This window comes from Paenibacillus sp. P36, from assembly GCF_045866505.1.
Taxonomy (GTDB): Bacteria; Bacillota; Bacilli; order Paenibacillales; family NBRC-103111; genus Paenibacillus_E; species Paenibacillus_E chondroitinus.
The window spans coordinates 2,335,687-2,797,059 of the sequence record NZ_AP038372.1; the positions used below are offsets into that span (position 1 = coordinate 2,335,687).

General features: G+C 45.0%; 368 protein-coding genes, 1 tRNA gene, 7 pseudogenes and 3 riboswitches (2 of these 379 cut by a window edge). Of the genes and pseudogenes, 298 read left to right on the forward strand and 78 right to left on the reverse strand.

What is annotated here, in order from left to right; genetic code table 11:
- From ACKTT9_RS10700 to ACKTT9_RS10710, 3 genes are all read right to left on the reverse strand, one after another.
- Window positions 1-4,243 carry the 5' portion of a S8 family serine peptidase gene (locus ACKTT9_RS10700; protein ID WP_407871521.1) on the reverse strand. It extends 83 nt beyond the left edge of the window, so only the first 4,243 of its 4,326 coding nucleotides appear in the window; its start codon is at window positions 4,241-4,243; the stop codon falls past the left edge of the window.
- A gap of 39 nt (window positions 4,244-4,282) precedes the next feature.
- The gene (locus tag ACKTT9_RS10705) at window positions 4,283-7,591 is read right to left on the reverse strand and encodes a S8 family serine peptidase (RefSeq protein ID WP_407871522.1); all 3,309 of its coding nucleotides are present in this window, start codon (window positions 7,589-7,591) and stop codon (window positions 4,283-4,285) included.
- A gap of 526 nt (window positions 7,592-8,117) precedes the next feature.
- Window positions 8,118-8,993, reverse strand: coding sequence for an AraC family transcriptional regulator (locus tag ACKTT9_RS10710; RefSeq protein ID WP_407871523.1), 876 nt, complete (start codon window positions 8,991-8,993; stop codon window positions 8,118-8,120).
- A 116-nt stretch (window positions 8,994-9,109) separates the two neighbouring features.
- Here ACKTT9_RS10710 and ACKTT9_RS10715 point away from each other — a divergent pair, with 116 nt between their 5' ends.
- The 7 genes from ACKTT9_RS10715 to ACKTT9_RS10745 all read left to right on the forward strand — a co-directional run bounded on the left by ACKTT9_RS10715 (window position 9,110) and on the right by ACKTT9_RS10745 (window position 18,080).
- The gene (locus tag ACKTT9_RS10715) at window positions 9,110-10,492 is read left to right on the forward strand and encodes an MATE family efflux transporter (RefSeq protein WP_407871524.1); all 1,383 of its coding nucleotides are present in this window, start codon (window positions 9,110-9,112) and stop codon (window positions 10,490-10,492) included.
- 32 nt (window positions 10,493-10,524) lie between these two features.
- Window positions 10,525-11,139 carry a sugar O-acetyltransferase gene (locus ACKTT9_RS10720; protein ID WP_407871525.1) on the forward strand — a complete coding sequence of 205 codons (615 nt, stop codon included), beginning with the start codon at window positions 10,525-10,527 and terminating at the stop codon, window positions 11,137-11,139.
- A 301-nt stretch (window positions 11,140-11,440) separates the two neighbouring features.
- Window positions 11,441-13,711 carry a helix-turn-helix domain-containing protein gene (locus tag ACKTT9_RS10725; protein ID WP_407871526.1) on the forward strand — a complete coding sequence of 757 codons (2,271 nt, stop codon included), beginning with the start codon at window positions 11,441-11,443 and terminating at the stop codon, window positions 13,709-13,711.
- A 308-nt stretch (window positions 13,712-14,019) separates the two neighbouring features.
- Window positions 14,020-14,907, forward strand: coding sequence for an ABC transporter permease (locus ACKTT9_RS10730; RefSeq protein WP_407873007.1), 888 nt, complete (start codon window positions 14,020-14,022; stop codon window positions 14,905-14,907).
- 29 nt (window positions 14,908-14,936) lie between these two features.
- Complete coding sequence (locus ACKTT9_RS10735; RefSeq protein WP_407871527.1) at window positions 14,937-15,812, forward strand: carbohydrate ABC transporter permease; 876 nt, start codon at window positions 14,937-14,939, stop codon at window positions 15,810-15,812.
- Window positions 15,813-15,897: 85 nt separating this feature from the next.
- Window positions 15,898-17,433: an extracellular solute-binding protein gene (locus ACKTT9_RS10740; RefSeq protein WP_407871528.1), complete on the forward strand. Its 1,536-nt coding sequence runs from the start codon at window positions 15,898-15,900 to the stop codon at window positions 17,431-17,433.
- Window positions 17,434-17,624: 191 nt separating this feature from the next.
- On the forward strand, window positions 17,625-18,080 hold the full coding sequence (locus ACKTT9_RS10745) for an NUDIX hydrolase (protein WP_407871529.1): 456 nt from the start codon (window positions 17,625-17,627) through the stop codon (window positions 18,078-18,080).
- A 122-nt stretch (window positions 18,081-18,202) separates the two neighbouring features.
- Here the strand turns inward: ACKTT9_RS10745 and ACKTT9_RS10750 are convergent, their stop codons facing one another.
- Window positions 18,203-19,357, reverse strand: coding sequence for an S-layer homology domain-containing protein (locus ACKTT9_RS10750; protein WP_407871530.1), 1,155 nt, complete (start codon window positions 19,355-19,357; stop codon window positions 18,203-18,205).
- 163 nt (window positions 19,358-19,520) lie between these two features.
- Between ACKTT9_RS10750 and ACKTT9_RS10755 the strand changes: the two genes are divergently transcribed.
- Together ACKTT9_RS10755 and ACKTT9_RS10760 are read left to right on the forward strand one after the other, a co-directional pair.
- Window positions 19,521-21,485, forward strand: coding sequence for a PAS domain S-box protein (locus tag ACKTT9_RS10755; RefSeq protein ID WP_407871531.1), 1,965 nt, complete (start codon window positions 19,521-19,523; stop codon window positions 21,483-21,485).
- A 21-nt stretch (window positions 21,486-21,506) separates the two neighbouring features.
- Window positions 21,507-22,202, forward strand: a complete 696-nt coding sequence (locus tag ACKTT9_RS10760; RefSeq protein WP_407871532.1) for a DUF421 domain-containing protein — start codon at window positions 21,507-21,509, stop codon at window positions 22,200-22,202.
- Window positions 22,203-22,241: 39 nt separating this feature from the next.
- Here the strand turns inward: ACKTT9_RS10760 and ACKTT9_RS10765 are convergent, their stop codons facing one another.
- A complete protein-coding gene (locus tag ACKTT9_RS10765; protein WP_407871533.1) occupies window positions 22,242-23,123 on the reverse strand; it encodes a LysR family transcriptional regulator in 882 nt (293 codons plus the stop codon).
- A 168-nt stretch (window positions 23,124-23,291) separates the two neighbouring features.
- Here ACKTT9_RS10765 and ACKTT9_RS10770 point away from each other — a divergent pair, with 168 nt between their 5' ends.
- From ACKTT9_RS10770 to ACKTT9_RS10780, 3 genes are all read left to right on the forward strand, one after another.
- Complete coding sequence (locus ACKTT9_RS10770; protein ID WP_407871534.1) at window positions 23,292-24,485, forward strand: MFS transporter; 1,194 nt, start codon at window positions 23,292-23,294, stop codon at window positions 24,483-24,485.
- 93 nt (window positions 24,486-24,578) lie between these two features.
- On the forward strand, window positions 24,579-24,683 hold the full coding sequence (gene yjcZ, locus ACKTT9_RS10775; protein WP_407871535.1) for a sporulation protein YjcZ: 105 nt from the start codon (window positions 24,579-24,581) through the stop codon (window positions 24,681-24,683).
- A gap of 48 nt (window positions 24,684-24,731) precedes the next feature.
- A complete protein-coding gene (locus ACKTT9_RS10780) occupies window positions 24,732-24,830 on the forward strand; it encodes a sporulation protein YjcZ (RefSeq protein WP_157325763.1) in 99 nt (32 codons plus the stop codon).
- A 116-nt stretch (window positions 24,831-24,946) separates the two neighbouring features.
- Here the strand turns inward: ACKTT9_RS10780 and ACKTT9_RS10785 are convergent, their stop codons facing one another.
- Window positions 24,947-25,993, reverse strand: a complete 1,047-nt coding sequence (locus ACKTT9_RS10785; RefSeq protein WP_407871536.1) for a Rieske 2Fe-2S domain-containing protein — start codon at window positions 25,991-25,993, stop codon at window positions 24,947-24,949.
- Between the two features lie 116 nt (window positions 25,994-26,109).
- Window positions 26,110-26,211, reverse strand: a riboswitch (purine riboswitch).
- Window positions 26,212-26,322: 111 nt separating this feature from the next.
- Window positions 26,323-26,598: pseudogene (locus ACKTT9_RS10790) on the reverse strand (peptide-methionine (S)-S-oxide reductase); the annotation flags it as partial.
- A gap of 142 nt (window positions 26,599-26,740) precedes the next feature.
- Between ACKTT9_RS10790 and msrA the strand changes: the two are divergent.
- From msrA to ACKTT9_RS10805, 3 genes are all read left to right on the forward strand, one after another.
- The gene (msrA, locus tag ACKTT9_RS10795) at window positions 26,741-27,256 is read left to right on the forward strand and encodes a peptide-methionine (S)-S-oxide reductase MsrA (RefSeq protein WP_407873008.1); all 516 of its coding nucleotides are present in this window, start codon (window positions 26,741-26,743) and stop codon (window positions 27,254-27,256) included.
- Between the two features lie 108 nt (window positions 27,257-27,364).
- On the forward strand, window positions 27,365-28,165 hold the full coding sequence (locus tag ACKTT9_RS10800; protein WP_407871537.1) for a polysaccharide deacetylase family protein: 801 nt from the start codon (window positions 27,365-27,367) through the stop codon (window positions 28,163-28,165).
- 66 nt (window positions 28,166-28,231) lie between these two features.
- On the forward strand, window positions 28,232-28,531 hold the full coding sequence (locus tag ACKTT9_RS10805; protein ID WP_127454422.1) for a DUF6509 family protein: 300 nt from the start codon (window positions 28,232-28,234) through the stop codon (window positions 28,529-28,531).
- Window positions 28,532-28,588: 57 nt separating this feature from the next.
- Here the strand turns inward: ACKTT9_RS10805 and ACKTT9_RS10810 are convergent, their stop codons facing one another.
- Together ACKTT9_RS10810 and ACKTT9_RS10815 are read right to left on the reverse strand one after the other, a co-directional pair.
- The gene (locus ACKTT9_RS10810; protein WP_407871538.1) at window positions 28,589-30,025 is read right to left on the reverse strand and encodes an ABC transporter substrate-binding protein; all 1,437 of its coding nucleotides are present in this window, start codon (window positions 30,023-30,025) and stop codon (window positions 28,589-28,591) included.
- Between the two features lie 213 nt (window positions 30,026-30,238).
- Window positions 30,239-31,375, reverse strand: coding sequence for a GGDEF domain-containing protein (locus ACKTT9_RS10815; protein WP_407871539.1), 1,137 nt, complete (start codon window positions 31,373-31,375; stop codon window positions 30,239-30,241).
- 172 nt (window positions 31,376-31,547) lie between these two features.
- Here ACKTT9_RS10815 and ACKTT9_RS10820 point away from each other — a divergent pair, with 172 nt between their 5' ends.
- The 5 genes from ACKTT9_RS10820 (at window position 31,548) to ACKTT9_RS10840 (ending at window position 38,068) form a co-directional block, all read left to right on the forward strand.
- Entirely contained in the window at window positions 31,548-32,723 is a 1,176-nt protein-coding gene (locus ACKTT9_RS10820; RefSeq protein WP_407871541.1) for a glycosyltransferase family 4 protein, read from the forward strand.
- A 20-nt stretch (window positions 32,724-32,743) separates the two neighbouring features.
- Complete coding sequence (locus ACKTT9_RS10825; protein ID WP_407871542.1) at window positions 32,744-34,021, forward strand: exonuclease SbcCD subunit D; 1,278 nt, start codon at window positions 32,744-32,746, stop codon at window positions 34,019-34,021.
- The gene (locus tag ACKTT9_RS10830; protein WP_407871543.1) at window positions 34,018-37,251 is read left to right on the forward strand and encodes an AAA family ATPase; all 3,234 of its coding nucleotides are present in this window, start codon (window positions 34,018-34,020) and stop codon (window positions 37,249-37,251) included. Before ACKTT9_RS10825 ends, ACKTT9_RS10830 begins: the two co-directional genes overlap by 4 nt.
- A gap of 73 nt (window positions 37,252-37,324) precedes the next feature.
- A complete protein-coding gene (locus tag ACKTT9_RS10835; protein ID WP_407871544.1) occupies window positions 37,325-37,609 on the forward strand; it encodes a hypothetical protein in 285 nt (94 codons plus the stop codon).
- Window positions 37,610-37,636: 27 nt separating this feature from the next.
- Window positions 37,637-38,068: a hypothetical protein gene (locus ACKTT9_RS10840; protein WP_157325746.1), complete on the forward strand. Its 432-nt coding sequence runs from the start codon at window positions 37,637-37,639 to the stop codon at window positions 38,066-38,068.
- On the opposite strand, the gene ACKTT9_RS10845 is transcribed toward ACKTT9_RS10840, so the two are convergent.
- Window positions 38,009-39,049, reverse strand: a complete 1,041-nt coding sequence (locus ACKTT9_RS10845) for a hypothetical protein (RefSeq protein ID WP_157325745.1) — start codon at window positions 39,047-39,049, stop codon at window positions 38,009-38,011. The genes ACKTT9_RS10840 and ACKTT9_RS10845 overlap by 60 nt on opposite strands.
- Before the next feature lie 142 nt (window positions 39,050-39,191).
- Here ACKTT9_RS10845 and ACKTT9_RS10850 point away from each other — a divergent pair, with 142 nt between their 5' ends.
- A complete protein-coding gene (locus tag ACKTT9_RS10850) occupies window positions 39,192-39,797 on the forward strand; it encodes a DedA family protein (protein WP_407871545.1) in 606 nt (201 codons plus the stop codon).
- Between the two features lie 66 nt (window positions 39,798-39,863).
- Here the strand turns inward: ACKTT9_RS10850 and ACKTT9_RS10855 are convergent, their stop codons facing one another.
- Window positions 39,864-40,592, reverse strand: a complete 729-nt coding sequence (locus ACKTT9_RS10855) for a hypothetical protein (protein WP_407871546.1) — start codon at window positions 40,590-40,592, stop codon at window positions 39,864-39,866.
- 263 nt (window positions 40,593-40,855) lie between these two features.
- Between ACKTT9_RS10855 and ACKTT9_RS10860 the strand changes: the two genes are divergently transcribed.
- Both ACKTT9_RS10860 and ACKTT9_RS10865 read left to right on the forward strand, forming a co-directional pair.
- Window positions 40,856-41,425: a xanthine phosphoribosyltransferase gene (locus ACKTT9_RS10860; protein WP_407871547.1), complete on the forward strand. Its 570-nt coding sequence runs from the start codon at window positions 40,856-40,858 to the stop codon at window positions 41,423-41,425.
- Between the two features lie 80 nt (window positions 41,426-41,505).
- Complete coding sequence (locus ACKTT9_RS10865; protein ID WP_079413697.1) at window positions 41,506-41,832, forward strand: hypothetical protein; 327 nt, start codon at window positions 41,506-41,508, stop codon at window positions 41,830-41,832.
- A gap of 82 nt (window positions 41,833-41,914) precedes the next feature.
- Here the strand turns inward: ACKTT9_RS10865 and ACKTT9_RS10870 are convergent, their stop codons facing one another.
- A complete protein-coding gene (locus ACKTT9_RS10870; protein WP_407871548.1) occupies window positions 41,915-42,232 on the reverse strand; it encodes a hypothetical protein in 318 nt (105 codons plus the stop codon).
- 146 nt (window positions 42,233-42,378) lie between these two features.
- On the opposite strand from ACKTT9_RS10870, the gene ACKTT9_RS10875 reads away from it, so the two are divergent.
- Together ACKTT9_RS10875 and ACKTT9_RS10880 are read left to right on the forward strand one after the other, a co-directional pair.
- Window positions 42,379-42,642, forward strand: coding sequence for a hypothetical protein (locus ACKTT9_RS10875; RefSeq protein WP_407871549.1), 264 nt, complete (start codon window positions 42,379-42,381; stop codon window positions 42,640-42,642).
- Window positions 42,629-43,351, forward strand: a complete 723-nt coding sequence (locus ACKTT9_RS10880; RefSeq protein ID WP_407871550.1) for an adenosylcobinamide amidohydrolase — start codon at window positions 42,629-42,631, stop codon at window positions 43,349-43,351. The genes ACKTT9_RS10875 and ACKTT9_RS10880 overlap by 14 nt, the downstream gene beginning before the upstream one ends.
- A gap of 96 nt (window positions 43,352-43,447) precedes the next feature.
- Here ACKTT9_RS10880 and ACKTT9_RS10885 read toward each other — a convergent pair whose 3' ends face one another.
- The gene (locus tag ACKTT9_RS10885; protein WP_315954075.1) at window positions 43,448-43,627 is read right to left on the reverse strand and encodes a hypothetical protein; all 180 of its coding nucleotides are present in this window, start codon (window positions 43,625-43,627) and stop codon (window positions 43,448-43,450) included.
- Window positions 43,628-43,749: 122 nt separating this feature from the next.
- On the opposite strand from ACKTT9_RS10885, the gene ACKTT9_RS10890 reads away from it, so the two are divergent.
- The 3 genes from ACKTT9_RS10890 (at window position 43,750) to ACKTT9_RS10900 (ending at window position 45,540) form a co-directional block, all read left to right on the forward strand.
- A tRNA-Leu gene (locus ACKTT9_RS10890) sits at window positions 43,750-43,833 on the forward strand.
- A 137-nt stretch (window positions 43,834-43,970) separates the two neighbouring features.
- The gene (locus tag ACKTT9_RS10895; RefSeq protein WP_407871551.1) at window positions 43,971-44,789 is read left to right on the forward strand and encodes a DUF695 domain-containing protein; all 819 of its coding nucleotides are present in this window, start codon (window positions 43,971-43,973) and stop codon (window positions 44,787-44,789) included.
- A 97-nt stretch (window positions 44,790-44,886) separates the two neighbouring features.
- Window positions 44,887-45,540: a Bax inhibitor-1/YccA family protein gene (locus ACKTT9_RS10900; RefSeq protein WP_157325737.1), complete on the forward strand. Its 654-nt coding sequence runs from the start codon at window positions 44,887-44,889 to the stop codon at window positions 45,538-45,540.
- A 63-nt stretch (window positions 45,541-45,603) separates the two neighbouring features.
- Here the strand turns inward: ACKTT9_RS10900 and ACKTT9_RS10905 are convergent, their stop codons facing one another.
- Entirely contained in the window at window positions 45,604-45,810 is a 207-nt protein-coding gene (locus tag ACKTT9_RS10905; protein ID WP_407871552.1) for a hypothetical protein, read from the reverse strand.
- A 168-nt stretch (window positions 45,811-45,978) separates the two neighbouring features.
- On the opposite strand from ACKTT9_RS10905, the gene ACKTT9_RS10910 reads away from it, so the two are divergent.
- Both ACKTT9_RS10910 and ACKTT9_RS10915 read left to right on the forward strand, forming a co-directional pair.
- On the forward strand, window positions 45,979-46,260 hold the full coding sequence (locus ACKTT9_RS10910; protein ID WP_127458551.1) for a hypothetical protein: 282 nt from the start codon (window positions 45,979-45,981) through the stop codon (window positions 46,258-46,260).
- A 78-nt stretch (window positions 46,261-46,338) separates the two neighbouring features.
- Entirely contained in the window at window positions 46,339-46,530 is a 192-nt protein-coding gene (locus ACKTT9_RS10915) for a YqzE family protein (RefSeq protein WP_157325731.1), read from the forward strand.
- Between the two features lie 67 nt (window positions 46,531-46,597).
- Here the strand turns inward: ACKTT9_RS10915 and ACKTT9_RS10920 are convergent, their stop codons facing one another.
- The 3 genes from ACKTT9_RS10920 to ACKTT9_RS10930 form a co-directional block, all read right to left on the reverse strand.
- Entirely contained in the window at window positions 46,598-47,560 is a 963-nt protein-coding gene (locus ACKTT9_RS10920; protein WP_407871553.1) for a hypothetical protein, read from the reverse strand.
- A 116-nt stretch (window positions 47,561-47,676) separates the two neighbouring features.
- A complete protein-coding gene (locus tag ACKTT9_RS10925) occupies window positions 47,677-48,666 on the reverse strand; it encodes a YqhG family protein (protein ID WP_407871554.1) in 990 nt (329 codons plus the stop codon).
- On the reverse strand, window positions 48,663-50,453 hold the full coding sequence (locus tag ACKTT9_RS10930; RefSeq protein WP_157325725.1) for a DEAD/DEAH box helicase: 1,791 nt from the start codon (window positions 50,451-50,453) through the stop codon (window positions 48,663-48,665). The genes ACKTT9_RS10925 and ACKTT9_RS10930 overlap by 4 nt, the downstream gene beginning before the upstream one ends.
- Window positions 50,454-50,711: 258 nt before the next feature.
- Here ACKTT9_RS10930 and ACKTT9_RS10935 point away from each other — a divergent pair, with 258 nt between their 5' ends.
- A complete protein-coding gene (locus ACKTT9_RS10935) occupies window positions 50,712-51,551 on the forward strand; it encodes a biotin/lipoate A/B protein ligase family protein (protein WP_127458546.1) in 840 nt (279 codons plus the stop codon).
- A 163-nt stretch (window positions 51,552-51,714) separates the two neighbouring features.
- Here ACKTT9_RS10935 and dat read toward each other — a convergent pair whose 3' ends face one another.
- Window positions 51,715-52,542 carry a D-amino-acid transaminase gene (dat, locus tag ACKTT9_RS10940; RefSeq protein ID WP_407871555.1) on the reverse strand — a complete coding sequence of 276 codons (828 nt, stop codon included), beginning with the start codon at window positions 52,540-52,542 and terminating at the stop codon, window positions 51,715-51,717.
- A gap of 322 nt (window positions 52,543-52,864) precedes the next feature.
- On the opposite strand from dat, the gene ACKTT9_RS10945 reads away from it, so the two are divergent.
- Window positions 52,865-55,516: an adenosylcobalamin-dependent ribonucleoside-diphosphate reductase gene (locus ACKTT9_RS10945; RefSeq protein WP_407871556.1), complete on the forward strand. Its 2,652-nt coding sequence runs from the start codon at window positions 52,865-52,867 to the stop codon at window positions 55,514-55,516.
- A 570-nt stretch (window positions 55,517-56,086) separates the two neighbouring features.
- Here the strand turns inward: ACKTT9_RS10945 and ACKTT9_RS10950 are convergent.
- The 3 genes from ACKTT9_RS10950 to ACKTT9_RS10960 all read right to left on the reverse strand — a co-directional run bounded on the left by ACKTT9_RS10950 (window position 56,087) and on the right by ACKTT9_RS10960 (window position 56,841).
- The gene (locus tag ACKTT9_RS10950) at window positions 56,087-56,242 is read right to left on the reverse strand and encodes a hypothetical protein (protein WP_407871557.1); all 156 of its coding nucleotides are present in this window, start codon (window positions 56,240-56,242) and stop codon (window positions 56,087-56,089) included.
- Window positions 56,243-56,397: 155 nt separating this feature from the next.
- Entirely contained in the window at window positions 56,398-56,535 is a 138-nt protein-coding gene (locus ACKTT9_RS10955; RefSeq protein ID WP_407871558.1) for a hypothetical protein, read from the reverse strand.
- A 39-nt stretch (window positions 56,536-56,574) separates the two neighbouring features.
- Entirely contained in the window at window positions 56,575-56,841 is a 267-nt protein-coding gene (locus tag ACKTT9_RS10960; protein ID WP_407873009.1) for a hypothetical protein, read from the reverse strand.
- 628 nt (window positions 56,842-57,469) lie between these two features.
- Between ACKTT9_RS10960 and ACKTT9_RS10965 the strand changes: the two genes are divergently transcribed.
- Genes ACKTT9_RS10965 through ACKTT9_RS10975 form a run of 3 tightly spaced genes read left to right on the forward strand, consistent with a single transcriptional unit; the run spans window position 57,470 to window position 60,455 of the window.
- The gene (locus tag ACKTT9_RS10965; RefSeq protein ID WP_407871559.1) at window positions 57,470-58,534 is read left to right on the forward strand and encodes an endospore germination permease; all 1,065 of its coding nucleotides are present in this window, start codon (window positions 57,470-57,472) and stop codon (window positions 58,532-58,534) included.
- Window positions 58,498-59,322 (forward strand): spore germination protein, encoded by an 825-nt coding sequence (locus tag ACKTT9_RS10970; RefSeq protein ID WP_407873010.1) that lies wholly within the window; start codon window positions 58,498-58,500, stop codon window positions 59,320-59,322. The genes ACKTT9_RS10965 and ACKTT9_RS10970 overlap by 37 nt, the downstream gene beginning before the upstream one ends.
- Entirely contained in the window at window positions 59,319-60,455 is a 1,137-nt protein-coding gene (locus ACKTT9_RS10975) for a Ger(x)C family spore germination protein (protein ID WP_407871560.1), read from the forward strand. The genes ACKTT9_RS10970 and ACKTT9_RS10975 overlap by 4 nt, the downstream gene beginning before the upstream one ends.
- 173 nt (window positions 60,456-60,628) lie before the next feature.
- Here ACKTT9_RS10975 and ACKTT9_RS10980 read toward each other — a convergent pair whose 3' ends face one another.
- Together ACKTT9_RS10980 and ACKTT9_RS10985 are read right to left on the reverse strand one after the other, a co-directional pair.
- Entirely contained in the window at window positions 60,629-61,480 is an 852-nt protein-coding gene (locus ACKTT9_RS10980; RefSeq protein ID WP_407871561.1) for an aldo/keto reductase, read from the reverse strand.
- Between the two features lie 210 nt (window positions 61,481-61,690).
- Window positions 61,691-62,608 (reverse strand): AraC family transcriptional regulator N-terminal domain-containing protein, encoded by a 918-nt coding sequence (locus ACKTT9_RS10985; protein ID WP_407871562.1) that lies wholly within the window; start codon window positions 62,606-62,608, stop codon window positions 61,691-61,693.
- A 209-nt stretch (window positions 62,609-62,817) separates the two neighbouring features.
- Here ACKTT9_RS10985 and ACKTT9_RS10990 point away from each other — a divergent pair, with 209 nt between their 5' ends.
- The 4 genes from ACKTT9_RS10990 to ACKTT9_RS11005 all read left to right on the forward strand — a co-directional run bounded on the left by ACKTT9_RS10990 (window position 62,818) and on the right by ACKTT9_RS11005 (window position 66,260).
- Window positions 62,818-63,147, forward strand: coding sequence for a carboxymuconolactone decarboxylase family protein (locus ACKTT9_RS10990; protein WP_407871563.1), 330 nt, complete (start codon window positions 62,818-62,820; stop codon window positions 63,145-63,147).
- A gap of 38 nt (window positions 63,148-63,185) precedes the next feature.
- Complete coding sequence (locus ACKTT9_RS10995; protein WP_407871564.1) at window positions 63,186-64,187, forward strand: aldo/keto reductase; 1,002 nt, start codon at window positions 63,186-63,188, stop codon at window positions 64,185-64,187.
- A 497-nt stretch (window positions 64,188-64,684) separates the two neighbouring features.
- Window positions 64,685-65,878, forward strand: a complete 1,194-nt coding sequence (locus ACKTT9_RS11000; protein ID WP_407871565.1) for a sugar efflux transporter — start codon at window positions 64,685-64,687, stop codon at window positions 65,876-65,878.
- Between the two features lie 49 nt (window positions 65,879-65,927).
- Window positions 65,928-66,260, forward strand: a complete 333-nt coding sequence (locus tag ACKTT9_RS11005) for a hypothetical protein (RefSeq protein WP_407871566.1) — start codon at window positions 65,928-65,930, stop codon at window positions 66,258-66,260.
- A 483-nt stretch (window positions 66,261-66,743) separates the two neighbouring features.
- Here ACKTT9_RS11005 and ACKTT9_RS11010 read toward each other — a convergent pair whose 3' ends face one another.
- Complete coding sequence (locus ACKTT9_RS11010) at window positions 66,744-68,303, reverse strand: response regulator (protein ID WP_407871567.1); 1,560 nt, start codon at window positions 68,301-68,303, stop codon at window positions 66,744-66,746.
- On the reverse strand, window positions 68,296-69,978 hold the full coding sequence (locus ACKTT9_RS11015) for a sensor histidine kinase (protein ID WP_407871568.1): 1,683 nt from the start codon (window positions 69,976-69,978) through the stop codon (window positions 68,296-68,298). The genes ACKTT9_RS11010 and ACKTT9_RS11015 overlap by 8 nt, the downstream gene beginning before the upstream one ends.
- 369 nt (window positions 69,979-70,347) lie before the next feature.
- Between ACKTT9_RS11015 and ACKTT9_RS11020 the strand changes: the two genes are divergently transcribed.
- The 5 genes from ACKTT9_RS11020 to ACKTT9_RS11040 all read left to right on the forward strand — a co-directional run bounded on the left by ACKTT9_RS11020 (window position 70,348) and on the right by ACKTT9_RS11040 (window position 80,159).
- Window positions 70,348-71,703, forward strand: a complete 1,356-nt coding sequence (locus ACKTT9_RS11020) for an ABC transporter substrate-binding protein (protein WP_407871569.1) — start codon at window positions 70,348-70,350, stop codon at window positions 71,701-71,703.
- An 84-nt stretch (window positions 71,704-71,787) separates the two neighbouring features.
- Window positions 71,788-72,657, forward strand: coding sequence for a carbohydrate ABC transporter permease (locus ACKTT9_RS11025; protein WP_407871570.1), 870 nt, complete (start codon window positions 71,788-71,790; stop codon window positions 72,655-72,657).
- 14 nt (window positions 72,658-72,671) lie between these two features.
- Entirely contained in the window at window positions 72,672-73,502 is an 831-nt protein-coding gene (locus ACKTT9_RS11030) for a carbohydrate ABC transporter permease (RefSeq protein ID WP_407871571.1), read from the forward strand.
- Between the two features lie 77 nt (window positions 73,503-73,579).
- Complete coding sequence (locus tag ACKTT9_RS11035) at window positions 73,580-78,859, forward strand: S-layer homology domain-containing protein (protein ID WP_407871572.1); 5,280 nt, start codon at window positions 73,580-73,582, stop codon at window positions 78,857-78,859.
- Between the two features lie 493 nt (window positions 78,860-79,352).
- A complete protein-coding gene (locus tag ACKTT9_RS11040) occupies window positions 79,353-80,159 on the forward strand; it encodes a hypothetical protein (protein WP_407871573.1) in 807 nt (268 codons plus the stop codon).
- A 481-nt stretch (window positions 80,160-80,640) separates the two neighbouring features.
- On the opposite strand, the gene ACKTT9_RS11045 is transcribed toward ACKTT9_RS11040, so the two are convergent.
- Both ACKTT9_RS11045 and ACKTT9_RS11050 read right to left on the reverse strand, forming a co-directional pair.
- Entirely contained in the window at window positions 80,641-81,441 is an 801-nt protein-coding gene (locus ACKTT9_RS11045; protein ID WP_407873011.1) for a LysR family transcriptional regulator, read from the reverse strand.
- Window positions 81,425-81,523, reverse strand: a complete 99-nt coding sequence (locus ACKTT9_RS11050) for a LysR family transcriptional regulator (protein WP_407871574.1) — start codon at window positions 81,521-81,523, stop codon at window positions 81,425-81,427. Before ACKTT9_RS11050 ends, ACKTT9_RS11045 begins: the two co-directional genes overlap by 17 nt.
- A gap of 153 nt (window positions 81,524-81,676) precedes the next feature.
- On the opposite strand from ACKTT9_RS11050, the gene ACKTT9_RS11055 reads away from it, so the two are divergent.
- The 28 genes and pseudogenes from ACKTT9_RS11055 (at window position 81,677) to ACKTT9_RS11190 (ending at window position 122,586) form a co-directional block, all read left to right on the forward strand.
- The gene (locus tag ACKTT9_RS11055; RefSeq protein ID WP_407871575.1) at window positions 81,677-81,850 is read left to right on the forward strand and encodes a hypothetical protein; all 174 of its coding nucleotides are present in this window, start codon (window positions 81,677-81,679) and stop codon (window positions 81,848-81,850) included.
- Between the two features lie 51 nt (window positions 81,851-81,901).
- Window positions 81,902-83,434: a methyl-accepting chemotaxis protein gene (locus ACKTT9_RS11060; protein WP_407871576.1), complete on the forward strand. Its 1,533-nt coding sequence runs from the start codon at window positions 81,902-81,904 to the stop codon at window positions 83,432-83,434.
- A 60-nt stretch (window positions 83,435-83,494) separates the two neighbouring features.
- A complete protein-coding gene (locus ACKTT9_RS11065; protein WP_407871577.1) occupies window positions 83,495-83,833 on the forward strand; it encodes a response regulator transcription factor in 339 nt (112 codons plus the stop codon).
- Window positions 83,834-83,857: 24 nt separating this feature from the next.
- Window positions 83,858-83,948, forward strand: a riboswitch (cyclic di-GMP riboswitch).
- A 94-nt stretch (window positions 83,949-84,042) separates the two neighbouring features.
- Window positions 84,043-85,011 carry a GGDEF domain-containing protein gene (locus ACKTT9_RS11070; RefSeq protein ID WP_407871578.1) on the forward strand — a complete coding sequence of 323 codons (969 nt, stop codon included), beginning with the start codon at window positions 84,043-84,045 and terminating at the stop codon, window positions 85,009-85,011.
- A 252-nt stretch (window positions 85,012-85,263) separates the two neighbouring features.
- Complete coding sequence (locus ACKTT9_RS11075) at window positions 85,264-92,061, forward strand: polysaccharide lyase family 8 super-sandwich domain-containing protein (RefSeq protein ID WP_407871579.1); 6,798 nt, start codon at window positions 85,264-85,266, stop codon at window positions 92,059-92,061.
- A 329-nt stretch (window positions 92,062-92,390) separates the two neighbouring features.
- Window positions 92,391-94,751, forward strand: coding sequence for a helix-turn-helix domain-containing protein (locus ACKTT9_RS11080; protein ID WP_407871580.1), 2,361 nt, complete (start codon window positions 92,391-92,393; stop codon window positions 94,749-94,751).
- Between the two features lie 256 nt (window positions 94,752-95,007).
- The gene (locus tag ACKTT9_RS11085) at window positions 95,008-96,648 is read left to right on the forward strand and encodes an ABC transporter substrate-binding protein (RefSeq protein ID WP_407871581.1); all 1,641 of its coding nucleotides are present in this window, start codon (window positions 95,008-95,010) and stop codon (window positions 96,646-96,648) included.
- A 60-nt stretch (window positions 96,649-96,708) separates the two neighbouring features.
- Window positions 96,709-97,674 carry an ABC transporter permease gene (locus tag ACKTT9_RS11090; RefSeq protein WP_407871582.1) on the forward strand — a complete coding sequence of 322 codons (966 nt, stop codon included), beginning with the start codon at window positions 96,709-96,711 and terminating at the stop codon, window positions 97,672-97,674.
- A 30-nt stretch (window positions 97,675-97,704) separates the two neighbouring features.
- Complete coding sequence (locus tag ACKTT9_RS11095; protein ID WP_407871583.1) at window positions 97,705-98,583, forward strand: carbohydrate ABC transporter permease; 879 nt, start codon at window positions 97,705-97,707, stop codon at window positions 98,581-98,583.
- A gap of 42 nt (window positions 98,584-98,625) precedes the next feature.
- Complete coding sequence (locus tag ACKTT9_RS11100) at window positions 98,626-99,762, forward strand: glycoside hydrolase family 88 protein (RefSeq protein WP_407871584.1); 1,137 nt, start codon at window positions 98,626-98,628, stop codon at window positions 99,760-99,762.
- Between the two features lie 216 nt (window positions 99,763-99,978).
- On the forward strand, window positions 99,979-101,763 hold the full coding sequence (locus tag ACKTT9_RS11105; protein ID WP_407871585.1) for a sensor histidine kinase: 1,785 nt from the start codon (window positions 99,979-99,981) through the stop codon (window positions 101,761-101,763).
- Window positions 101,735-103,336 carry a response regulator gene (locus tag ACKTT9_RS11110; protein ID WP_407871586.1) on the forward strand — a complete coding sequence of 534 codons (1,602 nt, stop codon included), beginning with the start codon at window positions 101,735-101,737 and terminating at the stop codon, window positions 103,334-103,336. Before ACKTT9_RS11105 ends, ACKTT9_RS11110 begins: the two co-directional genes overlap by 29 nt.
- Window positions 103,337-103,547: 211 nt before the next feature.
- The gene (locus tag ACKTT9_RS11115) at window positions 103,548-104,444 is read left to right on the forward strand and encodes a carbohydrate ABC transporter permease (protein ID WP_127455863.1); all 897 of its coding nucleotides are present in this window, start codon (window positions 103,548-103,550) and stop codon (window positions 104,442-104,444) included.
- 13 nt (window positions 104,445-104,457) lie between these two features.
- Window positions 104,458-105,288, forward strand: coding sequence for a carbohydrate ABC transporter permease (locus ACKTT9_RS11120; RefSeq protein WP_407871587.1), 831 nt, complete (start codon window positions 104,458-104,460; stop codon window positions 105,286-105,288).
- Between the two features lie 111 nt (window positions 105,289-105,399).
- Window positions 105,400-106,728 carry an ABC transporter substrate-binding protein gene (locus tag ACKTT9_RS11125; protein WP_407871588.1) on the forward strand — a complete coding sequence of 443 codons (1,329 nt, stop codon included), beginning with the start codon at window positions 105,400-105,402 and terminating at the stop codon, window positions 106,726-106,728.
- A gap of 88 nt (window positions 106,729-106,816) precedes the next feature.
- Complete coding sequence (locus tag ACKTT9_RS11130) at window positions 106,817-107,734, forward strand: dihydrodipicolinate synthase family protein (protein WP_407871589.1); 918 nt, start codon at window positions 106,817-106,819, stop codon at window positions 107,732-107,734.
- Between the two features lie 37 nt (window positions 107,735-107,771).
- The gene (locus tag ACKTT9_RS11135; protein ID WP_407873012.1) at window positions 107,772-108,467 is read left to right on the forward strand and encodes an N-acetylmannosamine-6-phosphate 2-epimerase; all 696 of its coding nucleotides are present in this window, start codon (window positions 107,772-107,774) and stop codon (window positions 108,465-108,467) included.
- Window positions 108,464-109,444, forward strand: a complete 981-nt coding sequence (locus ACKTT9_RS11140; protein ID WP_407871590.1) for an ROK family protein — start codon at window positions 108,464-108,466, stop codon at window positions 109,442-109,444. The genes ACKTT9_RS11135 and ACKTT9_RS11140 overlap by 4 nt, the downstream gene beginning before the upstream one ends.
- On the forward strand, window positions 109,441-109,926 hold the full coding sequence (locus ACKTT9_RS11145) for a YhcH/YjgK/YiaL family protein (protein WP_407871591.1): 486 nt from the start codon (window positions 109,441-109,443) through the stop codon (window positions 109,924-109,926). Before ACKTT9_RS11140 ends, ACKTT9_RS11145 begins: the two co-directional genes overlap by 4 nt.
- A gap of 6 nt (window positions 109,927-109,932) precedes the next feature.
- Window positions 109,933-110,902, forward strand: a pseudogene (locus ACKTT9_RS11150) (acetylxylan esterase).
- A 24-nt stretch (window positions 110,903-110,926) separates the two neighbouring features.
- Window positions 110,927-112,015: a Gfo/Idh/MocA family protein gene (locus ACKTT9_RS11155; protein WP_407871592.1), complete on the forward strand. Its 1,089-nt coding sequence runs from the start codon at window positions 110,927-110,929 to the stop codon at window positions 112,013-112,015.
- Between the two features lie 19 nt (window positions 112,016-112,034).
- The gene (locus ACKTT9_RS11160) at window positions 112,035-113,129 is read left to right on the forward strand and encodes a Gfo/Idh/MocA family protein (protein WP_407871593.1); all 1,095 of its coding nucleotides are present in this window, start codon (window positions 112,035-112,037) and stop codon (window positions 113,127-113,129) included.
- A gap of 96 nt (window positions 113,130-113,225) precedes the next feature.
- Window positions 113,226-114,812 (forward strand): response regulator, encoded by a 1,587-nt coding sequence (locus ACKTT9_RS11165; protein ID WP_407871594.1) that lies wholly within the window; start codon window positions 113,226-113,228, stop codon window positions 114,810-114,812.
- Complete coding sequence (locus ACKTT9_RS11170) at window positions 114,809-117,493, forward strand: sensor histidine kinase (protein WP_407871595.1); 2,685 nt, start codon at window positions 114,809-114,811, stop codon at window positions 117,491-117,493. The genes ACKTT9_RS11165 and ACKTT9_RS11170 overlap by 4 nt, the downstream gene beginning before the upstream one ends.
- A 129-nt stretch (window positions 117,494-117,622) precedes the next feature.
- Window positions 117,623-118,573, forward strand: a complete 951-nt coding sequence (locus tag ACKTT9_RS11175; RefSeq protein ID WP_407871596.1) for an ABC transporter permease — start codon at window positions 117,623-117,625, stop codon at window positions 118,571-118,573.
- Window positions 118,574-118,589: 16 nt separating this feature from the next.
- Window positions 118,590-119,462, forward strand: a complete 873-nt coding sequence (locus tag ACKTT9_RS11180; protein WP_407871597.1) for a carbohydrate ABC transporter permease — start codon at window positions 118,590-118,592, stop codon at window positions 119,460-119,462.
- A 45-nt stretch (window positions 119,463-119,507) separates the two neighbouring features.
- Window positions 119,508-121,229: an ABC transporter substrate-binding protein gene (locus tag ACKTT9_RS11185; protein ID WP_407871598.1), complete on the forward strand. Its 1,722-nt coding sequence runs from the start codon at window positions 119,508-119,510 to the stop codon at window positions 121,227-121,229.
- A 19-nt stretch (window positions 121,230-121,248) separates the two neighbouring features.
- Window positions 121,249-122,586: an exo-alpha-sialidase gene (locus ACKTT9_RS11190; RefSeq protein ID WP_407871599.1), complete on the forward strand. Its 1,338-nt coding sequence runs from the start codon at window positions 121,249-121,251 to the stop codon at window positions 122,584-122,586.
- A gap of 55 nt (window positions 122,587-122,641) precedes the next feature.
- On the opposite strand, the gene ACKTT9_RS11195 is transcribed toward ACKTT9_RS11190, so the two are convergent.
- Complete coding sequence (locus ACKTT9_RS11195) at window positions 122,642-123,121, reverse strand: TspO/MBR family protein (RefSeq protein ID WP_407871600.1); 480 nt, start codon at window positions 123,119-123,121, stop codon at window positions 122,642-122,644.
- Between the two features lie 97 nt (window positions 123,122-123,218).
- Between ACKTT9_RS11195 and ACKTT9_RS11200 the strand changes: the two genes are divergently transcribed.
- Entirely contained in the window at window positions 123,219-124,784 is a 1,566-nt protein-coding gene (locus ACKTT9_RS11200) for a glycoside hydrolase 43 family protein (RefSeq protein ID WP_407871601.1), read from the forward strand.
- 97 nt (window positions 124,785-124,881) lie between these two features.
- A complete protein-coding gene (locus ACKTT9_RS11205; protein ID WP_407873013.1) occupies window positions 124,882-125,445 on the forward strand; it encodes a beta-class carbonic anhydrase in 564 nt (187 codons plus the stop codon).
- Between the two features lie 77 nt (window positions 125,446-125,522).
- On the opposite strand, the gene ACKTT9_RS11210 is transcribed toward ACKTT9_RS11205, so the two are convergent.
- Window positions 125,523-126,071: a TetR/AcrR family transcriptional regulator gene (locus ACKTT9_RS11210; RefSeq protein ID WP_157325205.1), complete on the reverse strand. Its 549-nt coding sequence runs from the start codon at window positions 126,069-126,071 to the stop codon at window positions 125,523-125,525.
- 201 nt (window positions 126,072-126,272) lie between these two features.
- On the opposite strand from ACKTT9_RS11210, the gene ACKTT9_RS11215 reads away from it, so the two are divergent.
- From ACKTT9_RS11215 to ACKTT9_RS11230, 4 genes are all read left to right on the forward strand, one after another.
- On the forward strand, window positions 126,273-127,313 hold the full coding sequence (locus ACKTT9_RS11215) for an NAD(P)-dependent alcohol dehydrogenase (protein WP_407871602.1): 1,041 nt from the start codon (window positions 126,273-126,275) through the stop codon (window positions 127,311-127,313).
- A gap of 4 nt (window positions 127,314-127,317) precedes the next feature.
- On the forward strand, window positions 127,318-128,562 hold the full coding sequence (locus ACKTT9_RS11220; RefSeq protein WP_407871603.1) for a multidrug effflux MFS transporter: 1,245 nt from the start codon (window positions 127,318-127,320) through the stop codon (window positions 128,560-128,562).
- Between the two features lie 3 nt (window positions 128,563-128,565).
- Window positions 128,566-128,961: a cupin domain-containing protein gene (locus ACKTT9_RS11225; RefSeq protein ID WP_407871604.1), complete on the forward strand. Its 396-nt coding sequence runs from the start codon at window positions 128,566-128,568 to the stop codon at window positions 128,959-128,961.
- A gap of 185 nt (window positions 128,962-129,146) precedes the next feature.
- Window positions 129,147-130,916, forward strand: a complete 1,770-nt coding sequence (locus ACKTT9_RS11230) for a Rieske (2Fe-2S) protein (RefSeq protein ID WP_407871605.1) — start codon at window positions 129,147-129,149, stop codon at window positions 130,914-130,916.
- A 72-nt stretch (window positions 130,917-130,988) separates the two neighbouring features.
- On the opposite strand, the gene ACKTT9_RS11235 is transcribed toward ACKTT9_RS11230, so the two are convergent.
- Together ACKTT9_RS11235 and ACKTT9_RS11240 are read right to left on the reverse strand one after the other, a co-directional pair.
- The gene (locus ACKTT9_RS11235; protein WP_407871606.1) at window positions 130,989-131,717 is read right to left on the reverse strand and encodes a response regulator; all 729 of its coding nucleotides are present in this window, start codon (window positions 131,715-131,717) and stop codon (window positions 130,989-130,991) included.
- Window positions 131,686-133,323, reverse strand: coding sequence for an ATP-binding protein (locus tag ACKTT9_RS11240; RefSeq protein ID WP_407871607.1), 1,638 nt, complete (start codon window positions 133,321-133,323; stop codon window positions 131,686-131,688). Before ACKTT9_RS11240 ends, ACKTT9_RS11235 begins: the two co-directional genes overlap by 32 nt.
- A 228-nt stretch (window positions 133,324-133,551) precedes the next feature.
- Between ACKTT9_RS11240 and ACKTT9_RS11245 the strand changes: the two genes are divergently transcribed.
- The 5 genes from ACKTT9_RS11245 to ACKTT9_RS11265 all read left to right on the forward strand — a co-directional run bounded on the left by ACKTT9_RS11245 (window position 133,552) and on the right by ACKTT9_RS11265 (window position 138,400).
- Complete coding sequence (locus ACKTT9_RS11245) at window positions 133,552-134,628, forward strand: Bug family tripartite tricarboxylate transporter substrate binding protein (protein ID WP_407871608.1); 1,077 nt, start codon at window positions 133,552-133,554, stop codon at window positions 134,626-134,628.
- A gap of 65 nt (window positions 134,629-134,693) precedes the next feature.
- Complete coding sequence (locus ACKTT9_RS11250; RefSeq protein WP_407871609.1) at window positions 134,694-135,155, forward strand: tripartite tricarboxylate transporter TctB family protein; 462 nt, start codon at window positions 134,694-134,696, stop codon at window positions 135,153-135,155.
- 1 nt (window position 135,156) lies between these two features.
- Window positions 135,157-136,683, forward strand: a complete 1,527-nt coding sequence (locus ACKTT9_RS11255; RefSeq protein ID WP_407871610.1) for a tripartite tricarboxylate transporter permease — start codon at window positions 135,157-135,159, stop codon at window positions 136,681-136,683.
- Between the two features lie 6 nt (window positions 136,684-136,689).
- Window positions 136,690-138,117: an NAD-dependent malic enzyme gene (locus tag ACKTT9_RS11260; protein ID WP_407871611.1), complete on the forward strand. Its 1,428-nt coding sequence runs from the start codon at window positions 136,690-136,692 to the stop codon at window positions 138,115-138,117.
- Between the two features lie 40 nt (window positions 138,118-138,157).
- On the forward strand, window positions 138,158-138,400 hold the full coding sequence (locus ACKTT9_RS11265; RefSeq protein WP_407871612.1) for an HPr family phosphocarrier protein: 243 nt from the start codon (window positions 138,158-138,160) through the stop codon (window positions 138,398-138,400).
- 59 nt (window positions 138,401-138,459) lie between these two features.
- Here the strand turns inward: ACKTT9_RS11265 and ACKTT9_RS11270 are convergent, their stop codons facing one another.
- Both ACKTT9_RS11270 and ACKTT9_RS11275 read right to left on the reverse strand, forming a co-directional pair.
- Complete coding sequence (locus tag ACKTT9_RS11270) at window positions 138,460-139,896, reverse strand: PLP-dependent aminotransferase family protein (protein ID WP_407871613.1); 1,437 nt, start codon at window positions 139,894-139,896, stop codon at window positions 138,460-138,462.
- Window positions 139,897-140,904: 1,008 nt separating this feature from the next.
- Window positions 140,905-141,510: a manganese efflux pump gene (locus tag ACKTT9_RS11275; protein ID WP_407871614.1), complete on the reverse strand. Its 606-nt coding sequence runs from the start codon at window positions 141,508-141,510 to the stop codon at window positions 140,905-140,907.
- A 168-nt stretch (window positions 141,511-141,678) separates the two neighbouring features.
- Between ACKTT9_RS11275 and ACKTT9_RS11280 the strand changes: the two genes are divergently transcribed.
- The gene (locus ACKTT9_RS11280) at window positions 141,679-142,185 is read left to right on the forward strand and encodes a DUF3189 family protein (protein WP_407871615.1); all 507 of its coding nucleotides are present in this window, start codon (window positions 141,679-141,681) and stop codon (window positions 142,183-142,185) included.
- A gap of 66 nt (window positions 142,186-142,251) precedes the next feature.
- Here the strand turns inward: ACKTT9_RS11280 and ACKTT9_RS11285 are convergent, their stop codons facing one another.
- Window positions 142,252-142,431, reverse strand: a complete 180-nt coding sequence (locus ACKTT9_RS11285) for an H-type small acid-soluble spore protein (RefSeq protein WP_407871616.1) — start codon at window positions 142,429-142,431, stop codon at window positions 142,252-142,254.
- 149 nt (window positions 142,432-142,580) lie between these two features.
- Here ACKTT9_RS11285 and ACKTT9_RS11290 point away from each other — a divergent pair, with 149 nt between their 5' ends.
- The gene (locus ACKTT9_RS11290) at window positions 142,581-143,069 is read left to right on the forward strand and encodes a PCYCGC motif-containing (lipo)protein (RefSeq protein ID WP_407871617.1); all 489 of its coding nucleotides are present in this window, start codon (window positions 142,581-142,583) and stop codon (window positions 143,067-143,069) included.
- A 6-nt stretch (window positions 143,070-143,075) separates the two neighbouring features.
- On the opposite strand, the gene arsC is transcribed toward ACKTT9_RS11290, so the two are convergent.
- The 3 genes from arsC to ACKTT9_RS11305 are packed head-to-tail and all read right to left on the reverse strand — an operon-like array spanning window position 143,076 to window position 145,221.
- Window positions 143,076-143,504, reverse strand: a complete 429-nt coding sequence (gene arsC, locus ACKTT9_RS11295) for an arsenate reductase (thioredoxin) (RefSeq protein ID WP_407871618.1) — start codon at window positions 143,502-143,504, stop codon at window positions 143,076-143,078.
- Window positions 143,483-144,889: an arsenic transporter gene (locus tag ACKTT9_RS11300; RefSeq protein ID WP_407871619.1), complete on the reverse strand. Its 1,407-nt coding sequence runs from the start codon at window positions 144,887-144,889 to the stop codon at window positions 143,483-143,485. Before ACKTT9_RS11300 ends, arsC begins: the two co-directional genes overlap by 22 nt.
- 8 nt (window positions 144,890-144,897) lie before the next feature.
- Window positions 144,898-145,221 carry an ArsR/SmtB family transcription factor gene (locus ACKTT9_RS11305; protein WP_407871620.1) on the reverse strand — a complete coding sequence of 108 codons (324 nt, stop codon included), beginning with the start codon at window positions 145,219-145,221 and terminating at the stop codon, window positions 144,898-144,900.
- Between the two features lie 280 nt (window positions 145,222-145,501).
- On the opposite strand from ACKTT9_RS11305, the gene ACKTT9_RS11310 reads away from it, so the two are divergent.
- From ACKTT9_RS11310 to ACKTT9_RS11320, 3 genes are all read left to right on the forward strand, one after another.
- Entirely contained in the window at window positions 145,502-145,858 is a 357-nt protein-coding gene (locus ACKTT9_RS11310) for an ArsR/SmtB family transcription factor (protein ID WP_407873014.1), read from the forward strand.
- Between the two features lie 60 nt (window positions 145,859-145,918).
- Entirely contained in the window at window positions 145,919-146,716 is a 798-nt protein-coding gene (locus ACKTT9_RS11315) for an arsenite methyltransferase (protein WP_407871621.1), read from the forward strand.
- Window positions 146,717-147,031: 315 nt separating this feature from the next.
- Window positions 147,032-148,426 (forward strand): sulfatase-like hydrolase/transferase, encoded by a 1,395-nt coding sequence (locus ACKTT9_RS11320; RefSeq protein WP_407871622.1) that lies wholly within the window; start codon window positions 147,032-147,034, stop codon window positions 148,424-148,426.
- Between the two features lie 96 nt (window positions 148,427-148,522).
- Here ACKTT9_RS11320 and ACKTT9_RS11325 read toward each other — a convergent pair whose 3' ends face one another.
- Entirely contained in the window at window positions 148,523-149,242 is a 720-nt protein-coding gene (locus ACKTT9_RS11325) for a DUF421 domain-containing protein (protein ID WP_407871623.1), read from the reverse strand.
- A gap of 292 nt (window positions 149,243-149,534) precedes the next feature.
- Here ACKTT9_RS11325 and ACKTT9_RS11330 point away from each other — a divergent pair, with 292 nt between their 5' ends.
- On the forward strand, window positions 149,535-150,503 hold the full coding sequence (locus ACKTT9_RS11330) for an aldo/keto reductase (RefSeq protein WP_407871624.1): 969 nt from the start codon (window positions 149,535-149,537) through the stop codon (window positions 150,501-150,503).
- Between the two features lie 338 nt (window positions 150,504-150,841).
- On the opposite strand, the gene ACKTT9_RS11335 is transcribed toward ACKTT9_RS11330, so the two are convergent.
- Window positions 150,842-152,074 carry a M16 family metallopeptidase gene (locus ACKTT9_RS11335; RefSeq protein ID WP_407871625.1) on the reverse strand — a complete coding sequence of 411 codons (1,233 nt, stop codon included), beginning with the start codon at window positions 152,072-152,074 and terminating at the stop codon, window positions 150,842-150,844.
- Window positions 152,075-152,553: 479 nt separating this feature from the next.
- On the opposite strand from ACKTT9_RS11335, the gene ACKTT9_RS11340 reads away from it, so the two are divergent.
- The 4 genes from ACKTT9_RS11340 to ACKTT9_RS11355 all read left to right on the forward strand — a co-directional run bounded on the left by ACKTT9_RS11340 (window position 152,554) and on the right by ACKTT9_RS11355 (window position 154,632).
- Complete coding sequence (locus ACKTT9_RS11340) at window positions 152,554-152,715, forward strand: SUKH-3 domain-containing protein (protein ID WP_407871626.1); 162 nt, start codon at window positions 152,554-152,556, stop codon at window positions 152,713-152,715.
- Window positions 152,712-152,999: an SUKH-3 domain-containing protein gene (locus tag ACKTT9_RS11345; protein ID WP_407871627.1), complete on the forward strand. Its 288-nt coding sequence runs from the start codon at window positions 152,712-152,714 to the stop codon at window positions 152,997-152,999. Before ACKTT9_RS11340 ends, ACKTT9_RS11345 begins: the two co-directional genes overlap by 4 nt.
- 535 nt (window positions 153,000-153,534) lie before the next feature.
- The gene (locus ACKTT9_RS11350; RefSeq protein ID WP_407871628.1) at window positions 153,535-153,906 is read left to right on the forward strand and encodes a hypothetical protein; all 372 of its coding nucleotides are present in this window, start codon (window positions 153,535-153,537) and stop codon (window positions 153,904-153,906) included.
- A 354-nt stretch (window positions 153,907-154,260) separates the two neighbouring features.
- Window positions 154,261-154,632 carry a winged helix-turn-helix transcriptional regulator gene (locus tag ACKTT9_RS11355; protein ID WP_407871629.1) on the forward strand — a complete coding sequence of 124 codons (372 nt, stop codon included), beginning with the start codon at window positions 154,261-154,263 and terminating at the stop codon, window positions 154,630-154,632.
- 48 nt (window positions 154,633-154,680) lie between these two features.
- Here the strand turns inward: ACKTT9_RS11355 and ACKTT9_RS11360 are convergent, their stop codons facing one another.
- Both ACKTT9_RS11360 and ACKTT9_RS11365 read right to left on the reverse strand, forming a co-directional pair.
- Window positions 154,681-155,751, reverse strand: coding sequence for an SDR family oxidoreductase (locus tag ACKTT9_RS11360; RefSeq protein ID WP_407871630.1), 1,071 nt, complete (start codon window positions 155,749-155,751; stop codon window positions 154,681-154,683).
- A gap of 247 nt (window positions 155,752-155,998) precedes the next feature.
- Complete coding sequence (locus ACKTT9_RS11365; RefSeq protein ID WP_407871631.1) at window positions 155,999-156,655, reverse strand: TetR/AcrR family transcriptional regulator; 657 nt, start codon at window positions 156,653-156,655, stop codon at window positions 155,999-156,001.
- Between the two features lie 155 nt (window positions 156,656-156,810).
- Between ACKTT9_RS11365 and ACKTT9_RS11370 the strand changes: the two genes are divergently transcribed.
- Together ACKTT9_RS11370 and ACKTT9_RS11375 are read left to right on the forward strand one after the other, a co-directional pair.
- Entirely contained in the window at window positions 156,811-157,755 is a 945-nt protein-coding gene (locus ACKTT9_RS11370; RefSeq protein ID WP_407871632.1) for an aldo/keto reductase, read from the forward strand.
- A gap of 279 nt (window positions 157,756-158,034) precedes the next feature.
- Window positions 158,035-159,234, forward strand: coding sequence for an FtsW/RodA/SpoVE family cell cycle protein (locus ACKTT9_RS11375; protein WP_407871633.1), 1,200 nt, complete (start codon window positions 158,035-158,037; stop codon window positions 159,232-159,234).
- On the opposite strand, the gene ACKTT9_RS11380 is transcribed toward ACKTT9_RS11375, so the two are convergent.
- Window positions 159,192-159,911, reverse strand: coding sequence for a hypothetical protein (locus ACKTT9_RS11380; RefSeq protein WP_407871634.1), 720 nt, complete (start codon window positions 159,909-159,911; stop codon window positions 159,192-159,194). The two genes, ACKTT9_RS11375 and ACKTT9_RS11380, sit on opposite strands and share 43 nt — an antisense overlap.
- A gap of 129 nt (window positions 159,912-160,040) precedes the next feature.
- Here ACKTT9_RS11380 and ACKTT9_RS11385 point away from each other — a divergent pair, with 129 nt between their 5' ends.
- The 18 genes from ACKTT9_RS11385 (at window position 160,041) to ACKTT9_RS11470 (ending at window position 188,130) form a co-directional block, all read left to right on the forward strand.
- Window positions 160,041-161,123, forward strand: a complete 1,083-nt coding sequence (locus ACKTT9_RS11385; protein ID WP_407871635.1) for an endospore germination permease — start codon at window positions 160,041-160,043, stop codon at window positions 161,121-161,123.
- Window positions 161,120-162,526 (forward strand): spore germination protein, encoded by a 1,407-nt coding sequence (locus ACKTT9_RS11390; RefSeq protein ID WP_407871636.1) that lies wholly within the window; start codon window positions 161,120-161,122, stop codon window positions 162,524-162,526. The genes ACKTT9_RS11385 and ACKTT9_RS11390 overlap by 4 nt, the downstream gene beginning before the upstream one ends.
- A complete protein-coding gene (locus tag ACKTT9_RS11395; protein ID WP_407871637.1) occupies window positions 162,523-163,629 on the forward strand; it encodes a Ger(x)C family spore germination protein in 1,107 nt (368 codons plus the stop codon). The genes ACKTT9_RS11390 and ACKTT9_RS11395 overlap by 4 nt, the downstream gene beginning before the upstream one ends.
- 208 nt (window positions 163,630-163,837) lie before the next feature.
- Entirely contained in the window at window positions 163,838-164,785 is a 948-nt protein-coding gene (locus ACKTT9_RS11400; RefSeq protein WP_407871638.1) for an ABC transporter permease, read from the forward strand.
- A gap of 13 nt (window positions 164,786-164,798) precedes the next feature.
- A complete protein-coding gene (locus ACKTT9_RS11405; RefSeq protein ID WP_407871639.1) occupies window positions 164,799-165,668 on the forward strand; it encodes a carbohydrate ABC transporter permease in 870 nt (289 codons plus the stop codon).
- Window positions 165,669-165,739: 71 nt separating this feature from the next.
- Window positions 165,740-167,326 carry an extracellular solute-binding protein gene (locus tag ACKTT9_RS11410; protein WP_407871640.1) on the forward strand — a complete coding sequence of 529 codons (1,587 nt, stop codon included), beginning with the start codon at window positions 165,740-165,742 and terminating at the stop codon, window positions 167,324-167,326.
- 88 nt (window positions 167,327-167,414) lie between these two features.
- Window positions 167,415-169,160, forward strand: a complete 1,746-nt coding sequence (locus tag ACKTT9_RS11415) for a histidine kinase (RefSeq protein WP_407871641.1) — start codon at window positions 167,415-167,417, stop codon at window positions 169,158-169,160.
- Window positions 169,151-170,776, forward strand: a complete 1,626-nt coding sequence (locus tag ACKTT9_RS11420) for a response regulator (protein WP_407871643.1) — start codon at window positions 169,151-169,153, stop codon at window positions 170,774-170,776. The genes ACKTT9_RS11415 and ACKTT9_RS11420 overlap by 10 nt, the downstream gene beginning before the upstream one ends.
- Before the next feature lie 100 nt (window positions 170,777-170,876).
- The gene (locus ACKTT9_RS11425) at window positions 170,877-173,093 is read left to right on the forward strand and encodes an FAD-dependent oxidoreductase (RefSeq protein WP_407871644.1); all 2,217 of its coding nucleotides are present in this window, start codon (window positions 170,877-170,879) and stop codon (window positions 173,091-173,093) included.
- Between the two features lie 17 nt (window positions 173,094-173,110).
- The gene (locus ACKTT9_RS11430; RefSeq protein ID WP_407871645.1) at window positions 173,111-174,328 is read left to right on the forward strand and encodes a GDSL-type esterase/lipase family protein; all 1,218 of its coding nucleotides are present in this window, start codon (window positions 173,111-173,113) and stop codon (window positions 174,326-174,328) included.
- Window positions 174,329-174,520: 192 nt separating this feature from the next.
- Window positions 174,521-179,518: a hypothetical protein gene (locus ACKTT9_RS11435; RefSeq protein WP_407871646.1), complete on the forward strand. Its 4,998-nt coding sequence runs from the start codon at window positions 174,521-174,523 to the stop codon at window positions 179,516-179,518.
- Between the two features lie 175 nt (window positions 179,519-179,693).
- A complete protein-coding gene (locus tag ACKTT9_RS11440) occupies window positions 179,694-181,430 on the forward strand; it encodes a sensor histidine kinase (protein ID WP_407871647.1) in 1,737 nt (578 codons plus the stop codon).
- Between the two features lie 2 nt (window positions 181,431-181,432).
- Window positions 181,433-182,743, forward strand: a complete 1,311-nt coding sequence (locus tag ACKTT9_RS11445) for a helix-turn-helix domain-containing protein (RefSeq protein ID WP_407871648.1) — start codon at window positions 181,433-181,435, stop codon at window positions 182,741-182,743.
- A 138-nt stretch (window positions 182,744-182,881) separates the two neighbouring features.
- Window positions 182,882-184,600 (forward strand): extracellular solute-binding protein, encoded by a 1,719-nt coding sequence (locus tag ACKTT9_RS11450; RefSeq protein WP_407871649.1) that lies wholly within the window; start codon window positions 182,882-182,884, stop codon window positions 184,598-184,600.
- An 87-nt stretch (window positions 184,601-184,687) separates the two neighbouring features.
- The gene (locus tag ACKTT9_RS11455; RefSeq protein ID WP_157325116.1) at window positions 184,688-185,578 is read left to right on the forward strand and encodes a sugar ABC transporter permease; all 891 of its coding nucleotides are present in this window, start codon (window positions 184,688-184,690) and stop codon (window positions 185,576-185,578) included.
- A gap of 18 nt (window positions 185,579-185,596) precedes the next feature.
- Window positions 185,597-186,487 (forward strand): carbohydrate ABC transporter permease, encoded by an 891-nt coding sequence (locus tag ACKTT9_RS11460; protein WP_127455805.1) that lies wholly within the window; start codon window positions 185,597-185,599, stop codon window positions 186,485-186,487.
- A 31-nt stretch (window positions 186,488-186,518) separates the two neighbouring features.
- Entirely contained in the window at window positions 186,519-187,784 is a 1,266-nt protein-coding gene (locus ACKTT9_RS11465) for a Gfo/Idh/MocA family protein (RefSeq protein ID WP_407871650.1), read from the forward strand.
- 103 nt (window positions 187,785-187,887) lie between these two features.
- Complete coding sequence (locus ACKTT9_RS11470) at window positions 187,888-188,130, forward strand: spore germination protein (RefSeq protein WP_407871651.1); 243 nt, start codon at window positions 187,888-187,890, stop codon at window positions 188,128-188,130.
- Between the two features lie 92 nt (window positions 188,131-188,222).
- Here the strand turns inward: ACKTT9_RS11470 and ACKTT9_RS11475 are convergent, their stop codons facing one another.
- On the reverse strand, window positions 188,223-190,121 hold the full coding sequence (locus ACKTT9_RS11475; protein WP_407871652.1) for a TOMM precursor leader peptide-binding protein: 1,899 nt from the start codon (window positions 190,119-190,121) through the stop codon (window positions 188,223-188,225).
- A 171-nt stretch (window positions 190,122-190,292) separates the two neighbouring features.
- On the opposite strand from ACKTT9_RS11475, the gene ACKTT9_RS11480 reads away from it, so the two are divergent.
- Entirely contained in the window at window positions 190,293-191,849 is a 1,557-nt protein-coding gene (locus tag ACKTT9_RS11480) for a bacteriocin maturation protein (protein WP_407871653.1), read from the forward strand.
- A gap of 46 nt (window positions 191,850-191,895) precedes the next feature.
- Here the strand turns inward: ACKTT9_RS11480 and ACKTT9_RS11485 are convergent, their stop codons facing one another.
- The 6 genes from ACKTT9_RS11485 to ACKTT9_RS11510 form a co-directional block, all read right to left on the reverse strand.
- The gene (locus ACKTT9_RS11485; protein ID WP_079412559.1) at window positions 191,896-192,006 is read right to left on the reverse strand and encodes a YjcZ family sporulation protein; all 111 of its coding nucleotides are present in this window, start codon (window positions 192,004-192,006) and stop codon (window positions 191,896-191,898) included.
- 193 nt (window positions 192,007-192,199) lie between these two features.
- A complete protein-coding gene (locus ACKTT9_RS11490; RefSeq protein ID WP_079412559.1) occupies window positions 192,200-192,310 on the reverse strand; it encodes a YjcZ family sporulation protein in 111 nt (36 codons plus the stop codon).
- Window positions 192,311-192,400: 90 nt separating this feature from the next.
- Window positions 192,401-193,330 carry a dihydrodipicolinate synthase family protein gene (locus ACKTT9_RS11495; protein ID WP_407871654.1) on the reverse strand — a complete coding sequence of 310 codons (930 nt, stop codon included), beginning with the start codon at window positions 193,328-193,330 and terminating at the stop codon, window positions 192,401-192,403.
- A gap of 26 nt (window positions 193,331-193,356) precedes the next feature.
- Window positions 193,357-194,199: a carbohydrate ABC transporter permease gene (locus tag ACKTT9_RS11500; protein WP_157325106.1), complete on the reverse strand. Its 843-nt coding sequence runs from the start codon at window positions 194,197-194,199 to the stop codon at window positions 193,357-193,359.
- 14 nt (window positions 194,200-194,213) lie between these two features.
- Complete coding sequence (locus tag ACKTT9_RS11505; protein WP_407871655.1) at window positions 194,214-195,155, reverse strand: carbohydrate ABC transporter permease; 942 nt, start codon at window positions 195,153-195,155, stop codon at window positions 194,214-194,216.
- 70 nt (window positions 195,156-195,225) lie between these two features.
- Entirely contained in the window at window positions 195,226-196,653 is a 1,428-nt protein-coding gene (locus ACKTT9_RS11510) for an ABC transporter substrate-binding protein (RefSeq protein ID WP_407871656.1), read from the reverse strand.
- A 205-nt stretch (window positions 196,654-196,858) separates the two neighbouring features.
- On the opposite strand from ACKTT9_RS11510, the gene ACKTT9_RS11515 reads away from it, so the two are divergent.
- Both ACKTT9_RS11515 and ACKTT9_RS11520 read left to right on the forward strand, forming a co-directional pair.
- On the forward strand, window positions 196,859-198,646 hold the full coding sequence (locus ACKTT9_RS11515) for a sensor histidine kinase (RefSeq protein ID WP_407871657.1): 1,788 nt from the start codon (window positions 196,859-196,861) through the stop codon (window positions 198,644-198,646).
- Complete coding sequence (locus ACKTT9_RS11520) at window positions 198,618-200,255, forward strand: AraC family transcriptional regulator (RefSeq protein ID WP_407871658.1); 1,638 nt, start codon at window positions 198,618-198,620, stop codon at window positions 200,253-200,255. Before ACKTT9_RS11515 ends, ACKTT9_RS11520 begins: the two co-directional genes overlap by 29 nt.
- A gap of 23 nt (window positions 200,256-200,278) precedes the next feature.
- On the opposite strand, the gene ACKTT9_RS11525 is transcribed toward ACKTT9_RS11520, so the two are convergent.
- Window positions 200,279-200,656, reverse strand: a complete 378-nt coding sequence (locus tag ACKTT9_RS11525) for a hypothetical protein (protein ID WP_407871659.1) — start codon at window positions 200,654-200,656, stop codon at window positions 200,279-200,281.
- Window positions 200,657-200,933: 277 nt separating this feature from the next.
- On the opposite strand from ACKTT9_RS11525, the gene ACKTT9_RS11530 reads away from it, so the two are divergent.
- Genes ACKTT9_RS11530 through ACKTT9_RS11545 form a run of 4 tightly spaced genes read left to right on the forward strand, consistent with a single transcriptional unit; the run spans window position 200,934 to window position 207,558 of the window.
- A complete protein-coding gene (locus ACKTT9_RS11530; RefSeq protein ID WP_407871660.1) occupies window positions 200,934-201,890 on the forward strand; it encodes an ABC transporter permease in 957 nt (318 codons plus the stop codon).
- A 23-nt stretch (window positions 201,891-201,913) separates the two neighbouring features.
- Window positions 201,914-202,801, forward strand: coding sequence for a carbohydrate ABC transporter permease (locus ACKTT9_RS11535; RefSeq protein WP_407871661.1), 888 nt, complete (start codon window positions 201,914-201,916; stop codon window positions 202,799-202,801).
- Window positions 202,802-202,856: 55 nt separating this feature from the next.
- Window positions 202,857-204,446 carry a hypothetical protein gene (locus tag ACKTT9_RS11540; protein WP_407871662.1) on the forward strand — a complete coding sequence of 530 codons (1,590 nt, stop codon included), beginning with the start codon at window positions 202,857-202,859 and terminating at the stop codon, window positions 204,444-204,446.
- 16 nt (window positions 204,447-204,462) lie between these two features.
- A complete protein-coding gene (locus ACKTT9_RS11545; protein WP_407871663.1) occupies window positions 204,463-207,558 on the forward strand; it encodes an alpha-mannosidase in 3,096 nt (1,031 codons plus the stop codon).
- Window positions 207,559-207,610: 52 nt separating this feature from the next.
- Here the strand turns inward: ACKTT9_RS11545 and ACKTT9_RS11550 are convergent, their stop codons facing one another.
- Both ACKTT9_RS11550 and ACKTT9_RS11555 read right to left on the reverse strand, forming a co-directional pair.
- Window positions 207,611-209,164 (reverse strand): helix-turn-helix domain-containing protein, encoded by a 1,554-nt coding sequence (locus ACKTT9_RS11550; RefSeq protein WP_407871664.1) that lies wholly within the window; start codon window positions 209,162-209,164, stop codon window positions 207,611-207,613.
- The gene (locus tag ACKTT9_RS11555) at window positions 209,161-210,987 is read right to left on the reverse strand and encodes a sensor histidine kinase (RefSeq protein ID WP_407871665.1); all 1,827 of its coding nucleotides are present in this window, start codon (window positions 210,985-210,987) and stop codon (window positions 209,161-209,163) included. Before ACKTT9_RS11555 ends, ACKTT9_RS11550 begins: the two co-directional genes overlap by 4 nt.
- Before the next feature lie 104 nt (window positions 210,988-211,091).
- Between ACKTT9_RS11555 and ACKTT9_RS11560 the strand changes: the two genes are divergently transcribed.
- The 5 genes from ACKTT9_RS11560 (at window position 211,092) to ACKTT9_RS11580 (ending at window position 223,457) form a co-directional block, all read left to right on the forward strand.
- On the forward strand, window positions 211,092-213,365 hold the full coding sequence (locus ACKTT9_RS11560) for a heparinase II/III family protein (protein ID WP_407871666.1): 2,274 nt from the start codon (window positions 211,092-211,094) through the stop codon (window positions 213,363-213,365).
- Between the two features lie 229 nt (window positions 213,366-213,594).
- A complete protein-coding gene (locus ACKTT9_RS11565; protein WP_407871667.1) occupies window positions 213,595-220,602 on the forward strand; it encodes a sialate O-acetylesterase in 7,008 nt (2,335 codons plus the stop codon).
- A gap of 151 nt (window positions 220,603-220,753) precedes the next feature.
- Complete coding sequence (locus ACKTT9_RS11570; protein ID WP_407871668.1) at window positions 220,754-221,665, forward strand: aldo/keto reductase; 912 nt, start codon at window positions 220,754-220,756, stop codon at window positions 221,663-221,665.
- Between the two features lie 159 nt (window positions 221,666-221,824).
- Window positions 221,825-223,237 (forward strand): hypothetical protein, encoded by a 1,413-nt coding sequence (locus tag ACKTT9_RS11575; RefSeq protein ID WP_407871669.1) that lies wholly within the window; start codon window positions 221,825-221,827, stop codon window positions 223,235-223,237.
- A 13-nt stretch (window positions 223,238-223,250) separates the two neighbouring features.
- Window positions 223,251-223,457 carry a hypothetical protein gene (locus ACKTT9_RS11580; protein ID WP_407871670.1) on the forward strand — a complete coding sequence of 69 codons (207 nt, stop codon included), beginning with the start codon at window positions 223,251-223,253 and terminating at the stop codon, window positions 223,455-223,457.
- 381 nt (window positions 223,458-223,838) lie between these two features.
- Here the strand turns inward: ACKTT9_RS11580 and ACKTT9_RS11585 are convergent, their stop codons facing one another.
- Window positions 223,839-224,111 carry a hypothetical protein gene (locus ACKTT9_RS11585; RefSeq protein WP_407871671.1) on the reverse strand — a complete coding sequence of 91 codons (273 nt, stop codon included), beginning with the start codon at window positions 224,109-224,111 and terminating at the stop codon, window positions 223,839-223,841.
- A gap of 425 nt (window positions 224,112-224,536) precedes the next feature.
- On the opposite strand from ACKTT9_RS11585, the gene ACKTT9_RS11590 reads away from it, so the two are divergent.
- The 4 genes and pseudogenes from ACKTT9_RS11590 (at window position 224,537) to ACKTT9_RS11605 (ending at window position 227,546) form a co-directional block, all read left to right on the forward strand.
- The gene (locus ACKTT9_RS11590) at window positions 224,537-226,108 is read left to right on the forward strand and encodes an FAD-dependent oxidoreductase (RefSeq protein ID WP_407873015.1); all 1,572 of its coding nucleotides are present in this window, start codon (window positions 224,537-224,539) and stop codon (window positions 226,106-226,108) included.
- 44 nt (window positions 226,109-226,152) lie between these two features.
- The gene (locus tag ACKTT9_RS11595) at window positions 226,153-226,383 is read left to right on the forward strand and encodes a hypothetical protein (RefSeq protein WP_407871672.1); all 231 of its coding nucleotides are present in this window, start codon (window positions 226,153-226,155) and stop codon (window positions 226,381-226,383) included.
- Between the two features lie 192 nt (window positions 226,384-226,575).
- A pseudogene (locus ACKTT9_RS11600) lies at window positions 226,576-226,976 on the forward strand (NUDIX hydrolase).
- 165 nt (window positions 226,977-227,141) lie between these two features.
- Window positions 227,142-227,546, forward strand: a complete 405-nt coding sequence (locus ACKTT9_RS11605) for a hypothetical protein (RefSeq protein ID WP_407871673.1) — start codon at window positions 227,142-227,144, stop codon at window positions 227,544-227,546.
- 369 nt (window positions 227,547-227,915) lie between these two features.
- On the opposite strand, the gene ACKTT9_RS11610 is transcribed toward ACKTT9_RS11605, so the two are convergent.
- Complete coding sequence (locus ACKTT9_RS11610) at window positions 227,916-228,275, reverse strand: helix-turn-helix domain-containing protein (RefSeq protein WP_157325075.1); 360 nt, start codon at window positions 228,273-228,275, stop codon at window positions 227,916-227,918.
- Window positions 228,276-228,427: 152 nt separating this feature from the next.
- Between ACKTT9_RS11610 and ACKTT9_RS11615 the strand changes: the two genes are divergently transcribed.
- From ACKTT9_RS11615 to ACKTT9_RS11640, 6 genes and pseudogenes are all read left to right on the forward strand, one after another.
- Window positions 228,428-229,042, forward strand: coding sequence for an NAD(P)H-dependent oxidoreductase (locus ACKTT9_RS11615; protein ID WP_407873016.1), 615 nt, complete (start codon window positions 228,428-228,430; stop codon window positions 229,040-229,042).
- Window positions 229,043-229,089: 47 nt separating this feature from the next.
- Window positions 229,090-229,212, forward strand: a pseudogene (locus tag ACKTT9_RS11620) (SDR family NAD(P)-dependent oxidoreductase); the annotation flags it as partial.
- Between the two features lie 369 nt (window positions 229,213-229,581).
- Window positions 229,582-230,574, forward strand: coding sequence for a DUF3231 family protein (locus ACKTT9_RS11625; RefSeq protein WP_407871674.1), 993 nt, complete (start codon window positions 229,582-229,584; stop codon window positions 230,572-230,574).
- Between the two features lie 218 nt (window positions 230,575-230,792).
- Window positions 230,793-231,029: a DUF3953 domain-containing protein gene (locus ACKTT9_RS11630; RefSeq protein ID WP_407871675.1), complete on the forward strand. Its 237-nt coding sequence runs from the start codon at window positions 230,793-230,795 to the stop codon at window positions 231,027-231,029.
- Between the two features lie 99 nt (window positions 231,030-231,128).
- Window positions 231,129-231,539, forward strand: coding sequence for a DUF5412 domain-containing protein (locus ACKTT9_RS11635; protein WP_407871676.1), 411 nt, complete (start codon window positions 231,129-231,131; stop codon window positions 231,537-231,539).
- Window positions 231,540-231,662: 123 nt separating this feature from the next.
- Window positions 231,663-231,763, forward strand: a riboswitch (purine riboswitch).
- An 80-nt stretch (window positions 231,764-231,843) separates the two neighbouring features.
- Complete coding sequence (locus ACKTT9_RS11640; protein WP_407871677.1) at window positions 231,844-232,791, forward strand: EamA family transporter; 948 nt, start codon at window positions 231,844-231,846, stop codon at window positions 232,789-232,791.
- Window positions 232,792-232,855: 64 nt separating this feature from the next.
- On the opposite strand, the gene ACKTT9_RS11645 is transcribed toward ACKTT9_RS11640, so the two are convergent.
- From ACKTT9_RS11645 to ACKTT9_RS11655, 3 genes are all read right to left on the reverse strand, one after another.
- Window positions 232,856-233,095: a LysR family transcriptional regulator gene (locus tag ACKTT9_RS11645; RefSeq protein ID WP_407871678.1), complete on the reverse strand. Its 240-nt coding sequence runs from the start codon at window positions 233,093-233,095 to the stop codon at window positions 232,856-232,858.
- A 210-nt stretch (window positions 233,096-233,305) separates the two neighbouring features.
- On the reverse strand, window positions 233,306-234,967 hold the full coding sequence (locus tag ACKTT9_RS11650) for a SulP family inorganic anion transporter (RefSeq protein WP_407871679.1): 1,662 nt from the start codon (window positions 234,965-234,967) through the stop codon (window positions 233,306-233,308).
- A 155-nt stretch (window positions 234,968-235,122) separates the two neighbouring features.
- Entirely contained in the window at window positions 235,123-235,449 is a 327-nt protein-coding gene (locus ACKTT9_RS11655; protein ID WP_407871680.1) for an ArsR/SmtB family transcription factor, read from the reverse strand.
- A gap of 176 nt (window positions 235,450-235,625) precedes the next feature.
- Between ACKTT9_RS11655 and ACKTT9_RS11660 the strand changes: the two genes are divergently transcribed.
- The 10 genes and pseudogenes from ACKTT9_RS11660 (at window position 235,626) to ACKTT9_RS11705 (ending at window position 243,630) form a co-directional block, all read left to right on the forward strand.
- Entirely contained in the window at window positions 235,626-236,189 is a 564-nt protein-coding gene (locus tag ACKTT9_RS11660) for a hypothetical protein (protein WP_407871681.1), read from the forward strand.
- A gap of 250 nt (window positions 236,190-236,439) precedes the next feature.
- Window positions 236,440-236,787 carry an Asp23/Gls24 family envelope stress response protein gene (locus tag ACKTT9_RS11665; RefSeq protein ID WP_407871682.1) on the forward strand — a complete coding sequence of 116 codons (348 nt, stop codon included), beginning with the start codon at window positions 236,440-236,442 and terminating at the stop codon, window positions 236,785-236,787.
- A gap of 577 nt (window positions 236,788-237,364) precedes the next feature.
- Entirely contained in the window at window positions 237,365-238,237 is an 873-nt protein-coding gene (locus ACKTT9_RS11670; RefSeq protein ID WP_407871683.1) for an alpha/beta hydrolase family protein, read from the forward strand.
- A 708-nt stretch (window positions 238,238-238,945) separates the two neighbouring features.
- The gene (locus ACKTT9_RS11675; protein ID WP_407871684.1) at window positions 238,946-239,485 is read left to right on the forward strand and encodes a DUF2199 domain-containing protein; all 540 of its coding nucleotides are present in this window, start codon (window positions 238,946-238,948) and stop codon (window positions 239,483-239,485) included.
- A 172-nt stretch (window positions 239,486-239,657) separates the two neighbouring features.
- Window positions 239,658-240,224: an HXXEE domain-containing protein gene (locus ACKTT9_RS11680; RefSeq protein ID WP_407871685.1), complete on the forward strand. Its 567-nt coding sequence runs from the start codon at window positions 239,658-239,660 to the stop codon at window positions 240,222-240,224.
- 195 nt (window positions 240,225-240,419) lie between these two features.
- Window positions 240,420-240,935 (forward strand): GNAT family N-acetyltransferase, encoded by a 516-nt coding sequence (locus ACKTT9_RS11685; protein WP_407871686.1) that lies wholly within the window; start codon window positions 240,420-240,422, stop codon window positions 240,933-240,935.
- A gap of 119 nt (window positions 240,936-241,054) precedes the next feature.
- Window positions 241,055-241,225: pseudogene (locus tag ACKTT9_RS11690) on the forward strand (GrpB family protein); the annotation flags it as partial.
- A 212-nt stretch (window positions 241,226-241,437) separates the two neighbouring features.
- Window positions 241,438-242,103 carry a DUF1214 domain-containing protein gene (locus ACKTT9_RS11695; RefSeq protein WP_407871687.1) on the forward strand — a complete coding sequence of 222 codons (666 nt, stop codon included), beginning with the start codon at window positions 241,438-241,440 and terminating at the stop codon, window positions 242,101-242,103.
- Complete coding sequence (locus tag ACKTT9_RS11700) at window positions 242,100-242,678, forward strand: DUF1254 domain-containing protein (protein ID WP_407871688.1); 579 nt, start codon at window positions 242,100-242,102, stop codon at window positions 242,676-242,678. Before ACKTT9_RS11695 ends, ACKTT9_RS11700 begins: the two co-directional genes overlap by 4 nt.
- Before the next feature lie 670 nt (window positions 242,679-243,348).
- Window positions 243,349-243,630, forward strand: coding sequence for a hypothetical protein (locus ACKTT9_RS11705; protein ID WP_407871689.1), 282 nt, complete (start codon window positions 243,349-243,351; stop codon window positions 243,628-243,630).
- Between the two features lie 279 nt (window positions 243,631-243,909).
- Here ACKTT9_RS11705 and ACKTT9_RS11710 read toward each other — a convergent pair whose 3' ends face one another.
- On the reverse strand, window positions 243,910-244,671 hold the full coding sequence (locus ACKTT9_RS11710) for an SDR family oxidoreductase (RefSeq protein WP_407871690.1): 762 nt from the start codon (window positions 244,669-244,671) through the stop codon (window positions 243,910-243,912).
- 1 nt (window position 244,672) lies between these two features.
- Complete coding sequence (locus ACKTT9_RS11715) at window positions 244,673-245,083, reverse strand: MerR family transcriptional regulator (RefSeq protein ID WP_407871691.1); 411 nt, start codon at window positions 245,081-245,083, stop codon at window positions 244,673-244,675.
- Window positions 245,084-245,283: 200 nt separating this feature from the next.
- Here ACKTT9_RS11715 and ACKTT9_RS11720 point away from each other — a divergent pair, with 200 nt between their 5' ends.
- The 25 genes and pseudogenes from ACKTT9_RS11720 to ACKTT9_RS11840 all read left to right on the forward strand — a co-directional run bounded on the left by ACKTT9_RS11720 (window position 245,284) and on the right by ACKTT9_RS11840 (window position 269,844).
- Entirely contained in the window at window positions 245,284-245,751 is a 468-nt protein-coding gene (locus ACKTT9_RS11720; RefSeq protein ID WP_127448935.1) for a hypothetical protein, read from the forward strand.
- Window positions 245,752-245,891: 140 nt separating this feature from the next.
- The gene (locus ACKTT9_RS11725) at window positions 245,892-246,632 is read left to right on the forward strand and encodes a WecB/TagA/CpsF family glycosyltransferase (protein WP_407871692.1); all 741 of its coding nucleotides are present in this window, start codon (window positions 245,892-245,894) and stop codon (window positions 246,630-246,632) included.
- Window positions 246,633-246,685: 53 nt separating this feature from the next.
- The gene (locus tag ACKTT9_RS11730; RefSeq protein ID WP_407871693.1) at window positions 246,686-247,162 is read left to right on the forward strand and encodes a DinB family protein; all 477 of its coding nucleotides are present in this window, start codon (window positions 246,686-246,688) and stop codon (window positions 247,160-247,162) included.
- Between the two features lie 54 nt (window positions 247,163-247,216).
- Window positions 247,217-247,663 carry an NUDIX hydrolase gene (locus tag ACKTT9_RS11735; protein ID WP_407871694.1) on the forward strand — a complete coding sequence of 149 codons (447 nt, stop codon included), beginning with the start codon at window positions 247,217-247,219 and terminating at the stop codon, window positions 247,661-247,663.
- 547 nt (window positions 247,664-248,210) lie between these two features.
- Window positions 248,211-249,074: a transporter substrate-binding domain-containing protein gene (locus ACKTT9_RS11740; RefSeq protein WP_407871695.1), complete on the forward strand. Its 864-nt coding sequence runs from the start codon at window positions 248,211-248,213 to the stop codon at window positions 249,072-249,074.
- 26 nt (window positions 249,075-249,100) lie between these two features.
- Window positions 249,101-249,745, forward strand: coding sequence for an amino acid ABC transporter permease (locus tag ACKTT9_RS11745; RefSeq protein WP_407871696.1), 645 nt, complete (start codon window positions 249,101-249,103; stop codon window positions 249,743-249,745).
- Between the two features lie 13 nt (window positions 249,746-249,758).
- A complete protein-coding gene (locus tag ACKTT9_RS11750; protein WP_407871697.1) occupies window positions 249,759-250,505 on the forward strand; it encodes an amino acid ABC transporter ATP-binding protein in 747 nt (248 codons plus the stop codon).
- A 43-nt stretch (window positions 250,506-250,548) separates the two neighbouring features.
- The gene (locus ACKTT9_RS11755; protein WP_407871698.1) at window positions 250,549-251,763 is read left to right on the forward strand and encodes a M24 family metallopeptidase; all 1,215 of its coding nucleotides are present in this window, start codon (window positions 250,549-250,551) and stop codon (window positions 251,761-251,763) included.
- Between the two features lie 185 nt (window positions 251,764-251,948).
- Complete coding sequence (locus ACKTT9_RS11760) at window positions 251,949-252,569, forward strand: thioredoxin family protein (RefSeq protein WP_407871699.1); 621 nt, start codon at window positions 251,949-251,951, stop codon at window positions 252,567-252,569.
- A gap of 29 nt (window positions 252,570-252,598) precedes the next feature.
- Window positions 252,599-254,103: pseudogene (argH, locus tag ACKTT9_RS11765) on the forward strand (argininosuccinate lyase).
- 114 nt (window positions 254,104-254,217) lie between these two features.
- Window positions 254,218-255,159: an amidohydrolase family protein gene (locus ACKTT9_RS11770; RefSeq protein ID WP_407871700.1), complete on the forward strand. Its 942-nt coding sequence runs from the start codon at window positions 254,218-254,220 to the stop codon at window positions 255,157-255,159.
- Complete coding sequence (locus ACKTT9_RS11775) at window positions 255,156-256,523, forward strand: extracellular solute-binding protein (protein WP_407871701.1); 1,368 nt, start codon at window positions 255,156-255,158, stop codon at window positions 256,521-256,523. The genes ACKTT9_RS11770 and ACKTT9_RS11775 overlap by 4 nt, the downstream gene beginning before the upstream one ends.
- Window positions 256,523-257,389 carry a carbohydrate ABC transporter permease gene (locus ACKTT9_RS11780; protein WP_407871702.1) on the forward strand — a complete coding sequence of 289 codons (867 nt, stop codon included), beginning with the start codon at window positions 256,523-256,525 and terminating at the stop codon, window positions 257,387-257,389. The genes ACKTT9_RS11775 and ACKTT9_RS11780 overlap by 1 nt, the downstream gene beginning before the upstream one ends.
- A gap of 30 nt (window positions 257,390-257,419) precedes the next feature.
- On the forward strand, window positions 257,420-258,226 hold the full coding sequence (locus ACKTT9_RS11785; RefSeq protein WP_407871703.1) for a carbohydrate ABC transporter permease: 807 nt from the start codon (window positions 257,420-257,422) through the stop codon (window positions 258,224-258,226).
- A gap of 49 nt (window positions 258,227-258,275) precedes the next feature.
- On the forward strand, window positions 258,276-259,472 hold the full coding sequence (locus tag ACKTT9_RS11790; protein ID WP_407871704.1) for an MFS transporter: 1,197 nt from the start codon (window positions 258,276-258,278) through the stop codon (window positions 259,470-259,472).
- A gap of 231 nt (window positions 259,473-259,703) precedes the next feature.
- A complete protein-coding gene (locus ACKTT9_RS11795; RefSeq protein WP_407871705.1) occupies window positions 259,704-260,381 on the forward strand; it encodes a response regulator transcription factor in 678 nt (225 codons plus the stop codon).
- Window positions 260,378-261,754, forward strand: a complete 1,377-nt coding sequence (locus ACKTT9_RS11800) for a sensor histidine kinase (protein ID WP_407871706.1) — start codon at window positions 260,378-260,380, stop codon at window positions 261,752-261,754. Before ACKTT9_RS11795 ends, ACKTT9_RS11800 begins: the two co-directional genes overlap by 4 nt.
- A gap of 63 nt (window positions 261,755-261,817) precedes the next feature.
- Window positions 261,818-262,936 carry an ABC transporter permease gene (locus ACKTT9_RS11805; protein WP_407871707.1) on the forward strand — a complete coding sequence of 373 codons (1,119 nt, stop codon included), beginning with the start codon at window positions 261,818-261,820 and terminating at the stop codon, window positions 262,934-262,936.
- Window positions 262,933-263,610 carry an ABC transporter ATP-binding protein gene (locus ACKTT9_RS11810; RefSeq protein ID WP_407871708.1) on the forward strand — a complete coding sequence of 226 codons (678 nt, stop codon included), beginning with the start codon at window positions 262,933-262,935 and terminating at the stop codon, window positions 263,608-263,610. The genes ACKTT9_RS11805 and ACKTT9_RS11810 overlap by 4 nt, the downstream gene beginning before the upstream one ends.
- Window positions 263,611-263,712: 102 nt before the next feature.
- Window positions 263,713-264,933, forward strand: coding sequence for an MFS transporter (locus ACKTT9_RS11815; protein ID WP_157324998.1), 1,221 nt, complete (start codon window positions 263,713-263,715; stop codon window positions 264,931-264,933).
- A gap of 113 nt (window positions 264,934-265,046) precedes the next feature.
- Window positions 265,047-265,622 carry a LysE family translocator gene (locus ACKTT9_RS11820; RefSeq protein WP_407871709.1) on the forward strand — a complete coding sequence of 192 codons (576 nt, stop codon included), beginning with the start codon at window positions 265,047-265,049 and terminating at the stop codon, window positions 265,620-265,622.
- A gap of 25 nt (window positions 265,623-265,647) precedes the next feature.
- On the forward strand, window positions 265,648-266,424 hold the full coding sequence (locus ACKTT9_RS11825) for an AraC family ligand binding domain-containing protein (RefSeq protein ID WP_407871710.1): 777 nt from the start codon (window positions 265,648-265,650) through the stop codon (window positions 266,422-266,424).
- Window positions 266,425-266,665: 241 nt separating this feature from the next.
- On the forward strand, window positions 266,666-268,018 hold the full coding sequence (locus ACKTT9_RS11830; protein WP_407871711.1) for an ABC transporter substrate-binding protein: 1,353 nt from the start codon (window positions 266,666-266,668) through the stop codon (window positions 268,016-268,018).
- Window positions 268,019-268,119: 101 nt separating this feature from the next.
- The gene (locus ACKTT9_RS11835; protein ID WP_407871712.1) at window positions 268,120-269,001 is read left to right on the forward strand and encodes a carbohydrate ABC transporter permease; all 882 of its coding nucleotides are present in this window, start codon (window positions 268,120-268,122) and stop codon (window positions 268,999-269,001) included.
- 15 nt (window positions 269,002-269,016) lie between these two features.
- Window positions 269,017-269,844 carry a carbohydrate ABC transporter permease gene (locus tag ACKTT9_RS11840; RefSeq protein WP_407871713.1) on the forward strand — a complete coding sequence of 276 codons (828 nt, stop codon included), beginning with the start codon at window positions 269,017-269,019 and terminating at the stop codon, window positions 269,842-269,844.
- Window positions 269,845-269,896: 52 nt separating this feature from the next.
- Here the strand turns inward: ACKTT9_RS11840 and ACKTT9_RS11845 are convergent, their stop codons facing one another.
- Together ACKTT9_RS11845 and ACKTT9_RS11850 are read right to left on the reverse strand one after the other, a co-directional pair.
- Window positions 269,897-270,736, reverse strand: a complete 840-nt coding sequence (locus tag ACKTT9_RS11845) for a helix-turn-helix transcriptional regulator (protein ID WP_407871714.1) — start codon at window positions 270,734-270,736, stop codon at window positions 269,897-269,899.
- Window positions 270,737-270,772: 36 nt separating this feature from the next.
- Window positions 270,773-271,531 (reverse strand): phytanoyl-CoA dioxygenase family protein, encoded by a 759-nt coding sequence (locus ACKTT9_RS11850; protein WP_157324984.1) that lies wholly within the window; start codon window positions 271,529-271,531, stop codon window positions 270,773-270,775.
- 291 nt (window positions 271,532-271,822) lie between these two features.
- On the opposite strand from ACKTT9_RS11850, the gene ACKTT9_RS11855 reads away from it, so the two are divergent.
- The 4 genes from ACKTT9_RS11855 (at window position 271,823) to ACKTT9_RS11870 (ending at window position 275,921) form a co-directional block, all read left to right on the forward strand.
- Window positions 271,823-272,986, forward strand: coding sequence for a DUF4317 domain-containing protein (locus tag ACKTT9_RS11855; RefSeq protein WP_407871715.1), 1,164 nt, complete (start codon window positions 271,823-271,825; stop codon window positions 272,984-272,986).
- A 133-nt stretch (window positions 272,987-273,119) separates the two neighbouring features.
- The gene (locus ACKTT9_RS11860) at window positions 273,120-273,632 is read left to right on the forward strand and encodes a GNAT family N-acetyltransferase (protein ID WP_407873017.1); all 513 of its coding nucleotides are present in this window, start codon (window positions 273,120-273,122) and stop codon (window positions 273,630-273,632) included.
- A 112-nt stretch (window positions 273,633-273,744) separates the two neighbouring features.
- Window positions 273,745-275,496, forward strand: a complete 1,752-nt coding sequence (locus ACKTT9_RS11865; RefSeq protein WP_407871716.1) for a CotH kinase family protein — start codon at window positions 273,745-273,747, stop codon at window positions 275,494-275,496.
- A 125-nt stretch (window positions 275,497-275,621) separates the two neighbouring features.
- Entirely contained in the window at window positions 275,622-275,921 is a 300-nt protein-coding gene (locus ACKTT9_RS11870; RefSeq protein ID WP_407871717.1) for an ArsR/SmtB family transcription factor, read from the forward strand.
- Between the two features lie 69 nt (window positions 275,922-275,990).
- Here the strand turns inward: ACKTT9_RS11870 and ACKTT9_RS11875 are convergent, their stop codons facing one another.
- Window positions 275,991-277,181: an MFS transporter gene (locus ACKTT9_RS11875; protein ID WP_407871718.1), complete on the reverse strand. Its 1,191-nt coding sequence runs from the start codon at window positions 277,179-277,181 to the stop codon at window positions 275,991-275,993.
- Window positions 277,182-278,209: 1,028 nt separating this feature from the next.
- On the opposite strand from ACKTT9_RS11875, the gene ACKTT9_RS11880 reads away from it, so the two are divergent.
- The 7 genes from ACKTT9_RS11880 (at window position 278,210) to ACKTT9_RS11910 (ending at window position 292,567) form a co-directional block, all read left to right on the forward strand.
- Window positions 278,210-286,894, forward strand: coding sequence for a cadherin-like beta sandwich domain-containing protein (locus ACKTT9_RS11880; protein ID WP_407871719.1), 8,685 nt, complete (start codon window positions 278,210-278,212; stop codon window positions 286,892-286,894).
- 168 nt (window positions 286,895-287,062) lie between these two features.
- Window positions 287,063-288,676: an ATP-binding protein gene (locus ACKTT9_RS11885; protein WP_407871720.1), complete on the forward strand. Its 1,614-nt coding sequence runs from the start codon at window positions 287,063-287,065 to the stop codon at window positions 288,674-288,676.
- Between the two features lie 46 nt (window positions 288,677-288,722).
- Window positions 288,723-289,388: a YoaK family protein gene (locus ACKTT9_RS11890; RefSeq protein ID WP_407871721.1), complete on the forward strand. Its 666-nt coding sequence runs from the start codon at window positions 288,723-288,725 to the stop codon at window positions 289,386-289,388.
- Window positions 289,389-289,421: 33 nt separating this feature from the next.
- Window positions 289,422-290,372 (forward strand): hypothetical protein, encoded by a 951-nt coding sequence (locus ACKTT9_RS11895; protein ID WP_407871722.1) that lies wholly within the window; start codon window positions 289,422-289,424, stop codon window positions 290,370-290,372.
- On the forward strand, window positions 290,369-290,716 hold the full coding sequence (locus ACKTT9_RS11900; RefSeq protein WP_407871723.1) for a helix-turn-helix domain-containing protein: 348 nt from the start codon (window positions 290,369-290,371) through the stop codon (window positions 290,714-290,716). The genes ACKTT9_RS11895 and ACKTT9_RS11900 overlap by 4 nt, the downstream gene beginning before the upstream one ends.
- A gap of 140 nt (window positions 290,717-290,856) precedes the next feature.
- Complete coding sequence (locus ACKTT9_RS11905) at window positions 290,857-291,840, forward strand: family 43 glycosylhydrolase (protein ID WP_407871724.1); 984 nt, start codon at window positions 290,857-290,859, stop codon at window positions 291,838-291,840.
- Window positions 291,841-292,021: 181 nt separating this feature from the next.
- A complete protein-coding gene (locus tag ACKTT9_RS11910; RefSeq protein WP_407871725.1) occupies window positions 292,022-292,567 on the forward strand; it encodes a glutathione peroxidase in 546 nt (181 codons plus the stop codon).
- An 84-nt stretch (window positions 292,568-292,651) separates the two neighbouring features.
- On the opposite strand, the gene ACKTT9_RS11915 is transcribed toward ACKTT9_RS11910, so the two are convergent.
- The 4 genes from ACKTT9_RS11915 to ACKTT9_RS11930 are packed head-to-tail and all read right to left on the reverse strand — an operon-like array spanning window position 292,652 to window position 296,140.
- Complete coding sequence (locus tag ACKTT9_RS11915) at window positions 292,652-293,314, reverse strand: NAD(P)H-dependent oxidoreductase (RefSeq protein WP_407871726.1); 663 nt, start codon at window positions 293,312-293,314, stop codon at window positions 292,652-292,654.
- Between the two features lie 31 nt (window positions 293,315-293,345).
- Window positions 293,346-294,755, reverse strand: coding sequence for an MFS transporter (locus ACKTT9_RS11920; RefSeq protein WP_407871727.1), 1,410 nt, complete (start codon window positions 294,753-294,755; stop codon window positions 293,346-293,348).
- 4 nt (window positions 294,756-294,759) lie between these two features.
- The gene (locus ACKTT9_RS11925) at window positions 294,760-294,969 is read right to left on the reverse strand and encodes a hypothetical protein (protein WP_407871728.1); all 210 of its coding nucleotides are present in this window, start codon (window positions 294,967-294,969) and stop codon (window positions 294,760-294,762) included.
- Window positions 294,970-294,982: 13 nt separating this feature from the next.
- The gene (locus ACKTT9_RS11930; protein ID WP_407871729.1) at window positions 294,983-296,140 is read right to left on the reverse strand and encodes a Gfo/Idh/MocA family protein; all 1,158 of its coding nucleotides are present in this window, start codon (window positions 296,138-296,140) and stop codon (window positions 294,983-294,985) included.
- A gap of 207 nt (window positions 296,141-296,347) precedes the next feature.
- Here ACKTT9_RS11930 and ACKTT9_RS11935 point away from each other — a divergent pair, with 207 nt between their 5' ends.
- Window positions 296,348-296,953, forward strand: a complete 606-nt coding sequence (locus ACKTT9_RS11935; RefSeq protein ID WP_407871730.1) for a TetR/AcrR family transcriptional regulator — start codon at window positions 296,348-296,350, stop codon at window positions 296,951-296,953.
- A gap of 219 nt (window positions 296,954-297,172) precedes the next feature.
- Here the strand turns inward: ACKTT9_RS11935 and ACKTT9_RS11940 are convergent, their stop codons facing one another.
- Entirely contained in the window at window positions 297,173-298,363 is a 1,191-nt protein-coding gene (locus ACKTT9_RS11940; RefSeq protein WP_407871731.1) for an MFS transporter, read from the reverse strand.
- A 117-nt stretch (window positions 298,364-298,480) separates the two neighbouring features.
- Between ACKTT9_RS11940 and ACKTT9_RS11945 the strand changes: the two genes are divergently transcribed.
- From ACKTT9_RS11945 to ACKTT9_RS11995, 11 genes are all read left to right on the forward strand, one after another.
- Window positions 298,481-299,371 (forward strand): LysR family transcriptional regulator, encoded by an 891-nt coding sequence (locus tag ACKTT9_RS11945; RefSeq protein ID WP_407871732.1) that lies wholly within the window; start codon window positions 298,481-298,483, stop codon window positions 299,369-299,371.
- Between the two features lie 15 nt (window positions 299,372-299,386).
- Window positions 299,387-300,091: an aspartate/glutamate racemase family protein gene (locus tag ACKTT9_RS11950; RefSeq protein WP_407871733.1), complete on the forward strand. Its 705-nt coding sequence runs from the start codon at window positions 299,387-299,389 to the stop codon at window positions 300,089-300,091.
- Between the two features lie 195 nt (window positions 300,092-300,286).
- Entirely contained in the window at window positions 300,287-302,029 is a 1,743-nt protein-coding gene (locus ACKTT9_RS11955; RefSeq protein WP_407871734.1) for an ABC transporter ATP-binding protein, read from the forward strand.
- Window positions 302,030-302,216: 187 nt separating this feature from the next.
- Window positions 302,217-303,416, forward strand: coding sequence for an MFS transporter (locus ACKTT9_RS11960; protein ID WP_407871735.1), 1,200 nt, complete (start codon window positions 302,217-302,219; stop codon window positions 303,414-303,416).
- A 61-nt stretch (window positions 303,417-303,477) separates the two neighbouring features.
- Window positions 303,478-304,431: an aldo/keto reductase gene (locus tag ACKTT9_RS11965; RefSeq protein WP_407871736.1), complete on the forward strand. Its 954-nt coding sequence runs from the start codon at window positions 303,478-303,480 to the stop codon at window positions 304,429-304,431.
- A 39-nt stretch (window positions 304,432-304,470) separates the two neighbouring features.
- Window positions 304,471-304,788 carry an NIPSNAP family protein gene (locus ACKTT9_RS11970; RefSeq protein ID WP_407871737.1) on the forward strand — a complete coding sequence of 106 codons (318 nt, stop codon included), beginning with the start codon at window positions 304,471-304,473 and terminating at the stop codon, window positions 304,786-304,788.
- A 157-nt stretch (window positions 304,789-304,945) separates the two neighbouring features.
- The gene (locus ACKTT9_RS11975) at window positions 304,946-305,902 is read left to right on the forward strand and encodes a sugar-binding transcriptional regulator (protein WP_407871738.1); all 957 of its coding nucleotides are present in this window, start codon (window positions 304,946-304,948) and stop codon (window positions 305,900-305,902) included.
- Between the two features lie 30 nt (window positions 305,903-305,932).
- A complete protein-coding gene (deoC, locus tag ACKTT9_RS11980) occupies window positions 305,933-306,604 on the forward strand; it encodes a deoxyribose-phosphate aldolase (RefSeq protein WP_407871739.1) in 672 nt (223 codons plus the stop codon).
- A gap of 171 nt (window positions 306,605-306,775) precedes the next feature.
- Complete coding sequence (locus ACKTT9_RS11985) at window positions 306,776-307,966, forward strand: oxalate decarboxylase family bicupin (protein WP_407871740.1); 1,191 nt, start codon at window positions 306,776-306,778, stop codon at window positions 307,964-307,966.
- A 106-nt stretch (window positions 307,967-308,072) separates the two neighbouring features.
- Window positions 308,073-308,672, forward strand: coding sequence for a TetR/AcrR family transcriptional regulator (locus ACKTT9_RS11990; protein WP_407871741.1), 600 nt, complete (start codon window positions 308,073-308,075; stop codon window positions 308,670-308,672).
- A gap of 61 nt (window positions 308,673-308,733) precedes the next feature.
- Window positions 308,734-309,933 carry an MFS transporter gene (locus ACKTT9_RS11995; protein WP_407871742.1) on the forward strand — a complete coding sequence of 400 codons (1,200 nt, stop codon included), beginning with the start codon at window positions 308,734-308,736 and terminating at the stop codon, window positions 309,931-309,933.
- 82 nt (window positions 309,934-310,015) lie between these two features.
- Here the strand turns inward: ACKTT9_RS11995 and ACKTT9_RS12000 are convergent, their stop codons facing one another.
- Complete coding sequence (locus ACKTT9_RS12000) at window positions 310,016-310,849, reverse strand: sugar phosphate isomerase/epimerase family protein (RefSeq protein ID WP_407871743.1); 834 nt, start codon at window positions 310,847-310,849, stop codon at window positions 310,016-310,018.
- Between the two features lie 104 nt (window positions 310,850-310,953).
- On the opposite strand from ACKTT9_RS12000, the gene ACKTT9_RS12005 reads away from it, so the two are divergent.
- Complete coding sequence (locus tag ACKTT9_RS12005) at window positions 310,954-311,997, forward strand: LacI family DNA-binding transcriptional regulator (RefSeq protein ID WP_407871744.1); 1,044 nt, start codon at window positions 310,954-310,956, stop codon at window positions 311,995-311,997.
- On the opposite strand, the gene ACKTT9_RS12010 is transcribed toward ACKTT9_RS12005, so the two are convergent.
- Complete coding sequence (locus ACKTT9_RS12010) at window positions 311,994-312,854, reverse strand: DUF1080 domain-containing protein (protein WP_407871745.1); 861 nt, start codon at window positions 312,852-312,854, stop codon at window positions 311,994-311,996. The genes ACKTT9_RS12005 and ACKTT9_RS12010 overlap by 4 nt on opposite strands.
- A 435-nt stretch (window positions 312,855-313,289) precedes the next feature.
- On the opposite strand from ACKTT9_RS12010, the gene ACKTT9_RS12015 reads away from it, so the two are divergent.
- From ACKTT9_RS12015 to ACKTT9_RS12095, 17 genes are all read left to right on the forward strand, one after another.
- Complete coding sequence (locus ACKTT9_RS12015; protein ID WP_407871746.1) at window positions 313,290-314,969, forward strand: extracellular solute-binding protein; 1,680 nt, start codon at window positions 313,290-313,292, stop codon at window positions 314,967-314,969.
- Window positions 314,970-315,059: 90 nt separating this feature from the next.
- Window positions 315,060-315,947, forward strand: a complete 888-nt coding sequence (locus ACKTT9_RS12020; RefSeq protein ID WP_407873018.1) for an ABC transporter permease — start codon at window positions 315,060-315,062, stop codon at window positions 315,945-315,947.
- A gap of 18 nt (window positions 315,948-315,965) precedes the next feature.
- On the forward strand, window positions 315,966-316,865 hold the full coding sequence (locus ACKTT9_RS12025; protein WP_407871747.1) for a carbohydrate ABC transporter permease: 900 nt from the start codon (window positions 315,966-315,968) through the stop codon (window positions 316,863-316,865).
- 37 nt (window positions 316,866-316,902) lie between these two features.
- Window positions 316,903-317,355 (forward strand): VOC family protein, encoded by a 453-nt coding sequence (locus ACKTT9_RS12030; RefSeq protein ID WP_127449009.1) that lies wholly within the window; start codon window positions 316,903-316,905, stop codon window positions 317,353-317,355.
- A 23-nt stretch (window positions 317,356-317,378) separates the two neighbouring features.
- Window positions 317,379-318,077 (forward strand): SDR family oxidoreductase, encoded by a 699-nt coding sequence (locus ACKTT9_RS12035; protein ID WP_407871748.1) that lies wholly within the window; start codon window positions 317,379-317,381, stop codon window positions 318,075-318,077.
- Between the two features lie 35 nt (window positions 318,078-318,112).
- Complete coding sequence (locus tag ACKTT9_RS12040) at window positions 318,113-318,997, forward strand: transporter (RefSeq protein ID WP_407871749.1); 885 nt, start codon at window positions 318,113-318,115, stop codon at window positions 318,995-318,997.
- A 17-nt stretch (window positions 318,998-319,014) separates the two neighbouring features.
- Complete coding sequence (locus tag ACKTT9_RS12045) at window positions 319,015-319,458, forward strand: VOC family protein (RefSeq protein WP_407871750.1); 444 nt, start codon at window positions 319,015-319,017, stop codon at window positions 319,456-319,458.
- Between the two features lie 186 nt (window positions 319,459-319,644).
- Complete coding sequence (locus tag ACKTT9_RS12050) at window positions 319,645-321,996, forward strand: helix-turn-helix domain-containing protein (protein WP_407871751.1); 2,352 nt, start codon at window positions 319,645-319,647, stop codon at window positions 321,994-321,996.
- 177 nt (window positions 321,997-322,173) lie between these two features.
- Complete coding sequence (locus ACKTT9_RS12055) at window positions 322,174-323,139, forward strand: ABC transporter permease (RefSeq protein WP_407871752.1); 966 nt, start codon at window positions 322,174-322,176, stop codon at window positions 323,137-323,139.
- Window positions 323,140-323,151: 12 nt separating this feature from the next.
- The gene (locus tag ACKTT9_RS12060) at window positions 323,152-324,030 is read left to right on the forward strand and encodes a carbohydrate ABC transporter permease (RefSeq protein ID WP_407871753.1); all 879 of its coding nucleotides are present in this window, start codon (window positions 323,152-323,154) and stop codon (window positions 324,028-324,030) included.
- Window positions 324,031-324,057: 27 nt separating this feature from the next.
- Complete coding sequence (locus tag ACKTT9_RS12065; RefSeq protein WP_407871754.1) at window positions 324,058-325,584, forward strand: extracellular solute-binding protein; 1,527 nt, start codon at window positions 324,058-324,060, stop codon at window positions 325,582-325,584.
- A gap of 27 nt (window positions 325,585-325,611) precedes the next feature.
- Window positions 325,612-326,436, forward strand: coding sequence for a sugar phosphate isomerase/epimerase family protein (locus ACKTT9_RS12070; protein WP_407871755.1), 825 nt, complete (start codon window positions 325,612-325,614; stop codon window positions 326,434-326,436).
- Window positions 326,433-327,491 carry a Gfo/Idh/MocA family protein gene (locus ACKTT9_RS12075; protein WP_407871756.1) on the forward strand — a complete coding sequence of 353 codons (1,059 nt, stop codon included), beginning with the start codon at window positions 326,433-326,435 and terminating at the stop codon, window positions 327,489-327,491. Before ACKTT9_RS12070 ends, ACKTT9_RS12075 begins: the two co-directional genes overlap by 4 nt.
- Before the next feature lie 18 nt (window positions 327,492-327,509).
- Window positions 327,510-329,606, forward strand: coding sequence for a beta-galactosidase (locus ACKTT9_RS12080; RefSeq protein ID WP_407871757.1), 2,097 nt, complete (start codon window positions 327,510-327,512; stop codon window positions 329,604-329,606).
- A 2-nt stretch (window positions 329,607-329,608) separates the two neighbouring features.
- Window positions 329,609-330,724, forward strand: coding sequence for a type I phosphomannose isomerase catalytic subunit (locus ACKTT9_RS12085; protein ID WP_407871758.1), 1,116 nt, complete (start codon window positions 329,609-329,611; stop codon window positions 330,722-330,724).
- A gap of 309 nt (window positions 330,725-331,033) precedes the next feature.
- Window positions 331,034-332,149: an IS110 family transposase gene (locus ACKTT9_RS12090; protein WP_407869224.1), complete on the forward strand. Its 1,116-nt coding sequence runs from the start codon at window positions 331,034-331,036 to the stop codon at window positions 332,147-332,149.
- Window positions 332,150-333,450: 1,301 nt separating this feature from the next.
- A complete protein-coding gene (locus ACKTT9_RS12095; protein WP_407871759.1) occupies window positions 333,451-337,248 on the forward strand; it encodes a cohesin domain-containing protein in 3,798 nt (1,265 codons plus the stop codon).
- 91 nt (window positions 337,249-337,339) lie between these two features.
- On the opposite strand, the gene ACKTT9_RS12100 is transcribed toward ACKTT9_RS12095, so the two are convergent.
- On the reverse strand, window positions 337,340-338,128 hold the full coding sequence (locus tag ACKTT9_RS12100) for a GNAT family N-acetyltransferase (protein WP_407871760.1): 789 nt from the start codon (window positions 338,126-338,128) through the stop codon (window positions 337,340-337,342).
- A 360-nt stretch (window positions 338,129-338,488) separates the two neighbouring features.
- Between ACKTT9_RS12100 and ACKTT9_RS12105 the strand changes: the two genes are divergently transcribed.
- From ACKTT9_RS12105 to ACKTT9_RS12120, 4 genes are all read left to right on the forward strand, one after another.
- Window positions 338,489-339,151 (forward strand): type 1 glutamine amidotransferase domain-containing protein, encoded by a 663-nt coding sequence (locus ACKTT9_RS12105; RefSeq protein ID WP_407871761.1) that lies wholly within the window; start codon window positions 338,489-338,491, stop codon window positions 339,149-339,151.
- A 17-nt stretch (window positions 339,152-339,168) separates the two neighbouring features.
- Window positions 339,169-339,630: a DinB family protein gene (locus ACKTT9_RS12110; protein ID WP_407871762.1), complete on the forward strand. Its 462-nt coding sequence runs from the start codon at window positions 339,169-339,171 to the stop codon at window positions 339,628-339,630.
- Window positions 339,631-339,673: 43 nt separating this feature from the next.
- Window positions 339,674-340,840, forward strand: a complete 1,167-nt coding sequence (locus ACKTT9_RS12115; protein WP_407871763.1) for an iron-containing alcohol dehydrogenase — start codon at window positions 339,674-339,676, stop codon at window positions 340,838-340,840.
- A gap of 721 nt (window positions 340,841-341,561) precedes the next feature.
- Window positions 341,562-342,479 carry a LysR family transcriptional regulator gene (locus ACKTT9_RS12120; RefSeq protein ID WP_407871764.1) on the forward strand — a complete coding sequence of 306 codons (918 nt, stop codon included), beginning with the start codon at window positions 341,562-341,564 and terminating at the stop codon, window positions 342,477-342,479.
- Here ACKTT9_RS12120 and ACKTT9_RS12125 read toward each other — a convergent pair.
- Window positions 342,433-343,332 (reverse strand): LysR family transcriptional regulator, encoded by a 900-nt coding sequence (locus tag ACKTT9_RS12125; RefSeq protein ID WP_407871765.1) that lies wholly within the window; start codon window positions 343,330-343,332, stop codon window positions 342,433-342,435. The two genes, ACKTT9_RS12120 and ACKTT9_RS12125, sit on opposite strands and share 47 nt — an antisense overlap.
- Window positions 343,333-343,623: 291 nt before the next feature.
- On the opposite strand from ACKTT9_RS12125, the gene ACKTT9_RS12130 reads away from it, so the two are divergent.
- The 21 genes and pseudogenes from ACKTT9_RS12130 (at window position 343,624) to ACKTT9_RS12230 (ending at window position 374,002) form a co-directional block, all read left to right on the forward strand.
- Entirely contained in the window at window positions 343,624-344,661 is a 1,038-nt protein-coding gene (locus ACKTT9_RS12130) for an NADH:flavin oxidoreductase/NADH oxidase (protein WP_407871766.1), read from the forward strand.
- 189 nt (window positions 344,662-344,850) lie between these two features.
- Window positions 344,851-346,281: a PTS mannitol transporter subunit IICB gene (locus ACKTT9_RS12135; RefSeq protein WP_407871767.1), complete on the forward strand. Its 1,431-nt coding sequence runs from the start codon at window positions 344,851-344,853 to the stop codon at window positions 346,279-346,281.
- Between the two features lie 65 nt (window positions 346,282-346,346).
- Complete coding sequence (locus ACKTT9_RS12140; protein ID WP_407871768.1) at window positions 346,347-348,386, forward strand: BglG family transcription antiterminator; 2,040 nt, start codon at window positions 346,347-346,349, stop codon at window positions 348,384-348,386.
- 24 nt (window positions 348,387-348,410) lie between these two features.
- A complete protein-coding gene (locus ACKTT9_RS12145) occupies window positions 348,411-348,845 on the forward strand; it encodes a PTS sugar transporter subunit IIA (protein WP_407871769.1) in 435 nt (144 codons plus the stop codon).
- Entirely contained in the window at window positions 348,845-350,002 is a 1,158-nt protein-coding gene (locus tag ACKTT9_RS12150) for a mannitol-1-phosphate 5-dehydrogenase (RefSeq protein ID WP_407873019.1), read from the forward strand. Before ACKTT9_RS12145 ends, ACKTT9_RS12150 begins: the two co-directional genes overlap by 1 nt.
- A gap of 29 nt (window positions 350,003-350,031) precedes the next feature.
- On the forward strand, window positions 350,032-351,759 hold the full coding sequence (gene ptsP, locus ACKTT9_RS12155; protein WP_407873020.1) for a phosphoenolpyruvate--protein phosphotransferase: 1,728 nt from the start codon (window positions 350,032-350,034) through the stop codon (window positions 351,757-351,759).
- The gene (locus ACKTT9_RS12160) at window positions 351,756-352,019 is read left to right on the forward strand and encodes an HPr family phosphocarrier protein (protein WP_127449032.1); all 264 of its coding nucleotides are present in this window, start codon (window positions 351,756-351,758) and stop codon (window positions 352,017-352,019) included. Before ptsP ends, ACKTT9_RS12160 begins: the two co-directional genes overlap by 4 nt.
- A gap of 775 nt (window positions 352,020-352,794) precedes the next feature.
- Complete coding sequence (locus ACKTT9_RS12165; protein WP_407871770.1) at window positions 352,795-353,283, forward strand: RNA polymerase sigma factor; 489 nt, start codon at window positions 352,795-352,797, stop codon at window positions 353,281-353,283.
- A gap of 153 nt (window positions 353,284-353,436) precedes the next feature.
- The gene (locus ACKTT9_RS12170) at window positions 353,437-355,242 is read left to right on the forward strand and encodes a sensor histidine kinase (protein ID WP_407871771.1); all 1,806 of its coding nucleotides are present in this window, start codon (window positions 353,437-353,439) and stop codon (window positions 355,240-355,242) included.
- Window positions 355,242-356,846 (forward strand): response regulator, encoded by a 1,605-nt coding sequence (locus ACKTT9_RS12175; RefSeq protein ID WP_407871772.1) that lies wholly within the window; start codon window positions 355,242-355,244, stop codon window positions 356,844-356,846. Before ACKTT9_RS12170 ends, ACKTT9_RS12175 begins: the two co-directional genes overlap by 1 nt.
- 233 nt (window positions 356,847-357,079) lie before the next feature.
- Window positions 357,080-358,384: an ABC transporter substrate-binding protein gene (locus tag ACKTT9_RS12180; protein WP_407871773.1), complete on the forward strand. Its 1,305-nt coding sequence runs from the start codon at window positions 357,080-357,082 to the stop codon at window positions 358,382-358,384.
- A gap of 83 nt (window positions 358,385-358,467) precedes the next feature.
- On the forward strand, window positions 358,468-359,400 hold the full coding sequence (locus tag ACKTT9_RS12185; RefSeq protein WP_407871774.1) for a carbohydrate ABC transporter permease: 933 nt from the start codon (window positions 358,468-358,470) through the stop codon (window positions 359,398-359,400).
- Window positions 359,401-359,423: 23 nt separating this feature from the next.
- Window positions 359,424-360,290 (forward strand): carbohydrate ABC transporter permease, encoded by an 867-nt coding sequence (locus ACKTT9_RS12190; RefSeq protein ID WP_246239573.1) that lies wholly within the window; start codon window positions 359,424-359,426, stop codon window positions 360,288-360,290.
- Window positions 360,291-360,338: 48 nt separating this feature from the next.
- On the forward strand, window positions 360,339-361,802 hold the full coding sequence (locus ACKTT9_RS12195; protein WP_407871775.1) for a sulfatase: 1,464 nt from the start codon (window positions 360,339-360,341) through the stop codon (window positions 361,800-361,802).
- 1,432 nt (window positions 361,803-363,234) lie between these two features.
- Window positions 363,235-364,362, forward strand: a complete 1,128-nt coding sequence (locus ACKTT9_RS12200; RefSeq protein WP_407871776.1) for a glycoside hydrolase family 88 protein — start codon at window positions 363,235-363,237, stop codon at window positions 364,360-364,362.
- A gap of 160 nt (window positions 364,363-364,522) precedes the next feature.
- Window positions 364,523-365,509, forward strand: coding sequence for an ABC transporter permease (locus tag ACKTT9_RS12205; RefSeq protein WP_407871777.1), 987 nt, complete (start codon window positions 364,523-364,525; stop codon window positions 365,507-365,509).
- 12 nt (window positions 365,510-365,521) lie between these two features.
- A complete protein-coding gene (locus ACKTT9_RS12210; RefSeq protein WP_407871778.1) occupies window positions 365,522-366,397 on the forward strand; it encodes a carbohydrate ABC transporter permease in 876 nt (291 codons plus the stop codon).
- Window positions 366,398-366,514: 117 nt separating this feature from the next.
- The gene (locus tag ACKTT9_RS12215; protein ID WP_407871779.1) at window positions 366,515-368,197 is read left to right on the forward strand and encodes an extracellular solute-binding protein; all 1,683 of its coding nucleotides are present in this window, start codon (window positions 366,515-366,517) and stop codon (window positions 368,195-368,197) included.
- 197 nt (window positions 368,198-368,394) lie between these two features.
- Complete coding sequence (locus ACKTT9_RS12220; RefSeq protein ID WP_407871780.1) at window positions 368,395-370,605, forward strand: helix-turn-helix transcriptional regulator; 2,211 nt, start codon at window positions 368,395-368,397, stop codon at window positions 370,603-370,605.
- A 171-nt stretch (window positions 370,606-370,776) separates the two neighbouring features.
- Window positions 370,777-373,116: an ABC transporter substrate-binding protein gene (locus tag ACKTT9_RS12225; RefSeq protein ID WP_407871781.1), complete on the forward strand. Its 2,340-nt coding sequence runs from the start codon at window positions 370,777-370,779 to the stop codon at window positions 373,114-373,116.
- A 28-nt stretch (window positions 373,117-373,144) separates the two neighbouring features.
- Window positions 373,145-374,002 (forward strand): annotated as a pseudogene (locus tag ACKTT9_RS12230) (serine/threonine protein kinase).
- A 35-nt stretch (window positions 374,003-374,037) separates the two neighbouring features.
- Here the strand turns inward: ACKTT9_RS12230 and ACKTT9_RS12235 are convergent.
- Window positions 374,038-374,655: a hypothetical protein gene (locus ACKTT9_RS12235; RefSeq protein WP_407871782.1), complete on the reverse strand. Its 618-nt coding sequence runs from the start codon at window positions 374,653-374,655 to the stop codon at window positions 374,038-374,040.
- Window positions 374,656-374,700: 45 nt separating this feature from the next.
- Entirely contained in the window at window positions 374,701-375,381 is a 681-nt protein-coding gene (locus ACKTT9_RS12240; RefSeq protein ID WP_407871783.1) for a hypothetical protein, read from the reverse strand.
- 230 nt (window positions 375,382-375,611) lie between these two features.
- Here ACKTT9_RS12240 and ACKTT9_RS12245 point away from each other — a divergent pair, with 230 nt between their 5' ends.
- From ACKTT9_RS12245 to ACKTT9_RS12380, 28 genes are all read left to right on the forward strand, one after another.
- On the forward strand, window positions 375,612-376,430 hold the full coding sequence (locus ACKTT9_RS12245) for an ADP-ribosylglycohydrolase family protein (protein WP_407871784.1): 819 nt from the start codon (window positions 375,612-375,614) through the stop codon (window positions 376,428-376,430).
- 38 nt (window positions 376,431-376,468) lie between these two features.
- Window positions 376,469-377,455 carry a BadF/BadG/BcrA/BcrD ATPase family protein gene (locus ACKTT9_RS12250; RefSeq protein WP_407871785.1) on the forward strand — a complete coding sequence of 329 codons (987 nt, stop codon included), beginning with the start codon at window positions 376,469-376,471 and terminating at the stop codon, window positions 377,453-377,455.
- A 226-nt stretch (window positions 377,456-377,681) separates the two neighbouring features.
- The gene (locus tag ACKTT9_RS12255) at window positions 377,682-379,445 is read left to right on the forward strand and encodes a sensor histidine kinase (RefSeq protein WP_407871786.1); all 1,764 of its coding nucleotides are present in this window, start codon (window positions 377,682-377,684) and stop codon (window positions 379,443-379,445) included.
- Window positions 379,420-381,027 (forward strand): helix-turn-helix domain-containing protein, encoded by a 1,608-nt coding sequence (locus tag ACKTT9_RS12260; protein ID WP_407871787.1) that lies wholly within the window; start codon window positions 379,420-379,422, stop codon window positions 381,025-381,027. Before ACKTT9_RS12255 ends, ACKTT9_RS12260 begins: the two co-directional genes overlap by 26 nt.
- Window positions 381,028-381,141: 114 nt before the next feature.
- A complete protein-coding gene (locus tag ACKTT9_RS12265) occupies window positions 381,142-382,734 on the forward strand; it encodes an extracellular solute-binding protein (protein ID WP_407871788.1) in 1,593 nt (530 codons plus the stop codon).
- 87 nt (window positions 382,735-382,821) lie between these two features.
- Window positions 382,822-383,769 (forward strand): ABC transporter permease, encoded by a 948-nt coding sequence (locus tag ACKTT9_RS12270; RefSeq protein ID WP_407871789.1) that lies wholly within the window; start codon window positions 382,822-382,824, stop codon window positions 383,767-383,769.
- A 12-nt stretch (window positions 383,770-383,781) separates the two neighbouring features.
- Window positions 383,782-384,681, forward strand: a complete 900-nt coding sequence (locus tag ACKTT9_RS12275) for a carbohydrate ABC transporter permease (RefSeq protein WP_407871790.1) — start codon at window positions 383,782-383,784, stop codon at window positions 384,679-384,681.
- Window positions 384,682-384,708: 27 nt separating this feature from the next.
- Window positions 384,709-386,232 carry a sulfatase-like hydrolase/transferase gene (locus ACKTT9_RS12280; protein WP_407871791.1) on the forward strand — a complete coding sequence of 508 codons (1,524 nt, stop codon included), beginning with the start codon at window positions 384,709-384,711 and terminating at the stop codon, window positions 386,230-386,232.
- A 174-nt stretch (window positions 386,233-386,406) separates the two neighbouring features.
- A complete protein-coding gene (locus ACKTT9_RS12285; protein WP_407873021.1) occupies window positions 386,407-387,357 on the forward strand; it encodes an ABC transporter permease in 951 nt (316 codons plus the stop codon).
- A 56-nt stretch (window positions 387,358-387,413) separates the two neighbouring features.
- On the forward strand, window positions 387,414-388,244 hold the full coding sequence (locus ACKTT9_RS12290) for a carbohydrate ABC transporter permease (protein ID WP_407873022.1): 831 nt from the start codon (window positions 387,414-387,416) through the stop codon (window positions 388,242-388,244).
- Window positions 388,245-388,295: 51 nt separating this feature from the next.
- Window positions 388,296-389,870 (forward strand): extracellular solute-binding protein, encoded by a 1,575-nt coding sequence (locus ACKTT9_RS12295; protein ID WP_407871792.1) that lies wholly within the window; start codon window positions 388,296-388,298, stop codon window positions 389,868-389,870.
- A gap of 158 nt (window positions 389,871-390,028) precedes the next feature.
- Window positions 390,029-391,465, forward strand: coding sequence for a response regulator (locus ACKTT9_RS12300; protein WP_407871793.1), 1,437 nt, complete (start codon window positions 390,029-390,031; stop codon window positions 391,463-391,465).
- Window positions 391,466-391,489: 24 nt separating this feature from the next.
- Complete coding sequence (locus ACKTT9_RS12305) at window positions 391,490-393,292, forward strand: sensor histidine kinase (protein WP_407871794.1); 1,803 nt, start codon at window positions 391,490-391,492, stop codon at window positions 393,290-393,292.
- A 57-nt stretch (window positions 393,293-393,349) separates the two neighbouring features.
- Window positions 393,350-393,511 carry a hypothetical protein gene (locus ACKTT9_RS12310; RefSeq protein ID WP_407871795.1) on the forward strand — a complete coding sequence of 54 codons (162 nt, stop codon included), beginning with the start codon at window positions 393,350-393,352 and terminating at the stop codon, window positions 393,509-393,511.
- A 36-nt stretch (window positions 393,512-393,547) separates the two neighbouring features.
- Window positions 393,548-394,519: an aldo/keto reductase gene (locus tag ACKTT9_RS12315; RefSeq protein WP_407871796.1), complete on the forward strand. Its 972-nt coding sequence runs from the start codon at window positions 393,548-393,550 to the stop codon at window positions 394,517-394,519.
- A 26-nt stretch (window positions 394,520-394,545) separates the two neighbouring features.
- Entirely contained in the window at window positions 394,546-394,884 is a 339-nt protein-coding gene (locus ACKTT9_RS12320; RefSeq protein ID WP_407871797.1) for a VOC family protein, read from the forward strand.
- A gap of 157 nt (window positions 394,885-395,041) precedes the next feature.
- The gene (locus tag ACKTT9_RS12325) at window positions 395,042-395,662 is read left to right on the forward strand and encodes a PadR family transcriptional regulator (protein WP_407871798.1); all 621 of its coding nucleotides are present in this window, start codon (window positions 395,042-395,044) and stop codon (window positions 395,660-395,662) included.
- Between the two features lie 68 nt (window positions 395,663-395,730).
- A complete protein-coding gene (locus ACKTT9_RS12330; RefSeq protein ID WP_407871799.1) occupies window positions 395,731-396,642 on the forward strand; it encodes an alpha/beta fold hydrolase in 912 nt (303 codons plus the stop codon).
- A gap of 135 nt (window positions 396,643-396,777) precedes the next feature.
- The gene (locus ACKTT9_RS12335; RefSeq protein WP_407871800.1) at window positions 396,778-397,728 is read left to right on the forward strand and encodes a hypothetical protein; all 951 of its coding nucleotides are present in this window, start codon (window positions 396,778-396,780) and stop codon (window positions 397,726-397,728) included.
- A gap of 143 nt (window positions 397,729-397,871) precedes the next feature.
- Window positions 397,872-398,846, forward strand: coding sequence for an SDR family NAD(P)-dependent oxidoreductase (locus ACKTT9_RS12340; protein WP_407871801.1), 975 nt, complete (start codon window positions 397,872-397,874; stop codon window positions 398,844-398,846).
- A gap of 171 nt (window positions 398,847-399,017) precedes the next feature.
- Entirely contained in the window at window positions 399,018-399,596 is a 579-nt protein-coding gene (locus ACKTT9_RS12345) for a dienelactone hydrolase family protein (protein WP_407871802.1), read from the forward strand.
- A gap of 334 nt (window positions 399,597-399,930) precedes the next feature.
- Window positions 399,931-400,260 (forward strand): antibiotic biosynthesis monooxygenase family protein, encoded by a 330-nt coding sequence (locus tag ACKTT9_RS12350; RefSeq protein WP_407871803.1) that lies wholly within the window; start codon window positions 399,931-399,933, stop codon window positions 400,258-400,260.
- A gap of 63 nt (window positions 400,261-400,323) precedes the next feature.
- Window positions 400,324-400,887, forward strand: a complete 564-nt coding sequence (locus tag ACKTT9_RS12355; RefSeq protein WP_407871804.1) for a TetR/AcrR family transcriptional regulator — start codon at window positions 400,324-400,326, stop codon at window positions 400,885-400,887.
- Window positions 400,888-401,207: 320 nt separating this feature from the next.
- Window positions 401,208-402,089, forward strand: a complete 882-nt coding sequence (locus tag ACKTT9_RS12360; protein ID WP_407871805.1) for an oxidoreductase — start codon at window positions 401,208-401,210, stop codon at window positions 402,087-402,089.
- 51 nt (window positions 402,090-402,140) lie between these two features.
- Window positions 402,141-403,307, forward strand: coding sequence for an MFS transporter (locus ACKTT9_RS12365; protein ID WP_407871806.1), 1,167 nt, complete (start codon window positions 402,141-402,143; stop codon window positions 403,305-403,307).
- Between the two features lie 40 nt (window positions 403,308-403,347).
- A complete protein-coding gene (locus ACKTT9_RS12370; RefSeq protein WP_407871807.1) occupies window positions 403,348-404,778 on the forward strand; it encodes an aldehyde dehydrogenase family protein in 1,431 nt (476 codons plus the stop codon).
- Between the two features lie 170 nt (window positions 404,779-404,948).
- Window positions 404,949-406,727, forward strand: coding sequence for a collagen-like protein (locus ACKTT9_RS12375; RefSeq protein WP_407871808.1), 1,779 nt, complete (start codon window positions 404,949-404,951; stop codon window positions 406,725-406,727).
- Window positions 406,728-406,827: 100 nt separating this feature from the next.
- Window positions 406,828-407,433 carry an S-Ena type endospore appendage gene (locus tag ACKTT9_RS12380; protein WP_407871809.1) on the forward strand — a complete coding sequence of 202 codons (606 nt, stop codon included), beginning with the start codon at window positions 406,828-406,830 and terminating at the stop codon, window positions 407,431-407,433.
- A gap of 45 nt (window positions 407,434-407,478) precedes the next feature.
- On the opposite strand, the gene ACKTT9_RS12385 is transcribed toward ACKTT9_RS12380, so the two are convergent.
- Window positions 407,479-407,814 carry a DUF3992 domain-containing protein gene (locus ACKTT9_RS12385; RefSeq protein WP_407871810.1) on the reverse strand — a complete coding sequence of 112 codons (336 nt, stop codon included), beginning with the start codon at window positions 407,812-407,814 and terminating at the stop codon, window positions 407,479-407,481.
- Window positions 407,815-407,841: 27 nt separating this feature from the next.
- Window positions 407,842-408,219 (reverse strand): DUF3992 domain-containing protein, encoded by a 378-nt coding sequence (locus ACKTT9_RS12390; protein ID WP_407871811.1) that lies wholly within the window; start codon window positions 408,217-408,219, stop codon window positions 407,842-407,844.
- Between the two features lie 1,398 nt (window positions 408,220-409,617).
- Here ACKTT9_RS12390 and ACKTT9_RS12395 point away from each other — a divergent pair.
- The 21 genes from ACKTT9_RS12395 (at window position 409,618) to ACKTT9_RS12495 (ending at window position 435,634) form a co-directional block, all read left to right on the forward strand.
- Window positions 409,618-411,279, forward strand: coding sequence for an ATP-binding protein (locus tag ACKTT9_RS12395; RefSeq protein WP_407871812.1), 1,662 nt, complete (start codon window positions 409,618-409,620; stop codon window positions 411,277-411,279).
- Window positions 411,280-411,326: 47 nt separating this feature from the next.
- Entirely contained in the window at window positions 411,327-411,947 is a 621-nt protein-coding gene (locus tag ACKTT9_RS12400) for a response regulator (RefSeq protein ID WP_407871813.1), read from the forward strand.
- Window positions 411,948-412,333: 386 nt separating this feature from the next.
- Window positions 412,334-413,077 (forward strand): YveK family protein, encoded by a 744-nt coding sequence (locus tag ACKTT9_RS12405; protein ID WP_407871814.1) that lies wholly within the window; start codon window positions 412,334-412,336, stop codon window positions 413,075-413,077.
- Window positions 413,061-413,702, forward strand: coding sequence for a CpsD/CapB family tyrosine-protein kinase (locus ACKTT9_RS12410; protein ID WP_407871815.1), 642 nt, complete (start codon window positions 413,061-413,063; stop codon window positions 413,700-413,702). Before ACKTT9_RS12405 ends, ACKTT9_RS12410 begins: the two co-directional genes overlap by 17 nt.
- 31 nt (window positions 413,703-413,733) lie before the next feature.
- Window positions 413,734-414,672 carry a UTP--glucose-1-phosphate uridylyltransferase GalU gene (gene galU / locus ACKTT9_RS12415; RefSeq protein ID WP_157324347.1) on the forward strand — a complete coding sequence of 313 codons (939 nt, stop codon included), beginning with the start codon at window positions 413,734-413,736 and terminating at the stop codon, window positions 414,670-414,672.
- Window positions 414,641-415,324 (forward strand): sugar transferase, encoded by a 684-nt coding sequence (locus tag ACKTT9_RS12420; protein WP_407871816.1) that lies wholly within the window; start codon window positions 414,641-414,643, stop codon window positions 415,322-415,324. Before galU ends, ACKTT9_RS12420 begins: the two co-directional genes overlap by 32 nt.
- Before the next feature lie 24 nt (window positions 415,325-415,348).
- Window positions 415,349-416,284, forward strand: coding sequence for a glycosyltransferase (locus tag ACKTT9_RS12425; protein ID WP_407871817.1), 936 nt, complete (start codon window positions 415,349-415,351; stop codon window positions 416,282-416,284).
- A gap of 8 nt (window positions 416,285-416,292) precedes the next feature.
- A complete protein-coding gene (locus ACKTT9_RS12430) occupies window positions 416,293-417,633 on the forward strand; it encodes an O-antigen ligase family protein (protein WP_407871818.1) in 1,341 nt (446 codons plus the stop codon).
- Window positions 417,633-418,418, forward strand: a complete 786-nt coding sequence (locus ACKTT9_RS12435) for a WecB/TagA/CpsF family glycosyltransferase (RefSeq protein WP_127449106.1) — start codon at window positions 417,633-417,635, stop codon at window positions 418,416-418,418. Before ACKTT9_RS12430 ends, ACKTT9_RS12435 begins: the two co-directional genes overlap by 1 nt.
- A 10-nt stretch (window positions 418,419-418,428) precedes the next feature.
- Window positions 418,429-419,922, forward strand: a complete 1,494-nt coding sequence (locus tag ACKTT9_RS12440; protein ID WP_407871819.1) for an O-antigen ligase family protein — start codon at window positions 418,429-418,431, stop codon at window positions 419,920-419,922.
- Window positions 419,864-421,231 (forward strand): lipopolysaccharide biosynthesis protein, encoded by a 1,368-nt coding sequence (locus tag ACKTT9_RS12445; RefSeq protein ID WP_407871820.1) that lies wholly within the window; start codon window positions 419,864-419,866, stop codon window positions 421,229-421,231. Before ACKTT9_RS12440 ends, ACKTT9_RS12445 begins: the two co-directional genes overlap by 59 nt.
- Before the next feature lie 27 nt (window positions 421,232-421,258).
- A complete protein-coding gene (locus ACKTT9_RS12450; protein WP_127449110.1) occupies window positions 421,259-422,095 on the forward strand; it encodes a glycosyltransferase family 2 protein in 837 nt (278 codons plus the stop codon).
- The gene (locus tag ACKTT9_RS12455; protein ID WP_407871821.1) at window positions 422,079-423,341 is read left to right on the forward strand and encodes a glycosyltransferase family 4 protein; all 1,263 of its coding nucleotides are present in this window, start codon (window positions 422,079-422,081) and stop codon (window positions 423,339-423,341) included. The genes ACKTT9_RS12450 and ACKTT9_RS12455 overlap by 17 nt, the downstream gene beginning before the upstream one ends.
- On the forward strand, window positions 423,310-424,455 hold the full coding sequence (locus ACKTT9_RS12460) for a glycosyltransferase family 4 protein (RefSeq protein WP_157324337.1): 1,146 nt from the start codon (window positions 423,310-423,312) through the stop codon (window positions 424,453-424,455). Before ACKTT9_RS12455 ends, ACKTT9_RS12460 begins: the two co-directional genes overlap by 32 nt.
- 30 nt (window positions 424,456-424,485) lie before the next feature.
- Window positions 424,486-425,586, forward strand: a complete 1,101-nt coding sequence (locus ACKTT9_RS12465) for a glycosyltransferase (protein WP_407871822.1) — start codon at window positions 424,486-424,488, stop codon at window positions 425,584-425,586.
- 4 nt (window positions 425,587-425,590) lie between these two features.
- Window positions 425,591-426,922, forward strand: coding sequence for a UDP-glucose dehydrogenase family protein (locus ACKTT9_RS12470; protein WP_407871823.1), 1,332 nt, complete (start codon window positions 425,591-425,593; stop codon window positions 426,920-426,922).
- Between the two features lie 41 nt (window positions 426,923-426,963).
- The gene (locus ACKTT9_RS12475) at window positions 426,964-428,334 is read left to right on the forward strand and encodes a sugar phosphate nucleotidyltransferase (RefSeq protein ID WP_407871824.1); all 1,371 of its coding nucleotides are present in this window, start codon (window positions 426,964-426,966) and stop codon (window positions 428,332-428,334) included.
- A gap of 116 nt (window positions 428,335-428,450) precedes the next feature.
- Window positions 428,451-429,962, forward strand: a complete 1,512-nt coding sequence (locus ACKTT9_RS12480) for a glycosyl hydrolase (RefSeq protein ID WP_407871825.1) — start codon at window positions 428,451-428,453, stop codon at window positions 429,960-429,962.
- Between the two features lie 20 nt (window positions 429,963-429,982).
- Window positions 429,983-432,592: a discoidin domain-containing protein gene (locus ACKTT9_RS12485; RefSeq protein WP_407871826.1), complete on the forward strand. Its 2,610-nt coding sequence runs from the start codon at window positions 429,983-429,985 to the stop codon at window positions 432,590-432,592.
- A gap of 348 nt (window positions 432,593-432,940) precedes the next feature.
- On the forward strand, window positions 432,941-434,674 hold the full coding sequence (locus ACKTT9_RS12490; RefSeq protein ID WP_407873023.1) for a methyl-accepting chemotaxis protein: 1,734 nt from the start codon (window positions 432,941-432,943) through the stop codon (window positions 434,672-434,674).
- 384 nt (window positions 434,675-435,058) lie between these two features.
- On the forward strand, window positions 435,059-435,634 hold the full coding sequence (locus ACKTT9_RS12495) for a TetR/AcrR family transcriptional regulator (protein ID WP_157324325.1): 576 nt from the start codon (window positions 435,059-435,061) through the stop codon (window positions 435,632-435,634).
- Window positions 435,635-435,681: 47 nt separating this feature from the next.
- Here ACKTT9_RS12495 and ACKTT9_RS12500 read toward each other — a convergent pair whose 3' ends face one another.
- From ACKTT9_RS12500 to ACKTT9_RS12510, 3 genes are read right to left on the reverse strand one after another with little or no spacing between them, the layout of a single operon-like run.
- Window positions 435,682-437,751 (reverse strand): glycoside hydrolase family 65, encoded by a 2,070-nt coding sequence (locus ACKTT9_RS12500; RefSeq protein WP_407871827.1) that lies wholly within the window; start codon window positions 437,749-437,751, stop codon window positions 435,682-435,684.
- Between the two features lie 36 nt (window positions 437,752-437,787).
- Complete coding sequence (locus ACKTT9_RS12505; RefSeq protein WP_407871828.1) at window positions 437,788-440,481, reverse strand: family 78 glycoside hydrolase catalytic domain; 2,694 nt, start codon at window positions 440,479-440,481, stop codon at window positions 437,788-437,790.
- Between the two features lie 18 nt (window positions 440,482-440,499).
- Window positions 440,500-441,513 carry a hypothetical protein gene (locus ACKTT9_RS12510; RefSeq protein ID WP_407871829.1) on the reverse strand — a complete coding sequence of 338 codons (1,014 nt, stop codon included), beginning with the start codon at window positions 441,511-441,513 and terminating at the stop codon, window positions 440,500-440,502.
- A gap of 247 nt (window positions 441,514-441,760) precedes the next feature.
- Between ACKTT9_RS12510 and ACKTT9_RS12515 the strand changes: the two genes are divergently transcribed.
- From ACKTT9_RS12515 to ACKTT9_RS12575, 13 genes are all read left to right on the forward strand, one after another.
- Entirely contained in the window at window positions 441,761-442,909 is a 1,149-nt protein-coding gene (locus ACKTT9_RS12515) for an iron-containing alcohol dehydrogenase (protein ID WP_407873024.1), read from the forward strand.
- Between the two features lie 27 nt (window positions 442,910-442,936).
- Window positions 442,937-443,833 (forward strand): 4-hydroxy-tetrahydrodipicolinate synthase, encoded by an 897-nt coding sequence (gene dapA / locus ACKTT9_RS12520; protein ID WP_407871830.1) that lies wholly within the window; start codon window positions 442,937-442,939, stop codon window positions 443,831-443,833.
- Between the two features lie 4 nt (window positions 443,834-443,837).
- The gene (locus ACKTT9_RS12525) at window positions 443,838-444,755 is read left to right on the forward strand and encodes a dihydrodipicolinate synthase family protein (RefSeq protein WP_407871831.1); all 918 of its coding nucleotides are present in this window, start codon (window positions 443,838-443,840) and stop codon (window positions 444,753-444,755) included.
- Between the two features lie 25 nt (window positions 444,756-444,780).
- A complete protein-coding gene (locus ACKTT9_RS12530; RefSeq protein ID WP_407871832.1) occupies window positions 444,781-445,407 on the forward strand; it encodes an SGNH/GDSL hydrolase family protein in 627 nt (208 codons plus the stop codon).
- Between the two features lie 433 nt (window positions 445,408-445,840).
- Window positions 445,841-447,154: an alpha-L-fucosidase gene (locus ACKTT9_RS12535; RefSeq protein WP_407871833.1), complete on the forward strand. Its 1,314-nt coding sequence runs from the start codon at window positions 445,841-445,843 to the stop codon at window positions 447,152-447,154.
- Between the two features lie 6 nt (window positions 447,155-447,160).
- On the forward strand, window positions 447,161-449,884 hold the full coding sequence (locus ACKTT9_RS12540; protein WP_407871834.1) for a hypothetical protein: 2,724 nt from the start codon (window positions 447,161-447,163) through the stop codon (window positions 449,882-449,884).
- A gap of 22 nt (window positions 449,885-449,906) precedes the next feature.
- Window positions 449,907-452,285 carry a glycosyl hydrolase family 95 catalytic domain-containing protein gene (locus tag ACKTT9_RS12545; RefSeq protein WP_407871835.1) on the forward strand — a complete coding sequence of 793 codons (2,379 nt, stop codon included), beginning with the start codon at window positions 449,907-449,909 and terminating at the stop codon, window positions 452,283-452,285.
- Window positions 452,282-453,307 (forward strand): exo-alpha-sialidase, encoded by a 1,026-nt coding sequence (locus tag ACKTT9_RS12550; RefSeq protein WP_407871836.1) that lies wholly within the window; start codon window positions 452,282-452,284, stop codon window positions 453,305-453,307. Before ACKTT9_RS12545 ends, ACKTT9_RS12550 begins: the two co-directional genes overlap by 4 nt.
- An 80-nt stretch (window positions 453,308-453,387) precedes the next feature.
- A complete protein-coding gene (locus ACKTT9_RS12555) occupies window positions 453,388-455,544 on the forward strand; it encodes an MGH1-like glycoside hydrolase domain-containing protein (RefSeq protein ID WP_407871837.1) in 2,157 nt (718 codons plus the stop codon).
- Window positions 455,541-456,608, forward strand: coding sequence for an exo-alpha-sialidase (locus ACKTT9_RS12560; RefSeq protein ID WP_407871838.1), 1,068 nt, complete (start codon window positions 455,541-455,543; stop codon window positions 456,606-456,608). The genes ACKTT9_RS12555 and ACKTT9_RS12560 overlap by 4 nt, the downstream gene beginning before the upstream one ends.
- A gap of 114 nt (window positions 456,609-456,722) precedes the next feature.
- A complete protein-coding gene (locus ACKTT9_RS12565; RefSeq protein ID WP_127449144.1) occupies window positions 456,723-457,613 on the forward strand; it encodes an AraC family transcriptional regulator in 891 nt (296 codons plus the stop codon).
- Window positions 457,614-457,811: 198 nt separating this feature from the next.
- The gene (locus tag ACKTT9_RS12570) at window positions 457,812-458,933 is read left to right on the forward strand and encodes an ABC transporter ATP-binding protein (protein ID WP_407871839.1); all 1,122 of its coding nucleotides are present in this window, start codon (window positions 457,812-457,814) and stop codon (window positions 458,931-458,933) included.
- 18 nt (window positions 458,934-458,951) lie between these two features.
- Window positions 458,952-461,373 carry the 5' portion of an extracellular solute-binding protein gene (locus ACKTT9_RS12575; RefSeq protein ID WP_407871840.1) on the forward strand. 572 nt of this gene lie beyond the right edge of the window, so only the first 2,422 of its 2,994 coding nucleotides appear in the window; its start codon is at window positions 458,952-458,954; its stop codon lies off the right edge, out of view.

Genomic DNA, 461,373 nt, shown 5'->3' on the forward strand with positions numbered 1-461,373 from the left:
AGAACAAGCTTCCTGCTTCTTCGATGCCATCCATTAAACCGATGTCTGTTACTGTTTGAATACTTTCTTGGGCGTAATCGCCGAACTGAGCAAAGTCGGTGTATGGCTTGACTGTGCCAACCGATTGTTTGGTGATACTCAAAAGTTTAATCGCTCTGGAGAGCATAACCGTCAAATCTTGTCTGCTAATTTCCGCATTAGGATTGAAGATGCCGTCATAACCGGAAATCAGTCCTGCTTGATAAGCGACCGCAACGTCCTGTGCGAACCAATCCTTGCTTGTGACGTCACTGAATGGCGCAGCTGCTGCGCTCATCTGCAAGCCAAGTGCTCTTACCAGCATCGAGGCAAACTGAGCACGTGTCACGTTAATCTCGGGTGAAAATGTCGTTGATGATGTCCCATTTAAAATAAATTTATGTGTAAGTGTTTCGATCTGATTTTTCGCCCATGACGATTGAATATCGGTAAATGCAACCGAGTGACTCGCAACCACATAGGTAGATAATCCTGGACGGCCGATGGTTACAATCGTTTTGCCATCAGTTGTTTTCTTAAACTGAGCTGGAACAGGATAAACCGCGGTTCCTTCCGCGTAGAGAGCGCCTGTACGACTAGCATCTACAGCTTGCTCCACGATAAACGACCTGTAAACTACTTGATCTGGTTTCAACGTAACCGGTGTTTTCACACCATCAACGACAGACGATACTTCAAAGGTGTATGGCGTGCCAATGACCGCTGCACCATCGTAACTTTCCGCGAAGTACGATGTTTTTTCAGCAGCCGGCGTAATGTCGATCACCAAACTAGCTGACCCCTTCAAGCCTTCTAAAGCGGATAGCGGGAGCGATACGGAAGCATCCTTCCAAGTAAAGACAATAACACTTTGCTTGGAGGTTGCCTTCAGCATGTTCACTTGCGAAGCTGTAAGGCTTAAACTTGCAGACTTATCAGCTCCATTGGAAGAAGACATGGATACACTGAAGGCTGTTAAAGACTGCTTAGCTGTATCCAGGGCTTTCTGCAGTTCAGAATCTGTTACCGTCACAGTGCTATGATCTCCTTGCTGGGCAACACTTCCTGTCAAAGGAACGATCGTTTGATTGCTTTGTACGACGGAAGATGCGACTTCCTGATTACCGGCAGCTGGCGGTGCTATGTAACCACCACCACCGCCTCCTCCACCTGAAGTTGGTGGTGTTGGAGTTGTCGGAGGCTGGGGTTGATCTGTACCTGCCGAGCTTTTTTGCACATAAACGGTCTGGGAGATAGAGGTCACTTTCTCAGGCTTCAGACTTTTATCGTAGCGAACGGCAACCACGACAAATTTGTACGGCCCCTCAGGAAGCTGTTTGACAACGAGTCTGCCATATTCATCTACTTCCTGCCCTACATAACTACCGTCTACATTTTCAAATGTAAACTTACCTGCAGGAATCGGTTTTAAACTTGCATCTAGTAGATTGATATCGAACCATGAAGACAACATGCCTGAAGTTTCATCATCCACGCCCGTATAGTAGAGCTCCATATAGTTCATTTCGTCGCTTACCAAGTTAGCAGAGACTTCGATTGGGGCATCATACGATACTTTTACATTGGATACTTTCATGTCTTGCAATTCAAAATCGTTATCTGAAACATCTTTGCCTACATGAATGACAAACGGAAGATGCAGGTTCGGGAGTCCAGTGCTTTGCAATAAGACTTCACCTTCGTAAACACCATGAACAGCTCCATTTTTGGCCTTGGCAGAAAGGGTAAAGGAGTGACTCGTATTTCCAGCCACGGTAATGGTGCTAGACTGTGGATTCATAAGCCCTCCCAGCTTCACCTCAACGTTATCGCTGCTCGGTGTTTCGATCGGATCACTTGGATCCGAAGTTACATGGTTATGCATGACGACAGAAGCAGAATAGGTCAATTCGGTTTCCGATGTGTTTTTCAATCGGAGCGGTTTGACGAGAGCATCTGCACCAGGTTCAATGGCCCCGAAGCTGACACTGCTGGCTTCGCTTTGCAGAACTTTTGGATTCATTTTCTCATCATAAATGGTAATCGAATCCATGGCTTCCACAAGCGCTGGCGTTGCAAGCGCACTAAACACATCGGCGCGTCCTGCACCTTGGGAGTATACATCATACTGAGTACCTTTCTCATCCACAAGAGTGTCTGCCGTATTGGCGAGCGCAGCACGCACATCGCGAGGAGTCCAGTCTGGATGTTTTTGTAGTACCAGCAGCGCAAGGCCCGCAATATGTGGCGATGCCATGCTCGTACCACTGATTCGGTTGTACGCTCTTTCATAATTGGCATCCGGATTTATTTTGCCGAAAGCAGGCCATGTGGAGCGAATGTTCACGCCTGGGCCGCCGATGTCGGGTTTAATACTGTAGTTGCCGTCGGAATTCGGTCCGCGTGAGCTGAAATCAGCAATGCGATCTCCAGGTACAATCTCCGATTTGAACGAATCACCAAATGTGAAATTCAGCACCTTACTGCTGTACTCAGCTGAAATGATCTTTCTTGCGAGTGCTCGACCCTCAAAACCACCCATATCGAATGTAGGGAGGAAATCATAATTTTCGCCAAGGAAACCGGCAACGCCGATCTTTCCATCACGACCGCCGATATGTTCGGAGAGATCCACTTCCGTTCCTTGTCCATTCTTGGCATTACCATTAAAAATAATGAGTGCTTTTGCATGATGGTTTTTGGCGTTTTTGACCTTTACATCAAAAGAGAGCACACCACGTGAAGCAAAAACCACTTTTCCATCGTAATTGACATCGCTCGAATAATCCGAATCCGCTCCGAGACCAACATAGACGGCTTCCAGCGGATCAGTGCCAAGCACTTGTGTCAGATCTTCTTGACCGACGCCCCAAGCCATAACATCCAGAGCGTATACCGCTTCATTGACCGTAACAGCACCATAAACTGCATTGTTTACTGATACGCGTGCTTCGGGGGCTTGCGCATTAGAAAAGGTGGGCGCAACGGTGCCGCTGATGTGCTTACTCGTACTTGTCGCAGCTGCAACCGTGATACCCAGTTGTGAGCTGGCAGGCGATCCCATACTGTAATAATAGTAACCATCGCTTCCAGAGTTACCACTGGCAACGACAGCTGTAACGCCTGAAAGAACAGCGTTATTAATGGCAATGGAATCCGGTGAGTCAGGACTTTTCTCCATATTCGAGCCCAAAGAAAGGTTGATAACATCCATTCCATCCTTGATCGCATGCTCAATCCCGTCAATGACTTGAGCGGAGGATCCTGTGACTTGCACTACCGGCCAACCATTATCATCTGGCACAATATTTTTCCCTAGTACTTTATAGGAGTAAAGATCAGCTTCATAAGCAACCCCCTTTTGAACCCATTCTGAAGTTTGATTCACCGCCCGTCCAACAATGGTTCCCGAAACGTGGGTGCCGTGATCGCTGCCTTCAAAACCATAATTATCATCGGGTAAGTCCTCATATGGATCATCATCCTTATAGAAGGAATCGTATCCTCCCTTGTAGGCACTTGCCAAATCCGGGTGCAGGTAATCGACGCCGGTATCGATGACGCCAACCTTCAGTCCTTTGCCCGTATAGCCCAAATTCCAAGCTTCTGTAGCCCCAATTTGTTGCAGCGGATCAATATCGTAGTTAATCGGTACATTTGCTTCAGAGCTCAAAATCGGTGTTGCCGGAAGCGGGGCGGCATAATAGGTGATGTTCGGGCTGATGGCTTTCACACCTGGAACTTTGGCCAGTTGAGGAATTTGATTCGCATCCATCGTGACTTCCAACCCGTTAAGGACGGTATTATACTCAAAATTAACTTTCATCCCAATGCCTTTTGTACTGGCAGCGCTCAAGAACGATGTCTGTTCAGCTTTAAGCGTTTGCTCAGCGGACTGAGTAGAGAATGACTTCTTGGCAAGTCCTGCCGCATATTTGGCAACAGTGACTGGCTGTCCGCTTAGCTGAACGATTACATTCACTTTTTTAGATGAGGTGGTGTCGATGTCAGGATCTATAATTGGAGCATCTGTATTAGTAGATTTCTGCAAGCTGTTGCTCTTCAGCGAATCCATCAACGAGGCGTGCAATTTGGACTGGAGTTGTTGTAGATCGGTAGAATGCGATGATGTCTCAGCTGCCGCGACTTGGTAACTGTAGGGAGCAACAAGCATAAGAGAAGCCATTAAGAGAGCAACCGATTGTTTAATCAGCAATTTAGCCAAGTTCTATTTCCCCATTTCTTAAAATATGATTCTTGCTTTTTACTGAATGATGGAAATTGCATCAAACGAGATGAACGTACCGCTGGATGCCGCATTCTTTTGTCCCGTATTGACGATCTTGATCGTATGAACGCCAGGCGATAAAAGGGCTGACTCGAAAACAACTGCACGGTATTTCGTTGATGCACTGTACATATCGACGGGTACAGGTGTCACAAGATCATCGTCGATGTAGATATTGGCTTTACCTCGATTCGGACCGGTATAAGCGATGAGTTGAACCTTTTTGCCCTCAAATTGATATTGAGCGGTGCTGTTTGCAAGCTCTGAGTATCTGGCCATTCCACCCAAATGCTTCGAGCTGATATTCGTAAACCATGGGACGTTGAAGCTGCCTGAATAATCGTCATCCTCCACTAAGTTAGCAACCGTAAAGGCATCCACGTTGAGGAAGGCAGTTCCTGATTTTTTGGCCTCAGGGTCGAGTTTGCCTGTCCATTCTATGCTGATGGTATGCTGTCCATAAGGGAACAGTTTCTCGAAGATCACTTGCTTGCTTAATGTAGTAGGGCTGTACAAGGATGGGGATGCTACTTTCACACCATCAAAGAACACATCGGCAATCCCTTGATTTTCATTTTTCATGCCTATCCAAGAGAAATAATTACCTTGAAAAGAGAATTCAACCTTGCCTTTTTCATTGATTTGTTTGGCGCTTCTTCCTGAAAATGCACTGTTGTTGATAGTTGACCATTGGCCAATAAATACCAATGAAGGGCTGGATTCTTCATAGCCACCGATCTGGTTATCAGTTTTAACTGTAAGCGTATAGCTACCGCTGCCTTTATAGGCATATACATTCACATAATAAGTACCGCTCGTTGTAACCTTGTATGTAATGGCTTCTGTGGAGGTGTCTACATTTTCTGAATAAGCAAGCAAGTTGCCGCTTGTATAGATCGTTTTTGCATCAGGCGGATACAAGAGAAGATCAAAATCAGTGCCATTGTCGCCTGTCAGTGAAATGTTGACATTGTCCCCAGCATTCAACTCCAATGAGTAAACGTCATTCGCGTCGCTCTTGTCATTCAGTTGGTTAGTAACACTTTCGCCGAAGAACGGCGTACCCGGGATATCATCGTCTGTTAGTGCCTTATAGGCGTTAATCATTCTGCCGCTAGCCACGAATCCTGTTAAGGAGCTGAGTCGCGTACCACTATTAATAATTCGCTGCTTAATTGCCAAAGCACTTAGAGAAGGCTCCTGGCTAAGAACGAGTGCTGCAACGCCTGAAGCATGGGCAGCCGCAATCGAAGTGCCACTCAGAATCTCGTAATTACTATCAAAAAAGTCAGAATTCGTGTGGTTCAAATTAATTTTCGTGATCGAAGGATCTGTGGACAAAATGACATTGTAACTGTCCCTATCCTCTTCGAGCGGATACTTCATATTCGCATAAATCGTATCCGGCATGCCTTCGGCATAACTGTAGTCGTGTTGTTCCACCCATTGAATATGAAGAACGTTTTTCACAAAATCACTGTCGAGAATACTAGATTCTCCGTTAGAGCCACCTTTCTCGTCAAAACCATTGAGCACATTGTTACCCGAAAACAAGATATGACCGCTATCCTTTGTAAGGTATTCAGTTAATTGCTTCTGGTCTTCTGCCGTCAAGTTCGAAACGGACCTTCTGTCAGCCATACCCGTAAACCAGATAACTGCATCGTAATTCTTCATTACTTCAGCTGTCGGACCGTCTCCTCCGTTAACAGCTGCTTGAACATGTGTGATCGTACCTGCATAATCCTTGAGAAGCTCTTCATAGATTGGAAGCCTATTTACGCTTGCTATCGGAGACATATTGGAAAGATCATCCTGAACCAGAAGGATTTTTGAATCAGCATTGAACTTAGAAACACCCAGGTACTCCATGGCTTTGTCGAATGCATCTTGACGGTAGTTGAAGGAATCCTTGGAGGCAGCGAAGCCCTCATCATCATCTTCCTGACCATTCGGGATATACTCAAAGCCAATCCCGTTAAAAACGACTTTGTCATTCAAAGCAGGATCATGGATCTCAGCGCCAAGCCCGGGATTATTCGTAGGGATTGTCGTTACAATCGCGTCACCAGGAGCTGCAACGTCAACAGACTTGAATCCATAATTCCCGATTGCGGAAAGCTGTCCTTCGTTGGTGACGGATGTCACGGAAACAATATTGGGGCTGTCGTAGGAAGATGGATAAGCAGGATAACCATCATTATTGTATCCACCGTTGCCTGCAGCGGTAATAAACAACATAGAAGACGCATCAATCGCATCCTTCAGCGCTTGGCTATATTCTTCCATTTCGACGCTTAAATTGGCGATCTTCACGCCTTTGTTCTCCGCATAGGCAATTGCTTTAATGATATCGGATACTGCCCCCGTTTCGGGTCCAATGAATTTGAGCGGCATCAGCTTGACATTGGGTGCGATGCCGGAAATGCCTGTCTCGTTATTGTTTGATGCAGCAATAATTCCGCCTATCACGGTACCGTGCAAATCACCGTCAAGTTCACTGTAAATCTGATTGTTATTTCCGAAGAAATTCCATCCAGAGACATCATCGATATAACCATTACCATCATCATCTTTCTGATTGCCTGGAATCTCCTTCGTATTGGTCCATAGACTGTCCTTCAAATCCAGATGATTGCTTGCAATCCCTGTATCGATTACTGCAATCACAACATCGCTGCTGCCTTTCGTAATTTCCCAAGCTTCAGGTGCCTTGATGTCAAGCCCCACCAAACCCTCGCGCCCTTCTTGATAAGGGTTGTTGAAGTTATAAGGCACGACCTGGCCGGTGTTGTGAAGTCCCCATTGTTTAGGGAAGTACTGATCGTTTGGCAGGCTGGCCGGATAAACCTTGCGGTCAGGCTCTGCATACTGAACATTCGAATCTTTGTTTAATTCTGCGAGAAGCTGTTCAATATCTGTAGATGGGGTAAGCTGCATGACTTCTGCGTCGATGCTGCTGAGCGTCACTCTATTTTGAATGCGGTTAGCTGCAATTGCTGCTGAGGATAGAGAGTTAAAGCCTTTTTTATATTTTACAATGATACGATTATTGATATAATCGTTTTTTGCATTGGTGACTGAAGGTTTTTGTGTTTTTTCGGATGATTGATTTTGTGTAGGGATTTGAAGAACCTCTTCTTTTGGAGCGGTTTCCTCAGTCCATGCGCTTTTTCGGGGATTCACATCGTTATTAGCATAAGTAAGCGCTGGACTCAAGGTGCCGATTAGGGTCGATGAGAACGCCATAACAATGATCGACTTCATTAACAATTTTCTCTTCAAGTGGATAGCCTCCTACGAACATATGATAGATTCGTTGCTCTTGAACCGCTGCACTTGTTGTTAGTTATGTAGTTGATCACCCTCTTAATAAGGACAAAAGTGTCCGATGTCGAGAATATTGTGTTAAATAACTTGACACAAAAATGATTTATTAGGTTTTTAAAGCAATGTTTATAATCTTTTTATAGAATCACCACGCTAACTCTCGATTTTCATGTCATGAAATCTGACTTGACATAATGATAGTATCATATTCTTTGGAAAAATAAAGATATTTCTATGAAACAGAATCGAATAGAAATGAATGTTCATTCATTCCAAGTTTCCGGTGCTCAGATGTTGAAGGAGGTTTACTGATGGAGATGCGTATATTCCGAAATCCAATTCAGCGGAGCGAACTCTTTCTGCGATAGATTTGCTACTGCTAGATCAAAGAAAAAAATGGAGTATCTGCTCCCAGCAGATACTCCATTCTTTATGAAGATACCTTAAATGTTCCTTCCATTTAACACTGTTCCGGTATCATCTATTCATTCTGCCTTTTACGGTAATCATTAGGAGTCTTCCCAAATTCCTTTCGGAAGACAAATGAAAAATAACTAGCACTCTGAAACCCGCAAGATAAAGCTATGTCGCTAATTGATCTGGCTGTTCCCATCAGTAATTCACAACTTTTCTTCAGACGGTAATTAGTCAGATACTCATTTGGCGTTTGTCCTAGATATTCCGCAAACAGTTTGCAGCACTGAGTTCTGCTTGTGGAGCCCGAGGTTGCTATATGTTCAAGCGTGATTTTGTTTTCATAATTCCCATGAATAAATGCCGTCATTTTCCAAATATAAAACGAAGTGTGATCAATCGCTGTTTGTTGGCTTCTATCTTCAATATGACGCCCTATTGTTGCACATAACGAAACGGCCAGCGACAGCAAGGAAAGAGGGTTTCGGTGGTTGCTGTGCATCTCTTCGTAAAGTTGATCTAAGGAAAGGAGAGTCTCTCTGTGCCAGGGGATATCTCCCTTTAGAACAATAAAATCTTCTGTATTTGACCCGAATTTCTCTTCCCAATATTCATTCCCAAGCCAGCGTTCTGTTCCGATTATCGAAGGATGAATACATGCCACAATGTAAATGCAATCTGACATATCGGAAGAATATCCATAATGCAATCGCTTGCTATTTACAAATATCCCTTGACCTTTTTCTAAAAGCACCGTTTCTCCGTGCACATAAAAATTCATGGATCCGTCCAAAACGGATATGAACTCTAAATCTGTGTGCCAATGACACGCTGCCGCGAATTTATCGAACTGAATTAACGTTCCTTTGGCAACTCTAAGTTTGAGGTGCGTTAAGTTGTAACCGATTTGTTCGGATAAATCAGAGAATACGTCTAGTTGCAATTTTACGCCGCTCCCTATAAAAATACGATTTTGATATTATTATACCCAATTTTTATGGAATCAAAATAACAAATGTTCTATTTTTATAGTGTAACCGACTAGAAAGAGGGTAAAATATGTGGCGTAATTTACTATCGTCAAATTATTTAGACAAGAGCTTTAATCAGCAGTTGATTCGTCTAGTGATACCAATTGCTTTACAGAATCTAATTTCTGCATTAGCCGTGACGGTTGATGTCGTCATGTTAGGTTTTATTAATCAGTCTGCAATGTCAGCCGTTTCGCTGGCGGGTCAAGTAACGTTTGTACTGACGTTATTTTATATGGGGTTGGCTTCTGGAGTTGGAATTTTAACTGCACAGTACTGGGGTAAGCAGGATTTAAAAACCATTGAACGTGTCCTAAGCATCGGATGTATGTACACATCAGTGGTATCCCTCTTCTTTTTTGGGATTTCAATGTTAATGCCTGATGTACTTATGGGTCTATTCACAAATGACGAGGATCTGATTTCATACGGTTCCCAATTCCTGCAAGTTCTCTCCTTTTCCTACTTAGTAGGCGGCATTTCACAGATGTATTTTAGTGTCATCAGGAGTATGGAGAATGCACGTTTAAGTGCATGGATAAGTTCCGTGTGCCTTATTCTCAACATTCTATTTAATGCCTTCAGTATTTTCATCCTATATCCAGATGATCCCGATAAGGCGATTGTAGCGGTTGCATTGTCCACTGTTCTTGCACGTTTCATCGAATTTGGCAGTTGCATTGTGCACTCAGTTAAGGGGAAAATTAAGTTGAAATTCCCAAAGCGCGATAAGGTTCAACGTAACCTGCAAAGAGATTATTTGAAATATACCTTCCCAATTCAAGGGAATTATATTGTTTGGGGCTGTGCTATTGCAGCAACAGCAGCAATAATCGGCCATATCCATGCAGATATGGTGGCTGCGAATTCTGTAGCTTCCGTTGTTAAGAATTTAGTAATCGTATTGTGTGGTGGCATTGCAAGCGGCGGCTCAGTTCTAATCGGGAAGTATTTGGGCAATGGCCAAATAGAAACAGCTAAAAAATATGGAAATATCATAACTTCCTATTCCATTATTTTTGGCATCTTAGCAGGCATTATGACGTTATTAATCAAACCTTTGGTTTTTCAAGTAATAAGCTTAGATGAGCAGGCGCAGCATTATCTGAATGGAATGTTATTTATATGTGCCTATTACTGTATCCCTAAATCCATTAACTCTGTAACCATTGGAGGAATTTTTGTTGCAGGAGGTGATTCCAAGTTTGGCTTCTGGTGTGACACGATTGTCATGTGGATCATCATTTTACCATTAGGATATTTAAGTGCTTTTGTGTGGCAACTTCCGCCAATAGCTGTGTTTGCAATTATTTGTTTGGACGAAGTTATAAAGGCGCCAATTGCGTTCATTCGTTATCGTCGATTTAAGTGGTTAAACAATATTACCCGAGATCTTTCTACTCAAAATTGATCAAAATAAATCATATTTCATGAGGTGCAAAAATGAACATTAAAGAAAATCTTCACAACGGTAGCTTGTATTTGCCTGGGAATGAAGTACTGGCAAAGGAGCAAACTCTTTGTCTTGAGCGACTATATGATTTTAATCAGACACGTCCTCTGGAGTACGAAAAAAGAGTTGCTCTAATGAAAGAAATGTTTGCGGAGATTGGTGAAGGATGTTACATCGAACCACCGTTTCATTCCAATTGGGGTGGCAAGCATGTTCATTTTGGCAAAAACATTTATGCGAACTTTAATTTGACATTGGTTGACGATACGCACATCTATGTTGGAGATTACACCATGTTTGGGCCGAACGTTACGGTGGCAACTGCAGGGCATCCGATTTTACCTGAACTACGACAAAAAGCATATCAATTTAATGCACCTGTAACGATCGGGAAAAATTGCTGGATAGGTGCTGGTGCTATTTTGCTCCCAGGTGTCAAGATTGGCGATAATACCGTGATCGGAGCAGGAAGCATCGTGACGAAAGACCTCCCGTCTAACGTAATCGCTGTTGGGAATCCTTGCAAAGTACTGCGAGAAGTTTCCGAGCATGATAAAAAATATTATTTCAAGGATCGGGAAATTGATTATTCAGCCTTGGATTGAGCAAAAATGACAATGAGAGAAAGAATTGCGACGAGTGAAGAGTAATAGCGGAGTGGCCCGTTCCAGCGGGTGTTTGGCGTACAGAGTGCTTGGTGCTGTACGCCTTTTTTTGATGCTTTCGAGCAGTTCTGAACATAGGATTTCTTATTGTACACTTCGCTTAAATATTGGTTTTGGAAGCTAATGTAGCTTCTTATCTGGATTGTGTCCGAAATGATTGTAGACGGTTACTGGCTTATTATATAAAATGATGGGTACATTTCATATATCGACATAACCATAGGTGCAACGGGAGGTTACGGTGAGATTTTCTTCTGCTTATTTATTTAAGATCTTGCTATACAGTATTTTGCTCAGCACGCTCCCCGTTATTTTTCTCGGCATATTTTCATATTCTAAAGCGTCAGGGATGATTCAACATAGGGTAAACGAAGACCAAATGTCTTTATTAGAACAAACGCAGTCAAGGATTGAGCAGGAATTGAAGGCCGTAGAAAATATGGCTATTCAGTATGTCGGCAGTCTGACTGTTAAGCATGCATTGACACAGGGGCTGGAACCTCGCAATTTTATACTGGTTGATGAGCTGCTTCATGGTATGTATCAGATGAAAACCTTTGAGTTCGGGATTCAAAATGTTCATATGGTCTCTCAGGAACATAACTGGATTTTGAATAACGATGGCTTGCGGCCCTTTGACGAATCAGACTATTTTAATTTATTTACTGGCTATGCGTCCATGGTGAAAAGATCTTTTTGGATCAGCGAAAGCTTTGATCAGAGTCATTCAATTAGTCTGGTAGAGAAGCTTCCTCAAAATTCGATGAATCCCAGCGGACTATTCGTGGTTCAAATTCCGAATTATTATATAAACAAGTTGAATTCGTCCAGAAATGGCCTCGGCACAATGATGATTTTGGACGAAAATTACAATGTCCTGACCCATGACGATCCGAAAATGATTGGTCAAGATCTCTCGTCGCTTCCTTATATTGCCGACATCCGAGGAAGCAGTCAGGAAAGCGGTTTTTTTAGAACGAATTACGAAGGCAACGAGATTGGTGTTATTTACCGGAAATCTTCCTATAACAATTGGGTTTACTTGGATGTCACGTCCATTAAAAGCATTACGAAAGATTCCAGAGCGATCGGTTGGACAACCTTTATTACATGTGTGACTATCATCGCCTTGCTGCTGGTTGTTGCTGTTTTTGCCAGCAATCGGATTTATTCGCCTGTGCGGCGTTTATTTGAAACCGCGCTCGGCGATGGCAATTCAGGCAAGGGGAAGGATGAATTTCAGCTGATAACTGAGAGAATTCACAAGCTCGTAAGCACTCATACGCAGTTGACCGGGCAACTATCCGTACAAATGGCGCAGCTAAAGGACTTTACGGTGATCCGGCTGTTTCAGGGAGGGTTGAGCGGAAAGGAAGTTCGTGAGAAGCTCTCGCTGTATCACGAGCCAGGTGACTGGAAGCTATTGTGTGTGCTCGTTTTGCAGATCGATACGCTTGAAGGAACACGATACAATGGTGAGGATTCGGATCTGCTAATGTTTGCGATCAATAACATTATCAGCGAGCTCATTCCGGAGGCCAACCGATTCTTTTCAACACCTGTTGATAAGTCGCAGGTCACCCTGTTGCATCATTCCTCCGACAACTTGGCGGAATTCCGCAGTCAGGCTTATCTCCAAGCAGAAGCGATACAAGAAACCATCAAAAGGCTGCTGCATCTTCAAGTTAGTATCGGGATCAGTCGTGTCTATCAACAGCTAAATCATTCCTCCAAAGCGTACCGAGAGGGATTGGAGGCGTTAAAATATAGGATCCGTCTCGGCAGCGAACTGATCATTCATATCGATGACGTTCAACAGGGACATATCCGCAAGCCCATCTTTCCTTTATCCGCTGCAGAGGAATTGTACGACGCGATTCGAATGGGCGACTATGAGCGTGCCTATGAGGGACTATCCTCCATAATTGACGAGATCGGAAGAATCGATCTTACTCCAAGAGATTATCAGCTTATCTTTACCCGCCTAATAGTGGATATTGTTCGAATTGTCGAGGACCAGGGTGAATCTCTTCAAGCAAATGACGGGGAGGAGTACTCTTTATTCGGGCAGCTGGACAGGCTGTACGCGCTGAAGGATGTCGAGCTATGGTTGAAAAATACGGTGATCACACCGACCATTCAATTACTGGAGCAGCGCCGCGAAACACAGTATACACGAATTGCCGAGCAGATTATGGACATCATTCATGAGCAGTATGACACTGATTTAACACTTGATCATTGTGCTTCGCAGCTACATTATCATCCGAGTTATGTGAAGCGGGTGTTCCGTAAAGGAACGGGAACCAATTTTAGCGACTATCTGATCACTTACCGAATGAAAATGGCCAAGCAATGGCTAACCGCTACCGAAATGAAAATTTCGGAAATCTCCGATAAGCTGAGGTATAACAACTCGCAAAATTTTATTAGGCAGTTTCGTAAGTTGGAGGGCGTTACACCGGGGCAGTACCGTAAGCTGTATGAATCAGACATTGAAAAGCTGGTGTGATGAAAAAAAGGGGCAGCCGCAGAAGGCTGCTTCTTTTTTTCACTCCATGTGCCTTGTGTTAAACTTTGACTCCGTTATGTACTCTTAGGATTATTGTGACTTTAATGATTATTTGCCCGATAATCCTAGAACTGGCGCGGTTTCTTCGTTAGGTCCCTGATGATTGTAGACGGTTAGGGGAAAGAGCTCTACTATGAGGGGCAGACTAGCAAATCGTCCACAAGGACAGAAGGAGGACTTACTTGGAACAAGTCGCCAAATCCAATTATGTAAAGACAAGTTCACTTAGCGCGGGCTCGATCAAGAGAATGTTTGTTAGAGACCGATGGCTGTACATGATGCTTCTTCCAGGCATCGCTTATTTTATATTGTTCAAATATTTGCCGATGTGGGGAATTTTGATTGCCTTTAAAAATTACCAGCCGTTTCTAGGATTTTCTGGAAGTGAATGGGTGGGTTTCAAGCACTTTCAACGATTTTTTACAGATCCTGTATTTCTCACTTTGTTTAAAAACACATTGATTCTATCTATTTATAATCTTGTGTTCTTTTTTCCCATGCCTATACTGGTCGCCTTACTTTTAAACGAGGTCCGGGCGGAGCTATATAAAAAATTTGTGCAGACCGTCATTTATATCCCGCATTTTGTTTCCTGGGTCGTCGTTGTAGGTTTGGCGTATGTATTTTTCACGACAGAGGGGGGAGTCGTCAATGAACTGTTGAAGGCTTCAGGAGGAAGAGAACTGAATTTGCTCACAAGCGAAGGATGGTTTCGAACCGTTATTACCTCGGAAGTCATCTGGAAGGAAACGGGCTGGGGGACGATTATTTTTCTTGCTGCGCTTGCCGGGGTTGATCAGCAAATGTATGAAGCTGCCCATATCGATGGTGCGAATCGCTTACAGCAGCTCTGGCATATTACATTGCCAGCAATTCGCGGAGTTATCGTGACTTTGTTCATTCTGCGCTTGGGCAGTTTTCTGGATACGGGCTTTGAGCAAATCTTTCTGATGCTGAACGCCACGAACCGAGAAGTCGGAGAGGTTTTTGATACTTATGTATATACGATAGGGATCACCAAAGGGCAGTTCAGCTATAGCACGGCGATTGGACTATTCAAATCGCTTGTAGGATTGGTATTGGTGCTCGGAGCCAACTATCTGGCCAAGAAATCCGGTGAGGAAGGCGTATATTAGTACTCTAAACTAGAAAAGGAGGTACAAAGATGAATGTGCGCAGCAAAGGTCAACTTATCTTCGACTGGCTCATTTATATCGCGTTATTTCTTATCTCGATGTCGATGTTGTTTCCGTTTATATTTGTTCTAAGCGGTTCCTTCACTGCATCGGAGGAGCTTCTGCAAAAGGGTGTGGTACTGATTCCCACCCAATTTTCACTTGATGCATATAAATATATATTTTCTACGGATACGTTGTTTAGAAGTCTTTTGGTTACGATATTCGTAACTGTTTCTGGGACACTGATCAATCTAATCTTTACGATTCTGATGGCATATCCTCTAGCACGCAAGCAGTTGTTGTTCCGCCGTCCGATCATGTTGATGATTGTATTCTCTATGTTGTTCAGCGGAGGAATGATTCCGACTTTTCTCATTGTAAAAATGCTCGGATTGCTGGGGAGCTATTGGGCATTAATTATTCCCGGCGCGATTAGCGCGTTTAATTTGATCATTCTGAAAGGATTTTTCCAGCAGCTTCCTGATGGCCTGGAAGAAGCAGCGAAAATTGATGGCTGCAATGATCTCGGTATTTTGCTCAAAATTGTTCTTCCGCTTTCATTACCAGCAGTTGCGACCTTTTCACTTTTTTATGCTGTCGGTCATTGGAATACGTTTTTTAACGCAATTTTGTACATTAATGATGCAAGCAAGTGGCCTATTCAAGTGTTGCTAAGGCAGATTGTTATTTTATCGGAAGGCGGTATAGGGGACTCCAGCTCATTTCAGGAAGGTTTCGTCCCTCCAGCTCAAACAGTAAAGATGGCGACCATTATCGTATCTACGTTGCCAATTTTGATTGTATATCCGTTTCTTCAAAAGCACTTTTCCAAAGGGGCTTTGATGGGATCAGTTAAAGGATAAAAGTAAATTACATGCATTAATTATCATTTTTGAGGTGTTTGCACGGGTAGAATAATTATATTGAGAAAAAAGGGAGGCAATATCGATGTACAGGGAGAGTAGATTTAGAAAACAAACAGCTGTTATGGTTAGCTTGGTCACGGTAACAGCAGTGTTGGCAGCAGGCTGTGCTGGTCAAGGAGTAAAGGGCACACAGGAAGGTTCCAACTCGGATTCGGCAGTCAAAGCGCCAGTAGTGCCCCAAAAGGTGAAAATGATGATTCCATATTGGAACCCCGAGCCTCCTAAACAGGATACGGAGCCTATGAATAAAATCCAGGAATATACGAAGTCCAAATTGGAAATTTTGTGGACGCCTGCCGTTGCATACAAGGATAAATTTAATGCGGGAATCGCTGGTCAGGATTTGCCGCAAGTTGTTTACGTGCTCGCCGATGCGAATAAGGATGCCGGCTTTGTGAATGCGGTTCGATCCAGTATGTTTTGGGAAATTGGGCCTTATCTGAAAGATTATCCGAATTTAAGCAAGTTGAGCCCGCAAATGTTGAAGGAAAGCTCGGTGGATGGCAAGGTGTACGGCATCTATAAGGACTTTCCTCAAGCTAGGGACGGCATCATTATCCGTAAGGATTGGCTAGACAACCTTGGCCTGAAGGAGCCGAAGACACTGGACGAGTTGCTTGCGGTAATGAAGGCTTTTGTACAAAAGGATCCGGACAAGAACGGGAAAAACGATACTTTCGGCTTCGGCGTAAATTCCGATGTTACCGGTTTTGGCAGCTTTGTCACCTTTTTGGGAGGACCGAACAGCTGGGAGTATAAGGACAATCAGATTGTGCCTTCGTTTATGACCAAGCCTTACATGGACACACTTAAGCTGTATAAGCAGTTGTACGACGAAAATATTATTAATCGTGACTTTGCGGTGATGAAAAGCCCTTCCGAACTGTTGAATAAGGGGAAAGCTGGCATATATATGGGACCGCTTGATGACGTAGAATCCAGATTCAGCGATTTGTACAAAGGTTTTCCGAATGCGCAGTTGGATGTCATTAGCTCGGTAGAGGGACCAAGCGGCATGCGTGTTAATACAAGGGGGATTTTTCCTCCGCAGTTCACCTTCCCGAAAATTAATATTAAAACCGAAGCGGAATTAAAAGACGTTCTGGCTTTCATGGATAAAATGGCAGATAAGGACATGCAGAATCTGTTTACATGGGGGTTGGAAAATACTCATTACAAAATGGAAAACAATAAGCCGGTCCGCACGGATTCAGTAAAATATACTACGGACATTGCGGCGCTGGACTTCCTTCGTTACGATGACGGGAGTCAAGCAATGAAGGGCAGCCTGCCTCCTGTGGTCGAAAAATATAAACGGTTGCAGGCAGAGGCCATGAAGATCGCTATTCCGAATCCAGTGCAGGCATTGATTTCGCCAACCTTTACCGATAAAGGCTCGGAGTTAACCAAGGTGATTAACGATGCCAGAACCAAGTTTATTATGGGAGAAATTAATGAAGCTGGCTGGGATGCAGCGGTGGCATTGTGGAAGAAAAACGGCGGTGAGAAAGTCATCAAGGAGTATACCGAGCAATATGAGAAGCTAAATAAAAAATAACAGAAAGCTCCTCCTGGCTGTATGATGCTCAATTTTTTATCTAATTTTAAGGTCGGTTAAAGTTAGCATTAACTTCTTGATGATATTACTTAGGTAGGAATATCCAGGTAAGCAGTGACCTGTTCCTTATGAATAGAGTGCTTGGCTATTTCTTTTTAGCAACGAGCTCTAATCGCTGGGAGGTACTCAAGATGCGGAGAATGCTAGCCCAAATTGTAGAGGTAAGCGGTATTGTAGTAGACAAAAAAGGCGATATCCTGTTAGTGAAGACTCAGCATGGCGGTTTGGTATTACCTGGAGGGCAAGTAAAAGAAGGTGAAGACTTAATGGATGCTTTAACTAGAGCAATAAAAGAAGAAAGTGGAATAGACGTGATTGTTTCATACTTGATTGGAGTTTATTCGAATTCAGGAAAATATCATTCCAATTACCATGGCACCACTTTTGCATCCAGGTTAGTTTTCGACTTTATGTGTACGCCCTTGGACGAAGAAATGTTGGCTTCGGAGGAAACATCATTTAGTCTCTGGCTTGAAAAGGATAAAGTTCTTGGAATGGTCGAAGCTTCAGATATACAAACTCGTTATCAAGCGTATATGAACTTTGACGGAAGCTCATTCTTTCTGGATGCTGCCTCTACCCTCTAGTTTCTAAAAAAGTTCCTACTTTCAATATAAATATTTGGATAAAATGAAACTACATCCAAGAATTTATTACATATGAAAGACCAAGAAGATAACTAATTCTTGGTCTTTTTCTTCGTTTTATATTAAGAAATCGGTTGAATCGGATTGCTTTTTAAGATGTCCTCTACCTCTTGGTAGCCTTCAGGGTAGGCAAAATTATAACGCGCCGGAAGCGCAAAGACGTACTTGTCATTACGGGTTAGCTCGCTAGGTCCAATTGGAGCGGCGCCGATATGGAATTTGTCCTGTTGAAGCTCATTCCATTGATCAACGGTGAAGACGAGAATGGGGATATCCTGTCTCGGCTGTTCGGATGTCCATTCGGGATGGCGGATGCTAATCTTCGCGCCGCTTTCCAACACTTTCTCAGCTTGCGAATCCGCTATGGAAAGACCCTCCCACTTGTCCGTTACAATGGTGTAGCCCTTCCAGCTGTCAGGCAGTGTGAAACGAAAACCGTATTGGGTATTTTCATAGACGTTGGAGTCGGCTTTCACTTGACCCGTTTGACCATCCGCAGGAATCATTGGTTGGCTTTGTCCGTTCCTTGGAACATCGCCGGTTGAATCCGGTGTTGTAGTCTGACCCGTAGCAGGGTGGATGTATTTAAGCGAGTTATAGATCATCTCTGCAGCTTGCGCGCGTGTAATATCCGCTTGCGGATGGAAATTGCCATCGGCGTCAAGCGATGTAATCCCTTTATAAATAGCAGCTTGGATCGCTCCGAGAGCGTCAAGGGTAATGTCGTCCTTGTCTTTAATGGCGATCGGCGGGAGCTTCATCATGTGCATAATATTATGGCCGTCCAAGGCAATGAGTAATTCTTTTGTAAACATTTCCTTCGTCCATTTCTGGTTCGGATCCAGTTCAGCATCAAGCTTCAGGTCGTTATTTGCTGCAATAATTAAGCTTTGCGCATACCAGGCATCATTGTTGGCTTTCGCAAAATAGTCGGTTGCCTGAGGGGCTTTGAAAAAATTAATCGCGTTGAGGTTCAACCCAACCGCTTTGACGATCATTTGAATGCCTTGGGAGGCCGTTAGCGCTGCATCGGGCTGAAACAGATCGCTGCTGACTCCCGATACGAGACCCTGCGATTGCAGAGAAATAATTTTATCTTTGGCCGCAACCTGCTCCAAATCGGTGAACGTTGAGGTTGCTGCAAAGCTTTGACCTGCTAAGGATAAGGACAAAACGGCAGCTGCGGATAAGCTTAGAAGTTTTTTACGGGATTTCAAGATCTATCACCTCGTTGAGTTTTTGCATTCAGTATCTCAAACGACGGGCCGACTGGAAATGTTGCAGGGTACAGAGGAGAGAATGATCAATATTTATCATCTGACGGACAGGTCCCTCTTTTATGGTAAAATAGGGGTAGCTGTCAAAAGGAGGAATGCGTGGATGCAGGATTTGAAGTTTTTTGACCCCGAAGCTATATTTGGACACATATATACCAATGCGCCCATTGGGATCGCTTTAATCTCTCTGGAACGAAAATGGCTGAATGTTAACAAGGCGGTTTGCCGGATTTTCGGCTATTCGGAAGAGGAATTCAGGAACTTTACATTAGATGATATCCGGCATCCCGATGATCGTAATAATAGCAGAAGTTTGCTAGCAGAACTATTAGATGGCGGCATTCCTTCATTTGAATTGGAGAATCGGTATTTTAATAAGAATGGCCACATCGTTTGGACCTCTGTCCATGTTTCGTTAGTTCGCGATGATCAAAGTGGCAATCCCTTATATTTTATAGCTCAGTTTATTGATGTGACCAAGAATAAGCTAGCTGAACTAAAGCTGCAGGAAAGTATTGAACGGTATACGTCGTTAAAGAAATACAACCACGATGCTATCATTTCTTTTGGTTTGGACGGCATTATTATGAACGGCAATAATATGGTACAGCAAATGACCGGATATCTGATAGAAGAGTTAATCGGCAGTGGAATGTCTAAATTAATTGGCGAAAAGAATTCAATCAATTTGCTCTCGGCTTTAAACAATCATATAAACAATCATAAAGCAATCGAAAACGTTGAAAAAGATATTGCATTCATTCAACATAAAAATGGTCATTCCGTTGAAGTGTTGGTAACGCTGGCTCCAATCATTATTCAGACGCAAATTATGGGCTTTTATATCATAGCGAAAGACATGACGGAACAAAAAAAGTTGATCATTGAAAAAGAAGCCGCTGAAAAGACGAATAAAGCGAAAAGTGAGTTTTTAGCGATGATGAGTCATGAAATCCGTACACCGATGAACGGGGTTATTGGGATGACGGAAGTACTTTTAGAGACGAATTTGGATGAAGAGCAGATTGAATATGTAGAAATTATTAAAAAAAGTGGCGCTACTTTGCTCGCGATCATCAATGATATTCTGGATTTCTCCAAAATTGAATCCGGCAGGACGGAATTAGTGGAAGAACCGTTGAGTGTGAGTACTGTTTTATCAGAAACGCTTTATATGGTCATGTCTAAAGCTCTTGAGAAAAAACTGGAGATAACAACATCAGTCTGTCCTGAAGTTCCTAACTTGGTTTATGGAGATACAACGAAGTTAAGACAAGTTCTGATGAATTTACTCAGCAATGCCATAAAGTTCACGCCTAAAGGGTCGATTTCCATCAGCGTTGAAACGGTGTCGCAAGCATCGAATCAGGTGCGCCTTCAATTTGCCGTCAAGGATACAGGGATCGGTGTACCGAAAGATCAGGCAGGCCATTTATTTGAACCTTTTTATCAAGTTGATCATTTTATGACTCGGAAAACAGAGGGGACGGGTTTAGGATTAGCGATCTGTAAAAAGCTTGTTGGGCTCATGGATGGTGAAATCTGGCATGAGGCTGCCATAGATCAAACCGGATCAACGTTCCTGTTCACAGCGAATTTCCGGGTCCAATTGAATCATTCCGACTCATCGCAATATGATATTTGGCGCGAGCAGGAAGACATCAGCGAAAATTCAGAAGAACAGTCTTTGAAAATCTTAATTGCCGAAGACAACGAAGTAAATCAACTGGTGTTAAAGAAAATGATAGAGAAACTCGGGCACAAAACGACCCTGGTCCAAAACGGAAAAGAAGCTGTAGAAGCAGTCAAGCGATATCCGTATGATATCATTTTTATGGATATTCAAATGCCCTGGATGGATGGCTTGGCGGCCACGAAGTTTATTAATGAACAGTTAAGCGGTAAGAAAAAACCGTACATTGTGGCGGTGACAGCTCACGCAATTAAAGGCGATAGCGAGAAGTATGTATCCGAAGGTATGGATGCTTACATCAGCAAGCCCATCAGCATGGATGCGATATCAGAAATCATTGAAAGAGTTGAAAGGATGAACGCTCAGGTCACTTGATTTACGAAGGGGAAGATGAACGTGAATGCCAATCTATATGTAAGCATCGGTGTCAAACTTACAGTCGCTTTGATCGGTCTTTTAATCATGACCAGATTGCTGGGAAAAAAAGAGATCTCTCAATTGACCGCTTTTGATTTCGTTTCCTCTTTAATGCTCAGCGAATTGGTCGGCAATACGATTTATGATGCTGAAGTTCATCTTAGCCATCTGGTTTTCGCTCTGATTATCTGGACGCTTCTTGCGCTCGGGTTGGAAAAGTTTATCGCCCGGTTCCCGAGACTGTCTCGTTATGCCGCGGGAACGCCCGATCTGATTATCCGGAACGGCGTGGTCGATTTCAAGGCGATGAAGCGCAACAATCTTGATTTCGCCCAGTTGGGCATGCTGCTACGGGAAAATAATATTTTCTCGCTGCGCGAAGTCGCTTATGCCTTGTTCGAGACGAATGGCAGCATCAGTGTGCTGCGCCAGAAGGATCCGGAAGGGATCAGCGGCAATGCAAAAGACCAGCAGGGCAGCGTCAGCCTTCCCGCTTACATCATTGAAAACGGCAGCATCAATGAAGATACATTGCAGCGCTTAGGGCGAGACCGGGCCTGGGTGGATCAGCTTCTGCAGCTTAGCGGAATTCCGCGTCATGAGCATGTGCTTTTTGCGGAATGGTCGGATTCGAGCGGTCTGTATTTTCAGCTTAAGGAAGCAAAGAAAGCTTAATGACAAGCCGCAGGGCTTGTTTTTTTGCGTCGGCGTTGTTCAAAGTGGGTACGGACGTCCTAACATTAGATCGATAAACTCCCTCGCTGCTTTCTCCATATAGCGGTCTTTCAGGTAAATCACACCTATTTTCCTGCGTAGTGATGGATTCGTTATGGGAATCATCTTCAAATCTTGATGAGGGTACATCTCTAGCAGGGTTTTGGATAAAATGGACACTCCTGCACCTGCGCGGATCAGCATTAACAAGGATCTGATGGTTGTAGTCTCAATTTTGGGGTCTAAGTCAAAACCAAGACTTGAACATGCCAGATCTATCATTTTACGGCAACGATGGTTACTCGGGAACATAATGGCAGGTTCTTTTTTGATCACTTCTAAAGAAATGGATTTGTAATCAGCAATGGGATGATCCGACTTCACCACAAAATAAAAATCTTCGACATAAAGAGGCACGGTTTTGAATCGTTCATCTTCCACTGGCAAAATGGTAACCGCGAAGTCGAGTTCGTTTTGAATCAGAGGTTCTAGAACATCTACCAAGCCATTCAGCTTGATTTGAATTTTCGGGTGCATGTAATGGAAGTCGACCAGTAAACTAGACACATACTCATTGATTTCGCCAAGTAGTGCACCAATAGACAATGTACCACGCTCAATGTGCTGCAGCTCAAAGATCTCTTCACGCGCCCCAGTCAAGCAACTGAAAATGGTACTGCAATGGTTGTATAAAATGCTGCCAGCTTCAGTGATCGCGATTTTTTTACCGATTCGACTAAACAGGGGGACGCCTATTTCATCTTCCAGAAGCTTGATCTGATAACTTAACGTGGGTTGTGTAATGCCTAACCTTTCAGCCGCACGGGTAAAATGAAGTTCCTCGCATATCATTTTGAAACACTCCAGTTGTCTTAACTCCATGGGCAGCAAGTCCCTCCCTATCATTGAAATTTTCGATGATTATTATTGAAATATATGTATTGATCTATTAATGATTATTTTACTACAATGCTTACATGTAGTGGAGGAGCATAGTTGCATTAATCATCTGGAAATGAAAGATACTATAGAGAGAAAGAAGGGATCGAAGTGGAGAAAGAGAGATTATGGAGCCGGGATTTTTTAATGATCAGTTTTAGTCACTTTTTTATCTTTATGACCTTTTATATTTTAGCCGTGACTTTACCGCAATTTGTACTCGATGAGTTGCGAGGGAGTGAACAAGGCATTGGTCTTGTTATCACGGTTTTTGTCATTACGGCGGTCATTTCAAGGCCTTTAACTGGAAAGTGGTTAGAAGAGATAAACAGAAGAAAACTTTTAAATATTGCATTAATTATCTCTACGATATGTAGTTTGTCGTATCTATGGATTGACAACTATTCTGTCCTACTCATCTTGCGGTTTATTCATGGTTTTGCTTTTGGGATCGTGACGACTTCCACTTCAGCCATTGCGCTGGACATTATTCCTGAACATCGGAAAGGAGAGGGAGTTGGCTATTTTAGTTTGTTTATGAGTCTTGCAATGGTTATAGGGCCTTTTGTAGGCTTATGGATAACAACGCATATTAGCTATGTAGCCATGTTCGTTATGGTTGCTGTTTTTTCGCTGTTGTCTTTATTGTGCGGGATGCTTACGAGATTCACGAAACAAGTGAACCGCCCCTCCTCGGAGGTAGTGATGAAGGGAGTTCGACGCTACATTGAGGTGTCTGCCATACCGATTTCCATAGCCGGTTTCGTCCTTGCGTTTTCTTATGGTGCCTTATCAACATTTATCTCCGTATACGCCAAAACGTTGGGGCTAGAGCGTATAGCAAGCTACTTTTTTATCATTCTTGCTTTGATGATCCTCCTAACTCGGCCATTTACCGGAAGATTGTTCGATCGAAAAGGAGAGCATGTCCTTGCTTATCCGGGCATTATTTTATTCATTATCGGGATGATCTGGTTGAGCCAAGCTTATACCGCACCGGTGTTTCTTATTACGGCCGGAATAATTGGAATCGGATATGGGGCTATTTTCCCCAGTTTCATGACCATTGCGGTTAAAGCTTCGCCTGGACATCGCAGAGGAGTTGCTATCAGCACGTTTCTCGTGTTTTTTGACTCTGGGTACGGAGTAGGCTCCTATCTGCTCGGGGTGATTGCTGCAAAGACAAACTACCATACAATGTTCCTGATCGGTGGATGTATTATGATTTTAACGCTTGTTATTTATTATTTGTTCCATCATCGGAGGCAAACCGTTCGAGCAGTAACGGGGACTCAAAATAGGTAAAATGTTACTGGGTGATTCGTCCACGCAACTTTTCAAATAGATTCGTACTTTATAAAGTCGGTACACTTTTCTTTATAAGAGGAGGATCTGTTAATGAGTTATACAGCTGGATGCAATGGTGGAGGGAATACTTCGGCAGCGATTATCCTTGTTCTATTCATCTTACTTGTTATCATTCTAACTGCAGTGAGTGTGTAAGGTTGTAAACCTCCTCATCAACGAATGATTGTTTTTTAAGAAAGGAGGATGGGATCTATGGGTTATACAGCAGGTAGTACAAGTGCAGCCGCAATTTTGGTTCTGTTCATTCTATTGGTTATTGTTACAATGACGTTTGTATGGTAATTAGATATGGAACGAAGTGAAGGAAACAGGGAGTGGACTGTTGCAGACAGTTGCTCCCTGTTTTTATTGATTTTACATACAGGATTGCTCATCTGTTGAAAATTACACGAGATCTGTTATGAAGTATAATCTCTTCCCAATCCAAGCTCTGTGAGCAGCTGCCGGTAGGCAATGGAAGTTCGATCGGCAGGAATATGAGCTTCAGCCATTAAATCGAGTGGAAGATCTTCCGGTGTCTGCGATTCGACCATCTCTCGATCTTCTTGAAAGACCTGCAGATTGAAACGAATCGTATCTTCCGCAGGGATTGTCTTATCAAAATTGCGAGAGATAGGGCAAAACAAACGGGTGTAACGTGCCGATACAGGGGAAGCGCAATTCAAAATCATCAACTTTCCATCGTTCGGAAAATGAACGGTTAGGGATGCTGCAAAGGGGGCAAACACGCGGAAGGCGCGCAACCACATAAAACCCTCGGGTGCCGGATTCTCTTGGCCTTTGCCATAATTGCTGACAGTGCTCCAATAATCAGCGAATAGTTGATTACCATTCCGCGTCACTTTATATTGCGGTACTTCCGTATTGGAGCGGTCGCCGAACGTTGCTGTATGAACATAGGCGAAATGAGAAACGTCCAAAAATCCCTCTAACTGCCGGCCAGCTGACCCCGCAATATCAAAACTGGGAGGCAAAACATTCACATAGTCCGGATCGTCCCAACCCGAAAAATCCGGAATATTCTCTTCGCCGCCAGCTAGCGACGTCCATATCAGTCCATACCGTTCAATGACCGGGTATGTGATTAATTTGAGTTTAGGCGATATTTTGGCGTCAGGATGGGCAGGGACAGCTGTGCAGATGCCTTCGCAACTATAACGAAACCCATGATAGGGGCATACGATCTCATCATTTTCGACCCATCCTTTACTAAGCGGGGCACCGCGATGGAAGCAAAGGTCGCGGGCAACGACGATTTTGCCTCCAGCTCGGTAGATGACCAGTTTCACATCTAACAACTTAACGGATAGCGGTTTGTCAGATAACTCATCCGCGATCAGGATTGGATACCAAAAAGCGGATAAAACGTGCCAATCATTAGGTGAGAATGTACACTCTCGGGGAAGTTGCGTTCCAACATCATGAATTGAATTGATGTTTACCATACCAATCACTCCTTAAAATAAATGAATAAATTCCTAATGCAACCCAAACGCAATAAAGCCCTAGGCTTAAGAGGAGCAGACATAAGAAATCTACATTTCGTTATAGAAACGTAAATTTATATGATGCATCCTCTTGTAGCCTAGGGCAATTACGGTTGCCTGGTCGAGACGCTCACTCCAATTAATGAGCTTATACAAGATAACTTCATGTCATGTTATATGACGCGTGTTATTAATGGAATCATAACAAGAAGATATACCCACTGTCAATGTTGAATTTCATGACATCAAATACGAAGAACAGCGGCCAACTAGGGCCGCTGTTTGCTTTAACTCCAATATTTTTCAATAATGGCATCGCGTCCGGAGTAGATCCGGGATTCTTTGTAAAACTTCGGATTTTTACGATGATAATTTTGATGATATTCTTCCGCCGGGTAGAACACAGTCGCTTCTTCAATTCCGGTAACGATCGGCTTATCGAAACGTCCGCTTTGTTCAAGATCATCTCTGGACTTTATGGCCAGTAAACGCTGTTCTTCCGTATGGAAAAGAATTGCCGCCCGATATTGGCTTTTTCGATCATTTCCTTGCCCCATTTCGTCATGATTTCGATAGGTGGGATTTTATGAAAAGTCTATTATAAGATAAGGCTCCTGCAGAAAATGGACTTGTTAACCGTAAATAATTATAATAAGAAGCTATACAAACAATCCTATCATACCTGATGAAAGAGGGATTTTAATGATACAAAAAGCGACTTTTGCCGGTGGCTGCTTCTGGTGCATGGTCAGTCCATTTGAAGAACAACCAGGGATTCACGGTATTGTATCCGGTTATATGGGCGGTACAGTAGAGGATCCTACTTATGAACAAGTGAAAACTGGGCAAACCGGCCATTTGGAAGTTGTCGAAATCACATTTGACCCGGCTATTTTTCCATATGAAAAACTACTGGAGTTGTACTGGCCTCAGATAGATCCAACCGATGCTGAAGGACAGTACATTGACCGTGGCAGCCAGTATCGTACGGCTATTTTTTATCATAACGAAGAGCAGCGGAAGCTTGCCGCCAAATCCAAAGAGGAACTTGCGCAAAGCGGACGTTTTGATAAGCCGATTGTAACGGAGATCAGGCCAGCTGTTGCCTTTTTCCCTGCTGAAGAATACCACCAGAATTATCACACCAAGAACCCTAAGGAATATAAAGAAGAACGAATTTCCTCGGGGCGCGACGCCTTTATTGACAAGCATTGGAAATAAGCGATTTGATAGCGATATTCAAATGTGGCGGAAAACGCTTGCGAAAATCGGACAACTAAAAGTAAAATATGGGAATAACTCTATGAAGTACTTATTGGGGGAAACCAAATGCGTATTCGCAATGACCGATTTCCTGGCGGGGTTCACAAAGCCCTGACCCTTAGTTATGATGATGGAAGAGTGCATGACCGTAGACTGGTGGGGAAGTTAAATGAATACGGGATCAAAGGAACCTTCCACTTGAACAGTGGTTTTTTGGGCAAAGAAGACTATATAACAGCGGAAGAAGTTGCCTCTCTTTTCACAGGACATGAGGTATCGGCGCATACAGTTGATCATCCATTCCTGGAGCAATCTCCGAATGAACAAATCGTCATGGAAATGATGGACGACCGCAGAGTTTTGGAGTCTCTGGTCGGCTATCCGGTTAAGGGAATGAGCTATCCGTTTGGAACACACAGTGATCGTGTTGTTTCGATTCTGCCGAATCTCGGTGTTGAGTATGCGAGAACCGTAGCAAGTCATGGGAAATTTCATATTCCCGATGATTTTCTAAGGTGGCATCCTACTTGTCATCATAAGCAAATGTTGGAGTATGGCGAGCAGTTCGCCAAGCTTGAGCAAAGGCACACACGGATGGCGCTTCTCTATGTATGGGGCCATAGCTATGAATTTGAAAACGATAACAATTGGGACCTTATCGACCGTTTTGGCGAGATCGTAGGCGGGCACAACAACATTTGGTACGCGACGAACTCGGAGATTTATAGCTACCTACATGCCGTGGAACAATTACGTTATTCGGTTGATCGCCATCTTGTACATAATCCCACAGCTACTTCCGTCTGGATCAGTGTGGAGGGGGACTCCGTCGAAATTCCAGCGGGACAAATCGTGAAGCTGATCTGAAGCCTATGTGCGATTCTTCCCATAATCAGGTATACTAAAGCCTGCAGATGAAAAAGGGGGGATACGATGTTCACGATTACGAGTTATACGGTTGAAGTAATCAAAGATCCGTTTGGTATTTTGAGCGGACAACGATACGAATTTCTTATAGATATCGAAGTTGAGGAAGATGATGAGTTGTACTCTGAAAGCGGATTATACATTCGTGCGATCTACAACGTTGACGAAGACAAATCAGGTCTATTGAAGTACGAGCTTTATGAGAAGACGACGCAAATCTATCTGGATTTTGATCTTGAGGATGATGAAGTCGCGGCAGTAGAAGCATTTTGCAAAGCGCATGTGCTTGAAGCGGACGACGAGTAAAAAGAATGAAGGGCTGTCTTGGGGGTCATGTGATGACCTTGGAGACAGCCTTTTGTTTTATTTCGGCTTAGACTGAGACTCTTTCAGAGCATCGTCCGTTTGTTTAGCTTGCACTAATTGTTCTTGTCCTTTATCTTGGATCGTCTTAAGTGCCTCGTCCGCTGATTTCTTCCCATCGATGACAGCCTGGATTTCTTGATTGGCAAGCAAAGTAAACGGCTGGTAGAAGCTGCTTGGGATTTTTTCGTAACCTGTAAAGTTCTTGTCAGGGTTTGGTTTGAGAAGATAAAATGCCTCAAGATTATGGCCATCCTTATCTTTCGAGTAAGTAGTGCGCGTCATCAGGCTGCTAGACGATTTGGACATGACTCTAGCGAACTCATCGCTGTTGATATACTTAATGAATTCCCAGGCTGCCCGCGTATTGGGGGATTGGGCATTGATTCCGAAGACATTGGAAACGGAAACGGTGTTAGAAAAGTCTGGATTTTGCGGATCAACGGGAACGGTGACGATATCCCAATTGACAGGCTTTACGTCTTTCAGGACGTCTTTGGCCTGTTGCAGAGTTTGTATCATATAATTGCCGTCAATCGTCATTGCAACCTTGCCCGTGGCGAACAAATTTTGTTTGAGATAATCCTCATACATACGTGTTTCATTGGAATTTGTCTGACTCTTGGGCATGTACAATGCTCCGGATTTCAAAGAGTCGACGGTAAGTTGGAGAGCCTTCTTCCAAGCCTCTGTCTGGATCGTCAGCTTCATCTGCTCAGGATCGATGAAAGACAGACCCAACGTTGTGCCGATGCTGTTCATATATTGATAGGCGACACCTTCTCCCATGTAAGAATATGCGGAAAACCCGTAAATTCGCTGATCCCCCTGACCGTCGGTCGGGAATCGTTTGGCCAGATTTATCACATCTTCCCAGCTCATCTTATTCTTTGGAAACTCTATGCCATATTGCTCAAATAGATCCTTGTTATAGTAAAGAGCTTGACTGTAAAAGTCCGGTGAAAGCCCGTATAACTTGCCCTCGCCTTTGAGCCTAATCGCATCCAGAGTAGCTGGAAGGATATGCTCCACATCAAATTTATCCTGCTTGATGACATCGTCCAGAGCATACAGACGTCCTTGTTGTGCAAATTTTTCAAGTTGGTCGCTGCCATTCAGAAGGAGAACATCCGGTTTTTCTTCATCGATGAGGTGAATAAGCGCTTCCTGCGGATCTTTGCCTGCTCCATAAATGCCTTGATTCGAGATGACCTCTACGTCAATATTCGGATATTTGGCCATGAAAAGATTACCGTATTGTTGGTAAAAAGAAGTCTTATCATAGTACAGTACTTTAATCGTCGCTTTCTCGTCTTTCCCCAACTTCTTGAGCGAGCCGGCTTCTCTTGAAGAGCCGCTAGCCTTCTCTGAAAAATTACACCCTGTCAGCGAGGCGGTTACTGCAATGGCAGCTAGTGTACACATCCAACGTTTCATAAATTCCCTCCATAATGTTTTTAATTCCATATAATGTAATAATCTATTAGATATCATACACATAAAGGAATAAAATTACAAATTATGATAGAACTAGTAGAGTTGAAGAATACAGAAGCCCCACTACGAACGTAAAAATTTTAATCTGCAAAATAAAAAAGCTACCCTTTATCTACATAAAGAATAGCTTTTTGCTTGTTCCGAGCCCGTGTTCTAGGCGTATTTGACGACCTTGTTTTTACCTGTTGTTTTGGCCTTATACATGGCCTCATCCGCTTGCTTGATAAGCTCTTCGGCGCTTACGCCGTTTTTGTATTTGCTATACCCGATGCTGGCGGTAACGATGGTCTCTTTCTCAATCCGGCTGCGCACGCGTTCGGCGAAAGCATCCATTTTCACACTTGGATCCGTTACCATCACAACCATCTCTTCCCCACCGTAACGGCCTGCAATGCCGCATTCCTCGGCTTCTTCCTTCATAATTTGAGCTACTTGCTTCAACACATCGTCGCCCATTTGGTGCCCTTTGGTATCATTCAGTTTCTTGAAATTGTCAATATCGCTGAACAAAATAGAGATAGGAAGATGCCTCCCGACATACTGTGAAACACGATTGTAGAAAAATTTGCGGTTATATAGTCGAGTAAGTCCGTCTGTGATGGATGAATTATAGATGGCCTGCATCAGCTCAACGACACGATCAAACAGCATAATAAATAATAAGAAGTAAAAGACGATGGGCAAAAGATTGCCTGCCAGGGTGAGCCAAATCTGTTCATTGCCATACATATACACATTGATTAAATGACAGGTTTGGATCAGGAAAAAGACGGTAAGCGCCCATTGATACTTCGCTTGTTGGCCAATATAAGGAGGTATCATGTAAAAGCACAGGAAGATTAGCACAAAAACATAAAGCTCCAGGGCAATGTCTTGCAGCAGCCGGACCTGCTGAGGCGTGCCGCTGTACATTTGAGGCACACTAAAATGAAGAATAGAGACAACGAATCCCATAATAATCAAACCATAAAAAAATATGTACTGTTTACGGTGCGTTCGGTTGTATAATTGATAAACTCCAAAATTCAAAAGTACGAAGGATACGATTTTCAGCATTAACAATACGTACGCGGTCAAGCTTGTATCCAGTGCCGTGAGCAAGACGTATATCTTAAGCAGGTAATGAATGCCGACGAAGATAACGGAGAAGGTCATCGACATGTAGCCTTTTTTACGGCGATCGAGAAACAAGCGTAGTGAAATGACAAACATTAGTGTCACAATAACCAATACAATAACATGCGATAATAATGAAGCTAAATCACCGAACAAGAGATCAACAGCTTTCATGCGTTCCCCCAAAATCCCTATTTTTCGACAAGATGTGATTCTATTATAAAGGAAAATGGGAGAGAGGGATAGAATCGTTTCAAGCGGCTTAATGTTGTTCTCTTTTATATTCGGCGCGCACAAGTTACAATAAGAAGGTAAAGCTCAAGGCTTTGGGAGAGGGGCTCATGCAATGAACATCTTGCAAGCATTATTTTTCCCCCCGGAACAACCGGGTGGGGTGTCATCCATGGTTCCCTATATTTTGGACCGATTTAATAAAAAGGGATGGGAAATGGAACTATTTTCGCTGCCTAAACGCATTCGCAATAAAGGCACAGAGGAAGTGGAATTCGTCACTTTCGATTGGCGGAAGTATGCCGGTAACCCGATCGTTGATAAATACATTCAGACTTACAAGGATTATGTTTGGTGGACGAAGCTGCGAGTGACCAAGAAATATGACATTATTCATGCGCATCACCCGATTGCGGCAATGGCGATGAAGCAAATTTATCCGGAAACACCGGTGATTCTGACCATTCACTCCAGCTTCGAGAGAGAGCTTGTATTGAATGGGCGCATTAAAGAAAATGGCGTGGAACATCAGTTTCTTACTCAGATTTATGAGGAGCTTGAAACAAAGGTCGATCAGATCATTACGGTGTCGAATTCGTTCAAACAATATATTTCAGAGTATGTGCAGGATAGCGAACGGATTGGCGTGATCCCGAACGGTTTTGATGAGAAACGTTTCCGCCCAATTTCCCATGAAAATGCAGTGACACAATTCATTACGGTGTGCCGTCTTGTACCTGCCAAGGGGCTGGACACCCTGCTGATCGCATGCGGAGAACTGAAAAAGCGCGGGCATCCTTTTGTTTTGCATATTATCGGGGATGGACCTAGCCGGGAAGAGCTGGAGAAGCTGGCCATTCAGCATAATATTTATGAAGATACGATTTTTTATGGCTATATGCTGCATCCGGAAGAATTCATGCCGTTTTTTGATGTCTTCGTCTTGCCGTCTCGCGCGGAAGCATTCGGTTCTGTATTTGCGGAAGCAGCGTTATGCTGGCTCGCTCTGATTGGGACCGATGTCGGGGGGATTGCAGAGCAAATTGAACATGGACACAACGGACTTCTGGTGCCGGTCGGAGATGCAATGGCATTAAGCCACGCTTTGGAGAAGGTGGTCATTGATCCAACGTTCCGATACAATCTGGCGCGTACCGCATGGGAAAAAGCGAAGAAAACTTATTCATTGAACCGTGTTCTTCGCCAACTGAAAAGTGTTTATGAGAGCTATCACATAGTGGAACAGCAACCTACTGCAGAAAAGAAAGAAGATCAGAACGAAAATAGCTAAAGCAGGAAGGCGTTAGAGACATGAAACAACTGCGGTTTATGCATGCCGCCGACTTGCATCTGGATTCCCCGTTCAAAGGCATGTCGGCGCTGCCTGAACGCGTTCGTGAGCGCATGCGAGAATCGACGTTCGGTGCGCTCAAGGAACTCGTAGCGGCAGCTGTTCAAGAGCAGGTTGATTTTGTACTTATCAGCGGGGATGTCTACGATTTATCGGATCGTTCCCTTCGCGCACAAATTCGCTTTCAGAAAGCGTTGGAGCAGTTGGCTGCGCAAGGAATCCCTACTTATATCATTCATGGAAATCATGACCCGGAGGATGGACGCGCCGCAAAGCTGGTTTGGCCGGCAGACGTCCATTTTTTTGCGTGCGATCAAGTCGAGACGCTGACGGTAACGAAACCAGATCGCGGCGTCATCGCCCAGATTCATGGGATTTCTTATCGCAGTGCGGCGGTTATGGAAAACTTGGCGGTGCAGTTTAAGCCAGGACGCGAAGATGCAGCTCAAATTGCGCTTTTACATACGAATGTCGACGGTGACCCGGCTCATGATAACTACGCGCCATGCAGCAAGCAAGATTTGCTGAAAGCGGGTATGCACTATTGGGCTTTGGGCCACGTTCACACTAGAAATGTGCTTCATGAGCAGCCGGCAATTGTGTATCCGGGTAACCTGCAGGGGCGAAATATCCGGGAAACAGGGCCGCGCGGCTGTTATATCGTTGACATGTCGGACAATGGACGAGCTGATCTCGTCTTTCGCGCACTGGATCAGGTGCGCTGGTTCCAGATGCGGCTGTCTGTTGCTGGCTTGCAGACGGAGCAAGAATTGAAGGACAAGGTTGGGGACCAACTTGAACGGGCCAGGTTTGAAGCAGACGGACGCGATGCTGTCGTCCGTATCGTTTTGGAAGGGCGAAGCGCAGTCTCTGGCATACTCCGCAAAGGGCGGATGCTCCAGGAACTGATCGCTGAGCTGCGCTCGGATGAAGCAGAGCGGAGCCGCTTCGTCTGGATCGAATCGATCGAGGACCGAACGGCCAGTGAGCTCGATCTGGAGGCCTTGCAGCAGGAGAAGAGCTTTCTTGGCGATCTTCTGCGGATTTCGGCAGCGCTGCGCGGAGACGACGCTGCGCTGCAAGCGTTCGCGGGCGAAGCCCTCGCCGCGCTGCAAAACTTGCCGCAGGCTGCCGGCGACCCGGCTGCGGCGGATCCCGAGCGGCTGCGCGAATGGCTGCGCGCCGCAGAAGAAATGGCCGCGGATCTCCTGTCCGCGGAAGGGGGGTGGCCTGGATGAAGATCGTATCCATCCAGGTAGATGGCTTCGGCAGCCTGCGGCAGCGGCAGCTCGACACAGACAGCCCGCTGGCGCTGTTCTACGGCGCCAACGAAGCGGGCAAGAGCACGCTCATGGGCTTCGTCCGCGCGGTGCTGTTCGGGTTCCCGACCCGGCAGAACCGGTCGGAACGCTACGAGCCGCTGGGCGGCGGCGCCCATGGCGGCGCTTTGACCCTGCAGGATGAGCAGGGTCAGCTCATTCGCGTCGAGCGCTACGACGCGCCAGCCGCAGGCGGCAAACGTGCCTCTGCGGGGCACGTAAAGGTTACCCTCGGTGATGGCACCACCGGGGGCGAAGAGCTCCTGAACACGCTGCTAGGCGGCCTATCGGCCGACCTCTTCCGCAGCTTGTTCGCTTTTGGTTTAACCGAGCTGCAGGAGCTTCGCACCTTGCAGACGGACGAGCTCAGCGGCTATCTATATAGCGCTGGGCTTGGTGTAAGCGGCTCGGCGATTATGGAAGCCGAGCGCAAGCTGACGGCGCAGGCCGACGGCCTGTACAGACCCCGCGGGCGCAATCAGGAGATGAATCGTCTCCTGAAGGAGCTGGAGGGTCTGGAGCAGTCGCTGCGCCGCAGCCATGATTTGGCAGCCGATTATGATCGGCTGCAGGGAGAGCGCCGCTCCGCGGAGGAGCGCATTGCTGCTCTGGAGGAGCAGCAGGAGGCGCTGCGCGCGGAGCAGCTCCGGCTCAGCCTGGCCGGCAAGGCGCGCAGCGGATGGATCCGGCTGCGGCAGATCGGCCAGGAGCTCGCGGCGCTGCCGGAGCTGGCTGGCTTCCCCGAGCACGCCTCGGCGAGGCTGGACGCGCTTGAGGCGGAGCTGGAGCGCCTCCATTCGGAGCGCGCAAGGCTCAGCCTGCGGCAGCAGACGCTTGCGGAACAGCTGGGCGCGATCCGCATCCAGCCTGATGTGCTCGCGCATCAGACGGAGCTGAATCATTGGCTGGAGCAAGCAGCCACGTATGAAGAACAGAAGCGCAGTTTGGACGGGCTGCGCGTGGAACAAGAACACGGGCGCGCGCAGATCGACAGACTGCTGAAACAAATAGACGGCGCAGACGGGGAAGGTCAGATGGATCTTGGCGCCTTTGCCGTGTCCATTTCCCTTCGCGAGCAGATTCGATCCTACAAGGAACAGTTCCACAAGTGCCGGGCGGATGAGCTGCGTGTTCGAACCGAGCTGGAAAGCCTGGAACAGCAGCTTCTGCGGATGGAGGATAGTATTCGCCTCTTGGAAGCCGATGTCCGGTTAGCCCCTTCATTTCCGGGAGGGATGGATCCTGGAACGGAGCTGCAAAGAATCACAAGAGATTACGCGCAGTGGCAGCTGCTGGTCAGGGAAGTTCAGCATCACAAAGAACAGGAAGCTGTGCAGAATCAATACAAGCTCAGCCTGGAGGAAGCGGCCAAGGCAGGGAAAGCGGCCTCGCGGAAGCTTCGAAAACGAATGGTGCTTTTCTTCGGCGCATTGGCGATTATTGTTCCAATTCTGCTGGCATGGCAAAGCAGCTGGGCAATAGCTGTTTGTGCGTTCCTGCTATTTGCAGGGGCGGCACTCTTCATCCAATTCGGCGACCGATCAGGTTCGGATCGTAGGGCTTCCCGCACGATGACGGCGTCCTCTAGCCAGGAGCCCTCTCCGAACGAAGCGACCACTCGCGAACTTCTTGAGTTGGAAAGCCGTTTGCAGGAACAAATCACTGCATTCATGAGATCCAGTCAGACACAGATAGGATTTAACGAAGCTGCGGCAGCATCCGCTTTGCACGTTTCACAGCCAAGAAGCCGTACCGAAGCGTACGCTCTTCATAGTTTTCAGCCTCAATTGGATGCATGGTTGAGAGAAGCCGAGCACAACAAGCAACAGCTGGATCAGCAGAAACGCAAGGTGGACAAGCTGCAAGATGCGAAGGAAATGCGCGACTCCCTTCAACTCCAAGAAGAGCAGCGAGGGATTGTGTATGAACAGCACGTAGCGGAGTCTGAGCAGCTTCAGAGGAATTGGAGCAGTTGGCTCGTATCCCTCGGCTTAAGCGGGCGCTTGTCCCCTGATGCCGCAATGGAAACGATTCAGGCGATTGAGCAGGGGCAGGAGAGTCTACGCCAGCTCCATAAACTGGAAGCAAGGCTTGCGGCATTGCTTCAAAGTGTAAAGCAATATGAAGAAGCTATTGTAATGCGGCTTCAACTATCCCCAGCGCAAGAGCCTTTATTTGCGCTCAAACGCTGGAAAGAGCAGGAGCAAGAGCAGCTGAAGCTGCTTGCAGCGAAAAAGCATAGCGAAGCGCTTTATGCAGAGGTTGCTGAAGAGCTGCAGCTTCTGGATGCTGCCGAGCAGCGCACGCGTGAGCGGCTTGCGATCTTGCTGCAGGAAGCTTCTGCAGAAGATGGCGAAGCGCTGCGCTTACAGGAAAGAGAGCAGGAAGAGCGCAAGAAGTTGACCGATGAACAGAAGCTGTTGGAATCTTCGCTTGAGGCTTTGCTAAGCCGTGCGTCACTTGCCAGCTATACGGAGCTTTTGGAGACGCAAGGGGAAGCCGATATCGCTTACCGTTTGGAGACGATTGAACAGCAGATGGCGGAAACGGCAGCCTTAACGAACGAACTCCGCGAAGCAGCCGGTAAACTGACGGCACACATCGAACAGCTGGAGCAAGGTTCTGAGCAAGCCGACGGCCAACTTCAAGCTGAAGCTTATCGGGCTTCGATTCGGGAACAGGTCGATCAGTATGCTGTGGCATCTTTTGCTTCCCTGCTCATGAAGAAAGCGCGTGAAGTTTACGAGCAGGAACGGCAGCCAGGTGTGCTTTTACGAGCATCCGATTATTTGACCAGGATGACGAATGGAGCCTTCACCCATGTCAAAGCGCCGTTTGGAGAACAGCGTCTTGTTGCGGTTAGATCCAATGGACAGTCCGTAGATACGAGTCAACTGAGTCGTGGAACGGCGGAGCAGCTATATCTATCCATGCGCTTTGCGCTTGTGGAAGAATACGCCGGCAAAGCGGTGTTACCGCTTGTTATGGATGATATTCTGGTCAATTTCGATGAAGAACGAATGGAGAGCTGTCTGCGTGTGCTCGCTGATTTAAGCAGCAGGCATCAAGTGCTGTTGTTTACGTGTCACGGGCATGTGCGGGATGCGGCTGCACGCGTTATTCCCAACTATCAATTAATAAACTTGTAAACGGGTTGTCCTGAATGGCATGAGAACCGGTTCACACTCATATAAGTTGAAGAAAAAAGCTGGAGGAATCAAAGTGGAGCCAGGAAGCGAGAAGAAGAAAGAACACCGTGAAATTACGTACCAAGTTGGTTGGAAAAAAGGGAGGATTGAGTGGAACGAAGGGGCAGCGGAGGCGCTATCCGTTAAATCACTTAAGCCTGCAGAAAGTCCGGAAGAAGCTGAAGTAAGGCGACTTCAGCTTCTATGGAAACCAGCGATGAATCTCCCAAGCTGGATGCTGTTTCCTCTTCTTTATGCGCTGCCGGTTCTTTGCTTTGGTTTGACGCTTATCCTCATTTACGGTCTGCGGCATGGATAGTCGACAATTCAGAAGGAGGACTTAGGCATGAATATGCTATTAGCGATAATTGGCGGGTTGTTGGGTCTTTTTGTAACGGGCGTCGCCATTTACACGGCTTGGATGATTCATCAGCTTTGGCGTCAGCAGGCGGCAGCGCCAAAGGCTTTGAGCCAAGTGGAGATTGCGGTGAGCTATTTTTCACGTTGGACGGTGATGGATTATACGGTGATCGGACTGTTTATCAGTGGTCTGCTGCTATTGTTAGCTCAACTATTCGCGATCTTGCGCGATCAAACGGCGACGACGGCTGCTTTTCATTTTTCCTATTTGCTTACTGGTCTTATTTTATGCGCGATGGGGATGCTCTTGTTGATGGTTCGTTTGATCGTCGTTCTCGGCTTCGCACAAACCGGCGTTCTACACCGTACGTTTACGGTTGCGCCAGATCATGAGCACGAGCCAGACAACACTAATTAAGCCGAATACAGGGTACAGAGCGGCAAGAAGCGTTTTGAAACCAATTTGGCTGACGAGATAACTAAGTCCTAAGATGCTAAACAGAAGTAACTTAGGGTTTAATTTGGTACGTTGCTGCAGCTGCAAGGACAAGCCATATGCATCAGCGATAAATGTCGTGAAAATCTCTCCGTAGATCACGAGCAAATAGGCGATCTGAGGGGCTGAGCCCAGCCTGTTAATGATATTCCCCATTGGAATCTCATACTGCGCGATGCCAGGCATTTGCGCTGAAAGCGCATAGTGTGCTGAGAGGAGCAGCAGTCCGATGCCGGCCCCGCCAATAAGCCCGCCCCAGTAAAGCTCTGAGCGCTTCGTGATGGAAGCTCCCATCGGCACCAGAACGGCTTGTGCCATGGCCAAATTGAAGGCTGTGTAGAGAAACGGGGCAAACCATATTTTACCAAGCGAATCATCCGTTGTGATCCTCAGCCAGTTTCCCGAAGACGGTGAATGCCACGTATAAACGACGATAACCACGCTAAAAAGCAGCATGATAGGAACGACAATGGAGTTGACGGTCATAATGGCGCCGATTCCTCGTGATAATACGAGATAGGAGAGAACCAAGGTGACCAAAAGTCCAGTTTGATAGGACAGATGCAGCTGCTCCTCAAATACTGTTCCTCCGCCGGCAAGCATGACCGTTGTGATTCCGAACAACACGATCATCGTAAACAAGCTGATCCCATTTCCTATTTTCGGCCCAAAAATGACCCGATTTAAATCCTCATAAGATGTGGCTTTTAATGTATGAGCCATTAGCATGAGTTTGATGCCAATCCATATAAATAGGAGGGTGGACAAAGCGATCGTTAAAGAAGCTATCCATCCGTAGCGCGTAAAAAATTGCAAAATCTCTTGTCCGGAAGCAAAACCTGCTCCAACGACAGTCCCGATATAGGTAAAGGCAATACGGACGATCTGTGACCCTTTTCGCATGGATTGCCCCGCTTTCTTTCGTTTGATATAGTACAAGGTATGTTCGCGGAGACAGTAGCATGACTGCAACTTGGGGCAAGCCCTTATTTTTGATAAAATGGTTAGGAACAGAAAGACGTAAGAAATTGGGAGTGTGTCTTTTGTGAAAGAAGCTCTTTATGATTTTATTGGACATTATGGCTATATTGCTCTGTACATTTTGTTGTCTGCCGGCATCGTTGGCGTACCTATACCGGATGAAACCTTGATGGCTTTCGTGGGCTCGTTGACCGCGCCTGGAGGTCCTTTTGAGTACGGGACAACGTTGATTGTGATTTATGCAGGTACGATGACGGGGATGATTGTGAGTTATCTCATTGGTCACCGGGTGGGCAAGCCCTTCTTGTACCGCTATGGAAAATGGTTCAAATTGACGCCGGACCGGATCGAAAGAGCGGAAGGCTGGTTTCATAAATATGGGCTGTGGACCGTATTCTTCGGGTATTTCGTGCCGGGAGTCCGCCATTTCACCTGCTATTTGTCCGGGGTAAGCGGAGTGAAGTTCTACAAATACATGCTCTATGCGGGGACAGGGGCGCTGCTGTGGTGTACAACCTTCTTGACCTTGGGCCATTTTATCGGCAGCAATTTGGATGGCTTGTTCAATTTGATTCATAAATATATGGGTGTCAGTTTCATTATTCTCGTGGTTGTGGCTGCGATAGGAGCGGTGATTTATTTCCGCTTTCGGAAAAGAAGAGCGATCTGAACGCAAAGAAAGACCATACTTGCCATCCTATGGATGACGGTATGGTCTTCGGTTTGTTGAGCGGTATTAACGATCTGCGAAAAGCTTAATCGATTGGATCGTGTTAGCATTGGGGTCTACATCGAGCTTCAGAAGCGTCCCTTGTGATTTGTAAGAAAGCACATAGGTTGTGTTGGAATCCGGTTTTCCGAGAATGCTAATGGCATCCTCCACTTTCTGGCCGAGGTGCAGGCCGCGAAGTCCCGGATCAATATCCGTGGAGTGTACATCCACGAATTCAAGGGCATCCTTGACATTAAAGCCAACGGAGAAATCACCAAAATCGTAAACTTGAATCGCGTCATCGTCTTCATCCATAACGAATTGTTTCTTGGCTTTGCCGAATCGATCCAGCACCAGGTTTTTGCTCGTTCCAAGCTTTAAGCCCATTAGAGTCGGTTTCTCCTGCTGGTAAGCATCTTCAGCTTTCACCCGCGGTTTTGTCGTTGGCTTGGCGCTCGCAGCGCTCTGAGGCAGATCCGATAAGTCCGTTTTGTTCGTGTTTGCAACTTGCGCTTCATGCTTGGCTATCGTATCCTCCGGCACCAAGGAAGCAGCTGGAGTTTCTACAGCCAGTACGGCAGGCGTGCTGACCGGTGTTGTGCTTGGATTCTGCTTCTGAACATGAACCGATGGATCTATAGTAGGCTGAGCGGAAGGTGCAGATGACTCTTGGCAGCCAGCTACGATAAGCAAGGAAAATGCAACAGGCACAAAGCCGAGCATGACGGGTCTCATCGCATTGTTCATCATCATCTTTCCTTTCTGCCGAATAGTTGTCTTAAAAAGAATATTACTAATCATACTGCGTTCGGGTTGTCAATCTCAATGGATCTTGCTGCCTAAATGTGAGCATTTCTAAAACAAATTCGAAAAAGTTAAATCCTGTATAAGTATAGACACCTATTCGGCAAGAAAAGTTTCACTTCCAAGAGCGATATTCGCAAATTGGGACTTGAAACCTACTTCATCATTATGGTAACTTACTCATAATAGACAGGATTAAGGGGGCCAGTATCATGGAATTGTTAAAGCAGCGGATCCAGGAAGTCGGTGTCGTTGTATCGGATAAAGTACTTAAGCTGGATGCCATTCTTAATCATCAGGTGGATCCGGTTTTGACCATGGAGATGGGACGAGAGTTTGCAAGACTTTTCAGAGAGACCAAGCCGGACAAGGTGTTAACTGTAGAGTCCTCAGGCATTCCAATTGCCTTCACAACCGCATTGCATCTTGAGATTCCCATGATTTTTGCGCGCCGCAAGAAAACGTTAACGATGGATCAAGATACGTATAGCGAGCGTGTGCCTTCTTTTACCAAAGGCATTGTGACCGACATTATGGTCTCCTCGCATTTGCTGCATAAGGGTGAACGTGTGCTGCTTATTGATGATTTTATTGCCAATGGGGACGCGGCTCGCGGCTTAATTCGCATTATTGAGAAGGCGGAGGCTGAACTCGTCGGTGTCGGTATTGCGGTGGAGAAATCGTTCCAATCCGGCGGCAGTTCGATTAGAGAACGCGGCATTCGGGTGGAATCGTTAGCAAGAATTGCTTCGCTAGAGAACGGGCAAATCACTTTTGACTGATTTTACATCTAGTCTTTGACTTCCCTGATTGCCAATTATCCATTATAATGGTTACAAGGTAAGAGAGGAGGCTGACATCTATGGGTATCGAAAATGGTTCCATTGAATATTTCATGACTAAGCTTGGGGAAGCCAAAACACATTTTGAACGTGCTCTTGATTGTAAGCATACAGAATTTGATGATCTATATCCGTATATGATCGAACATCCTCAATTTTTCTGGTACAAACGCTATGTCGCTTGGTCTGAGTTGTTAACGATCGTGAAGCTCTGCACAGAGCTGACCATTGAATGGGAACAGCAATTTTCCGCAGCGCAAGTGGAATATATTCAGAAGCGTGTCATGTCAAGCAAGGTCCTTGATTTCTGGTTTGAAACGAATGATTCCAAGGAACATGTAAGCTAATGTAAATTCAAGAGGCCAATGGATCCGTTATGGATTCGTTGGCCTTTTTTCATTCCGTAGGCAGTCTGCCGGTGAGATCTCGTTAGACACCATTTTTTAATATATTCATACTTTCAATATGCCTTTTGGTTTGTTCATTCCCTAATCGATGCAAGGTGCGATACACTTCCGTCAAATAATAATCATATTCTTGATTGGTCTCATTGGAGTAATAAACCGACAAAGGCAGCCAAGAGGTCGCATAGCTGGCTTGGGACGTGTTATCTGTCTCCTCAAAGAGCTCCATCAATTGATCAAATTCCTCATCGTTAGCGGAAATCTCAAATTCATAATTGAGTGAGGTCCTGTCTTCCAATACTTCACCCGTCCCGACATTCACGTAATACGTTTTTTTGTCCAATAGGAAAACCCCCAAGGTTATAATGGCGTTCTATTGCTTCGTCATGATTAAGGTAACCCTGATCTAGCGGATTTATGTAAAGTTTCAACTAGACAGGAATTGGTGTATGCTTAAGGTGTAAAACTGGATGGTTGGAGGTAAGAGAAATGATAACAGATGATCAATTGGATCTTTATCGTGTTGAAAGCACATTGCTTCGCGTGATTCGCGATGTTAGCCCAAGGAATGATGTCCGCGGCATTGTTGTCGCTTGGGATGATGATAGTGTTTTAATCCGCAAAAAAAATCGCAGAGTGGTCAAGCTTGCACGCAGCTATGTGTATCAGCCTTATGAAGCTGAACGGCCACCGGAATATATGCTTCCGCAAGAATTGATTGAACCGGATGATGCTGCGGATGAATCAGAATAGGGTTCCCATCACCGGAGTCCAGATGGATTTGGTGAATTCCGAACACGGCAGTTACATGTTAATCCGTAGTGATAGTCCGATGCGTACCTTGAATTCTTCGCCATGGGGCGGAGGATTCGGGATGTTTCGATCGTTAATGAATAGGCAGGTACATAGGCTTTATAACGAGGCTGATCCCCTTCGCGAGATGGATGATTTCATCCAACGTGAAGGGCTGAATCCTCGGGAAACGGCTGGCATGCTGACGGCAGCTTGGGTGAAGGATGTTGGCTACAGCACGCTCACTTGGACGCGAAATGGTGCCGAGGATGCCGAGAACGAGACGTATCCACTGCACGTTTGTGCATGGGTCACGGTAGGTCTCGGGAACAAAGCTAGGGCAGGGGCCGAAGTGGCTGCCGCCTCGCTTTTTCCCGGTACGATAAATACCATTGTCGTTATCGAGGGGCAATTAACCGATGCCGCGATGGTCAACGCGGTCATCACCGCGACGGAAGCCAAAGCGGCTGCACTTCAGGCATTAGGCGTTGAAGTCGACGGTCATCCGGCTACAGGAACGACCACGGACGCGGTGCTCATCGCCACGACATGCCGCGGCCGCTTGTACAGCTATGCGGGCACGGCAACTGCGCTGGGCAACATGATTGGAAGAACTGTGTACGAGGCCATCTTGGCATCGGGACAGTTGTATGAGAAAACGCCCGACTGATCCGTGAGGATGCAGTGGGGCGTTTTCTATGTCTGTCCTTATCGGTGCTTGCCGGAGGCGCACCCAGAGACGAATAACATTGTTATGCTACGCTAGCTACGGTTTGCGGAAAACGCCGAAGGCAAGCCCGGCAGGATACACATCAACGCCATCGGGATCTTCATCTTCATTTTTGAAATTGGGATCATGTACGATGCCTTCAGCTTCACCTTCTGTGAGATGTCGCTGATTGCCTGTGTATTTGGGTTCGAGAGCTTTGATTTCTTCCTCATCCATTCGTCATCCCTCCTTTGGGAATAGGTTTAGGAGCGGGGTTTGTATTTATACATGAATTGTAAAAGTTTCGTTGACGAGCTTTCGAGTCCCATGTTATATTTATTTTTGTCACCACATCATTTGCGATCATGGCGGAATTGGCAGACGCGCACGGTTCAGGTCCGTGTGGGCTTACCCCCGTGGAGGTTCGAGTCCTCTTGATCGCATCAACCGTAACAACCCTTTCAGGTTCTGAGGGGGTTGTTTTTTTTTATTCCTAGGAAATCATGCACAGATGGGTAGGCAGCTAGGCCTAAGGCTTATATAATAAATATTATCTGGAAAGGAAATAGGGGGTCATCCTATGGAAGAAGATTGGAATTTGTTCGAACGCATCCGGGATCGGGAGCAGGTTCTAGTCTTTATGAACACTGCTTTGAAGCAGAAAGCTCCTTTCATAGGATATGGTCAAAGAATTACAATCGTATTTAATATGTATAGCTTGTGGGACCTCTCGGACAGCTCAACACAAAAGGCGCAGCAAGCCTTTTATGAGCTCGAAGACAAACTTATTTCACGGATGAAAGATCAGGGATATGCCCTTTATGCCGGGCGCATTTCTTCAAATAATAAAATGGAAATGTACTTTTACGCCAAGGATGACTGGGATTGGGAGCTGGAAATGAAGCGGGTACTGGCGGATTTTCCTAAGTTCCGTTATTATTTCTCGATGAATTTGGACGCAGACTGGAGCTTCTATCTGGAAGAAATGGCGCCTTCACCCTTGGAAGAACAGTGGATGCGAAATGCAAAGATCGCCTATGCGCTGAAGCGTCGGGGGGATAATTTGGAGAAGGCCAGGGAAGTTCAGCATTGGCTGCATTTTCCGGATTCAACCCGGATGGATGCGATGAAAAGCAAAGTGGGCGCGCTTGGCTACAGAATCATTGTCTCCGAATTTGATACGACACGTCAGGTGGAGCCCTACGTGCTTCACTTGAGCAAATTACACACGCTGGATGTTCCGACCGTCAATGCGGTAACCAAAGAATTGTTCGTTCTAGCGGCAGAAGTCGGCGGAACTTATGACGGTTGGGGCACGCGTCTGATCCTGCGATTTCCTGCGAAACTTCGAGCGCATCTGAAACGTATATTCCTAAAGATGATCTCCGCCTTCAAATAAAGCCTAAAGTCCAGGCGTATAGCGGTTTTCATGAAGTTTAGGTATAATGCATAGTATAGATTGTACATGTTTTCTAATAGAAGGAGTTGACAGTTTCATGGATAGAACGGTTACGGTTTCTCATTCAGGCAGTTTTGCTCATGTGCTTCAAACATTTGCCATCTCCCTCTTGGTTTCCTTCCTGGGGACACTAGTCGGCGCTATGGTCGTTCCGCCTTCAATGATTATGCTTTTCGTCATTGCCGAAGTGGCCATGCTGGTGGCAGCCATCGTGATTCGGATTCGCGGCAAAAATATCGGATATGGTTTCCTTTATGCCTTTACGGCAATTTCCGGTGTAACCTTATATCCAGTGATTATGGCATACGGGGGTATGCTCGGAGCTAACGTGGTGTCGGGAGCATTCTTCGCGACAGCGGCGATTTTTGGCGGACTAGCTTTCTACGCGCACCGTTCGCAACGTGATTTCAGCTTCCTCGGCGGCTTTTTGTTCGCTGGAACGATTGGCCTTGTCTTGATGAGTGTCATTGGCATGTTCGTTAATTTTGGTTCGATGACGAACTTGATTTGGTCAATGCTCGGCATTCTGATTTTCAGCGGTTGGGTGCTGTATGATGTGGCTCAATACCGCAATGGCGTATCAGCCGAAGAGGTTCCGCTTGCTGCACTTAATATTTATTTGGATTTCATCAATCTCTTCTTGTACATCTTGCGCTTCTTGGCTTCCATTGTTGGAGTTAGCCGAGACTAAAAGATAGAAATTGCTATGAAAAAAGCACTTTCGACACCCGCTAGCGGGAATCGAAGGTGCTTTTTAATTGTGAAAATATGGGATATCCCCGCGAAAACACCGATTCACTTCCAGCAGGGTATGGAGAAGTAAAATGAGCTCAGCATGGCTTAGCTGAACTGTGGAGAACGTATCTTCCTGTTTGTGGTCTCGAAGCTTCAATTCCAGCATGTGGTTGGCTTTATCCATGTGGATGTTGATCTGTTCAGTCAGGAGCATCTCTTCCCACATTCGATGCACCCCTTTCTCTCTAGTTACTTTAATATATGCAGCAAGGACGAGGTTAGAAGCGGGTTTGGAAGCATGCAGCGCCGGACTGATTTTTTTGAAACAAGCACGATTTAAGCCCTCTCTTCATACAATTTAGTGATCCTATATGGGGAGAGAGGAGATTGACCTATGGCGGCTTGCAATGCTTGGACGTATAGAGGGATTTCGTCTTCGGTGTTTCGTTCGTTACAACAAGTAGGTAAAAAACAAGGCTTCACCATTCCAAATGCTGCATCGGGAAAATTCATGATTACCGTGGTGGGAATGAATGTTGGTTTCCAATACGCCTGGGATATGAACGCACAGACCTTGCTGTTGCAGTGCGATAACAAACCGATGCTGCTCGGCTGTAGTACGATTAAGTCATTTGCGGATAAAATTATTTCGGAGAGCGGCGGAAGAGTCAGTTGAATCCATGTCTTCCACCTGTCTTACCGTTTAAGTCCGGGACTCTCTGGTTACAATAGGGAGAAAAAGGCAGGTGGGCGTATGGCCAAAAGTGATGACTTGGTCAAGTACATAACACAGCAGGTCGTGACGTTTATAGACACGCCAAGGGATGTTCGCCAACAAGCAAAAGCGATGCATAAAGAGCAGCGGGAGCATTGGCAGACTCGTTGGTTTGGCATGCTGCCCTTGGCAGCCCGGATGTTGTTTGACCAGTTTAAAACTAAAAAATAAAATGCCACAAAAAAAAGGGCTGCCCGAGAAGTAGAATCGTCTACTTGACGGGGAGTCCTTTTTCCATTTAATAAATATGCCCCATTGCCAGAGCGGTAGGCAGTTGAATGTATCTTGGTCCTTCGTGATCCAGAACCAGATAAGGTAACTCATCCTGCCATGATTGATAGCCTAATACGGCCAGTGGCAGAGTAACCTGACCATCGTATAGCTCGGTGACAAAGGTCAGATGTTGATTGGTGGCAAGAGCGCTTTGGAGTTCGTTCAGTCCAGTCATAGGCAGCGGCGAGCCGACAATCCAAGGCATCCGTTCATAAGGATCAAAGGCTGGATGCATCATGGTGCTTGCTTCTTTTAATTCCGTTGTCATAAGTGTGCTATCATCGGCCCCAAGCTTTGGCGTCGGGTCATCTTTTAAAGGGAGTACCTCACCTGATTTGGCATCCACATAGCACAGTTGATTATCAAGTTTGATTCTCCAAACAGCGGTTAAGCCGTCCATATATAAGCGGTCTTTGGCGATCGTTTCATTGGCGATAAAATCAGAATAAGTAAGTGTTGCCGGAATGAGTTCTTGCTGTACCATGGAACGATACAGCGTGGTCAAACTGAAAAGAGGGTGCTTGCCTGTCCCGTATTCCGTTAATCGGAAGGAGCCATTTTCAACAGACTGTACGATCATATAGCCGACATCCTCGCCATGATCCGTGAGAATCACGACCCAGCCATGTGTCCCTGGACCAAGCGGGTAACTGTTCCAAGCTGCTGATTGCCAGTTATGGAACCCTTCTTCGCGAGCGAGCGCTACCCGCCACTTCTCAACCGTGGCCGATAAAGTGGATTCGCTTCGCAAATCCGGTACGGGCTTTGCAGTTTCAGCTACTTGACTGCTGATAACTGCGGGTTGTCCTACAGGCTGTGCGAGGCTTGTCCGATCTGGATTATCGCCCGCTGAGCTTTGGGAGGGTATGAATAAGAGACTGCCAATACATATGAAGCAAGTTGCTGTCCATGCAGTCCACAGCTTCATCCATGTTCACCTGCCTATCGCTAACTTCTCATTTGTATGAATCTATTGTAATTCTTATGCTATAAAAAGATTGTTAGAACCTGCAGCGTTAATTTGCGAGGTTTTAGCGACTATCGTCAGTTCCTAGGCGATCGCCCGGCGGTTAAATGAAACAATCCGCAATTGATGACAGAAACGGCAATGCGCGGTTTGTGCTGCCAGTCGATTTCTCTGAGGCGGTTGCGGCATTGTGTTTCGATTTCATCTCTTTTATCGGGCTCTGCGTTTAGCAAAAGGCCGTTGTAATAGGATTCGACACGGTCAATCTCACTGCGGTGCTGCTCATTCGCCTCGTCCGCCCATCTATGGTCATAGGTGCTTATTTTGCGTTCAAGCGTCGTTTCCAGCAGGTTCACGGCTTTGGTCAGCGATATCGTATCCGGCAAAATATGACTATTCGCCGGCAGCTTCGGAGAAAGACCTTTGGTCAGCAGATGCTTGTGAAAATTCTCGCGAATCTCGCCGTTGTTCAATTGGACGGCAAGGGAGTGGATTTCACTTCGTTTGCGGTCGCAGGCGAGTTCAACCTTGTAATTGATGCAAAACCATGTATCATACACGAGCGCAGCATGATAGGTGGCTCCCGTAGGAAATGGTTCCTCAAACAGATGAACGAATTTCCCGCGCTCTCGGACAATACCGAACATTTGTTCCAATCTTCTGCTGCCAAAAGTGACATCATCCTGCGGAACACGCGCTGTAATTGTAGTCGGAACGAAGCCGAAATAACGTCCAAGAATGCTGTCGGAGGAACCGTCAGGCGCTTGCTCCTGGTTCGGTGCGGCTGGCGCGCCTGGGTTAGGCGGATTCTTCACAGCTGTCGGTGCAGCCTTGGACTTGGCATCGAGCCTCATTTGTTCCGGGTCGAATACGAATTTATAGGTCATGGTTTCGGCAGGCGTCCCGGTTCGCTCCACGAAACTCCAATAATAAGGCCGGCCCGTCATTTCCCGATCTGCTTCCGGAGAGAGCTTGGCTGTGACGTAAGACGGGCTTTTCTCCAGAATGGTGCAATCATAAGCTTCAAGAAACCGCATGACAAAGGTATGAACGTTTCGTTTGTTCATGATCTGACCTCACCGCTTTGCGCGCCGCCTACGGCATCAAGGATATGTTGAAACTCAGTTCCATACACGGGATTGTGTTCGATTTCTTCTTTGATTTCAGTAAAGGAATGACCCAGCTCGTCAATTTTCCTGCGAATATCCTCGCGCGACCCTGCTTCCATGACCATGCGGAATAACGAAGTTTCAAGAGATCCTTTTTTTTCGATCTTCTCCAAAATCGTATCCAGCTGCCCGATAACCATCTCAAACATATTGATTTTCTCATGCAGCAAAGAGAGGATGTGCTCTTCAATCGTATTGTTTGTCGATAGATTATAGATGTTCACATCATGTGTCTGGCCAAGTCGATGCACACGGCCAATCCGTTGTTCCACGCGCATCGGGTTCCACGGCAGGTCAAAATTAATCATGTTATGGCAAAATTGCAGATTAATTCCTTCGCCGCCAGCTTCCGTCGCAACAAGTACTTGTACGCGATTGCGGAATAAATCCATCATCCAATCCTTTTTGCCACGGTTCATGCCGCCGCGATAGGGGACTGCTGTAATTTTATGCTCTTTCAAATAGTTGAGCAGATACTCCTGGGAAGCGCGATACTCCGTGAAAATGATGACTTTATCATTAATTTCCTGCACGAGCTTCATGGTGGTTTCCGCTTTGCTATTCGATTTGATGCTGCGGATCAGCTCGACAAGCTCCCATATTTTGGCGCGTACAGGCGAATCTTCCGCTGTTTTTTTGAACAAATTCACGAGCGTGATGAAGACGGCATCCCTGGAGGAGCAGACCTCGCGCTGGAGTGTGATGAGCGAAAGCATGCTGTTTAAATCGCCGGAGCTCTCCGCATACCTCGTGCGGACGAAATTGGTGACGCCGTCATAGAGCGCCTGCTCGTCCGGTGAAAGCGTCAGCGGGATATTTTTCACCACCCGCTTGGTGTAATGAACACCGCCGTCGCCGCGACGATTTCGGATCATCACTTTGGATAGCTCCTGCTGCAGCTGAATCTCATTTTTCGGAATCCTTTTGCCGACAACGAAGTTGGACTTAAAGGAGCTGTGAACACCGAGTTGACCGGGCTTGAGCAGGGTGATGAGATTATAGAGCTCTTTCAAATCATTTTGAACCGGCGTGGCGGTGAGCAGCAGGCAATATTTTTTGCGCAGCTCATTAACGAAAGTGTAGTTGGTCGTTTTTTTATTTTTTAATTTATGAGCTTCATCAACAATCAGCATGTCGTATTCCAGACCCATCACGATTTCCCGGTGAGGATCGCGTTTTGCGGTATCCATGGAGGCCACGATAATGTCGCTTTGCTGCCACATGTACGCTTTTTTATGGGCGATGGCAGGTATGCCGAATTTGGTGTTTAATTCACGAACCCATTGCAGGACAAGGGATGCCGGCACCAGGATAAGGGTTTTGCGGACCAATCCACGGATCATGTATTCTTTTAAAATCAGCCCAGCCTCAATCGTTTTCCCGAGTCCCACCTCATCGGCCAAGATGGCTCGACCGCGCATTTCATTAAGCACTCGCTTCGCAGTATCGATCTGATGAGCCATAGGCTCAAGCTGCCCCAAATGAGGGAGGCACTGCATTTCATCAAATGTAGAAATAAGCCCCGACTCTTCCGATTCGTAGGCGAGCTGGTACAAAGTCCAATCGTCCCACGGCCCTCCTCCGCGCACACGATGATCCAGCTCAGTAAACCAGTCCCTCTCAAAGTGCATGTCCAACCGATGATGAATGGGGCGAATGTTCTCTTGCTGTTCATGTTGACGCATAGTTGTGCCCTCCTAAGAGTTTTCGTAAGAAAACTGACTTCGTGAACCTAAGCTTGTATGAAGCACGGGCGCTAAACGCCGAATACGTGTTAGTATGTCCATAAGAGGCGCTTTCATAACTTTTTCCATGGTAAAACAGATGAGGAAATCAGGGCGGGAGCTTGGAGAGGGAGCGGAATCGTAACTTAAGGCGGTTATGTGGTATGATAGAGGTTGTCTTTTGATAAGCATGGTTGGAAAGAAAGGGTGAAGATTTCGATGACGGCATGGCGATTTATACATACGGGGGATCGTTCTCCTGCTGAAAATATGGCTTTAGATGAAGCGATTTTGACCGCTCATAGCGAGGGAATCGTCCCTCCTACGGTGCGTTTTTATGGATGGAATCCAGCAACGCTGTCGATCGGTTATTTCCAAAAAGCAGCTGAGGTCGATCAGGAGGCCGTGGCGAATGAAGGCATTGGCTTCGTACGCCGTCCGACAGGAGGCAGAGCGGTTCTGCATGATAAGGAACTGACCTACAGCATCATTGTGGCCGAGGATTATCCGGGTATTCCCCGAAATGTGACGGATGCTTACCGCGTCCTGAGCGAAGGGCTGCTGCAAGGTTTCCGGGCGTTAGGACTTAACGCCGAGATGGTGCAGCTTGCAAGCGATGAGGAGAAAGAGAAATATGCCTCTGCCGGCTCGGCTGCATGTTTCGATTCTCCGTCCTGGTATGAGCTCGTGGTTGAGGGGCGTAAAGTCGCCGGCAGCGCGCAGGTACGGCAAAAGAACGTCGTGCTGCAGCACGGCTCGATCCTGCTCGATATGGATACGGACCAACTGTTCCGTATGCTACGTTTCTCAAACGAGAAGGTGGCGGAGCGGATGAAGACGAGCTTTTTGAAAAAAGCGGTGGCCATTAACGAGCTGCTGCGGGCACAGGGGAAAGAGGCCGTTACCTTGGGGCAAGTTGAAGAAGCGTTCCGCCGTGAAATTGGACTCGGTTTAGGCGTGGAGCTGGTTGAGGACTCGTTGACACCGTTTGAGATCGAGTTGACCAATCGTCTTGTGCAAGAGAAATATGGGACGGATGAGTGGAACTTGCGGCGATAATGATGAGGCGTGCGTACGGGCATATTCGTATGAAAACTCCGAAATAACGGCCTGAAGTTCCCTTTCGTCACTGTACACGTTCGATTTCGCTGAAATAGCGCCCTGGCGTTCCTCGTTTGGGGATTTAAAAAACCTAAGGCAGATGCCTTAGGTTTTTTGCTGATTACGAGAATGTACGAACAAACTCCTCTTGCAGCTTGCGGGTATGTTCACCTGGCGTGCCGGCTCCAATCGTGCGGCCATCCACTTCCAGAATTGGCGTTATTTCTACCGTTGTTCCTGAGATAAAGGCTTCGTCAGCCGTCATAAGCTGTTCCGTCGTAAAAGCTTCTTCTTTAACCGGCATATTCAAACCTCTGGCTAAACGCAAGACGACTGCTCGGGTAATTCCATGCAAAATCAAATGATTCGCAGGATGCGTATAAAGCACGCCATCTTTGATTATCATCAGGTTAGACGCGCTGCACTCCGTCACCGTACCTTCGCGATGCAGCACAACCTCCTGCACGTTGTTATCGAGCGCTGCTTGCTTGGCCATGACATTGGGCAGCAGATTGAGTGTTTTGAGATCGCATCTTAACCAGCGAATATCGGCGAAAGTAATCGCTTTGATCCCGTTATGTATGGTTGCCGTTGGTCTTGGCACTTCCGTGCAGTAGGCCAGCATGATCGGTTCTGCCTGAGTCGGAAACGGATGCGCGCGTGGAGCTTCGCCTCGGGTGATTTGCAGATATACGGTGCCATCGATCAGCTTATTTTTGTCCACCAGCTCGGTGAGAATTTGCCCGATTTTCTCGATGGTAAAAGGGAGTGTAAGCCGCACCTCGCTTGCGGTTCTTTGAAGCCTCTGCATATGGGCATCCTGCTCATACAGCTTACCTTGATAGACACGGAAAACTTCATATATACCGTCTCCAAAATAATAACCGCGATCATCGGGCGAGAGTTGAATGTCCGCTTTATTCATAAATTCATTTTTATAAAAATACATGTCTTTAACATCTCCTTAGGAAAAATAAATAACGAACAAATGTTCTAAAAATGAACGAATTGTGGTATCCTAAATATAGGTTAGCAGAGGAACACGCCATCGTCAAAAGCAACGAACCGCCAGCTCGCTTTCTATAAAATAAAGAGAGATTTCGAGTAAATTCTAGCTAAAGCGATCATTACTTGTCTTATTAAACAAAATTGGTCCTTTGGCCATTCGAAGGTCCATATCTAGTGTTGTATAATGGATTTCTCACACCAGATATTGTAATTTTCAATTTAGTTGGAGCTGAATCTGTAGCTTATTGGGAGGGCATTTATCAATGGGGATTTCGCAATCAGGTAAGAGGCTGGAAGGGTTAAGCGAGAAAATATTTTTGGATCGCTACGCACTTAAGAATGCGGATACGAGCTTTGCTAAAGTGGGGGACACCGTACTCGTATTGACGAAGGATGATCCCAAATTCCCAGCCAAAGAAGTAGGCGAAATTATTAGCCGTGAAGGCGACATCGTGCAAGTAAGAACACGCAGTGGCGAGACAGTCAAATCTGCAGTTGAGAAGCTTACATTAAACATAGAAAAGACACCGGAAGAAATGTGGGACCGTCTGGCCGGAGCCATGGCATCCGTGGAAACGACACCTGAGAAACGCAGGGAATGGACGGAGAAATTCAGATATATTTTGGACGATTGGAAACTTGTTCCAGGTGGACGGATTGCGGCAGGAGCGGACGCAAGTGATGAATTAACGCTGTTCAACTGTTATGTGATCCCATCTCCTCACGATAGCCGTGGCGGCATTATGAGCACACTTTCGGAAATGACGGAAATCATGTCACGCGGCGGCGGTGTGGGGATCAATCTGTCTTCCCTTCGACCACGCCGTTCCGTTGTCAAAGGAGTTAACGGCTCTTCGAGCGGTGCTGTATCATGGGGCGGTTTGTTCAGCTATACAACAGGTCTGATTGAGCAGGGCGGAAGCCGTCGTGGGGCACTTATGCTGATGATCAATGATTGGCATCCAGATCTGGAAGATTTCATCACGGTGAAGTCAACCATGGGACAAATCACCAATGCCAATTTATCCGTTTGCGTAAGCAATGGATTTATGAAGGCCGTGAAGGAAGATTTGGAGTGGGAACTTGTATTCCCAGATACAACGGATCCTGAATATAATGAGAAATGGGACGGCAATTTGGAAGCTTGGAAACAGCTTGGCAAAGCCGTCAAGCCTTATCGCACAGTCAGAGCTCGTGAAGTGTGGCACACGATTATTGAGTCCGCTTGGAAATCGGCTGAGCCTGGTGTTGTGTTCATGGAATACTACAACCAAATGTCGAATAGTTGGTATTTCAACCCGATTATTTGTACGAATCCGTGTGGGGAGCAGGGGCTTCCAGCTTGGGGAGTTTGCAACTTGTCGGCGATTAACTTATCCAAATTTTATGATGCAGAGAAACATGATGTCGATTGGGCGGATCTGGCGACGGTTGTTCGCTACTCGACGCGTTTCCTTGATAATGTCATTGACAAAACGCCATATCATTTTGAAGAAAACCGTGAGAATCAACAGAAGGAACGCCGCGTAGGCCTAGGATCAATGGGCTTGGCGGAACTCATGATTAAGTTGAAAATTCGTTACGGCAGTCCGGAATCCTTAGCATTTTTGGACAGAATCTACGGCTTCATGGCAAGAGAAGCTTATCTGGCATCAGCGGAAATCGCTGCTGAGAAAGGTTCTTTCCAAGCGTTTATTGCAGATAAGTTCCTGGAGAGCGGCTTTATGAAAAATATGACCAAGGTATTCCCGGAAGTTGGCGAAGCCATTAAGCTGAACGGTATGCGCAACGTAACGGTCATCACGCAGGCTCCAACGGGAAGCACAGGGACGATGGTTGGCACTTCGACGGGGATTGAGCCGTATTTTGCCTTTGAATATTTCCGCCAAAGCCGCCTAGGATTTGATAAACAATATGTACCGATTGCTCAAGAATGGAAAGATGCCAATCCGAATCAGGAATTGCCGGATTACTTTGTAACTTCCATGACGTTGACGGCTGAAGATCATATTCGCGCACAAGCAGCGATCCAGAAATGGGTTGACAGTTCGATCTCCAAAACAGCGAATTGCCCATCCGATTTCACAGTTGAAGAGACCAAACGGTTATATGAATTGGCTTTTGATCTGGGTTGTAAAGGCGTTACTATCTACCGTGATGGAAGCCGTGATGTTCAAGTTCTTAGCACAAGTTCTGATAAGAAAGAGGAGAAGAAAGTTGAGAAGGCAGAAGCAGCACCTGTTGCAGTAGCTGCGGAGGCTGTGAAAGAAGAAGCCAGCTTAACGAATCTCTCAGGCAAGCTTGCGGTTAATGTTGACGCCAAAACAGAGCAAGTTTTCGATAAGCAATATAAGCGCCGTCCGCAAATTCTGCGAGGCGCAACCTATAAAGTGAATACACCATTCGGCATGGCGTATATTACGATTAATGATATGAACGGAACGCCGAGTGAAATTTTCCTCAATGTGGGGAAAGCTGGATCAGACGTTTTTGCGATGTCTGAAGCACTAGGCCGCGTGTGCTCGTTGTTCTTGCGTTACGGCGACCACGGCGACAAAGTGAAGCTGCTCGTGAAGCACTTGAAAGGCATTGGCGGCTCCGGCGCCATTGGATTTGGCACGAACCGCGTCGAGTCGATCGCTGACGCGGTTGCCAAAGCGCTCGAGCAGCACGACGAAGTGATGAACGAGCAAGACGACGCGCGGAACTACGTGACCGCGACGAGCGAAGTGCTGGATGCGCCAGCTCCGGCACCGGTGGCTGCTCCTAGCGGGCACGCCGCGCATGGCGCTCATGGCAGCAACGCTGCTAGCGCCGCGACGAAGGACTTGTGCCCGTCTTGCGGTTCCGCTTCGCTGATTAACAGCGAAGGGTGCAAGAATTGCGCGAACTGTGGCTACAGTCGCTGCTCATAAGAGGACCGGGGGCGGGAGCCCCTGGTTTTTTTTTGTTGTTGTGTGAAATTCCATAATTCATTAGAATTGTTCCATAATTCGTTAGACGATTTGTTGTAGAATTCTTTAGAAATTTATATCTATACAAAAAAATGAATGAAAATACAAAAAGGCAAACGACAACATTGATCGTTTGCCTTTTTTATCGTAAAAGTAATGGAGCTGAGGAACTATGAATAGATAGAATGAAATTACTATTTGTTCCAAAAGTATATGGCGATGAAAGTTTAGTTAGCTATATTTATAGATTGGCTAATGTTAATAATTATGAAGTAGCTTGGATATATGAGTTGCTTGTACTGGTACCCCAAGCTTAATTGTTATTCTAAAACATTGGTGCAATATCTAAATACCTTCGATATAACTTCTCTTTCGTAATCATTTTTTACATAAAAGCAGTGACGTTTCCAGTCTAGAAGCCGCAGGGCTCCATCAATATCTCCAGCCATTGCATCATTAAAAGCCCTCTCAACCTGTTCCAATGAAGGGACCCGTTGATGTTTTCGGTGAAATCCAATGATTCTCGACAATTCAGTACTCTTGAATTTCATCAATCAAAAAGTATGCCTCCATGTTTGTATCGAAGACAATAATGCGGCCACTTACATCATAATCCATATCATTTACTTCTAAATGAGTCAGTGTTTTCCCTTCGCCTGTCTCTTTATGCATAACTCGGTATTTCATAGGTGTCATCTCCTAAACTATAAATTCCTCGAAGACTGGAAGCCGCATGGATCCGGAACTGTACCAATCTGTATATTTAACTTTGCAGCGCACCACAGGTTTGATATATACGTAATCTTTGCTCTCACCACTTTTAAATGACTGAAAGACTGGCATCATTGATTCACGAGCAGAGTTTCATATTTCGATTCTTTTTTCTTAATAACAATACCTTCAAGACCATTTTGACAAACGATATTAAAAAAGTCCTTTACATTGCCTTTAATCGGCCGAATAATTCTAAAGTTTTCCATTGCTTGAAGTGTCTCTTCAAGCAACTGCTTCCGTCGCACCTAGGGCAATCCAGTCACGTCTAAACCTCGGTGGTACAAGATGTCAAAAGCCGTGAAGACGACAGGTTTTCGCTTCTTATTGGAGCGGAAGCCTGCATTTGTGGCTTCGAAATCAGCTCGCCCTTGTTCGTCAAGAACAACGATTTCCCCATCAAGAATAGTTCCTTTCGGAATCGGTGGATTATGGAGTTCCGGATATTTTGCTGTTGCATTCGTGTTCTTTGTATATAGGTTAAGCTCATCCATATTTGATACAATCAGCCGAATACCATCTCACTTCAATTCGGCGAATGTAGGAATACAATCAAACGGTTTATTGTTTTTGGCATATTGGAGAAGCATTGGGGGAATAAACATTTTCTTCATCACCCATAATAATGGTACACCTTAGAGATATCTATGACTAATGGGATTTGAAGGAAGTAAGGAGCCTATAAAATGAAGAAATTAATTACCCCAAGCTCATTCGTTTATTTAAGTATTGCAACTGCAATTACATTTCCAGTGTACTACGCCCTTAAAGGAAGATGAATTTCTCGAGCTCGGAAAGAATTACTTTGCCTTGGCTTTTTTAAGTCAACTAGAACTAATTTAATAAATAAGTATTTCCCCACTTGTTAAATCACTGGTGGGGATTTTTGTATTACCTAAATATAACTTGCATAGCGAATGCGTGTTCGATAAAGCCATTATTAGGGCTTCAAGTTTAATGAAAGCTGGTCTTGCAGCCGATAGAGCAGGCAAAATTGGAGGTCACTATAAGTGAGTAAAAAATTAGAACACACCATCGATTGCATTCCTTGTTATTAATTACATAGTGATATGGGATATTTTTCCCGGAATAGGTAAACCATATAAAAAACAAGCTCATTTCATCTCAGAGAGGGATTCATGCATGATTCAAAAGAATTTACCCTTTGCGCTCATAATGATGACTTTAATGATGTCTGTCGGTCTAATGAATCACGTTCAACTCGTCCCTTTATTATTGGAGACGGTACAAAGGGATGCTTGGATCAGCATCGTAATATTGACTGTCCCCATCTGCGTATTCATGATTCCGGTTTACTACATCTGTAAAAAAACGAGTGGAAGTAACATTCAAGACTGGATCAAGATCAACTATGGCTTCATACCTTCCCTTCTTTTTCGGAGTTCATGGATCGTATATTTTATTTTTTTCGTCTTCGTCGCGGTTAAAGATACGGTCATGTGGACGCATGTCTCCTATTTACCACATACCCCCGTGCTTGTTATCGCCCTATTCTTATGTGGTTTATCCGCGATTGTCAGCGTTTTTGGTGTACGCATGATTATGATTGCATGCGGCATTTTTTTGCCGACTGTATCTTTGCTCGGTTTCTACATTTCCTTTGCGAACATTCCGGATAAGGATTACTCCAGTATCTTTCCCGTCCTTGAAAACGGTTGGAGTCCTATTCTGAAAGGGCTGATTTATTTAGGCGGCGGATTGTCGGAGTTGGTCATCATCATATTTCTAAACCAGCAAGCTTCAAAAAAATCTTTATTTTATTATGTTTTACTTGCTCTGCTGTTAGCCTGCCTGGCTTTTGGTCCGACTCTAGGCGCGATCAGTGAGTTTGGTCCATTGGAGGCTGCCAAACAACGATATCCTACTTTTGAAGAATGGCGGCTTCTACGTATTGGACATTTTGTCGAACATATGGATTATTTGTCCATTTATCAGTGGATTACCGGCGCATCCGTTCGTATTTCGCTTGGCATGTGTCTAATCCTTGATCTTGCGAATTTGTATAAGCGGCGTACCCGAGCATTAGCCGCTTCATTGATTGGTGCAGGATTCATATTGGCTAACCTATTACATATCAGTGATTATGATTTTTTGTTTTTTTTACGGCATTGGTTGTGGATGTGCTGCATAACAGCAGCCAATTGGAGGTCATGCTTGCTGATAGTTCGCTTTCTTTATTTCCGTTAATCGATTATATCGGGCGTCCGGATTATGTGACTGAAAGCTTAATGGTCGGTCGGTTTGTTTTTTTGGCTGATGGCTCCCCTAACGCCATTATTGCTCCAGTCACGTTTACCGAGATTCTCAAAACACCGGAGGATCTCTATTTACCTTTTCAATTTGTTACCCTTGAAAGACTCCTTAGAATACTTGGATTTATTATAGGTACACTATTGCCGGGCTTCTGGATCGCATTATCCGCCTTCAATGTCGACCAGATCCCTTTCTCCCTGTTGGCTTCAGCAAAAATAAACAGATCTGGTCTTCCTATGCCGTCCACACTCGAAGCGTTTTTAGTGGTTAGCATTTTTGAAGTGTTCAGGGAAGCAGGCATTCGTTTGCCCAAATCGGTCGGTCAGACGGTTGCCGTTGTCGGCGGGCTGATCATTGGTGACATGTCTGTAAAAGCGGGTCTTACCTCGCCAATCATGATCGTGGTCGTATCGATATCTACCGTTGCATCGTTTATGCTGATCAACCAAAATTTAAATGGGACTGCGACCATTTTTAGATTTTATGTTCTTCTCATGTCCTGCTTTTTTGGCATATTTGGGTTTATCCTTTCCGTTATCTGCATTGTCTTTTATATGTCCGGCTTGGAATCCTTCGGCATCCCTTACTTGACTCCAATGTCTCCACCGCTTTGGAAGGAATTGATACCTGCTATAGCGAGAAAACCACTATCTCAAATGAAAAAGAGACCAGGTTTTCTTCAACCAAAAGATGCCACCCGTCAAGGAGATGACGCTTCTTGAACTTCGGACGTATCGTTGTATTGATTCTAAGCTGTAGCCTTTTCCTCACCGGTTGTTGGGATCGAAGAGAGCTTCAAGATACCGTATTCGTAGCTGCAATTGGCGTTGATTATAAAGACGGACAATACCTCGTATCTTCCCAACTTATTAATTTCGGTAACGTTGCCAAGCGTGGGACGGGAAAAAATGGTGGAGAGAGCACATGGATAGGTGCAGCATCCGGTAGTAATCCTTTTGTCGCTTTTCAAAATTTAAATCAAATGACATCCCAGCAGCAGTTATATTTAGGACAGGTGACAGCTCTTGTCTTAACCAGCCGCGCGATTGAACAAGATGTAGAGGACATCCTAGAAGCGTTATACCGTTATCGGGAGCTTCGTTATACTGTCTGGTTATTTGGGACCGAAGAGCCCATCACGCCACTGTTTGGTTCAGATGCTCTACTTGGGCTCTCGCCTGAGCTGACCGTCATCCACAATCCTAAACCCGCTGCCGCCAAAGTAGCACGAACTCGGCCAGTTTCTGTGAGACAATTCCTTAAGGCCTATAGAGAGTCCGGGGAAACGGCGTTTATTCCCTCTCTATCGTTAAATAACAATTGGGAGACAAAAAAGAAACCGATGCCCGTAGCCTATATCGATGGACTCTATGCTTTTTATCAAAAAAAGTATAAAAAGAAATTTCTGCTTTCCGATGTCGAAGGAATTCGTTGGATGTACAAACCTTCAGATGAGGTCCTACTGCAGGTAAAAGGACAGCAATTTCAAGCGACGTGTATGGTGAGAAGTAGTCATCGGAGCGTAAAGTGGACTTATGGGAAAGATCAGCTTCAATATACTCTGGACTTAAAAATAAAAGCTAGTATGGAAATGGGGAATGGTCAGTTCTCCAAGGAAGAGCTCAGGACGGCTGTGGAGAAAACGATACGCAATGAAATTATGGAAACCTTTCAACTGGGTAAAAAAACAAATGTCGACTTGCTGAATTTGGAGAAGGAATTGTATAAATATGATCTGCGCCAATGGCGTGAAATTTACCATTCACCAGACGTCAATCCTGCATTGAAAGTGAATATTCATTTGTTTCTAGAGCATTCAGGAACTTATAAGGCTGACCAATATGGTGAATCATAGAGTTCCAAAATCTATAAAGGAATTATTGCTCAAGTTTAGATACGATAAATTAGCAGAACCCGCAACCATAAATAGTTGCGGGTTCACTAGTGAAAAGAATTGTAAATATATGTGTGTCATAAGAAGTATAGCGAGATGAAAGTAACTACATATATGCTAACGAATAGTGATTGTTAGATATCGAGTTTGCGGGTACCAAGCCATTTCACTTTTTCAGGATCCCGATGTGAGAAGAACAGGCTCTGTTTCGTATCGAGTGTAGTAATGGATTCCATATCTTCTTGGCTTAATTTAAAATCAAAGATGTTGAAGTTTTCAATAATTCTTTCTTTACGGACAGACTTTGGAATCACAACGACTTCTCTTTGTGTCAACCAACGTAAAACGACCTGAGCAACGGATTTATTATATTTCCCAGCTATATTTACCAAAACCTCATTCTGGAACAAGTTATTTTTTCCTTCAGCAAAAGGCGCCCAAGATTCGATCTGAACGTGATTCTCTTTCATGAATTTTGCATTTTCGATTTGTTGGTTGAAAGGATGTGTTTCAACTTGGTTTACTGCAGGAATGACTTCATTATGAATGATTAGATCGATTAGACGATCTTCATGGAAGTTACTAACGCCAATTGCACGAACCTTTCCTTCACGATGCATTTCTTCCATAGCCCGCCAAGAACCATGCACATCGCCGAATGGCTGATGAATTAAATACAAATCTAAATAATCCAATTGTAATCTTTCCAGCGATTTTTCAAATGCCTTTTTTGTACGCTCATAACCAGTATCCTGAACCCAAAGTTTCGTAGTAATAAATAATTCCTCTCTTGCTACGCCACTCCGTTTAATCCCTCTGCCAACGGCTTCCTCATTTAGATAAGAGGCAGCTGTATCAATCAGCCGATAACCTGCCATAATAGCGTCATAAACGCTTTGTTCACATTCATTTTGATCCGCAATCTGGAAAACACCAAAACCGAGTATAGGCATCTCAACACCATTGTTCAAAGTTACTTTTTGCATATAAAGTCCTCCAGTTTATTTATGATTATGTGCAAGTCAACCCGATCGTATCCATAACAGCTACTGTTTTCACATTCTTATTATGCATTAAATGATACAGAGATCGTTATCCTAATCGTCTCTAATGTTTGCCTAAACCTCTCGCTACCACTTGAGCAAGACATTAAAGAGGAGCAGTCGCCTAAGCTACTGCTCCCTGTTTTTCTTGCTTTACGCGTTGATGAGTTGGTCGTAGCCAGCCTTCAAGCGCTTTATATCTTCTCTAGGTGGATAACCAAACATACGAGAATATTCACGGCTAAACTGCGATGCACTCTCATAGCCTACTCGGAAAGCTACATCGGCGGCATCCGTTGATTCGGACAGTAACAGGCGCCGGGCTTCCTGTAATCTCAGCTGTTTTTGAAATTGAAGCGGACTCATGGCAGTTACTTCTTTGAAGTGCCTGTGGAATGTAGAAGTTCCCATATTGGCTAATTCCGCAAGCTCCTCGATTCGTAAAGGCTTATCCATATGATTGATAATTTGATCGATAGCCTCCCGGATTCGGTAGGTGCTACTACCTTCCATTGCGATTTGGGCCAGCGTAGTACCATACTGCCCTTGAAGAAGTCTGTATAAAATTTCTTTCGTGTAGTAGGGAGCCAAAAACGGAATGTCTTTCGGTTTGTCTAGTAAACGAGACAATCTCATGATCGCATCCAATATGGAAAACTCGATTTCGCCGACAAACATCGCACGTTCTGTACTTTCTTGCTGGTCGATTTGAATGTTTCCTTCATTTAGTATCTCTAATATTTGGTTCTGCGTAAATTCCAGCTTTAAGCTAAGATAGGGTTCATCGGGAGAAGCTTTTATGACGTGACCGATTACTGGCAAGTTCATAGAGGAAACCAGATAGTCAGCAGGACCATACTCAAATCGCTCCTGGGAAAGTAGTACGTCTTTAAAACCTTGAGCGATGAAACAAAAGCAAGGTTTGTATACTCTGTAAACAGGCTGAGACACTTGCGAGGCACGAACAATAAATAAAGATGGTATCCCCGTCTCGTAAACACCATCTTGACCCGCATGTCGTTCAATCAGTTCAGCAAGTTCATTCTGTAGGTTATCAATTTGTCCTGACACATTGTCCTCCTTACGAGTTGACCTTTGATGATTTCATTATAGTATAACAATCTTTAATTGCGAAGTAGTGACGAGAGGATTAGGCAATTATGTGAGACGAATGGGATAACGATCACATTTAAAAGTGTAGCATAATAAGTATGTGCTTAAATTTACAGGACAAGGTTAAACAACCATTATCATAAAAAGTATGAAAGGGAGCGAGTAAAATGTCAGATTCCAAAGAACTTACTATTGCCCAGAAGGCGATCGGAGATTTCGCGCCTAAGTTGGTTGAACTAACGGACGAAGTATTATTTGGAGATGTATGGAAGCGTGAGGGACTTTCTCCGCGTGACCGCAGTTTGATTACCGTAGCGAGCCTAATTACTGGCGGAAATACGCAACAGCTGAAAAACCATTTAAATTTAGCCAAACAAAACGGTCTGTCGGAAGAAGAGCTAATCGAAGCCATGACCCATCTTGCCTTCTATGCAGGTTGGCCGAAAGCAATGTCAGCGATTATGTTTGCAAAAGATGTATTTACATCCGAAAAATAATTAACTATCCGCCATACCCATTATAACGAGGTGATCAAATGGAGATTCGTTCATTAGGAAATACGGGATTAAAGGTAACCAGTTTGTGCGTGGGAACAATGACCTTTGGCAACCAAGCGGACAAAAAGGCTTCGTTCGAAATTTTGGACAAAGCCTTTGAAGCTGGTGTGAACTTCATTGACACGGCAGATGTGTACCCAATTGGAAGGCAATCTCATGCCGTCGCCGGTGCAACCGAGTCGATCATCGGGGAGTGGCTGCAAGGTAAACGAGACAAACTGGTGCTTGCGACAAAGTGTTTTGGCGCGATGGGACCTGGTCCCAACGAAAAGGGCTTGAGCAGGAAGCATATCTTCACAGCAGTTGAGGACAGTTTGCGCCGTTTAAAGACAGACTATCTCGACCTTTACCAAGCGCACCAATTCGACAAAGATACGCCCATGGAAGAAACACTGCGCGCGTTAGACGACCTTGTCCAACAAGGAAAGGTCCGTTACATCGGAATCTCGAACTGGCGGGCCTGGCAGGTCGCAAAAGCAAACGGTATTGCGGAGCGGAAAAATTATGCCAGGATTGTAAGCGTTCAGCCGCGGTACAATCTATTGTTTCGAATGATTGAGGACGATTTGGTTCCTATGGCACTGGATGATGGGATCGGCATTATTACTTACAACCCACTCGCTGGCGGCATGTTGTCGGGCCGGTATGGAAAAAACGCTCGTATCGAAGAAGGGACCCGGTTTGGACTCGGGAACAACTCGGGGGTCTTTTACCAAGAACGATACTGGAAAGAAGCTACGCTAGAGGCAGTTGATCAGTATCGGGTCTGGTGTGAAGAGCAGGATTTGAATCCTGTGACGACAGCCGTAAAATGGGTTACGCAGCAGCCGGGTATTACCTCCGCCATTATTGGCGCCAGTCGTCCGGAACAATTGGATGCGAGCTTGCAAGCCCGTGACATGAATGCCTTGAACGAACAGCAAATAGCATGGCTCGACGGGCTGTGGTTCTCACTGCCCCGCCGTCGCGAATTTAGTTAGAAGTGGGGAGGCAATAAATATGGAGTATGTGAAATTCGGAAATACCGGCATGGACGTATCAAGGTTATGTATCGGTTGTATGAGTTTTGGCGTTGCGGAGCGATGGAGTAGCAGCTCTTTCAGTCACCTTAACGCCTGATGAGATTGCTTTTCTAGAAGAGCCGTAAATTCCTCATCCATATATCGGCTTTCAATAAAGTTATTGATTACGCGGTGGTTCTCCATACTTCAGCTTTGAAAAAGGGCTCGATAAAATTAAATAAGAAGACTCCACAATGTATAAAAGGACCTGGCGGTGATCCGCCAGGTTTTTCTTAAATAATCTTGGAGGGTTGAAGAGAATGAGTTCCTAATAAGTACAGTGAGAGGAATAGACAATGATTCGAGACGAATGGGATATCTGTCTCTTTCTCATTTGCTGCATAATAAGAATAAGGTTAATGAGGCGTAGCAATCAGAGAACCAGCGTTAATCATGTTATTTTAAGGAGGTAAAAGTTGTTTACTCGATTAATTAAATTGTTTGCAATCAAGGGATATAGTTTGTTTGTCATTTGTGTTCTATTGGTAGGGACAGGTATTTCAATTTCACTACCGTACTTAGCTCTCTATTGTACAGAGAAATTGGGTATGAGTGCGGCAACTTTCGGAATTTTCACAGCAGTGAGTTCGTTAAGTGGCGTGGTGGCCAACTCATTCATTGGTAAACATTCGGATAGCAGGTTGGACCGGAGATTTATTATTATTATAGCAACGGTTTCTTCAGCATTAGGTTATACCTCCTATTTAGTGTTTGATAACTTCTTTATTTTGCTTATCATTGTTAGTTTTTTTAGTGGTTTAGGGGCTGCTGCTATGCCGCAAATTTATGCATACGCTCAGGAAGCGGCAAATGAAAGCAACACCGATGACAAGACATTTGCGATGTCCACTTTACGTTCACTTGTATCTCTCGGTTTCTTGGTTGGCCCCCTTATCGGAACAATAATCTTAGGAACTGTCGGATATAAGGGTCTCTTTTTGGGTACTTCTGCTATTTTCCTTACAATAGCATCTCTTGTTTTTATATTTCTGCCTAAAAAAGGAGCCATTCAAAAAAAGAGAATGGGTGCTGGCACAACTACACTCAAACGGAGTCAGATATATTTTCCGCTAATTGCCTTCATCTTTCTATTTGCTGTCAATGCCATTAACGGGATTGTTACGCCTTTATTTATTGTCAACGAGCTTAATGGTACATATTCCGATGTTGGAATGGTTGTTAGTATATGTGCTGGTTTAGAGATTCCCATTATGTTCGTGTTAGGTGCTGTAAGCAGAAAGATATCCAACCATTCTTTGATGATCAGCGCATGTTTTATTGCGATACTTTACAATATTATTTTAAGTGTTTCAACCGATTCCTGGCATCTGATTGCAGCACAGCTTTTGCAGGCAGCATTCGTTGCTATTGTTATGGGGAATGGATTAAGTTATTTTACGGAACTGCTTCCTAATTCACCAGGGGTATCTACTTCGATCTATTACAACGGGTCCATTATTGGAAGGTTAGTGGGAAATTTAGGCGGAGGCATCATTGCTCAGTATGTGGGGTATCGAGACGTTTATTGGGCATGTCTGGCAATTGTGATTGTTTCGTTCTTTATATTAAGGAGCATAAGACCCCATAAGGATGTTAAAGTAGCCACTTGAAGATATGTGAGTTGTATTAGCAAAGATGCAAGCTAAAGGGAGCATTAGGATGAATTTAGCCATTCAAAAAGAAAAAGAAGACCTACAACTATTGGAAGGAATAAAAGATTTATTGCAAGAAAGCTATCAACTTTCTGAAAATGAAATAAATCTGATCATGAATAGAGCAAGTGAAAACTCAGAAGGATACTTAGTTGATTATTTTGCATTTGTTGAACCCATCCAGGGAATTTGTGACGGAATCAGGAACACGTTAGAAAAACATCTAAAACAAGTAGATAAGGAGGAAAATATGGTTTTGAAAATGGTTAACGAAGCTGCTGTATGGCACGCGTTTGAAAGCATAAGAAGGTATTATAAGAATCAGGCAAACCTTTTTTAAACAATGCAATGAATGAGATGCATCCAATAAGCGCTTTTGTAAGGGAAAGTGTTAGTCCGAATAATTACACTGTTACCCCTAGTCTCGACACTTTGAAAAAGTGTTCAGACACAGAGGGTATCTTTTGTTTGTATGTATATTTCTTTATCCGTAATAGAGATGTGGTTCCCCGCTGTTTTGTATATGGTGTTGGAGCAGAACAGGGGGATTGAATCTCGGACCTCCTCGCTGTCAACGATGCGCTCTCCAAACCAAACCTAAATTTCTGACACTTTTCAAGCTTTCTCACAGTTTCGCCGAATTGGATCCATCCAACGGCATACTTCATGAAATTGATTCTCTAATGCGTAAAATTCACTAAATATTCTGATGAATGCTATGACTCTGGAACTTTATACCCTGCTATGGATGGTTTAAGTCAAGAAGTTTCCATTCAAAAGACGGCAGTCAAACAGACTAAATCTGTCTTTAACTAATATAGGGTTAGTGTTTTTCCTTAAAAGCCCTCGGACTTACCCCCGCATATTTTGTAAAGACGTGAGTAAAATAGGCGGGGTCCTCGATGCCGACCTCTTGGGCAACTTCGAATATTTTCAATGCTGAATTTTTGAGGATTCTTTTTGCCATATCAATACGGTATTTATTCAGTGTATCCATTAAGGCTTCCCCAGTTTCTCTTTTATATAGTCGGCTTAAGTAACTGCTATTGACATGTACGTATTCAGCAATGAACTGCAGATTAATTTGTTTGTTGAAATGTTCTCGGATACATTTGTTTACTTCCCTCACTATGTAATTACTGTGATTGCCTTGTAAACTGAGGATGTGTATAGACGTTTGTATAAAGTTGTTTAAAATATGGAACAGATCACGCATTGACTTGCTATGTTGGATTTGAGCGTAAGTATGGGATTCATTGTTTACGAAAGAGACATCTGCCCATTGGGGTTCGGTAAATAATTTAAAAGACATGGAACATAGGAGCAACCCGCTTGCTTTCATATGCTCAATAGGCACATTGTTTTCTTTATAGGAGTCAAAGAGATTTGATAATTTCAGAGAAGCTTCTGCAACATTTTCCTGTTGGATGTAGGTCATGATTTCATCTATATAGGTATGCGTGGGTACAGATCTCAAACCGTAAGGTGTTGTGTCGCTCGGACTATAGGATGTAATCGGGATATCATGAAACAAACTATTGGTAAGCGCTTTCTTTGCTTCAGTAAAAGCTTCGGGCAATTCAAGCGAAGAAGCATGTGGTTGACTAATGCCAACATGCACCGCGAAGTTCATGAAATTGTCGACCATTTTCATAATTTCCCTGCATTTATTTGGTATGAACTGCGTGTATTCGGCTTCGTTTGCATACGCAAAGGATACAATCGAAACAAGTTGATTTTTACTTATGATAGACGTGTAATGTTGGGAATCTTTGAAGGCAAGGTTTGAAAAGTGTCTAAGTTGAGAGACAAAATTGCTGTATTCGCTAGAGGTTGTTTCACTATGATTTTCAGCAAGGTCGCTCATTTCAAAAACCGCAATGATATAATGATCAATTATGATGCCATGTTCTTTCATTTTGCTTACAATGACCTCAGGATGACTAATCATATTGTCGAAAACTTCTTTGATGAATTTATCCCGAATCTCGGACAAATGTTTCTGCTGCAAAGCGATTAATTCCTTTGCTTTATGCACAGCCTCCGGAATCTTCTCGGTTGGGTTGATTTTCACAAGGAAGTCAACGACGTTATACTTGATCGCAGATTGTGCATACGCAAAATCGGCATAAGCCGTTAATAAAATGACTTTGGTATGAGGGTAATACTCGTAAATATATTTGGCTAGTTCAATACCGTCCATTCCGGGCATTTTAATATCCGTTATCACGATATCGATTTGGATGGATTGCAAATATTCCTTTGCTTCCGTGCCGTTTGAAGCCGTGGCAGCCAGTTCACAGTCAAGAGACTTCCAGTCTACAAAGCTTTGCAGACCTTGCCTAATGACAGATTCGTCATCAACTATCATTACTTTATACATGAACGTTTTCTCCCTTATCTGCAGGAATAAGAACTGAAACCTTCGTACCTATGTTTAATTGGCTCTGGATGGCAATCCCGTATTGTTCTCCATAGATTAGTTTAATTCTATGATTGGTATTATGTAATCCAATATTGTTGTGGCCTTTTCTTCGGCGCTCGTTATGAACCACGGAATCGAGATTGATTTGGTCTGCTTTAAAGCCAAGACCATCATCTTCAATCTCGAAATAGATAGAATTAGCAACCTCAGTGATTGTAATGGTGATGGTACCTTTATCTACTTTATTTTCAATACCATGAACGACGGCATTTTCGACAATGGGCTCCAGACAAAACTTAGGTACATATAAGTCCAAAAGAGCCTCATCTTTTACATCTATACGAAAATCCAGTTTATCTTCAAATCGCATTTTCTGTAGATACAAGTAAAAATTGACAATCTCCAATTCCTCGCGAATGGTTATTTTTGTTTTACTGTCTGTATACATACTCGCTTGTAGTAATTCGGTTAAAGACATAACCATTTTATACACCGTTTCATCTTTGGAAAATCGTGCTTTATAACCTATGGTAATAAGGGTATTGAACAAAAAATGTGGGTTCATTTGCGATTGCAAAAATTTCAATTCCGTTTCTTTCAGTAAGAGCTGCTTCTCGTATACTTGATTAAAGAGATATTTGATTTCACTTGTCATTTTATTGAAGGTGTGGCTAAGCAGATTCAACTCCAAATCCGAATACTCGGGCATTTTGGCATCGTAGTTTCCAACCTTCACTTGATTGATATTCCGTAGCAAATCCTTAATAAAGCGAGTAAACCGCAGGGATAGGAAGATACTTGATACAAGGAATAAGAGCATGATTAATAATAAAAAGAGAGTGTAATTTTTCATATTGTCCGACAGCTTGGCCAGAATTTGTTTCTTCGGAATACAGATGACAAAGCTTAGTCCACTATCATTTATTTTTTTGGCTGCTACCATGTAGGACCGATTATCCATAGTTATATGATTGATATCTGTTTTATCACTTAACTGCAAAATCGACGAATCCACTTTGTTTCCAATCAAATTTTTATTCGAACTAGAATAGATGAATCCTTGTTTATCGATGAGATACACCATTGCACCAGGAATCTCAAGCAGTGCAGCATACTTATTGAAAATTTGACTCTCATCAATGCCGATAATTAAGTATAACCGTTGTTCAGGATTATAAATGTTGGAGACATTTCTAACGTAATAAATTACATTGTCGTTATAAAATGCGGGCACAGGAACAATACCCTCAATATTCATGCCTTTTTGCTGATTATAAATGTTTATATTATTGGCAGTAACGATGTTGACATCTTTCGTTGATCTGGAAATGGAGGAGAAGTTCGATTCATTTTGAAAAATATAAACGGTTGAGATCAGTTTGCTAACCCAGGCCGTATTAAACATTAAACTATATTTAAGTTCTTCCTCCATATCACTTTTATTAACAAATTGGCTGTAATTGTCACTTTCTACGGAAGTATCTCCGGCTAGCCATGTTCTAACCGATTTGGTAGAAAGCATGTGCAGGGAAGTGTCCGTTATCAGTTTGAAAGAGCTTTCAATATTGTCGTTCGTTTGCCCCATAATTTGTGACCAATTGTTCTCTGCATTTTTGGTTAATTCAGAAGACATACTCCAATAAAAATACAGCCCCGAAACCGACATTGGGAATAGGATCATAAACACAGTAGCAACTATTATTTTATGTCGAATGGGTATTGCTTTGAAAAATGAGACCATAATCAACCTCCCAAATTTATTGTAATCGGGATCGGATGAAAGCGCTATTCGTTCATGCGAGGGAGTCGAAATTTCTATAGAAAAGTCAAAATATCACAATGAAATTCATAGAACTACATCATGGAAGCGCTTGAATGACGAGATAAGTAAAAATAATGCAAGCTTATAGCTGAATTTCACATTAACATTCCTAATTATAGGTAATAAGATGATGAAGTAAAGTTTTTCTGCTAAATAACATCTTGAAAGGGGATTCACAACGTGAGAAAGAGATCTGTTCGTAAAGGAATTACAATGATTGCAAGTAGTATGTTAGCTCTATCTATGGTTGCTTGCAGCTCGGTAAAGCCAGCAGAAACAAAAGAGAGTGCGAGTTCGAGCCCGGCAACAGTCCAGAATACGGCGGCACCCAGTAAGGCGCCTGTGAAAATCAAATATGCCACTTATCGGGTTGGCACACATGTATCCGCAGCTGCAGAAAAGAAAATTTTGGACGAGTTCAAAAAGAAGTACAACGGAGAAATTGAACTGCAAGTTGAAGAGATTCCTGGTGATCAGGCTTATGTGGATAAGATTAAGGTGCTTGCGGCTTCAAAAGACCTACCCGATGTTGTTGAAGGTAAAAACGGTCTTAATGATTTACTTATAAAAGGAAATTTAGCCACACCGTTAAACGAATATTTGGAAGCGGATACTGCGTGGAAAGCGGAGGTTGGCAACGATGCAATCAATTCGAACTCACGAGACGGAAAAGTTTGGTCTATAGCCAACGGTGCGCAGCTTATCGGATATTTCTACAATAAAGAGTTATTCGAGAAAGCAGGAGTGAAACCAGCAGCTACGTGGGATGAATTTCTAACGAATCTTGAAAAAATTAAAACAACGACTGGAACTGCTCCAATAGCTATGATGACGGGGGAAAATGCCTGGACAACCAATCTACTCCTGGGGGCTATTGTAGGGACAAGCGGAGACGCAGGAAATAAGTTCATGAACACACCATTTTCCAAAAACTTTGAGACGCCTGAGTTCATTGAAGGATTGAAGAAGATTCAAACCATCCTTCAAAAATATACGACAAAAGATGCACTCGGCGCCGGTTATGCGAATGCGGCCAACAATTTCTTGCAAGGCAAGGCGGCAATTATAGCAAATGGTCCTTGGATGATCAGCGACTTCAGTGATAAAACGAAAGCGCTCGAAGGCTTTGATAAAAAGGTTGGCGTAGCGATGTACCCCAATTCCGGCATGTTTTCATCTTTTGAGGTCGGTTATATGTTAACGGCTAAAGATAAGGAAACGAAAGAGGCAGCGATTAAATTGTTGAAATTTTTAACGGATGCACATGCGCAGCAGATTAATCTTGAGCTCAGCAGCACAATGCCTTTGACGGTAAATGTAAAGCCTAGCGATGAGTTTAAGCAAAAGAACCCGCTCTTTATGGCAAATGTGGAACTCGGAGGTCAGGCTAAAAACAAATTTGCCAACCTTGACGCTCTAAACTTTGCCAATGTAACGGAAGCTTGGAAAACGTTATACCCTGAACTTAACTTTAATAAAGCTACCGCTGAGGAAATTGCCAAGAGGTTAAGTAATACAGCAGAGAAAAACAAATAGAGTACATATCGGATAAAACAAGGGGGTGACTCCCCAGAGCTAACTTGTTTAGGGGAGTCGGATCCATATTTAAGGAGTCACAAGATGGCAAAAAATAAGTTGTATATTACGTTGTTCCTTTTACCAACTCTGCTTTTGTTCGCATTGGTTTTTGCCACTTCATGTGTTATTTTGTTTGGAACCTCATTGACGGAATGGCGGATAGGTTCCAAAGTGTCTTTCATTGGCATACAAAACTATGCGGAAATGTTCCTGGACCCGGATTTCTGGAAAAGCGTATGGAATACGATCCTATGGATGCTGCTCCAATCGACCGTCCATATTATGATTGGTGTCAGTTTCGCTCTCATTCTTTTGAAGAAGGAATTTTATTGGAAATTCGCGAGAACAGTGTATATGCTGCCCAATATTATTTCCGGTGCTGCGATAGGCATGCTTTTTCTGAGTATACTTAATCCTGAAATCGGGGCTGTGAACCATATCATTAGGTTGTTCGGCTTTGAGGGCTTTTCACAAAACTGGTTTATGGATTATAACTCCGCCTTTTTCTCAGTCACGATGACTTGGCTTCCTTATGCAGCCGTTATTACCATTCTAGTACTGGCTGAAATTGCGGCAATTTCTGAGAGTGTATTCGAATCAGCAAAGATTGACGGAGCCAGCGAACTCAAAATCAATTTATATATTGTACTTCCTATGCTAAGGAATATTATTGGAACCTGCGTCCTTTTGGCAGGAACCAGTATCTTGCAGAAATTTGACATTATTATGATGACGACAGGTGGAGGACCGGGAAACGAAACAATGAACTTGCCTATGTATATATATAAAACAGCGCTTATTGACAATAACTTTGGCTATGCGAATGCAATCGGGGTTTTTGCGATTCTGCTTGGCATTGTGTTTGTTATGACAACGAAAGCGGTGTTTAAAATCGGAGACGCTTTGGAATAAGCAGGATGGTGGAGATGAACATAATGAAATACTTCCTATTATCGGCTAAATATATGTTTGTAAGCTTAATTATTGTCTTATCTGTAGCACCATTCTTGTGGGTGTTTCTATCCTCATTTAAGAGCAATATGGAAATCATGGTTTCCTCCTTAAGCTTAGCGAGCCATTTCGATTTAAGCAATTACGAAAAGGCGTTTAAAATTGCTCCATTAGCTAGATTTTATCTAAATAGTGTCATTGTTGCGGTATGCGGTACTTTATTAAATCTGTTTATTCTGGGATTGTCCTCTTATGTCATTGCACGATTCAATTTTCGAGGAAAAAATATCATCATTGGCATATTGTCTTTATCTTTGTTAATACCTGGCGCTGCGCTGCTGCAGCCTTTGTATCTTACTGTGAAAACATTAGGCTTGTACGATCATTTATTTGGATTAATTCTTGTATATGCTGGTTTCGGACTGCCCACATCCTTATTCATTCTTTCCAGCTTTTTTCTCACCATTCCCAAGTCATTGGAAGAGTCTGCATACTTGGATGGTGCCGGCTTCATCAAGACCTTCTATCGCGTCATTTTACCTCTATCGAAACCGGGATTCTCGACGGCGGCTGTTTTACAGTTTTTATTATGTTGGAATGAATTTCAATTTGCACTTACATTAACTACTGGTAGCAAAAGCAGAACACTACCATTGGCGTTATATTATTTTAAAAGCCAGTTCGGAAGTGATTACGGCGTTATGTTCGCAGCTACAATTATTGTTATCATTCCAAGTATTATTGTGTACATGATCATGCAGGAACAAGTGGTCTCCGGTTTGACAGCGGGGGCAGTGAAAGGGTAGTCATTGCAAACGCATACATTAGTGGTGACTATGTTCATGATGAACTACAAGAATAGTAATGGAGGTCGACGAGTATCATGTTGAAAATGAGATTTAAGAAATTTACATCGGTATTATTGTTCATTTGTATGCTAGTAGCACCAATGAGCCAAGCTATAGTCGCATCCGCAGAAGAGGCCAATGTAAATTCTTCCGCACTTGATGTACAAGAAAGCCAAGTAAACGGGGAATATTCGCTTAATTTATCACAACTGGGGAACGTTGATTGGTTGCATTTCAAAGGAAACGGCGCCAATAATTTGACCCAAATTAGAAAAGCAAGCTCAAACGCTGTTACCTTTAGCGTATATGGAGATAACACGACTGGCTTCGAAGGCAAGATGGATAGAGGATCGGATGCCAATTATTTATCGTATACCTGGGATAACGGAATTTCTGGATATGAGACAGGCAATAAAGATACTGGGTTTGGGGTGTTTTTTCCTAATAACAGGACTCCTGGAACCTATGACAATGTTGGTTGGACCTTTACGGTAGCGCCGCAACCTCAGGAGTCGACCGTTGTGTTTGGCATCGGCATGTGGCAAGCGAAAGTCGATGTGAAAATCTATGCGGATAATACGCTTGTTGAGACGAAGAAAATTAGTGCGGGCGGAACTTCACAAGTGTACAAGTATCAGATCAAGGTACCCGCGAATGTACAGTTAAAAGTAGAAGGTCTCCAAACAGAGACGATCAGTCAATGGGGGAACATGTCTTTTTCCGGATTGGCTGTCAGCAGCGTGGAGATTGCGGATAAACTTAATTTGCACAATGAGTATAACAACGTGAAAGATTGGACTCAAAAATTATATACGGATGCATCATGGCAAGTATTTGTCGCCGCTAGAGATAACGCCAATCTTGTTCTAGAGAAAGCAGACGCTTCGCAAAAAGAAATTAACGATGCATTGAATACGCTTTTAGCAGCAAAAACCGCCCTTACCAAAAAAGAAACGAATATGATGATCGATTTTACAGGAACTGAAAAAAATGAATATGCATTTGGCGACGCAGTCGATCAACAAGCCAGGTATCAAACGTTTACGGTTAATGAAGGCTATGAAATGGAATATATCCAATTTGTCATTAAACAAATGGCGAGCGATGCGAATGATCTGGTTGTAAAACTTTATAACACCAATAGTAATGGATTGCCGGTAGGTTCGCCGCTGAAAGAAGTTACTGTCAGCAAAGATAGTGTGATAGATGGTGGTTTAACAACCGTACATTTCAATTACACTCTCGGTAATAACACGCGTTATGCGATTGTTTTATCACAAAGTAATCTTGTTTCAGGCAAATACCGCTGGGTTGTCATGGATAAAAATGAAGAATCAAGCTCAGAATTTTTTGGCAAAACCGTTTCAGGGAATTTCATCTCAGAAGCTCAGCTAGGAACGGGAATTTTGCGGATTATTAAACAGACGGCCGTAAATCGCAACTCCTTGCAAACGTTTATACAGGAAATTAGTAAGTACAATAGTAAGCTTTACACGGTGCAGTCTTGGTCTGTATTGAAAACCGCGTTGTCTAACGCCAATGGATGGTTGAACAATTTTGATGCAACTCAAATTGAACTTGACGGCGCGCAAAACCAATTGCAGACGGCATTTGATAGTCTGGTTTTAAACAGGGACATAACCAGCTTTGTTAGCCAAATTGATGCAATTAGTCGTGCAGTTGTCAAAGGTTACACAGAAAGTTCAGTGACTGCTTTAAACAGTGCCATTACAGCAGCCAAGGCATTAAGCAATGATGCATTAGTAAGTGAAAAAATTAAAGCTTTTTCAGCGGTGCTAAATGCGATTGATGCTTTAAAAGTATCGGGAAAATATCAATATGAAACTCATGCAAACATGACGGCGGCTTTTGGTTTTGAGTCAGATAAAAATGCTTCTCTTGCGTTCTTGGACGGTTCGTATCAAATAGGCGGGAATCGTCCGATGCAGCATGGACCCATTGCACCAAAACAAATGGTTACTTTCGGTGTGACGGATACTAGCAATATTAAATGGTATTTAAACGAAGGATATTTGCCGGTGTTTGTAAGTGAATTTACAAAGGATGATGTGCAGTATAAAATTGAGAATTTCGGCAATAAGCATACGGTTGATAGCAAGGATTATGTCATTAACTATTCTCGGATAACGGCAACGAATGTTTCGAACGAAGTTAGACTTTTACCAGTTGTATCTTCAAATTTGATTCCATTGAATGATAATACGAAGTATGCGTATGTAGTAAACCCTGGAGAGTCCGTTGTCAGAGAGTATGCCATTGAGGCGGATAAATACGAATATTTTAATGAGGGTGTAACGAATTACACTTCATTAACCATGGAACAAGTGATTGCTCAAGGTTCCTATGATACTAACTACCATGAAATGAGCACGTACTGGAAAACAAGACTTTCTGATTTGGTGGATCTTGATTTACCGAATAAGGAACTGGTTCAAGCATTTAAAGCCGGATATATCGATACTATGATAATCAAAGATGGCAATTTTCTACACGTTGGAGAGAATGGATACGCAAGATTATTTTCTCATGATACGATTGGCATTTTAGTCCAATTGATACAAAGCGGAGATTTTCAACATGCCAAAGATTATTTGAAAAGCGTGCCTTTAACAGGCGGAATCAATATTGAAACAGGTGTAACCGACGTAGACCTGTATTGGGACGCCAATTGGAAACTTCCGTGGGCGTATGCTGTTTATTTGAGTAAAACGGGTGATACATCCATCTTTAAAGAATCTATGACTGCCGAAGATGGGACGGTAGGTACTGTGTTTGAAAAGAGAATCAAATATGGTGCGAAGAGAATTGAAGCCGATCGTGTCAATGGTATCATGAAAAACACGCTTGCGATTGACTCTGATGGTAATTGGACGATTGATAATTATTCTGCATTAACAGGATTGACAGCCTATGAATATATCACGCGCGAGTTATATAGATTAGATCACGACGACTATTATTTGAATGAAGCAGAATGGGCTAAGGCGCAATATGAAGATCTGTTAGCAAAATTCACAGCAAGACTACAACAAACGATAACAGAAAAAAGACTGAACTATATTCCTGCATCTGTCGTACAAAGTAATGATGAAAACCGTATGCATGATTCCAGGGATGCGAACTGGGCCTCGATGTTCTTATTCGGTTTATGGCAGTGGGATGGATACTTATATGGAGCTAATCAACCCGAAGATAATATCAATTTAACCATGCTGGATGATACCTATTCATATGGAATAAACAGACGTGTTAATGAAAAAACAACGGATTCCCCATACAACTTTGGTGGTTACCCACATGGATTTTATTCAAGTGCCTACAATGCTGGTTACGGAAGTGCAGCGCTGCGTGGTGAAAAGTATAGAGATATGGGAATTAAAGCCTACGAATTCATGATTGAAAATTCAATGAGCGGGCCATTCAGTTGGTGGGAAGGAATTGCTTACCCGGAAGCTAACAGTCCATGGGCGAAGACAAATGATAACCTGAATGTTCATAATACCCCAGGTGGCGGAGGATCAGCCCCTCATATGTGGGGACAATCCGTCAACTCCAAAGTACTGGTTGATTCCCTGATCGCGGAAAGAATTTATGAGCAAAACAAAAAATATGATATCATCGTAGGTCGCGGCATTCCTAATGAGTGGGTTGTTGATGCTGCGAAAAATTCAAATGTTGTTGCAAATGTTCAGAACTACCCTGCGCTACAAGGAGGCAGAGTGGGGTATACCGTCGTCAGAGACGAAAACAAACTTATTTTTACATTTAATACGAAGCTGGATCAAGCAAAAATTGATGCAAGCGGAGCTAATTTTAGCGTTCAATTACCGATTATGGTAAACAATATTCTAGATGCAACGGCAGGAGTCATCAATCATGAGAAAGGGATTGTCACCGTTCCTGTAAGTACGAAAAATTTAACGATTTATTTAACAGAGTTCAGTAATCATGCACTGCTCGCTGATTTGGCAGTCGATCAAGGTACGCTGTCACCTGCATTTTCACCATCGACAATGAATTATGCAGTAAGTATTCCCAACACAGCTTCAAGTATTAATTTCAATTTGAGCAAAGCGGATCCTAATGAAACACTATCCGTTACGGGGGCTGCACAAACTTCTGAGTCGGGTAATGTATATTCTTATCGTTCTTCCGATTTACTTGTAGGATCTAATGCTGTTCAGATTAGGGTAACTGCGGGAGATGGTAAGACAACTAGCACCTACAATATCACAATTAATAGGGCTCAACCGGAGACACCGACACATACGTCGGACAGGGATTCAACTTCACAATCAATTCCTGATAACAATAAAGTGACTTCTACGGATGGGAAACTGACGGTTCCCGTAGGTAAAATAGGTGAGGTTAGTTTTGGAGGAAATGCGGTTAAGGTATCAATTCCGAAAGACGCCTCGGACCAAGAAATAAAATTAACGATAGAAAAAGTAGTAGACACTGATACCCTTCTACAGAATCAAGAGATTCTGGCTAGTCCAGTGTATGAGATTTTGAAAAATTTCTCAGACAACTTCAGTAAAGCTGTAACACTAACCTTTGCTTTTGATCCAAAAAGCGTGAAGAGTAATCAAAAAGCAGCTGTATTTTATTATGATGAAGGGAAGAAGATGTGGGTGGAAGTTCCAGGCAGCCAAGTTCATGGGAATTTCATTTCTGTGGAAGTCAATCACTTTACTAAGTATGCTGTTCTAGCTGTAGACAATAAAGATGTAACAACAGTGGATCCGTCGACAGGCACTGTTCAATTCAGTGATATTGCTGGACACTGGGCTGAGTCAACGATTAAGCAAGCGGTGAGCAATGGAATCGTTAATGGTTATTCCGACGGGACGTTTAAGCCGAATCTTGCTGTAACTCGTGCAGAGTTCGCTGTCATGCTGATCCATACGCTTAAACAGCAAGGAGAAGGTGCTCCGCTGACGTTCATAGATACGGCCAAGATTGGAAGCTGGGCACAAAAAGAGGTAGCGCAAGCGGTACAAGCTGGCATGATTAGCGGCTATGAGGATGGCTCTTTCCGTCCTGATGCGGAAATTACACGCTCTGAAATGGCATCCATGATTGCGAAAGCTCTAAGTTTAACGATCGATTTGAATACGACAACGAACTTCGCAGATGAGCAAGATATTCCACAGTGGGCCAAAGGTGCAGTGGAAGCAATCAAGAAACTTGGTCTTATCGAAGGTAAGGGAGGAAACGTATTCGCTCCTGCTGCCCATACAACAAGAGCAGAGGCTGTTACGGTTCTTTTGAAAATGATGTCCAAAAAGTAGTGGAAATAAAAAGGAAAACCGCTCTGATAAAGAGTGGGTTTCCTTTTTTTACAGATACCATTCTTTTTTGTTGTGAAAAGAACCCAAATTAGTATTCACTTTATATCGTTTATGTCGCAATCACAACGCAGATTCATGCCCAACTAAACGATGAGCGTAAGAGAATTATATCGTCGTTAGCATTCGCGAGTAGGATTCTATCCAGGGTTACGTTGTCTCGATTAAATGAAGATGAGTATGCCTTATTTCTTCAAGCAATTGATTCTTACTTGCCGTTCTCAGAAAAATTATGGCATTCAGAACAAGCGATTAAAAAATGCTATCTTACTTCAGGTGGACTCACAGGATATATTTTCCATAATAGTAATTTATAAAATTTCCATCATTTTACTAACACAATTTTCTTCTAAAACCAATTATCGACATTCGTGTAAGATATATTATACAATAGACCAATGTCATTTTATTTAAATATACTTTGGAGGTAGTTTGTGTGAAGAAAAATATTTTAAAGTTTCTTGGCTGGCTGGTAGTTCCTTATATTATGATATTCGTATTTTGGAATAGACTTGGAAAAACAGGTAGAAGATTAGGGGTGGCTTGGGCAGTTATTGCGTTGATAGGTGCAATAATTAACCAAGGAAGCTCAGATAAACAACGAGCTAAGCCTGTGGTTGCGCAAGTTCAAACAGAGCAAGCAAAGTTAGTAAAAGAAGAAGTTAAAGAAGATAAAGCGAAGATTGAAGCAGATCTACAAGCAAAAAAAGAGGTTGACGAAAAAGTAAAGTTAGAAGCAGATGCAAAAGCCAAAGCTGATGCTGAAGCAAAAAAAGCACAAGACGAAATAACAAAAAAAGCTAATCAAGATGACGTAATAGCTTTTGAGCAGTCAGCGTATGCACTTGAAGCTACTGCGAAACCTATATTTGATAATTATCAAAAGATAATGACAGCGGTTGGAACAGGTAAAGCAAGTATTTTTGACGCTTACGAGGCTACAACAAACGCAAAAAAAGCAGCAGAAAGTTTACAAGTGAAGTTTAATAGTCTTGAAGTGCCAAAGAATTTGCCTAAAGAAGTGAATACATTACTTGTTGAGTCAAAACAAGATTTATCCACTGCTTATTATGGTAAAAAGAAAGCATTCGACGCTGTATTGAAATTTTTAGATGATCAAAAGCCAAGCAATATGCAAGTTTTCAAAGATGAAACTAAAATGGCTGATCAATTTGTTCTGAGCGGTGTTGCAAAAATTCTTGATGCAAAAACAAAATTAGATTTAGATATTGCAGCAAAATAAATAGCCGTATAGAACAGATTAAAACAGATTTCGTCCAATCTCTTAAAGCATAAAAAAACACCTTTTTGTACAATTACAGTGAGGCGTTTTTTATGTTCTTTATTTCGCCAGTCGATGTTCATAACAATATGGGATATAGGTCGAGTTGGATTACGAGTAGTGGTGGACTAGGTAGTCTTTATTTTGGCGGTAATTTCAGTTCCTATGTCAGCGGATAAATCATAATTAACAAGAATTAAATGAACCGTTTTTAACATATTTTTTCTCAGTAAATATGATACACACCTTTTTTTATATTTAAAGATAAGAATTGATCAATAATAACTTGTTATCCATCAAGTAATATCAGGTGACAATTAAGTATTTGAAGTAGACAATACAGTTCTAAACTTAAAAAAAGGGCGTGCACTCATTGAGAGTGAACGCCTTTTTAATCTCTTCCTAATAGGGGGAAACAATTTATTTGACGCGGTTTTCTTTTTTAATCAAATTGAGCTCGTAGATGCTTTGAGAATTCCTTGGTATAGCTGGATAGATTCGTATTGCAATGAACAGCCCATATATCTCTATAAAAATAATCTGGATCTTTAAATGGAATTTGAACTAGAGTTCCATTAGTAATGTGATCATGGCCCTTTAATGAAAAATTGTCCATAATTGTAAAGGCATTCGAACTCATTATAAACTCACCAATTGGTTCAGTAACGGTCACCGTTACATAAATCGAATTCCCCTCTAGATTTGCTCTTTTGACCATTTCTTTGTGAGAGGTAGAGTCGAGAACAATTATAGATTCGTTTCTTAAATCTTTCGATGTTAAAAATTCTTTATTTCGAAAACGAGAATTTTTTCCAACGCAAATGCAAAAATGACTTGTATATAGCGTTTCAATATCAAAATTCCGATTCATCAATTCTTTTTCTTCAGGAATAAAAGCAAGATCAATGCAATTGGTTGTAATTTCTTCGCAAATCTGCTGAGGCAATTTTTCTAGGAGCTCTATTTGGATATCTTTAAATTCCTTTTTGAAAGAAACTAACGCTTGTTTAATGATATGACCAAATGTATTGGCATACGATATTCTTAATTTTAAATAATCCCCATTTTTTGCGCGATTAATATCTTCGTATAATTCTATATATTTCGTTTTCATTTCTAAAAGTTTGGATATTACGATTTCTCCGTCAGGCGTTGGCATTGTTCCTTTGCTAGTTCGTTGAAATATGGTTATTCCTAGTTCATTTTCTAATGAATGAATGGATTGGCTAATGGGCTGAGGCAGTTATATGTAATTTATCTGCTGCTTTTCGTATTGATTTTTCTGTGGCTACTTGTAGAATATAGCGGATCTGTTCTGAATTCATGGAGGCACCTTATCTCACGTGGTTAAATAAAACTATACACAGTGTTAACAATCTCTAGATTGATCATACTCATTTTAATAATATAATGTTCATAATACTGGAGAAAACGTTAAGGGAACGTTCCCACAAAACTTAGAAGAACAGGAGATAACTATGTCTGATCAAAATGGCTCGACTGAGTCCTTGCTTGACATTATTCTTGAATGTAAACAGCTTATTCAGCAGCTTGAAGAATTATCCATATTATATATGGAAAAGTCGAATGTGTATATGGATGAACCCTATATTCGGGAGCAGCGCCCAACACAAGGAGCAAAACGAGATTGAAAACAACTAAATCAGGTTGGATAATATCGTTAAAATAGGAGGATTTTAGAAATGATAGGACAGAAAAACAGGTTCATGTTACAGATATCTTTGGGCACCATAGCACTCAGCTTTATCATCCATTTATTGTATAGAAAATTTAATTTCATGGAAAACATGGGACACATGATGTTGATGGAGAATATGGCAACCGGTCATGATAGCGGCCAACACTATTCACTTGCGCTGAACATTTTGTTCATTATTCCCGCGGCTTTCTTGGGGGCAGCTTATTTTCTTTATCGAAAGCAAACTGATCAACCCATGATACCAATGCTTAATACATTAGTTCTTACCTTTTCTAGTATCTCTATTATTTCTGGTGGAGGAGGGGGGATAGAGATGCATTTTTCTATATTTATGGTGGTTGCTATAGTAGCTTATTACGAAGATATTAAGCTAATTGCTCTTATGACAGGCATTTTCGCCGTGCAGCATATTTTTGGATTTTTCTTAGTGCCTAAATTGATCTTTGGGAATAGCGAATACTCCTTTTTAATGCTTCTTATTCACGCTATATTTCTGATTTTAACGTCCAGTGCAACAAGTCTCCAGGTTTTATCCAAGAAAAGAATAATGAACGCAATAGAATTGGAAAAAGCAATTAAACAAAAAGAAGCTGAAGCGCTACTCGAAACGGTACAAAAACATTCGCAAGTATTAGAGCAAACGTCTGTGATCATTTCAGAGAAATCTGAAAATAACATTGTTGCAAATAATGATATGCTGGTTACTTTTAAAGAAGTGTCTACAGGTCTTGAAATTCAAAGTGAATCACTGAGCAATATGAAGACTAATCTGCACAGTATTAATCAGATGATTGAGCAGAATTCCCAATCCTTTTCTGACTTGCAGGCAACGGCTGCGACTACAGCCACAACGATGCATAACAATCAAAACAATATTGAACCTTTGTTCGAGCAAGTTAGAATTGTATCCCATGCGATACAACAAACGACGGACACCATGCAAAATTTATACGAGTCTTCTCACCAAGTAGGGGATATTATTACCACGATTCAAGAAATAGCTAGCCGAACGGGCATTTTAGCTTTAAATGCTTCTATAGAAGCGGCACGAGCTGGGGAGCATGGCAGGGGGTTTGCTGTCGTTGCCAGTGAGATCCGGAAATTAGCTGAGCAGAGTAATAGGGCCACATATGAAATAAAGGGAATTCTAACGAATATTCAAGAGGAAAGTGAAGAATCTTTAACCCAGATTGAAGTTGGAAGACAAGCCACAACTTACACGGTTGAACTTGCAGAAGCGTCGATATCCAGTTTGAAGCAAATGAACGAGGCTATTACCGAGATGATTGATATTGTTGAAGCCCTTAATGAATCTGTGAAACATATTGAACTACGGTCACAAGTGATTTCTAATGAAATGACTAACATATCAGCGGTTACCGAAGAAAGCGTGGCTTCCGTACAAGAGCTTTACAGCACTACAGAAACTCAATCGAATGCATCTCACCACATTAATAGAGAGTTACTCCGTTTGAAGGATCTTTCCAAAACGTTACAAGAACAATTTTCTTCTTAAGTTTAAAAAGGATCTACAAGACCAGAAGTCTCTCTTCCAACGCTTACTAGTATAAGGAGAATGAATCTAGCGATGATATTAAACCGATTGATTGTGGAGTCCCCCGTGTTTAATGCGTACTTCAATACGTTTAAGGAGCGTTTTTGTCTCACTCGGAGGGAGAATGAGGTATTACGCCTGCTGACAGTTTGTGGAGGCAACAATAGAGAGCTAAGTGAACAACTCCATATTGCCGAAAAAACTCTGAAAAATCATATTGCTAATATTAAGTTTAAAACCAGAACACATTCCATTCGTGAGCTTCAAGCACTTGTTTATAGAGACTCTTTAGTCCTGCTTCTCGTCAATATTTTTAAAAACGAAGAGAATAAATCTGAGCCATTTTATTTACAACGATGATCTCAGGTTCAACTAACAAGCAATAATGAACAAAGGCAAATCCATCGAAAGGTGGAGACACAAAGCCATGGGTCTAAGCATGAATAAGGAGATGTATATGAGTGCAAATAACGTTTCAACTCTACACAAATACAATTTGTAGTGTCTTGCTAATAGTAATGCTCGTTATGGTTTTAAGACTATATCTACTAAGGAGAAAACAAGTATATTTGATCCTAACATTCGGCCTGATATTATCAATGGGATATGAAGTGCTTAAAATTACCTCGTTAGGATCCAGATCGCTACTGCACATTGCTAGTGCCATCATGTTCATGAATTTAAATATTGGAATATACGCGTCATACTTTAAAAAGATAAAACGAAGCATAATTTACTACCTCGCTGCTGCGATTTTCATCCCACTTTTACTCTTCCTAACAAGTTCTCTTAAAGCTGAGTTATCACTCTCCATAATTGAATTTGCCGCTGTTTGTATCTCCTGGTTACTTATTAGCCCTTATATAGGTGAAACAATTAAACATCGGGTATCATTAATAATCTATTTATGTATTGTTGTGGGAAACGCTGAAACAGACCTATGGCAAACAGAAAAATGGATCCTGATTATATTCGATATTCTACCGGTTATTTACTATTTTATCCTGCTCTTAATATTAATTGAACGTTTCATAACTATGTTTCAGAGTGTTGTGAACTCCTCATTATTAGATGGGCTAACTGGACTGTACAATCGTAAAGCTATCAGCACTAGAATTAAGCAATGTGTAGAAAAAGGGGAATGTGCAATCGTATTCACAGATATTGATAATTTCAAGGAGCTCAATGATACCCTTGGCCATCATGCTGGGGATGCTGCTTTAAAGACCGTCGCTGAAATTTTGCAAGAAGAGACGGATGATATTGGTTTTCCAGGACGCTATGGAGGTGAAGAACTGATTGCTGTTATTGATGATAAAGATACTATCTCGCGTATTGAAGAGTGGGCAGAGAACTTCCGTTCTAGAGTAGAAAGAGAGAGTAATGTCACCTTAAGCATAGGATTCAGCATATATCGATATGGTTTAACCCCAGAGAAGCTGCTCGAGCAAGCTGATCTAAGCATGTACTCTGCTAAACGGACCGGTAAGAACAAAATTGTAGAATATAAAGACGGGCTGGATACGGGGAGTATATAAAATCGAACGTAATCGAAGCCACCGGGAGCTCGAATGTTTAAGCATTGATAAAGTGCGGAGAAGATGATAGGGAAGACTGGCTTTTTCATCAGGCAGTTTTCTATGCGCGGTAAGTATTTGTAAATCCAAATGGACATTTTGTACATGGTAGAAATAATTTGTTAAGCCGGTTGGATGAAATGGAAATATTGCAAGGCGGAACCTCCTCTTATAATGAACGTGTAAGCATCAAATCATGAAGGGGAGATGTCCATGAGTAAAAGGATGCAAGTATGCGTCCTCATCGCTGCGATGGCAGGCAATCTGCTGCTGCCCTACGGCATGGCGGGACCGAGTGCGGCACAGGCTGCAGTGACCACCTATGTGGCGGCGAGTTTTAATAGTTACCCTACAACGCCATCGACGACGGGGCCAGCAGCAGAAGTAGGTGGCAACTGGGGGTTGTATAATGCGAAAGCAGGTACGGACTACACGGTTGGGGAAGCCGTCTACGGCAGAAGTGATCTTAGCTTGAAACTGGTGTCTGGCACTTCGGGCACTCAACTGTACACGGGGAAATTTGGACTTAATATTGCCGGCAAAGTGGTTCTGGAAGCATCGGTTCGAGCTGAGGATACTGCTCATATTCGGTTGCTCGATGTGAAGAGCACCAGTGGCGTGTGGAAAAACTTTTTGACGTTAACGGAAACAGGTCAGATGTCCATTTTGAGTAAGGCTTTGGGAACGTACACGCCAAATACGTGGAATCGGGTGAAAGCGATCATCGATCAAACTGGGCAAAAAGCGGACGTGTTCCTCAATGATGTGCAGGTCGTAACCGGTATCACTTTAGGAGCGGCTTGGGATACGATTAACACCATTAAATTTACACAAACAGGAACGGCACAGCTTGGCACCTCCTTTTTAGATGATGTGCGCGTCTATGGTTACGCGCCAGTTGAAAGCGTTTCCATATTGCCAACTGCTTCGACGATTGGCGTTGGCAAGCAGCTTTCACTTGCTGCGCAAGTCGTGCCCTCGGATGCCGCTGATCAACGCGTCGTTTGGAGCTCGGACGCGCCGGCAACCGTGACGGTCGACACGTACGGTGTGGCTACTGGTATTGCCGTCGGCACCGCGCATGTAACGGCTACGACGTTAGATGGCGCGAAAACAGCGTCATCCACGATTACGGTCGCCACCAATGTGCCAGTGGATAGCCTGGCACTGCCTGCGGAGCAGAACGTAGCGGTTGGAGGCACGGTGAAGTTAACGCCTATTTTTACACCGGCAAACGCCACGAATCAAAACGTCACATGGACAAGCGGGAATCCCTCTGTCGCAACGGTCGATGCGCAAGGGCTTGTTACCGCCGTAACGGCCGGTCAGACCGTGATTACGGCGCTTAGTGCAGATGGCAGCCATTCAGCTTCAACGACGGTGAAGGTGCAACCGCCGAGTGTTCAATCGATCACCTTGCCGAGTACGGCGACGGTGATCAAAGGGGACACGATTACGCTGGTGCCGACTTTTCAGCCGGCGCAAGCAGGGAATCAAGCCGTGACCTGGGCAATTGGCGATGCCTCGATTGCGTCTGTGGATGCGGCCGGTGTCGTGACCGGTCTGAAGCTTGGGGAAACATCACTCACGACGACGAGTGTGGATGGAGGAAAAACAGCGAGTACTATGATTAAAGTTATTGATCAAGCAGCAGTGTCCGGCGAGTTCGAGCGTTTACGCTTAAAGCGCAAAGCAGGACTTGACGGCGGTGACAACTTAGATACATCTGATGCGGATGTACAGGCAAAGGTGGCCACCTTAACGACGAACGGACAAACCCGTTGGTCGACGCTTCAGAAGTCGGCAGACCGCCAAGTGCTGTGGACGGACAGCGTTGTTAGCAGCGGCAATTCTGACGCGATTCATAACAATATCTCGCGTATTCGTGAAATGGCGTACGCTTACTCGACGAAGGGAGGTACGCTCTACCACAATTTGCAACTGCGTGACGATATCGCCTCTGCGCTGAATTGGGTCTACACGAAGCAATACAACGAAACGGGTACCGCTTTCGGCAATTGGTGGAATTTCGAGATTGGCATTCCGGTGAAAATGACGGATATCATCGTCATGATGTACGATGCGCTGACGCCGGAGCAGATCGCGCGCTATATTGGAGCGATTGATCACTATACGCCGGATATTCAATCCAATTTATTTGATACCAGCTCCTACTATACCGGAGCTAATCGTTCGGATATTTTGCTGTATAAGCTCGTGGACGGCGCACTGCTGCAATCGGAAGCGCGCATACGTGCTGCAGCGACGGAGATGTCTCCGTTGTTTGCCTATGTAACGGCAGGCGACGGTTTTTACAATGACGGTTCTTTCGTCATGCATACGTCTGTGCCTTACACAGGCAGCTATGGCTCGGTAATGCTGGAAGGGATCAGCCAGCTCCTTTACTTGCTGAACGGCAGCCCTTGGCCGATTACCGATCCGAACGTGAATAACATCTATCAGTGGATCTACGATGGGGTCGCCCCAGTGATTTATAAGGGGATGACGATGGATTTCGTTAACGGCAGATCAATAGTGCGCGGTTCGGATAATTCACAGAAAACGGCGGCAGGCATCATGTCGGCGCTCGCAAGAATGGCATTGAATGCGCCGGCGGCCGATGCGCAGAAGCTGAAGAGCCTGCTGAAAGCGTGGATTACGCAGGATGAGACGCACTTTAATTATTACAATTTTATATCTTCGATCAACTTGATTGGTTCTGTGAAGGAGTGGGTCCGTGATGCTGCGATTGTGCCGGATCGGGAAGCGGGCGGTTACTACGAGTTTGCGGGGATGGCCAGAAGCTTGTTAGTTCGGGATGACTACACGTTTGGCGTCAGTAAAAGCTCCAAGCGCATCCAGACCTATGAGCTGACCAATGGTGAAAATGGGGAAGGCTGGTATACGGGTGACGGGATGACGTACCTGTATAACGGCGATCAAGCACAGTATATGGAAGACTATTGGGCGACGGCGAATCGGTACCGCTTGCCGGGTACGACGGTGGATACAAGACCGCGCGCTTTCAGTGATTATCAAAATGGGGACGGCGAAGGCAAGCCGGGCAATAGCTGGGCAGGCGGCGTCGAGATGGGGGCCTACGGCAGCTCCGGCATGCAGCTGAAGCAGATCGGCACGACGCTGCAAGCGAATAAGTCGTGGTTCATGTTCGGCGACGAGATCGTCGCGCTAGGCTCGGGGATCTCAAGCAGTGATAACCGGACAATCGAAACGATCGTCGAGCAGCGTAAGCTGAATGCAGCCGGCGACAATCCGCTCATTGTGAACGGGCAGGCGAAGTCCACGAGCCTCGGCTGGAGTGAGCGAATGACCGGCGTGAAGTGGATGCATTTTGGCGGCAATGGTGCGCAGTCGGATATCGGCTACTACTTCCCGGATCAACCGGCGATTAATGGACTTCGGGAACAGCGCACGGGTCGCTGGAGCGATGTCAACCAAAGCATCGGCCAGTCCGATGCTGTGACCCGCAACTACCTGAGCTTGTGGTTCGATCACGGGAAGAGCCCGCAGGGCCAAACATACAGCTATGCGATTCTGCCGAACAAAACGGCGGAGCAGGTGAAGCAGTATGCAGAGCATCCAGCTTATGAGGTGCTGGTTAATAATGATCAGGTGCAAGCGGTACGCCATAACGGATTAGGCCTTACAGCCGTGAACTTCTGGAAAGATCAGAAGGTAAAAGCCGATCTGGTAACGAGCTCCAGACAGGCTGCTGTCATGATCAAGGAAGCGAACAACCAGTTGGAGCTCGCGGTTTCCGATCCGACGCTGGAGAATTCAGGCGCCATTGAGCTGGAGCTGGATCGTTCAGCTGCAGGACTTCTGCAGGCGGACCCGCAGGTCATGGTCACACAGTTGTATCCGACGATCCGTTTGGTGGTGAGCGTGAACGGCTCGGTGGGACGGACGTTCCACGCGGTGTTCGATACCGATCCAGCGAAGCCGAGACCGTCCGATCATCCGCCGATTCCGGCTATCGTGAATCCAAGAAGCGGAAGCAGCGAGTTGGATCGCTCAGCTGTGTTATACGCAGCCTTCGATAATGAAGGCAATGGGCTGGAAGCGATCGGCGGCGGTCCGAGCGGCTGGACGGTGAGCAATGCACAGCAGACCATTGTGACGCTGGAGCGGCTGCCTGAGGAGTCCAGCAATATGCTGCGGCTGCTCGATCTGAGCGACCAGGCTTCGGCCTCGGCAGGACGCAAATTCCCGGCTGTCTCGGGATTGGCTGAGATCGAGTTGACGTTTGCGGAGCCTTATGGTCCGAAGGGCGAGGAATTCACGCTGCTAAATGGCGATTCTGAGGCTATAAGCTTAGTGACACGTGCAGGAGCGCTATACTGGCTCGACACTCAGGGCTCCGAGCATTATGTGCAAGGGCTGCCTGCGGCAGCATGGACGAAGCTCCGCTTGACCGTTGACATTCCGCACAACAAGTACGATGTCTATGTGGACGGTACGTTGGCGGCAGCAGGTGCAGCTTTTGCCAGCCCGGTTGCAGCACTTGATGGCATACGGATGAAGACGGATGCGCAAGCGAAGGACGCGATTCTGTACGTGGACGACATTGCGGTGTACCGTTTTGGCGAGCAAACGTTAGTGTACAGCACGTTCAATTCAGGCGGGACAGGGACATGGCAAATCGCTGGAAGCGCGACGGCTCCAGTTCAGATTGTGGAGGATCCAAATCCGACGAATCGAAGCATGCTGCTCAGCGATAATGACAACAAGTTCAGCGCCTCAGCCATTCAGTCGTTTGCGGCGCAAAACGGAGTTTTGGTTGCGGAGTGGGATTTAAAGGAAAAGAACAGCGGCAAAACGCCGTTCTATGAGCTACGCCAAGGCGACAAGACCGTCGTTCGATTGTTAACGAGCGGGACGCTGCGCTATCTGTACAAGGATGGCACGGTAGATACGCTCGGCTCAGTGCCAACCGGTGTCTGGCATCATATTCGCCTGGAGGTTGATATTGCGAACCAGAAGGTCAATGTGTACTTAAACGGTGTGCTCCAAAAGGCAAACCTGAACTTTTACGAATCGTCGTCCACGATCGATAACATTCGCATCTATACCTCCTACGGCGCTGTAGATGCGCCATTATGGATCGACAATGTGAAGGTGTATACGTATCGTGAGCCTAAACAGCCTCAAGGGCTGATGTTGAATACGACGGAGGAAGCGTTGTATCTGGATGAACCGGGTGATGGTGCGGAGCAAACGACTGCTTCGTTGAGCGCACAAGTGACACCTGCAGATGCCTATGAAACGAGTGTCGGATGGATCTCCACTAATGCGCAGACGGCGTCTGTTGATGGAACCGGCTTGGTGCAAGCGAAGCAGCCGGGTAAGGCGGTCATTACGGCGACGACTGCTCATGCTGAGCAGCAGGCTGCTGTGACGGTGTATGTCGTGCCGAGGGCACCGGAGGTAACGGCGGACGATACGGCTAACACCGTGTCGGGAATCACAGACGGGCTGGAATACAGCCTGGATGGCGGCGACTATGTGCGGTATGAAGCGGAGACGTTTGGACGTCTCAACCTAAATGGCCCGCACGAGCTTATCGTCCGCCGTGCTGCGGACGAGACGAGCGGGGCACCGGCGGGGAAGGTGACGACGCTGCGTTTTGTCACGGTGAATGTGTCGCCAGGAAATGGTTCGGGGTCTGGCTCCGGTTCTGGTACAGGTACTGGCAGCGGCTCGGGGACCGGTTCGGTAACATCGGTAACGCCGCCGACGACAGAACCGAAAGAGGGTGTCGTTCAGCTGAAGCTGGCGGCCGGCGCGGTCACAACAAGCAAAGACAGCCAAGGCAGAACAGTGACGACAGTGATTGTAGCTGCCGAGGCGCTGAAACAAGCCTGGTCATCTGCAGCAACGACCGTCGTGATTTCACCGACGGATAGCGAGGGCAGCACGCTTGTCGTGAAGCTCCAAGTTGCTGCCCTGCAGGAAGCGGCAAAAGCAGCGCCGACAGGTGTCGTAGTCTTTCAAGCGCCGCAAGGTGCAATGACGCTCCCACTGTCGTTGTTTGTTCCAGGCGGAGCTGTCTCACAAGCTGCTCCATCGGAGACAAGCATCGTGTCCGTCACGATTGAAAAAGCGGACACCTCGCTGGAAGAGCGTGTAAAAGCAGCTTCCAGTCACTATGGGGTTTCGGTTGCAGGACCGATTGTGGACTATCACGTGTCATTGGAGCAAGGAGATACTTCGGTTGCGATTACGCAATTCGGCAATCTCTATGTTGAGCGTACGCTGATTTTACCCATGGGATTGAACGCAAGCAATGTTACATCTGTGCTGTACGATCCAGTGACAAGTGCGCTGGCCTATGTGCCAGCGGTGTTTGTGACGCTGCCTGATGGGCGCACGGAAGTGCGCATGAAACGAAATGGAACAAGTATTTACACGGTGATTCAAGGCAGCAAAACGTTTGACGACCTCGTCGGACATTGGAGCAAGGCAGATGTCGAAAAGCTGGCCTCGATGCTGATCGTTCAAGGTCAGACGGATACAAGCTTCGTGCCAGAGGCTCAAGTCACGCGGGCTGAGTTCGCAGCGATGCTGGTGCGCGCACTCGGCTATCAATCGAAGCCAGTGCAGCAGCCTAGCTTTGCGGATGTCGCAGCGACCGACTGGTACTACGAGGCAGTCGAAGCGGCGGTGCAAGCGAAGCTGATCGAAGGTACCGGACCGGATGCGTTCAGCCCGAACCTTCCGATCACGCGCGAGCAGATGGCGGTGATGCTCACAGCTGCGATGAAGCTTGTTGGCAAGCAGGTGAGCGGAGCAAATCCAGACTTGCTCGCCCCGTTCCAAGATCAATCGGAAACGAGCGCTTGGGCGAAGGTTCCACTTGCTTCGGCATTGCAAACGGGCATCCTGACCGGAAGGTCGGCGAGCCTCATTGCGCCAGCCGCTCCTTCGACTAGAGCGGAAGCGGCAGTTGTGTTGAAACGCCTTTTGAGTTATATAGCATTTATGAACTAAAGATTTAGGAGGGGGCTACGGCTCCCTCTTTTTTGTTGTCATGAACTGGAAATCATCCGGTTCAGATGACGGGAAACGGCGCAGTGGTGCACAGGAGAGGCGGCGTAAAGGATGGCTGAGCGGCTTACTTCTGCAGCGGCGGCAATCTTTTTAACAACACGATTGGACAATTTATGCATTCCCTTTTATAGCGGGGAGCCATTATAGTAAAAGGAGTCGTACTGGCAGAATCCACGCTTTACGGCTTATTCTCAATGTGTGAGAATACGAGGTATGGGGCAGCTGAACTGCATGCTTACGAACACGATGAACCCCAAAGGAGAGAGCGCATGCCAATCAAAATCAATCTGTGGAAAAAGCGCAAAAGCGTCATTTTTACATGGCTAATTTCCTATAGCGCTGTCTTTATCATTCCGATTCTCATGAGCCTCATTTTGTACAGGGAGTCCAGCAATACACTTCGCAGCGAGATTCATCGAGCGAACAATACGATGCTTCAACAGGTGAGAGAAACAATCGATACGCAGGTTGAGATGATGCAGCGTTTGAGTATGGAGCTGACTTGGAATACGAGAGTTCAAAGCTTGATTTATACCCGCATGTCCAGCAGTGATGAGCAGTATACCGCCTATCAGGTGGCAAAAGAGTTTCAAATGTACCAGACCTCCTATGCCAATGTCGATCAATTTTATGTGACCTGGGAAGCGGAGAATACCGTTTTGTTGCCTAGCTCTACACGTGACTATCAAGCGGGCTTTGAAACCATACACGATACAGGCGTGATTAGTTATGCCGATTGGCTGAAGCTGGTGAAGATGAACAGGAGCACGATTTTTACCGTCCTGCCACGCAAGGACTCCGCTTATTCGAAGCAATCCCTCGCGCTGATCACCCGGCTTCCGGCAGGGTCGGGAAGCAGGCCGACAGGCTCCGTGGTTGTTATGGCGGATGTGGAGCGTTTTAATAAAGCGATTGCAAAGGTGCAGTCTTTTAGCGGCGGGTATGTGTACGTATTGGATGAAGCGCATAAAGTATTGCTGTCGAATACGAGCACGGGGCTCCCGCCTTCCGTTCTGGATCAGTTGGGCAGGTCGGAGAGCGGCGTCATTTATACCAAAACCAGCGACGAGCAGTCGGAGATTTACTATCTGAACTCTGAGGTCTCGAAGCTGACCTATATATCTGTTATTCCGAGCAAGGTCTATTGGCAAAAAGCCGTCTATGTCCGCAATGTGATGTACATTAGCGTAGCCATTTCCCTCATCGGGGCGGCTATTTTGACGCTTTTCTTCATGCGGCGCAACTATTCACCGATTCAGCGTCTGGTGAAGGTATTAGCCGGGGCCGAAGCGGTCCAGGGCAGCCAGCAGGAGGGGAATGAGCTCAGCTTCATTCACCGTGCCGTTTCCGATACGCTCAGCGAGAAGGAAGCGATCCGGGTTCAGCTGCAGCAGCAGCATAACATGCTGCGCTCAAATATGCTGGCGCGCCTGCTGAAGGGCCGGCTGGACGGGCCGATTCCGCTGCAGGAGTCGCTGAATTCGCATCAGATCGAGCTGCTGTCCGAAGATTTTGCTGTTCTGTTGTTTTTTATGGAAGCTCCCGAGGAGGTCAACATCAGCATTTCGTCCATCGGGCCATATGAAAAGAGCCGATTGGCACAATTTATTTTGACCAATGTGGTGGAAGAGCTGGTCGGCATGCGCGGGCATCGCGGTTATGTCGCCGAAGTGGACGATATGCTCGCTTGCATTGTGAATTTCTCTTCAGAGGAGGAAGAGGGGCGCTTGCAGCAGCTCGTCTCGATTTCGGTGGAGGCGCAGCAGTTTCTGCTGGAACGCTACCGGATGAAGTTGACATTGTCCATTTCACGGGCGCATTCCACGATTCCAGGCATTGCAGCCGCATACCAAGAAGCCATGGATGCGATGGAGTACAAGCTGGTGCTTGGCAAGCAGAAAATTATCGCTTATGAACAGCTGCGCAAGGAACCGATGACCGGCTACTACTATCCGCTGCAAATTGAGCAGAGGCTGATGAACTTTATTAAAATCGGCGATTTGGCGCATGCGCGAGAAGTGTTGGACGAGGTTGTCGATCGCAATTACGGGAACTCTTCGATGACGTCTGTGACGCTAGTTCGTTGTTTGATGTTTGATTTAATTTCAACGATGATGAAAACGATCCATGAGCTCGGTGAAGTCGATGAAAGCTTTCTCGCGAAGCATCCGAACTGGATGGAAACGATGGCGAGCAGCGATACCGTCAAGGAAATGGTGGAGCAGCTGAATCGGCTGCTGGAAGATGTGTGCGCATATACGGGAGCGAAGCTGGACGTTAGCATTTCCAAAGGGCGCGCAGAATCGCTGCGAGAGTTGATTAATAAGGTGAATGTCTATGTGGAAACCCATTATCAGGATATGGATTTGAATGTGGGAATGCTCGGTGACCAATTTCAGTTAAAAGCGAGCTATTTGTCTAAGCTATATAAGGAGCAGACGGGTGAAGGGCTGCTTGATTATATTAATCGTGTGCGGGTGGAGCAGGCTAAAGCGCTGCTGGGCTTTACGGTTCAGCCGATTGTCGATATCGGCAAGCTGGTCGGCTTCAATGAAGCGGCGACGTTTATCCGGGTATTTAAAAAGTTTGAGGGCATTACGCCTGGCAAGTTTCGAGAGCTGCGGGGCTAGACGGGCGGCCACTTCGGTGGGTGCCTGTTTTTCATACATGAGGGGGGTGCGATGTATTCGGCCTTCGTCAGCGAAAGAGCGGCATGTCATTCGTTTTGCCATACAATTGGCGTTTTTATGCATGTCGGCGCCTGTTTTAACAACGAAATTGGAGCTTTTCGATATATCTTTTTGGGTTGGATGGCGTCAATATGAAGCCTGTAAAGACCGAAGCGTTCTACCGACGCTGCTATACGACAAAGGGAGGTAAGCAGTTATGCAAGCAACGAAAAAAATTGTAACATTAGCCACACTGCTGGCGCTGTCGGGCTCCGTGCTCGCGGCTTGTTCTAAGGAAGCGCCTGCCGATCAGCCGAAGGATGGAGCAAGCTCTTCCCCACCGGCAACGGCTGCAGGGACATTCAGCTATCCGATGAAATCGGATAAAACCCTCACGTATTGGGCGGAGCTCAATGGGAATATCGGCAGCGTGAAACCGACGTTCCAGGAGGTGCCATTCTTCCAAGAGTGGCAGAAGCGGACAGGCATCAATCTGAAATTTATTCAACCGCCTGCGAATCAAGCAAAAGAAGCGCTGAACGTGCTGCTGGCCTCCGGCGAGCTGCCTGACATGATCGAATATTCGTGGAGCTCCGCATTCCCAGGCGGTCCGGAAAAGGCAATCAATGACGGCTACATTTTAAAGTTGAATGATGCGATCGATAAGTACGCACCGAACTTGAAGAAGTATTTGAAAGAGCACCCGGAAGTGGATAAGCAAATAAAAACCGACAGCGGCAGCTACTATGCCTTCCCGTTCATTCGCGGCGATGATCTGCTCAAAACATACCAAGGCCCGATCATTCGGAAGGACTGGTTGGACGAGCTGGGCTTGCCAATGCCGCAAACGATCGACGATTGGTATAACGTGCTGAAAGCGTTTAAGGAGAAGAAAGGCGTAGCGGCACCGCTGACGTTCCTGGGTATGCCGACGGCATTGTTTGGCCTGGATGGCGGTGCGTTCATTGGGGCGTTCGGGGTCATTAAAAACTTCTACCAAGAAGACGGCAAAATCAAGTACGGCCCGATGGAGCCCGGCTATAAGCAATTCCTGGCTACGATGCAGAAATGGTATGCCGAGGGCTTGATCGATAAAAACATTGCCACCGTGGATACCAAAACGATGGATTCCAACATGACGTCCGGCAAAAGCGCGGCGACGGTATGGAATTCGGGCGCGGGCATTGGCAAATGGCAGCCGATCGTGAAGGAGAAAGAGCCGAAGGCGCAATTTGCTCCAGCTCCCTATCCTGTGATGAAGAACGGCGATAAGCCGAAGTTCGGACAAAAAGACTTTGCTTTTGTACCGACGGGCGGCGTTGCGATTACAGCTAATTCCAAAAATGTGGAAACAGCCGCACGTTTGCTTGACTACGCTTACGGTGAAGAAGGCCACAATTTCTTCAACTTCGGGGTTGAAGGTGTGAGCTACAAGATGGACAACGGGTATCCGAAGTATACGGATTACGTCATGAAGAACCCGGATAAGCTCGCGCCTGCGCAAGCACTTGCGATGTATGCGCGCTCCGGCTATAACGGTCCGTTCGTACAGGACAAAAGGTATATCGAGCAGTACTTGACGATGCCGGAGCAAAAAGACGGGATCACGGTGTGGTCCAACACGGATGCAGAGAAATATCTGCTGCCGCCGATCACGCCTACGCCGGATGAAAGCACGGAGTTTGCGACAATCATGAACGACGTGAATACGCTTGTAGGCGAGATGTCGTTGAAAATTATTTTGGGCTCCGAGCCGATTGATTCGTTCGACAAGTATGTGGATAAAATCAAATCGCTCAAAATTGATCGCGCCATTGCGATTGAAAAAGCTGCTTTAGATCGTTACAACAAGCGTTAATCCGTTTGGCAAGGAGAGGCTTTATGCCTCTCCCCACTTATAAATAGAGGAGTGTTGAGCATGAACCGGAACCTGCAGACAACCGCTGCACCTGCTGCTCCGACCCGTACCGGTTCTTTACGGAGAACTGTTGCGAAAGATTTTATCACGAATAAATATTTATATCTCATGATTTTACCTGTGTTGGCGTACTACGTCTTGTTTCACTATGCTCCGATGTACGGCGCGTTGATCGCCTTTAAAAACTACTCGCCCATGAAGGGCATTATGGACAGCCCATGGGTCGGCTTAGCTCATTTTGAGAGCTTCTTCAGCAGCTATTATTTTTGGCGTATTTTTAAAAACACGATTCTGATCAGCTTATATTCGCTTTTGTTTGAATTTCCGATGCCGATTCTGCTTGCCCTGCTTCTGAACGAAGTGAAGAATAAAACCTTCAAAAAGACAGCGCAGTCCATTACTTACATGCCTTATTTCATCTCTATGATCGTGATCTGCGGGATGATTAAGGATTTCACGAACAGCGGCGGCTTTATTAATACATTTTTTGTCTCGGTGATGGGGACGGATGGTCAGGCGATGCTGCAAAAGCCGGAACTGTTCCGCTCGCTTTATGTGATCTCGGACATTTGGCAGCGCATAGGCTGGGAGTCCATTATTTACATGGCGGCGCTCACGGGCATTGATCAGGAGCAGTATGAAGCAGCGCGGATTGACGGCGCCTCCAGACTGCAGCAGATTTGGAACATTACGTTGCCGGGCATTTTGCCGGTTATCGTCATTATGTTTATTTTGCGGTCGGGTAACCTGCTGAATGTCGGATTTGAAAAAATTATTCTGCTCTACAATCCGGTTGTATATGAGACGGCCGACGTTATATCTTCTTTCGTGTATCGAAAGGGTTTGCTCGAATTTAACTGGAGCTACAGCTCGGCTGTCGGGTTGTTTAACTCAGTTTTGAATCTCATTCTGCTGATTGCGGCGAACCGGTTCAGTAAGAGGATGACGGATAACAGCTTATGGTAGGTTGAATTTAAGGAGAAAGGGAGTATTCGAATGTCGATCCATTCCAAATGGGAAGAGCGAATTTTTAACACGGTAATTTATACGGTGTTAACGTTTTTGATGGCGGCTACGATTTATCCGCTGCTGCATGTGTTGTTCGCTTCGTTCAGCGATGCCAACCGAATTGTGTCTCACGAAGGTGTCTTGTGGCGGCCGCTCGGCTTTAATATTGAAGCGTATAAGCTTGTTTTTTCAAATTCTGCGATTATCGTCGGTTACGGGAACACGCTGTTTATTGTAATTGTCGGCGTTGTGTTTAATCTGCTTTTGACAGCGCTTGGCGCTTTCGTGCTTTCCCGCAAGAACGTATTCTGGAGCAAATGGATTATGTTTTTCATTCTGTTCACGATGTTCTTCAGCGGCGGGTTGATTCCGATGTATTTGATTGTCAAAGGCGTTGGTTTGCTCGATTCGCTATGGTCTATCATCATTCCTTTTGCTGTGAGCACATTCAATCTCATCATCATGCGGACGGCTTTCGCGTCCATTCCCGATGCGCTTGAGGAGTCGGCGAAGATCGATGGGGCAAATCATTTTGTATTGCTGTTTCGGATTATTATCCCGCTGTCGCTGCCAACGCTGGCCGTTATCGCTTTGTATTATGCGGTCGATAAGTGGAACGGTTGGTTTTACGCTTCGATTTTCTTGAAGGATCGGGAGCTGTTTCCTCTGCAAATTATTTTGCGGGAAATTCTCATTTCGAACTCCACCGATAGCATGTCTTCGGGGACAGGCGGGGATATGTTCCAGATTGGGGAGACAATCAAATATGCCACCATCGTTGTGGCGACGCTGCCGATTCTCTGCGTGTATCCGTTCTTGCAGCGCTTTTTCATTAAAGGCGTTATGGTCGGGGCCGTGAAGGGGTAGTTGGGTGAGGCCGATTGGAACAAAAGAAAGGGGCGTTTACCGATGTGGGTAGAAGCGTTAGAGCATGCTGTGGAGAAGACACGGCGCAATATTGATAAATTCGGGGACTTGTTCCCGTGGACCGGCCTTGATGGCGGAGATTATAAAAGAAGCGATCATCAGGATTGGACGGAGGGCTTCTGGTCCGGGATGCTCTGGCTGAGCTATGAGGCTTCGGGCGACCGTGAGTTTCGGGAAGCGGCCGTCCGTACGGTGCACAGCTTCCGTCGCCGGTTAGACACATTCAAGGTGCTGGATCACCATGATATTGGCTTTCTGTATTTGCCTTCAGCGGTAGCTTGGTGGATGCTGGAGGGAGAGCAGGAGGCACAGGAGCTGGGTCTGGCAGCGGCGAATACATTGCTGAAAAGATGGCGCCCGGCTGGCGGATATATCCAGGCGTGGGGCCCTGCGGGTGATTCGAAAAATGGAGGTCGGATCATTATCGACTGCCTGCTGAACCTTCCTTTGTTGTACTGGGCGTATGAACAGACAGGGGATCAGCAGTATCTGGATGTTGCTGTGGCTCATGCGGAGAAGAGCCGCCGGTATTTGGTGCGAGGGGATGATTCGTCGTACCATACGTTCTATTTTAACCAGGAGAATGGGGAGCCTGTCGGTGGTGGTACTCACCAGGGCTACCATGACGGGTCCACGTGGACGCGCGGGCAGGCGTGGGGCATCTATGGCTTCATTCTTTCGTACAAGTATACGAAGAATCCGGTGTATTTGGAGGTCTCGCGACGGATGGCCGCCTACTTTATCTCGCGTCTGCCGGAGGATCAGGTGACGTATTGGGATTTTGACGTGCCAGTCGGCGAGGGCACATCGCGGGACAGCTCCGCGACGGCGATTGCCTGCTGCGGCATGCTGGAGCTAGTGGGTTGCCTGTCGGAGGGGGACCCCGACCGGGAGCGGTTCGAGCAGGCGGTGTTCCGCTGCATGAAGTCGCTCACGGAGAACTACTTGACGAGCGACGAACCGGAGGCAGAGGGCTTGCTCCGCCATGGCTCGTACCATGTGCGGGGCGGTATGTCGCCGGATGACTTTGTCATCTGGGGGGACTACTTCTACATGGAAGCGCTGATGCGGCTTGTTCATGATGGGCCAGGGTACTGGTACGAAAGAGATTTAGGGTAATGAAGAGGCTGTCCCAAAAGTCATAGAAATGACTTCTGGGACAGCCTCTTATTTCTTTATATATGTCAATGCTCTAAATTGTGCCTTTGTGCATAGTGTGGTAGACTTCACCTAAAAGTTGCTCTTCGTTTTCGTTCTCAAATTGGAGAATGGGGGAGGAGGGCAAATAAATTTTAAGCAGAGTGGGGTCGCGCCATGCAATGGGTGAAAAAATCAATGCAACGCTGGAATTCTATTCACAACCAGATTCTTTTTTTCATTCTATTGTTTCTCATCATTCCCCTATTTATTAGCGCCTTTTGGATCGATAAGCCTCTGGAGCGCGTGATTGAGAATAAAATCGGCAATGCGACATCAGAAGCTTTGTACCAAATCGATTTCAATATTGAGTTATTACTGCAGGATATGCTGAAATCCGCGGTAGACATCTCAACGAACCCCAATATCACCTCCCTGCTGAAACAGCCGAATTCCGTCACGTATTATGAAAAGCTGCGGCTTGCAGATAACGCAATGAATAAGCTTTATTCTTCTTATTTTTCGGAAAGCTATGTAACTTTGCTTGATATGCACGGCAATTGGTTAAGCAACAAAATTGTCCAACAAGATTTATATGACGAGTATATTCAATCGGACTGGTATAAAGAGATGTTAAAAGAACCATTTGGCATTAGCTGGATGGCGAATGACAGCCGCAATTATATTTATTATGACAAGAGCCAGCTCGTTACGCTGATTAAAACCATTACAGATGTGCAAACCAATCAAAACATCGGGATCGAGCTTTTTAGCGTAAGCGAAAGCGATTTTCGCAAGTACATGTCGAAATTGGACGGCAATGTCATGATCATGGACCAACAGGGGAAAATCATTTCCAGCTCCATGAAAGCGGGCATGGATCCCATAGAGGTTTTACCAGAAGATGTCTCCAAAATATGGGACTCCTCTAAAGGGCAGCTGATTGTGGAAAAAAATCATCAGAAATGGATTGCCAGCTATGACACGATTGGTTTAACCGGCTGGAAATTAATACAGTTTATTCCTTATGATACGGTGTTTAAAGAAATATTTGATTTGCGCAGAACGAATATGATCACGGTCGGGATCATTGTCATCGTATTTATGCTGCTCGCGTTCAGCATATCTTACCGAGTATCCAAGCCGGTCAAGCTTTTAAATAAACGAATGAAAGAAATAGAGAAAAACGACTTTAACAGCTCCTTGGCGCTTTCGGGTCCCAATGAAATTGCTACGCTGATCGATACCTATAACCACATGGCCAGACAAATCCGGGACCTGCTTCAAAGGCTGAAGGAGGAATATGTGCAGAAAGAAGAAATGCGTTTTCGAGCGCTTCAGGCGCAGATTAACCCGCATTTTATTTTGAATACGTTGAACAATATCAAATGGATGGCATACATCCGCAATGACCGGGAAGTCGGGGAGATGCTGTCCAGCCTGGGAAGTATGATGGAAGCGAGTATTGGAAGAGGAGAAACGTTGATTTCGCTTAAAGAGGAAATGGACTATGTTCAGCATTATATTACTCTAATGAAATTGAGGTACAACGATAAATTGAGTGTCGAGTTTCATATTCCCGAACCCTTAATGAAGCAGGAAGCCATCAAATTTATGCTCCAACCCATTATAGAGAATAGCATTCACCATGGGATTGAGCCGATGGAAGGGAGAGGGGTTATTACCATTAAAGCTGTGGCTGACCAAGAGCATAATCAAATGATTTTAACCGTTACAGACAATGGTGTAGGGATTCATCCGGACAAAATTGATGATATCAATCTGATCTTGTTGCAAGGACATGGTGCATCGCAAAGTATCGGTATCAGGAATGTGCATGAGCGCATCCGGCTTCAATACGGGGAAGGGTACGGTTTGCATATTCAAAGTAAGGCGAACGAGACGACGGTCGAGTTCAACTTGCCGCTCAAAACAATTGAAGAAGGGAATGCTTATGCCTCTGAAAGTACTGCTCGTAGATGACGAATTTTTGGTTCGATTAGGTATAAAATCATTGATTGACTGGGAGCAGCACCAGTTGACCTATGTCGGGGATGCACAGGATGGTTTGGAAGCCTTGGAGATTATCGAGAAGACGAGGCCCGATATCATACTGACCGACATTGTCATGCCTAGAATGAACGGTATTGAGCTGATTGAGAAAGTGAAGAGCGAATATCCGGATACGCATATCATTGTGCTCAGTTCTCATAATGATTATGAATATGTGCGGAAAGCAATGAAATTGGGAGTAGAAGACTATATTTTGAAAGCGTCATTAAAGCCTGAAGAGCTTTTGCAAATGCTGCTTGAGGTTTCCAAGAAAATTTCGTCAAGCCGGGAGGTCCGGCAGCGTCAAATCGATACAAAGCCCGCGGTGGAAGGGAGTGAAAATGGAGGTTCGCGGCAGCTGAAGCAGTGGATTTTTCAGGGGAATGTCATAGCGGAAGAAACGCAGGTTGCAGAAAAAGATAAAGCATTCTTTCTGAATGGCTATGTTTTTGTACTAATAACCATTCATCGTAATCAGCGTCGAACCGATAGCTCGGACAAGATGAAGTTCATGAATCTTATTTCCTTACAGCTGGACAAGAGCACAGAGGGCATATTTCAAGATGTGAATGAGGAAGAAATCGTCCTGCTTTTGCCCAAAAAGAAGGAGGGAGTCCTTCCCGTTGACGAGGCGATCAGGTTCGGCAAGGAGATCATGGAGGCCGCAAGAAGATTTATTAATCTGTCTCTTAGCATAGGGATCAGTGAAGGGTCTCAAGGTATAGAGAGTCTGCCAGACGTATACTCGAAGGCGAAACGCGCGCTCCAAAATTATTTTTATGAAGGAAAAGAAAAGGTTTATTTATATGGCGAGCACTTAGAGAATATTCCGGCGGGGAATGTGATACTGCAAGAGGATGAGACGGTATTGAAAGTCGAATTGGACCGTATGAACGCGGCGGGGATCAAGCAAGTATTGGACAGAATTTTCGAACGGATGGAATTGTGGAAGGGTCCTGTCGAGAAGTGCATCCAATTGTGTCTACATCTGCTGCATACGATTCAGAACGGCCTAAAACCTTATCAGGAAGACTTGTTCAAAGAGCTTGAGCAGGAGGAACCCCTATATAAACAAGTCCTTAAGTTTGATGAATTAAGTAAGGCGAAGCAATGGTTTGAACAACTCATTGATGATTGCTGCGGTCAGGGGAAAGCATTGGGGGGAGGAAACTTCCGGGAAGATATTCAACAACTCATTCTTTACATGAAATCCAATTATACAGAGGACATCTCTTTGAGGCATGCCGCCGAACGAGTCAGAATGAGTGAAAATTATTTGAGTTATTTGTTTAAAAAAGAAACGCAGGTCGGTTTTTCGGAATATCTCAATCAAATTCGTGTAGGAAAAGCAGCGGAATTATTGCTTGAATCCAAGCTGCCTGTGTATGCGATTGCAGAAAAGGTAGGTTATGAGAACTTCAATTATTTTGGCCGAATCTTTAAGAAAACGATGGGTGTAAGCCCTCAACAATACCGTGTAAAGTTCAAATCCTCCTTATCCTAAGGGGGATTTGTTGTTTTTGTTTGCACATTCGTAAAAAAGTGAACAATGATCGTGGAAAAGTGAACAGCCGTAAAAACTCCTTATTTTTATGAACAAAACCGATAGATACGTTCCTGTTTTATAAAGTTTCCGTAAACTATAATAATTTCTGTAAGCGCTATACAAAAAGAAAAACAACTAGAATAACAGATTATGATTTGGAGGGGTGAAGATGACGACCAGAGTTGCTAAGGCGTCGCAGCGGTCTATTCGAGGTGAATTTTGGGGGCTCTTTTTTATTGCTCCATTCGCCATTTTATTTCTTATTTTTGAGATTTACCCGATTGTAAACGCCTTCTATCTTAGTTTTTTTGATTACGGACTAGGGCAGAAGGAATGGATTGGGCTTGGTAACTATGCGGAATTGATGTCAGATCGCGTCTTTTTACGCTCCATCGCCAACACATTCGGATTTGTTGTCGGCACAGTGCCATTAACATTTATTTTCGCCATATTTGCTGCCGTGCTCATTTATGGCAAACATAAGCATATTGCTTCTTTCTTCAGAGGTGCGTTTTACTTGCCGATCATCACTTCTCAAGTCATTCTTTCCTTGATTTGGGCTTGGATCTATAGCCCTGTGAACGGGATTGCCAACTATGCCTTATCCTTGTTCGGAGCAAAACCCGTCATGTGGCTCTCTGATGAGCGCGTAGCCTTATTAGCGCTGATTCTAGTCGTTGTGACCTTTAACGTTGGACAACCTATTATTTTACTATTAGCTGCATTGGGTAACATATCTCCTGAGTACTATGAGGCCGCAGATATCGATGGGGCTTCAGCGCCAAGAAAGTTCTGGCACATTACGCTGCCGCTCTTGAAACCGACATCGTTGTATATTCTGGTCATGTCAACGATATGGGCCTTCCAAACCTTTGTTGTTGTACAAATGCTAACGGGAGGCGGACCCAACTACGCCACTTCCACGATTATGTTTTTGTTATATGAAACCGCATTCGTGTATGGAAAGCTTGGCGCAGCCTCTGCAATGGGCATCATTATTACTGTCCTGATTTCGATTGTGGCCGTTGTTCAGTTTAAGCTCATGAAGTCAGATATTCAATACTAAGGGAGGAGTACTCATGGCTAAATCATCTTACTTGATCATGAAGGTATTGGGGAATATCCTTCTGTATGTGTCTGCCGCATTGTTTATCTTTCCGTTGTATTGGATGTTTACCGGCGCTTTTAAGAACCAGTCTTCCAGTGTGAAAATTCCTCCTGACTGGATTCCTACAAAAATAACGATGGCGAACTTCTCTAATCTGATCAATGACGGCTCCATCTTTTATTGGTTGTACAACAGCGGCTTCGTTTCTGTTATTGCCACAGTTGGCGTTGTCCTCATTGCATCCATGGCGGGTTACGCTTTAACCAAGCGGAAATTCAAAGGCTCCGAATTTTTCTTTAGCGCCGTCTTAATTGCCATGTTCATTCCCAGACAAATTACCCTTGTCCCTTTATTTACGATGATGCGGGACCTTGGTCTGGTGAACAATTTGGCAAGCGCCATTTTGCCGGTGTTGACCATCCCGTTTGCGGTATTCATGATGAAGCAATTCAGTGAATCCGTGCCGACCGAGCTGCTGGAAGCCGGAAGAATTGATGGCTGCTCTGAAATCGGATTATTTTTCAAATTATTCTTTCCGATCATTAAACCGGCCATTGGCGCGCTTGCCATCTTTACATTTACGTATGCCTGGAACGATTACCTCTGGCAGCTGATTATGCTCAGCGATAAGACCAAAATGACGATAAATGTGGGTATTTCAACACTCGTATCGGAGTATGTGGCCAATTATGGGCTGCAAATGGCTGCCGCATCGCTTGGTTTTATACCGGTATTCATCATTTTCATCAGTTTTCAGAAATATTTCGTGAAAGGCATCACACTTGGCGGTGTAAAGGGTTAAATGTCATTTTGCCCCTAGGATACTACTGTAGGAGGTGAGCCTTCGCCCAACTGAGTAAGAGAATTGTTTTACGGTTTCCGATTTGATGAATGAAAAATTGGAGGGGTTTACATGAAAAAGCTTGCCATTACTTTGTTGTCATCTGCGTTAGTTCTAACAGCTGCCGCGGGATGCGCCAAAACAGACGAGAAAAAAAATGCGGGCAATGCGCCGGCAGCGACAACGGGATCGAAAGAGAAAGTCGAGCTCACTTGGTGGGTGGATGCACGTGGAGATGTGAAGCAAGTCTATGATGACATCAAAGCAGGATTTGAAAAAGCGAATCCAAATGTGAAAATTAACATGGTTGTAACGCCGGACGACAAAATCAATGAACGAATCAGCGTCGCCGCCAATACGAACGAAGTTCCTGACATTCAACAAGGTTCATTCTTCTGGCCATTGTCTTATGCCAAAAAAGGCCTGCTGGTTCCGCTTGACGATATTATCGACAAACAAGATTTCGAAGAAAAAACATTGAAATCCGTTTCGGTGGACAACAAGGTCTATATTTATCCAAACAGCACGGTCGCTATCGGGTTATTAGTGAATAAAGATTTATTCAAGGAAAAAGGTGCACTAGATCTTCTCCCTCAAAATATGCAGCCGTGGTCTTCCGAACAGTTTCTAAAAGCGGCTAAGGCAGTGACGGACCCGTCGAAGCAAACGTACGGTTATGGACTTTATGCTGGGGATTCCGGCGGTGACCAAGGAACTCATTCTATTTTATGGGGTTTTGGCGCAAAAACATGGAATGATGACGATACGAAGGCAACTCTGAACTCGCCGGAAGGCGTGAAAGGGCTTGAATTCTTGACCAAGCTGACGGATGAGGGCGTGGTTCCGCCAGGCGCGGCCGGGCTAAAAGCGACTGCGGTATTCAACGATATGTTCGTTCAAGGCAAGCTTGGCATGGCGTTCGGAAATATCGGGAATTTACCGACGTTGAATAAAGCGTTTGCTGAAGGAAATGCCAAGAAATTCGATGTCGATATTGTTCCTTTCCCTTCCGTAGATGGAAAATCATCAAACACAGTATTGTTTGGTTATGGAACTTGGATGTGGAATACGAAAAATGAAGTGAAAATGAAATGGGCCAAAGGGTTTGTGAAATTTGCGAACAACCCGGAAAACATGGGCAAGATGACCCAAGCGGAATCCGTCATTGTAGCGCGCAAATCGCTTGCGAAAAGTTATGAGGCCGGCACAATGAAAAGCAAAACCATTGAATTGTTCAAATACGCAGGAGACATCGGCGTGTCCGTTCCAGGATATCCGCAAACTCGCGCCGCTTTCTACCCTGAGGTTCAGGCCGCATTGACGAAGGCCAAAACGGCTCAGCAAGCATTGGACGACTGGGTGAAGAAATCAAACGATATTATTGCAGCTTCATCGAAATAGATCTTTTAATACGTGAAAATACGTTTCCGGGGTTCGTATCACCGGAAACGTATTTTATTCAAGACAAAATCAAAGGAGAATGAATAACATGAAAACTTATGATTTAGATCGCTTCAAAGGTATAACAGTAGCTATGTACTCTTGCTATGACGAGAAAGGCGAAGTGAGCAAAGAGGCAGCTAAAAAATTAGCTCGTCACTATGCCAATATTGGCGTGAATGGTTTATACGTGGGAGGCAGTTCCGGGGAAGGGATGCTTCAAAACGTCGAAGAACGGAAGCAAACACTTGAGGCAGTTATGGAGGAAGTTGGCCAAGAAATGACGATCATCGCGCATGTTGGCGCACCTTCTACCCGAGACAGCGTCGAGCTATCCAAACATGCTGAGCAAGTAGGCGCTCATGCGATATCAGCTGTACCGTCGATTTATTACCGTTTGTCCCCGCAAAGCGTTGAACATCACTGGCAACAGATGATAGACAGCACATCGCTGCCGTTCATTATTTATCATATTCCCCAAACAACAGGGTTTCAATTGTCCAAAGCTTTACTTACGAAAATGGCAGCCCAAGACAAAGTCATCGGTGTGAAAATATCCGCCGAAAGCACCTTTGAATTGCAGCAGTTTAAAGCGGCTGGAGGAGATGATTTCCTGGTCTTTAACGGTCCGGACGAGCAGTATTTGGCAGGCCGCAGCATTGGTGCGGACGGCGGTATCGGCGGCACATACGGTGTTATGCCAGAGTTATTTATGAAAATTGAACAGTGTTATGTCGAGGGTAAAGCGGAAGAAGCCCGCAAATGGCAGTTTATTGTGAATGATCTGATTGCGGAATTGCTGTCTTTCCCGTCCTTGTATGGTGCTTGCAAAGAGATTCTAAAGCTGCGCGGTTTGAACACCGGCGAAGCGAGATTGCCGTTCTTGCCAGTTCCAGAGGCGGAAATGGGCCGTTTAGAAGCAATCAACGAGAAAATCTCGTCGTATATCAACCAAGCTCAAGTCTAATTCATTTTTGGGAGAGGAAGGATGACACATGAGTAGAATGAGCAGTATTTTTCCTGAAAAAGGGTTAATTGTTTCCTGTCAGGCACTTGCAGACGAACCTTTGCACGGCGGCGACACGATGACGAAAATGGCAAGAGCCGCGGTGCAATCCGGAGCGATTGGTATTCGCACGAACGGTGTATTTGATATTCTTTGCATCAAACAAGAAGTTAATGTGCCTGTTATCGGACTTATTAAACGAGATATTCCGGGTTCGGCTATTTTTATTACCCCGACCCTTACAGAAGTAAAAGCCATCATATCGGCTGGAGCGGATATTGTTGCTTTGGACGTTACGGACCGCGAGGGACGGCTGGAGGCTGTGAAGCCCTTGATTGCATATGCTCATGAGCAAGGAGTTGCTGTTATGGCCGATGTTTCCACACTGGAGGAAGGGTTGGCCGCGGAGAAGCTGGGCGTAGATTTCATCGGAACGACACTTTCGGGTTATACGCCTTACAGCCGGCAGCAAGACGAGCCTGATTTCGAGCTGTTGGCTCAATTGTGCATGTCTGTCCAGGTTCCCGTCGTTGCAGAAGGCCGTATTTGGTCACCGGAGGATGCTGCTAAGGCGATGCAAACCGGAGTCCCCTACGTTGTCGTCGGAAGCGCGATTACGCGTCCGCAGTTGATAACTTCACGATATGTGAATGCCGTGCGTAATAGCATTGATTCGGGGGAAGTGAAGCGATGAATGCCGGATGGTATGACGCTCAATCCGCTTATGCGATTGGTGTGGACATAGGCGGTACCAAAATCAATGCGGGCATCGTTAGTAGGTCGGGAGAAGTCCTTCATTCGCTTAGCCTCAGCACCTTAGCGGGGCAAATGAATACGGGCAATCGGGCAATAGAAGCCGTTGAACATTTGCTCCAGAAAGTAGTGCTGGAGCAGCCCGACTTTCGGGTACGGGGCATCGGGATCGGAAGCGCCGGGCAGATTGAATGGGCGAGCGGTCAAATTCGCTTTTCCTCCGATCTTATACCGGGTTACCAAGGGACGGAGCTTAAGAAGATCATGCAGGAAAGATTTCATCTGCCCGTACACGTCGATAACGATGTGAATGTACTCGCACTCACGGAAAAGCGGTTTGGAGCGGGAAAGGGAATCGATAACTTTATATGCCTTGCTCTCGGAACCGGGGTAGGGGGAGCTATCGTAGTTGAAGGCCGCTTAGTGCATGGCGCATGGGGCGGAGCTGGTGAAATTGGCCATATGTCCGTTAATTTTCAAGGTCCCTTTTGCATATGCGGAGGGAGGGGCTGCTTGGAGCAATACGCATCCGGGACCAGTATCGCCAGAAGGATGAGAGAGAAGCTGATATCCGAAGGGCTTCCTGTGGAGGATGTGGATACACGCGAAGTTTTTGCCCGTTGGCAGGTCGGCGAACCGCTGGCTAGTACGATCATGGAAGAAACATTAGCCGCTCTTGGGACAGCTATCGCCTCGTTAATTCACACGTTTAATCCGGGGCTGATCGTCATCGGCGGCGGCGTTGCAGAAGCGGGTGAGCTTCTGTTTGACCGGCTGCGTCAAGAAGTGCGCAGTCGAACAATGGCTTCTATGTTGGATGTCGTTCGTATCGAGCCGGCTTATCAAGGCAATTGGAGCGGCATGATCGGCGCGGCTTTGCAAATCTGGGAATACGCAGACGAAGGGGTGCAGCTATGATTATAGGAAATAAGGAAAATTGGAGTAAGGAACGCCAGTTTGTCCATCCAGTACTTAGGAAAATCATAGATGAGGTACAAGGCGTGGATTTCTCCAAGATTGGGAATGGCAGATATGCGTTACAAGGTGACGATATTTACTATACGGTTATGGAACTGAATGCAAGGGACGTGACAGAAACCCGGGCAGAAAAGCACAACACGTATATCGACATTCACATATTGTTAGACGGCAAAGAAACAATCGGTTGGGCGGGAGAATCTGCTGAACTTACTGTGGTTGAAAGCAGCAAAGAAAATGATTATAGCTTGTACGATTCCGCTGCTGGGGAACAGTATCTGGAGCTTACTCCAGGCATGTATGCTGTCTTTTATCCTCATGATGTTCATAGGCCAGGTCTAATGGGAAAAGACGACCCTGCTCCTTCCCGCATACGGAAAGCGGTCGTGAAAGTCAACAAAGACCTTTTCATAGGAGGATAGTACAGGATGCCTGTCGTTGATTTGTCGTTAGAGCAGTTGAAAACCTATGAAGGGCGCAATCCGAGGCCGATCGATTTTGAGACCTATTGGGATCAGGCGCTTCATGAGATGCAGGCCGTTGATCCTTGCGTGGAACTCATTCCGGCTGAATTTCAAGTGCCTTCCGCTGAATGTTTTCACTTGTATTTTACAGGTGTAAACGGAGCGCGTATTCACGCTAAGTATGTGCGTCCCAAAACGGCGGATGGACAGCATCCGGCTGTCCTGCAGTTTCATGGGTATTCCGGCTGCAGCGGGGATTGGTCGGAGATGTTGGCCTACACAGCGCTTGGCTGCTCAACCGCATGGCTTGACGTTCGCGGCCAAGGCGGGCTGTCCGAGGATACAGGCGGTGTCGTCGGCAATACGTTGCGAGGCCATATCATTCGCGGATTGCAAGATCATGATCCGCACAAGCTGTTCTTCCTTCTTCCGTCATGTGTTTCTGGATACGGCGCAACTAGCCGCCATCGTGATGAACTTTCCGGAGGTGGATGCGGGCCGGGTTGGCGTTACCGGTTGGTCGCAAGGAGGCGCACTGGCGATTGCTTGTGCGGCGCTTGAGCCGAGAGTTCGCAAAGTGGCCTCGGTCTACCCCTTTTTGAGCGATTACAAGAGAGTTTGGGAAATGGACCTAGCGAGGGATGCATATTGGGAGCTTCAGAATTTCTTCCGTTATTTCGATCCCCAGCATCTTCGAGAGGAAGAGTGGTTTACCAAACTGGGTTATATCGATATTCAACATTTAGCACCACGAATTCAAGCGGATGCATTAATTGGTGTTGGTCTGATGGACACCGTTTGTCCGCCATCTTCGCAATTTGCTGCCATCAATAAACTGAAAACATCAGTCAAGCTTGAAATTTATCCGGATTTCGGTCATGAACCGATTCCAGGCTTGAAGGATCAGATTCTGCAATTTATGGCCGATTTGTAGAACAGGGCAGAGGAGCTTAATGAGATGAAAAGCGTGCGTTTTGGGATAGTGGGCAGTGGTTATTTCGGCGGGGAGCTGGCCAGGACGTTACATCGGCTTGAAGGCTCAAGCGTCGTTGCCGTTCATGGGGGCAGTCGAGCCGAACTGTTGGCGGAGGAGCTGCATTGTGAAGCGATCGAAAGCCTGGAGGATTTGGTGCAGCGTGATGATATCGATGCCATTATCGTGGCCTCCCCGAGCCATGCTCACAAAGAACCGGTTATGCTGGCAGCCAAACATGGCAAGCATGTGTTTTGTGAAAAACCGATTGCTCTTACATTGACGGATTGTGAAGAGATGGTCCAGGCGTGCAAGTCGGCGGGCGTTGTATTTATGGCCGGACATATCATGCATTTTATGAACGGCGTCAACCAAGTCAAAGCTTGGATTGCCAGTGGCGAGATTGGCCGACCGCTTGTCTGCCATGCCGAACGGACCGGCTGGGAGGATAAGCAAGCCAATGTCAGCTGGAAGAAAAACAATGCCACCTCAGGCGGGCATCTATTTCACCACATTCATGAGCTTGATTTCTTGCAAGCCATCATGGGACCGGCGGTATCGGTTTGCATGGCTGGGGGCAACCTGGGGCATCAGGGAGAAGGCTTCGGCGATGAAGAAGACGTCCTGCTCCTGACATTGGTGTTCGCAGACGGTACGCTCGGAACGATGCAATACGGTTCGGGATTTCGCTGGGGCGAGCATTTCGTCAAGATCAACGGAACCGAAGGAGCGATCCTGCTGGATTTGAAGCACTCGAAAGTTGAATTGAATCAGAACGGACATATCACCAGCCGTCATCTGAACGATTCCGCCGAAGAAGATTTGGAACGCGCGCGGTCCTATCAAAACGTCGACGGCGCTGTCGCTTACGGGACAGCCGCTTCCAAGATGCCAAGCTGGTTAGCTGCTCTGATCGAGAAGGAAATGTCCGCATTCCGGGATACCGTAAATGGAATACCTGTAGGTGAAAGTGTGAAAATGCTGTTTGATGGGACAGCTGCCACAACGTCTATTGCTACCGCTGAAGCCGCTATGACTTCTCTGCGTGAGAAGAAGTGGATCTCCCTATCATGAAACGAAGGAGCGGGAGGCAATGACTTCTTTGGGATTCGGTGTCATCGGATGTGGTAATTTCGGAGGCGAGTTCGCCAGAATTTTGAATGGGCTCGAAGGTACGAGAACAGCTGCTGTAGTTGGAGGAGCAGACGATAGCGCCAGGCTGCTGTCGGAAGAGCTGCAGTGTGACACGGCTGCAAGTGTTGAAGCGCTGGTCGCACGCGATGATGTGGACGCCGTCATTGTGGCCAGTCCGAATCATCTTCACAAACAGCATGTCATTCTCGCGGCACAGCATGGCAAACACGTATTTTGTGAGAAGCCGATTGCTTTATCTTTGGCCGACTGCGAGGACATGATTGAGGCTTGCCGGAGTGCCTCTGTGCACATGATGGCCGGACATATCCTTCATTTTATGAGCGGCGTGCAGCAAGTGAAGCGCTTGATCGAACAGGGTGCCATTGGGAAGCCGATTGTTTCTCACGCGGAGCGAACGGGATGGCAGGATAAACAAGCCGGCGCTGGTTGGAAGCAGGATCCTGCCCAGACCGGAGGGTATTTATTTCATTTTATCCACGAGCTCGATCTTGTTCAAACGCTTATTGGAAGAGCGGCATCCGTAGTCCTGGCAGGCTCATGGATAGATCCCGCCCTTCATGCTTCCAGCAATCCGGATCATCTGCTGCTGACCATGGAATTTGCAAGCGGAGCTTTAGGTACGATGCAGTACGGCTCCGGATTCAGACAGGGAGGCCACTTTGTCAAAATCAACGGAACGGAAGGCGCTGTGTTCGTCAACTTTAAACGGTCCGAAATTGTCGTGAAAAGCGGCGATCAAATCACATCGTTTGGCATCAACGGGAATCCGGATGAGGATGAGGACCGTGTTCATGATTATAGGCGGGCAGAGGGGAAAGTCGTATTTACAAGCCCTCAAACCCGTCCGCCGCTTTTCTTAAGGAAGCCCATGGAAGCGGAAATGGCGTGCTTTCGCGATGTGATCACAGGCAAGCCTGTGGCTCCGGCGTATCTCTCGCTCTTCGACGGGACGTCAGCCCGTTTTTCGATCGCAACCGCAGAAGCTGCAATGGTCTCGCTTAGGGAGCAAACGTGGAAACAAGTAAAAACATAAAAGTAATTGATTTCTTGGAGAACCGCATCCGCCTAAGCAGAAATGGCTTGTGCGGTTTTTCTATTAGAGGTACACAGTTGGAATGGAGGTGGGTCCATGTATAAGGTTCTTATCGTGGATGACGAAAAAAACATCAGGGAACGATTAGTCACCTTGTTTCCATGGAAGGAAGCGGGATTCCAAGTTGTCGGTTCAGCCTGTGATGGCCTCGAAGCCCTTGAACAAATGGAGCAGCACAATCCCCATGTGGTGTTAACGGATATCCGGATGCCGGAAATGAACGGTCTGGAGCTTGCCCAAAAGGTCCAAGAAACGTATCCAAACACGAAAGTACTTGTCCTTTCCGCCTACGATGATTTCAAATATGCCCAAGATGCCATCCGGTTCGGTGTAAAGGGTTATTTATTGAAGCCTGTGATGAAAGAAGAAATTATGGGGGTTATGCATAATCTGGCCATTGAGTTGAAGAAGGATGAAGACATAGCCGATAGCCAAAAGACGGGACTTCCCGGCCTACAGGAAGAAGCGATGCTCATCGACCTGATCAAAGGGGAACATGTACGACAGTACGACGATCCATGGCTTCAGGATTATATGCGGGTCATCGTTTGTTCGTTCGGCAGATGGTTTGAAAAAGATTCAAGTTTATCGATTAGGCATTATATTGCTGCATGGACGATGGATTATTGGAAGGATAGCCAGACTCCCGTCTTATATTATGGCAACCAATTGGTACTTTTTGCACATCATCCCCGGCCAATCAGCAAATATGATTTGAAAGACCAGCTAGAACATTATTCGGATTTGCTCAAAGCATCGCTCAGATCCGTCTTTGGGAAAGAGTGCGTGCTGTCAATCAGTGTCGGCAATTTGATTAAGGATCCCAGCGAGATCCACTCTTCCTTTAATCAAGCCGTTTACGCTTTGAGTTATCAATTTTACAATCATCCTCATGCGATCTTTTTTTACCAGGAATTGTTGGCTGGAGAGCGTGACGAATATGCCAAAGAGAACGAACAAGAACAACTAAGCCTTGTCATGGACAAATTGATTCAATCCGTTCTTGCCCGTGAAAAAGAGGAAACCGCATCCCGGCTTCGGGGCTTCTTTGATGTCGTGGAACAAGGGAAACGGATGAACATAGAAGAAATCAGAATAACCTTTTCAGAGATCATTCTGTCGCTTTCTTTGAAAGCCAAAGACAAAGGACTTGCGTTGCCGACTTTGGATAAGAAGCAGGCACTTGTCTATATTTATACCGCTCCATCCCTCGGGGATTTGAAAATATGGCTGAAACAAACGATCGAAAAGCTGTCAATCGCGCCTATCGAGCAAAATGATGAAAATCGTTACGTCCATACAGCCAAGCAATACGTGCATAAGCATTACGCCGCTAAGATTACGCTGGAGGATATGGCGGGGCAATTATTTATTCATCCGTCGTATTTCAGTTCCATTTTCAAAAAAGAAACCGGCCATAATTTTATTGATTATGTGAATGAAGTCAGGGTTCGCAAATCCGTAGAATTGCTAAAGCACAAAGAGTATAAGATCAAGGAAATTTCTGCGATGGTAGGCATTCATAATCATTCTTACTTCAATAAGGTTTTTAAGAAAGTGATGGGCGTCAAACCTCTTATATTTCGGTCTAACCCTACTTACAACCAAAGCGGAGGCTCATGATGTTTCGGAAAATGTGGGGATTCCAGAGGATTTCGTTTCGAAATTTTCTGATGCTGTTTTCTTTAAGCGCCATGCTTATTCTATTATTGCTGCTGAGCAGCGTTTTTTTTGTTAAAATCAAAAACTTTATTGAAGAAAAAAAGCAGTTTGTCATCAGTACCCGAATGAACCAGATTTCCTATGAGTTAAATACGAGCCTTAGCAATATGTACGCGATGGTCAATCAGTTAACGACGAATGAGCGGATTGCCGACTATATGCAGCAAATGGGTGAGACGAGTACAAACGCCATTACAAAATATCAACTTTCCATGGATTTCGAGAAATATTTGTACAACATCCGGCAAGAAAATGAAATCATCGACTCCATCGTCGTCATTACATCCCAAAATCAATTCAGTTCCGATCACACTTATTTGGACTTCGATCTGAACGGGATTCAGGTGAAAAGCGAGTTAGCCAAAGAACATCATCTGGTGCTTCAGGGGAAAGCTGCTGCAAGCCTCACCCCGCCTTCTGATCCTGATCATCCCAAAGGAGTGTCGCGTGCGCTGGACGAGTTGAATAAACGGGTGTTTTTTGCCGCCAATCTGATAGGGAAAGACGGAGCCAATAACGGGGTTATTTTAATCCTGTTGAACCCTCACTATGTGAAGGACGCTGTACCTTACAACGAGAACATCCTGCTGTTCGACGCTAATCGCGATTTGATTTTTCGCGGGTCTGAAGTGGATTTATCTGTTCGTGTGGAAACTCATGATACGACCATTCCTTTTAATCATATGCAGCTGGTCTATGTTGAACGGATGGACGTTTACCAGCAGCAGCTCCTTTTCATGGCCAAATTAACGGTAGCTACCTGTTTGCTGGCTTTACTTGTTGCGTTCGTTTCTTCCAGGGTCATTTCAAGCAAAATCCTGAAACCGGTTTATGAGGTCATCCAATTATTCAAGATGTACGAGTTTGCGAAAGATCGAGGGTCGAATGAATGGAAATTCGTGACGAACATCGGCCGATTCAATCTGCGAGACCGGTTTTTGCTTTATTTTATCATTACGATATTGCTGCCTCTTCTTGTCTATATGGTTATCTTTTACTGGAAATCCTCCAACATCGTGGTAGACGATTTAAAAAAGAGCCATGATTCCTTGTTTGCGAAAACAGCCAGTTATTTGGAACATGATATCAATCAAAAAGAGGTGCTGATGGCTCGAATTTCATTGGATACGGCCGTACAGCATGAGATTCTGGCAAAGGATATGAAAACGCTTGAAAAAGAGCTGCTGTATGAAAATCATGATTTAGGGCTGAATCGGGATGTCATTCGTATTTACGACCGATCCAACACGCTGATATTTTCAAATCGATATAAACAAACCGGAGAGTTGGACCTTGGCTTTTACAATCAAATGAAAGGGTCCGGCAGAAAAATAAGTTATCATCTGACCAAGGATGACTTCGGCAATGCCTCCATCGTCTTGGGAATGCCGATCATCTCGCTGGAGAAATATCCGGAAATTGTAGGTTATATGACAGTGGATGTAGATAGTGGGTACCTTTCCAATCTGTATGGGGAATTCAAGCAAAACGGCAGTGAAATGTTTATCGTTGACAAAGACAACCGGATTGTATCCCATCCTATTGCGGCACAAATCGGGAAAGTGCTGGATTCGCCAATTGGGTCCTTCAGCGGGAATTATTACGACTTCACCAAGGAGATAGGCGGTGTTTCATGGACGTTGATTTCCAGGTATAACGAATCGGACGTGGAAAAACAGGTTATTGACTTATTTGTAAGCAACTCGTATCTGTTTTTTCTTATCTTCCTTCTCATGCTGTTGTTTTCTTTCTATATGTCGCAGCGCATGCTCAAACCGCTCGGCAGGCTGAATCAAATGTTGAATGAATATGAATTGGGGGAAAGCCACCGAATTGTTTTGGATCGTGTATCCGGCATTGACGAAGTGAATCTGCTCAGTCGTAATTTCAATCTGATGATCAAACGAATCGATGATTTGGTCGTTGAAACGCTCGTCGCAGACAAAGAAAGAATCAAACTGGAATATGAGAAAAAAGAAATTCAACTGATTGCCTTGCAATCACAAATCAATCCGCATTTTTTGTACAACACATTGGATAATCTCATCTATCTTGTTGAGACGAAAGAAGTGGACAGAGCCGTCGAAATGATCAATTCGATCTCCAGACTATTTCGATATATCACGAACCGGGAACAAATGATCCGAATGAAAGATGAAATCATGTATGCCAAAACCTATATACACATCATGTCCTGCAGGTACGATAATTTTCAATGCGTGTGGCATGTGGATGATGCGATCCTGGAGTGCGGCGCTTTAAAGCTGATTCTGCAGCCAATTATCGAGAATGCTATCCATCACGGAGCAAGGCAAACCAGAAAACAGGTAACGATTGAAATTGCCTGTATGCTGCAAGAGGGTACTATTCGTATGACCGTTACGGACAATGCGTTAGGCATGCGGCAGGACCAATTATCGGAAGTTCGTGAGCGGCTTGCGGATCCCGGTGTGAAGAAGGCTGGCATTTATAATGTCCATGCACGGATCAAATTGCATTTCGGAGAAGCCTATGGACTAGACATCGACAGCCGATATGGAGAGGGTACGAGGGTGACCATTCTACTTCCGGCAAAATGGTAAAAGCAGCTCAAACATATTGAGATTGTGGTACAAGATCTAAAGATCGTGTCACTAATCGAAGCTGCTTTTTTCTATAATCGAAATTGTAAGCGTTACCAAGATATCGTAGAAAGGAGAGGCAACTTAACCATGGAAATCACCCTTCAGCAGGCTGACGCTCCATCCGTACGCAAAAAAAATGAAATCTGGCTTAGAGCCAAGAAGATGAAGATGCTCTACCTCATGATGCTGCTTCCGATGATTTTGTTATTCGTTTTTCATTACATTCCGATTTATGGCATTGTGATTGCTTTCAAAAAGTTTTCGCCCGGCTTAGGCATCTGGAAAAGTCCATGGAACGATTTTGCACATTTCAAAAGTTTGTTACACGACTCTCTTTTTATTCGCGCTTTAAAAAACACGCTGATTATCAGCGGGTTAAAGTTGGTCGTAGCTTTTCCGGCTCCCATTGTGCTGGCCGTGCTGTTAAACGAAGTGAAACAGGTGTGGTTTAAAAAAGTAGCGCAGTCCGTTTCGTATTTGCCGCACTTTATGTCTTGGGTCATCTTAGCATCCATGGTGGGCGAGGTGCTTTCTCCTCAACGGGGGATCATCAACTATGTCATCCATTCGCTCGGGGGAACGCCGATCAATTTTTTAGCGGACTCCCATTATTTTATTCCCATGCTGATCTTGACGGATGTGTGGAAAGAGATCGGCTGGGGGGCCATCATTTATTTGGCAGCTATTTCTTCGATTAATCCGGATCTTTATGAAGCAGCAGATGTCGATGGGGCGGGACGATTCAAGAAGATGCTGCATATTACAATCCCGTCGCTCATTCCGATGATCGTGATCTTGTTTATCCTGGGCCTGGGCAACATTTTGAACGGTGGCTTCGATCAAATTCTAAACCTGTATAACCCGGTTGTTTATGAGGTCGCTGACATCATTGATACCTACGTATACCGGAAAGGTCTGGAACAGTTTCAATTGGATTATGCGACAGCCGTCGGTTTATTCAAAAATGTCGTGGGCGTGATTCTCATTGTGGGAGCGAATGCCATCATCCGCAAACGAAGCGAACATGGCATTTGGTAGGAAGGAGGAGCTGGGAATGCTCAAAACGCGAATGTCCATTTTTGACACGTTCAACATGTTAGGGATTAGCATATTTTCACTTGCAGTTTTATATCCGTTCTGGCAAACGTTCGTTCTGTCCTTCTCGGATGCGAATGGCGCCTCAACACTTGGCATTCATCTATGGCCGGAGCAATGGGTAACGGTAGCCTATCAGTTCGTTTTTAGCTATCAAAACATTACGTCCGCCTATCTGAATACGATTCTTCGAACCGTTATCGGTACGGCGCTCATTGTTTTTTTTACCTTACTGGTGGCTTATCCGTTATCCAAGAAAGATTTGCCTTTTCGTAATTACTTCACAGCCTTTTTCCTTATCGCCATGTTTTTCTCGGGGGGAATGATCCCCACTTACTTATTGATTAAAAGTTTAGGACTCCTTGATAACCGTCTTGCGCTCATTTTACCCGGAGCGGTTAATGTGTTCTCGATTATCATTATGCGCAATTATTTGATGACGCTCGATAAAGGGCTTGAGGAGTCGGCGTTAATCGATGGAGCCGGTTATTTCAAGATTTTGACCAAGATTATCATCCCCTTGTCCAAACCGGTCATTGCGACAGTTGCGCTGTGGGCGGCGGTGGGGCACTGGAATGCATGGTTTGATGCGATGATCTATATTCGCGACCCTTCCAAAACGGTTCTGCAGATGATTGTCAGGCAGATGATCGTTGCCTTGGATTTGTCGCAGACACAATTCGGCGGCGGCGGGGCGACAAATACCAATTTACTGCTGAGCAATGTTCGTGCAGCGACGGTTATGATGTCGATTGGTCCGATCATTCTCATTTACCCGTTCGCGCAGAAATATTTCATCAAGGGCATTATGATCGGCTCTTTGAAAGGTTAATCACCGTCGTCAATCCATAAGACAAATAAAGGGGAGGCAATTTGTATGCAAATTCGATTCAAGGTTTTATTTTCGGCGGTGCTTGCCGGATCACTAGTGATTGGATCGGTAGGGTGCAGTCAGCAAGAGGCATCCGGCGTCAGCTTGGCAGGCCAGGCACAAGGGAATACAGCTTCGGGGATGCCTGCGCCTGGGGACTTCTCCAAGCCGCTTGATTTAAGGCTGACAGGATCTTTTACAAGAGGAAAGATTGAGGATGGAAACTGGGTGCAAAAGAAATTGGAAGAAAAGTACAACATTAAGATCAGCAACGTGAAGGTGGATACGTTTAACAAAGACCAGGTGCAATTGCTGGTCGCATCTGGAGATTTGCCGGATACGTTTTCCTTTACGGTGCAGTCCCTGTCGGCGTTGGAATTTTACGAAAACGGCCTGACGAGAACAATTCCGAAAGAGATGCTGAAGAAATACGCGCCCCTTTATTCCAAAATGCTGGATGAAAATGTTCCGGGCTGGGATATGAATTTGGCGCCGGGAAAAAAAGACGAATATTTGGCTCTCGTCGGGTATCAGGGACATACCAAAAACTTAATTTGGGCGCCTACCTTCCGGCTCGATTGGCTTGAGAAACTGGGGATTCAACCTCCGGGCGACATCAAACCTATTGGCACAAGTGGAGGCTTGGAACGAATCTACTTCACGGATAAGGCCTATACGCTGGAGCAGACGGAAGAAATCCTAAAGGCTTTCACCCAGAAGGATCCGGACAGCAACGGGAAAAACGATACTTATGGCATGCTGCCGTTCAACAACTCGTTTACGGCCTGGGGCAGTACGCTACTCGGGGCATATGGGGTAGCTAGCGGCTACAACCTGGAGGAGAACGGCAAACTGACGGCTGCTGAAATTTCCGATAAATACAAAGCGTTCTTGAAGATGATGGCAAGATGGAACAAAGAAGGCTTGATTGATCCCGAGTGGACGACAATCGATGTGAACAAGAGCTGGGAGAAATTCAAGCTGGGCAAAACCGGCTATTATCCGGCGCAGCCTGCTTATGTCGGGATGGACGCTTGGACGAAGGGGCGTGCTCCGGCAAACATTATAGAGAAGGACCCCGCCGTTAAATTACTTGTAACCGCGCCTGAGATTGGCCCGAACGGGCAGCAAGGAGAAGGCGCCTTCACCCCAGTGAACAGGCTGGGCGATGCTTTCTACGTTTCCAAGAAAGTGACGGATGAGCAGCTGGTACGTATTCTGCAAATTTTTGATTATATCAACTTTGATGACGATTCCCGCTGGACACTTTACGGAGATGTCGGAACCCATTCCACCTGGCAGGGAACTCCGGAGAAATCGGAGATTAAAGTCAAACCAGAGTACCCGGAGAACGAAGGGAGTATGGGCTTCTGGGCATATAACTTCAGGTCGTACGATGACAAACGAGCGTCCTATCAGACCTCTGAAGCAACGACGAAGTTGAAAAATGATTTCTTCGGCAAACCGGACGTATTGAAGAAGATGGAAATCAGGCCTTTCAAATGGGATTTGATGAACCAAACAAAATATGCCGATCTCAACAAACAATACAGCGGTCAACTGAATACGATCGTGAATGAGTTCCGTTTGAAAGCCATTGCCGGACAAATCGATATCGATAAAGAATGGGATAAATACGTTCAGAATTATTTGAACAGCGGTGGTAAAGAAATTTTGGCTGAACTTGACAAGTCGCCGAAAGTCGCCGATTTACTGAATCAAAAATAAAAAACAGGACGTGAATCTCATGAATAAAAGCGAAGCAATTTCTTTATTTTATCCCGGTTTAGCTGGATCGGCGACCTATCGAATTCCATCCTTGATCACGACTTCCAAAGGAACGATTATTGCCGGCATTGATGCGCGTATTAGCAATAGCCTGGATAATCCTAACAAAATCAACACAGCAATAAGACGTAGTGTAGATCATGGAGTGACATGGGATGATGTGCAGCAGCTTGTGTCCTATCCGGGAGAGGGACGGGACGGGGCGGCAGCGATCGACACCGCTCTGCTTGAGGACGAAGTGACGGGAACGATTTGGATGCTGTTTTCACATACGCCTGGGGGTATTGGTCTTAGGTCTTCCGAAATAGGAACGGGGTTTAGTGAGAACGCCGAAAGACTGCTATTTGACAGCAGCGGGCATACCTATCGACTGCTACCGAACGGTCATGTATTCAATAGCCAAGGAGAGAGTACCCCTTTCACGGTTGATGAAGAAGGCAATGTCCTTGTTGACGGAGGGAAGAAGGGCAATATTTTTCTGAAAAAAGGGATAGATCCCGATGAAACGTTATTAGAAGCGAGAACTTCTTTTTTGCAAATCATTAAAAGTGAGGATGACGGTCTGACATGGTCGAGGCCGATCGAGTTAAATCCCGCGGTGAAAGAAGCCTGGATGGCGTTTATTGGAGCGGGGCCGGGAAGAGGCATTCAGATCAAGCATGGTAATTACAAAGGAAGGCTTGTCTTTCCGATTTACTTTTCGAATCACCATGGAAAAATGTCATGCGCCGTTATTTTCAGCGATGATCATGGAAAAAGCTGGCGCAGAGGCGCCTCGCCGAATGATGGAAGAACGTTCATCGGGCAATCGTTGAAGGCAGAGACATTAAGCGCGGAGGGGGCGGACCTGACCGAATCGCAGGTGATTGAACTTCCGGATGGCGGGCTGCGTGTATATATGAGAAACCACGCCGGTCTGCATCGTACCGCTGTGGCCATGAGCCTGGATGGCGGCGAGACCTGGAGTGAAACGAAGTATGATCAGGCCTTATTGGACCCGGTTTGCCAATCCAGTGTAATTACCTATCCGGACATGGGAGATGGGAAAACAAGAGTTTTGTTTGCCAATCCTGCAGATCCCCAAAAGAGGAGAAACGGTACAATCCGTTTGAGCGAAGACGGAGGAAGCACCTGGAGGTATGCCAAAGAGGTCGATGGATATACGTTTTCGTATAGCTGTTTAACGGTTTTGGCTAATGGGGACATTGCGCTGCTGTATGAAAGCGATTTTTCTGAAACGAAAGAGATGACCATCAAATTTACAACGTTTTCACTGGATTGGCTCGCGTCATCCTAACAATCAGAATATAATCAAAAGCCCTTGAAAATTTCAAGGGCTTTTTCAGTTGATTTTAATATACACGGTTTGCATCCTTATTTAACTGGTAGATGGACCAGGCCAATAAAGCAGCAAAACAGGACCACAATAAGTAAGGTACCAGCAACCACGCAGCAAGTTTGGAATAAGGAAGGGTGAAATATATCAGCAGAAACGAAGTGAAGGCTACAACAACCGTATCAAGGAAAGCCAAACGCAAGTTCTTTAGGTTAAACTCGATAAAGGTAAAGGCTTGATTAGCGATATAGTTGATCAACAAAGTCACAAAATTGGCCAGGGAGGCTTCCTGAAAACCATTTGTTTTCGTATAAACAATGGCTATCGATAGTGAAATTAAAGCATATATAATGCTCCACACAATGCCAAATAGTTTAGGGGGAGGGCTCCAAGCTGGTTTATTAAGACTAGTATAATAATTAATATCGGTAGGAAATAAAACAGCGGAGAGCGAAAATAATGCATATGCAAGGATAAACACGGTAATAAACATCATAAGAAGCACCTCCATAAAGTCGTCCAAGCTTAATACTATAGTATTTACAAATCTTGAAAAGGATAACCTGTTGAGCAAAAGAAATGGAGTGAAGTCTGTGAAATCAGCATTGGAGCTATCTTCAAAGAACGGTCTCTGGGGTGATCAAGGTGATGGTACGTACATCAATCCTATCCTGCCGGGAGATTTTAGTGACCCTGATGTTATCCGAGTTGGCAGTGATTTCTATTGTATTTCCTCAACCTTGCATTTTTCTCCTGGGATGGTTATTTTGCACTCTAAAGACCTGGTGAATTGGGTGATTATTGGACACGTCGTCGATGATCTCACGCAAATAAGCCCAGAATTGAATTTTGACAAAATGAATAGGTACGGCAGAGGCGTTTGGGCGGGCGCAATACGATACTACAAAGATAAGTTCTGGGTCTACTTTTGTACGCCGGACGAAGGATTTTTCATGAGTTCATCGACTCGACCTGAAGGCCCTTGGGAGCCTCTGCAGCATATTTGGCAGATCGAAGGTTGGGATGATTGCTGCCCATTTTGGGATGAAGATGGACAAGGCTATCTAGCAGCCACAAATTTCAGCAATGAATACAAGATGCATTTATTTCAGATGAATGAAGAAGGAAACCAGATAAGGAAGGATACTGATTTCGTTTTCCATCAATATAAGGGCAGTGAAGCAACGAAGATTTACAAAATAGACGGTTTATATTACTTTTTCCACAGTGAGGTTCGGCATCAGGCAGGAAAAGATCTTAGAGTCGTTATGATGCTCAGATCTGCACATATCCGTGGTCCATACGAGGAGAAAGAACTCATTCATTCTCATGGTGAGGCACTGGATCGAGAGCCTAATCAGGGAGGTTTGCTGCAAACGGAGGACGGGACATGGTATTTCATCTCACATCAGGGGACTGGCGGGTATTATGAAGGGAGAACCTTGCATTTGCTTCCAGTCACTTGGGTGGACGGCTGGCCAATCATCGGGGAGGATATCGATGGGGATGGCATTGGAGAAATGGTATGGGGAGGCAAAAAGCCAATACAAGGTTACCCCTTGATCACTCCAAGTACGAGCGTGAACTTTACTAACGCAAGGTTAGAACCTCAATGGGAATGGAATCATCAACCTAGAGCTGGCAAATGGTCTTTGACGGAAAGACAGGGTTATCTCCGATTGCATGCTTGCGTGCCCCTAGAGGTTGGGAACTTTTTTACAGTCTGCAACATACTTACGCAACGAAGCTTGGGAACGGTAAATAATGTAGTCGTCACTAAGATAGATCTATCTGGAATGGAAGATGGGCAGGAGGCAGGCTTATGCCATTTTGGAACGAGGTATTGTACAATTAGTATTAAACAAGAGGGAACAGTTAGAACAATCCAATACAACGATACAGGTATTCAAACGATAGGATCCCGAATCAGTCAGTGTGACCTATGGTTAAGATCTTGTTGGGGGTTAGACGGAATCAACACCTTCTCTTATAGTCTTGATGGTAAAAATTTCATCGATTTCGACGAACGCTATCAACTCAACTGGGGCCATTATCGGGGAGATCGAATCGGCTTATTTAGCTTTAACAATAAAGCGGAAAATGGATATTTGGACATTGAGTGGTTCCACTATCGATATGCAGGCCCTCAGGGGCGATGAATTGCAGCTGGAATATTTCATTTAGTTGCATGTTGAGGATGCTTTGCAGGTTATGATAAGATTGTTAGATATAAAAAGAGAAATTGAGGTGAGAAGCTTGGAGAGACTTTATAGTATGTTAGACTTTAACTCCGAGTTCGTAGAGAAGAAGGAATTTGAAAAATATAAAACATCTAGGTTCAAAGACAAAAAGATGGTTGTTATCACTTGTATGGACTCAAGACTTACGGAGCTCCTACCCCGAGCGTTAAATATAAAGGATGGGAATTCCAAAATCATTAAAGATGCTGGAGCGATTGTTTTGCACCCATTCGGCAGCGTTATGCGTAGCGTAATTGTCGCTATATATGAATTAAATGCAGACGAAGTGTTTGTGGTCGGGCATCATGATTGTGGGATGAGCTGTATTGACCCTGGGGAAACGATTAATAAAATGAAGGAGAACGGGATATCTTCCGAAATTATCGACACCCTCGAAAGTTCCGGCATTAATTTGCAAAAGTGGCTGCACGGTTTTGATAGTGTTGAAGATTCCGTCAAAGGAAGCGTGCATACGGTCAAAAACCATCCCCTCCTGCCAAGAAACATTCCCGTTCATGGCCTTGTAATCGATCCGGAAACAGGAAAGTTAGATTTAATAATTGACGGTTATAAACAGTGAGAAAATATAAATGATAAAGACTAAACGGCAGCCGATCATCAGTGATCGGCTGCCGTTTCTTTTGGAAGCAGCTTAACCTACAAACTTCTCTCTAACAAGGTACCCACTTGTTTAGCCATGACTTGAGGCGGATAAGGCATGCCGTTTTTGATCCACCATTCAATCACGCCTGCATAAGCGGTACCTGCATATTGCAACATGACATCATCTATTAAATCTGTATTTTTTCCGCTATCTCTGTCAATTTCACCTTTGAATCCTTGTATAAAAGAAGCAAGAAGCCGAGCTCGAAATGCAGATGGTGTCCCAGTACTTGCGAGCATGGTTGAAAAAAACAAATAATTTTTCTCGAAATATTCAAAGTAAGGTACAAGAGCCTCGTTCCAATCCAGCTTACAAGCCCATTCATCCATTTCACCCAATTCATCGAGGTGTGTTTGAATGAGTTTATCCAATAAATCAAATTTATCCTGATAATGCAGATAAATGGTTCCTCGATTTAGGTTAGCCCGATCTGAAATATCCTGAATGGTTATATCATCGAAATTTTTTTCAGCCATCAGTTCAATAACAGCTTTTTTCAAAGATTCCTGCGTTTTTAGGATGCGGCGATCTGTTTTAGCCATGGATATTCACCAAACTTTCTAAGATACTTAACAAATTCCGCCGATCTGTTGATATATCAACAGATTGCGTTTCTTTAACCATTGAACTTACGTGCTTGATTATATAATAATAGACACTAGTTGGTTAATCAAATTTATTTCGATAATCATATTTCATTGATTAACCATCCCAATTTGATTCATTGAAAGGAGACAACACACATGTGCAAAACTCACGTTCTAAGCATTCCGGCGGCCAAAGCGCCTTTTGAAAAGACTACGATTGAAAGACGACAATTACGACCGGATGACCTGTCGATCGATATCAAGTTTAGCGGCATTTGTCATTCCGATATTCATAGTGCACACGGGGACTGGGCAGGAGGGATTTTCCCGATGGTGCCTGGTCATGAAATTACCGGAGTTGTAAAGGCAGTTGGGGAGAAAGTGACGAAATTTGCTGTAGGTGACCGTGTTGGTGTTGGCTGCTATGTGGACTCTTGCGGAGAGTGCGAATACTGCCTTCGAGGAGAGGAGCAGCACTGTTCGAAAGGCTTTGTGGCTACCTATAACTCCTTGGACTATGAGGGCAATCCAACCTATGGCGGTTACAGCCAAAACATCGTTGTTACTGAAAGGTTCGTTGTGCATATCCCGGATGGGATGGAGTTAGATGCAGCCAGTCCGCTTTTGTGTGCGGGTATTACCACTTACTCCCCTTTGAAACGTTGGAATACCGGTCCAGGAAAAAAGGTAGCTATTCTGGGGATGGGTGGTTTGGGCCACGTCGCCATACAATTCGCGCATGCCATGGGAGCAGAAGTTACAGTCTTAAGCCGTGCAAAAGATAAGGAAAAAGAAGCGTTAAGTTTTGGGGCGGATTATTATTTTTCAACGCTTGATCCTGAAACTTTTAACATGTTAGCAGGCCGATTCGACTTGATTCTCAACACCGTATCCGCGAACATTGACGTCGATTCGTACTTATCGCTGCTTCGTGTGGACGGAACGCTTGTTAATGTCGGAGCGCCTGCGGAGCCGAGTCAATACAACGTGTTTTCCCTAATTATGAGTCGCCGCCGTATAGCAGGATCCTTGGTTGGCGGACTTGCGGAAACACAAGAGATGCTTGATTTTGCTGCCGCACATGGCATTCTGCCTCAAATTGAGATTATCCGTGCCGAGCAAGTAGACGAAGCGTATGAGCGAATTCTGCGTAGTGATGTGCGATACCGATTCGTTATCGACATATCGACTTTATAGACGAATGGACGATAAATTTAAAAATCATTCGCTTCGATTGGCTTTCATACTGGCGGCATTTTCCGCATTGGGACCATTTACAGTCGATATGTATCTCTCGTCACTTCCGCAAATCATGGATTTTTTCGGAAGTAACGCGTCCATGATTCAAGCTAGTTTAACAGCCAGCCTACTAGGTTTAGGTTTAGGCCAGATGGTCATGGGACCTTTGAGTGATAGGTATGGAAGACGTACCCCATTGCTGATCTCCATGGTTCTTTATATTGTTTCATCGTTGGGTTGTGCTTTAGTACCCAATATTGAATCTTTTATCCTTTTACGCTTCGTCCAAGGAGTGGCAGCATCTGCCGGACTTGTGATTTCTCGTGCGATTGCTCGGGACAGATATAATGGGGTCGAATTGACGAAATTTATTTCTCTGCTTACGATGATCAGCAGTGTCGCTCCATTAATATCCCCAAATGCCGGAAGTGCTGTTACATCTTTCAGTTCATGGGTTGGTGTGTTTGTTTTTTTGGGGTTTCTAGGAATACTACTAATAGGGATCACAAACTGGGGATTAGAGGAAAGCTTACCCGTACAGTATCGTGTCCAGGGAAACTTTAAGGAATTAATAGGGAACTACAGCCGTCTGTTTCACGATCGAACATTTATGGGATATGCGCTTGTTAATGGTATTTTGTTCGCGGGTGTATTTGCCTTTGTCGCCGGCACTCCGTTTATTTATCAGAACATGTATGGTGTGTCGCCTGGGATATTCTCGATCCTGTTTGCGATGAACGGTTTTGCCATTATGATTGGAGCGCAAATAGTCAAACGTGTGGCTGGCCGGCTAACAGAGCGCAGTATATTTCGTATCGGCTTATCGCTGTCCCTTATTTCTACTTCCGCTATCCTGATTTCAGTTCTCTCTCAGGGATCTTTACTGGCAGTATTTGTTTCAACCTTCTTATTTGCCGTATCCATTGGGATCATTGGGCCGGTTTCTATTACCTTAGCGATGGAATCGCAGGGACAAATGGCGGGGAGTGCGTCTGCCGTTATAGGGACTTTTCAATACGCACTAGGAGCAGTTACTTCGCCATTTGTGGGAATCGCAGGCGAGTATTCAGCAGTCCCTTTTGGAATCGTTATATTTACAACCAGTTTATTGGCCATCGTTTCCTACATCGTCCTCATTAGGAAAGTGGAGACTGTAGGCGTTTTAAATCACACGAAAGAAAAACTTGACTCTAATGGAGGAAGATAGAAAATGGAAATTAGAAAAGTCGGGTCCCAGCCTTCGGGCAAAGGATCATCTGAATATTTCACTGGTACTGTTCGCATTGATCCACTGTTTGAAGCTGCAGATCCAGCTCGTGTAGCAGGAGCAAGTGTTACGTTCGAGCCGGGTGCGCGGACAGCATGGCATACGCATCCACTGGGTCAGACGTTAATCGTAACGGCTGGAAAAGGACAGGCTCAACGCTGGGGAGGACCGATCGAGGAAATTAGTCCCGGTGACGTGATTTGGTTCCCGCCTGGTGAGAAACACTGGCATGGAGCTTCGCCAACTACAGCTATGACGCATATTGCGATTCAAGAGCGGCTGAACGGAAAGGCTGTGGATTGGATGGAAAAAGTCAGTGACGAGCAATATCAGTCTTAGGCACATGAGGGCTGCATAAATACCCACCATTTGTTGAACGAAGCTGTTGTATAGATCGTATTGCCTCAATATTCATTGGGGCAATTTGTTGTGTATAATTAAAATGAATAAAACACCTAGAGTTCTGACCGAAAGCGACTGTTGTAGTTTGTAGTGCAGCTTGAAAACTAAAGGAGGCTGTATCGATGAATGTCCGTTTAAACTGGATTTCAGCAGGTGAATTGGAAGCGCTTAAGTCATTGGGCAAAAAGGTTATCCGAGGAGGTATCGTTGTCTTTTATCATGAAGACCAAGTTTATGCCGTGGACAACCGGTGCCCGCATCTAGGTTTTCCTCTCCATATGGGGAGCTTATGCGATGGGATTTTGACGTGCCATTGGCATCATGCCCGGTTCGATGTCTGCAGCGGCGGTACGCTTGATCCGTGGGCAGATGATGTTCCATCTTATGAAGTGCGTGTCGATGGCGGCGAAGTATGGGTAAATCCGGTTTCTAGAAGAGTAGAAGGCGCAGAAAAATATAAGCTCAGACTGAAAGAAGGGCTCGAGCAAAATATCGGCATCGTTATTGCGAAAGCGGTTGTCGGACTGATTGAAGCTGGCGTGCCGGAGCAGGACATCGCCCGAATCGGCATCGAATTCGGGACGACATATGGAACCGGTTGGAACGCTGGACTTACGATTCTCACAGCGATGGCGCAAATCGTAGATAAGCTTGATAAGAATGGAAAAATACTTGCCTTATACCAAGGCCTTGTTCATGTTGCTCGTGGCAGCTCGGGCAGAGGAGCCCGCCACTTGCTGTCGGCGCTGCCCTCATCTGACGTGCCGTTCGAACGGCTGACCGAGTGGTATCGCAACTGCATCGAGGTGCGGGATACGCAGGGTGCTGAGAAAGTGCTAATGACCGCCATTATGAAAGGCATTGATACGAAGCGACTTTCGGACATGATGCTTGCTGCCGCAACAGATCACTTTTACCTGGATGGCGGGCATGTGTTTGATTTTCATAACAAAGCTTTTGAGGCGCTGGAGTGGGTGGATGTGTCACAAAGGGAGCGGATATTAACTTCTCTCGTCCCAATGATGGCTAGCCCGACTCGGAGCGAGGAGCTGCACCAATGGCAGGCGCCGGTTAATCTCGTAGAACCGATCAAGCAAGCGATTAGTGAGCTGGAGCATAATGCGGCGCAACAAGCGAAGTTGACGGATGGGGCAAGGCAGCAGACAGCTCTTTCAGTGGAAATGGAACAGCAATTGCTGCAGCAGTTGCTAAGCGATACGCCGGAGCAGACGATCACTTTGTTGCGAGACCTGCTTATCTCGGGAACGGCTCCGGCTCAGTTGGCTAAGATCGTGGCTTTAGCCGCCGCGGAACGGATCGTTCGTTTCCATACGCAGAATGATTTTCGCGATTGGATTGCCGTACTTCACACGTTCACCTATGCTCACGCCGTTCACGAAAGGCTGCTTCAATCGGATGAACCTCATCTGCAGAGGGCGATTTTTCATGGAGCCGTCAGCGTATATCTGGACCGTTTCCTAAACGTGCCAACGGCCGCGCGGCCAAAGCCGTCCGGCTCCGCCACACCAACCGATCATCGGGAGATGCTCGATCTGCTCGATCTGCGCCAACAGGTTGGGCCAGCCGCGCAATGGGTTGTGGACTACATGCATGGCAGTGGCGATCCTGGCGAGCTTCTTAATACGCTTGGCCATGCGCTGCTGCGAGAGGATGCTGAATTTCATTCTTTCCAAATGTATGAAGCCTCAGTGGCCGAATACAATCACTGGCAAGCGGTGAAGGGCTCTTTTGCGGATAAAGCCAAAGAAACGATGCTGCTCGCCTGTACGCGATATCTGGTAGCACATGCGCCAACCGCGCGCGAGCTCCCGCATACGGCCAAAATTGCCTGGAGATTGCATAAAGGTGAACGGTTGTTTGAAGAGGAGTGACAGTTAGAAACGATAAATGATCAGAACCCGCAACTTCACTTGGTTGCGGGTTCGTTAGTTAAAGCTTTGCTATTACGAGTCTAAGGGAGATTTCTTACGATAGACCCTCTCGGGGCGCCCTACGACACCATAAGTTAGATCCGCGAATACTTCGCCCGAGGAAACCAAATGCTCTAAATAACGGCGTCCTGTTGAACGGCTTACACCAATTTCTTTGGCAATTTGCTCCGCGGACATGCCATGCTCCGCGGCAGAAATCGCTTGCACAATTTTCACCAGTGTTAATTTATCAATGCCCTTGGGAAGATAGGAATGATCCGTACGAGAGTCTTTTTTACCAGCCCCCGAAATGAGACGATCAACATCACTTTGATTAATAGAGCCACTCTGATTAAGACGATTCAGCTCATTATGGAAGTCCATATAACGCAGGAGCGTTTCCTGTAATCTGTTAAATATTAGAGGTTTCATAATATAATCGAACGCGCCGCTCCGAACGGCTTCTCTTATGGCTTCGACCTCTTTGGCCGCTGTGATCATAATGACGTCGGTATCCCGATAATGTTGACGAATATAAGACAGCATGTCCAATCCATTGGAGCCAGGAAAGTAAACATCTAGTAGAACTAAATTTGGCTTTAAGATGTCCAGCTGTTCTTTGGCCTGAACCTCATCTGTAGCGATTCCGACAACGTGAAAGCCGTCTACTTTCTCTATAAACCTTCGGTTGATTTCGGCTATTTTCACATCATCTTCGATAATTAAAACTTCAACTGTCAGGTGTTGGGATTCCAGGATCACGATAAGGACTCCTTTCTGTGGATGTCGGATGTTTCGGTATGGCGACAGTGAAAACCGTGCCGCATTCCGGATTTTTATGGAAAGTGATATATCCATTAAGCTTGCGTACAGCGTGCTGAACTAATGCCAGACCAATGCCTCGATTCTCACCTGCTTTCGTTGAAAATCCTTTCTCAAACACTGCGTTGCCCAATTCGTCTGGAATACCAATCCCGCAGTCCTCACATTCGATGATCAAATCCTCCCCGAGATCGGTTAAAAATAATTTCACATACGGCATAGTCTGCACTTCCACTGCTAATACAGCTTCCATCGCATTGTCGATCAAGTTGCCGATAATCGTGATCAATAGATTACGATCGATTTCCTCAGGGATATCTCGAAACGAGCTCTCGCGATCAATGTCAAATGTGAGTTTCAATTCCTGCGCATGATTGAATTTGCCAATTAACAGCCCCCCGATCATGGGATCAGGTATTTCAGTCATGATGAACTGTACCCAATTCTGGTGCACATCGGATTCTTTGGAGATGAGATCGACAGCCTCTTGATACGATTCCAGCTGAATGAGTCCGGATATGACATATAACTTGTTAGAGAATTCATGTGTCTGAGCCCGCAGGGCTTCTGCGAAACGTTTTACTTGAGATAGTTCCTCAGCCAATCGGTAAAGCTCGGATTTACTTCGAAAGCTTGAAACGGCACCAGTGACACCATGTTTTCGGCTTATAATCGGCACGCGATTGACGATGACATCATGATCACCAATGAGCATTTCATGGTCAAAATCGGCCTCTCCTGTACGTACCACCTCAGTCAAGCGGGTGTTCGGTATCACATCCTCAATATGTCTGCCAGTGATTTTTGCACTTAGCGGCAGCTGCATAAGCTGCAAGGCATAGCGGTTCACCATCGTGATGAAGCCATCTCGATTAATGGCGATAATTCCTTCGCGAATCGTTTGCAGAATCGCCTGTTTTTCCGTATATAACTCGCCGATTTCCTTGGGCTCAAGTCCATGTATAGAGCTCCGGACGTTACGCGCGATAAGGATTGAACCGATTAGACCAAAGACCAGGACGATAAGGGAGATTATCTCAATACGCGATTGATAGGCGTAAGTAATAGAATCAATATCTTGCGTAAGAAATCCGACGGATACAATCCCGATAACTTGGTTTTGCTCATCAAAGATAGGCGCCTTACCGCGGAGTGAAGGTCCAAGGGAGCCGACGGCTTTGGAAATAATGGATTGCCCTTCCAAGACAGGACCGTTGTCGCCGCCAACCATTTCTTTCCCGATTCGTTCAGGAAGTGGATGCGAGAAGCGAATCCCTTCGCGATTCCCGACAACGATATATTCGGCATCGATTTTTTCTCGAATCGTTTCGGCAATAGGTTGGATGGTCCTGGACGGGTCAGAAGTCTGAAATGCATGGCGAATATCAGGCATATTAGCAACAGTTTCAGCAACCTTCAAGGCACGTGTTCCAATCTGATCTTCAAGTGCCGTGGTCATGATGTAATAAAATATACTGCCTAAAGAGATAATGACGATAGAAAGGAACGAACAAATGATTAAAATAAGCTTGGTTTGAAGCCTCATCTTCCACGCAGGCCTCCTATTTTTGTTTAAATTGTATCATAAAGCGTTATCATTTTGACCGTTATAGGGTAACCAGATCCGTGAACAATATGAACAAAATGGTCAAAACGCTGTTATTACAACTAATCGCCATAAACTTCCCTACCGCTGCCTGTAGATGTTATTCTGAAAGCGCTTCAAAGAAAGCGCATACATGAAAACTTATTACTTATAACGGAGGGGTTTTATTTGATAAAACAGCTATTATCAGTTTCTTGGAAAGTTACAGCGATTAGCGTGCTTGCAGTAAGTTTGGCTGCTTGTGGCAACAACACGGTTAAACCGGCAGCAACAACTTCAGGTTCAACTGATAAATCAAAGGAGACGACAGCTCCTGCAGCTGCGAAATCCAACTATCCTGAAAAAGCGTTGAGCATTATCGCTCCATCAGGCGCAGGCGGCGGCTGGGACATGACAGCCCGTACGATCGCTAAAGTATTAACGGAAACGAAGGCTTTGGATAAACCTGTTACAGTTGAGAATAAACCGGGTGGCGGCGGTACCGTTTTTATGGCAGAATACGCCACCAAAGATGTGAAAGATAACTACAAGCTGTTCGTCAGTTCGCCTCCAATCCTGATTAATCATCTGAAAAAAGAAGGAAACACACCTTACGGTTACAAGGATACGACGCCGTTAGCCCAATTGACGAAAGACTATGGTGCTGTCGCGGTAGCAGCAAATTCAAAATATAAAGATCTGAAATCTTTACTCGATGATATGAAAGCGGATCCAACCAAGATTACGGTTGCAGGAGGCTCCGCACCTGGCTCGATGGACCATCTGGTTTCGATTCTACCGGCATTCAAATACGGCATTGACCCTAAAAAAGTGAAATATGTGTCCTATGACGGTGGCGGCGAAGCCGTAACCGCATTGTTAGGCGGGAATGCTGACGTGCTGGGTACAGATGCTTCTTCGTTAGATCAATATGTGAAAGCCGGGAAAATCCGTATTCTTGCTATTGCCGCACCTTCCCGCCTTGGTGGCAGCTTGAAAGATATCCCGACGATGAAAGAACAGGGTGTTGATGCCGAGTTCCTCATTTGGCGCGGTTTCTTTGGACCAAAGGACATGACCGCTGACGCCAAAAGATTTTGGGAAGATAGCATTAAGAAAATGGTAGAGTCCGATGTTTGGAAAAAAGAAATGCAAGCAAATAGCTGGGAAACGGATTATAAGAAAGCAGACGATTTCAAAACTTTCTTAGGGCAACAAGAAAATCAACTGAAAGACATGTTAACAGCGCTTGGTATGCAGAAATAAATCCTGTAGTGACAAGGGAGAAGACAACCTCTTCTTCCTTGCCACTTAGGGTAGGAGGCAGAGAAATGAATACTACTTTTGATCGTTATGCAGGTATCGTATTTTGCGCCATTGGCCTTGCATTTATGATTGGTTCCTTGGGCATTTCAACAAGTGCTTATGGCAGTAATGTAGGCGCGAATATATTTCCAATGATTTTGGGGGCGTTGTTGTCTTTGATGAGTTTCCGTCTTATTTATGAGACTTTCCGTAAGCAACGTACGGAGAAGAGCAAGGAAAATTTGGACTATAAACGATTTATCATTATTTTTATCGCAGCGGTTTTGTATGCGTATTTCCTTGAAGATATCGGATTCGTAATCTCTACGTTCTTGTTCCTGATGATTGGTTTTCAAACGATGCATAAGGGAAGAGTATGGGTTTCCTTCGTTATTGCCGGTAGTTTCTCATATGGAGTTTATTATTTGTATGTAAATCTGCTGGATGGTTCGCTTCCCGGATTTCCTACATGGTTAGGGGGAGCATAAGATGAGCACGTTGGATTATGTGTTTCATGGTTTAGGTACTGCGATGCAGTGGCACAATGTCGTATTTGTATTTCTCGGCGTCTTGATCGGTACGGTAGTTGGTGTACTTCCTGGAATCGGCCCGATGAGCGGTGTTGCCCTCTTGATACCGATCACGGCAACGATGACAGGCGGCTTAGCTCCGGAAGAAGCGGCTACAAGCTCAATCATTCTGCTGGCAGGAGTGTATTATGGGGCAATGTACGGAGGTTCGACGACGTCGATCCTGTTGAACACGCCAGGAGAATCGTCATCTGTCGTCACAACACTGGATGGTTATCAAATGGCTAAACAGGGCAGAGCAGGGGCTGCGCTTGCGATTTCGGCAATTGGTTCCTTTGCGGCTGGAATTATTTCGCTGATTGGTCTGATTTTCCTGGCTCGTCCTTTATCTGCGGTAGCCATTAAGTTCGGGCCAGCCGAATATTTCTCACTCATGGTGCTCGGATTACTCGCAATCAGCGGGCTTGCAGGGAAATCGATGGTGAAAGCGCTCATGATGACTGCCTTCGGACTCTTGCTGGCAACGATTGGTATCGATAATGTGTCTGGCGTGGAACGATTCACGTTCGGCATTCCTGAGCTATATCAAGGCTTGGAATTCTTGACCGTTGCAGTGGGTACATTTGCTGTCGGAGAAGTATTTAAAACCATTCTTCAGCGCGAAGGAAACGAAGGCGAGATTGCAAAAATTAATCGGATCATGCCGACGAAGCAAGATATGAAAGACAGTGCGGCGCCTATTGCACGTGGTTCTGTGCTCGGCTTTTTCATCGGTTTGCTTCCTGGAGCGGGAGCTATTCTTGCCTCTTTCTTCGCTTATATTGTAGAGAAAAAGATTAGCAAAAATCCAGAGAAGTTCGGAAAGGGAGCGATCGAGGGAGTGGCGTCGCCGGAAGCTGCGAATAACGCTGCATCAGGCGGTGCAATGATTCCGCTTTTGACGCTGGGTATCCCGTCTTCGGGTACGACTGCCATTCTGATGGGTGCTTTTATCATGTACAATGTCCAACCAGGTCCTTTATTATTCCAGGATCATCCACAACTGGCATGGGGCGTTATTGCAAGTATGTTTGTCGGAAATCTTATGCTCCTAATTCTTAATATGCCGCTAGTTAAAGTGTTTGCCAAAGTGATTGAAACACCTGCGAAGTATTTAATTCCGTTAATTATCGTTTTTTCCGTGTTTGGGGTGTATGCCGTACAATATTCAACGTTTGATTTGCTGCTCATTATGGGCTGCGGGCTTGTGGGTTATTTCTTGTCCAAGAACGATTACCCTTTAGCACCACTTGTACTCGGTCTTATTCTGGGTCCAATGATGGAAAACAATATGCGCAGAGCGCTTACCATTTCAAACGGCGATTTCATGATCTTTTTGCAAAAACCGGTTTCCCTGGTATTTCTCATTATCGGTTTGATTTGGATCACGATTCCGCTGATTCTAAAGCTTAAAGGTAAAAATGTACTTGTGAACGAGGAAGGGTAAAGGCATATGAAAAATACAATGGGTGGTAAAAGCATTATTTTACGTCTGGAACTACTGACAGAGCAGATTCACTTCGGTCAATTGATCACGATGATTACGGAAAACGGTGGGGATGTCATCGCGATTGATGTCATCCAAACAGGTGCGAATCGGACGGTTCGAGACATTACGGTAACAGCATTAGAGCAAACCCAGCTGGACAAAATTGTTGCTAGGATGAAAGATCTCTCTGGCGTGAGACTCATACATGTCTCAGATCGGACATTTTTACTTCATCTCGGCGGCAAAATCGAAATGAAGCCCAAATCGCCCATCCAGAACAGGGATGATTTATCCCGAGTGTATACACCGGATGTCGCCAGAGTTTGTATGGCAATCCATGAGAATGAGGATAATGCCTACAAGTTGACGATCAAGCGGAATACAGTCGCTGTTATCTCTGATGGCAGCGCCGTTCTAGGGCTCGGCAACATCGGGCCCTATGCGGCAATGCCTGTTATGGAAGGCAAGGCGATGCTATTCAAGCAGTTTGCTGATGTTGATGCGTTTCCCATTTGTTTGAACACGCAAAGTACCGATGAAATCGTGACAAGCATCAAGCACATGGCCCCAGGTTTTGGCGGCATTAATTTGGAGGACATTTCTTCACCTCGATGCTTTGAGATTGAAGAGCGGCTTCGGAATGAACTGGATATCCCTGTTTTTCATGATGACCAACATGGCACGGCCGTTGTATTATATGCAGGGCTCATTAACGCTTTGAGAGTAGTTGGCAAGCAGATTAATGAGGCTAAAGTTGTCGTATGCGGAGTTGGCGCAGCGGGAATCGCTTGCTCTAACATTTTGCTTGCAGCAGGTGTGAAAGAGTTAATCGGAGTTGACCGGGAAGGCGCGTTGCTACGCACGAATGAGTATGCGAACCCGATATGGAAGGAGTATGCGGAACGAACGAACCCTAACCTACGTTCTGGTTCCCTGCATGAAGTCATCGAAGGAGCCGATGTGTTCATTGGCTTGTCTGCTGGGGGCTTACTGAAAAGGGGAGATGTGGAGCGGATGGCGGCAAACCCTGTCGTGTTCGTCATGGCGAATCCAACGCCTGAAATTCATCCGGATGAAATCGAAGACATTGCTGGGGTCATTGCAACCGGGCGATCGGATTTTCCAAATCAAATTAACAATGTACTTTGTTTTCCAGGTATTTTCCGTGCAACCTTGGACTGTCAAGCCTCCACAATCAATGAAGAGATGAAGCTAGCTGCCTCAGCAGCGATTGCCTCCGTAGTAACGCAGCAGGAACTGAATAAGCTGTATATCATTCCAAGTGTGTTTAATCAAGAAGTCGTTAGACGTATTCGGGAAGCCGTCATTCATGCAGCTATTCAAACTGGTGTAGCAAGGCGGATCCCCCGTGAGTTTCGCCAGGTAGATTGATCTGTCCGAGCAACGACGAAGCTAGAATGGAGTGGTTGGTATGGGTGGTTTGGAAACAAAAGCCATAATAGAAATCAATCAAGCAGCGAATCAATTCCAATCCAGTATTGTCATTCAAGTTGGCATGAGGTTTATTGATGTGAAAAGCATTCTGGGTCTGAGTGTCACTCTATTCAATAATCAAACGTACAAGCTTGATATTCAAGGTCCGGATGAAGAAGAAGCGAAAGAGGTCCTACAGGGGATCTTTGACAAGCACGGACTTAAGATAGCTAAAAGATAAGCACATGAAAAAGAAACGAGAGACGATGTCTGTCGTTTCTTTTTGCTTCCTTAAAGCCCTCATTCACTCAACTCACGTATTGCGCTTGCAAATCTGGCTATCCCCAGTTTAATTTCCTCCGGCTTCGTTCTGGCGAATGTAAACCGCACGTAACCCGAATCTGAACCATAAACACTCCCGGGTACAAAGATAATTCCTTTCTTAATGCATTCTTCCAACAATTTAGCGTCCGGAATATTCGGGATCAATTTGCACCAAAAATGCAAACCCCCTTCTGGCGCCGCGTATTCGACTAGGCCTGAAAGCTCCTTCTCCAGTGCTTCGATAAGTAAATCCCGTTTAAATTGAAGTTGGATACGCAATCGCTCCAAATGGGGATCTAAATAAGAGGACTGTAAAAATTGCCCCGCTACTAGTTGCGGAATGATGCTTAATCCAAAATCCATCTGTTGTCTGGCATCGGCTAGTCGTTCCACAATGGAACGAGGCGCTACCATCCAGCCTATCCGTAAGCCGGAGGCTGCAATCTTGGAGAATGAGCCTATGTATAAAATTGAACCCATAGTATCCATAGATTTGAGTGGCAAAGGAGGGGGCCCCTCATAAGATGTTAAGCTGTATGGATCATCTTCCACGACAGGAAGTCCTAATTCACTAATGATTTCAAGAAGACGGTTGCGCCTTTCTTCACTCAGTACCGTTCCAGTTGGGTTCTGGTAGCTCGGATTCAAGAACACCATCTTTATTCGATGTTTTTTGTATAAAGCACGAATATCTTCTGGCTCTATGCCATGATTGTCGACCGGAAGGCGAAACAAACGAAGCCCAGCCGATTGAAACATAGGCAGCGAATAGCAGTAGGAAGGATCTTCAATAGCAACTGCATCACCAGGTGAGAGCAGACACTGAGTAATTAAATATAACGATTGCTGGGATCCCGATGTGATAAGAATGGAGGATTCCGTTGTCCGAATGCTTCGATAATTGTTCAGAAATTCAACTAAAGCCTCTCTTAATAGAGTCGAACCCTGAGGGTTATCGTAACCCATATAGGAGGTATATGCGTTTCTACTCATTAATGTAGCTATTTCATCTGTGGGTGCTAAATCTGCCGATAGTTCAGGACTCGCAAAATCAATCAAGGATGGATTTTGAGCTAACGCTTCACGGATCCTTCGCAGAAAAGGCAGGTTCGGAAGAAAGCTTCCTCCTTCGGCAAACCGACTCCAGTTCGGAGTGTGTTTCGGAGTAGCTCCCCATTTGGACGTACTTACCTGAGTCCCGCTTCCAGTGCGGCTTTCGATAATCCCAAGGGATCGAAGTTCGGCGAAGGCAGAAATGACGGTGCTGCGGTTCACTTCAAATTGCTCAGCAAGCTTCCGCTCAGATGGCAGAAAACTGCCTGGAGGAAATTCCCCATATGAAATTCTTTGCTCTAGATGGTCGGCAATTTGTTCGTAAAGAGCTTTTTTACTATTGCGATCAGGTTTCCACATCTTAATATCCCCTTGAATATTCAATCAAACCGCACAAATTTTACATTTATAATACCATTTATCTACAAAAAATAATCGAAGTTTTTGTCTTTATCAGTTAGCATTCTGTGAACAAGGGCGGTTAGTGGATGGCGTAAAAAATGAGTGATTGGTTGGTTACATTCTCCCACTTCAATTTTATGATAGTAATCAGAATTATGGATCATGTCATAAAAGTTGAAAGGAGATGGAGCATATGGCAGCTCTGATATCTTTTATTTTGCTCTGTAGTGCGATTGTGGCAAGTCCTTTGCTTGTCGCCATAGGAGGAGCTTTTCTCATCCGTAAAGATGAGCTTGATAATGCAAATCGGTAAGTATTACTAATCATTATAAAAAAGATTAACTACCAAGGAGTGAATTAAAATGAATAGTTCACAAAGAAACAATTACGAACAAAAGATGGATGGACTTCTCCCGCTGGCTATTATTTTCTTTCTTTTAGTTTTTTCTGGGGCTGTTTATTTTTTATTAACGAACCTTTAATGAAGTAAGACGATGGTGTGCAATGGGAAAAAACATATCCGAGAATAAGTAACTTTAAAATTCCACCCACGTCTGACTCAAAAGGAATTGCTTGCAGCATGGAGTCATCACGATTCCGAAATCATCTAATGAAGTTCGTATCGCAGAAAATACGAACCATACAAAGTTCTGTAGTCATTGCAGTGCTTGGTGATCTTGAAGCAGACAACATGATACTTGTCCAATGGGTGGATTCGATAAAAAACAATTCGTTGAAGCCTTCAACGTGCCAGCACGTTATGCACCCGTCATGTTGATAACTGTTGGTTTGGCTACAAAACCTGGACATGCTTTCCAACGTCTTCCTCATGATCAAATCACTGTATCTAATTCTTTCTAATAGCTCTGAACATACAAGGCCCTCATTTATGGGGGCCTTGTATCTTTTGTTTTATTAGTGTGGGGCGCAGTTTTTCAGGGAAGAACTTACCACGAGGCAAATTCATCAGACAACAATTTCGTAAATACCAATGCCAATTAGAATAAGACCTCCTATTGCATTTGAATACCGGCCAAACCATGTTTGAGCGATTTGTTTACCAACACGGACACCTAAGGCAACGGTAAGTAGTGAAAACACTCCGATCGATAAAGTGGTTCCCAAAGCGGATACTCCAGTAACACCAGCGCCAAATCCACTAGCTATACAGTTAAGAGCGAGAGCTAACCCAAGCGTCCAAGATTCTGTCCACGAAATAATATTATCACCATTACGGTCCACCCTAGCAGGATTCTTAAGTAAGTTGGCCAATTCGCTTGATGTTTCAGTTGGTCCATTGCTGTTCATTTCTTTTATGTTTGTTTTTATGCTCCATAAACCAATAATGATAATCATGCTTCCACCAATCCAGTTTGCAAAAGCAGGCGGGATATAATTAGCAACGAGATGCCCAAATGCAATTGAAGCGTAGGCAGATACTATCGACAAAATTGCAATAAGCAGATTGGAACTAAAGGGGATTTTGGTCGAGCGAGCACCAAATGAAAAGCCTATTCCAAGATTATCTAAATTTGCTGCGAGACCGATACCCAAAATGCTGAGCCAATGCATCTATCTCTCCTCCAAACCGGACTTGAATGATAATTAAAGATATGCGGTGGTCTCTTTATAGGTTCCTGCCTATATTACTGATCGAGTTGTGTAAGACGGCGAACTTGGCTCGATTGTTTTTTTCATTAATGGAGATAATGTTACTAATGAAAAAGAGGTGGGTTCATCATGATATATATTTATAATGATTTCGGTGGCACACATACGACATCTTTGGCTGCAGCATATCATCTGAAGAAACTGGACGAAACTCGCAAGCCCACGGAAAATGAAATATTGAATACGCATAATTTCAATAAATTGGTGTACCAGGACAGAGGAAAGCTATACTTCCACGGCAAGGATGAGGATGGTAATAAGGTCTATACAATGGGGAGAGGCAGATCTAAAATCCTGGTTCCCGGCATTTTTAATGTGATTGATATGTTGATGGAAAATGAGCTTCTCAATGAAAAAATTATTTTATCCAATACGTCTCCAACTGTGCCTTTTTCGATGACATGTGGCGGGATGCTGTCACGATGGCTAAAGATTGATTTTTTAGGCGTACCGTTATTGGTTATAGGGGCTAAACAAGCGTATCAAGACATTATTAATCTCGTTCATTATACAAAACAAACGGCACATTCCTCTAAATCACAAATAGTTATGTTAGATAATAAAAATTTCAAATAAAAAGCCTAGCATATATTCGCTAGGCTTATCTGACCGTATGGTATGGATTTTTGACAAGCTTCAACTTTAATGCTCAATTAAATTGATTAGAGGAACTTCTTGCTCCAGTTCTGGTTGATCGAGCGTGTAGACCATGGCCGTCTCATTTTTTTCATCAACCGTTTGGATGTAAATTGGAATTTCGTTAAAGGTCACATTCACCATTTCTGGGGATGAGGCGATTTCTAATGCTCTGGATTTGTTCACTTTAATATTCTCCTTAAGGTAAATGTACAGACCATTTTAGCATGCCCTCAAATCGACTGAATTATAAGGTAACCTCTCCCTTAGTGAACTGTGACTTTTATTTTGCCTGTGATATATTAGTTATGACTAATACTATCGAGGTGTCTATATTGAAATATAAATTTATGATTCTATTAACTGCGGTTTCACTAACACTTTCGGCTTGTGGATCTAAACAAAAAGTTTCTAACGAGGAACATTCCGAAAGCCAAGCTCATGTACATAATGATACGCAAGAGAAAACGGCATCAACTGACGTTTTGCCGACTTTTCTTAGTTCCCAGAGGGAAGAAATTCAAATGGTCTATCAAATAGCTGGTAAATCGGCAGACATTATTAAATGGATACCCTGCTATTGTGGCTGTGGAGAAAGTTCGGGCCATACAAGTAATATGAACTGCTTTATTAAAGAAGTTAATTCAGATGGTTCAGTTGTTTGGGATGATCATGGAACCCGATGCGGTGTGTGTTTACAAATTGCAGTTGAGGCTGTCAAAATGAAACAGGAAGGCAAATCCCTTAAAGAAATTAGAACCATTATTGATAACACCTACAAGAAGGGTTATGCTAAACCAACCGATACACCTTTGCCTGTTTAACGGATTTTACTTGCCTTCTTTTACAAATTGTTCGATCCGGCTCTTAATGGATTCACGCACTTCACGGAATATTGCTGTGATTTCTACTTCCGTCCCAGTTGCTATGGCGGGATCGTCAAAGCCCCAGTGCCATCTTTGAGCCTTATCATTACGGACAACAGGGCAGTGCTCGTCAGCATGACCGCACAATGTAATAATGTAATCAGCGCGACCTAGAAGCTCGTTATCAATGACATCGGAAGTATGGTTCGAGATATCGATACCATCTTCTTTCATGGTTGCTACTGCACGTGGATTTAATCCGTGGGCTTCCAAGCCCGCACTCTTCACTTCGTATTTGTCCCCGCCTAAGACTTTCAAATATCCATCAGCGATTTGGCTGCGGCAAGAGTTTCCTGTGCAAAGAAAATATACTAACGGTTTTTTGTTCTCCATGGTTTCATTTCTCCTTTTGTTTTTATGATCAGCGCGGCGATCACCACAATGACTGCAATCGCAGCAATTAACAACCAAATATTCACACTAGTTGTATGAATAACGTGAAGCCATAAATATAGCCCTATCAGAGTAATCAAAAGTGTTGGGACGGTAAGCATAATTCCTGTCTTAAAATAATTGCCCCACGTGATTTTTACACCTTTCGTAGATAAAACATGCAACCATAAAAGGGTTGCGAGTGACCCAATCGGTGTTATTTTAGGTCCAAGATCGCTTCCGACAACGTTGGCGTAAACCAATGCTTCTCGAATAATTCCATCTGTATTCGTACCTTTAATGGCTAGAGCATCGATCATAACAGTGGGCATGTTATTCATGATGGAGGACAAAATAGCAGACAAGAAGCCCATTCCCACTGTTGCTACAAATAATCCTTGTTCTGCTAAGTCCTCAATCACATTTCCCAGGGCGTCGGTGAGACCGACATTTTTCAGACCATAAACGACGACATACATACCGATAGAGAATATGACGACAGCCCAAGGAGCATCTTTAATCACTCGTTTTGTTTCGATCACTTTACTGGATCTAGCCATCAAAATGAAGACCAGTGCTACGACTCCTGCGATGATGGAAACAGGGATTTTAATAAATCCGCTGCATACATATGCGACGAGAAGGACACCAAGGATAACCCATGACATTATGAACAGCTTAAGATCTTTGATGGCATTTGAAGGTGGCTTTAATTGTTTCATATCGTAATTCGTAGGAATGTCCTTTTTAAAGAAAACGTAAAGGACCACCAGACTTGCGCCTAATGAAAATAGGCTCGTGACAATCATGCGGCTTGCATAAGTGACAAAATCGATGCCGAAGAAATCGGCAGACACGATGTTCACTAAGTTGCTGACAATCAATGGCAAAGAAGTTGTATCTGCAATGAAACCACTTGCCATGATGAAGGGCAAAATCATTTTATCCGGCAGCTTCAACGCTCGGACCATCGCTAATACAATTGGCGTGAGAATTAACGCTGCACCATCATTGGCGAAAAATGCAGCAACTGCCGCTCCTAACAAAATGACATAAACAAACATGAGTCTTCCATTGCCTTTCGCAATTCGCGCCATATGCAAGGCAGCCCATTCAAAAAATCCAATAGTGTCTAAGATTAAGGAAATGAGAATAATCGCGACAAAAGCGAGTGTGGCATTCCAAACGATGGATGTTACCGTCAGTACGTCGTGGAAAGAAACGACCTGGAAAATAAGAGCAAGGACTGCGCCGGCAGAAGCGGACCATCCAATGTTGAGACCCTTAGGCTGCCAAATAACAAAAGTTAACGTAATAAGAAAAATAAGTACCGCAATGGAAGTCATACTTCCTCCTAATCACAACAATTTAGATCTGCACAAGAGATGGTATCTACTTTTTCTTTTTGGGATGGCAGGTGCTGAAAAAATTCGTTCAAAAAGGGTTTATCCCCAATGTTTAGCGAATAAAAAACCCATTGACCCTTTTTGGCCTCTTTTACTAAACCACCGGCTTTCAGTTTTCGCATGTGCTGGCTCACATTGGGCTGACTGGTTTGCAAGAGTTCAACAAGCTCATATACACATAGTTCACGTTCTTTGAGCAGAGAAAGAATCGTTAATCTCATTTTGTCCCCCAGCAGCTTACACACCTCAGATAATTGTTCAATATCGGGCAAAATTACACGCTCCTTTAAATGGGCACATTCAAGCCTTTTAAGAGTTTAATTCCTTTCTTCTGTATGACGTCACGTTGAATTGTAAATGATTATATAATTATTTAGTTATATATAAAAGTTAAGGTTTTGTAAACTCTAATCGATTAAATCAAAATAATTTGATTTAATCCTTGAATATTCCAATTATAATATGTTAAGATCATTTCATCAAATAAAATTGATTTAAGGTGACAGGTGCGATTTTGAGTTCTTATAGTTGCTAAAGGGGAAGTTAAAAATGATGAAAGAGGTTCCTATTTTCTCGAGTGTGGAGAGTCAAGTTGATTTTTCGAAATATGAACTCCAGTTTAAAGCTTTAGCAGATCAGAAACGGTTGCAAATCATGTATGAGCTTACTCAAAAAGGCAGTGTCTGCGTTTGTGATTTGGTTGACATCGTTAACATGCCACAGTCAAAATTATCATACCATCTGAAGATACTGCTTGATGCTAATCTGATCACGAAAGAGACCAAAGGAACTTGGAGTTATTATGAATTAAACCATGCAGAGGTTAACCGATTGCTTTCACCAGAATTATGCTGTATTTTCCGAAAAAACGAAAATCAATCAAGCGGATGTTGCTCGCAGCCCACGTAAGTGGGTTTTTAACTCAAGTATTAATCAATATTTCTTGATATAGCAAAGGAGAGATGACTCATGAGTCAGGTTCAAAATGATGAGGTACGTCAACATGTTCGCAATCGCTATAAACAGATTGCCGTTGAGAGCAATCCTAGTGCAAGTTGTTGCTCCTCCACTTCACTAACAACAAGCTGTTGCAACACTCCTGATGAGGTTTCCTCCAAATTAGGTTACTCAAATGAAGAACTTACTGTTGTTCCAAATGGTGCAAATCTCGGTTTGGGATGTGGAAATCCTCAAGCAATAGCGTCACTAAAATCGGGAGAAGTTGTACTTGATTTGGGCAGTGGTGCAGGATTTGATGTTTTTTTAGCTTCTAGACAAGTAGGAGAAACGGGTAAAGTTTATGGAGTCGATATGACGCCAGAAATGGTTAGTCGTGCACGTCAAAATGCTCAAAGTCATGGATATGAAAATGTAGAGTTTCGTCTTGGTGAAATTGAGCATTTGCCGATCCTGAATGATTCCATTGATGTTATTATTTCAAACTGTGTTATTAATTTGTCACCGGATAAAGAGCAAGTATTCAGTGAAGCTTTTCGTGTTTTAAAACCAGGCGGTCGCTTGGCTATTTCCGATGTGGTAATGACTTCCGAACTTCCAGAAGAGTTAAAAAGTGACCTTCATTCACTCGCTAGCTGCGTATCAGGTGCCTCTACAATTGATGAAGTCATGCTATACCTGCAAAGAAGCGGATTTCAAAGCATTGTTGTTGAACCTAAAGATGATTCTCGAGAATTTATTAAGGATTGGGTGCCGGGGGCTGACGTAGAAAACTATATTCAGTCGGCAATAATCAAAGCCATTAAATAGAAGAAAATTAAAAGCCGTGATCATTATGATTGCGGCGATAATCCATAACTAAGATTCGTGTAAGCTCCACATGAATGCCTCTGCTGCCGTCACTTTAAATATTCCGTTGCACGTTCATTTTCGATTTGGTAATATACAGGAGAATTCAATACTATTATAAAACTGTGGCAACCCATTGTCGGGCTGACCATCCGTATAACGAACGATATGAGACTGCTTACAACGAAACCTTGTTTAATCAAGTTTTTATGTGTTAGTAGGTTATTCATGTCGTTTTTTCTCGTCATAAGCTTGTCAAATTAGGGGGATATAAGCATGCAACGACAACCTAATATTATTTTTATTTTAAGCGATCAGCAACGTTGGGATAGTATGGGGTGTTATGGTCAAGAATTGAATGTCACACCGAATTTGGACAAAATTTCCGAGAAAGGCGTTAGATTTGAAAACGCATTCACGAATCAACCGCTTTGTACACCTGCCCGAGCATGTCTTCAGACTGGAAAATATGCTACAGAGACTGGATGTTATACGCTAGATATCGCCTTACCGTTTGATGAGAGAACTTTGGCCCACAACATGTCTGATGCAGGATATGAAGTCGGTTATATCGGCAAATGGCACTTATCCTCCACGAATGAATCTTATGCTGCACCTACTAATCGTCCAGGTCAGCAGGAACCGTTTGAATGTGGAACTTCGCCAATCCCACCTGAAAGGCGCGGAGGTTACAAAGACTACTGGCTTGGGGCTGACCATCTAGAAGAAACCTCGAATGGTTATGGCGGTTATATGTATGATGCAAATATGAAAAAAGTCTTTTTTCCTGAAGGTATGTATCGAGTCGATGCACAAACTGATTTTGCGCTGGATTATTTGAGGACGCGGACGATGGAGAAGCCATTTTTTCTCTTTCTGTCTTACATCGAACCGCATTGGCAGAATGATCAATCTACCCACGATGCTCCGATCGGAATGGAGGAGAACTTTCAGGACTACGTTGAGCCAGGAGATCTCGTAGGAACTAAGGATGAAGCAAGTTGGTTGAAGGACGGTTGGAGGAAGGAATACCCACGCTATTTGGCCTGTGTACACAGTTTGGATCAGAACATTGGGAGAATTGAGGAGGAGCTCAATCGGCTAGGAATGGCAGAACATACGATTTTAATTTTCACAAGTGATCATGGTTGTCATTTCGGAACGCGAAATAAAGGGGCGAAGGATACATGTCATGACGCTTCGATTCGGATACCTCTTATTGCACATGGTCCAGGCTTTACCGGCGGTCGAGTGATCAAAGAACTTGTTAGTCTGATCGATCTTCCTCCTACGATTATGCAAGCAGGTGGAGCTACTCTGCCTTTAGATATAAAGGGACTTCCACTGCAGCTCCTCATTGAGGGGAACGCCGATCAATGGCCGGATGACGTTTTTTTTCAAATTAGCCCTGGCATTATTGGACGCGGAATACGAACGGATCATTGGAAATATGCGGTTAAGGCTCCTAATCGGGATGGCTGGAATGCTGCGGCTAGTGAGATTTACGAAGAAGACTTTCTTTATGATCTTGCGTCAGATCCGCATGAGCGGCATAATCTTGTGGATGACCCTGCCTATTTGGAATTGCGTGCTGAAATGGCCTTTCGGTTAAAAAAGCGTATGGTACATGCAGGAGAACATGAACCAATCATTACAACACGTTCGAGATAAGGTGTCAATTGGCACCCATAACCTCTTGCTTGACGAGATTTGTTAAACAAGAGGTTTTTTGTAGTTGTCTTATTGACTAAATTATATTATTACGTATTACTCCCTATTTATTGGATTTTTAATTTTATCCATGTATAAATCAAAATATAATTTGCCATTCGTCCCCTTTACGGCGTAGCATACTTCTCTTAGAGTCAATTTTCTTTTTTCTAATTCATTATTTATCCAAGATTCGGAGATCTGATTTTGTTCTAAATTTTCATGAACCATTATACCATCCATGATCAGTTCAACTGGAAATGTCGTTTTCGTCTCTTTTTGTCCATTAAATCTGGGTATATCCTTCATTAGAACCTGGCGAAATTCAGGTTTTTTTAATACGGATAATCTTCCATTTAACTCAAGAACCGCGAATTCAACTTCCTGAATATCAAAAATATCCTTCTCCCGTAATTCTTGATTCAAAGTATCCAATGTAAGATGCAGCTTTCTTAGATTATCTTCAAGAATTTTTCCATTTTCAATAACAATTGTGGGCCGGCCAGACAGCCATTTCCTTGACTTCCTGCTTTTTAATGAGATGAATGTGACGATAAATGCAATACCACTGAATAACAATAGGGAGGCTAAAAGATTCCAATGATTTATTTTTGTGTTAAATGCTAAGTTTCCAGTAATTGCTCCTAATGTTATTGCGGCTACAAAATCATGAAAAGTCATTTGTGAGACTGTTTGTTTTCCCAATATCCTAGCAACGATCATAATAATAATAAATGCCGCAATCGTTCTTATGATAACTTGAATGAATTCCTCCATATTCTTCCCCCTATAAGAATAAATTCCCCAATTTTCCCATGAATTATTTCATTTATTTATATTGTTTTTTTGTCGTAATTCACTCAGATTCTTTCTGCACCAGCACTTTAAAGGTGAATGCTACGGGGGAACAATAGTTGAAACACCGAATGGTGTGACGCGCTGTAACCCTTCACTGCACGACGGGCAAATTAGTTAAGTTAAAGTAACTAAGTAACAATAATATCACTACTTTTTGGAACACTGGATATGGTGTATTCTAAAATCGATGATAAATGAAGGAGGCCATCCTATGCAGTATAATAACTTGTCAAAAACAAGTCTTAAAGTTTCCAAGATAAGTCTTGGAACCATGATGTTCGGAGGGCAAACAAGCGAAGCTGATAGTCTTAAAATCATGGATTACTCATTTGAGCATGGCATTAATTTTTTTGATACTGCAAATTCGTATAATCAGGGTGAAAGCGAAAAGATCGTCGGCAAAGGTCTCAAAGGGAGGCGTGATGAGATTATTCTTGCGACAAAGGTACGCGGATCTATGGGTAAAAACCCTAATAACGCTGGATTAAGTCGCCGAAACATTCTATCTGCTGTTGATGCTAGCTTAATGAGATTGGATACTGATTATATCGACATCTACTATATGCATGCGCCAGACAACGATACAAGTATCGAAGAATCACTTGAAACGATGTCATCTTTGGTAAAAGCGGGGAAAATTCGATATATTGGTGTCAGCAACTATGCCGCTTGGCAAGTCGCTGATATGTTGTCTATCTGCGACAAACGCAATTATATCGCACCCATAATCACTCAGAATGTCTATAACCCTATTACCCGCGGCATAGAAACAGAACTCGTTCCTTTTTTAAAAGCGCATGACGTGGGCATGGTCATCTATAACCCTATTGCCGGGGGGTTACTGGCCGGTAAACATAAGCCGGGTCAGCCTGCGGAAAATACTCGATTTGCCAATAATCAAACATACTTTAACAGGTATTGGTCAGATGAGAATTTTGCCGCAGTAGACAAGCTTACTCAAATTGCTGCGGAATGTGGATTGAGTATCCTGCAACTTGCGATGAAGTGGTGCTCCGCGCAAGAATCCGTAACGAGTATCATCTCTGGAGTAAGCCGATTAGCCCAAATCGAGCAGAATATTGCGTCGATTGAGGGGCAACCGCTGGATGCCGAGACTCTGTTGAAATGCGAAGACGTATGGCGTTCATTAGCAGGAACACGTTTTGGATACAACCGATAAGTAACCCGAATTTTAATATTACTGAAAAAATAAGGCGGATCGGATGATCACGCCTTATTTCTATTCTCGTTGTGCCGATCGCCTCTGACTATCGCTTTTTGATATGATATCCGAGGATTCAGCTGCCATTTGCTCACCTAACGGGCAGATTAATTCAAACAAAAAGGGTCTTGTTACAGGGAGTTTAATAGTTAAATGATAAAGAAGAAATGGAAATTCAATGATTCGGAGAACACGGCTGTATTATCAATAAGAGAAGTTGTATTTAATAAAAATCCAATATTAGTTGTTCAGTTGTGATTCCATATTGTAAAATCACACCGAATTTTAACAGGGTTTTAAGAAAGTTGTTCGATGGCGCTCCATGTCTTCGGCACCACGGATGCCATATAGACGTTCCTAGCCAAGGCATATTTCTGCGCCACCCGCAGTACCTCATCTGCGCTCACCGCCTCTACTTTGGCTACGAAAGCATCAACATCAAACTCCAGTCCATACAGTGTGCTATAACTCAGAGAATCATTTTGAGTGAGCACATCATCCATACCGATTGCCAGCTGTCCGGTCAAACAGGCAATGGAGCGGCGGAGCTCCGCAGCACTGACGAGACTTGTCTCCAGATCCGCCAGGTGCTTAAACAGAATTTCTCTTCCCTCTTTTACGTACGTTGCCGGCAGTCCTATATATCCCAAAAGGTAGCCGCGGTCATGAAAAGACTCGTAATCCACATCGACCGCATACGCGAGTCCCTTTTCTTCACGAATCTCATCATACAAACGAGAAGACGTATTTCCATGAGCTCCTAAAATCGTGGCAATAACTTCAAGCGCCGGCTCATCACCGCTCGCATAACCTGCTACCGGAATTGCCCATGAAATATGCGCCTGTTTGACGCTTCGTTTGACAACCGCCTCTTTTTGTTGCAGATCATATTCACGCCTCTCCTGCTCGGCACGATCCTTCGGCTGATGAACTTTTAGGCGTTCCAAATAGGAGAGCACCGCAAATTCATCAAAATTGCCCGTCGCTACAAAGATCACAGCGCCTGTGTGATAGTATGCATTATAAAACTGAAGGAGATGTGAGCGCTTGATCTTCCGCAGGCTTTTCTTAGTACCCAGAAGCGAGCTTCGCTTCAACAGACCTTCGAGCACCTCGCCGGAAACCGAAGACGGTTGATCGGCATACATATGAATTTCTTCGATGATGACCTGTTTTTCTTTTTCGATTTCTTCTTCCGGGATCGCCGGCTGCCAAAAAAAGTCCGATAGAAGATCAAGCGCCTCCATGCCGTACTTGCTTTGCACCTGGATGTAGTACTTGGTTTCATCCTCCGAGGTATAGGCATTGGGAAGCGTGCCGAGGTCCGCTGCGTCCTGGTTAATCTTTTTTGCCGTTTTCGTGGCGCTGCCTTTAAAGAGCATATGTTCGAGAAAATGAGCAGTCCCGGAAGGGAAGCCTACTTCCATGTTGCATCCTGCTTTAATCGCGTAGGCAAAGACCGCACTGCGCGAGGTCGAATCTGGCTTCAGCACGACTTGTAAATGATTTTTTAATGTCATGATCTCCATGCGCAGATCCCCCTTTACTTTTTGTATTATGAATTTTCTGGAGGAAACCTTCGTATCTGGCTTTCATGCTAATATATATCTATATTACACTATTTTGGTTCATACCTGTAGGAGCGTTGGTATGTTCGAGTCGAATGAGGAAATCAGGATCATGCACTCTTCAATATAGATGTTACAAACGTGTAATAAAGGTAGGATTCATGAATTCCAAACTGATTATGAGCGTTTTTGGGTTATTTAAAGATATGATGAAGTTATCAGGAGAGTGCTTGTCCGTTATAGGGCATTTGTAAATGATGAGTTAGAGCAATCAACGGATTGCTTTATTATCCTTAAGGATACGAGAACTCCATGAAACCAGACTGCAGCACAGTCTAATAAGCTAAAGGGCAGTGTAGCGCGGTATCAAGATTCGTGTTTGGGTAGGAAATACAGTAAGTCTGTAGAAAAAATTTTATCTACTAAGAGGGGGGGATATCTTGCTAAATCAGACAGCATTTGAAGTGATGATGAAATCTGGGTGGAGCCTTAGTCGAAAAATAAGTATTAATCACTATGAACAGGCATTGAAGAATGAGCTGTACATTTTCTATGAACATGCTGCTGTATTTTTATCACAGTTTGGGGGCTTGAAGTATTGATTCCCCCTTACAGAGTCTCCGAGCAAACTGATCGAATGCATTTTGACCCACTACGTGCTATCAACAATATCTATAGAGAGCGTGTAGAAGTGTACGAAGAGCAAATATTTGAATCTCTTGTGGTCATTGGTGAAGCATATTCAGAACATTTAACCTTGATGATATCGGAATCAGGAAAGATTTACGGGGCATTTGATGATTATTTAACTTTGCTTGGTTGTAACTATTATGAGGCAATAAATGTATTATGTTCTGGTAGTGAGACAGTACAATTAAGCCCATGATCGCTCAACTAACTGGGAACGTTAGTTGAGTAAATGTAACAAGAATGAAATCTTATTTTCATATGGCTTTAATGAATCAAGCCTATAATAAAACTGACCCCCTTTAAAATATAAATAGTTATAACCCACAGCCCGTTGCTGTGGGTTACTTTTTTGTTCATTAAAGTAAAGGGCACGATAATTTAACCAGATGTTGAATTTTTAAAGCTCAAAGGTCAGAACATTAAAAGGAGCATTATGAATTTATACCTAAAAATTGCCCTTGGATTTCTAATTTTATTGGTTATATTAGCTCTGATCTACGGTAAGAAAGAAATTGATGACTCAAATGCAACAGATATTTCTTTAAGTGATGATGATACATCAACCGATGATTAACACCTTAGTTACTCAACTAGCGGGAAACTATAGTTGAATAAAGGCACCGCGGTAGCCGTCCATGACGATCGGCTGCCTTTTCCATGCTAACGGGAGGATAGTTAAATTACTTGACGAATACCTCAAATATGGAAAAGTATCAAAGAGGGGAAATACTATGACATCATATAAGATTAGACCATATTTGAGTTTAATAGGATTTTGTATACTTATTTTCACGATATTGGTTAATATCGCTTTTAGGTTAGCAAAAGACCCAGGTTCAAAAATGCTTTTATCAACTTTTAGCGCAGTCTTTTTAGTCTTTACTTTACTGTGGGGGATTATGGGTGGTATTGAATTAATGACACTAATCAAAAAAACAAATAGGATGAAAGCCGATTATAAAAATGAACAAATTAGCAGAGAAGAGTATCGTAGAGGAATAAATAGTCTTATAGTTTGTTTCCTTGTAAATGTAAGTTATCTTATTATTTTTTCATTTCAACTTTGGTATGTTATCTGTAATTGGGATATGTTAAATGTATAAATTCACAAAAAGCTCTCGTCGAATCATTGTAAAGCATTAAGCTCCCTCGGTAACCTTAGTTGTCAGTACTTATAAATGAATTATTATTACAAGACTATTTTAGCTAATTAGAATATCCATCCTTCAGATAACGGCGTATCCACGCTGCGCGCTTAAGGCTTCTCGGACTGCCCGAGGCATTTCGTGGATATTATCCCAACCTCGTTACGCTATCGGAAACAATAATTCAAAACAATACTACGGCAGCTGATCAGTTGGCAGGAAAGGGAGACTAATGCCTCGAATTCATTTTAAAAAAGGTGTGGACATTAAGATCGATGATGATTCCGCAGGTTACAGGGGGGATTTTCGATTATGCAAGAGCCCGATAAAATTTATAACACTGCGGTAGAAGCCACTCTTGAAGTGATCGGAGGCAAGTGGAAGCCGGTTATTCTATTCCATCTAACATTCGGAAAAAGGCGTAATGGAGAACTGAAGCGCCTGATGCCTGCCATGACGCAGAAGGTGCTGACTCAGCAGCTAGGAGAATTAGTAGATGATGGAATCGTGATACGTATTTCTTATAACCAAGTGCCGCCAAAGGTCGAGTATGAGTTAACGGACTACGGCTGGAGCCTGAAAGAAATCCTTCATCTTATGTGCAGATGGGGAGATACGCATATCGAAAAGGTATACGGCGATAGAGGAACGGTCTTATTTGAACCGCCGCAAACGGACGAATAGGATAAATAAAAAAACGGTCCCTATTAATAAGGAACCGGTATCCTCAATTTATGGAATGATCTTGCGTTGACGGAATTGTTCAAAGATGTCCATAAACATCTTTTCCGTATCGACGAATTCATGGAAGCCGTAACGGCGAGATTTCGAGCTGTCCGAGAAAAAGTCATAATCCCAAGAGAACACGAAGTCCCCGAACCGCCAGGAAGAAACGTCCTCATAGGTATTCCTCATTAAATCATATTTCTCCACCATGGAGTTCCATAGAACTTCCTTGTCAGCCATGACTACCTCTAAAGCCATCGGTAACGGAGGGGCGGTCTCGATTTCGAAAAAGTCCGCGATTTTCGGCCAAAGCTCATTCCATCTAAACAAGTCGCCGTTCGTAATGTTAAATGCCTGGTTCGCGCAACGTTCATCAGTTGCCGCCCAGACTGTTGCGCGAGCCAGTAAGTTTGCATCGGTCATTTCTAGCAGGCTGTTATACGCACCAGGCTTCCCTGGAAAACGAAGCGGCAGACCCAGTTCCTTTGACATGGAAGCATAGATCGCAATAACCATCGCTAGGTTCATTGGATTTCCCAATGCAAACCCACTAACGACTGACGGGCGAAGGGCCGACCAGGTCCACTCAGTTCCCGGCTGACGTTGTTCAAGGAATTGCTGTTGGTCGATATTGAATTCGGGAGGCATATGGTTGGCATCCGTCTCCCGTGCCGGTGTTTTAAATGGACCGAGATGTGCGCCGTACACTTTGTAGCCTTGCATTAGACTGATGTGCGCAAGGTTTGGGGCGATCGGTTCGATCACATTGACCACATTTACAAGCATGGCTAAATTAGGCGGAACCAGTTCGGCCCATGTAGGGCGATCTTGATAAGCAGCATAGAAGATATGTGTGACCGAGGTTAGATTGCCCAGCTTCGCCAAGGTATCCTCTTCATTTAGAAGGTCTGCCGCCACATATCGTAACCGATCGCTGTTCACACCGCCACGTCTCGAAACACCAATGATATTCCATTCAGGGAGTGTTATCAGGTAATCGATCAGATTCCGTCCGATCACTCCGTTTGCTCCAACGACAAGAGCGGTTTTACTTGCTTTCATTTCATCTGGTTTCATAAGGCATTCCTCCTTCTCTTATAGCGTTTATTATGAATGGGAGGAGAACTGAAGAAAAGTACGCACTTTCAACTCACATAGTTACTTGAAAGTAACAATTAGGAAATAAATCAGGGATTTATTATCGGAGCAGGTATCGGCGCGGCAACCGGCCATGATGATTGGCTGCTTTTTCCACGCTAACGAGGTTATTTAACATGGAAACAAAAGAGGCTCCTAGGAGCCTCTTTTGTTTGTTTTATTGTCGTTAATAAAGATTTTTGGTGATCTTTTGAGTTAAATATGCAATTTTCTGTCCCATGGCAGCATCATCAATTGCCGCAAGCTTTTCAGGCTTAAACAACTGAAATTTCTTTAATTGATAATAATCAGTCAAAATCTGCTGAACCGTCAAGTGATTCGTCATGAGGTATTTTACGTTGAACATGCCACGAAGAATCTCATCTTGAGCAATAAGCAACCTGCCGCTAATTTCATTGAAAATCCCTTTTTGAATGCCTTCCGCATAGAAAGCCAATAGATACTGTTCTCGGCGCTTCATCGCTTCATTAAATCGATCGTACCATTCGGGATAGCTGGTTTCGAGTTCTTTTATAAAAATGTCCGTGAAATATTCGACAAGTGATACGGACTGCTCAAATATTTGCTGAAATCGGGCGCCGAAACTTTGATCCGAATCAACGTGGGAGCTGGTCAGCTCATTCATATATTCAATAAAACCGGCTACGATGAAACCGATTATTTCTTCTTTTGTCGAAAAGTACTTGTATAAGGTTGCCCTGCTAACCTCCATTACTTTGGCGATTTCCTCCATCCGTATGGATTGAAGCCCATTCTTTCGCAAATAAGGAATCAGCTTCATAACGAGCTTAGCCCGGATCTCATGCTTTTTATCTGTGTTCAAATCATTACCCCCTCGCATTCATTATACCTGTTATTCATAAAATATCATACACAGATTACAAAGTAGACATAAAACTCATTTATTGTTTATTTTGTAGAAAGTGTATGATATGATGATCAGCGTAGGTTATTTAACAAAAAGAGAGGTGATCTATCATGAATACAAGAAAGCTGGGTAATACTGGACTTGATGTTTCTTCGATTGGATTAGGCTTGATGGGGATGTCACCAGGCATTTACGGCACGATTGATGATGAAGAATCCATCAAGACCATTCACCGCGCGCTGGATCTTGGTGTGACACTGCTGGATACCGCCGATACGTACGGAAACGGGCATAATGAGGAACTTCTCGGCAAAGCGCTTGAGGGTCGTAGAGAACAAGCGATTGTTGCTACGAAATTCACATTTGGACCGAATTGGGAGTTCATCGGTGGGCACCCGGATTACGTAAAGAAAGCAATTGATGAGAGCCTCCGTCGTCTTAATCTTGACTATATCGATCTTTACTACCAGCACCGCGTCGATCCCAATGTACCTATTGAAGAGACGGTGGGGGCAATGGCTGACCTCGTTAAGGCTGGTAAGGTGCGATATCTTGGTCTTTCGGAAGCAGATGCTGCGAATATTCGCAGGGCGCACGCCGTACATCCAATTACTGCACTTCAAACGGAATACTCACTTTGGAGTCGTGATGTTGAAGAAGAAATCATTCCTACCGTCAACGAACTGGGAATCACGTTTGTTGCGTACAGCCCTCTAAGCAGAGGTTTTATTACCGGTGAACTTCGTAAATTTGAGGATTTGAAAGAGGATGACATTCGCAGAAATCTACCGCGTTTCCAAGGGGAGAACTTCCAGAAAAACGTTGATGTCGTCGACAAACTAAACGAAATCGCCAAAGAAAAGAATTGTTCCATTGTGCAGCTGGCAATAGCTTGGACAATAGCAAAAGGTGCGTTGCCGATTCCCGGAACAAAACGCCGCAAGTATCTAGAAGAAAATACTGCAGCAGTCGATATTGTACTTACTTCTGAGGATCTAGCACGCATTGATGCCGTTAGCCCAAAAGCATTCGGTGGACGTTATCCAGGAATGTAATACAATCGGCATGTTGTAATACATTATTTGTTAGTCATGATTGAGCTAACTGAGAACATTTAAAAGAGGAGCCTGCATCGCGGCTGCTCTTTTTTCATATTAAGTAATTTACTGCAACAAAAGTTCTAAAACTTCCAACTGGGAAATTTAAGGAAAATTTAATAAATACCCCACTTTTTTATTAAACAGTTTATCTTATATTTAATGAGCTTACTTAACATATCCAGAAATAGGTGGTTCATTATTGAGAATTTCCTCGGAAGAACGCAATTAGGTTTCATGTTGAAAAGAATAATTAAAGGGCTGGATGTCATTATTTTGTTGCTGTTGTTCATCTTAATGATCACCAGTATATTCTGCATCTATAGCGCAACACAGACTCAACCAGACTATTCCCAATCCTATATTAAAATGATGTATTATTACGGGTTTGGGTTTATTGTCTTATTTATAATGCTATTTTTTAACTACAAGCTCTTATTGCGCTTTTCACCGATGTACTATTTCATTGGGGTGGGACTGCTGGTTTTATTGTTTTTTAAAGGGGATACGATCAACAATGCTCAGGGGTGGTTCATTCTTCCTGGTGGGATTGGCTTTCAACCAGCAGAGCTTTGTAAGCTCATTTTAATTTTGTGTTTATCGTACTTTCTATCTAAAAGAAAAGTCGAGACGCTTAGCGTTTTTAAGGAAATACTTCCAATGGGTTTTATAACATTAGTTCCTTTTCTCTTGGTTCTCATGCAACCAGACCTCGGTAACTCCATCGCGTATTTGGTTATTTTTATTGTGGTTTGTTGGTTCGGGCACATGAACTACAAACATGCTTGGATAGGTCTAGTCATTATGATAATCGTAAGCTTAAGCTCCATCTGGAGCTATATCCATTACCATGTGGAAATAAAAGAATTCATGGCATCCAAACATAAAGAGTACTGGTTGGATAGGGTGGATGCCGTCCTTTTACCAGAACTGGCTTCTGAAAAAGCAACCTATCACATGAAAAAATCGGTTACAGCAATCGGATCAGGCTCGCTAAAGGGAGATGGCTATCTTCAAGGAACTTCAGTCCAGAGTGGTCAGGTTCCATACACCTATGCAGATTCCATATTCGTTGTAATCGGAGAAGAATTTGGATTTATAGGAGCATCGGTGCTGCTCATCCTTTATTTTGTTCTCATTTATCGTATGATCATTATCGCACTAAGCATTCGCAGCCAAACAGGCATCTACATCATTGGTGGGATTTCCGCTATGTTTTTGTTTCAAGTTTTCGAAAACATCGGGATGCTGATAGGTATCATGCCAATTACGGGCATCACCCTTCCTTTTATCAGCTATGGAGGCACCTCGCTGTTGATTAACATGGTATCGATAGGCTTTGTTCTAAGTATAAAAATCTATGATGACATAGATATTGATGATATTGACGTTTCCTATGATCGCAAGCCATATTCCATGGTCCAAACTGGCATCTGATCGCCTGGGTTCATCACATTGTACACATTACCGGACCAGGGTGTGCCGCAGATGTGCAGATAGGCGTAAGGTGTGCCATCGAACATCACCCAGGCGCCTGCGTCTCTGACGGTGTTGGGCAGTCCGGCATTCTTGGCGTCAAAAGGCCAAATGATCATCCAGTGCGGACCAATCGGGATTGGCAGGCTTGTTGTATCAAACGGATCAGTGTTGCTATGCTGCGTGGCACCGCACAGCATATAGATGAGGCCAGGAGCCATGTTCGTGGGTTGCGGCTTCTTGGCCTTGAGATCCATGATCCATTGCAGTCCCATTGGATCGGCGCACATCGGGGGATTGCCGATCTGGTTCTCATCCCCGGGAAAGCATATCCAATGGTTAGTGCCTTGGCGTAGGATGATTAGTCTTCCATCCGCATTCATTTCCGCAACGGTTGCATCTTTAGTGATGTGCCGTGGGCCAGAAAGCATCGCCCTCGCTATTTTAATGGCGAGGGCTTGTTCCTGTTTCGATGCAGGGACCGATTGTCCAGGCGGCATCATGGCAATTGCGCTGTTGCTGTAAGATCCAGAGGCTCCTTCTTTAAGTGGAGCATGAGGTGTGGAACTAATTTTTACTTCCTTCGCTGCTTTCGTTTGGGACCCCACTACAGATGACTTTTTCCTTCGCTTGGCCATTTCTTTCTCCTCCTATTTAAATGATACATTCTATGCTGTCATTTCTTAAGAAATGTAAATCTGAATCGACATCTATTTTGGAATGGAAAATTATGTTGTGGGAAATTATATGGGCAGGAGGTGAATTCGATGTCATCGTTTGCCAATCCCAAGATCAGTCCCTTACATGGTTATATTTTATGTATGAGCGGAATTTTTTCTTTGGCCCAAATTTCAGGAGCAATTATTTTAATAGAGGATGCAAAACGCGATGCGTTTCTCAGCAGCTTTGTAGGATGCACAGCATGTTTTTTATTTATTATTGGGATTTATCGAATTGTAAATAAGCTGGCGCCTAACCAATCCTTCCTCCAGCTGCTAGAACTTAAAATGGGGAGTTTCATTGCTTGGGGAGTGAGAAGTTGGATTGCCATTTACTTGTTCAGTGAGCTTTTTATTGTTCACAAAAATATTGTGACATGGGTCAAATCCATGATTTTACCCTTTACGCCTATTTGGGCGATATCCTTGCCCTTACTGCTCGTTTGTGCCTATTTAGCAGTGAAAGGTATCAAGCCGATCGCGATCTCATTTTCCGTGCTATTCCCGATTCTCGCAACACTGATCTTATTTATGACCTTATTTACTTTTAAAAATAGACATTTGGAACTTCTGTTGCCTTTAGCAAGCGAGGGGGCACGGCCTATTTTTGAAGGGGCTGTAACGACCTTCAGGTACGGTATGGAATTGTTTCTGTTGTTATTATTATCACCTCATATACAAGGCAGCTTGAAATGGAAGCACTTTGTAGCACTGTTCTTTATTGTTTCTTTTTTTATCATGAATGCTGTCGTGAGTATGTTAACGATATTCGGCCCCTACGAAGCAGAAAAACAGCGGTTTCCTCTCTTTACTCAGTGGCGGCTGGTCAGAATAAGCAGTTTCGTGGAGCATCTTGATTTTTTATCCATATACCAGTGGCTTAGTACTAGCGCTATTCACATCAGTTTAGGGATGTTTTTATTTAGTGATTTGCTAACTACCAAGCAGCAGCATAAAAAAATAGCGATTATCTTATTTACAACTGTCTTATTTATCCTTACACAGTTTCAAATCAACGATAGCGATTTTCTAGCTTTCACGAAATTCTATTTCTATCCTCTATCTACATTGTCTATTTTTTGCTGGATGATACTTGCGTACCTTTCAACAAGAAAGAAAGGTGTAATATGAACATTAGAAATGCAAAAGAAGCGGATATCAGAGCTATTTTTTCTTCCTGCTATGACGTGAAATTTCAAAAGCGCGGGGCTGCGCAGGTCATTTATTGCGAAGGTATGGTGGATAGTAAACAGCTAAATGAAAATATACTTCCACGGATATCAGAACTGATTCAAAACGATGTGTTAAAGCTTCTAGACGAACGTGCCGAACTCAGTCAGATTGAACAGAGTGTATTTTCAGGTAATGTGATCATCTATTTTATCCATGAGAATGAAAGTTGCACCATGTATGAAATAAATATTGCCAACCCTCCTAAGCGCCAAACGGAAGAATCCATCAGCGAAATATCGATTCGTGGACCGCGTGATGGATTTACGGAAGAAGTGATCACCAACGTCGCTCTTATTCGTAAACGAATGAAAAGCACTTCGCTTCAATATGAGCACTTCATTGTGGGCAAAAGAGGGAACGCAGGCCTAGCGATTCTATATATCAAGGATATTATCAACCCTGAGTTTGTTACGGAAGTGAAGCGTCGCATTGCCCAAATCGATGTGGACACGATTATTGGGTGTGCGCAGCTGGAGGAATATTTAAGTGATTCGAGTGACTCCATCTTTCCCTTAGTGGATTCAATAGGAAGGCCTGACTTTGCAGCAGAAGCGCTGTTGCGTGGCAGATTTGTTATCCTCGTCGACGGATCTCCAATGGCAATCATCGGTCCAACTAATCTTACAGAGCTATTAAAATCTCCTGAAGATGTTCATTCCGCTTACTATTACACGATTTTACAACGCATCTTACGTCTGGTCGGTTTAGTGACGGCTATGTTTCTTCCTGGATTCTATATTTCATTGACTTGCTATAATATCGACCAAATTCCTTTCCCATTACTGGCAACGATTTCTGTTGCACGAATTGGCATTCCCTATTCAGCGACGATTGAGAACCTGTTAATTTTGGGATTATTTGAATTGTTTCGTGAAGCCGGCATTCGTCTGCCGAAACCGGTTGGACAGACGGTAACGGTCGTCGGAGGACTTATTATTGGAGATGCTGCGATTCGTTCTGGACTTGCTTCATCCGCCCTGCTAATGGTGACTGCAGCGACTGCTGTTGCATCGTTTACGCTGGTCAATCAATCCTTAACAGGTACCGTCACCCTTATTCGAATCTATATGTTGCTCATCTCTTCATTTTTGGGGATATACGGATTTTTTATCGGTTTGATTTCAATGGTGGCATACACCTCTACGCTAACATCTTTCGGTATATCTTACTGGTCTCCAATTGCTGAGCTCAATATAAGAGCGTCTATATTAGCGCTATTCAACCGCCCTTTCAAATCCAAAAGCAAAAGACCGAGCGCATTACAAACGACTGATTCTACATCACAAGGGGAAAGACAATGAAACCTGTGGTACTCCTCGTTACGATTTGTTGTATGTTGTGTGTCTCCGGTTGTTGGGACAATAAGAATATTCAAGATTTGCTTTACGTTTCTGCTATAGGGGTTGATCACAAAGATAATCTTTATGAAGTGTACATTCAAACGGTATCTTTCAGTAATGTAGCTAAGGCGGAAAATGCAGGAGGAGGGAGCGGGCCGCGCGTGTATGTTGGAAAAGGAAAAGGGAAAACCCTCTCTTTGGCATTAGGCAATCTTTACGATACGGTTCAAAGAAGGTTGTATTGGAGTCATGTTCGTGCCTATCTGTTTACCGAAAGCGCGATTCAAGCTGGGGGTGACGAATACTTTGATAATTTAAAGAGATATCGGGAATTCAGGTACACCCCATGGATATTCGGCACAAAGGAGTCTATTGAGGAAATCTTTAAAACCCCCTCATTTTTTCAAATGTCTCCCATTACGAACATTCTTAGCGAGCCGGAAGATAATTATCGTCAGAAATCGTTCATTAAACCTCTGCTTGCGCAAGAATATCAAATTCATCTGAATGAGCCAGGAGATACGGCTATCGTTCCTACCTTAACTATTGATAAAAACGCATGGCAGACCGAGGAGAAATCCGAGAATAAATTGAAAATAAATGGCGTGTTTGTCGTTCGGAAAAACGACTTTCAAGGATGGATAGCCGATACGCAACTTAAGGGACTAAGATGGATGGAGAAAGCGACGTCAAGAACATCAGTCGATGTACAATCTGCAACAGTCTCTCTCGAAAAACCTAAGGCAAAGATATCCATCATGAGCCAAGGAGTTAATACAATTTTCAATATAGAAGTTACAGTAAAAGGCAACATTGTTGAATTACTTGACAGTCATCAATCCGAACAGGAAATCGAAAAAGAAGTAGAAGAGAAAATTAAAGAAGAACTCCGATCGACATTTGAGGAAGGATTACAGCTCGAGGCGGATATATACAATTTTAGAAATACGATGTTTAAAAAAAGGTTCAAAAACTGGCAAGATGTTAAGCTTACTTCTTCATCGCTAAATCGAATTGATGTTCGAGTTAAGATCCAACATACCGGTGAGCTGAAGAAGGCATAACTTTAAAGTATGATGCAAAGACAGAATGAGAGTTCAAAGATCAGGGAGCATTACGCCGCGTGGCTGATGCTCCCTGTTTTTTCTACTCTGACAGAGCAAAGGATTATTCTGAGGTACTTAATATCTTGTAAGAAATTCTTGAAATTGCAGAAATTTATCCGTAGGGGGGGTGCTATTATACAAATATAAACGAAGACGAGGTGATGATATGCAAGCGAAAATGACAGCGGGTGCCATTCCCCTCCCCAGAAAGCGGAATTCATGGATAAGAACGATACAGAAGTACAAAGTGTTGTATGCTCTCTTATTCCCGGCATTAGTTTACTTTGCCGTATTCAAATATATTCCCATGGCGGGAATCATGATTGCCTTCAAAAACTATAACCTAGCTTTGGGACTATGGGACAGCCCATGGGTGGGATTAAAGAATTTCAAGGATTTTATCAATGGCGTTTATTTCTGGGACATCATGAGAAATACGATTATCATATCGCTGTATAAGTTATTGTTCGGTTTCTCCGCTCCCATCGTACTTGCCCTGCTTCTCAATGAAGTGTATACCCAATGGTTTAAAAAAATCGTGCAAACGATTACGTATTTGCCCCATTTTCTCTCATGGGTCATTGTTTACGGACTGATGGTGGCCTTATTAGCCCCAGGAGATGGCCTTTTTAATATGATTTTGAAGGAAAATGGTGTTGGGCCGATTTCTTTTCTAACGGAACCTGCCTGGGGTAGACTGCTAATCATCTTATCTGAAATATGGAAGGATATTGGCTGGGGAGCGATATTGTATCTCGCCGCATTGGCAGGAATTGATCCAAGCTTATATGAAGCAGCTCGAATGGATGGCGCTTCCAAGTGGAGACAGCTATGGCACGTCACATTACCCGGCATTCGAGGCGTTATTATTCTGATGCTGATCCTTAAATTAAGCCATATTTTGGATGCTGGTTTTGACCAAATATTCATGTTTGCGAATAGCTTTAACCAAGAGAAGATCGACATTATCGACACATGGGTATACCGTGAAGGGTTGGAGCGTCTGAAGATTGGCTTGGCTACTGCTGTGGGATTGTTTAAAGCTATCATCGGATTTGGATTAGTTTTGGCTGCAAATAAGCTCGCCAAGAAATTCGATGGGCAAATTTGGTGAGGTGGTTTTTACAATGATCAACATGACAGTCGGGGAAAAAATATGGCAAGCAGCCGTTTATATGATTCTAATTGCACTATCCCTACTTTGCTTACTCCCCTTTTTATATGTGGTTGCTGTTTCAGTGACGCCAGAATCGGAAGTAGTAAGAAGAGGAATTGTGATTATACCTGAATCCTTTACTTTTCTAGCTTACAAAGAAGTATTCATTTCTCACGGTATAGGGCAGGCGTATAAAATCACGTTGTTTAGAACGATTGTAGGTACGGCTCTAAATGTGTTTTTTACCATCATAGCGGCCTATCCGTTATCCAAAAAATATTTGCCGGGGCGCAGCACATTTTTAATATTCATTGTGTTTACCATGATGTTTGGTGGAGGGTTAATTCCGACGTATTTGTTAATCCGCTCTCTGGGATTGCTAAACAGTCCATGGGTATTAATTATTCCACATCTCATTAGTGCATTTAATCTGGTGATCATTAAAGGCTTTTTCGAGCAATTGCCTGCTGAAATCGAGGAATCGGCGAGAGTCGATGGCGCAAGCGAGCTTCAGTCACTATGGAGAATCATTTTACCCTTGTCCTTGCCCGTCCTTGCCACGATTTCCTTATTTTATGCCGTAGGGCATTGGAACAGTTATTTCGATGCAATTGTTTACTTGAATGATTCGAACTTAATGCCGCTGCAAGTTGTCTTGCGTAACATTTTGCTTAACATCGCAACACAAAGTTCTGAATCGATGGCTAATGCCGGAACGGTTAGCAAGTTCGCCGTGCAAATGGCTGCTGTTGTTGTGACGACGGTTCCGATCTTGATCGTGTATCCATTTATGCAAAAGCATTTTACGAAGGGTGTACTCTTAGGATCGATTAAAGGTTAAAAAGTAATTCCTATCTAGGTTGTTACGGATACAGCGTGATATTATATATTCAAGCAAAAGGAGAGGTCACTATGCAACTTAAAAAGGTTTCATTTACGATTCTGGCTGCTATCGTTGGGCTAGGAGCGCTATTGTCAGCATGTACGGACAAAGAGGGAATTAAGCCAGGAGCTTCGAGCAACCCTCAATCCGAGTCTAACAAGTTCGCGACCAAAATGAAGATTTCGATGTTTAACCAAGGTACTTTCAATGCTGCCGCACCAATACCTCCTCGTGAGGAAGATATTCAACGTCAAATGTTGGAGAAGGCGGTGAACATCGACTTGGATATGATGGTTCCTCAAGCTGGGCAAGCGACAACCAAACTGAATACGCTCATTGCGGGCGGGGATATTCCCGATTTGCTTTTCTTGAAGAGTCGAGCTGATCTCGCGCAATATTATGATCAAGGTGTTCTTGCGGATTTGACGCCATACTTGGATCAATTTCCTGAATTGCAGAAGCGTTTCGGTAAAGACTCCTGGGATGCGACGTCATATCTGGGAAAAACCATTGGCGTTCCGGGTTATGATAATGTAAACGGTATCAGTCGAAGCTTCTTTATCCGCAACGACTGGCTGAAAAAGCTGAATATGAAAGTGCCGACAACCCCAGACGAGCTGTTCGAAGTGATGAAAGCCTTTACAGAGAAAGACCCGGATGGAAACGGCAAAAACGATACGTACGGATTCATAGGCGGTATGAATAAAGAAGGCAACCTGCAAACCTACGGCTTCGATAGCTTGATGTGGATGTTTGGCGTTAATCCGCCTTCCGCCATTGAAGTGAAAGACAATAAACCCGTATTCCTTTTTATCGATCCCAAAATGAAAGAAGCTCTCACTTATATCAATAAAATGATGACAGCGAAAGTTGTCGACCCCGACTGGGTGACGATGACTACACCAGATTTGTTAGACCAAAAGTTATTTAAAGGTAAAGTTGGCTTCATGATTAGAGATGCTCGCAGATTGGAACCGGATTATCAGCAGAAGATGAAAGAAATTGGCGGAGAGATTCCGGAATGGATCGTTATTCCTCCAATGAAAGGGCCTTACGGTGATCAAATTGTGGAGAGAAAATCGTTCCAAGGCAATTCATGGGCGATTTCCAAGAAAGCAGACAAGGACAAAATCATTCGGATCTTGTCTATGCTGGAGTATCTCTTTACGGACAAAGAAGCGTATCCCAATTTTGCATACGGAATTAAAGGGATTCATTGGGATGTCGTAGACGGCAAGATCAAAAATAAAACCTCTCAATTATCCAAAGAAATGAAAGAAAAGTACCTATGGGTCGATCATTATAGAATGCCGCGCCGAGGCGATGATGCCGAGTACTTCAGCTTCCAGAATCCGAAGACGGCAGAAGCGTTCACGAACAATCAGCAATATGTAGGTCCTACTTTACCCGGAAATTTATTGACTGCAGACCCTAGCGATACATTGGCAACGGACCGCACACGTTTCATTAATGAAAGCTTGGTCAAATTTATGTCGGGCAAAGACCCTCTGACGAACTGGGATCAATTCCTCAAAACATTAGATACAAAGTTTGATATGCAAACATATAAGGATACAGCAGTTAAGCAATTTAAAGAAGCAGGCTTAATCAAGTAAATAAACAAAGAGAGTGGCGATAAATAGCCCCTCTCTTTGTTGTCCTATGCTATGCTTAGTTTAATCCGGATTTAAAAGGAAGATGGCCATGCGAAGAAGAATCAGCTTGCCTTTAAAACTATTTTTGATTGTGTTTGCCTTTGTATTAAGCTGCATCATCTTGATAAGTCAATTGTCTTACCGCTATGTTCAAAAGGAAATAAGAACCAACGATATTTTTTACACGAACCAAATATTGGATAAAGTTGACCAGTATTTGACGGTTAATTTTTCTTCGTTCCAGACAATCTTGTTCTCGGTTGAAACATCGGTGAAAGCAAACATTGACAATACGGAAGTGATTAAAAAGCAATTAAGAGAGTTATATGAACTAAACAGTAATTATGTGAGTAACATTTACTTGATCAAAAGTGATTTATCCATTCTAGGTGGAAGTACGGCTACGCGGATTTTTGATGAGCCTTTATCGGACAGAGAACCTTTGTTTGATGCGGCCGACAAGAACAGAAGAACTACATTTGTCAGTGATCCTTATAAATCTAAGTATTCCGGCTGGACCGTTACGATGGTTCGATATATGAACGGTTCTCCTCTTCCTATGGCCATTGCGGTAGATTTGGATCTAAATGCCATTGAAGAAACCTTGTTTAAGATTAATAAAAAAGAACAAATGAATCTCGCTCTGATCACCTCATCGGGCAAAATCATTGCTGGATTCTCGGAGAATAGAGGCCCCCTGAGTATTCAAGATCATACGTTTTCAATCGGCGAAACGTCGGCGGAACAAATTCTTGATACGTCGGGAGCAAGCCTTCAACTGCATACAAAAGAGGGCTTACCGGTCTCTATTCTGAAGAAACCGACGGAGAAATTCAATTGGTCCATCATTTCGATTAACGATGAATCTCGTCTGGAAGCTGCGCTATCCAGATTGGAGGCCTATTACATCGTGCTTCTGGTTGCAGGTCTTCTCTTAAGTTTGTTCATTTCTTTTTTTATTGCCAAATATATCAGGAATCCACTCTATACGCTCAAAACAAAAATGAAGCGGGTAGAGCAAGGCGATCTGACAACGAGAGTTACCATCAAACGAAACGATGAATTCGGCGACCTTTCCCGTGCCTTCGACCGAATGCTGCAGCAAATTGTGGAACTGATTCGGCGAGGAGAGCTTCATAATGAACTTGAGCGAAAGCTGGAAATCCAAGTGCTGCAATCTCAAATAAATCCTCATTTTCTTTATAATACGCTTGGAGCTATCAGCAATGTCATACACCTCGGACAAATAGAAAAAGTAGATGTGGTGATCTGGTCTCTCATTTCAATATTGGAATACGGGATCGCCGATGCTTCGGAGAAGGTGTCACTACGTCAGGAGTTGCAAAATGTATCAGACTATATCGCGATTCAGAACATTCGTTATAACAGGCATTTTCAGTTGATTGAACATATTGAAGATGGTTTAATGGATTTTCCGGTTTTTCGAATGCTGCTGCAGCCTATTGTAGAGAATAGTATCTTCCATGGCTATAACGGAGGAGGAATCGAAGGCTCGATTACGATTCATGCTTACAGGAAAGGCGACATCGTCATGATAGAGGTCATTGATCAAGGCGAGGGAATTCCAGTAGATAAAATAAAGCATATTTTAACGGCAGAACCGAGTGATCTGGAAGTAAAAAGGAAAAGAATCGGGTTAAACAATATCCATGGTCGAATAAGACTTCATTATGGGGAGCAGTTCGGGCTTCAAATCATAAGCATCCCAAAGGAAACAACCTGTGTTCGCGCCGTATTCCCGGTAGATTTATTTAAAGGAGATGTATGTGGGTGAGAGACTACACTTGCTTCATCGTTGACGATGAAGATCTAATCATTCAACGATTGGAACTTTTTTTTAGAGAGCTCTCTCCTAAGGAATGCCGATTCCAATTAGTGGGAAAAGCGATGAATGGGCAGCAGGGGATAGAGGAAATCTTAAAGCTAAAACCGGATATTGTAATAACCGATATCGTTATGCCGCGAATGGATGGGATATCCATGATTGAGCAATTAAAGCCGGAGCTGCCTCATACCCAATACATTCTTTTGACCGCCTATTCATCCTTCGAGTACGCACAGCGAGCTATTCATGCCAATGTATTGGATTACATTGTTAAGGTTCCGTTAAATGAAGCAAATTTGCATCGGGCTTTGAATAAGGCAGCTGGAATTTTGGATGAGGTTAAGAGAAAAGAAGAAGAATTTCAATCTTTAAACATATCCGTTCTTGAAAATAAATATAGAGTCCGCAAACAGTTTTTTAGCGAGCTGGTCAGAGGCGAAATACCTTCTTATCGGGCATCGGATTTCGCCAATCGTATGCAGTTTCATTTCTTTCAAGCCAACTATTGCTGCTTTATTGTTGAAATGAATCAATATGAAAGTTTCCGAAATGAATATTCAGCGGTTGACCAAAACATCTTGAAATATGCCATTACGAATGTCATTGAAGAAACGGTGATGAATTGTGGCAGCGGTGTAGCTACGGATTTATCCGATAATCGTTTTATTGGTTTTCTTTCGTGGGAAAATAATCGTAGTGAGATGGATACGGAATATGCTTGCCAGCTATTGGGGGGGCAGATCGTTTCCCATTTGCATCAGTATTTGAATCAAAAGGTATCTGTAGCTTTTGGCAGCCCGCATCGAGGTTGGGAATCCATCAAACAAGCTTACATAGAAGCTCAAAATGTAAGTGAGGATTTCTATTATCATGCAGATAAAGTAGTCAAAACGCCGACGCATCGGTTCCATTACCGTGATGATAGTAGAGATGACTTTCAGCAAAAACTGGCTGATTTTCTTGCATGGGTGCACAGACAGGTTGCGAAGGAAGAGCTGGAGAAAGAATTCGCTGATTTTAACCAATTTGTAACGGATCATAAAATCCATAAGTCCATCATGGCTCCTATGCTTCGAGACTTCTACAGAGACATTATTGCGAAATTTAGATCGGGGAGCACGCAGAATAAGGATGTAGCGGAGTTTCCCATCGAATTTATGGCATTTCGGGAGCAACTAGCCTATATTAGCGACTTTACATACGAATATGTACACGCTGGTCAACTCTTACATCGAGCAGAAATTATGGGAGCCATGCGATTTATTGATAAAAACCTGAAACAGCGTTTGACATTGGAGGCTATTGCCGAGGAAGTGAATTTAGCTCCGTCGTATTTTAGCAGTCTTTTCAAAAAAACAATGAACGAAGGCGTTATTAGCTACATCAACCGCAAAAAAATACAGTTGGCTCTCGAGTTATTACATGTTCAGGATTATTCTTTGTTGGAATTGTGCGAAGAAGTAGGCATTGTCAATGAAGGGTACTTTTGCAAATTGTTTAAAGAATATACAGGTGATACACCTAAGCAATATCGGATCAAAATAACACGGTATGAATCCAAATGAGTTTGCAAAAAAATGTATGAATTTTTCGCGAAATCATGTAAAAAAACAGGGTTTAAAAGGACTACCATGATAGATGTATCTTATCATGGAGGTTATCAAAATGGAGCTAATTAAAGCGGATGTAACCGTCGTTGGCGGAGGAATTGCTGGGCTGTGCGCCGCCATTGCTGCCACTCGTCAAGGGCTGCAAGTTTCACTTATCAATGATCGACCGGTTCTTGGGGGAAATGCCAGCAGCGAGGTTAGGGTTCATATCAACGGGTCGGCCTATCTCGGCAAAAGTCCATCCTATTATGCGCGTGAGGGCGGGTTAGTGGAAGAGCTCAAGTTGAAAATTTTCCACTATAATCCGTTATATAACAAAAAGCTTATGCTTTCGCTTTCGGATACGGTCTTATTGGATATGGTCTATGATGAACCTAACATTTCTCTATTTCTGAATACATGCGTGCATGAAACGGGAATGGAGAACGGCAGAATTAAGTGGGTTGAAGGTTTGCAACTGGCCTCTGAAAGGAAATTCCGTTTTGAAAGCCCGACCTACATCGATTGCTCTGGAGACGGGGTTGTCGGCTATCAGGCAGGCGCTCTCTTTCGTTGGGGAAGGGAAGCGAAGCATGAATATAAGGAGGACCTGGCTCCTGAAGTGGCGGATCACTACACTATGGGAGACACGATCCTTTTCCAAGCACGCGATGTAGAGTATCACGTTCCGTACAAGAGGCCTGGCTTTGCGTATGATATTACGAAGTTGCCCTTTTTCGATAGTATCAGAAAAGGCTTGAACCATCGGGCTTTTCCTAGAAAAATCAACGGGCTCGGCGGATTATGGTGGCTGGAATACGGCGGGCATATGGATATTATTACAAACAATGAAGACATTGCATTAGAGCTGCGGAAATTAGTTTACGGGATTTGGGATTATATCAAAAATAGCGGTGAATTTGATGATGTAGACAATCTCATCTTGGATTATGTATGCCCGATTCCGGGAAAACGGGAATCGAGGCGGTTTATTGGGAATCACATGTTATCTCAGAACGATCTTACAGCGAAGCCGCATTTCGAAGATGCTGTATCCGTCGGGGGATGGTATATGGATTTACACGCTGCCAAGGGTATCTACGATGAGGGACCGGCTACAGCGTGGAACTTCGTGCCTGGCTTATACAATATTCCGTTCCGTAGTTTATTTTCGCAAAACATACCTAACCTCATGTTCGCTGGTCGCAATATAAGTGCTACTCATGTGGCTTTCGGATCGACAAGGGTAATGGCAACCTGCGGCTGCATGGGGCAGGCAGTTGGAACCGCGGCTGCGTTATGCTTGAAATATGAGGTAGACCCCGCAGACATAACCCGGGCTCATATGAGAGAGCTGCAGGGGCTGCTGCTTCGAGACGGACAAACGATAGTAGGGCTTAAAGAGGAGTTGGATCCTTATTTCGCTGATGGATTACATATTCGTTCCTCATCTCAGCGCAGCTATGACAATGTTCATCCAACCGAAGTGATTCCCTTGGACCAAGGGTTATGTTTGGTTTTGCCGATTCAGACATCAGAGGCGGATAGCGTACAGGTCAAAATTAAAAATAGTTCCGAACATTCGGAAACGCTGGTTGTAAAGTTGTTTGGTGGAGATCGGAAGGAAAACTATATTCCCACCAGCGCGTTGAAAGACTACAGCTTAGCGATTGCAGCTGGTTACGACGATTGGATTACGTTAAACCTGGGCTGTGCGAAACCGGCGGACGACAAAATCTACATTGTACTTGAAGGTACAGAGAGGCTTGCCGTATACAGTAATGAAGAGAAACTTACTGGAGCGGTCAGCTTTCATTATAGGCCGGAAGAGCCGTCTAGGCTGAAGAAATTCAACAAGAACATTTGCTTTAAGGACCTGCTGCCATACCAGAATATGTATAATCCTGAGAATGTCGTCAATGGCTACTCCAGACCTTATGGTCTGCCGAACGGCTGGATTTCCAAATGTACGGAAGAGCAGGAGTGGTTGGAATTCAGTTTTGCAAGTCCTAAAAATCTGGACGAAATCCATCTTGTTTTTAATTCACAGCTGGACTTAGAACATTTTGACGATCCGATTGAGTCCCTTATCCAAGATTATGATGTGACCTTGACCTTAGAAGACGGCACCGAGATGAAAATCAGGATCCGTGGAAATTATCTCACGTTGAATAAACATAAAGTGGATGCGAATTGTGTCACCCGAATCCGATTCGATTTTCGCGCTACATACGGTACGCCTTATCATGAAGTGTTTGCTGTTAAATTGTATGCTCCCAAAAATGATCAGTGAGGCCAGGTGAAGTCGCGATGCAGGAATTATTCCCTCGAAGAGGGTTGCCTAATGTCATTCAGAAGTTGGAAAATGAAGAAGCGGTATCAATCGTTTATTTTGGCGGCAGTAATACGCGTTCTGAAGGATATAGGGTCATGACGGCGGATTGGCTTCGGGGACAATATCCCAAGGCAGATATCCGCACTGTGAATGCAGGCATCGACGGAACTGGATCGGATTTGGGCTGCGCCCGTTTGGAGACGGATGTGCTTCGTCATGAGCCTGATCTCGTGTTCGTGGAGTTTGTCGGTAACGATGGCGGAGTCCCCGAGTCCAAGGCGCGGATTGAAGGCATTGTCCGTCAAATTCGCAAACGGAGCCGGTTTATAGATATCTTGTTCGTTTATACGCTAAAGGAGCGAGATGTAGCAGGATTTCAGTCTGGGGAGTACCAAAAGGGAGCTCTTATGCAAGAAGAAGTGGCCGATTATTACGGTATTCCTTCGATTCATCTGGGTGTAGCGGTCAGTCGCTTGGTGACGGAAGGAAAGTTAGTGTTCACTTCAAGGTCAGGAGAGTCAGGAGATTCCATTCCCGGGGTCATTGTTTTTACGCATGATGCGATCCATCCGATCATTCCCGAGGGGCACCGGATTTACACGGATACGATCACTCGGTCATTTGAGCGGATTCGTGAACTCGGGGTTCATTCGGGCAGTGTTGAACATAACCTGCCTCAGAACCCTCTGGTCCCAGCCAATCCATGGGAGTACGCCGCAATGCTGTCGCTGGATGACCATGCCCATTTATCGGCAGGATGGTCCTTCGTGACTCCCGATGATTTTGCGCTCGCTCGCAAGTACGATTGGTTGTTTCCCGGACTTTGGCGAGCAGTCGATCCCGGAGAGGCTATCACGGTGCAGTTCCAAGGCACACACATTGGACTGTTCGATATCGGAGGACCTGATTCCGGTAGGCTGAAGGTGACTGTGGATGGCGGGGAATCGTTCCTTGTCGACAGATTCACACCGTATAACGACCATAATCGGAATCAGTATGTTTTCTTGCCGGAGCTTCCGAATGGGAAGCATACGGTTCGCTTTGAAATCGATAATGAGAAGACAGACAAAGCGGCCGTGTTTAAAGCATCTGGTAATGAACGAAGTAGAGAGCATGTTCAGCAGCATCTAGATTGGTACAACCAAACGGTGATTCAGCTCGGGAAATTGTTGGTGGTGCAGCCGCCCCTATAACCTCGAAGGACCTACATGGCATCTGACGGCTGTTGAGCAGTCTAATGCTATGTAGTTTTTTTACTTAAAATCTTATAAGAAATTCTTGAAATCAAAGAAATTTCAGGATGATGTGACCTGCTATGATAAAAAGACGGAGGTGATTACTTTTTTGAAAGCGCAATCAATTTAGGAGAGGATGTGAGTGATCTGGTGAAAAGGAAACTGTTTTTCTTTATTCTCATAATGGCGTTGATGGTTCCTTTAAGCTTATTTGGAATAAGGAGCGCTAATGCGGAGACCTTACCGTACAAGACAATTATCATCGATGACGGGAGTATCACAATTGATGGTGTTGTGACTCCTGATGCAGATAATGAGAGCAATGGATACTCGGCTCCGAATTGGACTACAAGTACAGGGGTAAAGGGGTACGATAATTCCAGTTCCAAATATACAAGTACAGCAGGCAGAACCATATCGTGGAATCCACGATTGGAAGCAGGAACAGCGAGAATATCATTTTACAAGCTTGATTGGGCGGATAAAGCGGATAGCAATGTGAAAATCGAAATTGTGCATAATGGTATAACAGATGTTCAATTTATAGATCTTAGGCCTTCATTCGGAGCTCCAGCAGGATGGGTTGACCTGGGAGAGTATTATTTTTCCGGGACAGGTGAAGAATTCGTTAAATTGACCCGGTCTACCAGCAGCTCTAGCACGATACTTACGCGCGCGGATGCGGTCAAGTTTGAAGGGAATATTCAGCAGAGAGAGCCTCATAAGACGATCATTATTGATGATGGAAGTCTCACGATTGATGGAGTCGTCACCACTGATGTAGATAACAAGACTAACGGATACTCAGCTCCCTATTGGAGCACGAGTACAGGAGTGAAGGGGTATAATAATTCCAGTTCCAGCTATACAGATGCTGTGGGAAGAAGCATTACATGGAATCCGCGATTGGAAGCAGGAACGGCGAGAATATCGTTTAACAAGCTTAATTGGGCAGATAAAGCAGATAGTAATGTAAAAATCGAAATTGTGCACAATGGGATTACGGATGTCATGTTTATGGATCTCAGGCCTTCATCAGGCCCAGCTGTTGGATGGGTTGATTTGGGGGAGTATGTTTTTAGCGGTAATGATACCGAATTTGTCAGACTGACTCGAACGCAACCAACGACGGGCACCATCATTACGCGGGCAGATAGCGTCAAGTTCGAAGGGAATATTCGGCAGCAAGCTCCACCGTTGCCTCCGCTGCGCAGTCGCACATTGGCGAATCTCAGTTATACGGAAAAAGGCAGCATCGAGAACGCAAACTATAAGGCGACTTTCTATGAAGCTGCTTGGGATGGAGGCAAATCCATCGTTCGTGATCTGTTCTATAAGGACACAGAAACAGGGAACTGGGTACCAATCAATCATGTGGCGGAAAGACTTGAAGAACAATGGGTCCTGTTGGACGGGAATGCAGGGAGTCGGACCAATTACTACGATACGATGAACAAACGGTGGATTACCTTTGATGGGATCAATTTTCCTGATAGCCATACTGCCGTATTAACCGATTCTTTGCATGAAAGCGATTACGATTTACAAGTGAACTGGTCCCTGTCTGGGGACAAACCTGATGTCTCCTTCGCTTTTACCCCACGACGGAATGGGAATTATGTCATTGGCTATCAATCTTTCACAACAGAGTTAGCCTCTGGTGTTAATGAAGTGTTAAATGGCTTCAGATCGCATGCTAAAATGGTAGGATCGGTTGAATCAACAAGCTTGAGGGAGCTAAGCGCTCCGATGAGTTTGGTTGAGAAGAACGACGGAGCGGGGAAAGCTTTGTCCTATGGGATATTTGTACCGTCAGAGGAGCTCCACGTCGAGTTTGAACCGACAGGAGGCGTTACCCAACAACGGCTTGGCATGAGTCTTGTCAACAACGAAGGCACTGTGCAGCCGATTCTTTATGCGCCGCAACTAGGGACCTACTCGCAGATGACCGCTGAAAGCACGTATCAGTTCCATATGGGGCTAATCGCTCAAAACAGCAGTCTGTATAAGGCCTACGAAGATATACTCCGCAGTGAATACGGTTATTCAGCATACAGGGAAAATGTCGCGAATCAGTCACTTACAGATGCGATGTTCAATATGATCGATTTGCTCAAGATCGAACCGCAAGGGGATGACTCTGTTAATTATGTTCCATCGCCCAGCGGCTGGTGGAACCGAGCTAAGGGCTTCATTGATATCGAGAACGAGGATAGCGTTCGAACAACATCAAACGCGGCTCTTCTAGGGGCCTATTATCTGACGGGGGACAATCAGCTTTACGATAAGAGGGCATTGCCGTCCATCGAGTACGGTGTCTCGAGAAATGGCATTGGTTGGTCGCCAACGCAGAAGTCGATATACGGCGTGCCGTCATTATGGAAAATGGCAACCTTGCCGTTCGATGTTTCAAGCGCAGCCGCTGTGAATCAAATGCTGGGCACTACGGCAGGTATCGGAGCGTTGGCGCAGGAAGAGTACCTTGTGCGAGATCCGGATCAGAAAGATCGGGGGCCTGTCATTCAGCCTCTTATGATGTATCGGATGACGGGGGATGCGCAGTACTTACAGGCTGCCAAGGATGCAGCCGACAGCTATATCGCTCTAAATATCGATACACCTGCATCTGTAAACGTGAGTAAAAATGAGTTTATTTATTATTATAGCAAGCTGTGGATGGAGATTCTGGAGCTTTACGAAGAAACGAAGGATCCCAAATACTTGAATGCCGCCTACAAGGAAGCGAAGCAGTACGCTACCATGTTCGTTGCTCGTCCGGTTCCTGAAGGCACCGTTACGATACCGCAGCCGGAGACGTATAATTACGCGGAATCGTTCCATTGGCCGGAAAGTGGTAAATACGCATATCCTAGGAGCAAGCTCCCTGAAGATGTAGCTGGGGGCGTACAAGCGGACAGTTGGCTTGTTTCACCCAACGGGTTGACATTTGAAGCGGGAAGTACAACCGGCTATTACCGGATGAATGCTCAAGAGGCTCCATTTATGATGAGATTATCGCTCTATACAGGCGATAAACTGCTGCAGGATATCGCTCATAATGCGGTCATCGGACGATATGCCAGCTATCCGGGTTATTACTATAAGGGCTTCGCTGTTAGCCAACTTGAGCCTGATTTTCCTCTCGAAGGTCCAAGCGGGGCTACATCCATCTATTATCACCATATGCCGGCGCAGCTAGGGCAAACGATGGATTATCTAATCAGTGAACAATCGCTGAAATCAAATGGGAGTATCACCTTCCCGTCCGTATTTGAAACTAATTTTTTATGGTTCAAATATCATCTTTATGGGAATAAACCAGGTCAATTTTACGGCAATTCCAACGTGTGGCTCTGGATGCCCAAAGGCATTATCCAGACTAATCATCCGCAATTGAACTGGATAACGGGAGAAAGCGGAAATAAATTCTACATCAGTTTAAGCAACGAATCCCAGGTTGAGGTACAGACTCCAATCGAATTGAATGCACAAATGATCGGGTTCAACCCAGCACAAGATTATAACGTAACCATCATTCGCGATAACGGGACACCCGTGCAAGCGGTTATGAGTGGTGGAATTATACAGGCCACAGTTTCAAGCAAGGGAATAACAGCTATCATTGTGGAGGGGCTAGACATTGATGTACCATTGCATCAGGTTAGAACGGCCGATACATCGAATGCCAGTTATTTCTTCGATGTCCACAGTCCTATAGATGCTGTTAAGGGCATGCTAATCGTCAAGCCTGACGAAACGTCCTACGATGCTTATGTGGAAGCAAAGACAACAAAGCCAGCGACGATCCATTACTCTTTGGATGGCGGTGTCACGTACACGACCGTTCCAGATACGATCTATCCGATGGAATGGTCGATACGGGTAAATGATTTATCCCAAACGTTCACTTATTATGTGGAATCCGATGGGAAACAGACCCGCAAACGGACGCTATATCTGGCTGATCAGGTAGCGACAACGCCAGTCCAACCGGATTGGCAGCAAGGGCCATCGATCATTGTGGATAATACGGAGGCTGATTTAGAAGGTGTCTGGATACGAGATACAACGGCCAATGACTACTATTACGATAACTATGTATATGCCAAATCGACAGCGGGTACAGAAACAAGCAAAATTGCCTGGCGACCAGATCTTCCTGAAAGTGTCACCTATAGCGTGTACTACAAGCTACCGCAAATAACAGCCTCAAGCGAAAATTGGGCAACCAATGCCTCATTTACCATTTATTATAGCGGGGGCTCCGAGACGGTTACCGTTGATCAGTCAAAGGCCGATGGAAAGTGGGTGTTCCTTGGCGCCTATCCTTTTGCATCAGGGGATAGCGGGTATGTCGAACTAACCAATAAGGCCAATAAGTCACGGGTAATTGCAGATGCCATGATGTGGGTGGACCCTAATAAGACGCTCCAATTAGAGTCGGTGGCCATCAAGTCGAATAGGGACGAATTGCAAATGACTCAAGCTGCTCAACTGCGTGTAACCGGTTATTTGGACAACGGGCTGATCGGTGATCTGAGCCATGCCAATGTGCAGTATTTCGTTGATAGAACCGATCTTGCTGAAGTGGACAGCAGCGGTTTGTTGACTCTTCGAAGCCTAGATGGAGTCACAGATCACATCACGGTGTGGGCCACTGTTACGATGGATGGAGTGACCTTAACAACACCATCTTTGGCTATAACGATTAAGGATCTGACGGTTATCGTCGACAGCACGGATACGACGGGATTATACACGACGGAAGGGTCTTGGAGTCAAAGTAATTTAGCTGGCTACAAAATTGGTGTTAAGTCACGTTATTCTACCGTTCAAGGCTCATCGGCGACTTGGAAAGCCCAGCTTCCAGAAGGGAGATATACGGTCTCCATCTACAAGATCGTCCATACAACGGCAAACGATAATCATGTCAAAGTGGAAGTGAAGCATCAGTCTGTTACCGAGGTCACGTATATCGATGCGACAGTCGGCTCGTCGGGTTGGGTTAATCTTGGAACGTTCGACTTTACAGGAGACGGCAGCGAGTATGTTCGTTTAACTAGGGAGACTCCAACTACGGTAGATCCGCCAACCCTTCCTGCTGATATGATTTATACGAGGGTTGATGCAGTCAAGTTTGAACGGTAATCCTTCAGCTCACCAATTAAACAAAAAACCGAAAGTATGAGTATGTACTCAGACTTTCGGTTTTTTTTGTTAACAATACAATCTCGACTGCCTGTTGATAGATACATAAAAACGTATGATAATGAAAGACATACATTTCTTATACATTTCTTAACAATAAGGCTGGGGGTATGAAATGAAGCTGCAGGCTGCTGGCAGATCCAGATGGCTCGTCTATCAGAAGATTGTGATCGTGTTTATCGTGTTGCTTATTCCTTTGGTCGTCATGAATATAGGGGTGAATTACAAAGGGTTAGCTTTTGTTAAGGATGAAATATCCGAATCGGCGGTTGCCGGAGCGTCCTTTTATTCGAAGCAGATCGACAATGAGTTATATTTTATTCGGAACCAACAACTGCTGTTCATGAACAACCGAGATCTGCAGAAACTAAGTTTTGTAGGCGGCACGATTGAGAATTTTGAAGAGGTCCAACTAATCGATCAAATAAAAGACAGTTTGCTTACGCTGCAAAGCTCAAGCGATTATGTGGTCGATGCAGGGGTGTATATCAAGTCGGTGGGCAAAATGATATCCATGATGAACGGCGTTGAGAGTACGCCGAATGAGACATTCAGGATGATCTCCACGTTAATGGAAACCACGCCAAAGCCGTCTTTCTATAGACTGGGAGATCGCATGTTATTTATTGAAAGCGAAAACAATTCAGGCATAATGTCTTATATCGAAATTTCTAAAAGCAAGTTATTGGCGGCCTTGAACCAAATTGCGGCGCTATACCAGAAGTCAGCAGTACTGCTGGGAGAAGAGAAGCTGGGAAGTATACTCTCTACTACAAAAGACACGGAGGTTATCCCTACGGTGCTGTCACTGGTTGAGGAACAGAGTGAACGTAATGCGAACAAACCCATCATTCAGAAAATAAATGGCACAAGCTATTTCATCACGCACAGTCAAGTCAGTTCATTAAATTTGTCTCTGATTATGTATGTCAATCAGAATGAACTGACAAGCAAGCTGAGTCAGTTTACTACCTGGTTTTATGCGATCTTTGCTATCACCATTACAGTGCTTCTTCTTTATTCTTTCTCGATCCACTTCATGATTCATAAACCGCTTTCCAAGCTGACCAAGGCGTTTCAAATGATTGAAACGGATAATTTGAATTTGAGTATTGAGTCAAAACGAAAAGACGAGTTCCATTATTTATTTAACAGCTTTAACCGGATGGCGTATCGATTGAAGCGCTCAATAGAAGAAAATTATGAACAGAAAATTGCTCTTCAGCATTCGGAACTGAAGCAGCTGCAATCGCAGATTAACCCGCATTTTCTATATAACAGTTTCTTTAATATTTACATGATGTGTAAAACGGGGGACTCGGATACCGCTGCTGAGCTTTCACAGAAGCTTGGGAGCTACTATCAGTACATCACGAGGAGTGGGTCCGATGAGGTGCCTTTATTTAAGGAGTATCGACATGCGCTCGATTATTGCGAAATTCAGTGTATTCGGTTTTCGAATCGCATCCGCTATGAATATGTAGAAATGCGGGATCCCATACAGTCGGTACTGGTACCTCGACTGATTATTCAACCCATTGTAGAGAATGTATTTGAACATGCCTTTGAAGACGGAACGATGCAGGGTATCGTCTACCTCTGTGTTGATTATCGGGAGCAAGGCATACGTGTTACGGTAGAAGATAACGGGAAGTCGCTAACGGACGAAAAGCTTGAACAACTGCGTATAAAACTTGCGAGCAGTGCGGAGCAAAAAGAGAAGACGGGAATGACGAATGTAAACGTCAGACTTCAACTGAAGTATGGGGCGGGCAGCGGAGTATTCGTCTCCCGCAGCCAACACGGAGGCTTACGAGTAGATCTAATAATAAACTTTATCAAGGAGAGTTAATCATGTACCGACTGCTTATTGTGGATGACGAGCCGGCTATTGTGAATGGTCTGGCACTGCTTTTTCAGGAAAAAGCGGATTTCGAACTTGAGGTTTGCAAAGCGTACTCAGCGAGAGAAGCACTTGAAATCGCTAAAAAAACGAAGCTAGATGTCGTGGTTAGTGATATTCGAATGCCCCAAAAGAGCGGATTGCAGCTAATGGACGATATTGTGTATTATTGGCCTTCTTGCCGGATTATTTTGCTGACTGGTTACAGTGAATTTGACTATGTCTACGAAGCCATACGTAAGAATGTGGAGAATTATATTCTGAAGACAGAAGGGATCGACCCTATCTTTGAGGCTGTTAAGAGGGCAATCGATAAATTAGAGCAGGAGAATCGCCATCATATGCTGGAGGAAAAAGCGCTGATGCACGCTCAATTCGCTGAGCCACTGCTCAAAAAAGAAATGCTGGAAATTTTGTTGCTAGGTGAGCCGGTGACTTCGCTTCTTGCGAATGCTCGATACGCAGAGGTGGAATTTCGTATACAAATAGAGCAGCCAGCCTTTTTTATAGCAGGACAAATTAACCGTCTGGAGGAGCAATCTCCCGCACATAAATCGAAGCTGCTGCAAGCGGTGCAACAGACTTTCGACACGCATCTTCCGGTTTCGATTCATGGAGAACAAGCGATTTATGATGCGAACACGCTGGTTTGGCTTCTTCAACCGGATGATGAATTAATAGCCCGGTTCACGGTAGAGGATCATGAAGTGGACTGGCAGGGCATTGTTGGATATATGAAAAGTATCCTGGAAGCGGTGCAGAATGAGTGTGAAGAGAATTTGGATGTTTCCGTCTCGTTTGCGGTATCAGGCAATTTAGTAGATGAGTGGGATGATCTTCATGAGCAAGTAGAGGCTGCCCGTACGAATATCCTCAAGAGATTTCAGTTGGGACAAGAGATGGTCGTTCTTGACCTGGGCATGAAGGCGGAGATGATGTCATCTCAAATGCTGTTGATTGAACAAATTCATCACTATATCCAGAATCAGCTTTCGGGAGATTTGTCGCTTACGGCCATTGCCGCAGAGGTGCACTTTAATCCCTCCTATTTATCCCGCTATTATAAACAACTTACAGGCCGCAATCTGATGGAGTATATTCAATCGACCAAGCTGGAATCAGCGATTGCCATGATGGCCAATCCGCAGATGAAATTGAACGAGATCGCATCCAAGTTAGGTTTCGATTCGCCCTCTTATTTCACGACGTTTTTCAAGAAAATGACGGGAACTTCACCTCAAGAATTTCGCAATTTACAATAAGTAAAACAAGAAGTAAATAAAGTTAAAGCAATGTAAAAGAATTGAAATTGTTTGCTTTCTCCGTTTACCTTTACAATAAAAACGTAGGGAAACAAATGAAAAACCTATTGCGAATCATAAAGGGGGAAAGCGTTTACTATGAAAAGTAATCCAAAAGTGAAGCTGCTTCTGACAGGAGGGATGGCCCTCTCGCTGTTGACCGCTTGCAGCAATCAAGTTGGCGACAAACCGAGCTCTCCTGCTCCATCGGCAGATGGCACAAGTACTAGTACTGCGCAAGATCCATTAGGCAAGTACGCTGAACCCGTAACGGTTACACAAGTACTCGGATTCAACCCGCCGGAAGATCCGAGAACACAACAGGGGATTACACCGGATAAGAACGCTTATTTTAAAGATTTGAAAGAGATGACGAATATCGAGGTTAAATATAAATGGACGGTACCTTCTAGTCAATTTGAGCAAAAGTTTGCTCTATCCATGGCTTCAGGAGACCTGCCCGACATTTTGGAACTCGATCAGAAAAATTATGAGAAGTTAAAGAAGCAGGGCATGCTTGCTGATTTGACGGAAGCTTATAAACAGTATGCATCCCCTGCGCTCAAAAAGTATATGGAGTCCGACGGCGGATTCGCCATGAAAACGTTCAGCTCAGAAGGCAAGCAGCTGGGTATTCCTGCTTTCGAAGATCCCTTCCTGTCAACGCAGCTGCTTTGGATTCGGAAGGACTGGTTGGACAATTTGAAGCTTCAGCCACCCAAATCGATTGATGAACTTGAGAAAGTCGCTGAAGCTTTTGTAAAAGGCGACCCGGACAAGAATGGGAAAAACGATACCTATGGCATCGCGATGCAAAAGAACTTTTTCTTCTGGGGATTTGATGTTAGAGGCTTATTTAATGGCTTCGGTGCTTACCCTTCTGTCGGCGATAATCAGTCTGCTTGGATCAAAGGCGCAGATGGCAAGTTAGTTCCAGGACTTATTCAACCTGAAGTAAAGAATGCACTGGCTAGAATGCAGTCATGGTATCAAAAGGGCATCTTCGATAAAGAGTTTGCGCTGAAGGACGAAAATAAAGCGGTTGAAGATATCACGGCTGGCAAAGTAGGGATATCCTACGGCGAATGGTGGTACCCGAACTGGCCGCTTAACTTGAACGTGGATAAGGATCCAAATGCAAACTGGATCGCGCTTCAAATCCCTTCACTGGATGGAAAACCTGGGAAGTCACTTGTTCCGACACTGCGCAGCAATAAAGTATTTGCTGTCAATAAGAATGCGAAAAATCCGGAAGCTGCTATTAAAATGATCAATTTCTACATTGAAATGGGCAAAAAGAAATACATCGAGAAGAATAAAGCGGAGAATGGTTATGTTTATAACTGGTTTAATCCGCGAATCTACAATCCGGCTCAGATTGATACGATCTACACGGAAGTCAATAAGGCGCTCGATGCCAAACAAAATGAGATTACGCTCGATGACGAAAATTACAAAAACGTAGCCGACGTCTTCAAAGCAACGCAGGACTTCCTCGCTAACAATACGACGAATGCAAGCAAAGGCGTAAATTGGGGGCAGTACTACAGTCGTGCAGCCAAAGAAGGCGGCTGGGGGCTGACGCGTCAGATTCGCGAAAATAAAGCGTTCGTTAACAACGAGTTTTACAGTGTTCCTACCCCGACACAAGTCGAAAAGGGCGGCCAGTTGGATAAGTTAATGTCGGAATCATTTACGAAGATTGTGTTAGGCGGTTCGCTGGACGAGTTCGATAAGTTTGTAGCCAGTTGGAAGACGCTGGGCGGAGACCAAATTACGAAAGAAGTCAATGAGTGGTATAGCACTGTTAAAAAATAAACAAGTTGATCTTGCGGGGGAAGTTACGGGTTAATAACTTCTCCCGCTCTATTTCTACACACTTAGGAAAGGGAGGAGCATTCTACGATGCGAACATTACGCAGAGATTTCCCGCTGCATCTCATGCTAGTGCCGGGAGTTATCTTGACGCTTATATATGCTTATGGTCCAATGGCGGGCATCATCATGGCTTTTCAAAATTTTGAACCGTTATCTGGATTTTTTAAATCGAAATGGGTCGGATTTGACAACTTTACCTATGTGTTTCATTTACCGGATTTCAATCAAGTTCTATGGAACACCCTTCTGATCTCTATATTCAAAATGATTTTATTTCTGCTTGTGCCTCTTATCCTTGCGCTGCTGTTGAATGAGATTACGAAGAAGTGGTTTTCGGGCTTGATTCAATCGAGCATATTTTTGCCCTTCTTTCTTTCATGGACAGTACTGGGGGGCGTTATTATTGAACTGTTCTCCTTAAATGGACCCGTTAACGGTTTGATATCGCTGTTAGGCTTAAAGCCAATCTTGTTTATGCTCAACAACGATTGGTTCAGAGGGATCATCATAGGCTCAGATGTCTGGAAAGGGATGGGCTACAACATGATCATCATGTTGGCCGCTATCACGGGTATTAACATGAGTCTATACGAAGCAGCTGAAGTGGACGGGGGAGGAAAATGGAAGCAAATGCTTCACATTACGCTGCCGGGTTTAGCGCCGATGCTCATTTTACTCGGTGTATTGAGTTTAGGAAATATTTTAAATGCTGGTTTCGAGCAAATTTTACTCATGTATAACCCGACTGTGTACCAGGGATCGGATATTATCGATACGTTTGTCTATCGGCTTGGGATGTTCAGTCAGCAATTTGGGCCTGCAGCAGCAGTCGGATTATTTAAATCTATCATTTCTTTAGGATTGGTTTCTATTTCCTACTATGCTGCCTACAAATACAACAATTACAGAATATTTTAGACGGTTGGAGGAAGTATTGTGGTCTATAAGCAATCGTTAAGCAGGAAGCTTTTTGTCGTGTTCAATGTGCTGTTGCTAACTCTCATCACCGTATTAGGTATTATACCTTTTATACATTTGCTTTCTGTTTCGCTTAGTTCGAATACCGCAGCAATGGCCGGGGAAGTGAAGCTTTGGCCTGTCGGCTTTTCTTGGGATGCGTATGTCTATTTGGGTGAAAAGGTGGAATTTTTCCGGTCTCTGTGGGTATCCGTAAAGCGGGTTGCGCTCGGCAGCGTAGTGAATATGCTGCTTGTGTTCATCACGGCGTATCCACTTTCCAAATCGCAAGATCAGTTTGCATGGCGAACGCCTTATGTTTGGTTTTTCGCAGTGACCATGTTTTTTGGCGGAGGACTTATCCCGACGTATATCATTGTGAAAAATACAGGGATTATGGATTCGATCTGGGCGCTTATTTTACCAGGCGCATTAAATGTATGGAATATGATTCTCATGCTGAACTTTTTCAGAACGATTCCCAAAGAAATGGAAGAAGCGGCAACGATTGACGGAGCCGGCCATTGGAAGATGCTGTGGCAGATTTACTTGCCCGTTTCGCTCCCTTCCATCGCTACGATCGGGTTGTTTACCATTGTTGGACATTGGAATGCTTGGTTCGACGGCATCCTATATATGAATTCGCCTGAAAATTACCCGCTGCAAACGTATCTTTCTACCTTGATTACAGCGATGAGTTCGCAGATGACAGCCGTTTCTGCCGAGCAATTGAAAGCCATGGAAAATCTCAGCGAGAAGACGCTTCGGACAGCACAAATTTTTATGGGAGCTTTGCCGATTATGGTTGTTTATCCTTTTGCCCAAAAATATTTCGTTAAAGGCATGACGGTCGGCAGCGTTAAAGAGTAAACGAATAATCGTTCAAGGGAGACAGTAGCAGATGAAAAAAGTGAAAGTTGCGCTAATTGGAGCAGGTTTAAGAGGAGTTAATTATCTGGAATACGCCTTGCAGCATCCTCATGAGCTTGAGGTTACCGCTGTAGCTGAACCTAATCAGGAGCGCAGAGAGAATTTTAAAACAAGGCATGGTTTACAGGAAGACCTGTGTTTTGCGAGCTGGGATGATCTATTTGCTGCGCCAAAGCTTGCGGATGCTGTATTGATCTGTACGCAGGATAAACAGCACTATGAACCAACGATTAAAGCTCTGAGGGCAGGTTATCATGTTCTTTTGGAAAAGCCGATGTCACCCGATGCGCAGGAATGCGTGTTGATGGGAGAGATCGCCGCTCAATCAAATCGCGTTTTTTCCATATGTCATGTTCTAAGGTATACGAATTTCTTTGCGACTATCAAAGGGTTGTTAGAAAGCGGTTCCATCGGGGAGCTTATGTCGATTGCCCATAATGAAAATGTGGGCTACTGGCATCAGGCACATAGCTTCGTAAGAGGCAATTGGCGCAGAAAAGAGGACTCCAGCCCGATGATTCTCGCAAAATCGTGCCATGACTTGGACATCCTGTTATGGTTAGCAGGCTCGGATTGCGTACGTGTATCTTCCTTCGGTTCTCTATCCCATTTTACTTCCGATCAAGCGCCGAAGGGTGCACCGCTTCGCTGTCTGGATGGCTGCCCGGTTGCGGACGACTGTCTCTACTATGCGCCTAAACAGTATTTGACGGATAATACGCATTGGCCTACTTCTGCGATTAGCGATGATCTCAGCTATGAGGCTCGCTTGAAAGCGCTGCAGGAAGGGCCTTATGGCCGCTGCGTGTATCACTGCGATAATGATGTCGTTGACCATCAGGTGGTGAATTTAGAATTCGCAAACGGCGCCACAGCGGCATTCACGATGAGTGCGTTCACCAGGGATGTTAGCCGAACCATCAAGCTTATGGGCACAAAGGGCGAAATTCGCGGTTCGCTGGAGAAGCAAGAAATCGAAATCATTCATTTCGGCAGCGGGAAAGTGGAGCGAATTACCTTCGAGGATGCCGGAGGCCATGTTGGACACGGCGGCGGTGACACGGGTCTAATCAAAGATTTCCTCAAGCTGGTTCGAGAGGACGGCAACAGCCAAGGACTTACGTCAGCCTATCATTCCGTACAAAGCCATATGATGGCATTTGCCGCTGAGCAGGCTCGAGTGGAACACAGTGTTATTGATTTGAAAACTTTTGTCGAGTCAATAAAGGCTCAATGACTGATTAAGCAAAATAGGTATTGAATAGGTTCACACAACCAAGCAAAATGGTCAAGTTTACATATAATAAGGACAAGAGGAAGATTAAGGGGCTGAGATGTTGATGCGGAAACAATCTATAATCGGTGCCTTAAATATCGACACGAATTCAGGAACCATTATCAACGGCGATATGATTAACATTTCGCCGACTGAAATATCTAGAAGTTTCAGAGGTTCAGGCATTGACGTTACTGGTGACAATGCCACGACGGTTTCATTTATTAACATAACCTTGATTTTTGGTTCAACTCCAATTGACAATAATTCAACCAAGCTCAAAAGAAAAGTATCAAAATTAAAGTGAGAAAAACCTTAAGAAGGGCTGCCTTGTGGCAGTCCTTTGTTTGTTTGATTTCGTTCGGCTGTCGGGACGGGGAAACTTTCCGTCCTAACGTCCTATAGAAATGGATGCGGATGCGGATTGAGCTGCCCAATCTTCAATGGCTTTTTCGCATATCCAAGCTCAACAGGCACTTGAAGGACTCTCTTCAGCCCCGTCAAGCGTTGCAAATGATGTCCGAATGTCATTGGCAGCATTCCTGGAATCAGGACTTTAACGCAATGCAAACCGTTCCGCAGTGTTTCGGGCGACGACTGATCCACTACGATCACATCGAGGTTCAAGCGGCGAAACACCTCGATCATGTCCTTCAAATCATCGGTCAGATCCGCATGGCTAACCTTACGCTTGAACGCCTCGCCAAACGTTCTGAGCGGATGCTGTCCGTCCAGCAAAAATCGCAGCCGATCCTCGGCTTGCGGCAAACCGTACAGCAGGGCATGATCCTCCATTTGCAAAACGAGATAAGGATCGTCCAGCATTTGCTTGACATGTTCTAGGTTGGCCTCGAATTTCTCTTGCAGGAAGAGCAATCTGCCGGCCAATTCGTGAATGGCGCTTTTCGCAGCCCGTACGGGATCCAAATGGGCTCCTGCTGCACAGATAAGATTCATCTTCCCGGGGTTGATGCTTTTCGCGAGTGCCCAAATGCTCGGAATCCCGTTCTCCATCGTCATGTTAAACAAATGTACATCGTATCCAGCGACTGCGCGCAGCCTTTCGAGCATGAGCAGCAGTTCCTGATCGTGAGCGGAATAGGGGTCCAGGCGAGGGATTGGCAACTGTGCGTACCAGGTCATGAGGAACGAGTCGCGCTCCGTCACTTCCAAAATCCCATGTAAGATCGCTTCCTCCAAGCTTCCGCCTAACGCACACCCGTTGGAGCCTTCCTGGACAAATCCGCCGCCGAATCCCGAGCTGTAATAAGCGAGACTTTCCGGAACAAGGATCGGGCAGTCTCGCACAAGCGAATAGCCCCAGACCCAATCGATCGGGAGGTCGGGATCAAACGGTTCGAATGTGAAATCAGGCAGCGCGTACTGTTTCTTCGAATACAACCCAACCGTGGATGGATCAAGCGCTTGATCCGCAATACGGTTGAAGCATTCGTAGATTACGGTACGTTTACCGCGGGGGGTTATCCCGCAGAGTCGTTCCAAACCTTCCAAGATCGCGGTCAATTCGCTTTCTGCATAAGAAAAGCTGCGCCCTCCCGTTATTTCATCTCCCATTAGAAATGATGGCAGATTAACCCCCACCCCAGCAAACGGTGACGCAAGGTCAAGCATCTTGGCATTAAAAACGCCGGTCCGTGAGTCTAGATAATCCTTAGCCAAATGTAGCTTCAGGTCATCAATTGGACGGCTGCGGTAACTGTCGGTGCTTGTCTTAGGTCTTGGCTTGAGCGAAATGTTGGACGCCGCCGATGAATCGTCGGGCAAGCTGCCGCACACCTCACAGAGCGGGTCAGGCAGAATGAAATGAAGCGAGCTATTCAGAGTTAACAGGTTAACGATATACATATGCTGTTCCGTGTGGGCTCGATTGCCCGCCAGTACTCGCTCAATCTCTGCAATCAGCAAGTGAGCTGTCTGCCAGATTCCAGAAGGCGAAGAGCTGACGTGCTGCATATCTCCAGGCGACGCCGTGAAACGTCGGTTATCCGCACACTGGGAGCATCCTGGCATGCTCGGACGAACGAGCGGACCGACGATGCCCTCATCCCTTGAAAGAAAGCCTCGCAACCACGGGATGCCGGCCTGCTGCAGAACTTCTTCAGCCACGAAGTATCCGGAGGAAGGCCAGTCATCGTGCAGTACGACCACTAATTTCGCCGCATTCGGTATGTCGGAAGTGAAATCTGGCTGCCGAACGACCTCATAACGGTCCAATAGTTCTCCGTATACGCAGTCGGCCAATAAACCTTCCCCGACAACGGATAGGATAGCATGCATGCCGTTCACCTCCTCTCAAGTTGAGTTGCTTACCGCTTTCTTTAAGATGATTTCAGTATATCTGTGTGAAGATGAATATATGTGCGATTTGGATCATGAGGGACAAGTAGCTATACATAAAATTACTTGTGAAGGGTTGGAACAGATCGGGAGATAGAAAGGAGGAATGAAATGACAAATTTCAGGCCCAAGGTTTTGGCGATTGGCTCTGGTTCCTTTTTAATTTCGCTCATTTCTGAGCTGCTTGCATCCGGAATGCCCAAGATTCATGTGTTAGTCTCTGGCTCAGTGCCGACGGATCGGCAACGGATGTTAAATCTGGCTGCTCATACGCGTAAAATAGACCCCGAGGTAACCATAGAAGAAGTTGCCCTTGAGAAGGAAGGAGATCATGGTTGGCGAGAGGCACTGAGGCCATTTGATGCCATTTTGTATGTATCACAGGAGGGGAATATCGAGGAACTGCGATTTCTTCAGTCTATTTGCAGGGAGGAGAGGAAGCTGTTTCTTCCCGGAGTAGGTCTGCAGCAGGTGGGACTTGCGGGTCCGCTTGTGCATCCCGACGATGAGGGAGGCTGGGAGTCAGCGTTTCGCAGTATTCACGAGTCAGCGATTTATAAAGACCCTGAGCGGCACATCTTTTCTTCTACTGCAGGAGCGATGATAGCGAATGTGATCGTGTTTCACTTATTACAAAAGATGACGGGAGCGATCGATGCGGAACAAAGCAATCAATTCTTCCTGCTTAATCTGGAGACATTGGAAGGAAAATGGCATTCGTTCATGCCTCATCCACTTGTCAGGGGACGTGCTGCAGCCCAGTGGATTCACGATTTCGAGCTGCAGCTTGAACGGAGATCAAGCCAAAGTGAGAGCGGATTGCTTCCTTATTTTGGCCGGCTGACATCGGCGGAATCAGGGATTTTCCATCTTTGGGAGGAGGGAGACTTGAAGCAGCTGCCGCTTGCTCAGTGTCATGTTCAGGCCGTCGATCCGCTATCGGAAGGACCGGCCAGGCTTCTGACAGACATCATTTGTGCAGATATGACGCATGAGGGAGCCAGGCGGGAAGCAGGATTGACCGGGATTGAAGCGTATGTGTCTCGCATGGCCGGTCTGCTCGTTGAGGAAGAATGTATTGGTGTTGGAGCGGGGGAAACATTTGCAGAAGGAATTGGCCGTGGGCTGCAAAAGAGCTTGGCCGAGCTACTGGACAAGCGACAGGCCCATCAATTGCCATCTGTCTTCCGGGTACAGATGTCAACAATCGAAGATAAACACTGCCGATTTTATTTGCAGGCTTTGACAACGATGACGGGAGTGCCAATGATTGGTTTGGGAGAGGAAGTATGTGGATTCCCTGTGATGTGGGTCGGCACCAGTGATCGTTGGTATGGCTGTGCAGGCTTGAATGTAACCCTGGCATTGCGGGGGGCATTACAACAGGCTTTGATGGAGGTTCAAAATAAACTTGCTTGCCCCACATCAAACGTAGTGGTGGTACCGGCTGTACAGCTAGCCGAACAGTTGCCTCTCATTGTTGAAATCCCTGCCTGTGACGTGACGTTAAACACGGATGTTCTTCAGTCCGCTGTACAGGTTTTGGAACGGAACCATAAACAACTCTTGGTTTTGGATCTGGCCGTAAAACCGTTTTTGAAAGAAGGGTTAGCCGGTGTGTTCGGTGTGTTGCTTAGGAGCAACGGGAAAAAACGGCCCCGAATTTGAATTCGCGGCCGTTTTTTCTCGTTGTTTATTGTGTTGGACTAAGAAATTACCATACGAAAGCGGATGTGATGATTACCAAAAGAATAAAGAGAACCAAAATTGCTGCTGCGCTGGAACCGTAACCTGCACAACTACCACCATAACCGACTGCACCCATGTTTACTCATTCCCTTCTGGTGATTTATCACTACCGTATAAGATATGTTAGATAAGTGCCGTGTGATTGGACGTATGTACCTATTTGCATGACATGGAAAAAATACTCGAGAGCTTGCATTAGGTACCTACACAGAAAAAAAACGGCTCGCATTTTATAAGCGGCCGTTTTTTCTTTTGTTTTGGTTAAGAAATTACCATACAAAAGCGGATGTGATGATTACCAAAAGAATAAAGAGAACCAAAATTGCTGCTGCGCTTGAACCGTAACCTGCACAACTACCACCATAACCGACTGCACCCATGTTGACTCATTCCTTCCTGGTGATTAGTAACTACGGTATACATTATGTCTGCTGAGCAGCAATTGATTGGACGTATGTACCTAGTTGCAGTTATCCGTTAACCAAGATATTTTTCCTGTAAGTTTCGATAAGTTCAGTCGCTGTATCTTTTGTATGATAGACCCCGTGAAAGGGACCGGTCGGTGAGCAGTAACCAACAGGAATCTGGAAAATTTCTTCGATTAACAATTTGATTCCGGGTAAATTTCCGATTGCAGCCTTCGAATACGCCTCAGTAACTTCATTCGCGCGATATTGAAGGTCACGGGCTTCCTCGTACAAGCCTGCGCTCATTTTTTCCATCATCACCTTATGGTGATAACAAGTAACGGCTTGTAGAGCTCCAATATTACCATCGGCTCCCATCAGCTGTGAGCAAATAGCCAGTTCGTCAGCACCCGTTAAAATGTTAAGATCGGGTTGATGCTTCTTAAATCTTTCTAAGAAATAAAAGTTGTTGTCAGTAAATTTAATACCACGGAAAGTAGGAACCTCTTTCATAGCCTCGAGGAGCAGGGAAGGCTCGATGCTTTGCCCTCCTGTCAGCGTTTTCCCCATAGCGACCCAGTAAATATAAAACGGTGTGTTTGGAGCGGCCGCAGAAATACGTTTGAAGTAATCGACGTTATCTTGCAATGTGGCTTGTTCAGAAATACCAACCGATGCGACGGCATACGCGCCATGCTCTTCGGCATGCGCAGCGAGTTCAATCGAATCTTCTAAATTCTCGTTGTACCCGACATGAACGAAAATAGGCAATTTATGCTCGGCAGCTTGTAATACCGCTTCGGCCCATTGTTTTCTTTTTTCCACACTTAAATATTGGCCCTCGCCTGTCCAACCCAGCATGTATAAGCCATCTGCCTGCTGCTTGACGTACATGTCGATTAAAGCCGGAGCCAGCTCCGTCTTGACATTCCCTTCTTGATCCAAAGGTGTGACCAGTGCAGGGAGAACCCCTGTCATTAATTTGTTTTGCATTTGTAATCTCTCCATTCTAATAGAATTTAGCCTTTGATAGCTCCGCTGGTCAGTCCAGCGACAAAATATTTATTTAAAGCAATAAAGACCACTAACATGGGCAAAACCGACATGACGGTGCCTGCCATCATCAGATCCCAGGAGGTTACAGATTCTCCGGAGGTTTTCATAGACACAATTCCAACGACGAGCGGTTGCTTGTCTGGATTTCCTAAGGTAAACACCATAGGCAGCAGGTAATCGTTCCACGAATTCATGAAAGCCAACAAGCCGACGGTTGCAATAAGTGGTTTGGTCAGCGGAAAAATGATGTTGTAGAAAATTCTGAAAAAGCTGCAACCATCTACTTTGGCTGCTTCGTCAATCTCTTTCGGAATTCCGTCGATAAATCCTTTGGCTAGATAGAGATTCGTAACATTGATCCCGAAAATGTAGATAATGATGACACCCCAAAGCGAATTGTTCAAATGCAGCATTTTTGCAATATTCAGTTGCGGATAGAGGTATAAGCTGCCTGCAGAGATGAACATAGAGAAGGTGATCAGGGCAAGCAATAAGCGTTTTCCTAGAAAATGACCACGCGAGAACACATAGCCCGCAGAGATGGAAGTAAAGATGGTCCCGATGACGATGAACGTACACATATAGATGCTGTTCCATACGTAAACTTTGAAATTGGATAAATTCCAAGCTTTCACATAGTTTTTAAGAGTAATCGTTTCAGGGAAAAAGGAGGTCGACGTTAATATGCTTGCCGTGTTTTTCAACGAACTAATGACAACGTAAAAGATTGGAAAAATCACTATTATGGCGAGCAGCGCCAGAAAGAAATAGAGTGGAATGGCTTCTATTGCTCTTTTCGTTTTCATTCTTTCCATTCTCCTTAATAATGATCTCCGACATTTTTGGTGAGGGTCATATAGAGACCAACGACGATTGACAGAATGACGGCTGTAATAACGGCGAGCGCTGAAGAATAACCATATTGGCTAACCATGTCCGCTGCACCATAGGAGAAGAAAAACTTAAAGGTGTAGGACATCACGACCTCCGTTGAACCGCCGGGCTGTCCATTGGTTAGAACCAAGACCAGATCGGACATTTTGATACTGTTTACGATGAAGAGCATCATTACGACTTTTCCAGTAGAAGCAAGCATAGGCAGGGTAATGCGGCTAAACTTTTTCCATTTGGTTACGCCGTCGATGTCCGCACATTCGTAAATATCTTGTGGAATGTTCTGAAGACCCATGATAAAGAAGATCATGTTAACCCCAAACCCTTTCCAGACGCTAGCGATAATAATGACAATATCAGCGAGCCATTTGTCCCCAAACCAATTGATAGGGGAATCGATGAGGTTAAAGGATCTCAGCAGTTGATTCACTGCGCCTTGAAATGGCTCGAACATTAAGAAGAAAACGATACCGACAATGGCTGTACTGACGATGGTCGGAGAGAAAAAGATGGTACGAAACAACGAATTGATTTTTTTATTACTGTTCAACACAACGGCAAGAAATAAGGCAAGAGGAATTTCAAGTATGAACTTGATAACAACGATAAACGATGTATTTAACAGGGAATGCCAATAGTTACTATCCCGCATAAACGCCCGAATGTAGTTGTCAAACCCGATGAACTTGGCTGTTGAAATTCCGTTGTAGTCGAACCATGACCATTGAATTAGCCATAACATGGGGTAAATGGTAAACAAGGCAAATCCAATGAGCATCGGAGCCAACATCAAGTAAGCTTGCATGTTATCTCTTTGATGAGGGGTGAAAACCTTTCTGGTCGTATTCCTGCGTTGCATACTGTTCATGCGTGCGATGCCTTCTTTCTTGGAAATTGAAAGCATGGCAGGGCCATACTCTCAATTTTTTAGTCATGTGTCATTTAGACTTGGTGTTCCAGTCTTTGTTCACATATAAGCTAAGATCCAATCCACCTGCAACCGCCTTATCAAGAGCTGTGTTATAACGATTGGTTAAATCGGTAAGCACTTTTGCGACGTCTGCATTTGCCGGTCCAGCGATCAGATTGATAATCGTATTTTGGTACGGCTGGCCTTCAATGGTAATGACGCCATCAGGTGGAGTGGGCGCAAAATAAGAATTGGAAGTATTCCCGAATTCGGCTGTCCCCGCCTTTTTAAAGCTTGAAGGGGCTTGAGCTTGAATATCTTGTCTGGCAACAAAGTCGATTTCGTTATTCTGAATCGCTTTTAGCACTTCATCGCTATGGAATAAGGCGTAGACCTTCATCGCTTTTTCAGGCATTTTTTTCGCGCTAGGTCCAATACAGAGCACATCTGCGATTTGAGCGTAGTTTTTATGTTTATCTGCTGGATTCAGAACAGGTGTATCGACGACGCCAAGCTCAAATTTGGTTCCGGTTTCTTTCCAAAACTTATCGAGAGAGGAGACATCCCAGTTGACGCCTGGCAGCATCCCGATTCTTCCGGCAGCGAATTGAGCCATTAACGAATCGTTGTCCATACCTTCCCCGCCAGGGAAGATGCTTCCGTCGGCTTTCATTTGCAGTATTTTTTGGATATTATCTTTAAAATCCGTGAAAATGAATTTGCCGGAAGCAAAGTCAAATCCCATATTGCCTACCGAGCTTGCAAATTGGGTAGCGAAGTACCATTTTCCGGAGGAAGCGGAATCTTTCAAGTGCACGCCGTATCCGTAAGCGCTGCCTTTATTGTCTTGCGTAATTTTTTTTGCATAGGCAACAACATCATCCCAAGTCGCAGGAGGCTCTGTAAATCCTGATTTTTTCAGCAAGTCTTTGTTGTACATGAACTTCGTAGTCAACACTTTATAAGGAACGCTGTAGGATTTATCGTTAAACGTTGTGTAGCCTTTAATCAAAATATCTTTATAAGTACTCAGGAATTCTTTGCCTCCGGGCAGATCGTCAATCGGGAGCATCCAGCCTGATTTAATGAAAGGCTCTTTGACCGTACCGACAAATTTATACAGCTCCGGAGCTTGGTCGGCTGCCAGGGCAACCTTTAACACGTCGTCGTAATTGCTTCCGTATACTTTGTACTCGATATTGATCCCGTCTTTTAAGCCTTGGCCTTTGTTGTAGCTATCAACAATAGGATCCATAATAGGTTTGTAAGAAGCATCATTCGTCCATACCCTTACAGTTTCCATTTTTGTGCTGGATGCAGCTTCCGAGCTGCTGTTTGGTGAATTGCTCGTAGTAGGCGAACTGCTGCTGCAGCCGACTAAAACAGTGGTAACGAATGTAGCGCAAAGGCATGCAAGACTAAACCGGTATCGCGATTTGGAAAAGTTTGTTCTCAAATTGTAGCCCCCTTTGAGTTGTGTGAAGCGCTTTCGTATTTATGTTAGCAAGTTTATAAACGCAATAAAATATAAAAACTTGAGGGAAAAAGTTAAAAATGTTATGCAGTTGTATGCGCTCTCTTGTGGCTGTTTTCGTATTGTTGGTATACTGAAAGTGCACGGCGATTACTCGGAAAGGGGCCAGCACGAGTGGAAAATACGTATGAATATTCGTAATCGTTTGGTGTTGTATTTCCTTGCATCTATCTTAGTGCCTTCCGTCATTATTACGGTCATTGTGTACTTGGGTTCAACCGGCATTATTAATAAGAAGATGAGTGAATTGATTGAGAAAAACTTAGATTCAGCGCGACTAATTGTTCAAGAGAGACTGGCATTTATCAATGAGATGACCACCTTAATTTCACTAAACCCGATGATTCAAGAGGTGGTAGGCGAGAGCCCGACACAGGATTTATCCGACAATGTGAAACAGATTATTAAGCTGGATCGCGCATTGGACAGTTACTATTTGTCAAACTATTATGCCTCCCCGATTTCAGCGATCGTACCTACGATTTACTTAGTCAACCGGCCGGAATATCAAAAGTATGATATTTCTTCCAAGGTTCAAGATATTACGAAAATTGAAAATGAGCCTTGGTATGTGAGCAGCCAAAGTAAAAATTTTGTCATCGAAGCTCGTCCTGATCAAGATCATATCATCGTAGCAAGGCGAATATTCAGTTTAAAGAACGCGGATAAATATGAATATGCAGCCTTGGTAAAAATTGAGCTGGAAAATAAATCAATCAACAGTGTGCTTTCAAACTACAAGCCTTCTCCAGAAAGTAAAATATGTATTCTGGACCCCAACAATCAAATTATTTTGAGCAGCGACTCGCTATCTGAGGTCGAAAAAAGCTTTATTCAGAAACTGAATGTAAATGCGGGCCATTCACAGATTATGGATTCGGACGGGGGCAAAGTGCTCGTAACCTCCAAAATGATGGATAATATCGACTGGAGAATTGTGAATGTTACGAACTTAAGCGAAATTAATTCAGATCAGATTCGGCTGACGCGAATTGTTGTCGTTATCCTCGTAATTTGCATGACAACAGCGCTTCTAGCCGCATTCATTCTATCCCGTTATATCTCCAGCCCCATTACAAAGTTGGTTGCCTCTATGCGCACGGTGAAGGGGAATAATTTTGATATCAACCTTAAATATAACAAAAAAGATGAGTTCGGGTATCTGATACGGCAATATAAACAAATGATTGGCCAGATCAAAGATTTAATCGAGAAATTAACGATTAGCGACTTGAAGAAGCAGAACGCCGAGCTGCTTGCCAAGGATGCTCAGCTTCGATTTCTGCAAGCTCAAATCAATCCGCATTTTTTATACAACACGTTAGATTCGATTAATATGTATGCCATCAAATATAATGCGCCGATCATTAGCAATATGATCCAATCACTCGCTAATTTCTATCGCTTTTCGCTGAGTAAAGGACGTTCAATGATCACGTTCGAAGAGGAAATCAACCATACGCATAGTTATTTAGAGATCCAATCCATGTCGTTCGGTTCGAAGCTGCGTTATGGCATCGATATACCACGCGAGCTGCGGAGAAGCAGAATCGTGAAATTAGTCATTCAACCTTTAGTAGAAAATTCAATCATCCACGGCTTTCATCCTGATAAGGGGGAATTGGAGATTACGATATCCGCCAAGCATGTTGGTGACAAAATTGTCATTGCCATCACGGATAACGGCGTCGGCGCCGAAGTCGAAGAACTTAATCAATTGCTGGAGTCCACAGAACCCCAAGAACACTCATTTGCTATTCGCAATGTCCATCGGCGGCTCCAAAGCACGTTCGGAGAATGCTATGGGATTAGATATATACGAAATCAGACCGAAGGAATCACGGTTGAAGTTCTGATTCCCAAGAATTACACTTCGGAGGACAACGATGTTAACAGTAGTTCTAGCAGACGATGATTGCTTGGTCACTGAAATTCTAAACGATACCATTCCATGGCATGATCTGGGGATCCAGGTAGTTGGCATTGCCGATCATGGCCGGAAGGCGCTGGACTTATGTCTGGAACTTCGACCTGATATTTTGGTAACGGACATACAGATGCCCTTTTGCAACGGGTTGGAAGTGGCGATGGAGCTTATGGAGCATGACATTCCAACGAAGATCATTCTAATAAGCGGAGTACAAGATTTTAACTATGCCAGGCTGGCGCTGAATGTGAAAGCAACTGGTTACATTCTGAAGCCTATTCAGCTTAAAGAAGTAACATCCGTATTGAAAAAAGCGCGGGATACCATTGAAATGGAGTTCCAACGCGAACAGGTCATTCAGCGCCTCACGTCGCAGCTTTCAGAAAACATGTCTTTGATGCGAGATAAGTTTCTAACCAATCTTATATTTGATGGAATGGAAAGCAACGACGAACTGCAAGAACGTTTAGTGTATTTCGATTTACCGTTTCAAATCTCAGAAGATATTACCGTCGCGGTAGCTAAAATGGACGAATACGAACAACGCGTGCGAAAAGAAGGCGTTGAGCGCGTACAGTTTTTTAACTTTTCGATTAAAAACATCATTGAGCAAACCTTAAATAACTTTCAAGCAGGCATCTGCTTTTCAACCAAAGATAATGAATTTGTCATCATTTTTGGCGAGGAGTACGGCTATGAAGATAAAATGACTCCAATTTTTGAAGGAATTGAACAGCTGCTAATTGGTTTTGAAGGCATTTCGCTTTCTATTGGCATAGGGAATTGTGTGAGCGTCAAAACGGCTAATCTATCTTATCGTTGTGCTTGTAATGCTGTAAGCTATAAGTTTTATACCGGCAATAATTCTATTATTCATATTAATGATATTATCGACTCTAACACGATTGATAAAATGAGCGATTTGAATCATAATGCCCGATTAAATGAGCTGCAGAAGTTTTTGCTTGTAGAAATTAAACTGGGCGAATCTATGAAAACGATGGCATTATTTGAAGAATACTACGCGCTGCTCTCCAAAGTAAATCAATTTTCCCAGGAATATATACGGGGCCGCTTTCTGGAATTAGTCATTGATGCTCACCGGGAAATCTGTGAAACCGAAGATGAAGTAGAGGAAGTTAACGCCACCTACATGATTTCTTTGCAAGCGATTATGAGGGGGGAGTCGATTTCAGCAATCAAACCGCATGCAAGCAAAATGCTGATCTGCATCGCCGACTACTACAGCGCAAAATACAACAAAAAGCATAACAACTTAGTTGAGCGCATCAAACGTTATGTGAACCGGAACTTTAAAGAAAACATCTCACTGGCAGAGATTGCAAGCGAAGTATTCATGTCCCCTACCTATATTTGTGCGGTGTTCAAACGAGAGACGGGACAAACGATAAATGAATATATCATAGAAATGAAGATGAATGACGCCAAAAAAATGTTAGCTAGCACCAAAATGAAGATTATGGATATTTCCGAAGATTTGGGATATGAAAACTCGCAATATTTTAGCTATTCCTTCAAAAAGTATTTAGGCGAAACGCCTCAGCAGTATAGAAACAGGTTTACCCAGAAAGCATAATTTACCCAAAATTTCCAAATACATTATTCACATTGAACTGAAGCAACAAGGTTGAATAGTCCGAAAAGGTGATTCGATTGGAAACTGCCCCCGACCACTTGATCATCAAAATGAGTCAAATAAAATGAGAGGGAAATTCCATTGGGAAGCACAAGCTGAACCCACTGATTTAAGCAAGCCTCTGCTTGCTGTGCGTTTTGAATGGCAGTTCCGTTGCAGACTAAGGTGTGATAAGATTGGTGGGTTAAAAATCCTGATGCCATATTGAAATTGGCATTCGTTACATATACATGTAAATTAGTCCCATCTGTTAATTGGATGGCCACCCATTTATTCATACACTGTAATAGGTTTGAAATTCCTGGTCTGTTATCTTGATAGGACGGGAAGTTATTCCACATATGGTTATCTCCTTTGAAATGAGATCCTGCATTGCTTCCACCATATGCAACGGAATGGGCGTTTGTGCACATTGAGTAGGCTGAAACGAATTTGTTTCAGCCTTTTTCGCCGCGGGATAAGGTTTTTCGCGCCGTCACCATGACGACAGTAAAAATACATCATTTTTTGTAAAGATAAATCATTACTATTCGTTCATAATCGGGCTACAATAAATCCAAGAAAGAAAGCGCATTCGCGATGCGTGTGGCAAACTACAAGAGAAAGCAGGAGATGTGTATGAGCGTTGTTAATGAGCAGGTAGGATTAGGCATCCATACTTTGCGAAAGAAAAATCGCCTATTTCGAAAGCTAATGAAGCAGAAGTTTCTATTCTTGTTGTTAATCCCTGGGATGATCTACTTTCTGGTTTTTAAATATATTCCAATGTATGGGATTCTGATTGCCTTTAAAGACTATAGTCCGCAAGACGGCGTATTTGGTAGCCCGTGGGTAGGTCTCAAGTATTTCCGTGAGATGGTTGAAATGAAATATTTTTGGACAGTTACGTTAAACACGCTAAAAATCAGCATCTTAAAGATTGCCATAGGATTTCCAGCACCCATTATTTTTGCTTTGCTGCTAAATGAGTTGGTTTCCAATAAATTCAAAAGAATTGTGCAAACGATTTCATATCTACCGCATTTCCTTTCATGGATTATTGTAGCAGGACTCATCTTTCAACTCGTTTCTCCAAGATACGGCTTATATGGCCTAATTAGCGATGCGTTTGGTTGGCAGCCCCGGATTTTATTGGGTAACGCAGATTCGTTCCTGCAGATCCTCCTGGTTTCTAACGTGTGGAAAGAAATTGGATATGGCAGTATCATTTATCTGGCTGCGATTGCCGGGATTAATTCGGATATGTACGAATCGGCTGTCATTGATGGGGCGGGCAAATTCAAGCAATGTATGTATATTACGATTCCTAGTATTTTGCCTACGATCTGTATGCTCTTCGTATTAGGACTGGGCGGTATTCTTGATGGCGGTTTCGACCAGATATTTACCCTTTACAATTCCATCGTCATGCCAACTGCGGATATTATCGATACCTTTGTGTACCGGGTAGGCTTGGTCGATATGCGATATAGTTTCTCAACAGCGGTTGGCATCGCCAAAAGTGTCATCGCACTCATCCTTGTCTTAACTTCGAATTGGATTGTTGGCAAGTTATCAAACTATACAGTCTTTTAATAAGGAAAGGAAAGAGTACGCATATGAAATTGAGTTTAGGTGAAAGGATATTTAATGGTTTTAACATAGGTTTCATGTTATTTATCTGTTTAACGATTGTTTTTCCATTCGTACAGCAGGCTGTAATTTCCATTAGCCCTCCCAATGAATCCAGTACAATCGGGCTTCACTTGTTTACCAGCAATCCAACTTTTGATGCTTATAAACAGATTTTTGCAACTGGCGCTTTGCTTGAATCCTATTACTGGACGATTCTGAGGACGGTTTTGGGAACCCTGCTGACGGTTGTTGTTTCGGCTATGCTCGCCTATCCGTTATCCAAACGATATTTGTTAGGTAGAAAATGGTGGATGGGCCTCATTATATTTACAATGTTTTTTGGAGGTGGATTAATTCCGACCTACTTGCTGGTCAAAGAGCTGCATATGCTCAATACCATTTGGTCCTTGGTCATCCCAGGCTTATGCAGTGCGTATACCATTGTGATTATTAGGAATTTTTTCACATCCTTGCCTGTTGAGGTAGAAGAGAGCGCATACATTGATGGAGCGAACGATTTTTCTATCTTCTTCACGATTGTTTTGCCTTTATCTACGCCGATCATTGCCACTGTGACGTTATGGTCTATGGTTGGCCAATGGAATTCGTGGTTTGACGCCATGATTTATATCTCCAATGGTGAGATCAAAGTCTTGCAAATTATTTTAAGGGATGTCCTTAATAATGCGCAGGATGCAGCGCTGGCCAATGTCATGGGGATTGAGAATGTCGATATGTCCGGTCAGCGATATACGGCCGAATCCGTGAAGGCAGCTATCTTGCTGGTCACCACCATCCCGATCATCTTGGTGTATCCCTTCTTGCAGAAGTATTTTGTTAAGGGAATTATGATCGGTGCTGTGAAAGGGTAATACAGGTTTCAAAGGCTAGTCCAAATACATGATGAAAGTAAAGGGGAAATTGTCGATGAAAGTTGTCAAAAGCGTTTCTGCTTCACTTGTTTTGACCACGGCTGCGGTTGCTGTTCTTGCGGGGTGTACCTCCTCTACCAATGAAACGAAAGCAGGTACCACGGAAAAGCCGTCCATCAACATCTTTACGACAAGAATTCAGCCTAATCCCAATTCAGAAGTTATTAAGCAGCTGAATGAAAAGCTTGGCGTTGATCTGAAAATCACAGCTGTGCCCGATGCAGATTATGACACGAAGCTGAATTTGTTCGTTGCGTCCGGTGAGATGCCGGATGTGTACGGGGGCTATATTACAAGCAGCAAAGCGCTGTTTGATTCGGCTGCAACTTTGACGGAGGACGAAGTCAAGCAATACGCGCCCAACATCTATGCGTCATTTGTTAGCAGAGTCGGCAGTCAAAAAAGCCACATCCTCGATCTATGGTCGAGAGATGGCAAGCTGAAGGGCTTTAACAACGGGGCACTCGGCAACTCCTTGCCTTATGGCGTCGCCATTCGTTCCGACATTTTGCAAGCACTTGGGGTGAGTATGCCCAAAACGATTGCCGATTGGGATACGGTGCTCAAAAAGTATAAGGAAAAATATCCGAACAATTATCCGATAACGGTTCAAAACGGCGGAGAAGCGCAGGCGATGTATTACTTCTTGTCCGCTTATGGTGTACGGCGTGATGCTTGGATCTATAAAGATAACCAAATTCAATATGCGCCCTTCATGCCCGGTATGAGAGAAGCGCTGATTCAGCTTAACAAATGGTATAAGGCTGGGTACATCAATCCGGAGTACTACACGATGTATCAGAATACATCGGCGCCTATCGACGAATTTGTCAATAACAACGCGCTCTTTTACCAATATTACAATACGACGCTCCAGATCAACCCGCCATTTGATGAAGGAAGTATCGGTGCCAAGCTAACAGCGAAATATCCGAATGCGAAGCTGGAATGGGCGCCATTCCCGACGTCTGGAGACGGGGGCAAGGCGATTGTCGCCAACGCGCCGATGTTTACCAATATTGTCTTCTTTAATAAGAAGCTGGAGAAAGATCGCGACAAGCTGCATAAAATTATGACGGCCTGGGATACCATTTTTGGCGATGCGGAGACGTTTACACTGGCCAAGTATGGATTGAAAGATACGCACTATACGCTTGTTAATAATTCGCCTGTAACCAAACAGGAATTCTCAACGAATGAGGCCAAGGCCAAAGAAGGATTCGGCTGGCCGTTTATGGGCGCTTTTGACGCCACGGATGATGTGAATGCGAAAGTGCTTCCTGCTTTTATCAAAGAGAACAGACAGAAGCTGCTGTTTGACGACAATGGGCTGTACAGCAAGAAAAAGGTGGATTACCTCGTGACGACGGATAAACCGACGGTAGAAGGCCCGATTACCACGGAATCTGGCGAGAATCTGGATGGCAAAAATCAAACGTATGCGACACAATGGAACACCATGTTCACATCAGTCATCGTTGGCGAGAAGACGATTAATGATTTTGATGCTTTTATTGCGGACTGGAAAAAACAGCTCGGCGATGAGTTAGTCAAGAACGCGAACAGACTGTATAACAAAAAGTAAGGAGAATTAACAGGCTATGCTGAATGAAAAACAGACAGAGCGCATGCTCGGGAAGCTCAAGCGATTCGAGAAAACGATTGAGCCTTACATTTTCACCACAGTAGACACTTTGGATGTAGAGATTTACCGGACTCCAGAAAGATTGCACCGCATACCGGAGAGCCACTTGTTCGTCCAGACCAGTTCAGGGGAAGTATGGGGCGGTGAAGGGAATTATTGTTGGCTGAAAGGAACCTACAAGGTCAAGCAGGAGCTGGATCAGATGACTTTGTTCCTGAAACCGCATGTCGGAGGACATGAGACGCTTCTCTGGGTAAACGGATCGCCTTCAGGAACATTTACTTTAAGCCATGGGAATCACTACTGCGATTTGCTGAAGTCGAATGTGCAAGGCGGTGAACGCATCGAGGTTGCGCTGGAGTCTTATGCGGGGCATTTCTCAGCAGCCAGCCAACCGTTGGCGGAATCTCCGCGCTCCGACTTCCTGCACAAGTATGAATCCGTCGACATTTGTGTAAAAAACCATCAGATGGCCGATTTTTACTTCGACCTGAAAACCTTTAACCAAATGGCCGGTGCATTGGATCAACATAGTTTTGTTAGGGCCAATATTATTAAAACGTTAACGCAAATCCATGAAATTCTCTATTATTCCCCTGATAATATTGAGGCCAGCATATTTGTGGAGGCTGTTGCGCAATCCAGCAAGCTCATTAAAACATTATATAAATACAAGAATACCTCCTTGGCTCCGATTGCAGCGGTCATTGGGCATTCCCATATGGATACGGCATGGCGTTGGACGATTGAAGAAACCGTTAAAAAGTGTGCGCGTACGTATGCCAATCAGATTAGTTTAATGGAGCAGTATCCGGAATACAAATTCGTACAAAGTTCCGCTTATCATGGAAAAATGATGTTGGAGCACTATCCCGAGTTGTTTGAAAAAATCAAAGCTGCGGTTAAAGACGGCAGGTATGAACCGAATGGCGCCGTATGGATTGAATGCGACGGCAATCTGGTCGGCGGGGAAATGATGCTGCGTCAGTTCGTATGGGGGCAGCGATTTACACGGGAGCATTTCGACTATACGTCAAATTGCTTCTGGCTGCCGGATACGTTCGGGTACAGTCCTTCCATTCCTCAAATTATGAAGGGGTGCGGGGTCGATTATTTCCTGACGACCAAGATGTCGTGGAACGACACGAACAAGTTTCCTTACGATACCTTTTATTGGCAGGGATTGGATGGGACGAGAGTGTTAACGCATCTAAATAAAACCCACCTGTGGCCTGATCCGGAAACTTGCATTGACTCCGTGATGGACGGTCACCGTTCCAAAGATGCCATCACGGATAAACGGGTGTCCAACATGCGTCTATTAGCCTATGGTTATGGCGATGGTGGCGGTGGGCCGCAATTCGAAATGATTGAAATGGCGCGCAGATGCAGCGATTTGGAAGGCTGTCCGAGAGTCGAGACGATGTTTGTTGGTGATTTCATGCAAAGATTGGAGCAGTCCCTTACAAGCCCTCCCGTATATGCGGGTGAATTGTATCTCGAGCTTCATCGGGGTACGCTGACGAATCAGCATACGATCAAACGCAATAACCGTTTATCCGAAATCCGACTGCATGACTTGGAATACCTTACGGTTAGAGATGCGGTGAATCGTGATGTGATATGTCGAGATACCGATATCAGGCCGCTTGTGGAGACACTATTGATCAACCAATTTCATGATATTTTACCGGGAACATCCATTCCTGACGTGCATGACCGGAGTATCTCGGAAACGACGTATATCATTCAGCAAGCGGATCAATTAATTCAACAGGTTGTGCCTGCTGAACCTATAGACAACAAAGTTTCGGTTGTTAACACTTTAGCATTCGATCGCAACGATACGATCTATTTGGATGCTGTGGATGGCTGTGTGATCCAAGGGGATTATGCTCAGCAACGGGTAACCGATCTGTGGGGCCGCAAACAGCTCGCTGTCGCGGGTGTAACGATCAAAGCCTTATCTTCTGCGGTGCTGGAGCGGGTGAAAGGCGAATTGAATGAACGATCCTGCTTTCATTATGAGAACCATACGCTGGATACGCCATTCTACAAAGTGGTTTTCGACGAAAAGAGCTATATCAAATCGATGATCGATAAGGGTTTGAATAGGGAGCTCAGAGGAGACGGCTATGCTCTGAATACGCTGCTCATGGCGGAGGATGTGCCGACCGCTTGGGACAGTTGGGACATTGATGCGGATATTGAGCTGAAGTTCAAGGATAACGCTGAACTGCTCTCAAGTGAAATCGTCTCCGATGGGCTCGTGGAATTTAGAATCCGCAATCATTATAAGTTGACCGCCAAATCGAGCTTGCAGCAGGACGTCATTTTCTACAGCAACAGCAAGCAAGTGAAGTTCGAGACGTTGATGAATTGGCAGGACGATCACAGATTGCTCAAGACCGTATTTGATACGACTGTATTTGCTGACTTTGCAAGACAGGAACTGCAATTCGGTTACATCAAGCGGCCAACGACCCGGAATACGGATATTGAAAAAGCCAAGTTTGAGGTGTGCAATCATAAATACACCGATTTGTCCGAAACCAGGTACGGCGTCACCCTGTTAAACGACTGCAAATACGGCATATCCGTCCATCAATCCCAGCTTGGACTCACGCTTCATAAAGGCGGCTGCCGGCCGGATTTCAGGGGGGATAAGGGCGAACACAGCTGCTCCTATGCGTTCCTGCCGCATGACAGCGGATTTGATGCGGATTCTGTCATCAAGCCCGCTTATGCGTTCAATTATAAGCCGATTATCGTTCCGGGCGCGTGCAGCTTCGAATCTTTTATTCGCGTAAGTGAACCGAATATTATGATTGAAACAATCAAGCCGTGCGAGGATAACGATAAGGCTTATATCATCAGGATGTATGAGGCAGAGGGGACTTATACCAACTCGACTCTGACGTTTGCGAATGGTATGGTCAAGGCTGCTGTAACCAACATGTTGGAAGAAGACACGGAGAATCTGGAAACAAAGAACGTGATCGCGCTTAGTTTCAAGCCATTTGAAATTAAAACAGTCAAGATCAGCTATTAATGTGAAGCGACTCGAAAAAAAAATCTGCCGGAGCTGCACGGCAGATTTTTTTTCATTCACGGCCGTCCATAAATTGTTTTGGACTTTTGCCGGTCAATTTCTTGAACGTTCGGCTGAAATGCTCAGGGGAGGTGTAGCCTACTTTTTCACAAATTTCATAGATTTTCAGGTTGGATGACTTGATAAATTCAATCGCCTTGGTGATGCGAGTATGGGCCAAATAATCGGTGAAAGTGGTGTCGCGTTTCTCTGAAAACAGGCGGCTAAGATAGCTGCTGTTAATGTTGAACTTGTTGGCAACGGATTGCAGGCTAATATCGTGCATATAGTTTTCTTCCACATAGTGTTTCACCTGATTGATCATGGAATTCTCGCCATTGTGGGCCTTTACGACGGCAATTACAGAGGATAGCCATTTGTTGAGCGAGTCCAGATCGCCGTAAAACTTTAAATGCTCTTCGTACTTGTTGCTTAGCTCGCGCAACTCGCCATAGAGACCGTTCTGCATCGCGAAGTCCATGAGAACAAAATGATATTTCATGTAGAGCTCTTTGATAGCACGAATATGGCTGGCACTTACGTTTTGAGGCGGAATGATAACACTGTGGATTTCCGGTTTGCGCTTGTCAAATAGGATGGCACTCAGCTGCTCCTTTAAGATGGAAACTTGCTGTCGGCTGTCGATCGCAAGTGGCGGCGTTTCTTCAAACTGCACCGTAAAGGGAATGATAGAACCGTTGCCTGCAACAAAACAATAATCGACGGACAGCCTTGCCTCATGAAGGAGCTGAGGAAGCGAGAAGAAATCGAAAGAAACACGGCTGACCCCGAGATTGATCCGGAACCCGCTTGGGCGAAATGCGCCAAAGGCGCGCCTTACATGCTGCATGATGCTGGCCTCGGATTCCTGCGGGGCATAGAGCATAAGAATTAAATACTCGAATGGCGACGTCTGAATGATTTCAACCTGCGCTTGACGGCTGAAAGCAAGGATCTCCTCGTTAGGTGAGAGGCATTCCGAGATGGCCTTTTTCATAGATGCTTCAGGTGTAGAAGCATGAGCGTCAAGCTTGTTTAATCTCAGCAGAAGCAAGGTTAGGCGTCTTTTTTCATTATTGCCCATCAATTCCTTCAAGGTGCTGATATCGTTTGTTGTCAGATTTTCCGCTGCAAGCCGGCTTAATAGCGTTTCTTTCATCAATTCTTTGCTGGAGACAGCCGGCAATTTCGGGTGATCGTTCAACCGCAGATTGGACAGCGTATGATGGATATGGTCTTCCGTCATTTCAGACTTCAATAAATAATCTTTGGCACCAAGAAGAAAGGCTTCTTTTACTAAATGAAATTCGTTAAAAGCGCTGATCACAAGAAAAGTAATATGTTCTCTAATCGCCAGAGTATTTTTAATCAATTGAAGTCCGTCCATGATCGGCATTCTTAAATCCGTAATGACCAGGTCTACGTTGTTGCCTTGCTTTATCCAATCATAAGCATCCTGACCGTTAAAGAACTCGCCTGCCAGATGAAGTGACAGGTCATCCCAATGGATCATGTTCTTAAGCATCTGTCTTACGTAAGGCTCGTCGTCAACAATAATGGCATTCATGGTTGGTTGGTACCTCCTTCGCTAATGAAATGGGCATGGGCATCTTCTATATTGTCCAGCACGGGAAGAATAATTTTGACATTTGTGAAGAAACCGGCCTCGCTCTCGATCTCGATGCCATAGGGTTCCCCATATTGGAGCCTGATTCTTTTATGAATATTAACGAAGCCTATGCGCAGTGAATCTGAAGAAATCGTTGATGGATGAACGAGCAGATTGTCTACGATTTGGCTGGCGATACCAATCCCGTTATCGCGAACGGCAAGAATCAGGGTCGTGCTATTTTTCAAAAAGGAGGAAAGGGTAATGTTGGCTTTGACGCCCGTGTTCAAATTGTGATTCAAGCCATGCATGATAGAGTTTTCTACTATGGGCTGTAGAATCATATGCGGTACTAGCAAATGCGCTGTTTGCTCTTCTATCTGGTACTCAACGTTTAATTGATGATCGTATCTCAGCTGCTGCAAAGAGATGTAGTCCTTAATATTTTGTATTTCCTCTCTTAATGCAATCACGTTGCTAGGATGACTGAGGGTATTTCTGAGCAGACGGCTTAACGTAACCAGCATCGTGGCTGTGATTTCATCCTTATGTTTCATTGCGGAAAAGCGTATGGAATTAATGGTGTTGTATAAAAAATGCGGGTTGATCTGATATTTAAGCATATCAATCTCGGATTTACGTTTTTGGCGTTCGATTTCAATCGTTTGTCTGAATAAGTGGTCGATACGTTCCACCATTTGATTGAATCCGCTTGCAATTTCGCTGATTTCGTTTTTGGAATTGGGGATGACGGTCATTTTCACATTCATTTCTCCGACCTTTTTCATCGCATTGGCCAGACGTTTGATAGGAAGCAGAATCTCATTAGAAATAATAAATGAAAACAGAAACATGAGGATCAGCAAGGCAGCTGCAAGAATGGTGGAAAAAAGAATGATGGCCGAAGAAGCTTCCGTTACATGGCTCGAAGATGACAACTGGACGATGCGCCAATTCGTAACGTTCGATATGTTTTGTAAAATGAAAAATTTATCGATGTATGTGATGTTGTTCGGGTCTTGATCGAGTGGGAGTTTTTGCGTCATTAAGGCAGTTTGCTGATCGCTGATGGGGAGAGCAGTATCGTTTCCGGCAATAATCGTGTTGTCTGTATCCAAGACGCGAATGATGCTATCCGCAAATCGAAGCTTATTGTTTAAGAGATCGTTCATTTTCTGCTGATTAACCAAAAGGATAACCTGGCAAAGGATCTCGGACGGATTATTGCCCATAATGTTATAAATGTTTTTGGTGATGACGGAATAGTTGCCTTCGAAAGAGCCGAAGGGAGTAGGCTGATTGCTAAACCAACGCATGGCGGGACTGGCTTCGGTGCTGGCAATGATGGGATTATGTTTGAATTCATTCGTAACGGAGACAAAAGATTTGTAGCTGTAGACGACGCGTCCGTCGATCATCACCATGGCAGCAGAAATGACATCATCCGTTGCAAACAAGCTCTTAAATTGCGGATCAAGGTTCGTCGTGACGATGTATTTGGCATGTTGAATATCCCCTTGCTTGATATCACTTAACGCAGGGAGAACGAAATTATAGAACGTGGACGAATTCGAAAGAATGTCCATATACTTCTGAAATCGGATATACAGTGCGTCGAGGGAAGCCTGACTTTGCCGCATATCAAATGAAATGGTGTTGACCAGCTCTTTTTGCGCGTTGGTTTTGATGGTGTAGTACGAATAATAGGAAAGCGCCAAAAGCGGAATGACGGCAAGAAAAAGATAGTATAAAAAGAATTGATTTTGAATTTTTGTTTTCATTGGAATCAACCCCATCGATAAGTTCTATACCCAATGTACAACGTATTTCTTTATTCGTAAAGGAGCTCAGTATTGAGCCCTTAATCATAGGAGGAAGATGAGAAATGGAAAATATGACAAAGAAACAGCATCCTTATTTATATTTTAATCAAAATTGGGTTGCGCATTTTCGGGTTCAACTGCAAGAGGATGAGAACCTGCGGAGGGAATGGCAGGCTTATGTGGCCAAGGCGGATGGTCTTCTGGAAAATTCTTTTACAGATGAAGTGGAAGCTGACGGGGTGGATTCCCAGCATGGCAAGTATGGGCCTCCGAGCGAGCAAGTGGCCAAGATGGGCACCATGCTTGGGTTGGTGTATCAGGTAACGGGGCAGCGGCATTATGCAGAAAAACTAAAGGAAGCGCTCCTTCATTACAGCACCTATCAGAAATGGCACGGTAAAGGCCTGCTGAAGAACGATCCACCGTGGCATTCGGAGTTAAATACGTCCCGATTCTGCCATGGTTTTGCTGTCGGCTACGACTACATCTACGAGTTGCTGAACACGGAAGAGCGTGAGACGATTCGCCGTTCCTTGCTTGATCTTGGCGTTCTGCCGACACTGAAGGATTGGGTATTTGCCGATACCCGTATTCATACGCTTGATTCCATGGGCCATAATTGGTGGGCTGTGATGATTGGACTGGCGGGAGTCGGCGTGCTTTCCGTCATCGATGAGGAACCTGAAGCGAGCGTTTGGCTCGATGAAATCATTCGCATTTTCCCTGAATACTTTTTGTATAAAGGCAGTGTTCTTGGCAATAAAAGTTTGAATTACGACGAAGCTGGGGCATTCTACGAAAGTCTCAACTATGCCGATTATGGCCTGTATGAATATCTGGTCTTCAGGTTGGCTTATCAACATGCTTTCGGTTATACGATTTTTTCCGATATCCCTGTGCTCGCGAAGGCTGGAGACTTCTTCCTGCATACGACTTATCCTGCCTCCGAACGGCCGATGACCGTTAATTTCGGTGACGGTTATATGTATACAGGTGCCGTGCACGCTGCAAAGATGCTGCTGGCGAACGGGCTCGACGATCCACGTTTGCGCTGGTATTTGAAAGAATGGCAAGCAGAGTATGGATTTTATGATTTTATCCAGCAGGATCGTATTTGGCAGGGGGAATCGAGACCACCATCTCCTGCAGAGACATCCGTGATCTACGAGGGTATCGGCTGGGCGACGATGCGCGATGGTTGGGAGAAGGACGGCACGTTGCTGGCGGTGAAGTCCGGCTTTACCTGGAACCATGCTCATGCGGATGCGGGTTCTTTTGTTCTCTATCATAAAGGGCGGCCTCTCTTGATTGACTCCGGTAACTGCTCCTACGAGAGACCTGAGTATGTTGATTACTATGCTCAGAGCGAAGCGCATAATGTTGTGCTGTTTAACGGTGAGGGGCAGCTGCGGTCGGATATGCCCCGTGGCGTGAAGGAGCCTGGACACGTGTATCATTTGGTTCATCACGCCGGTCTCCGTTATGTGTACGCTGACGCAACCGGACCTATGTCGATGCATTTCTCAAGAAATTTTCGTCATTTTCTCTGGGTCGATGGTGTCATCGTCATCTTGGACGACATTCGGGCGCACGAGAAAGGCCATTTGCAATGGCTGCTTCACTACGAAGGGGAAACCTGCATGGTGGAAAACGGTCCATTGCGTATCACGAACGGCGATGCGAGTGTGATCGTTAAGCATCTATTCCCGCAGCAACTGACTCTGAAGCAAAAGGAAGGCATGGCGGATCATGCCCCTGATACAAAGGTGACATATTTGTCATACGAAACCTGTGAGCTCGTTCATGAGGCTAAATTTATAACGGCTGTAATCCCCATGGAACCGGAGCAGCCGCTTCCCGAAGTGACCGCCCTGGAGGGACATGAAATGCTTGGTGTACGCATCCGATCAGGCGGCAAGCAAACGGATATCTACTGGAACTTGCGGGCAGATGGCCGAGTCATGCATCAGAATTGCATCCGCAAGTTGAATGGATGGGAGACGGATGCCTATCTGATCGCCGTAACTCGACCTGAAGGTGCGAATGAGGACGACTGGACGAATGTCGAGCGCTGTTTTATCGGGTATGGGAGCGTTCTTCGCCATAGCGGACATACGCTATTTGCCTCGATGTCCAGAGCGACGGTTTGCATGGAACTAAGCGCTGAGGAGGTTTCGGTTTCCCTGCAAGGCCAACCTTACATTCGTGCAGAGATACGGCCTGCCATGATGCCGCAGCGCTCAACGGCTAAGGGGTGTGCCGAGGTGGTCTCCGAAGACAACGGAGTCATTGTCATTCGTCAATCGACCGCTTTGGCGACGCGACGTCCTGGTTAATAACAACAGTAAAAATGCATCAATTTTTGTAAAGAAACATCATTTAATTAAGCTTAGGAGAGCGATATAGTAAATAAAGGAAGTGAATGTAAGCGATTTCTCTAAAGGTCGAATGGGGGGATAAAGTGATAATGGATCCATAATCCGAATGAAGAAGCGGAAGGGAAGATTTATGCGGGTTCCTATTATGTTTTGCTAAAAAGCTTAATTAAAACAGGAGGTACATGGCATGAAGGCAAAAAAACTAATGGCTGTTCTCTTATCCATCATGTTGATACTGCCCATCACGATGATACAACCAGGTTCAGCTAAGGCTGCTAAAGACATTATGGATAACTACATTGTGCAGAAAATTATGGATAAAAGGGAGCTTAAGCCCTATACGTTAACCAATCCTACGCGGTATGGATTTGGATCGGGCTATATCAACACGATTGATTTCGATGTGTCGTCAGTAGCTCCAGCCAATCTAGCCGTGAGTTTGCAGCTCTATGTCGAGAATAATGATCATCCCGGCAATATCAATGATTTGATGAAAACAATCGGCGGCAACGGCCGATTTGAAGTGTCGGATAATCAAATCGGCGGGCATTACTTAATGTATAACTCCAAGGATTTGAAAAGAGCAGACGGCACAGAGATCCAACCGGGGTGGAATGACGTGTTGCTTCCATTTTCAGCCATGGGCAATGTTGCAGCAGTCGACCTGGCTCACATCCGGTTTTTCCGTTTAGAGTATTTTAACTTCACTGTTAAGCCAGACGCTTATGTCATTCGGATGAAAGATGTCAATATCGTGGATACGTCCCGTCCGGCCGTTCCGGTGCCACCGGTGCAATACGACACCACACCTCTAGTGGCTAATATCCCCTTCACCAAGACGTTTAACATTACCGGTGGCGGCAGTGCCGGAACTCCTACAGCCTCTTTTGCTGTCCAATTTCCACCAATTGACGCTTCACACCATGATATCAGAAAAGTTAAATTGGTCATGGATACCGAGATCGAAAACCTGACTCATCCTGGTAATATTACGGTGATGTCACAAGCTGCAGGCCAAGTTGAGCTTACGAGCAGCGGCCACAATGACGCCAATGAACTAGCCTTCAGTGTCGGATCGCTGAACTGGCAAAACGGCCAATCGAGCGCTTCCGCTATGTTGACTACCGGTGGCGCGACGGGCGGTACCATTGATTATTCAAAGATCAACTATATGCGCTTCTATATGACAAATTGGCCGACCACCTTTACTGACAATTTGGTGATCAAAATATCGAATGTCCGCTTAATCGATACGACCAATGACACCACACTGCCCACCTTCTTTAATGACGGCATGTTGTTCCAACAGAAGAAACCCATGAATATATGGGGTTATTCGGATGAGGGGAAGAATATAAAAGTTGAATTGTTTAAAGGTAATGAGACTACAGCCCTTGAAACGAAGACGGCCGTTGCTGCTGCTAACAGAAGATGGGATGTTGCTTTATCCCCCCGGGTCGGCAGCTATGACAGCTACAAAATTGTTGTCAGCGAAGGCAACACTGTCATTCAGACCATCAAAGATGTTGCCATAGGTGAATTATGGCTCGCGGGCGGTCAGTCCAATATGGCTTTAAATGTGGGTTCGGCGATGACAGGCGCTTCCGAAGTAGCCAACGCCAATAACCATAACATCCGTTTCTTCCTGGTTCCGGCTTACCCAGCGGGGCAAACGGGTGATCAGCCAATTGATCCAACGCCGGATATTGCCGGAGCGTATTGGGGCGCAGGCGATAGAGGCACCGAAGTCAACAAAGTTTCCGCAGCCGCCTATTTCATGGCAAAAAGTTTGCAGCCGAAGCTGAACGTTCCTGTGGGCGTGATCAGCGATGCAACCGGCGGTACCATCATTGAAGCATGGCTGCCCCGTACGGCTATTGAAGGCGACGCAGAAGTAAAAGCCGCTCTGATGAAACGCGGACTGTACTATGATGCCGACTGGTGGCCGACAGAAGCCAATAAAATGTCCATTTTGTACAATCAGAAAATCGGCCCTCTTGCCGGAACCAACATTGCTGGTACCATCTGGTATCAGGGTGAAAGCAACTCCAACCGCAGCGAAATTTATAATATCGAATTAAATCTGTTGAAAAAGAGTTGGAGCGAGGCGTTTGGTTTTGCAAACAACTCCATGCCGTTTATCGAAGCACAGGTTGCCCCGGACCAGTACGACATGGGTAGTACCAACCCGCAGCATCTCGGCTGGCTGGCTGAGAGTATGACCAAATCTTATTTGGCCAACGCAGACAAGAATATGACGCTCTTCCCGATCTACGACGTTCCGCTTACTCATGTGTTGAACGGGACTTCACCCGGTGCGATTCATCCACGTACGAAAGAACAGGTTGGCCAGCGGTTCGCCGATAGTGCCATGAGCTTGGTGTACGGTGCCAACGACCTGAAATCGGCTCCAATCTATAAGAGTATGACCGTTTCAGGGAATACCATCAACCTCACCTTTGACAATGTCGGGGAAGGCCTTAAATCCTATAACGGGATCTCCCTTCATGGTTTCAGCATTGCAGGTGCAGACCATGTCTATGTGACCGCCAACGCTGAAGTTACAGGTCCGAACACCGTTAAGGTTTGGAGCAATATGGTTGCTGATCCGAAGGATGTCATTTACGCGTTTGACAATTTCAATAACAATGCCAATCTGGTGGGTGCCGCCAAAGGAAGTTATTATATTCCGGTCAGCCCTTTCCGTACTACGGCATATGCAGATAGCACAAGTGCTCCAGATCCGAGTGTCACCTATTATACGGAGCAAGGCTGGATGTACGCAGACAAAGACGAGTGGGTCGTCGACCAAAACGATACTACGATTAATTCCTTCGGATTCCATCCATCTTGGAAGTCAGGGATTGTAAACACCACATCAGCGGTTACCTATGGTTATTCTTCCTCTTTGAAGCTGGAAGGTGCTTCGGCATTGCAGGTCAACTATACCGGTGCTGCTGGTAAAGTGATCGGCATCAGCCCGATACTGACCTATGACAGCCTGAAATTTAAAGCCGGCAATTATAACTATTTGTCCGTCAATGTCCGTAACGCCAATGAAAACGCTACCAAAATAGCCCTGCAATTCGTAAGTGGTGGCAAGACGTATACGGCAGCTGTCGCCGAAACGGGCTTAAATGAAAAAAGCGTTGCCAAAGACAACAAATATGCGACTGTCACCTTTAATCTGCGTAAATTGTTTGACGGAACTCAAGTTGTAACCGATACCAAAACTTTGTTGAATGCCATTACCGATATGCAGTTCACCTTTACGGGTGTAACCGATGGCAGCCTGTATCTGGATAAAGTCATGGTTGGCGCCACGGCCGGTGTGAAGACCGATGCCGAGCTGACCGCTGCTAACCTGGCGTTTAATGCGGCTACGATGCGGACGCAGCTGCAAGCAACCTTTGTTGCAGATACCAGCCCATATACCGCTGCCTCCTTGGTCGCTTACAATGCTGCAAAATCGGCTGCAGACGCTTTGATTCAGGCAAACACCACCGATATTGTCAAACTGGGTCAGGCTATTGACAATGTTAATACGGCAAAAAGCGCTTTGGTTGTTAAGCCTGTCAGCAAAGATGAATTGCTCGCCGAGATGAACAAGAAGCCTACGGATTCCACTTCGTACATCACAGCTTCCTGGGATGCTTACATGACGAAATGGAATGCGGCTAAATCTGTGTACGACAACAATAATGCCACTATCGAGCAGATTGCTACCGCTACAACCGAGTTGGCAGCTGCATTTGGCAGCCTGGAAACCTCCTCGACTTTGCTTGAATTCGGCGAACCTGTCGTGGAACAAGGTGTGGCTTATGCCAAATACAACGGTAATCCTTCTTCTGAAGCGCAAACTTTCGTTGAAGAGTATAAAGGAGATACGGTTGGGCGCATTAATGCTCAAAAATATCTGTATGGTACTTTGAATGCAGATTCTCCCCTTCGAAGTGCTGAGGATGTTATTTTCACCATTCAGTATTATGATGTCGGGTCACAGAAACCTTTTCTAGAGCTGGGTCAAAAATCAACTGGAAACGCTTATAATAATAGGCACTTTATACAGCTCTATAATACGGGTGATCTGGTAACCCTGAAAATATATGTGACCGACGCCCAAATGAGGAAAGCGCAAAATGGAGGTGCCGATTTTAGGATTTTAGCTTCCGGTGGAGATTTTTATGTGAAAAGTATACGCGTGGAGAGTGGTAAGGAACCTGCCATTGATGAGACCCTTCCACCTGTATTTGCCGGGGAAACGGCAAGTAATACGATGATTGGAAAGACGGTTGCCGGTTATCAGATGTGGTTTACTGCCAATGATACCAATTCGGGTTGGGTGCATTGGAATTCCGGGACGAGACCTGGCGTTGGCCAGCTTAAATTTGAAAATTGGCCCGATGTAAGGGAGTATCCGGACAATGCTCTATTCCCTTCCAATTTCGATAACCTGGAAACCGGCGAACAAGCCAAGTTATTTACATCCAAGAATAAAGATGTGGTTGACTTGCATGTTTCTTGGTTACGTGATTATGGCATAGACGGGTTAGCGGTTCAGCGGTTTTATAGTTCAACAGAAGTGACGGAAAGTCCTATAAAAAATAATATAAACCTGGTTCAGGATGCAGCTGAAAAGTATAACAAACTATTTTATGTCATGTATGATTTGTCAGGATCTGGAAGTGTCAGAGAAGCTGCTGTAGACAGAATCAAAAAAGATTGGGTATACAATATAGAACGAAAAGGTATTGTAAGCTCAACCAGTTATGCCTATACAAATGGGAAACCGGTCGTTTGCTTATGGGGTCTTGCGGGAGATAACCCGTCCAGATATCCGAGTGCAAGTAATGCGCTCACACTTATTCATTGGTTCCAAGACAGAGGTTATTATGTGATCGGAGGGTTGCCTGATAATACATGGGCATCGGTAACCAATGATTATGCTGCGGTATATCAGTCCCTTGATATGGCATCTCCTTGGACGGTAGGACGGTTTAATGGCTCAGAGGACGCCAAAGCTTGGTGGGAGCGGACTGACCAACGATTGGAAAGAGAGATGGCGTATTGCGAGCAATACGGAATTGACTTCCAACCTGTTATTTTTCCAGGGTTTGCTTGGTCGAATCTGAGAAATGGTGTCAATTCGGCGCCGAATGAGATAGGCAGAGAAAGCGGAGATTTCATGTGGACGCAGGCGGCGCTTCTGAGAGAACATGGTTTAAGGACATCGTATATCGCCATGTTTGATGAATTTGATGAGGGTACATCCATCATTAAGGGCGCTGAAGATTCCTACGAGATCCCTAAAGGCGAGCAGTATTTGTATACACAAGCATCTGAAGGTACATGGCTGTCTTCCGATTTTTATTTGCGGTTGACGGGAGCTATTGCCGATATGAATAAACGTGACATTACGGAAAGCAATCCTGTTAGCTATGAGGTGCCGATTGAGGATTCGTTGGGTCCTGTGTATTGGCGGAACGGTTTTGAAAAACGCGTCGCTGCGGGCGGTGAACTAACGAACGTTGACGTAGGTATTTACAATCCCGGTGATGAAAATGAACGCGGAAATCCAAAAATTTTGAAGCGTCAGCACTCGGACCCCGCTTTAGACGCTTTTGCCATCGAGAAAGATACCTCTCATAGAGGCGCGTATTCCTTCCGATTCAGCGGCAAGTCGGAAAACGGTACCGAAAATACTCAGCTTTATGCTCGAATTGCGCCAACAAAAATAAAAGTTCAAAACAATTTGGAGCTTTCTTACTATATCCGGGCAGAAAATGACTTAGGTCGTTATGCTTTCATTGATCTGTTGTTTGACGACGGTACGCATTTAAGCGACAAGGCAGGATTTACCGGCAAAAGCGCAAAAGGTACCGTAGGTGAATGGGAAAAAATCTCTTATCATTTAGATTCATCCTTTATAGGAAAGACGATCGTAGCGGTTATTGCCGCATACGATCACACGGGAGATGGCGTTTATACGGCTTACATGGATGACATAACGATTCAAAACGAAGCGCCAACAACAACGCCGGTACTTAGTCAAGCGATGCTTGCGGTTAATGCGACATCACTTCAAGTAGGAACAACGGCTTTGGCACAGGTTACGGGTACGCTTAACAATGCAGCACCTGCGGATCTTACCGTAGCCACAGTTACGTACGGATCAAGCAACAGCGCGATAGTATCGGTTGATATGCAGGGGCATATCACGGCGGTAGCCGAAGGTACTGCTCAAATTACAGCTGAGGTAACGCTGGATGGTGTAACCGTGCAGACCAATGCTGTGACGATCACAGTGGCGAAGCCGCTGCCAACAACGCCGGTCCTGAGTCAAGCGACGCTCGCGGTTAACGCGACATCACTTCAAGTAGGTGCAGCAGCGTCAGCGGTGGTAACAGGTACGCTTAACAATGCAGCGCCTGCAGATCTTACCGTAGCCACAGTTACGTACGGATCAAGCAACAGCGCGGTAGTATCGGTTGATATGCAGGGGCATATCACCGGGGTAGCTGAAGGTACTGCTCAAATTACAGCTGGTGTTACTCTGAATGGCGTATCCGTGCAGACCAATCCTGTTACAATTACAGTGGTGAAGGCGGTGTCTCTAGGGGTTCCAGGTATGCCAGTCTTATCATCGAACAGTGGTGAAGCAATGGGATTAAGTGATGGCAACTACACAGTAACCATGAACATGTGGTGGGGCAATAACGGTACTTTATTTAAATTGTATGAAAATGGTACCCTCATCTCTACTCAATCGTTGAAGGATGCAGCTCCTGCGGCACAAGTGGCTAAGGTTGATGTGCATGGCAAACAGAACGGCACTTATACGTACACGAGCGAGCTCATTAGTCCATTCGGTACGACTACGAGCAATCCGCTTGTTGTCACCATCTCGAACGCATCGCCGGGTAAACCGGTGCTCTCCCAAGATAATTGGGACGGAGACGGCACCTTTCATATTGCTATGAACATGTGGTGGGGAACCAATGCGACCGAATACCGTTTATACGAAAATGGTGTGTTGCTCGAAACGAAATCACTGCAAGCCGCTACGCCTGGCGCTCAAAGTGCGGTGAGTGCAATTGCCGGACGTGGAGTTGGTACTTACGAGTACCGGAGTGAATTGGTCAATGCGAGCGGAGTAACCTCCAGTGACGTGCTAACGGTACGAGTAGAGAAATAAATGAAAGGCCTTATGCATCCGATAGGAGTGCATAGGGCCTTTTTGTAACTATTAGGCAGGAGCTTGTTTTGTTACATTGTCCTTCAAGTGAAAAATTGTATATGATAAATTGTAGAGAAATTAGATCCATATTTAGGAGGGATACAAAATAATGAAACGAAACAGATTAGGTGCTTCAGAGCTCATGGTAGGCGAAATAGGATTAGGTTGCATGTCGTTAGGCACAGATCGCCAGCAGGCCATTTCTATGATTCATGCAGCATTGGAACATGGGGTAAATTTTCTTGATACGGCTGATTTGTACGATGATGGTCTTAATGAAGAAATCGTAGGTTCAGCGATTCAAGGTCGCAATCGTGGCGAAATCATTATTGCCACAAAAGTCGGTAACAGACGAATTCCTGGCCAAGAGGGCTGGGTATGGGATGCCTCCAAAGCGTACATACTTTCCGCGGTTAAAGAAAGCTTGAGACGGCTGCGTACGGATTATATTGATTTATATCAATTGCATGGCGGTACACTTGAAGACCCGATCGACGAGACGATCGAAGCTTTTGAACAATTGAAACGAGAGGGAGTCATCCGCTATTATGGCATATCCTCAATTCGTCCAAATGTGATTCGAGAATATACAAATCGATCATCGATTATAAGCGTCATGAGTCAATATAGTTTATTAGATCGACGGCCGGAGGAAGAAGTGCTGCCTTGGCTTGCCGAACATTCAATCAGTATGATAGCCCGTGGTCCAGTGGCGAAAGGAATTCTGTCGAATAGGGGACGACGGCTTCAGGAAAATTACCTTGACTACACAGGAGACTCACTTAGCAGTCTGTATCCCAAATTACTGGATTCAGCCAATGTAAATGGCCGTAGTTTAAGTCAGCTTGCTATTCGCTACGTGCTATCGCATCCTGCTGTGGCTGTGACCATCCCAGGGGCTAGCTCTCTAGAGCAATTGTTGGAGAACATCGCCGTTGCAGAGGCTCCTCCCCTAAGGGAAGAAGAGATCATTTTGTTACAGAAGTTGACACGTTCAAATAGGTATGAGCAACATCGATAATTTGTATCTTCACACGAGTAGCTCCACAGTCCGCAGCTGTGAAGCTACTCGTGTTATTTATGCTGAATCCAAAGAGCGGATATAGGAAACTTTGGAACAAATACCGAGTATAACCAATATAGCGGTTTAAGTTGAGAGAATGAATAGGAGTGTGATCCAATGAGCTGGAAAAAAGCAGCCATTGCGGCTGTAGTTGGAGCGCAAGTCATTATGACATTTGCTTTCGACGCTTCAGCGGAAGGAGCAAATGTTGTTTGGAAGCCCATACCTAGTGTGCAGCCAGAGTTTCAGCACGAAATGTTCCCTTCGGAGGTCCCCGAATCAGGTAGAGTGCCTGCCGTTATTCAGTTATTGAGCAACATCCCTTATTATGACAAATACGAAGATTCCGGCGGTCCGCCTCAGGGCTATCTAGCTCCTCAGGAGGTGCAAGTAGTCAAGGCAGGCATGCCTTGGTCGGATGCGTATAATTGGTGGAAAGTCCACACCTGGCTTGGCGATAAGTGGATCAATGTGCCTACAAAAGCGTTAGACGTCGCTCCGCCGAAGCAAATATCGTTGCTGGACAATACGTTTATGTATGCTAACCCGGATACCAATTCACCATCAACGGGTTCATTGGCACCTCAGGATGTCGAGGTGGTGGCTGCTGCGAAAAGGTGGTTTGTTGCCGAAAATTTCGATTACAACACGTTGACATGGCTGCAGATTCATACGACCTGGCTCGGTGATCAATGGATTCAAATTCCTCTTAATCGCATTGGTACGCTGCGGAGCGTCGTCCCTGAGAAAGAATATTTCATGAACGTAAGCAGCATTCCGCAAGGTGTTGGGGAAATAACAGCGGAGTTCATTTCGCCATTCAACAGCACCAGCTATCGTGTAGAGACAAAGAGCGGAGTTCAGTGGATGTATTACCGAGGCGCGAGGGTTGAAGAGTCCCAAGAAAGCTTAGTCTTGTATACGCGAACAACGCTTTTTGCACAACCTGATTCCTATGGGGAAGAGGTGGCCATTCTTCAGCCTCAGAAAGTGGAAGTGTTCGAACTAATTAACAATAATCCATATGGGAACACACAGGATGAACCCATCTGGTATCATGTTCATACATCGGCAGGGGATGGTTGGGTGAATAAACAGTTTGCCGATCCGATGGATGCCAAACCGACAGACGTGGCCATAGAATTGAAATCCAATGCGGAGTTGATGAACTATCCCTCAGGTAACTGGTATAAATTCGCGCAAGCTTCACCTCAAATTGTACATCCAATTCGTTATTGGGATGATACCGTAGGGAACCGTTGGTACCAGATCGATTCTTATGTTGGGCTTGTCTGGTTGAAGTTAAATTCATATTCCGATCGAATTGTGACTGATGGCATTGATCCGGCTATAGACATGTCCTTCTACACTTTGTACTACAACAGTGCGAAGATTGATGGCGACGAGCTTAAGTTGCAAGATCGACAAGTGGGATATATACGTGATAATGCTTGGTATGTATCCATTCCCTTTTTATCCTGTAGCTTTTACAGACAGCACTCAGCAGCTCGCGGCCGACGCTTCACCTGAGTTAAGACCCAAGTTGACTATCGAAGAGATCGGAGCCCCACTGGCAGAGGCCATCCATGCCTATTCAAAATGGGTTGCACCCATTCAGTGGGATAGGGCTTTCTTCCAATACCAAGCTGCCAAACCGCTGAAGGTCGGGCAGAACCAGTTGCGGGCTAGACTTGAGATTGGCGGTAGGATTTTATGGCAGCAAGAATTTACGGTCATGAGGACGAAATAGATTGATGAGTGAAAGCCTTCATCCTTTTTGAGGAGGAAGGCTTTTTTGTATGTTTTGGGCTTGGGGTAAGCTAAGCCTTATTGATCGCAACGCGAATGAGCGTTTCGCGCTAAGTAATCATAGCGCGGCATTGGCGGCCTTGCGTCAAGTGACCATATAGCTCGGTATTGGCCGCCTTGCGTCAAGTGACCCAACTCGCTCAGCATGACTGCCTCGCACCAAGTGACCCATACCGCTCTGCATGACTGCCTCGCACAAGTGACCCATACCGCTCTGCATGACTGCCTCGCACAAGTGACCATACCGCTCGGCATTGGCCACCTTGCGTCAAGTGACCCAACTCGCTCAGCATGACTGCCTCGCACCAAGTGACCATACCGCTCAGTATTGGCCGCCTTGCGTCAAGTGACCTAACTCGCTCAGCAAGACTGCCTCGCACCAAGTGACCATACCGCTCAGCATGACTGCCTCGCACCAAGTGAACGTACCGCTCGGCATTGGCCGCCTTGCGTCAAGTGACCCAACTCGCTCAGCATGACTGCCTCGCACAAGTGAACATACCGCTCGGCATTGGCCGCCTTGCGTCAAGTGACCCAACTCGCTCAGCATGACTGCCTCGCACCAAGTGACCATACCACTTTGCATGAGCGCCATGTGCCACGGCCCCTCGCTACCATGTCTATGTTGTACGTTATACAACATAAAACAGCTTTAAAGCCCACCACCCCACTCTCCATTGCACTAAGTGCAATAATTTCAAGCAAAATAGCGTGAAAACCGCGCTATCCTGCTTTCCACGTTGTAATTTGTACAACGTGGAAGGAGCCAACGGCTGATCTGAGGCCCCTATGCTGCACAAAGTGCAACATAGGGATGACTGTGATCATGGGTTGATCTGTCATTCGACAGTTCTTTTATATTTGAAGTTAATTTTCATTCATTAAATGATTTCATCTGAGGAATCCCAGGAAGATTATAAAGTTCAGCTAATCTTGCAACTTTAAGAAGATCCCATCCGTCTATTATATAGGCTTAATTTTACTAATGTGGATGAAGGAGGTAAAAGTTGAATGATGAACATGGAACGAGATCTGCACGTAGATATTGCAATAATAGGCGGAGGAGTGGGAGGGTGCGCTGCAGCTCTAGCTGCCTGTAGGATGGGGAAAAATGTGTACATGACCGATGAATACGACTGGATTGGCGGTCAGTTGACGAGCCAGGCTGTGCCGCCTGACGAGCACAAATGGATCGAGCAATTCGGCTGTACACGAAGCTATCGCCAATTTCGCGACGAGGTCAGAGAGTACTACCGTCAACACTATCCGTTATCCGAGTATGGGCGTTCGGTGTACTATTTGAATCCAGGAAATGGTGGAGTAAGCCGGCTGTGCGCTGAACCACGTGTCACGCATGCCGTATTGCAGCAGATGCTCGCGCCGTTCGTTAACAGCGGAAAACTTACCATCCACACACGAAGTAAAATCGTAAAAGCGTGTAGACATGGCGACGAGATCCAAGCCGTTACAGTTAAACGCGAAAACGGAGAAAAGCTGACTGTTCACGCACCTTATTTTCTTGATGCAACAGAATGTGGGGACGTACTGCCACTTGCGGAAGTCGACTATGTAACTGGGGCAGAATCGAAGTCAGAAACAAACGAACCTCATGCCTTGGAGGGTCCCGCGGATCCTCATGATATCCAGGCTTTTACTTACTGCTTTGCGATGGACTATTTCGAAGGAGAGAATCATGTCATAGATAAACCTCATGATTACGAGTTCTGGCGTTCATTTCAGGCACCATTTTGGCCGAATCCGCAATTGAACTGGGTATCGCCTGATCCCAAGACGTTGGAACCAACGGAAGAAACGCTGTTTCCCGGTACGGATAAATACCCTTTGTTTATCTATCGCCGAATTGTGGATAAAGCGAACTTCGCGGCGGGGACATACACGTCGGACATTTCGTTAGTCAATTGGGCGCAGAACGATTACTTTCTTGGAAATGTTTATGATGTAACTGAACAGTTGGCCGAAAAGCATCTATATCAAGCGAAACAACTGAGCTTTTCTTTATTATATTGGCTGCAGACGGAAGCTCCTCGGCCTGACGGGGGAGTGGGCTATCCGGGGTTGAGGCTGCGTCCGGACGTCGTCGGGACCGCTGATGGTATGGCCCAGGCGCCGTATATTCGGGAATCCCGTAGAATCAAAGCGGAATTTACGGTTTTGGAACAGCACGTAAGCACAGCTATCCGAGGCGATCAAGGGGCAGTAGAGTTCCCTGACAGCGTAGGCATCGGATGTTACCGAATCGATTTGCATCCGAGTATGACGGGACGGAACTTCCTCGATATTTCTTCGTTGCCTTTTCAGATCCCATTAGGAAGTCTGATTCCCAAGAAGGTTACGAACTTGCTAGCTGCCTGTAAAAATATAGGAACAACCCACATTACCAATGGTTGCTACAGGCTTCATCCCGTTGAATGGAATATTGGGGAGTCTGCTGGCTATACGGCTGCCTTTTGTTTGAACCAAGGCATGACCCCAAGTGAGGTTCGCGCTGACGCAGCAAAGCTCAAAGAACTTCAAGCATTATTGACGGCGAACGGCATCGAACTGGCATGGCCTAAGATTGGAGCTGTATAAACAACCTATCAAAGATCAACTTGTTCTTAAAAAGGGGGCTTTTTATGGATCATAAAAAAAATTTGCTTTACGGGATAGTAGCTGGAGTACTCCTTCTTTTCTTAAATAATTCTATTGCTCTAAGTACAATAAAAAGTCTTTTCGATAGCATGCCAATTGCTTATATTACTGTTAGATGTATGATCTATATTCTATCTTTTATCGGTATTTTGACGATTGCTTTTTGTTCAATAGAATTGATAATAGAAGTACATAAATTCAGAAAGCAAAGATAAACTTGTCTGGTGACAAGAATAGGGTTACATTAAAAGTCGCATGTTATGCGGCTTTTTCGATTTATGCCCTCATTTCCCGAGGGATCGGACAAGGATTGATAGTTAGGTAATCTTGTTCAAGAGTCCCCAAACAAGTATACTTTAGTACGCAAAAGCGGTTATGTGAAAAAGTAAATTTTGGAGGTGAACCTAATGAAATTTATCGTCTCAGCTAGTGTAATTGTTCTCAACGAAAATAATGAAATTCTATTAATGCGAGGTCGACGTGGATGGGAAATGCCACAGGGATGTGTAGAAGAAGGGGAAACTATTCGGGAAGCTGCTATTCGAGAGGTGAAGGAAGAAACTGGAATCGAAGTTGAACTACTTAATTTCTGTGGATTGTACCAGAACCTAACACGCGGTGTGTGTAATAACATTTTACAGCTAAACCAGTTGGCGGTTCGTTAACAACAAGTAATGAGAGCGATGAGGTAGGTTACTTTTCATTGGAAGATGCACGGAGGTTGATAACTTGGGGGAATTTCATGGACAGAGTGGATATGGCTTTAAGCAAGCAAACTCATCCTTTTCTTATTGAATTTAAAGAATAATAGATTGAGAAGCACTGATATGAAATAGGTACATGGAACTTGCTTCCTCTTATACCCATCAATTACACTTTGAGGAGTAGCAATTCTATTAATTTTTATTAGAGTAATCGGTAACTACATTTTAGTATCACCAATGGTAAGAAAAGAAAGGGTGCCAACATTAATATGAAACTAACTTATTTACGCGGGGGCATTATTGCAATAATTGCAATCGCTGCACTAATCATAGGAATTAAGGCATTGTTAACGATTCAGAACATAAATCGCATTACTAATGTAGAGTTGGTTGGAGAGCAAACGATTTACGGAAAACCGGGCTCCCAAATGATCGTACGAATGGGAAAAACAGTGGCTGTGGCTACGGATAAAGAAGGTATTCCGGATCTGACTGCAGGTTTGGATCTTCAGCCAGGAACCTCGATTCCGGATAATCATTTGCTGTTTTTTCCTAAAACGACCCGAGGGCTCCAAGCCGATCTCCACACAGATAACGAGATTTGGATCACGGTTCGCGGAGGGTATACAGTTTATAATGAAAGTGGAAAGAAAATCAAACCCATTATTGAATGATTACATTATCTCTTTCCCGACGGAAGGTAGGGAAGAGATAGGTACAGTCTAACGTGGAACTATAACTTATAAACACACCAGTGGAGGTAGCCGATACAAAGCGGCTGCCTTTTTCACGCTAACGGGAGGTTAGCGCAATACATTCCATAAGTTGTGTTGAATATTTCCAATATTAACACAAAAAAAATGAGGTGCCTTCTTGTGAAATACTTCGAAGAGGCTAAGCATTTAAGGAAAACATATGTGCAAAAAGTAAGGTCAGAAATAACTTTGTGTGATTCGGTCGCTGTACTAGACATACCTTATATTCACTTTCGTTATATTTTTTGAATCACTACAGAATGAAACGGACTAGCGTAATTTCGAACGCTAGTCCGTTTCTGTTTGTTCATTATTCTCCTTATTAAGCTGCTTTCGCTCTACATGGGCCGCTCCCCATTGATGTAAGGCTTCCAGAATTGGAGACAGACTCATGCCGTATTCCGTGATGGAGTATTCCACTTTCGGTGGGATCTGCGGATAAATGACTCGTTTAACGAGCTCCTCCTCCTCCATTTCGCGCAGATGGAGCGTAAGCATCCTTTGCGTGATATCGGGCAGCAATCTTCTTAGCTCATTGAACCGCAGAGGTTTGCCTTGAAGCAAATGATAAAGGATAATAGGCTTCCACTTGCCTACGATCGAATCCAGCGCCGCAACGAATTGACATTGGACAGGGTTCTTTTGCATAAGTTGACCTCCGTTACAGTACCTTTTTTAATACTATACCACATTATTGTGCCTACTTTAAATAAGTAAGTGTATATTGTATGATCAATCTAGAAAGTGTACTCAAGTTGATTACAGAAAGGAAGTTTTGATTTATGGCAACTGTATTGTAGATCACCGCACATCCCCTTGATCCTCAGGAATCTTTTAGCCTCGCGGTAGGTAATGAATTTATTGAAGCTTACCGTGAAGCTAATCCAACAGATGAAGTTGTTTATTTGGACTTGTACAAAGAGAATATTCCGCAATTCGATGCAGATGTTTTGCGAGGCTGGGAAAAGCTTCGGTCGGGTTCGTCTTTCGATCAACTATCCGAAGCCGAGCAATTAAAAGTAGCTCGACTTGACGCGATTGTCAATCAATACGTGGCTGCCGATAAGTACGTGTATGTTTCCCCCATGTGGAATTTCTCGATCCCGCCGGTTTTGAAAGCATACACGGATGCGACTTCAATTCCGGGCAAGACGTTCAAATATACTAAAAATGGTCCTGAAGGTCTGTTGTCCGGTAAGAAAGCCATGCACATTCAAGCTAGCGGTTCCGTTTATTCGGAAGGTCCGCTTTCTGAAGTTGAAATGGGATACAGCTATCTGAAAAAAATTTTGCAGTTCTATGGGATTCAATCTATGGAGGCCATTTTTGTTGAAGGAACAGCATCATCAGAGCGAGCTCCAGCCATTAAAGAAGAGGCAATTGCTCGTGCTAAGGATGTTGCCACACGTTTCTAATAAGGGGAACTAGATACTTTAATTAAAAAAACAAGGAGGCAACTCAGATGAAACTTTCAGGGAACACGATACTGATCACTGGCGGAGGTTCTGGAATTGGTCTAGCTATTGCAGAGCGGTTTATCAAAGCTGGTGATACGGCCATTGTCTGCGGACGACGTGAAACTGTGTTCTGCAGGACGCCTTTGGATAATATGGGACGTAAATAGCTAACGTGTTGGGTAATAACTCTGCCAAGGCTGTAGATGCCTTCGAAGCAAACATTAAAGGGATACTATTTAACTGACTCATTGAGCTAACGGATACGATAGTTGAATGAGCGATTTAAAGCAATTTCGAAAATTTAAAGTCTTTTAGATCAAAGACTTTAAATTTTCGAACTGTAAGTTTGCCTCAATAAATTTGAAGTTCTTTATCGCTTGATTAAAAGTAAAGGACGATTGAGGATAAATAATAAATTTTACATATTGAATTTCTTATTGGGTAAGATTAATAATGCTTTCACACCTTTTGACTCTAGAAAAGAGGACTAAGTAATTATGAAATCTGTGCTCACAGGAACTGAAATGGGGAAACTTTGGGCGACTTATATCGGAAATTCAATGGGAAAGTGCATGCTCAATTATTATCTGAAGAATGTAGATGATCCCGAGATTAAAGTGACTTTAGAATATGCATTGGAGTTAAGCAATAATAATATCCAAACAATTGAGTTCTTCTTTAATCAAGCAGACTTTCCTATACCTCTTGGGTTTACTGATAGTGACGTGAATTTGAATGCGCCTCGTTTGTTTATTGATGAGTTTTATCTTCATTATTTGAAATATGCGAGTAAAGCTGGTATGAGTCTCTACTCGATTGCTGTACCGTTGGTTACAAGAAGAGATATCCGGGATTTTTTTATCAAATGCGTTCAAGATACAATGAAATTGCAGTCCGTGGTTGCGGTAATTTCAGAATCTAAAAATGAGCTAATGAATTCGCCAGTCATTCAGCCCCCAGAAAAAGTTGATTTTGTACATAGTCAAAAGTTTCTAGGCTCTTTTTTCGGAAAAGGCAGACCCCTACAAGGATTAGAAATTGCGCATATCTTCGGAAATCTGAATAACGATATCACAAGCAAAGCACTTATTATTGGATTTGCTCAAGTAGCAAATGACAATAAGGTAAGAACATTTCTAGAACGCGGAAAAGATATTAATCAAAAGCACATTGAATCATTAACAGAAAAGTTGTCTCAGGATGGATTGCCCTCCCCGACACTAATAGATCATTTCGTGACTTCTTCGACAGTCTCACCATTTTCTGATAAAATCATGGTTTTTCATAAAGTTGACATGTTTAATGTGAAAATAAGGGAGTATGCCAATGGCATATCGCTTGACGGTAGAAAAGATATTGGTGCTTTATTTTTGAAATGCCAAGCGGAAGTAATGTTATATGTGGAAGATGGTGCAAATCTCTTGATTGAAAATGGATGGTTAGAAAAACCACCAGAGGCAGTTGACCGTAGTAAATTCATAAATAAATAAGTCATTAACCAGAACACCATGTTCGTTCCAAAAAAGGGAGCAGTTTGCCGCGTAGGCAGCAGCTCCCTTTTTCATTAAAGTAATGGGGAGGATACTTCCAATATGTGTTAAAATATAACTTATGTTTAGGAGGCAAAACCTAGGTTAATACATGGAATTTTATATAGCAGAAGGTTCTGAGTATATAATGTTCGGGGACCTTGATGGGAGTGAGTAGAATGTTGAAAAAAAGCAAAGTTATTATTGCGATATTCGTTATCTGTTTTTCTAGTTACCTTCTAATTACAAAAAACTTTGAATTAATGCCTTTTTTGATGTTAACTCTTGCGATATTTATGTTGGTGACAGGATTAGTCGAACATCAAAGAAACAGAAAAGGATTTTGGGGGTATTTAAGTATTTTAGTTTCTTTGTTTATTTTATTTGTCTCTTTACAGGGCTTCTTTTTGAACTAAAAGGACACTTTGAATAAAAAAATGGTATTTTTTCAGCGCAATAGTAAATTTGGGTGATACTTTAAGAATATTAAATTAGGTCATTATTAGTGGAGAAATATGGAGCAATCAAGCGATGAGAAAAACATTATTTATGAAATTAAGAGAACCAAAAAAAATGTGCTTAAATTTTTGTTTTCAATTGGCTTATTGTTGATTGGATTAATTTGTTATGGGATTTACTGGGCCTTCTTTGACATGAATCGGCTCCCGACAGGTGAATTAATTGAACAATCAAACTCCCCCAACGGCAAATATACAATTAATGCGTATGTTTCAAGTGGAGGAGCAACGACTGATTTTGCTGTAAGAGCAGAACTTGTTTCCAACAAAAGCTCGAAGAAAAAGAATATTTATTGGAATTATAGAGAAGAGAACGCATATATCGTATGGATTGACGATGATACTGTCGAAATTAATGGTCATGTTTTAAGATTACCAAATGAGAAATTCGATTTTAGGAGAGAGTGAATTTTCTATTCACAGAATTAAGCAAATGGGACACTATAGCTTAATAACGACATCATGGCAGCAGGCATCAGTTGACAAATTCGAGCGAGCGCCTTATTATTTGTTATGTTGTTTTGCTTTAGTTTGAGGAATCAACAATACATTCGTATAACCCCATGAAATACAGGGTGGGGGTCTCTACAGGAAGCCTTAACTTCCTTGCTACGAATATGGAATCGAGTTTCAACGATTCTATATTCGATAGTAAGGAAGTTTTTTTGTTTCCAATAAAAAGTAGAGGAAACCCAAGGAAGGAATCATAACGATGAAATACAGATTATTGGTTTTGTTAGGCGCGGTCTGTTACGGCATTCTATCGACAATCGTTACAAAAGCATACGCAAAAGGTTATACGCTCGGAGAAATCGTGGGAAGTCAATTGTTGACGGGGTTCGTATTGGCTTGGACTCTTGTTCTATTCGTGAAATGGAAGGGAAGAAGGAGCGGAAACGTTAAAACGACGTCTTCTTCCACGACGGCTGCCACGAAGTTATCGTGGAGGCATCGAGTCATCCTGATGGTCGCTGGTGTGCCTACAGCTGTAACAGGCTTGTTGTATTACCAATCCCTGCGATATATTCCCAATTCGCTAGCCATTCTGTTGCTATTCCAATTCACATGGATGGGGGTTTTGATCAATTCGGTCGAACAGAGGAGGCGTCCGAACGGCATCATGTTGATCACGCTGATCGTCCTGTTTGGAGGGACATGGCTAGCGGCCGGTATACTTGATCAAGGCTTGTCTGAGTTTAACTGGAAGGGCGTCATATTTGGCTTTATGTCCGCGATAAGCTACTCGTTGTTTATTCTGTTCAGTGGCAAAGCTGTGCCTTCCATGCATCCGATAAACCGAAGTGCCTGGATGGTTACAGGGGGGATGTTATTTGTATTTCTCTTGTTCCCACCCAGCTTTCTGTTCAACCACGCGCTATTGGAGGGATTGCTTCCGTTTGGGGTACTGCTCGGCTTGTTTGGCGCGTTCTTGCCTCCAGTCTTGTTCGCGGTAGGGGTTCCGAAAATTGGAGAAGGTTTGACAGGCATCCTCGGTGCCGCCGAGTTGCCTGTTGCGGTTATGCTGTCATCCATCGTTCTACACGAGCACGTAAGCTTGCTCCAATGGGCGGGGGTCTTGTTGGTACTGCTTGCGGTTGCGTTTCCCGAACTGATGAAGCGAACGAGATGGGCCGGTCGCGTAGATACCGTATCCGGTTGAAACAAAAGCCGCAACCGGCTAAATATTGTAATATGCTTTAATTGATCATTTTTTCTAAAATCGATCATTGCGCTAACGAAGAACGATAGTTGTATGACATATGACAAGGGAGCAGTTCGCCGCGGCAGGCAGCTGTTCCTTTTTTAATTATTGGAGCAACCTCAAAGGGATAAAACTCACCCAATTGATAAATTAGATGAAGATGAATATCTATAGTGCTCTCTAATGCTTTAATCCTTGCTGTTATAGCAGACTGTGAAACATGCAAATGTTTTGAAGCTTTGTGAAGTTTAACGTTTGGCAAACCGACAGAAACGCTTCCAATTTTTCATTTTCCATTTTCCACCTCAATAGTTTGATTAATTATTACAGATAAAAAGTAAGATTCAACTATTACGAAGAGAACTACATTCGCACTCAAATATTGTAAAAATAAGGGCTACCGCGTGGTAGCCCTTTGATTAAAGACAAAATGAGTAGGCATTCTCTAAGCGTAAAATGCTCTAACTCAAATTTATTTAGGAAAGCTAAATTTGGTTAATGCATAGCTAAATGCTTCACCTGTTTTTTCAAAAAAGTGTTCGTACCCAATGAATTCGTCTAATCTTGTTTTTTTTAACATATGGCGCGGTTGGTCTTGTAATTCGGAAATGATTACTATACCACCGTGTTTTCTATATTGCTTAACTACATTTGATAGATTGGATTCACCCGTTATATCCAGGTAGGGTACACGGCCCATCTCCAAAATTAATATTTTGGATTGTTTATTTATTTCTTCCATGATAGAGTTTTCGAATTTATTTGCAACCCCGAAAAACAAAGCTCCTTCGACGGAGTAGATACTAATTTGAGGGCAATTATATTCTTCATTAATAACAGGTACTGTTATTTGATCATTTTTCTTGGTTAAGTCCGGTAAGATCTTTGCAATAACTAAAAGGTTGCTCATATGTTTCAAAAAAATGATAGCTGATAAGATTAATCCAACTTCAACGGCAGTTATCAGATCAGTAAATACAGTGAGAAGAAAGGTAATAAGTAAAACGAATGACTCCGCAGTTTTGTTCTTTAAAACATGTGCGAACTCTTTACGCTCACTCATGTTCCAAGCAACAACAATTAAAATTGGTGCCATACTTGCAAGCGGAATGTTCGAAGCATACGGAGCAAATAATAACAAAACTAACAGGACGACTATACCATGAATGATCCCTGAGAAGGGAGACTCTGCTCCGCTTTTAATATTTGTTGCGGTTCGAGCAATAGCACCTGTAGCTGGAATACCCCCGAACAATGGAGTTATCATATTAGCGATACCTTGACCAATCAATTCGCGATTGCTGTTATGTCTGGTTCTTGACATTCCATCAGCAACTACAGCAGAGAGTAATGATTCAATACCACCTAATATGGCTATTGCAAATGCGGGCTTTATTAAAGATTGAATATGTTCAATTGAGAGTGAAGGTAAGTGTAAGTTAGGCAAGCTTTTGGGAATTGGGCCGTAGATGGAGCCGATGGTAGCAATTTTGTCAGGATAGAAAATGGATGCTACAACCGTAGAAATCAATAGTCCTACTAATGATCCTGGGATTTTAGAAAAAAGCATTGGTGTGACAATAATAAGCACTAGACATATCACTGCGGTTAAGACACTATACATATTTATTTTTGAAAGATGAAGAATTAATTCCTTCATATTGGAAAGGAAATCTTGATGGTTTTGAAGATTATGTAATCCAAGGAAATTCGCAATTTGTCCTGTGAAAATGGTAACAGCAATCCCTGTGGTAAAACCAATTGTAACAGGACGTGGAATAAAGTTAATTATACCACCCAGTTTAAAAATCCCCATGAATAGCAAAATGACTCCCGCCATAAATCCAGCAATAAGCAAGTTTTCGTATCCATACTGCATGACAATGCCAAATAATATAGGTATAAATGCTCCGGTAGGACCACCAATTTGAAATTTTGAACCACCAAGAAATGAGATTAGTATTCCTGCGACAAACGTAGTATATAACCCATATTCTGGCTTTACGCCTGAGGCAATTGCAAAAGCCATTCCTAATGGAATGGCAACAATACCTACAATAAGCCCCGAAATCAAGTCCTTTTGAAATTTTTTCCCATTATAACCATGGTATCTTCCACTAAAAGAAAATTTCATACCTAATCCCACCATATATTAATATTTAATTATTTGAATATATATAAAATCATATATGTAAAACTATTGTGTGTCAATTTCATTTTTCCTGAAAATTAAACGAATAAAAAAAGGGAGTAAATCGAGAACAAACCCGATTCATCCCTTTTTACATATCACTGATTTTTTATATTTTCTAACATTGAAATAGCATTTACAAGATGGTTGTCAAAAATTTGCTTAGCAACAATAAGTAGGTCTTTAATTAAGGGGTCTGTTAGCGTGTATATCACTGAGGTCCCGTCTTTAATCCCACGCACAACGTTTTTACTTCTTAACACAGCCAGCTGCTGAGAAACTGTAGAACCTTCGCTACCTAATATTGTCTGTATCTCGTTCACGTTTTTATCGCCCTCAACTAAAACCTCAAGGATTCTTATACGTAATGGGTGTGCTAACGCTTTAAAAAAATCGGCTTTAAAATGCTGTATTTCTTGATACATAGCGTACTCCCCTAAATGTTTGACAATTTATATATATAGAATATCATAACACAAACCGGAAAGCACGAAGGTAAAGGCTTGAAATGACCTTTGCGTTCTTTTATAGTATCATTATAAATATCTATAAAATCAAATATTTTGTTATTTAAAAATTAAGAAATAAGGAATGGTTTTGAATGCTGGTTGGTGATGAATTGTATATTGCTACAAGAAAGTATCTTATCGACTTTGGTATGCGACATTTAAATGGATTAGGGGCAGACCATATTTGTAAGATCTGTATTCAGAACGGCGGTTCTTGTTGCCGCAGTTGTAAACATTTAATAAACGGAATAGGTTGTCAAAATAGAAATACAAGTTGCACGTCTTGGTTATGCGGATATTTAAAATTATTATATTACAAAGCAGGATTGCTTAAGGACTGGCATACATTTTGGGGTGAAGTGCCTGGTATTGATTTTAGAAAGGATTATACCCCGGCATTAGTGAAAATGAAGACTCATTTTGAAGTTACTGTTATGCGAGAACTGGGTGAGGCGCTAGCGAATGACCTTAAAAATAAGTTGAGTAGAGATAAGGATAATATCGACTTTATTGTATTGGCTAGTGAATTGGATGAGCTGATTGATGAGATTGATTTTGCTAAGGATTCGGAAATGACTACTCATTTTATACAGAGGCTTAATTATTTAATTAAAGATTTTGAAAACTTTCGACAAGCCATAAAAAATACAAATTAGGGGGGAAATAATCACGAACTTTAAAGAAAAAAATCAATTACTATACAAATTAATAATACGGGAGGGTGTTATCGAATGGTTGGTGCAATCATTTTAGGAGTTGTTGCCCTATTCATCATACTGGGCTTAACATTTTGGGCAACGAAGATAGCGTACTCCCGAAAATGGGATGAGGCTGATAATGAATGAGAGTAAATTGATCATTAGCGTAAAATATCACATAAGAAACAATAGAATGTGAGGAATCCAAATGTCCAAGAAAACTTCATATGGCTTAATTCGTATATCAAACGATGTTATTTCTACTATAGCTGGTATCGCTGCCCTAGCCACACCTGGAATCGCTTCTATGTCAGGCAGCATCTCCGAAGGTCTTACTAAGCGTTTTAGAGGAAAAAACGCCATAAAAGGTGTGTTTGTCGAGGTTTTGGAATCTGAAGCAACCATTAATCTACATGTCATCGTCAACTACCGTACCAATATTCAGGCCGTAAGCCGAGATCTTCAAGAAAACGTTAGAGAGTCTGTGGAAAACATGACTGGGCTTAGAGTTGTAAACGTAAATGTAATAGTTGAAAGCCTGTTTATAGAACTTTAACTACATGAGCTTTAACTCAAAAGGTAGAATGCAAGAGAGAGAAAAAATCAAAAAAGCAGAGAGGTATCTATTGAGTGCGAATGGAATAGGACTTTGGATTGTTATTGTCGTTTATGTTAGTTTAATCATCTGTTCTTGTATTGTTTTGAAGCAGAACAAATCTAATAAAAAAAGAAGGGGAAGTGGAAAAAGTAAATAAATATATATGAGTAGAGAAATGAAATGGAGGCATAAAGAAATTAATGGAAAACTCAAACGAGGTACTATCAATAGCGTGCCACGATTGCAATGTTAAAGGTTTCATTGAAAACCTTGAACTAATTGAGGTGTCCTATTGTCCAAAATGTGGGGGCAAGAATATAACTGTTCAGGATAATAAGAAGTCTTTCATTCAATAATTCGAGACCATTAGGAGCGTCCAGTTGGAGTACATCCGATGAGGCAATCAAAGCTTTTACATACTTACCAATTTTAAGCGGTGCTTTGCTGCTTATTCTCGCTATTACCTTTTATTTTTGGATTAAGAATACGACGAAGAACGATAGCTGAGTAAACGATATCAAGAAGGGACTGCTTGATGAAAAAGAAGTTTTTTATTTTATTGGTCTTATGCTGCATAATAGTAACTTCATGCTCATCAGAACATAAAGATAACAATGATAATTTAAATGGTTTAGAGAAAAGTAGGTCAAATTTCCAGACAAAACTTATTAAAAAGGGACCGGCACCACAGGAATATACCAATGATCCACCTCCTAAAGGAGTTTCGGAAATTAAATATAATTCAGGTAATTTAACCCTTAAAGCTTGGTTATCTAATGTGCCTGGGGATAGCAAGAAACACCCTGCTGTTGTATATGTTCATGGAGGATTTGCTTTCGGAATAGATGATTGGATCGATGCAAAAAAATTTCAAGACGCAGGATATATAGTTTTAGCCCCAATGTTAAGAGGGGAGAATGGAAATTCGGGAAACTTTGAATTTTTTTTTGGTGAAGTTAACGATGTTATTTCGGCTGGAGAATTCCTTTTAACATTAAAAGAAGTGGATCCGAATCGAGTTTTTTTAGCTGGGCATAGTTCGGGTGGAACAGTTTCGTTGCTCGCATCCATGATGCCATCTCCATATAAAGCAATTTCCAGTTATGGTGCAGCACCAGATCAAGAAAGATTTTTAAAAAGTGGCTGGGATAAGGTTGCACCGTTTAACGTTAAAGATACGAATGAAGTGACACTGAGATCGCCGAATAAATTTACAGAGAGTATTCAAAAAAAATTATTTGTTTATGTCGGTAACAAAGATAACGATCACCTAAAGGAAAGTTACTCCTTCGTTCAAATAGCAAAAGAAAATGGTAAGAACGTTGACATTATTCTCATGGAGGGCGATCATTTTACTTCCTTAGATAAATCAATTCTTGATAGTATTGATAAGTTCAATAAAATGTAAGCATTTCTTGGATCTTCAAACTAACGGGTGACGGTAGTTTGACAAAAAACTGAGGCTGCTGGGGTGGAGGTAAAAATATTGGAAAGGAATTTACTTTATCATTTGATAGTTCAGTATATAATCACTTGGTTTCCCCCAGCGGTAGCAGCAATTATACTTGATGTTAACCCCTACATATCGAATATTTTTGAGGAGTTTATTGCCTACTCGGTTGGAGTAACTGGATTAATACCTATGGCTATCCTATTATTGTTTCATTTTAACCCATTAATTGTTATGTTAATTTTCTTTGTTATAAAGATATTTGTTTTATATCCATTTTTCGTGTTTGTGTATTTAAAATCTAGAAGAGTTAAATGGCTACCTTTTATGATTAGTTCGCTTCTAAGTTTGTGGGGAGTATTTTTTGGTTTTTTTTTGGACGATTGCTGGAATGCAATGAATTGGGACCGATAGCCCATAAAGAAATTCGAGCAGCCAACCATGATCTGCTCCCCTATTGCTGAACATCTCACATCTATGACAATACTGCTAGGAGCAGTCATCCATAGGTATTAGGTTTTTAGAGGTTGAGTTCGATCAGTCTATAACACTCTAGGTTGAGATTGAAGTAACGGGAGGATAATTGAATTCCGTTGAGGAATATATACTGAGCAAATTAGGTTTTCACCTAGGTTCAACTATAATCAGCGGGGAAGAGTCTTTCTAATGAAATTTTTCAAGAAAAGCACTAATAATTTTATCTGTTCTTGCTGCGGAAAGAAGCATGATGGACTTCCAATGAGCTATGGTTTCAATGCACCATATTATTGGGTTCAAACAATGCCAGCAGAAAGAGAAGCAAGGTTTAAGTTTAGACATGGTTCTGAGTTATGTGTTATGGACGAAGAGCATTTCTACATACGTGGTAATATTGAAATACCTGTAATTGATAACAAAAGGAATTTCACCTGGGATGTCTGGGTTTCTCTGAGTAAAGATAACTTTGAAAGAACAGTGTCATACTGGAATAAATGGGGGAGACAGAAGAAGTTAGAACCAATGTTTGGTTGGTTATCAACTTCAATTCCATCTTACTCAGAAGAAACATTGAATCTAAAGACGATGATACATACTCGTAAGTTAGGCATTAGACCATTAATTGAAATCGAACCAACAGCACATCCACTAGCAGTTGAACAAAAAAGCGGTATTACAATGCGAAGGGTTCAAGAAATAGCCGAGGGTTTACATCATATGAATGAATGATTAGATCGTAAAGCTAACGAAGAACGATAGTTGAATAACCAGAGAGCAGATCGCCGCGACCGCCATCTGTTTTCTTTTTCTTTGAAGTAACGGGAATTAAGTATAGGAAAATAAATGAATGAACCGAATATATTTATAAAATTGATAAATCAGGAAGGAGGGATTACGTAAGATGCTGAATTATTGGGCAGAGAATCAAAATTGGGCTAAATTAACACCTTGGTTGGGGTTCATTACCCTAGTATTGCTATTCTGGACACTCAGTCCTGTCGATACGATGTTCTGGGCATTGATCAACATCCCATTATATTTGTTTCATCAAACCGAGGAGCATTATTGGCCGGGTGGCTTTAAGGATTACTTTAATCGAGTCGTGAATAGGTTGCCGGAGGGTGACGAGGCTTTAACGGATGAAAAAGTGTTTTGGATCAATATTATTCTAGTGTGGCTGGCGTTCCTCATTTTCGGACTTTTATGTATCGTAAATATCGGCTTTGGTTTGTTAATTGTTATTTTTAGCTTGATGAACTGTGCCACCCATATTTATACAGGAATTAAATATAGAGAATGGAATCCGGGGCTGGTAATGGCAAGCCTTCAGTTTATCGCATCCGTTTATGGTGCATACGTGATTACGGCAAAAGGTATTTCCCATCCAATGACCTGGTGGATTAGCTCGGTTTTATTTTCGATTCTTGTTCATGCCATCTTATTTAAGTTTGTGATGGGTAAGAAATAGGTCAGGAATTAACGAAAAAAGATAGCGCTGCGGCGATGGAACCGATCCATCGCTTATTTTCGTTTCGGTGCGCTTCGCTCAACTATTGGGCAGGATAGTTCAGTTAAAATTAATAATTCCCTTGTTAAAATATTACATTTTATTCCATAATTAAGCATCCTAATGTTATTTATATAATAGAAAGGTGGGAGATTCTTGATACAAACAAAACGTCTTATAATTAGAGAAATGGTGCAGTCCGATTATGATGCATTGTGCGGAATATTGTGTGATGAGGAAGTAATGCGTGCGGCTTATGAAAGTGCATTCAACTTAGAAGAAGCACAAAATTGGCTTAACAGACATCTTAAAAGATATGAAGAGTATGGTTTTGGACTTTGGGCTGTTGTATTAAAAGAAACAAACGAAATGATTGGTCAATGTGGCTTGACAATGCAAGGCTGGAGAGAAAAAGAAATTTTGGAAATGGGATTTTTGTTTCAGAAAGCGTATTGGCACAAAGGTTACGCAACAGAAGCGGCAATTGCTTGCAAGGAATACGCTTTCTCAGTTCTTAATGCAAATAGGGTTTATTCTATTATTAGGGACACAAATATAGCCTCTCAAAAAGTTGCTGTTCGAAACGGTATGAATATTATTGATAAAGATACTAAGAATTTTAGGAATATAGATATGGAATTTTTTCTGTATTCTGTAGAGCGAACAAAATGAGCATAATACATAAATTCCAAGTTGGAGAGATAATTTTGATTCTCAATCGTTTTCAATTGCGAATATGAAAGGCATTCAATCTTGCCATCGTAGAATAGAACGGCTAGCAATGGAACAACAAAATTCTAATCCGACAATTCTTGAGACAGAATCCTGAAAATGCCAGAGAATACTCAGGAAGAAAATTTGAAGCTGTCTCAGAAGGTGTAACAACATTGTTATCTTACTCAGATGAGAAAGCTGAATATGTTTACAATTTACTACAAATGGAAAAACTTCCTTTAAATTAACGGCGAACGTTAATTACATACAGAACCAAAATGAGGCTGCCAGCATGATCGGCAGCCTTTGCTCAACTAAAGGGCAGATTAGTTAGTGATAAATTAAGATTAGTGTAAGTTGCAAAGAAAGTCTGGTACGATAGTTGAATAAGAAAACCGCGTCAACTGACCAGACAATCGGCAACGGTCTCCACTTTAACAGTATAGGGAGGGTAAAATCAATGACAAACAAAAAATATGCTCTTTTTTTGAAACTAATCGGCGTGATTTGCGGCTATGTTATCATCAAGTCATTGTTCTTTGTCCATTTAAGACCTGTGTATATTGACGTGATCCAAGGCATCCTCATTGGCTTCGGGATGGCAATTATCACGGCCCATATTGTCGCGAAGTTCAAGGGATCAAAGGTCAATGGCTGGTTCACCATGTTTGATATGGGCGTGCCCGGCAACGGCATGTTGCTGCGAGCCGCGTGTACACTAGCCTTTCCTGGCCCAGTAAACATACCTCAAGAGGCGATGTACTGGAAAACATCTGTTGATGGCTCGAGTCATGACCTCTCCGGAGATCACTGTTACATCATGCACTTTCCGGTAGGGGGACTCCCGCCAAATAATGCTTTTTGGTCACTGACTATGGGGGATGCGAAGAATCGCTTTGTGGCGAATTCAATCAATCGGTACAGCGTGAGCGGTCAGTCCGGACTCGTGCCAAACGCCGACGGCTCCTTCGACATTTACATTCAGAATACCGCTCCTGCGGGGTGGGAATCCAACTGGCTGCCCGCACCCTCGGGTAAATTCATTCTTTGGTTGCGTGTATATATACCCGACGCGGCAATTCTGGACGGAAAATATAACGTGCCGCCGGTTATGGAGGTAAAATGATGGAGCATGTGGAGTTCGAGCATTTACTGATATTCGGTTTAGTTCTGATCGCAGCATGGTTCAGTGTCATTTACTTTTTGCCGAGTATGCTTCTGACCATGTTCAAGAGGGCGATCCTCGTTAAGGGATTCGGCGATGGTCCCATCCCAATTAACACGCTTTATACGCAATCTAAGGAGCTATTTGCAGATCCCCTTAATGCTTCAGGCTCAAAATTAATGACTACTGGCGTGAACCGTGATACGCTCCTTGTGGTCGGCTGGTTAGACCTCCGTAAAGGGCCACAGATTTTGCATGTGCCGGACATGTCCGGTCGCTATTACAGCGTGCAGTTTACCGATCCGTCGAAAAACATAAACTTTGCCTATGTCGGCAAACGCACCACGGGAACCGAAGCTGGGGCTTACCTCATCAGCGGCCCTAGTTGGAAAGGAGCATTGCCACATGGAGTGCCACAGATTTCTTCACCAAATAATTCGGTACTTGTGATTGGTCGCGTTTTTGTAGAGAACAACAGAGACCTCTCGACAGCACATGGGCTTGCGAAGCAGTTACAATTATCTCCGATGACTTAACCATAGTTGTGTGCTGTTCCCCACAATATAAACTTACCCGACTTCACCGCTAGATCCAAGGCTCTCAGAGGATTCTTGATCATCATGTTATAGGCTGGAGAGAAGGCTGCAGATTATTCAGATCGGCAGCCTTCTCAATTATCGGAAAGAAGAACAGGTGACCAATGTGGATAATATGCCGAAAGTAATAACTATGCGTTCTAGTATTAGATCAATTACGCTATATCTGATTTTTTCAGTCTTATCTCTTATCCCATTTATAATCGCATATTACGTGGCTGTAATACTTATTTTCATTTCAGTAGGTTTACTAATATTACCATTTGTTGTTATATGTCATGTGGCAAGTATTTTTAAGCTATGGGGAATATACATACGACCTTTACCAAACAAAGGGATTAATCTTACAATCTTGTTCATTTCGCTCATACTTCTTGGATGCTTAAATTACAAGCTCAACTATCAAGTGGCTTGGAGTGAACATAAAAACAACTTAGGGATGCTTATTGAGTTTCTAAACAAGATTATACCTATAAGGCTTCTTTTCCAAAATCATTAAAGATGTATTCAATATTTATACCTGTTTGTTCAATGAAATCAACAACAAAGTTTTAACAGAGCCAGAAGTAATAATGCTGCACAAAATCCATATGAGCGGTCAAGCTACTGGATGAGTAATGACTATCAGAGAGAAATGATTGATTATTTTTTACTGAGAAAACCACATGAAACAATGTGGTACAGATATCCTCTCATGGTTTGTTCGTGGTGTGGGGATGAAGGTTGCGGAATTGTCTCTGTTAAAATCGATAGGGAGAATAACGTTGTTACCTGGAAGGACTTTTTCCTTGAGCCTGATATGAAAAAAATTAATATCGGTCCTTTTTATTTTGAATGGGAAAATTATAAAAAAGTAATTAAGAGCACCTTTGGAATTGCAGGCATTCAATAGTAATGCAGCGCTAAGCAACCGGGAGATGATAGTTGAATGACACCAGGCGCGGTTTCCGATTTGATCGATGGCCTTCACGAAATTTTTGGTCTACCGAAAGGCAAAGTTTATCTTGTTCCTTAGACGAATGAGTGGGAGCGGAATTTAGGAAGGGACAGATCGCCGTGGCCGGCAACTGTCCCTTATTTTATTCGAGTGACGGGTAGATACGGTGTCTTTTATATTGGACTTTGCTGAATTTAGTAGATGAAACTCACTGTTAAAATCCAGCAAGCGTAATTATTCAATTAGGTTTTTCGTGGCCTTATACAGATTTTCCACGTATACATCTACTTCATCTCGTGTCATGCGTAAGCGATTCACAGAAGTACCATATCCAATTTCCTTTTTACCTTCTTTTAATTCTTTGAAAATTCCATCTGCGAAGGCATCTAATGGTTCTCCTTGGGTATGGCCCCCCGCTCCACCTAAATTTGTATTCACTGCCGGAGGAGCAACTTCAATGACTTCTACAGACGTTTCAGAAAGTTGGTGTCGTAGACTCATAGTAAATGAATGAAGTGCCGCTTTGGATGCTGAATAAATGGGGGCAATTGCAAACGGTGTAAAAGCTAATCCAGATGTCACGTTGATGATAGTCGCCTCTTTTTTTGTTGCAAAAAATGGGGCGAACATCATAGAGAGATGCAAAGGTGCTTCAAGGTTGGTTGTGATTTCTTTACTGAAATAATTCCAATTGTTCTTCGCATCACCTTTTAACACATTAAAGCGTTGTTGGATCCCTGCATTGTTAACTAACACATTCACTTCTGGATAGTTTGCTGTTACCCAATCAAACAATGCTACACGCTCGGATTCAATATCCAAATTACTTACACGAGTAATAAGGTTAGGGGATTTTTCTTTTGCATGTTGGAGTACATCTTCACGTCGTCCGCAAACAATGACTATATTTCCTGCCTCGATAAAGCGCTCTGCAAAAGCTAAACCTATTCCAGTACTTCCACCTGTAATAAGTATTGTATTTCCTGAAAGTTTCATTCTATTTCCTCTTTTCCAATATGGTTTCATCTTCTCTTGCTTCTTTTCTTTCCTGCGTATACTTTGTATAACGTGTGATTTTTACATCAATTCCTTTTAATGCTTCTTGCATTAGCGCAATTTCAGCTAGTACATTTTTTTTGTGATTTTTCATCATTTCAAGTCGCAATTCAGTAGTACTCTCTCCCTCTACTACCCAATCAACATATTGTTTAATTACACTTATTGGCATATGCGTGTTTTTTAGATAAATAATGATTCCAAGGAAAGTAATTTGATCTTCTGAAAATAACCGCCTCCCAGCTTCATCACGCTCAACTTGTGGTAATAATCCTTTTTTTTCATAATAACGTATCGTTGATTCCGGAATATCGAGTCTGTCTGAAACTTCGCTAATTGAATAATACTTCATCTGGAGGCCTCCAAATTTTATATTTCATGTCGACAGGAATATGATACGACTTAAACCATGGTTTAAGTCAACAAAGAAATTAATAGTCTGTCCAAAGCTAAAAATTTGAATCCAAGAACGCCTACCATTCCTTCATAAATTGCAACCAAGTGTTTCGACAATCGTAATACAGCATATAATGATGTACGGAGGTGCTTGAGATGGATTTTCTGAAGGATTTAGGCAAGCTGGCAGGCGATGTGACAGGTAAAGTGCTTGGAGGAACTGTCCGTGTGGCAGGGGAGCTTGTTCGCAGTGATTATATAAAGGAAATCGGAAATGATATAGAACAGGTAACGGCCAAAACTGGCGAAATCGCAGGCCATGCAGCCAGCGGTGTATGGAATTTAAGCGCAGGCCTAATTACTGCAGATAAGCAGCAATCGAAAGCTGGACTCCATGAACTTGAACAAACAGCCATTACGACGGCAAAAGGAGTTGTCCATGGCATCGAGTATGTGGTTGAGAGCGGAAAAGATGTCGTGACAGGTTTTAAGGACAGCGATAAAGCGCGGTTGAAAGACGGCGTGAAAAAGCTGGGAAAAGCAGCTGCTATCAGCATTCTGGCTATCGGTGTGATTGATGTCGTTGATGGTCCGGACGTACCGGATTCCTCAGGTACAGTTTAAGACATGTGACGTTATAAAAACAGACCCGACGAGAGATCGTTGGGTCTATTTTAGTATTGGTATTAGTTAATGTACCAGAGTAGGATAGTTTGGAGTAATCCTTTATGATAAAATGTGGCTAAAAGCCTAAGGTGGATTCTATGGAGAACTGTTCACAAATAATGGGAATTCCAGTGCCCAAAATAACAATGGAAGATACAGTCCATATCATTGACCAAGTAATAACGGAAAATAAAGCGGAACTGTTTCATGTGGTAACGCTTAATCCAGAAATCACTATGTCTAGTCAACATGATTTGCTGCTCCATACCATAATTGATGAAGCGGGTCACCTAACCGCGGACGGTGCAGGGATTGTCATGGTCTCTCGTTTAAAGGGAAATCCACTTCCCGAACGTGTTACAGGATGTGATCTTCTATTCAATTTATTAGAGATGGGGAACAGAAAAAATTGGTCATTTTATCTTCTGGGCGCCAATGAGATAACAAGTAAAATGGCAGCGGAAGTAATTAGTAAGAAATACCCAAATGTATCCGTTTTGGGTAGACAGCATGGATTTTTTGATCAGAAGGATGAGGCACAAATTGTAAATGAGATTGCGACCTTGAGTCCCGATGTTCTAGTGGTTGCACTTGGAGCCCCAAAAGCTGAATTTTGGATACATAAATTTAAAAACGAATTAAATGTTAGAGTTGCTATTGGCGTTGGAGGAAGTCTTGATATCATTGCTGGGACAGTAAAAAGAGCACCAGTTATATGGCAGAAGTTAAATGTGGAATGGCTTTATCGATTATTAAATCAACCATCCAGATGGCGAAGACAATTAATTTTGCCTCGTTTTGCAATGAAAGCATTGTTATTTAAAGAAAATAATCGGTGATAACGGAACAGAAAAAGGTTTGGGAGAACTAGTCAAGGAGGAGAGTGGAAAGTATGTTTCATGTAAAAGAGTTGTTATCCGATCAGTTATTAGCAAATGCTAATGACCCTAGTTGGTACCTACCATTTTCAGCTGCAGTTGACAATTTATCGGAGGAAGTAGCTTTTTGGAAGCCTAGTGAAGATAGTAATAGTATCGCTGAAATTGTGCAGCATTTACTTTATTGGAATGAAACATGGCAAACCAGGTACCAAAAATCTGATGTCAATGCCGTGCCCTCCATAGGAGATAACAATAAAAGTTTTATAATTCCTAAAGACAAAAAGTTCACTGATTTAAAAGATCAATTATTAGATGTGCTTTTAAAATGGCAAGATCTACTTACTGAAGAAAAAGTCGAAAGTGATGTAATCGGATTTCCGGTGGCTGCCAAGTGGTGGGGGATACTTGGAAATGTATCAACTCATAATGCCTATCACATTGGTCAAATTTGCTATATTCGGAAGCTGCAAAAGAGCTGGAGTAAATGATTAGTCGATATTGCGCCGATGAGCAGTAGGCTATTAGCCACAAAGGAGGTTACTATGACAGAGAATCTTATTGAACGTGCTGCCGGTGGATTAGTTCTTCGCAAGACACATTCAGGAGTCCATGTCCTACTCATTCACGATAGATATGGACATATTGCTTTCCCAAAGGGCCACCTGGAATCCGGAGAGACATGGGAGGATGCTGCAATCCGAGAAATTTCAGAAGAAACGGGGATTAATTCCAGAATTCTTTCACTTCTTGGCGACATTGAATATCCGATCGAACGAAAAGGGTTAACCATTCGCAAGCAGGTGCGCTTATTCCTTCTCGAAGCCATTGACGAACAGGCTGAGCCAATCCACCAGGCTAACGAAATTCAAGGTGCTCAATATTTCATTTGGGATGATGCCGTTCGACTACACTTGGAACGAGGTTATGCGGACTTAAATTGGGTGTTTGATAAGGCGGAAGAACTTATGAATTTGCACGAGAAACACTGACTGGCTGGAAGGCATATACGATACAATTACATGTTTTAATGGGTAAAATTGTAGTCTCAAATCTATCAACTTGTTGAAAAAGAATAGGTTCTCATTAAAAGCCGCGCAAATCGCGGCTTTTTCTCATTTTATAAGAAAACTCTTCTCGCATTCTTTAAAAAAGTCAGCATACTGTTAGAGGCAATTTCAACGCTATTGTATGATAGGAGCAATGAAACGCAGAAAGAGGGGAACTACTTGGCCGAGGCAGCAAAAATGCAAAAGAGAGTTTTTAAAAAGTATATCCCGCTAACAGTAATGACGGTTCCTGGGTTGAAGAGAGCCGCAAGTATATTGGGAGGTCTATTAACGGAGTGTATGGCAATGTTGGATAACGATTTTAGCTTAATAAAATAAAATCATGATGTCGGCCTGTGCCTTTATGGTGCGGGCTTTTTTGTTTACGCGACAGAGATCTGAAAATGAAGTAAACCAGCGTATGATTTGGGCAAATTGGGAAACCTTAGGTGTAGCTAATTCGCGTTTACTTTCTCAAGGAGGACAGAACATGTCAGTCACAGTCAAGCAATTAATAAAAGGGATCTCAATTATAAGTGTGATAACTGCAGTGGTTGTTGGTTGCACCAGTAAATCTGGGAATAATACGCAGGGAACAGCTTCAGCAACACCGAAGAGCACCAGTGCTGCCTCTGAGGATTTGTTGGCCTCAATTAAGAAGTCAGGCAAAATCAGAATTGGCTTGATGGGGACGTACGCACCCTACAATTTTCTCAATGATAAACATGAAGTGGACGGATTCGATGCCGATGTCGCCAAGGAAGTAGCCAAGCGGATCGGTGTTCAGGCGGATTTCATTACGGGCGAGTTTTCCGGATTAATTGAAGGGTTGCAAACAAATAAGTATGACGCGCTGGTCAGTCAAGTTACCATTACAGATGACCGCAAGAAAACGATGGATTTCTCAACGCCCTACATAAAAAATAGTGTGAGTGTCATCGTTAAAAATGAGAATACCACTGTGAAGGGGATTGAAGATTTTAAAGAGAAAAAAATTGGGGTTGGTCTTGGAACAAATGATGAGACTTATTTACGCAACGAAGTGCTGCCGAAGGTAGGTACCTTTGATATCGTGACCTATAACGATGTAATTACATCACTTACGGATTTGAATGCGGGTAGAATCGATGCCACAATCAACAATATTTTTGCCATTCAACCGTTGGTTGAAAAGAATCGCTTTCAGATTAAAACCGTAGGTGCTTCCGTAAAAGATGACTTTGCCGGTATCGCGATTCGTAAAAATAACGCTGAACTCTTAAGTGCATTGAATAATGCATTGGCCGAAATGAAATCAGACGGAACCTTTAAACAAATTTTCCAAAAATGGTTCAAAGTCGATCCTAACATCTGAGCATCAGTGCGTAGGAGGATGCATGTATGGAGCTTGTTTGGCAAAATCTCGACTTTCTATTGAAGGGTGCGTATTACACGCTGTTAATCACCGTGGTGTCGATGTTTTTCGGCTTCATTCTTGCTCTGGTTTTGGCGTTTGCTCGTCTAAAAGGAAACATCGTTGTGAAGAATATCGCGAAGTTTTATGTTTCTGTTTTTCGGGGAACGCCAATTCTCGTTCAGATTTTCATCATCTACTACGGCTTACCGGATTATGGCATACGTTTGGGTCCCCTTACAGCCGCTTTTCTTTCACTCAGCCTTAATATTGGCGCTTTTTTATCGGAAACCTTCCGCGGTGCCATTCTATCTGTCAGCAAAGGGCAGACGGAAGCTGCGATGTCACTAGGTCTTACTCCTTGGCAAACGACTTATAAGGTTGTACTGCCACAGGCCGCGCGCGTTGCGATACCGCCGATGGGCAACACTTTTATCGGGATGCTCAAGGAAACATCGCTCGTTTCCATTGTTACCGTGACAGAGCTGCTCCGTACGGCTCAGCTTTTGATTGCACAGTATTATATCGCTATGCCATTTTATATCGCTATTGCTGTTATGTACTGGGTCATGAGCTTGCTATTTTCCCATCTGCTGACGAGGATTGAAAAGAATTTATCTAAGGCTTATTAAAGGTGTGAACCGTATGATTGAAGTGAATCAGCTTTCGAAGAGTTTTAATGACTTGCAAGTGCTGCAACAGATCGAGTTTAAAATGAAGGCCAAAGAAATCGTCGTGCTGCTTGGACCGAGCGGTTCAGGGAAAAGCACGCTGCTGCGCTGCCTCAATGGGCTGGAAGAGCCGGATTCCGGGACAATACGCATGGATGATGTTACATGGAACGCTAACATGGCCAAATCCGCGAAGCGGGAAGCCATTCGACGAATTCGATTAATGAGCGGGATGGTCTTTCAATCTTTTCATTTGTTTTCCCATATGACAGTGCTTGAAAATATTACGATGGCGCCTATGCTAGTTAAAAATTTGAGCGCTAAGCAAGCGGCAGAGCTAGCAGAAAGATTACTCGTGAAAGTCGGTCTTCTGGAGAAAAAGCACGAATATCCTTCCCGCCTTTCCGGCGGCCAGCAGCAGCGAGTAGCGATTGCACGCTCGTTGGCGATGCAGCCGAAAGTGATGCTTTTCGATGAGCCGACTTCGGCGCTGGACCCTGAACTGACCAGTGAAGTGCTTCAGGTTATGAAGGAGCTTGCACTTGATGGAATGACGATGATCGTTGTCACTCACGAAATGAAGTTTGCGAGCGAAGTTGCAAATCGAATTATTTTTATGAGCGATGGTGCCATTCAAGAGGAGGGGAGTCCGAGTCAATTTTTCGTACAGCCGCAGACAGAACGTGCTCGCAGATTTCTAAGACAGTTAGGGGATTTGTAGGCATATCGCCTCACGTAAGCCGAAGGAGAGGAGAAAAATACCAGTGTTCCATCCCGATGAGCATCATTTAAACACGATTGCGGCAAGAGCACGAGTACTGATGGAGGAAAAGAACCTGGATGCGCTTGTGGCATCGTCTTATGAAAATTTCTATTATCTTTGCGGGCATGAAAGCACATTTATGTATACTTTGCGGATGAGTGAAGTTGCATTAGCGGTCCTATTCCGTGATCCCAGTTCCAAGACAGTCATGATTATGAATGACTTTGAAGCGGCTGGCGTATCCAGCGATTTGCCGAATTGTGAGCTGCGAACTTATCCGACTTGGGTAGATGTTGATGATCCGCTCGGTATGAGAGGCGGCAAGTATGAAGGCAAACGACCAACAGGTCATCAGGCGCAGGAAATGTTCGGTCTGCTCCAGAAGACGCTAGCGGAATATGGCTGCCAAGCCGGCAGAATTGCTGTCGAACTGAACAACATGCGGCATTCCTCAGTGGAAGCGCTGCATCAGGCTGTACCAGAAGCGGAGCTGGTGGAGGCACAAGGTCTGTTCACAGCGCTGCGCATGATCAAAACAACGTGGGAGATCGAGCAGCTTCGAGCCGCGTGCGCCTACGCGGAAGCAGGTATAACGGATGCGATTCAGAGCATTCGGCAAGGCAGCACAGCGCAGGACATCGTGCATGAGTTTCGCCTGTCTTTGATGAAAGACGTGAAGGGCTTATCCGCACGTTTCGATATGATTGCTGTGGGTGCTTCATTTGCACCTGCTCATCGTTTTGATACCTACCCTGCGAAAACAGGGGACGTCATCAAATTTGATGTTGGCGTGGACGTGAACGGCTACGGGTCCGATATTGCGCGGACCTTCGTTCTCGGCAATCCCTCGGAAACGATATCGCGGGTCTACAGCGCATTGAAGGCTGGTCACGACCGCCTTTTGGAAATCATAACACCGGGCATCTCGATGCAGGCAGTATTCGAGGATGCAATGGCAGTGATCCGGCGCTCGGGGCTTCCGAATTACAATCGTGGGCACCTTGGGCATAGCGCAGGTTTAAGCCTCGCAGCCGAGGAGCCGCCTTTCCTGGGTCCATCAGAAGCGACATTGTTCCAGCCTGGAATGGTCATTTGTCTTGAAACGCCTTATTACGGTTACGGCATTGGTGCGATGATGATCGAGGATATGGTGGTGGTCACAACGAATGGTTGTGAACGTTTGAATCACCTTTCCCGAGAGCTCGTTTTTCTGTGAGAATGGAGATGTGTTTTTCATTGACAAATTTTGGTCAATGGTGCTATTGTGTAAATACCGAGTAAACTTATAGGAATATATTAATCTAACACTGACCGGAAAACCGGAAGCATGGATGCTAAATCCATGCTTTTTTTCATCTACCAATATTGTGGAATGAAAAACTTTTATGGAGGAATGACGTTATGAGCACTCAAAATGCTGATAGAATTTCACAGGACAGAAGAGAGCGAGCTTTTCAGGAAGCATTGACTTACCAGCAATTTATTGACAGCGCCAAGGTAAATGTTGAAAGGTTTCAGGGGAATTTCGAGCAGTATACATTGAGCAAACAGGAATTAACTTATTTCAAGAGTCTTCCAGATCCAATAAATGTCTTGGTGCTAGCCCACGATTGGTGCGGAGATGTTGTTGCGAATTTACCTTTATTTGCTAAGATTGAGCGCGAAACGGGTAAACTGAAACTGCATATTCTACTACGAGATCCTGACAATCAAGATATTGCTGCTGCTTACCTGCATAAAGACGGGCGTAATCATATTCCAACCTATGTGTTTTTTAATCGAGCCGGAGAGGAGCTGGGCTTGTTCATAGAACGCCCCGATCAAATAACTGATCTAATCAGCACTTGGAAGGAGGAATTTTGGAATCTTCACCCAGAGTGGGAAGGGAGAGGTAAGGCACTTTCTGAATTGGATGAAGAAGTAAAAAGGTCGTTGTTACATTATTTAAATGAACAACGCCCAAAGGCTCGTGAGCAAGAAAAGACGGCCATTATTGAAAATATTCGTTCCATTCTCGGCTAATTCGATAAAATAGGAGGATTTCTCATCAAATGCCTATTCCAACATTAGATCAGGACCATAAGTTCCCCGGGAAAACATATGCGGAAGTTGTCTTAAGTCCAGCCTATGACCATGCCAAGGAAGAATTGTTGAGTCCCATGATGGACATTAACAAAGCGCATTTAATCATGCTGTGGGAGCAATCTTTAATAAGTGATCATGATGCCCATACGCTTGCAGTCTCCTTAAAGGATATGGATGTTGAGCGGCTGAGGGAAACTTCTTACACGGGAGAATTCGAGGATTTGTTTTTTGAAGTCGAGCACCAATTGCACGTATTGGCTGGAGAAGCTGCAGGTAATTTGCATCTAGGGCGAAGCCGGAATGATATGGGAATAGCGATCTATAGAATTACGCTGAGGAAAAAACTTTTGGATACATTGTCATCCGCTCTATTTCTGGAGGAAAGTTTGTTGCAATTTGCACGTTCTCACGTCCATACAATAATGATTGGTTATACGCATACCCAGCAGGCCCAGCCTACGACATTAGGCCATTATATAGCAGCAGTTTCTGACTCGCTTGGCCGGGATATCCGCCGACTTCAATCCGCCTACGCGAATTGCAACCGCAGTAATATGGGAGCTGCTGCTCTAACAACTTCCGGATTCCCTGTGAACAGGGAGCGTATGGCTGAATTACTTGCATTTGATGATCTTATTGAGAATGCATACGATGCAGTTAGCGGAGCGGATTACGTCGGTGAAAAGCAACAAGTGTTCAACTTGCGGCAATAAACCTAGGCCGTTTTGTACAAGAACTGCTGCTTTGGAGCACGCAGGAATTTGCCGTTCTGAAGGTGGCGGCTCCCTATGTTCAGATTAGCTCTATCATGCCCCAGAAACGAAATCCTGTATCTATTGAGCATATGCGCTCCCTTTTGTCTAGTTGTGTTGGCCTTACACAGACCGTGTTGACGATGATTCATAATACCCCGTTTGGCGATATTGTTGATACCGAAGATGATATGCAGCCCTACGCGTGGAAAAGCCTTGCGGTACTTGAATCCATTTATCGGCTGCTTGCTAATGTTATCGCAACACTTACGATTAATAACGAAGTGCTGGAGGCCAGAGCAGAGGAGAGCTTTTCGACGGTTACTGAGCTTGCGGATACACTGGTTCGTGAGGAGCAGCTTTCGTTTCGAACCGCACATACCATTGTTAGCAGTGTCGTGCGAAAAGCGTTGGAGTTCGGAAATTCCAAACGTTACCTTTCCTTAGAACTGCTAAATGATGCTGCTTCTGAGGTTATTGGACGTAAGTTGGAAATAAGTGAAGAAAGGCTAAAACTTGCGTTGAATCCCAGGAATTTCATTCATGTCCGAAAGATTATCGGCGGACCGAATCCATCAGAGGTGGAGCGGGCGTTGGACGGGCAAGATCAGCGAGTAAATGTTGAGAAAGAATGGCTCGCTAATAAAAGAAGCGCGATACACGACACACATGAGAAAGTGGAACGCGTACTCAATAAACTGGCTAAACTAGATAAATAGATCCGTTCAGTTCAATTTACCGGATAACCGGAGATGAGTTTTCTTCTGCCATGAGGAGATAACACATCTCTTTTTTATTATTCTTAGAGACATAAATTAAGGAGGAAGATGGCTATGTTTAAAAATGGTTTTCGTGTTTTTGATATTCATGCTCATTTACCTTATTCTTTGCCATTAGGTTCACACCATGAGTTCATTCATCGTCACAAAGCGCTGCGATCCGAGCGTATGCGTTTGACTTGGGATTTTCCATCCCAGCCAGACAATGAAGAGGAGTCCAAGCGTCCGCTCATAGACCGATGGATCAATGAATTGGATCGATATTCAATTGGCGGTATTAATTTCTTAACAGCTTGGAATAACGATGATCTGGCTGCGCAAATTCGTAAATATCCAGATCGTGTGACCGGATTTGCCCATCACGCCATTGAAGAGCCGAATGCTGCGGAAGAACTTCAGCGAGCCGTTGATACGTTAGGTTTGAAAGGTTATAAAATTTTTGGACCGCTGGTTGAGATTCCGTTTCATGATCCCCGATTGGCTCCGGTATGGCGGTTTCTGTCTGAGAGAAAGCTTCCGGTTCTGATCCATTTTGGCCTACTAGGTCACACGGGAGGAATTGTTCAGCATTTGAACATCAACCCGCTGGCCATTTTCAACGTGGCCAGAGAATATCCCGACATCCCGTTTATCATCCCGCATTTTGGAGCCGGATATTTTCAGGAACTGCTGCATTTATGCTGGAGCTGCCCTAATGTCTATATCGACACTTCGGGATCTAATCAGTGGATTCGATGGAGTCCTTATGAGCTGACGCTGGAGACGTTATTTCGCAAAACCTATGAACTCGTTGGACCTGAGCGTATCATCTTCGGTACTGATTCGAGTACGTTCCCTAGAGGATTCGTATACCGATATTTGCAGGACCAGGTCAGGGTCTGTAGAGATCTTCGTTTCAGTGAAACGGATATTGAACTTATTTTCGGAAACAATGCAAGGAAGTTACTGCAAGTAGGTACACATTCACTTATAAGTGGAGGGGAAAAAAGATCATGACAACCACATACCGCATAGCCAAAGGAGCTTTTGTTTCATCTTTAGGATTCATTGTTCTACTAACCGGTTGTTCGGCAGGAGATAGTAAATCAGTATCGACTACAGCTGCAAATAGTCCGACCGCATCACAAGCAGCCGTTACGGCCAATGCAAGTAATGATGAGAAAGTGATTATTGAATACTGGCAGTATCAGTACCCAGCCAAGGTGGAGCTCATTACCAAATTAATTGACGATTTTCAAAAGAAATATCCGAACATAACGGTAAAGCAAACTACTTTCCCATATGATCAATACAATGAGAAAGTGGCGACGCTCGTACCTGCCGGCAAAGGACCGGATGTCATTAATCTGTATTATGGATGGCTTCCCAAATATGTCTCATCGGGCTTTTTACAGCCTCTCCCGGAAAGCGCATTTTCTGAAGAGAAAATTAAAACAGAGTTTTTCCCTTTTGTTGAGACAGCGAAGCTGAATGGAAAATATTTTGCCATACCGACGGCGGTACGAACACTTGCGTTGTTCTACAATAAGGATCTATATGCGAAAGCAGGACTTGATCCGAGTAAACCGCCCGCTACTTGGGATGAGCTAGTCACATATGGGAAGAAGTTAACCGAAAAAGACAAGAATGGTCAATTTGTTGTTGAGGGCATTGCTTGGCAGCCGGGAGCGCAGCTGCACCACTGGTTCCGAGATGCATTGATTTATCAAGCGGGAGGTAAAGATATCAGCGATGACCGCCGGCATATTCTGTGGAATGAATCCCCTGCAGGTTTAGAGGCGTTCAAATATTTAATTGACTTGTCGCTTGTTCATCAATTGGGTACAAAAGATTTTTACAATGATGACATCACGGCGTTCAAAGGTGGTCATGCAGCGATGAACATTGACGGTTCCTTCCAGCTGGGGGGAATTGGTAAAGATGCACCAAACCTTAATTATACTGTTGCGCCACTGCCTTCTTATAAAGATAAAGCTACTCAGGTTTCCTTCTGGGCAAACGCAATTACGAAAAATGTGCAAGGAAAGAAGCTTGAGGCTGCTACAGCATTTTTGCAGTTTCTAACAAGTAAAGAAGTTCAGGAGCAGTGGGCGGAGAAGGTAGGAGAGCTGCCTGCCAAAAAAGAGGTCGCTCTCCAAGATAAATATACGAAGGATGAGAAACTAGGGCCGTTCATTAGCCAACTCAGCTATGCTCATGCGCATTACTTCGTGGATGAGAAACTCGAGAGAGATTATTTCACACAGGCTGTCGATGAAGTCGTGTTGAACAAAGTTCCGTATGAAAAAGCCTTTGATGACCTGGTGAAGAAAACTCAAAAGCTATTTGATGATTATTGGGCCAAGCAGGATAAAAAATAATGTTAAAGCAAAAATATTTGTTCATCTACAGCTGCTTACTAATTCCACTTCTCTTTTTCTTAAGCATTCGAATCGTACCGATCCTTTACTCGTTTAACATAAGTTTCAGGGAGTGGGATATGCTTTCGGAAGAGAAGCCTTTTGTCGGCTTGCAAAATTTTGTTCATTTATTCCAGGATGAAGTTTTTATTGCGTCGATTCGAAATACGCTCATTTATGTCATTGTTGGTGTGCCTGCACAGCTTCTGGTAGGACTTGTGATTGCACTCTTGCTGCAGCGGCTAAATCGGTTAAAGGGTTTCTTTCGTACCCTTTATTTTATCCCTTATGTGACAAGCGTTGTAGCCGTAAGTTGGGTATTCCGTTGGACATTAATGAAGAACGGTATTGTGAACGCGCTGCTGATTAAGCTTGGGTTCGAGCCGCAGCTATTTCTTGGATCTCCCTCACAGGGAATCTACATCATTATTGCCGTTATAATTTGGCAAAATATCGGGTTTCAAATGCTCATTTTCCTGACGGGGTTGGAGACAGTACCGAAGTCCTATGAAGAAGCGGCTGCGATTGATGGCGCCAATTCATGGCAAAGATTGTGGTCTATCACGCTTCCGCTGCTGAATCCCGTGATTGTCTTTTCGGTCGTGATCGCGACGATAAGCTTTCTGCAATCGTTCACGCAAGTGTTGAACATGACAAACGGCGGGCCCCTGAACTCTACCGTTTCACTAGTCCTTTACATTTATAATTTAGCCTTTAAGCATTTTAAAATGGGGGAAGCATCGGCCGCCACGATTATCTTATTTGTAATGATCCTGTCATTGTCTCTTCTACAGATGAAGATACTCAATAGAAAGATTGAATATTGACGGAACGGCCAAGATTACGGAGGTGTAACAATGAGCAGAACGTTCCGGTTGATTTTACTAGCAGTCGGAAGTTTGGGCATGATTTTTCCATTTGTGTGGATGATATCAACATCTCTGAAATCTCCGGTTGATGCTTTCACACTAAACCTATTACCGAAACAAGCAACATTGTCTAATTACGCGGAAGTATTCATTCGGACGCCATTCTCTCAATGGATTCTGAACAGCGTTATCATAGCTATTATAACAACGATAAGCGTCTGTTTCTTTGATACTGTGATTGGGTATGTCTTGGCAAAGTTCTCATTTAGAGGAAAGAAACTTATTTTTGCTGCCATTCTGAGCACATTAATGGTTCCTACCGAAATGCTCATCATTCCTTGGTATTTGCTCACCGTAAAGCTGGGTTGGGCAGACACGTATATAGGTATTTTATTTCCTGGTCTTATCTCGGCATTTGGTATCTTCCTTATGAAACAATTCATGGAATCCTTGCCAATGGATCTACTGGATGCTGCAAGAATTGATGGAATGAATGAGTGGAACATTCTTTTTCGTATAGCCATTCCGCTTGTAAAACCTGCGCTTGCCACGCTATGCATTTTATCTTTTCTTGGTAGTTGGAACGCGTTTATATGGCCGTTAATTGTTACGCAAACCCCGGAACGCCTGACGATTCCGGTAGGAATCTCTTATTTCTCAAGTGAATTAAAAGACAGCGCAAGCTGGGTATTAATCATGACGGGAGCCTCATTATCTGTCATTCCGCTTATTGTTATTTTTTTCATTTTTCAGAAACAAATTATTCGAGGGATTGCTCTTACAGGATTTAAATAATGGGGTAGAAAAAGTCAGGGCATGGTAATCGGAGAAAAGCGGTGACAGCATGGAACGCTATTGGAAACGCAATCTTTACATGTTATGGTTAGGCCTATTTTTTAATCACATAGCCTATACCCTTTCAGTTCCGTTTTTTCCTATCTTTTTGCAAGAAGATTTAGGTATTCAGAGAGGTTTAGAAGTTTGGTCGGGCGTTTCCATTTCGATCAGTTTTCTGATTAGTGGTTTGTGTGCGCCATTTTGGGGCGGGCTCGCCGATACATATGGCAAGAAACCCATGCTTATTCGTTCAGGAATAGGCCTGGCTTTGGCACACTTCGCGAACTACTTCGTTCATGATCCTTATAGTTTCATGATAGTTAGGATCTTTCAAGGACTTATGGCGGGTTTTAGTCCTGCTTCAATTGCGTTGGTCGGCACGAATACACCAGAGAAACATGTCGGTTACGCACTAGGCGTCATATCGACGTCAACTGCTGCTGGAGGAATTCTGGGGCCGCTGGCGGGAGGTGTTCTTAGTCACTGGTTGGGATTGCGGGCGTGCTTCATCGTATCTGGTCTTATCACATTAGTTTCCGCTTTCATTGTTCTGATAGGTGTTAAAGAGGTTCATGAACGGCGTACGGGGAATCGTCCAAGCGTCATCGGCGATCTTAAACAAGCTGCTGGCAACACACGATTGATGCAGATATTTGGGCTAACCTTATTAGTCTCAACTTCCGTTATGATTCTAGAGCCACTGTTAACGATATATGTGATTCAAATCGGCGGCAGTATAAACAACGCTACGCTTAGCTCGGGTGTTGTCTTTTCAGCAGTGGGCATTGCCATCGTCATCATGGGTCCCCGATGGGGTATAATCGGAGGACGTATCGGTTATGACAAAATCCTATTCATAGGGCTAATCGGCGGAGGTATTGGAAATCTACTCCAGCTCGGCGTTCATCATCTTGTCGGCTTTGGTATACTGCGTTTCAGTTATGGGCTGTTTTTTGCTGCCGTTTATCCCGCATTGAATTCACTTGTGGTCAAATATAGTGAGGATGATTTTCGTGGTAGGGCCATCAGTCTAAATCAATCGTCGAATCAGTTCGGCATCGTCGCTGGTCCTTTGCTTGGCGGTGTACTTGGAGGATGGATAGGGATACATTTCGTATTCCTTGTTACTGGTCTTAGCTTGATAGGAGCTGCTTTGACGATGAAGGTGCTTGAAGCTAAGCGTGTTAAACAGCTCCAATGCTAATAGAAACAAAGAGAAGTCTGCTTCTTTAATGGTTCTTTGATTTCCACCATATAAAAGAAGTCTGCTGGAGACAAATTCTTGAGAATATATTTCTTGAGATTTTGTCTCTTTTTTTGTTTTGTATGTTTAGCCGGCTTGAGATTAAATGAAGTCGCCTCATCCGTGATACAATATGGAGTGGTTGGATTTTAATTAGTTGAGACTAAATACAGGTTGTAGGAGGAAATCATAGTGAGGAACCTGCTCATTGCAGACGATGATGCGAATATTCGAGAACTGCTTCGATATGTGCTCACGAGAGAAGGATATGGGATTTACGAGGCTCAGGATGGCATGATAGCGATCGAGCTGATGAAGCAAACACCCATTGATTTAGCGATAGTTGATGTTATGATGCCGAGAATGGATGGGCTCGAACTATGTGACTATATTCGACGAAATTACGATATCCCCATTATTATGCTTACTGCTCGGGATCAATTGCAAGACAAAGAAAAGGGGTATACCCAGGGAACAGACGATTATCTGACCAAACCATTCGAGCCGGAAGAGCTGGTATTCAGGGTTAAAGCCTTATTCCGACGATATCATCGAGCTTCAAGTGACACCATTCGATTAAATCGAATTACGATTGATCGGAGAAATATTGAGGTTACGGACGGTCAGACTGTACTTCTGCTGCCGATGAAGGAATTCGAGTTGCTTTCACAGCTTGCTGAGTATCCAGGCCGATTATTCTCGCGCGATGAACTCATTCAACTTGTATGGGGAATGGATTACGAAGGTGATGATCGAACGGTGGATGTGCATATTAAACGGCTTCGAGAACGATTTGCAGATTACACGGATGATTTCGCCATTAGGACGGTTCGCGGGATCGGTTACAAAATTGAGGTGGGCAAGCCGTGAAGTCGCTATACTCTCGGGTCTTCCTTATTACGCTAATGGTCATCATTGTAAGCAGTATCATCGGTTTTCTAGGATCCAATATGTACTATCATGTCAAACTTAAGCCCTACAACGACGAGAAGTTAATTGGCATTGCGGAGCAGATGAAGCAGTATGCGGAGAAACAACCTGATGACATCCATGAATATCTGCAAAACGCCGCGGCACTTGGGTATCAAATCTATTGGACAGATGGCCAAGGGACCAATCGCTACTATGGACGTGATTTCCGAGAACAGGATATGGATGATCACGCGAAAGAATCGGTCCTCAGCGGCAACTTGTATCACGGTGTCGCTGAGTTCCCGAACAAGCCTTTTATCTCTGGCTTTTTTGATAATCGGTTGAGTAATACAGTAGGGGTCCCCGTTCATGGGAGAGACAAGACTTATGCCCTCTTCATACGCCCGGATGTACTCCTTCAATTTGGTGAATTGCGCATATTTTTCGCACAAATCATTTTGTTCACCATTGTCATTAGCATCGTGCTTTTCTTAATCAGTACAACCTATTTAGTGAAACCGATCACACGACTGTCCGATGCGACGAAACGAATTGCTCAGGGAAGCTATAAGATAAAACTCCCGATCCATCGCCGCGATGAAATCGGGCAATTAGCTGAGCATTTTATGACCATGAGCCATGAATTGGACAGAGTCGATCAAGCACGGCAACAATTCGTAGCCAACGTCTCCCATGAGATTCAATCACCGCTAACGTCCATTCAAGGCTTCGCCTCCGTACTCGCAGATCGTGAGCTTCCTCAGGAGGAAAGAAAGCATTATGCATCTATTATCGAGAAAGAGAGCCGCCACTTATCGATGTTAAGCAAGCAACTTCTTTTGCTATCGTCGCTTGAGCAGGGACAAGAATCAGTGAACAAGACATCTTTCTCGCTGCGAGGGCAGATTCGCCAAGCTGTTCAAGTCCTGCAATGGCAGATTGAAGAGAAGGAGCTGCTGTTAAAGCTTTCTGTACCTGAAACGATCAACCTTTACGGCGATGAAGTGCTGCTTATGCAAGTTTGGATGAATTTGATTGGCAATGCCGTTAACCACATCCCAACGGGAAGAAGTATTGATATACAAGCGGAACGGACAAATTCTTTTTGCAAAATACAGATTCAGGATACAGGCGACGGTATTGCGACAGAGCATCTGCCGTTTTTGTTCGACCGCTTCTATCGGGTAGATCGTGCACGCGAGCGTTCCTCCGGTGGGACAGGTCTTGGGCTTTCCATTGTAAAGAAAATTGTTCAAGTTCATGAAGGTAGTATAGAAGTAGCCAGTTCGTCGGAAGGAACCACCTTCACGGTAACGCTGCCTCAGATGTAATCTGTTATTCATTTGCCGTTCATTTTCGCTTCCTATACTTGAGTCATTACGAAGGAGGGAAGCATGATGTATCTTGCTATTCGAGAAATGAGGTTTGCTAAGGCTAGGTATTCATTAATCGCCACCATTATGGTGCTTGTAGCATTTCTTGTTATGTTTGTTACCGGGCTTGCGCAGGGTCTGGCGTATGATAATGCCGCATCGGTTAAAAACATGAACGCAACACATTTTGTAATGGAACAGGACGCCAACCATCGATTTACCCGATCGAAGATAGATAAGAACCAGATCGAACAAGCCGGCCTTGTCGTAGGACAAGAGAATGCCGAACCGCTTGGCGTGAAAATGACAACGGTTATGCAAGCTGGAGGAACGGAGAAGATCGATGTTACGATACTGGCTGTTAATCCGGATGGTTGGCTGGTACCCCAAACCGTAGAAGGTTCGCCGATGACCGAACTGACAGCAGGACATGTTCTTGTTGACAGGAAATTGTCGGATTCCGGCGTCAAAATAGGCACAGAGCTGGTCGATCAAGCTTCTGGGACAAAATGGACCGTCAGTGGCTTTGTAAAAAACGAGTCATTTAGTCACACACCTGCTGTCTTTCTAAATAAACAAGATTGGCAAAATCTTCAGATGTCGTCCAGTCGAGGATCTAACTCTTCGGAGGAGCCATACAATGCGATTGCGATAAAGACCTCGAATGAAAAAGTTGATCAGCTCCAAAGCGTGCTGCCTCATACCGAAGTGATAAAAAAGTCTGAGGCTGTGTCAGCTATTCCTGGATACAAAGAAGAGCAAGGCTCGTTGATGATGATGATTGTATTCTTGTTTGTTATATCTGCTTTTGTATTAGCCGTATTCTTTTATGTCATTACGATTCAGAAAACAAGCCAATTCGGTATTTTGAAAGCCGTAGGTGCACATACGGCCTACTTAGCAAAAAGTGTGGCGCTACAGGTTCTAGTCTTATCCATTGGCAGTTTAGTTATTAGTATTCTCTTCATTCAATTGTTTAAGGCTGTAATACCGAGTTCTATGCCATTTCAATTAGGTTTCTCTACATTGGCGATTACTAGTCTATCTTTTATGGCCATGTCTCTTGTCGGCTCGTTAATTTCGGTGTGGAAAATTGTGAAAATTGACGCTTTGGACGCGATTGGGAGGACTGCAGCATGACTAACAGACTCGTATTACAGGCGATTACCCGTACTTTTCAGGATGGCGGCAATGAAAGAATGATTTTGGATAAGCTTGATTTAGAGGTAGCCGAAGGCGAACTCGTTGCGGTGATGGGGCCATCAGGCTCAGGCAAAAGCACGTTTCTGTCCATCGCAGGAGCGCTTCTTGAACCAACGAGCGGACAGGTACTGATTGACGGAGAAGCCATTCAGGGTAAGGACATGCAAGAACTGTCCGATCTACGGCTTCAAAAAATTGGCTTTATTTTTCAAAGTGCCAATTTAATCCCTTACCTAAAAGTCGAGGAACAACTGATCCTGATCTCCAAGCTTGCCGGGACGGAGAGGGCGCGGGCAGGTCAAAGAGCCAAAGCTTTGCTTGATAAAATGGGGCTCTCGCATCGTCGAAACGCCTATCCTGAGAAGCTTTCAGGTGGGGAACGTCAACGGGTAGCTATAGCCAGGGCCTTTATGAATGACCCCGCCGTCCTGTTCGCAGATGAACCAACAGCGAGCTTGGACGCTTCACGCGGACTCGATGTCGTGCGTATGATTGCCAAGCAAGTCAAAGAGCAGCGAAAGAGTGCCGTTATGGTTACGCATGATGACAGAGTGCTGCCGCTTTGTGACCGAGTGCTTTGGCTTGAGAACGGTAAACTAATCACGAAGTAAAAAAGTCATTACAAGATTTTATCATCTAAAAAAAACGTTCTATTAAGACTCCCTTGACTTTAATGGTAAGATAGAGACAAATGAAGAAAAGGGAGTGCTTTTTTGGCTGATAATTCCTGGAAAAGAAATCTTTTCGTGCTATGGGTAGGGACTTTCCTCGTCAGTATGGCCTATACGGTATCCATACCGTTTATGTCTATATTTCTGCAAAATGATCTCGGTGTACAAAGCCATTTGGAACTATGGACGGGTGTCGTATTTGCCATTACATTTTTGGCTGCTGCTTTAATCGCTCCATTCTGGGGCTCCATGGCCGATAAATATGGCCGGAAACCGATGATGCTTCGCGCCGGAATTTGCTTGTCCATTGCGTATTTTTTATACTTCATCGTACAAAATCCATACGAGCTTATCCTCGTCAGAATTATCGAAGGCTTGCTCGCGGGTTATATTCCCTCAGCCATAGCGATGGTGGCAACGAATACGCCGGAGAAACATGTCGGCTATGCGCTAGGCATCATCTCTACCTCCGGTGCAGCCGCTTCCGTCATAGGACCGCTGGTGGGAGGAAGTGTAAGTTACCTGATCGGCACGCGTGAAACCTTTTTGCTGGCAGGTGTGATGGTGCTGATTGCCTTCGTCATCGCATGGGTTTGGGTGAAGGAGCCTTCCTTTGTTAAATCCGAAGCGAAGCGATCCTCGGTGCTTAATGATCTTAAAGAAGCGATTGCGAATCGGACGCTCGTATACGCGTTGTTCATTGTCTTTATTACTTCGACATCCATCATGATTTTGGAACCTTTACTAACGATCTATGTGCTGAAGCTTGGCTCCAGTCAGTCGTCCGCGTCGCTTCATGCGGGTATCATTTTCTCCGCGGTAGGAGTTGCAACATTGATTGCGGCGCCTCGTTGGGGCAAGCTCGGAAGCAAGCTGGGTTACGAAAAGGTGCTGTTCATCGGGCTTATCGGCGGAGGCATCGGGAATTTTTTGCAAATATTGTTCCACGATTTAATCGGATTCGGATCGCTGCGGTTTGTTTACGGGCTCTTTTTCGCTGCTGTATTTCCAGCGCTTAATGCATTTATCGCTACGCATACGGAACCAAGCTTCCGCAGCCGCGCGTTCAGCCTTAATCAATCGGCCAATCAAATGGGCCTGCTGTTGGGGCCGCTAATTGGGGGCTTTCTGGCAACCCAACTATCAATTCCCGTCGTGTTCGCCATCAACGGCAGTTTGTTGCTGCTGGTCGCTGTGCTGCTTAAGCTGCCGAAGTTTTCTTTCCAGTCTAGTGTTTCCGCAGCTAAGGAGATATCGAAATAGGAGCTTTACCACACAGTTCCATGGCGCATGACGCCCAATCTCTGCAATAATATACTATAGCGACCATAATCTAAGATGTAATATATGAGAAAAGCCGGTAAAAGGAGGTTCTCATGAATATTACATCTTTTGTTATTTACTGTATGATTGCTACGTTTACGCCTGGACCTACGAATATCGTGATTTTGTCCACCGTCCATCATCATGGGGCGAAAAAGGCGATGAAATATACGTATGGAGCAACGGTTGGCTTTGGCGTTTTACTGATCATTTCCGCTTTTTTAAATTCGATGCTCATGGCGTTTTTACCGAAAATCATCCTGATTCTGCAGATCATTGGAAGTGCTTATATGCTCTATCTTTCCTATCTGATTTGTAAAATGGATACAGCTAGCCCGGCAGTAAACCAAGCGGCGACCTTTCGGTCAGGCTTTCTGATGCAGTTTATGAATCCGAAAGTCGTGTTATTTGCACTAACGGTAATTCCAGCGTTTATTATACCTAGCTATAGCTCACGTACGATGATGTCAGTAAGCATTATGCTTATCATAGGAATTGGATTTTTAGCCTTTCTCACATGGGTGCTTTTCGGTGCGATTTTCAAGGCATTTTTACATAAATACAACAAAATTGTTAATGTCTTATTGGCGTTATCGTTGGCTTATGCTGCCGTCATGATTTGGTTGTAAGCAAGCTTACCAAGAGGTGAATGAAATGAACCAATTTGTGTATAAAAAGTCGGCTGATATTAAAGCATTATCGGCAAGTATGACGGATTTTAAGTATAAAAAGCATGCTCACCAGGAGTATGCCATCGGGGTGACGTTACGAGGGATTCAAGAATATCATTTGGACGGAAGTCTGCAATTATCGCATCAGAATGGCGTTATGCTCTTTAATCCGGAACAGACGCATGATGGCATGGCCCATGACCGGACAGGTTTGGATTATGTCATGTTATATTTTGAGCCCCAATTGCTTTTGGAGGCTACAGAGAAAAAGGAGATCTTGCGATTTTCAGCTCCGATTGTCTACGATGTTCAGCTAAAACAACGCGTTTTAAGTCTCTCACAGGCCATTTTGAGTGAGAAAGATGAGGCTTTGTGCAGCGAATTATTCGTAAATCTCGCAGAGAGCCTGGTTCAAACGAACTTTTCAACAAACGTCAAGAAAGATAACCTGTTGATTCGTAAAGCAAGGGAAATGCTGCATGCCAATCTGGAACATGTGCTTAAACTTGACGAAATCTCGAGTGAGCTTCAATTATCAAAGTTTCAATTTATTCGTTTATTCAAGGCGCATATGGGCATATCGCCTTACCAATACTTCTTGAACGCCAAAATCGAACGGGCGAAATGTATCATCGAGAAAAATAAGGATATTTATTCGGCCGTAGCTGCCTGCGGATTTGTTGATTTAACCCATTTAAACAAACATTTCAAAAGTGTCTACGGGACAACAGCCTTTGAATATATATCACATCTGCATTGAAAAAAATATCCAATGAGAATGAAGCCCCAGCCGGAATGAACGCAAGTTATTGCGCCCATTCCGGCTGGGGGCTTATCTCCTGTTGGAATGCGGATGCCGGCAGAGCTGCCGTCGTCAACCAGATATCAATCTCGGACACAATTTAATGGATGTTCGTGAATTTCCAACTGTAAACGCATACATTATGATTTGAATTATAGACAGTCCTACTAAATTTTCAAGAATTGGAAAGGGTGTGTAGATGATGAGGAAAAAGTGGTCATCGACTGCTGCAGCAATTTCGTTAACAATCGCGTTAACTGCTTGTACACCTAATGTCGGAGAGTCTACATCTGGCGAAAATAAAAATGCAGAGCAAACAAATGCAGGCGGAAAAAAGCTGACATTATGGGTGTTTGCAGAGCCTCATAAACGGTTTTTTGAGGCTGTGAAGGAAGACTTTAAGAAAAAACAGCCGGATGTTACGGTTGAGATTAATTTAATGGAAAGCACAGCGCTTGTCGACAAATACTCCGTTATTTCCAAATCTGGAGGAGAGGGCGCACCTGATCTGATCGACATTGAACAAGGACAGTTTCCTAAATTTATTCGCGGTGATATCCCATTCGTGCCTTTAAATGACTATTTGAAAAAAGACAATCTAACCGAAGTGATGTCTAAAGGTCGGCAAGCGTTGTACACCATTAACGACAAGCAGTATGGGATCGAACATGCCGCAACGGCTTCTGCTCTTTATTATCGTAAGGATTTGTTTGATAAAGCAGGAATCTCTGTAGCCGAGCTCAAAACGTGGGATCAATTTACGGAACAAGCTAAAAAATTAGTTGGTGATAAACATTTTATATTTCCCGGAAACTCTACGACGAAAACCGGAGGGGACCAAACCTATTTCGAATTGTTCATTAAGCAAGAGGGTGGAGATATTGTAACGAAAGATGGCCAACCCGGATTTAATACCCCGGAAGGCCAAACCGCTTTGAAGCGGATGTACGCATGGAAAAAAGACGGCATCATGGATAAAAACTATTATGACGGCCCGGCCTATTGGGATCAATTTAAGAAAGGGAATTACATAGCAGCTTTCGGTCCCGATTGGTGGGTTAATCTGCTTGCGGATAACGCACCGGAATTAGAGGGGAAATGGGCGGCTGTTCCCATGCCTTTAGGCGGCCCGAAATCAGTCCCGACTACCGTATGGGGCGGAACAGGCTTGATGATTTCAAAGTTTTCCAAGAATAAAGATTTAGCCTGGGAATTTATGAAGCTTGCGCAGTTAACACCGGAAAACTCCGTCAAGCGCTTCCAAATTGTGAACCTGTTCCCTGCGCTTCTGACTTCCGTCAAGGAGGCGGGCTTGCATGAGCAAAGCAAGTATACAAAGTATTTCGGCGGTCAGGATCTGGGAGATCTGTATGGGAAGCTTGTAGCTGTAGCGCCAAACCAAAACCAGGCTTGGTGGCGGACCTTATTCACCGATGCTTGGGATAAGTATAGATTTGAATTGGAAGGTGGCAAATTGACTCCTGAGCAGTTTCTTCAAAAGGTTGATGATGAATTAAAGCAGTCGATTAAGAAAAATGAAACTGCCGGTTAAATGGCGGGCAGTTTGAATGACAAGGGAGATGAGGGGCAACCTGCACCTCCTTTCTTCTTGTTACATAAGGTTTGGACATTGGTTTTTAGGAGGTTTGAACGTTGCCTATCAAACAGTCAAAGTGGTTTAAACTTGCACCATATCTGTTCATTAGTCCTTTTTTTATTCACTTTGCCGTGTTTAGCCTTTATCCGACTCTATACGGGTTCTGGCTCAGCTTATACCAAGGTGTCAGCAAGCTGACCTACGCAGGATTCAAAAATTACTTGCTTGTTATGAATGATGATGTTTTTTGGAAATCGATGTGGAACGGGCTGAAAGCGACAGGGGGCAGTGTCTTTATCATCTTGCCGATTGCGCTAATGGTTGCTTTGCTAATTAACCAGCCTTTCATAGAAAAGAAGAAGGGGTGGTTTGCAACCTTCTTTTTTACACCTAATATTACATCGGCTGTTGCGGTAGCCATCATTTTCGGGTTCATCTTCAACAGATCATTTGGCATTTTAAATACAGTGCTTGCTTTCGTCGGTATGGATCCGATCGGTTGGTTGGAGAATCCGAGGTGGACGCTTCCCTCATTAATCATTTTATTAACGTGGCGATATTTGGGTATTAATATCCTTTATTTTATGGCAGGACTTCAAAACATCCCTAAGGAGCTTACCGAGGCGGCCAAAATAGATGGGGCAAACGCGATCCAAAGGTTGTGGTTTGTGACTTTACCGTTGCTGAGGCCTATCATGACGTTTATCGTCTTTCAGGCCATTATCGGCTCATTTACCATGTTTGCCGAGCCGTTTGTGCTTGCCGGACCCGGACAGTCAGGACCTGAGCAATCGCTGCTATTCCCGACGATGTACATCTACCAGCAAGCCTTCCGGTTACAAAACTTCGGGTATTCATCCGCTGTGGGTTATGTGTTTACTGTCATTCTACTAATCGTAGGAATTATTCAAATCCGGTTGTTTCAGGAGAAGAAGTAAAGGGGGAATGCCACAATGACAGCAAACCGAATTCATCGTATAGCTGTATATGCTGCTTTAGTCGTATTGAGCTTATTATTCAGTCTCCCTTTTTTATATATGGTAGGCGTATCATTTAAAACGTACGATGACATCGTAGCATCTCCGTTGAATCCGATCCCGCTGCATCCAACGCTGGACAACTTTATCTTGCTGTTCGAGAAGATACCGTTTTGGACCCAATTTTTCAACGGAGTTTTTATTGCCGTATCGGTTTCTGTGCTTTCTATGATCGGTAATGCCTTGGTTGCATATGGCTTTTCACGGTATGATTTTAAAGGAAAAAATGTGCTGTTTACCGTTGTGATTGCAACTATTCTGATTCCATCGCAGATGACGCTCGTTCCGAGTTTCATTATGTTCAAACAGTGGGGATGGTTGGATACGTTTTCTCCTTTAATATTTCCAGGAGCGATATCGGCCATTAACATATTCTTGATACGCCAAGTGATGACGGCCATTCCCAAAGAACTGTATGAAAGCGCACGGGTGGATGGTTGTACGGAATGGCGAACTTTTATGAGCATCGCAGTTCCTTTGTCCATGAGCGCCATCGGAATTGTGGGCCTTCTCAACTTTATGAATTCGTGGAATGACTATTTAAGCCCGTTGATCTTTTTAACCTCTGAGCACAAAATGACCTTATCTGTAGGAATTTCAACGATGAATAATCCCTATAAAGAGGACTATGCTACGCCGATTACTGGAGCTTTTCTGATGGCGGTTCCGGTGTTAATTCTTCTAAGTGTGGTGGGGAGGAAGTATTTTATCAGCGGAGTTGCGTCAGGAGCTGTAAAAGGATAATCGACAAAGCCCGGAACTACGCTAGGAAGCGTGGCCGGGCTCTTCTTCTGAATCATCCGTTCGCTCCAGAGCGATAGGGCTTGTTATAGTGTTCCTTACGAATTTCACTAGGTGTCAGACCAGTATGCCGTTTGATGGTTCGTGCAAAATGATACGAGGTCTTAAAACCGGATTGTTCGGCAACTTCACCAATATTCAAGCCTGTACTGCGCAGCAATTCCAGCCCCTTTTTTACCCGATACTGCCATAAATATTGTATCGGTGTTACCCCTTCATCACGCTGGAACAGGCGAATCATATGCTCGGGCGTTTTTCCGGTAATCAGCGATAAATCCTTAAGGTTGAGCTCCTCCCCAAATCTTTCGTGGATCGTTTCCACAGCAAGGAGAACGGCCGGATGTTTCAGGTGATTCAATCCCAAATGCAAATACTCCGTCGCATACAACCACAAAGCAGAACGGCCTAGCGCTTTTACCACTTCGTCCTCCGTAGAACACCCATCGTTTTGCAAAGACATCAGCATATCTGTCAATTGATTCAGTCGCGTCGTCAAAGGGATGTAGAGCGGTAATGAATCGAAATAAGCCTCTGCGTCCGGTAATAGCGGGTCCACAGCCACAGCAATCCAACGGTGCCACGTGTCACGTTTCTCATTAAAATGAAACATCTCCTCATGTCCCGGTTTGAGCAGCGCAATGCTCTCTGGAGGGACAGAGAAGGGGACGCCGTCAATCTCTACGGTCATGGAGCCGCTATGGACCAGGACAAGCTGCAGATCCATCTGTATACGGGGACCATATTTCCCGCCGGGGCCATAGACAACGGTACCTGCATAGGTATTCGTCACAACAAAAGAAGGTGGAATGACTTCCACCTTGGATGCTATGTCCATTCGATTATTCCATCCTTTCGGACAGCTTTTCTTTCATTATACAAGAGAGATTTTCTTTTTTAAATCTTCTCTCTCAATCGTTGAGTCATGGCGGATGTAGTGGCATACATAGGAGCGGCGCCAGCGGTTGGAACGGTTTCGAGTAGAAGAGTGGATAAGGTTGCTGTCAAAAATTAAGATATCCCCTTTATCCAAAATAACTGGAATCTCCTTGCTTAAATCGATGCCTTCCACCTCATGGGTCCAAGCTTCGTGTTCCTGTAAATTTTTCACATCGCCGTGGGGCAGAACGCCGAGTTTCTGAGAGCCGGGGATGACGTACAGGCAGCCGTTTTCTTCATTGGTATATTCCATGGCAACCCATGCGGCGGTCAACGTGTTCGGATCATTCTTAATGTAGTAATAGTCTTGATGCGCTGCTTGCCCTGGTGAGCCGGGTTCTTTGTAAAAGTACATGCTTTGGACGCCAGCGGCTTCATCGCCCAGAACTTGGGCCAGTGCGCCGCGTACAACCGGCAGCTTCATCATCTGCAACGAAAAGCCATCATGCAGGTGAGGATTGAACAGGCGGAGGGAAAAGCGGTCCTTGTCATCCACCACGGCTCCGCCTTTTCTTGGTTTTGCCCATTCAGGCATAGATTCGGAAGAACGGATAGCATGAATATGCGAATTAAAAGCATCGATCAAATCATCGCTGCAGCCATTTTTAATAATAATAAAACCGTCTTCATGGTACTGCTTGATTTGCTCCGGTGTAAGTGGATTTACTCTCTCTGATTGAACTTGAATTGTCATAAAAAAATCCTCCTTTGTTCGTATAAAACTGATGTGCAATTCCTTTATATTTATAATAGTAGATGATTTTAAAAGGGAATAAAATGCACGCGAGTCAGATATTTTGTGTCTGAAATTGATATCTACTACAAAACCTTTTGGAGGTAAATTTTTAAAATGGTTGTGAAAATGATCATTATGAATTAACATACAGGAAGTGTTCATTCAAGCAATAGAGAAACACATGTTCGTTTCATATGTAGCGGAATTATCAAAGGAAGTAATGGTGGAAGCGGAGTTGACTGACAGATCATGATGAAAAAAGAAATTGCGCATATTCGCAAGTTATTTAAATTGGATCACGAGTTGCTAAATCTTTACGAAATTTTTAATGTGTATATTATGAAGGAAACGAATGAGATCTACCACTACGAGCGCCAGCCGTTCGCCTTATTGGACAGAGAGAAGCAGGAGCTCTACATGGCGAATTTCAAAAAACTGCTGACCGGGGAATTAGATCAGAAGATGTTCGAATTGAAATTTCAGGAAGAAGCGGAACAGCCTACAAAGGTGCTTCTCCATCAAGGTTTGATAACCGGTGATCCGCAAGAATGGCAGGATTTAATGCTTATATTGGTGGATAAAATGTTGGCGGATACCGTATACGAACAGGATACGGTGATTACTTTTGTCCGCGGTCAATATTCCCGCCCGACGAAGGCGAGGAACGATGAAGCCGAGCAGAGTGAAAAGGACGAAATGTTCGCGAATTTGTTCATTCTGTGCAGCATAAATTCCACGGAGCAGCAGCGGAAAACGCTCATGTTTGATTATGTCGAGAGGGAATTCAAGTATAATGTCTTCGTAGACCCAATTATCAAATTGAACACGCCAGAGCAAGGGTTTTTCTACCCTAGTGTGACGGACAACTATTCCGATGTGAATCGCATTCTGTATTGCTCGGGGAGAGCGCATGAACCGAATGTACCCTTCATCGAGCAGGTCCTGAATGCCGAGAAGACCGTGACGGCGCTGGAAGAAAGAGCTATTTTCGAGGATATCGTGAAGGAAGTAGCCGGCGAAGAACTGGATGCCTCTACGATCGCACAAGTATACGAGGAAATTCATCGTGTCATCGAGTCCAACGAGGAGGAAGAGCCTCCCAAGCTGGATTATCAAGATGTGGAACGTATGCTGATGGTGAGCGGTGTGGAGGACGTAACGAAGGAAAAGGTGGAACGGGCTTTTCAAAATGTCGTCGACGACAAAAACTATGAAATTAAAGCAAGCAGCGTCCTTCCGAAGTTCACGTCGAAATCCATTAAGATTGATACAAAAGTAGCTACAATTTCGGTCAGTCCGCAAGATTTAAAGTATGTGAGACAAGTGAACTATCAAGGGAAACGATGTATCTTGATCGAGGTTGACGAAGATGTCATTATCGAAGGATTTACGCTCAGTACGGAGACATTGTAAACAGGAAATAATAAAGTGGGGCCACGCGGATTTGCGGGCTCCTTTTTCTAATTAACAGGCATTTTTTAGTTTGAAGATGTGAATGTTATCATAGCAAGTGTGAAATGCAGTCTACATAAGGGAGAATATGATGATGCAAGACAGCCAATTTGATCAAATTTATGCGATTATGGAAGCTTCATTTCCTGAAATTGAACGCAGAACTTATGCAGGAGCAAAGGAACTGCTATCTGATCCTAACTATCGACTTATTACTGAAATCGAGAGCAACAAGATCATTGCTTTTTTAGCCGTATGGGAATTCCCTATGTTTCGGTTTGTGGAGCACATTGCTGTTGATCCTGGCGTAAGGGGAAGCGGCTTGGGTGGAAAATTAATGAAGGCATATATGGGGGAATCGTTAAAGCCCATTTTATTAGAGGTGGAACCCCCAGTTACGGACCTAGCGGAGCGGAGAGTTGGCTTCTATACACGGCTCGGTTTTCATCTGAATGATTTCGACTATATGCAGCCACCCCTTCAGATTGGGATGCCTGATTTAGCGCTCAAGATGATGAGTTACCCTCAAACGCTCACGGAAGCCACTTTTTCTGTTTTTAAAGATATTTTATATACAAAAGTGTACAAGGTTACTAAAACTTTTTGAACAAGCTCCCGTACGGTTCATTTTCCATTTAAGTTTCATTAAAGGTTGTTCTCTTAAACTAAGTGCATCACAGTCGTTCATGCAGCGGCTACTTAGAGAAGGAGATGCCAATATGAATATAAAAATGTTAGTAAAACAAGCCGGCTATGTGTTATTATGCTCAGCTTTGCTGACGGCATGCAGCCAAGGAAAAACGCAAACGTCAGGTACTTCGACGGAAGCTGTAGTAGCGGCCGCGGCGAGCACTTCAAGTGCGCAAACGCTGGGGTATGTCAAGGAAATGGATAAAACCAAAATCATGTCATTCTCCATTGATGTTGATGAAGCGAAGTGGCAGGAGATGCTGGATAACGCAGCAGAAGAGGAATACATTTCAGCAGATGTTACGATTAACGGAATGACCATCAAGAATGTCGGAATCCGGCCCAAAGGTAATTCCAGCTTGAAACAAGTTGTAGCAGACGATACGACAGACCGTTACAGTTTTAAAATTAAATTCGATGAGTACGTAGACGGCCAAACGTGGATGGGTCTCGACAAAATCGTTGTTAACAACATGCAGTCCGACAGCAGCTACATGAAGGAGTATTTGAGTTATGACATCATGAGCTATATCGGGGTCGACGCTCCGCTGTATGCTTTTGCAGATATCCAAGTCAATGGCGAGGCATGGGGCTTCTACTTGGCGGTTGAAGTGATAGACGGCAGCTACCTCGACAGAACGAAAGACGGCGAAGGTGAGCTGTACAAACCGAACAATGATGGCGACATGCCAGGTGACATGGGTAAAATGGGGAATGCTACGGGGGCAAATGGCGAAACCGCCGGAGCCGGTGCACAGGCCGCTACAGGGAATACTGAGGGCGCAACTTCTCCGCAGATGCCGTCAGGTGACGCTGCGACGCAACAAACGGGCATGCCTCCAATGGATGGCAACGGGAACCGTGGTCCTGGCGGAGGCGGCATGAATGGCTCGCAGAACGGAGTTTCCCTCGTTTATACCGACGATGAAATCAGCAGTTACTCCGCCATTTTTGATAATGCTGAAACGAAAACGGATGAAACCGACTACGAACGCGTTATCGCGGCGTTAAAAAATCTGAGCACAGGCACAGATTTGGAGTCGTCGGTGGATGTGGACGCGGTATTGAAATATTTTGCCGCACACACGGTCGTGGTGAATATGGACAGCTACACCTCCAATATGGGGCATAATTATTACCTCTATGAAAATGACGGTCAACTCAGCATGCTGCCTTGGGATTACAATATGGCATTCGGCGGGTTCCAGGGAGGTAGTGCATCAGATGTCGTCAATCAGGCCATTGACACGCCGCTCTCCGGTGTAAGCCTGGAGGATCGTCCGATTCTTGGCAAACTGCTTGAAGTGCCTGAGTACATGGAGAAATATCATACCTACTTGCAAGAAATTGTGGATGGTTACTTTGCGGACGGTAAATTCGAACAAACGGTTGCGAACCTCGATCAATTGATTTCCAGCCATGTGCAAAACGACCCAAGCGCCTTCAACACTTATGACGAGTACAAAGCTGCTGTTACGGAGTTAACGAAGCTGGGAACACTTCGCTCGGAGAGCATTCAAGGTCAGCTTAACGGCGAAATCCCTTCAACGACCGAGGGTCAAAAAGCTGACGCCAGCGCACTGATCGATGCCTCAACGGTGGATCTGTCGAAGATGGGCAACGGGATGGGCAAAGGCGGTCCCGGCGGCAAAGACGGCTTCGGAGGCGGGCAAGGCCGATTCCCGAACGGAATGAATGGCGGTAATGGAGGTAACCAGCCTTCGACGGAGCAAGGAAGTGAAGCTGCCGGTCAGGCAGCTCCGGCACCTGCGAACGAATAGGAATAGTCCTCAAACCGCTCGTACCGAGTTGGTTTGAGGCTTTTTATTAAGGATGAACTAAATCTTGCATCGACAGTTAGATGGATATATAATTATATATGCATTATAAAAAGGAGGTTTGCGTAATGTCAGACATGACCGAATCGCAATTTACCAGAATATCCAGAGCATTAGCCGAACCTCGGCGTTTTCAGATACTCAAAGAAATTAAGGATTCCAGTCAACCACTGCCCTGCAGTATGTTGCTTGAGAGCCATAACGTGAGTGCAGCTACAATTTCTCACCATATTAAGGAGCTTGAAATTGCGGGTTTAATACAGAGCATTCGCGAAGGTAAATACATGAGCCTTGCTTTTCAACCAGAGGTATTGCAAGCATATCTTGATAAAATTTCTGAGGATCTAATAAAAAATCTAGCTGAGTAATAAAAAGAAAAGGTCATGAGTCGTTAAGGTGGTCAACCTAACGACACATGACCTTTTCTTTAGAAAATTTTATGCGGCTATCTGGGAAACTTCTTTGATTTTGGCTTTACGGGTAAGTGGTATGAAGAACAGGATAGACAAGAACCCAAGTAGTAAGAACACGATGCCAGACCACATGACACTTTGAATACCCAAGCCATTGATAAATGCACCACCAACCATTGTACCAATGGTAACCCCAAGATTTCCAAAAGCAACGAAAAGGCCATTAGAAAAGTCTGGTGCTTCGGATGCCGAAGACGTGATCATATATTGGGAGATATTAAGGCCAAATGTAAACAACACGCCCCACAATGCAATAAGCAGTATCATAGGAACCGTGAACGATCCAAATAAGAATAGAACCAAATAACTTACAACGAACACGAGCGGAAACACGAAGGCAGTTTTTAACGCATTATTCGTTAATAATCTACCTGCGAGCAAATTCCCCACCATGCCTGTTAAACCAAACAGGATAAGCATCAAGCTAATCATATTTGAAGACATTTCTGTTACACGTCCAAGATACTCTGCAAAGAAGCTGAATGTTGCATACATTCCGGACAGGATAAAAATCGCACCAAAGATGGCTGCCCAGACAACACCTTTCTTCAATACTCGAACCTGTGAGCCATAGGATTGCTTTTGTTTGACAGGTTGAGAAGGGACAAAGAGAAGAATAGCCAAGAAGGTTAAAGCATTGACGACGGCAAAGAACAACATCGCTAGCTCAAGATTCGTGTTGTCTGCAATGAAAGAAGCAATTGGAGTTCCAATAACCATTCCCGCGGTGACACCCATGAACACACGACCGATGGCTTTCGGAGCCATTTCCGGATTTACAGAGGAAGCAGCTGCCGTAAAGGCTACAGAAAAGTAAACGGGATGTAAGAACGCTGGAACAATTCTGGCGATTAAGGCTATTGTAAAATTGGGTGCGAACATGGACACAAGATTACCGACCACAAAGAGCCCGATAACCAGCAGCATAACGCCCTTGCGATTAAACCCTGAAAACAACAAAGGCAAAATTGGACCTGAAATCGCTACTGCGAGTGCGAATAGGCTGACAAGCAAACCGGCTGTTGAAACGCTAACGCCAAAGTTTTCAGCAATGAGCGGCAAGATCCCGATAATGCCCATCTCCGTATTAATGATTCCGAAGATCCCGAAAGCTAGGATAAAAATGATAAATGCTTTTGATTTCGTAACAGACACAAAAATTCACTCCTATTTGTATAATTTTTTTATCACTGATTGAAAAGTGACAGAAAAAATGTGGATGAGTTTCTCTTGGGATCAAGCTAGAATCGTGACAAAAGAATAACCTCCTCGCTATCAGTTAGACGCATGTATAACTATCGCATTGAAAGTGATAATCGTCAAGAGCAAAAATGTTTTCAGATTAACGATTAAATACTTGACAAAAGTGTTAAAATGATACGATACTTAGATAATCATCTAACCGAAATGAGGCAGGCTCTAAGAACAATGCGGAGCCTAAGCACTGAATAAAGACGGAGCAACCGGGGGAATTTAGTAGTGCTGTCGATTTCATAAGTCGAGCATACTGAAAAAATGATGGATCTCACATGGAATGGGCGAAGCTTGCCCACAAGAAACTACATAAATCGTTCATTGAGAGTCGGAATTCACCCAATCTTGCTGACGCGGAGCTGTCAAGCAGATTGCTGCACGAAGCATCGAAGAATCAACTTCTGAGTCGGCGCTTCGAGGACCAAAGGAAGTATATATGGGGTTGTACTAAAATAGGGCAATACTTTGGACAAAGCGCTTTGCGTAACGGAATATGACGAAGAAGAAGCAGATGCAGAAGCAAACATACTAGTGAAAAAATCAAACAAAAGAACGAAAGAGAAAAATAGGTTGCCAGTTGTTACTGGTCAACCTATTTTTTTTTTTTTTTTTTGTTTTTTTTGGTAAGTTAACACTTTTATGGGTCTAAAGGCTCTAAAACACGTTAAAGTGAAACGATATTATTATTGGACCTATGACTTTGGTAGTGAAAGAATAGGATAATTTATCTAAAGTCCCAATAAACCTTTTTCGTTATTTCGACAAAAACTATTATAATTCTAATACTTTTCTAAACATTTTATGAGAAAATGCCGATATAAACTTTATACACATCGACAAAATTCTACATTTAATAGGTACTAAGTAGGGGTGGTTTGGAACTACATTATGTAGGATGTTGATGAAAACTTAGAAAAGGGGAATAAACGTTGAATAGACGTCGGAAAGCCGGATGGGCCAAGCTATTAATTGCTGCATTGCTACTACAGTATATACCGCTCTTACACGGCGGGTTGAGTGTAGCTCAAGCAGCAGGAGTGGCTAACGGAACCAACACTGTGTTGCAGAATACATACGGTCCAGCAACAAAAATTACGGATTATACATGGAGTAGAGTAACAACGAATCTTGCGCCTGATGCTAGACAAGGTGCATCCATGGTCTTTGACGAAATGGCTGAGAATGTGGTCATGTTCGGAGGCCAGGATAATAACAAGTTCTTCGATGAGACTTGGATATGGGATGGCAAAGAAAAAACTTGGCAGGAACAACTAAACCTTGCGAGCTCTCCTCCAAAACGTAAAGGTGCAGCCATGGCTTATGATCCAGCCACTGGAAAAGTTCTTCTATTCGGAGGCGAGGGTCAGTCCGGCGTATTGCTGGGTGATACTTGGCTTTGGGATGGTATGAACGCGACATGGGAGCAAGTTACAGGGCTTCCTGACTCCCCGACAGCTCGCGGAGGCGCTCAACTTGCCTTCGATGGCAAACAGTTGATTCTGTTCGGAGGATATTCGGGCAGCGGAAGTTCTAAGATTCTGCAAGACGATACTTGGCTGTGGGATGGGACGGGCTGGACGGAAGCTAATCCTGCTCAGAAGCCGCCTGCTGCCTATGGCGGGCAGATGGCTTTTGACGGCCAAACGGCAGTTCTTTACGGTGGAAATGCAGGAACAATTACGAAAGAGTATACGAGTGATGGTACGAAAGTAACGAAAACGGTCACGCACGATGACAGCTCTCCATTATTGTGGAAGTGGGACGGTGAGGCAAAGTCCTGGAGTTCGACGAATGGTCCTGAGGCTTATGGGCGTTGGGGGCAGGCGATGGCCTATGATGGGCGCCGCGTTGTCTTTTTTGGCGGAGAACGCGACTATGTCCATACTTATGATAACGAATTGGTTAAAAAATTAAAGCTGCCATCGAGCACATATCCTCCAACGAGGGGGAGCATGGCCTACGGGTGGAATAGAAGTGCGTGGGAAACGGCTCCATTAAAATTTTCTACTGGAACCATGTATAAAAGTAACATGGATAAGGATGGAAAGGTATATGAAGTTCAAGGGCTTCCCAATCAGGTGCCTTTCCCGCTAAGTTATGCCAGCATGGCGTTTGACGGCAAAAACTTCGTCATGTTTGGTGGAAGTCGCGATCAAATTAGTATCATGGATAAAGTTTTCGGCTCAGTAGTTGATTCTGTGCCAGCAGGCAATATGAACGAAACCTGGCTGTATGGCTATACACCGCCGACAGCTCCTGGTGTTAAGCTTACGGTGGATCCGATGGAAATGATCTATTTTGATCCAAAACATACAGATGACACAATAAGCGTGGTCACGAATGTCTATGATGACGGTACTAAAGACATTATCGCACGAGGAGTAGAGTACCGAGAATACCCTCCAAAAGTAGTAGAAGGAGAAGAAGAGAAGTGGATTCAAGTACCTTACACAGCTACGGAAGAAGGAACAAGTTCCTTTACGGTTGTATTAAAGGGTCTGAAGTGGCAGCAACAATATCAAGTTCGCGGCTATGCAGCCAACGAAATTGGTAAGAGCTATACGGAAGCAGTGCCAATCATCTTGAATGATGATGATCAAACTATAAAAACACCAGATGTTCTTAAGTACGACCGGATCGGCCCATCAGTTCTACATGTGAAAGACAAGAAGCGATTGGTCGCAGTGGGTACAGGTATTCCTAATCTATTTCGTAAACCTGTAGGAGATATCCATTACTACTTGCAAAGCAAGGATGGCATCCAATATAACCTTAAAACTAATGTTATTAATGAGCGTCAATTGGAGTTGTTCTGGGATGAAAAAGATGGGGCTTTGCCTCCAGGAAAATATGATATACATCTGAATCATATTTACTATGGCGACTACGTATTCCCAGAAGCTCTCCTAATAACAGCACTGGACTTCTACAAACCAAGAAATTTCGCGAGAGTAGATGTACCTAGTACATCTGTTAGCAACGAAGTAAACAGTCTTGGTCTGCAAGGGTCTTTTACGGAAGAGCCGGATGAAAAAAAGCTCGGCATCTATGTTCTAAATGACACAACCGAACCGGTAATCATCAACGACTCGGTCATGTTCAAAGGCACCAGTCTTGTTGTGAACAAACAAACTAACCCAGCCACAATAACCGGCAACGGCCGCTTATATGTCAATGGCGGTGGAGCACTCGGTTCGAATCTGTCTTACACAATTCATGATGGGCCTTTTACCATCACGTCAGACAAGTTCTCTTTCGACTTGAACGGTTCGGAAGCGACAGACTACTTGAATATGGACATGCCTGTCAAAGCAAGCTCTCTCATTTTCACAAAAGAAGGCCTGCGCCTAACTGGTGATCTGGAAATCGGCTTGCAGGTAGGCAGTCAAAAGATTAAGGAAACTGTGCCGTTTGATGGCCTGAAATTCCGCAATAACCGCTTTGATTTGTCGGGTACCTTTACGATGAAAAATAGCTTTCAAGTTGGCCCAATCAAAGCAAGTGATACCAAATTCGTCGTGGAAAGCCGCATTCCTTATGTGGGTGTTCAGGGAACAGGCAGCTTACCAGATACGAAGTTAAGCTTCGATTTGAATATGAGAACCAAACAAGGACGTTTGGATAGCGTAAACTTCGGCATGTATCAGAAAGTGAAGCTGGCGTCGACAGGCCTTCAAGTCAATTATCTGTTCGGTAGCGTGGACAAACTTGCTGAGATGTCTCAGATTCCTCAAAAATTCGCTGTTACCGGATCTGTGAACGATGTCATTGTTCCTGAAATGAAGCATCCTCAGGCGAATTACAAGTTCAATCTGATCGGTACCGATTCCATTGATACGGATCTAACGACCTACGGTTTTAACGGCAGCGGAACGGAATATTACTATTGGCTGCCAGTGAAGAACATGAACATGCAAACGGTAGTGAATCCGGCCACGGCTGGAATCAAAGGGTTTTCTTCACCGGGCTTTGCAACGAAAGGCGACATCAATCTATTTGAAGTCGTTAAAGGAGCAATTGGCACGTACTCTTTTAACCAAAAAGGATTCAACGGCGCGATTAAAGGAACGGTTTATGTTCCAAAAGGGATTCCGCGTATTGGCGGAGCGACCGTGAGTAACGTTGCACTCAGTGTAAATGAAACAGGTGTATACGGGACTTTCAAACATAACGGCGTTGGCGCTAATCTGAAGTATACGTTTAATAACAATACGATTCTGTTCGAAGTGGAAGCAGAGCCACCTAAGAAGTCTTGGTGGGAAAAAGGTCTGGATTTCGTGAACAACGTTTCCGATTTTATGGACGCTGCAGAACCATGGTTGGACATTGCGGAAGAATTATTTTTAAGGAATACAGATTCGGGCAATCAGGCCAAAGAAGGCAATGAGGTAAGGATCGCTGCTGCGAATCCGCTTAAGCGTGTCTTTGATCTAAAACCGGTTAGTCTGTCATTCCAACCGGAGGAGCCAGTGCATACCGATGCGAAAGCACGCATTGTGAATGGACAGCTGACATCATTGGATCAAACACCTTTGATCACAACGGAAACCAATGCTGCAAACGGGAAGTCGACGGCTTCTTTTGCAGTGGAACGTTCTTTCACGGCACTTATTGCCTTGACAGGAGATCAACGGGCTGCTGTTTTAAAAGCGACTGCATCGGGACAAGGTTTTGAGCAGACTTTGCGTCCAGAAATCAGCTATGATGCCGCCAGCCAAACGACCTATATGCGTGTATCCTTGTTTGCAGGCAAATGGAGTCTAACAACAAACACGAATAGTCACATTCAAGTGAATGAATTGTTATTTGCCAGCGGAGCGCTGAACTTGAGTCAGTTGGCTGAGTTATGGTCGCAAACACCGGATCGCTCAGTTACCTCATTTACAGTGAAAGAGCGTGGAAGTTACGTACTTAACGTTGGTGAGGCTCAAGGCGATGTTATTGTTTACAAACCAGATGGACGGCCATACAGTCTGAACACGACACAGAACGAACCAAATTGGAATGCTTTGCGCGACGCCAATGGTCATGTGTACACGTTAGTGGATGCGGTCGAGGCCGGAACATGGATGATCAGCGCAGGCACAAGTCCAAGCGCCGTATTAAGCACAGTACCATCTAACGTGAAAATCGGGGATGTTGCGCAGTGGGTGCAGGATCAAGCTTATCCTACCGTGTTTGATATGACCAAGACAGATAATGGTCAAGCGATTGTAGAGATTTACGGGGCCAATGAGCAGACAAAGCTGTATGCGCCAAATGGTGAATTATACAAACTTCAAACTGACCCGAGTTTGCCAGGTTTGAATGTGCTGTATGATGAATCACAGCAGAAGAAAACGTTTTTGCTGGATGGTATTGATTTGAGTGGACAGTGGAAAGTTGTAAGCAATAGTTTTACAAGTGTTGTTGCCTACAAGTCGACAAGGAAGTTTAAGTCGATTAAACCACTGACGATGGAAGGCCGATTTAGCAAATATTTTGATATCGCCGAAAAAGGCGATTATATGTTGACGGTCAGCGGCGGAAATGCCAACACCGTGATTACAGGACCTGACGGTTCACCGTACACGCTGAACTTTGATGCTCCTGCTGGCAACGCTTATTTACAGCCGGCGTCAGACCGAGTATCAAGTGCAAGCCCAGGCGGAGATCCGCTTGAACAGACGAAGGTCTCAACACCAAATCCAGTGAATGACGGCAAGGATACGCTTTACGTGACACTCCTTAATGCGCCAGCTGGCAAATGGATGATTCAAAACGCGAAAAAAGTGGATTTGCAAATACAGAAACTAATCCCTCAGCCAGAGATTAAGGCTTCCGTGAAGACTGTAGCTGGTGTGGAAAATCGTGTTCAAGTTGCGTGGTCTATGGAGAATGCATCATCTGATGCACAAGTAACGATGATGTTAACGGACAGCGCCGATCAATGGGTTGGGGAAGTTATTCAAAGCGGTCTGCCATCTTCCGGCAGTAAAGCTATTGATCTTCCGACTTCCATGCTGCCTGGAACTTACTATCTTTCTGTAGTAGGGGAAAGTGCAGATAAAGCACCAATCCATGTTATTGCAGATGCAACTGTTGAGGTGACTGCGCCTATTTCACTGAGCACACCTGAGCAACCTAAGGTGCTTTCTACAGGAAATGGAGAAATATCCTTGCACTTTGCTTCTATTGCAGGTAACGTGACTGCTTATCGTATCTGGGTTAGTGACAGTACGAACGGCAAAGCGGCAGTTCCGGTGATGGATATAACACCTGAAGCGGGAAGTGAGCAGAACGCCGTAATAACTGGATTAACGGCTGGAGCAACGTACCAGATAGCCGTCTCGGCTATTGGCAATGAGCAAGGGCGTGTTGTGCTCAGCCCAACATCTGCGAGTGTGACGACGGATTTGCCAGTTCCGCAACCGTCAACGTTAGCAGTGTCGCTTGACGCTGGCGCACAACCCGTCATTGAACAAACGTATACGTCATATGACGGAAATGAAGAGACGTTGTTGCTTACAGCAGCTGAACAAGCCTCTTTGAAGGTGACGGCTAATCAAGCTGCAGCTATTACTTTGTTTGTGAACGGACAGCAGCTTGGCAGCATCGAGCAAGTAGCAGCAGGTGGAACTTCCACGTTTGTTCTGCAAGATTTGCTTCAAACGGCTGTATTGAAAGAGCGGGAATATAACGTATTGGTTGAAGCCGTGAATGAGCGCGGCGATCGCAGTACGGCATACCGCAAGATTTTCATTGACCGCACCGGACCGATGTTGATCGCTTCCGGAGGCAATGACGCGCAGGGCAAGCCGATTTCGTTGAATGGTATCGTTACAGATACCAGCAGAGTTTATATCACCGGCCAAACTGACGCGGGAGCTAAGCTTGTTGTCAACGGTATTCAAGTACCGCTGGATGACAAAGGGAAATTCGACTATTTCGCACCATTGGAGTGGGGAACATCGACCGATCGAGTGCAGTTCACGATGACGGCTACGGACCGGGTTGGCAACAAAACGGAGTATGGCTTTGAAGTCATTCGCGGTGTAGCTGAAGCAATTCCGGCAACCCCTAGTGATCTTGCAGCACTGACAACAGGCAACGCACAGATGCGCGCTCCGTATCAATTCGGTACAACCGCTTATCAAGCTTTAGCTTATTCGGACAACGTTCGTGTTTATGCAGTTCCGATGGCTGCTGCTTCTGTCGTGACGATCGACGGCAAGACAGTTTCTGAGAGCGGTTATGTCGATATCGCGGTGCCTGTTACAGGGAAATCGGTATCCATCAAAGTGCATTCCGATAGTGCAGGAGACAAGTTCTATACGCTAAGTCTGGATGGAACAGGTTCCAATGAAGCATTATTGGCTACATTGAAGCTTACGAATGCCACGGCTTCGCAAAAAAGCGATGTGCTTCCAGCGCAAGCCTTCACAGGGGCGGAAGAAAGTTATGCCGTTTATGTGGATAACACCGTGGACACGGTAACCTTGACACCTGGCGCTATGAAAGCAGGTTCCAGCATTAAGGTAAAAGGACAATCCGTTCAGAGCGGGCAAGCATCCCAAGCGATTCAGCTGCAAGTTGGCGAGAATCAAGTTCCTGTGGAGGTTACCTCTCCGGACGGTGCGGAAACACGAAGCTACCAAGTTGCCGTATGGCGGGAACCAAGCGGTAATGCGCTGTTGCAAAGCTTGGGGCTTGCTACAGACGGAGCTGATTTGTTAGCTGATTTTAACCCGGCAGTGAAAAATTATGAGGTACTAGTGCCTTACACAACAGTCGAGTTTAAGCTTCTGCCAGTTCCCGAACAGTCGGATGCAGAAATTCATATCGATGGTCAAAAGGTAATGAGCGGAGCGGTCTTGCCCCTTCCATTTACGAAGGATGCACAAACCTATGCCATTGAGGTCAAAGCTCAAGATGGGACGACGCTCACCTATAACATTTCTGTATTGCGTAAGCAGACAGTGCCTGGGCAGCCGCCATTACTGGCGAGTTTGCAGGCAGGTACGATCTTGGACGGTGCTTTTACACCATACAAGCTTAAATACGGAACGATTTCAACAACCGAAAGTGCTAACGCAACAATTAAGGCGATTACCAATGATCCAGAGGCAACGGTAACGGTGCAGCATGTAAAACAAAAAGGCGGCGGCACCTTTGAACCTGCTCTAGCAATTGGCAGCAATACCATTATCGTAAATGTGGAGTCAGCGGACCTTAAGTCTTCACAGACTTATTCCATCGACGTCAAACGTATCGAGGAATCAAGTTCTGGTCCTGACACGCGCCAAACGACGGTTGCTGGAAGCTCCGGAGGTTGGACTTTCCAAACCAACATCGTACGGACCCAATCGTCAGATGGCAAAGTGCTGGATACGGTGAAGTTGGATGCCGTGGATGCACGTAGGATTTTGGAAAAAGCAGCACAGAATAATGACCAGGTTGCTCGCATTTATGTAACGGACTTGCCAGAAAATCCTGCGGATGAGCGGATTGTCAGCTTAAATGCAGAAACGGTTAACTTGCTTGCAGGTGGCGGCATGGCGCTGCAACTGGTACTGCCTGACGGGCAGATCACAGTATCAGCGGAGTCTCTGAAGCAAATGAGTAAAGACAGAAAAGATGCTTACTTCCGAATTGTTCCAGTCCGTGTTGAAGCTGAGCGCAGTGAAGTAACAAAACGCGTGCAAGCTGCTGAGCTTGTGCTCAAAGATGCAGGAGATCGATCTGTCTCCATTATCGGTCAACCGGTCAAGATTGAGACAAACTATTCAGGATACAAAACGGAAGTTGTATTCCCGCTGAATAACCTCAGCCTGCCGGATAACGCAGCAGCGGCCAAACAAATTTTGGATGAGCTGGCTGTGTACATTGAACATAGCGACGGCGAAAAAGTGCTAACGCACGGAGAAATCCGTTATGATGCGGATGGCAAACCAGTCGGTATTGCTATTGAGATCAGTAAGTTCAGTACATTTACCATTATTCAGAAAAATGGAGCGAATGCACTGAAACCTTATTTATCCGGTTACCCGGACGGCACATTCCGTCCTTCACAAGCCATTACGCGTGCGGAATTGGCGATGGTTTTGAATCGTATTGGCGCTGGGAAGTCCAACAATGATTCGGCATCGGCACAACCTAGCGGTTATCCGGACGTTGCCAAAGAACATTGGGCGGCAGAAGCCATTGCCAATATGCAGCGCGCAGGTGTGATGCTTGGCGATGACACCGGCTTCCGCCCAGATGACGCGATTACCCGCGGGGAAATGGCCAGCATTGCTGCAAGGCTGCTTCCTGCGGGAGATGCTGGAAGCAGCTCCTATGCGGGATACAGCGATACGCAAGAGCATTGGGCTTTAGAAGCCATTAAGAAAGCTTCGCAAGCGGGCATTTTGCAGGGTTATTCCGATGGCACCTTCCTGCCGGAAAAGCAATTGAATCGTGCGGAAGCAGTAACGATTTTGAACCGATTGTTTAAGCGGCCGACCGCCGATGTGAAGTCATCGAGCTGGCCGGATGTACCGCAGGAGCATTGGGCACTTCGTGAAATTGAATCAGCCTCCGGCACCGTACAAACATTGTCTGATGGCAGTGTATACGTGGTACCAAATCATTAATAAACTTTACACAAAAAAGCCCATGAGCATGAACTGCTCATGGGCTTTTTCATGTTAAAACGCATGATTCTCATAACTTGTTATTTTGCTGGTAGAAGCTGCAGAGTTGGTTTAATATATGAAGTATGCGCTAACAAGTTTAAGAATTTTAACAGAAGTGAGGGAGTTATGATTCTATTTGACTTTATAGTCAATATTGCTATATTTTCACTGCTTGTCAGTACACCATTGGTCATCCGCTCGTTTATTCACCAAAAGCCGATTAAGTATTTTAGTTTGTGGGCGAGCCTTTATGCTGGGGTTGTTTCGGTTATTCTCGTCATCCTTTCTATCAAGCAGCAAGGGTATGCCTACGATATTAGATACGCACCCGTTATTCTTGTTTTTGCTTATTTTGGGCCGATCCCTGGGGTGATAACCGGGTTATTCTCACTGCTTACCAGACTTGTTTCCGGTGGAAATTGGGCTCCGGCAATCATAGGCTGGATGATCAATATGATGATTTTGTGTGTTGTACATAAAGTCATGTCTCAAAGCTCACAATCCAAAAAAATCGGCTCACTTTTTATGGCTTATGTTGCGGGATATTTGGTAACGATCCTGTCGTTTCATATCTTATTGACCGAGCCGTTATTTCATTTGCAATATGTGCTGTTTGTCATGTTAGGCGTTATTTTGGGCGGCTTGCTGATCGAATCGAATGATCGGCTTTTAAGAATTAATAAGCAAAATAAATACATGGAAGCGACGCTGGAAAAAAGCGAATCGAAGTATAAGCTGATCGCTAATCATACTTCTGACTTAATCATGGTTATGGATCAAAATCATACGGTGAGTTATTTTTCTCCTTCCCACGAGCTTGTCTTAGGGTATGAACGCCACGAATTAATAGGGAATCTATTGTGCATGTTGGTGCACCCGAAGGACTTGGAAATCTTTCATCAAACGATTTCGACGATGATTGGGGGGCAGGAAGGCTATTCACTGGAAGTTCGCCTTAAACATAAAGAAGGACATTGGAAAGAGTTTGAATCCCGCTGCCAGCCTGTCAAAGGTAGTAAATATGTCATCGTCATCAGCCGCGATATCTCCGACCGCAAAAAAGCGGAAGAAGTTCTATTGCAGTCAGAAAAGCTTTCGATTGTAGGAGAGCTCGCGGCAGGGATTGCGCATGAAATTCGAAATCCTTTAACGACAATAAAGGGATTCCTGCAAGTGTACAAAGAAGGCAATTATTCGAGAAAACACAATGAATTGCTGTTATCTGAACTCGAACGGATTGAAGCCATTACAAGCGAATTTCTTTCATTAGCTAAACCTCAATTGACTCAACTTACAGTTACTGACCTGCGTGAGCTGGTGGAATACACAACTGAGATTTTATCCCCCGAAGCACTCCTGAAAAATATTGAATTCCAATTAAGTTATGAAGCGACACACTTCCCGATCACCGGAGAAAAAAATCAGTTAAAACAGATGCTTCTTAATATCATCAAGAATGCAATGGAGTCGATGCCTTATGGCGGAGAGATTCAAATTTGTTTGCGCAAAGACGGGGAGCGTCATGGTGTGATTGCCATTCAAGATCACGGTTGCGGGATTCCGGAGGAGCTATTGCCGAAATTAGGGGAGCCTTTTTACAGTTTAAAGGAGAAGGGGACTGGGCTTGGTTTAATGATTTGCAAGAAGATTATTAAGCAGCATGAAGGTGATATTACCTATTCAAGTAAAATGAATGAAGGAACTTTAGTAGAAATTCGGCTGCCGTTACTTCAAGCATGATTTAACTGATCCTAGCCATATTAATTGATGGGAGGATTGATGAGTTTTGCCAACACGTACATACCTTAACGGATCAGTCCTGGTGCTTTGCCTGATATCGGGCATCGTTGATGTGATCGGCTATTTGGGGTTGGGACATGTCTTCACAGCTAATATGACAGGTAATCTTGTGCTAATCGGAATCGCTATCGGGCAAGCGCAGCCGCTAGCTGTGCTTCGATCCATTCTTGCTTTTATTGGTTTTGTTGCCGGTATCGCCCTCGCAACTGTGATCGTGAAGCGAGGTCGGGAAGAGCAGATTTGGTCTAGAGGAGTAACGGCTGCGTTAGGCAGCGAAGCTCTTCTGCTTTTGATTGCGGCTTTGCTCTCCTATGCAGGAAACAGCGACATGAACTTATATATAATGATTCTATTATTAAGCATGGGGATGGGCATGCAAACGACCGTCGCCAGACATTTGAAAGTGGCTGGGATTTCGACGACCGTTTTGACCAATAATCTGGCGAATGTCATTGAGGATACGATTGCTCATTTTCGCCGAGTTAATCGTTTTACTGCAGACGCATGGTTGCGCACTTGGGCGGTAGCGATTTATTGCCTGGGAGCGGTAATTACCGCTCTTTTGGAACCACACGCGCTGTTTGCTTCCATCTGGATACCGGTCGCTCTGTTAATCGGGCTTGTAACTATGGCGGCAATTCGCTTCCGTTAAAATGATGAGAAGAACTCATACAAAGGGGTATGCATGAATAAGACAAAATTTCTAGGGCCAAAATCATACTTATTAATATTTCCTGCGATTGCGCTAGTGATAGTTTCTGAATGCATCACCTTCCCGGCAAAATTCAATTGGCTGCTAGTCTTATTCCTTATATCAATAGCCATAATCGAACGGATGTATATGCATCTTTTCAATAAGATTTGGCTGCCTTATTTTATCATCGTGATTGGACTCATTATTTTTGCAAAACATTCAATTTTGTATAGTTTCTTCTATCTTGTTCCGGATGCGGTAATCATTTGGTTGAAAAGAAGGGTTAGCTTCTGGTATGATCTGCTGCCGTCTCTGTCCATCAGCTTGATTACCATTGTCTTGGGCAATTCTTTTTACAATTGGACCTCCCACTCGTACATCAGCCGCCTTGGAACTTTATTTCTGCTTTTTGTGGTAAACTGGGTACTCGCTTACTTTTTCTCTTTTTTTGAGTCGGGTAAGCTGACCACCTCGCCAGTCGTTTCAACGTTCATACCGACGTGGTTTGAAATCGGTGTCATTTTTCCTTATTTGGCTGTATTCAATTATTTTAATTACCCGGTCGTCATGTCATCTTTTTTGGCGTATTTAATTGTTGTTAAAGTCTGTCATTCGAGAAGGATGCAGGTGAATGAATCACATGTCAGGAACCTCATATCTCTCATTGGTACAAGACTTCAGCTGCAGGTTCTATTAATGGATTTGGGCTCCATAAAGGGAGTCTATTATCCTAACAAACGTATCATTGTGATTGATCATAAACTGGATTATCCGGAGCAACTGGATACGCTGGTGCATGAATGGATCCATTGCGAGTTAAGAAAATATAAAAAATCTCCCCTCTTTCTTGAGGAAATTTGGGTCACGATTTTAGAAGCAGTCATAAGCTGGTACTATGTATTTAATTTAAAAAGAATTCTATCGACAGGAGGATACAAATGAGTCAGCGACTGGGTGAAGAACTAAGACGTTTGCGTAAAAAGAAAGGATTAACCTTGGAAGAAGCAGCTTCTGCGGCAGGAATAACTTTACAATATATGAGTCTGCTTGAAAAAGGGCAAAGAAAATCGGCCTCGTTCGAAATCATGGCCAACATTTCAAAGTTCTACGGAATTCCATTGGACTACTTCGCCCAATTTGTTGATGATGATCAAAATGAGGTTCATAACTTAAGTGAAACTGAACTTGAAATATGGAGTGCCATCAACAATAAAGTAAAGGATGAAATCTATTATAAGAAGGGAGATTTGCTGGCGGATTGGCTTCGTTCATTTTTTCGGAAATAAGGAGAAAATGCTTTCCTTTTTCAGTTGTGTCACGAAATTCAACTTTAGAAGAAAAAATAAAATTAAATTCATCAATAGTTGAAAAATTCTCGGGAGAACTTTATAATTTAGAATAACCGTTCTTCTGAGGAGGCATTTTGTTGAATCTTAACAAAAAAATTGAGCTTGCCGTATGGTCGATCAAGATCATAAAAAGTGATACGATTTTTCCAAAAAGAGCTAATGCACTTGATTTGACCTACCCTACTCTTCAGTACACGGATGTCACCGATGTTGAGGCAGAGTTTGTAGCGGATCCTTTCGTAGTTTCGGATGGTTCGAACTATTATGTGTTTTTTGAGGTGTTGAATAAACATTCCGAACGCGGTGAAATTGCGGTTGCTGTCAGTACAGACGGGGAAAAATGGCAGTATGACCGAGTTGTCCTTAAAGAGAGTTTTCACCTATCATATCCAAATGTATTTACATATGAGAATGACTATTATATGTTACCGGAGTCGTCGGAAGAAGGTGGCGTATTTTTATATAAATCTATGCAATTCCCATATAACTGGGAGAGAAAAAAACAGCTGCTATCTGGCCCATTTGTGGACCCGACCCTTTTCTATCATGACCAGAAGTGGTGGATGTTCGTTGGCAGTAAAGATGGAAGGAATCTTTATTTGTTTTATGCTGACCGAATGGACGGAGAATGGGTGGAACATCCCTGTAATCCTATTATTAAAAATGACTTACATATCTCTCGACCAGCGGGAAAAGTGGTTTGTCAGGATGGGGAGATTTATCGGTTTACACAAGATGGAGTTCCATCGTATGGGAAGATGGTTAGAGCTGTTCGAATCACGAAGCTGAGTGAGACAGAATATGCAGAAGAGGCCGTTGAGCCTGGTTTGCTGACGGGGTCGGGCCAACAGGGAAGCTGGCGGAAGGATGGCATGCATCATATTGATCATCTCCAAATGAAGGATAACAAGTGGATGATCGCGGTTGATGGGCATTTTTTAAAAGAACAGAACTATCTCGCTTGGAAGACTAAACGCTTCGTGAACAGACCTTTCTATAGCTCTTACAAGTTGTCTCGTAATATTATTAAAAAATTGCAGCTTATTGCTCAGTTATGGTAGTAACTAGCATCAAATCCGCGGAAGCCGCGGATTTTTTTATTTATAGCTGAGTGCGAAGCATGGAAGGTTTATTGGAATTAACTATAAAGATAATCGATTTAATATATTAGACCAATAGGTACTTTGACAATATGATAAGTATATCAATAATTACCAGAACAAGAGGAGGACCAACATTACCATGTCAATTTATCACTTTCAAGCAAACCTGATTAACGGAAAACAAGTCAATCTGTCAGACTACAGAGGGAAAGTTCTTCTCATTGTCAACACCGCAAGTAAATGTAGTTTTTCGCGTCAATTCGCTGATTTACAAAATCTTTATGAATCTCGGCAAGAACAAGGTTTTGAAATACTAGCATTTCCATGTAACCAATTTAACGAGAAAGAGCCATCCAGCAATTCGGACGTACAGGTATTTTGCGAGAATAACTTCGGGATCACATTCCCAATGTTTGAGAAAACGGATGTAAGAGGTCCATCTACCCACCCATTATTTCAATATCTGACACAGCAAGCACCTTTTAAAGGGTTTGATACGCGGACCAAGGACGGCCAATGGATGGACGAGTTTCTGCGTGAAAAATATCCGGACATCTATATGGGCGACGGGATCAAATGGAACTTCTCTAAGTTTTTAATTGATCGTGAAGGGCAAGTCATAGCAAGATTCGAATCAACGGTGTTGCCTTCTGAAATTGATACTAAAATTGCATCGTTGTTGTAGCATAACGAAAGCCAGCAAACTTTTGAGTTTGCTGGCTTTTTATGCAAAATCAAACTTGTTTGAAACATTTTGATTTTACGGACGTTACAGAATCCATTCGGATACTTGCTCCATCGTTCTTCTTGTTTTATCACGCGGTTCTTTTGCCCGATAACCGAAAGTGACCATAACGCTTACTTCATAATCGTCGTCTCCTAGCAAACCTCGTTTTGCTAAAATTTCGTTGACTCTATCAGGTACGAAGCCTTCGATCGGACAAGAATCGATTCCGATCATCGCCGCGGAAGTCATCATATTCCCTAGAGCGATATAAGTTTGCTTAGAAGCCCAAGCTGTTCTCGCTTGTTCGTTATCGAGATGGAACGAATCGAAGAAATCGTGCCATGCTCCCACGTTGTTTCGCACCATTTCAGCAGGATATTTTTTAACTTTTGTCAGCTGTTCATAAATATAAGGGGATTCCGGGATAAGTCCTTTACGAGCAAGAATAACGACCATGTGACTCGCGGTTGGCAGTTGATTGTACGCGCCGTAAGCGAACGGCCGAAGCTCTTCCCTAAGTTCCGGATTTTGAACGACTAGAAATTTCCACGCCTCAAGACCGTTGGAGCTAGGCGATAATCTCCCTGTTTCAAGGATAAATTGGAAATCGTCTTCGGATATTTTTTGGGTTGGGTCAAATGCTTTCGTTGCATGTCTAAAATGATAGGCTTCCAGCATTTCTTTTTTTGTCGCGCTCGTATTCATGTCGCTTCCTCCTTGATGTGGTTAACAATTTTTAAGCTTGCAGCAATGCTGCCTTTTTCTTTCTCAAGCTGAGTAAGGCGAGGAGCAGAGCGAATAATGCGAAGCAGCCGCCAACGACTAATGCTGTTTGAAATCCCGAAAGCATCGCTTCGTTGGACGATGCATCGGTGGCCGAAGCGGTCACCGAGCTCGCGACCGTAGCCAGAATAGACAATCCGAGGCTGCCTCCTAGTTGCAAGAACGTATTTACGATACCGCCTGCTACACCATGCTCCTCAAGTCGCACATCCCTTACGGAACCTACGATGATAGCCGTAAATCCGGCTGCTGTCGAGAGACCTAATAGAATGAAGACTGGTAAAATAAATGCAGCATAGACACTGTCCATGGACATGGTGCTTAACCAGAACAAGCCGAGTGCATTAACGAGCTGCGAAATAATCAACAACATTTTCGCTCCGAATATACGCATGAAGTAAGGCGTGATTTGCGTAGCTAGAACGGACGATAAACCGAGCGGTAGAAAAGCCAAGCCCGTTATTAAAGAAGAATAGCCAAGCGCATGGAAATACAGCGTTGAGAAATAAATAAATGCGGTCATGAAGGAATACATTAAGAATCCGATAATATTCGATGATACTAGCGAACTGATGCGGAACAATCGGAGTGGCATGAGCGGGTTTTTGGCGTATTTCTCGATGAAAACGAATCCGACCAGAATAAGCGCTCCGACGATTAAGGTTACGATTTTCGTGGTTGACCAACTGCCATCGACATCAGGCATGGATAACCCGTATACAATAATGAATATGCCTAACAGCACGGCAATTGCGCCGGGCAAATCAATGGATTGCTTGTTCTTTTGCTCCATCGGCCGTTCTTTAACAAACACTAACCCGATTATGATCGCAATCCCGAGCGGGACATTCAAGAAAAACAAGGATCGCCAACCGAGCGAGTCTGTCAGCAACCCGCCAACGATTGATCCCGCAGCGAAACCGCCAGAACCTAATGCGCCGAAAATGGCAAAAGCTTTATTCCGTTGCGCGCCTTCTGGAATCGACGTACTAATCAACGACATGGCCGCGGGAATGGACAGCGCCGCGCCGATCCCTTGAATCGCCCTGCTTGCAATGAGCCAAACCGGATTCATCGCGAATCCGCCGGCGAGCGAAGCAGCCGCGAAAATCGCTAAACCGAGCGTTAACACGCGTTTCCTCCCGATCAAGTCGCTTGCACGTCCGCCGATAAGCAGAAAACAAGCGAAGGTGAGGACATATGACGTGACGATCCACTGTAAATTATTTGTATTCATATGCAGCGCCGATTGGATCGCCGGTAACGCCACGGTCACCGTGGAGGAATTCATGACTTCCAAAAATTGTGCAAGGCAAACTAAAATCAATAACAACATATTCGCTTTAGAAATCCGATCACCCACGTAATTAACTCTCCTCTTTTCGTTTATTTAATTCTTGGTGCTCCACTGCGCATGAACCGTCTAAGCAGGCGAGCTCTTCCGTATCCCCAGCTGCGGAACGAAATTGAACGACGGGATGCTCCTCCGTCCAAGCTTTCTCTAGCGCCTCGACGAATATTTCTTTCGTCTGCGCCCCAGAGATGGCGTATTTTTCATTAATTAAGAAATAAGGCATTACTCGTTATGTTTTAATGAAATGTAGAGTTCGTTTCATTTACTTTTTGCTCGACGCCGGTACGGGAAGCCGTCATGATCGTGTCATATAATCGGTGGCGTTTGAGAGCATGAGCGAAGTCCGGCGTTTCATTCGTGCCTTCGCGAAGATCTTTAGCCAAGCTCGCGTAAAATTTCCCGATGTTACTTGATCTTGCCGGCCCTTCGGGAATCGATTTGATATCTTCGGTGTATTGGCTTGGAATGACGATCTCGCCGAGCGTCTTGTCTTCGCCTTTGCCGCCCCTCAATTTCAGCTCGGTATTCTGCATATTTCCGTTGAAATCGGCGGTGATGACAAGCTCGCCGTCCGTGCCGATGATCTCCCAACGCAAGTCGAAGTCCCGCGAAGTTCCACTGCGGTATAAGGTGGTCGCTAACACGCCACTTTCAAGCGTGCCTATTATGGCCATGTGATCCGGAGCCGTCACTTTTAGTGTCGTCCCATTATCCGCGATTTGAACTTCAGGGTGACGAACTTCAAGCTTCGCGGACACGTTATCGTAATCGCCGAGCACGTAATTCAGCCCGTCGATGGCGTGAAGTCCTGCGGACGCCAACATGGTCGCGCCGGCGTTCACGTCGTACGTATAAGCGAATTTTTGGATCGTAACGGGTTCCCAGATCAAGGCTGTACCAGATAATGTAGTTGCGAGTACGTTGCCGATATAGCCTTGAGTAATCAAATCGCGGGCGTGTTGGATTGCCGGAGAGTAACGCGCCTGCAAGCCAATAAACGTCCGAACGCCAGCCTCCTTAGCACGGCTCACCAAGTCTTGCGCTTGTTCCGTGGACATGCCAAGCGGCCATTCGCTGTATACCATTTTGCCTGCTTCAATAGCAGCTCGAGCGATATCGTAATGGTATTGCACATTAATAGCAATCACGACAAGGTCTACGTCAGGATGCTGAATCAAATCCTGGTAATTATCGAATCCAGGAACTCCGAACGCTTCGGCAGCCGCATCTGCGGATTCGCGGTTGCTCGTGCTCACCGCAACCAGTTGGAAGTCCGGCAAAGCTTGAACCGCCGGGATGTGCGCTGCGACAGCCCACCCTGGGTTGGACGGACTTGCTCCGATAATACCTACACCGATTTTCTTATGATTGGCTTGCTGTTGATGATTGGACATTGTAGTTCCTCCTCAAATCTAATTGGCAATCGCGAACCTCGGACTCTATTCCCTAACGATATTGACCCACCTGTACAAGATGGATAAGATATGTTCTAATAAGAGTTATTCGAGCTCGTTAGTGGACTGTGGTCCGCTTGTTAAACAATATAACCGGATCACGGTCCGGTTGTCAAATGGATAATATTAAAAAACGGGGGAAATCTAATGTTGGAGAAAAACCTTCGCAAAGATGCGGAAATACGCAGACAAGTCATTTTAGAAAAGGCAGCTGCTTTATTCGCCGAATATGGAGTCGAGCATGTCAGCATGCGTCAGATCGCCCGAGAAGCTGGAGTCGGTCAAGGCACACTTTACCGAAGCTATAACAACAAAGGGGAATTGTGCTGGGATCTCATCGGCGAAAGCTGCATCCAGAACTACGATCGGATCCAATCATTTTTAGGGGACCATACTTCCAGCCCGGTTAAAGATCGTTTGGAAACCGTACTTTTGTATCATTTGGAGTCGCTTGAGACGCATTCTCCCGTTCTTGCAGCCATCCAGGCGAACAGTGGCGGTGATGAGCAGCAAAACGTCCCTTTCTATTCAGAGCATTACGAATCCATTCATTCCGTTATCGTCCAATTATTGAACGAAGTCGCGAAGATTACTGAGAACCTCGCTCTCGATGCTGTTTTTACGGCGGATGCCATCATGGCGATATTGCGTCCTGATGTTTATATTTTCCAAAGACAGCATCGCGGTTATTCACCTGAAGAGATTAAAAACAAGCTCTTTCACGTGTTTATTGAGCCGCTATTCCATAAGTGATGAACATGGTATTGCATTAAAAACGTAAAAAAACAGCCAGCTACGCAAAGTAGGCGGCTGTACTATGTGTGCCAAATACTAACCACAAAGCTCATCGATGCAAAAGGTTAGCACTAAAAGGTATAACAAATCCCGCCCGATCGGAGTCACTCCATCGGGCGGGATTTGTATTAGAAACGAAGGTTGAAGATGATAAGAAGAAGATGGAATGAAACGAACTCATCCTTTTTCAAGGGACGGACTACTCGTTACTTGTGCGCCAAGGAGACGTAGCGATAACAGAAAGGCATAGGCCAGAAAGGCTACCACGATAAAACCGTACAACAAGTAATAGCCGCCGATACGGTAAAATAGGCTGCCAACGATCGGGCTGAGAGCCATTCCCATATATCGGAAAAGGTTGTATGCTCCGACAGCGGTCGCACGGTTTTTCGTGAACGCTCCAGTCAGCAGCGTGGTTTGCACCGGAAGCGAGAGTCCGAGAAATAAGCCGAATAGAATAATGCCAACCAACAGCCATGGTAAAGAAATTGCGTAGAAGATCAGGAAAAACAGGATCGAAATTGCATTTAGATAAGTTGTCAGAACGAGAAGTTTTTCCCCTTCAATCCTTGTTTGAATTTTCCCGCCCAAATAACTGCCAACCACGATGCCAAGCGACATCGGCAGAAAGACAAGCCCTTTTTGCTCAGCTGACAAGCCGTAACGCTCGGTTAAAATATTCGGCAAGAAGACCAGGAAATAATAAAACGCGTAATATTGAATGAACCCAAGATAGATAATGGACGATCCGATCCGATTCTGAAGAATGCCTGCAAAATCCCGCAATTGAAAGCGCCCGCCTTCGATGTTGTCTGGCTTCGTTTCCTTCAAATAAAGGTAGTTGAAAACCAACACAAGCATACCCGTTGCCGCAAGTGCTAGAAATACGGAATGAAAATTGAACAGCCCGCTAAGGAAGCCGCCGATGACCGGCCCAAGCACAGGGCCTAACGAAACCAGCATTTGAAAGGTTCCCATCGCTTGGCCGCGTTCTCTGCCTTCGAATAAATCGCTGATGACCGTAACGGCCACGACAGATCCGGCAGCGATACCAATCGCTTGCAGCGCTCGGAAGATTAGCAGCAGTGTTATCGTTTCAGAGAAGAAACAGCCAACCGAAGCGATAACATATAGCGTTATTCCGAAAAGCATGACTTTACGGCGCCCCTTTAAGTCCGTGAGCGGACCATAAATCACCTGCATCATGGCAAGAAATAAGGTAAACACGGAAATCGTCAAGTTGACGACGAATGAGGTGGAGTGGAGCTGGCTGGCAACCTCGGGTAACACCGGGGTGTAAATGGTTTGCGTGAACGGTCCAAGAAATGCAGCAAACGCAACAAGATAAACAACAAATTTACGATTCATGATGCTCAATCCTTTCTTTGAAATTCCTATACTCATCGTAATTGAAATCTGTTATTTATTCCAATGCATTTCATGCTATAATCTCATTGATTAGAAGGAATGAAAGGGGTGTACGGAATGGAACTTCTTCAACTGCATTATTTTCTCGCGGTCGCTCGTTCGGAGCATGTGACCGAAGCTGCTCGGAAACTGCACGTCACACAATCGTCATTGAGCAAAACGATTCAACGCCTGGAGGAGGATCTAGGCGTCTTGCTATTCGATCGAATCGGCAGGAAGTTGCAATTGAACGAGTTCGGAAGAACATTTCTTCGGCGTGCAGAAAGGGCTTTGTTCGAATTGGAACAGGGGAAGCAGGAGCTTAGCGATTTGTCCAGCCCCGATCATGGCGCACTTGAATTAGGAGTAACCAGCGCAAGCGTATTACCCGACATTCTTCGGAAATATCGAAAAAAGCGGCCGAATATTCAATTTCATGTCCAAATGCTGACTACACAAGAAATGATTATGCTTCTAGAGCGAGGTGAGGTGGATTATTGCTTGTCCTCGCCTCCTGTTGAAAGGGATGAGATCGAATGTCAAGTCGTCTTCATCGACCCCATCCTTGTTGCCGTTCCGTTGGGTCATCGGTTGGCGGATCGAAGCAGCGTATCTTTGAGCGAGCTGAAGGATGAATGGTTTGTCGGGCTAAAAGTTGGCTACGGTACACGCGATTTAATGGACCCCGTGTGCAAATCGGTTGGATTTACCCCTCATTATGTGTACGAAGGGGATGAACCGGCAAGGCTGGTCAATCTGGTGGAAGCCGAAATTGGCATAGCTTTCATACCAAGCACGGCTAGAAATGATCGAGCACAAATCAAATATTTGCAAGTAGAGACACACGAAGTGGTGCGGAAAATCGCATTATTATGGCACAAGAGTCGTTACATATCACCAGCAGCTCTGGATTTTCATGAGGTTGTTGTTGAATATTTTGAGGGTTTATCCAAAGAGACCAAACTATGAGATGAGGTGTTAGCTATGAAAACGATAGGACTGATAGGTGGAATGAGTTGGGAATCATCCTTGCTTTATTACCAAATTATCAATCAAGGCGTAAAGGAAAAGCTAGGTGGGCATCATTCCGCAAAAAGTTTAATGTATTCGGTGGATTTTCACGAAATCAAGACGCTGCAACATGAAGGGAAATGGGATGAAGCCACAAACATCATGATGGAATCAGCTCAAAAGCTCGAAGCAGGCGGTGCAGATTTCATCGTCATATGCACGAATACGATGCACAAGATGGCAAAAGAAGTAGAAGAATCGGTATCCATCCCCTTACTGCATATTGCTGACGCAACGGCAAGGGAAATTGTCAAATGTGGCATAAAAACAGTCGCTTTACTAGGAACTGCTTTTACGATGGAACAAGCTTTTTATAAGGGTAGACTTACTGAAAAGTTTGGACTTAACGTCATCGTTCCAGATGAAGCAGACAGGAAGATTGTACATGATATTATCTACGAGGAGCTTTGTCTCGGAATTATGAATGAAAATTCGAAACAGTCCTACTTGGCGATAATCGATCGTCTTGTCCAAGATGGAGCGGAAGCGGTCATCCTTGGTTGCACGGAAATCACTCTGTTAATATCTCAATCGGACTGCAAGGTTCCTGTATTCGATACAACGAAAATCCATGCGGAATACGCCGTAGACTTTGCAATTAGTAATAAATGTATATAACTAAATTATACGGGTCTATTCCGGATAGATATCGCTTATAATCAAAGCATCAATGAATAGAGGAGGCATTTTACATGGAAAACTTAACGATTTATATCACCGTACCAACATCAAAGGGTGGACCCCTTGCTTAAAATGTTAGCGGTGTACACCCTTTGATGTGTTAGTTAAATAACACGAAAAAGGGGTAAAACCATGCGTTTTCCAGTGAAAAAGTTTTTTTCTTATTACAAACCCTATCTACCCTTGTTTCTTAGTGTATTGGCTTGTTCCTTCATCGTTTCTGCTGTGACATTGCTGTTTCCGCTGCTCGTTCAGCATATAACGAAAGACGTTTTGAAGGGGGACCTGTCCTCAGCATTAAGCAGCGTGTATAAAATTGGCGGGTTGATGCTTGTTTTAGTCGCGATCCAAAATATCGGGAATTACTTTGTAGATTACAAAGGTCATGAAGTTGGCGCACGCATGGAAAGAGATTTGCGCAGCGAGCTGTTTGCACATATGCAGACGCTTTCCTTTGGTTTTTATGATAAGGAAAAGACGGGGCGGCTCATGTCTCGGATAACGAATGACCTGCTGCTGCTTTCCGAACTCTACCATCACGGTCCAGAAGACTATGTGAAATACCTTGTGCGCTTTATTGGAGCATTTTTCATTTTATTTTCCATTAACGCCAACTTAACGATAGCCGTGTTCTGTTTCTTTCCGTTTTTAGGTGCTTTTTCATTGTATTTCAATAAGAAGTTGAATCATGCCCTTAGAAATAACAAGGAACGAATCGGGGACGTAAACGCTCAGGTAGAGGATAGTCTTTCGGGCATCCGTGTCGTCCAGTCGTTCGCTAACGAGCATGTCGAAATCGAAAAGTTTGAGCGGACCAATAATCATTTTCTCGATAGCAGAAAGAGAACATACAAAGCGGAAGCGTATTTCTACAACGCTGTGGAGTCGATCATCCAGCTGATTACCATTACGGTGATTATCTTTGGGAGTGCCAGTATCGTCCGCGAGACGCTCCATATAGCGGATTTGATCACTTTCTTGCTATATATCAGCTTTATGATTGAACCCATACAACGGCTAACGCATATGAGCTCTCAGCTGCAAGAAGGAGTAACGGGCTTCCAGCGATTTATGGAAATCATGAATGTGAAGCCGACGATTGCCAACAAACCGAATGCCTTGATTCTTCCAGAGGTACATGGAGACATTGAGTTTAGGGAAGTTTCCTTCCGGTATGAAGCCCACTTGAACCCTGTATTGGATAATGTGTCGCTTCGCGTGCAACCTGGAGAGTATGTGGCGTTAGTAGGACCGTCCGGTGGAGGGAAAACGACATTATGTTCCCTGATCCCCCGTTTTTATGAAGTAACCCATGGGGATGTATTATTAGATGGCATTAATGTCCGAGACCTCGAACTGAGGTCATTAAGAAATCATATCGGGGTTGTACAGCAAGATATCTTCCTTTTCGCGGGCACGGTTATGGACAATATCCGCTACGGAAACCCGGATGCGGACGAAGCCGCAATTATCGAGGCCGCGAAACGCGCGAATGCTCATGACTTTATCATGGATTTATCGAACGGTTACCATACCGAGATCGGGCAGCGAGGAGTTAAATTGTCAGGTGGTCAAAAACAAAGACTAAGCATCGCTCGCGTATTTTTAAAGAACCCGCCCGTTCTTATTTTAGATGAGGCAACAAGCGCGCTTGATAACGAAAGTGAGAGCCTGGTCCAGGAATCACTGGAGTTATTAGCAAAAGGGCGAACCGCGATTGTCATTGCCCATCGACTTTCCACGATCCGTAATGCCGAACGCATTATCGTATTGACAGAGGGCGGTATTATGGAACAGGGTACACACGAAGTTTTACTGGCACGAAATGGCGTTTATGCCCATCTGTATGCCAAGCAGTTTGAATTACAAGTATAAACGCTCAAACCCCAAATCGGCCTTCTTTTAAAAACAGGTATTTCCATTAATTGGAATGTATCTGTTTTTTTATTTGCCGCTTCAGCTTCACTTAACTCTAGGTAACTTAGTATAAAAATATTTACTCCTTCTCATAACAGGAATGACTATTTATAATTGATAATAAAGAATAAATGATGAGGTAAACATGCAAATCATTCGTGATGTTCGCAAGTTTGTTTCGATTCCCGGAGCGAGAACGCTGCTTACTATGTTATTTCTCTACGGCATAGGAACCGGTATGTTAGCGCCTATGAACGCTGTGTATCTTAACGAGAGTGTAGGGCTTTCGAAAGATCAGATCGTTGCTGTTTTCGCGGTAGCCTTGTTCTGCAATATGACCATTACGATTACCGTTGGATGGATCAGTGACCGGCTGAAGAACAAGAAGAAGCTCCCGGTAATAGCGGCCATTCTTTGCATCATTGGATTGTTTATCTACATGAATGCATCAGATTTTCGGAGTGCGCTCATCGGCATGACGATAACCGTTGCACCGTCTGGATTAATTATGGGGCAGCTGTTTGGCATGGCTAGAAATCATTTTGCCCGCAGTGCCGGTGAGATTGTGGAGATGGCTCAAATATGGCTTCGGGCCACGTATAGTATTGGTTTTTTTACGGGGCTGCTGCTGGGAGCAAACATCTTCCTAATTGCAACGTTTAAAGGCGTACTGTGGGGGAATTTGGCAGGCTATGTAAGTTTGGTCGTTCTCTTGCTGGTGTACAAAGAGACAACGGGTGAACCGGGAGTAAAGCAAGCTGTGAAGGGAGAACCGTTCTCCATTGTTATGCTGATTGCACTGCTTATGCTCGCTTGTGCTGATGCCATTCGAGGCTTATATTTACAGCTTGTCGTATTAAAGTTGTTCGGTAAGCCGGAGATTATGTCCTATATATGGAGCGCACAGGCGGTATTCGAGCTGTTTTTCATGACACTGGGCGGTTACTTGGCGGCACGGTACGGTAGCAAGAAGATTATTTTACTCGGCGGTTGTTTCGCACTCGCCACTTATTTGACGTATACGAGCAGTACCTCGCTTCCTGTTTTCTTTGCCGTCCAGCCATTGTATTCGTTTTTTGTTTCGATTCTGTACGGAGTTGCCATGGGGTATGTGCAGCGGATGTTTTTAAGCCGAACAGGATTTGGGGCAAGCCTATACGTGTTCATCTCGCAAACAGCTTCTTTAATCGGATATTTCTTGCCTCTGTTCATTCAGGGGATAACGCCGAAAATATTCTTCATACCAAGCTCGCTTGTAGCGCTATCGTTACTTATTATCGGAATGGTGTTATACAGGGAAAGACGATTGAATAGGAGGAATTCGATCGTCATTGAGCAACTGTGAACACTTGAAATATTTCCCGAGCAATAAAAGTTCGTAAAACTAAAATCTGGAGGGATTCGTTATGCGCTATCGGAATTTGGGGACAAGCGGATTGGAAGTTTCGGTGCTGGGTTTGGGGACAAATGCATTTGGGGGGCGCGCAGACAAAAATACCTCGATTCGAGTCCTGCATCATGCAGTTGATAATGGGATTACGTTTATTGACACTGCGAATATTTATACAGGCACGAAATCGGAAGAGATCATCGGAGAAGCGTTTGAAGGGCGGCGCCACGAAGTGCTCCTTGCGACAAAAGTGGGGATACAACGAGGAGAAGGCCCGAACACAAGAGGTTCCTCACGCCAACATATTCTAAAAGAACTCGAAGGAAGTTTGCGCCGCTTGCGAACAGACTATATTGACCTGTATCAGATTCATGTTTTTGATCCAAAGACTCCGCTTGAAGAGACTCTTCGTGCTTTGGACGATCTGGTGACGTCCGGAAAAGTGAGATATGTAGGCGCCTCAAATTATGCAGCCTGGCAAATGATGAAAGCCTTGTCGATCAGCGAAAAGGAGCGGCTGGTGAAGTATGTTTCGGTGCAGCCCGGCTATTCACTCGTTGACCGCGGTGTGGAAAGGGAGCTGCTTCCATTCTGCGTGGATCAGGGAATCGGCATTATTCCTTATTTCCCACTGGCAGGAGGAATTCTTACAGGGAAATATTCGGGTGGATCTGTACCAAGCGGATCACAGTTGGACATGAACCCTAACTTCGTGCGGCGTGTAAACTCCGCTCGCGTGGAGGTAGGGGAACAGGTGACGAAGATAGCGGCGGAGATCGGTACATCGGCCACGGCTCTCTCGCTGGCCTGGTTGTTGCACCAACCTGCAGTAAGCACCGTTATCGCAGGGGCGACCCGTGAATCCCAAATCGATGAGAATTTGAAGGCGGTTAATCTTGAGCTTACCGAGGACGTTCTGAAAGCGCTTGATGAAGTAAGTAAAGATTTTGTTTATTCGCCTCCGTTTTGAGGTAGATCGAAATCATGAGAAGATAGAGGTGAATACTGAGTGATATATGAATTGAGAATCTATACCATTCATCCAGGAAGAATCGATGCGATTCGAAAGCGTTTCTCCGATCATACGCTTGGCATTTTTGCCAGACTAGGCATGCAGGTGTGCGATTTCTGGGAGGATTTGGAGGAGCAGCCCAAGCTCTATTACACGATGAAGTATGAAAGTATGGAAGAAAGAACAAGACAATGGGAAGTTTTCTCGCAGGACAAGGAGTGGAACGAAGTAAAGCAGAAATCTGAAGAGGACGGGAAAATTGTTGCATCTGTCGAGCAGATTTTTATGAAAAGAGCGGAATACTTCGTGATTTGACTAGTGCGAATATTGAGGAGCCCAGGCCAGGTATCTTGCCGGGTTCTTTTTTATATGTCCAAGTATTTGAAAATGTAAAAAGTTGAGTTATAATAGATTTGAAATTATGTTCATTATAAATGAGCATAATTTCATAATAAGAAGAGGGCGGAAACACATGGGCGGAGACAAACTGGAGAAAATTGTAGATGCGGCTCGCATGTACTACCAATTGGATTATAGTCAACAAGATATAGCCAAGAAGCTAGGCGTATCTCGTCCGACTGTATCCCGTTTTTTGCAGCAGGCAAAAGAAGAGGGGATAGTCCAGATCAAAATTATGGATCCGACCGAAAATAAAGAACTTTTAGCCGAACAATTGGAAGCAAAGTTCCGGCTCAAAAAGGCGGTCGTCGCTTCGGTCCCTGAATATGAAGATCATATCGTTAAGAAATACATTGGGGAAGCAGCCGCTGTATATTTAGATGAAGTCGTGAAGGATGGCGACACGATCGCGATGACTTGGGGAACAACGCTCTACGAGGTTGCCACTCATTTGCCGAATAAGCTTGTGAAAGATGTGACTGTCGTTCAACTGAACGGTGGTGTCAGCTATTCGGAGACGAATACGTACGCTTCCGAGATTATTCATCTTTTTGGTAATGCGTTCAATACTACTCCGTATTTATTGCCATTGCCAGCGATCGTGGATCACGCAGTTGTGAAGCAGGCGATTGAGGCGGATCGGCATATCCGCAAAATTCTTGAAATTGGCAAGCGTGCGAATATCGCTGTGTTCACCGTTGGTGTACCTTCGGAAGATTCGGTGCTGATCAAAGCGAATTATTTCTCCGAAGCCGACCTGGAGATCATCCACGCGAAGGGTGCGGGTGACATTTGCTCTAGATTTATCGATCTGGAAGGCCAAGTGTGCAGTGAAGAGTTGAATCTTCGCACGATTGGTATCGATCTCGCTGAATTGAGAACGAAAGAGAAATCAATCCTCGTCGCAGGCGGCATGAAGAAGGTCGAAGCCATCTACAGTGTTATTAAAGGTAACTATACGAATACATTGATTACAGATCAATTTACCGCACAACATTTATTGGCTTATGCCAATGAACAATCACAATGAATAATTGGAAAAGTAAAAGGAGTAAATCCCATGGAAAATAAAGATATTGCTCAAATGATAGATCACACGCTTCTGAAGCCGGATGCAACAAAAAGTGAAATTTTGAAGATTTGCAGCGAAGCCAAACAATATAGCTTTGCTACTGTCTGCATAAATCCAACGTGGGTCTCGCTTGCAGCGAAAGAACTCGAAGGCTCGGGCGTAGGCATTACTACCGTCATTGGCTTTCCTCTGGGTGCAACCACAACATTCGTCAAAATGGCTGAAACACGCGACGCCATTGCGAACGGAGCGACGGAAGTGGATATGGTGCTGAATATCGGCGCGTTAAAATCCGGAGATTTGGACACCGTGAAAAAAGACGTCGAAGGCGTCGTTCAAGCGAGCAACGGTCAAGCGGTCGTTAAAGTGATTTTGGAAACAGGGTTGTTGACCAATGAGGAAAAAGTAACGGCTAGTAGGATCTGCAAAGAAGCTGGAGCGGATTTCGTGAAAACATCGACAGGTTTTGGCCATGGCGGAGCAACAGTGGAAGATATTGCTTTGATGAGAAAAACGGTCGGTCCCGAAATGGGCGTTAAAGCATCTGGCGGCGTGCGCGATCTCGAAACGGCTCGCAAGATCGTTGACGCCGGAGCAACACGGATCGGTGCAAGCTCCAGTATCGCCATCGTTACCGGCGGCAAAGGACAAGGCTATTAAAAAAAGGAACAGACGAATCCCTGGGATTTGGTTCTGTTCCTTTTTTACATTTTCAAAAGAGCTAAACAAATCGGGAGGACAAATTTCCAATTTCGGACTGTATTCATAACTTAAGATAGGCACTTAACCAGTGGCAAATTTGAAGTGGTTAGAATATGGGGTGCGAAACATATGAAAATCAATACACCGAATCAAAATATACCTCAACCGATCCGAAGTGATGGGGCTGGTTGGTGGGATTTAGGACCACGTGACATTATGCGAGACAAGGAGAATCCTGACATGCTGGTTTCTCCTGCCACCGATGCCGGTTCGCTTCCCAATCTGAAATTCTCTTTTTCCGATACGAATATGCAGTTAAATCACGGTGGTTGGTCACGTGAAGTGACGGTTAGACAGCTTCCGATTGCGACGGAGGTTGCTGGGGTGAATATGGCTCTGACTCCGGGTGGCGTGCGAGAGATGCATTGGCATCAGCAAGCGGAATGGGCGATCGTGCTTGTGGGGCGAACACGCATTACATCCGTGGATCAAAACGGGAGGAACTTTATTGCCGACATAGGGGTAGGAGACCTCTGGTACTTCCCACCAGGAATTCCGCATTCTCTTCAAGGACTCGAGGAAGGTACGGAGTTTTTGCTCGTTTTCCCGGACGGTAATTTCTCTGATCTTAATACATTAGCTATCTCTGATTTCTTCGCACATACACCAAAGGAAGTTCTTTCAGCGAATTTTGGCGTTCCCCAAAGTGCATTTAACAATATCCCGAACCATCAGGTATACATTTTTCAATCCGAAGTGCCCGGTCCCATAGAAAGTCAACAGGTGGCAGATCCTCAAGGTACGGTGCCCTTACCCTTTAAACATCGACTGCTTGCACAAGAGCCGATTATAACCCCGGGCGGGAGTGAAGTGCGTATCGTGGATTCAAGAAATTTCCCTATTTCGACTCAAATATCCGCAGCGTTACTTGAAATCAAACCGGGTTCCATGAGAGAGATGCACTGGCATCCAAACGCGGATGAATGGCAGTATTATATCTCGGGTACGGCGCGCATGACAGTTATGGCACCCAATGGTACGGCACGTACTTTTAATTATCGTGCTGGCGATGTGGGATATGTACCGCGGGCTTTCGGACACTATATTCAAAACACAGGGAATGAAAGCGTGTGGGCTTTGGAAATGTTCAGGAGTGACCGCTTTGAAGACGTTTCATTGAATCAATGGATGGCGCTCACACCTCCGCAACTCGTATCACAAAATTTAAATCTAGGACCTGAATTCATGCAGGCATTGAATAAAGAAAAACAATTTATCGTGAAAAATCCGGGGATTTCTTACCCAAGAACGAACAAATAAGTGTTTGCAAAGATGTTCATTATCACCTATAATACTGAATGAATGTTCAGTATTATAGGTGATTTTCATTGTCCAGATCTGTCAGCCAGAAAGCGGTGAAGCAAGTGTGAATAAAAAGAAACAGCAGACCGAGCTAACAAAGAAGAAGATAGCTGACGCGGCAAGAGCTTTATTTGCCCAAAAGGGCTATAAAGCAACCGCTATTGAAGACATTGTAAAAGCAGTCGGGTGTAGCGCAGGTAACATCTACTATCATTTCAAGAACAAGGAAGGGCTTTTTTTATACTTGCTTGAGGAATGGAACAGGGAATGGGATAGTAATTGGTTGGATAAAGAAAAGTTGTACCTTACGACAACCGATAAATTATACGGCATGGTTGAATATTTGGCGCTTGATCAACTAAGTCATCCGTTGACGAGAGCTGCTGACGAGTTTTTTAATAATGCGGAGAAAGCTCCGGATGTGGAGGAGCGAATAAACGTAATGGTTAAAGGGTACATTGACTTTAATCGGGAATTGCTTCAAAAGGGAATCGATAATCAGGAATTCGAAATTTCGAATGTCTCCGGTCACGCGATTATTTTGGACAGCTTGCTGCTTGGCTTAAGCCAGCATTGCCGGAGAATGGAACGAGTGGAAGCGCTAGCGACTTATCGGTTGGCTGTGGATGTGTTTCTGCAGGGCATTGCCAGGCCCATCCGCTAGCTTTTTTTTGCAATAATACTGAATATATATTCAGTGTTTTTCGAGATTGGGAGGAATTTAAATGACATTATTGACAAGACATCAAGGAGCTTTATTAGTACTTATGTTTAATCTTTTTCTAGTCTTTTCGGGAATAGGGCTTGTTATCCCTATTATGCCTAAATTTATGGATAGTCTAGGGATTACCGGAGGAGTTATCGGGTTGTTGATTGCTTCGTTTTCGTTGACGCAATTTCTTTGTTCGCCATTAGCCGGACGTTTGGCCGATTCATTTGGAAGAAAAAAGATGATCGTCATCGGCATGATTGTGTTCGCCGTCTCTGAGGGCATATTTGGATTAGCTAGTTCACCTGCCTTGTTATTTGTTTCAAGGATGCTAGGCGGCATCAGCGCAGCCATGATCATGCCGGCCGTTATGGCTTACGCAGCGGATATCACGACTCCGGAAGAACGAGCGGCAGGAATGGGGTATATTACAGCCTCGATTACGACGGGTTTTATTATTGGACCGGGCATAGGCGGCTATATCGCTGAATTTGGGATTCGCGTACCTTTTTACTCCGCGGCGGCTGCGGGACTTTTTGCGGCGTGCATCACCATGTTTATTCTAAGGGAGTCGCTTCCTGCAAAAGAGAAGATATCAGATACTCCAGCTAGCGCGGCAGTTGAACGAAAAGGGCTTTTATCGCAAATGAAGAATGCTTACAAAGAACCCTATTTTTTAAGTTTAATTATCGTTTTTGTAATGTCTTTTGGACTTGCTAATTACGAAACGATTTATGGACTTTTTGTGGATCGAAAATTTGGTTTTCAGCCCAAGGATATCGCCTTTATCATAACGTTCGGTTCCATAGCTGGCGCCGTGATTCAAGTCACAGCCTTTAGCTGGATATTGAATCGTTTGGGGGAGCAGCTTGTTATTTCTCTTTGTCTTTTCTTTGCAGGATTGTTTATTCTGCTGACGCTTTTCGTTCACCAATTCTGGATGATTTTTGCTGTTACCTTTGTTGTATTTTTGGCGATCGATGTCTTACGCCCCGCAATCAGTACCCAATTGTCCATGGTGGCTGCGGATCAGCAAGGTTATGTTGCTGGCTTGAACTCCGCTTTTACCAGTCTTGGTAACATTATTGGGCCTATTGCAGCTGGTTTTTTATTAGACTTGAATGTCAATTATCCATATACGCTGGCGAGCTTGGTCTTGTTAATTTGTTGCGTTTTATCGGTTGCAGCCAAAAAGCGCAGCTTGCAGGGGGCCTAAGAATCCTTTTGATGAGGAACGCGTGCGACGATAAAAAAGGATGAACAGAGCTCCGCGAGTTAGCGGGCTCTGTTTTTTTTTCTTACAATGGTATTTTCAGCTCGGAGGCTATTTCTGTGATATACCCCGCAGCTTGCCGATAGGCTTCGTTGCTTGAGAGATGCTCAATAATGAGCGTCGTATCGGGATGAAGCTTATTAAGTTCTGTGAGGAATGTCCGATAATCCAGATAGCCCTGACCAGGGATAACTTCATCCAAATGGACGGTTAGTTTGCCACTGAGCAGAATATCCTTGGCATGGCAGTTTCGAATATAGGGTCCAAGCTTCGCAAAGAAATCTCGGATCATGTCACCATTGCGATAATAAGTACGTGGATTCGTGACGATATTCACAGGATCGAAATGAACTCCGAAGCCTTTGCGGTCAATGGCCTGAACGAGAGAAAGGTAAGAATCTGCGGAATCCGGGAAAATCCAAGGCATCATTTCAAGTGCAAAAACAGTACGCTCAGGCTTTACAGCGTCTATAATTTCGCGGGTTGTTTCCACAATCAGCTCGAAAGTGTCCTCACTAAAATTCTCGGGATCCGGTCCGTCCCATTGCTCCCCTCGGGATCCGGCTATATTCACGCAGCATTGTGCACCAATTCGCTCTGCCAACTCGAGCCTTTTTATGCAATAGGCAATAGCTTTCCGCCTTGTTTCCTCATTGCGACTGATTGGATTGCTCCAGGCGCCGACTTCGGAGATGAGGAAGTCATACCGTTTGGCCAAGGTCAGATAATCCTCAAGCTCACGGATATCCTCCTCACCACTAATCGGGCAAGTTGTTGCACGAAAGCCAGCTTCTTTAAGGGCAAGCGCCCAATTCTCCGGGTTTTTCTCATTCAGAAATACTTGACCGCCAAGACGCATCGGAACCCCACCTTTTGTAAATTGATTTTAAAAAATATTGACAACGATTTCTAGGCATGTGTATGATGTGCGTAAACACGCGTTCACGAAAGAGGATGAGCAACATGAAAAAAACAGAGATCAACAGCACAGAGATAGCTAAGCTTGCCGGGGTTTCCAGGAGCACGGTAAGCAGGGTCATCAACAATTATTCCAATGTACCTGCTGAAACGCGCGAGAAGGTTTTGAAAGTGATACAACAATATAATTATTTCCCGAATGTGTCTGCCCAGGTCCTTGCTGGGAAGCGGGCGCGTACGATTGGCCTGTTTCTCATTGAGCAAGGGAACGTATCCGGCGATATGCTGACAAATATGCTGATCGTTAGTGTTATTGAACACGCTTCCGAGCACGGTTATTATGTGCTTACCCACATTATTCGTGATGCCAAGGATACGGAAATGATCAAAAACGTAAAAGAGATCTTCTTCCAACGTAGAATCGATGGAGGCATCTTTATCGGAGCAGCCATTCATGAACCGTTCATTGAAGAATTGATCGATGAAGGTTTTGTGATCGGTATTGTTGATCAAACGCTTTCGGATCATCCGGAACCGAATCGAATTGTATCCAAATTTAATAATGACTCGGGCATGAAACAGGCCGTAGCCTATTTGGCAGGACTTGGCCATTCCAAAATTGGTGTCATCAATGGGGATATGAATCGTCTATCCGGCCAGACCAAATTTGAAGGCTACAAAACAGCGATGCGCATGTGCGGCTTGCAGGTGAATCCGAACTGGGTTCTCAATGGCGACGATTTTCATGAGAGAAGCGGTTATAAAGTTATACAAAAACTAATGAGTCAAGAAACGGATCTGCCAACAGCGATCATTGCAGCGAACGATAGTGTAGCGTTTGGAGCCATACGGGCGCTGAAAGAGCATAAGCTGCGTGTCCCCGAAGATCTATCCATGATTGGATTTGATGATCATGCCCTAAGTGAAAAACATCATCCCGCTTTGACGACGATTCGAGTTGATTTTAGCGACATGTTGAAACGCATGACCTCCTGTTTAATTACAAAAATTGAACAAAAGACTACGGATATAAAAGAAATCACGGTTGATTGCAGCCTTGTGGTCAGAGAATCATGTCGAAGAATTTAAATCGTTGTTTCGTTCCCCGATTGACTAAGCTCCCGAATTCGAATATTGCGCCATCTGCAAGCTGCGTTTGGTGCCCAGCGCGCCACTCCCATTCCGGGATCATTATCATGGATTTCAAACGCGATATGTCCTTTTGAACCAAGGAGTTCCCGGACTTTAGCTGCATCATAGAAAGGATGCTTCAGATCCGCAGTATTCATTTCTGAAATTTTCATGTCGTTAATATGTACGGTGATTCGCGGGGATGCCCCAACTACACGAATTTTGAATGTATTCCAATCATTCCACTTCCATATGGACAGGAACTCCTCGCCGTTGGCTGCGTAATCAAGCAGTGCGGGTTTGTCGGGTGTAAGGGGTTCAATGGTTGTCGAGGGGTCTTCTAGTCGCAGCCCTGCGGGATTTCCTTGCTCATCGTATGTCGCATCAAGAGTGAAAGAAATGCCATGGAAGCCACCGATCCCATTGCCATAAATACCACCGATATTTCCCGAGCGGCGGTGATCCAGAAGAATTTGGAATCCTTGAGAACCAAGCGCTGAAGCACGGACCAAGATGCCGGTATCCGCCGGCCAATCTGGGCGCGCCTCGAAAATTAATTCAAAATCCTCGTAAAGCCCGTCGCTAAGCAGATAACCACCATAACCGGATCCAGGCGGATCCTGCCGGCCTGTGATAGCACCGTCCTCAACGGTCCATTTTCCACATGTCTGTGCAGCTTGTTGGTATTTCTCGGTGGTAGGATCCGGGCCAGGTTCGCCGGGAGCTCGTGGAACAGGCAAGCGGGGAACGAAATGCCATCCTGTGAGCGTTTTGCCATCAAAAATGGGGGTGAAATTTGCGTCGTTTTTCTCCATAATACCTCCTTGTGTTCAACAATGAGTGGAAAAGTTCTCTGTTTGGTAATTATATCATAAACGCGTGTTTAGACAATGGAGTTTATGAGAGTTGATGGATTTTTATTTGGAAATGCGTAGAAATTAAAGGTTGACAGCGCTTTTATCGGTTGTGTATGATGAGTCCATAGACACGTGTTCACATAGTTAATGGCAGATTGGAGCTTAAAAATGGCGGGTTAGAAGTCTGATATTTTTTTGAACCACAATTAACACGCGTTCAGTCGGTTTTTGACGATTCAAGGGTCAGTTACACTAAAAAATAAACGCGTGTTTACGAAGCGGAACACACAAGAAACTGTATGCAGGTTTTGGTTACATGTTCATCAGCCTTAGCTTTATCATAGCTTACAAAGCTGTGTCATAATAACAATCCAAATACAGGAGGAATTACACGTGAAAGAGCTGAAAATCAAAAGAGTCCTACCGCACACCTTGGTGGCCCTACTGACGGTTTTTACTATTTCAGCTTGTGAAACCGCTACCACGGGGTCTGATGCACAAAGCACTAGCAATCCTTCAGAAAACATGGACGCCAATGGGAAATATCAGAAACCGGTCACCATGACCTGGGGTGTTCAAACAGCAGCAGCTTCCAAACTCCTGGACAATGAAACTTGGGAAGATAACCGTTGGAGCCGCTTGTTCAAAGATAAGCTCAATATTGATCTTCAGGTTGCTTTCACGGCCGACAGCAGTACCGATGCATATAAAAATAAACTGAATGCCATCATTGCTTCAGGCGATCTGCCGGATGTATTCAAAACGCAGGATACAAACGTTTTTCTGCAGTTGGCACAGAATGGGCAGCTGGCCGATCTCACCGAGGTGTATAACAAATATGCGACGGATTCCATCAAGGAATATCAAAAGAGATTTGCTGATTCCTTTAAGGGAGCTACGATAGACGGCAAACTTTATGCGATACCTCGAATGAACGACAACTTCCACGAAGCGCCGTTTCTGTGGATACGTGAAGACTGGCTTAAGCGAACGAATTCTCAGCCGCCCAAGACCATCGAAGAACTTGTTGCTCTAGCTAAGAAGTTTGCCACCGAAGATCCGGATGGAAATGGTAAGAATGGCGACACGATTGGCCTTGCCCTGAACAAGGATCTCATCAGACAAAATCATGCCAGCATTCTTGGTCTGGTTTCCGCGTTTGGCGTGCCTGGACGGGACGAAAGCATGTTTTATCGTGATCAGAATGGCAAAATGACGTTTGCCTGGATTCAGCCGAACATGAAGCCGGCGCTTGCGGTATTGGCAGATATGTATAAACAAGGACTTATCAACAAGGATTTTACCTCCAAAAGCGAATCAGCACTCGTAGAAGATATCACCAGCGGCAAGATCGGTATGGCTTTCGGCAGCAACTGGGGCACCTGGTATCCCTACAATAATGTTTATAAAAAAGATGGCGTCATCGTACGTCCCTACCCGATTCCCACACAGTCCGGTTACGATTATAAGATTGGTATCGAAAGCAACGCTGTAGGCCAGATGACGATGGTAAGAAAAGATTACAAAAACCCCGAAGCTGTTATTAAAATGTTAAATCTGTACGATGAGACCGTTAATTATTCAACAAAGGATGTCTACGATAAATATTGGGCTAACGAGCAATATCGCCTATCGCCAATTTACATCGATCAACCGGGTGAGGTTTACGCAGCAGATTTGCTGAAAGCCATGGATAAAGGCTCCTCCGAAGGCCTTCCTCCTGCCGCAAAGCCCTTATATGACTATATTGCTGGCTTTGAAAATGGAACTCTTGCCAAAGATGACAACGCCTTCGGTACTTGGGGTCAAATGTCCAAGTCAGGCTCTTTACCCATCGTATTGAACAAATACATTCCCGACAAGGCCATCGTCCAGAGTATCCTGGGCATTCAAAGGCCCGATGTATGGTTAACGAACGTTGCTTCCTTGGATACTCTGACCATCACGACCTTTACGGATATCATAACGGGTACTAAGCCTGTCGATTATTTCGATACCTTTGTGCAGCAGTGGTTGAAGGCAGGCGGTCAAAAATCACTTGACGAACTGGATAAAATGTACCCGGCCAAATAAAGGTTTAGATGGCAGCGGTGGGTGATATCTCACCGTAAATCATTGACAGGTGGTGAAGTGGTGTTTGCGAGTCTGAAACGAAAAGACAAGATGTTAAGAGAACTACCGTTATATCTCATGCTGCTCCCCGCTGTCGTTCTGGTTGCAATCTTCAGCTATGGCTCTATGGCCGGCGTAATCATCGCTTTTCAAAAATTTATTCCGGCGAAAGGGATGTTCGGGAACCAACAATGGGTAGGCTTTCAAAATTTCGTTACGTTGTTTTCCATGCCGAATATAGGGTTGGTCATTCGCAATACGGTTGTGATCGCCTTGTGCAAAATGATTGCAGGCGTTGTTGTTCCAGTGGGGTTCGCCTTGCTGCTCAACGAAGTCAGGAATCAGTTAACCAAGCGTATCTTTCAGACACTGGTGTATTTACCGCACTTTTTGTCCTGGGTTATCTTATCGGGCATTTTATTAAATCTTTTGTCACCGAACGAGGGTTTTGTCAATATCATTCTATCCAAGCTTGGCATTGAACCTATCTTTTTCCTGGGTAACCCGAATGTGTTTCCAGCCACAATGGTCATCAGTGATATTTGGAAAACTTTTGGATTCGGATCGGTGATTTATCTGGCTGCTCTCACAGGCATAGACCCTGCGCTTTACGAAGCAGCAGTCATTGATGGCGCAAACCGTTGGCAGCAGACCAGGCATATTACCCTGCCCGGCATCTCATCGATGGTCGTACTGATGACCGTGTTGGGTCTTGCCAATATTCTCAACGGCGGTTTCGACCAAATCTATAATATGTACAGTCCCGTGGTCTACTCTACCGGCGATATTTTGGATACCTTCGTGTTCCGTCTAGGCATTGAACAGGCGCAATATGCGCTCTCCACTGCGGCTGGCCTGTTTAAGTCGTGTGTATCGCTAATTTTTATCGTCGTATCTTATTACTTGGCGGACAAATTAACCGGATATAGAGTCTTTTAATGGAAAGGAGAGATGACCATGGGAATAAAGGCTTCCCTATCACGCAAAATATTCCTGGTGAGCAATTCCATATTCCTGCTGCTTGTTGCACTTTTATGCATTGCGCCTTTTATCAACCTGTTGGCCGTATCATTCTCGGATAAAGTAGCCGTAGCGGCAGGGGAGGTTACTTTTTTCCCAGTGGGATTTACAACGATCTCTTACCAATTTATTACGAATACATCGAAGTTCTTCATGTCGCTGCTGGTTTCTATTAAACGAACGGCCATCGGCGTTCCGCTCAATTTATTATTGATCATTTTGACCGCGTATCCTCTCTCGAAAGCAAAAGAAGATTTTGGTGCGCGGAGTATTTTCTCATGGTTTTTCGTTGTGACGATTCTCTTTAATGCCGGATTAATTCCTACCTATATGGTCGTGAAAAGCACCGGATTAATGAATACCATCTGGGCGCTTGTTTTGCCAGGAGCACTTCCCGTGTTCAGCATGCTCGTTGTCATGAATTATATGCGCAGTCTGCCAAAGGAATTGCTGGAGGCAGCGTATATGGACGGCGCGAGTCACGTGCAGACTTTAATCCGTGTGGTTTTGCCGGTCTCCATACCCACGCTTGCGACAGTAACGCTTTTTTCATTCGTAGACCACTGGAACAGTTGGTTTGACGGCATGATTTATATGAACAAAATTCAAAACTATCCCTTACAAACCTATTTGCAAACGGTTGTCGTGAATCCGGAGGAGTTTATTCGGAACAACACGGATCTGAGCGGCAACTTATCCAAATATTTGTCCATGGTCAGTGCCCGAACGACGGGAGCTGCACAAATGTTCTTGGCTATGATACCAATTTTGTGCATCTATCCTTTCTTGCAAAAGTATTTTACAACCGGGCTCGTGATGGGCAGTGTGAAGGAATAGGCCGAAGAAACGAAAATAAAAATTGGAAGGTGCAATTATGAAAAATAACATTAGTTTCGATGGCTTTATTCAGATCGCGATTGTCGTCAATGATATCCAGAAAGCAGCTGAGGCATGGGCAAATCTATTAAATTTTCCTGTGCCGGAAATCCGTTATCTGCCTCCCGTACATAATCCTGATTTGACGTATCGTGGCAAACCGGCCTATTACGGCCTGAAACTCGCGAATATCCGAGTTGGCAATTTTGTTATTGAATTGCACGAACCTGATGAGAAGGACAGCACTTTCAGGGAATTTCTTGATCAACATGGCAACGGGGTACATCATCTAGGCTTCCAGGTAGGCGAGAAACGGGATGCCATCATCGGCGAGTTGGAGGAGATGGGTTATGCCATGCGGACGATTGGTTATTACCCTGGCAGCAGCTGGACCATTGTCGACGCTGAGGATGATTTGGGCGTTAATTTGAACATCAAACCCCGAGCTTAGCAGGGGCAAAAGGAGGAGCATGCATGAATATCGTCATTACCGGTGCCAATCGTGGTCTTGGGTATGAATTGACACTCGCTGCCGTACAGAGGGGGCACAAGGTCATAGCGGGAAATCGTTCACCGCAGGAAGAGGGGAAATTGTTGGAACTGGTCAGCCGTTTCCCCGGCCAAGTTAAGCCTGTTCAGCTCGATGTATGCGACGAAGAATCGATTGCCCGGTTAGCTGAAACGTTACGTGAAGATCAACAAACGGTTGATGCCGTTATAAACAACGCGGGAATTTTGCTCGGAAGAGGTGTTGCTCTAGAAGAATTGCCTATCGAGGATGTGGTTCGTTCCTTCGAAGTTAATTTGTTTGGCCCAATGATGCTCATCAAACATATGCTTCCTCTCATGGAGGAAGGCAGCTCGCGAGCCATTCTTAACATTTCGTCCGAAGCAGGCAGTATGTCCAACGCTTACGGGGGAGATTTTCCTTATGCCATTTCCAAGACGGCGATCAACATGTTCTCTAAGCAGCTTAAAAGGTATGTAAAAAACAGAGGAATTCGTGTGTACGCCATTCACCCTGGCTGGATCAAGACAGACATGGGCGGCGAGAAAGCTCCGGGAGATCCTGTCGAAAGCGCTAATGGCATTATGGATATCCTCGAAATGAAAAAAGAGATAGATCCAGAATCCTTTTTTGTCAATTACAAAGGAGAACCGATGCCTATGTGACAGTTAGGCGAATTGAAAAATGAAGGAGATTCGCGATGAATACGTTAAAGGAACCACGAAAGGTAGAAAGAAGAAACGTGATCAGTACGTTGGAAACAGTCGATGTGACGACTGGCGAACGGAACATTTTGGCTGAATTTGATTTTCTGATTGAAGCACCCAACTGGACGTGTGACGGCAACCACCTTGTGTATAACAGTTTAGGCCGTCTCTATACGTTTAACCTCATGACAAGGGAAAGCACAGCCATAGAATCCGGCTACGCCATCCAATGCAATAACGACCATGTGCTCTCACCGGATAACTCTTTGGTTGCAGTAAGCCATCACACTCACGAGGACGGTCTTTCTCGCATCTATACGTTCCCCTTGCAGGGTGGTGATCCGACACTCATTACGCCGATAGCACCAAGCTATTTGCACGGATGGTCACCAGATGGAAGCACATTAGCTTATTGTGCAGAGCGGAATGGCGAATACGACATCTACACCATTCCTGTGAATGGGGGCATAGAAACACAATTAACGTTTACCACGGGGTTAAATGACGGCCCTGAATATTCACCTGACGGTCAACACATCTGGTTCAACTCGGTACGAACAGGTCTTATGCAAGTATGGCGAATGAATGCCGACGGCAGTGAACAGACCCAAATGACGGTTGATGAGAGCAATAATTGGTTTCCTCACGTATCTCCGGATGGAGAACTGGTGGCCTATATCACTTATCGTAAAGGCGATGTCGCTCCCGGGGATCATCCCGCTAACAAAGATGTAGAAATTCGTGTGATGTCCAGCACTGGAGGCTGTTATCGAACAGTTGTCGAGCTTTTTGGAGGACAGGGAACTCTTAACGTCAATTCCTGGTCGCCGGACAGCAGGCATCTGGCATTTGTTAGTTATCGTATGCAATCTTCCTAATGTAAAGGAGAAAATCGATGGAACAGACGATTCTGGGTACAACTTTGGTTTGTCAGATTGCTATGATCGTACGTGATGTGGAAAAGGCGACCCATCGCTTTGCCGAGCTTTTAGGAGTCCCGGCTCCCACGATCATCATGGCTAATGAAGATGGCAGCGACACCGTCAGCTACATGGGGAAACCTACCCAAGGGAGAGTGCGACTTTCATTTTTTCACATGGAAAATGTCGTCATAGAATTCATTGAACCTACAGATGATCCTTCAACTTGGAAGGAATTCCTTGAAACAAAAGGTCCGGGAGTCCATCACATCGCATTTAAGGCAAAAAATAGAATGTTGGAAACGGCTGCCAAACTGGAGGAATTCGGCTTCCCTCTTATTCAAAATGGCAATAAATATGCTTATGTAGAAAGTACCGACGATTTGGGCGTCATTCTTGAACTTCTTGATATTGATTAAATGTACATCTCATGCCAGGACTAAGCGTTAACACCGTTCTAGTAGAACAGTGTTAGCGCTTTTTTAATTTCGTTATTCCGACTTAGCAGAAAGGAAAATAGCTAAATATGTCGAATTTTATATAACATAGCCATGTTACTTGCAGCACCTTTTTTTTGTTTCAATCTCAGATATAAGGAGATTTGTATGAGTGTACTGTCCATGTTGAAATTTCGAGTGTACAAGCGGGGGTTGGGTGGCAATTATTTTCGGAAAAGCCTGATTTTTGTATTGATCGTAACGAGTTTCCCTACCGCAATTATTGGAATCAGCACCTATTTAATTGGTATTAATCAAGTAGAAAAGGAAGTATACCAAAAAAATAAGTACCAGCTGGAGCAAGTGTTCAAGCGGTTCGATGAGCAGTTCTCGCAGCTTGAGATGACGGTGGATAAAGGGGCAGCTAATTCCATTTTTGATGAAAAGATAAGGCATGCTAACTTCATAGAAGAGTTTCAGGTTATGCAAGACATTTACAGATGGTTAGCTGTGACCCAAAGCTCAGATCCCATGATCATGAGGATTGATTTATTTTTAGACAATCAGCAGATGTTAGTTTCTAATGATCGAGGAGCCATTTGGCTCAAAGATGATGCGAACAAGTCAGCCTATGATTCGGTCCTGAAATCGGAGGATTTGATGTATTGGAGTGACGCAGAAAACTTTTATCCAAGCGATTCTTCGTCATTGTTTCCTTTAGTCCTGGTACACAAGCTTCCGTTCATAAGTACGAGGCCATATGGAGCTCTTTTCGTCTATTTGGACAAAAATATGATTGACAAAGAAATTACCCAATTGAATCCATATGAGAATGGGATTTCTTTTATTATGAAGCCGAATGGTGATTGGATTACATCGGGCAAAGAGACGGACGCCTCCAAGCAGCCTTTAAAAAATGTCATCAGAAGCAAAGTATTAAAGGATGTTGCGGATCAAGAGTCTTTTACTGTGAAGTGGGAAGGCGAAGAGTACTCCGTTGCTTCGGCTACATTCTCTCGTTCCGGTTGGAGATATGTCATTGCTACGCCTATTTCGCAATTGATGCAACCGATTACATTAACTTCTAAGCTTATGTTAGGCGTAAGTTTTATGGGGATCATCATTGCCGCTTTATTGTCTTGGTTTGCTTCACAACGCATGTACCGGCCGATTAAACGCTTGGTTCAAATGTTTGGCGGGGGAATAAGCAACAAAATACCGGAAGAAGAAGATCGTTCGGACGAAATCAAGTTTATAGAAGATAAATGGCTTAATATTACGCGTAAAAGTGAGTTATTTCAATCTCTATTGGAAGAGAACCGGTATAGCATAAAAAAAGGCTTTTTGCTGCAATTGATACAAGATCAGCTCTACTTTTTCTCTGAGAAAGAGCTGCGGGAGCGTTTGCAGCGGCATGGTTGGGATACCGAAAACAAGAAGTTTTCGCTGCTTCTCATTCAATTATCGCCATTCTCGGAAACAAGTAAAAGGTTCGTGGAAGGGGACGAGCAGCTTGTCACATTCGCGGCTGCCAATATTATTGAGGAGCTGTCGGTGGATAAAGCCAATATGGAAGTGATCAATCTCCATAACTTATCCGTTTCTTTACTTGTTTCTTTTGAGCAGGATAAGCCAAGAGAACAAATAAAAAGCGAACTCTTTAAAATCTCAAATGAATTAATTAGCATGATTACCAAATTACTTGGCGTACATGTTGCCGTAGGGATCAGCAGGCCAACCAGCGCTCTCAAAAATTTGCCCAAAGCATTGGATGAGGTCAAGAAGTGTCTACATTTCCGGGAAATTGGGGAGCACGGGCAAATTCTTAGTACCGATGATTTGATTCCGTATGTGAAAGAAAATCCGGACTATCCGTTCCAAATTGAGAAAGAATTGATTCATGCCCTGCAAATGAGAGCAGAGGAAGAAACCATTCAACTCCTGCATGAATTCCATCAGGTATTAAAACATAATGCTGGGAAGGCATTTCAGATCCAGCAATTTACGGCTCAGCTGCTAAGCAGCGTTTTACGGGCAATGATCCAGCTTGACGTAGCCCATGCCAGTGCCAACCAGGGAATCAATCTGTATGAACAGCTGTTCAAACTAAAGGAAATCGATGAAATTAATAAGTGGTTCAAAAATGCAGTGATTCTGCCTTTTCTCAAAGCCTTATCCGAAAAGCAAGGGATTGAAATGAAACAAACGATTCATAAGGTGAAGGAAATGATTGCTCAAGAATATATGAATGATATCTCATTGGAATATTTATCAGACAAAATCGGCATCCTGCCAAAGCGATTAAGTGCCGTTTTCGCGGAAGTCACCAAGCAGAATTTTATTGATTACCTGACTGAAGTTCGCATTGAGAAATCTAAGGAGCTGCTAAGAAACACGGATTTAAAGGTCACTGAAATTGCAGGGAGAGTGGGTTACCAGCCTTCCTATTTTAACAAGTTGTTTAAAAAATCAGAAGGTGTCACACCTGGTGAATATAGAGAAGCAGGATTAGGGCTATAATGCGAGAGCATGTAGTCTTTTTTTTATGAAAATGGCCTTGAAATGGGCTTGAAACGGGCTTTTAGGAAAAAGTATTATCCCGGTAAATGGTTTCAGGAAAATGTTGAATTGTGATAAATAGGGCGCTCATGTACATTCAGAGCATGAAATATGGAAACAGAAGAAAGGTGGTAAGGCATGCAAAAAACTTGGCTAGAAGTTGGGAAGGTAAACAAACAAACAGCAGGAAAAACGAAATTTCAGCTTGCTGTAAAAGACATTTTAAGGGATCGATATCTGTATCTCTTAGCGGTGCCTGGTATTCTTTATTTTCTTATTTTCAAGTATGTACCGATGGGGGGCATTCTGATTGCGTTTCAGGATTACTCTCCTTATCAAGGGTTTTTACACAGCAAATGGGTAGGCTTGGAGAACTTTGAACGGTTTTTCCTTGGCAGCGAATTTTGGAATCTGTTTAGAAATACGATGATGATCAGTCTCCTTAATCTAGTGTTTTTCTTTCCAGTACCGATTATCGTGTCTCTACTATTAAACGAAGTTCGCAATATGAAATTTAAAACAATGATTCAAAGTATCGTATATTTACCGCATTTTTTCTCTTGGGTCATTATAGCAGGCATGACCTTCCTATTATTTTCACGGACTGGAGGGGTCATCAATAATGTCGTTGCCATGATGGGCTTCGAGAAAATCGATTTTCTGACGAATCCCAATTATTTCTGGATCATGCTTACGTTACAGTCGATATGGAAAGAAGCGGGATGGGGAACGGTTATCTTCCTGGCGGCCATTGCCGGCACAGATCCGGCTCTTTACGAAGCATCCAAGATGGACGGTGCGAATCGACTGCATCAGATGTGGTATGTCACCTTGCCTTCGATTCGGAATGTGGTCATTACCTTGCTGATCCTAAGGCTTGGTCAAGTCATGGACGTCGGCTTTGAACAAGTATATTTGATGACCAGCAGCGCGGTTTCCAGTGTATCGGATGTCTTTGAAACCTATGTTTTCCGCATGGGGGTCAAGAATGGGCAGTTTAGTTTTACAACAGCGGTAGGGCTATTTAAATCCGTTGTGGCCTTGATCCTGGTCGTATCGACCAACTGGCTGGCCAAAAAATTTGGGGAAGATGGCTTATATTGAGGAGGCTGGATAATGACAAGAAATGTGAAGGGATTGACTTTTGATCTCTTGGTTACGATCATCCTTATTTTTGCCGGGATCGTTACGATAATCCCCTTTATTTACATCGTAATTGTCTCCTTTGCTACGCCTTCCGAGTACATCCAGAAAGCGGGTGCGTTCATTTTGCCATCCGAATGGACACTCGTTAATTATAAATATTTGTTATCTACTGGCGCATTCATCCGGGCCGGGGGCAATAGTGCCTTTCTCGCTATTGTGGGAACCTTATTAAGTCTTGCGGTGACATCCAGTTTTGCTTATTCCTTGTCCAGAAAACGTTTGAGGGGTAGAAAAATACTGCTGCTGCTCGTGCTAATTTCAATCTTGTTTAATCCTGGGATTATTCCACCTTATCTGGTTGTCAAAAGCCTTGGACTTATTAACAGTATTTGGTCGCTGATCATTCCGGCTTTAACTAGTGGATGGTACATCTTCTTGATGAAAAGTTTCTACGACAGTATACCCGTGAGCTTGGAAGAGGCAGCCAGCATCGACGGCAGCAATGATTTGGGCATTTGGCTAAAAGTCATCTTGCCTTTATCCCTTCCCTCTTTGGCGGCTTTTGGACTCTTCTATGCGGTTAGTTATTGGAACGTCTTTTTCCACGCTATTTTATACATTAATGACTTTGACAAGTGGCCGCTTCAAGTCCTGCTGCAAAATATGCTGATTGACTCGTCTACGAGCGGAGGCGACCTTGCGAGCCAAATTGCTTCTGAACAAGAAATGCCGAAAGAAACCTTAAAGATGGCAGCCGTTGTTGTTGCTACAGTACCTATTATCCTGGTATACCCATTCCTGCAGAAGCATTTTGCAAAAGGAGTTATGGTCGGTTCTGTTAAGGAATGATATATAAATTAAGAGGAGGTTTTCAAGATGGTAATGAAGAAAAGATTCATGATGAGAACGGTTACAGTTATGACTGCAGCTGTATTGATGGCAACAACGGCAGCTTGCAGTTCCAAGTCGGGAACGAATGCAGGTGGTAGTGATAAGAAAGATGAGCCAACGACGATCAGTATCATGTCGACCTTCTTCTCTCAGGAGCCCCCGGGTGAAGATAATTTGATTGTAAAAGAGATCGAGAAACGTACGAATACGAAGCTTAAAATCACGTGGGTATCGCCGAATAACTACGCTGACAAGTTAAATGTAACGTTGGCATCAGGTGACTTGCCGGATTTGATTCTTGCTGATTATCCTCAAAGATATCCGTTGGTGAAAAGCATGGCTCAGCAGGGAGCATTCTGGGATTTAACAAATCTATATAAAAATTATCCCAACCTCGCTAAGTTCCCGGAGCTTACTTGGAAGAACCTCGCATTCGGCGATGGTAAAAACTATGGAATTCCACGTGTAAGACCTGTTTATGGGCAGACAGGATTGAATATCCGTAAAGATTGGCTGGATAAGTTGGGCTTGAAAGAGCCGACTACGACAGATGAGTTGTATGAAGTGATGAAAGCTTTTACAACGAAAGATCCGGATGGGAACGGTAAAAATGATACCTACGGTTTCTTGGGGTATGCGGACCCAACAGGAATAGGGAAATTCAATGTCATCGAGACCGCTTTTACGAAAACCGTTGGAGATTGGAAGATGGAGAATGGCATTCTGACGCCTATCATTTTCTTGCCAGCCCAAAAAGAAGCGCTTACTTATTTGAATAAACTCTATGTTGAGAAGTTGATTCCGGAAGATTTCAGTATTTTGAAGCAGACGCAAACGCTCGATATGATGAAGGCGGGAAAAGGCGGTATTGATGCCGTACCTATGGACCAAGCCTGGGAGTCAACAGCAGAGCTGAGAAAAACGAATCCTGATGCTTATGTGAAACCACTTGTTTCATTAAACGATACATCGGTAACCGATCCAGGTTCGTTCGGCATGTTCTTGATTCCTAAAAAAGTACCTGAGGCTAAAGTGAAGAAAATTATGGAGTTTATGGACTACGGTGCATCCGATGAAGGATCTGACTTGGCGAATTATGGCTTTAAGGATGTCCATTTCACCGAGCAGGACGGATTCAAGATTCCGACGGAGCAAGCGAAGAAAGATAACGTATCCCAACAAGCGATGGGACAAATCTTTTTGAAATTTGATAAATATCAGAAAGCGTACAAGTCCGGTATCACGAAGGACTACTACGATGCTCACGCCAAAATTATTGATGAACGTGCTAAATTTGCCGTTCTTGATCCGTCTATCGGGGTGGATTCGGATGCTTGGGTGAAATACTGGCCTGAATACCAGAAAAAAATTGCCGATATGAAGGTCAAGATGATTGTCGGGAAGGAAACTTCTGCAAGCTACGACAAATTCGTTGCCGATTTAAAGGCAGATCCGAACTTTCTTAAAATTGTTCAGGAAATGAACGAATCTTACAAAAAGAAAAATGGCTAAAAAATCCAGCGATCGGAGTGAATCTGTATGAAATTATCCTTCACTACACTAGGATGTCCGGAATGGCCCTTAGACAAAATAATTGCCAGCGCCACTGAATATGGTTTTGATGCAATCGACTTTAGGGGGTTAACCGGTGAAATGAACATCTATAAGCTTCCGGAGTTCTCCGTGCAGGTGCAACAAACGCTGGATAAAATCACCAAGGCCGGATTGCATGTTTCTTGCTTCTCCAGCTCCGTCCATTTATTTTCAGAGGAAAATTACGAAAAAAATCTACAGGAGATTACCGAATTCTCGAAGCTTTGCAGCATTTTCGGAACTCGCTACATTCGTGTATTTGGCGGCAAAATTGGGGATGCCGATCGGGAAACGGCGATTCATAAGGTCGTTAAGCATGTAACTGAAATGGCAAAGATCGCTAAGGCATACGGTGTTAAACTTTTGATTGAAACACATGATGATTGGATTTCTTGCGTAAATATGAAACAGGTATTGGAATTGGTCGATACCGATGCAATAGGGGTACTGTGGGATGTGCATCATCCGTATCGCATGATTGGCGAACAACCTGAAGATAGCTGGAAAGCCTTGGGACAATGGATCGCATATACGCATGTGAAAGATTCACGTACCGTGGATAACGGGGGAGAAGGCTTCCAATACTGCTTAACCGGGGAAGGCGATATCCCATTGAAAGACATTTATACGTTATTAAAACGTGAGGGATATGAGGGCTATTTTACTTTGGAATGGGAGAAAAAATGGCATCCGGAATTGGAGAATCCTGAAATTTCCTTTCCCCAGTATGTACAATATATGCGCAAATTAGCAACGGAGGTAACGAAATGAAAAAGATCAGAGTTGCTATTATTGGTCAAGGACGGAGTGGGCGTGATATACACGCCTACTCCTTGAGTCAAATGAAAGAGCAGTATGAAATTGTTGCTGTAGCGGACATGTTGGAAGAAAGGCTTGAAAGAGCCAAAAAAGAGCTGAACTGTGATGTTTATCGTGATTACCATGATCTGTTCAAGAGGGATGATCTGGATTTAATTATTAATGCATCACCTAGCCATTTTCATTTTGGGATTTCAAAAGAAGTGATGGAGAACGGATTTCATGTCCTATCTGAGAAACCTCTTGCTCGATCGGTAGAGGAAGTGGATATTTTAATCGATACGGCAAAGAAAACAGGGAAATTACTTGCTATTTATCAGCAGTCCAGGTACGCACCAGCCTATCGTCAGGTGCAGGAGATTATTCAATCTGGCGTCATAGGCAGAGTGGTTCAGGTTAGTATTGCCTACAACAATTTTGCAAGACGATGGGACTGGCAGACATTACGCGCAAATGATGGCGGCAACCTCTTAAATACGGGACCGCACCCGGTAGATCAGGCTCTCCAATTTTTTGGCAGCGAGGAAATGCCGCATATCACTTCAATTATGGATCGTGCGAATACAGCTGGGGATGCCGAAGATTACGTCAAGATCATCCTGCACGGCCATGGACGTCCTGTCATTGATGTGGAAATCTCCTCCTGCTGCGCATATCCGAGCTTTACTTATAATGTCCAAGGGACTAGAGGCGGGATTAATGGGAGCACCAAGCATTTGGACTGGAAATATTTCAAACAAGAGGAAGCGGGAGAACTGAAATTGGTGACTACCCCGCTGGTCAATGAAAAAAATGAGCCAGCTTATTGCCGTGAACAATTGAAGTGGTATGAAGAAAGCTGGGATGCCCCGATTGAACAGGGCAAAGATTTATTCCATACGATGGCGGAAAGCTTTTATACCATGCTATATCAAACGATTGTAAATGGGAAAGCACTTGAAGTTACACCGCAGCAAGTACGGCAACAAATTGCAGTGATGGAAGAATGCCATCGGCAAAATTCGTAAGGTTGTTAGGAGATTCCAATGAAGAACTCAGATTTTCCGTATGGCTCCGTTCTTAAGGTGCACAGAGAGTTTACGCTTGAAGATATACGAAGAAAATTAGACGATATGAAGCGTTGCGGCATGAATATCGTTGTCATCTGGCCGGCCTTCTTCTGGTGGGAGAATAAAGCGAACGCCAATTACCCTTTTCAAACAGGGATTGACATTTTAAAGCATGCGGAACAAATCGGGATGAAAGTCATCATGGAGCTGGCAGGCCAAATTACCGCACTCGAGTATGCGCCGGATTTTTTAATGAAGGAAGACTATTACGCCAAAAAAGCAAACGGAACGGTTGATAACGACAAAATCATTTTTGATTATTTGAACTACAATCACCCGGAAGTCAAGCAGCTTGTGAAGAAGCATTATACAGCCGCAGCAGAAGCTTATAAGCATTCAACAGCCCTGTACGGGTACGATATTTTGAATGAAACGATGTTTACTTCCTATGATCGGTTTACTTTACAGTTATTCCGCAGCTGGCTAGAGGAAAAATATGGCCGTATTGAACGATTGAATGAAGTATGGGACCGTTCATATTATGACTGGAACCAAATCGAGTTCACCTACTGGCTGTGGGCAAGCGTAATGCCATTTGTCGATTGGGAGCAATTCCGCAAAGAGAACATGGGAATCATTCTGAGTGAATGGCGAGGCTATATCAAAGCAGTCGATCCTGAACGGTTGACAATCGCTGACAACATTAACTCTATGGTCGCTACGGATAATTTCTATTCAAGACCTCATGATGATTGGAACATAGCAGAGAACGTAGATGAATATGGCATCTCGTTTTATCCCAAAGAGACATTGGAAGGAACCCCGCATTATAAACGTTGGGAAACCTTTGTCGGTGTGCACTCTGCGACACGAACAGGCCGTTTCTGGATTTCAGAGCTGCAAAGTCATCATAGGAGTATGTTTAAACCCAAAAGCGTGGTGCACCCGTACGAACTAAAATGGTGGAACTGGGAAGCGATTTCGCATGGGGCAAAGGGACTTATATATTGGAAATGGGACCCTTTTATGAAAGGGATTCAAACGGCTGGACGCGGTTTGGTTGATGCGCAAGGAGGCTTTACGCCCAGAGCGGATGCCGCTGCTGAAATCGGCAGCATTCTTATGGAGCATCGGTCCGCTTTTACCAACTATGATCCTGAGCAGCCGCGTGTGGCTATTCTGTATGATAAGTTAACACATGATTTTACCAAAGCTTTTACGTTAACGGTGCCTGACGAAACGAATATCTATCTTAATTCGATTGCGGGATTGTATGAGTGTCTATGGGATCTGAACATCCCCGCTAAATTTATCACGCCGGATGATGTGAAGAAGGGCAAAGCGTCTGCGTTTGGGACATTGTTCTTAACGAATCAACTGACGATCGGTTCTGAACTTGCAGCAGCTCTCAAGCAATTCGCAGAACAAGGCGGAACTATAATCGCTGATGGTAAATTTGGAGAAATCAAGGAAGATAGCCTTATGAATGACCAGCTGCCGGGCGGGGATTTAAACGCTGATCTTGGTTATCATTTGGTCGACATTGATCCGTTAGAGCTGCAGATTTCACTTCAAGAAGGCGAGCTATCAAGCCTGCCAGGCTATTTTGAACGAAAAATTCTAAATGTGACTAGCCCGAATGTGGACATCTGGGGTAGTTATTCGGATAACGCTCCCGCCGTGTTGCACTCACCGATTGGCAAAGGCCGTATCTTATATATTTCGACTATGTTATGGTACGGATTCCATAAAGAGCCTTCACTGCATGTGCGAAATTGGGTGCAGCATGTGGATACGTTATATTCGCTATCGCTACATTCCATAAAGGATGCTAGATTGAAATTGTGCTCCCTGAAAGGGGAAGACGGAATGCTCTTGTTTGTATTCAATTATACAAATGAGTTGATTTCCTCCGATGTGTACCTAAGCGGCATCGATACAGAATTAGAGGCTGTCTCCTGCATTTCAAACAGCTGCAAAGTTGAGAGCCGGCAGGAGCTTGGACGTGTGTCTCTCGGTGTTACGATTCCTGCCAAGGATGTTGGCATTTATAAACTTTCGTGGAGGGGATAAAAGTGTCGCATCATCTTTTTGATGGGTTGAGTAATCACCCTATTCTGCTGCAGCCAAATCGGGTATGGCGAACCTATTCAGGCGGCAAGCTTATCGATCAATGGCAGAAGCAAGCTGCTCGGGAAGATAGCAGCTTTCCCGAGGAATGGGTGGCTTCGGTCGTGAAGGCCGTTAATGTTGGCCGTGAACACGTCCAAGAAGGACTGAGCAAGGTCAAGCTCCCTGACGGGTCGATGACGACCTTGCAAGAAGTGATAGATTCTGATCCGGTAGCCTTTATGGGCAGAGCCCATGTCGAAAAGTTCGGCTCGCAAACGGCTGTATTGGTCAAATTGCTCGATTCCAGTGAGCGACTGACGATTCAAGTGCATCCCGATCGGCACTTTGCGGAAACGAGATTCCACTCTCGATTCGGCAAAACGGAAGCCTGGTATGTATTGGGTGGCAGAACCATAGATGGCGAAGAGCCTTATGTGTTGTTTGGCTTTAAACCGGGAGTGACGGCCGAAGTTTGGAAGAACCTGTTTGAAACACAGGATATTCCAGGGATGATGGGTGCGCTGCATCGGATACCCGTCCGTGAAGGGGATATTTTCCTTGTTGAGGGCGGAGTGCCTCACGCAATCGGAAGCGGATGCTTCCTGATTGAAATTCAGGAACCAACCGATTACACGCTTCGGACAGAGCGAACAACACCAAGAGGTAACCCTGTGCCGGATCAGGCCTGTCACCAGGGCTTGGGCTTTGATGAGATGCTGAATTGTTTTCATTATGACAACCATTCATTGGAACAAATCAAAAACAAATGGTACAAGCAGCCGAGCGTATTGCAGGAAACGGACGGTGGATGCTTGTCCGCACTCATTCAAGCGTCAGACACGGATCGTTTTACCATGGACCGGTTGAACGTAAATGGTACGTTTACAAATGAGTTAAACGGTCCCTTCGCTATTGCTATAGTTACGCAAGGAAAAGGTACTCTATCCTATGAGTCATGGATGAGCGTTATCGATCAAGGAGATACCTTTTTCATCCCGGCTTCTATGAGCACGATGAAGTGGGTTAGTGAAGGAGATTCACCTTTGCAGGTGATCTTTTGTTACCCGCCAATTTCATAATTGTTTTGATTGAAAAGGGAAGAAGCTGATGCTTCTTCTTTTTTATTAAGGGGAAGTTTCGCTTACTATGGGACTCCCCCTGGGAGGGGAACTACAGGGTGCTATTTCTACGAAATGGGCTCTTTTTCGTGGGGAGGGGAACTGTGGGGCGCTATTTGTCCGTTTTCTTAAAGAAAAACAGGTAGGCGGTCAAGTAGTTATGATGAACGCACAACAGCCCCTAATATTTGCTGAATCGTAGGCTAAACTGGTAATGAACAATCAATCCATACCAATCCAGAGCTAATAAGCAAAATAGGAGCTGTTAATATGAAGCATACCACAAAATTCATAGGTTTAGACGTATCTAAAGACAAGATTTCTGTTGCTGTTGCAGACGCTGGACGCGACGAACCTCGCTTCGTTGGGCACTTCCCTCATAAACTGGAGTTCGTAAAGAAAATAATGAGACAACTCGGCAATGCTGAAAACTTAGAAGTTTGTTACGAAGCTGGCCCAACGGGTTATGTACTCTTTCACTGGCTAACTGCGCTCGGTATTACTTGTAAAGTTATCGCCCCTTCCCTCATTCCAGTCCGGACAGGCGATCAAATTAAGACAGATAAACGAGATGCCCTTCGTCTTGCTACACTGTTTCGCGCGGGAGAACTAACAGCTGTGCACGTACCAACTCCTGAACAAGAAGCTCTTCGCGATCTTGTTCGCTCAAGAGAGGATGCGAAAGAGGATCTCCATCGAGATCGCCAGCGGGTATTAAAGTTACTTCTGCGGCGTCAAATTTCTCATCCACCTGCCATCAAAAATCGTTGGACACGAAATTACAGAGAGTGGTTGACCAGCTTGAAATGGGAAAGAGAATCTGATCAGCTCATGTTTCAAGAATATTTGCAGGCGATTCATGAATCCGAAAGTCGCCTTCAACGTCTGGAAGCGAGCATTATTCAATATGCTCAAAAAGGGGCTTTGGGTCCAGTCGTTAAAGCACTTCAGGTATTAAAAGGGGTAGCCATCATCTCGGCGCTTACGCTTGTTGCTGAAATAGGTTGTTTTACACGTTTCCGAAATCCTGCCATGCTCATGGCTTACCTTGGCCTGGTCCCACGAGAGCATTCTACAGGACTTAGTACGCGAAGAGGAAGTATTACCAAGGCGGGTAATCGTGGAGTTCGTCGCACTTTGGTCGAATCAAGTTGGAGTTATCGTCATAAGCCATCGATAGGCAGGGAACTTAGAAAACGAATGGAAGGTCAGGAAGGCGAACTTCTGGCTGTCTCATGGAGAGCGCAAATACGGCTGAACAGCAAATACTGTAAACTTGTGTACCGTGGAAAAGAATCTAATGTAGCTGTAACAGCAGTTGCGCGAGAACTAGTCGGATTCATCTGGGAAATCGCGTGTAAAGTCGAACGATCTGTAACGGCCTAAAACCGACAACAGGGTTTAGAGTGCCCAGCCGACAGGCTGGGACAAGACATAGTCTTCAAATCATCCGAGCTGTCAAGGCTAAACGTTGCGCTTCGCGGCCTTGACAGTCGATACTTTAGCAGGAATAAGATACCTAAGTATGGTGAAACAAAAGCAATAATTGGGCCCAGGAGCAAAGTAGGGGTTGAAGAGAGTCCGTGTGAGGCCTTATGCACAACTATAGGTTTGCTAATAGCTGCGTGCGACAATAGTTTACAGGAAGCTCTTCTTAACGAAAGTCATTAACTGCGGTAACCAGCCCGCGAATATCAGGATGCTAGCCGTTGCTTGCATTTTGCTCCTGTGCCGAGTTATTTGCTTACAAAAAACACTCAATTACTCTCGTACTAAAATGGGGGCTTGACAGAGTGCGTTCATATCAAGGCCCTGTAGTTCCGCTTGAACGCGAAAACGGGCTGAGTTCGCTAGAATAGTGGTCTGTAGTTCCTCTAAGGTGTATCCTTGGCCAACTTAACACTAAAATGAGTTTATCTCCTCCGCCAAGTGTCTCAGTACCGCTGAATTTTTGGCGGTGCTGGGTGTTCTCCACCTCAAACATTCGCTCCTACCGGCTCTTAACAAGCTAAACTATGGAGGAGAAGTAACTCCACCAACGGTTCCTTTCTCCCCAGCGATGTCAATTCCCCTCATATCGGACGATTAAATAATGGTGGAAACGAACACCTCTGATTTTTGAACAAATAGGTATGATTTTTAACCTACCCCTTAGCCATCACGTAGTGTAAGGTGGGATTATCTGGATTTCGCAGCGGTTCCGATGGTTTGCTACGAAATGGATCAAGGGGGGTGAATCGAATGGTTCCCGATCTTTAGAGAATGAATGGCTATCAACGGCACCTGGGTTTGGAATATGTAATTGTTGACCTATCAATGGATATTGGAACAATGCAAAGATCAACGCATCTCCCGATAGGGCAAAAAAATGCTGCGAGCTCTCTTTTTCCAAATGATGATGCTAAAGATTCCCCATAACGATGCCTTTAAAAGGTACATGGTAATGCTCAGAGAGACATGGGAGGTATATCGCATAAGTTCCGCAGAGATTCATTCTGCCTGACATAATTTTCTAACACCTACTTTCCATCATCATCGATTTCGACTTCATGTACCTGTATGTTGGAATAGTTTCGCAGGATACAAACTATTTTAGAAAGCGTTTCCAATTATGGATTTATCAGCACCTACATTACAACGGATCAAACCACTAATATAGCTACATGATTAGAGGGAGGAAAACAAAAATGCAAAAGTCACTGCTCAGACTCGTATCTATGTCCCTGGCGCTTTCTATGTGCCTGTCCCTGTTCGCCTTCATCGTCCCGGCGTCAGCTGATGCCGCAGCGCCCAGACTGCGCCCGATGGAATATATGACACGCGGCTTGGTCGCTGCCCAAGTCGCAGGCGGCATATTCCTGAGCTGGCGCTTCCTGGGAGACGAACCCGATGGCCTCTCCTGGAACGTCTACCGCAAAGATGGAGATGCTGATTTTGTGAAGATCACAACCATCACACCCCGGGATGTACAGCCAGAGAGCAATTACGAGACAAACCCCGGCATTGTGAAAGAAAACGTCACCCCGTCTAATTACACCGACCCGGCTGGTCTCCTATCTTCCATCTATGAAGTGGCGCCAGTCATTAACGGCGCTGAGGGAGTCAGGCAGGGGATGTCCGTACCCATGCTGTCGGCTTTGGCGGGAAGCGCCGGACAGGCCAATAGGGGCGCCGTGCATTATATCCCAATGAAGCCGGCTCCATCTCCCGTGCCGCTCGCGCACTTTACCTACCGCGGCAACAGGTTCGGCCCGGGCACTAATTTGACTACGGCCAACATGGTAATCCCCGGTACGGGCGGCCAGCACTGGTACGTCGTCGACATGGATCTGCTCAGGGCATTCCGCGAGCCGCATGACAACAAAACCCCTGTCAGCGCTGCAGACCTTAGCGGATGGGTCGACAAGCTGGGTGAGTACAATAAGGAAACTTGGCAACCAACCCATTCGCTCGGGACCGACGGTATTATCAGCGATGCCTTGTACGCAGAGCTGGAGGCCAAGTTCATGAAGTACGTTGAGGAACTGGACGCAGGACCGAAACTTCCCTATGCGAAAACCGGCACGGGGGCCATATATACATCGCAAAGCAGCGCCTACTCCACCCATGACATGACGGTGGGCGATTTTGACGGTGACGGCGAGTATGAGATCGTCGTGAAGTGGCGCAGCACCCAGCAAGATCCTATGTATTCCGAGCCGATTTTCAGTGGCAGTAACAACTTAACCGCTCCCGAGTACATAGACGTGTATAAACTGGACGGCACGCTGCTGTTCCGCGTCGATATGGGCTATAACGTAAGAGCAGCCAACGACCACGAGACCACCTTGTTTAGCCAAGACTTTGACGGTGACGGCAAAGCCGAGCTAATGCTGAAGACCGCCTTAGGCACTCGCATCGGAAATTGGGACGAAGAATCACAGTCCGTCATATATCAAGACACCCTCAATACCGTTGTGGGCGGCAATGACGGCTTGAATGCCACCACAGACAAGTTCAAGGAATACTTCGCATCCGGCAACGAGCAAGCCCTTAATACTTACTGGTCTCTTCTTAACAGCTTCACCATTTCCTATCGCAGCCCGATAGCCGGTGGCGGCAACGACGGAGTTAATGATCCGACGGTCAAACGGTGGATTAAGACCTACCATGTTGGCCCGATCGGCTCCGCCAAAGACGATCAAGAGTTTTTCTCAGCTTTTAAGTGGGACGGCGAAGCTGGCAAAGGCGTGCTCATCGACAGCGCCAAATATCCATTCCCTTACAAGGGCAGCGTTGACGGCGAGAACTGGGCTATGACGCCAGAATCCCAGCGCGGGAATTACTCTTATTTGGCTTTCCCCGGTCCAGGTGCCGGCAGCTCGACTAGTGATTATAAAGCGCAGATCATGGCTGAAAAAGAAGCCTACTGGCTTGAGCATCCCTGGAAGGCGGCCGTGTGGGGCGACGCGCAGGGTAACCGCGCCAACCGCTACCTCGGCGTCGTGGCCGCTCTTGACGGTGTTAACAATTATGCCGTCTCTCAGCGCGGCTACTACGCAAGGACGACTTTTGCCGCCTACAATATCGTGAACGGCAAAGTCAACCTTCAAGCCAGCTTCGACTCGGCCGACCCGCGGTACTGGACTCTCGGCGGCTCCGCGTATGACTACCAGAACCGCGGCAACCATCAAACTCAAACCGCCGACCTCGACGGCGATGGACGGGATGAGATTGTGATGAAAGCAATGGTCCTCGGTTTGAACGCCGACAAGACCATGATCCTGCCCAAGGTACTGAACGGCGACATCATGCCGACAATCGAGGGTCAGAATAGCATCCCTCCGGTTGCTGACAGCTTCGAGTTCGCCACCGACGCGGTTCGGAATAACCCGCTGAATGTGTGGGCTCCGCTCCGTCACGGTGACCGCAGTGCGCTGCTCCCAGTCGCTAAAGACAATAGCATCCGAATGTGGTCCGGCAGCGAGGAGCACATGCTGGACGACATACGCAACGGCAAGCATTACGGCTGGCTGCCTGGCCCGGAGGCGCATGACCCGATGAAGGGCAAACGGCTGAATGCGCAGGGCGAGATTATCTATGAAAACTCGCTGGTCTTCGGCGTATACGCCGGTACCGATGCCGAGGGTGCAGTAGCCGGCAACTTCTCTAACCGCTGGCCCGGCGCGCAGGGCTATTCGCAGAACGGCGCCAGGAGCATGATCACGGGCGAGCTCCTGAACGGCAGCAGAAATTTGGGCAGCGGCCAGAATGCCATCTGGTTCGGTGGCGGCTTGACAGCCATGGCCGTCAACAGCGCTACGATCAACACGGTCAACGACTTGACCTTTGCGACCACCTCTTATCTCGCGACCGGGCTTACGTCGACCGGCAATAAAAGCACTCCCACACTCAAGGCTGATATTTTTGGAGACTGGCGAGAGGAGCTCATTCTTCGGGGCAGCAATAACCGTCTGGCCATTGTTACAACTCTGTCTCCGACGGAGTACGGTATTCGCACACTGATGCACGACCCGATGTACCGCAGTGGCGTGGCGAATAAGAACACCGGCTACGATCAGATGGGATTCGCGAGCTTCTATTTGGGTGACGAGGCAAAGCTGCCCTCTATGAGGACGGACATCGCTATTCCGAAGACGGCCCCCAATACCGAGAGCAAGATCAAGTTGACGGGACCAGCTTCGGTACAGCCCGGTGAAACGTTCGATCTGATTTACAGTGGGAAGGATCTGGAATCAGGAGTGATGGCCCAGGATCTGACTTTCGAGTTCGATCCGACAGTCGTGGAGCAGGTATACGATCCTGTCTCTATGGCCGACGAGCAATTCGTCGTCGTCAGTCACAAACAGGTTGACGGCAAGCTGCGCGTACTGGGTGTACATCTTGGCGCGAAGCAGACAGATCCGAACGGGGATCTATTGAAGCTGAGCCTGAGAGCGAAGCTGGGAGCGGAAGGGAATACGTCGATCCTGCTCAGCAAGGTGATTACGGCGGATGCTAACGGCGTGGAGACGACGTTCGACGGAGTGAGTCACAGCTTGAGAATTGAGCAGCAGGTTGTGGTGGATAAGTCTGCTCTGAATGCTTTGATTGCAGATGCCCAGGCTAAGCATGACAAAGCATCGGAGGGCAGCGGAGTCGGTAGTTATCCGGCAGGTACGAAGGCTACACTGCAGTTGGCGATCGATCAGGCCAAGGCGGTTGCGAATAACCCGGCAGCCGATCAGGCAGCGGTGAATCAGGCAACAGCTCAGCTGCAGACGGCGTTGCAGACATTCCTGGATGCAGTCATCAAGCCGAATGGCGGCGGCGATTTCAACAATGACAACAAGATCAGCATCGGCGACCTGGCGCTGGCGGCCAAAGCGTACGGCAAGTCGTCCGCGGATTCCGACTGGAACTCGTGGAAGCAGTTCGACTTGAGCGGTGACGACGTCGTAGACATTGAGGATCTGGTCATACTTGCTACTCAGATTCTGAACTAGGAAATTGGCAGGAGCAAAATAACAAATACAATAGCAACCAAAAACGGAGCCCCGCATTTGCGGTCTAAAGGCTCCGTTTTTTAGTGCATATTCATCCGAAATAAAAATCGATTCGAACCTCTTCGCTGAATCCAAGCGCTCGATACACACCAACGCCCATCTCGCTTGATTGCAGCACGGCTATCTTGCCGCCTGCGACTTGTCCCTCACGAATGGCATGCGCGGTCAAAGCGCTTCCGATACCTTGCCGTCTGTATTCTCCAGCAGTAGCTACATTGTAGATACCAATGGTTTCTCCATCTTGAAAGGCTGTAACCACTCCGGCAGGACGGCCATCCAGGAATCCGACATAATGCCGTAAAATGGCTTGTTCACGGAGCGCTAACGATTCGTTTACTTGCATGAATACTTCGCCAGTTTCTCCTTGTAGGCCGAATGCAGGAAGGGCAATCTCTTTGAACCAGGAGAATTCCGCTGTTGTCAGGATAGGTTTGATTTCGAAGTTGGAAATGCTTGGAGCCTTATACGTCCAATTCGCAAGGGAAAGTGACATGCCGGGAGATTGACCGGACTTTTTAAGTCCGTGTTCCTCCAATACACTTGCCAGCTCAGCGGCGTCGGTGTCATGCGACCAGATCAACCATGAGAAAGGACCTTTAGATGACCGATAATGATCAATAATTGTTGCGATATCGTTCAAGGCACCATCGGATTTCAGTCCTTCATAGGTGATAATTCGATTGAATAGCGAATGAGGGAGATCACTCTCGTAACGAATCACTTGTGGTGTCTTCACGAATGACATGCGAGGACAGGAGCCGCTCATTTGCTTCATAATATGAATCATGTTTTGTTTGATGATGTCTGGCGTGCTTATCATGGTTTGACCTCACTGGATATAGGATTAGGGCCTGCATCCGTTATTGTAAAGCGTAAAATTTCTTCAAACAAATAACGAAATGTTTATGGGGTTATAAGTACTTTTATGAATAGATAGCTTTCGATGCTGTTGCTCTCCTATCTGACCCCATAACTTTTCATTATGTCGCCCCCAACTTACCTGTAGTACAATCCACAGTGCCAAGGTGTTAAAGTATGTTTACCGCCAAAACAAAAGGCGAATGCAGCTGCTGATATAAAAAAATATCATCACATTCGGTTTTTATGATGTGTAATAAGCGTCTCAGAGGCAATAATATCTTTCGTAAGTCAGCTGCATGGACGAAAAGGGGGATTTCCAATGACCAAACGTATTCTAATGGTAGTCACAACTGCCGATCAAATAAATGAGAATGAGCGAACAGGATTATGGTTGTCAGAATTTGTAGAGCCATACCTCGCTTTTAACAATAAAGGATATGAAGTTACGATAGCAAGCCCACTAGGTGGGAAGGTTCCTCTAGATCATAGAAGTCTGGAAGGTGCTCCTCAAGAGATGTTAGATATGGCTAAATACCTGAAAGACACTATGAAGCTGGAAAATGTGAACGACATTCATTCTTACGATGCTATTTTCATCCCGGGTGGACATGGAACGATGTTCGACATGCCAGATAACGAGGTGCTGCAAACCATAATCCGTACGATGTATGAATCCGGTAAAATTGTTGCCGCTGTTTGTCATGGCCCAGCAGCACTTGTCGGCGTGAGACTGTCAGATGGTACGCCTCTCGTAGCAGGAAAAACGATCGCGGCGTTCACCGATGAGGAAGAAAGAGAAACGACTTTAGATAAATACATGCCGTTTTTACTAGAAACACGGCTTCGCGAATTGGGAGCTAATATCGTCTTAGCGCCGAATTGGACAGATAACTTTCAAGTGGACGGCAATCTCATTACAAGTCAAAACCCACAATCTGCGGAAAGTGCCGCTAAGGAAGTCATTCGTCAACTCACTAAATAATCAGGGGGCTATATACAATGAAAAATGAACTTACAACTACTCAACAAGTAATGAAACGTTGGAAAATGCACCGCAATGCCTTGCAAGAACTTGTAGCGCTATTGCCAGAATCAGGAGGGACATGGCGTCCATGGGACGGCGGGATGACGACAATTGAACTTATCCATCATCTTGCGATGACGCCGGATTTCTTTTTTGCCGCTATTGAATCGCGGGATATGATCGTCCCACCCGTTCCGTCGACCATTTCGGAAGCTCGTGAGCTTCTTCAGCAGTTAACCGTCAAACACGAACAAAAACTTGCCTCTTATTCAGAATCAGATTTACAACAAGACGCAACCATTTTTGAAAATGTAGAACCAATCGTAGAAGTGCTTCATCGTTTAATTGGACATGAGGCCCATCATAAAGGACAACTCTTCGTATATGCCCGCATGCTAGGCGTAACACCGCCGTTTTATGTCGATTTGAGCGTATAATTGGCAGAAACTCACTTCACATTCGAGAGGGGTAACAGCGACGATGGATAAATTTGAGTTTTATAATCCGACTAAGCTTCTATTTGGAAAAGGTCAATTAAGCAGTTTGAAAAAAGAAATTCCCGCTTATGGTAAACGTATTTTGCTATTGTATGGTGGCGGCAGTATCAAAAAGAGCGGCCTTTACGATAAGGTTATTCAGGAACTGAAAGAAATCGACGCTACAGTTGTTGAGTTAGGAGGCGTTGAGCCGAACCCGCGACTAACGACCGTCAAAAAAGGGATTAACCTGATAAGAGAAAATCAGCTTGATTTCATTCTCGCCGTTGGTGGCGGCAGTGTGCTCGATTGTGCAAAAGCAATTGCCGCGGGCGTGCCGTACGATGGAGACGTATGGGATTTCGTGCTTAAGAAGGCGAAAGCTTCATCAAACTCTGTTCCGATTGGCGCCGTTCTAACGTTAGCGGCAACAGGTTCCGAGATGAACGGAAATTCCGTCATTACGAATTGGGAAGAGAATGAGAAAAAATCGTTTAACTCCATTCATGTCTATCCAAGATTCAGTATTTTGGATCCTGAGCTTACCTTCACAGTACCACGTGATCAAACGGTATACGGCATTGTTGATATTATGTCCCATGTCTTCGAACAGTATTTCCATGCCTCGAGCAATGCACCTCTTCAAGAAAGAATCGGTGAAGCGATTCTTCACACCGTCATCGAGACGGCACCAAAGCTCGTGAACGACTTGGACAATTACGAATATCGCGAAGTCATGTTATTGAATGGCACATTGGCCTTGAACGGACTAACCGCAATGGGGGTTAAAACCGATTGGGCAACGCATTACATTGAACATGCCGTATCGGCTGTCCATGATATCCCGCACGGCGGCGGCCTCGCGATTCTTTTCCCACGCTGGATGGAACATGTCGCGGCTGTACGTCCAGAGAAAGTTGCGCAGTTGGGTGTGCGTGTATTCGATTTGGATCCAGCAGGAAAAACGGATACGCAACTGGCAGCGGAAGCGATCGAGTCGCTCGTGAAATTTTGGACATCCATTGGAGCGCCTACGAAGCTGTCAGACTATGGCATTGATGATAAGGAAATTGAGTTAATGACGGAAAGAGCTATGCTCGCCGATCAAATAGGTAACTATGTTCCTCTTACGAATGAGGATGTCCGAAAAATCTTGAGAAATTCTTTGTAATTTATTGAAAAATGGGGCTGTCTCGAAGGTTTATACGACCAGAGAGATAGCCTTATTTTCTTTGATTTACTTCTCCAACCGCACTCTCTGAAGCCAGTCGCTATAAAGAGATTCTGCGCCTGTGTGAGATCAAGAGGTTCCTTAAATCAAGTCGATGATTTGGAGTAAGCTTTTGAGCGACTCGTCCCTGGCAGGGGAACTACGGGCCGCTAATTCATCGAAATAGGCTCTTTTTCGCGTGGAGAGGAACTGTGGGGCGCTATTTGTCCGTTTTCTTAGAGAAAACGGGATGAGGCGGTCAAATAAGGTCTTGCAGTTCCGCTTGAACGTGTAAGCGGCTGAATTTGCTAGAATAGTGGCCTGTAGATCCTCTAGGGTGTTTCGTTGACCAACTTCACGTTCGTATGAGATGCCCCTATGCTTAGTGTCACAGTAGCGCTGAATTTGTAGCGTTGCAGTCCCAACCTGGCAAGGAGTGAAGGAGCATGAGCCATAACTTTTTGTTATGCATTCCAAACTTAATGATAGTTCTAATCTCGCATTCATCATGTTACGGTATGGCTACAGCAGTCAATTAATTGACCTGTATATAAATAAATTTATTTACGAGTCTTTATTTTCTAATTTGTTGTGTATGTGAGAAAAACTTACAATGACAACATGTGGCTTTTTTGCCAGATGTGCGTTACATGATTCTTTGATAAAAGAGGAAGGAGTGGCCATGGTCGATTTTGAATGGTACAGAAGCTTTATTGCCATTTTTAAGCATAATTCCGTATCGGAGGCCGCTAAGACGCGGATCATGACCCAGCCCGCATTGAGTCAGCACCTCGCCTGCCTTGAATCGGAAGTCGGTGAACCGTTGTTCATTCGAACTTCACGCAAAATGGTACCGACCGAACGAGGAAAGCAGCTGTATTCTCATCTAGCGCCCCTAATTGAGTCGTTAGAGGAAAAGACAATGGGCTTAAAATTGCATTTATCACCAAGCATGAATCCAATCAAAATCGGTGCAACCCCGGAGTTGTTCACTGAGAATATATTGCCGCATTTATCGAGATTGAAATTGGATACGACAACGTACTTTGGAGACGCGGAGCAACTGCTCGAACTTTTAAAAGAAGAACGTGTGGATCTTATTTTAACCAATCAAAGATTCTTAACGCCCGGAATCGAATATGTGCGGCTTATGGAGGAGAGCTTTGTCATTGTTGCACCGATGGAGACGGCCGTGCCGGATTTCACGCTTTTGAAGGAGAAGGAACGATGGCTCTCCGAACAAAAGTGGATCAGCTATGGCCTGGAACTTCCTATTATAAGAAGATATTGGAAAGATTTTTTCAAAAAAGGACCACTCATTAATCCAGCCCATGTTATCCCTAGCATGCATTTAATTCTGAAGGCCGTTGAGGAAGGGGCGGGGATGAGTCTGCTCCCAACGCATGTTTTGAAGCATCAGAATGGGACAAATCCAAGATGGAAAATCATTTTCGAAGATTTGAAGGTTCATAATGAAATATTCATTGGTTTTAAATCCAAACATAAACATGTGCTCGTCATTAATGAATTTATTCAGCGTGTTTCGGAGGATATCAGGGATGAACCGGGAGATGTTCATTTGGCTTCGAACTCGCATTAAATAAAGTTAATAATTGCTTGCTTATTGATTTTTCACGGGTAACGACAGAGATTTGACGGGTTAATCTGAAATCTGTAATCGGGATTGCTTTAATCGAATCATTCGTTTGGTTAATGAAGATTTCAGGCAAAATGGTTATGCCCAGATTGGCTTGTACAAAACCAAGGATGCTTTGTCCCAACTCAATTTCTAACGCGATATGTAACGTTTCTCCTCTAGTTGAAAATTCCTTTTCCACCAACATCCTGACATCGCATCCCTCAGGCAGCATAACAAAGGGGTCGTCCTTTATTTCATGAAAGGATACGTTTTCTTTATGACCAAATAAGGGATGATTGGCATTCACAAATAAGAAGAAGTTTTCTTTAAAAACGGGGGTCGAATGAAAATGATGTTGGACGCCTCTGTCATCAAATAGGGCAGCATCGATGGTGCCATTTTCTATATTTTTTATCAGGTCAAAAAAGCTGTAAAACACCCTGATTTTGATTGCCATTTTGGTATCTTCCTGTTGATTTGCCGCCATATGGTTTGGCAAAAACATCGTTGCAACGCTGGGCCATGATCCAATGACAAGATCAACTTTGCCCTCGTCTTGAGTTAGCGCAATCTCTCTTCTCAGATCATTCAGTTCGTTCATAATGTTCTTGCTTCTTTCAAGTAAAATCTGGCCGGATCGCGTCAGCGTTACGCCAGTGGAGGAACGCACCAATAATTGTGCTCCTAATTCATCCTCCAGGGTGCGAATTTGTTTGCTTAAGGCGGGCTGACTAATATGCAGAATATCACTAGCTTTCGTTAAACTCTTCGTTTCAGCCGTCTGCCGGAAGGCTTCTAACCATTCGATCTTCACGTCCATCCCCCATAACCTTTGGTTATTCCTCACCTAACTTATCGGTAGTTCGATTCGAAGCTCTAAGATGTTACAGTATGGATACGGCAAACACGACGAAATGCTAAGATGATCTTTTGCATTTCGGGAACAAATTATTTACGTAAGATTACGTGGAGCCCTGGTAATATATCCAACGATGGGGGACGCATTCGTACTGGGATATTGCTATGTTTGATGGTTATGCTACTGGTTATGGTTTTAAAAATAGCGAGGACTAATTCGTTCATATAACGATTGGAGGAACAAAAAATGGACCATTTATTTACACCCTTCAAGCTGAAAGGTTTGGAACTGAAAAATCGTGTCGTCATGCCGCCAATGTGTCAATATGCAGTGAGGAATAATGACGGAGTCGTAAACGATTGGCATTATAATCACTATCTTAGCCGCGCGATTGGCGGGGCGGGACTTATCATCATTGAGATGACGGATATTGAGCCGGATGGCCGAATCACTGATTTTGACCTTGGGTTATGGTCTGACGAACAGATCGCACCATTGAAGCGAATTGTTGATGCCGTTCACCAATACGGGGCAAAAGTGGGCATTCAGATTGCTCATGCGGGACGTAAAGCGGAACACGCAGAAGTTCCTGTAGCGCCGTCCGCTATTGCCTTCGATGAGACGGAGACTTACAAAACACCACGCGCATTGACTACGGACGAAGTCAAGCAGATGGTGGACAAGTATCGTCTGGCTGCCGAGCGTGCGATCAAGGCTGGTGTAGATACGATTGAAATTCACGGAGCTCACGGCTATTTGATTCACCAGTTCCAGTCTGAGTATACAAACAAACGCACGGATGAATACGGTAAAGATTTGCCATTGTTCGGTCAGCAGGTTATTCGAGCCGTCAAGAGTGTGATGCCTGATGACATGCCGCTTTTGATGCGTATTTCGGCAAGAGAATACGTGGATGGCGGTTATGGGCTTACAGAAAGTATTGCCTTTTCCAAAGTGTATAAGGAAGCAGGTGTGGACATGTTTCATATCAGCTCCGGTGGAGAAGGGCCGATTCTTGCGCACGGAAGACCGGGCACCCATGTGGCGTATCAAGTACCTATGGCAAGAGAAATCAGGAATGCGCTGAATGTACCGGTGATTGCCGTGGGACGGTTGGACGATGCGGCGTTAGCGAATTCCGTAATTGGCAACGAGGATGCAGATCTCGTGGGTGTGGGCCGCGGGATGTTAAGAAATCCGTATTGGACGTTAGAAGCTGCTAAGAAGCTAGGGAAAGAAATAGAGTTTCCTGGCGTATATGGCATGGGTTTTGGACTTAAGTAAATCGATCATAATGAGGAGGCAGCCGGTGATCAATCGGCTGTCTTTTGCATGTTAACAGGGATTGCTGTAATAGCAGGTTTAAATGATGTCAACATTATTCATGACGAAAAGGGATTTTGATTTGATTGAACATGAAAGCGTTTTTGCATTACGATAAGATCATGAAACAGACAAAGGGAGGTTATTCTAATGAGTGAAATTGCTGCACAAAAGCAAGCATCATCCGGCGGATTCCGGGTGAAAGTGCAAAGTTTCGGTCGTTTCTTAAGCGGCATGGTGATGCCTAATATCGGGGCGTTTATCGCTTGGGGATTGATTACAGCTTTATTTATTCCGACGGGCTGGATTCCAAATGAATATTTGGCGAAGCTCGTAGGTCCAATGATAACTTATCTTCTTCCGCTCTTGATTGGGTATACGGGAGGGACGATGATCCACGGCACACGAGGGGGTGTCATTGGGGCAGTAACCACGATGGGGGTTGTCATCGGGACGGATATTCCGATGTTTATGGGGGCAATGATCGTAGGTCCTTTCGCCGCGTGGGTACTGAAGCAGTTCGATAAGTCGATTGAGGGTAAAATCAAGTCCGGTTTCGAGATGCTTGTAAACAATTTCTCATCAGGCATCATAGGAGCCATCCTAGCCGTTCTGGCTTACACGGTTGTCGGCCCTGCCGTTCAAGTCGTGAGTAAAGGACTTGCTTCCGGAGTTCAAGCGTTAGTTAATGCAGGTTTGCTTCCACTGGCCAATATTCTGATCGAACCAGGTAAGGTATTGTTCTTGAACAACGCGATTAACCACGGCGTTCTGAGCCCGATTGCGCTTGATCAAGCATCCAAAACAGGCAAGTCGATTTTATTCATGCTAGAGTCCAATCCTGGTCCAGGACTTGGTATTCTGCTGGCTTACTGGATTGTTGGACGCGGTGCAGCGAAACTTTCCGCTCCAGGTTCTGCTATCATTCACTTTTTCGGCGGTATCCATGAAATCTATTTCCCATACATCCTGATGAATCCACGTCTTATTCTAGCGGTGATTGCAGGTGGTGTGACAGGTACGTTCACGTTCTCTCTTTTCAATGCGGGTCTGGTTGCGCCTCCTTCACCGGGAAGTATCTTTGCTTACATCGCGATGGCTCCAAAAGGCGGTATGCTGCCGATTTTCAGCGGCGTAATCACTTCTACGATCGTTTCTTTCGCAGTAGGCGCTCTCTTGTTGAAAACAACGAAGCAAACAGAAAGCGAAGATTTGGATCAGGCTAAAGCCAGAATGAAAGAAATGAAGCAAGCTCCAGCTGCAGCGGCAGCAGAGCGTGTAGATGTTCCTGTAACGAAGTCTGCCAACAATGTGCAGAAAATTGTTTTCTCCTGTGATGCCGGGATGGGATCAAGCGCGATGGGAGCTTCTATTTTAAGAAAGAAAATGAAAGAAGCCAGTATCAATATCAACGTCATCAATACCGCAATCAATGATATCCCATCCGATGCTGACATCGTGATTACGCATAAATCCTTGACGGACCGCGCACGAAACAAAGCACCGCAAGCTGAACATATTTCGATTGATAATTTCATGAAAAGCCCGGAATATGATGAGCTTGTGAAACGATTGGGCTAAATATAAGTATCTAACGCTGGCATCTTGCCGGCGTTATCTCCATTTTGTTCGTGAGGAGAATAATTATGAGCCTCTCAAACAGGCATCGGCAGATCCTTGAGCTGTTAATGAAGCAAAGGGATGACATTACGGCAGGAGAAATAGCTGCTGAGATTAATGTAAGCACTAGAACGGTTCATAGAGAATTGTCTGAGTTGGAGACTGTTCTGGGGAATCTCGGCATAGCGCTGCGTAAGAAATCGGGAAAAGGGATTCAGCTTCTAGCGGAGCCGGAGAAATTGGAGGCGTTGAGATATCTCCTTGATGGCAGGGTGAATGTGGCGTATTCGGCTGAAGAACGAAGGATGCTGCTGCTGTGCCTGCTGCTTCAGGAGGAGGAACCCGTTAAGCTTTTTACATTGTCGCATGAGTTGGCTGTCACGATTCCAACCATTACGAATGATCTGGATGAGTTGGATAGCTGGGTTAATCGGTCTAATCTCACCCTCGTTCGCAAAAGGGGTTACGGCGTTGAGTTGAGCGGCACAGAAGCTAACAAACGGAGGATGATCTTACACCTGGCGAGAAACGGGCTTGATGAGTCTGATCTCTTTGGAAAAAATGAGAGCCAACATTCACCGTTAGCGCAAAAGCTTTTGAAGCTGATAGGAAAAGAGAATTTTACGAAAGTGGAAGAAGCGCTTTGGCTGGCTGAAGATGAGGGCTTAAGCGAAATCTCGGAGGAAGAGTATACCAATTTACTTATCTCCCTCTCAATAACGATTGCCAGAATTCAGATGGGCAGACCGATCGAGGCGAATAGTGATCATCACTCGGCGCGTCCTAGCAAACTGCTTACCCATACCATTGATCACCTGACCGAAGAAATTCCAATCCAGTTAACTCCAGCTGAAATCTCGTATATTGCTGAGCTGTTGGAACCTACTTCTGAACCTCATGCCAATTTACTGCTTCCGATCGATGAGTTGAGTTACATGGAAATGGTATGGAAGCTGATTCGCAGAATGGAAAGAAATCTAGGCGTCCCGTTCAGCGATGACCGTTCCTTGAAAGATGGGCTGCTGAGCCATCTGGAGTCCGCGATTAAGCGGTTATTGGCGGGAGCTACGATTCGCAATCCGCTTTTGACTCAAATCAAAAAAGATTATGAAGTCCTGTTCGAAGCCATTCGGGAAGCTGTCGATACGACCATCAGTGAAATTGCCATACCGGACGAAGAAATCGGGTTCCTGGTCATGCATTTCGGTGCCTCCATCGAGAGGCAGAAACAATTTAAGCGAAATGTAAGAGCCATTCTGGTTTGCACAAGCGGCATAGGAACTTCGAAAATGTTGGCTGTACGCCTAACGAAAGAGCTCCCACAAATAAATATTATCGGCAATGCTTCCTGGTTTGAAGCTGCGCGTATCCCTAAGAAGGACTACGACTTAATCATATCGACAGTGGACCTTCCGCTTCCTTCCGATCAATACATGAAGCTCAGTCCGTTATTGACGAAAGATGAGGCGGAACGGCTAAGGCTTTTTATTCAAAATGTGACTTTACAAAAAGAATCAGGTGAACCGATTTCCATGCACCTGGAGGCAGGATCAAGAGATCGTTTGCATCGCATCCAGTTTTATATTAATGAAATTGTAAGCATCATTGATCAATTTACAGTGTTTCACATTGAGCAAAGCTATGAAGACTTGGAAGAAGCCTTGCAGGATATATGCAGCTATGTCAGTAGATCCGGGGTCATTGACGATGTAAAACCAATCGTTGAGCTGCTGCTTGCGAGGGAGAAGTTGAGCAGTCAAGTGATTCCTGACACGGGTCTTGCGCTCTTTCATATCCGAAGTGAACAGGTGAAAAAGCCTTCCTTTACTTTGTTTCGATTAGCGGATGACTTGCCGTTAGAAAGCGGAAAAAAATCCGGCGTGAGGCAAATGCTGCTTATGCTCGGTCCGCAGGAGCTCTCCAAGGAGAGTTTGGAAGTGCTAAGCGAAATCAGCTCTTTCCTGCTCATCCCTGAAATGATTGAACTGTTGAAATCAGGCAGCCAGTCAGAGATTAAGCACTTTTTATCCCAAGAGTTAGCAGCTTTTCTAGAGAATAAAAAATAAATCGGATATGGGGAGAGATCTACGATGAGTATCTTATCAACCAATAAAGTAAAATTGAACGCGAAACCTAAAGACAAATTCGAGGCCATTCGATTGGCGGGTCAATTGCTGGTAGATGCAGGTCATGCTTCAGCCGGTTATATCGATAAAATGATCGAAAGAGAGCAAACCTTATCGACATTTATGGGCAATGGATTGGCCATTCCACACGGCACACAGGATTCCAAATCATTGATCCTTTCTACGGGGCTGTCCATTGTTCAAATTCCGGACGGTGTAGACTTTGGTGACGGAGAGACGGCCAATTTGGTAATCGGGATTGCTGCCGCAGGCAATGATCATCTGGATATATTGACCAATGTCGCGATGATCTGCTCGGAAGATGAGAACATCGAGCAAATCATGCAAGCTTCTACACCTGAAGCGATGGTGAAGATTTTCGAAAGCGGGATGGAATGATGAAGGCTGTACATTTTGGAGCGGGTAACATCGGAAGAGGCTTCATCGGACTGCTTTTGTCACAAGCCGGTTATGAAGTTATCTTCTCAGATGTCAACGATACCTTGGTGGAGCTGCTGCAGGAAAGAAAAACGTATACAGTGCGTTTGGCGAATGAAGCGCAAGAGACTTTCACGGTTTCTGGTGTTACAGCGATCAACGGCAAAAATCTGGAGGATGTAGCTGAAGCCGTTGCACAGGCTGATCTTGTGACAACAGCGGTTGGCGTCAATATTCTGAAGCATATTGCAGGCGGAATTGCCAAAGGGATCGAGCGAAGAATCGCTAGGGGAGCCGCGCCGCTGCACATCATCGCGTGTGAGAATGCGATTGGCGGTAGTTCGCAGCTTAAAGAACACGTGTATGCTTTGTTAAGTGAAGAGCTGCGTGCGAAAGCCGAAACGGCCGTTGCCTTTCCCGATGCCGCTGTGGATCGAATCGTTCCTATTCAGCATAACGAGGACCCGCTTGAAGTCACAGTAGAACCTTTTTACGAATGGGTTGTTGATGAGTCGCAAATGCTGGAAGGCTTCACTCGCATTGCCGGCGTTCATTATGTGAAGACACTAGAACCATATATTGAACGCAAACTTTTTACCGTTAATACGGGTCATTGCAGCACTGCCTATCTTGGCTATTTGCAAGGGTATGCAACGATTCAAGAGGCGATGGCTAATCCGCAAATTGCTTCATTAGTTAGGCACGTTATGCACGAGACGGGTTCGATCTTGATTAAAAAGCATGATTTTGAGCTTGCGCAGCATGAGATCTACATCGATAAAATCTTGCAAAGATTTACGAACCCCTACTTGATCGATGATGTAGCGCGTGTAGGAAGATCACCGATTCGTAAATTATCGGTCAATGACCGATTGGTTAGACCCGCTCTGCAAGGGTATGAGTTAGGGATGACTCCTACTTATCTTGCCATGGTCATGGCCGCTGCCTTCTTGTTTCAAGATCCTGCGGATCCTGAAGCTGTCCAAATTCAAGCGGATTTGCGAGACATGGGCCTTGCTGGGACGATTACCAAGTATACAACGATTGGGGAAGAACACCCCATTCATCAGCTGATTCGAACACATTACGAACAATTCAAACAATCCGTTGCTTCTTAAGAAAGGGGAGTTACCTCATGGCGAACATGATGACCAAACGTCTAACCGGCATAGCTGCTTCCCCGGGCATTGCGCTGGCCAAAGCTTTTCGATTAAATAAGGAGCAATACGAGGCTGTGGCTGTGGAAGTGGCCGACAAGGATCAGGAGGTCCTTCGTTTTTGTAAAGCTGTGGAAGAAACCAAACAAGAATTGGAAGAGCTTAAAGATTTGACTGAGCAGCGAATGGGTGCGGCAAAAGCGGAAATTTTCGAAGCACACTTGATGCTTCTAGAAGATCCTGACTATATAGATGCCATTATAGATAGCATTAAAGATGAAAGCATGAATGCGGAATTCAAGCTTCATGAAGTTGCAAGCAGCTTTATTGAAGTGCTCAGCTCGATGGATAATGAGCTGCTTCGTGAGCGCGCGGCTGATGTTCGTGACGTCACCGGGCGAATCATGAGCAAGCTTCGCGGTGTTTCCTATGCAGCGATTACGGCTATTAATGAGCCATGTATTCTGATCGCTGATGATTTGACGCCTTCTGATACGGCACAATTAAATCTTGATTATGTGCTTGGTTTTGTGACCGAGGTTGGCAGCCGTACCTCTCATTCCGCCATCATGGCTCGTTCCCTGGAAGTGCCTGCTGTTGTTGGTGCAGGTGAAGAGGCCAAGGATATCGCGACAGGTACGATGCTGATCCTGGATGCGGTTGAAGGTGTGGTGCTCGTCGCACCAAGCGATCAAGAGGTTGAAGCGTATCAAACGCGTAAAGCTTCGTATGACGAGAGAAGAGCCGAACTGCGCAAGCTGATCAATGAGCCGACTGTTTCTTCGGATGATCATCGTGTAGAGTTGGCTGCCAATATTGGCAGTGTGGAAGATTTGCAAAAAGTACTCGCTAATGGAGCGGAAGGAATCGGATTATTTCGAACCGAATTCCTCTATATGGGGCGTAGCGCGCTGCCAAGTGAAGAAGAGCAGTTTCAGATTTATAAACATGTTTTGGAGCGGATGGACAACAAACCTGTCGTCATTCGCACCCTTGATATTGGCGGAGACAAAGAACTGCCATACATGAAGCTGCCAGTTGAAAGCAATCCATTTCTTGGGTTACGTGCGGTACGGTTATGCTTGAGCCAAGAGGACCTGTTTCGTACGCAGCTTCGAGCACTTCTGAGAGCAAGCAGTTATGGACAATTGAAAATCATGTTCCCTATGATTGCTGTCATGGATGAGCTGTTAGCTGCCAAACAATTGCTGCAGGAAGAGAAAGAGAAGCTTTTACAAGAAGGAATCCCTGTGTCCGATAACATTGAAGTTGGGATTATGATTGAAGTGCCTGCAGCGGCGATAGCAGCTGATTCATTGGCGAAAGAGGCCGATTTCTTCAGTATTGGAACCAATGACCTCATTCAATATACGATGGCTGCGGATCGGATGAATGAAACCGTTTCTTACTTATATCAACCTTGTCATCCGGCCATTCTTCGCTTAATCCAAATGGTCATCCAAGCTGCGAGCAAGGAAGGTAAGTGGGTGGGCATGTGTGGCGAAATGGCTGGAGATGAGCACGCAATCCCGATTTTACTCGGCATGGGACTTCATGAATTCAGCATGAGTGCCAGCTCGATTTTACCAGCGAGAGCTTTGATCAAAAAGACCTCACAACAAGAATGGGCCGGCTATACCCAGCAAATTCTGGCGATGAGCAGCCAAGCCCAAATCAAACAGTTTGTAGAACAGAAGACAAGGAGTGATCTAGCATGATATCTCAAACTTTTACGGTGTTGAATCCATCCGGCTTCCATGCCCGCCCGACTAAAGTATTCGTTCAAAAGGTGGGGACGTTTCCCTGCAAAGTAAGTGTCATTAAAGGTGAGAAGAAGGTCAACGGCAAAAGCTCGCTTAGTATGCTGACGCTCGGCATTCAGCAGAATGACGAAGTGACTTTGGAAGTGGATGGCGAGCAAGAGGAGCAAGCGATGCAGGAGCTAGGCGCTTTGTTGACGCGTATATTTGAGGAGTAAAAGGGTTCAGGTGAAAAACGGAAGTGTGAGCGGTATGCTCATACTTCCGTTTTTTCACATCTTTTGGGAACGGAATATGCTTTAAGCAGCACGTAAGGTAAACATCCGCATCAATTCAATCGAAAAATGGTATCGTTCCTTTGTGTGGATGATCCACCAAGGTTAACTTAGATGGAAGATCTACTGTTAATCTGTGCTGCTTAGCAGCAGGGCAAAGAAATAACTGTAGAAACTCAATCTAAATCATCGATAGAATGCGAATTTGGGTAAAATCGGCAAAATTAACGCCTGGCAATCCAGTTACTTAGAAAAAAGATGAACAATTGCAGCAAATAGCAGGAGTAATCGGCGTTAACTAAGAGTGATATACGATGTGAGTAAAGGCCAACTTTGCGGTTGGCCTTTTTGGGCTGAGTGGCGGCAGCTGGGAGTGACCAAGGGGAACTACAGGGCTCTATTTCTGCCAAATGGGCACTTTTCCACAAGCGAGGGGAACTACGGTCACTTATTTCAGTGGATTTCACATGAAAATGGCCCGCGAAAGCCAAATAAAGCCCTGTAGTTCCGTTTCAAGTGAAATCAGCTCGTTTTTCGCAAAATAGCGGACTCCAGTTCCCTCTGGTGAACCGTTCACTGAATTCCCTTTAAGTTTTAGAAAGTCGTTCAGTCTTACGGGTTTTCCCTTTTAGAAACAACTTGTTTACAAGTTAGAAAAGTGCTCATGACATCCTTGTTTTATAAATAGAAGAGAGAAATGAACAGGGAGAGTAATCGAATGATGAGAGATGACGCGGCTTTTAATGCTCTATATGAGCAATACTATACAGATGTTTATTGTTTTGCCTATTCGGTATTGAAAGACCACTTTCTGGCTCAGGATGCGGTGCAGGAAACGTTCTTGAAGGTATTCCGGTATTTCAACTCGCTCAAGGTGGAGGAAAAGAAGGCATCTTGGCTTTTCACAATTACTAGAAACACGGCGATTGATTTTTATCGCAAACGGCTTAAATCGTTGGAGACATCACATGATAAAATGGAGTCGATTGCCATAGCGGCAGAAGCTGAGGCACCAGATCACATGGAAACGAAGTCTATTCATGAGCAAATCTCAGCATTAGAACCTCAGTTTCAGCAGTCGCTTTTGTTAGTCTATGAACATGGGCTGACCTATGAACAGCTTGCAGTGTATCAGAATACGACGGTCAGCGCGGTTAAGTCAAAGCTGCATCGAGCGAAAAAAAAGCTGCGTTCACTAGCTCAATAAATGGCTAACAGATCCTTTGCTCATCTGAAGAGCAGAGGATTTTTTCGTGCCCATCCTATAAAAGTATTTGATACGCACGTGTTATCGTGTATCATCAGGTAATGGCAACAGGTAATGATAATGATACGCAGGTCATGAACGAGGAGGTCGACGATGCTAAGCAAATGGTTCATCCATCGAAGCAGCATTCAAAATAAATTTCTTATATCGACAATATGTCTCATCCTTGTTCCGTTAGGCATCTTTGGCTTCATTACGCTGCAAATTTCCAAAAGTTCGATTGAATCGCAAGTGAGCCAGTCCAATCTCAAAACATTGGGCCAGATTGCAGAGAAGACGGATATGCTGCTGGATGATGTCATCGCGGTTTCCAATACGTTTTATCTCAATGACGAGATCAACCATGCTTTTACGACGGAAATTATGGAAAACAGCTATGAAGAAGCACATCTTCGCGCGGCTTTTGACAGGCTGCTGACGAACTCGATTTATTCCTTCGGAAAGCTCCAATATCATGTTACGCTTCTTGGCTTGAATGGACTGGAGCAGTCCACGAATCCGCTATATAAAAACATCCGAATGCGAGATATTGTAAACGAACCTTGGTTCAAAATGGCTGCCGAGGCTAAGGGCCGCATTCTCTGGATTACGGAGCCGATCCCTGGGCTTATGCCGACAGAGGACGGGGGGCGGAGCACTTTTCACGCGGTAAGGATCAGTAACCGTTTTGAAACCGGCGCTCCTACCGGACTTGTCATGATTAGTGTAAACGCAACCACCATAAGAAGCTTATATGAAAGTGCGCTGGACGAGCAGCGGGAAATTGTGATCATCGGTGACGATGGCCGTGTGATCTCTTCCCAGGCAAATGGAAAGATACAAAGCAATGTGAAGGACCGTTCGTATTACTGGAAAATTCAGCAGTATGAATCGGGTTATTTCATTGATCGTGAGAATGATACAGAGCAATTGATTTCTTTTCAGACAATCGGCAAAACGGGTTGGAAGCTGGTTTCGTATACACCGACCAAAGTTGTTCTTAGCAGTTTAAATCAAATTCAATTCATTGTCTCTATTGTTTTTATGATTGTTGTTCTTCTCTCCATCGGTGCATCGTATGTGATAGCCAAACGACTTGCTATTCCGATCAAACGGCTGTATCGCGATTTCACTCGCGTAGAAACGGGAGATTTATCGGTGCGGACTCCGATTCATCAGGATGATGAAATTGGTTTGCTGACGCGGAAATTTAATCAAATGGTGGCCAGATTGAATGAGCTGATGCAAGGGATTACCGTTGAGCAGCAGCAAAAAAGGCATGCCGAGCTTCAGGCGCTGCAATCGCAAATTAATCCGCATTTTCTGTATAATACGCTAACTTCGATACGATTCATGCTGCACAAGCACAGCAGCGACAAAGTCGATTCGGTTATTGTGGCGCTGGTGAAGCTGCTGAAACAATCAATCTCCAAGCATGACGAGTTAATACCGATCGAAGAAGAAATCAGCATGCTGCGCAATTATATGTACATCCAGCAAATCCGGCAGGGAGATAAACTGGAGGTGCACTACGACCTTGATGACGACATTATGCCGTTCAAAACGATCAAACTCATCCTGCAGCCGTTGGTCGAGAATGCGATTTTCCATGGGCTGGAGCCGAAGCTCGGGAAGAGAACTCTTTGGATCACAGGGAAGCTGCATGAGGGAGACATCCAGTTTGAAATTAGAGATGACGGTGTTGGGATGGAATCAACTGGTAAAGCCGGTGTATTTTTAGACGAGCATTCCGGAGAGGGACAAGCCGCCCATCGAGGCGGATTGCGGAATGTACATGAGCGAATTCAATTGTATTACGGCGCGAAATATGGGCTAGCGGTGGAATCGGAGCCGGGATTGGGAACGAAGGTATTGGTTCTTATTCCAGCATGGTATAAGTGGAAGGAGATGAATGAATAATGAATATTCTCATCGTGGATGATGAACCGATCTTTCGGGAATGGTTTCAAATGACCGTGGCTAGGCTCGGTGAGCGTTACCACATTGCCGGAGAGGCCGCCAATGGTCTTGAGGCGTTAGATTTTTGTCAGTCGCAGCATGTTGATTTGGTCGTGACGGATATCAAAATGCCGGGGATGAACGGCATTGAACTGATTAAGCGTTTGAAGGAGGAAATGCCGAGAATCCGGGTGGTCATTTTCAGCTCCTATAATGAGTTTCAGTTCGCAGCCGAGGCACTTAAATTCGGAGCAAGTGAATACATCCTTAAAGCGGAAATTACGCTTCAGGGTTTGGACGAGGTCCTGCTTAAGATCGGAAAGGATATTGAACTGGACCATAGTAAGCTGGTCGAAATGAACTCGCTTCGCAGTCTGCTGAATCAGAACCAACTGGCGCTTCGCACGGCGTATTTCAAGGAGCTGCTGCAAGGAAATCAACAGGAACTGAATGATTTTCACGATAAAATGGTGCTGTTCGGAACGGGAGTAACCGAGAGAAACTTGACGGTACTTGCGTTAGGTTTGCTTCCGAGCTCGGAGCTGAAAATTCAAGAGGAAGATTTGCGAATCCTTGCGGTCACCAATATCGTCAACGAGACTTTGATGAATGAAGCCGGCAATGGCTGTTCTTTTCTCTATGAGGAAAATGTGGTGATGCTGCTGGTCAATATCAAGAGCACGAGCATGAAATCGCAAAGGGAGTCCTTGCTGCTGCTGGCCAACCGGGTAACGGAAAATTTGCGGAAATTTATCGGTCTACATTCAGCGATTAGCATCAGTACGACGTACAGCCGCCTTTCCTTCCTGCCGGAACAAGCCAGAGAGGCGTTGGAATCGCTCCACCTGCCTTTGTTTTACGAGGATCGCAGCATCGTTTTTTGCCAGTCTCCAAGTTCTGGCGGTCAAGCGGACACGATCCCTGTGCCGGATTCCTTTCATCGATTCTTGGACATGGGCCAAATTCGAGAGGTATCAGAAGCTTGCAGGCAGTTCATGAACGAAATGACGGAACATAAAGCACTGAACGCCAAACAAGCTAGGGCACTATCCCTTGAGCTAACCTATGCCATGGTGAATAAAGCAAGAGCGTATCAAGTGCCGGCTGCTAAGCTTGATCTGTTGTATAGCGAAGCGCACATGGAAGTGATGCGGCTGAAAACTTTTCGAGAGCTTAGAGGTTGGACGGAGAACATGGTTGACACCATTGTGCAGTGGATTGAGCTGCATCGGCGCAAATATGGAGAAGCCGTCCAGAATGCCTGCGATTTTATTCAAAGCCACTTTTCAGAGGAGCTTTCGCTTCAGCAAGTGGCCGACCATGTTCACTTGAGTCGGAACTATTTCAGCGAGCTTTTTAAAAAGGAAACGGGGTTGAATTTCAACGAGTACCTGATGCAAGTAAGGTTAGAGCAGGCGATGAACCTGCTGAGTACCAAAGCGCTAAAGGTTTCGGAGGCAGCCGTGCAAGTGGGCTACGCAAACGCCAGTTATTTTATTAAACTGTTTAAAAAATATACAGGATTTTCGCCCACTGAATACATGGAGCTGCACAATAGAGCTTAGGATCGCCAGACATCGCTTCAATTGCGGTGTTTTTTTGTTCGCATAAGAGGCTATCGGATTATTTTTGCATAGGAAAGGAATAATTTTGTATAGGGTCAGTGGAGGTCAGAATGAGCCCTTTCAGAAGCGTGCATTTGTTCAAAAAAAACGGAAATCAGTTTCACTGTGACCCCTTCCCGATTTTTTATAATGAAGTTGTCAGATAGATGAACCATAAGGGGAGGCTTACGAATATGAAAAAGCAATGGGTGGCCGGAGGGCTCGGCATAATCCTGACGGCCAGTATCCTGCTCAGCGGTTGCAGCAGCAGCACGGAGCAGCTAAATAAGAAGAGCGACGGAGCAGGGGGCGGAACCAAAACGCTCACTTTCTGGAGGGCCGGCACGGATCCTGCGGAAAATGCGTATTGGAAACGCGTGATCAGCGATTTTGAGGCGAAGCATCAAGGGGTGAAAGTGGCGTATAGCGAGGTTCCATTCGGTTCTGATATGGAAACCAAGCTGAATGCCGCTTATGCTAGCGGAACTTCGCCGGATGTGCTGTCCTACACACTGGCATCCTTGGCGCAACGGGCAAATTTGGGGCAATATGAGCCGTTGGACGCTTACACGAGCAAATGGGCGGATAAGAGCGATATGATGGAAAGTGTCGTTGACACCGGTACGTACAAAGGGAAGCTGTACGGCTTAGGCTTCATCCCTGATCCGAGGGTTCTGTTGTGGCGTAAGGATCTTTTCAAAGCAGCGGGGCTGGATCCTGAGAAGCCGCCGGCCAATTGGGATGAACTGACACAATATGCGGAGAAGCTGACCAAGAAGGATGGAGCGACAACGACGATGGCGGGTTTTGGCATTCCGACGGCGACCGGTTGGACGTTATGGCAATCCTTTGTTCTGCAAAATGGCGGCAAAATTATTGACCCGGAGACGAATACACCGTTATTTGATTCCCCGGAATCCATTGAAGCTACGCAATACCTCATTGATATGGTGAAAAAGGGAATTACAATTCCGAACGATTCGACGAAATCCAATGAGAATCTATTCCCGAACGGAAAAGCGGCGATTGCTTATGACAGTCCGGCTGCGTTCACCAATTTACAAAAGGATCACCCTGAGCTCAATGGGCAAATTGGTGTTTCAGGTCCAATTTCCCGGAAAATGAAATCTACCTTCGCGGGCATGCGTTTATTGTTCATGAGCTCACAAAGCAAACAAAAAGACTTAGCTTTTGAATTTATGCAGACGGTCATGGCCAAGGAAGAGACTTGGGCTAGATATAAAGAATTGGGTACTCCCGTCGTCAGGAAGTCTTTGAAAGATGATTATATTAAAGAAAATCCAGTTATGAACGGTGCCATTTTCGATGCCGTGACGTATGGACAAGGTGCTGCGAAAGTGACGTATTCCGGCAAAATGTATGAGTTTATTAGCCTTAATCTGGAAGAAGCCTATTATGGGAAGAAAACAGGGGAGCAAGCGATGAAGGATGCTGCTGCTCAGCTGACCAAGGAGCTTCCGAATCTGATTTCCAAATAGGATCTGAATCGCCTGCTTGAAGATTGCTTGCAGTCTACAGGCAGGCGATTTACGTTCAACCTGATGAAACGAGGTGGTTTCCTATGAAGCCGACTGCAACGACAAGCGCCCAGGGGGGCTTAGGCCGAACTAAATCGCCCCGCAGATGGGGCGTCGATTATGCCGGATATGCCATGATTGCTCCCGGGTATGTCATTTATTTTGCATTTATTTTTATTCCACTGTTGATTAGTCTCTATTATAGCTTTACAAATTATAACTTCTACAGCAGTCCATCCTTTATCGGGCTGCAAAATTATGCGCGTTTGCTGCATGACGGAACGTTTGCCAAAGCGATGACGAACACCTTGGTCTATGCGATCTGGACGATCATTCCTCAAATTGCGCTTGGACTCATTCTGGCTGTACTGCTGAACGGTAGGATCTTCGGCAAGGTATTTGCCAGAGCCAGCATCTATGTGCCTAACGTAACATCCATGGTGGCCGTGTCCATGATTTGGCTTTGGATTTATGACCCTTCACTGGGCATTATGAACCGTGTTTTTAAAACAGTAGGTCTCGATCCGGTCCAGTGGTTGTACGATCCTAAAACAGCTATGCTCGCCATTGTCATTATGAGCATCTGGAAATCACTTGGGTATACGATGATTATTTATTTGGCGGGATTGCAATCGATTCCTTCCAGTTTATATGAAGCGGCACATATGGATGGAGCTTCCAAACTAAGGCAGTTCTGGTCGGTTACGTTTCCGATGCTGAAGCCTACGACCTTTTTTATCCTTATTATGACGTGTATTAACTCTTTCATGGTGTTCGAGCAAGTGAATATTCTGACGAACGGCGGGCCGATGGGTTCGACGACGACCGTTGTGCACCAAATCTATTTGCGCGGTTTCCAAGATTTCCAGATGGGATACGCATCGGCTATGGCTATGGTCTTGTTTGCCATTACGCTTGTGATTACAATCGTCAATTTCAAATACGGTAATCAAGGTGACGATCTGGATGTGGACTAAAAAGAGGAAAGGAGGAGTTTTGTTTGAAAAGTAAAATGAGCATCACGATTCTGGTATCCGCTATTATGCTTGCAGTCGCTCTGCTGATGCTTTTTCCATTCATGCTGATGGTGGTTACGTCCTTTAAGACGATGGGAGAAATACAGTCACCTACATTTTCATTTATTCCGCATAAATGGATGTTTCAAAATTATGTGCTTGCCATGTCCAAGGGAGATTGGCTCCGTTATTTCTATAATTCCTTTGTTATCACAGTGATTACGGTGGTTGCTAGTCTTGTGCTTAACTCGATGGCGGGCTACGCTTTTGCCAGACTGCGGTTTCCTGGGAGAGACATCTTGTTCTTTTCCGTATTGATCGGTATTATGGTACCTTCGCAAGTAACAATGATTCCAACCTTTCTGATGATGAAAAAGTTTCCGTTAACCGGAGGCAATGATCTATTCGGAGCGGGAGGCGTCGGATTAATAAACAGCTATGCCGGATTAATTTTCCCGTTTGTTGCAGGCTCGTTCGGCATCTTTCTGTGCCGCCAGTTTTTCCTTACCTTTCCACGGGCTTTGGATGAGGCAGCGCAAATTGACGGCGCATCGACCTTGCGGGTATTTTATCAAATCTATCTGCCTTTAAGTAAACCTGTATTGGCAACACTTGGAATTTTTAAAACAACAGCAACCTGGAACGATTATATGTGGCCGCTCATTATGACGAACTCGGAGCAGATGCGAACGGTGCAGCTGGGTTTGACGATGTTTCGCGGGGAAACGAGTGTGGAGTGGAATTTATTAATGGCGGCTACAACGCTTGTTGTTCTCCCGCTAATGCTGCTATTCCTTTTTGCACAAAAATATTTCGTACAAGGTATTGTAACCACAGGTCTCAAAGCATAAATTAGTTGTTGATCTTGGAAATCTTGCTATCTTGGATGGGAGGCTGCTATGAATACTATTGTCGTGCTTTTGGATACGCTCAACCGGCATCTGCTGCCAACGTATGGAGGGGATTGGGTCAAGACGCCAAATATCGAACGATTAGCGGAGAAATCCGTTGTCTTCGATCAACATTGGTCGGGTTCACTCCCTTGCATGCCGGCGCGAAGAGATCTTTTGACAGGTAGAACGGCTTTTCTGGAAAAAGGGTGGGGCGGCATTGAGCCGTTCGATGAAACATTGCCGAATGCGCTGCGGAAAGGCGGGATTTTCAGCCATATCGTAACCGATCACTACCATTATTTTGCTACCGGCGGTGAAAATTATTGCCAATCCTTTACGACATGGGATTTTCATCGCGGGCAGGAGGATGATCCTTGGCATTCAACCGTTAGCGATCCGGAAGTGCCGGATGAGCATTACGGGAGAGTCCGATTGCAGTATGAACGAAACAGGAAGAGGTTTGTGCAGGAGGAGGTTTATGCGGGTCCGCGAACGATGCGGGCTGCTTGCGACTGGCTGGAGAGCAATCGCGAGGCCGATCATTATTTCCTGATGGTTGAAGCTTTCGATCCGCATGAACCTTTCGATTGTCCCAAGCATTATCTGGATCTGTACCAAGACGATTACAAGGGGCCGCTTTATAATTGGCCTAATTATGGGGATGTAGATGTGCCGGAAGAAGCAATTACGCATATTCGGAAACGATACGCCGCTAATCTCACGATGATTGATCATTGGCTCGGCAAGCTGCTGGATACGATGGACCGATTGGCGTTATGGGAGGATACCCTGCTGATTTTCACAACCGATCATGGCTTTTTACTAGGCGAACATCAGAAAATGGGAAAAAACCAGATGCATGTGTTCAACGAACTCGCACATATTCCCTTGATGATTCATGTACCTGGCAGCGAGCACAATGGTTCACGAATCAGCGCCCTGACGCAAAATATCGATGTGATGCCAACGATTCTGGATTACATGAATGTGGCGATTCCAGATAAAGTGAAAGGCCATTCGTTAAGGGGACTCCTCGAGGGGCGAACGGACAAGGTACGCAATGCGGCGATCTATGGGTATCACGGCATGGCGGTAAATGTAACCGATGGCAACTATACGTATATGAGGGCTCCGCGTGCAGCCGACAATCACCCATGTTTTACGTATACGGCCATGCCGACAACGTTCCGTTCTTATCTGGGCAATCAGGTTCAAGAGTCGATTGAAACCGGTCGTTTCTTGCCTTATACACGATTTCCTTTGTTTAAAGTGCCAGTGAGCCGACAGGGTGAGCCTTATGTGTCGAATAGCCAAGTCATGGAGACGAAGCTGTATGACATAACGCAGGATTATCAGCAGCAGCATTTGATTCAGGACGCCGAGCTGGAGGCGCGTATGATCAGACTGCTTAGAGAGAGTATGCACGAAGCGAATGCTCCGTTAGAGCAATTCGAGCGGCTTGGGTTGTAATGTAGTAGAAGCGAATGCTTTGGATCCCGAGCGAAAGTTTTGCATCTCAAGCGAAAGCCTTGTATCCCAATCGAAGCCTTGGATCCTGAGCGAAAGCTTTGGATCTCAAGCGAAAGCCTTGTACCTCAAGGCTTTCGCTTTTTTATTTGGGGGTAAGCGAAGTTTCCCCCTTGAGCGCGCCACCCCATTGGCTGCTAGCGCTCAAGCGGACCCTCCCCGGCGAAGGGAACGACAGGGCGCTATTTCATCGAAATAGCGCCCTTTTTTTCGCGGAGGGGAACAGTGGGCCACTATTTGTCCGTTTTCATAAAGAAAACGGGATCAAGTACTCAAGTAACGCCCTGTAGTTCCGCTGAACGCGGAAACGGGCTGAATTTGCTAGAATAGTGGCCTGTAGTTCCCTAAAAGTGTATCGTTGACCAACTTAACTCTCGTCGCTCAAGCGGACCCTCCCCGGCGAAGGGAACGACAGGGCGCTATTTCATCGAAATAGGCCCTTTTTTTCGCGGAGGGGAACAGTGGGCCACTATTTGTCCGTTTTCATACAGAAAACGGGGTCAAATGCTCAAATAACGCCCTCTAGTTCCGCTGAACGCGGAAACGGGCTGAATTTGCTAGAATAGTGGCCTGTAGTTCCCTAAAAGTGTATCGTTGACCAACTTAACTCTCGTCGCTCGAGCGGTCCTCCCTGGCGAAGGGAACGACAGGGTACTATTTCAACGAAATAGGCCCTTTTTTTCGCGGAGGGGAACAGTGGGCCACTATTTGCCCGTTTTCATACAGAAAACGGGGTCAAGTGCTCAAATAACGCCCTATAGTTCCGCTGAACGGGGAAACGGGCTGAATTTGCTAGAATAGTGGCCTGTAGTTCCCTAAAAGTGTATCGTTGACCAACTTAACTCTCTTATGAGGTTCCCCCTACGCCAAGTGCCTCAGTAACGCTGAGTTTTAGCGGCAATGGGTGTTCTCCACCCTCAAAATTCGCTCCTATCGGGCTCTTAACAAGCTAAACGCCTGAGGAGAAGGTAACTCCTCCAACAGTTCCTATCTCCCCATCGAACTACAGGATGCTATTTCATCGAAATAGGTCCTTTTTTGTGTTCATTAGCGGAGTAACTGGAATTTCTACTGTAAAAAATGGCGCGGAGTAGGAAACTTGATGAAATAACTGGAAATTACGCAGTTAATTCAATCGCTTCTCCTCATTTCGGACGAAACTTAAGAAGTTAGCTCGATAATTTCCATATATCTCCTCTGAACCAGTACAAACGAACAATTTAGCAGCACTTTTTCCCGTTAACATTTACGGGAAGGGCGATGCCAAACGGCTAAGCCGCAAATCCCGAAGCCTGTTAATCCAGCAAAAACATGTATATTGAGCCGCATCAACCAATCTGTTTATGCTAAGAGCACAACAGATGGGAGTGAAAACATGAATACAACAGAGCAATGGATACAAGAAGCATGGAACACGGGGATCAGCAAAGTGATAAGCACAAGCCGGCGAATCGGAGCCGCATTCCCGCACGGCTCGCAGGATGGTAGGTTTCAACTTATGTCACCTCACTATTGGACGGCCGGCTTCTGGCCTGGGTTGTTATGGCTCGCTTATAGAGACCGGCAAGCAGACGAATTACGCCTACTGGCTGAGAGCTGTGAAGAGCAGCTGGATGAAGTACTGCATGACTACGAGCGGTTGGATCACGACATGGGTTTTATGTGGACGCTGACCTCGATTGCCAATTGGCAGTTGACTGGAAATGAACAGTCCAAACGAAGAGCATTGATGGTCGCCAGCCATCTGGCAGGCCGTTTTAACTTGCAGGGCAGCTTTATCAGGGCTTGGAATCACCCCGAACGTGTCGGATGGGCAATCATCGACTGCATGATGAATCTCCCCCTGCTGCACTGGGCAGCGAAGCAAACCGGCGATCCCCGGTTCAAGCACATCGCCATCGCGCATGCGAAGATGGCTGTGAAACATTTTATACGCGAAGACGGTTCAGCTTATCATGTCATCTGCTTCGATCCGGAAACCGGAGAACGGATGGGAGCACTCGGCGGCCAAGGTTATGCCGAGGATTCCGCTTGGTCGCGGGGCGCAGCTTGGGCGATCCATGGGTCGATTTTGAGCTGCCAGCATACGGGGGATCCAGCCTTCTTGGAAGCGGCCGAACGTGCGGCCCACTATTTCCTGACACATCTTCCGGCGGACAAGGTGCCGTATTGGGATTTCCGCTTACCTTCTTTCGAAGGGGCGCCGAGGGATTCAAGTGCAGCCGCCATTGCGGCAAGCGGACTATTAAATCTGGCAGCAACGTGCCAAGGGGAGCGGGCATCTTTTTATAGAGAGCAGGCATGTGCCATCCTGCAATGCTTATCCCGCAACTACGTGGCAGACGATTCGGAAGAGGCCATTCTCGTTGCGGGCACCGGCAATTTGCCTGGCAATCAGAACATCAATAAGCCGTTAATCTATGGCGATTACTTTTATATGGAAGCCCTGTCCAAGCTGAGAGGCCAATCCTCCTTCTGGGAACCTGAGCCTCAGTCTTTCTAGCCAATTTTTTACAGGTGTATGAACGAAAAAAGTGTATATTGCAGCCTAAATATCCGCACAACAAGCGCTTGTTTACTCATCGAAATCATGTATATTGTGCGAACGAACCAAAGCCAGGTACGATGGGCTCAATCAATCACAAGACGAGGAAGTGACAGCAATGAATAAACCACTCCCGCCAACCTCGCCGGCCATTACAGGTCAGCCGAAAGCATCTGCCAAGGCCAAACCAAACTGGTTGGTAAGGAAGTATGGAAAGCGGGTTTTGAAACAGAACATCACCTTGTATCTGATGTTTCTGCCTATCATGATTTTCTTTCTGGTCTTCAAGTATTATCCGATGACAGGGCTTGTAATCGCCTTTAAGAAGTACAGCTTTATTAAAGGGATATGGGGCAGCCCGTGGTCAGGGCTCAGTTCGTTTAAGCTGATATTCAGCAACGATCAAATGATCGATATCATTTGGAATACATTGCTGCTCAGTGGACTCTCGATTGTAATCGGCTTTCCGGTCCCGATCATTCTGGCGTTATTGCTGAATGAAGTGAGGAAAATGGCGTTCAAACGAATGGTTCAAACGTTCGTCTATCTTCCGCATTTTCTCAATTGGGTCATCGTCGGGGGCATTGTCATTACCTTGTTCTCGCAAAATACAGGCACAATTAATCATGTGATCGAGCGTCTTTTTGGAACGACCATCCCGTTTTTATATAAAGAATCAACATGGATTGGGATTTATATCGGATCGGGGATATGGAAGGATGCCGGCTGGGGAGCCATCATTTATTTGGCGGCGCTGACGTCCATCGATCAGAGTTTGTATGAGGCGGCCAGCATCGACGGGGCCAATAAGTGGCAGCAGATGCTCCGAATTACGCTTCCGGGCATTTTGCCAACGATCATTATTATGTTGATTTTGAAAATAGGCCACCTGATGGAAGTAGGCTTCGATCAAGTGTACGTCTTGCAAAACGATGCGGTCTCTCATGTATCGGAGGTCATTAGTACGTTTATGTACAAAATTGGCGTCCAACAGGCGAACTTCAGTTTAGCTACCGCAATGGGATTGTTCGAATCCCTTGTCGGCTTGGTGCTGGTCGTTCTGGCGAACCGGATCGCACGTAAATTTGGTCAAGGCTTATGGTAGGAGGAGAAACTCATGAGCAGTACTAGCGGAGAGAAATTGTTTTACACGATCAATTATGTCGTTTTATTTGTCATCGGTATGAGCTGCCTGCTACCGCTCGTTCACATTTTGGCGATGTCTTTAAGCGATAAACATGCCTTGATGTCTGGAGTTGTTAGCCTCTGGCCCGTGAATTTGGACTTCAGCGGTTATGAAGCCTTATTTAAGGAAACGCCGATTTTGAGATCGCTTGCAAACAGCATCATTATTACAGTCGTAGGCACCGTTCTTAATATAAGTTTTACAGTGCTTGCTGCATATCCCTTGTCAAAGCGCTATTTTATCGGACGTAAATTTTATTCGTTCGCCATCATTTTTACGATGCTTTTTTCGGCTGGCTTAATTCCTACTTATTTGCTCCTCAAAAGTTTGGGCCTTCTAAATAACTATGGCGCCTTATGGCTGCCAGGGTTAGTGAGCGTTTGGAACCTGATGGTGTTAAGAAGCTTTTTTGAAGCGCTCCCTGAGGAACTGGAAGAAGCTTCGCGAATTGACGGCTGCTCCGAATGGAGGCTGATCATGCAAATTGTATTGCCGTTATCGATACCGGTAGTGGCCGCCTTATCGCTCTTTTACGGAGTTAGTCACTGGAACGCCTTCATGAACGTGTTAATTTATATCAATGATGCAAGCAAGTTAAACCTAACGGTTCTCGTGCAGCAGTTGATTCAGAACCAGACGCTTATGCAGGAGATGGCGAATACGCAGCCTGAAATGGCTATGAAGCTGACGCCTGAAGGAATGAAAGCAGCCGGGGTCATTGTCATGACACTTCCGATGCTAATCGTATACCCTTTTCTGCAAAAGTATTTCGTGAAGGGTGTCATGATTGGAGCGGTAAAAGGGTGATGTCGGTGTAATTAATTACCAAATTAAGGAGGTGATCCAGCCCTTCAAAACGTGGTAGATTTAGACAATAACGAAATGCATAGCGGCGGTTAATTCACTAAGGGGTGACAACGGAACATGAAAAAAAACAAGTTGATGAAAACAGCATCCGTGACATTAGCTATGGTTGTATCGAGCTCTGCTTTACTTACAGCTTGCTCGACGGGAAAAGAAGCGGCAAATACGGCTTCAACGCCTGGCAGCGGGGCAACCGCAGCAGCAAGCGCGAAACCGGCGGGGCCAAAGCCGAAAATTACCGTTTCCATCTACGACCGGAACGCGGTTCCTGAAGGAGAAGGCACGATTACGAATAATCGCTGGACGAAGTGGATTAACGAAAATGCACCGGTCCAAGTTGAGTTTATTCCGGTTCCTCGTTCCAATTCGATCGAAAAATTCAACGTCATGTTTGCTTCGGGCGGGGCGCCTGACTTAATTATGGAATTTTCGAATCCGTATATGAAGGATCTGGCTTCCAAAGGGCAAATCATCCCGCTGGAAGACGCTATTTCTAAATATTCGACGACCTATAAAAAGCTGTTCCAGGAAAATCAGAACATTCAAAAACTCACTAAGTTTAACGGCAAAACGTACTTCTTCGGGAGAACGACGCCGTTTACGTCGAACCACTTCCTGATGATCCGCAAAGACTGGCTGGATAAGCTTAAGCTTCCGATGCCTACGACGACAGAGGAATATCTCAAGGTTGCGAAAGCATTTACCGAGCAAGATCCGGATGGAAACGGTAAAAAAGACACGCTCGGAACCACCTTCTGGGATGTCGATTATTTCTTCCAGCTAGGTCAAGCGAGCGATGAGTTAATGCCGATGTCGTCCATTACTTCTTATCATTTGCTGAACGACCAATATACGCGGACTTGGGACCGTCCGAAAGCCGATCTGGCGTTCAAAAAAAGCTTATATGACGCAGGTGCGGTAGATAAGGATATTTTTGCCGATAAAACCGGTGCGAAAGCACAGCAGGATTGGGTTAACGGGAAGCTTGGCATTTGGGGATCCGGGGGTTTGGAAGGAGCGGCAATCTACAACACTTATGAGTCGTTCAAGAAAAACAACCCAAGCGCTGAAGTAGCGATCCTACCGCTTCCGAAGTCGGAATTCGGCCAATTCTCACCGGCGGCCAACCCTAACATGCAGTTTGTGGCGGGCATTAATGCAACAGCCAAGAATGTGGAAGCCGTCGTAAAATACGTAGACTGGCTGATGTCACCGGATGTGCAGAAGACTCTCATGTTCGGGATGGAAGGCATACACTACAAGGTTGGCAGTGACGGATGTCCGAAGCCGATCGATGTGGAGAAAAATAAAAAAGAGCTGAGCTGGAACGGCGATTTCCAAATGATGACGCAAACCGGCTCCATGGGCAAATGCGTGGAATATTCCAATCAGCTTGACCCGAATAAACCCCTGGACAAGGAATATTTGAATTTGATTACACAAGCACGTGCAGCTTATATTACGCCGGATCGTCCAAATACAACGGAAGCTATTCTGCCAGTCAGCTTGCCGGATGATATGACGGTCATTAAAAATACGCTCAAAACGACTTTAACGAACACATATACGAAAGCCATTGTAAGCGGTGCAAGCTACTCCGTTGACCAAGCGATGAAGGACGCGCAAGACACTTGGGAAAAAGGTGGCGGCAAAGGCGTCGACGAGTTTTTGAAGAAAGCCTATACCGATAACAAAAACGATGTTATTTTCACCAAAGATTACTACAAGTATTTGAGTAAATAAAACGAACCCGCCAATCTTCCTTCCCGTTTTACAAGCACATTGAATTGGAAGGAAGAAGAGGCTTCTCCAGCGCGAGTCAGGCGCGGGGCGGCCTTTTTGCCATGTGTGTTTACGGAGCGAAATTATGTATATTGCCCACACATCGGGGCTGTATGATAAGATAGTTGTACTAATCGTGATAAGGAGAGAATTTCATCATGAGAAGAAATTGGTTTCATCGCTTGCTTCTTTCCTATTTACCGGTATTCATCCTGATTGTTTGCTTATTTGTTTTTATTGGGATTGTGCAGTTGAATGATCTTTCCAGAAAAGAAGCGATGAAATCAAGCCAAGTCTATGTTCAAAATATTCAAAACAGCATCGATATGTCGCTGAGATCTATTGAGATTATGATGCTGGAGACGATCACGAGGAATGTGAAGCTCACGACCTTTGCCGGGATGGAAAGCGATTCTTCGTTTATTATTGAGCTCTCTCAGCTGCTTCAAAGCATGACGACTTCGAATGCGTGGATCGATTCCGTTTATATTTACAGATCAGGCGATGGAACGATTGTTAGCGATAAAACGATATTAAAAATTGATCAATTCGGAGATAGCGCTTACATAGAAAGTAACGTAGCTAACGTGCAAAAAGTACAGTGGAGCACTCCACGCATCTTCCGCACCATTCAGAATGGCAATCCGGAAGAAAGAGTTATCTCCATCAGCAGCGGTGTGCCCATCCATAGCAAAGGGATTGCATTGCTTGTCGTGAATATTAAGATGTCGGCGATTCAAGAGTTTTTGGAGAAATACGGGAATTCGGAAGTGAACAAAATCGCAGTTACCGATAACGAAGGCCATAAACTGTTTGGAGCAGCCGGTCTTGAGGCCAAAGCGGGTGATACGACGCTTGTATCGGGATACACCGGTTGGACATATTCCAACAGCTTCAAGACGGAAAGCATTGGCAACATTTATTTTTATATGACAAGCGGTTGGTTCATCATCGGATTCCTTGGCCTGCTGATTGGCATTGGCTGGGTCGTTTACATAACGCGCCAAAACTACAAACCGATTGAAACGATTATGTCGCGCATCCAGAAATATAATCAAGTGCACAAGCATAATCCCATTCAAGGCCTGTCGGGCGATGAGCTTAGTTATATCGATTACACGTTGAGCAATATGATCGAGGTAAGTGAGGAATATGAGACACAATCCAAGGTAAATGAAAAATATAGACAGCTTATGTTGTTTAAAGAGCTTGTGGAGGGAAGCAACCCGATTGACCGGGCGGAATGGGAAGCGGAGCTTCGCCAGATGGGCATTGCTTCCTTCGGCAGCGCATCGGTCAGCATTGGGGAGATCGATAAGTATATCGATTTTCTAAGCCAACATTCCCGGAGGGATCAGGGTCTTTTCAAGTATATTTTGAAAAAAGTCGTGGAAGAGACAGCGGAAGCGAAAGGTCTTCGCATTTGGCAGGAATGGATTACGAACCATCGGCTGTGCATCATCTTTTTTGAAGAGCAGCAGCAGCCTGCGGAATCGCTTATGCTGGAAGTCTCCGAGCAGGCGCGCAAGTGGATGCAGGATAACTTGAATTTAACCGTAACCTTCGGTTTAGGGAACACCGTGCCGGAAGCAAATGCTATCGTTCAGTCCTATGAGGCGGCTGCAAGGGCTCTTGACTATAAATCAGCGCTTGGCAGCAATCGCGTGATTGGACATTGGGAGATTGAGCTTTTATCGCACGATGATCTTTACGTGTATTTGCAATATGTACGCACGATCGCTCAAGCGTTTCGCGTAGGCAATGACGGCTGGGAGGAGCAGTTGCGGCTCCTGTTTGAAGGGCTGCGTAGACTCATGCTGCCGAGGGAAGAAATTAGCGGTATTCTGAGCTATATGAACTATTATTTTTACCGGGAAATGATGGAGCTGCCTCCGGACTATCAAGAGCTGTGGAATCGCGAGTTTCGGACGCCTTGGGATGAAAATATGGATGCGCTCGAAACGTTGGAGGAGCTGGAGTTTTTCTATTCGAAGACACTGACTTCCTGCGCCAGAAAAATAGAAGCGATCCGCGAGAGCAAAGGGAATCATGGCGTCGTTCAGAAAGTGAAGGCGTATATCGAGGAAAATTTCAGCAATCCCGATTTGTCCCTGTCCAGCCTAAGCGATCAGTTCCATATGAATGCTTCCAGCTTGAGCACATTGTTCAAAGAAGACTTCGGCGAGAAATTCGTCGTGTACGTCTGCCAAGTTCGGATGGAGCATGCGAAGGAGCTGCTGCGTGGCACAAACCTGCCGATTCAAGAGATATCGGAGCGGGTCGGCTATGTACACCAGATGTCCTTCATTCGGGCTTTTAAGAAAATGATTGGTACCACGCCTGGTGATTACAGGAAAGTGCATCAGTAAGTTAGGAAACCCTGAGGAGCTGCCTCGGGTTTTTTTTGTGTTTTGCGCCTCCGCTTGGTTTAGATTATTAATTGTCGGTTAATTCCTCCATATACTGCTAGATTATGATAAAATACTAAAATCAATGTGTATTGTGTAGCTTACAAAAAATGTTTCGAAAGGGTTGTGTCTGTGAAAAAGAAATTAGTTTCATTTATCCTGTCATTAGCTTTACTAGTAAGCATTCCGAACCTATCAATGGCCGAAGGTGTAATTCCTGTTCTTTTGAATGGGGAGAAAATTTCATTTGAAGTTCAGCCCTTTATCAAAGAGGGTACAACTATGGTGCCATTTCGCACACTTTTTGAAAAGTTAGGTTATGTCGTTAAATGGAATGAGGACACGCAGTCGGTAACTGGCTACTCGAATGATTTAACAATTGAACTTCAGATCGGCAGCACGACTGCAATGGTAAATAGCGTCCCACAACAATTAACTATTGCTCCAAGTATTAAGGAAGGTACTACGTTTGTACCACTTCGGTTTATCGGTGAGACTAGCGGAAAGAACGTATCTTGGGATGATGAAAATGACACGGTTTTAATTCGTGATGGATTGTTCCGTTATTTGAGAAATACGCTCTATAGTGGAAGCAATCATTTGCGTTATTTAGGAGAACACAAAGATGGACAAAAGAGCGGACACGGTATCATTTTTTTGGACAATAAGGTGATTTTTGAGGGGGAATTTAAAGAGAATAAAATTAGTGGAGAAGGTACGCTATATTGGCTAGGTGGGCAAGAGCGCTACGTGGGTCAGTGGTCTAACGACGCTATGAATGGCACAGGCAGTATTTATAATGAAGACGGCACCCTTCTATATGATTCCATAACCATGGTTAACAACATCATTGGAGGTAATGGAACATACAATTTTGACAACGGTTTTATATATGCTAATGAACACCCAGTCATTGATAAAGCTGAGACACAGGAAATTGGGATTAATTTCACGGCAGAACCGCCTGCTTTGGACAGCTCAATGGCAACGGCAAATGCAGCGTTTACGATGATCAATGCGTTCAACGAAGGTTTGTACCGGCTTGACAAAGCGGGGAAAGTGCAGCTTGGGCTAGCAAAAGACTTGCCGACAATTACGAATAACGGTCTTACCTATACAATCACATTACGCGATGCCAAATGGAATGATGGAACACCGGTGAAAGCCACAGATTTCGTCTCTGCATGGAAACGAACCCTTGATCCCGCTACTAAAGCGCAGTACAGCTTTTTACTCACCTGGATTAAAGGCGGTGAAGCTGTAACGAAAGCTAGAACGGCTAACGATGTGGAAAAAGCGCAAGACGCACTTGGATTGAAAGCAATTGACGACAAAACACTTGAAATTAATTTGGAACATCCGATATCTTACTTTACGAGTATGCTTGCCTTCCCCATATTTTTTCCGCAGAAAGCTGATTTTGTCAAAGAACAAGGTGATCAATATGGTGTTGACGCAGATAAGGTAATGGGGGCTGGACCATTTAAACTCGTTCAATGGAATCATGGCAAGTCACTACTGTTTGTGAAAAACGAAAACTATTGGGATTCACAGAATGTGAAACTTAACAAATTTGTTGTTTATATCGTAAAAAATGCTTCAACCGCTCTAAGCTTGTATGAATCTAATATGGCTGACATTTCAGAACTCGGTTCTGACTATTTGAATCTTTACAAAAGTAAACCTGATCTTATTAAAAAGCAGGAATTAACTACATCCTATTTGATGTTCCAAGAAGAGAAGTTCCCAGCTTTCGCAAATACAAAAATACGCAAAGCTCTAACGTTAGGCATTGATCGTGAGTTGCTTATTAAAACCGTTTTGAATAATGGCTCCGTGCCATCTACAGGATTGATACCTGATGGTACGCTAGACGGCAACAATCAAAGTTTCCGTGAACAGGCAGGGGATATGGCTCAGCCGAAATTTGACCCTGAGCAAGCGAAACAGCTTCTTGCTGAAGGTTTGCAGGAGCTGGGTATGGCAACGTTACCGTCTTTTAAGCTTACAGCAGATGACACAATTACAGGGAAAATGGTTGTTAATTTCATTCAAGAGCAATGGAAATTAAATCTTGGCATCGACATAACACCAGAGCCTATGGCGCATGCGAATCGTATAGATAAGCAAAACCGGCACGACTTCGAAGCGGATGTCTCCTTATGGGGGGCTGATTACAATGATCCTATGACGTTTCTTGATATGTGGGAAACCGGGAGCGAATTCAACGAAGTCGATTGGTCCAATGCGAGTTATAACGAATTATTAAACTCTGCTCGTAAAGAGCTTAATCCGGAAACACGATCGAAGATGCTTGTAGAGGCTGAAAAGCTTTTAATGCAAGAGATGCCAATTGGACCTTTGTATTTCCGCAACCGCGTTTTCGTAAAGAAACCGAATATTGAAGGTGCATTTTTTCCAGCATTTGGGGTCGAGTGGGAGCTGAAATGGGTTAGTGTGAATAAAGAATGAAGTGCCACAAAAACCTGGGAGGAATTCAATGATTGAAACAAAAATCGACGACGTTATCTTCAAATTGCAAGAGCAACACGATTTTGGCTGGCTTGCGAGTTTAGGTCGTGTATTTCAGGTGTTTGATCAGCAGGACTCTGGGAATATAAGCTTTGGTGTTGAGAAAAATGGCGAGAAATTGTTCGTCAAATACGCCGGTGCGAAAGCTATAACATTTTCGGGTGACCCGCAAGACGCCATCCATCAATTGAAAAATGCCATGCCGCTTTATCTTGAGTTAAGTCACCCTTCTCTCATTAAACTCGTTGATCATTTTGAAGTTGGTTCGGGATACGCGGCTGTGTTTGAGTGGTTTGAAGGGGAAACTCTTCACCCGCATTGGTCTTATCCGCCCCCGGCGAAATATAATGATCCCCGGTCCCCTTTTTATAGATTCAAGAACTTGACCGTGGTCCAAAGGTTAGACTCGTTGGAACGAATTTTTAGCTTCCATGCCTATATCGAGAAAAATAACTTTGTTGCCATTGATTTTTATGACGGGAGCTTGCTGTACAATTTCTCCAAGAATGAGACGAAAATCTGCGATATCGATCTTTATCAAAGAAGACCTTATTTCAACACGATGGGGAGATTATGGGGATCTTCTCGATTCATGTCACCTGAAGAGTTTACGCTTGGTGCCGAAATTGACGGTTGTACCAATGTATTTAACATGGGAGCAACGGCGTTTGCTTTGCTAGGAGGAGAGCGTGATCGCTCGTTTGAACTTTGGGAGGCATGAGAAGAGCTCTATCAGATCGCTTTGAAGGCTGTTGAACCAAGCAGAGAAGATAGGTATGAAAGTGTGTCGGCATTCAAATTGGCATGGGATTCGGCAGTTAAATAAAAAACAGTTGGTCGGGAACCCGACCAACTGTTTTTTTATTTAAAGTCGCCTAGCAAATAATTATAAAAAGGTTCGTCCACCCAGAACTTATAGGAATCGACGTTCAAGCCGGGGTTAATTTTCTTCAGACCAGCAACAACTTCTTCCGATTTATCGCTGAGGGAGAAGGACTGCGCATAATAATGGCCTTTGCTAACTTTATTGTTGGCAATCACCTTATAGTCTTTCAATTCGGATAAAGAATAGTAGAGCGGCTGCCACCAGGAAGAATAAATAAGTCCTGTTTGGTCATTGCTGTTCTTTTTCGCATATTGGAGAATGATCTGCTGGAATTTGTTCTTTTGCTCAGCGCTGTCGAATTCGAACTCAATGTCGTACTCCTTGGCATAGGCAATGAAATTGCCGTTTTCAATTTGGACAACTTGATAATCCTCAGTTTGTGTCGGCTCGCCCCACTCTTTTAGATAGATGAAAGCGGAAGTTTTGGGCTCTAACTGTACTTTCGCCTGAATGTTCTCGCTGCGCAGCAACCCAATCAATTGAATCGCATGCTTGATGTCCGAATGTCCATAGGTGAGTGATTGCTTAGGATCAAAATTGGCATCGAAACGAGAATCCTTCAAGTTGTATCCGGTAATGAGATTTTTTTTCAAAGCTTCATCGAAAACAGAACGTAAATCTGCGGATGAAATAAGATCCTACGTATGCCAGGCATCGTTAATTTTGCGGAAGATATCGTCATCGGTAGTTGTTCCAAGATAATGTTTGTATTGTCCATTAAACGTAAGGATTTTACCAAGCAAGTCGTTGGCGAAGCTTTGGCTGGCAGCCGTATCCGCTTCAAATTCAGAAGATACTAGACCTGTATCAATCGCTGCGGCCAGCTCTTGGGCGGCTTGAAGCGTTAGTTGATTGTTTTGATCGTAGTCAATATGTACTTTAGCCAGAGCGGCTTTGATTTTATCTTTGGGATATGTATAGGCGAGCTCTTGCAAGCCAGAGGCTTTTAACGCTATAAAAGTGGCCTGTAATTGGGTAAGTCGTTGATCCCCCTGCAGCTTGCCTTCGGAAAGAATACCTTTTTCATGTAAGGCAAGTGCTGCATTGTAATAGGGGCTGTCTTTTTGCAAATCTGTAAATACATTCGTTTGATCTTTCGCTTCCGCTTTCAAAATGTTGTTCACTGCGATTACGAAATCACCTTTAGATAAGGAGTCAGACAAGGTGATGGCGTACTTATCATTCAAAAACTGTTTGTAAGAGACGGCAGAATCACTCGCCGCAGCAGCGTTACTTAATGGGCTTACTGAGGCCAGGAGGACAGCTGTTAAAAGTGCTGTTTGCAAGGGCTTGCGGGACTTCAATAATTTGATTGGCATGGAAAAGACCTCCGTTTTAATTCTTATAGGAATACTATGTTTTATTGCACTATATCAGTTAAGATTATAGGTGTCAATAAATATTGGTTGATATTTTTATAGATGGTTTGAATTATGGAGAGGTTTGTTACAAATAAAGGAAATAACTTTCAGGCAGAGAATAACTAGGAAAAATACTTCGATCACAAGGAGATAGAAGTGTTTTTAAAGTCTTTGGCAAGAGGTGAATAATGTTAGGCGCTATTATAGGAGATGTAATTGGATCCGTTTTTGAGTGGCATAATATCAAATCTACTGAGTTTAAACTCTATGATAGGTTCACGAGATTTACAGATGATACTGTTTTAACAGTGGCCATAGCTGATGCTATTCTAAACAAGAGACAACATAAATATAAGCTGTTTGATTATTACGCAAGCAAGAAATTATATGCTAATAAATTAAGACAATACGCTAGATGGTATCCTAATGTTGGATATGGACAAAAGTTTGAGGATTGGGTTTTGAGTGACAACCCCAAACCCTATAGAAGCTATGGAAATGGATCGGCTATGAGGGTATGTCCAATTGGATTTGCCTTTAACTCGTTAGATGAAGTGATGATTGAGTCAAGAAGATCCGCATTAGTAACCCACAATCATAGGCAAGGTATCATTGGTGCTCAAGCTGTAGCCTGTGCAGTCTTTCTAGCTAGAAACAATAAATTAAAAGATGAAATTCAATCGTTTATTCAGCAAAGATTTAAATATAATCTCAAACAAAGACTAGACGACATACGGCCAGACTATGCTTTTGATCCGAGCTGCCAAGGGTCGGTTCCACAAGCGATAATTGCATTTTTAGAATCAACAGATTTTGAAGATGCGATTAGAAAGGCTATATCCATTGGTGGGGATAGTGACACGATAGCCTGTATTACAGGCGGTATTGCTCATGCTTACTACAAAAAAATACCAAAGGATATTGTTTCAGAAGTAATGCTAAGACTCGACCTCAAGTTAAGGCAAATAGTTGGAGTATTTAATGACAAATATAACATTTCAATATAAGCATAAATAAACATTTTAGGCCAGAGGAGAAATCAATCATGGTTCAGAGTACCAATGAGATTGTTATTGGAATTGATGGTGGCGGCACTCACACGCGGATAATGGTCGTAGATCTCACTGGGAATGTTCTAGCATACTTAGAAAATGGCGGATCTTCCATATATAAGGATTTGCATGCGCGGGAAAATGTGCAATCTGCGATTAAAGGAGCAGTACGCCAAGCGGGAAGAAGTATGAGAGATGTACAGGCGTTGACGGCAGGTATTGCTGGTTTCGATTCCGCAGCTGATCTCGAATGGGTGTTGCCTTTGACAGCTATAGAGGGGTTAGAATGCTTGAAGCAACATGTTAACGATGCCGTAGTAGCACACAGCGGAGCACTTCTTACAGAACCGGGAATTATTGTGATTTCCGGAACGGGGTCTATTATTTATGCAGTAACTGAGGAAGGACAGCAGATCAGAAATTATGATCTACATCATTATGCAGCTAGTGCTGCTAGATTTCTTGCTTATGATGCCACATTTGAACTGCTGTCAGGCAACATCGACGACAGTGACCATGAGTTGGTCAACGCTATCCTACAATTTTGGAATCAGTCCACTGTCAAAGAGTTATCTCAACTTGCCTTACAGGGTTTTGTTGTTGATCAGAGAGAACGCAATAGAAAGTTTGCTCAAATTGCCCCCTCAGTCACAGTTGCTGCTGCTGATAATAGTAAATTGGCAAAACGGGTTTGCGACCGTGCCATTCATCAGATCATGACAGGCGTAGAAATGCTCGCATCCTACTTCTCCAATGCAGAAGTCAACGTTTCTTTAGTTGGAAGTGTTGTTAATAGTGACTATTTCCAAGAAAGACTTACTTCCTTATTAAGTGAAGGGAATAACAAGAAATATAGGCTGATTAAACCTACGTTCTCACCAGTAGCCGGAGCAGCATTGTTAGCGCTAAAGCAATTAAACATACCTATAGAGAAGGAACTTTTACAAAATTTAAGTCTTCATCCTCGTTCTCAGAATTAAATAAAATGTAATGACTACAGCCAATTAGACGATTGGCCGTCGTACATCATGAGGCCGCCGCGGAATTAAACTGGCGGCCTTTGCCATGCAAAAAAAGGCAGATTTACAGAATGAAAAGAGGTACAATGTGAAAGAAGTAGAAGAAGTTAACTATATAACTAAAAAGTTAGTCTTATTACGCTGCCAAAGCCTGAGTAACACCGAGAGGAAGGAAAACCCCTTGAGAATGAAAACCATACAAGGCAAAATGTTCACAGCTTTTGGCTTAACAATCCTTTTCTCTATTCTTGTAATCGCATACAGCTCGTACTATAGCTCCGCGAGAGTGATTGAAAGGAATGCAACGACCTATATTTCAGACAGAATTCAGGGAGCAAACACCAATCTTCAGTCCATGGTGGAAGAAACGGACAATATTGCAAAATCGATTGTCATACGTGATTTAATCCATCAAAGTTTGCTCAGCCATGCTGAAGCGCCCTCGCTGGAATGGTTCCAGCAGAAGAAAGTGGTGGAAGATTTTCTCGCGTCGATGGCTGCATTCAAAAATTATGTTCGCCAAATCACCGTTGTCGGACAAGGCGATGTTGTCTTTTATACAGGTTACCGTGCAGGCAATTCTGAATTTATCGCTTCGCTTTGGCAAGATCCGATGATTCGCGAGAATCGCAGACATCTTATTTTTGATCCATCAGGCAATGGCAAGATCATGCTGGTGCGTCCCGTGCTGTCTAACGGCAGTTTGATCGGTTTATGCATCATCGATTTTGATCTGAACCTGATCAGGCAGGTCTATGAGATCGAACCTTTAGCCGGAACCCTTGTTGCTGTAGTCGATGAAAACGGCAGTATTCTTTACGATTCAAGAAGTGAACGTATCGGCAGCAGACTGGAAGATCAGCAAATGTTAGCTCTCGCATCCGCTGTTCAGCCTGGCACATCGAAAAGCAGCAAACTTCAGGTGGACAACCGCTCTTATTTGGCCGTGTCCACGCGATCAACCTATACGGGCTGGACCACGATTATCATGGTACCTCTTTCTGTATTATTGAGCGAGGTGAAGGGGATCGGCAGCCAAATTTTGACCATGACGGCCGTTGTTCTGGCGGTTGTGCTAATGGTATCCATCTTTCTCTCCAAGCAAATGACGAAAAATATTAAACGCCTGCACAGCGCCATGAAGCTTGTTCGCGAGGGCCATATGAATGCGAGACCGCGCATCCATAACGATGATGAAATCGGCCAACTTAGTGAGATGTTTGTCTCAATGATGGATCACCTCCAAGAACTGCTTAAGAAGGTCAGGATTCAGGAAAAGGAAAAGCGCGAAGCCGAATACAAAGCGCTTCAAGCGCAGATTAAACCTCATTTTCTGTATAATACGCTGAATACAATCAAGTACTTGGCCCGCATTCAGCATGCTTCAAATATCGAAGATATCTCCGGTTCCTTGATTGAGCTCATGCGCTACGCCATTGATCCGAAACGGGAAATGATCACGGTTCGTGAGGAGCTTGAACAAGTAAATCGGTATGTGCGCATTCAACGGTACAAGTTTTTGGATCGCATTGCGGTCGTTGTCAAAGCAGAAGATGAGGTGCTCGACTGTCTGATTCCTAAGCTTATCGTGCAACCGATTGTGGAAAATGCGATGAATCATGGACTTGGCACAACGGACCGGGAAGGCACCGTTTCCATTCGGATTTACAGCGATGGATCCGCCAGACTCAAACTCATTGTGACCGACGATGGTGTAGGTATTCCTAGTGGAAAGCTCGAGCACCTATTCGACGAAGGGAATGATACGGGTGGGTTTTCACAATCAGGCGGCATCGGTCTAAGCAATATCAGCGAACGACTGAAGCTTGCCTATGGCGAACCGTATGGTCTGCAAATCTACAGTCAGAAGGATATCTTCACAACCGTTGAATTGACGATACCTCAAGAGAGAAGGAGAAGGGAACATGCTGCTCAAAGTTATCTCGGTTGACGACGAGTTACTCGTGCGCAATCATTTACGTTCACTTATACATTGGGAACATTTCGGGTTTACATTTTGCGGTGAGGCATGCGACGGGAATGAGGGGCTTCAGCTTATTGCCATGATCAAGCCGCATTTGGCAATTGTGGATATGAACATGCCTGGCATGGGAGGTGTCGAGCTTGTCCGGCAAATCGCAGAACTCCATCCACAAGTTCGCATTATTGCGCTCAGCAGCTATGATTCGTACGATTACGTTCGAGGCTCGCTCCATTACGGGGCCTTGGATTACTTGCTGAAACATTCGCTGTCGCCTTCGACGCTTATTCCGGTTCTGAGTATCGTAAAAGAGAAGGTTCACGAGGAGCTGGCGAAACAAACAGCCCGCGATAGGGAGAGGCTGAAATGGGAATCGGCCAGTCCTGCTGTCAGTCAGAGTTATCTCAAAGAACTGCTGATTGGCGCTGGCACCATAGAAGAACGATGCCACTATGTTGAGCATTTTCAGGACATGCCTTATGGACGGGACGACCAGCTCCATGTCCTGTTCCTGATGAAGCTGATGCACGTCGATTCGCTTTCTGTACGCATGAACGAACAGGAATTTACGCTTTACATGCGTTCAATTACCGATATGGCGATGCAAATTGTTGGAGATTCGGGGTGTGCCGTCTATTTGGAAAAAGGGACGTTTGGTGTGCTGTTTTCACTTGAGAACGAACGAAGCGAATACGCGATGCAGCAGCGCATTGAAGCCAAAAAATCGCGCTTGGATAAATCGCTTGAGCTTTATTTTAATGCGGCAGGTCTTATTGTTCGTTCTCCGATGTTTGACCGACTCGCTTCGATATCGAATTATTACGCTGAATTGCGAAACCAGATGGATAAGCTGCAAGGTTATAAACCCCATGTGGAAAAGAGTGGCGGGGGGCAGGCGTCGTTCGTTAGCTTGAACCAGGAGAAGGAGCTCTTAGCCGCTGCTGAAGCCTGTGATGCAGAGGCAACCTCACGAATTATTCGTGACATCGCATCCGCATGTGCTGCAAGCGGGCATGCCCTGCCGCAAAGAGTGGCCAGCACCAGTGCAGAGCTGTTTCAACTCGCCGTGAAAATTGCCCAAAAGGCAGGCATTGACGAGGAGTGGATTTTTCAAGAAATGAAGGCCGGATTGCCCGTTCCACAAAGTGCAGAAGCGTTTGAACGCAACCTGATAACATTGTATGTAAGGCTAGTTGAGGAGCTCCGTGTGCACAATACCACAGCTCATTACTCGAGATATGTCGGGCAAGCGGTTAGGGTCATTCAGCAACTATACAGCACAGGGATTACATTGGAGGAAACGGCTGAGCAGCTGCGCATCACGCCATCTTACCTAAGCAGACTTTTTAAGGAAGAGACAGGGAACACGTTTACTGAATACATGACGGCCTACCGCATTGATCGAAGCGCTCAATTGATTCGCACGGGGACCTCTTCCATTAAGGACATTTATCAGCAGGTCGGATTTAACAATTACAGTTATTTTATTAAGTTGTTCAAAGAGCACATGGGGGAAACGCCTCATGTATATGCCAATAAGCATAACAAGTAAATGACAAACATTTGACGTTTATTATAAATATGTCGTACGCCACAGTTTCTCTTAACAACCTATAATAAATTCAAAGTTGCAGCAACACATAAACATATAGGGGGTTGAATGACTATGGCTAAAATGAAACCGTTAACAAATCTTTGCGTCGGCGCGACAGCACTTCTCGTACTGCTCAGCGGATGCACATCGGCAGACAAAACCGCCACTGAGCAATCAAAAGGAAAGGATGAACAAACTGTCAGCTCGGTGTTAAATCCCACAGGCTTCCCGATCGTCAAATCTGAAGTTTCCATGCGAGTTTTCGGCTGCAAAGACCCGAATCAGGCTGCATGGAAAGATGTGCTTGTACTTAAGGAGTACGAGAAAAAAAGCGGGATTAAGATGAACTACGAGGAAACACCAACGCAAGGATGCGATGAGAAAAGGAATCTGCTATTCGCTTCCAACGAACTGCCGGATGTTTTCCTGAGAGCGAACTTAAGCAATACCGACATCTCCAAATACGGCATGCAGGAGCAAATGTTGATTCCTCTGGAGGGAATGATCGATAAGTATGCACCAAATCTAAAGAAGCTGTTCGAACAATACCCGGATACCAAAAAGTCGATCACGGCCACAGACGGCCATATCTATTCGCTTCCTGTGATCCGGCTTCAGGCTGCTGGACGGGGAGATAAAGTGTGGATTAATCAGGAGTGGCTGCAAAAGCTAAACTTGAAAGCGCCGACCAATGTGGATGAACTGTTTACCGTTCTGCGTGCATTCCGCGATCAAGACCCTAATGGCAATGGCAAAAAGGATGAAATTCCACTTGGCCTACGTGATCCAGGGATGATCTTTACGACGTTTGCCGGTTCCTTTGGATTGGACCATCAGCTCGGCACCAACGCCAATATTGATGGCAATAAAGTGAAGTTATGGATGGCTGACGACCGATACAAAGAGCTTTTGCAGTTCCTGAACAAGTTGTATACAGAAAAATTGCTCTATCCTGATTTCTTTGCTGCCGATCTTCCGAAATGGCGGAGTAACTTGTCGCAGGCGCTGTACGGGATGTTCTTCATCTATGCCTCCGACCCGTTTACGAAGGTTGAAAATCAATTCAGCGGAATGGCCCCGATCAAAGGGCCGCATGGAGACCAACTGCTCAGCACAGGAAGCCCGCTGGCTTCGCCAATCGGCACTTTCGCGATCACAAGAATTAACAAAAATCCGGAAGCGGCTATTCGCTGGGTCGACTATTTCTTCAGTGAGGAAGGCAGCCGTTTCTTCAACTATGGGGTGGAAGGCCAATCTTACTCCATGCAAAATGGTAAGCCGGTACTGGCTGACAGCATCAAAAACGACCCACGCGGTATGATGGCGGCACTGGGGCAAGTCAATCTCGTGCCAGGCGGCGGTTTTCCTACCATCATCGTAGACGATATTGTGCTGAGTGAGAAAACGAAAGAAGTATCCTCTGCTTCTGAAGCATTCACGTCCAAAGTCATGTATGGCGCACCGATATTCAGTAAAGAAGCCACCGAAAAAATCGTGCCGATTAAAGCCGATCTCGATAAATATGTGCAGGAGTCCGCTATCAAATTTATTTTAGGCGAAACCAGCTTTGACAAATGGAACGAATACACCGCCACGTTGAAAAAAATGAAGGTCGATGAGCTGGAGCAAGCTTATCAAACTGCCTTCGATGCGATGAGCAAATAGGGATCGCGTAAAATATTGTGCTTCTCGGGCCAGGACCCTATCCGAACACAGACGGTCCGAGGATGCACCAGCGATGGGGGAACTTAGATGAACACAACCATTATTCCGCAGTCTCTGCAGCCTACTCAGCGTCGAAGGCTGTGGAAACGCATTTTAACCAAATACGAGTTCTATATCATGTTGGCTATTCCGCTCATTTGGTACATCATTTTCAAATACGTGCCGATGTACGGGATTCAAATTGCCTTCAAGGATTTCTCGGCAACACGAGGCATTATGGCGAGTCCATGGGCTGGATTCCGCCACTTCGAGCGGTTTTTCGAATCGTCCTATTTCTGGGAACTATTATGGAATACGCTGTCACTAAGCTTATATTCCCTGTTAGTTGGCTTCCCGGTTCCGATCCTGTTAGCTCTGCTAATCTATGAGATTAACGGCAAACGGATGAAAAAATGGCTGCAAAACGTAACCTACATCCCGCATTTTCTGTCTTTGGTTGTCATCGTCGGCATGTTAAACGTGTTTCTCGATCCTGACACAGGTAAAGTGAATCAATTGCTGAGTCTTCTCGGCGTTGACCCGGTTCCTTTCATGCGCAAAGCTGAATGGTTCCAGACGGTGTTCGTTTCCTCTGACATCTGGCAGCACATGGGCTGGAGTTCCATTATCTATTTAGCCGCCTTGACGGCCATAGATCCCACTCAATATGAAGCGGCGAAAATGGATGGCGCCAGCCGGTTTCAGAGACTTTTGCACATTTCATTGCCAGGTATGCTGCCAACCATTGTCATCATGTTTATTTTACAGGTGGGGCATTTGATGGACATCGGATTTGAGAAAGTATTGCTGATGCAGAATCCGGTTAATGCCAGCAAAGGCGAAATTCTAGCCACATTTGTGTATAAAAACGGTATTCAGCAAGGCCAGTTCAGTTATACGGCAGCAGCAGGATTGTTTAATTCTGTGATTGATTTTATTCTGCTCATCCTTGTAAACAGCTGGGCGCGTAAAAAAACAGATTCTAGCTTATGGTAGGAGGCGACCAAGATGACAGCCTATGAGTCGAGAGGAATACGGTCGAAAGACGATAAGCTCTTTGATACTTGTATTTATATCATCGCCGGGATTGTGCTGATCCTTGTCCTGTACCCGCTTTTGTTCGTTGTCAGCGCGTCGTTCAGCGATCCTGTTCATGTCATTGAAGGCAAAGTGTGGCTTCTGCCGCAAGGGTTCACCTTGGAACCTTACAAACATGTGTTTGAGAACGATGCCATCTGGCAAGGCTACGGGAACACACTCCTGTACACACTAGCGGGTACACTCGTTAATATCATCCTCACGGTGCTGGCTGCCTATCCGCTTTCACAGCGTGATTTGCCGGGTCGTACCTTCATCATGGTGCTCATCACGATTACGATGTTTTTTAGCGGCGGCCTGATCCCAACTTATCTATTAATCAAATCCATGGGAATGATCAATACCGTATGGGCGATGATTTTGCCTGGCGCGATATCTACGTATAATCTCATCGTAATGCGAACTTTTTTTCAAAACGGCATTCCCTACGAGCTGCAGGAATCCGCATGGATAGACGGTGCTTCTAATTTTCGTCTGCTGCTGACGATCGTCATTCCGTTGTCGACACCGATCTTGGCCGTCATGGTGCTATTTTACGGTGTAGGCCATTGGAATGCGTATTTCAACGCCATGATCTATTTGAAAGATCGAGAATTGTTCCCTTTGCAGCTCATCCTGCGTGAAATTTTAATTCTAAATCAGTCCGAAAACATGGGGCTGGAGGGAGCGGGGATGACCGAGAGGGTCATGATGGCAGAAAGCATTAAATATTCCGTCATCATTATTTCGAGTCTACCGGTTTTGGCGCTGTACCCTTTTGTACAGAAATATTTTGTGCAGGGCGTCATGATCGGTTCTATCAAAGGGTGACAACATAAGCGGAAAAGAGGACATCACATGGCACAACCTAATATTCTGTTGATTCAAACGGATCAACAAACAGCGGAGACGCTAAGCCTATATGGCAATACCGCTCTGCATACACCGGCATTGGAGAGCCTTGCGCAGCGGGGTGTCGTCTTTGAACAAGCGTTCTGTAACTATCCAGCCTGCTCCCCTTCTCGTTCGTCCATGATGACAGGCAGGTATTGTTCAACGTTAAATTTGCATGCGAATCATATGTTGATCAACCCTGCGGAAACGACATTACCGCAAGTTTTAAAAGCGCACGGCTACCAGACGTCCTTAATTGGCAAAAACCATGCCTTTATGAAGGACGAAAAGGAATCGTATTATCCTGGCGGGATATCGGAGCACACCAGCACACTTGCGAACGTGTTCGACTACGTCAGGCTCGGAGATCACGGGCATCTCGTCGACGGTTATCGCGAAGACCCGGAAGTGCTAGCCGCACACCAATGGGCGGTCAAGCATTGCTGGAGTTCTCCGCTAGGGCATGGCGTTAATCCAGCTCCGCCGGAGAAATGCGGCACCTATTTGCTTGGAGAGACGATGCTGGATTATTTGGAGCGGGTGCGAAGTGTGGATAAGCCGTTTTTTACCTGGCTGTCATTCCCCGATCCTCACACGCCTTATCAAGTGCCTGAACCGTATGCCAGTATGATTGATCCGGCTGACGTGCCAATGCCTCCGCTGGATACACTTCAAGGGAAGCCGGAGCGGGTACGAGTAGCTCATCTGATGGATGCGATGGATACGGCCGATGAGGCGCTGATACGGAGAATTCGCGCTATTCATTACGGGATGATTCGTTTTATTGACGATACGTTGGCGAAAATATTCGCGAAGCTGGATGAGCTGCATCTCTCTGACAACACCGTGATCGTGTTCCTTTCCGATCATGGCGATTCGATGGGGGCGCATGGCGTCATTCAGAAACATAACTTTTTCTATGATTCATTTACGCACGTCCCTTTTGTCATGTCGGTTCCCGGATATAAAGGTTCAAGAAGAACCTCGCATCCCGTAGAACTTGTAGATGTCATGCCTACCCTGCTCGAACTGGCCGGGGCGCCTATTCCGCATGGCTGCCAAGGAAAAAGTTTGGCTCCGTATCTGCTAGGTGATTCCACGTACAAACCTCGCTCGTTTATTGTGATGGAAAGCGGGGAGCATGGTGAACCGCCAAGGGAGTCGGATATTGCGCTTCGACCTGAGCATCCATTTGATGAGCGGTATTTTGTATGGTGTGCTTACCGTGACGCATGGCTCGGCAAAGGCAAAGCAATTCGAACGTCTGAGTGGAAACTTTGCCTCTATGCAAACGGTGAAAGTGAACTGTATGATTTGCAAAATGATCCCAACGAGCTGGAAAATCGGAATAACGATCCAGCATGCGCAGAAGTACGTATTGAACTTGAACGTAAGCTGCTGCTATGGATGATGGAGAAAGAAGATCCGCTGCCTTTGAATACAACCGTCCATTTATCTATGCAATCCATGAAGGAAAAGTATGCGTAAATAGAGATATATCACCGGGACTCCATGGGAGTTCCGTTTTTTTTTGTATTTTTTTAAAAATAAAATTATTACCAAATTCATTTAATTAATTACATTTTAATAAAAACTCATGAACGTATAATGATTACAAGAGATATCTGAATACGACTTGGAAAGGAAAGAGGGATGATGAAAGTGAAAGCGGTTTTAGGAGACTACAGAGAGAACGTAACAGTAAAAAAGAAAAACAGTATCCTCCGCAGCATAAAAAGAGATTCTCTCTTATATTTACTCTTACTGCTGCCAATGGCGTATATCCTCATTTTTAAATATGCTCCCATTTACGGTGTATTGATGGCTTTCCAGGACTATAACATTTTCCAGGGCATTAGCGGGAGTGAGTGGGTTGGACTGGATGTTTTCAAATTCATTTTTGAACAGAACAGTTTCTACCGTGCGCTTACCAATACCCTTGTTTTGAACTTTCTGGATTTAATCGCAGGATTCCCTGCACCCATCCTATTAGCCATTTTGTTGAACGAACTCCGGTTTGTCAGATTTAAAAAAATAACCCAAACGATTTTGTATTTACCTCATTTCTTATCTTGGGTCATTATCGGAGGTATGGTATACTTGATGTTTTCTACGGGCGGCATGGCAAATAGCTTCTTGTCTAGCCTTGGATTGGGCAGCATTGAGTTTCTGTCTCAAAAAATGAATTGGCTGATCATGTATGTTGCTGTTGGGGTATGGCACAGTGTTGGATGGGGGACAATCATCTATCTAGCCGCCATTATTGGAATCAATAAGGAATTATATGAGGCTTCCGATATTGATGGGTGCAGCAGGCTTCGTAAGATTTGGCATATTACACTGCCAGGAATTAAGCCGACCATTATTATCTTGCTTATTTTGCAAATTGGCAGAATGATCTCGATTGGATTTGATCGCCCGTTTGTCATGGGGAATTCCCTTGTTAGTGAATACTCCGATGTGATCAGTACTTATGTGTATCGCATAGGAATCGGGTCTGGGGATTTCTCGCAAGCAACAGCCGTTGGGTTATTTCAATCCGTCGTAGGTTTGATATTTTTAGTAACAGCAAATTTTATTGCCAAAAAAATCGGTGAGCAGGGAATATGGTAGGGAGTGTGAGTTAATTGTTTAAAAAGCAAAAAATAAATGTAGTAGATATAGTTATTATGTTATTCATTATAGGTGTAGCCATAACGTGTCTTGTTCCATTTTTATATATGATTGCGCTTTCTCTTAGCTCGAATAATGCCATCATTTCTCAGAAAGTTTCCCTGTGGCCGGTAGAATTCACGCTTGAAACTTATAAAACAATCTTAAGTGATGTAGACATGATTTATACGCTTGGTTATACGATTGTCTTGACCATTTTTTATACAATTATCTGTATGTTTTTAACTATCTGTGCTGCGTATCCGCTTACAAAGAAAAGATTGAAGGGAAGAGACTTTGTATTAACCATTTTAGTCATTACGATGTACTTCAGTGGAGGTCTCATTCCTAGCTATATTTTGGTGAAAAATCTGGATTTGATGAATTCGATGTGGAGCCTGATATTGCCTGGCGCTATGAGCGTATTCAATCTGATCATCCTCAAAACGTTTTTTGCATCGCTTCCAGAAAGCTTGGAAGAATCGGCATCCATTGATGGATGCAATGAACTGGGCATCCTGTTTCGAATTATTCTTCCTCTCTCGATGCCTTCGATCGCAACTTTAAGCCTATTTTATGCGGTTGACCGATGGAATGGTTTCCAAGATGCACTCTTTTATATAACAGACAAGAACTTGTACCCAATGCAGTTAAAATTGTACCAGATCATAACTGCTAATCAGCAGTTGGATACTCAGCAAGGCGAAGGCAGTGTTGGCGCTTTTATTGTTCCTGAATCATTGAAAGCTGCGAGTGTCATGTTTGCAACGGTTCCTATCTTAATTGTTTATCCTAAACTTCAAAAGTACTTTGTTGAAGGTGTCATGACAGGGGCAATTAAGGGTTGATAAAGGGCTAGGAATTTTCAAAAAACAAAATGGATAAAGGGTGAGGTTACAATGAAAATTAAAAAAATGTTAGCTTTAGTACCCGTTTTAACGCTGGTCACCAGCGCGCTGGCTGCATGTGGCAGCGATCAAACGAAAGCGGGCCAATCAGCTTCAACGGCAGCTCCAACTTCTTCAGGGGCGCCGGTCACACTCACGGTTGAAGTTTTTGACAGAGGGATTCAAGGACAGCCCGATTTGAACAATAATACCTGGACACGGTATATCAATGATAACTTTGGCAAAGCGAACAATGCCATTGTGAAATTTGTTCCGGTACCCAGATCTCAAGAAATCGATAAGCTCAATGTATTGATGGCTTCAGGCGAGGCGCCTGATATATCCTTTACGTATGACGGTGCAACCGTATCCAGATACGCCAAAATTAATGGGATTCAACCCTTGGATGAGCTATTGGCTAAGAGTGGTAAGGAGTTAACGAATTACTTGGGCAAAACGGTTCTTCATTATGGACAGTATAATGGGAAACAGATGGCGATACCTGCGAAAAGGACTTCACTGGCTTGGGGCGGTATGTTCATTAGAAAAGATTGGCTGGATAAATTGGGCATGCCGGTTCCTACGACTAGAGATGAATTATATAACACGTTAATTGCTTTCAGAGATAAAAATCCGGGTGGCGTGAATGGCGTTATTCCGTGGGGATTGGCAGCAACCGGAATGAACTATGGCTTTGGTAATTTAACCGAATCTTTTTGGGGGAAACAGTCAGAGGAAGAATTCGTCACGATGCCGGGCTGGCTAAAACCTGGGAATAAGGATGCATTAAAGTTCCTTAATAAGCTCTATAACGAAAAATTAATCAGCCCTGATTTTGCTCTAGATAAAACAGCCAAACAAGCTGATGCTGATGTTACGAATGGGAAAGTCGGATTCTTCAGTGCCAACTGGGATTATCCACTAAGACAAAATATTAGTGAGCCACTAAAAACAAATGTGCCTACTGCGAACTTTGTTCCTATTGATACCTTCAAAAACTATGAAGGGAAATATAAGAAAATCGCGTACAATGAAAATGGCGTGAATGTTTTTATACCGAAGAGCAGTAAAAATGCGGAGCTGGCCATCAAGTATTTGAACTGGATGTCCGACCCTAAAGTCTTATTCTTCCTGCAATACGGTCAGGAGGGAGTTAACCACAAGATGGTGAATGATATGCCGCAAGTGATTACGCAAACTGGTGATAATATGCAAACGAGTTACCTAAATCTTGATTATACGCTGGTCGTGAATGGTGTGGAGCTTGGCGATCAACAGAAGAATATTAAGGCTTTAGCTGCTTCCGCTCCGGGATACGAAGCTGTTGCTGAGCAATCATACAAAATCAATACAACAGATACGTATACAGGTTACTATTATGAGACGCCGAATGAGTCCAATATTAAGTTTGGCAAAACACTTGGGGATCTGAATAAAACGATGACAGACAAACTTATCGTCTGTAAGCCGGGAGAATTCGATGCTTTGTATGACAAATTAGTTGCCGAATATATGGCAGCAGGCGGGCAAGCTGTGATGGATGAAAATGTAAAATTATATAAGGACATGCAAGCGAATAAGAAGTAGTTATCAAAAAGAGGTTGACATATAAGAAGTAAAAGCCTATGGACATGATGAAGTTATGTCCATAGGCCTTTCTAATGAAAAGTCTAACAGTCTTGTTATCTCGCAGGTATGCAGATAAAATGAATGATTAGGGTAGATCAGGTATCTAGGGGGTACTTATGTATAGTGTTATTATTATAGATGATGAACCATGGGCGATAAAAGGGATAAAAAATGTATTTAACTGGGAAAAATATGGTTTCGAAATCACAGGTACGTTCACAAGTGTCCATAAAGCAATCGAGTTCATCAACGAGGAGTGCCCTGATCTTATTTTTACAGATATTAGAATGCCCGAAATTTCCGGCCTTGAGCTCATGCGGATGACCAAAGAAAAGGAATTGGATGTTGAGTTTGTAGTTGTAAGCGGTTTCGCGGAGTTTGCATATGCGCAGGAAGCCTTGAGATATGGCGCGTTGGATTATTTCCTCAAGCCCATAGATATTGATATGGCCGATCCGTTGATCGAAAAGCTGGCTCTGCATTTTTCCAAGAAGCGAAGTGTACGGAATAACCTGATTCTGGAGGCTTTAACTTTACCGGATAAAAGTGAATTAAATCGTTTAACACCCTTCTTTGATCGTTCATTGGACGATTATTTTCGTGTTTTTATCATGTATTCCAATAGTGAGAACAAGGAGCATAAGAACTTAAACTTTTTCGATCGAAAACAGACATTGGAAATTGATTTTGGATCAAGAAAGACGTTATATATTCTAAAAAGCGATCAAAAATCAGAGTTGGAACATGATGTGGATTACACCGTTTTCGAGGGATTAGATATAAAAGCGATAGGAATCAGCAACATTTCAACGAATTATGAACAGATGGCCAAGTTGATTAAGGAAGCAGATCTTGCAGCGTCGCAAATATTTTTAAATGAAGAAAAAGGCGTGTTTGAATACGAGCCAAAGTTTACGGTGGTGAAGCCGTTAATAGACGAAATTTCTACGATCATCCAAGAAAATAAGTTTGATGAAATGGAGTACAGCATAGAAAGAGTCGTGGACTTTTTCAGGCAAAATCACCTGGGTATGGGAGAGGTCGTATACCTATGGAATCAAGTGGTTAGCGTGTTGGTTGGCACCTATTATGAAGAGCTGAAAGACATGGAGCTTGATTTCCTGAATTACGCTGAACTGAAAGAACGGTTTGAGAACTTTGAGTCCTTATGCAGTTTTTTATATGATATTCTGATCTACATCAAACAGCTGAACGGTCATACGGTGAATGAGGGGGATATCAACGCTTATTTTAGCCAGATGGTTAAATATATCGACAGTCATTTTCAATCCAGGTTATATCTGAAAGATTTATCTGCCAAATTTTACATTAACCAAGTCTATTGCTGCCAATTTTTCAAGAAAAATTTGGGCAAAACCTTTTCAGAATATGTCACGGAATTGAGAATAAAAAAAGCGTGCGAGCTTTTGAAACATACAGAATTATCCATTGAAGAAGTGGCAACGAAAGTAGGATACTTTGATTATTATTATTTCAATAAAGTATTCAAGAAACAATGCGGAATCACGCCTACGAAATTTAGAAAAAGTTGATGGTTAGCGATCGGAGTGGGGATTGTGCAGATTAGTAGACTTAAGCTAAAACATCAGATATTGCTCATATTTACCTTTTCAATCATCATATTTACATCCATGGAGTTGTATTTCTATTACAGCTTCTATGATCTCACGCAAAAAAGAGCTTCCAATTACGGCAATAAAATCATTGAACAAACACGCCAAAAGATAGATACCGTCTTTAATGATTTAGAAGTAAGCACAAACATAGTCGTTAACAATAAAAAGATCCAGGAATTTACCATTGCAGATGATGATTATAAAAGAGCGTTTGATATCGGGGCTTACGTTATTGATCTCATGGAATACATGAGGTCCTTTAATTCGTATGTCAATGGTATCGTAATTAATGACAGCGAAGGAAGACGAATATATAGTTTAGCGACTTCAAATGGTGATATTTTTTTTTCCAATCAATATGCTGAATTTATTAATTCCTATAAACTGGATAGTAAATCGGTTGAAAAAGGCATGTATACGGATATTCTCAAAGACGAAAAAACAGGAAGCGAATATTTCTTTTATATAGCACCTATAATTGAAGCTATTGGCGGGGTTCGTTTTTCACAGCAAACCGGCTATTGCTCGGTTATGGTGAATACGGATAGGCTGCAAGAATTGGTTAAAAATACGGATCTGACGCCTAATTCTACTTTATATCTATTAAACAGTCGAAATGAAGTTATCGCATCGAATAATACGAATTTCCGCGGCATTTTGTTCAAGGACATACTCTCTGTAGATCGGGATAGTTTAACGAATGGCGTCAAAACCAATATCAACGGGGAAGATGTCATCGTTCAGGAAAAAGATTTGGAGCAAGCAGAAGGCTGGCGGATCGTAAGTATTATTCCGGTGCACGAATTGACAACCGACATGAACGCGATAAAAAATGTTAGCATTATAGCAGGCGTCGGTATCATTTTAAGTTTGATTATTTTGGGGTATTTTTTCCTGAATAATTTGACACGACCTGTGATGGGGCTTGTTGCCGATATGAAAAGAATTGGGAAAAGAGACATGGGTTTTCGGATTAAAGTGCGCTCAACGAATGAAGTTGGTGTTCTCGCCTATGATATCAACAGCATGATTGATCAAATGGAAGAGATGGCAAGCAATATCTTGAATACGCAGGCCAGGTTGTACGAGTCGGAAATTAGCAAAAAACAAGTTGAATTTTCCGCTTTGCAAAGTCAAATCAATCCGCATTTCCTGTATAATACATTAAATTGCATTAGCAGTATCGGGCTCGAATATGGCAGCAAGGAAATTGCCCAGATTACTTCCTCGATGTCGAAAATATTCCGTTACAGCATTAAAGAGGATGAGCTCGTGCAAATAAGCGAAGAAATTCAGTGTGTGCAGGCCTATATGAATATTATTTCCATTCGATATGAGAACAAGTTTATGATGAAAGTGCATGTGGATGACAAGATCATGCAAATGAAAACACCTAAAATGATTTTGCAGCCTATCATTGAAAATTCGGTTTATCATGGCCTTGAGCGTAGGGATGCAGGAGGAAGTTTACATGTAACCGGTCAGATTGATGCGAATGGGGATATCTGTTTTCAAATAACGGATTCCGGAATCGGGATTGGTCATGATGAACTAGAGGTGATAAAAGCGAAGCTGAACATGGACTACTCGGAGCGAGTCAAGAACAGTCCGGATGGGAAAAGCATCGGTCTTTCCAATATCAATAACAGGATTAAGCTGATGTTTGGAGAAGGATATGGGGTAGACATAGAAAGTCAGTTGGGACGGGGAACCACGGTGATGGTGAAGATTCCTAGTAATTAGGAGTTGCAGGCATCGCGGCGGTATCACTGTGGGAGTACTATTTTGGAGGTAGGTAGCATGAGATCGGAAGATCAGATTAAGCGTATGATTCATCAGTTGGAACAGATGGTACAGCGACTCAACCCAGCAGATAATGCTGACGAAATCAAAGAGATTCGTTCCAAAATTGAAATGCTGGAGTGGGTATTAAACGCTCCTGTCGGAAAATATCACGCATGATAGATTAGTTCGAGTATAAGCTTAAGGGAGGTTTATATGAGAAACCAACAAATACCCGGCACAGACTTAACACCATCCGTCATTTGCCTAGGCACTTCGAATTTCGGTGAATCGGTGAGCCGAGAAGATGCCTTTGAAATGATGGATCGCTTTTTGGACAGGGGAGGCAATTTTCTCGATACGGCCAAAGTGTACTCTGATTGGGTGCCGGGCGAGCGAAGCCGCAGTGAAAAGCTTATCGGTCAATGGTTGAAGTTGCGTAATAACCGTAGTCGTATCGTGCTAGCTACCAAAGGGGCACACCCCGAACTGGAGACTATGCATATACCGCGTTTAAGCCAGGAAGATATTTATACTGATGTAGACATGAGCCTCAGCCACTTGCAAACGGATTATATCGATCTGTACTGGCTGCATCGCGATGATTCACAGCGACCGGTCGAGGAAATTATGGATACTATGCATACTTTGGTTCAGCAGGGTAAAATCCGCTATTTTGGCTGCTCAAATTGGCGATCGGATCGCATAGAAGCCGCGCGTCAATATGCAGCAAGCAAAGGGCTGCAAAGTTTTGCAGCCAGCCAAAACAAGTGGAGCCTTGCTTCGTATCCTCCCGCAAACGATCCTATGATGGTGACGGTAGATGAACGCGAGTTGGCGTATCACGAACGTACAGGGCTGCCTGCGATCCCCTATAATTCACAGGCATCCGGCTTTTTTAGCGGTCGATATCAAAGCGAAAAGCTGCTTCAGCCTAGCCCGGAGAATAAAAAAATATGGAACCTGTGTAATGAAAGTAATTTGCTTAAGCTGAAGCGTGTCGAAACGCTCGCTCGGCAGCTGGATCTCACGATGACACAGGTCGCTCTTGGCTACTTGCTTGCTCATCCGTTTCCTGTCTTTCCGATATCAGGCTGCAAAACGATCCATCAGCTGGAAGATTCCTGTGCTGCTGGCGATGTACGGTTAGAAGATCAGATTTTTCAGGAATTGCGAGGAATCCACTGAAAATTAGTTGGAAAGGAAGTGCACTTGTGAGACTAAATCATCTTAATTTAACTGTCAGTGATGTGAAAGCTACTATTGATTTCATTGTGAAATATTTCGGAATGGAAGTGAAACACACGCGCGGAAATGGATTCGCTGTTCTTTCGGACGATGGTGGCTTAGTACTTACCTTGATGAAAGGAGATCAAGTCACCTACCCAAGCACTTTTCATATCGGCTTTATTCAAGAAAGCGAAGCTCGGGTGAACGAGATCTATCAACGCATGAAAGATGATGGTCTTCATGTAAACCCTCCGCAACGATCGCACGCCTGGACGTTCTATGTGCAAGCACCTGGCGGGTTTACGGTTGAGGTATTATGTTAATAGGTCGAGAGTTAGAAAAAGATTATGGAGCAGGCGCCATCACGGTGCCTGCTTTATTTCTTTTTGCCTAGAGAACGAAGTGGGTGGCTTACTTATTTTGGGAATTATGAAGTAAAACCATTGACGTAGTTATAAAATGAATAGTAATATTATAACTATGAAGAATAAATCAAATAAACCCCAACGATCACCACTTGCTTTAGCTATTCTCGCCCATCTGGCCGAGGAACCCATGCATCCTTACAGAATGCAGCAGCTTATTAAAGAAAGAGGGAAGGATGAGGTCATTAACGTCCGCCAGCGTACAAGTATTTATCAGACCATTGAGCGCTTGCTGAGGGAGGGACTCATTTCAGTTCAAGGAACATTAAGTGAAGGGGGGCGCCCTGATCGAACCGTTTACGAATTGACTGAGGAAGGCAGGGAAACATCGAAGATTTGGCTTAGGGAGATGCTTTCGGCCCGGTCTCAGGAATATCCGGATTTTCCCGCAGCGATTTCTTTTCTTACGCTTTTAACTCCCGATGACGTTCAGCGGCAATTTGAGAAGAGAGAAGGAGCTCTTCAGGAGGAGATCCAACGCACGGATGCGCAGTTACTGAAGTACAAGGAGTCTGTTCCCCGATTGTTCATGCTAGAGGTTGAGCATAGTCGGGCCATATTGCAGGCAGAACTTGAATGGCTGCGGGCTGTCATCGAAGACTTACGCACGGGTGAACTCTCCTGGAACGAGGAATGGATAAGTCAAATAGCAGCGCGACTAGGTAGTACAAATTAGCATCGAAGGGATAAGCATGCGAACTTATACGGTTCAAATGAAGAGCAACTTCTGAGGAGGAGATTGGAATGATGAACGCAACCGTTATTCAATCCAGCGCCAGCGCAACGATGATCGAGGCGACTCATACAGTAGGTTCAGTAATATCCAGAGACGGTACAACAATCGGTTATCGGCAGTATGGTCAAGGACCGGGCGTAGTGGTGGTACATGGCGCCAATTTATCGTCACAAAACTTCAGGCAGCTTGCGGTGCGGCTAGCCGACACCTTCACGGTTTATGTGCCTGACCGCCGTGGCCGTGGTCTAAGCGGACCTTTCGGTGAAAACTACGGTATCCGGAAGGAAGTCGAAGATTTGGAGGCACTCCTGACCCTATCAGGTGCCAGCCTTGTCTTTGGGATCAGCTCAGGAGGGCTTATTGCGCTCGAAGCAGCGCGTGTCCTACCGGCTATTCGGAAGGTTGCCCTCTATGAACCGGCGTTGTTGATGAACTCCGAGAGGACGAAATGGCTAGCTCGCTATGACCGGGAGATCGCTGAAGGCAAGACAGCCGCCGCTCTCGTCACGTGCTTGAAAGGTTTGCAGCTGGGTGGACCGGTGCTTAACGCTATCCCCCGGTGGCTGCTCGAGTCCATGACGAACAAAATGATGGAAAGCGAGAGCAAGAAGGCGAAGACGGACGACGTAACAATGCGAATGCTTGCACCGACGCTGCATTATGACGGTCAGTTACTCGTCGAGATGACCGGTAAGGTGGATCGATTTAGATCCTTGAATGCCGATGCTTTGCTGCTTGGCGGCAGTAAAGGATTGTCATATCTGAAACCTGCGCTAGACGGTCTTGAGAAAGTGCTGCCTCAGGCTAAAAGGATGGAAGTGCCTGGACTTGATCACGGGGGAGCATGCGATGTCAGCCAAACGAATCGGGGAGGTAAGCCGGAAATGGTGGCGGAAGAGCTGCGGCGTTTTTTTGCCTAGATCCAGTCGATGATGGAGATAGCAGGAAAATTTATCAAATTCACGAATATAAAAGGAGCTAATTATTTATCAATGGTCAAAAACATCCAAGCAGGCATATCGTGGAAAATTTGACTCATGAAGGAGAATCATTAGATGTCTATTAAAAATCGTGAAGGGCAAATGCATATGTCCAAAGAATCAGTCATAGATTGGCTGCTTGGCGGGGACCCTGCAATTCGTTGGCAAGTGATGCGTGACTTAATCCAAGAGTCCGATGACCGTGTTGCTGCTGAGCGATCGCGGATTGCAACGGAAGGTTGGGGCGCCAGGGTGCTTGGCTTGCAATCTTCCAAGGGCAACTGGGGTGGCGAAGCCGACGCACGAAATTGGCTATGCACGAGCTACACGCTGCTGCTTTTGAAGGACCTGGGCCTGGATCCGTCGGGGGAGGAAGCCCGGAGATCCATCGGCCTTGTGCGTGACAACATCATTTGGCCGGAACCAATGGGAGGCCTGCCGTACTTTGACGGCGAGACCGAACCTTGCGTCAATGGATGGATACTCGGCGCGGGTTCCTACTTTGGGGAAGGCAGCGCTCGGCTAGTTGATCGACTCCTTGGCGAGCAGCTAGAGGACGGAGGCTGGAATTGCAACGCTCCTACTAGTCGGCGTTCCTCGTTCCACAGCACGATCTGTGTCTTGGAAGGGCTGCTGGAGTATGAGAAAGCAAAAGGAGAAACGGCTGCAGTGACGGAAGCTCGTAACCGGGCTCATGAGTATCTATTGGAACGCCGCATGTTAAGGTCTTTGTCATCGGGCGAAGTGATCGACCTCAATTGGACGCGGTTTTCGTTTCCGACGACGTGGCATTATGATGTACTGCGCGGTTTGGATTACTTACGCAGCGCAGGGGTCATTCCCGATGAAAGAGTCGCTGAGGCGGTCGGTCTGGTAGCGAAGAAACAAGACGGGAGCGGGAGATGGCCGCTTGAGAATACGCATTCCGATCGTGTTCACTTTGACATGGAAAGCGTTGAAGGCGAGCCGAGTCGTTGGAATACGCTTCGCGCTTTACGAGTGCTTGATTGGTACTCATCACGTTGAGAAGAAGAGCGTTTAGATCCTCGGCCCGCTGCTGTGGGTCTTTTTTTTGTTAATTAGTGATTGACTAATCAATAACTGAATGATAAGATGATCTCAAGTTAGTGATTGACCAATCACAAATAATGAAAACTGGAGCTGATAAAATGAAAAAAGCAATAGTAATAGGAGCAACGGGTGGCACGGGAGCGGCAATCACAGAGGAACTTGTGAAAAGAGGTATAGAGACCATTGCATTTGGACGTTCTCGTCAGAAATTAGAGCAGTTCGCCAGAAAGCTTGGCAATCCGAAGCATTTGACTCTATCTGTAGGAGACGCTATGCGACCTGGGGATATAGTGGCCCAAGCGGGCGGGGCTGACGTCCTGTTCCATTGCGCGAACGTACCTTATCATGAGATGGTCAACAAGCTGATTCCTTTAGGCGAATCTGTGATGGAGGCCGCGGAACGGCTCGCTATAAGAGTTGTAGCAATTGACGGGATCTATCCATATGGCAGAAAACAAATGGAGCTGGTTACAGAGGATCATCCCAAACAGCCTCATACGATAAAAGGAAACGTTAGGCTTGACTACGAACGAATGCTTTTTAGCCAACGATGGACCAAAGCTCAAGTCATGATTATTCGCTTGCCTGACTACTACGGGCCAACGGCTAATGAAGCCTCTTATTTAGGCTCAACCTTGGAGGCGATCGCGGCGGGTAAACTGGCTTTTTTCATCGGCAACATGCAAGTCCCTCGCGAATTCGTCTATTTACCGGATGCCGCTGCGATGGTTGCCGAATTGGCAGGCAATGATTTCGCCTATGGACAGAACTGGCATATTCCGGGGGCAGGCCTCATCTCAGGACGAGAGATCGTAAGAATTGCCCGATCGGCAAGTGGAATTGCTAAGCCAGTCATCCCACTAAAAAAATTAGGTCTGTCGTTGATTGGCATGAGCGTCCCTGTGATGAAAGAAGTCGTCGAGATGCTTTATTTAACCGAAGAGCCCCTTGTGTTGAGCGGAGAAAAATACAAGCGATTGATCGGACCGATCGTAGCAACTCCGTTCAAGGAAGGGATAACTTCGACGGTTAGGGCCTTGCAAGAGCGAAAGCATTCTTTTGCACAAAGGTAATTGATGAATCAATAAAGGTGTGGATTCCACATTCTACTCCTTCTTCTATGCACTAATGATTAATTTGAGACAATAAAGGATGGATTATACAAGTGGAGGGTCAGCGAAGAGGAGTTCCACTGGATTCAATAGAAGTATAATTTCAGAACTTAACGTAGGAGGGGAAGAAAAATGGCCGAGGTTCTTATATTTCATCATTCACTGGGGCTGACTGAGGGAATTCACACCTTTGCTGACGAGCTGAGAAAAGAGGCACACACAGTACATGTTCCTGATCTTTACGAAGGTCATGTGTTTACGACCATCCAGGATGGCATGGCCTATGTTAAGGAGATCGGATTCGATGAGATGCTGGAGCGTGGTGTTCGTGCGGCACATGAGCTTCCGAGTGACATCGTTTATGCGGGGTTTTCGCTGGGCGTATTGCCTGCACAGAAGCTTACCCAGACTCGGGAGGGCGCTATTGGCGCGCTTCTTTTTTACTCCTGCGTACCGGCGTCAATGTTCGGATCTCCCTGGCCAGCGGAACTGCCGGTTCAGATTCACGGTATGGAGGCTGATCCGTATTTTGTTGACGAAGGCGACTTGGAAGCGGCTCGTGAGCTCGTGACTTCGGCCAATCAGGCCGAACTCTTTTTGTACCCGGGCGATCAACACTTGTTCGCTGACAGCAGTTTACCTTCTTATGACGCTGATGCGACGGCTTTGCTTTTGGAGCGCGTAATCGGATTCCTCCGTCAGTTCAAGTAATGGGCGCTTTTCCCTGGCAAGCGGAACTACAGGGCGCTATTTCATCGAAATAGGCTCTGTTTCGCGTGGAGGGGAACTGTGGGCCGCTATTTGTCCGTTTTTCTTAAGGAAAACGGGTCAGGTGGTCAAATAAGGTCCTGTAGTTCCGCTCGAGTGCGGAACGAGCAGGATTTGCTAGAATAACGGCCTGTAGTTCCTCAAAGGTGTATCGTTGACTAACTTAACACTCGCTAGTATGAGGTTATACCCTTTTTGAAATCAGATTCTTGCGTGTATAAGATGGAGGCATGAAGCAAAAGATACGCGAGAATAAATCATTGAAGGAGTTAAATGTATGACAGTGATATCAACGAACAATAACGTTCTTACTTTTATTAATGTGTTCACAGTGGAACCGGAAAATCAGGAACGTCTCATCGATTTACTTACTAGTGCAACAGATGTCTCCGTTCGATACGCGCCGGGATTTATTTCTTGCAGTTTGCACCGCGGAACAGAAGGGACGAAAGTAACGATGTACGCGCAGTGGAGAAGTGCGGAAGATTACCAAGCGATGCGAAATGACCCTAAACCTCTCCCGTATCTTCAGGAAGCAATGACGATAGCAAAGTTTGAACCGGGCAGCTATGAAGTTGTCAAAACTTTTGAACCCGCCGCGGAATAAGGCTCTACCTACTTGACATCTACCTCGGGATCGTACTAATGTTAGTGCCAAGAGGTGGAATCCATGAGCAAGAAACAGGACATAATGACCGCCACACTCGACTTAATTGACGAAGAGGGACTTCAGTCGGTTACCTTCTCCAAAATATTTAAGCGAGCAAACGTAGGGTCTGGCACGATGTATAACTATTTTGCAAATAAAGAAGAGCTGGTTAATGCGGTGTATAAAGAAGCACGGATGCTAATGGGGGATTACTTGATGCGGGATTATAATCCTGAAGCAAGCCTGTATGAGCGATTTAGGTGTCTTCAGTTAAATAGACTGCAGTTCGGTATTCATTGTCCAAAGGAATTCATGTTTATCGATAGCTTCTCCTATTCACCGTATATCTCACCTGAACTGCGTGCGATGGACGATGCTCATAACTCTCGTGATGTGATTATTTCCTTAATTATTGAAGGACAAAAGCAGGGGATTTTGAAAGAAATGGACTCTCATTTGTGTCACCAGCTCATGCACGGAATGATAGCTTCAATTCTAAAAGGATACTACGTAAAGAAATATCCGATGAACGAGCTCCAGATTCAACAAATTATGGAAGCTTCATGGAAGGCGATTCTCGTTTGAAAAACAGTCTTAGGAACTTGTTAGGTTCCGTGGGCTGTTTTTTTGTGTAGAGTTAGAAAATAAATTCCAAAGTATTGGATTTAGATTTTAATCGAGTTCTAATTATGGAATTTAAATTCCATTAAATGGCCGCCTTGTTCTCTTTGGGGTTTGATATTTTTGTGTTAATTCCGCTTTGAATGCGCTTTTATCAGGTTTTATTTTTAAGATGCTACATCTATTTGGAATAAAAATTCCGAAATGTATTGACCTATTGTTGTCGAGGGAGTATATTAACTATGGAACAAATATTCCAAACAAAATGAAGGAGGCAATATTATATGTCTAAAGTTTGGTTGATTACAGGTAGTTCACGCGGGTTTGGTCGCAGTCTTGCCGAAGCGGTATTGGCTAAAGGAGATCAACTTGTCGCTACAGCTCGCAATACAGAGCAGATTGCCGATCTTGCAGCACGTTATGGCAGCCAGGTTCGGATCGTGCAGTTAGATGTAAATCGATTCGAGCAGGCTGAAGCCGCTATCCAGACCGCTTTCGAAACGTTCGGACGATTGGATGTCCTTGTTAATAATGCAGGCTACGGTAATGTCTCTTCTATAGAAGAAACATCGATGGAAGATTTCCGCGCGCAGGTGGAAACGAATCTCTGGGGCGTTATTAACGTTACAAAAGCCGCGCTGCCCTTGTTAAGAAAACAAGGCCATGGTCATATTGTCCAATTTTCTTCGATTGGCGGCAGAACAGGCGCACCAGGTCTTGCACCTTACCAGACAGCAAAATGGGCTGTGGAGGGTTTCTCCGAAGTACTGTCCAAAGAAGTAGCGCCACTGGGATTAAAAGTCACCTTAATCGAACCAGGCGGTTTCCGTACCGATTGGGCAGGCTCTTCCATGCAGCATATCGAGCCTAGAGAAGAATACCGTGACACAGTCGGCGGCTTGCTGAAACATCTTCGCGATACAACCGGCAAAGAGAACGGCGATCCGGATAAAGCCGCGCAAGCAATCATTCAGATCGTCAATGAGGAGAATCCGCCTCTTCGCTTATTGCTCGGAAGCGATGCAGTAGCCATCGCAAATGCGGTGGACCAAGGCAAGTTAGCGGAAACGAAACGCTGGCAGGCGCTTAGCCAATCAACGGATTATGCATCCAAAGCGTTGGATCCGGAAGTAACGCGCATGTATGACGAGTTTGAAGAAAAATAAGCCTGCAACATACGCTGATTTGCCATACAAAGTCAGAGAGAGGTTGCATCTATGAAACTGAGTGCAAGAATTGCTTTATTATCGATGGCGGTTACGACCACCTTCGGAACGATGATGGCTGCGCCGGCGGTTAAACCGCTGGCTGTGGCTTTCCCCGGCACCAACGCGCTGTTGGTACAGTGGGTCGTTACCATTTCTTCTCTATTTATTTTGCCGACCTTATTTATGGCAGGGAATCTAGGCAGACGGTTTTCTCGGAAAAGCATTTTAATAGCAGGTTTGCTGATGTATATCATAGGTGGCGTTGGCCCGACCTTCATGAACTCATTTGAAATGATCTTAGCCTTTCGGGCTATCTTGGGTCTCAGCATCGGCCTCATTTCACCAACGTTTAACGCTTTGATAGCAGAGAATTTCCAAGGCAAAGAACGATCGCGCATGAATGGTATACAGACTTCAATTAATGGCATCGGTGGAGCTATATTTTTATCTTTTGGCGGAATTATCGCATCTTTTGGATGGAGAGACGTATTTTTAACTTATTTGTATGCTGTTGTGTTATTTATTTTGGTCATCGCCTTTTTACCAAAGTTTCCGCCGATTCAAACGGAAGTGGTAGCGAAAGGGACGGCTAAGCTTCCGAAGTTTTTCTTTGCGGTTGCGGCTGCGGCAGGGCTTCATTCGATGATGTTCACTTTGATTCCGACGAACCTGTCTCTCTATTTGTCCAATAACGGCATTGGCACCGTAGCTTCAGTAGGTTACTTGACTGCTTTCGCTCTAGTTGGCGTTTTCGTCGGAGGGCTTGCGGTAACCCGATTAAGCATCATGTTAAAAAAACTGCTCGTCCCGTTGGATTTAGCTGTGATGGCCGGAGGCTTCCTACTCATCGGTTCTGCACACACAGTGTGGAGTGTAGCGCTTGCGGTATTCATGATCGGTTTGGCAGAGGGCATGCTGTTTCCACTATCTTTCATCAAAACAGCGGAAGTTGTGCCCAAACTTAGCTTAACATCCGCCATTTCATTAATGCTTGCTTGTGTTTATGCCTGCCAATTCCTCAGCCCTTTATTTGTTAAAGGAATAGAACTGCTGCTTCATACGGATTCAACTCGAGGTGTATTTATGGTGATAGCTGCAGCTTTGGCTGTAAGTGCCGTAGTTTACTTGCCAATTGCTCGAAGCCGGAAAAACGGAGCTGTGCCATCCATTTCTTAAGATTACAACGTTAAAAACTACAACAAAGTAGGTGTCTGGTATGAGAAACATAGATAAAATTTATATAGATGGAAAGTTTGTAACTCCAAGAGGTACGGACCATTTGGAGTTGGTTAACCCTTCTACAAGAGAAGTTTTTGGCCGTGTAACGCTTGGAAATGAAGAAGATGCTAAGCTTGCCATAACGGCGGCGAAAGCAGCATTCTCTACCTTTTCAAGAACATCTGTGGAAGAAAGGTCCGCCATGTTGCAGCGTTTGAACGACGCAATCTTGGATCGAATCGATGAGTTGGCGGAAGCGAATATCCTCGAATACGGTGCCCCTCGAATGGCTTCAATCGGGAGGGTCAAATTGGCCGCGGCTAATTTGATGGACAGCAAAGAGGCGCTGGAGCAGTTCGATTTTGTCCATATGATCGGCAAAGCTAAAGTTGTTTCCGAGCCCGTAGGCGTTATCGGTATTATCACACCTTGGAATGCAAGTTATTCGCAGATTACGGCCAAACTAGGAGCAGCGATTGCAGCAGGATGTACGGTTGTGATTAAGCCGAGCGAGTTAAGCGCCCTGCAGACGCAATTGTTAACGGAATGTTTCCATGCAGCGGGCATCCCAGCTGGCGTGATCAACGTCGTGAATGGTCTTGGTGCATCAGTGGGGGCCGAACTTACATGCAATCCGGATGTAGCCATGATTAATTTTACCGGTTCAACACGGGTCGGAAAAGAAATTCGCAGAGCTACGGTAGACTCCATGAAGCGTGTTACTTTAGAGCTTGGAGGTAAATCTCCGAATATCGTTCTCGACGATGCGGACTTTGCCAAAGCAATCCCTGCCGCGGTCAGATCGTGTTATACGAACAATGGGCAAGCCTGTGTTGCCGGTACTAGATTGTTCGTTCCCGAGCACCGGTTGGAAGAAGTTAAGAAACTGGCAAGAGAAACCGTAGAGTCGATCAAAGTCGGACTCCCATCTGAAGCAGATACGATTCTTGGTCCGCTTGTTACTGAGAAACAATACAATCAGGTTCAGCGTTACATTTTATCCGGCATTCAAGAAGGCGCTGAGTTGGTGATTGGTGGCGAAGGCCAGCCGCAGGGGTTGGAAAAGGGGAACTTTGTCAGACCGACGGTATTTGCTAACGTTACGGAAGAGATGACGATCGCAAAGGAAGAAATTTTCGGACCTGTGCTTTCGATTTTAACATACAATAACGAGGAAGAAGCCGTTGCTATGGCCAATAACACGGACTACGGTTTGGGTGCTTACATCAGCACGGCGAACATGGAGAAAGCGAACGAATTGGCGTCCCGTATCCAAGCGGGTGTGGTACTCATCAACGGGGCAGGTTTTGAAATGAAAGCACCTTTCGGCGGGTTCAAGCATTCCGGAATCGGCCGCGAATACGGCATCTATGGTCTGGAAGATTGCTTGGAAACCAAAACGATTACCGGTTTCGATCTTCCGATGTAAGATATTGATTTCATATAAGGATCAAGTTCTTGTCCGATGGCAAGAGCTTGGTCTTTTTATTATGGCTTAAGGCTAACGTACAAGCATTTGATAGGTTAATAGCATTTACTAGTCATAGAGTTTGCGCGTATATGTAAATGCAATTGTAGTAAAGAGAGGGGCTGCTAGAAATGTCATTTAGCTACCCAAAAAATAAAAAGGCGTTCGTAGAAGCTTACCCTTTGAATAGTTCAACTTGCTCATGTTCTGATTCGTTGAGCTGCGATGGTAACTGTAAAAAGAAAGGAGTGACTGGTCCTACTGGGCCAACTGGCCCAACTGGCCCAACGGGAGCGACGGGGGCGACGGGAGCAACGGGAGCAACGGGAGCAACGGGAGCTGCGGGAGCCACGGGAGCTGCGGGTGCGACGGGAGCGACGGGAGCAACGGGAGAGACGGGGGCCACGGGAGCGACGGGAGCCGCGGGAGCGCCGGGGGCAACGGGAGTGACGGGTGCAACGGGGGCCACGGGAGCCGCGGGAGTGACGGGATCGACGGGGGCGACGGGAGCCACGGGAGCCGCGGGGGCCACGGGGGTAACGGGAGCGACGGGAGCCACGGGAGAGACGGGAGCAACGGGAGAGACGGGGGCAACGGGAGCGACGGGTGCGACGGGTGCAACGGGAGCAACGGGAGCGACGGGAGTGACGGGAGCAACGGGAGCGACGGGAGCCACGGGAGTGACGGGAGCGACGGGAGCGACAGGAGCAACGGGAGCCACGGGAGCCACGGGAGCAACGGGAGTAACGGGAGAGACAGGAGCAACGGGAGCGACGGGAGCCGCGGGAGCGACGGGAGCCGCGGGAGTGACGGGTGCGACGGGAGCCGCGGGAGCCACGGGAGCCACGGGAGCAATGGGAGAGACAGGAGCAACGGGAGCGACGGGAGCCGCGGGAGCGACGGGAGCCGCGGGAGTGACGGGGGCGACGGGAGCAACGGGATCGACGGGAGCCACGGGAGTGACGGGAGCCGCGGGAGCAACGGGAGCCGCGGGAGCGACGGGAGCTGCGGGAGCGACAGGAGCCACGGGGGCAACGGGGGCAACGGGAGCGACGGGAGCAGCGGGAGCGACGGGAGCGACAGGAGCAACGGGAGCTGCGGGAGCGACGGGAGCTGCGGGAGCGACGGGGGCCTCGGGAGCCACGGGAGTGACGGGAGCAACGGGGGCGACGGGAGCCGCGGGAGTGACGGGAGCGACGGGAGCAACGGGAGCGACGGGGGCAACGGGAGTGACGGGAGCGACGGGAGCAACAGGAGCGACGGGTGCAACGGGGGCCGCGGGGGCCACGGGAGTGACGGGTGCGACGGGATCGACGGGTGCAACGGGAGCGACGGGATCGACGGGAGCTGCGGGAGTGACGGGAGTCGCGGGTGCGACGGGAGCCACGGGAGCCACGGGAGAGACCGGGGCAACAGGGCCAAACTTTGCTGCTGTTGGGTTTTCGGCTTTTTTGTCCACAGTTTCTGTTTCGGCGAGCGCACAGCTTACGAATTGGTCGACAGCTAATCCGTATTATGGCCATGCTAATTTTAATGCCGTTACTGGAAATTTTACAATCCCGAATACAGGGAGATATACGATACTTGCCACTATAAATTACACCACTACAGCTGCTGTTACTGTAACCCTTGGAGCAGGCATTAACCCATTTTTTGTCGTTCAACGGACATCGCCAAGCGTAACGAATTTGGTGAGCGGACTTTTACCTATTTTAAATGTCAATGTGGCGTTAGTCTTAAGCTTAAGGGCTGTTTTGGGAAACGGGAATATCACATTAGCCGGAGAAGTTTTACTTTCAGCAGGAGATGTGATCGGGCTCTTCTACAATGCGAACGGATTGACGATTTCATTAAACGTTGGGAACGGCCCTTCGAATGGTGTTGTTTGGTCCGTACATGAGATAACATAATTTCTGGAAAAAATTTCTTATTAATGAATGACCATGCGCGGATTCGTTACATTTAATATCAAGTGTGCATTTGCAATTAGGTTTTGAAAGGAGGGGGAGAGTGCTGAAAAGGAGAAAAGGCTGTAAGAAAAAAATGATGATATCGTTAAGGATCGTCCTCAAGGTTAAACAAACCTGCCAAACGAATAACAAACGAAAAATAACCTGTAAACTACCTGCACCATGTCGAAAAAAGGAGGCGCCCAGAAGGAGACCTTCGCTCGTTTTTAGCTGCCCTCCAAAACATTGCAAAGGCCATAAGTCGATTCCGTGGGCTTATCCAATCCCATTACCTTCGACAGATCCGCCGGTTAAAACAGTCTCTAACCTAGTAGTCAATAAAGAGTGCTGCGGAAATATTTTGATCCAAGGAGAACAGCCAGGATTCTATATATGGGAATCGGATGTTGACTCCAATATTACGATTGCCCAGATAAGTATATTTTCGAGTTCAAGCAGCACTCAAGCATTAGAGGTGAAAGTTGATGGTACAGAAAGTAAAATTCTGTCTGTACCACCAGGCAGTACGATTAATTTTATAGGCCAGGGGACTAAATCCATTTATATATCTGCGCAAGCTACGGAAATGACGTATGTGGAAGGAAAATATGTCATTTCAACTACGCTGCAAGTACAATCGGAATCAGACTACCCTATCGATGAATAACCCGGTGGTTTTTCGCGATGAAGGAAGGACCACAGAGGTTAACTTTTAAAGGCTATAACGTACGGTTATACAAAATTCACCTTGTGCAGCTCCGGTAGTTGTGAACGAAATGCTATCAAATCTCCCTACAGTGAACGTTGCACTTCCTCCTACAGGAATGACAAGCGTTTGAATGGCGGCAACTATGCCTATTTTGAAAAAGTTGACGGTCAATGCCCCAACGCCTGTTTCATACTTCACGTACCCTGTGCCACTAATGATGGTGGAGATATTATCCGAATAAATGGTTTGTGTACCTGCGGCAGTAAACAGCCAATTTGTGCAAACTTTGTCTTGTACAAATACTTTATCTGTACAACAACTAAGTGCTGTATCACACATAGACAGATGTCCCTCCTTTTGTGCCTTTTATTGGACTGGATAACGAGTTGTTATGCAAAACTCCCCTTGATAAATGCCAGCAGTTGTTCCTGGTAAAGTTAAACGTATAGATCCGAATCGTCGATAAGTAAAAGATAGACTCGACCCAGGGGAAATGGTAATTGGCGTAATCATGGCAACTCCAGCACTATTCAGCAGATCAAACGTAATATCATCAGGTCCAACGTCATATTGCAAATAGCCTGTTCCGACAATATTTTGATTGATGTTATTTGTGAAGACCGTAAGTAGAACATCAGCGGCTACAACAGTGCCACTCCAGGGTGTACATACCTTATCCTGAACAAAGGTTTTATCCGAACAGCAAGTTAAAGCAGTTGCAGATGAATTGGTATTGCAGGCCATAGTGAAATACCTCCCATTTTTATATTCTCAACTATTTAATGCAGGCAATTACCTGCTTGCTTGGACATATGACTCATCTTGTAAAATTAAGGAAAAAACTTGAGCTATAATAAAAAAATCCCAACGCAGGTATAGGCGTTGGAATTTTTTATTACGCTTTTTATAAATGCTAATAAACTTCTAATGTTTGCCACTGCATATATCTTTCGTAGGTTTCGCCGTTGTCAGACGGTACAGCAGCAAAGTCAAAGGCGTATGTTGCATTGTATACAACATAATACCTTGGTTTGACCAAGTAAGTGGCTTTTCATTGCACAATATACAACCATTTGTTGCGAAAAGGTGAGATGGAAGCGGTTGAGCGCATGAATCATTGTAATAAGTACAATGTAGAGGCGATTTAAGGCCCAATTGCAGCCAAATGGTTGTAAAAAGTACAACATACAATCTTTCGCGGTCACTATTTGACCTGGTTAGCCAATCTGCTGCGACAAGCGGCAGTGTTGCATCTTTAATAGTAAGCCCCTGTAATAGTAAGCCTCCTTAATCAGGAGGCCTTTTTGTAATAATGGCTAGTAAACAGGTTTATATTCGACATTTTTCTTGCTCGTTACAAAGAATACGACATAAAATGCCAGCAATCGTACAGCTCTAAGGCGGAAAAGAGTGTGATATGTACCGTTTCCGTTATGACAAAAGGCGGGCAGTTGAACTCTATCATAGTGCTGTCTTATTACATTTACGTTCAAGCCTTCCAATACTATAAGGTTGGTATACAGTAGCGATGTCTTGGATACTGTTTATCATTATTTTCATGATTGCTATGATCCAATGAAAAGATCAGAAAAAATGGCAGGATCAATTCTAAATGGAGGAGAAATCATGGTGATTAGTATCACTTCTTATTCTTAGCTTCACGTGGCACTCGAGCTAGGGAGTAAAAGGATAGGCACATCTACATCGAAAGGCAAGAATTGCGCCGCATATTATTACAAAATGGGGCGCTTTTGGATGAAGATCACGGCGTTTCTTAGGCGTGTTATCGACAATAAGCACTAAAACAGAGAGTTAAGCGCTAACACGCATTAACTCTATTGCTTTTTTTAAAATTTTTACAGGAATTTTATGGTGCAAAAGGATGAATTTTAATTTGGTCATTCCAATCCGGTTGACATTTTTTTCCGACAAATGGTTAGGTCTAAATAATCAAACGTATAGATCGTAACTCCTGAAATTGGATATTCTATCGTTAGTAGAGACAGAAAACTACAAAAATAGCGAATTATATAGTCATGTAGTGCTCTTTTGACTGTAAGAATTTAACTGTTATGATTATGGTAAACATAGGTATTGTTGAAGGAGCCAATTACAAATATCGGTTAAAGGATGATTACGCAGATGAGAAAGATGTTCTCAGGTGAGAGTAGGGTCTTTTACTTGTACCGGTTTATTTCGCTGGCTGGGACTTCGTTAGTGTACGCTATTGAGGATCGTGGTCCCCCGCTAGGTGTCAAAATAGGCATCATCCTCGTGTTGTTCATCTTTGCTACATGGATTACAGACATGTACACCCAAAGCGGTAAAGCCTCTCGCACAATTAAAATAACCGTAGGCTTGGAAATGACGGGGATGATGGTCCTCCATCTTCTAAGCGGCGGTATGGACAGTCCGTTTCTGTGGTGTGTTTTCAACCCTGCTTGGATGGCTGCCAGCTATCTTTCCTCTGCCTATTGCTGGTTCATGATGCTAAGTTACTTTTTGTTTATTACGGCTTTTTCCTATTTTTTTACGAACGGGCAAATGCAGACACTTGGCAGTATGCTGCTAAGTGAAAATCGGTTTTACCTGATGCTGTTGTTTATGACACTCACTATTCAGTTATTGGCCGGTGTTAAAAATCGTCTTGAGATTGCGAATGCTCGAACCAATGAATCGATGGAGCATATGAAGTCGCTGTATCAAATTGTGGAAGCAGCAACTCATAGTGATTCTGAGAATTTGAAAATTATTTTTGCTGAGTTTGCTTTAAAGTTGACCAAGCTGAGAATGTCTTTTTTCTGGGATGTAAATGGGCATGCCAAACCTGATCAACTGATTACACAGGGTGTTTTGCCGATTGGCATTGAAACGTCCCTATCCGAAGCTTTTGACATGCAAGAAGCCGAGCTTAGACGGCTCGAATCCAGCAGGCTGATGAGTCTGGCCGAATACGGAGACTTTCTTGTCATGCCAATCAGGTCATCGACCCGATTCTGGGGAGTCATGGGCGTTAAGATTGAGCCTGCCAGCTACGAGGAAGGCAGACAGGGGTATATTCAACAGCTTGGTTTTCTATCCGAGCTTTGCTCCGTCATCCTGGAAAGGCACCAGCTGGAACGAATCGAGAACCAGTTGATGATTATCGAGGAGCAGAATCGAATTGCCGATGAGATGCATGATAGTGTTTCGCAGTACATTTTCGGAATTGTTTATGCCGTGCATTCGCTGAGTCGCAAGTGGAAAGAGATTTCGAGAGAACAGATCAAAGAGCAGCTGCAGCTCATCCAAGAGTCTTCCGTAGCCGCTTCGCAAGAACTTCGTTCGACGATTTATAGTCTCAGTTCCAGAAAAAATGGCGGTGATTTTTGGATTACGACCGTCAAATCACATCTGGACAGCGTGTCCAAGCTGCATGCTGTGAAAGTGAATTTGCATGTAACCGGCGATGACCATCGTCTGCATGTGAATTATCAAAAGGCTTTGTTTCGAATTATTTCAGAATCCACGGGAAATGCCATTCGCCATGGACACAGCACACTCATCAAGGTTGAGCTCCGTATAAAGCCGGATGAGGTGAGTTTGTCCGTTTTGGATAACGGAAGTGGCTTTAGTGTGAAAGAACGATTGTCAGATCCTAAAACAGTGGGTCTAGGCGTTAATAACATGGAATTGCTCGTCCAGTCACTAGGTGGAACCATTAGTATTCAGAGCACACAAGGAAAAGGTACTCATATTCAACTGACCATCCCATTTCAACCACAGGACAACAAGGAACTCAATGAACTTCAGATGATGGGCTAAACAAGGTCATGTAGGCTATTCCCATTCAAACGAAAGCAGGTGGAACTTTGAAAGTTGTTATCGTAGATGATCATCCGTTGGTGCGTAGAGGATTGTCAGCTGTGCTAAAGCTTGAAGCAAACATCGAAATTTCTGGTGAATCGGAGACGGTGGAGCAAGCATTGGAGCTAATCAAGGAAACAAAACCGGATTTGGCTATTGTGGATCTAAAGTTAGGGAATCGCTCTGGTCTTGAAGTGGTAGAGAATATTAAAGATACACCATGCCGAAGCATCATTCTGACTTCATCAACGTCGGAGCAGGATGTAAGAAAAGCAGAAGCTGTGGGTGCGGATGGTTATGTACTCAAAGAAGCGCTTCCAGAAGAGTTGCTTTTGGCTATTAAATTAATTTTCAAAGGTAAAAAGTATTTTGATCCAGGTCTCATGGAAATGTTGTTTAAGAAAGAGGAAGAAGACAGCTTCAGCAAGTTAACGCCGAAAGAGCGGGAAGTGTTGATTGGTCTGGGAGAAGGTTTATCCAATCAAGGAATGGCTAAGAAACTCATGGTGACGGAGTTTACCGTTAAGAAACACGTGAGCCAAATTTTAAATAAGCTGTGTGTCAACGATCGTACGCAAGCGGCCTTGTTAGCGCAATCCAAAGGATTAGTCAGCGGATTTCAGTGAGTCTTCGCAGCCATATGGTTCGAAAGTATACCATCGCTTTATTACATATGGGTATGAGTGTATACACGAAATAGACCCAAAAATTATAATTTCGAGTAATATCATAATTTTGGGAATTCATTTAGTATTTGACTATAACCAATTAAATGACAAAAAGCGGCATTCTTCATTCCATTTGGTAGAGTGCTTCAGCTAGCTTGCAGGCTAGTTATCACCGTCGAATAGTGATTGTAGAGTGCTCTGTATAAAAGGAGTGATTGAATGTCGTTTCGATAGGTGGGGATGAGGAGAATAAAACGCTTTCATTACAAACATCTTAACTGAAAGTTTTCTGAAAAGCAATACTGTATTTCTTGATTTATCAACTATTTTTTCGGGAGGGAACCATGGAGAAATCGATCTTGGATTACTTTGTACTCATTCGCAAAAAGCTGTGGATGATTGCGTTGTTCGTTCTTCTCTCGTGCCTGACAACCTTCTATGTCAGCAAAACATTTGTTGAGCCTGTTTACAAGGCAAATACACAAGTTTTGGTAAGCAGTACGTTTAAGAGTGAAGAGAAAATAGATCTGAATGATGTATCGATGAACATGAATTTAGTTGAGAGCTACAAGGAAATCATTAAATCGGATCAGATCATTCAGAAGCTTCTGACGGACCATCCGGAATTCGGTATGACGCAGAAAGAACTGTTGAAGAACTTGAAGGTAAGCTCAACGGATAAAACGCAAATTATTAAAATCGAGTTGGAAGATCCGAGCTATGAGAAAGCCGTCACGATGACGAAAACACTTGCGGATACATTCATGACCGAAGTGCCGTCCTTGATGAATATGAACAATGTCAAAATACTTTCCAGCTCAGATCCAGCTGTGAAGCCTTTGCCGGCGAACGCTAGTATCGTAATCAACCTGGCGTTGAGCTTTGTTTTATCGGCAATGGCAGCTATTGGTGTGTTTTTCTTTTTTGAAAATATCAATGATACGATCCGCTCTGAGAAAGAGGCTGAGCACATTGTGGGCCTTCCCGTTCTTGCTACCATCGGAACGATAAAGAAAGGCAAAGCAACCAAATCTTCCAAAGCGCTAAGCAGAGAGGTAGGGGAACAGACGTATGTTACAGCTAAGTAATGTGCTGGTGACGGAATTAGATCCGATTTCACCGGTTTCCGAATCCTATCGCTCTTTACGAACGGCGGTGCGCTTTAAGAAAGTTGTACCCGCTGATCAAGGGCTGGGAATGGTGCTGATGATCGCATCGCCGAAGTCGCAAGAAGGCAAGACGACGACGCTGGCGAATCTGGCCGTAACGTATGCTCAGGAAGGGAAGTCTGTTGTGATCATTGACAGCAACTTGCGCCAGCCGGGCTTGCATAAGCTGTTTGGTATGAATAATACAAAAGGCTTGCTCCATTTTTTCCAAAAAGGGCTTGCTGTTGATGAAGTTATTACACCGACGGGCATCATGGGCCTTGATCTCATCGTTGCCGGCGGTCAACCGGTTAATCCGTCGGAGCTGGTAGGCTCCTCCCAGATGTTGAATCTGATGAATCAACTGAAGCAGCGATATGAAGTTATTCTGATCGATTCACCGTCAACGCTTGATTATACAGATGCAAGTTTGCTCTCGGAGTACAGTGATGGCGTACTGTTGGTCACAAGGAACGGTAAAACAAAGCGGGAATGGGCGAAACAAGCAAGAACACAGCTCGAACAATCAGGAGCCCGCATGTTAGGTATGGTTTTCAACCAATAATTGAATATGTACGCTTAGGAGGATGAGAAGGATGAAGACGGTCAAGAAAGCAATTATTCCGGCTGCGGGGTTAGGAACGAGATTTCTTCCCGCTACGAAAGCGATGCCCAAAGAGATGCTCCCAATCATCAACAAACCAACTATTCAATACATCGTGGAAGAAGCCATCGAATCCGGAATCGAGGATATCATTATTGTCACCGGTAAAGGAAAGAGAGCGATCGAAGATCATTTCGATAATGCTTTCGAGCTTGAGAACAAGCTGATGGAAACGGGGAAGCTGGAGCTCTTGAAAGAAGTTCAGCGTTCAGCCAAAGTAGAAATTCATTATATTCGTCAAAAAGAACCCAAGGGACTGGGGCATGCGGTCTGGTGTGCAAGAAGGTTCATCGGAAATGAACCCTTCGCTGTACTGCTGGGCGATGATATTGTCACAGGGAAGGTCCCCTGCTTAAAACAACTCATTCAGCAATATGAATTATCAGAAAATTCTGTTATTGGCGTCCAAACAGTACCGCCGGAATTAACGAATCGTTACGGTATCATTGATCCTGGTGAGCAAGATAATCGCCTTTATCAAGTGAAAGACTTTATTGAAAAACCTAAATTAGGTACAGCACCTTCCAATCTTGCCATTATGGGGAGATATGTGTTCTCTCCTAAAATCTTTGAATTTTTGGAGCTTCAGGAAAAAGGCGCCGGCGGTGAAATTCAGCTGACAGACGCGATTCAGAAGCTTAATAAAATAGAACGTGTTCTTGCTTATCATTTTGACGGTATCCGTTATGATGTAGGCGAACGACTTGGTTATATTCTTACCACAATGGCTTTCGCGCTTGAGAGCAAAGATCTTCGGTTAGATGTGCTTGATGCGATGGCTTCACTGCTTATTAAGGAGAAATATGCCCCTATTTTAGAACATTTGGGAGGTGAAGATTATGAGCTTGCGAGAACTGCAGGAGGAATATGAGTACTACTATCCGGCTGCTACGAGATTGCAGGAAAGAAAAAGCGTAACTTCCTACTCCGTTATGAAGCGTGCGCTAGATATTGTTCTCTCCTTAGCTGGTCTTATTTTCTTGATGCCTTTATTTATCGTAGTGGCAGTTTGGATCAAGTTGGAAGATCCGGACGGTTCCGTTTTCTTCAAGCAAAATAGGGTTGGTAAAGATGAAACGTTGTTCCCGATGTATAAATTCCGCTCAATGGTGGCGAATGCAGAAGCATTAAAGCAGCAGTTAATGAGCCAAAATGAAGTCGAAGGCGCGATGTTCAAAATGAAAAATGATCCTCGCGTGACTCGTGTCGGCCGAATCCTTCGCAAAACAAGCATTGATGAGTTGCCGCAATTGTGGAACGTACTCATCGGTGATATGAGCTTGGTTGGTCCTAGACCGGCTTTGCCAAGTGAAGTGAAAGAGTACACCACCTATGACAAGAAACGTTTGGCTGTAACACCTGGCTGCACAGGGTTATGGCAAGTAAGCGGTAGAAGCAATCTAAGCTTTGAGCAAATGGTTGAGCTTGATTTGACTTATATTCGTAATCGAAGTGTTTTCTATGATTTGAAAATTATCATGAAAACCGTATCGGTTCTGCTCGGTTCCAAAGACGCCTTTTAAAAAAAGTTGAAAAGGAGTACCGCAATGGTGCATGATCAGCCAAAACCAAGGGTATCAATTGTCATCTGTACCTATAATCGCGCGGATTTGCTTCAGATCACACTGGACGCATTGCCTGCATTAACTGCAATAGATATGGCTGAGATTCTTATTGTGGATAACAATTCCACGGATCACACGCGAGAAATCTCCGAGTCATTTGTCCTTCGTCAAGCCGGGGTGTTGCGGGTTCGCTATCTATTTGAACAAACGCAAGGACTGTCGGCTGCGCGAAATAGAGGGATACAGGAAGCAACGGGCGATATTATTGCGTATCTCGATGATGATGCGGTTCCTTGTTTGGAGTGGATACGCACGATTGTGGACACCTTTGATCATCGGCATGATGTGTATGCCATAGGTGGCATGATTCGTCCGAAGTTCGAAAGCGAGAGACCGGCATGGCTGATCAAATCGCTTGAACTTCCGTATACGATTGTAGACCGGGGAGAAGATGTTCATGAATATCCGATAAATAAGCATCCCTTCGGAGCGAATATGGCTGTTCGCAAATCGTTTCATGATACTTATTTGTTTCCAACCGACCTTGGAAGAAAAGGAACGCTCTTGCTGTCCGGTGAGGAGTCATGGCTCTTCGAACAGATGCAACAGGAAAGAAAGACGATCCTTTATCATCCTTCCATGGTCGTGGATCACTTCATCCCCGACAATCGCTTAACGAAAGAATGGATCAAGCAGCGTTATTATTATCAAGGTATTACGAATGGCTCCATGCACAAGGGATTTATGAGTAAAGTAGCGCTTCTCGTTAATGTTGCTTGCAGAGTACTCTACATAGCTGTAAATGCTTTGTTTGCCCATACGGAAGGTGAAAAATTGCTCATTGCTTGTCGGATGCAAAGTATAAAAGGCACATTGCTCACGATGCGTAGTCGTGTGAAAATGCGCTTGACAGGGTGAGGATACGGATGACGCCGGTTTTTCCAATACAGCTCAAAAAACCGATGTACTATGCTGCGTTCTATGTCCTGCTTGCAGTGATCATGGGGGTAGCGGCTGTTTATCAGCCTATCATCAGTATGTTGGGGTTGGCCGTACTTTTCATGTGCATATATGCCATTTACCAACCGGAAAAAATGAGTTACCTGGTCCTGCTTTCAACCGCCATATCCATCAACTACATTGTGGAGGCGAATTTCCCAGGACTGGAGATCCTTTCCCTTTACAAGTTAGGGATTCTTATTCTATTAGTTCCCAGCATGCTGCAAAATGGACTTCGAATGAAGTTCATTTACCCCATAGTAGCCATTGCCGGCATGTTGTTCATTACACTCTTTTTCTCAGAATGGCATCCGAGATTGACGCTTTCCATCACCTTGAAAGCCTTCATCGGACTCGCGCTTCCTTTCTTTTTTCTCATGATCAAATGGAAAAAGGAAACAGCAGAAAAGCATATCCGGATCATCTGTTTGCTTCCAGTGGTAAGCGTAGTGACTGGGGCAATCCTTCAGCTGGTTCATTTGTATTCCTTTCTCAATGTAGAGTTTACGGGAGCCATCCGAGTACAAGGAGCGAATATCGCACCTCATTTGGCGATGTTAGCTTTTCTTGGGATTACCGTTGCTTTAATTGAAACCAAGCGGAATCCGTTGAATGCCAAGTTCTTGTATTGTACATTGGCTGCCAACTTTGCGATTCTGATTGCTACGGGAACCCGAGGTCCCATACTCGCCATGCTGGCCATGGCCGGGTACTATTTCTTTGATATGGTGAAGCAGTATATCAAAGGGAAGCTCATCTTATTGATTCCGTTGGTCTGTTCCCTGGCTTTAATTGGTGGAGCCGTGTATCTCCAGTGGGACAATATGACGAAGCGTTCCTTCGAGCGCCAGACGGGCACGGGCATCGATTTATCAGGAAGGACGGAGGCGTGGAACTACTTTCTAAAGGGAGTGAAAGATTCCCCGATGACAGGAAGAGGCCTAGGCGCAGTTACTGTCGCGAACGACGGCAGTTTGTACGTCGGTTTTGTGGTTCCGCATAACGAATATATCCGCTTCTATTATGATTCCGGTTATATTGGCTGCATCCTGCTGTTTCTATCGCTGCTTGTGTTATTTCGAATGATTTATCGCGTCATTCCACAGCGAATTAAAATTTATTATGCTGCATTTATTCTGGCATTCTTTCTGTATTCCTTGTCGGATAATACATTATCCACGATTCAATTCATCATTCCTTTTTGCTGGTATTTGAATGGTTTGTATATTCTCTCGACGACAAATTCGAAAAAAGAAGAGTTGATCTGATGAGTAGAGTGACTATGTTCGATGTTCATTTTGATAATTATGACTTTCTGGACTTGCTTGCTTATATGGATGACGTCATTCGCCAGAATAATCATTCTTACATTTTAACCTGCAATGTCGATCATTTAATAAAGCTCAGAAAAGATGCTGAGTTTCAAAAGGTATATTCAGACGCGGGTGCGATTGTGGCGGATGGCATGCCCATTATATGGGCATCGAAGATGCTTCGCAAACCGCTCAAGCAAAAGGTGTCCGGCTCTGATTTGTTCGCAAAATTAGGGGAAGCCTTCGCGGAACGCCAATATAAGCTCTTTTTCTTAGGTTCAGCGGTCGGGATTCCGGAACAAGCGGTTAAGAATCTGAAGCTCGTTTTTCCGAATTTGAACATCGTGGGCTGTTACTCACCTTCTTATGGCTTCGAGAAGAAAAAGGATGAGAATGAGCGTATAGTTCAAATGCTGATTGATACGCAGCCAGATATCGTGTTTGTTGGCGTTGGTGCGCCGAAACAAGAAAAGTGGATTTATCAAAACTATCTCCAATATAAAGTGCCGATTTCAATTGGTGTAGGTGCAACCTTCGATTTCCTTTCGGGCACCGTCAAGCGAGCTCCGAACATTATGCAGAGAACAGGGTTTGAATGGTTTTGGCGGCTTGTGCAAGAACCTCGGCGGCTGTGGAAGCGTTACTTGGTACACGATGCGATGTTTGCCGTTCTGCTATGGCGCGAGGTTGTGAAGCAGTTCAAGCTGAAACGGGAGGGGACGGGAGTCAATAGTGGATGATTTCAGCAAAATGAGTAAACCCCCTTTGATCATGACACAGACGGGTCGCATGACGTTGTTATTCACTGCAATGGCTTTAGCCGTCTCTGTCGTCATTGGTTATTCAAGTGCAACTCTGGATCCTGATCTGAGTATGCAAATTGCAATCTTGTCAATGCTGCTATTTCCTGCTTTTGTATTGGCCTTATTCGATTCACGGCGATTAATTCCCTATATCCTGCTGGTCTGGGTCATTTGTCCGGAGATCCGGCGCATACAGGATTGGATGGAAGGAACGTACCATTCGGTATCGCTGCTAAGTATTGCACCTTTATTAACAAGTGCCGTGCTGATTATTCCTATTTTGGCTAAGTTCCACCAGATGGAATCTCGTATCTACAAGCTGCTCATTTATATAGCCATCGTGCTGCTGTATGGCTGCCTGATTGGCGTAACAAAAAATGGGAGCGGGACCTTTTACGATTTAGCAAACTATGTGATTCCGTTATTGTTAATCCCTTATGCGGCTTTAAGTGAATTCGACAATAAGGCGCTGGATCGTTTAATTGTCGCTTTCTCTAACACGGCCATCTTGGTAGCTGTCTATGGCATTATTCAGTACATCGTCGTGCCTCCCTGGGATGCATTTTGGATGAATCATGTGGAAATGACGTCGATTGGCCATCCTTTTCCTTTGGAAATCAGAGTATTCTCTACGCTGAATTCGCCTGGACCTGCGGGGATGTATATGGGAACTGCGCTTGCACCGATGATTTTAGAAAAAAAATGGCGGGGACCTTTAGGCTGGATCGGTATTATCCTGGTTACGGTTGGACTCCTTGTCACGTTAGTTCGTTCTGCTTGGGTAATGCTTTTCATCGATATCGCGATTTATACGGCTGTATCGGCCGGCAGACAGAAGTGGAAGCTGATCGCTCAATTAACAGCTGTTATTGCAGCGATGTATGTCATTATCCCGAAGCTGCCTGGAGCACAGGGGCTGATTGCGCGATTAGATACGATGACAGCCATTCAGGATGACCACTCTTATAATGAGAGACTAGATTTCTTCCATACCGTTTTTCCGATGATGTTCTCGAAACCACAAGGATTAGGGCTAGGAAGTATTGGTGTCGGCACCAAGCTGAGCAACGGTGGGGCACTAGGGGAATATGGCATTTTCGATAATGGATTTGTTGCCATTTTTCTAACCTTTGGCATTCTTGGTGGCTTATTGTTCCTCTGGGCTTTGTGGCTTGTCACCCGTTATCTGTTATCTCAGAAACACCAACCGGGTGGGATAACGGCTTACGGTAAGTTAGGTCTCTCGGCTCTGCAAGGAAGTATCGTTTGTCTTGTTTTTGAAAATGGGTACACAGGGTTGAAAGGTTTTCTATTATGGATGGTCGTAGGCATTGGAATTATGGCGCATCGAACGATCGTTCAAGAGAGGAGGCAAATTTTGGATGCAGCAGCCAGTCAACTTGAAATTAGTCCGCATAAAGCCTCTGTTCGGCTTCATTAAAGCTTTTTTTTCAAGCAAAAGTCATTTGTCATCTTCCGTTAAAACGATGTTTTTCAGTGTGCTTATCTTGGTCATTAATATGCTAACCGGTATTTTGACAGCGCGATTTCTTGGGCCATCGGGCCGAGGAGAGCAGGCCGCTATGGTGTTATGGTCACAATTTTTAGCTTTTAGCTTCTCATTTGGTATGCCTTCCGCCATTATTTACAACGTGAAAAAGAACATGAAGGATTCCGCCAAGCTTTATTCGACCGCTGTTCTCATGGGTTTGACAGCAGGCATGCTTGCGATGTGCTTAGGGATACTGGTTTTGCCCTATTGGCTCCGTACGTATTCCGACAGTGTGGTCCTATTCTCGCAATGGTCTATGGTTATCGTACCGCTCATCGTATTGTCCCAGATTAATAATGCGATGATGCAGGTAAGAGGCGAGTATAAACTATTTAATCGTCTGCGATTTCTTATTCCGCTGAGTACGCTCATCGGCCTTGCTCTGCTAATCCTGACTAAAACCATGACTCCTTACACGTCAGCTGTAGCTTATCTCGCTCCGGCGGTTCCCTTTTACATATGGACCACTGTTCGTTTGCTAAGACAGTATCAATGGGTGATCAAGGATGTTTTCAGCTCCTTTAAGACTTTAATCAGATATGGGATTGGATCCTACGGCAACGATTTGATGGGCAATGTTTCCTACTACATCGATCAAATTGTGATAATCGGTCTGCTCAATCCCACTGAACTTGGACTTTATGCGGTTGCGGTAAGCCTATCTCGGGTCGTTAATATTTTCTCAACCTCGATTATCGTGGTGCTGTTCCCGAAAGCATCCGGGCTGCCGAAGGATAAAGTGGTGGATATGACGTTCCGTGTATACCGGATCAGCACATGCGTAGCCTTGTTATGCTCCCTGATCATCATGCTGGTTGCTCCTTTCGTCATGCCGCTCTTGTATGGTCCTGATTTTAGAGAAGCCATCAGTGTGTTTCGCATGCTGCTTCTTGAAGTGTCCATTTCAGGTGGAACCATGGTTTTAGCACAAGCGTTCATGGCCTTAGGCAAACCCAAGATCGTTACCATTCTGCAAGGAATCGGGCTGCTGGTTGTCATCCCACTACTGACAGTGCTTATTCCGAAGTTTGGACTCGCCGGTGCGGGAATGGCCATTTTGTCATCGGGTATTCTGCGATTTATCTTTATTTTAATCAATGTCAAATTCACCTTGAAAACGAAACTTCCAAGATTACTGTTGAATAAAGAGGATATCCGTTGGTTGCTTTCAGCAATAACAGCATATAAGGCCAAATAATTGGACATTGGGGGAGGGGCGAACGAAATGAGTCGCTATCGTGATGCTGTGGGAGTGAATCGAATTTCTGTTGTCATCATTGCGCAAGACGATGAATCGAGAATAGCGAATGCGATCGCCTCCTGCAAGCCTTTTGCAGACGAAATTGTTGTAGTCGATGGCGGGAGCAAGGACGGAACCGTTCGAGTGTCCGAGCAATTAGGCTGCAAAGTCTATGTGAACGCATGGCCAGGTTATGCGAAACAGCGTATCTATGGCAGTGATCGTGCCACCTATGACTGGATATTCGTAATCGACACGGATGAGGTGGTCAATGAGCAATTATCAACCTCCATTCAGATGCTGAAAGGCGAGTTATCCGATCCAAGCAAAGCCTATTCCGTACTGCGGATTGGAGACTTTCTGGGACGCTGGATGGGGAAAGGCGAGAAGCTGGTCCGATTGTATAACCGTACACAAATTCAGTACAAGGAAAGTCTAGTACATGAAACACCGAATGTGGAGAATGAGAATGTGCTATTTATACCAGGTGTCTTATGGCATTATGGTTTCCGCAGCATTCATGACCATATTCAGCGGTTTAATAAATATACCGATTTGGAGGCAGAAGGCGCAGTGGCGATGGGAAAAAGATTTAGTCTACTGCGCATGCTCGTTCGACCTCCTTTGCGTTTTGTTCAAAAATATATCGTTCATGGCTTATATAAAAAGGGAATTCCCGGGCTTGCTGTAGCACTATTCTGGGGAATCTACGAGTTCCTGGTCTGCATGAAGCAGTATGAGCTTGGATTAGCTCGTAAACGTGTAAAGAAGTCCCATGATGGGCCGATCAAGGAGGGGAAAGCTTATGCAACGATACAATGATTTACGGATCTTGTGCACGGGAATGGGCTGGCCCTCAGCTCAGCCAGGTGGGTTAAACACTTATTTCAAGCATATTTGCGAAAGCTTGGATACGCATCATGAACTTGAAGCACTGGTATGCAGTGCCAATAAGCCGGAAGTGACAAGCGGTCTTCGTGTCACCAATGTGGCCGGCACGAATTTGAAGTTGAGCAAACGGCGTGATGCTTTCCGCATGCAAGCCGCAGAAATAATGAACGGGCAGCATGTTGACATCGTGTATGCGCACTTTGCTCCTTACAGTCTGGGCGTGGCAATGGAGGCGAAAGCCCGAAATATTCCGGTTGTGATGACTTTTCACGGCCCGTGGAGTGAGGAAATAAGGCTTGAGGGGAAAGGTTTGAAGCATAGATTCAAAACCATGATCGCGAAAAACTGGGAAATGAAAGCATACCAATTGGCGGATGCCTTCATCGTGTTAAGTGAAACTTTTCGCGATATTCTTCACCGCCAGTACGGCGTCCCGCTGGCCAAGATACACATCATTCCCGGCGGGGCGGATGTAGCCCGGTTCAGGCCGGCAGCGAATCGTTCCGCAATCAGAGCGAAGCTGGGGCTGCCGGAAGGGAAAACTGTCGTGTTGACTTTGCGAAGGTTGGTCAACCGAATGGGGCTGCTTCAGCTTTTGGAAGCTTGGAAAGAAGTTGTGCGTTCGAAGCCGGATGCCGTGCTGTTTATAGGCGGCAAAGGTCCGCTGAAAGCTGAACTGGAAAGCCGAATTGCCGAGTATGGGCTCCAGTCTAGCGTAAGATTGCTGGGTTACATCCCGGACAGTGAGCTTGCGGACTATTATCAGGCAGCCGATCTGTTCGTTGTTCCGTCACAAGCGCTAGAGGGCTTCGGCTTAATCACCGTAGAAGCAATGGCAGCAGGGGTTCCAGTCATGGCAACTCCGATTGGCGGGAACCGTGAAATTCTTGAGAAATACCGGCCGGATATGCTGTTTGGGGGAACCAGCAGCAGTGACATTGCCTCAGGATTAACTCGCATATTGAAGCATCCTGAGTTGTGGCCTACAAGTGAGCAGTGCAGGAATCATGTGCTGGAGCATTATACGTGGAAGAGAGTTTCCGAGCAGGTGAACGAAGTATTTCATTCCGTTATTGATCTTGATCGTCATGCTTATGTCAGGAATGAATCGGCTGCAGCTAGGAAGAGAGGAGGACGTGAACAAGATGAGAGTAGCTTATCTGGATCATACCGCTAGATGGAGCGGGGGAGAAGTCGCGCTTTACAATCTCATTACGAACTTTGGCAAGGAGATCGATCCGCTAGTCATTGTGGCTGAAGAGGGAGCGCTGGTTGATCGGTTAAGAGCTAAAGGGATTGATGTTCGCGTTTTACCTTTAAGCGATAAGGTGCGCAATCGCAATCGGAATGCTGTGAATTTCCAAGCGGTTTCGGCGGCATTGGAACTTTGGAGTTATGGGAAAAGGGTTGCCAAGCTACTGAAAGCGGAGAAGGTTGCCTGTGTACATACGAATTCTTTGAAATCAGCTTTTTATGGAGCAGTAGCTGCTAAATGGGCAGGAATTCCACTCATCTGGCATATTCGGGATCATATTGGCGTTCCGTATTTGAAGCCAATTGTTGCCCAAGCGATTCGCCTGATGTCCCGATTGCTGCCTAATGGCGTTATTGCAAACTCCAATTCTACGTTGAGTGCTTTGAACTTGCCGAAGTCCAAGAAAACATTAGTCGTGTATTCGGCCTTCGCCAATTCCAAAGCTAAAAGCCTGGCACTCGTCGAGAAAACATGGCGAAAACCGTACGTAGTCTTACTGGTTGGTCGGTTAGCCGAATGGAAGGGCCAGCATATTTTGCTCGAAGCAGCGAAGTCTTTTCTCCCGGATGAGCAGGTTCATTTCTGGTTAGCCGGGGATGCCCTGTTCGGCGAAGATGCCTATAAGAAGCAGCTGCTGCAGCAAATTGCCGACAATCAACTGAACAATGTCACCTTGCTAGGTCATGTTGAAGATATTCAGGGGTTAATGCAAAAAGCAGATCTATTGGTTCATACCTCCATCACACCTGAGCCTTTCGGTCAGGTCATTGTCGAGGGCATGGCAGCCGGTTTGCCGGTTATTGCTTCTAATGAAGGCGGCCCAACGGAAACCGTTGTGCATGGTGAAACGGGACTTCTCATTACACCAGGGAAACCAGCCGTGCTGGCTGATGCCATTCGCTATCTGCTCGAGCATCCTGAGGAGAGACGCCGAATGAGCGAGAATGGCATCAAGCGTGTGGAGCAACACTTTGTTATCGAACGAACCGTTACCCAAATCACTCATTACTATGCAGGTTTCATCGCTAACTCTTGATGACCGCTTAGTGTGTAAAGGATGGATCAAATGAAAATAGCAATTGCGCATGATTATTTGGTTCAAATGGGCGGAGCCGAAAGAGTTGTTGAAGTCTTTCACCAAATGTACCCGAGTGCTCCCATTTATACGACCATGTTTAGCAACAATCGTCTGCTCGATGAACTGAGGGATGCGGATATACGAGCCTCTTGGATGCAGAAAATGCCTGGAGGAAAAAGTCATTTTAAAGAAATGCTGCCTCTTTATCCGTTTGCGATTAAGGATTTTGACTTTCGAGAATTTGATATTGTGCTCAGTTCAAGCAGCGCATTCATGAAGAGTATTCAGGTACCGAAGAACACGTTCCATCTGTGTTACTGCCATACCCCCATGCGTTTCGCCTGGGATTATGACACTTATATGGAGAGACAAACCAAATCGAGCGTGATGAAACGTCTCTTGAAAATTTATATCGATCAGCTTAAGCAATGGGATCAAAAAACGTCAGCAAATGTAAATCAGTTTATTGCAAATTCCTCGGTTGTGAAAAGTCGTATCCGAAATTACTATCATCGCGATTCCGATGTTATTTTTCCACCAATTAATACAACTCGCTTTCACAGCTCGACGAACATTGATAATTATTATTTGATCGTATCAAGACTTGTGTCCTACAAACGTATTGATCTGGCTGTAGAAGCATTTAATCGGAATGGCTTGCCTTTGCATATCGTAGGGGAAGGCCCCGATCTGATGAGACTGAAGGCGATGGCAAAAGGAAATGTTCGTTTTCTGGGGAGGTTGGATGACGGTTCAGTAACCAAAATGATGGCGGAGTGTCGCGCCTTAATCTTTCCCGGCGAGGAGGATTTCGGGATTACACCGCTGGAGGCGAATGCGGCAGGAAGACCCGTTGTCGCCTATCAGGCTGGCGGTGCGCTAGACACCATAGTGCCTCATGTGAATGGTGTGTTTTTCAAACGGCAAGAGGTAGAGGATCTGCTGCTCGCTATACAGGATGTGGAAAACCATGCCTGGGATGTAAGCCGAATTATCCAACATGCCCAGAAATTTGATGAAAAAACATTTATGGAGAAATTGAAAATCTACATGGCTAAAGCTTATCAACAGTTCAGAGAGGGGAATTAATCGTATGGATATTGCAGTAATTGGAACAGGCTATGTGGGATTAGTTTCCGGGGTGTGCTTCGCTGAGGTGGGAAATAATGTGATCTGTGTGGATCAGGATAAAACGAAAATTGACAAGCTGCAGAATTTCATTTCTCCTATCTACGAGCCTGGCATTGAAGAACTCATGGAGAAAAATATACATGCTGGCCGGTTGGCTTTTACAACGGATTTGGCTCACGCCATCAGCCAATCTGAACTCATTATCATTGCCGTGGGCACACCGTCCTTGCCGAATGGCGAGGCTAATCTGTCCTACATTGAGCAAGCGTCTATGGAAATCGGGAAGGCTATGAACGGCTATAAAATCATTGCAACGAAAAGCACCGTTCCCGTAGGTACGAATGAGCATATTCAAATGATTATTGCGATGAATACGCAGCACGCTTTTGACGTCGTATCCATTCCCGAGTTTCTGCGCGAAGGTTCGGCTATCGATGACACCCTTCATCCGGATCGTATTGTCCTTGGACTCGATAATCCAAGCTTGGCTGAGCCGCTTACCGATCTCCACCGTGCCTTCACGGATCAAATTTTCGTCACAAGCATCCGGAGTGCCGAGATGATCAAGTACGCTTCGAATGCCTTCCTCGCGACTAAAATTTCATTTATCAATGAAATCTCCAATATTTGCGAGAAGGTCGGCGCTGATGTCACGGAAGTGGCTAAAGGGATGGGGAAAGATAAGCGAATTGGTTCATCCTTCCTGAATGCCGGTATCGGCTATGGAGGTTCTTGCTTCCCGAAAGACACGGACGCTTTGATTCAAATTGCCGGCAATGTCGATTATGAGTTTCAATTGCTCAAGTCCGTCGTGGAAGTGAATAAATCGCAACGCTACAAGGTGATTTCCAAGCTTGAGGCCTCCCTTGGACTGCTAAGCGGCAAAGTGGTGGGCATTTGGGGATTATCCTTCAAGCCGAATACGGACGATATTCGTTATGCGCCGTCGATTGAAATTGTAGAAACGCTGATCCGAGCAGGAGCAACGCTGAAGCTGTATGATCCTATTGCGATGGATAAATTCAGGGAGCGTATTGATCATCCTTCGATTCAGTGGTGCGAGAATGCCATGGAAGCAGCAGTTGGTGCTGATGCGATTTGCTTGCTAACGGATTGGGAGGAATTCAAAACGATCTCCTTGTCCAAACTTATTTTTATCATGGATCAGCCGATTCTCATTGATGGCCGCAACGTGTACAGCCAAGAACAAATTCAAGGAACGGGGCTCAAATATTATTCCGTTGGGCGGCCTGATTTGATCGGCGTATCCAGACCGAAAGCACTGGCTAGATAATTTGCTTGTATCCCAAATAAATCAAATGGAGCGTGGTTTTCATGAAATTGGTACTTCTTTCAGGCGGTTCCGGTAAGCGACTTTGGCCATTGTCCAATGATTCCAGATCCAAGCAGTTCTTAAAGGTACTTGAGGATGATAAAGGCCAAGATGAATCCATGGTGCAACGTGTATGGAGACAACTGCAGAATACAGGCCTTGGCGAAGATGCGTACTTAGCGACGAATCGCTCGCAGGTCGAGATGATTATTAGCCAACTTGGCGGAGAAGCTCCACTAATTATCGAGCCTGAGCGCAGAGATACATTCCCTGCCATCGCATTAGCTGCTGCTTACATGTATGATGTGGAAAGTTTGCCTTTAAACACAGTGATTACGGTGCTGCCGGTAGATCCGTATGTGGATGAGGCATTTTTCCAGAAAATTAAACAATTAGAGGACGTTCTGCAAGAAACAGACGCGAATTTAGCGCTAATGGGTGTTGTTCCGACGGTTCCGTCGGAGAAATATGGTTATATTGTTCCTTCTGAAGAACGCCGGGAAGGGACAGAAGCGGTAGCGGTCCAATATTTCTTCGAGAAGCCTAACCGGGAACAAGCAGCTGTTTTAATCGATCAAAAAGCACTTTGGAATTGTGGCGTCTTTGCATTCCGCCTGGGCTACCTCATCGAGGTCATGATGGATAAAGGAATTCCGATTCAATACGAGGAAATGCTCAGAAATTATCATAAATTAACGAAAATCAGCTTCGACTATGAAGTTGTTGAGAAAGAAGCAAGTTGTGTCGTTGTCCCTTATGATGGCTTTTGGAAAGATTTGGGAACTTGGAATACGTTGACGGAAGAAATGGGACGTTCCCAAATCGGAACAGGTATCGTAACGACGGATTGCGAGAATACTCATCTGATTAACGAGCTAGACATCCCTGTCACCGTTATCGGCATTCATGACGCAGTTGTAGCCGTGAGCCCGGATGGCATTCTAGTGACGAACAAGTCGGAGAGCCCTCGCATTAAGGAAGTCATGAATACAATCGAGCATCGCCCGATGTATGAAGAACGCAGATGGGGACGGTATCGTGTTATTGATTATGTCAAATATGCCGAAGATAATGAGGTGCTTACGAAACGTATTCTCGTTCATGCCGGTAAAAATATCAGCTATCAGCTGCATTACAAACGTTCTGAAGTATGGACTATCGTAAGCGGGGTAGCGGATATTATCATTAATGATAAGCTCTATCAGGTGAAGCCGGGGGATGTTGTGCGAATTCCGGAGGGGACCAGACACAGCATACGGGCAATTACGGATGTTGAATTTATCGAGGTACAAAGCGGATCCGACTTAGTCGAAGAGGATATCGTTCGGATTTGTATGGACTGGAAGGACATTTCCCTTCATCAATTTATTTAAGTTTTGTTTTGAAACAAAGAACCGCCTTCTATTCGATTTCGGGAATGGAAGGCGATTCCTTGTTTGAAGGCATAAAAATTACAAATATACCCATTTCATGGTGAAAAGGATGCGTTATGACTAAGAAGATGATTCAAATTTTAGGAAAGGCAGGTGTACGTAAGAAAGTGGTTTCCTTATTGTTCTTACTCTCCTTGGTAGCTCCGAATTTCTTGTTTCAACCGCAAGCAGCGGCGTCCGCGACTTCTGTTCCAGTCAACGCGCAAGCAACGATAGAAGCGAAGGCGGTGCTGCAGAAGCTGTATGTCGTTTCGGGTGTCAGCACGATTAGCGGGCAGCATGATTATCTTGAAAGTCCAGATGAATGGACGAATCAAGTGAAAGGGTGGACAGGAAAATTTCCTGCGCTTCATGGTTATGAATTCGGTGCCGTTTTAGCTCAAAACGAAAGCCAGTTGGCGCAACAAAGGCAAAAGGTCGTCAATAGCGCAATCGCTTGGAATAAGGCTGGCGGTCTGGTTACCATCTCTTATCATCAAAGCATTCCTGGCACCTGCCTCTGCTGGTCGAATGTGCAGCGGAATATGAGCCAAGCGGAATTTGATAAATACGTCACCCCAGGCACTCCCCAGTATGCGAAATTGATTGATGATCTGGATAAAACGGCAGTTTACTTGGAGAAATTGAAAGAAGCGGGCGTTCCTGTCTTGTGGCGTCCCTATCATGAAATGAACGGAGACTGGTTCTGGTGGGGCAAGAAGGACAACTTCTCCGCACTGTGGACGATTATGTACGATCGTTTCGTGCATGTGCATAAGCTGAATAATTTGCTTTGGGTGTGGAGTCCCAACGCGCCGAATGGGAATGCCGACCCTTTCACGGCCACCTATCCAGGGGGAAGCAAAGTGGATGTTCTCGCGGTCGATATCTATGATAATGATTACAATCCGGATTATTATAAAAGTATCACCCAATTGGCAGGCGGCAAGCCCGTGGCGATCGGAGAGAATGGCGAACTGCCAAGTGCTGATGTATTAAAAGATCAGCCCCGGTGGGCGTATTTCATGACGTGGGGCAAGATGCTGACCGAAAATAACAAAAAAGATGAGATTAAATCGTTCTACTCGCATTCGAAAATATTGAGCAGGGAATCTTTCCTGCCAATCAAACAACCGCAGATTCAGCCAATTTCGGCCCCGGATAATAAAAATGGGCTGCGAGCGGAATATTTCGATAATAAGGATTTGACCGGGCTAAAAGAAACGAAGGTGGATGCCAAAATTGATTTTAATTGGTCGACTTCAGCCCCTTTCCCTTCCATGCAAGCAGATACATTTTCGGTGAGATGGACAGGAAAACTTTTGCCCGCCTATTCGGAAACGTATCAGATATCGACGCTAAGCGATGATGGCATTCGCGTTTGGGTGAACGGCAAGTTGGTTATTGATAGTTGGTTCAATCAAAGTTGGGTAGAACGAACAGGATCTATTGCCCTTACCGCTGGCGTGCCTGTTGATTTGAAAGTGGAGTATTATGATAACCAGAATGGTGCCGCTGCTAAACTCATGTGGAAGAGTCCTTCCCAACCCAAAGAAATTATTCCAGCAAATGCCCTATTACTACCTTAGAGGTTTGAGAGGTATCTAACATGATGAGATATGTGATTGTGCCATCGGCCTTGTTGATCTTACTGATCCTGATCTCGGCTTCGACTAATTACGGTGCATCTGCAAGAACAGAGATGGTAAAGGTGATGACAGAATCCAATCAGATTGGCAATCCAATCTGGACGTTAGGCAAACCCGACGATTCTGATTTGGAATTTGGAAAAGAAAGCGCAGCTCCGATCAGTTATACCGTATCTTCGGGCGAACAGCAGCAGGAGACTTGGAGCTCGGTGCCGCAAGGTCTCAATAAATCGTTGAATCCAACTTTGTCGATTAACTATGCCTTAGCTGAAATACCCGAGTATGGGGTTCATTTCCGAGTGAAAATTCTAGATGCGCATAAATCCGTTCCTCAGATGGCGGTGTTTTCCAATAACCTGCTTTCGGGCATCATTCAAATCGCCGGAGTCGGAGGGACGACTAGCGCTTACGAGTATAAAAAATTATATGAGCTCTATATTCCTAAGGAGCAGCTGCAGCTCGGAAATAACTTATTGAAGCTGTCGGCTGAAGGATGTTTGTCTTGCAAAGCGGACGAGAATAAATTTCTATGGTGGAAATGGGACTATCTCTCGCTTGATGCACTAGCTGCCCCTGCCGAAGAGCCTATCCATGGGCGATATGTGGAATCGGGCACCAAGGTCAGCAATTTGTCCTTTTATTATGACCAAGGAGCGGTTCGACACCTTCCCTATGTTTTAAAATGGCTTGGAATTGCCTATAGCGGCAATGTGATGCGTGTGGATTGCGCGACCGATGTCAAAGAGGGATGTTCCGCCATTAAGCCTTATTATGAAACACTGCGTGACTACAACACGCAAGCGGTAGCTCTTCATTTGCATACAGGAAATATTAAGCTGAATGATGATGGCACACTGCCGGCCGATGCAGAAAATAAGTTGTCGGACTATGTGAAGCAGTATGGCTCCATGTTTCAATATTATGAGATTGATAACGAACCAGGCTTATTTAATCGATCCAAAAGCGTGAATTTGGCCATAGCCAAATGGCTCAAAACCAATCTGCCCGAGCTTGCTCCACATGTGAAAACGGTCGCTCCAGGTTGGGCCTATGCGCCGCAATACAGCATGAGAAGTTGTCGGAATCAAAACACCTCCGGCGTGCTGCGCTGCGGAGATCCTGACGGATGGGAAAGTGATCCGAATCAGCGAATGGAACTGGAAGAGATGACGGATTTAACGAATGGACATGCGTATGGGACCTCTTATGTGAATAATAAAGATGGAAGCTTTCTGGAGAACATGCGGACCTTCGGAGGGGCGGAGGATGGTTTGCAGAAGCTGATGCTGAATACGGAGTACGGCACTTCGGATAGCCATAAAGATCCCGTTGAATATGGCGCGGCGGAGCCCCATGCGGCTGTCTTTGATCGCATCATGAGAGCTCATATCGGATATGCCGATATGTTCATGCAGCATGCGGCATTTTATCCGGAATATGCGTTGTTCGAACCGGGCATTGATTTGAATACGCAGAACCCCGCACAGATGCAAATTCATAAGAATTCGACGGAAGAGGATACGCGAGTCGGGGTGATGCGGCGCTTAAATCTGGCTTATGCGACGCATGGCAAGCCGTTGGTGTACGAAATCAGCAATAAACAGGAGTTATCGGATAAACTGGTTTATTTCCGAGGCGTGGATACCTCGACATTACCCGCACTTCCTGGTTCAGGAGGGAAATCGGATAAGATTTTACTCAATTTTGTGAATTTTGAATCGAGTCCGCAAACGATACAGGTCAAGGTTACGATGCCGGAGGCTGCGATATACGAAGGTGAAAGATTCGGAGCGGGTGATACGTATGAGTCGGCACGATCCTATTTGAGCGGGTTGCAAGCCGATCCCGAACTGGATTTTAAAGAAACGTTAGGCCCGGGTGAGGCTGTGCAGTACATCTTATCGCGAGCAGACGGGGTGAAGAAAGTGGCACCAACGTGGATTCAGGCGAAACCCGCTCAGCATCATGCGATTGAGCTCAGCTGGAAAGAGTCGGAATTAGCACAAAGTTATGATATATTGCGCAAATCTGGTGGGAGTGAGAGCAGTTACGAGGTGATAGCCGAGCAAGTGCAGGGGACTGAGTTTGTAGATACGAGTACAGTAATAGGGTACCAATACGAGTATCAGATTAGACTCTCAGGTACCAACGAAGTTTCACAACCGGCGTCAGCTATCGCAACAGACAGTGTAGCGCTGGATCGCAAGGACTGGGAAGTTACCAGCAGTTCCGGAAAACCCCAAGGGGCGATTGACGGTAATATCTACAGCCGATGGGATACGGGGGTCGCGCAAGCTCCCGGACAATTCTATCAAGTGGATATGAAAACGCCGACCACGATCAACCGAATACGGCTTCGGAGCGAAGGGTCCCCGAATGATTATCCAAGGAAATATGAGGTGTATGTTTCTACCGATGGGTATACGTGGTCTCAGCCGATTGCAACAGGTAGCGGTTCAAGCATACTGGACATTAATTTTAGTCCAACGTATGCACGATTCGTCAAGATCATCCAGACAATGAAGGCAGGGAATTACTGGTCCATTCATGATCTGCAGATTTATGGCTAGACATCGAGGAATACGCTTACCCTTTGCGGGTTGAAGCTACGATGAGAAACAAAATTAAGATGAGCAACCAGATGACTTGAACCATATTATCCTCGCCTTTTGTTATAATAAATCAAGTTTAACAAGAATTCTTGTAATTTTCTGTCTTAAAACAAACAAAAATGTTGGATTTATGCTAAATATTACATTAGTAATCATTAAATAGTCCTATTTACATGTCGTTTATTGATGAAAGTCCTCACTTTGTGGGGGCTTTTTTTATCTACATTTAACAAACCTTCTGTAACATTTAGATATTGGAATTTTTTGAACAAAGGTTAATATCTAAAGGAGAGAAGATTCTTGAATATGAGACTGCCTCAAATTACAGTGGGTAAGAAAATGTATGTCAGTTTTATTGTGCTATTATTGCTTACTTCTGTTGCAGGATGGATGAGTCTAACGAATATGAAGTCGATTCAGAACAAAAGTGATGAAATCAGTCAGATATGGATGCCTGGCGTTGAAGCTGTCAATACGATCAGTTATTTAACGGAAAATGTACACGGACTAGAAATGCAGCTCTTTATCTTAATGGATCCAGCTCAGCTGCAAAGCACACAGACACAAGCCAGTGCAGGGATTAGCAATGTAGACGAGCAGATTAAACAATTTGGAGAAGGGCTGACGGATGAGCAAGAGAAGCGGAATTTCGAAGCTTTCCAAAACCAATGGACGACTTACAAAGGTTATCATGAGAAGTTCTTGGAGCTTAGTAAAAAAGCCAATTTGAGTAAAGGCTCCGGCAGCATGGAGAAAGAAGTGGAAACGCTCATTTCAGATTCGAATAAAGTTTTTGTGAACATGCAGAAATATCTGGAGGTTCTTGTCAAAATCAAACATGAAGGCGCGATAGCGGCCTCAGAGAGTAGTTCGGTTATTTATCGTTCTGGACAAATGAACCTGATTTATATTTTTGGTTCTGCCGTCTTGATCGGTCTGATTCTGGCTTTCTTCATTACACGTAATATTTCTAGGCCTGTCCGTCTGGTCTCCCAAGCTCTTCAGACGGTGTCCTTGGGAAGCTTATCTGAACAAGATGTGAAAGTGAGAAATAAAGATGAAATTGGTGAACTTGTCGGTTCGTTAAACCGAATGAAGACGAATGTCCGGGACATCTTGCTGCAAATCCGCAACGCCTCTTCTTCGGTTGCTGACTCGTCCAAAGAGCTTCTTGATCATGCAGAGCAAACGTCACATGCATCCAACCAAGTGGCGGAGGTCATGCAATTGGTAGCTTCCGGAGCAGAAATTCAAGTCCGGAATTACGAAGATACGCATAAAGCGATGACGGAGATGAGCATTGGTATTGGGCGAATCGCTGAAGCTTCGTCTGAGGTATCAGATATTTCCATGGAAGCATTCCGAGAGGCAAAGCAAGGCGAGCAAGACCTTCAAGCGCTCATTACGAGCATGAACGGTATGAGTGATACGGTCATCAGGGCGAACACCGTTATTCGAAATTTGGAGAACCATTCTCAAGAAATTCATAATATGATTGGCCTGATGGGCAATATAGCGAAGCAAACAAACCTGCTCGCTTTGAATGCGGCGATTGAAGCGGTTCGTGCAGGAGAAGCAGGCAAAGGATTTACGGTTGTTGCCGGGGAAGTGCGCAAGCTATCGGAGCAGTCCGCGCAATTTGCCAATCAAATTACGGAATTGATCGGACAGGTTTTGGACAATACCGGAGTTGCTGTTCAAACGATGCATGATTGCCTGCAGGAAGTGGATATGGGCAAAGAAATGGTACATACGGCGGAGACTTCCTTTCATCGTATTTTCTTAGCTTCCGAGAAAGTGGCTGTTCGCATACAAGAGGTTGCGGCATCCGCTCAAGAACTGGCCGCCACTTCGGAAGAAGTGTCCGCTTCAGTCGCAGAAACGAGCTCACACGCTAGAAATTCATCTGCCTACGCTCAACAGGTGGCCGAAACTTCTGAGCAACAGATGACGTCGCTGAATGATATCACCAGGTCTGCCGGTTTGTTGAACGGCATCGCCGAACAATTGCATACGGCCGTTGGGAAGTTTGAGCTGTGATGCACCTAGTAACCAATCCAAGCCCAATCACCGTCACGGCTCCTCGCTCTTATGTCTATGCTGCACTTTCTGCAACATAAAATGGCATTACACACTACTAAACCGCTCTTCAGTGCACAAAGTGCAATGAATTCAAGCTAAATAGTGCGAAAACCGCTTTATTCTGCTTTTTCCGTTGCACTTTATACAACGGAGACAGCGGTAGCGTCCTACCTGAGGCCTTAATATTGCGCAAAGTGCAACATAGAGAAGGCGTTTGCCGCTGTTTAGGGCTGTAATTGAAGCCTACCCAATGAAACAAAGTCGTTTATCCTTAATTGTTCGGATGCAAGCAAAAGTCCGCAAAATCATGCTATACTAGACTCTGTAAAAAGGAGGTCGACTATGGCTAGGAACAAAGAGTTTGAAGTGAATGCCGTGCTGCGAAAAGCGATGCATATCTTTTGGGAGCAGGGCTATGAGAAAACTTCCATGCAAGATTTGGTCACACATATGGGGATACATCGAAGGAGTATCTATGATACTTTCGGAGACAAACATCGTTTATATATGAAGGCAGTAGAGAAGTACGGGGAAATGCTGGAAAGTTCCGTTCATCAAAAAGTAGAGGCTCCTACCCCGATGAAGCAAGCTATCCGGCGAATGTTTGAGCACGCCATTGTGGCCGCAGACGATCGTCCTAAAGGGTGTTTGATCGTGAATACGGCGGTTGAACTGGCTGTTTGTGATGAAGAAGCCGCGGCGAAAGTGAATCAAAGTTTTGTTAAAACCGAGGACAAGCTATACGACTTGGTATTGCGCGGCAAGGAAACGGGAGAAATCGGAAGTCATCACGATGCACGGAGAATTTCGGAGTTTTTGAACAACGCCTTTATCGGATTATGCGTGTTGGCCAAAACAACAAACGATAAAGAAAAACTGGAAGGTATCATTGATACATCGCTAGCTATATTGGATTGAAAGAAAGAAGAAGGAGCCTCGCGGCAAGCGGGCTCCTTCTTTGCTGATTATAACATTTTGGCCAAACCCTCGAACTTCACTTCCCAAGAGCCATCTTGTGGAAATCCGGGAGCATGGGTGTCCGGCCCGTTCTTCCAACCCGCCGCCATCATGGCAACAGCGCTTAACAGGCCCCCGTTGCCAGGGAGGTATACCGTTAATGGCTTTCGCTGATAGTTATGGCCATTCGGGAGGAAGGTGTTGGTAACCTTGTCGATCAACAGGGTATCTACGGCCGAGTGGACTTCGCCCAGTCTTGCCGAAGTCATAGCTACGAGCGGATAGTCCCATCCCCATGTCGCATCCCAGTCCCAGACCTTAATGACTTCGTGCAAGGTATTAAGCATCGTTTCACGATCCACCATATGGCCGGGGAGGATACCGAGCGGGGCCAGCATCGTGGGGTGATCTTTGGTGCTGCTGCCACCAGTAAATGTATCGGGAGCTGTCTCGGCAGCGACATATAAACCGTCCACAACGGGAAGCTTGGACAAATGGTTCAGGACATGCTCCCACTTCTCCACCTTCGGGAGTCCTAACCTTTCCCGCCATGCAACGGCTGTTGATAATCCGAATGCCCAGTAGGATAATTCGAAAGTCGGGTTCATTGTCGTTGCATGATCATAAATTTCCTGCGCTGGTGCAACCGGCGGACCTAACACATAGCGCAGCTGTTCGTTATCCCATTCTGCGAAGGAGGCCATGAAGGCCGCACTTTCGAAGACAAGATCCGCATACTTTTCGAGCGTCTCTCTTGTGCCCCTGATTTGATAGATAAGTTCAGCGTAATAAATAGGATGCGGTTGCTGCCAGATGAGGAACGGTTCAATGTAACAAGGGCCGTTAACGCCATCCGGAGCCACACATTTCGGCCATCTTGCCCCTTCATAGCCTTGGGAAGCAGCGAGCTTTCGAGCTTGATCCAGGATGCTGATGTACCATTCCAGACTGTTCGTCAGGCTGTCCACCCGATTCCAGAGTGCAAAGTGAACGGAATGCCACCAGTGCATTTCCAGATGAAATTTACCGGCCCAGCTGTTATGGGTAAGTCCTGACTCTGCCGGCGGCAAGGTTCCGGATGATTGAATCGCGGTCAAGTACTGTGACAGCACAATTCTACGCTCAAGCTCGAGCGCGCGTGAATCTTTGCTGCCTGCCAGCTCGATGGCTCCGCCAGAGGTCCAAAAGTTGCGCCAATGCTGCTCAGCGCTAGCTCGCACAGCTTCAAAGGCCGGCAAATCAGACTCGTCTGATTTGGGAGTAAATCGGAACCGGAACTCGCATTCATCGTGATCGGATGATGGCGTTAGAAGAAGCAAGTGATTGTCTTGCTTGTCTTGAATGAGGCTACCGCTGGACCAAGCGGCAGAAAACGCGTACGCGTCCTGATCCAACTTCCGGTCAATGTGGACGGAATGGCTGCTGCCGGTCGCGATTTCCGTTGCGTGTTGATTGCTTTTTCCCCAATCAACGCCTGCGAACTTCCATGTGCCGTAAGGGAAATGAACGGCAATTTGGAGACGACCTTGGCGGATCAAATCCGATTTCACGCGAACGGCGATCAAATCCTGCGTGGGGTGACAGCAGGTAGCTACGCTGGTTTTCGCTCCGTTGATCGAAAATTGGCTTTCAATGACTCCGCCCCATAGATGAAGCATTTGTTCAATTTCATTCAAATCGTCAGCGGTTGCCTTCTCGCCAGAGGGGAGTGTAAAACGGAAGCCAACTTGCCCAAGATGCAATTTGTGTGGATTAAACTTCAGCCACTTATATTCATCGGTAATTTGGCCGGGCGCCATATACGGAAACCCGATCTCTCTCCCGCCAAAGGTAGGGAAAGAGGTTCGAGGGAACTTATCCACATGGTACATCTCTGGATTTGGATGCGTATGCCACGCCCAATTGGAGAAGTTGCCAAGTGGAACACCCCCATCTGCATATAGGCTCGGGAATGTTTGCAAGCCGGTTGCGTCAACCGTGAAGGCATAGTTCCCATTGCCGACGGAGAGGGAAGAGAATTTATCAAAGCTGGTAATAAGCGGATTATGGCGCTCAACTAAAGCCTTTCGATCGATCATTATGGCATCACCCCATTGGGAAAAAGTAGTTTCATTTTAAACCTCACATTCAAACAGATAGCTGCCTGAACCTAAGCGTATGACGGCATCCCCGTCTTCAAGCATGACTTCCTGTATAGCGGCTGCATCCTTTAGCGGAATTCCGCTTTCGAGGAGAGTATCTCTGGAGATAGAAGGAAGGTGGACATCCGCCAAACAATTTGCCGGAATGGTGATCGCAAGCTTGAGCCTACGCTCACCCGAATTCCGCCGCCATGCGACTCGCAGCTTTCCGGACGGCAGACGATAATCTGCGGCTACTTCATCCAAATCATCCAGTAAGGCCGGCTTGATAGTCAGCTTATAGCTTTCGAAATCGGGGCAATACCGATATTGCAAACCTGCCAAGCCGCTGTAGAGCCATTCTTCCAAGTGTCCGAGCATAAAATGGTTCTGCGACTTGCCGACGGTGGGTCCGTCCCAAGCTTCCGTCAACGATGTCGCTCCGTTTGCGATTTGATAGCCGTAACTCGGGTGATCCGTCTTTTGGCTCATTTTATAAATCATGTCGCTGCGACCATTCTGAGAAAGGGCAAGCAGCACATAGCGATGGCCTATATCGCCTGCCGTCGTATGATACCCGCGTAAGGTAATATCATCAAGGAGCCCAGCTAAAATGGTTTCTTTATACGGCTCGTGGGCTAACCCTAGAACAAGTGGCATCGCCTGGGAGCTTTGACTCCCTGTGGCGTATTGCTGCGTTTGGTCATCGAAAAAAGCCTGATTAAACGCAGATTTGATGTCTTCGCGCAGTTGTGTATAGTGGAGAGCGTCATCGCTGCGATTCAAGAACTTTGCGATTTGTGCAAACACATCGACGATATGGTAAAACATAGCGGTTTCGGTATGCGCAACAGGCGTATTTTGAACAAATCCAGGCGGATTGTCGCCGACATCGTACCAGTCCCCGAGCCCGGTATGGATAATCAGCTGATCCGAGCTCGCTTTTAAATAGTCGATATAGGCTTTCATTCCTTCATAATGCTCGGTCAAAATCCGGTGATTGCCGTAAAATTGCAGCAAATTCCAGCCTGTGAGGATATAGGTGGCGCCCCAGGAGACAGAATCCCGAAAGCAGCGCCATTGGTCGGAAAAAACAACATATTCCGGCGCCGTTGTCGGGACCATCCCGCTTGGCAGCTGGGCGTCCCGGATGTCCTCCATCGTCTTGATGAACAAAGGCTCAACATCATAATTCCATGCTACGGAAGGGCCCATCAGATGAATTTGCTCGAGCCAACCGAGCTTTTCCCGATGCGGGCAGTCGGTAAAAATGCTTTTCATGTTGCTGCGTATCGCTTGGTTAATGATCTCATGCGTGCGGTTTAGCAGCTTATTCGAGCTGACGAAGTTTCCGCATACGTTCACGTCCGGGTAAATCATTTGACCTTCCAGCTGAATAAGATCAGGAATGTCGGAATCGCAGGCAGCTGCATTCGCATCCGCATCTGCTGAAACTGGAACGACGCCCTCGAGCTGCACATATCGAAAACCGGTATAGCTGAAACGCGGCGACCATGTTTCCCCCTCAGCATCACCGCTCAACGTATAAGTGAATTTGGTGGGAGAACCGGTCCATTTCTGATTGATCGTGCCGTTATCCTTCAGCAATTCAGCAGGGGACATCGTTATTTTGGCGCCTTGAGGGCCTCGGACCTGGAGGTTCATCCAACCGGAGAAGTTTTTGCCGAAATCAGCCACGTACACACCGGGAAGCGGTTGCGTGATCTGTACGGGCAGGTAAGTTTCCATCACTTTTAATGGAGAAGTCGCTTGTGACTTAAGCTTTCCCGCAGGTGCTGGCACTTCGACTGCCGGGTTCCATGTATCGTTACCGGTAAAACTTGGCAGATCCCAATCCGCTTGGCGATGATTAGCATCGTAATCTTCGCCTCCGTATATACAAGAAAAGGTGATCGGTCCCGGCGCGGAATCCCAATGGCGATCGCTAAGAATCCGAGTTTGGGTGCCATCCGTATGGGTGATTTCCAACTGAACGAGGCACCTTGGGGTGCCGAAGGAATGCTTGAATTTGCTGTAGCGGCCGCCCGTCACATGGAAGAAGCCGTTCCCAAGCATCACACCTATGGCGTTGCCACCTTCATGAAGCTGCTCCGTTACATCGTAGACGCAGTAGAGACAAGTTTTGTCATAGTTTGTCCAGCCCGGCTCCAGGACATTGTCGCTGACTTTCTCCCCGTTAAGGCGCAGCTCAAACTGGCCTAACCCGCAGATGTAGGCGCGAGCTTGCGCCACAGGCTTGTGGAGGTGGAATTCACGCCGGATGAGCGGAAGGGCGGGGCGTTCAAGGGGCTCCTCTGCAAATCGAGCGATCCAAGTCGCAGACCAATCCGTGGCATGAAGGAGTCCCATTTCCCACCAGGAGACAGGGCTTTCCGTCTTGTGGCCATTCGCATCCCACACCTGTACCTTCCAATAATAGCGTTGCCTGGACTGAAGTGGAGGCCCTTCGTACAAGATATGAACGTTTTTCTTGCTGAAACGCTGTCCGCTGTCCCATACAATCTCGCTCCGCCTATCATCTTCGCCATTAATAACAATGATTCGATAGGCTGTTTGCATTTGCAAACGGATCGGCGAATCGGCAAAACTCCAGCCGAAGGCCGGCTGGAGGACATCAACCCCGAGTGGGCGACGCTTGCTTTCTACGAACAATTCAGCCACTTGCATCCGTGCTCGCCCCCTTGGTCATCGTTGGATATCTATCGGCTGTGAGGTTGCGACGCTGATGGTCCGAAACTCTTTACCGTAGTTTTTGGTAGGATCGCCTTCTTGATATCGTCTGCAAGAGCAGTAGAAATGGTAGAGATTACCTTGATGCATAACGACAGAGGGCTTATGGGCGAAAATAGCGTCAATGCTGCCTTCTTCCCCAACTCGAATGATGGGTTCAGGATATTTCTCCCAAGATAACAGATCACGGGAAAGAGCAATTCCTTCCTGCGCTTGTTTGTAATTATAGCCAAAGTAATACATGACCCATTGGTCTCGGTCCGGATCATGCAGCACGCAAGGATCGCTGACAAATCCGGAGTCCCATCCATCCGGGGTAACCTGTAGAACCGGATTTTGTTCGTAGCGGTGCCAATCCTTCAAATTAGTGGAGAAAGCAACGCCTGTTTGCTCGATCCATCGGCCTTTATTTGTGTTTTTGGCATTGTAATACAAATAGAACGTACCTTCATGCTCGATGAGGCATTCTTTGTAGAGTCCACCCTTTTCCCAGTCTGCGCCTTCTTCCGGGGTTAAGATGGGGTCCGGGCATCGATGCCACTCCAGCAGCTGCTCATCTTCGGTCCAGGCGATGCCAATTTTGGCCGAGCCTTCTTCATAACCTGCATTGGGATAGGCGTGATAGACTAGCCAATATTTGTTGTTCCATTTTTTCAGTACAGGAGGAGCATCGAGGCGATTTTCCTTCAATATCCATGTGCCGGCAACATTAATGGAATCCCAGGCCGAGTCTTCGTTTCTTTTTAAAATAACGCTTAGATGCTCCCAGTTGATAAGATCATGGCTTGTCGCCAAAGCCGTCTGGTAGCCGATTCCGTCAAACCCCACATACATCATGTAGAATTTGCCGCTATGTTGAAAGACGAACGGACAATCGACGGCTCGCTCATCGAAATGGCCTGGCAAACCCGAACCAACAAGCACGGGACTTCCCAATTTATGTGGTGTGAGATAAGGCTGTATATGCAACGTGACACACTCCTTATGATAAAAATCCAAAAATCTATAAAAACAATGACCGATTCCCTATTCAGATTACAATTAAGCGCTTACTTGTTGAGTGGGGTATTGTACCTGATATATAGGTCAAAGCGATCTTCAGCGCTTGGCAGCATTGACATCATGAATAGCCGAGCGTAGGATGAGGGGGAAATTTAGGCCATACAGCTTGAGAGGAGGGGCTTGAGTGAAGGACAATCACGGTTTCAATCCGTTTATGTTCGAGACAGCCCGCAGTATTGTTGCCGGACAACACACGATTGCCGAACTGGTTCCAAGGATAAAACGGCACGGTGATTTCAAACACGTGGTGATCGTAACGCAACCTTCGATAAAGGCGATGGGGGTCATTGATCAAATGGTGACTGAACTGTCGCATGCGGGAATAACCAGCAGGTGCTTTACCGATGTGAAGCCGGAGCCAACGGTCGATAACATTCAACAGGTCTACAGCCGCATTGCCTCTGAACCTGTCGATTTGTTCATTGGCATTGGCGGCGGGAGCGTGCTGGATGCAACGAAATTGTTTTCCGTCCTGATGACAGATCCCGTGGACGTAATGAGTCTTATAGGCATTGACCGTGTATCGAAACCAGGGATACCTACGGTGCTGATTCCAACGACGTCAGGAACCGGTTCAGAAGTGACACCGAACGCGATTGTAACGATTCCTGAACAAGAGTTAAAAGTTGGCATTATCAGCAGGCATTTGCTCCCCATGCTGGTAATTATCGATCCAGCGCTAACCGTTAGCCTGCCGCCAAACATCACGGCTGCAACCGGTATGGATGCGTTTACTCATGCGTTGGAATCTTATATCTCCAAAAAAGCTAATCCCATAAGCGATATGTTCGCCCTTGAATCGATTCGTTTACTTTCTGGCAGTTTGCTGCAAGCCTACCATCACGGATCCGATCTCCAAGCTAGAGAGAATGTGCTTCTAGGATCGATGTATGGCGGGATGGCACTTAGTTCGGCTGGAACAGCAGCCGTTCATGCACTGGCTTATCCGCTTGGAGGAAAATTCAACATTACGCACGGTGTAGCGAATTCAATGCTGCTGCCGCATGTCATGACGTTTAATATGGATGCCATCGAGAGAAGACTTGGTCATGTTGCTTGCGCGATGGGCCTTCAGATTGGAACAGAGGGCGGTAAGGCGGTCTCGGAGGCCGTTATTCGGCGAATCTTCGAGTGGACCTCCGAAATGGACATCCCGCAAAATTTGCGTGCTTTCGGCGTATCCGATGAGGATGTCAGTGAATTGGCCGTTGCCGCATCGAAGGTAACGAGGCTTTTACATAACAATCCGAAACCGATGAACATAGATGATATGCAAGCTGTTTACCGCCAATTGCTTCCATAACGAGTGGGACAAAGAAGGAGAAATGTGATGAATCATTTATTGCAACCGTCAGGTATCATTCCCGCTATGGTGACACCTTTTGATGCTGAACAGCAGATTGATGAAGCTTCTTTGCGGCAATTAACCCGCAGATTGATTGATGCGGATGTGCACGGCTTGTTTTGCCTCGGCACGAATGGAGAGTTCTTCTCCTTGTCCTTCGACGAAAAACTGCGGGTCGCCGAAATCGTCCTTGAGGAAACACAGGGGAAATTACCGGTGTATGTGGGTGCTGGCTGCACAAGTACGAAGGAATCTATCGAACTGGCTGTATGTTTGGAGAATATGGGGGCAGATGCGCTGTCCGTGATTACGCCGTATTTTCTGACCTATACCCAGCAGGAACTGCTGACTCATTTTCGCAAGATTGCGGAAGCGACAGAGCTTCCCGTACTGCTGTATAACATTCCGGCAAGGACGGGGAACTCGCTTCAACCCCAAACCGTGAAGGAACTAAGCAAAGTGCCTAACATTGTCGGGATCAAGGACAGCAGCGGCAGTTTTGATACCATTTTGCAATATATGGAGGCAGCTGGTCAGGACTTTTCCGTTTTGGCAGGTACGGATTCACTCATTTTGCCGACCTTGATGGCTGGAGGGCGCGGAGCTATAGCAGCGACAGCCAATGTGTTTCCAGAAGTTGTGAAAAGCATTTACGATTTGTGGCACCAGGGGCAGCTGGAACAAGCAGAATTACAGCAGCGCAAGCTGCGAGCTTTGCGCAACGCGTTTTCGATGGGGACGCTACCTTCTGTACTGAAGGAAGCGATGAATATGATCGGATTGCCTGCAGGACAACCGCGCCTGCCTGTTCAACCGCTGAATGCATCAGCGAAAGAGGAGCTCCGGCGGGTGATGGACACTTATTTGGTGGAAAGGAACTGAGACAATGGCAATGAACATACCTAAAGGTGTTTGGCCCACGATGGTAACACCTTTCACGAATACAGGCAAAGTGGACTATGCCGCATTGGAGCAGCTGATAGAATGGTACATTGACCAAGGCGTGCATGGCCTATTTGCCGTGTGTCAATCCAGCGAGATGTTTTATTTGACTCTGGAGGAGAGAGTGAGCCTTGCTCAATTCGTCACGAGCCTAGCTGCCGGTCGGGTTTCGGTTATCGCATCGGGGCATATCTCCGAGCAGTTCGAGGAGCAGGTAGAGGAATTGCAGCGGATCGCGGAGACCGGGGTTCAGGCCGTTGTGCTAGTAAGCAACCGTCTGGCGGGTCCGGATGAATCTGACGAGATCTGGTTTGAGCGTGTGCTGCAGCTGATTGATCAAGTCCCGAATGTGCCAATGGGCATTTATGAATGCCCATATCCATACAAAAGGCTGCTGAGCCCGCAGCTGCTCAAACAATGTGCAGATACGGGAAGATTTGCGTTTCTCAAGGACACCAGCTGCGATGTGCAGCAAATTGCCGCAAAGCTTGAAGCGGTGAAAGGCAGCTCACTTCAACTGTTTAATGCCAATTCCGCAACGCTGCTTGCTTCCCTGCGATTGGGTGCCTCCGGCTTCAGCGGCGTTATGGCAAACTTTCATCCTGATCTCTATGTGCGGCTAACCGAATGTTGGGACTCGGAGCCAGCCATCGCGGAGATGCTGCAGTCGTTCGTTGGAGCCGCATCGCTGATTGAGCTGCAGATGTATCCTGTGAATGCGAAGTATCATCTAAGCAAAAGGGGACTTCCGGTTTCCTTGCATTGCCGTTCTAAGGATGCAGGCGCTTTTCGAGAAAATCATAAGCTGGAAGTGGAGCAGCTGGATACCGTGTATCGGATGCTAAAGAAGCTGCTTGTCTAACATATTTTAAAGAGGAGGAAGCATTGTGCCGTTTAAAAAGAAAGATCGCATTGTGTTTATCGGGGATAGCATTACGGATAAAGGGCGTAAAAAAGATCCACTGAAGCTGGGTTCGGGTTACGTACGAATGATTCATGATTACCTGACAGCGGTTTATCCGCAGCTTAGTCTGAAAATAATTAATGAAGGCGTTTCCGGCAATCGCGTCATTGATTTGGAAAAAAGGTGGACGCTCGATGTGATCGATCATCAACCTCAATGGGTATCCGTTTCTATTGGGATTAATGATGTGTGGCGCCAATTGGACTCTCCGATGGGCGAGCAGGTATACCCGGACAAATTCGAGGAAATCTACCGAAATTTGCTGGATCAAACGAAGCAAATCCCGGATTGCCGATTGATCCTCATGCAGCCTACAGTCATCAAGGAGTACCCGGATGCCACGGGCAACCGGCTGCTGAAGCCGTATGTGGACATCGTGAATCGGTTGGCTGAGCAGTATGACGCCATCCTGGTTCCGACGCATCTGGCTTTTATTGATTTTCTTAAACTGGAGACGGGCCAGGATTTGACGACGGACGGTGTGCATATGAATTCGCTCGGGGATACGCTGATGGCAACGACGTGGTTGAAGGCTGTTGAGGGTCGTTAAAGGTCATTGAGAATCATTGAGGGACGCTGAGCCCTAAGGAGAGGGAACTGGAGTCCTCTATTTGGTCAAAAAGAGGTTTTTTCAATCTTAGGGGAACTACAAGGTCTTATTTGCCTTTCATGGACGACTTTTGCGTGAAACCACAAAAATAGCGAACTGTAGTTCCCCTCGCCGTCGGAAACAGCACTTTTTAGAAAAATAGTAGCTTGTAGTTCCCTAATAACCATGCAAAAGAGTACTCGCTCGCTTCGCGCCACCTATATATGTGATGAATTCAGCCTATAATGGGCCGCTTGCTTTCTTGTAAACTGATCATGAGCTTAAATTCCTGCAACTGGAAAGTAACGTCTGATCAGGCGTTAACCGTGGAGGGAGACAGGTCGGTTCCGCAGACTTTCCAATCTTATTACGGAAGTACAAGGGGGTAAATGCAATGACATACGAAATAGAACCAACAACCGGAGACAGCGGATGGTTCACGCATGACAGGTTCGGCTTGTTTATTCATTGGGGGCTATATTCGTTAGCTGCCAGGCATGAATGGCTGCAATCCAGAGAGAGATTAAGCGGAGAGAAATACCGCAATAAATATTTCAATAAATTTGATCCGGATTTGTACGATCCGGAATTGTGGGCGCAGCTTTCTTACGATGCCGGCATGAAATACGCTGTGGTTACAACCAAGCATCATGAAGGGTTCTGCTTATGGGACAGCAAGCTGACCGATTATAAAGCGCCGAACACCCCGGCTGGCCGAGATTTGATCAGGCCGATGACGGAGGCTTTCCGTGAGCGTGGCATGAAGGTAGGCTTTTACCATTCCCTAATTGATTGGCATCACCCGCATTACACGATCGACACGAAGCACCCCCTACGGTTGGATGAAGAGGCTATCGCTGAAAGTGCGAAAAAGGATTTTGCCCAATATCGCGACTATTTGTTTGGACAAACGAAGGAATTGTTAACCGAATATGGTGATGTGGATCTGTTGTTTTACGATTTTTCCTTCCCGGAGGAGAACGGATTGCCAGGCAAAGGTAAGGAAGATTGGAACAGCAAGGAGCTGATCAAGCTGATTCGCGAGCTGCAGCCGAACGTTTTATTGAACGATCGCCTGCAAATAGGCGGAGATATTACGACGCCTGAGCAGTATTTGCCGACCAAATGGGTGCAGATCGACGGTAAACGAGTTGTTTGGGAGACGCCGCATACGTTCAGTGGTTCCTGGGGCTATCATCGGGATGAGGAATCATGGAAAAGCGTCGATATGTTGGTCAAAATGCTCATTGATGTGGTCAGCAAAGGAGGCAATTTGCTCCTGAATGTAGGTCCGACCGGTCGTGGCGAGTTTGATGAGCGTTCGATCGATCGTTTAAAAGGCATCGGCAACTGGATGAGACGTCACAACCGTTCAATTTATGGCTGCACGCAAGCGCCGGAAACCATCGAGTGTCCGCAGGATTGCCGACTGACCTACAACCCCGAGACCAATCGCTTATATGTGCATGTGTATAGTTGGCCGTTTAAAAGCATTCACTTGCATGGCTTGGCTGGGCAAGTCGAGTACGCGCAGCTGCTTAACGATGCATCCGAGATCCGTTTCAAGCAAGGCATTGTCCATAGCGGTATCGACAACGGGGCGTACAAAGAGGGCAGAGATGAGAAGACGCTGGTCTTGTCACTTCCAGTGAAAAAGCCTGATGTAGCGGTGCCGGTCATTGAATTGTTTTTGAAAGGAGGGGCTTAAACGACAATGGAAACGACAACGAAAGCCGTTACGCTTGGTTATGAACGTAACGCTGCCCCGCGTGTGGAATACGGGATTCAACGATTAAGAGAAGCGCTTCAAAATTCCGGCTATACCGTGCTTGAAGCAGAAGCGCCATGGTCGTTGGAAAACTACCGATCCGTTCAGGGAATGAAAATTTACATCGGGAATCGTCAAGAATCGAAATTTGTGCAGCAATTGGAAGCGCGAGACGTTTTGTTATATCACACGGAAGCTCCGGAGGGAGAAGGTTTTTATCTGGCATCTTGCCCAGGTGGCATAACGGTTATTTCGGGGGGAAGCGATTCAGGCGTATTGTATGGCTGTTTGGAGTTGGCAAGCCGAATCGGTGAAGCTCAAAAGCTGCCAAGTGACATCGCGTATGGGGATAAACCGCGTTTCGCATTGCGGGGACCGGCCATCGGATTGCAAAAAACGACCGTAGAACCCCCACGTCAGACGTATGAGTACCCGATAACGACAGATCGTTTTCCTTGGTTTTACGACCGGTCGTTATGGCAGGATTTCCTCCACATGATGGTTGAGCAGCGATGCAACGTCGTTTACTTGTGGTCCGGGCATCCGTTTTCTTCGCTTGTGCAGCTGGAAGATTATCCTGAAGCGCTGGAAGTGACGGAGAAAGAGTTGGCTTATAATCGGGAGACGTTCCGCTGGATTACCGAAGAAGCGGACCGACGAGGCATATGGGTCGTTTTAAAGTTTTACAACATCCATATTCCGCTGCCTTTTGCGCAGAAACATGACTTGAAGCTTCATCAACCAAAGCCGCTGCCGATAACGAGTGATTACTACAAGAAATCGATTGCTGCCTTCGTTCAATCCTTTCCCAATGCCGGGCTAATGGTATGCCTAGGCGAAGCGCTGCAAGGTCAAATTTATGGCGTGGAATGGTTTAATGAGACGATTCTTGCAGGTTTGCTGGAAGGGCTGAAACATTCGAATGTGAAGGAAAAACCTCCGATTATTCTGCGTTCCCATGCCATCGAGCCGCAAAAAGTTATTGAGGCTGCTCTGCCGTTGTATCCGAATTTGTACACGGAGGCCAAATACAACGGGGAATCATTGACTACGTATACCCCCCGGGGCAGATGGCAAGAAACGCACAACCGGCTAGGTTCCTTGCAGACGATTCATATTGTCAATGTTCATATCCTGGCGAACTTGGAGCCATTTCGATACGGAGCCCCATCGTTTATTCAAAAGTGTATGCAGGCGGCCAAATACCGCTTGAAAGCAAACGGGCTGCATCTGTATCCGCTATTCTTCTGGGATTGGCCGTATGCGCCGGATAAAGCGGAGAAGCGACTGCGTCAGTTGGAGCGCGATTGGATTTGGTTTGCGGCTTGGTTCCGGTATGCGTGGAACCCCGATCGTGATCCCCAGGCGGAGCGGAACTACTGGATCGATACGCTTGGGAAACGTTTCGGCAGCCTAGAGGCAGGCAAAGCGATATTGGATGCTTACGAAGCTTCAGGAGAATGCGCGCCGAAATTGCTGCGCAGATTCGGCATTACGGAAGGCAATCGCCAAACGATGAGCCTTGGCATGACGATGAGCCAGCTCACCAATCCAGAAAGGCATATGCCTTGGCCGGATCTGTGGGAATCCCAGTCGCCGCAAGGCGAACGGTTGGATGAATTTGTCGTAAAAGAACTGAGTGGTGAACCTCACATTGGTGAGACTCCGACGGATATCATTGCCGATGCACAAAGACATGCGGAGGATGCACTGCTGGCAATCCAGCAAGCTAGCCATTTCGTCACTCGCAACAGGGACGAATATGAAAGACTGGCGAGCGATATGGCTGCCATCCGTCATATGGTGCAGGCCTATGTGCATAAGGTCAAGGCTGCGATCCTGATTTTAACCTATAAGCATTCGGTCAAAGGGGAGTATTTTAACCGGATCGAATTGCTGGAAGCGGCAGTGGTAGAATTGGCCCAAGGTTTGGACAGCTACCGCGAACTGACAACGCTTACAGAGAAGACGTATTTGTTTGCTAACTCCATGCAGACGCCGCAGCGGAAGGTGCCGATTCGAGGAGGGCTTGATTACAGGCATTGGAGCGCATGTTTACCTCTCTATGAAGCAGAGCTGGAGGCTTTCCGTCTCCATGTGAAGGAGTTGAAGTCAGGAGTGATGCCCGAAGCGTTAAAAAATCTAAAAGCGCCAATCGTTCGCTACGCAGAAGCACCTTTTAGCTTATTGTCTGAACATGCGGAGTTGTACCACGTGGAAAAAGGAGTCGAGGTTTTCACGGATGGGGATATCCACGTCGTTGGCTGTGCGGAGGAGCTGAATGGGCTTACCGGTGTTCGTTTTAGTCAAAGGCAGGCAGGCCTTCAGGGCTTGGCGATTGATATTGAACTTCATCAGCCTTCGAAAGTGCTGGTCGGTTATTTTAACTCAAAAGATGATCAGTGGCTGCAAGTCCCAAGCTTGGAAGAAAACACGCACGCCGACGATCGAGGCGGCTATGCGCCGATCTTGCGCAAAGGGCTGCGCTTATACGCGTATCCTTCTGTCAATATCCACGCATTCCAATATGAAGCGGGGCGGCAAACGCTTGACTTCGGTAAAGGCGCTTTTCTGATCTTGGGTGTTATTCCTATCGATCAGGATATACGTCCACGTGATGTTGAACATAAAAATGACGGGATCGATACGTTGGATTGGTTGTACGAATAGACGAACAGGTGGGGGAGATCAAGTGTCAGACAAAAGTACGGCATTATGGTACGCGCAGCCAGCGAAATCTTGGTTCCAAGCACTCCCCGTAGGGAACGGCCGTTTCGGCGGTATGATGTATGGCGGTACGGATCGGGAACGCATACAGATGAACGAGGATACGTTATGGTCCGGGGAACCCAGAGAAACAGTGAACAGAGAAGCAGCCCAGTATTTGGACATCGTGCGTGAGATGATCTTTGCAGGCAAGTATGCCGAGGCTGAGGCTTTGATCGAACAGCACATGGAAGGGCCGGAGATCGAATCCTACGTGCCGCTTGGCGATTTGGATCTGATTATGGAAGAGGCCGGCGAAGTTTCGAATTACCGAAGGGAATTGAATCTGGCGGAAGGCATCGCCCGGGTGCAGTATTCGCAAAATAACGCTGTCCATACTAGGGAGCTGTTCGTTTCTGCGGTTGACCAGGTCATGGCCATTCGCTTACACAGTGAGCGTAACATCAGCGTTAGTGCAGTGTTGAGCAGTCCATTGCAATTTGAAGTCAAAAAAGTGGCATGGAATCAATTGATTCTTACCGGACGCAGCCCGGTGCGAATTCTACCTAATACGGTGAAGTCCTCGGACCCTGTACATTATGCGGAAGGAAAAGGGATCGGTTTTAACATTCGATTGACCGTTATCATTGACAAGGGCAGGCTGGAGGTAAGTGGCGGGCGGATTCGTGTAAGTGGTACAGGAACGGTTACTTTCCTGCTGGCTGCTGAAACCAGCTTCCAAGGTTATGATAAAAACCCTGCGTTATCAGACAAACCGTCGTTACAGCTAGGAGAAGCGAGACTGGCAAAAGCGGCATCGCTCGGGTACGAGCAGTTGAAAGAGCGGCATATCAACGATCATGCCGCACGCTTTTGCAAAGTTTCTCTCGACCTTGGAGGTCAGGAAAGAAATAACCTGCCGACGGATGTCCGCATAGAAGCTATCAAAAACGGTGTGGAAGATCCCGGACTTGCCGCATTATTTTTTCAATATGGCAGATACCTGCTGTTGTCCAGCTCAAGAATCGGCACACAGCCGGCTAATTTGCAAGGGATTTGGAATGACAGCATTCGCCCGCCATGGTGCAGCAGTTGGACGACGAACATCAACGTAGAAATGAACTACTGGCCTGCGGAAGTGGGGAATCTTGCGGAGTGTCATTTGCCTTTGTTCGACTTGATCGAGGACTTGCAGCACACAGGCCGGAAAGCGGCCGATGTTCACTACCGCTGCGAGGGTTGGACGGCCCATCACAATATTGATGTATGGCGAACCGCAACTCCCGTTGGAGGATCGCCAAGTTGGGCCTTTTGGCCGATGGCCGGGGCATGGTTATGTCAGCATATTTGGGAGCATTACGCGTACAGTCAAGATGAAATGTTTCTCAAGCGGGCGTATCCTGTGATGAAAGAAGCGGCACGATTTGGTTTGGATTGGTTAGTTGAGGCGAAGGATGGCAGCTTGGTAACATGTCCGTCGACGTCCCCGGAGAACTTCTTTATTGCACCAGATGGCCAAAAAAGCAGTGTGACACAAGGCGTGACGATGGATATCGCGCTCCTCAGAAATTTATTTGACCACTGTTTGGAAGCGAGCAGCATTTTATCCGATACGGATCACACGTTTATAGGCCGATTGGAGCATGCGTTATTGCGGCTGCCTCCTTACCGGATAGGCAAATATGGCCAACTTCAAGAGTGGAACGAGGATTTTGAAGAGTTTGAGCCGGGGCATCGTCATGTCGCCCATTTGGTCTCGCTGCATCCGCTGGATCAGATTACTTTACATCAGGAACCCGAGCTTGCCGCTGCTTGCAAAGTCACCCTGGAGAGACGCTTGAACCATGGAGGTGCTCATACGGGGTGGAGCTGTGCATGGATGATCAATCTATGGGCACGGCTTGGCGAGTCGGAACATGCGCAGCGGTTTGTGAATGAACTACTCGCCGGGCTTCATCCAAACATGATGAATGCGCACCGGCATCCAAAGGTGAAACAAGATATTTTCCAAATTGATGGAAATTTGGGGGGCGTTTCGGGCATTGCCGAGATGCTGCTGCAGAGCCATGGCAATAACGTCCAATTTCTTCCTTCTCTACCACAGAAATGGATGAATGGTTGTGTGAAAGGGCTGCGAGCACGCGGAGGGTTTGAAGTCGATATCACATGGGAGAACGGCAAGCTGCTGCGAGCAAGAATTCTCTCAACAGCCGGGAAGTCCTTCCTGCTGCGCACGGCGGAACCGGTATGCGTCATGCAAAACGGGTATGAAATCCGAATCGAGGACATTGAACCGAATGTCATCGTGTTTGGAACCAAAAAGGGACAGAGCTACGACATTGTCCCAAGGAGTGATAGGAGATGAGGGAGATTCATCAAGTGAAGGAGTTTATTTTTGAAGACGACAGACCTTTTCTAAGCTGTCATGCCTCTACGCTTGAACGGCTGCCGAGTGGGGATATCCTCGTTGCGTGGTTCGGCGGCACGAAAGAGAAAGCCGGCGACGTCGCGATATGGACGTCACGCCGAGTGAACGGCCGCTGGACACCACCCGTCAAAGTCGCTGACGAAGAGGACGTTCCGCACTGGAATCCCGTCCTGTTTCGCAGGGCAGACGGTGTCCTGTTCCTGTATTACAAAATCGGCACCTCCATTGCCGAATGGGTAACGATGGTTATGCGCTCGTCGGATGACGGAACCACATGGTCGACGCCTGTCCCTTTAGTTGAAGGGGACAAAGGGGGCCGGGGACCGGTTAAGAATAAGCCCATTGTGCTGCATGACGGCACGCTTGTCGCACCGGCTTCGATCGAACCGGCTTGGGATGCGTTCGTTGATCTGTCCTATGACGGCGGTGAGACATGGACCCGCAGCGAAACGGTGCCTTTCGACCGCACCGCCATACTGGGAAAAGGGATCATTCAGCCTACGATATGGGAGTCTGAACCAGGAATGGTGCATATGCTTACACGCAGCACGGAAGGGGCCATCTATCGCAGTGATTCGGTAGACGGGGGGAAAACTTGGTGCCAAGCCTATGCAACGGAGCTTCCGAACAACAATAGCGGCATTGATTTGGTCAGGTTGGACAATGGCCATCTGGCGCTTGTTTATAATCCGACACGCCCGGAACCCGGGAAGATCAAGGGGCCACGAACACCGCTTGTTCTGCGCTTCTCTAAGGATAACGGTCTTACTTGGGAGAATGAGCTCTTGTTGGATGAAGGAGATAAACAATACTCGTATCCGGCCATCATTGCTAACGGACCAGAACTGTTTATCACATATACATGGAAAAGGGAACGGATAGCCTTCCAAAAAATTATTTTGGATATGAGCAGGAATGACCTATATTCTGGGAATAATTACACTACTATTCTACTATGAGTTTGTTATATATTTAATAAGGTTAAAATTGGAAGAATTTTAACTTTGATAGGGGAGGATTCATTCTGACTGCTTATCAAGTGAACGAGCAACTGCATGCAGGAAGGAAAACGCTTCGCACGCACCCCGGCGCTCAACTGCTGGGTTCGACAGGAGCGAGGCTGTGGGCCGATTATTTGGAACCTGTGCCCGGCTTTTCCGGTAGATTCGATTTTATACATAAAGTTAACATTCCCATGCTGTATAGCGTAGAGAATAGTTTGATCAGCAGTTTTGAGCCATGCCGAACAGAGTGGTATCCCAGCTATTTGCTTATGGCGTATGAGGATCACCGTCTGTCTTTGGTAGAAAAAAAGTTTATTTCATGGAATGACTGCGCCGTTTCTTGCCAGACCTGGACGAACCACAGCAGCGAAGAGCTCGTGCTGAAATTATCCACGTACGGTGATGCGTTCCAGACGCGCAGTGGCCATGTTTTGCAAGGTGAATATCAGATTCCGCATTATAGTTTCGATGTAGCTGGGGCTATAGCTGTAAGCGATCCAGCGCTGTATGAAGAAGTACGCTTGCAGCCTGGACAGTCAGGTACGTACATCCTCGCAGCTTCGTTTGGCATATCGGGGCACGATGACACCCCTTTGCTCCAAGCTCGGGCGACGGCTTATACGGATGGTGGATGGACAGCCGATCAAATCATTGAAAAGCAAAACGAGGAATATCAGGAGTGGTTTGACAATGCCCCTGTGTTTACAAGCAGTGATGCGCTGCTAAACAAAACTTGGATCTATCGCTGGTTCCTGCTTCGGCATAATTTGTCTGATCCCCAATACGGTAATTTGACTTACCCCTTGTTCTATGAGGGAAGATCCCATAAGAAAAGCAAAGAACCTTTCAGTAAAGGCGGCTGGGAATTCAGTAAACTCATTAACTTGTCCGTACCGCTTCATTTGATGGATGCCAGATGGCATCATGAAGGGCGATATAGCGAAGGTCCCTTGCGCAATATGGCGGAGTCACCGGGGGAAGGCGGGCAATTCAGCTGTCTTACTGTCGATACCGTCATGCATGCATTCGCTAACTTTACTTGTTGGGCTGCCTACCAGCTATATTTGATACACCGCAATCGGGATATGGTCGTCGAGATGCTGCCTGCTTTTAAAAGCCAAATCTCAGAAGCCATTCGCGTTAACGGGAGCGGGAACGATCGATTAATGATTGAATATAAGCATACGCGAACGGGAAAAGAATATCAGCCGAGTTATTGGTATTTTCATAATTACCCTAAGAATCCGAAGGATAAAGAAACATATACGCACCTGAAAAGAGTGGATCGTACCGTATATCACTATTTGAACACGCTTGCAGTAGCGAATATGTGCGAAATCGCCGGCGATTCGGAAGCAACGATGTATCACCAGATGGCAGACGGCATTAAGCAGGATATCCTTGAAAAGATGTGGGATGAAGAGACGGAATTTTTCTACGATCTCCATTACCAGACGGACCAAAAGGCGTTCGTGAAAAATATAGTCGGCTTCTACCCGGCTTGGGCGCAAATCATGGATGATTCCTATAAAGGGATGATCGGGCATCTCATGAATGAACGCGAATTTAATTCGAAATGCCCGTTTCCTTCTGTCTCGATGGATTGCCCGGCTTACTCCAAAGATGGCGGTTGGATGGGCCATTTTGTAAAAGGGCGAAACGGCTGTGTGTGGGATGGTCCTACCTGGCCGTATACGAACTCAATCGCACTGGATGCACTTGCGAAAGAGAGCAAGCGCAGCGGATATCAGTACGATTCCTTCTTCGGCCACTCGCTGCGAGAGTACGCGTTTCTGCATTTTATGAAAAGAGATCTCAATCAACCCGGACTTGTTGAGCATTACAACAGCGCGACAGGTGAACCGCTAAGTGATGAGCAGGAATATAATCATTCGTTTTTTATTGATCTGATGATCACGCATGTAGCGGGTTTCACGGTAGAAGCGGATCGCATCATTTTGGATCCACTCGATATTGGTTTAGACTTCTTTGCTCTGGATCGGGTGAAAGTGGCTGGAACGGAGTATCGCATTACGTACAAGAAACCAAACGTGCTTTCAACTGTTTCTGATCTTGAGGAAGGCTATCGACTTTATGTGGATGGCAAGCTTGTATTCTCCAACCAAACACTGGGCCGAATTGAGATTCCTATACAGGAGTTAGAGACTAAGAAGGGGGCAATCCTATCATGAGTAGATTTAACGGTGCTGTTCTGGAAGGTGGAACAGATGCAACGATTCAAGAAGCTTACCTGCCGGTTTTCCACACAAATGATAATCATGCGGCAAATTTGCTGGAACTGGACAACGGAGATTTATTGTGCGTTTGGTTTTCCGGCAGCGGGGAAGGGAATCCGGATACGAACATCGTTATGTCGAGATTAGCGGCAGGTTCTAAGATTTGGTCCACTCCTGTTCAACTCTCTGATGATCTTGAGCGGTCCGAGCAAAATCCGGTTTTGTTTCAAGCGCCGAACGGAAACCTATGGTTGTTCCACACGTCAAATGAGCCTCACAATCAGAAAACATCAAGGATCGTTTACCGAATCTCCGAGGATCGTGGGGAAACATGGGGGGCTACAGAGGTTCTCTCCGATGGACTGGGGATTTTCTTAAGGCACCCTCCCCTTGCTCTGAAGAACGGGGACTGGCTGTTACCCGCATATTATTGTCGGCTTGAGGGGCATTATAGTGTGGTTTTAATAAGCTCTGATGAGGGCGCGACGTGGACGGAATATGAAGTGCCCGGCAGCATCCATCGTGTGCAAATGAACGTTGTAGAGCTAGGCGAAGGCAAGCTGTATGCCATGTTTCGCAGTCGCCAAGCCGACCGAATTTATACAAGCGTTTCACAGGACTACGGAAGAAGCTGGTCGATCCCAGTGAAAAGCGAACTGCCGAATAATAATTCCTCGACGCAGCTCGTTAAGCTTTCTAATGGTCAATTGGCACTGATCTTCAACAATTCAACGATGGAACGAGATCAGTTCCGTTGGGTTCAGCGCAAAGGGGAGTTTCGCAAGAAACCGCTTCGGACACCGCTTACACTTGCTGTATCGGAGGACGAAGGCCGCACTTGGCCGTATGTCAGAAACGTGCAAATGGCCGATCTGGAATATAAAGATTCGGAAGTCGGGTATTCCTACCCTTCCATTATCACGACTCGCGATCATCACATTCACCTTGCTTTCTCTTATCTGCGTAAAGGAATTAAACACATCCGTATGACGTTAGATTGGGTCAGAGAGGGACAATAACCACGTTGTCAAGACGGAGCTGGGAGCACCTTATACGTGTTCCCGCTTGCCTTGCTGCAGATTCACATACATGAATACGTAGATCACAAATACTTGTAAGAGAAGGTGACAACTATGAATGGAAGAATCGATCATTTAAGCGGGGATTTATTTTTTGAGAATGATCTGGATATTTTTCTAAATCGTGAATTGGAATCGTTTACAACATTGCAGCATACGCATGATTTCGTAGAAATAAGTTTTGTTGGTGAAGGCTGTGGTTACCACTATATTGACGAAGAAGTGATCTATGTGAAACAAGGGGATCTATTCGTCATTCCGATTGGCACGTCCCATGTATTTCGCCCCTCCTCTCCAAAGCAGGATAAAATGCTCGTCATCTATAATTGTATTTTCCGCGTTGAACTTCTTGATAAATGGAAGAGTCTGCTGCAGCAAGATTCCGTAACCTACGACGCCATCAACAATCCAAGTCAATGTGCGGCACGCTGGTTGCATTTTCAGGATAAACACGACACCTTTTCTTTGATCGTCCAAAACATGTATCGGGAATATTTGAAAAAGAGTGCCGGCTTTGAAACGGTTTTGACAGCGCTTTTAATCCAAATGTTGGTATTGCTTCAACGTTTTGAAATGATCAATGAAACCGAAACCGCTTCCTTCCGGATGTTCGATGAAGTTGTGCATTTCATCAAGTCCCGCTATACGCACAATCTGACGGTTCAGGATGTGGCGGATTATTTTTTCCTGAGCGCAAGCCATTTTCAGCGATTATTTAAAAAATCGACAGGCCTGTCGTTTACCCAATATTTGCAAAATGTTCGTATACAAAAATGTTGTGAGCTATTGAAATCGACCGATATCCCGATCTATCAGATTGCCAATCAAGTTGGCTATCAGGATATGAAGTTTTTCCATGCGCTTTTCCGTAAAAAAACAGGGGTAACACCAAGACAATATCGTCAAAACTTTCAAGAACTCGACGAATCCGATATTTCTTGTTAATTTATGGAGCTGGCCATTGATATGGAGCAGCTTTTTTTGTTTTATTTTACACAAAAGAAAAGAACTGAAAGCAGGATTCCCCCTATAACTAAGTAATCATCACCTATAATGCGTTCAAATGTGGGGTGTATAATAAAAAACAAGCGTATTGAAACCGTTATCAACCAGATGTTGATATGACCTATAGGAGGTACTGTAATGGGGCGAATTCTATTAAATCACGTGGAAAAACGTTTTGGTAAAGAGAGAGCTTATGCGGTCAGAGATTTTAATTTGGAAATTCAGGATGGCGAGTTTATCGTCATGGTCGGGCCTTCCGGCTGTGGGAAATCGACGACGCTCCGGATGATCGCTGGCTTGGAGGATATCACTTCAGGTGAGCTTTACATTGGAGATAAGCTGGTCAATCATTTGCCGCCAAAAGATAGGGATATCGCGATGGTTTTTCAAAACTATGCATTGTACCCGAACATGAGCGTATATGAAAACATTGCTTTCGGATTACGCTTGCGGAAAATGGCCAAAAACGAAATTGATCAAGCCGTCAAAAGTACGTCAAGGGTATTGGAAATCGAACCGTTTCTGGATCGGAAACCAAGACAACTGTCCGGCGGACAGCGGCAAAGGGTAGCCCTAGGAAGGGCGATTGTGCGGAATCCGCAAGTGTTCTTAATGGATGAACCACTGTCGAATCTGGATGCGAAGTTAAGAGTTCAGATGCGCACGGAGATTATCGGGCTCCAGAAGCAGCTTGGCGTAACCATGGTATATGTCACGCATGACCAAGTGGAAGCTATGACCATGGGACATCGCATCGTGGTCATGAAAGACGGCATCATCCAGCAAGTGGATACCCCTAAGCTGATCTATAACAATCCGCGAAATATGTTCGTGGCTGGATTCATCGGCACACCTCCGATTAATTTTATCGAAGGAAAAATTTTGGAAGGCAGCGAGGGTTCGCTCGAGTTTCACACCAACCGCTATTACCTGCGAATTCCGAAGCTTCAAGCCGATATGCTGAGAAAGCACAAGAAGATCGACAGAAACGTCATCATGGGCATCCGCTGTGAGAATATCCATCTGGATCCAGCGATTCGGGAAGCCAATCCCCATGCGCAAATTACCGGCATTCAGAAATTGAATGAATTAATGGGTGCGGACATGTATTTGTATATGGACATCGGCATGCCCAAGCTGCTCATTGCAAGGGCACAGGCCGATCATAACTTTGAAGACGATGAGAAGCTGGTTTTAACCATAGATATGCAGAAAGCACTGTTCTTTGATAAAGAAACCACTGAGAATTTGTGGTACTAGAGCGGTGCAGCGGGAGGGATGGAGTTGAAAGCGTTATTTAGAACACGGGCCGTGATGTCCTTCATGTTAGCCCTCGTATGCGTGCTGGGACCTACACTAACGGCACTGGCTGACACCAATGGCACATTGCCTAAAGCAAGTTCCACGTCTGGAGGCGCGGAGGCTGCATCAAATGTAACAAATGCATCGAATACAGCGAAAAATTTGATACCTACGTATACGGAAGTACTTGAAGGCTGGAAAAAAAACGGCGCCAAAGAAGATCATACCGGGAGCATAACGTTATCGGCAGCAAGTTTGTCGGGAAAGTCGGCGAATGCAAACGTTGCGGTTGAGTCGTATGACGGCAAGAATAACGTACTAGTTTGGAAAGCCAAAGGCGACGAATGGGTCGAATATGATCTGGACGTTGCACAGGGCGGATTATATACGATTGAGATGTCGTACCATCCGTTTGTGGATTCGAGGGATCGGAAACCGATTGCACTCAGCTTAAGTGTTGACGGCGTTTCCCCCTACCTTGAATCCAAGTCGATTGAGCTGTATCGCCACTGGAAGGATAAAATGCCGATCGTCAAAGATGACAATGGCGACGAAATTCGTCCGGCAGCCAACGATATCTCGAGTTGGCAAACCTGGGAATTGCGTGATATGTCCGGGGCTTATTTAGACCCTCTCCTGTGGAATTTGACACCTGGGAAGCATAAAATCCGCTTGGCGGGCAGCGATCCAATGGCACTGGAGTCTATTTCTTTCAAAGCGCCTGTCCCTGTTGCGGATTATGCAGCTGTAAAAAAAGAGCAGCCCAAGAATGCCGCCCCTGTAGAAGCTGATCCCATTGTAATTGAAGCGGAGCAAGTCGGTTGGAAAAATGATTCCTCCATTACGCTCGCTTATGATAATGATATTGCCAATAGCCCTTATGTGCGGGGCAAAATTAGCTACAATACGCTGGATGGAAGTCACTGGTCGTCGAAAAATCAAGAAATCAGCTGGAGCTTTGATGCTCCTGCCGCCGGTTTCTACAAAATAGCACTGCGTCAGCAGCAATCGTTAGTTTCCAACCGGTCATCGTTCCGGACGATTATGATTAACGGGAAGGTACCGTTTTCCGAGTTGAAAGCTTATCGCTTCCCTTATGCAACCGGTTGGAAAGGGCGGGAGTTAGGCAATGACGAGGGCGAGCCGTTCCAGTTTTATTTGGAAAAAGGAACCAATACGATTTCGATGCGTGTCACGCAGGCACCTCTCATTCCGGCTGCTGCCGAAATGGATAAAGGAATTGCCACATTGGTTAAGCTTTCCACGGATCTGCGCACGTTGACTGGCGGGGTAGATGACAAAAACAGGACCTGGGATCTTAAAAAGGATTTACCTGGATTTGTTGAGCAGCTGCAGGAACTGAATGATAATCTTGCGGCAACCCGAGAAGAATTAATAACGATCAATGGCCGCTCGGACGCGTTATCTCAAGGTTTAGTGACGGTAAGCAAAGATATTGAAACGCTATTAAAGTATCCGGATGAAATTCCTTATGATGCAGGCCGGATGAATTCCATGCAAGGCAAGCTGGCTGACTTGGTCAAACAGCTTAGCTCACAGCCGCTGCAAATTGACCGGATTTTCATCGTTCCGGCTCAAAAGCCTTTTCCCAAAATGGAATCGACGTTTGCGGAAAAGATTCAAGGTTCGATTATCAATTTCTTCAATACGTTCAGAAGTAAAGAGGTTGCAGAAAAAACGGATGATCAAGTGCTCAATGTGTGGATGAACCGTGGACGGGATTACGTGAATTTGCTGCAAAGCATGGCGAATGAAATGTTTACGCCGCAAACGGGCATTAAAGTGAAAATCAACCTGCTGAAGGACGATAAGCTGCTTCTCTTGATGAATGCAGCCGGGATGGCGCCTGACGTCGGTATTGGTTTACCGCATGATACGCCGTTTGATTATGCCATCCGCAATGGGGTATACAATTTAAAACAATTCCCGGATTTTGATGACGTGTATAAGCAATTCGCTCCGGGTGCATGGATGCCGTACTTCTATGATGGAGGTTATTACGCCGTTCCGGAAACACAGACGTTCTCCATGATGTTTTACCGGAAAGATATCTTGCATAATCTAGGGCTTAGCGTTCCGGACACCTGGGATGACATGTACCGCATGCTGCCGGTGCTGCAACAAAACGGCATGAATTTTACGCCGGTTGAACACAGCATCTTTATGCAAATGCACGGCCTTGAGTACATCAAGCAGGATGGTTCCAGAACAGGCTTCAACAATGATAAAGGCTTCGAAGCGTTCAAAGAGTGGACGGATTTGCAAAACAAATACGGGATCGATCAACGAAGCGATAATTTCGTACAGCATTTCCGCGATGGTTCCTATCCGATCGGTATTGCCGATTTGAATGGCTATCTCCAATTGACTGTTGCAG

What these genes read in the sequence shown, in the direction of transcription:
- ACKTT9_RS10715 (WP_407871524.1), top strand. Translation starts at nt 9,110, where the DNA reads ATGTGGCGTAATTTACTATCGTCAAATTATTTAGACAAGAGCTTTAAT.
- ACKTT9_RS10720 (WP_407871525.1), top strand. Translation starts at nt 10,525, where the DNA reads ATGAACATTAAAGAAAATCTTCACAACGGTAGCTTGTATTTGCCTGGG.
- ACKTT9_RS10730 (WP_407873007.1), top strand. Translation starts at nt 14,020, where the DNA reads ATGTTTGTTAGAGACCGATGGCTGTACATGATGCTTCTTCCAGGCATC.
- ACKTT9_RS10735 (WP_407871527.1), top strand. Translation starts at nt 14,937, where the DNA reads ATGAATGTGCGCAGCAAAGGTCAACTTATCTTCGACTGGCTCATTTAT.
- ACKTT9_RS10740 (WP_407871528.1), top strand. Translation starts at nt 15,898, where the DNA reads ATGTACAGGGAGAGTAGATTTAGAAAACAAACAGCTGTTATGGTTAGC.
- ACKTT9_RS10745 (WP_407871529.1), top strand. Translation starts at nt 17,625, where the DNA reads ATGCGGAGAATGCTAGCCCAAATTGTAGAGGTAAGCGGTATTGTAGTA.
- ACKTT9_RS10755 (WP_407871531.1), top strand. Translation starts at nt 19,521, where the DNA reads ATGCAGGATTTGAAGTTTTTTGACCCCGAAGCTATATTTGGACACATA.
- ACKTT9_RS10765 (WP_407871533.1), bottom strand. Translation starts at nt 23,123, where the DNA reads ATGGAGTTAAGACAACTGGAGTGTTTCAAAATGATATGCGAGGAACTT.
- yjcZ (WP_407871535.1), top strand. Translation starts at nt 24,579, where the DNA reads ATGAGTTATACAGCTGGATGCAATGGTGGAGGGAATACTTCGGCAGCG.
- ACKTT9_RS10780 (WP_157325763.1), top strand. Translation starts at nt 24,732, where the DNA reads ATGGGATCTATGGGTTATACAGCAGGTAGTACAAGTGCAGCCGCAATT.
- ACKTT9_RS10785 (WP_407871536.1), bottom strand. Translation starts at nt 25,993, where the DNA reads ATGGTAAACATCAATTCAATTCATGATGTTGGAACGCAACTTCCCCGA.
- ACKTT9_RS10800 (WP_407871537.1), top strand. Translation starts at nt 27,365, where the DNA reads ATGCGTATTCGCAATGACCGATTTCCTGGCGGGGTTCACAAAGCCCTG.
- ACKTT9_RS10805 (WP_127454422.1), top strand. Translation starts at nt 28,232, where the DNA reads ATGTTCACGATTACGAGTTATACGGTTGAAGTAATCAAAGATCCGTTT.
- ACKTT9_RS10810 (WP_407871538.1), bottom strand. Translation starts at nt 30,025, where the DNA reads ATGAAACGTTGGATGTGTACACTAGCTGCCATTGCAGTAACCGCCTCG.
- ACKTT9_RS10815 (WP_407871539.1), bottom strand. Translation starts at nt 31,375, where the DNA reads ATGAAAGCTGTTGATCTCTTGTTCGGTGATTTAGCTTCATTATTATCG.
- ACKTT9_RS10820 (WP_407871541.1), top strand. Translation starts at nt 31,548, where the DNA reads ATGAACATCTTGCAAGCATTATTTTTCCCCCCGGAACAACCGGGTGGG.
- ACKTT9_RS10825 (WP_407871542.1), top strand. Translation starts at nt 32,744, where the DNA reads ATGAAACAACTGCGGTTTATGCATGCCGCCGACTTGCATCTGGATTCC.
- ACKTT9_RS10830 (WP_407871543.1), top strand. Translation starts at nt 34,018, where the DNA reads ATGAAGATCGTATCCATCCAGGTAGATGGCTTCGGCAGCCTGCGGCAG.
- ACKTT9_RS10840 (WP_157325746.1), top strand. Translation starts at nt 37,637, where the DNA reads ATGAATATGCTATTAGCGATAATTGGCGGGTTGTTGGGTCTTTTTGTA.
- ACKTT9_RS10845 (WP_157325745.1), bottom strand. Translation starts at nt 39,049, where the DNA reads ATGCGAAAAGGGTCACAGATCGTCCGTATTGCCTTTACCTATATCGGG.
- ACKTT9_RS10855 (WP_407871546.1), bottom strand. Translation starts at nt 40,592, where the DNA reads ATGATGATGAACAATGCGATGAGACCCGTCATGCTCGGCTTTGTGCCT.
- ACKTT9_RS10860 (WP_407871547.1), top strand. Translation starts at nt 40,856, where the DNA reads ATGGAATTGTTAAAGCAGCGGATCCAGGAAGTCGGTGTCGTTGTATCG.
- ACKTT9_RS10865 (WP_079413697.1), top strand. Translation starts at nt 41,506, where the DNA reads ATGGGTATCGAAAATGGTTCCATTGAATATTTCATGACTAAGCTTGGG.
- ACKTT9_RS10875 (WP_407871549.1), top strand. Translation starts at nt 42,379, where the DNA reads ATGATAACAGATGATCAATTGGATCTTTATCGTGTTGAAAGCACATTG.
- ACKTT9_RS10880 (WP_407871550.1), top strand. Translation starts at nt 42,629, where the DNA reads ATGAATCAGAATAGGGTTCCCATCACCGGAGTCCAGATGGATTTGGTG.
- ACKTT9_RS10885 (WP_315954075.1), bottom strand. Translation starts at nt 43,627, where the DNA reads ATGGATGAGGAAGAAATCAAAGCTCTCGAACCCAAATACACAGGCAAT.
- ACKTT9_RS10895 (WP_407871551.1), top strand. Translation starts at nt 43,971, where the DNA reads ATGGAAGAAGATTGGAATTTGTTCGAACGCATCCGGGATCGGGAGCAG.
- ACKTT9_RS10900 (WP_157325737.1), top strand. Translation starts at nt 44,887, where the DNA reads ATGGATAGAACGGTTACGGTTTCTCATTCAGGCAGTTTTGCTCATGTG.
- ACKTT9_RS10905 (WP_407871552.1), bottom strand. Translation starts at nt 45,810, where the DNA reads ATGTGGGAAGAGATGCTCCTGACTGAACAGATCAACATCCACATGGAT.
- ACKTT9_RS10910 (WP_127458551.1), top strand. Translation starts at nt 45,979, where the DNA reads ATGGCGGCTTGCAATGCTTGGACGTATAGAGGGATTTCGTCTTCGGTG.
- ACKTT9_RS10915 (WP_157325731.1), top strand. Translation starts at nt 46,339, where the DNA reads ATGGCCAAAAGTGATGACTTGGTCAAGTACATAACACAGCAGGTCGTG.
- ACKTT9_RS10920 (WP_407871553.1), bottom strand. Translation starts at nt 47,560, where the DNA reads ATGAAGCTGTGGACTGCATGGACAGCAACTTGCTTCATATGTATTGGC.
- ACKTT9_RS10925 (WP_407871554.1), bottom strand. Translation starts at nt 48,666, where the DNA reads ATGAACAAACGAAACGTTCATACCTTTGTCATGCGGTTTCTTGAAGCT.
- ACKTT9_RS10930 (WP_157325725.1), bottom strand. Translation starts at nt 50,453, where the DNA reads ATGCGTCAACATGAACAGCAAGAGAACATTCGCCCCATTCATCATCGG.
- ACKTT9_RS10935 (WP_127458546.1), top strand. Translation starts at nt 50,712, where the DNA reads ATGACGGCATGGCGATTTATACATACGGGGGATCGTTCTCCTGCTGAA.
- dat (WP_407871555.1), bottom strand. Translation starts at nt 52,542, where the DNA reads ATGTATTTTTATAAAAATGAATTTATGAATAAAGCGGACATTCAACTC.
- ACKTT9_RS10945 (WP_407871556.1), top strand. Translation starts at nt 52,865, where the DNA reads ATGGGGATTTCGCAATCAGGTAAGAGGCTGGAAGGGTTAAGCGAGAAA.
- ACKTT9_RS10950 (WP_407871557.1), bottom strand. Translation starts at nt 56,242, where the DNA reads ATGAAATACCGAGTTATGCATAAAGAGACAGGCGAAGGGAAAACACTG.
- ACKTT9_RS10955 (WP_407871558.1), bottom strand. Translation starts at nt 56,535, where the DNA reads ATGGAAAACTTTAGAATTATTCGGCCGATTAAAGGCAATGTAAAGGAC.
- ACKTT9_RS10965 (WP_407871559.1), top strand. Translation starts at nt 57,470, where the DNA reads ATGATTCAAAAGAATTTACCCTTTGCGCTCATAATGATGACTTTAATG.
- ACKTT9_RS10970 (WP_407873010.1), top strand. Translation starts at nt 58,498, where the DNA reads ATGCTTGCTGATAGTTCGCTTTCTTTATTTCCGTTAATCGATTATATC.
- ACKTT9_RS10980 (WP_407871561.1), bottom strand. Translation starts at nt 61,480, where the DNA reads ATGCAAAAAGTAACTTTGAACAATGGTGTTGAGATGCCTATACTCGGT.
- ACKTT9_RS10990 (WP_407871563.1), top strand. Translation starts at nt 62,818, where the DNA reads ATGTCAGATTCCAAAGAACTTACTATTGCCCAGAAGGCGATCGGAGAT.
- ACKTT9_RS10995 (WP_407871564.1), top strand. Translation starts at nt 63,186, where the DNA reads ATGGAGATTCGTTCATTAGGAAATACGGGATTAAAGGTAACCAGTTTG.
- ACKTT9_RS11005 (WP_407871566.1), top strand. Translation starts at nt 65,928, where the DNA reads ATGAATTTAGCCATTCAAAAAGAAAAAGAAGACCTACAACTATTGGAA.
- ACKTT9_RS11010 (WP_407871567.1), bottom strand. Translation starts at nt 68,303, where the DNA reads ATGTATAAAGTAATGATAGTTGATGACGAATCTGTCATTAGGCAAGGT.
- ACKTT9_RS11015 (WP_407871568.1), bottom strand. Translation starts at nt 69,978, where the DNA reads ATGTCTTCTGAATTAACCAAAAATGCAGAGAACAATTGGTCACAAATT.
- ACKTT9_RS11025 (WP_407871570.1), top strand. Translation starts at nt 71,788, where the DNA reads ATGGCAAAAAATAAGTTGTATATTACGTTGTTCCTTTTACCAACTCTG.
- ACKTT9_RS11030 (WP_407871571.1), top strand. Translation starts at nt 72,672, where the DNA reads ATGAACATAATGAAATACTTCCTATTATCGGCTAAATATATGTTTGTA.
- ACKTT9_RS11035 (WP_407871572.1), top strand. Translation starts at nt 73,580, where the DNA reads ATGTTGAAAATGAGATTTAAGAAATTTACATCGGTATTATTGTTCATT.
- ACKTT9_RS11050 (WP_407871574.1), bottom strand. Translation starts at nt 81,523, where the DNA reads ATGAATTCAGAACAGATCCGCTATATTCTACAAGTAGCCACAGAAAAA.
- ACKTT9_RS11055 (WP_407871575.1), top strand. Translation starts at nt 81,677, where the DNA reads ATGTCTGATCAAAATGGCTCGACTGAGTCCTTGCTTGACATTATTCTT.
- ACKTT9_RS11060 (WP_407871576.1), top strand. Translation starts at nt 81,902, where the DNA reads ATGATAGGACAGAAAAACAGGTTCATGTTACAGATATCTTTGGGCACC.
- ACKTT9_RS11065 (WP_407871577.1), top strand. Translation starts at nt 83,495, where the DNA reads ATGAATCTAGCGATGATATTAAACCGATTGATTGTGGAGTCCCCCGTG.
- ACKTT9_RS11075 (WP_407871579.1), top strand. Translation starts at nt 85,264, where the DNA reads ATGAGTAAAAGGATGCAAGTATGCGTCCTCATCGCTGCGATGGCAGGC.
- ACKTT9_RS11080 (WP_407871580.1), top strand. Translation starts at nt 92,391, where the DNA reads ATGCCAATCAAAATCAATCTGTGGAAAAAGCGCAAAAGCGTCATTTTT.
- ACKTT9_RS11085 (WP_407871581.1), top strand. Translation starts at nt 95,008, where the DNA reads ATGCAAGCAACGAAAAAAATTGTAACATTAGCCACACTGCTGGCGCTG.
- ACKTT9_RS11090 (WP_407871582.1), top strand. Translation starts at nt 96,709, where the DNA reads ATGAACCGGAACCTGCAGACAACCGCTGCACCTGCTGCTCCGACCCGT.
- ACKTT9_RS11095 (WP_407871583.1), top strand. Translation starts at nt 97,705, where the DNA reads ATGTCGATCCATTCCAAATGGGAAGAGCGAATTTTTAACACGGTAATT.
- ACKTT9_RS11100 (WP_407871584.1), top strand. Translation starts at nt 98,626, where the DNA reads ATGTGGGTAGAAGCGTTAGAGCATGCTGTGGAGAAGACACGGCGCAAT.
- ACKTT9_RS11105 (WP_407871585.1), top strand. Translation starts at nt 99,979, where the DNA reads ATGCAACGCTGGAATTCTATTCACAACCAGATTCTTTTTTTCATTCTA.
- ACKTT9_RS11110 (WP_407871586.1), top strand. Translation starts at nt 101,735, where the DNA reads ATGCCTCTGAAAGTACTGCTCGTAGATGACGAATTTTTGGTTCGATTA.
- ACKTT9_RS11115 (WP_127455863.1), top strand. Translation starts at nt 103,548, where the DNA reads ATGACGACCAGAGTTGCTAAGGCGTCGCAGCGGTCTATTCGAGGTGAA.
- ACKTT9_RS11120 (WP_407871587.1), top strand. Translation starts at nt 104,458, where the DNA reads ATGGCTAAATCATCTTACTTGATCATGAAGGTATTGGGGAATATCCTT.
- ACKTT9_RS11125 (WP_407871588.1), top strand. Translation starts at nt 105,400, where the DNA reads ATGAAAAAGCTTGCCATTACTTTGTTGTCATCTGCGTTAGTTCTAACA.
- ACKTT9_RS11130 (WP_407871589.1), top strand. Translation starts at nt 106,817, where the DNA reads ATGAAAACTTATGATTTAGATCGCTTCAAAGGTATAACAGTAGCTATG.
- ACKTT9_RS11135 (WP_407873012.1), top strand. Translation starts at nt 107,772, where the DNA reads ATGAGCAGTATTTTTCCTGAAAAAGGGTTAATTGTTTCCTGTCAGGCA.
- ACKTT9_RS11140 (WP_407871590.1), top strand. Translation starts at nt 108,464, where the DNA reads ATGAATGCCGGATGGTATGACGCTCAATCCGCTTATGCGATTGGTGTG.
- ACKTT9_RS11145 (WP_407871591.1), top strand. Translation starts at nt 109,441, where the DNA reads ATGATTATAGGAAATAAGGAAAATTGGAGTAAGGAACGCCAGTTTGTC.
- ACKTT9_RS11155 (WP_407871592.1), top strand. Translation starts at nt 110,927, where the DNA reads ATGAAAAGCGTGCGTTTTGGGATAGTGGGCAGTGGTTATTTCGGCGGG.
- ACKTT9_RS11160 (WP_407871593.1), top strand. Translation starts at nt 112,035, where the DNA reads ATGACTTCTTTGGGATTCGGTGTCATCGGATGTGGTAATTTCGGAGGC.
- ACKTT9_RS11165 (WP_407871594.1), top strand. Translation starts at nt 113,226, where the DNA reads ATGTATAAGGTTCTTATCGTGGATGACGAAAAAAACATCAGGGAACGA.
- ACKTT9_RS11170 (WP_407871595.1), top strand. Translation starts at nt 114,809, where the DNA reads ATGATGTTTCGGAAAATGTGGGGATTCCAGAGGATTTCGTTTCGAAAT.
- ACKTT9_RS11175 (WP_407871596.1), top strand. Translation starts at nt 117,623, where the DNA reads ATGGAAATCACCCTTCAGCAGGCTGACGCTCCATCCGTACGCAAAAAA.
- ACKTT9_RS11180 (WP_407871597.1), top strand. Translation starts at nt 118,590, where the DNA reads ATGCTCAAAACGCGAATGTCCATTTTTGACACGTTCAACATGTTAGGG.
- ACKTT9_RS11185 (WP_407871598.1), top strand. Translation starts at nt 119,508, where the DNA reads ATGCAAATTCGATTCAAGGTTTTATTTTCGGCGGTGCTTGCCGGATCA.
- ACKTT9_RS11190 (WP_407871599.1), top strand. Translation starts at nt 121,249, where the DNA reads ATGAATAAAAGCGAAGCAATTTCTTTATTTTATCCCGGTTTAGCTGGA.
- ACKTT9_RS11195 (WP_407871600.1), bottom strand. Translation starts at nt 123,121, where the DNA reads ATGATGTTTATTACCGTGTTTATCCTTGCATATGCATTATTTTCGCTC.
- ACKTT9_RS11210 (WP_157325205.1), bottom strand. Translation starts at nt 126,071, where the DNA reads ATGGCTAAAACAGATCGCCGCATCCTAAAAACGCAGGAATCTTTGAAA.
- ACKTT9_RS11215 (WP_407871602.1), top strand. Translation starts at nt 126,273, where the DNA reads ATGTGCAAAACTCACGTTCTAAGCATTCCGGCGGCCAAAGCGCCTTTT.
- ACKTT9_RS11220 (WP_407871603.1), top strand. Translation starts at nt 127,318, where the DNA reads ATGGACGATAAATTTAAAAATCATTCGCTTCGATTGGCTTTCATACTG.
- ACKTT9_RS11225 (WP_407871604.1), top strand. Translation starts at nt 128,566, where the DNA reads ATGGAAATTAGAAAAGTCGGGTCCCAGCCTTCGGGCAAAGGATCATCT.
- ACKTT9_RS11230 (WP_407871605.1), top strand. Translation starts at nt 129,147, where the DNA reads ATGAATGTCCGTTTAAACTGGATTTCAGCAGGTGAATTGGAAGCGCTT.
- ACKTT9_RS11240 (WP_407871607.1), bottom strand. Translation starts at nt 133,323, where the DNA reads ATGAGGCTTCAAACCAAGCTTATTTTAATCATTTGTTCGTTCCTTTCT.
- ACKTT9_RS11250 (WP_407871609.1), top strand. Translation starts at nt 134,694, where the DNA reads ATGAATACTACTTTTGATCGTTATGCAGGTATCGTATTTTGCGCCATT.
- ACKTT9_RS11255 (WP_407871610.1), top strand. Translation starts at nt 135,157, where the DNA reads ATGAGCACGTTGGATTATGTGTTTCATGGTTTAGGTACTGCGATGCAG.
- ACKTT9_RS11260 (WP_407871611.1), top strand. Translation starts at nt 136,690, where the DNA reads ATGAAAAATACAATGGGTGGTAAAAGCATTATTTTACGTCTGGAACTA.
- ACKTT9_RS11265 (WP_407871612.1), top strand. Translation starts at nt 138,158, where the DNA reads ATGGGTGGTTTGGAAACAAAAGCCATAATAGAAATCAATCAAGCAGCG.
- ACKTT9_RS11270 (WP_407871613.1), bottom strand. Translation starts at nt 139,896, where the DNA reads ATGTGGAAACCTGATCGCAATAGTAAAAAAGCTCTTTACGAACAAATT.
- ACKTT9_RS11275 (WP_407871614.1), bottom strand. Translation starts at nt 141,510, where the DNA reads ATGCATTGGCTCAGCATTTTGGGTATCGGTCTCGCAGCAAATTTAGAT.
- ACKTT9_RS11280 (WP_407871615.1), top strand. Translation starts at nt 141,679, where the DNA reads ATGATATATATTTATAATGATTTCGGTGGCACACATACGACATCTTTG.
- arsC (WP_407871618.1), bottom strand. Translation starts at nt 143,504, where the DNA reads ATGGAGAACAAAAAACCGTTAGTATATTTTCTTTGCACAGGAAACTCT.
- ACKTT9_RS11300 (WP_407871619.1), bottom strand. Translation starts at nt 144,889, where the DNA reads ATGACTTCCATTGCGGTACTTATTTTTCTTATTACGTTAACTTTTGTT.
- ACKTT9_RS11310 (WP_407873014.1), top strand. Translation starts at nt 145,502, where the DNA reads ATGAAAGAGGTTCCTATTTTCTCGAGTGTGGAGAGTCAAGTTGATTTT.
- ACKTT9_RS11315 (WP_407871621.1), top strand. Translation starts at nt 145,919, where the DNA reads ATGAGTCAGGTTCAAAATGATGAGGTACGTCAACATGTTCGCAATCGC.
- ACKTT9_RS11320 (WP_407871622.1), top strand. Translation starts at nt 147,032, where the DNA reads ATGCAACGACAACCTAATATTATTTTTATTTTAAGCGATCAGCAACGT.
- ACKTT9_RS11325 (WP_407871623.1), bottom strand. Translation starts at nt 149,242, where the DNA reads ATGGAGGAATTCATTCAAGTTATCATAAGAACGATTGCGGCATTTATT.
- ACKTT9_RS11330 (WP_407871624.1), top strand. Translation starts at nt 149,535, where the DNA reads ATGCAGTATAATAACTTGTCAAAAACAAGTCTTAAAGTTTCCAAGATA.
- ACKTT9_RS11335 (WP_407871625.1), bottom strand. Translation starts at nt 152,074, where the DNA reads ATGGAGATCATGACATTAAAAAATCATTTACAAGTCGTGCTGAAGCCA.
- ACKTT9_RS11350 (WP_407871628.1), top strand. Translation starts at nt 153,535, where the DNA reads ATGACATCATATAAGATTAGACCATATTTGAGTTTAATAGGATTTTGT.
- ACKTT9_RS11355 (WP_407871629.1), top strand. Translation starts at nt 154,261, where the DNA reads ATGCAAGAGCCCGATAAAATTTATAACACTGCGGTAGAAGCCACTCTT.
- ACKTT9_RS11360 (WP_407871630.1), bottom strand. Translation starts at nt 155,751, where the DNA reads ATGAAACCAGATGAAATGAAAGCAAGTAAAACCGCTCTTGTCGTTGGA.
- ACKTT9_RS11370 (WP_407871632.1), top strand. Translation starts at nt 156,811, where the DNA reads ATGAATACAAGAAAGCTGGGTAATACTGGACTTGATGTTTCTTCGATT.
- ACKTT9_RS11375 (WP_407871633.1), top strand. Translation starts at nt 158,035, where the DNA reads ATGTTGAAAAGAATAATTAAAGGGCTGGATGTCATTATTTTGTTGCTG.
- ACKTT9_RS11380 (WP_407871634.1), bottom strand. Translation starts at nt 159,911, where the DNA reads ATGGCCAAGCGAAGGAAAAAGTCATCTGTAGTGGGGTCCCAAACGAAA.
- ACKTT9_RS11385 (WP_407871635.1), top strand. Translation starts at nt 160,041, where the DNA reads ATGTCATCGTTTGCCAATCCCAAGATCAGTCCCTTACATGGTTATATT.
- ACKTT9_RS11390 (WP_407871636.1), top strand. Translation starts at nt 161,120, where the DNA reads ATGAACATTAGAAATGCAAAAGAAGCGGATATCAGAGCTATTTTTTCT.
- ACKTT9_RS11395 (WP_407871637.1), top strand. Translation starts at nt 162,523, where the DNA reads ATGAAACCTGTGGTACTCCTCGTTACGATTTGTTGTATGTTGTGTGTC.
- ACKTT9_RS11400 (WP_407871638.1), top strand. Translation starts at nt 163,838, where the DNA reads ATGCAAGCGAAAATGACAGCGGGTGCCATTCCCCTCCCCAGAAAGCGG.
- ACKTT9_RS11405 (WP_407871639.1), top strand. Translation starts at nt 164,799, where the DNA reads ATGATCAACATGACAGTCGGGGAAAAAATATGGCAAGCAGCCGTTTAT.
- ACKTT9_RS11410 (WP_407871640.1), top strand. Translation starts at nt 165,740, where the DNA reads ATGCAACTTAAAAAGGTTTCATTTACGATTCTGGCTGCTATCGTTGGG.
- ACKTT9_RS11415 (WP_407871641.1), top strand. Translation starts at nt 167,415, where the DNA reads ATGCGAAGAAGAATCAGCTTGCCTTTAAAACTATTTTTGATTGTGTTT.
- ACKTT9_RS11420 (WP_407871643.1), top strand. Translation starts at nt 169,151, where the DNA reads ATGTGGGTGAGAGACTACACTTGCTTCATCGTTGACGATGAAGATCTA.
- ACKTT9_RS11425 (WP_407871644.1), top strand. Translation starts at nt 170,877, where the DNA reads ATGGAGCTAATTAAAGCGGATGTAACCGTCGTTGGCGGAGGAATTGCT.
- ACKTT9_RS11430 (WP_407871645.1), top strand. Translation starts at nt 173,111, where the DNA reads ATGCAGGAATTATTCCCTCGAAGAGGGTTGCCTAATGTCATTCAGAAG.
- ACKTT9_RS11440 (WP_407871647.1), top strand. Translation starts at nt 179,694, where the DNA reads ATGAAGCTGCAGGCTGCTGGCAGATCCAGATGGCTCGTCTATCAGAAG.
- ACKTT9_RS11445 (WP_407871648.1), top strand. Translation starts at nt 181,433, where the DNA reads ATGTACCGACTGCTTATTGTGGATGACGAGCCGGCTATTGTGAATGGT.
- ACKTT9_RS11450 (WP_407871649.1), top strand. Translation starts at nt 182,882, where the DNA reads ATGAAAAGTAATCCAAAAGTGAAGCTGCTTCTGACAGGAGGGATGGCC.
- ACKTT9_RS11455 (WP_157325116.1), top strand. Translation starts at nt 184,688, where the DNA reads ATGCGAACATTACGCAGAGATTTCCCGCTGCATCTCATGCTAGTGCCG.
- ACKTT9_RS11465 (WP_407871650.1), top strand. Translation starts at nt 186,519, where the DNA reads ATGAAAAAAGTGAAAGTTGCGCTAATTGGAGCAGGTTTAAGAGGAGTT.
- ACKTT9_RS11470 (WP_407871651.1), top strand. Translation starts at nt 187,888, where the DNA reads ATGCGGAAACAATCTATAATCGGTGCCTTAAATATCGACACGAATTCA.
- ACKTT9_RS11475 (WP_407871652.1), bottom strand. Translation starts at nt 190,121, where the DNA reads ATGCATGCTATCCTATCCGTTGTCGGGGAAGGTTTATTGGCCGACTGC.
- ACKTT9_RS11480 (WP_407871653.1), top strand. Translation starts at nt 190,293, where the DNA reads ATGACAAATTTCAGGCCCAAGGTTTTGGCGATTGGCTCTGGTTCCTTT.
- ACKTT9_RS11485 (WP_079412559.1), bottom strand. Translation starts at nt 192,006, where the DNA reads ATGGGTGCAGTCGGTTATGGTGGTAGTTGTGCAGGTTACGGTTCCAGC.
- ACKTT9_RS11490 (WP_079412559.1), bottom strand. Translation starts at nt 192,310, where the DNA reads ATGGGTGCAGTCGGTTATGGTGGTAGTTGTGCAGGTTACGGTTCAAGC.
- ACKTT9_RS11495 (WP_407871654.1), bottom strand. Translation starts at nt 193,330, where the DNA reads ATGCAAAACAAATTAATGACAGGGGTTCTCCCTGCACTGGTCACACCT.
- ACKTT9_RS11500 (WP_157325106.1), bottom strand. Translation starts at nt 194,199, where the DNA reads ATGAAAACGAAAAGAGCAATAGAAGCCATTCCACTCTATTTCTTTCTG.
- ACKTT9_RS11505 (WP_407871655.1), bottom strand. Translation starts at nt 195,155, where the DNA reads ATGAACAGTATGCAACGCAGGAATACGACCAGAAAGGTTTTCACCCCT.
- ACKTT9_RS11515 (WP_407871657.1), top strand. Translation starts at nt 196,859, where the DNA reads ATGAATATTCGTAATCGTTTGGTGTTGTATTTCCTTGCATCTATCTTA.
- ACKTT9_RS11520 (WP_407871658.1), top strand. Translation starts at nt 198,618, where the DNA reads ATGTTAACAGTAGTTCTAGCAGACGATGATTGCTTGGTCACTGAAATT.
- ACKTT9_RS11525 (WP_407871659.1), bottom strand. Translation starts at nt 200,656, where the DNA reads ATGTGGAATAACTTCCCGTCCTATCAAGATAACAGACCAGGAATTTCA.
- ACKTT9_RS11530 (WP_407871660.1), top strand. Translation starts at nt 200,934, where the DNA reads ATGAGCGTTGTTAATGAGCAGGTAGGATTAGGCATCCATACTTTGCGA.
- ACKTT9_RS11535 (WP_407871661.1), top strand. Translation starts at nt 201,914, where the DNA reads ATGAAATTGAGTTTAGGTGAAAGGATATTTAATGGTTTTAACATAGGT.
- ACKTT9_RS11540 (WP_407871662.1), top strand. Translation starts at nt 202,857, where the DNA reads ATGAAAGTTGTCAAAAGCGTTTCTGCTTCACTTGTTTTGACCACGGCT.
- ACKTT9_RS11545 (WP_407871663.1), top strand. Translation starts at nt 204,463, where the DNA reads ATGCTGAATGAAAAACAGACAGAGCGCATGCTCGGGAAGCTCAAGCGA.
- ACKTT9_RS11550 (WP_407871664.1), bottom strand. Translation starts at nt 209,164, where the DNA reads ATGAATGCCATTATTGTTGACGACGAGCCTTACGTAAGACAGATGCTT.
- ACKTT9_RS11555 (WP_407871665.1), bottom strand. Translation starts at nt 210,987, where the DNA reads ATGAAAACAAAAATTCAAAATCAATTCTTTTTATACTATCTTTTTCTT.
- ACKTT9_RS11560 (WP_407871666.1), top strand. Translation starts at nt 211,092, where the DNA reads ATGGAAAATATGACAAAGAAACAGCATCCTTATTTATATTTTAATCAA.
- ACKTT9_RS11565 (WP_407871667.1), top strand. Translation starts at nt 213,595, where the DNA reads ATGAAGGCAAAAAAACTAATGGCTGTTCTCTTATCCATCATGTTGATA.
- ACKTT9_RS11570 (WP_407871668.1), top strand. Translation starts at nt 220,754, where the DNA reads ATGAAACGAAACAGATTAGGTGCTTCAGAGCTCATGGTAGGCGAAATA.
- ACKTT9_RS11575 (WP_407871669.1), top strand. Translation starts at nt 221,825, where the DNA reads ATGAGCTGGAAAAAAGCAGCCATTGCGGCTGTAGTTGGAGCGCAAGTC.
- ACKTT9_RS11585 (WP_407871671.1), bottom strand. Translation starts at nt 224,111, where the DNA reads ATGGCGCTCATGCAAAGTGGTATGGTCACTTGGTGCGAGGCAGTCATG.
- ACKTT9_RS11590 (WP_407873015.1), top strand. Translation starts at nt 224,537, where the DNA reads ATGGAACGAGATCTGCACGTAGATATTGCAATAATAGGCGGAGGAGTG.
- ACKTT9_RS11595 (WP_407871672.1), top strand. Translation starts at nt 226,153, where the DNA reads ATGGATCATAAAAAAAATTTGCTTTACGGGATAGTAGCTGGAGTACTC.
- ACKTT9_RS11605 (WP_407871673.1), top strand. Translation starts at nt 227,142, where the DNA reads ATGAAACTAACTTATTTACGCGGGGGCATTATTGCAATAATTGCAATC.
- ACKTT9_RS11610 (WP_157325075.1), bottom strand. Translation starts at nt 228,275, where the DNA reads ATGCAAAAGAACCCTGTCCAATGTCAATTCGTTGCGGCGCTGGATTCG.
- ACKTT9_RS11625 (WP_407871674.1), top strand. Translation starts at nt 229,582, where the DNA reads ATGAAATCTGTGCTCACAGGAACTGAAATGGGGAAACTTTGGGCGACT.
- ACKTT9_RS11630 (WP_407871675.1), top strand. Translation starts at nt 230,793, where the DNA reads ATGTTGAAAAAAAGCAAAGTTATTATTGCGATATTCGTTATCTGTTTT.
- ACKTT9_RS11635 (WP_407871676.1), top strand. Translation starts at nt 231,129, where the DNA reads ATGGAGCAATCAAGCGATGAGAAAAACATTATTTATGAAATTAAGAGA.
- ACKTT9_RS11640 (WP_407871677.1), top strand. Translation starts at nt 231,844, where the DNA reads ATGAAATACAGATTATTGGTTTTGTTAGGCGCGGTCTGTTACGGCATT.
- ACKTT9_RS11650 (WP_407871679.1), bottom strand. Translation starts at nt 234,967, where the DNA reads ATGAAATTTTCTTTTAGTGGAAGATACCATGGTTATAATGGGAAAAAA.
- ACKTT9_RS11655 (WP_407871680.1), bottom strand. Translation starts at nt 235,449, where the DNA reads ATGTATCAAGAAATACAGCATTTTAAAGCCGATTTTTTTAAAGCGTTA.
- ACKTT9_RS11660 (WP_407871681.1), top strand. Translation starts at nt 235,626, where the DNA reads ATGCTGGTTGGTGATGAATTGTATATTGCTACAAGAAAGTATCTTATC.
- ACKTT9_RS11665 (WP_407871682.1), top strand. Translation starts at nt 236,440, where the DNA reads ATGTCCAAGAAAACTTCATATGGCTTAATTCGTATATCAAACGATGTT.
- ACKTT9_RS11670 (WP_407871683.1), top strand. Translation starts at nt 237,365, where the DNA reads ATGAAAAAGAAGTTTTTTATTTTATTGGTCTTATGCTGCATAATAGTA.
- ACKTT9_RS11675 (WP_407871684.1), top strand. Translation starts at nt 238,946, where the DNA reads ATGAAATTTTTCAAGAAAAGCACTAATAATTTTATCTGTTCTTGCTGC.
- ACKTT9_RS11680 (WP_407871685.1), top strand. Translation starts at nt 239,658, where the DNA reads ATGCTGAATTATTGGGCAGAGAATCAAAATTGGGCTAAATTAACACCT.
- ACKTT9_RS11695 (WP_407871687.1), top strand. Translation starts at nt 241,438, where the DNA reads ATGACAAACAAAAAATATGCTCTTTTTTTGAAACTAATCGGCGTGATT.
- ACKTT9_RS11700 (WP_407871688.1), top strand. Translation starts at nt 242,100, where the DNA reads ATGATGGAGCATGTGGAGTTCGAGCATTTACTGATATTCGGTTTAGTT.
- ACKTT9_RS11705 (WP_407871689.1), top strand. Translation starts at nt 243,349, where the DNA reads ATGAGTAATGACTATCAGAGAGAAATGATTGATTATTTTTTACTGAGA.
- ACKTT9_RS11710 (WP_407871690.1), bottom strand. Translation starts at nt 244,671, where the DNA reads ATGAAACTTTCAGGAAATACAATACTTATTACAGGTGGAAGTACTGGA.
- ACKTT9_RS11715 (WP_407871691.1), bottom strand. Translation starts at nt 245,083, where the DNA reads ATGAAGTATTATTCAATTAGCGAAGTTTCAGACAGACTCGATATTCCG.
- ACKTT9_RS11720 (WP_127448935.1), top strand. Translation starts at nt 245,284, where the DNA reads ATGGATTTTCTGAAGGATTTAGGCAAGCTGGCAGGCGATGTGACAGGT.
- ACKTT9_RS11725 (WP_407871692.1), top strand. Translation starts at nt 245,892, where the DNA reads ATGGAGAACTGTTCACAAATAATGGGAATTCCAGTGCCCAAAATAACA.
- ACKTT9_RS11730 (WP_407871693.1), top strand. Translation starts at nt 246,686, where the DNA reads ATGTTTCATGTAAAAGAGTTGTTATCCGATCAGTTATTAGCAAATGCT.
- ACKTT9_RS11735 (WP_407871694.1), top strand. Translation starts at nt 247,217, where the DNA reads ATGACAGAGAATCTTATTGAACGTGCTGCCGGTGGATTAGTTCTTCGC.
- ACKTT9_RS11740 (WP_407871695.1), top strand. Translation starts at nt 248,211, where the DNA reads ATGTCAGTCACAGTCAAGCAATTAATAAAAGGGATCTCAATTATAAGT.
- ACKTT9_RS11745 (WP_407871696.1), top strand. Translation starts at nt 249,101, where the DNA reads ATGGAGCTTGTTTGGCAAAATCTCGACTTTCTATTGAAGGGTGCGTAT.
- ACKTT9_RS11750 (WP_407871697.1), top strand. Translation starts at nt 249,759, where the DNA reads ATGATTGAAGTGAATCAGCTTTCGAAGAGTTTTAATGACTTGCAAGTG.
- ACKTT9_RS11760 (WP_407871699.1), top strand. Translation starts at nt 251,949, where the DNA reads ATGAGCACTCAAAATGCTGATAGAATTTCACAGGACAGAAGAGAGCGA.
- ACKTT9_RS11770 (WP_407871700.1), top strand. Translation starts at nt 254,218, where the DNA reads ATGTTTAAAAATGGTTTTCGTGTTTTTGATATTCATGCTCATTTACCT.
- ACKTT9_RS11775 (WP_407871701.1), top strand. Translation starts at nt 255,156, where the DNA reads ATGACAACCACATACCGCATAGCCAAAGGAGCTTTTGTTTCATCTTTA.
- ACKTT9_RS11780 (WP_407871702.1), top strand. Translation starts at nt 256,523, where the DNA reads ATGTTAAAGCAAAAATATTTGTTCATCTACAGCTGCTTACTAATTCCA.
- ACKTT9_RS11785 (WP_407871703.1), top strand. Translation starts at nt 257,420, where the DNA reads ATGAGCAGAACGTTCCGGTTGATTTTACTAGCAGTCGGAAGTTTGGGC.
- ACKTT9_RS11790 (WP_407871704.1), top strand. Translation starts at nt 258,276, where the DNA reads ATGGAACGCTATTGGAAACGCAATCTTTACATGTTATGGTTAGGCCTA.
- ACKTT9_RS11805 (WP_407871707.1), top strand. Translation starts at nt 261,818, where the DNA reads ATGATGTATCTTGCTATTCGAGAAATGAGGTTTGCTAAGGCTAGGTAT.
- ACKTT9_RS11810 (WP_407871708.1), top strand. Translation starts at nt 262,933, where the DNA reads ATGACTAACAGACTCGTATTACAGGCGATTACCCGTACTTTTCAGGAT.
- ACKTT9_RS11820 (WP_407871709.1), top strand. Translation starts at nt 265,047, where the DNA reads ATGAATATTACATCTTTTGTTATTTACTGTATGATTGCTACGTTTACG.
- ACKTT9_RS11825 (WP_407871710.1), top strand. Translation starts at nt 265,648, where the DNA reads ATGAACCAATTTGTGTATAAAAAGTCGGCTGATATTAAAGCATTATCG.
- ACKTT9_RS11830 (WP_407871711.1), top strand. Translation starts at nt 266,666, where the DNA reads ATGATGAGGAAAAAGTGGTCATCGACTGCTGCAGCAATTTCGTTAACA.
- ACKTT9_RS11840 (WP_407871713.1), top strand. Translation starts at nt 269,017, where the DNA reads ATGACAGCAAACCGAATTCATCGTATAGCTGTATATGCTGCTTTAGTC.
- ACKTT9_RS11845 (WP_407871714.1), bottom strand. Translation starts at nt 270,736, where the DNA reads ATGGACATAGCATCCAAGGTGGAAGTCATTCCACCTTCTTTTGTTGTG.
- ACKTT9_RS11850 (WP_157324984.1), bottom strand. Translation starts at nt 271,531, where the DNA reads ATGACAATTCAAGTTCAATCAGAGAGAGTAAATCCACTTACACCGGAG.
- ACKTT9_RS11855 (WP_407871715.1), top strand. Translation starts at nt 271,823, where the DNA reads ATGATGAAAAAAGAAATTGCGCATATTCGCAAGTTATTTAAATTGGAT.
- ACKTT9_RS11860 (WP_407873017.1), top strand. Translation starts at nt 273,120, where the DNA reads ATGCAAGACAGCCAATTTGATCAAATTTATGCGATTATGGAAGCTTCA.
- ACKTT9_RS11865 (WP_407871716.1), top strand. Translation starts at nt 273,745, where the DNA reads ATGAATATAAAAATGTTAGTAAAACAAGCCGGCTATGTGTTATTATGC.
- ACKTT9_RS11870 (WP_407871717.1), top strand. Translation starts at nt 275,622, where the DNA reads ATGTCAGACATGACCGAATCGCAATTTACCAGAATATCCAGAGCATTA.
- ACKTT9_RS11885 (WP_407871720.1), top strand. Translation starts at nt 287,063, where the DNA reads ATGATTCTATTTGACTTTATAGTCAATATTGCTATATTTTCACTGCTT.
- ACKTT9_RS11895 (WP_407871722.1), top strand. Translation starts at nt 289,422, where the DNA reads ATGAATAAGACAAAATTTCTAGGGCCAAAATCATACTTATTAATATTT.
- ACKTT9_RS11900 (WP_407871723.1), top strand. Translation starts at nt 290,369, where the DNA reads ATGAGTCAGCGACTGGGTGAAGAACTAAGACGTTTGCGTAAAAAGAAA.
- ACKTT9_RS11910 (WP_407871725.1), top strand. Translation starts at nt 292,022, where the DNA reads ATGTCAATTTATCACTTTCAAGCAAACCTGATTAACGGAAAACAAGTC.
- ACKTT9_RS11915 (WP_407871726.1), bottom strand. Translation starts at nt 293,314, where the DNA reads ATGAATACGAGCGCGACAAAAAAAGAAATGCTGGAAGCCTATCATTTT.
- ACKTT9_RS11925 (WP_407871728.1), bottom strand. Translation starts at nt 294,969, where the DNA reads ATGCCTTATTTCTTAATTAATGAAAAATACGCCATCTCTGGGGCGCAG.
- ACKTT9_RS11930 (WP_407871729.1), bottom strand. Translation starts at nt 296,140, where the DNA reads ATGTCCAATCATCAACAGCAAGCCAATCATAAGAAAATCGGTGTAGGT.
- ACKTT9_RS11935 (WP_407871730.1), top strand. Translation starts at nt 296,348, where the DNA reads ATGTTGGAGAAAAACCTTCGCAAAGATGCGGAAATACGCAGACAAGTC.
- ACKTT9_RS11940 (WP_407871731.1), bottom strand. Translation starts at nt 298,363, where the DNA reads ATGAATCGTAAATTTGTTGTTTATCTTGTTGCGTTTGCTGCATTTCTT.
- ACKTT9_RS11945 (WP_407871732.1), top strand. Translation starts at nt 298,481, where the DNA reads ATGGAACTTCTTCAACTGCATTATTTTCTCGCGGTCGCTCGTTCGGAG.
- ACKTT9_RS11950 (WP_407871733.1), top strand. Translation starts at nt 299,387, where the DNA reads ATGAAAACGATAGGACTGATAGGTGGAATGAGTTGGGAATCATCCTTG.
- ACKTT9_RS11955 (WP_407871734.1), top strand. Translation starts at nt 300,287, where the DNA reads ATGCGTTTTCCAGTGAAAAAGTTTTTTTCTTATTACAAACCCTATCTA.
- ACKTT9_RS11960 (WP_407871735.1), top strand. Translation starts at nt 302,217, where the DNA reads ATGCAAATCATTCGTGATGTTCGCAAGTTTGTTTCGATTCCCGGAGCG.
- ACKTT9_RS11965 (WP_407871736.1), top strand. Translation starts at nt 303,478, where the DNA reads ATGCGCTATCGGAATTTGGGGACAAGCGGATTGGAAGTTTCGGTGCTG.
- ACKTT9_RS11975 (WP_407871738.1), top strand. Translation starts at nt 304,946, where the DNA reads ATGGGCGGAGACAAACTGGAGAAAATTGTAGATGCGGCTCGCATGTAC.
- deoC (WP_407871739.1), top strand. Translation starts at nt 305,933, where the DNA reads ATGGAAAATAAAGATATTGCTCAAATGATAGATCACACGCTTCTGAAG.
- ACKTT9_RS11985 (WP_407871740.1), top strand. Translation starts at nt 306,776, where the DNA reads ATGAAAATCAATACACCGAATCAAAATATACCTCAACCGATCCGAAGT.
- ACKTT9_RS11995 (WP_407871742.1), top strand. Translation starts at nt 308,734, where the DNA reads ATGACATTATTGACAAGACATCAAGGAGCTTTATTAGTACTTATGTTT.
- ACKTT9_RS12000 (WP_407871743.1), bottom strand. Translation starts at nt 310,849, where the DNA reads ATGCGTCTTGGCGGTCAAGTATTTCTGAATGAGAAAAACCCGGAGAAT.
- ACKTT9_RS12005 (WP_407871744.1), top strand. Translation starts at nt 310,954, where the DNA reads ATGAAAAAAACAGAGATCAACAGCACAGAGATAGCTAAGCTTGCCGGG.
- ACKTT9_RS12010 (WP_407871745.1), bottom strand. Translation starts at nt 312,854, where the DNA reads ATGGAGAAAAACGACGCAAATTTCACCCCCATTTTTGATGGCAAAACG.
- ACKTT9_RS12020 (WP_407873018.1), top strand. Translation starts at nt 315,060, where the DNA reads ATGTTAAGAGAACTACCGTTATATCTCATGCTGCTCCCCGCTGTCGTT.
- ACKTT9_RS12025 (WP_407871747.1), top strand. Translation starts at nt 315,966, where the DNA reads ATGGGAATAAAGGCTTCCCTATCACGCAAAATATTCCTGGTGAGCAAT.
- ACKTT9_RS12030 (WP_127449009.1), top strand. Translation starts at nt 316,903, where the DNA reads ATGAAAAATAACATTAGTTTCGATGGCTTTATTCAGATCGCGATTGTC.
- ACKTT9_RS12035 (WP_407871748.1), top strand. Translation starts at nt 317,379, where the DNA reads ATGAATATCGTCATTACCGGTGCCAATCGTGGTCTTGGGTATGAATTG.
- ACKTT9_RS12040 (WP_407871749.1), top strand. Translation starts at nt 318,113, where the DNA reads ATGAATACGTTAAAGGAACCACGAAAGGTAGAAAGAAGAAACGTGATC.
- ACKTT9_RS12045 (WP_407871750.1), top strand. Translation starts at nt 319,015, where the DNA reads ATGGAACAGACGATTCTGGGTACAACTTTGGTTTGTCAGATTGCTATG.
- ACKTT9_RS12050 (WP_407871751.1), top strand. Translation starts at nt 319,645, where the DNA reads ATGAGTGTACTGTCCATGTTGAAATTTCGAGTGTACAAGCGGGGGTTG.
- ACKTT9_RS12055 (WP_407871752.1), top strand. Translation starts at nt 322,174, where the DNA reads ATGCAAAAAACTTGGCTAGAAGTTGGGAAGGTAAACAAACAAACAGCA.
- ACKTT9_RS12060 (WP_407871753.1), top strand. Translation starts at nt 323,152, where the DNA reads ATGACAAGAAATGTGAAGGGATTGACTTTTGATCTCTTGGTTACGATC.
- ACKTT9_RS12065 (WP_407871754.1), top strand. Translation starts at nt 324,058, where the DNA reads ATGGTAATGAAGAAAAGATTCATGATGAGAACGGTTACAGTTATGACT.
- ACKTT9_RS12070 (WP_407871755.1), top strand. Translation starts at nt 325,612, where the DNA reads ATGAAATTATCCTTCACTACACTAGGATGTCCGGAATGGCCCTTAGAC.
- ACKTT9_RS12075 (WP_407871756.1), top strand. Translation starts at nt 326,433, where the DNA reads ATGAAAAAGATCAGAGTTGCTATTATTGGTCAAGGACGGAGTGGGCGT.
- ACKTT9_RS12080 (WP_407871757.1), top strand. Translation starts at nt 327,510, where the DNA reads ATGAAGAACTCAGATTTTCCGTATGGCTCCGTTCTTAAGGTGCACAGA.
- ACKTT9_RS12090 (WP_407869224.1), top strand. Translation starts at nt 331,034, where the DNA reads ATGAAGCATACCACAAAATTCATAGGTTTAGACGTATCTAAAGACAAG.
- ACKTT9_RS12095 (WP_407871759.1), top strand. Translation starts at nt 333,451, where the DNA reads ATGCAAAAGTCACTGCTCAGACTCGTATCTATGTCCCTGGCGCTTTCT.
- ACKTT9_RS12100 (WP_407871760.1), bottom strand. Translation starts at nt 338,128, where the DNA reads ATGATAAGCACGCCAGACATCATCAAACAAAACATGATTCATATTATG.
- ACKTT9_RS12105 (WP_407871761.1), top strand. Translation starts at nt 338,489, where the DNA reads ATGACCAAACGTATTCTAATGGTAGTCACAACTGCCGATCAAATAAAT.
- ACKTT9_RS12110 (WP_407871762.1), top strand. Translation starts at nt 339,169, where the DNA reads ATGAAAAATGAACTTACAACTACTCAACAAGTAATGAAACGTTGGAAA.
- ACKTT9_RS12115 (WP_407871763.1), top strand. Translation starts at nt 339,674, where the DNA reads ATGGATAAATTTGAGTTTTATAATCCGACTAAGCTTCTATTTGGAAAA.
- ACKTT9_RS12120 (WP_407871764.1), top strand. Translation starts at nt 341,562, where the DNA reads ATGGTCGATTTTGAATGGTACAGAAGCTTTATTGCCATTTTTAAGCAT.
- ACKTT9_RS12130 (WP_407871766.1), top strand. Translation starts at nt 343,624, where the DNA reads ATGGACCATTTATTTACACCCTTCAAGCTGAAAGGTTTGGAACTGAAA.
- ACKTT9_RS12135 (WP_407871767.1), top strand. Translation starts at nt 344,851, where the DNA reads ATGAGTGAAATTGCTGCACAAAAGCAAGCATCATCCGGCGGATTCCGG.
- ACKTT9_RS12140 (WP_407871768.1), top strand. Translation starts at nt 346,347, where the DNA reads ATGAGCCTCTCAAACAGGCATCGGCAGATCCTTGAGCTGTTAATGAAG.
- ACKTT9_RS12145 (WP_407871769.1), top strand. Translation starts at nt 348,411, where the DNA reads ATGAGTATCTTATCAACCAATAAAGTAAAATTGAACGCGAAACCTAAA.
- ACKTT9_RS12150 (WP_407873019.1), top strand. Translation starts at nt 348,845, where the DNA reads ATGAAGGCTGTACATTTTGGAGCGGGTAACATCGGAAGAGGCTTCATC.
- ptsP (WP_407873020.1), top strand. Translation starts at nt 350,032, where the DNA reads ATGACCAAACGTCTAACCGGCATAGCTGCTTCCCCGGGCATTGCGCTG.
- ACKTT9_RS12160 (WP_127449032.1), top strand. Translation starts at nt 351,756, where the DNA reads ATGATATCTCAAACTTTTACGGTGTTGAATCCATCCGGCTTCCATGCC.
- ACKTT9_RS12165 (WP_407871770.1), top strand. Translation starts at nt 352,795, where the DNA reads ATGATGAGAGATGACGCGGCTTTTAATGCTCTATATGAGCAATACTAT.
- ACKTT9_RS12170 (WP_407871771.1), top strand. Translation starts at nt 353,437, where the DNA reads ATGCTAAGCAAATGGTTCATCCATCGAAGCAGCATTCAAAATAAATTT.
- ACKTT9_RS12175 (WP_407871772.1), top strand. Translation starts at nt 355,242, where the DNA reads ATGAATATTCTCATCGTGGATGATGAACCGATCTTTCGGGAATGGTTT.
- ACKTT9_RS12180 (WP_407871773.1), top strand. Translation starts at nt 357,080, where the DNA reads ATGAAAAAGCAATGGGTGGCCGGAGGGCTCGGCATAATCCTGACGGCC.
- ACKTT9_RS12185 (WP_407871774.1), top strand. Translation starts at nt 358,468, where the DNA reads ATGAAGCCGACTGCAACGACAAGCGCCCAGGGGGGCTTAGGCCGAACT.
- ACKTT9_RS12195 (WP_407871775.1), top strand. Translation starts at nt 360,339, where the DNA reads ATGAATACTATTGTCGTGCTTTTGGATACGCTCAACCGGCATCTGCTG.
- ACKTT9_RS12200 (WP_407871776.1), top strand. Translation starts at nt 363,235, where the DNA reads ATGAATACAACAGAGCAATGGATACAAGAAGCATGGAACACGGGGATC.
- ACKTT9_RS12205 (WP_407871777.1), top strand. Translation starts at nt 364,523, where the DNA reads ATGAATAAACCACTCCCGCCAACCTCGCCGGCCATTACAGGTCAGCCG.
- ACKTT9_RS12210 (WP_407871778.1), top strand. Translation starts at nt 365,522, where the DNA reads ATGAGCAGTACTAGCGGAGAGAAATTGTTTTACACGATCAATTATGTC.
- ACKTT9_RS12215 (WP_407871779.1), top strand. Translation starts at nt 366,515, where the DNA reads ATGAAAAAAAACAAGTTGATGAAAACAGCATCCGTGACATTAGCTATG.
- ACKTT9_RS12220 (WP_407871780.1), top strand. Translation starts at nt 368,395, where the DNA reads ATGAGAAGAAATTGGTTTCATCGCTTGCTTCTTTCCTATTTACCGGTA.
- ACKTT9_RS12240 (WP_407871783.1), bottom strand. Translation starts at nt 375,381, where the DNA reads ATGCCAATCAAATTATTGAAGTCCCGCAAGCCCTTGCAAACAGCACTT.
- ACKTT9_RS12245 (WP_407871784.1), top strand. Translation starts at nt 375,612, where the DNA reads ATGTTAGGCGCTATTATAGGAGATGTAATTGGATCCGTTTTTGAGTGG.
- ACKTT9_RS12250 (WP_407871785.1), top strand. Translation starts at nt 376,469, where the DNA reads ATGGTTCAGAGTACCAATGAGATTGTTATTGGAATTGATGGTGGCGGC.
- ACKTT9_RS12255 (WP_407871786.1), top strand. Translation starts at nt 377,682, where the DNA reads ATGAAAACCATACAAGGCAAAATGTTCACAGCTTTTGGCTTAACAATC.
- ACKTT9_RS12260 (WP_407871787.1), top strand. Translation starts at nt 379,420, where the DNA reads ATGCTGCTCAAAGTTATCTCGGTTGACGACGAGTTACTCGTGCGCAAT.
- ACKTT9_RS12265 (WP_407871788.1), top strand. Translation starts at nt 381,142, where the DNA reads ATGGCTAAAATGAAACCGTTAACAAATCTTTGCGTCGGCGCGACAGCA.
- ACKTT9_RS12270 (WP_407871789.1), top strand. Translation starts at nt 382,822, where the DNA reads ATGAACACAACCATTATTCCGCAGTCTCTGCAGCCTACTCAGCGTCGA.
- ACKTT9_RS12275 (WP_407871790.1), top strand. Translation starts at nt 383,782, where the DNA reads ATGACAGCCTATGAGTCGAGAGGAATACGGTCGAAAGACGATAAGCTC.
- ACKTT9_RS12280 (WP_407871791.1), top strand. Translation starts at nt 384,709, where the DNA reads ATGGCACAACCTAATATTCTGTTGATTCAAACGGATCAACAAACAGCG.
- ACKTT9_RS12290 (WP_407873022.1), top strand. Translation starts at nt 387,414, where the DNA reads ATGTTATTCATTATAGGTGTAGCCATAACGTGTCTTGTTCCATTTTTA.
- ACKTT9_RS12295 (WP_407871792.1), top strand. Translation starts at nt 388,296, where the DNA reads ATGAAAATTAAAAAAATGTTAGCTTTAGTACCCGTTTTAACGCTGGTC.
- ACKTT9_RS12300 (WP_407871793.1), top strand. Translation starts at nt 390,029, where the DNA reads ATGTATAGTGTTATTATTATAGATGATGAACCATGGGCGATAAAAGGG.
- ACKTT9_RS12310 (WP_407871795.1), top strand. Translation starts at nt 393,350, where the DNA reads ATGAGATCGGAAGATCAGATTAAGCGTATGATTCATCAGTTGGAACAG.
- ACKTT9_RS12315 (WP_407871796.1), top strand. Translation starts at nt 393,548, where the DNA reads ATGAGAAACCAACAAATACCCGGCACAGACTTAACACCATCCGTCATT.
- ACKTT9_RS12325 (WP_407871798.1), top strand. Translation starts at nt 395,042, where the DNA reads ATGAAGAATAAATCAAATAAACCCCAACGATCACCACTTGCTTTAGCT.
- ACKTT9_RS12330 (WP_407871799.1), top strand. Translation starts at nt 395,731, where the DNA reads ATGATGAACGCAACCGTTATTCAATCCAGCGCCAGCGCAACGATGATC.
- ACKTT9_RS12335 (WP_407871800.1), top strand. Translation starts at nt 396,778, where the DNA reads ATGTCTATTAAAAATCGTGAAGGGCAAATGCATATGTCCAAAGAATCA.
- ACKTT9_RS12340 (WP_407871801.1), top strand. Translation starts at nt 397,872, where the DNA reads ATGAAAAAAGCAATAGTAATAGGAGCAACGGGTGGCACGGGAGCGGCA.
- ACKTT9_RS12345 (WP_407871802.1), top strand. Translation starts at nt 399,018, where the DNA reads ATGGCCGAGGTTCTTATATTTCATCATTCACTGGGGCTGACTGAGGGA.
- ACKTT9_RS12350 (WP_407871803.1), top strand. Translation starts at nt 399,931, where the DNA reads ATGACAGTGATATCAACGAACAATAACGTTCTTACTTTTATTAATGTG.
- ACKTT9_RS12355 (WP_407871804.1), top strand. Translation starts at nt 400,324, where the DNA reads ATGAGCAAGAAACAGGACATAATGACCGCCACACTCGACTTAATTGAC.
- ACKTT9_RS12360 (WP_407871805.1), top strand. Translation starts at nt 401,208, where the DNA reads ATGTCTAAAGTTTGGTTGATTACAGGTAGTTCACGCGGGTTTGGTCGC.
- ACKTT9_RS12365 (WP_407871806.1), top strand. Translation starts at nt 402,141, where the DNA reads ATGAAACTGAGTGCAAGAATTGCTTTATTATCGATGGCGGTTACGACC.
- ACKTT9_RS12370 (WP_407871807.1), top strand. Translation starts at nt 403,348, where the DNA reads ATGAGAAACATAGATAAAATTTATATAGATGGAAAGTTTGTAACTCCA.
- ACKTT9_RS12375 (WP_407871808.1), top strand. Translation starts at nt 404,949, where the DNA reads ATGTCATTTAGCTACCCAAAAAATAAAAAGGCGTTCGTAGAAGCTTAC.
- ACKTT9_RS12385 (WP_407871810.1), bottom strand. Translation starts at nt 407,814, where the DNA reads ATGTGTGATACAGCACTTAGTTGTTGTACAGATAAAGTATTTGTACAA.
- ACKTT9_RS12390 (WP_407871811.1), bottom strand. Translation starts at nt 408,219, where the DNA reads ATGGCCTGCAATACCAATTCATCTGCAACTGCTTTAACTTGCTGTTCG.
- ACKTT9_RS12395 (WP_407871812.1), top strand. Translation starts at nt 409,618, where the DNA reads ATGAGAAAGATGTTCTCAGGTGAGAGTAGGGTCTTTTACTTGTACCGG.
- ACKTT9_RS12405 (WP_407871814.1), top strand. Translation starts at nt 412,334, where the DNA reads ATGGAGAAATCGATCTTGGATTACTTTGTACTCATTCGCAAAAAGCTG.
- ACKTT9_RS12410 (WP_407871815.1), top strand. Translation starts at nt 413,061, where the DNA reads ATGTTACAGCTAAGTAATGTGCTGGTGACGGAATTAGATCCGATTTCA.
- galU (WP_157324347.1), top strand. Translation starts at nt 413,734, where the DNA reads ATGAAGACGGTCAAGAAAGCAATTATTCCGGCTGCGGGGTTAGGAACG.
- ACKTT9_RS12420 (WP_407871816.1), top strand. Translation starts at nt 414,641, where the DNA reads ATGAGCTTGCGAGAACTGCAGGAGGAATATGAGTACTACTATCCGGCT.
- ACKTT9_RS12425 (WP_407871817.1), top strand. Translation starts at nt 415,349, where the DNA reads ATGGTGCATGATCAGCCAAAACCAAGGGTATCAATTGTCATCTGTACC.
- ACKTT9_RS12430 (WP_407871818.1), top strand. Translation starts at nt 416,293, where the DNA reads ATGACGCCGGTTTTTCCAATACAGCTCAAAAAACCGATGTACTATGCT.
- ACKTT9_RS12435 (WP_127449106.1), top strand. Translation starts at nt 417,633, where the DNA reads ATGAGTAGAGTGACTATGTTCGATGTTCATTTTGATAATTATGACTTT.
- ACKTT9_RS12440 (WP_407871819.1), top strand. Translation starts at nt 418,429, where the DNA reads ATGAGTAAACCCCCTTTGATCATGACACAGACGGGTCGCATGACGTTG.
- ACKTT9_RS12445 (WP_407871820.1), top strand. Translation starts at nt 419,864, where the DNA reads ATGCAGCAGCCAGTCAACTTGAAATTAGTCCGCATAAAGCCTCTGTTC.
- ACKTT9_RS12450 (WP_127449110.1), top strand. Translation starts at nt 421,259, where the DNA reads ATGAGTCGCTATCGTGATGCTGTGGGAGTGAATCGAATTTCTGTTGTC.
- ACKTT9_RS12455 (WP_407871821.1), top strand. Translation starts at nt 422,079, where the DNA reads ATGCAACGATACAATGATTTACGGATCTTGTGCACGGGAATGGGCTGG.
- ACKTT9_RS12460 (WP_157324337.1), top strand. Translation starts at nt 423,310, where the DNA reads ATGAGAGTAGCTTATCTGGATCATACCGCTAGATGGAGCGGGGGAGAA.
- ACKTT9_RS12465 (WP_407871822.1), top strand. Translation starts at nt 424,486, where the DNA reads ATGAAAATAGCAATTGCGCATGATTATTTGGTTCAAATGGGCGGAGCC.
- ACKTT9_RS12470 (WP_407871823.1), top strand. Translation starts at nt 425,591, where the DNA reads ATGGATATTGCAGTAATTGGAACAGGCTATGTGGGATTAGTTTCCGGG.
- ACKTT9_RS12475 (WP_407871824.1), top strand. Translation starts at nt 426,964, where the DNA reads ATGAAATTGGTACTTCTTTCAGGCGGTTCCGGTAAGCGACTTTGGCCA.
- ACKTT9_RS12480 (WP_407871825.1), top strand. Translation starts at nt 428,451, where the DNA reads ATGACTAAGAAGATGATTCAAATTTTAGGAAAGGCAGGTGTACGTAAG.
- ACKTT9_RS12485 (WP_407871826.1), top strand. Translation starts at nt 429,983, where the DNA reads ATGATGAGATATGTGATTGTGCCATCGGCCTTGTTGATCTTACTGATC.
- ACKTT9_RS12490 (WP_407873023.1), top strand. Translation starts at nt 432,941, where the DNA reads ATGAGACTGCCTCAAATTACAGTGGGTAAGAAAATGTATGTCAGTTTT.
- ACKTT9_RS12495 (WP_157324325.1), top strand. Translation starts at nt 435,059, where the DNA reads ATGGCTAGGAACAAAGAGTTTGAAGTGAATGCCGTGCTGCGAAAAGCG.
- ACKTT9_RS12500 (WP_407871827.1), bottom strand. Translation starts at nt 437,751, where the DNA reads ATGATCGATCGAAAGGCTTTAGTTGAGCGCCATAATCCGCTTATTACC.
- ACKTT9_RS12505 (WP_407871828.1), bottom strand. Translation starts at nt 440,481, where the DNA reads ATGCAAGTGGCTGAATTGTTCGTAGAAAGCAAGCGTCGCCCACTCGGG.
- ACKTT9_RS12515 (WP_407873024.1), top strand. Translation starts at nt 441,761, where the DNA reads ATGTTCGAGACAGCCCGCAGTATTGTTGCCGGACAACACACGATTGCC.
- dapA (WP_407871830.1), top strand. Translation starts at nt 442,937, where the DNA reads ATGAATCATTTATTGCAACCGTCAGGTATCATTCCCGCTATGGTGACA.
- ACKTT9_RS12525 (WP_407871831.1), top strand. Translation starts at nt 443,838, where the DNA reads ATGGCAATGAACATACCTAAAGGTGTTTGGCCCACGATGGTAACACCT.
- ACKTT9_RS12535 (WP_407871833.1), top strand. Translation starts at nt 445,841, where the DNA reads ATGACATACGAAATAGAACCAACAACCGGAGACAGCGGATGGTTCACG.
- ACKTT9_RS12540 (WP_407871834.1), top strand. Translation starts at nt 447,161, where the DNA reads ATGGAAACGACAACGAAAGCCGTTACGCTTGGTTATGAACGTAACGCT.
- ACKTT9_RS12550 (WP_407871836.1), top strand. Translation starts at nt 452,282, where the DNA reads ATGAGGGAGATTCATCAAGTGAAGGAGTTTATTTTTGAAGACGACAGA.
- ACKTT9_RS12560 (WP_407871838.1), top strand. Translation starts at nt 455,541, where the DNA reads ATGAGTAGATTTAACGGTGCTGTTCTGGAAGGTGGAACAGATGCAACG.
- ACKTT9_RS12565 (WP_127449144.1), top strand. Translation starts at nt 456,723, where the DNA reads ATGAATGGAAGAATCGATCATTTAAGCGGGGATTTATTTTTTGAGAAT.
- ACKTT9_RS12570 (WP_407871839.1), top strand. Translation starts at nt 457,812, where the DNA reads ATGGGGCGAATTCTATTAAATCACGTGGAAAAACGTTTTGGTAAAGAG.